This window comes from Streptomyces sp. WMMC500 (genome assembly GCF_027497195.1).
Classification (GTDB): Bacteria; Actinomycetota; Actinomycetes; order Streptomycetales; family Streptomycetaceae; genus Streptomyces.
The window spans coordinates 2,395,344-2,852,051 of the sequence record NZ_CP114905.1; the positions used below are offsets into that span (position 1 = coordinate 2,395,344).

The following is a 456,708-nucleotide window of genomic DNA, read 5'->3' on the forward strand; positions in this document are numbered from 1 at the left end:
CCGGTCCGACCGCCCCGTCGCCGCAGCGGCAGGTCCGGCCGGCGCCCGCGGCTGACGCGGCGTGGCCGGTGGCGGGGGGTGCGCGGGGCCGGCCCGTGGTGGTGCGGGGGTTCGAGCCGCCGGCTTCGCCGTACGGGCCGGGGCACCGCGGGGTCGATCTGCGCGCCGGGGCGGGGCAGCCGGTGCGGGCCGCGGCGGCGGGCCGGGTGGCGTTCGCCGGCCGGGTGGCGGGGCGCGGGGTGCTGGCCGTCGAGCATCCGGGCACGGGCCGCCCGCCGCTGCGCACGACGTACGAGCCGGTGGTGCCCGCGGTGCGCGAGGGGGCGCGGGTCGCGGCCGGGCAGGTGGTGGGGTATCTGCAGGGCGGCGCGTACCACTGTGCGACGGCCTGTCTGCACTGGGGGCTGCGCCGCGGTCCGTCCTACCTCGACCCGCTGTCGCTGCTGCCGCCCCGGCTGCTCACGGCGGGCCATGCCCGGCTGCTGCCGGTGTTCGGCGTCCCGCCGACGGCGGGCGACGGCGGGGCGGCGGGTGGCGGTGGGTGACGGCGGGGCGGCGGCTGACGGCCCGGGGCCCGGGTGGTGCCGTCAGCGTGCGGCGCCGTGCAGGGCCACGGCGACGGCCGTGTCGGCGACGGTCTCCGGGGTGTCGGTGCCGAGTTCGGTGCGGCGGACGGCGGCGTCGACGACACCCTGCAGCAGGGTGGCGGCGAGGCGGGGTTCGTCGTGGCCGAGGTCCGCCAGGGCCTCGACGACCATCGCGATCAGCCCGCCGTGCGCGGCGCGGATCTTCTCCCGGGCGCCGGCGTCCAGTTCGCCGGCGGAGATGGCGACGACGGCCCGGTGACGGCGGTCGCCGACCAGCGCGAGCTGCGTGCGTACGTACGCCTCGACCTTCGCCTCGGGGGTGTCGGCGCGCTCCATGGCCGCCTCCACCTCCGCCGCCCAGCGGGGGAAGTCGACGGCGCACAGTTCCTCGACGACGGCGGCCCGGCTGCGGAAGTACTCGTACACCGACGAGCGTGCCAGCCCGGTGCGCTCGGCGAGCGCGGCGAAGTTCAGCGCTTCGGTGCCGCCCTCGCCGAGGAGTTCGCGTGCGGCGTCGAGCAGCGCGCCCTGCTGCATGGTCCGGTGCTCGGCCACGGAGGCCGCTCGAATCTTCGGCACGGTCCAACTTTAGACCGCGGCGGCCCGTCAGCCGGTGGAGTCGGCCAGCTTCGCGCGCAACTGCAGGACGGACTTGGTGTGGATCTGGCTGACCCTGCTCTCGGTGACGCCGAGCACCTGGCCGATCTCGGCGAGCGTGAGGCCCTCGTAGTAGTAGAGGGTGACGACGGTCTTCTCCCGGTCGGGCAGGGTGTTCACGGCGCGGGCGAGCAGCCGGCGCAGCTCGCGGTCCTCGGCGACCTCGACGGGGTTGTCGGCGGCGGTGTCCTCGAGGGTGTCCATGAGGCTGAGGCGGTCGCCGTTGTCGGAGCTGACGTGCAGCAGTTCTTCGAGGGCGACGACGTTGGCCAGGGAGAGCTGGCTGAAGACCCCGTGCAGCTCTTCCAACTGGATGCCCATCTCGGCGGCCACCTCGGCTTCCGAGGGGGTGCGGCGGAGGGCGGCTTCGAGGGTGGCGTAGGCGCGTTCGACGGCCCGGGCCTTCTGCCGTACGGAGCGGGGGATCCAGTCCAGCGCGCGGAGTTCGTCGATCATCGCGCCGCGGATGCGGGTGATGGCGTAGGTCTCGAACTTGATGGCGCGCTCGGGGTCGAACTTCTCGATGGCGTCGATGAGCCCGAAGACTCCGGAGGAGACGAAGTCGGCCTGTTCGACGTTGGACGGCAGGCCGACGCTGACGCGGCCGGCGACGTACTTCACCAGGGGTGAGTAGTGCAGGATGAGCTGCTCGCGCAGCCGGCCGTCACGCGTCTCCTTGTACGACCGCCACAGCTCGTCCACCGAGGAGGGTGCTGTGCGTGAGGCGGCACGGTCGGACCCGGAGATGTGCTGGGGCATGCGTCGTCGCCTTGAACCGTTCTGGTGGGGGACTGGGTTCGGGTGGGGCTGAGGGTGAGCGGAGGGAGTGTGGGGGGTGCGGGGGATGGGGGGCGGGAGCGGAGCGGGGAGACCGCCGCGGTGGGTGAGGGAACGTTCCGCGAGCGTAGCGTGACCGTACGGTCGCATTCTGCGACTGACGGCTCTTCATGAGTACGCAGATGCGTTCCGCGCGCCGCGGCTGCGGGTTATCCGGAGGTCACAGCGGGGGGACGGCCGCCGGGGCACCGGGTGGGGGTCGCTTTGCATCTCCCCCACCCTTTCACCCGAACGTCCCAGGTCAAGGAACGGCTCGTCACCTTTTGGGGTGCTCACCGGAGCGCGGGGCCAGGCGCCAGCCGGTGCCGTCGCGGGCGACGAACCCGAGGGACTGCAGCTCATGAAGCCTGCCCAAGGCTTCGTCGCGCTCCGTGCCCGCCTCCCGGGCGATCTCTTCCGGCCGGGCCGTACCCCGCCCGGGTACGGCTTCGAGCACGCGTGCGGTGGCGGGCGGGAGCAGATCGCGTGGTACGACGGGGCCGCGGCGGGCCGGGGCGAGGTCGGCGCCGATGCGGCCGACCAGCTCGACGACCTCGGCGGCCTCGGTGACGAGTTCCGCCTCGCCGCGCAGCAGCTCGTGCACCCCGGCGGAGAGCCCGGAGGTGACCGGGCCCGGCACCCCCATCGTCGGGCGGCCCAGGCGCTGCGCCCAGCGGGCGGTGACGAGGGAGCCGCTGCGGCGCTCGGCTTCGACGACGACGGTGCCGCGGGTGAGCGCGGCCATGACGCGGTTGCGCAGGAGGAACCGCGACCGGGTGGGGTGGTCGCCGGGAGCGAGCTCGGCGACGATGAGGCCCTGCTCGGCGACGCGGCCGAGGAGCTCGGTGTGGCCGGGCGGGTAGACCCGGTCGACACCGCAGGCCAGCACGCCGATGGTGGCCCCGGTGGCGGCGAGCGCGCCGCGGTGCGCGGCGGCGTCGATGCCGTAGGCGGCGCCGGAGACGACGGCCCATCCGGCGTGGGCGAGACCATCGGCGAGGGTTCCCGCGACGTGCGCGCCGTATTCGGTGCAGGCGCGGGCGCCGACGACGGCGACGGACTTCAGGGCGCACAGCCGCAGGTCGGGGTGGCCGCGGACCCAGAGGCCCAGGGGGCGGGCGGAGGCGAGGTCGTCGAGCTGCCGGGGCCACTCGGGGTCGCCGGGGCAGACGAACCGCGCCCCGACGGCCCCGGCGGCGGCGAGGTCCTGCCGGGCGTCGGGTCCGCCGAGCCGGCGCCGGTAGCGGGCCAGCCGGGGTTCGGCCTCCGGTGCGGGCGGCGGGGCGTCGCCGGTCACCCAGCGCAGGAGGGTCACGGCCCCGTGCGTTCGCAGCCACCGCCCGGCGACCTCGTCTCCGGGCTCGACCAGCCGCGTCAGCGCCACCCGCGCCAGCCGCTCCGCGTCGTGGTCTCCGGGGACGGCGGCAGGCGCCTGCGCCGCGGCCGCCGGATCCGTCTGCGGCACTCCCACCCGCTCACGCTGCGGCATACTCGGCATTGCGCCGCGCGGCTTCCACGCGGGCTTCCGGGTCGTGGTCATCCCACGGGCTCCCTCGTCGCCGGGGTACGGGCGCCCCGGGGGATCCCGGTGCGGAGCTCCAGGGCCGCCGCCACGTCCTCCGGCCCCGGGCGCTCGTGTCCCGCGAGGTCGGCGACGGTCCAGGCGACGCGGAGGACGCGGTCGAGGCCGCGGGCGGTGAGCAGGCCGCGTTCCAGGTCGCGTTCTGCCGGGGCGAGGACGCCGGGTGCGGGGTGCCAGCGGCGGCGCAGCTCGTGGCCGGGGACTTCTCCGTTGGTGCGCCAGGCGGTGCCGGCGTAGCGTGCCGCGGCGCGCTCGCGTGCGGCGCGCACCCGGGCGGCGGCGTCGGCGGTGGGCTCGGCGCGTTCCCCGGCGGCGGACAGCTCGGCGCGGCTGACGGCGTCCACGGCGACCCGGAGGTCGACGCGGTCGAGGAGCGGGCCGGTGAGCCGGCCCTGGTAGCGCCGGATGGCCATGGGGGAGCATTCGCAGCCGCCTTCCTGGCGGGCGAAGCGGCCGCAGGGGCAGGGGTTGGCGGCGAGGACCATGAGGAAGCGGGCGGGGAACTGGACGACGCCCGCCGACCTGGCGACCACGACGTGCCCGGACTCCAGCGGCTGCCTGAGGGCGTCGAGGATCCGGCCGCTGAATTCGGGCGCTTCGTCCAGAAAGAGCACTCCTCGGTGGGCCAGGGAGACGGCTCCGGGCTTGGGCAGGGCGTTGCCGCCGCCGATGAGGGCGGGCAGGGTCGCGGAGTGGTGCGGGGCGGCGTAGGGGGCTTCGCCGACGAGGCACTGGCCCGCGGGCAGGGTGCCGGCCACCGAGTGGATGGCGGTCACTTCGAGCGCCTCGGTCTCGGTCAGGGGCGGCAGCAGCCCGGGGAGCCGTTCGGCGAGCATCGTCTTGCCGGCTCCCGGCGGGCCTTTCAGGTAGAGATGGTGGCCGCCGGCGGCGGCGACTTCGAGGGCGAAGCGGGCGCGGTGCTGGCCGGCGACGTCGGCGAGGTCGGGCCGGTACGCGCCGGGGCCGAGGGCCGACGGGGTGCACCAGCCGGCTCCGGGCACGGCGAGGCGGGCCGACGGGACGGCCGGTGCCGTGTCGGGGTCGGCGGGTTCGTCGGGGGGCGGCTCGTCGTTGAGGATGGCGATGAGCTGGCGCAGGCTGCGCACGCCGAGGACGGAGACGTCGGGCACGAGGGTGGCCTCGCCCGCGGCGGCTTCCGGCACGACCACCTGGCGGCAGCCGGCGTCGGCCGCGGCGAGCACGGCGGGCAGCACGCCGGGAACGGGCCGGACGCGGCCGTCGAGGCTCAGCTCGCCGACCATGACGAGCCCGGCGAGTGCGTCCGGCGCGATGCGGCCGGCGGCGCCGAGTGTGGCGCAGGCGATGCCGAGGTCGAATCCGCTGCCGGACTTGGGTACGGCGGCGGGGCTGAGGCCGACGGTGAGCTTTTTCTGCGGCCAGTCGACGCCGGAGTTGACGACGGCGGCGCGCACGCGGTCGCGGCTTTCCGTCAGGCTCTTGTCGGGGAGCCCGACCAGCGTGAACGTGGCGACGCCGGGCTCCAGGTCGGCCTGGATCTCGACGACGACGCCTTCCACGCCGACGAGGGCGACCGAGCAGGTGCGGGCGAAGGCCATCAGGCGGCCCCCCGGACGTGCTCGACGACGGGGGCGCCGCGCTCCGGCAGCACCACGCCGACGACGTCGATCCGCACGCCGCCGGGCGGGGCGCCGCCGTGCCGCAGGGCCCAGGCCTCGGCGAGCCGCCGCAGCCGGTCGGCCTTGGCCGGCGGGACGCCGGCCATCGGGTGCTCCCAGCCGCCTTCCCGTCTGGTCTTGACCTCGCAGACGACGAGGGCCTCCCCGTCGAGCGCGACGATGTCGATCTCGCCGTCGCTGCATCTCCAGTTCCGCGCCAGGACGGTCATTCCCGCCTCGGCGAGCCGCCGCTCCGCGACCCGTTCCCCGTACTGTCCGAGCGCCTGCCGTTGCTTCGGCATCCGGCACCACCTCCCGCGTCCGACTCTGCCGGGTCGCGGGAACAGTTGTGGATCATGGTGCGGAACCGGTGGATAACCGACGGGTTGTGGACAACTCCTTCGCCCGTGAGGGTGACGGCCGGGAGCGGACTCAGCCGAGGTCGTCGGAGGGCATCTCCAGGTCGGACTTGCTCAGCTCCTCGATGTTCACATCCTTGAACGTGAGCACCCGTACCTGCTTGACGAAGCGGGCCGGCCGGTACATGTCCCAGACCCAGGCGTCCGCCATGGACACCTCGAAGAACACCTCGCCCTGGACCGAGTGGACCTGCATCTCGTAGTCGTTGGTGAGGTAGAAACGCCGCTCGGTCTCGATCACGTATTTGAACAAGCCGACGACGTCGCGGTACTCCCGGTAGAGCTTCAGCTCCATCTCGGTCTCGTACTTCTCGAGGTCCTCGGCGCTCATGGCACGTTCCCCTTCCGCCTGTGCGTGACCCCATTGTGCGTCGCCCGGGCGCGACGGGCCCGGGCATAGCCGGAAACCGGCCCGTAGGCAGCGCCGCCCAGGATCAGCGCAGCCCCCGCGACGACCGCGACCAGCAGCGTCCGCAGCGGTCCTGCCTCGGAGATCCCGCCGGGAAGCTCCGCGAAGCCGTCCGGGCGGTCCAGCATGCCCGCGCTGCCGAACGGCCACGCCGTCGCGTCGACCCGGCCCTTGACGGCGTCGCGGGGTATGGCGCCGCCGCCCGATTCGGCCAGGTGGTTGCGGGAGTCGACGGAGTCGCCGCGGTGGTCGCCGAGCAGGAAGATCATCCCCTCCGGCACGGTGGTCGCCGGAAAGCCCTCCTGCGCCGCCCGCTCACTGTCCGTGACGTACGGCTCCGCCACCGGCTTGCCGCCGATCGTCAGCCGCCCCTGCTCGTCGCAGCAGCGGACCGTGTCCCCGCCGACCGCGACGACCCGCTTGATCATCGGCAGGTCGCCCCACGCCGCGTCCTCGAAGACCACGACGTCGCCGCGGCGCACCTCGTCGCCCGAGATCCGCTCGGCGAGCACCCGGTCGCCCGAGGCGACGGTGGGCGCCATGGAGGGCGTCGGGACGGTGTACGGCACGTACGCCACGGCGCCCCAGGCGAAGCCGCCGAGGAACAGCACGCACCCGACCGCCACGGCCAGGCCCGACAGCACGTTCCCCTTGCGACCTGCTCGGCTGCTCATGGGCGCACACTACCCAGCGGCCCGCCGGGCAGTCAGCCCGCCCGCTCAACCACCGCGGCCGGCGACGCCCGCTCCCGCCGCGATCCGCACTCCGGCGCGTGAATGCACAGGTCAGGCAGTTCGCGTACGCCACGGAAGCCACCGCGCCCCGGCGAGCACGTCACCCGGACGGCCCCACGCCCCCCGGCACCCCCGCACCCGGCACCGGCGGACCCCACCGCCCGAGCCCACCGGCCGGCCCTCGCGGCCAGCGCCCCGCCCGCCGCGGTCGTGCAGGTCACCTCAGTCGTTCAGGTCCGCCCCGCGGATCAGCCGGCGCCGCCGCCAGAGCACCAGCGGCACCGCCCCCATCAGCCCCAGCGCCGCCGGCGCCGCCCCCGCGGCGGCGTTCAGCCCCGGCTGGTCGAAGGTGCCCGGCACCGGGAGCGTGCCCCAGCGGTCGATCGGCCAGGCCCGCGCGATGGCCCGCCCGACGACCAGGTCCTCGTCGACGAAGCCCTTGTCCGGCGACTTCTCGTGGTAGCGCGAGTCGAGCGAGTCCTGCCGGTGGTCGCCCATCACCCACAGCTTGCCCTCGGGCACCTTCACCGGCCCGAAGTCGTTGTCCTCGCAGGGCGTGTCACCGGGGAAGATGTACGAAGTCTCGTCCAGCGCCTTGCCGTTGACCTTCACCGGGCCGACGCCCTTGCACTCCACGGTGTCGCCGCCGACCGCGATGACGCGCTTGATGAGGTCCTGCTCCTCCGCCGAGGGCATGAGGCCGATGAAGCTCAGCCCCTTCTGGATGCCTTCGAGTACGGGCCCGGAGTCCGACGGCGGCGCCTCGTTCAGCCAGCCGCCCGGGTCGTGGAAGACGACGACCTCGCCGCGCTCCGGCTCGGCGCCGAACCACGGCGTGAGCTTGTCCACCAGCACGCGGTCGCCGACCTGCAGGGTGTTCTGCATGGAGTTGGAGGGGATGGAGAACGCCTGGACCAGGAAGGTCTTGATGATCAGCGCCAGCACCAGCGCGACCAGGATGAGGATCGGCAGCTCCTTCCAGAAGGAACGCTGCTTCTTCCCGCCCGCCCTGCTCTTCCCACCGGCGCCCGCCCCGCCGGACCCGTCCGCGTCCCCGCTGCCGCCGCTGTCCCCGCCGCCGTCGCTCATCGCTCCCGCTTCCGTCGCCGCAGGACCGCCGGGAGCACCGGACGCGGCATCCTGCGGGACGCCGCCCTTGGCGAGCGTGGGTCGGCGGTCGTCGTCCGGGGGGGTGTCCGCCGGGCCGGCCGCCTGCTCCGGAGGGCTGCCAGGAGGGCCGTCAGCCGGCTGCTGCCCCTGACCGGGCCGGTCCTCGGGACCCTCGTGACCGGACCGGGCACTGACTGCCACGTCCCCCACATCCACTCCTCACCTTGCCGCCGCCCGCCCCTGGTCAGGTGCAGGCCCACCACTCCCATAACGAGCGAGAGTTCCGCAGGAGTCGGGAGGGGCTCCATTCGGCCCACTTCTTTCGAGGACACCTTATTCGCCCGCGCGTCCGACTCCGGCACCGAGGCATACGTGTCCGGTGCGTCGAATTTGTCCCAGTGACCGAGCGGCCAGGCGATGGCCATCGCCCGGCCGACGACGTCGTCCTCCGCGATCGTGCCGTGGTACGGACCGTCCAGGTGGTAGCGCGAGTCGGCGGAGTTCGAGCGGTGGTCGCCCATGACGAAGATCCGGCCCTCCGGCACCTTCACGTCGAAGGTCCGCTGCGACGGCTTGTCGCCGGGGTGCAGGTACGGCTCCACCAGCGCGCTGCCGTTGACCGTGACCCGCCCGGAGTCGTCGCAGCAGGCCACCCGGTCGCCGCCGACCGCCACGACCCGCTTGATGAGGTCCTGCTCGTGCTCCGAGGGCAGCAGTCCGATGAACGTCAGCACGTCCTTGGCCTGCGCGATGCCCACCGGGTCGTCGAGCCGGTCCTCCTCCCGGTTGCTGAGCCAGCCGCCGGGGTCCTTGAAGACGACGATGTCGCCGCGCTCCGGCTTCGCGCCGAACCAGGGCGTGAGTTTGTCCACGACGACCCGGTCGCCGATGCGGATGGTCTGCTCCATGGATCCGGAGGGGATGACGAACGCCTGCAGCAGGAAGGTCTTGACGCCCAGCGCGATCAGCATGGCCGCGCCGATGATGAGCGGAATCTCCTTTATCCGCGAGCGGGTTCTGCGCCGCCGCGCCCGCTTGGCCGCCTTGCGGCGCTCCGCGCGCCCCCCGGTGCGCGGCGCCGGCTCGCCGCCCGGCCCGCGTGCGTCTGCGGGGCCCCGGCCGCCGCCCGGCTCGTACGGATCGTCGCCCGGGCCGCGGTGCGGGTACAGGCCGTCGCCGCCCCCGCCTCCCGGTCCGTACGGGTCCTCGCCGCCCCCGCCACCCGGCCGGTACGGGCGATCGCCGCCCCCGCCTCCCGGTCCGTACGGGCCGTCACCGCGCCCGCCGCCCGGCCGGTACTGGCCGCCTCCCGGCCGGTACTGGCCGCCGCCCGGTCCGTACGGGTCCCGGCCGCCGTACCCGCCGCCGGGGCCCTGCCCCCCGCCGCCCCCGTGTCCGTAGGGATCCCCGCCCCCGTAGCCGCCACCGGTGCCCTGCCCGCCGCCGCCCTCGTACGGGCCACGGCGACCCCGCCCACCGCCCGCGCCGCGCCGGTCCTCCCGGCCGCCGCCGCCCGCGTGACGCGCGTGGCTACCCCCCATACGCCGGCCGCCCCAGCGAGCCGATGCGGTCCGGCGGCCACCCCCGCCAGTCCGCCCTGCCGATCACCTTGTCCACCGCGATCGTGCCGCCGCCCGGCGACCCCAGGTGGTCGCGGGAGTCGCGGGAGTCGCTGCGGTGGTCGCCCATCACCCACAGCCGGCCCGGCGGCACGGCGACGTCGAACTCGACCAGCGACGGGGCATCGCCCGGATACAGGTACTCCCGCTCGTCGAGCGGCTCTCCGTTCACCGTCACTCTCCCCCGTTCGTCGCAGCAGACCACCCGGTCACCGCCGACACCGATGACGCGCTTGACGTAGTCGGTGCCGTCGGGCTCCGCAAGTCCGGTGGCCGCGCCGGCCTTGCGCAGCAGGCCCGGCACCGGTCCCCCGCCGTGGTCGGCGGCGGCGAAGGTTCCGGAGCCGTCGAAGACGACAACGTCCCCGCGCTTCGGTTCGTCCCCGAACGCGTAAGCGAGCTTGTTGACCAATACCCGGTCGCCGGGCTGGAGAACCGGCTCCATGGAACTGCTCGGCACCAGGAACGGCTGGACGACGAAGGCGCTGACGAGGAGCCCGACGACGGCGCAGCAGACCGCGACCGCAAGGGCCCAGCGCAGCAGACGAACAAAAGAGGAGCGCGATGCCTCCTCCCGCCCGGACTCCGGGGAGGAGGAGTCGTCGCGCTCCTCGGGCCGCAGCTCAGTGTCCATCGCAGCGAAGCCTAATATGGCGGTTCGCCCGCGTGGACCGGCCGCGTCAGCTCTCGCGCTTCTCCTTGATCTTCGCGGCCTTGCCGCGGAGGTCGCGCAGGTAGTACAGCTTGGCGCGGCGGACCTGGCCGCGGGTCACGAGCTCGATCTTCTCGACGACCGGGGTGTGCACGGGGAAGGTGCGCTCGACGCCGACGCCGAAGCTGACCTTGCGGACCGTGAAGGACTCGCGGACCCCGGAACCCTGCCGGCGGATGACGACACCCTTGAACTGCTGGACACGGGAGCGGTTGCCCTCGATGACGCGCACGTGCACGTTGACCGTGTCGCCGGGGCGGAAGGGCGGGACGTCATCGCGCAGAGAGGCTGCGTCGACGCTTTCGAGAAGGTTCATGACCGTCTGCTTTCTTCGCCGATGCCACAGGTCATCGACAAGAGTCCGAAGTGGGACAGAGGGTGCTCCAGCGTCGTACGGGCGTCGTGTCCCCCTGTGGCAGGGGCGCCGCGTCGGACGGCAGGCAGCAGCCGCCTATTCTTCCACGTCGGTGCCCGTACGCCAAAATCGTCCGTCGGGCCCCTCGGTCCAGCCGAGTTCGGCGAGCAGCGCCCTGTCGTGCTTGTCGTACGCGCCGGGCCCGGCCCGTTCGATCAGGTCGGGGCGGACCTCGGCGGTGCGGCGCAGGGCCTGGTCGCGGCGCCAGCGGGCGATGCGGCCGTGGTCGCCGCTGAGCAGGATGTCGGGTACGGCCCGGCCGCGCCAGTCGGGGGGCTTGGTGTAGACGGGGCCTTCGAGGAGGTCGGCCATGGCGCCGGGGGCGAAGGAGTCGTCCCGGTGGGAGGCGGCGTTGCCGAGGACGCCGGGCAGCAGGCGGACGACGGCTTCGGCGATGACGAGGACCGGGGCCTCGCCGCCGGCGAGGACGTAGTCGCCGATGGACACCTCGTGCAGGCGGTAACGGCCGGCGTACTCCTCGACGAGGCGGCGGTCGATGCCCTCGTACCGGGCGGGGGCGAAGACCAGCCAGGGCTCGGCGGCCAGCTCCACGGCCAGCTCCTGGGTGAAGGGCCGGCCGCTGGGGGTGGGGACGACGAGCACGGGGTCCCCGGGCCCGGAGCCGGCGACGGCGTCCAGGGCCGCGCCCCACGGCTCGGGCTTCATGACCATGCCGGGGCCGCCGCCGTACGGGGTGTCGTCCACGGTGTTGTGCCGGTCGAACGCCCACTGCCGCAGGTCGTGGACGCGGACGTCGAGCACGCCGCGCTCGATGGCCTTGCCGAGGAGCGAGAGCCGCAGCGGCTCCAGGTACGCGGGGAAGATCGAGACGACGTCGATCCTCACGCGGGGCCCTCTCCCCCGCGCCCGCCGTCCCGGGAACCGCCGGCCGCCACGTCCAGCAGCCCCGGCGGCGGCTCGACGACGAGGCGCTGCGCGTCGAGGTCGATCTCGGGCACGATCTCGCTGACGAACGGGATCAGCGCCTCGCCGCCGTCCGGGCGGGCGACGACCAGCAGGTCCTGGTACGGCAGGTGCGCCACCTCCGCGACGCGGCCCACGGGCGTGCCGTCGCGCAGGACCACGTCGAGGTCGGCGAGCTGGTGGTCGTAGAACTCCTCGGGGTCCTCCGGGGTCGCCTCGGGGTCCACGTCGGCGACGAGGAGGGTGTTGCGCAGGGCCTCGGCGGCGGTGCGGTCGGTGACGCCCTCGAAGCGCAGCAGCAGCCGGCCGCTGTGCACCCGCCCGGTGGCGATGGTCAGCGGGCCGGCGGCGGCCGGTTCCGTGGTCAGGACGGCACCTGGGGCGAGCCGGCGCTCGGGCTCGTCGGTACGCACCTCGACGGTGACCTCGCCCTTGATCCCGTGGGCGCGGCCGATCCGCGCGACTACGAGTTGCACGGCTGCCTTCCTCTTCGTACGTCGTCCGCCGTCACCCGGTGCCCGCCGGGCCGCCGCGGGCGTACGGGCCGGCCCGCCGTCCGCGTACGGCGACGGGCCGGGGCGCCTGCCGGCCTCCCCGGCCCGTGCCGGTGACGAATGCTCCGTCCGTCCGCGCGACGGCGGTTCAGCGGACCTGGTCCACGTCGACGAGGTCGACGCGGATGCCCCGGCCGCCGAGCGCGCCGACGACGGTGCGCAGGGAGCGGGCCGTGCGGCCGTTGCGGCCGATGACCTTGCCGAGGTCCTCGGGGTGCACCCGGACCTCCAGCACGCGCCCGCGGCGCAGGTTGCGCGAACTGACCTCGACCTCGCCGGGGTTGTCGACGATGCCCTTCACCAGGTGCTCAAGGGCTTCTTCGAGCATCGTCAGGCCTCGGCGGACTCGGCGTCGGCCTTCTTCTCGGCCTTGTCAGCCTTGTCAGCCTTCTCAGCCTTGTCGGCCTTGTCGCTCTTCTCGGCCTTCTCGGCCTTCTCGGCCTTCTCGGCCTTCTTCGCCTTGGGGGTCACCGCGTCGCCCTTGGGCTCGTCGGCGGCGTCCTTGGCGGCGGCCTCGAAGAGGGCCCGCTTGTCGGCCTTCGGCTCGGGGACCTTCATCGGCTCGGGCGCCGGCAGCCCCTTGAACTTCTGCCAGTCGCCGGTGACCTTGAGGATGGCGAGCACGGGCTCGGTCGGCTGCGCGCCGACACCCAGCCAGTACTGCGCCCGCTCGGAGTCGACCTCGATGCGCGAGGGGTTCTGGACCGGGTGGTACAGCCCGATCTCCTCGATGGCCCGGCCGTCCCTGCGGGTGCGCGAGTCGGCGACGACGATGCGGTAGTGCGGCGACCGGATCTTGCCCAGGCGCTTCAGCTTGATCTTGACTGCCACGGGAGTGGTGTCTCCTGGAGTTGACGTGATTGGGCCCACCGAGGTGCTGCGTGGGGTTGCAGTGCCCTGGCGCCCGATGGACGCGCCAGCCGGAGGAGAGAGGGGTCCTGTGCGGCTGTCGAGTTCAGCTCACCATTGTGCCACACGGTCCCGACGCCCCCGGCGCCCCCGTCCGGGCGGGCGCACGCCTCGTACCGCCCGCCGGTGGCCCGCGAGGGCGCGCCGGTCGGGCGGCTGCGCGACGTACCCGTAGGGGGCGGCCCACGCCGCTTCAGGCGCCGCCTCCGCGATCCGGGCGGCGGTCCGGCGGTCGGCCGGATCGCGAACGGGATCGGGGAGGTCGGAGGGTCGGGAGTCCGGCGGCGGTGGTCAGGCCGCGGCGGCGGGCTCCGGAATGCGGAACGGCTTGCCGCAGCCGCCGCAGACGATCGGGGCCTGGGCCAGGACCGACGGCACGACGCGGACGTTCCGCCCGCAGTCGCACACGGCCTTCACCCGCACGCCGCCCCCCGACGACCCGTGCCGGGCCGCGGGACCGCGGAAGCTGCGAGGGCTGTCGGCGGCGGTGGCCGCGTCATGAGCCCGCAGCGCCTTGCGCAGGCGCTCGCCGGCCGAGCGATAGCGCTTCTTGGCGGCCGGGGTGAGGGTGACCAGGGAGAACCCGCTGCTGGGGTGCGGCTCGTCGGGGTGGTCGAGGCCCAGCTCCTCGGCGATGGAGAGGAAACGTCTGTTGTGGTAGCGGCCGGCCCGGGAGGTGTCCCTGACTCCACGGGCGGCGGCAATGCCGTGTACGGCTTCGTGCAGGAGTCGCTCGAAGGACAGCTCCGCCCCGCAGGCGGAGGAGGACTCCCCGATCAGTGATTCGGGCGCGGCGAGGTCCGGCAACTCCGGGTGGTGCCGCTGAATCTCGGCCCACGCGGCTGCCAGCTCCGCGGCAAGTACAAGTGGTGTCGTGCTCACGTCGGGACTAACGAGCGGGGTGCCTTGGGTGTTCCGATTCCCGGCATCCCAAATAATTTGCATCTACCCGTCAGTTCGCGATGATGCGGTTGGGACGGGGCGCCTGTGCTGATCTGTGGAGGTCTGCCGCTTAAATGATCAGGTCACAACAAAGCCGTACGTAACCGCTTGTGCACCGTCATGCACCGTTCGTGCCGTGCCTCACGGCCCCTCCGGCGATCAGTACGCCCGGGCGACGACGGCGAGCGTACCGGGCTCGTCGTCCGCGCCCGGCACCGACCCGTCCGCCGCGACCAGACAGCGCACCGACACGGCCTGTTCCGCCAGCTTCGCCTCGCCCACGGGGCCGAGGTCCGCCCACGGAATACGGGCCCAGCCGCCGGCCACCGCCGCCTCGGCCGCCTCCGCGACCGTACGTACGTCCGCCGTCCGCTCCTCACGCATTCGACGTGACTCGCCCAGCAACCGTTCCTGATCGTCTTCGAGAATCTTCGGCAGCGCGGCGGCCCGCTCGTCGAGCAGCGCGTCGAGCGCCACCGGCTCCTTGGTGCCGGGCACGCGCCGGACGAGCGTGGCGGTGCCGGCGGCCAGGTCGCGCGGGCCGATCTCGATCCGTACGGGCACGCCCTTGAGCTCCCAGTCCACGGCCCGCCGCCCGAAGGGGACGTCGACGCGGTCGTCGACCCGGACCCGTAGCCCGGCGGCGGCCAGCCGGTCGCCCGCCTCGCGCACCGCGGCGAGCACGGCCTCGTCGCCCTTCACGGCGACCACCACGGCCTGTACGGACGCGAGCCGGGGCGGGACGCGCAGTCCGTCGTCGTCGCCGTGCACCATGATCATGCCGCCGACCATGCGGGTCGTGGAGCCCCAGGAGGTCTGCCACACGTGCTCGCGGGTGCCGTCCGCGGTCAGGTACCGGGTGCCGAACGCCTTCGCGAAGTTCTGGCCCAGCTCGTGACTGGTGCCCATCTGCAGCGCTTTGCCATCGCGCATCATCGCTTCGAGCGTGAGGGTGTTGAGGGCGCCGGCGAACCGCTCGGCGGCGGTCTTGCGGCCCGGGAGCACGTCGACCGCCAGCACGTTCACCATGAAGTCGGCGTACACCTCGCGCTGGATGCGGGCCGCGTAGTCCCGCGCGTCCTCGTACGTGGCGTGGGCGGTGTGCCCCTCCTGCCACAGGAACTCCGTCGTCCGCAGGAACATCCGCGGCCGCAGCTCCCAGCGCACCACGTTGGCCCACTGGTTGATCAGCAGCGGCAGGTCGCGGTAGCTCTGCACCCACTTGGCGAAGTAGTCGTTGACGATGGTCTCCGAGGTGGGCCGGACCACGACCGGCTCCTCCAGCTCCTTGCCGCCGCCGTGGGTCACGACGGCCAGCTCGGGCGCGAAGCCCTCGACGTGGTCGGCCTCCCGGGCCAGGTAGGACTGCGGGATGAAGAGCGGGAAGTACGCGTTCTCGGCTCCGGCCGCCTTGATCCGGTCGTCCATCTCCCGCTGCGTGCGCTCCCACAGCCCGTACCCGTACGGTCGGATGACCATCGTGCCGCGCACCGGGCCGTTGTCGGCCAGCTCGGCCTTGGTGATGACGTCCTGGTACCAGCGCGGGAAGTCGTCCGCCTGGGGAGTGAGCACGGGTGCCTTTGCCATGGCGGAGATCGTAGGGGCCGGGTGCGGGCGGCCGGTACTCGTTTACGAGGACGCCGGCGGCCCGCCGGCCGCCGCCGTCACAGCAGCTTCTTGAACTCCTCCGGCAGCTCGAAGTCCTGCGGGGACTGCTCCGCGCCGCCGCCGAACGGGCTGCCGGCGGCGGCCCGGCGCTCGGCCGCGGCCTGCTCGTCGGCCTTCCGCTTCATCGGATTGCCGCTGCGCTGGCGCCCCTTGGCCTTCTTCTGCTGCTTGCCCTTGCGCTTGCCGCCGCCCGCGCCCGGCATCCCGGGCACGCCCGGCATCCCCGGCATGCCGCCGCCCTGGGCCATCTTCGACATCATCTTGCGCGCCTCGAAGAACCGCTCCACCAGGTTCTTCACCGCGCTGACCTCGACGCCCGAGCCGCGCGCGATACGCGCCCGGCGGGACCCGTTGATGATCATCGGGTCGTGGCGCTCCCCCGGCGTCATCGACTTGATGATCGCCGCGGTACGGTCCACGTCCCGCTCGTCGAGGTTGTTGATCTGCTCCTTCATCTGGCCCATGCCGGGCATCATGCCGAGCAGCTTGGAGATGGAGCCCATCTTGCGGACCTGCTCCATCTGCGCCAGGAAGTCGTCGAGCGTGAACTCCTTCGGGCCCTTCGCCAGCTTGGCGGCCATCTTCTCGGCCTCTTGCTGGCTGAAGGTCTGCTCCGCCTTCTCGATCAGCGACAACATGTCGCCCATGCCGAGGATGCGGGACGCCATGCGGTCCGGGTGGAACGCGTCGAAGTCGTCCAGCTTCTCGCCGTTGGAGGCGAACATGATCTGCTTGCCGGTGACCTGCGCGATCGACAGCGCGGCACCGCCGCGGGCGTCGCCGTCGAGCTTGGAGAGCACGACGCCGTCGAAGCCGACGCCGTCGCGGAACGCCTCCGCGGTGCTGACGGCGTCCTGACCGATCATCGCGTCGACCACGAAGAGGATCTCGTCCGGGCCGACCGCGTCCCGGATGTCGGCGGCCTGCTGCATCATCTCGGCGTCGACGCCGAGGCGGCCCGCGGTGTCGACGATCACCACGTCGTGCTGCTTGTCGCGGGCGTGCGCGATCGAGTCCTTCGCGACCCGGACCGGGTCGCCGACGCCGTTGCCCGGCTCGGGGGCGAAGACGGCGACGGACGCGCGCTCGCCGACGACCTGCAACTGGTTGACGGCGTTGGGGCGCTGGAGGTCGGCGGCGACGAGCATGGGCGTGTGCCCCTGCCCCGCCAGCCACTTGCCGAGCTTGCCCGCGAGGGTCGTCTTGCCCGCGCCCTGGAGGCCCGCGAGCATGATCACGGTCGGCGGGGTCTTGGCGAACCGGAGCCGGCGGGTCTCGCCGCCGAGGATGCCGACCAGCTCCTCGTTGACGATCTTGATGACCTGCTGGGCGGGGTTGAGCGCCTGGGAGACCTCCGCGCCGAGCGCGCGCTCCTTGACCTGCTTGATGAAGCCCCGTACGACGGGCAGCGCGACATCCGCCTCCAGCAGGGCGACGCGGATCTCCCGCGCGGTGGCGTCGATGTCCGCCTCGGACAGCCGGCCTTTCCCGCGGAGGGTCTTGAAGGTCGCTGCTAGGCGGTCGGAGAGCGTATCGAACACGGCGTTCGCGATTCCTTGGCTTGGGTGGTGAGGCGGTGTCGGCTCTCCAGGGTATCCGCCCGGCGGCGCGTGCGGACCGGCGGTTCGCGGCGGACCGGATCAGACCAGCGCGGACTGGAGCCGGGCGGCCAGTTCGCCGGCCTCGCGGTCGGCCAGCGGGTGGCCGGCGGGGTCGGTGACGTAGAAGGCGTCGACGGCGTTGGCGCCGAGGGTGCTGACGTACGCGCCGCGCACCCGCACCCCGGCCGCCTCCAGCGCGCGGCCGATGCGGTGCAGCAGGCCGGGGGCGTCCTGGGCGCGTACCTCGATGACGGTGGCCACCTGGGAGCTGCCGGCCGCGACGGTCACGCGGGGCGGCGGCGCGGGGGTGCCGCGGCGGCGGGGGCGGTACGCCTTCTCCCGCTCGGCGAGACGGGCGGGGACGTCGAGGGTGCCGTCGAGGACGCGCAGGAGGTCGGCGCGGAGGCGATCGGCGGCGGGGAGGGAGCCGAACTCGGCGGCCACGCGCCAGGTGAGGAGGAGGACGTGCGGGTCGGCGGGGTCCTGAGCGGCGGGCCGTCGTGCCGGGTCCTTCTCCCGCGGCGGCCCCGGCTCGTCGGCCACGCCCGCGGGCAGCCGCAGAGGGCGCAGCTCCGCGGTGCGTACGGTCAGCCGGTGCAGCGCCAGCACGCCGGCGAGCGCGGCCATCGCGTCCGGCCGCTCGGGGACGGCCACCAGCAGCTCCACGCCGAGTGGCAGGGCGCCGCCCCGGTCCGTACCGGCCGCGCCTTCCGCCTCCGCCGCCGGATGCGGCTCCTCGCTTCTGGCGCGCATCGTCAGCGCCGGTGCGCCCGTACGCCACGCCTCGACCGCCAGCCGCTCCTCCGCCGCCCCCGGCGCCCGCCCGGCCCGCTCCTCCGCCGTCGCGGCCGGTTCTCCGCTCTGGGCGGCGGCGACCCGCCTCGCCAGGTCGGCGACCAGCGAGGCCCGCCAGGTGCTCCAGGCCGCGGGGCCGGTGGCCAGCGCGTCGGCCTCGGTGAGGGCGTGCAGCAGCTCCAGCGTGCCGCGTCCGCCGACGGCGTCGGCCACGAGGCGTACGGTCGCGGGGTCGTCCAGGTCGCGGCGGGTGGCGGTCTCGACGAGCAGCAGGTGGTGGCGGACGAGAGCGGCGATGACGTCGACGTCGGCGGGCGGGAAGCCGATGCGGCGGGCCATGTCGCGGGCGATGGTCTCGCCGGTGACGCTGTGCCCGCCCGCGCCGTCCGGCCAGCCCTTGCCGATGTCGTGCAGGAGGGCGGCGACCAGCAGCAGGTCCGGCCGGCCGACGCGGCGGGTGAGCGCGGCGGCCCGTACCGCGGTCTCGACCAGGTGGCGGTCGACGGTCCAGCGGTGCACGGCGTTGCGCTGGGGGCGGCAGCGCACCCGCTCCCAGTCCGGCAGCAGCCGGGTGATGAACCCCTCCGCCTCCAGGCTCTCCCACACCGGCACCGTGGCCTCGCCGGCGCCGAGCAGCGTCACCAGTTGCTCGCGCGCCTCGTCGGGCCACGGTACGGGCAGCGGCGGCGCCTGCGCGGCCAGCAGCCGGACGGCGTGCAGCGACAGCGGCAGCCCCGCCTGCGCGGCGGCGGCAGCGGCGCGCAGCGGCAGCACGGGGTCGCGGGCGGGGCGGGCGGTACGGGCGAGGACGACCTCGCCGTCCTGCTCGACGACGCCGTCGGCCAGCGGGGTGCGCTCGGCGGGGCCGCGCTGGCCGGCGCCGCGCTGGCCGGCGCCGATGAGGTTGCGCAGGCGGGCGGCGCCGCGCCGGCCGCCGCGGGCGCGCAGGACGCGGTCGACCTCGCGCCAGGTGACGTCGGTGGCGTACGCCAGGGTGCGGGCGGCCTCGTAGACCTCGCGCAGCAGGGTGTCGGCGTCGAGCAGGCCGAGGGCGGCGGCGACCTGGTCCTGCTCCTGGAGGGCGAGGCGGTCGGTGGCGCGGCCGGTGGTCAGGTGCAGCACGTCGCGGGTGTCGAGGAGCCGGCCGCGGGCGCGGTCCAGGCCCTCGCGGGGAGCGTCGGCGAGCCAGGAGGCGGCGACGGCGCGCAGCGCGGTGGCGTCGCGGAGGCCGCCTCGGGCCTCCTTGAGGTCCGGCTCCAGCAGGAACTGCAGCTCCCCGTGGCGCTCGGCGCGCTCCCGGCCCAGCTCGCGCAGCTCGGGGAGCCGGCGGACCGCGCGGTTGCGCCAGTCGGCGAAGACGGCGGTGCGCAGGGCGGAGGTGAGGGCGGCGTCGCCGGCGACGTGCCGGGCGTCGAGCAGACCGAGGCTGACCTTCAGGTCGTCGGCGGCGGTGCCGAGCGCCTCGGCGTGGGTGCGTACGGAGTGGTCGAGGGCCAGGCCCATGTCCCAGACGGGATACCAGAGCCGGTCGGCGAGCGCGGCGAGGGCGGCGGGCCGGAGGGAGCCGTCGTGGAGGAGAAGCAGGTCGAGATCGCTGCGGGGGGACAACTCCCCGCGCCCGTAGCCCCCGACGGCGACGAGGGCCACGCCGCGGGGTCCGCGGGGGCCGCGGGCGTCACCGGAGCCGCCGGGTCCGCCGGACCGGTGCACGGCGGTGGCGCCGTGCAGCAGGCCCGCGAGCCAGCGGTCGGTGGCCCGTGCCAGTGCGGTCCTGCGGGCCGCGCCGGTCTCGGTGCCCAGCAGGCGCACGCGGGCCGCGGCGTACGCTTCCTCGGCCTCCGCCGCGCCGGCGGCGGCGGGCTGCGGTACGGAGTGCGCCGCGTCCCCCGCCGGCCGCCCGCCGTCCGCGCCCGCCGCCGGTACGAACCCGGCCGCGTCCGCGCCGCCGGGGCCGCGCGGCGGACCCTGCCGCACGCCCGTCGCCGTCCCGGCCGCGCGCTCCTCCGGCTCCCCGCCCCCGTGTGCGGGCTCGCGCCCGTGTCCGGTCTCCGTCACCCACGTACTCCCGCCAGTTGGTCCGCCCCCGGCCGGCCCGCGTCGTCGCGGGGCCGGCCGCGGGCGGTGGTCGCCGACCGCGAGGTCAGAGCGCGTCGGGGCCGCGCTCGCCCGTCCGGACCCGTACCGCCGTGTCGACCGGTACGCTCCACACCTTGCCGTCGCCGATCTTGCCGGTGCGCGCCGCCTTCACGACGACCTCCACCAACTGCTCGGCGTCGTCGTCCTCCACCAGCACCTCGATGCGCACCTTCGGTACGAGGTCCACGGTGTACTCCGCGCCCCGGTACACCTCGGTGTGGCCGCGCTGCCTGCCGTAGCCGCTGGCCTCCGTGACCGTCAGCCCCTGGACGCCGAAGGCCTGCAGGGCCTCCTTCACCTCGTCCAGCCGGTGCGGCTTGATCACTGCCGTGATGAGCTTCACGCGTCCACCCTCTTGTCCGCGGCCGCGGCCGCCGTCGCCCTGTCCGTGCCCGGCGCCTGAGCGCCCACCGACGCGGAGCCCGCCCCGGGCGCCGCGGCCACCGCCGCCGAGCCCACGCCGCTGAAGTCGTACGCGCTCTCCGCGTGCTGCGACCGGTCCACGCCGGCGAGTTCCTCGTCCTCGCCGACCCGGAAGCCCACCAGCAGGTCGATGCCCTTGGCAAGCAGCCAGGTGACGACGAACGTGTACACGAGCACCACGCCCGCACCCGCGGCCTGCCGGCCGAGCTGCTCCAGCCCGCCGCCGTAGAAGAGGCCGACGTCGTCGATGGCGAAGAAGCCGATGGCGAGCGTGCCGACGATCCCGCCGACCAGGTGGACGCCGACGACGTCGAGCGAGTCGTCGTAGCCCAGCTTGTACTTCAGGCCCACGGCCCAGGCGCAGACGACACCGGCGATGACCCCGATGGCCAGGGCGCCCACGGCGTTGACGGACGCGCCGGAGGGGGTGATCGCCACCAGTCCTGCGATGGCGCCGGACGCGGCGCCGAGCATGGTGACGGAGCCGTGCCGCACCTTCTCGTAGATCAGCCAGCCGACGACCGCGGCGCCCGTGGCGACCTGGGTGTTGAGGAGCATCGTCGCGGCGACGCCGTCCGCGGCCAGCTCGGAGCCGGCGTTGAAGCCGAACCAGCCGAACCACAGCAGCGCCGCGCCCAGCAGCACGAAGGGCAGGTTGTGCGGCCGCATCGGGTCCTTCTTGAAGCCGATGCGCTTCCCCACGACGAGCACGGCGGCCAGCGCGGCGACGCCGGCGTTGATGTGCACGGCGGTGCCGCCCGCGAAGTCGATGGCCTTGATGTCGCCGTTGAGGCCGATGAAGCCCTCGGGACCCCAGACCCAGTGCGCGACGGGGAAGTAGACGATCGTGACCCACAGGGCGACGAACAGCGCCCAGGCGGCGAACTTCACCCGGTCCGCGAGGGCGCCGCTGATGAGGGCGGGGGTGATGATGGCGAACATCAACTGGAAGGCGGCGAACGCCAGCACCGGGATGCCCTCGTCGCCTCCCGTCAGGGTCTCGGGGGTGATCCCGGCCATCCCGACGTGGTCGAGGTCGCCGAGGACGCCTCCGCCGATGTCGTCGCCGAAGGTGAGGCTGTAGCCGTAGAGCACCCACAGAATGCTGACGATCCCGAGCGAGATGAAGCTCATCATCAGCATGTTCAGGGTGCTTTTGACCCGCACCATGCCCCCGTAGAAGAAGGCAAGACCGGGCGTCATCAACATGACCAGCGCCGCGCTGATCAGTACGAATGCGGTATCGGCGCCATTCAACGTCGCGTCTCCTCCTCGTGCGGCCCGTGCGGGCTGAAGTGGTTCGGGCCGGAATGCGCACGAGGCTGACGCAGCGGGGTTTCGGCCACCGCCCCCCGGTGTTTCGGGCGCGTGACGAAGGCCACGGAGGTGTTACGGCGCGGTGAACTTCCCGCGGGCGCGCGAGGGTGCGATTACTCTCGGCCGCACCACGGGGCGGCCCGTCCGGGGGGCGGGCCGTGGTGGCCGGGTGCCGGGGAGGCCGCGGGCGGAGTCAGCCGGCGGCTTCCACGGTCTCGGGCAGCTCGCGGGCGAGGCGGTCGGCCAGGTCGGCTACCTCGCCCACGGCGCCGTACTCGCGCACGGCGGTGTCGACGGTCTTCCGCAGCCGGGTGCTGACCCGCTCGGAGCGCACCTGGCGGGCGACGGTCAGCGCCTCGCCGGCGCACTGGGCGCACCGCTCGGGCTCCTCCTCCAGCAGGTGGACGGCGGCCAGGCCGACGAGGTTCAGCGCGTACGAGCGGCGGCGCTCGGCGTCGGCGGCGAACAGCTCGACGGCGCGGGCCATCACGGGCCGGGCGAGGGCGGCGTAGGTGGGGCTGCGGCCCGCGACGTAGGCGAGGTCGCGGTAGGAGTGCGCGTTCTCGCTGTGGAGTTCGGCCTCGGAGAAGAAGCGGATCCAGTCGGGCTCGGGGCGGCCGGGTTCGATCTCGGTGAAGCAGTCCTCGGCCATGCGCACGGCGCGGTGGCAGCGGTCCGGGCGGCCGAGGTTGGCGTACGCGCGCGCCTCCATCGCATACAGCATCGACTGCGTACGGGCCGTGGCGCTGTCGCGGCTGCCGTACTGCGCGAGGTGGATCAGCTCCAGGGCGTCGTCGGCGCGGCCGAGGTGGATCATCTGGCGGGCCATGCTGGACAGGACGTACGCGCCGAGCGGGCGGTCGCCGGCCTCCTTCGCGGCGTGCAGCGCGAGGACGAAGTACTTCTGGGCGGTGGGCTGGAGGCCCACGTCGTAGCTCATCCAGCCGCCGAGCTGGGAGAGTTCGGCGGTGATACGGAACAGCCGCGCGGCGACCGCGGGCGGATGCGGCTCCTGCAGCAGGTCGGTGATCTCGTGCAACTGCCCGACGACGGCCTTGCGGCGCAGCCCGCCGCCGCACTGGGCGTCCCACTGGCGGAACTTGGCCGTGGCGGTCTCCAGCAGCTCCAGCTCGGGGCCGGAGAGGGCGAAGGGCGGGGCGCCGACGGGCGGCGCGGGCGCGGGGGGCTGCGCCAGCCAGCGCTGCATGGGCTCGACGAGGACGGGTCCGGCGGCGACGTTCAGCGAGGCGCCGAGGAAGCCGCGGCGGGCGAGCATGAGGTCGCTGCGCGAGAACTCGCTGATGTGCTCGACGGTTTCGGCGGCGTTCCACGGCAGGTCGATGCCGGAGACGGCGGGGCGGGGGCGGGCGGCGTGCAGCCCGAGCTGGTCGACGCCGACGACGCAGCCGAAGCGCTCGGAGAGCAGGTCGGAGAGGATCTGCGGGATCGGCTCGCGCGGCTGCTCGCCGTCGAGCCAGCGGCGGACGCGGGAGGTGTCGGTGCTGATGTGGTGCGCGCCGAGCCGGCGGGCGCGGCGGTTGACCTGCCGGGCCAGCTCGCCCTTCGACCAGCCGCTGCGCAGGAACCAGGAAGTCAGCTCCCGGTTGGGACCCTTGCCCGCGCCGGTGGCGCCGGTCCGGCTGCCGCCCGTGCCGTCCAACTCCTACGCCCCCATCCCGCCTCGGCCGTCGTGATGCCCCGGATTATCCCCGGAACCGAGGCCCCCGAAGCCCGGTGGGAATTCCTGCAGTTGGCATATCCACGTGTCGCATGCCGCCGCCGTCGACACCGAAAGTAATCCTACGATCACCGTTTCGCGACCGGGATCCCGGAATCGCCACCATTCGCCACCCCTACGAGTGAACACCGTGCGACGGACACGCGGTTGACTTGACGAGGGACGACACCGCAGCGGGGGTGAGGGCGCTCGGCAGGGCGCGCGCCGCGAGCCACGCTACCCCCTGGCGCGCCAGCACACCCCGGACACACCTCCCAGACAACACAGTGTTACCAGCAGACTGCTGTGAGTGAGGCGAGCGGAGTAACCAACCGCGGCGGCGAGCAGTTGGAGGGGGCATGGGTTTCACGATCGGCGGCATCCGCGGCCGACGCGACATCGGATCCGTCCGGCGCGCCCGTACGTCCGCCGGCAACGCGCTGACGGCGGTGGCGGAGTACACCGGGCTGTGGGGCTGGGACGTGCTGCCCGGCGCGCCCCTCGTGCGCGCCCCCGGCGGCGGGCGCGTCTGCGCGTGCGCGCGGGGAGCCGCCTGCCCCGCCCCCGGCGAGCATCCGCTGCCGGACGCCCGCCCGGTCCCCGCCGGTACGCCGCTGGACGAGGTGACGGACGCCTGGGCGGGGACGCCGGGGGCCGCGGTGCTGCTGCCGGTGGGCCGGTCGTTCGACGCGCTGGAGGTCAGCGCCGTCGCCGGGCGCCGGGCGCTGCCCCGGCTGGAGCGCCTGGGGCTGCCGCTCGGCCCCGTCTGCGCCGCCCCGGACGGGCGGGCGCACTTCTTCGTCGCGCCCGGCGCCGCCGCGGAGCTGCCCCGGCTGCTGTACCGCATGGGATGGGACGGCGCCCGGCTCGACCTGCGCTGCCTCGGCCGCGGCGCCCATCTGCTCGCCCCGCCCTGCGATCTGCGCGGCCTCGGCCCGGTGCGCTGGCTGCGCCCGCCGACGCTGGACACGGCGGGCGGCCCGCCGCCGGCCCGGCTGCTGCTGGGCACGCTGGCGTACGCGCAGAGCGCCTGGCTGCGCTCGGGCTGACCCGCCGCCCGCGCACCGCGCGGGCCCGGCGCCGTACCGCACCAGGCCCTTACGGACCTCGGCCCGGCCGGGGGCTCCGTCGCGGGTCGGACCGGTCAGCCCGGTCGGACCCGTCGGCTCAGTCGCCGATCAGCGCGTCCACGAACGCCTCGGGCTCGAACGGCGCCAGGTCGTCCGCGCCCTCGCCCAGGCCCACGAGCTTGACCGGCACGCCCAGCTCCCGCTGCACCGCGATCACGATGCCGCCCTTGGCCGTCCCGTCCAGCTTCGTCAGCACCAGCCCGGTGATGTCCACGACCTCCGCGAAGACCCGCGCCTGCACCAGCCCGTTCTGCCCGGTCGTGGCGTCCAGCACGAGCAGCACCTCGCCGACCGGCCCATGCTTCTCCACCACCCGCTTGACCTTGCCCAGCTCGTCCATGAGCCCGGTCTTGGTGTGCAGCCGCCCGGCCGTGTCGATGAGCGCCACGTCGGCGCCCTCGTCGATGGCCTCCTTCACCGCGTCGTACGCGACGGACGCGGGGTCTCCGGCCTCGGGCCCGCGCACGGTACGGGCGCCGACCCGCTCTCCCCAGGTCTGAAGCTGGTCCGCGGCGGCGGCCCGGAAGGTGTCCGCCGCGCCCAGCACCACGGACTTGCCGTCCGCGACCAGCACCCGGGCGAGCTTGCCGGTGGTCGTGGTCTTGCCGGTGCCGTTCACGCCGACGACCAGCACGATGCCCGGCACCTCCCCGCCCTCGGGGCCGACGGACTCGGCGGTGTCCAGCGTCCGGTCCGCCTCCGTGCCGACGAGCGCGAGCAGCTCCTCGCGCAGCAGCGCGCGCAGCTCCTCGGGCGTGCGCGTACCGAGGACCTTGACGCGCTCGCGCAGCCGCTCCACCAGCTCCTGCGTCGGCTGCACGCCGACGTCGGCGGTCAGCAGGGTGTCCTCGATCTCCTCCCAGGTGTCCTCGTCGAGGTGTTCGCGGGAGAGGAGGCCGAGGAGGCCCTTGCCGAGCGAGTTCTGCGAGCGGGCCAGCCGGGCGCGCAGCCGTACGAGCCGGCCCGCGGACGGCGCGGGGACCTCCAGCTCCAGAGCCGGCGGCTCGGCGACGGCGGTGCCGGTGGCGGCGCCGGCCGCGGGCTCGCCCGGCAGGTCCACCTCCTCGATGGTCCTGCGCTGCTCGTCGCCCGGCTCCCCCGCCTCCTCGCCGACCTGCGGCTCCGCGGGGGTCCTGATCTCGGGTGACGGCGGCGCCGGGGGTACCTGCTTCCGGCGGCGGGAGCCGACGACCAGGCCGCCCGCGGCGAGGACTGCGACGACGGCGATGGCGATGACGATGAGGATGATGTCCATAACGCCACCTAGTATCGCCCGCCCGCGCGGTCCTCGCGGTACCCCTCCCGCTTCCGGCCCGTACGGCGGGGGCAGCGGTCGCTCAGTTCAGCCGCTGGCTGATCACCTTCGAGACGCCGTCGCCCTGCATGGAGACGCCGTAGAGGACGTCGGCGACCTCCATCGTGCGCTTCTGGTGCGTGATCACGATGAGCTGCGAGGTGCGCTGCAGCTCCTGCATCAGCCGCACCAGGCGCTGCAGGTTGGTGTCGTCGAGCGCGGCCTCGACCTCGTCCATCACGTAGAACGGGCTCGGCCGGGCCATGAAGATCGCCACCAGCATCGCCACCGCCGTCAGCGACCGCTCGCCGCCGGACAGCAGCGACAGCCGCTTGACCTTCTTGCCGGGCGGGCGCGCCTCCACCTCCACGCCGGTGTTCAGCATGTCGTCCGGGTCGGTGAGGATCAGCCGGCCCTCGCCGCCGGGGAAGAGGCGGGAGAAGACGCCCTCGAACTCGCGGGCGGTGTCGTGGAAGGCGTCGGTGAAGACCTGCTCGACGCGCTCGTCGACCTCCTTGACCACCTGGAGCAGGTCCGCGCGGGTGCGCTTGAGGTCGTCGAGCTGCTCGGTGAGGAACTTGTGCCGCTCCTCCAGCGCCGCGAACTCCTCCAGCGCCAGCGGGTTGACCTTGCCGAGCTTGGTGTATGCGCGCTCGGCCGCCTTGAGCCGCTTCTCCTGTTCCGCGCGGACGTACGGCCGCGGCCGGTTGCGCGGGTGGTCGGGGTCCTCGGGCAGTTCCTCGCCCTCCGCGGGCAGCGACGGCGGCACGAGCTGGTCGGGACCGTACTCCGCCACCAGGTCGGCCGGCTCGACGCCCAGCTCCTCCAGCGCCCGGCCCTCGAGCTGCTCGATGCGCAGCCGCTTCTCTGCGCCCAGCACCTCGCCGCGGTGGACGGAGTCCGTCAGCTTGTCCAGCTCGTCGGCCAGCTCGCGGGAGAGCCGGCGCTGCCGGGCCAGCTCCTGCTCGCGCTCGGCGCGGGCCCGCTCGGCGGCGGCGCGCTCCTCCTCGGCGCGGGCAAGGGAGACCTCGACGTGTGCGAGGAGCTGCCGGGCGCCGGCGGCGACGGCGGTGGCGACGGCCGCCTCGTGCCGCAGCCGGGCGCGGCGGCGCTCGGCGCGGGCGCGGGCCTCGCGCTCGGCGCGGGCGGCGCGGTCGAGTCCGTCCGCGCGGCCGGCGAGGCCCTTCACGCGCTCCTCGTGGGTACGGACCTGGAGCCTGGCCTCCATCTCGGTCTGCCGGGCGTTGGCGCCGTCGGCGGCGAGCCGGTCGCGTACGGAGGTGTCCGAGCCGGATCCGTCGTCGTCCGCGGTGTCGGCCTCCTCCTCAGCCGTCTCCAACTGCGCCGCCAGCTCCTCCGCCTCCGCGCCCGCCCGGGCCAGGGCCTCCTCGGCGCGGGCCGCCGCGGCGGCGCTGCGCTCGGCCTCGCCGGCGGCGGCGCGGGCCTGCCCGGCGAGCCGGCCCAGCTCGCCGGCGACGCGGGACCTCTCGCGGTCCGCGGCGCTGCGCCGGCCGCCCAGCTCCTCGACGAGCGCGGCGCACTCGGCGCGGCGGGCGACGGCCGCCTCCTGCCGTTCGCCCAGCCGCGCGCAGCGGGCGTCCAGCTCGGTCAGCTCGGCCGCCGCCTCGTCGACGGACGCCTGCACCTCCAGCAGGCTGGGGGCACCGGCGGAGCCGCCGTGGGCGAAGTGGCCGCCGAAGACGTCGCCTTCCGCGGTGACGGCGGTCAGCTCGGGCCGCGCGGAGACCAGGTCTTCGGCGTCCTCCAGCGTGCCGACGCAGACGGTACGGGTCAGCAGCCGGCGCACGGCGGGCAGCAGTTGGTCGGGGCCGGTGACCAGGGCGGCCAGGTGGCGGGCGCCGGGCGGGAGCGGACCGTCGGGCTGCGGCTCGTACGGGGCGTCGCCCAGGAGCAGAGCGGCGCGGCCCGCGTCGTGCTTGCGCAGCAGCCGCAGCGCGTCGGCCGCGGCGGCGGGGCCGGTGACGGCGAGGGCATCGGCGGCGGCGCCGAGCGCGGCGGCGACGGCGACCTCGTACCCGGGGGCGACGGTGAGGAGTTCGGCGGCCGGGCCGAGCACGCCGGTGAGCTTGTCGCGGGCCTGGAGCAGGGTGCCGGTGCCGTCCTTGCGGCGCAGGCCCAGGGCGAGCGCGTCGCGGCGGGCGGTGGTGGCGGCGCGCGCCCGCTCGGCCTCGGCGGCGTCGTCGCGGGCGGCGGTCAGCTCGGCCTCGGCGGCCTTGAGGGCGCTCTTCGCCGCCTCCTGCTCGGCGGCCAGTGCCCCGTCGTCGCCGGCCAGCCCGTCGACCTCGGCCTTCAGCGTGTCGTACGCCTCCTGCGCGGCGGCGGCGCGCTCCTCGGCCTCGTCGCGCGCGGTGGCGAGCCGGTCGATCTCGGCCTGCGCGGAGGCGGCGCGGCCGCGGGCGGCGGTGACCTTGCCGCTGAGCCGGGCGAGCCGTTCGCGGCGGTCGGCGAGGGCGCGGGCGGCGTCCTTCAGCCGGCGCTCCTCGGCGGCGAGTTCGCGCTCCAGTTCGGCACGGTGGGCGACGGTGTCCTCCAGTGCCCGTTCCGCGGCCTCCAGGGCGGCTTCCAGCTCGGCCTCCTGCCGGCGGATGCGCTCGGCCTCGCGCTCCAGGTCTTCCGGGTCGCGCCCGCGGCGCTCCTCCTCGGGTCCGGCGGTGGCGTGCTTGGCGCGGGCGTCGGCGAGGCTGACGGTGCCGCGGACCCGCTCGGCGAGCTGGCCGAGTTCGTGCCAGGCGCCCTGCGCCTCGGTGAGCCGCGGGGTGAGGGCGCGTACCTGCTCCTCCAGGGCGGATTCACGGGTGCGGGCGGCGGTCAGCTCGGCCTCGGTGGCTTCCTTGCGTTCCTTCAGCGCGGCTTCGTCGGCGATCTCGGCGGAGAGGGCCGCGCGCTGGCTGACGAGGTCGTCGGCGAGCAGCCGCAGCCGGGCGTCGCGCAGGTCGGCCTGGATGACGGCGGCCCGGCGGGCGACGGCGGCCTGCCGGCCCAGGGGCTTGAGCTGGCGGCGCAGCTCGTCGCTGAGATCCTGGACGCGGGCCAGGTTGGCCTGCATCGCGTCCAGTTTCCGCAGCGCCTTCTCCTTGCGCTTGCGGTGCTTGAGGACGCCGGCGGCCTCTTCGATGAAGGCGCGGCGGCCGGAGGGGTCGGCGTGCAGGACGGAATCGAGCTGGCCCTGGCCGACGATGACGTGCATCTCGCGGCCGATGCCGGAGTCGGACAGCAGTTCCTGGATGTCGAGGAGGCGGCAGGTGTCCCCGTTGAGCTGGTATTCGCTGCCGCCGCTGCGGAACATCGTCCGGGTGATGGTCACTTCGGAGTAGTCGATGGGCAGCGCGCCGTCGGAGTTGTCGATCGTCAGCGAGACCTCGGCGCGGCCGAGCGGCGGCCGGCCGGTGGTCCCGGCGAAGATGACGTCCTCCATCTTGCCGCCCCGCAGGGACTTCGCCCCCTGCTCTCCCATCACCCAGGACAGCGCGTCCACCACGTTGGACTTTCCCGAACCGTTCGGGCCGACGACGCAGGTGATCCCCGGCCCGAAGCGGAGGGTGGTGGCGGAGGCGAAGGATTTGAACCCCCGGAGCGTGAGGCCCTTCAAGTGCACTGGCGAGCTCTCCTCCGGCGACGAAACATGTGCCGGAGACTCTATCGCGCGACCCGGTTTCACTGGGTAACCGCCGGGGCACATCAATTACGGAGCATCACCCCCCGGGGTGCCGGCTCCGGGGCGGGTTCCCTGCCGGGGGATCCGTAAGAGCGGTGGAGAAACGACGAAGGGACGCGGTTAAGCGTCCCTTGACAGTTATCTCAAGCGGTTGAAGTGCAGACCTGACGGTTGTCGCATGATTGTCAGGTAAGCGCAGGCTCCGCCTGGGATACGTCGAGCAGTGACTCGCTGTTGTGAGCAGCGGCGGCGGCGAGCATGTCGTTCTCGGCCTGGACGCGGACGAGCTCCGACTCCAGGTCCTGGACACGCTGCTGCAGCCGTCGCATCTCGGCGAGGAGTCGCGGGTCAGTGCCGCCGACGTAACCGAGAAGCGCCTTTGCCATGATGAGAGGTCCTCCACACTGAGTGACCGACCGAGCGGTGTGGGTCGTGAGGGATTCGCACCCGCGTGTCTGCCCATGGCACAAACAGCTAGGGTGCGCGGGGCTTCAAGCGTCTCACCAAATAGTTTGACGGTCAACACGATCACACCCCGTACCGGGCGCGGCGCGTGCCCTGGCAAGCCGCGGGGGGTGGCGGGACCCGTCTGGTGTGAGAGCTTGGCACGCGTGGAAGCCGTTGGCAACCCGCTGGTCATCCCTGTTGGACCAGCCCATATGGCGGAGCGTGCTCAACGGATGGCAAATGAGTGATATCCGCCGCGGGGGTCGTCCCAGATCTCCGTCACACCCGACACGCGGCCCGGCGTGTCGGCGGAGCGCAGCCACTCCAGCAACTCCTGACACCGCGGTCGCGGCCCCTCGGCGACGACCTGGACCCGGCCGTCCGCGAGGTTGGCGGCGAAGCCGCTGAGGCCGCCGATCTCCAGCGCCCGGGCGCGGGTGTACCAGCGGAAGCCGACTCCCTGGACCGTGCCGCGCACCCATGCCGTCATGCGGACGTCTGCACTCATGTGACGCACGCTATCCGGACGATCGGCCGGTGGGCACGTGCGGTGCGGGGGTCATGGCGTACAGTCTGGCGGCAGCAATCACTCGTGTGTGCGAGTGACGTGTGTGCAGTCGTCGTTGTCGTCGGACGTGAGGGGTCGCCGGATGGGCCGCCACAGACGCTCGGAGCCGCAGCCCCCGACAGGGCGCCGCCGGGACACACCCGGCGCGTACGACTCGTACGACGGATACAGCCCGTACGACGGATACGACGCGCACGACGGGTACGGCCCGTACGGCGGCCACCGGACGCACGGCACCGGCCGGTCGCGTGGGCAGCACCGCAGGCAGAGCCCGGCCAGGGCGGGGATGCTCGGTACGTCGGCGGCGCTGGCCGTCGGCGCGGTGGCGATGGCCTCCGGGGTCCTCGGCAGCGGCTTCGACCTCGACCGCGGTGGCGGCGGCCCCGCCGGCCACGTGGAGGCGGGCGACCCGCCGTCCCCCGGCACGCACGGCTCGTCGGAGCTGCCGACGCAGGAGGCGTCGCCGTCCGCGAGCGGCGGCTCGGACCGGCCGGAGAGCCGGACACCGGAGGCGAAGAAGGCCGGCGGGAAGGACGACGAGGACCGCAGGGAGTCGAAGAGCGCGTCTCCGTCCACCTCGGCCCCCGAGCGCGAGAAGCGGGAGTCCGCGGACCCCTCGTCGACATCCCCGAGCCCGTCCCGTACGGCGTCCAAGACGCCGTCCCCGACGAAGACGAAGTCCGCCGAGCCCACCCGCTCCGCGAAGCCGACCGCCACCACCGACGCGACCACCGCCGCGGAGGCGGAGGTGCTGCGGCTGGTCAACCAGGAGCGCGCGCAGGCGGGCTGCCGCCCGCTGACGAACGACCCGGAACTGGCGAAGCTGGCCGGCGACTACAGCCAGGACATGGCCGCACGCGGCTTCTTCGACCACACCGACCCCGACGGCAACGACCCGTGGGAGCGGGCGCAGGAGTACGGCATAGCGGACCTCGGCGGCGAGAACATAGCCCGCGGCCAGGCCAACGCCCAGTCGGTGATGGACGCCTGGATGAACAGCGAAGGCCACCGCGCGAACATACTGAACTGCGACTTCCGCACCCTCGGCGTCGGCGCCCACTTCGCCGACGGCGGCCCCTGGTGGACCCAGAACTTCGGCTTCTGAGCCACCGCGGCGCCCTCCGCCCGGGTCAGGTGCGCGGCGGGCGCTGGCAGCGCGGGCAGAAGTAGCTGGAGCGGTTCATCCACGGGCGGCGGCGGATCGGGGTGCCGCAGCGGCGGCAGGGTTCGTCCTCGCGGCCGTACGCGTCCAGGGAGCGGGCGAAGTAGCCGGACTCGCCGTTGACGTTCACGTAGAGGCTGTCGAAGCTGGTGCCGCCGACGTCGAGCGCGGCGTTCAGCACCGCGCGGACGTGCCCGAGGAGTTCCGCGGTACGGGGGCGGGTGAAGCCGGCAGTGGGGCGCTCGTAGTGGATGCGGGCGCGCCACAGGGCCTCGTCCGCGTAGATGTTGCCGACGCCGCTGATCAGCGACTGGTTCAGCAGCGCCCGCTTGATCGTGGTCCGGCTGCCGCGCAGCGCCGCGTGGAAGGCCGCGTCGTCGAACGCCGGGTCCAGCGGATCGCGGGCGATGTGCGCGATGACGTCGGGCAGTCCTCCGGGTGCGTTCGGGTGCAGCGAGAGACCGCCGAAGGTGCGCTGGTCGACGAAGCGCAGCTCCGTGCCCGTCTCGTCCGCGAAACGGGCCCGGATCCGCAGGTGCTTCTCGTCCGGCGCCGCCTCCGGCCGGACCAGCAACTGCCCGCTCATGCCCAGGTGCGCGAGCACCGACTCCGGGCCGTCGGCCAGCGGCAGCCACAGGTACTTGCCGCGCCGCCGCGGCTCCCCCAGCGGGTGCCCGGTCAGCCGCGCGGCGAAGTCGGCGGCGCCCGCCGGATGCCGGCGTACGGACCGGGGGTGGAGCACCTCGACGGACGCCACCGTCCGGCCCGCCACCCACTTCGCCAGGCCGCGGCGCACCACCTCGACCTCCGGCAGCTCCGGCATCGCCGCGCTACCGGTCGGCGGCCCGCGCCGCCCCCGCGGGGCCGGCGGCGGCGTCACCGTCCGCCGAGTCCCGCGCGTCCGCCGGCGCGGGTGCGGACGCAGGCGCCGGTGCGGACGCGGGCGTACCGGCGGGCGCCGGCGCCTCGGCGGACGCGGGCGTACCGGCCGGGGCGGACCCCGGCGCCGCGATCGCGGAGCCGTTGCTCCCCGCCGCGCCCTTGGCCGCCTCGCCCTCCGTCCCGGTCGCGCTGATCGCGCGCCAGGCGGTGTCCGCCGCCTGCTGCTCCGCTTCCTTCTTGCTGCGGCCGGTGCCGGTGCCGTACGTGACACCACCGACGCGGGCGGCAGCCGTGAAGGTCTTCTCGTGGTCCGGACCGGTCTCGCTGACCAGGTACTCCGGCACGCCCAGCCCTCTGGCGGCCGTCAGCTCCTGCAGCGAGGTCTTCCAGTCGAGACCCGCCCCGAGGTTCGAGGACTTCTCGATCAGCGGGTCGAAGAGCCGGTGCACCAGCTCCGACGCCGCCTGGAGTCCCTTGTCCAGGTAGACCGCGCCGATCACGGCCTCCAGCGTGTCCGCGAGGATCGACGCCTTGTCCCGGCCGCCCGTGCCCTCCTCGCCCCGGCCGAGCCGGATGAACGCGCCGAGGTCGAGCCCGCGGCTGACCTCGGCGAGCGCACGCGAGTTGACCACCGCGGCCCGCAGCTTGGCCAACTGGCCTTCCGGCAGGTCGGGGTGGCCCCGGAACAGCGTGTCGGTGACCACCAGGCCGAGCACCGAGTCCCCGAGGAACTCCAGCCGCTCGTTGGTGGGCAGACCGCCGTTCTCGTACGCGAACGAGCGGTGGGTGAGGGCGCGTACCAGAAGGGCGGGCTCGAGTTCGTACCCGAGCCGCCCTTCCAGGATCTTGGGGGACGAGGCTGTGTCGGCCGGCGCCTTCCGCGGCGTAGTGGCATCTGACATGAGCCTTCTCCCCGTCGCTCAGACCTCGAGGACCTGGCGGCGGTTGTACGTGCCGCAGTTCGGGCATGCGATGTGCTGCTGCTTCGGCTCGTGGCAGCGCTCGCATGCCACCAGGTGCGGGACCGCAGCCTTCCACTGCGACCGGCGGTGGCGCGTGTTGCTGCGCGACATCTTCCGCTTCGGAACGGCCACGGCTACTTCTCCTGCTTCTCGCCGGCGCCGTCGTCAGCGCCGCTCGGGTCGTCCTTCTCGCCGTCCGAGACGGTCTCGGCGAGTCCCTGCAACGCCGCCCACCGGGGGTCGACGGCGTCATGGTGGTGGTCCGGGTCGTCCGCGAGCCGTGCCCCGCAGTCGGGGCACAGGCCCGGGCAGTCCTCCCGGCACACCGGCTGCAGCGGCAGTGCGAGCACCACCGCGTCGCGCAGCTCCGGTTCGAGGTCGAACATGTCGTCCTCGAGGTACAGCGTCTCCTCCTCCGCGTCCGCCTCCTCGGCGTCCGCGCCGGAGCCGCCGCCGCGGGCCACGCGGCCCCTGGCGTCCGTCTCCGGGTAGGAGTACATCTCCTGGAAGTCCACTCGAAGCTCCTGCCCGAGCGGCTCCAGACACCTTACGCACTCGCCCGTCGCCCGTGCCCGGGCGGTGCCCGTGACGAGCACGCCCTCCATCACGGACTCGAGCCGCATCTCCAGCTCGACGGGATCGCCCTCCGGCACGGCCACCACCTCGTTGCCGAGGTCCTTGGGCGCCGGTACGGTGCGGGTCAGCCGCTTGAGCGTACCGGGGCGACGGCCCAGGTCCCGTGTGTCGAACACGAGAGGGGCGCGAGGGTCCGGTTGGGCTTTCAGGGCTTTCCTGCTTTCGTGCACCCTGCGCATGACGGGCAGGGACGGGCGCGGAGCGATACGGCGAGGGTCCAGAATACTTGACACTCCGCCCAAGACCCAATCCGGGCGTCGGTCCGCGGCGGGCCCCCGCGGGTGCCTCCCGGCGGCTCAGCGGCCGCGGTCGTCGTACTGCCGGAGCTGCTCCAGGTCGATCATGCTGGTGTCGAAGAGGCTGGTCTCGTCGAGCGCGGCGGGCGCCGGGGCGTAGCCGCCCTGCTGCGGCAGGTGGACCTCGCCCTGGCCGTACGGCATCTGCTGCGCGGCGTCCGGGTACGCACCGGCCCCGGCCTGCCCCTGCTGCCCGGCCTGCTGCGGCCAGCCGTAGCCGGGGTCGGGCTGCTCGTAGCCCTGCTGGTAGCCCTGGCCGTAGTCCTGCGGGTAGTCCGCCGGCTGCTCCGGCTGCGGGTAGCCGGGCTGGGCGTAGCCCTGCGCGGCGGCGGTGTCGTAGTACGCGGCGGCCGGCTGCGGGACGGCGTGCGGGGGCTGCTGCGCGGGCGGCGGCGGGACCGCGGGCTCCGGGGCGCCGCCGGGGTGGTGCGCCGGGCCCGGCCCGTCGGCGAGCTCGGCCAGTTCCGCGAGGTAGTTCTCGTCCGTCGTGCCCGCGGGCCCCGTGCCGGGCTGCCCGAAGGTCTCGCCGAGCTGGTCCGTGGGCCGCGCGCCCTGGAGCTTCTGCCGGCCGCGGCCGACCGCCTCCAGGGTCTTGGTCAGCACCGACTGGAACGCCTGGAACTGCGCTTCGACGTACGTGTCCGCCCGCCTGCGCTGCTCGTGCGGGTCGGCGCTGCGCTCCGGCGCCTCGCCGGCCGGGTCCTGGCCGGCGTCGTAGCCGTGCGGGTCGTCGTATCCGGGCGCGCGGCCCAGCAGCTTGTCCCGGCCGCGGTCGACCGAGCCGATGGTCTTGGTGAGGACGACCTCGAAGTTGGCGAGCTTGCTGTCGACGTAGTCGTCGGCCTCGGCGCTGATCTGCTCGGCCTCCTGGCGGGCCTCGCCGAGGATCCGGTCGGCCTCGGCCCTGGCGTGCCGGGCGACCTCGGTGTCGGAGATCAGCGCGCTGCGCCGGTTCTGCGCCTCGTCGAGGATCTGCTCGGCCTCGCGGCGTGCCTCCTCGACGAGTTGCTCACGCCCGCCGAGCAACTGCTGCGCCTGGGCCAGCGACCCGGGCAGGGCCTCGCGCACCTCGTTCAGCATGCCGAGCAGCTCGGCGCGGTTGACCACGCACGACGCCGACATGGGCATGGACCGCGCGCCCTGCAGGGCCTCCGCGATCTCGTCGAGCTTTCTCTGCACGTCCATGGGGAAAGACTCTACGGCGCCCGGCTAGGAGTTGGTGAGGCGTTGGTCAAGTGCCCGGTTGACAACCGGGGGTACGAGGTGGGATACGTCACCGCCCCAGGTGGCGACCTCCTTGACCAGGCTGGAGGAGAGGAAGCTGTAGGTCGGGTTGGTGGGGACGAAGAGCGTCTCGACCCCCGACAGGCCGTTGTTCATCTGGGCCATCTGCAGCTCGTAGTCGAAGTCGCTGACGGCGCGCAGGCCCTTGACGATGGCGGGGATGTCGCGCTCCTTGCAGTAGTCCACGAGGAGGCCGTGGAAGCTCTCGACCTCCACGTTGCCGTACTCCGCCGTGCACTGGCGGATGAGGTCCATCCGCTCCTCGACGGTGAACATGCCCTTCTTCGCCTTGTTGATCATCACGGCGACGTGCACGACGTCGTAGAGCTTCGAGGCCCGGGCGATGATGTCGAGATGCCCGTTGGTGATGGGGTCGAAGGACCCCGGACAGACGGCGCGGCGCAACGGAGGTTCCTCGCTCTCGTTTCCGGTCGTGCGGGTGAGGGGTGTCATGAGGGTTTCGGTACGGGATCCGGGTTCGGGGACGGAGAGGGGGACGGGGCGGGCGGTCCTGGGACCGGTGAGGCGGCGCGACCGTACCAGAGCGTGCCTTCGCCGTAGCGCCTGGCCCGCAGTGGCTCGAACCCGTCGGGCCAGGGGAATTCACCGCCTCGGGTGCTGCGCTCCACGGTGGCGAGCGCGCCCGGAGACAGCCAGTCGCGGGCACGGAGTGTGACGAGTATCTCGCCCACCGCCGCGTCGTCCACCTCGTACGGCGGGTCGAGGAAGACCACGTCGTACGGGTACGGGGGCGGCGGCCCGGCGGCGACCTGCTCGGCCCGGGCGGTGCGCACCTCGGCACCGGGCAGGCCGAGGGCGCGGACGTTCTGCCGGATGACCCGGGCGGCGCGGGCGTCCGCCTCGACGAGCAGCGCGTGCCCGGCGCCGCGGGACAGCGCCTCCAGGCCGACGGCGCCGGAGCCGCCGTACAGGTCGAGGACGCGCAGGCCGTCGAGCGTGCCGAGCAGGGTCTGCCAGGTGGAGAAGAGACCCTCGCGGGCGCGGTCGGAGGTGGGCCGGGTGCCGGTGCCGGGCGGCACGGCCAGGCGCCGCCCGCCGGCGGTGCCGGCGATCACGCGGGTCATGGCTGCTGGGTGTCCTTGTCCTCACGGGCGCGGTCCATCCCACGATATGCCTCCGGGGTGACGGCCGCGGTGCCGCCCGGTGGCGGGGGCGTGCGTGCCCGTTCGCCGGGGATCCACCGGCCGGCCGGGCGGCCTCCCCTCGCCCGCCCCACGCGCCTCCCTGCCTGCCCTACGCGCCCTCCCTGCCTGCCCTACGCGCTCTGCCCGCCCTGCCCGAGCGCGAGCATCGCCTCGGCCACTTCGCCGGCCGCCTCGTCGGGGATCGCGGTGGCGGCCTCCGCCAGGACGAGCAGACGCGCGCCGGGGATCTCGCGCGCGATCGCCTCGCCGTTGCCCACGGGGAAGAACGGGTCGCGGCGGCCGTGGACGACGAGCGTGGGCACCCCGATCCCGGGCAGGCGCTCGCGCCAGCGCGGGGTGCAGTCGAGCCGGGAGAACACCATGCCCATCTGGTTGGCCGTCTGGACCGGGGGCGCCGTGCCGGGCGTGCGGTCCCAGACGCGCGCGGCGGTCGCGCGCGCGGCGGCGGGGTCGTCGCCGAGGATCTCCGCGCCGGCGGCGGCGAACTCCGCCACCGCCTCGCGGTCGGCCCAGTCGGGCATCGGGTGCCCGAACAGCCGGCCCATCGTCGCCTCGTCGTGGTCGGGGAGGTCGTCGTCGGGCGGGCCGGGCGCGACCGGGCGGGTGCCGGCCAGGGTGAGCGCGGAGAACGCGCCGGGGTGGTCGAGCGCGGCCACCTGGGCGACCATCCCGCCGACGCCGATCCCCGCGAGGTGGGCGGGACCGCCGGAGAGCGCGCCCGCCAGGGCGGCCGCGTCGGCGGCGAGGTCGCGCAGGGTGTAGGCGGGCGCTTCCGGGTCTCCGGTCGTCGACTCGCCGCTGTCGCGCAGGTCGTAGCGGACCACGCGGCGTCCGCCGGCGGCGAGGCGCTCGCAGAGCGCGTCCGGCCAGGAGAGCATCGTCGTGCCGCCCGCGAGCAGGATCAGCGGTGCGTCGTCGGCGCCGAAGGACTCGATGCCTAGGGCGACTTCGTTGACGTTCACGGTGGTCATCGGACCACCGTACGCGGGGACCCGGGGGCGGCCGGACGCGGACCGCCGGCCGGGTCAGCCCTTGTCGAGGAACTGCTCCCGCTCGTCGTCCAGCAGGCTCGCCAGCGCGCCGCGCAGCTCCGGGTACGCGGCCAGCTCCGGGTCCTCGGCCACGAGCGCCGCGGCGGCGTCCCGGGCCTCGGCGATGACGTCCTCGTCGTCGATGACCGCGAGCATCCGCAGGCTGGAGCGGGCCCCGGACTGGGCCTGCCCCAGCACGTCGCCCTCGCGGCGCTGCTCCAGGTCGACGCGGGAGAGCCGGAAGCCGTCCTGGGTGGCGGCGACCGCGTCCAGCCGGGTCCTGGCCGGTGTGCCCTCCGGCATCTCGGTGACGAGCAGGCAGAGCCCCGCGGCGGCGCCGCGGCCGACCCGGCCGCGCAACTGGTGCAACTGGGAGACGCCGAAGCGGTCGGCGTCCATGATGACCATGACGGTGGCGTTGGGGACGTTGACGCCGACCTCGATGACGGTCGTCGCGACCAGCACGTCCACCTCGCCCGCGGCGAACCGGCGCATCACGTCGTCCTTGGCGTCCGGCTGCATCCGGCCGTGCAGCACCTCGACCTTCAGCCCGGCCAGCGGCGCCCCCGGGGCGGCGGAGAGCTGCGCGGCGATGTCCAGCACCGCCAGCGGGGGCCGCTTCTCCGCCTCGTCCTCCGGCGACGGAGCCTCCCCGGCCCCCCTGTCCCCCTTGGCGCCCTTCGAGCCCTTCGCGCCCTTCGCGCCCTTGCCGCCCTGGGGCTCCGTCTCCTCCGCGGAGTCGCCGATGCGCGGGCAGACGACGTACGCCTGGTGGCCGCCCTCGACCTCCTCGCGCACCCGCTCCCAGGCGCGGGAGAGGAAGTGCGGCTTGTCGGCCGCCGGCACGACGTGGCTGGCGATGGGCGAGCGTCCGGCCGGGAGCTGGTCGAGCACGGAGGTCTCCAGGTCGCCGAAGACCGTCATGGCGACCGTGCGCGGGATGGGCGTGGCGGTCATGACGAGCAGGTGCGGCGTGCGCTTGTCGTCCCCGCGGTTGCCCTTCGCGCGCAGCGCGTCCCGCTGCTCGACGCCGAAGCGGTGCTGCTCGTCGACGACGACCAGGCCGAGGTCGTGGAACTGCACCTTGTCCTCGATCAGCGCGTGGGTCCCGACGACGATCCCCGCCTCGCCGGTGGCCAGGTCGAGCAGCGCCCTGCGGCGCGCCGCCGCGCCCGCGGAGCCGGTGAGCAGCTCGACCTTCGTGCCGTGCTCGGCGCCGCCGAGCAGGCCGGCCTCGGCCAGCTCGCCCATCATCTCGGTGATCGACCGGTGGTGCTGCTGCGCCAGCACCTCGGTCGGGGCGAGCATCGCCGCCTGCCCGCCCGCGTCCACGACGGCGAGCATCGCGCGCAGCGCCACGAGCGTCTTGCCCGAGCCCACCTCGCCCTGGAGCAGCCGGTGCATGGGGTGGTCGGTGGCCAGGTCGGCGAAGATGTCGGCGGAGACCCGCCGCTGCCCCTCGGTGAGCGTGAACGGCAGCCGGGCGTCGAAGTCCGCGAGCAGTCCCTCGGCGGCCGCCACGCGCGGCACCGCGGGCAACTGCCCGTCCGCGTGCCGCCGCCGGGCCAGGGCGACCTGGAGGACGAACGCCTCGTCCCACTTCAGCCGGTCCCGCGCCGCCCACAGGTCGGCCTTGGTCTTCGGCCGGTGCACCTTCAGCAGCGCCTCGCGCAGCGGCACGAGCCCGCGCTCGGTCCGCAGCGCTTCGGGCAGCGGGTCGGCGACGCCCGCCCAGCCGGTGGCCTCCAGCCCGTCCAGCACCGTGTCGACGGCCTGCTGGAGCTGCCAGGACGCGAGCTGCCGGCACGCCGGGTAGAGCGGCAGGAGCTTGCCCGCCCACTCGTCGGCCTCGGCGTCGGCACCCCCGCTGTCCTGGCCCGCCAGCGGCTTGAAGTCGGGGTGGGCGAGCTGGCGCTTGCGGTTGAAGACGGTGACCTTGCCGGCGAACAGGGCGCGCCTGCCGGGCAGCAGCTCCTTCTGCGGGTGGTACGCGCCGCGCCCGAAGAACACGAGGGTCAGCCGGCCGCTGCCGTCGGTGATGACCACTTCGAGCCGGCGACCCCGGCCCGTACCCAGCATGGCGGCCTTCTCCACCTGCGCGACGACCGTGACGTGCTCGTCGACCTCCAGGTCCGCCAGCCGCGTCAGCTCGCCGCGCTCGGCGTACCGCCGGGGGTAGTGGTGCAGCAGGTCTCCGGCCGTGTGCAGATCCAGGTGCTCCGCCATGGCCTTGGCGGTCCGGTCGCCGACGGACGTCTTCAGGGGCTCTTCCAGCACGGACACGCGTCCATTGCACACCATCGGGCCGACAGGGCGCGGCAACCCCTGGTAACCCGGGCCCGCCCGGTCCTACGATGGTCCGCCCCGGAGTCCCTTTCGCGATCACCGACGCCGATCGGGATCGCCCGACCCGCGCCGCCACGCCCACCCCCCGCCGGCGCTCACGTGATGACACCTGAGAACGCTGCGCCCACCGCGTCCCACACCTTCCAGGTCGACCTGCGCGGCCTGGTGGACCTGCTCTCCCACCACCTGTACTCCAGTCCGCGGGTCTACCTGCGCGAGCTGCTGCAGAACGCCGTCGACGCGGTCACCGCCCGCCGCGCGGCCGACCCCGGCGCGCCGGACCGGATCCGGCTGTACGCGCTGCCGCCCGCCGGCGGCCCGGACGGGGAGCGCGGCGGCCCGGCCGCGGGGCTGCGCGTCGAGGACAGCGGCGTGGGGCTCACCGAGGCGGAGGTGCACGAGCTGCTCGCCACCATCGGCCGCAGCTCCAAGCGCGCCGGCGGCCTGGAGTCCGCGCGGGCCGGGTTCCTGGGCCAGTTCGGCATCGGTCTGCTGGCCTGCTTCCTGGTCGCCGAGCGGATCCGGGTGGTCAGCAGGTCGGCCCGCGATCCGCAGGCGCCGCCGGTGGAGTGGACGGCCGCCGACGACGGTTCGTACACCGTACGGACCCTCCCCCCGGCCGCCCGCGCCGAGCCCGGCACCACCGTGCACCTGACGCAGCGGCCCGGCTGCGCCGAGTGGTTCGAGCCCGCGCGCGTCACGGACCTCGCCCGCGACTTCGGCGCGCTCCTGCCGTACGACGTACGCGTGGGCGAGACGCCGGTCACCGAGCTGCCCGCCGTCTGGGACCGCCCGTACCCGAGCCCGGCCGCCCGCCGGGTGGCGCTCGCCGGGCACTGCCGGGACGTCTTCGGCTTCACCCCGCTCGACGCCGTCGCGCTGGACGTGCCGCTCGCGGGCGTGCGCGGGGTCGCGTACGTGCTGCCGTCCGCCGTCAGCCCCGCCCAACGCGCCGGGCACCGCGTGCATCTGAAGGGCATGCTGCTCACCACGCGCGCCGAAGGGCTGCTGCCCGACTGGGCGTTCTTCGTCCGCTGCGTGGTCGACACCGACAGCCTGCGGCCGACCGCCTCGCGGGAGGCGCTGTACGAGGACGAGACGCTCCTCGCCGTGCGCGAGGCGCTCGGCGGCGCCGTGCGGGACTGGCTGACGTCGCTGGCCGCCGGCGACCCGGACCGGCTGACGCAGTTCCTGTCCGTGCACCACCTGGGCGTGAAGTCGCTGGCCCGGCACGACGAGGAGATGCTGCGCACGATGCTGCCGTGGCTGCCGTTCGAGACCACCGACGGGCAGGTGTCACTCGCGGAGTTCGCGCAGCGCCACCCGGTGGTGCACTTCACGCGCAGCGTGGAGGAGTTCCGGCAGGTCGCGCCGATCGCCTCCGCGCAGGGCATCGGCGTCGTCAACGGCGGCTACACCTACGACGCGGAGCTGGTCGAGCTGCTGCCCCGGGTACGCCCCGGGACCGCCGTCGCCGAGCTGGACCCGGACACCGTCACCGCGCACCTGGACGCCGTCGACCCGGCCGAGGAGCTGGCCCTGTCCGGCTTCCTCGGCGTCGCCCGCGCCCGCCTCGACCCGCTCGCCTGCGACGTCGTGCTCCGCGCCTTCCACCCGCTGACGGTGCCCGCGCTCCACCTCGACGACCGCGCCGCCCGGCACGAACGGGCCCGCGCGGACGAGGAGGAGCACGCCGACGAGCTGTGGGCGGACATCCTCGGCAGCCTGCGCGGCGGCGCCCCGCGCGCCCGGCTCGTTCTCAACCACCGCAGCCCGCTGGTGCGCCGGATCAGCGGCCTGGGCGCCCCCGAGCTGGTCGGCAGCGCGGTCGAGGCGCTGTACGGGCAGGCGCTGCTCATGGCGCAGCGCCCGCTGCGGCCGGCCGACTCGGCGCTGCTGAACCGGGCGTTCGCCGGGCTGCTGGAGTGGGCCACGCACCCGCCGGGGGCGGCGGATCCCGCCGACCGCGCCGCCGGCGAGGAGGACGGCAGATGAGCGCCGGCGCCCCCTCCCCCGCGCCCGCCGGGCCCCCCGCCGACATCGACGCCTTCCGCCGGGCGATGCACGACAACGCGCAGCAGCCCGAGGGGCCCGGGCGCAACGCCGGTGCCGAGCGGCTGCTCGCCGAGGCGGAGCGGACCGGCCGGCCCGCGTTCGTCGTCGAGGGCCTGATCCACCTGCTGCAGACGTACAACTTCAGCTCCGAGCAGGACAAGATGTTCGTCCCCTTCGCGCGGCTGCTGCGCATGTGGGACGAGCGGCCCGGGGACTTCGACGAGGAGGACACCCACCACCTCTTCTGGATGTTCAAGTGGGTCTCCGCCGGGATGACCGACCAGCCGCACATCCCGCTGGCGGCGATGGAGAAGTGGCTCGCCGAGATGGAGCGCCGCTACCGCCTCGCGGGCCACAGCGAACGCGCCGTGCGGCAGGCGGAGTACCACATCGCCGAGCACGTCGGCGACGACGCGCGCGCCGCCCGCGCGTACGCGGCCTGGCGCGCCGCCGAGCGCGACGCCAAGAGCGACTGCCACGCCTGCGAGCTGCGCGGCCAGGGCGGTTGGGAGGCGGGGCACGGCGACGACGCGGCGGCGCTCGACCTGTGGCGGCCGGTGCTCGACGGCGTGCACGCCTGCGCCCACGAGCCGCACGCCACGCTCGCGGAGTCGCTGCTGCCGCTGCTGCGGCTGGGCCGCTTCGACGAGGCGCGGGCCAACCATCTGCGCGGGCACCGGATGGTGCGCCGGATGGAGAGCATGCGGTTCGCGTTCGCGCGGCACGTGGAGTTCTGCGCGCTGACGGGCAACGAGGCGCGGGGGCTCGAACTGCTGGCGGAGCGGCCGGCGTATCTGACGGACCGGGGGGAGCCGTCGAGCCTGATGGCGTACCTGGCGGTGACGGCGCTGCTGACACGGCGGCTGGCGGCGCTGGGCCTGGGCGCGGAGCGGGTGGTGAGCCCGCCGAGTGCGGGGAGCGCCGGCCGGGAGTGGACGGTCGTGGAGCTGCGGGCGTACGCGGAGCGGGAGGCGCTGGCGCTGGCGGCCCGCTTCGACGCGCGCAACGGCACGGCGGCGGTGTCGGGCGGCGTGCGCGAGCGGATGACGCGCAAGCCGCTGGCGGAGCGGCTGCCGCTGGGCCTGCGCGCGCGCCGGCCGGGGCGGCGGGGCGGTGCGCCGGCGGCCGGTGATGCGGCGGCGCCCGGTGACGCCCCGGCACCGGGCGTGCGGACCGGGGTGGCGGAGCTGCTCGACACGGCCCGGGAGCGGACGGCCGCCCGCCGCCCCGACGCGGTACGGGCCTGGGCGGACGCGGCGCGAGCGGCGGCGGAGGCGGGCACGGAGCTGCACGTACGCGACCGCGCCGAGATCGCCGCCCACCGCGCGATGGCCCCGGAGACGACGGCCGGCGAGGCCGCGGCCCTGCTCGCCACGGCGGCCGGGCTGTTCGAGACCGCGGACGACCCGGGCCGGGCGGCGGTGTCGCGCGCCCGCGCGGCGTTCGCCCTCGCGCTCGACGGCCGTGCGGACGACGCCCTGGCCGCGGTCGAGGACCCCTGCGCCCGGGCGCTGGCGCTGCACGCCGAGGGCCGCGCCACGGCCGCCGACGCGGCGGCGGCGCTGATCTGCCGGGCCCGTGTCCACACCCTGCGCGGCGACGGCCCGGCACCCGCCGGGCCGCACAGACCGGACCCCGCCGGGACCGGTACCGGCGAGCCCGCGGACACGGCCCGCGAGCCCGGGGGCCCGGGCTCTCCCCGCACCGCCGCCGAAGCAGTGGCCGCCGTGCTGGCCTTCGCCGCGCCGTACGCGGACGACCCGCGCGTCGCCGGCCGGATCGCCGAGGCACACGAACTCCGGGCCGAACTCGCCGCCCGCCACGGCGAGACGGAGCGCGCCGCCGCGCTGTACGAGCAGGCCGTCGCCGGGTACGCCGCCGCCGGTGTCCCCTGGAACGCGGTGCGGGCCCAGTCCGCGCTCGCCGGTGCCGCCTCGCGGCTCGGCGACCGCGAGACCGCGGAGCGCGCCGCGCGCGGCGCGCTGGAGCACGGCGCCGCGCACGGCCGCCCCGCCGGACAGGCCGGCCTGCACCTGCAGCTCGCCGACATCCTCTGCAACACCGGCCGCGACGCCGAGGGCGCCGAGCACCTGCTCGAAGCCGCCCTCTGGGCCGACGAGGCCGGCGACTCCGCCGACGTGGGCGCCTGGGCCCGCCACCACCTCGGCGGCGCCCTGCTCCGCCTGGGCCGGGCGGCGGAGGCGGCGGCGGTGCTGGAGGACGCTCTCGCCGACCTGAGCGCGGAGGTGCACGGCGAAGGGTCCGTGGTCCAGACCCGCTGGTGGCTGGGCGACGCCATGGGGCGGCTCAGGGAGCACAAGCACGCGGCGGAGCAGTACGTGCTGGCCGCGGAGATCGCCGCGGGCTGGGCCGGCGACGGGGCCCGCGACCACGCGATGCTGGCGACGCTGGCCGCGCAGTCGCTGAGCGCGGCGGAGGCCGACGCCCAGGCCGACCGCGCGTACGCGCGCGCGGGCGCGCTCTGGCGGGAGCTGGGCGACGTCCCGTCGCTGATCCGCACGCTCAGGGCCCGCGCCTGGCTGGCCCTCCGGCCGGGCGGGGCGGGGGCGGCGGCGGGCCGGGCGCTGATGACCGAGGCGGAACGGGAGCTGACGGCGGCCCTGCGCGCCACGCCGGAGGAGCCGACGGGGGCCGCACCGACCGCCACGGCCGCCACCCAAGGGACCGACGGGCCGCCGGAGGCGGCTCCCACACCCGCGGACACCCCGGACACCCGAGCGGCGACCGCGGCCGGCCCGGTCCCGGACGACGCCGACCCCGCCGGCGGCCCTCCGGTACGCGGCGGGCGTCGCGACGTGCTGCTCGCCGAACTCGCCACCACGCACCGGCAGACCGGCGACCTGATCACCGCCGCCTCCGGCCACACCCCGCACGACCCCGACGAGAGTGCCGCCGCCACCGCCCGTGCCGCGTACGAGGAGGGCCTGGGCCACGTCCTGCGCGCCGTGACCGGCTTCGCCGAGCTGGGCCCCGAGTGCCTCGACGAGTACACCGGGGCCCAACTGCTCGCCGCCTGGCTGGAGGCCGACCTCGGCCGCCCCGAGGCGGCGGCGCGGCGCGCCCGCGCGGTGCTCGCCGCGTACGGGGAGGGGGACGCCGGGACGGAGTCCGCGCAGTCCCGCCGCGACGAGGCGCGGGCGCTGCTGGACTACGCGGAGCGCTGAGGCCGCGGCACGCGCCCGCTACTCCACCCCGATCAGCAGCGGCGCCGACTGGCTCCCGCCGTCGTACACCACCGTGTCCACCGCCAGATGCCCGCCCCGTACGTGCGCCTCCAGCCGGGCGCCGAAGCCCTCCGGCAGGTCCGGGCCCAGCACCAGCGTGACCAACTCGCCGCCGCCCGCGAGCATCCGGTCCAGCACGGCCTCCGCGGTCTCCGCCAGGTCGGCGCCGACCACCGCCACGTCGCCCTCCACCACCCCGAGCACGTCGCCCGGGCGGCAGATCCCCGCCGTCGTCCACGCCTCCTGCTCCGCGACCGCGAGCTCCGCGTGCCGCGTGGCGCCGGCCGCCGCCGTCATGGAGACGACGTCCTCGTCGAAGCGCCGCCGCGGGTCGTGCACCGCCAGCGCCGCGAGGCCCTGGACCGCCGCGCGCGTGGGGATGAGGGCCGCGCGCACGCCGGACGCGCGCGCCTCCTCCACCGCCACGGCCGCCGTGTGCCGCAACTCCGCGTCGTTCGGCAGCAGGACGACCTCCCCCGCGCCCGTCCGCCGCATCGCCTCGGCCAGCTCCCCGCTCGCGGGCGGCTCCCCCTCCCGTACGGTCACCACCCCCGCACCCGCCTGCGCGCACAGCGCGGCCAGCCCGTCGCCCGGCACGACGGCGACGACCGCCCGGCCCTCGGGCCCGCCGTCTCCGGACTTCACGCTCGGGGGCGCGCCGGGGGCGGGGCCGGCCGGGAGATGGGTGATCCGGATGCGGTACGGGCGGCCGGCCTCGACGCCCGCCTCGACGGCGGCACCGGCGTCGTCGACGTGCACGTGCACCCGCCACAGCCCGTCGCCGCCGACGACGACGAGGGAGTCGCCGAGCGCGTCGAGCCGGGGCCGGAGCCGGGTGACGGCGGCGTCGCCGGCCTCCAGCAGGTAGATCACCTCGTACGCCGGCCCGCCCCCGCCCGGCTCCGCACACGCGCTCCCGTCGTGGCGGGCGGCGGTCCTGCGGGTCCCCGGGCCGCGGCCCGCCGGTCCTTCCGGTCCCAGCTCCGTGGGGCGGGCCGCGCCGCTCAGGGCGTCGGCGAGGGTGCCCAGCACCGCCACCAGACCGAGCCCGCCGGCGTCCACGACGCCCGCCCGGCGCAGCACCTCCAACTGCCCGGTCGTCGCGGCCAGCGCCTCCCGGGCGCCGTCGTACGCGCCGCGCGCCACCCGCGCCGCGTCGCCCGCGGGCCCGCCCGTCTCCTCCTCGGTCACCGCAGCCACCGCGGCCGCCGCGGCGGCGTCGGCGACGGTCAGCATCGTGCCCTCGACCGGGTGCTCCACCGCCGCCCGCGCCGCGTCCGCGCCCCGCCGCAGCGCGACGGCCAGCAGCTCACCGGCACCGCCGCCCGCACCCGCGCGCGCACCCGCCTGCGGCACCGCGCCGGTCAGCCCCCGCAGCAGCTCCGCCAGGATCGTCCCCGAGTTGCCGCGCGCCCCGATCAGCGCGCCGTGCGCCATGGCCCGGAGCACGTCCGCCACCGCCGGCTCCACCCCGCCGCCGGCGCCCGCGTCCTCCGCCGCGAACGCCCCGTACACCGCGTCCACCGCCTGGGCCGCCGACTCCACCGTCAGGTAGAGGTTCGTCCCGGTGTCGCCGTCGGCGACCGGGAAGACGTTGACGGCGTCGATCTCCTCCCGGCCGCGGCCCAGCGCCTCCAGGGCCAGGGCGCACCAGGCCCGCACGGAAGCGGCGTCGAGCACCTGCACAACCCCCTCGGGACGGACGACGGCAAGGCCGGGTACGGTGTAGCCGCAGCGTAGCCGCTGGACCGGCGATTTCCTCCGCCGCAAAGCGCCGTAGTATGCTGCACAGGTTGCCCGGTCCCGTACCGGGCCTTCCTTCCCCGGCACGGCCGCTCTGCTCCTCCCAGGAGACGGGCGCGCTGCCGGGATCCGACCGTACGTGCATCAGAAGCTTGGAGTGACCCGTGGCTGCCAACTGCGACGTCTGTGGCAAGGGGCCGGGCTTCGGCAACAACATCTCCCACTCGCACCGCCGCACCCGCCGCCGCTGGAACCCCAACATCCAGCGGGTGCGCGCCGTGGTCGGGGGGACGCCGAAGCGCCTCAACGCCTGCACCTCGTGCATCAAGGCGGGCAAGGTCTCGCGCTGACGTAGCGCAGCCGCCCACGCACGGCGAGCCGGTCCACCGCGGGTGGGCCGGCTCTCTCGCGTTCCCGGCGGCGGGCGGCCCCTCGGCCCGTAGGGGGCATCAGGCCGCGCCGCAGCGGCAGTTCAGCCCGTACGGGACGCGCGCCTCAGGTCGTACGGGACCCGGCGTCGCCGTTCGTGCGCCAGCGCCACCCGTGGTCCACGGGACCGGTCCCCTCCCCCAGCGGGAACCCCCCGGCTATCGCCCCCGTGACGTACTCCTTCGCCGCCGCCACCGCCTCCGGCACCGGCCGCCCCCGCGCCAGATACGCGGCGACGGCGCTCGCCAGCGTGCAGCCCGTGCCGTGGGTGTGCCGCACGGCGATCCGGGGCGTGCGCAGCCAGTGCTCCTCGGTGCCGTCCGTCAGGAGGTCCACGGCGTCCTCGCCCGCCGGCAGATGGCCGCCCTTGACCAGCGCCCACCGCGGCCCGTACACCAGCAGCGCCGCCGCCGCGCGCCGCATGTCCGCCTCGTCCGCCACCCGGATCCCCGTCAGCCACGCCACCTCGGGCAGGTTCGGGGTGACGACGGTCGCCGCCGGCAGCAGCCGGGCGCGCACCACGTCCAGCGCCTCGGCCGCCAGCAGCCGGTCGCCGTGGGTGGAGACGCCGACGGGGTCGACCACGACCGGCACGGGCGTCGAGGCCAGCAGCTCCGCGACCGCCGCGACCGTGCCGGCGCCGGCGAGCATGCCGGTCTTCACGGCCTGGACCCCGATGTCGTCCACGACGCTGCGGTACTGACCGCGCACGGCCTCCGCCGGCAGCTCCCAACTGCCCTGCACCCCGAGGGAGTTCTGCGCGGTCACGGCGGTGACGACGCTCATGCCGTGCACGCCGAGCGCGAGCATGGTCTTCAGGTCGGCCTGGATGCCCGCGCCGCCGCCGGAGTCGGAGCCGGCGACGGTCAGCACGCGCGGCGGCGCGCTCCCGCCCTCGGTGAAGCCCGCCGGCTCACTCACCGAAGTGGTCCCAGCCGGCCGCTCCGCGCCACGGCTCGCCGTCGACCGTCACCTGCGCCGCCGCGGACGGCGCCTGCACCTCGCCCACGACCCGCCACCGTGCCGGCAGCTTCACCTGCGGCGGGAACGTCGCCACGATCGCGTGGTCCTCGCCGCCCGTCAGCACCCACTGCAGCGGGTCCACGCCCACCGCCTTGCCGATGTCCGCCATCTGCCCGGGCACGTCGAGGGCCGCGGTGCGGATGTCGATACGGACCTTCCCCGCGGCGGCGACGTGCCCGAGGTCGGCCAGCAGCCCGTCACTGACGTCCGTCATCGACGTGGCGCCCAGCCCCGCCGCCGCCGGGCCCGCCTGGTACGGCGGTTCGGGGCGGCGGTGGGCCTCGACGAAGGCGCGGGGCGAACGGAAGCCGCGGGCCAGCACGGCGTGGCCGGCCGCGGACCAGCCGAGCCAGCCCGTCACCGCCACCACGTCGCCGGGGCGGGCGCCGGCACGGGTGACCGGCTCGTGGCCCTGCATGTCGCCGAGGGCGGTGATCGCGAGGGTGATGGCGTCGCCCCGTACGACGTCGCCGCCGACGACGGCGGCGCCGGCGACCTGGCACTCGTCGCGCAGCCCGTCCATCAGCTCCGCGGGCCAGGTGACGAGCAGGTCCGCGGGGACGACGAGGCCGAGGAGCAGGGCGGTCGGCACGGCGCCCATGGCGGCGATGTCGGCGAGGTTCTGGGCGGCGGACTTGCGGCCCACGTCGTACGCCGTCGACCAGTCGCGGCGGAAGTGCCGGCCCTCGATCAGCACGTCCGTGCTGGCCACGACCCGGCGGTCGGGGGCGGTGATGACGGCCGCGTCGTCGCCGGGCCCGACCCGGACCGCGGGCGTCGTGGTCAGCCGGGAGGTCAGCTCCCGGATGAGCCCGAACTCGCCCAGCTCCCCCACGGTGCCCCGCCCCTGCCCGTGGCCCTTCATCGGATCGCTCCTTCCGTCAACCCGGCGCCGGTGGTCTCGCTCGTCATGGCCGGTCCCGACCCTCCCGCGGCGGCCGGACTACGCGATACGGTTGCGTCTCTCCCCCCATGATCCTCGAAGCCGCCCCTGGAGGTTCCGTGGTACAGGCTTACATCCTGATCCAGACGGAGGTCGGCAAGGCGTCCGCCGTCGCCGAAGTCATCGCCAAGATCCCCGGAGTGATCCAGGCCGAGGACGTCACCGGGCCGTACGACGTGATCGTGCGTGCTCAGGCGGACACCGTCGACGAACTCGGCCGTCTCGTGGTCGCCAGGGTCCAGCAGGTGTCGGGTATCACCCGGACCCTGACCTGCCCCGTCGTCCATCTCTGAGCCCCCCGTATGCTCGGCCGGTGATTTCGCTGAGCCCACCGCCCCGGCCTGACCGCACCACCGGGCGCCCCGGCGCCGCGCGCCGCAGCGCCCGGAGCGACCGCCCCACCCTGCACTTCCGCCCCACCCGGCCATACCGCTCCGCTCTCCGCCTGCCCGCCGCACTCCTGCTGCTCGCCGCCCCGCTCGCCTGTTCCGGGGGCGGCGGCGCGCCGCAGGTGGCCGTGCCGACCCCGCAGGGGAAGGCCGTGGACCACTGCCGCGAGCTCGCCGACCGGCTGCCCGGCACCGTCGACGGCCAGGAGCGCCGCGAGACCGAACCGGTCTCGGCGCTGACCGCCGGGTGGGGCGACCCGGCCGTCGAGCTGCGCTGCGGCGTGCCCAGGCCGGAGGTGCTCACGCCCGGGAGTGAACACTACAACCCCACCACCGACGCGGTGAGCGTGAACGGCGTCGACTGGATGTACGAGGACCTGGACGACGGCGCCCGCTTCACCACCACGCAGCGCACGGCGTTCGTGGAGGTCACCGTGCCGGATGCGTACGCGCCCGAGGTGAACGCGCTGACGGACCTGGCGGAGGCGGTCGCCGCGGCCGTCCCCGGCACGCTCTGACGCCTTCGCGGGCTGCGGGCTCGCGTTGCCCGAGGCGGCTAGCGCAGCCCCGTCGAGCGGCGCAGCGCCGCCTGGATGAGCCGGTCCACCAGCTCGGGGTAGCCCACGCCGCTCTCCTGCCACATCCGCGGGTACATGGAGATGGGCGTGAAGCCGGGCATCGTGTTGATCTCGTTGATCACGAACCCGCCACCGTCGGTGCGGAAGAAGTCCGCCCGCACCAGCCCCTCGCAGGAGCACGCCTCGAACGCCGCGACGGCCAGCCGCTGCACCTCCGCGGTCTCCTCCGCGGTCAGCGGCGCCGGCACGATCCCGTCGGCGGAGTCGATGTACTTGGCCTCGAAGTCGTAGAAGTCGTGGCTGGTCGTCGGCGGGATCTCGGCGGGCACGCTGGCCCGCGGCCCGTCCTCGAACTCCAGCACGCCGCACTCGATCTCGCGCCCGCTGACCGCCGCCTCCACGATGATCTTCGGGTCGTGGCGGCGCGCCTCGGCGATCGCGTCCTCCAGCCCGGCGAGCCCCGCGACCTTCGTGATGCCGATGGACGAACCCGCACGCGCGGGCTTCACGAACACCGGCCAGCCGTGGTCGGCGGCGAAGTCCACGATCTTCTTGCGGGCCGCCGCGCCCTCCTGCCCGGGGGCGCCCTCGGCCCACTCGCGCGGCCGGATCACAGCGTACGGGCCGACCGGCAGCCCGTACGAGACGAAGACCCGCTTCATGTACTCCTTGTCCATGCCGACCGCGGAGGCCAGCACCCCGGAGCCCACGTACGGCACGCCGGCCAGGTCGAGCATGCCCTGCAGCGTGCCGTCCTCGCCGTAGGGGCCGTGCAGCATCGGGAAGACGACGTCGACCTCGCCGAGCGCCTTGGGCACCTGCCCGGGCTCGGTGTAGACGACCTCGCGGCTGCCGGGGTCGGCGGAGAGCACCACGGCGCCGTCCTCGGCCTCCGCGTCGACCAGTTCCTCGACGCTGGGTACCCGGCGGTCGGCGATGGCCATCCGCTCGGGGTCGTCCGCGGTGAGCGCCCAGCGGCCGTCGGCGGTGATGCCGATGGGCAGCACCTCGTACTTGTTCCGGTCGATGGCGCGCATCACGGCGCCCGCGGTGACCACGGAGATGCCGTGCTCGGAGCTGCGCCCGCCGAAAACGACGGCGACGCGCGGCTTGCGGCCCTGGCTTTCGTAGGAGTGCTCGCTGCTCATCGCTCGCACATTACCCGCTGCGTCGGGGAACGTCAGTGTCCCTCCGCCTTGGCGCTGCGGGACATCAGCTCCTTCAGCGCCACGAGCGGCGGCTTCCCGTCGTGCACGATGCTCACCACGGTCTCGGTGATCGGCATGTCGACGGCGTGTCTGCGGGCCAGATCGAGCACCGACTCGCAGGACTTGACGCCCTCGGCGGTCTGCCGGGTGGCGGCGATGGTCTCGGCGAGGGTCATGCCGCGGCCGAGGTTGGTGCCGAAGGTGTGGTTGCGGGACAGCGGCGAGGAGCAGGTGGCGACGAGGTCGCCCATGCCGGCCAGGCCCGCGAAGGTGCGCGGGTCGGCGCCGAGCACGCTGCCGAGGCGCGCGGTCTCGGCGAGGCCGCGGGTGATGAGCGACGCCTTGGCGTTGTCGCCGAGGCCCATGCCGTCGGCGATGCCGACGGCCAGCCCGATGACGTTCTTGACGGCGCCGCCGAGTTCGCAGCCGACGACGTCGGTGTTGGTGTACGGGCGGAAGTACGGGGTGTGGCAGGCGGTCTGCAGCCGGCGGGCCACCTCCTCGTCGGCGCAGGCGACCACGGCGGCGGCGGGCTGCCGGGCGGCGATCTCGCGGGCGAGGTTGGGGCCGGTGAGCACGGCGACCCGGCCGCGTACGCCGCCGGTGCCGCCGGCGCCGCCCGCGCCGGCGCCCTCCTTGGCGGGTTCCCCGGCAACGACGTCCTCGATGACCTCGCTCATGCGCTTGGCGGTGCCCAGTTCGACGCCCTTCATGAGGCTGACGAGCACGGTGCCCGGGGCGAGCAGCGGCGCCCAGCGCTCCAGGTTGCCGCGGAGGGTCTGCGCCGGCACGGCGAGCACGGTGAACTCGGCGTCCCGGGCGGCCGCCGCGGGGTCGGCGGTGGCGGTGACCGTGTCGGGGAGCGTGACGCCCGGGAGGTAGTCGGGGTTCTCGCGGGTGGCGTTGAGGGTGTCGACGAGCGCGGCTCTGCGGCCCCACATCGTCACCCGGCAGCCGGCGTCGGCCAGCACCATCGAGAAGGCCGTGCCCCACGAGCCGGTGCCGAAGACGGCGCAGCGCGTCACGAGTTCTCCTTACGTTTCGCGGAGCGGCGGCGCTGTTCGGCGCGTACTGTCTTCGGGTCGAAGCGCTCGGCGGGCGCCTGCTCGCCGCGCAGCTCCTCCAGCAGGCGGGTGACGGCGTCCATGATGACCTCGGTGACCTCCGCGAGCACCTGCGGGGTGGGCTCCTTGCCGTAGAACTCCGACAGGTCCACCGGCGGCCCGGCGAGCAGGTGGAAGGTCCTGCGCGGGAAGGGGTGGAGCTTGCCGTAGGGCGGCAGCACCTCGTGGGCGCCCCAGTGGGCGACGGGGATGACGGGCGCCCTGGTGACCAGCGCGACCCGGGCGGCGCCGGTCTTGCCCTTCATCGGCCACAGCCCCGGGTCGCGGGTGAGCGTCCCCTCGGGGTAGAACGCGACGCACTCGCCGTCCTCGACGGCTTTGACGGCGGCCCGGAATGCTTTGGAGGCGTCGGTCGACTCGCGGTAGACGGGAATCTGCCCGGTGCCGCGCATCACCGTGCCGACGACGCCCTTGTCGAACAGTCCGTCCTTCGCCAGGAACCGCGGCACGCGGCCGGTGTTGTACTGGAAGTGGGCATAGAAGAACGGGTCGAGATACGAGTTGTGGTTGACGGCGGTGAGGAATCCGCCGTCGGCCGGTATGTGCTCCGCGCCACGCCAGTCCCGCTTGACGAGCAGCCGCAGCGGCGGCTTGCAGATGGCCGCGACCAGCCGGTACCAGAAGCCGATCCTCCGCCGTGACACGGTCCTTTTCACCTTCCCGGATTTCCCTGGTGCGCGTTTCGGGGCCGAAACAGTCTCGCCCCGGGTCTCACGTCTGTCGAGAACACCGTACGCCCATGTGACCGGCCCGCCCCGCCGCGCGGAGCGCGGGCAGGCGACAATGGGGCGTAACGACGATGATGAAACGCACGGCACCTGCGCAGACGGAACTCCCCGGCCGACCGGACCGGCGGCTCTGGCATGTCGTCGTACCGCTGAAGCCGCTGGCGCGGGCGAAGTCGCGGCTGGGCCCGGCGGCGGGCGAGCCGGGCCGGGGCCGGCTGGCGCTGGCGTTCGCGCTCGACACGGTGGGCGCGGCGCTCGACTGCCCGGCGGTGGGCTCCGTCACGGTCGTCACGGACGACGCCGAGGCGGCGGGGCAACTGGCGGCGGCGGGGGCGCGGGTCGTACCGGACGCCCCGCGGGCGGGCCTGAACGCCGCGCTGGCGCACGGGGAGCAGCGGGTGCGGGCGGCGGAGCCCGGCGCCGCCGTCGCGGCGCTGAACGCGGACCTGCCGGCGCTGCGCCCCGCGGAGCTGGCCCGGGTGCTCGCGGCGGCGGGCGGCGGGCGGGCGTTCCTGGCCGACGCGCCGGGCGTGGGCACGACGCTGCTGGCGGCGGCCCCGGGGGTGGCGCTGGCGCCCGCCTTCGGCGTCGCGTCGCGGGCGCGGCACCTGGCGTCGGGGGCGCGGGAGATCGGGCTGCGCGGGGTGGACTCCGTGCGCCAGGACGTCGATACGGGCGCGGACCTGCGGGTGGCGCTGGCGCTGGGGGTGGGGCGGCACACGGCGGCGGCGCTGGCCCGGCTGGCGGCGTACGGCGGGGAAGTCCGCGACCGGGACGGCGAAGGGGCCGCCAGGTGCCCGCAGCACGCCCCGGGGGCACGGACGGCGTGCGACGGCGTGTGCGGCTGAGCGCCGGCCGGTAGCCTGCGGCACATGCAGGCCACAGCGTTCACGTACGACCCGCAGACCGGCAGCGGCAGCGTGCTCCTCGACGACGGCACGCCGCTGCCCTTCGACGGCGCCGCCTTCGCGGCGGGGGGCCTGCGGCTGCTCAGGCCGGGGCAGCGGGTGCGGATCGAGACCGAGGGCACCGGCGAGGCGCGCAGGATCGTCCTGGTGACGCTGCTGACCCTCTGACGCCGCGGCCCGGGGCGCCGGCGCCGGCCCCGTCCCGTGCGGCCTCGCGCCGCCGGGCCCGGACATGCCGCGGGCCGGTCTCCCCGAGGGGAGCCGGCCCCGCTTGCGGACCCTGCGCCGGGTCCGTCATCGCTTCCTGGCAGTGGTCTTCTTGGCCGTGGTCCGCCGGCCGGCGGCCTTGCGGGCCGGCGCCTTCTTGGCGGTCGCCTTCCTCGCCGGGGCCTTCTTGGCGGACTTCTTGGCCGCCGTCTTCTTGGCGGAGGCCTTCTTCGCCGAGGACTTCTTGGCCGTGGTCTTCTTCGCCGGCGCCTTCTTGGCCGTGGTCTTCTTCGCGGGCGCCTTCTTGGCCGTGGTCTTCTTCGCCGTGGCCTTCTTGGCGGCGCTCTTCTTGGTGGCCTTCTTGGCGGCGGCCTTGGCGGTGGTCTTGGTCCCGCCGGACAGGCTGCCCTTCGGGGCCTTCTTCACGGCCGTGTCGTGCTTCGGCAGCCGCTTGGATCCGGAGACGAGGTCCTTGAAGCCCTGGCCCGCGCGGAACCGCGGCACGGAGGTCTTCTTGACCCGCACGCGCTCGCCCGTCTGCGGGTTGCGGGCGTAGCGCGCCGGGCGCTCCACCTTCTCGAAAGAGCCGAAGCCCGTGACCGATACGCGCTCGCCGGAGACGACCGCACGAATGATCGCGTCGAGGACGGCGTCCACGGCGTCGGCGGCCTGCTGGCGGCCACCCATCTTGTCGGTAATAGCTTCAACGAGCTGTGCCTTGTTCACGTCTTCCCCTTCGGAGGCATTGATTGCCGAACGAAATGTTCAAGCCTTTTCGCACGTTAGGCAGATATATACCGCAAATCAAAGGCAAAACGTCTCTCATCACCCTTGTGTCGCAACGGACTCCCTACGAGCGCGCGTCCAGCTCCCGCCGCAGACGCTCCAGCCGCCTTGCGGCTCCGGCGAGATCGTGCTTCGCGGCACCCGTGATGGCGAGCAGGCGCCTTGTGAGCTCTGCCCGTTCGGCGTCCGTCGCGGCCACCTCGCGTACCTGGCGGTGGGCCTCCTTCAGCCCGGCGGCGACGGTCTCGTAGAGCGTGAGTTGACCGTCGGGATCCATGCGCCGATTGTGCCATCTGCGGTGAGTTGTCGCCCGCCGGCCCGTCAACGCACGGACGCACGAAACCCCGCGCCCGCCACCTGTCGGCGGCGGGCGCGGGGCCTCGGCTGGGGCGGAAACCGCCGGTCAGACCGGTAGAGTCTGCGGCTTGAACGCCGGCCTCGCCGCCTCGAAAGCGGCGATGTCGGCTTCGTGCCGAAGGGTGATGCTGATGTCGTCGAGACCGTTCAGCAGCCGCCAGCGGGCGTTCTCGTCCAGCTCGAACGACGCGGCGAACGCGGGCGCGCCGGGCGTACCGCCGGCGCGTACTTCCAGGCCCTCCAGGTCGACGGTCACCTCGGTCCGCGGGTCCGCCTCGGCCAGTTCCCAGAGCCGCTCGACGTCCGCCTGCGGCAGCACGACGGTCAGCAGGCCGTTCTTGAGCGAGTTGCCACGGAAGATATCGGCGAAGCGGGACGAGACGACGGCCTTGAAGCCGTAGTTCTGCAGCGCCCACACGGCGTGTTCACGGGACGAGCCGGTGCCGAAGTCCGGGCCGGCCAGCAGGACGCTCGCGCCCCGGTACGCCGCGCTGTTCAGCACGAACTCCGGGTCCTTGCGCCACGCCTCGAACAGGCCGTCCTCGAAGCCGTCCCTGGTGACCTTCTTCAGCCAGTGGGCCGGGATGATCTGGTCGGTGTCGACGTTGCCGCGGCGCAGCGGCACGGCGCGCCCGGTGTGGGTGGTGAAGGCTTCCATGGATCAGACCTCCGCGGTGATCAGGTCGGCCGGGGAGGACAGCCGGCCGGTCACGGCGGTGGCCGCGGCGACCTGCGGGGAGACCAGGTGCGTACGGCCGCCCTTGCCCTGCCTGCCCTCGAAGTTGCGGTTGGAGGTGGACGCCGAGCGCTCGCCGGGGGCGAGCTGGTCGGGGTTCATGCCCAGGCACATCGAGCAGCCGGCGTGCCGCCATTCGGCGCCGGCGGCCGTGAACACCTTGTCGAGCCCCTCCTCGACGGCCTGCAGCGCGACCCGTACGGAGCCGGGGACGACCAGCATCCGTACGCCGTCGGCGACGTGCCGCCCGCTCACCACCTCGGCGGCGGAGCGCAGGTCCTCGATCCGGCCGTTGGTGCAGGAGCCGACGAACACGGTGTCGACCGCGATCTCGCGCAGCGGCTGCCCCGCGGTCAGGCCCATGTACTCCAGCGCCTTCTCCGCCGCCAGCCGCTCGCTCGCGTCACTGAACGACGCCGGGTCGGGCACCTGCGCCGACAGCGGCGCGCCCTGGCCGGGGTTGGTGCCCCAGGTGACGAACGGGGCCAGCTCGGCGGCCTCGATGACGACCTCGCGGTCGAAGACCGCGTCGTCGTCGGTGCGCAGCGTGCGCCAGTACTCCACGGCCGCGTCCCAGCCGGAGCCCTCCGGGGCGTGCGCGCGGCCCTTCAGGTACGCGAACGTCGTCTCGTCCGGCGCGACCATCCCGGCCCGCGCGCCGGCCTCGATGGACATGTTGCAGATCGTCATCCGCGCCTCCATCGAGAGCTTCTCGACGGCCTCGCCGCGGTACTCGATCACGTAGCCCTGACCGCCGCCGGTGCCGATGCGGGCGATGATCGCGAGGATCAGGTCCTTGGCGGTGACGCCCTCGGGCAGCTCGCCGTTGACGGTCACGGCCATGGTCCTGAACGGGGCCATCGGCAGCGTCTGCGTGGCCAGCACGTGCTCGACCTGGCTGGTGCCGATGCCGAACGCCAGCGCGCCGAACGCGCCGTGCGTGGAGGTGTGGCTGTCGCCGCAGACGACGGTGGTGCCCGGCTGGGTCAGCCCGAGCTGCGGGCCGACGACGTGCACGACGCCCTGCTCGACGTCGCCGAGCGGGTGCAGCCGGACGCCGAAGTCGGCGCAGTTCTTGCGCAGGGTCTCCAGTTGCGTACGCGAGACCGGGTCGGCGATCGGCTTGTCGATGTCGAGGGTGGGGGTGTTGTGGTCCTCGGTGGCGATGGTGAGGTCGGTCCTGCGCACCGGCCGGCCCGCCTTCCGCAGGCCGTCGAAGGCCTGCGGGCTGGTCACCTCGTGCAGCAGGTGGAGATCGATGAAGAGGAGGTCGGGCTCGCCCTCCGCGCGCCGGACGACATGGTCGTCCCAGACCTTCTCCGCGAGTGTCCTTCCCATCGCATTCCCATCGTCGTTGATTGCGAACTGCGTGTACGCATGTCCGTGCCGGTGCACGCCGGCACCGTCCGCTCCCCTCGCGCCGGACGGGGGCCGGTCCGTCCAGGGTGACGCGTGCACGGGAAAATTGAACTTGCGTTTCACAGTGTGAGACGCGAGTATCGTTGCATGGACAACTCTAGCGGCGTCGGCGTACTCGACAAGGCGGCTGTGGTGCTGAGCGCGCTGGAGTCCGGTCCGGCCACCCTCGCCGGGCTGGTCTCCGCGACCGGTCTCGCCCGCCCCACGGCCCACCGCCTGGCGGTGGCGCTGGAACACCACCGCATGGTGGCGCGGGACATGCAGGGCAGGTTCATCCTCGGCCCCCGGCTGGGCGAGCTGGCCGCGGCGGCCGGCGAGGACCGGCTGCTGGCCGCGGCGGGCCCGGTGCTCACGCACCTGCGGGACGTGACGGGCGAGAGCGCCCAGCTCTATCGCCGCCAGGGCGACATGCGCATCTGCGTCGCGGCGGCGGAACGGCTCTCGGGCCTGCGGGACACCGTTCCGGTGGGCTCCACGCTGCCGATGAAGGCCGGCTCGGCGGCCCAGGTGCTGCTCGCCTGGGAGGAGCCCGAGCGGCTGCACCGCGGCCTCCAGGGCGCCCGGTTCACGGCCACGGCGCTGTCGGGCGTACGGCGCCGGGCGTGGGCCCAGTCCGTCGGGGAGCGGGAGCCGGGCGTCGCGTCCGTCTCCGCGCCCGTACGCGGCCCGTCGAACCGCGTGGTGGCCGCCGTCTCGGTCTCCGGCCCGATCGAGCGGCTGACCCGGCACCCGGGGCGGATGCACGCCCAGGCGGTCGTGGACGCCGCCGCACGGCTGACGGACGCGCTGCGCAGGACCGGCTGAGGCGGGCCGCAGCGGCACTGGGCACAGCGGCACAGGGCACAGCGACACGAGAGAGGGCCTCCCGCGGCGCGGGAGGCCCTCGACGTCTGCTCCTGTACCCCCGACCGGATTCGAACCGGCGCTACCGCCTTGAGAGGGCGGCGTGCTAGGCCGCTACACAACGGGGGCCTTTGGACGATCCTCTCCTCGCGATGGAGAGGACCTGTACCCCCGACCGGATTCGAACCGGCGCTACTGCCTTGAGAGGGCAGCGTGCTAGGCCGCTACACAACGGGGGCGCGCACATCTGCAACTGCGTTGCGCTGGGGTACCAGGACTCGAACCTAGACTAACGGAACCAGAATCCGTCGTGCTGCCAATTACACCATACCCCACCAAAACACAACCCCCGTCGCGGGGGCTCTGTTCAGGTGGCCGCCGTTCCCGGCGACGGACAGAACATTACCCGATCGCGGACCGCACTCCAAAACGGGTTAGCGGAGCCTGGCCATGAGGGCGTGCTCGACGAGCGTGATCAGCGTGGACTTGGACTCGGAGCGCTGGCGGGCGTCGGTCGTCAGGATCGGCGTCTCCGGCCCGATCTGCAGCGCCTCACGCACCTCGTCCGGCGAGTACGGCTGATGCCCGTCGAACCCGTTCAACGCGATCACGAACGGCAACCCCGAGTTCTCGAAGTAATCCACCGCAGGGAAACAATCCGCCAACCGCCGCGTATCCACCAGCACCACCGCACCGATGGCCCCACGCACCAGATCGTCCCACATGAACCAGAAACGATCCTGACCAGGCGTCCCAAACAGATACAGGATCAAATCCTGATCCAACGTGATACGACCGAAGTCCATCGCCACCGTCGTCGTGGTCTTCCCCGACACCTGCGACAGATCATCGATCCCCGCAGACGCCGACGTCATCACCGCCTCGGTACGCAACGGATTGATCTCCGACACCGAACCGACGAACGTGGTCTTCCCCACCCCGAAACCACCCGCCACCACGATCTTCGCCGACGTGGTCGCACGAGCCGGAGAAGAACCGGCCACACCACTAGAGCTTGCGAAGTCCACTGAGCACCCTTTCGAGCAAAGTCACATCTGGCTGGCCCCCCGCGGCGTCGCCGCCGCCCGGCTGGTGGATCGTGACCAGGCCGGCTTCCGCGAGGTCGGCCACGAGGATGCGCGCGACGCCCAGCGGGAGGGTCAGCAACGCGGAGACCTCCGCGACCGATTTGAGTTCATAGCACAGTCGGCAGATGCGCTGGTGCTCGGGGAGCTGGGAAGTGAGCCGGGAAGGGTCGGCCGTGGTCTGCACCAGCGCCTCGATGGCGAGCTGGTAGCGCGGCCGGGTCCGGCCGCCGGTCACGGCGTACGGGCGCACCAGCCGCGACTGCGGGCCCCGGCCCGCACGGGCGCCGCGGGCCGCGGCCCCCGGCTGGGGCTGGGCGTGCGGATGGTGCGCGGGCTGGCCGCGGTGCTGCGGCGGGCCGTCGCCGTACGGCGACGGGGACGGCGGCTGCGGCGGCCCGGGGGCCTGGGGCACACCGGGGGCGGCGTACGGCACGCCCGGTGCCCCCGGCCGCGGGGGCATCCCGTGCTGCGGCGGCATGCCCGGCCGGTCGGACTGCCGGCCGTAGCCGTATCGCCAGTCCTCACCGCCGTGAGGTCCCTCTTGGTGCGCTGCCACTGCGTTCCCCTTCCCCGACGGCCTGCCGGAGCATCACTGCACTCGACGCACCTTAGCCCGGCGAGCGTGCAACGTGCATCGATTGTCGGCTAGTTCAGCAGGCTGCCTTGCAGCTCCGCGCGCAGATCGGGGGTGAGCACGGAGCCCGCCCGGTCGACCAGCAGGGCCATCTCGTAGCCCACCAGGCCGATGTCGCACTCCGGGTGCGCCAGCACGGCGAGGGCCGAGCCGTCGGAGATCGACATGATGAAGAGGAAGCCGCGCTCCATCTCCACCACGGTCTGGTTGACGTAGCCGCCCTCGAAGATCCGCGAGGCACCGGCCGTCAGCGACGTCAGTCCGGACGCCACCGCCGCCAGTTGGTCGGCGCGGTCGCGCGGGAAGCCGTCGGACATCGCGAGGAGGAGTCCGTCGGCGGAGACCACCACCGTGTGCGACACCCCCGGGGTGTTGTCCACGAAGTTGGTGATCAACCAGTTCAGGTTCTGCGCCGCCTGGCTCATCGGGCTCACCTAACGCTCCTGATCGTATGTGCCGGGGCCCACGCCCGGTCCGTCGTTCTGCTGCGGCCCCCGCTCGCGGCCCTGCTGGACGCCGCGGCGCAGATTGCTCAGCCTGCCGCGTACGTCCTCCGGCGCCCGGGAGACCTGTGGGCCTCCCAGCGGAGCCTGCTCCGCGGTGCCCTCGACCAGGTTCTGGCGGGGCACCCGCCGGGGAAGGCCCGCGGGGGTGACCCCGCCCGCCTTCGGTTCGCGCACCTGCTCGGCGCGCTCCCAGCGTTCGTCGTTCGCCGACCTCCACTCGTCGTCGGCCGGCGCCGGCTCCGGTTCGCCGAAGCCGAAGCCTCCGCGGCCGGTGCCGAGCTGCGCCGTGGATTCCACTTCCGGCTGCGCCGGGCTGTCGTACGCGCCCTGCCCCGTCCAGTGGTTCGGCGCGGTGCCGGGCTCGACGTGGCCGTACGTATCGTACGCGGGCTCCGCCGAGATACCCCCGGGCGTGAAGGGATCAGTATCCGCGGCCTCCGCTTGGGGCTCGTGGAAGGTCGGTGTGCGGTCCTGCGCCGCCGCTTCGAGCGCGGCCCTGCGCTCCTCGCGCAGCAGCGAGCGCTGGATGGGGTCGAAGACCCCCTCCTGCCCGCCGAGCGCGGGCATCGCCGGGCGGGGCGGCTCGACCTGCGGGTACGTGGAGTCGTCGAAGCCCAGCTCCGCCGCGCTGCGCGGACGGCCGCCGGCGAAGCCGTTGCCGGCGGGCTGGAAGGACGGGCGGTCGGCGACGATGCGGGAGACGGTGAACTCGTCCTGCTGCTCGGGCGCCTCGGTGGCGCCGCCGAAGGCGATGGCCTCGGGCAGCATCACCAGCGAGGTGGTGCCCGACTGCTCGCCGGAGGGGCGCAACTGCACCCGGATGCCGTGCCGGTCGGCGAGCCGGCCGACCACGAACAGGCCCATGCGCTGCGAGATCGCCACGTCCACGGTGGGCGGGTTGGCGAGCCGGTGGTTGATGTCCGCGAAGTCCTCGGCCGTCAGGCCGATGCCCTTGTCGTGGATCTCGACCATCACCCGGCGGTCCGGCAGCCTGGTGGCGGTGACCCGGACCTTGGTGTGCGGCGAGGAGAACGTGGTGGCGTTCTCCAGCAGCTCGGCGAGGAGGTGCACGAGGTCGGTGACGGCGCTGCCGTGGATCTCGCTGTCCGGCACGCCCTCCAGCTCGATGCGCTCGTACGACTCGACCTCCGAGGTCGCCGCGCGTAGCACGTCGACGAGCGGGACGGCCTCCTCCATGTGCCGGCCGGTGTCCTCGCCCGCGAGGACCAGCAGGTTCTCGCCGTTGCGGCGCATGCGGGTCGCGAGGTGGTCCATGTGGAACAGGTTCTCCAACTGCTCCGGGTCCGCCTCGTGGTCCTCCAGGCCGGAGATCAGTTCGAGCTGGCGCTCGATGAGGCCCTGGTTGCGCCGGGAGAGGTTGGTGAAGATCGCGTTGAGGTTGCCCCGCAGCAGCGCCTGCTCGGCGGCCAGCCGGACCGCCTCGCGGTGCACCTGGTCGAAGGCGCGGGCGACCTCGCCGATCTCGTCCCTGCTGTGCAGCGGGATCGGCTGTACGCGGGTGTCCACCCGGCCGGGGTCGGTACGGGAGAGCTGGTCGACCAGCATCGGCAGCCGCTGCTCGGCGATGCCGAACGCGGAGTTGCGCAGGAGCCGCATGCTGCGGCCCATGGAGCGGGCCATCATCGCGGCGATGACGAAGCCGATGAGCAGCGCCCCGACGGCGATGGCGGCGCCGACGACGGTGTCACGCTTGGCGGACTCGACGATGTCGTGGGCCTCGGCCACCGCGCGGTCGGCGAACTCGATCTCGACGGTGCGGTACGCGGCGATGGGCACGCTCGTGGCCGCGTACCAGGTCTGCGGGGTGATGCCCTGGGCGGCGAGGTCCTCGGGCGTGGTGCCCTCGCCGATGCCGGCGACGCCGGCGAGCATCGCCTCGGGCTCCGGCGGCGCGGTGAACTCGCCGCCGCCGCTCTCGGCCTCCCGCTGCGCCTCGGCGAGCCGCTGCTTGGCCTCCTCCTCCTGGTCGGCCAGCGCGTCCTGGAGCATGCGGTTGTCGGCGGCGGTGCTGCCGGTCCTGAACTCGTCGAGGGCGATGGGCTCCAGGTAGACGAAGGAGGCGAGCGCCGTCTTCTCCTCGGCCAGCACCTCGGCCTTCTCCGGCGGGCTGACGAGCAGCTCGGTGCCGATGGAGCGGACCAGCGAGGCGGCGGACTTGGAGAGCGAGATGGCGTACATCGCGCGCCCGTAGCTGGTGATGTTGCTGGTGCCCAGGCCGAGCTCGTTGGCGAAGGTCATCAGCGGGCGGTACATCTGCGCGTACCCGAGGTGGGTGTCGGTGCCGGGCGCCTGGGGCGTGAACGCCGCCTGGCGCATCTGCTCCAGGTTCTTCTCCTGGTCGCGGAAGGCGTTCAGCCGGCGCTGCAGTCCCGGCTTGTCCGGCATGTCCTCGACCTGCCGGTCGAACTCGGCCGCGGCGGCGTCGGTGGCCTTGCGCGCCTCGGTCACCCGGCTCGCCTCGCGGTCGCCGTGGAGCAGCGGCTGCACGGAGACGTCGCGCTCCGCCATGAGACGCTCGGCGTAGTCAGCCGCGGACTTGGCCACCTTGGCGGTGTTCTCCGCTTCCTGGGCCTCCTGCCAGGTGTCGACGGAGCTGTTCACCTGGAAGCCCGCGAAGACGATGGCCACGAGCACCGGGATGAGCAGGATCGCGTTCAGCCGCGTGGCCACCCGCCAGTTGCGGGGGGAGAACCGGCTGCCGCTCGGCGGCGGCGGAGCCGGCTGAGCCCCCGCCGGGGGCGGCACCGCCGCGCGCGACGGCGGGCTGAAGTTGCCCCGCGCCTCCTGCGCCGGGCCCTTGCTGCTGCGCCTCACCGGACCAACAACCTCTCGGCCTACTCTCGGGTCAGTTCCTCGAATTCCAGCACGCCGCGCGGCACATTCCAAACGCCTGGCGAGGACTTCGTACGATCACGCAGGCACCGTCAAACAGGACGTAAGCGGCGTCGGCCGACAAAGTGCAACCACGGCATCAGCGGAACGGAGTCGGCCGCCTGCGTCCTGTGCAACACACACCTGCAATCTGCTTCCAAACGTTATCAACGCCTCAGGGGCAGGTGGCACCGTACGGTGCAACCTGCCCCTGGCGAAGTCCCCGGCCCGCGGCGTCCGTCCGGGCGGCCGGCCGCGCTCAGCGCAGCCTGGCCATGAGGGCGTGCTCGACCAGCGTGATCAGCGTGGACTTGGACTCGGAGCGCTGGCGGGCGTCGGTCGTCAGGATCGGCGTCTCCGGCCCGATCTGCAGCGCCTCACGCACCTCGTCCGGCGAGTACGGCTGATGCCCGTCGAACCCGTTCAACGCGATCACGAACGGCAACCCCGAGTTCTCGAAGTAATCCACCGCAGGGAAACAATCCGCCAACCGCCGCGTATCCACCAGCACCACCGCACCGATGGCCCCACGCACCAGATCGTCCCACATGAACCAGAAACGATCCTGACCAGGCGTCCCAAACAGATACAGGATCAAATCCTGATCCAACGTGATACGACCGAAGTCCATCGCCACCGTCGTCGTGGTCTTCCCCGACACCTGCGACAGATCATCGATCCCCGCAGACGCCGACGTCATCACCGCCTCGGTACGCAACGGATTGATCTCCGACACCGAACCGACGAACGTGGTCTTCCCCACCCCGAAACCACCCGCCACCACGATCTTCGCCGACGTGGTCGCACGAGCCGGAGAAGAACCGGCCACACCACTAGAGCTTGCGAAGTCCACTGAGCACCCTTTCGAGCAAAGTCACATCGGGGGTTCCGTCGGCATCCGTGCCGCCGCCGGGCTGGTGAATGGCCACGAGACCGGCCTCGGCCAGGTCGGCGACCAGAATGCGCGCGACGCCCAGCGGCAGGGTCAGCAGCGCGGAGACCTCGGCAACGGATTTCACCTCGCGGCACAGGTGGCAGATCCGCTGGTGCTCCGGAAGCAGCCCCTGCAGCCGCATCGGGTCGGCCGACGTGCTCACCAGGGCCTCGATGGCGAGCTGGTAACGGGGCCGGGTCCGGCCGCCGGTCATGGCATAGGGCCGGACCAGCGGCTGATCGCCTTCACCTTCGTAGGGCTGATGCTGGGCACCACCGTACGAGTCGGGTGAGGCGGGTGGCGGGGTCATGGATCCTCCGGGCGGGAACATGGCCGATGGGGAAGGTCTGGGTAAGCGGGCGGCCGGCGGCCGGCCGTGGTTCAGTGCAGCAGGCTGCCCTGCAGTTCCGCGCGCAGATCGGGGGTGAGCACCGCGCCCGCCCGGTCGACCAGCAGCGCCATCTCGTAACCGACCAGGCCGATGTCGCACTCCGGGTGCGCCAGCACGGCGAGCGAGGACCCGTCGGAAATGGACATGATGAAGAGGAAGCCGCGCTCCATCTCCACCACCGTCTGGTTCACGCTGCCGCCTTCGAAAATGCGCGAGGCACCGGCCGTCAGGGACGTCAGACCGGACGCCACCGCCGCGAGCTGATCGGCACGGTCCCGCGGGAAGCCGTCGGACATCGCCAGAAGCAGTCCGTCGGCGGAGACCACCACCGTGTGCGACACCCCCGGGGTGTTGTCCACGAAGTTGGTGATCAACCAGTTCAGATTCTGCGCCGCCTGGCTCAATGGACTCAACTAACGCTCCTGCTGATAGGTGGGACCAAAGCCGTTGCCGCCGAGGGTCTCACCGGTGCCACCTGCCTGGCGGCCCCGCTGAATTCCCCGGCGCAGGCTCGTCAGCCTGCCGCGCACGTCGTCGGGCGCGCGCGAGACCTGGGTTCCGCTGGCGTTCGCGGACTGCTGCGCGGTGCCCGCGACGAGGTTGGCGCGCGGCACCCGCCGCGGCAGCCCCGACGTGGTGACGCCGCCCGCCTGCGGGGTGCGCAACTGCTCCGCGCGGCGCCAGCGGTCGTCGTTGGGCGAGGGCCGCCAGGCCGGCGCGGGGGTGGCCGTGGCCGGCTGCGACGCGGGGGCGGCCGCGGCCGGCCCGGCCGCGGCGTCCTGGTCCTGCTGCTGCGCGGCCGGCGGCGCGTCGGCCGGGGGCTGCGCGGCGGTGGGGGCGGTGGGGGCTACAGGGGTCTGCCCGCGGCCGCGGTCCCCGCGGAACCAGTTCGACTCCATGGACTCGAAGATCGGCGTGGACTCGTCGCCGCGGGCGGGGAGGGGGCCGCCGTCGAGCAGGCTGTCGGCGAGGGGCGACTCTGCCGGCTGCCGCGGCACCGCCGTCGGGTACTCGCCGGTGTCGTGCGGGCCCGGGCGCTGCCCGGGCATCGCGTACTCGCCGGTGTCCCCCGGACCGGGGCGCTGCCCCGGCATCGCGTACTCGCCCGTGTCGCCGGGACCGGGCCGCGCCACCGGGTGCTCGCCGGTGTCGTACGCGCCGGGAACCGCCGGCGGCACCGGGTGGGCGCCGGTGTCGTGGGGGCCGGGGCGGGCCACGGGGTGCTCGCCGGTGTCCTGCGGGCCGGGCCGCGGGCGGCGCTGCGGAGGCGGCATCGGGTGCTCGCCGGTGTCCTGCGGCGCGCCGTACGAGGCCGCCTGGCCGGGTACGGGCGACTGCGGGGAGCGCGGCGGCGGCACGGAGCCGAACGCCGGGATCCCGCCGCCCCCGCCCGGCGGCGGGCCGTCGACGTCGGGGCGGGAGAACTGCGTGGTGTCGGCGTCGGCGTGCTCCCGCGGCCCGTCGTGCCGGTCGCGGCCGGAGTCGCGCAGTCCGGCGCCGGTGTGCTGGGCGTCGGCCGGCTCGCGGACGCCGGAGTCGGCGCCCGGCCGGGCGGGCAGCCCGGGGCGGGCGGGCGGGGCGCCGAGGCCGGCACCCGACGAGGAGTTCGCACCGGGCGCGGCACCGAAGGCCGAACCGCCCGGGAAGGCGGAGCCGGTACCGGACCCGGAGCCCGGCGAACGGCCGAAGGCGGAACCGGCACCGGCGGGCTCGCGCCCGGGCAGCCCGGGCCGCTGGCCGGGGCCGCCGGGCCCGCCCGAGCCGCCGGCGTCGCGGCTGGGCAGCGCGGGCCGGCCGGAGCCGGCGCCCGCCCCCACCTGGCCGCGCTGCTGCGCGGCGCCGAGCCTGCTCATGGCGCCCCCGCGGCCCGGCGCACCGCCGCGCGCCGGGGCGCCCTTGCCGGGGCCGCCGGCGCCCGCGCCGGGCGCGCCGGCCGCGGCGCCCGCCGGCTGCTTGCCGCCCGCGGCGCCGCCGTTCTGCGTGACGTCGACGGGGAGCATGACCAGCGCGGTGGTGCCGCCGGAGTCGGAGGGGCGCAACTGGATGCGGATGCCGTGGCGCAGCGACAGCCGGCCGACCACGAACAGGCCCATGCGGCGGGAGACGGAGACGTCGACCGTGGGCGGATTGGCCAGCCGCTCGTTGATCGCCCCGAGGTCCTCCGGCGACAGCCCGATGCCGGTGTCGTGGATCTCGACCAGCACCCGCCCGTCGGGCAGGGCGTGGCCGGTGACCTTGACCTTGGTCTGCGGCGAGGAGAACGACGTGGCGTTCTCCAGCAGCTCGGCGAGCAGGTGCACGAGGTCGTTGACGACGCGGCCGGCGACCTGGGTGGCCGGCACGGCGGACAGCTCGATGCGCTCGTACTGCTCCACCTCGGAGGCGGCGGCGCGCAGCACGTCGACCAGCGGGACCGGGCGGGTCCACCGGCGGCCCGGCTCCTCGCCCGCGAGGACGAGCAGGTTCTCGCCGTTGCGGCGCATGCGGGTCGCGAGGTGGTCGAGCTTGAAGAGGTTCTCGAGCTGGTCCGGGTCGGCCTCGCGGGACTCCAGTTCGGATATGAGAGAGAGCTGACGCTGGATGAGGCCCTGGCTCCGGCGCGAGAGGTTGGTGAACATCGCGTTCACGTTGCCCCGCAGCAGCGCCTGCTCGGCGGCCAGCCGGACCGCCTCGCGGTGCACGTCGTCGAACGCGGACGCGACCTTGCCGATCTCGTCCCGGCTGTTGATGCCGACGGTCTCGACGGAGGTGTCGACGTCCTGCGGGTCGGCGTCGGAGAGCTGCTTGACCAGCTCGGGCAGCCGCTTCTGGGCGACGGTCTGCGCGGTGTCCTGCAGCCGGCGCAGCGAGCGGACCATGGAGCGGGCGACGACGAAGGCGCCGGCGAGCGAGATGAGCAGGACGAGGAGGATCAGGACGCCGTTGAGGATCGCTTCCTGCTGGGCCTCGGACCGCAGATCGCGCGCAGTCTGCTCCATCTCCTGGAGCAGGTGCTGCTCGATCTTCTTCATCTCTTCGATCTTGACGCTGTCCAGCTCGTACCAGTGCCGGTAGCTCATGTCGGCGTTCTTGATGCTGTCCGGGTTGTTCACCAGGTTCTTGGCGAACGTGTCGGCCTGCTGCACGGAGGCGTTGCCGCCGTCCAGCGAGCGCATCAGGTCCGTCAGGCCGATCCGCCCGGAGTACAGGTGGGCGAAGAGCTTGAGCGAGGAGCTTTCGGCCTCCTGGGCGGAGGCGGCCTCCAGCCGGTCGGCCTCGGCGAAGTCGTTGCGCGGCTCCTCGGCGAGGGCGGCGCTGATGATCGCCTGCTGGACGGAGGCGTACTCCTTGGCGGAGGAGAAGGTGGCCAGCGCCCGGGTCTTGGCGATCATTTCCGGGTTGCTGGTGGCCAGGGCCATGTCCTGGGAGAGCGAGACCAGGGAGTCGACGAGTTCGCCGTACGCCTTGACCGTCTGGGCGGCGCCGCCGGTGTCGTCCGAATAGGCCGTCTTGCGAATGCTGTTGATCTTGTTGAGCTTCTCGATGACGCTCGTGAGCGAGTTGTTGACCCCGGCGAGGTCCTCGTCGTCGGTGGTGTCGATCTCGTCCGCGGACCGGGTGAAGGCGATCAGGGCCTTGTCGGTCTCGTCGCGGGCGTCGGTGATGTCCGGGTGCTTCGGGTTGCCGTCGACGATGAGGCCGGCCGACTTGTCGCGCTCCTGCTGGAGCATGTCGGCGAGTTCGGTGGCCTCCTCGGTCATGTCCGTCAGCAGCTTCATGTTCTCGAGCTGCTGGAGGTTCTGCCAGGAGTCCTCGATGCGGAAAGCTCCCAGCGTGGTCGCGGCGACCACGGGGAGCGCGAGGAGCGAGACAAGTCTGGTGCTGATGCGCCAGTTGCGCAGCAGGATCCGGGAGCCCGGTCCCTTCGAGCCCTTCGGCTGCTGCATGTTGGCGAAGTCGCCGGCCTCGGGCGCGGGTATTCGGGCGCCGCCGCGGTCGGCGTTCCGGTCCGGCGAGGAGCTCGCGCTCTGGCCGTACCGAAGGGAGGCTGCGCGGTCGGTCTTCCCACGCACCTCGGGCTCGCCCGGAACGCTGCCGTCAGTCTTCAATCGTCCCTGCACTAGCGTCGCAACCTCTAGGACCGGCTCCGGCGCATGCACCGGAGCGTTGTCTGGTCGTGCGGGAGCTTAGGCCCCCGCCCGCCGTGAACCAACCGGCGCATGCTCCCCGCACAGCCCCTCGCGTGGCGCCCCGTTGCGCCCTTGCGTCGACTGCACTCCAGCGACGGTCCGTGGAATTCCAGCACAGTGCCGGGATCTCCAACAAGGGCCGGGGGTAACAGCTCGACGGCGACTACACACTGTGGCGATTAGCTTACATGCAGTTGAAGCGATGGGTGGGGATAACGGACATTTTCCTACGAGGTGCATGGCGCGGGCCCGTGTCCCGGGTCGAGCCCATCGGTCGGGAAATGCCGCCCCTATGCGGAGTTGGCATGTTTTCGCCCGTCGTCGGGGCCGACGATATTTGGCATTCGTCACCGCGGGGGTGAGGAAAGTCACAATGCCGTACGGGATGGGTCCCGGCGGCGCGGGGAATAGCGGCGCCTACCCTTCACTTGACACAACGGCTCGTTCCGTCAAGCACGGTCTCGTCGGCCCGGCAGCGGGCCCCGGCACGTAAAGGCACGCGTCACCCTCATGATCCTCCGCACCATAGCCAACCCGCGGCGCACCACCCTCGCCCACCTCGACGACGCCGCGGACCTGCTGCTTCCCGAGCCGCCCGAGGCTGCATGGGCCCGGACCGATGCCCGGACCGACGCCGCCGCCCCGGCCGCGCAGCCGCCGGAGCGCACCGCGAACCCGCGCCGCACCGTGCTGGAGGAGGTGCCCTCCGGCGCCTGACCGGGCGCGGCGCGACGCCGGGCGGCGGGGCGATAACCTGTGCCCCGTGCGTATCGCCAGGTTCTCCGTCGACGGCAGCGTCGCGTTCGGTGTGGTCGAGGGCTCCGAGGGCTTCGACGGCGCCGGCGCTCCCCGCGGCGAGGTCACCCTCGACGTGATCAAGGGTCACCCCTTCGCCGAGTTCGAGCGCTCGGGCCGGAAGCTCCCGCTGGACAAGGTGCGGCTACTGCCCCCCGTGCTCCCCAACAAGGTCGTGGGCATCGGCCGCAACTACGCCGAGCACGCCGCCGAGCTGGGACACGAGGTGCCGGACGTCCCCGTCGCCTTCTTCAAGCCGTCCACCTCGGTGATCGGCCCCGGCGATCCCATCGCGTACCCGTCGTTCTCCGACGAGGTGCACTACGAGGCAGAGCTGGCCGTCGTCATCGGCCGGCTCTGCCGCGAGGTGCCGCTGGAGAGGGCCCAGGACGTGATCCTCGGCTACACCTGTGCGAACGACGTGACCGCGCGCGACATCCAGAAGCGCGAGAACCAGTGGTCCCGGGCCAAGGGCTTCGACACCTCCTGCCCGCTCGGCCCGTGGGTGGAGACGGAGCTGGACCCGGCCCGGATCGCCGACGGCATCGCCCTGCAGTGCACCGTCAACGGCGAGCAGCGCCAGCTCGGCAGCACCAGCGACATGGTGCGCTCGATCCCCGAGCTGATCGTGCACATCACCGAGGCGATGACGCTGCTGCCCGGCGACGTCATCCTCACCGGGACCCCCGCGGGCGTCGGCCCGCTCCACGACGGCGACGAGGTCGCCGTCACCATCGAAGGCATCGGCACTCTCGCCAACAAGGTGATCAAGCGTGGCTAGCCCAGCCCCCCCGGCCCCCCTGCGGGTCCGCTTCTGTCCCTCCCCCACCGGAAACCCCCACGTGGGTCTGGTGCGCACCGCCCTGTTCAACTGGGCGTACGCCCGCCACACCGGCGGCTCGCTGGTCTTCCGGATCGAGGACACCGACGCGGCCCGCGACTCCGAGGAGTCGTACGAGCAACTGCTCGACTCGTTCCACTGGCTCGGCATCGACTGGGACGAGGGCCCCGAGGCAGGCGGCCCGCACGCGCCGTACCGGCAGTCGCAGCGCATGGACATCTACGCCGACGTGGCCCGCCGGCTCCAGGGCGCCGGGCACGCCTACCGCTGCTACTGCACCGCGGCGGAGCTGGAAGAGCGCCGCGAGGCGGCGCGCGCGGCAGGGCGGCCCTCCGGGTACGACGGGCACTGCCGCGAGCTGACCGCCGAGCAGGTGGCGGCGTACGAGGGCGAGGGCCGGACCTCGATCGTCCGCTTCCGCATGCCGGACGAGACGATCGCCTTCACCGACCTCGTGCGCGGCGAGCTGACGTTCGCACCCGAGAACGTCACGGACTACGGCATCGTGCGCGCCAACGGCGCCCCGCTCTACACCCTCGTCAACCCCGTCGACGACGCGCTGATGGAGATCACGCACGTGCTGCGCGGCGAGGACCTGCTCTCGTCCACGCCGCGGCAGATCGCGCTCTACCGCGCGCTGATCGACCTCGGTGTCGCCAAGCGGGTGCCGGACTTCGGCCACCTGCCGTACGTCATGGGCGAGGGCAACAAGAAGCTCTCCAAGCGCGACCCGCAGTCCTCGCTCAACCTCTACCGCGAGCGCGGCTTCCTGCCCGAGGGGCTGATCAACTACCTCTCGCTGCTGGGCTGGTCGCTCTCCGCCGACCGCGACGTCTTCACCCGGGAGGAGCTGGTCGCGGCCTTCGACATCGCCGACGTGGTGCCCAACCCGGCCCGCTTCGACCTGAAGAAGGCCGAGGCCATCAACGCGGACCACATCCGCATGCTGGACGTGAAGGACTTCACGGAGCGCTGCGCGCCCTGGCTGCGGCCGCCGCACGCGCCGTGGCCGGCCGAATCCTTCGACGCGGACGCCTTCGCGGCGGTGGCGCCGCTGGCGCAGACGCGGCTGACCGTGCTGTCCGACATCACGGCCAACGTCGACTTCCTCTTCCTTGAGGAGCCGGTGTTCGACGAGAAGTCGTGGGACAAAGCCATGAAGCCGGGGCAGCCGGGCGCGGCCGACCTGCTGCGTACGGCGCGCGCCGGGCTGGCGGCGGCTCCGTGGTCGGCGGAGGCGCTGAAGGAGGCGGTCCTCGCCGCGGGCGAGGAGCACGGCCTGAAGCTGGGCAAGGCGCAGGCGCCCGTGCGGGTCGCGGTGACGGGGCGGACGGTGGGACTGCCGCTGTTCGAGTCCCTGGAGGTGCTGGGCCGCGACCGCACCCTGGCGCGGGTGGACGCCGCGCTCGACCGCCTGGCGGCGGCCGGGCAGGGCTGAGCGGCGGGTCGCGGTCCGCCCGGCGGCCCGCCCGGTTCGTACGACACACGAAGGCCCCGCCGCGGCGGGGCCTTCGGGGTGCGGTGCGGCTCGCGCGTCAGCGCTGCCAACTGTGCGGGGCGCGGAAGCCGTGCTGGCGCTCCAGCCGGCGCCAGCGCGCGGCGGAGCCGCCGTGCCCGCCGTGGCGGGCGTGCGCCGGCTGCTCGGCGGCGGCGCGGGCGAGCAGCACCGCGGTGAGCGCGGCGAGCTCCTCCTCGCTGGCCTCGCCCTTCTCGACGCGGACGAGGTTCTCGGTGTGCTGCGTGGTCACGTGTGTGCTCCCGGGCTGTTCTGCGCGGTCGGCGGCGGGCTGCGGGGCGTTCGGCGGCGGCGGGGTCACTGCGGCGGGTTGCCGTGCTTGCGCGCCGGCAGGTCCGCGTGCTTCGTCCGCAGCATGGCCAGGGACCGGATGAGGATGTGGCGCGTATCCACGGGGTCGATGACGTCGTCCACGAGGCCGCGTTCGGCCGCGTAGTACGGGTGCATCAGCTCGGCCTTGTACTGCTTGACCATCTCGGCGCGCTTGGCCTCGGGGTCCTCCGCGGCCGTGATGTCGCGCCGGAAGATCACGTTCGCGGCGCCTTCCGCGCCCATGACCGCGATCTCGTTGGTCGGCCAGGCGTACGTCAGGTCGGCGCCGATGGACTGGCTGTCCATGACGATGTACGCGCCGCCGTACGCCTTCCTGAGCACCACCGAGATCCGCGGCACGGTGGCGTTGCAATAGGCGTAGAGCAGCTTCGCTCCGTGCCTGATGATCCCGCCGTGCTCCTGGTCGACGCCCGGGAGGAAGCCCGGAACGTCGAGCAGGGTGACGATCGGAATATTGAAAGCATCGCACATCTGGACAAAGCGGGCACCTTTCTCGCTCGCCTCGATGTCCAGTACGCCCGCCAGCGACTGCGGCTGGTTGGCGACGATGCCGACCACCTGGCCGTCGAGCCGGGTGAGCGCGCAGATCAGGTTGGCCGCCCAGCGCTCGTGCACCTCGAGGTACTCGCCGTCGTCGACGATCTCCTCGATCACCTTGCGCATGTCGTACGGCCTGTTGCCGTCGGCGGGCACCAGGTCCAGCAGCGCGTCGCCGCCGCGGTCGGCCGGGTCCTCGGCGGTGACGGCCGGCGGGTTCTCCCGGTTGTTCTGCGGCAGCATCGACAGCAGGTAGCGCACCTCCTCCAGGCACGTCACCTCGTCGTCGTACGCGAAGTGGCACACCCCCGACGTCTCCGCGTGCACGTCCGCGCCGCCCAGGCCGTTCTGGCTGATCTCCTCGCCCGTCACCGCCTTGACCACGTCCGGGCCCGTGATGAACATCTGCGAGGTCTCGCGGACCATGAAGACGAAGTCGGTGAGCGCGGGGCTGTAGGCCGCGCCGCCCGCGCAGGGGCCGAGCATCACCGAGATCTGCGGGATGACGCCCGAGGCGCGGGTGTTGCGCTGGAAGATGCCGCCGTAGCCGGCGAGCGCCGAGACGCCCTCCTGGATCCGGGCGCCCGCGCCGTCGTTGAGGCTGACCAGCGGCGCACCCGCCGAGATGGCCTTGTCCATGATCTTGTGGATCTTGTTCGCGTGCGCCTCGCCGAGCGCGCCGCCGAAGATCCGGAAGTCGTGGGCGTAGACGAAGACCGTCCGCCCGTGCACCGTCCCCCATCCGGTGATCACGCCGTCCGTGTACGGCTTCTTGGCCTCCAGGCCGAAACCGGTGGCGCGGTGCCGGCGCAGCGGCTCCACCTCGTTGAACGACCCCTCGTCCAGCAGCAGGTCGATCCGCTCCCGGGCGGTGAGCTTCCCCTTGGCCTTCTGCGCGGCGGTCGCCCGCTCGCTGGGCCCCGCGTGGGCCTGCTCGCGAATGCGGCGCAGCTCGGCCGCCCGCCCCCGGGCCTCGTTCTCGACGGCGCCTGCCGCCGTCGCGTCGGAGGGGGCGTAGTCCACAGTGGTCATGGAATGACGGTACGGGTACGAGGGCATCGAACCTTATGTCATTTCCCTACAACGTCGGCGGGGAAATCATGAGCACCCGGCACTATGTGCAGGTGACCGGGCCAGACATCGACCAACGACACGTCGATCCGAGCTGTAGGGCCTCGACAACGCGGCGGGAGAGATCGTTGGGTTGCGAGAAGGTTCGGTAGCAGACTTTCTTGTTAGCCTGGCCGCATGACGACCACGCCCTCATCCCGCGCGCCCGCCCGCACCGTACCGGACGTGACGGGCACCCTCGTCCACACCGCGCACGTGCTCAACACCCACCTGGCCGCCGCCCTGAGCGAGGTCGGGCTGCTCCAGCGCGAGCAGTGCGTACTCGTGCACGCCCTGGAGGGCGAGCGCACCCAGGGCCAGCTCGCGGAGCTGGCACGCATGGACAAGACCACGATGGTCGTGACCGTGGACGGCCTGGAGAAGGCCGGGTACGCCGAGCGGCGGCCGTCGAGCACGGACCGCCGGGCCCGGATCATCCATGTCACCGAGGCCGGCGCGGAGATCGCGGCGCGCGGCCAGGAGGTCGTCGACCGGGTGCACCGGGAGGTGCTCGACACCCTGCCGGCCGCGCAGCGGGACCTTCTCGTGGCCGCCCTGGAGGGCCTGGCGGAGGGCCCGCTCGCCGAGCCCGTCGCGCACGACCAGCCCGTGCGCCGGGCCCGGCAGGCCCGGCGGTAGCCCGAGGAAGGTCCGTACGAGAAAACTGAACAATAGATAGTCCCGTACGAAACTATCTGCTACGGTCTTTCTTGTTGCCCACGCCTCAGGAGAGACCTCATGAACACAGTCGGCCAACGGCCCGACCGATCCCGCTGGTTCGCACTCGCGATCCTGTGCACCGGCGCGCTGATGATCATCCTCGACGGGAGCATCGTCACCGTCGCCCTGCCCGCCATCCAGCGGGACCTGGGGTTCTCGCCCGCCGATCTGACCTGGACCGTCAACGCCTACATGATCGCCTTCGGCGGGCTGCTCCTCCTCGCCGGCCGCCTCGGCGACCTGCTCGGCCGCAAGCGGGTCTTCGTCGCCGGCATCGCGCTCTTCACCGCGGCCTCCCTGCTGTGCGGGCTGGCCGCGGAGCCCTGGGCGCTCATCGCCGCCCGCTTCGTGCAGGGCGTCGGCGGGGCGCTGGCCTCGGCCGTCGGACTGGGCATGATCGTCACGCTCTTCACCGACGCGAAGGAGCGGGCGAAGGCCATCGGCGCCTTCGCGTTCACCGGCGCGACCGGCGCCTCGCTGGGCCAGGTGCTCGGCGGCGTGCTCACCGACGCGCTGAGCTGGCACTGGATCTTCTTCATCAACCTGCCCATCGGCGTGGCCACCGCGGTGCTCGCGCTGCGCGTGCTGCCCGGCGGCCCGGCCGACGGGCGGACCCGCCCGGCCGGCGGCGCCGACGTCGCCGGGGCGCTGCTGGTCACCTCCGGGCTGATGCTCGGCGTCTACACCATCGTCGAGACCGAGAGCCACGGCTGGGCCTCCGGCCGCACCCTCGGCTCCGCCGCGCTCGCCGCCGCCCTGCTCGCCGGCTTCCTGCTCCGCCAGGCCCGGGCCGCCGCGCCGCTGCTGCCGCTGCGCGTCTTCCGCTCGCGCACGGTCTCCGGCGCCAACGCCGTCCAACTGCTCGTGATCTCGGGCATGTTCGCCTTCCAGATCGTCGTGGCGCTGTACCTGCAGCAGGTGCTGGGCTACGGGGCCGCCGAGACGGGCCTCGCGATGCTGCCCGCGGCGGTCACCATCGGCGTCACCTCGCTGCTCCTCTCCGCCCGGCTGGTCGCCCGGTTCGGCGAGCGGTCGGTGCTGCTGGCCGGGCTCCTGCTCCTCGCGCTCGCCCTGGCGCTGCTGCTCCGCATCCCGCGGGATCCGGCCGAGGTGAGCTACGTGACCCACCTGCTGCCCACGATGCTGCTGATCAGCGGCGGCGGGCTGGTGCTGCCGGCGATGACCGCGCTGGGCATGTCCGGGGCGCACGAGGACGACGCCGGGGTGGTCTCCGGGCTGTTCAACACCGTGCAGCAGATCGGCGGCGCGCTGGGCGTCGCGGTGCTGACCACGCTGGCGGCGGCGCGCACGGAGTCGCTGACCGCGGGCGGGGACGGCCGGGACGCGGCGCTGACGGGCGGCTTCCGGCTGGCGTTCGGCGTCGGGGCGGCGCTGATCGCCGCGGCGGCGGTGCTGGCGCTGGCGGTGCTCCGGCCGCGTACGCCCGGCGGAACGACCGGGCCGGGCGACGCCGCGGCCCCGGGCGGCGCCGTGCCGGGCGGCGCCGTGCCGGGCGGCGCCGTGCCGGGCGGGGTTGCCCAGGCCGGCGGGGCGGAGAGCACCGGGGCGGCCCCCGGCGCCGCCGTGCCCGCCGTTACTCCTGCGGCACCACCCCGGCCCTGAGCAGCCCGTACGCGTAGGCGTCGTCCAGCGCCTGCCAGGACGCCGCGATGACGTTGTCCGCGACGCCGACGGTGTCCCACTCGCCGCTCCCGTCGCTGGTGGTGATCAGCACCCGCGTCGTCGACTCCGTGCCGTGGGTCCCCTCCAGGATCCGCACCTTGTAGTCGATCAGCTCGAAGTCGGCGAGCTGGGGGTAGAGCCGCTCCAGCGCCACCCGCAGGGCCCGGTCCAGCGCATGGACCGGGCCTTTGCCCTCCGCCGTGACGACGGTCCGCTCGCCCTTCGCCCACAGCTTGACCGTGGCCTCGTTGGCGTGGGTGCCGTCCGGCCGGTCCTCGACGATGGCCCGCCAGGACTCGGTGCGGAAGTAGCGCCGCGCCCGGCCGGACTCGCGCAACTGCAGCTCCTCGCGGAGCAGCAGCTCGAAGGAGGCGTCGGCGGCCTCGTACGTCAGCCCGCGGAGCTCGTTCTCCTTGACCCGCTCCACCACCCGGCTCAGCAGCTCGCGGTCGTCGCCGAGGTCGAGGCCGAGGTCCTTGCCCTTCAGCTCGATGGACGCCCGGCCGGCCATGTCGGAGACCAGCATGCGCAGCCGGTTGCCGACCAGTTCGGGGTCGATGTGCTGGTACAGGTCGGGGTCGACCTTGATGGCGGAGGCGTGCAGGCCGGCCTTGTGGGCGAAGGCCGAGACGCCCACGTACGGCTGGTGGGTGGCGGGCGCGATGTTGACGACCTCGGCGACGGCGTGCGAGATCCGGGTCATCTCCGCCAGCTTCCCCGCGGGGAGCACGCGCATGTCGTACTTGAGCTCCAGCGCGGCCACGACGGGGAAGAGGTTGGCGTTGCCCACGCGCTCGCCGTAGCCGTTGGCGGTGCACTGCACGTGCGTGGCGCCGCCGTCGACGGCGGCCAGGGTGTTGGCCACGGCGCAGCCGGAGTCGTCCTGGGCGTGCATGCCCAGTCTCGCCCCGGTGGCGGCCAGCACCTCGGCGACGGTCTCGCGCACCTGACCGGGGAGCATGCCGCCGTTGGTGTCGCAGAGCACGACGACGTCGGCGCCGGCCTCGTGCGCGGCGGCGACGACCTGCTTGGCGTACGCGGCGTTGGCGCGGTGGCCGTCGAAGAAGTGCTCGCAGTCGACGAAGACCCGGCGCCCGTGCTCGCGCAGGAAGGCCACCGTGTCGCGGACCATCGCGAGGTTCTCCGCGAGCGTGGTGCGCAGCGCCAGCTCCACGTGCCGGTCGTGGGCTTTGGCGACCAGCGTGACGACGGGGGCCTTGGACTCCAGCAGCGCGAGCACCTGCGGGTCGTCCTCGACCCGTACGCCCGCCTTGCGGGTGGCGCCGAAGGCGACGAGCTGCGCGTGCCGGAACTCGACCTCGTCGCGGGCGCGGCGGAAGAACTCCGTGTCCCGGGGCACCGCGCCGGGCCAGCCGCCCTCGATGAAGCCCACGCCGAAGTCGTCGAGGTGCCGGGCGATGGCCAGCTTGTCCGCGACGGTCAGGCTGATGCCCTCGCGCTGCGCGCCGTCGCGCAGCGTGGTGTCGAAGACGTGGAAACCGTCCGCGAGGGTGCCGGGGGTATCGGAGGTGTCGGGGGCTGCCGGCTCTGTGCTCATCGAAGTGCTCCTGTCGGATGGTGTGCTCTCGGGCCCCGGAAACGGAAAAGACCCCTCGCGGGTCGCGAGAGGTCTGGCGCGCGGGTCTGGGACGCGGTGGGCCGGCACCGCGTGCGGATCGCGGTACGGGTCAGCGCGGACCGGCGCGCCTGTCGCCAATAATCATGACGGCAAACAAGGTCACGTCGGGCAGTCTGGCACACGCCTCTCCCGATCAGGAGTCCCGTCTCACCATACGGGCAGCGTGCCCACATTTCGTTCGCGGAGGTCAGGGCGCAATGCGGTCTTGTGTGGATGACATGCGCGTGCCAATTTGGTCCAGGCCAGTCGGTACGGCACCTCCCACACAACCCCCACATGGTTCACACAAAGGAGAACCCACCGCATGAGACCCCAGATGTCCGCGCGTCTGGGCGGCACCCTCGCCGCCCTTCTCCTCCTCGGCACCGCCGCGCTCGGCTCCACGGCCGCCGCGGCGCCCCCGCCGGCCGACCGCCCCGACCAGGGGGTGAAGGCCAACGCGGCGACGGTCGCGCTCAACGCCGACGTCGCGCGCGCCCTCGGCGCCGACAGCGCCGGCACGTACCTGGACGCCGACACCGGCGACCTGGTCGTGACGGTCACCGACAAGGCCGCCGCCGCCGAGGCCCGCGCCGCCGGTGCCCGCGCCGAGCTGGTCGAGCACAGCGCCGCCGAACTGCGCTCCGCGATGGGCGCTTTCGAGGACCGCGCGAAGATCACCGGCACCTCCTGGGGTGTCGATCCGGCCACCAACCAGATAGCCGTGCAGGCCGACTCCACGGTGTCCGCCGCCGAGTACGCGAAGCTGCAGCGCGTCGCGAAGAGCCTCGACGGCGCGGCCCGGGTGGAGCGCATAGCCGGCACGTTCCGCAAGGAGGTCCTGGGCGGCGACGCGATCTACGGCGGCGGCTACCGCTGCTCCGCGGCGTTCAACGTGACCAAGAACAACGCCCGCTACTTCGTCACCGCCGGCCACTGCACCAACGCCGGCGCCTCCTGGTCGGCCACCTCCGGCGGCGCGGCCATCGGCACCCGGGAGGGCACCAGCTTCCCGACCAACGACTACGGCATCGTCCGCTACACCAACGGCTCCTCCCCCGCGGGCACCGTCAACCTCTACAACGGCAGCACCCGGGACATCACCGGCGCCGCGAACGCCGTCGTCGGCCAGGCCATCCAGAAGAGCGGCTCCACCACCCAGGTCACCAGCGGCTCCGTGACCGCGGTGAACGTGACGGTCAACTACAGCGACGGCCCCGTCTACAACATGGTCCGCACCACCGCCTGCTCCGCGGGCGGCGACAGCGGCGGCGCCCACTTCTCGGGCAACACCGCGTACGGCATCCACTCCGGCAGCGCGGGCTGCACCGGCACCAACGGCTCCGCCATCCACCAGCCGGTCACCGAGGCGCTCAGCGCGTACGGCGTGAGCGTCTACTGACGCACCGGCCGGCCACACCGCACACGGCACCACGAGGGGCCGCCGCCGCACCCGGCGGCGGCCCCTCCCGCGGTACGGAGCCGCCCGGCCCGTACCCCGGGAGAGGCCGGGCCGTTTCTCAGCCCAGCTCGTGCATCCACCCGTGCGGGTCCGGGGCCTGCCCGGTCTGCACGTCGACCAGCGCCTTGCGCAGTTGCGCCGTGACCGGCCCCATCGACCCGTCGGCGACCGTCCACTCCGCCGTGCTCGACTTCGCGTGCCCCACGGGCGTGATGACCGCGGCCGTGCCGCAGGCGAAGGTCTCCGAGATCGTCCCGTCCGCGCAGCCGGCCTGCCACTCCTCCTTGGAGATCCGCACCTCGCGGGTCCGGTAGCCCAGGTCGGCGGCGATGGTCAGCAGCGAGTCGCGGGTGATGCCGGGCAGCAGCGTGCCGGTCAGCTCGGGCGTGACCACCTCCCGCGTCCCGCCCTGCCCCCCGCCCCGGACGAAGTACAGGTTCATCCCGCCCATCTCCTCGATCCACCGGCGCTCCACCGCGTCCAGCCACACCACCTGGTCGCAGCCCTGCTGCACGGCCTGGAGGGTGGCGGCCATGGCGCCCGCGTAGTTGCCCGCGCACTTGGCCTCGCCCGTGCCGCCGGGCGCGGCGCGCACGTACTCCTCGGTGAGCCACACCGACACCGGCTTGATGCCACCGTGGAAGTACGCGCCGGCGGGCGAGGCCAGCACCATGAACAGGTACTCGCGCGCGGGCGAGTTCACGCCGAGGCCGACCTCGGTGGCGAACATGAACGGGCGCAGGTACAGCGACTCCTCGCCGGTGCCCGGCACCCACGCCTTGTCCTGGCGCACGAGCGCGTCGATGGCCGCCACGAAGGTCTGGACGGGCAGTTCCGGCATCGCCAGCCGGCGGGCGGACAACTGGAAGCGGCGCGCGTTGGCGTCCGGCCGGAAGGTGCGGACGCTGCCGTCGGGCTGCCGGTAGGCCTTCAGTCCCTCGAAGACGGACTGCCCGTAGTGCAGCGCCATCGTCGCCGGGTCGAGGGTCAGCGGCGCGTACGGCTGGAGCTGCGCGTCGTGCCAGCCGCGGCCTTCGGTCCACTTGATGGTGACCATGTGGTCGGTGAAGTGCTTGCCGAAGCCGGGGTTGGTCAGGATCGCCTCGCGCTCCGCGTCGGACAGCGGGTGGGCGGACGGCTTGAGCTCGATCGTGGTCATGAGATTCGTGTCCTTCACCGTTCGGTGTGTGGCGGACCGCGTCCCGTCCCGAGGTCCTCGCACCCGAAGGTACTAGGACGTCCGAGCATTACCCCGTGCCGCGGCCCCGCTGTCGATTATGACGGGGGCGTGGGCAGCGGCAAGCGTGGCGGTGGTGCGCGGCCCGAAGGGTCATCGTCGCACTGACGCCGCCCGGAGGGCAGCGTCAGCCGGCCGTGCGGAGAAACCTGACCGGCCGGGCCGGCCGCGGCGAGCGTGTGGTCCCGGCGGTCAGCCGGATACTCGGGCGGCGAGCGCGTCGCCGATCTCGTCCGTGGTCCGCGCGCCGGCGCCCCGCGCGGCCAGGTCGGCCTCGACGGCCTCCTCGACGCGGGTGGCCTGCACGGCGTAGCCGAGGTGGCGCAGCAGCATGGCGACCGACAGGACCGTGGCCGTCGGGTCGGCCTTGCCGGTGCCGGCGATGTCCGGCGCGGAGCCGTGGACCGGCTCGAACATCGACGGGAAGGCGCCTGTCGGGTTGATGTTCCCGGAGGCGGCGAGGCCGATGCCGCCGCTGATGGCGGCGGCGAGGTCGGTGAGGATGTCGCCGAAGAGGTTGTCGGTGACGATCACGTCGAACCGCTCCGGCTGCGTGGTGAGGAAGATGGTCGCGGCGTCGACGTGCAGATAGTCCGTGGTGACGTCGGGGTAGTCGGCGCCGACGCGGTCAAAGGTGTTCTTCCACAGGTGGCCGGCGTAGACGAGCACGTTGTTCTTGTGCACGAGCGTCAGCTTCCTGCGCGGGCGGGCCTGGGCGCGCTCGTACGCGTCCCGGACCACGCGCTCCACGCCGTACGCGGTGTTGACGCTGACCTCGGTGGCGACCTCGGCCGGGGTGCCGGTGCGCAGGCTGCCGCCGTTGCCGGTGTACGGGCCCTCGGTGCCCTCGCGGACGACGACGAAGTCGATGGCGGGGCGGCCGGCGAGCGGGGTCCCGGTGCCGGGGAAGAGCTTCGACGGGCGCAGGTTCACGTAGTGGTCGAAGGCGAAGCGCAGCTTCAGCAGCAGCCCGCGCTCCAGCACGCCGGAGGGCACCGAGGGGTCGCCGATGGCGCCGAGCAGGATCGCGTCGAAGTCGGCGAGGGCCGCGAGCTCCGCGTCCGGCAGGGTCTCGCCGGTGGCGTGCCAGCGGCGGGCGCCCAGGTCGTGGCTCTCGGTCTCCAGCTTCACGTCCTGCGGCAGGACGGCGGAGAGCACCTTCAGGCCCTGGGCCACGACCTCGGGGCCGATGCCGTCGCCGGGAATGGACGCGAGTCGAATGCTGCGAGACATGCGGGGAGCCTACGCGCTACGTCTTGCGGGATGACACCGCCGTCCGGGATATGGACATACCGAAGCCGTTCACCACACCGACGGCCGGGGTTCTCCGGTGTGTCGGCCCGGAGGGGGAAGGCTCGGACATATGGACACCCCCGGCTTCGGCATCCCCGAACAGCTCGCCCGCAGCATGAGCATGGCCGAACAGCACGAGTACCTGCGCCGCCGGCACTCCCGGCGCCGCGTCGTCACCGGCGCGGGCGGGCTGGCCGGCGGTCTGCTGCTCGCCGGGTGCGGTGGCGGCGGCGACGGCGGCGGGGGGGCCGGGCGTACGGACCACTCCTCCGCGGACATGGTCAGCCCCGCGCCCACCGGGGCGCCGGCGGCGTTCGGCCGGCATCTGGCCTTCGGCGCCGACCCGCGCACCCAGATGCGGGTCGGCTGGCAGCTCCCGCTGCCGGTGCGCCGGCCGTACGTGCGCTTCGGCACGGACCGCGGCGACCTCGGCGAGCCCGTCGAGGCCGAGATCCGGCCGCTGAAGACCCCGGCGATGAACGGCCTGCCCGCGGTCGAACAGCACTACGTGCACGCCGCGCTCGACGGCCTGGAGCCCGGCACGGCGTACGTCTACGGCCTCGGTCACGACGAGTTCGACCCCGCCGCCTCGCCGGGAGCGGCCGAGCACCTCGCCGGATTCCGCACCGCGCCCGCGCGACCGGAGCGCTTCGTCTTCACCGCCTTCGGCGACCAGGGCCTCGGCCGCGCCGCCCGCGCCGTCACCCGGCGCATGGCCGCCCTGCCCGGCGGCCCCCCGGCCTTCCACCTGCACGCCGGCGACATCTGCTACGCCGAGGACTCCGGGCACGGCCTGGAGACCGGCCGCTACGACGCCCGGGTGTGGGACCGCTTCCTGCGGCAGATCGACCCGGTGTCCTCGCGGGTCCCGTGGATGCCGGCGATGGGCAACCACGACATGGAGGCGTGGTACTCCCCCGACGGCTACGGCGGCCAGCGGGCCCGCTGGACGCTGCCTGACAACGGCGCAGATCCGCGCGGGGCGCCCAGTTCGTACTCCTTCGTCTACGGCAACGTCGCCGTCGTGGCGCTGGACGCCAACGACGTGTCGTACGAGATCCCGGCCAACCTCGGCTTCACCGACGGCGCCCAGGTGCGCTGGCTGGACCGGCGGCTCGGGGAGCTGCGGAAGGAGCCGGGCGTCGACTTCGTCGTGGTCTTCTTCCACCACTGCGCGTACTCCACCAGCACCCACGCCTCGGACGGCGGGGTGCGGGAGCACTTCACGCCGCTGTTCGACAAGCACCGGGTGGACCTCGTGGTCAACGGCCACAACCACGTCTACGAGCGCACCGACGCCCTGCGCGCGGGGGCCCTGACCCGCCCGCTGCCCGTGGGCGGCTCGGTGGACACCGAGCGCCACGGCGCGGTCTACGTGACCGCGGGCGGCGGCGGACGCAAGCTGTACGACTTCACCGCGCCGGACACCCACGAGGGCCGGCGCCGGGACCGGGACGTGGTGGAGACGTTCGCCTGGACGCGGTCGGGCGAGAAGGCCCTGGAGGGCGTCGAGTGGTCCCGGGTGCGCTATACGGGTTACTCGTTCCTCGCCGTCGAGTCCCGGCCGGGCGCCTCGCCCGCGCTGCGGGTCGCCGCGTACGCCGACGACGGCACGCGGATCGACCACTTCGAGTTGGTACGGGGCCGCTGAGCGGCCGCCGTGCGCGGGTCGGCGGGACGGGCGGGCCCGGTGCGGACGCGCGGGCTCAGTGGCCGGTCGAGCCGCCGTTGTCGCGGCGGTCGAACGCCCGCTGCAGCGCGGCGGCGGCGTTCTTCCGGGCGACCGCGGAGTCGCGGGCCTGCTCGGTGCGGGCGGAGTGGCGGGCGCGGCGGACCGTGGTGGTGGCAGCCATGGGACAACTCCTGGAGGGCGCTGGAGAGACGTGGGGACGCCGCTGGGGCGGGAGCGGCGCCGCAGGGGTGACCTGCCTGAGAGGCGCCCTGCCTCGACCACCGTCGCTGTTGCGCGAGCGTTCGGCTCCTACAAAAGTAGGACGTCAAAGCGTCCTTGTCTCGCCATTTACTCGGGCTTCCTACTATCTGAGACGGCACCCCCGCCGACCTGCGGTGATCCTCACGGGTCCAGCGCGTCGAGCAGCGCCGCCAGGTGGGCCGGCGAGGTGATGCGGCGCACCCCCGCGGGCGCGTTCCGGGCCGCCCGGCCGCCAGCGCCCGCCCGGTCGCCCGTGCCCGCGCGGTCGAGCCAGATCCCCGTCAGCCCCGCCGCGTCCGCGCCCGCGGCGTCGGTGTCCGGCCGGTCGCCGATGTACGCGACGCGCTCCGGCGGCAGCCCGAGGGCGGCGCAGGCAGCGTGGAAGGCGCCCGCGGCGGGCTTGGCGACGCCCAGCTCCTCGGAGCACACCATCGCCTCGAAGCGGTCGTGCACGCCGATGGCGCGGAGCTTCTCCTCCTGGTGCGGGGCGCTGTTGTTGGACAGCAGGCCGTGCCGGCGGCGCGGGGTGAGGCCGTCGAGCGCCGGTACGACGTCGGGGAAGACCCGCCAGTGCCGCCGGTACGCGGCCTGGTAGCCGGCCATCCAGACGTCCGCCTCGGCGTCGGTCAGCGGCCGGCCCGCCAGCACCCGGGCCCGCTCGCGGCGCTGGGCCAGGAAGGTGAACTCGCCGGCGAGGTAGCGGTCCACGTACTCCTCGGAGACCGCGTGCCAGTGCGCCGCGGCGGCCTCGGGCGAGGCGTACCGGCCCAGCAGGCCGCGGGCGGTCAGGTACTCCGTCGCGGCGCGCCGCTCGGCGCCCGAGTGGTCGAAGATCGTGTCGTCGATGTCCCAGACCACGGCGAGTATCCGCATGTCACGACCGTAACGCGAGGAGGTCGCCACCGGCCGCCGGAACGGGAGCGCAGGGGCGGGGGCGGAACCTGCGTACGCGCACGGGGCCGCCCCCGGCCGACGGGGGAGGCGGCCGAGGGCGGCGTTCGGGGGGACCGCGCGGGGCGGTCCCGGGGGCGTCAGCCCATGTGGGGGTAGCGGTAGTCCGTCGGCGCGTCCATCGTCTCCTTGATGGCCCGCGGCGAGGACCAGCGCAGCAGGTTGAACTTCGAACCCGCCTTGTCGTTGGTGCCGGAGGCGCGGGCACCGCCGAAGGGCTGCTGGCCGACGATCGAGCCGGTGGGCCGGTCGTTGACGTAGAAGTTGCCGGCCGCGAAGCGCAGCCTGCGGGTCGCCTCGGCGATGACCGCCCGGTCCTGCGCGAGGACCGCGCCGGTCAGAGCGTAGGCGGCGACGGACTCCATCTGGTCCAGCATCGTGTCGTAGGCGGCGTCCTCGTACACGTGCAGGGCGACGATCGGGCCGAAGTACTCCTCGGTGAAGACCTCGTTCTCCGGGTCCGAGCAGACGATGACGGTGGGGCGGACGAAGTAGCCGACGGAGTCGTCGTACGTGCCGCCCGCGACGATCTCGCACGCGGGGTCGGCCTTGGCGCGCTCGATGGCGGCCTTGTTCTTGGCGAACGCCCGGTCGTCGATCACGGCGCCGACGAAGTTCGCCAGGTCCGTGACGTCGCCCATGGCCAGGCCCTCGGTCTCGGTGACGAGCGCGTCCTTCAGGCCGCCGTCCCAGAGCGAGCGCGGGACGTACGCGCGGGAGGCGGCCGAGCACTTCTGGCCCTGGTACTCGAAGGCGCCGCGGGTGATCGCGGTCTTCAGCTTCGCCGGGTCCGCGGTCGGGTGGGCGACGATGAAGTCCTTGCCGCCGGTCTCGCCGACGATCCGCGGGTACGCCTTGTAGCCGGGCAGGTTCCTGCCGACCTCGGCCCACAGGTGCTGGAACGTGCGGGTGGAGCCGGTGAAGTGGATGCCGGCCAGGTCCGGGTGCGGCAGCGCCACCTCCGACAGCTCCTTGCCGTCGCCGGTGACGAGGTTGATGACGCCGGGCGGCATCCCGGCCTCCTCCAGCAGCCGCATGAGCAGCACCGCGGCGTGCGTCTGCGTCGGCGACGGCTTCCAGACCACGACGTTGCCCATGAGGGCGGGCGCGGTCGGCAGGTTGCCGGCGATCGCCGTGAAGTTGAAGGGCGTGATCGCGTAGACGAAGCCCTCCAGCGGGCGGTGGTCGAGCCGGTTCCACACGCCGGGCGGCTGGATCGGCGGCTGCTCGTCCATGATCTGGCGGGCGAAGTGGACGTTGAAGCGCCAGAAGTCGATCAGCTCGCAGGGCGCGTCGATCTCCGCCTGCTGCGCGGTCTTCGACTGGCCGAGCATGGTGGACGCGGCGATCGTCTCGCGCCACGGGCCGGCGAGCAGGTCGGCGGCCTTGAGCAGGATCGCGGCGCGGTCGTCGAAGGACAGCGCGCGCCAGCCGGGCGCGGCGGCCAGGGCGGCGTCGATCGCGTCCTGCGCGTCCGCGCGGGTCGCCGTGCCGTACGTGCCGAGCACGGCCTTGTGCTTGTGCGGCTGCACGACGTCGACGCGCTCGCCGCCGCCCATGCGCCGTACGCCGCCGATGGTCATCGGCAGCTCCATGGGGCTCTCGGCCAGCTCCTTGAGCCTGGCCTCCAGCCGCGCACGCTCCGGCGTGCCGGGGGCGTAGGTGTGCACCGGCTCGTTGTACGGGGCGGGGACCTGGGTCACAGCGTCCATGGTTGCCGTTCTCCTTCGAGGTGCGGAGTCTTCGGGGGGCTCGCGGGGTCGTCAGCGCCGGCCGGCCAGGGCGCGCAGGAAGAAGGCGGTGTTCGCCGGGCGCTCGGCGAGCCTGCGCATGAAGTAGCCGTACCAGTCTGTGCCGTAGGGGGTGTAGACGCGCATCCGGTGGCCCTCGGCCACCAGCCGCTCCTGTTCCGCGGGGCGGATGCCGTAGAGCATCTGGAACTCGTACTCGTCGGACTTGCGGCCGTGGCGGCGCGCCAGCTCCCGGGTGATGGCGATCATCCGGGGGTCGTGCGTGCCGATCATGGGGTACCCGCGCCCGGTCATGAGGACCTTCAGGCAGCGGACGTAGGCCCGGTCCACCTCCGTCCGGTCCTGGAAGGCGATCAGGGCGGGCTCCTTGTACGCGCCCTTCACCAGCCGGACCCGGGAGCCCTCGCCGGCGAGGTCGCGGCAGTCCTCCTCGGTGCGGAAGAGGTACGCCTGGAGCACGGCGCCGGTCTGCGGGAAGCGCTCGCGCAGCGTGCGCAGGACGGCGAGGGTGGAGTCGACGGTGGTGTGGTCCTCCATGTCGAGGGTGACCGTGGTGCCGGCCGCGGCGGCGGCTTCGACCACCGGAGTGACGTGGGCGAGCGCGAGGTCGTGGCCGCCGGGCAGCGCCTGGCCGAAGGCGGAGAGCTTCACGGACATCTCGGCGCGGGTGCCCAGCCCCTCGCCGGTCAGGGCCTCGGCGAGCCTGAGGTACGCGTCCCGGGCGCGCAGCGCCTCGCGGGGGTCGGTGACGTCCTCGCCGAGGTGGTCGAGGGTGACCTCCAGGCCGCGCGCGGCCAGGTCGCGGACGGCGGCGACGGCGTCGGCCAGCTCCTCGCCGGCCACGAAGCGCGCGACCACCTGGCGGCTGACCGGTGCGGCCGACACGACACGACGGATTCCGTCGCTGCGCGCGGCGGCGAGAAGCACGGGACCCAGCACGGGGCACCTCCACGGTCGGGGCGCAGGTAACACCTCCGTGAAATCTAAGGATCCCTCCGATCCTGGGCCATCGACACCTGTCACGCATCCGAGCGCCCGCCCTCATACAGATGTATGAGAGGCTGCGGTCATGCGCGGCGACTACCAGCAGTTGGTGGACGAGGTCTCGGCGGCGCTCGGCGCGCCCGCCACCCTGGAGGACCGGGACTTCGGCCTGATCGCCTTCGGCGTCCACGACACCGGCGACGGCTCGTCGGGCGGCGTCTCGTCGCTCATGGACCCGGTGCGCACGAAGTCCATCCTGCACCGGCGCTCCACGGCGGCGGTGCGGGCGTGGTTCGAGGCGTACGGGATCACCCGCGCGACCGGGCCGCTGCGGATCCCGCCCGACCCCTCCGCGGGGGTGCTCACCGGGCGGATCTGCCTGCCGGCGCGGCACGACGGCGTGGTGCAGGGCTACCTCTGGCTGCTCGACGACGGGCACCTGGCGGACGTCGAGCTGGGCGGGCCCGGCCGGGCGCCGGACCCGCGGATCGCACAGGCCATGCGGACGGCGGAGCGGATCGGGGCGCTGCTGGCGGCGGAGACCCGGGCGGGCGCCGCGGCGGGGGAGCTGCTGCACGACGTGCTGGCGGGGCCGGCGGCCGGCCGGGACGCGGCGCTGGCGGAGCTGCGGGACGCGCTGCCGGGCGACGCGGCGGGACCGGTGGCGGCGGTGGCGGTGCTGCCCTGGCGGCCGGCGGACCCGGCGGCGCCGGGTCCGGGGCTGCCGCGGACGGCGGCGACGACGGTGGTGCGGGTGCGCGGTGCGACGGGCGGTGCGGCCGGTGCGGGCGGCGAGGCGGCTCCGGTACGGGTGCTGGCGGCGCTGGTGCTGCTGCCGTCCGCGGGTGCGCTGGAGCCGACGGCGACGGCGGCCGAGCGGCTGCTGCACGCCGCGGCCGGCGCGCCCGGCGCGGTCGCCGGAATCGGCGACGGGCGGACGGGCCTGGCCGGGCTGCCCGGCACCTGGCGCGAGGCGCTCGCCGCCGCGCGGGCGGCGTGGGCCGCACCCGGGCTGGGCCCGGTGGCGCGGTGGCCGGACATCGGCCCGTACCGGCTGCTCACCGAGCTGCCCGGCGGCGTCGACCCGGCGGTCGCCCGGCTGCTGGAGCCTTCACACGCCGAACTGGCCCGCACCGCCGAGGTCTATCTCGACCACGCCGGCCAGGCCTCCCGCACGGCCGCCGCGCTGGGCATCCACCGCCAGACGCTGTACTACCGGCTGTCCCGGGTGGAGGAGCTGACCGGCCTCGACCTCACCGCGGGCGAGGACCGCCTGCTCCTCCACATGTCCCTCAAGTCCGCCCGCCTCTGACCGCACCCCGGACGCGGGCACGGACCACCCGCACCGCACGCGAGCCCCGCACCCCGGCAAGCGAGCCCGCACCCCGGCAAGCGGGACGCACACCCCCGCCGGGCCCGCTGCCGGGCGGCCAGGCAGGGCTGCGGTCGCCGGCCTCGCACACGGACACACGCCACCGCCGCCGTACGCGATCCCGGCTTCCCGCGCCCCCGGTACGCGGCACACGCGCGGTCGCCGGCTCAGCCCAGGTGGGCCGCCGGGGTGGCGGTCGCCGAGCGGGTGCGGTCGGGGCGGGGGGTGTTCATCAGGGCCGCGACCACCACCGCCGCCGCGAGCAGGACGACCGACGCGACCGTGTACGCCGTGGCGAAGCCCTCGACCAGGCCCGCCTTGACGACCTCCGGCACCGGCCCGCCCGCGGCCCGCCGCTCCTCCAGCGCGCCCGCGTCCGGCACGCGCTCGGCGAGGTAGTCGGCGGTGGCGCTGGTGGCCACGGTGTTGAGCAGCGCCGTGCCGATCGAGCCGCCGATCTGCTGCGCGGTGTTGACCGTCGCCGAGGCGACCCCGGCCTCGTCCTCGCGGACGCCGTGGGTGGCGTAGTTGATCGCCGGGGCCATCACCATGCCCATCCCGACGCCCACGACCAGCTCCGCCGGCAGCACCCCGGCCGCGTACGAGGTGTCCACGTCCACCGTCGCCAGCCAGGCGTTGCCGGCCGCGGCGAACAGCAGCCCGGGGACGATGAGCGCCCGCGGCGCCACCCTGGGCAGCAGCCGGGCCGCGAGCCCGCCGGCACCGGCGAGCACCCCGGCCGTCAGCGGCAGGAACGCCACCCCGGTCTTCAGCGCCGAGTAGCCCAGGACGACCTGCATGTAGTACGTGAGGAAGAGGAAGAGGCCGAACATCCCGACCGCGACCAGCGCGATGCCCAGGAACGCGCTCCCGCGGGCCCGGCTCAGCACCACCCGCAGCGGCAGCAGCGGCGCCGCGGCGCCGCGCTCGTGCAGCACGAAGCCGGTGAGCAGCGCAACCCCGAGGAAGAGCAGGCCGAGCACGAGCGCCGAGTCCCAGCCCTCGGACTCCGCCTCGCTGCACCCGTAGACGACGGCGACCAGGCCGGTCACGGCGAGCAGCACACCGGGCACGTCGGTCTTCTGCCGCGCCCGCGGACGGGTGTCGGCGGGCAGCGCCCACCAGCCGGCCGCGGCCACCGCCGCGATGGGCACGTTCACGTACAGGCACCAGCGCCAGTCCAGGTACTCGGTCAGCGCTCCCCCGGTGACCAGGCCGATCGCGCCGCCGCCGGCGGCGATGGCGCCGAAGATGCCGAAGGCGCGGGCGCGTTCGCGCTGCTCGGTGAAGCTCGTGGTGAGCAGCGACAGCGCCGCGGGCGCGAGCAGCGCGGCGAACGCCCCCTGCGCGGCCCGCGCGCCCAGCAGCGCGCCGAAGCCCGGTGCCGCGCCGCCCACCGCGGAGGCGGCGGCGAAGCCCACGAGCCCGGTCAGGAAGGCCCGGCGGCGGCCGGTGTAGTCGGCGATCCGGCCGCCGAGGAGGAGCAGGCCGCCGAAGGCCAGGGTGTACGCGGTGATCACCCACTGCCGGTCCCCGTCGGAGATGTCCAGATCCGCCTGCGCGGACGGCAGCGCGATGTTCACGATCGTGACGTCCAGGACGATCATGAGCTGCGCGAGCCCGATGAAGGCGAGCGCGAGCCAGCGCCGCGGGTCAGCCGTCGTGGTTTTTGTAGTGTTCATGTCACTGTCTTTCTCGTGCGTGCTTCCGGTTCGGGTGCCGGGGGCTTGCGGGGGCTACGGGCGCCGGCGGTCCGTCCCGCCGACGATGCGGTCCGTGGCCCGGATGAAGTGGGCGGCGGTGAGGACGGGCCCGGGCAGCGCGGCGCCGCGGGCGCGGGCGGCCTCGGGGCGCAGCCCGTCGAGATACAGCTCCAGATGGCGGTGGGCCAGGGCCTCGCCCTCGGGCAGACCGCCGCCCGGCAGTTGCAGCGTCAGCCGCATGACCATGAACGGAACGTCGCCGAAGACGACGTCGTCGCGGAGCTGGCCGGCCCGCTGCGCCCGTACGATCAGCTCCTGCACCGGGCGGAGCGTCAGCGCGCGCAGCTCGGCCAGTTCCTCGTCGATCCGGATCCGGCCGGAGAGCGCGGGCAGTACCGCCCCGATGCGCAGGTCGAGCGCGGCGTGGGCGAACCGGCGCAGCGCCTCGAACGGCTCGTCCTCCGCCGCCAGCGCCTGTCCGGCCACCGAGCGCAGGCTGGCGAGCGTGGCGACGGCGACACCGCGGATCAGCGCCTCGCGGCTGGCGAAGTTGCGGTAGAGCGTGGCGATGCCGACGCCGGCCCGCCGGGCGACCTCCTCCAGCGGGGCGTCGGGGCCCTCGCCCACGAAGACCTCGCCGGCCGCCCGCAGGATCAGCTCGCGGTTGCGCCGGGCGTCCGCGCGCATCGGGGTCCGCATGACGTCTCCTCAACCGAAGGGGAATTCTCCACTTACCCGCACCGTAGGAGGCGGCCGGAGAGATTTCACGGGTCTGCGGGAAAGTGAGAGGGGGCCGGGCGAATATCCTCCGCATCGCGCCCCCACCCGGCCCCGCGGCCCGGCACCGGCCCGGGCACGACGACGGGCCCGGGCCGGCGGCATCGCTGCCGCCCGCCCGGGCCCGGTGCCCGAGGTCTCCCCCGGTCCGTTACTCGGTGAGGTTCACCGCGCGCGCCGAGGCCGCGCCGATCTCACCGGCGATCTCCTGCACGACGGCCGTCGGGATCGTGTCGTCCACGGTCAGCGCGACCAGCGCCTCGCCGCCCGCCTTGGCCCGCGACACCTGCATGCCGGCGATGTTGATACCCGCCTCGCCCAGGATCCGGCCCATGGTGCCGACGACTCCGGGGCGGTCGCCGTAGCTGAAGAACGCCATGTGGTCGGCGAGCGCCAGGTCCACGTCGTGCTCGCCGACCGCGACGACCTTCTGCAGGTGCTTCGGCCCGGAGAGCGTGCCGGAGACCGACACCTCCTCGCCGCTGGCGAGCGTGCCGCGCACCGTCACCAGGTTGCGGTGGGCGTTCGACTCCGAGCTGGTGGTCAGGCGCACCTCGACGCCGCGCTCCTGCGCGAACAGCGGCGCGTTCACGTAGCTCACGGTCTCGGCGACGACGTCCTCGAAGACGCCCTTGAGCGCGGACAGCTCCAGCACCTTCACGTCGTGCTGCGTGATCTCGCCGCAGACCTCCACGTCGAGCCGGACCGCGACCTCGCCGGCCAGCGCCGTGAAGATCCGGCCCAGCTTCTCCGCCAGCGGCAGCCCGGGGCGCACGTCCTCGGCGATGACGCCGCCCTGGACGTTGACCGCGTCCGGCACCAGCTCCCCGGCCAGGGCGAGCCGCACCGAGCGGGCCACCGAGATGCCCGCCTTCTCCTGCGCCTCGCCGGTGGAGGCGCCGAGGTGCGGGGTGGCGACGACGCTGTCGAACTGGAACAGCGGCGAGTCCGTGCACGGCTCGGTGGCGTAGACGTCGAGGCCCGCGCCCGCGACCCGGCCCTCCTTCAGCGCGGCCGTCAGCGCCTCCTCGTCGACGATGCCGCCGCGGGCGGCGTTGACGATCCGGACGGACGGCTTGACCTTCTGCAGCGCCTCGTCGCCGATCAGACCCAGGGTCTCGGGGGTCTTCGGCAGGTGGACGGTGATGAAGTCGGAGGTCTCCAGCAGCTCGTCGAGCGAGACGAGCTTGACGCCCATCTGCGCGGCCCGCGCGGCCTGCACGTACGGGTCGTACGCCACGACGCGCATGCCGAAGGCCGCCATGCGCTGCGCGACGAGCACGCCGATGCGGCCGAGCCCGACGACGCCGAGCACCTTCTCGTTCAGCTCGACGCCGGTGTACTTCGAACGCTTCCACTCGCCGGCCTTCAGCGCGGCGTTCGCCTGCGGGATGTTGCGCGCGCTGGCGATGATCAGGCCGCAGGCCAGCTCCGCGGCGGTGACGATGTTGGAGGTGGGCGCGTTGACGACCATCACGCCGGCCTTCGTGGCGGCGGGTACGTCGACGTTGTCCAGGCCGACGCCCGCGCGGGCGACGACCTTCAGCCGGCGCGCGGCGGCGACGGCCTCCGCGTCGACCTTGGTGGCGCTGCGGATCAGGATCGCGTCCACGTCGGCGATGGCCGCGAGCAGCTCGGCGCGGTCGGCGCCGTTGCAGTGGCGGATGTCGAAGTCGGGACCGAGGGCGTCGACGGTGGCCGGCGAGAGCTCCTCGGCGATCAGTACGGCCGGCTTCCCGGGGGTGGCGCCGGATGCTGGGGCAGTGCTCACGTGGTCCTCACTGGATTCCTGTGCGGGACGGCCGTCCCGACGGCCGCAGGTGGAGGGTGCAGGCGCCGGTCCGCCGGACAGACGCGTGCTGCCGCGTTTGAAGGACACACGACGCTGTGAGCCTGACGCGCGATGTACGAAGAGTGTAGTGGCGCCGGGCGGTGGCCGGGCGCGGATGCGCCCCGCCACCGCCCGAAAGAGCGACCGCCGCGCTCAGTCCTTGTCGTCCACCCAGCTCATGAGCTTCCGCAGCTCCTTGCCGGTGGTCTCGATCAGGTGGTCACTGTCCTTCTTCTTGTACTCGTTGTAGCGCGGCAGGCCGTTGTGGTACTCCGCCATCCAGTCCTTGGCGAACGAGCCGTCCTGGATCTCGCCGAGGATCTTCTTCATCTCGGCCTTGGTGCCGTCGTTGATGATCCGCGGGCCGGAGACGTAGTCGCCCCACTCGGCGGTCTCGGAGACCGACCAGCGCATCTTCTCCAGGCCGCCCTCGTACATGAGGTCCACGATGAGCTTCAGCTCGTGCAGGCACTCGAAGTACGCGATCTCGGGCTGGTAGCCCGCCTCGACCAGAGTCTCGAAGCCGGCCTTGACCAGCGCCGAGGTGCCGCCGCAGAGCACGGCCTGCTCGCCGAAGAGGTCGGTCTCGGTCTCCTCGGTGAAGGTGGTCTTGATGACGCCGGCGCGGGTGCCGCCGATCGCCTTCGCGTACGACAGGGCCAGCGCGAAGCCGCCTCCGGTGGCGTCCTGCTCGACGGCCGCGATGCACGGCACGCCGCGACCCTCCTCGAACTGGCGGCGGACCAGGTGGCCCGGGCCCTTCGGGGCGACCATGCAGACGTCGACGTTGGCGGGCGGCTTGACGAAGCCGTAGCGGATGTTGAGGCCGTGGCCGAAGAACAGCGCGTCGCCGTCCTTGAGGTTGTCCTTCACGGACTCCTCGTAGACCTGGCCCTGGACCGGGTCCGGCACCAGCATCATGATCACGTCGGCCTCGGCGGCGGCCTCGGCGGGAGTGACGACGCGCAGGCCCTGCTCCTCGGCCTTCGCCCGGGACTTGGAGCCCTCGTGCAGGCCGACGCGGACGTCCACGCCGGAGTCGCGCAGCGACAGCGCGTGGGCGTGGCCCTGGCTGCCGTAGCCGAGGACCGCGACCTTGCGGCCCTGGATGATGGACAGGTCGGCGTCGTCGTCGTAGAACAGCTCGGCCACTGAAGTCTCTCCTCGGTCTTGCGGATGGGCCCACCGTACGTCTGGTGCGGCGGGGGGTTGTCGGGGGTTGTTAACGACGGTTGGCAGGAACGGTTCCGGCGGGGCGCCGCCGGCCACGACGCCCGGCCGGCCGGCGGCGCCCCGCGGCCCGCGCCGGAGGCGCTACGCCGTTCTGTCGAGGGCGCGCAGCGAGCGGTCCGTGATGGAGCGGGCGCCGCGGCCGATGGCGATCGTGCCGGACTGGACCAGCTCCTTGATGCCGTACGGCTCCAGCATCTTCAGCATCGCCTCCAGCTTCTCGCCGCTGCCGGTGGCCTCGATCGTGACCGCCTCCGGGGAGACGTCCACGGTCTTGGCGCGGAAGAGCTGGACGATCTCGACGACCTGGGAGCGGGTCTCGTTGTCGGCGCGCACCTTCACCAGGACGAGTTCGCGCTGCACCGCCGCGCCCGGCTCCAGTTCGACGATCTTCAGCACGTTGACGAGCTTGTTGAGCTGCTTGGTGACCTGTTCCAGGGGCTGGTCCTCGACGTTCACCACGATCGTCATCCGGGAGATGTCCGGGTGCTCGGTGGTGCCGACGGCGAGGGAGTCGATGTTGAATCCGCGGCGGAAGAACATCGCGGAGATCCTGGCCAGGATGCCCGGCTTGTTCTCCACCAGGACCGAGAGCGTGTGCTTGGACATGTCTTCGTCTCTCTCTTCGCTGCCCGGCCTCAGTCGTCTTCGCCGTCGCCGAAGTCCGGGCGGACGTCGCGCGCGGCCATGATCTCGTCGTTGGAGGTGCCGGCCGCGACCATCGGCCAGACCATCGCGTCCTGGTGGACGATGAAGTCCACGACGACGGGCCGGTCGTTGATGGCGTTGGCCTTCTCGATGACGGCGTCGAGCTGCTCCGGGTCCTCGCAGCGCAGGCCGACGCAGCCCATGGCCTCGGCGAGCTTGACGAAGTCCGGGCAGCGGGTGCCGGCGGCCTGGCGGGCCCGCTCCTCGGCGCCGCCCGCGCTCTCGGCGCCGCCGTCGCCGTTGCCGTTTCCATTGCCGTTGCCGTTGCCGTGGGAGCCGGAGTGCAGCGCGGTGTTGGAGTAGCGGCGGTTGTAGAAGAGGGTCTGCCACTGGCGGACCATGCCCAGCGCGCCGTTGTTGATGATCGCGACCTTGATCGGGATGCCGTTCAGCGCGCAGGTGACCAGTTCCTGGTTGGTCATCTGGAAGCAGCCGTCGCCGTCGATGGCCCAGACCGTCGCCTCCGGCGCGCCGGCCTTCGCGCCCATGGCGGCCGGGACGGCGTAGCCCATGGTCCCGGCGCCGCCGGAGTTCAGCCAGGTGCGGGGCTTGTCGTAGTCGATGTAGTGGGCCGCCCACATCTGGTGCTGCCCGACGCCCGCGGTGTAGACCGTGCCCTCGGGGGCCAGCTCGCCGATGCGCTGGATCACCTGCTGCGGCGACAGCGTGCCGTCGGCGGGCAGGTCGTAGCCGAGCGGGTACGTCTCGCGCCAGCGGTTGAGCTGCTGCCACCACTCCGCGTAGCGGGCGGTGCCGGCGGCGGGGCTCCCGCCCTGCCCGTCGCCCTGCTCGTGCTCGCTCTGCACCGCCACGATCAGGTCGGCGATGACCTCGCGCGCGTCGCCGACGATGGGCACGTCCGCCTCGCGGTTCTTGCCGATCTCCGCGGGGTCGATGTCGGCGTGCACGATCTTGGCGTACGGCGCGAACGTGTCCAGCCTGCCGGTCACCCGGTCGTCGAACCGGGCGCCGAGGGCCACGATCAGGTCGGACTTCTGCAGCGAGGTGACGGCGGCCACCGTGCCGTGCATGCCCGGCATGCCCAGGTGCTGCGGATGGGTGTCGGGGAAGGCGCCGAGGCCCATCAGGGTGGTGACGACCGGTGCGCCGGTCAGCTCCGCGAGCACCTTCAGCTCGGCGGTGGCGCGGGCCTTGAGCACGCCGCCGCCGACGTAGAGCACCGGGCGCCGGGCGGCGCCGACGAGCCGGGCGGCCTCGCGGATCTGCTTCGCGTGCGGCTTGGTCACCGGGCGGTAGCCGGGCAGCTCGTGCCGGGGCGGCCAGGAGAAGACCGTGGGCGACTGCAGCGTGTCCTTGGCGATGTCGACCAGCACGGGGCCCGGGCGGCCGGTGGCGGCGATGTGGAACGCCTCGGAGATCACCCGCGGGATGTCCGCGGGGTCCGTGACCAGGAAGTTGTGCTTCGTGATCGGCATGGTGATGCCGCAGATGTCCGCCTCCTGGAAGGCGTCCGTGCCGATCGACTTGACCACCACCTGGCCGGTGATCGCCACCAGCGGCACGGAGTCCATGTGCGCGTCGGCGATGGGCGTGACGAGGTTGGTCGCGCCCGGTCCCGAGGTGGCCATGCAGACGCCCACCTTGCCGGTGGCCTGCGCGTACCCGGTGGCGGCGTGCCCCGCGCCCTGCTCGTGGCGGACGAGGACGTGCCGGACCTTGGTGGAGTCCATCAGCGGGTCGTACGCGGGGAGGATGGTCCCGCCGGGAATGCCGAACACCGTGTCCGCGCCCACGGCCTCCAGGGCGAGGATGAGGGACTGCGCGCCCGTCACGGTCTTGTCTGCCGGTGTGTGCCCCGGGACGCGGGACTGTCCCCCGTTGCGGGCCCGCGGTGGTTGCGGGTGGGGCTCACTTCGCGGGGGAGCCTGCTCGGTCATCGGTTTCTCTTCTCGTCTTCGATGGTGCGAGGGTCGGGGGGAGCAGCGGGTTCGAGCAACAAAAAACCCCTCGTGCCAGATGGCAAGCGAGGGGAGCGCGTCGGCGCGGTCCGGGAGTCGGGATCCGCTTCAGCCGACGCGCTGTCCAAGTACGAGAATTCGGGTGCGCATGGACCTGACCTTGCCCCCGGCGCGCCGGGGGTGTCAAGTTCGTGGGACCCAGGTCTCACTATGTGAGCGCAATGGCCGAAGGGTCCTCCTCCGGAAGCGCGAACGCTCCCAGGGCCAGTGCGTCCCGTACCCGCTCCTCCTCAAGTGGTTCGCAGTAGGCCATGCCCTGCGCGTGCCGGCAGCCCAGCGCGCGCAGCACCTCGGCCTGCTCGGGCAGGTCGACCCCCTCGGCCGTCGAGTCCAGGCCCAGCTCGCCGGCGATGCCGATCATCCCGGCGGCGATGGCGCGCAGCCGGGGCGACTCGGCCAGGCCGTCGACCAGGCCCCGGTCCAGCTTGAGCACGTCCACCGGCAGCCGGCGCAGCGCGGCGATGGCGGCGTGCCCGCTGCCGAAGCCGTCGAGCGCGATGCGCACGCCGAGGCGGCGCAGCGCGACCAGGCGCCGCTCCAGCTCGTCCATGCCCGCCCGGGCGTCGCTGTCGGCGACCTCGACGGTCAGCGCCCCGGGCGGCAGCCCGTGGCGCATCAGCAGGGCCTCCACCAGCGGCGGGGACATGCTCCGATCGGTGAGCCGGGCGGCGGACAGCCGTACGGTCACGGGGATGCCCATGCCCGCCTCGTACCGCGCGGCGGCCTGCTCGACCGTCGCCTCCAGCAGCCAGCGCGCCAGCTCCGCCGCGCGGGCCCGGTCCTGCCCGCCGCCGCGCCCGCCGGTGTCCGGCGGGCCCTGCATGAACTCGGCGGGCGTGTGCACGATGCCCTGCGCCGAGCGCCAGCGCGGCTGCGCCGACAGCGCCGCCAGACGCCCGCTCGACAGCTCCACCACCGGCTGGTGCACGAGCGTGAACTGCCCGTCGTCCAGGGCGGAGCGCAGCCGGTTCGCCATCTCTATGCGGCGCACCACTTCGGCCTGCATCTGCGGCGCGTACAGCTCGACGCGCGCCTTGCCGGCCTGCTTGGCGCGGTACATCGCCAGGTCGGCGTTGCGCATCAGGTCCGCGGGCGTGCTGCCGGGCTCGGCGAAGGCCACGCCGATGCTGGCCGCGACCCGCACCTCGACGCCGCCCGCCGTGTACGGCTCGGAGAGCCGCACCCGCAGCCGGTCGGCGACCTCGCGGGTGCGCCGCTCGCGCACGGTGCCGTCCGACCGGTTCTCGCCCGCCGCGCCGCCGACGAGCAGCACGGCGAACTCGTCGCCGCCGAGCCGGGCAGCCGAGTCCCCGGAGCGGATCGACTCCTGCAGCCGGCGGCCGGCCTGGATGAGCAGCTCGTCGCCGGCGGCGTGGCCGACGGTGTCGTTGACCGCCTTGAAGCCGTCGAGGTCGATGAAGAGCACGGCGGCGTTCGCGTCCCCGGCCCGCCTGCCGCCGAGCGCGTGCCCGACGCGCTCGGTGAACAGCGCGCGGTTCGGCAGGTCGGTGAGCGCGTCGTGAGAGGCGCTGTGCTGCAACTGCGCCTGGAGGCGGACACGCTCGGTGACGTCCCGGGAGTTGAAGATCAGGCCGTTGTGGTGCCGGTTGACCGTCGACTCGACGTTCAGCCAGCCGTCCTCGCCGTACGCGCCCTCGTCACCGGCGCCGGGGCCCCCGCGGCGGCCTCTGCCGGCCCGGAAGCGGCACTCGATGCGGATCGACCGGGCGCCGCCGGGCGGCGCCGACAGGAACCTCCGCACCTCGTGCAGCACCCGGCCCAGGTCGTCGGGGTGGATGAGCCCGGCCAGCTCGCAGCCGACCAGTTCCTCCGGGTCGGTGCCGTAGACCCCGAGGGCCGCGGGGCTGACGTAGCGCAGCACGCCGGACGGCGCCGCGATCATGATGACGTCGCTGGAACCCTGCACGAGCGAACGGAAGTGGTTCTCCTTCTGGGCGAGCTCCTGGGTGAGGCTGATGTTGTCGAGCAGCATGATCGCCTGGCGTACGACGAGCGCCAGCACCACCGTGCACGCGGTCATGAGCACCACGCGGTCCACGCTGCGGCCGTCCAGCAGGTTGTACAGGATCCCCAGCGTGCACACGCCGGCCGCGAGGTACGGTGCGAGCGCGCCGATGTGCCCGGCGATGGGCCGGGCGCGCTCCTCCCGGCCGCGCTTCCCGGCGCCGTCCACTTCCCCGGGCTCCCCGGCCGGCCCGGCCGGACCTGCCGCCCCGGCTGCGCCGGCGAGATCGATCTCTTCGACTTCTTCGGCTTCCTCGCCTCTGCCGACCCACGGGGCGTACGCGAGCAGGACCGAGCCGGCGAACCAGCCGGCGTCCAGCAACTGTCCCGAGCGGTACTGCTCCTGGAGCAGCGGCGAGGTGAACAGCGCGTCGCACAGCACCGTGAGCACGAGCGCGCCGATCGCCGTGTTGATCGCGGAGCGGCCCGCGGCGGTGCGCCGGAAGTGCAGCGCCAGCACCATGCTCACCAGCACGATGTCCAGCAGCGGGTACGCGAGCGAGAGCGCGACGCGCGGCACCGACTCGTCGTCCCCCGCGGCGTGCGCCAGGGCGAGGGTCCAGGAGATGGTGAGCAGGGAGCCGCCGATGAGCCAGGTGTCCAGGCCCAGGCAGATCCAGCCCGCCCTGCTCACCGGCCGCCGGGCGAGCACCAGCAGGCCGATGACCGCGGGTGGCGCGAAGAGCAGGAAGAAGAAGTCCGCGACGGACGCCTCCGGCAGCGGCCGCTGGAGCACGACCTCGTACCAGCCCCAGATGCCGTTGCCGATGCCCGCCATGGCGGACGAGACGCCGAACATGAGCCAGGCCGGGCGAAAGCGGTCCTGGCGGATACGCGCGTAGTAGAGACACGAGAAGGCGGCCGCGAACGCCGCCGCGCTCAGCCCGAAGTCCCCCATGATCAGGGCGACCCGGGGAGAGCCCCAGCCCAGAGCGGCACCGGTGGCGTACCCCGCGCAGAGCAGCGCGAGGACCAACTGGGGTACGACCCCCGCGGGCATCGGCGGCCTGGGCACCACCGCTCCGATCGACGCGGTCACCGCACCCCCCGGCTGCCGGGAGCCGGCCGCGTCCGCGGCCCCGCCGCGACGCCGGCCCTCAGGGCCGCGAGGCGCGCGGGACTACCGCGCTGCCCGCGTACCGGAAAAGATTTCCACTTGCCGTGCATGTGCCCATCGCCCCCCTCGATATCGGTTGCGCGGCCGGCAGCGCACCGGCCACGTTGACGTCGGGAGCAATCCCCGCTGCGGACGATACACCAGGTTCGTCACGCAGGGACATACTTCCTCTACGGAGCGTAACTAAAACCGAGAGTTGCGTCTCAACTACGTAGAGTGTTCGTACGGTTGTCCGTCAGGCAACGGCGACCACGTGCTCCACCGGTTCACCGGCGGCGAACCGCCGCAACTGGGCGCGCAGCAGCCTCTCCGCGCGCGGCCGGAACGCGGACGTGGGCCCGCCGGTGTGCGGGCTGACGAGCACTCCGGGGGCGTGCCACAGCGGGTGGCCCGGCGGCAGCGGCTCGGGGTCCGTCACGTCGAGCGCGGCCCGCAGCCGGCCCGGCTCCACCTCGTCCAGCAGGGCCTTCGTGTCCACGACGGCGCCGCGGGCGACGTTCACGAGCAGCGCGCCGTCCTTCATCCGGGCCAGGAACCCGGCGTCGACCAGGCCCCGGGTGGCGTCGGTCAGCGGGGTCGTCACGATCACCACGTCGGCGGCGGGCAGCAACTCCCGTACGTCGGCGAGGGAGTGGACCGGACCGCGCGGTGTGGTGCGGGGGGAGCGCGCGATGCGTACGACCCGCTCGCACTCGAAGCCCGCAAGCCGGTCCTCCACCGCGCTTCCGATGGCGCCGTAGCCGAGGATCAGCACGGTCTTGTCGGCGAGCGACGGGTGGAAGCCGGTGCGCCACTCCTCCGCGTCCTGGCGGCGTACGAAGTCGGGGATGCCGCGCAGCGACGCGAGGGTGAGCGTGAGCGCGAGTTCGGCGGTCGACGCCTCGTGCACCCCGCGGGCGTTGCACAGCCTGGCCCCCGGCGGCAGCGCGGAGAGCGCGGGCAGATAGGCGTCGACGCCGGCGGTCAGCGTCTGCAGCACCTTCAGCGCGCGCATCCGCGGCACCGGGTCGTGGGTGATCTGCCGCATGTACGGCGCCACGAGGAACACGCACTGCGCCGGGTCGGCGGGGAACTCGGGCTCGGCGTCCCAGTGCACGTAGTCCAGCTCCGGCGGCAGCCCGGCGATCTCGTCCGGCGGAATCGGCAGCCACACCTGTCCATCCGTCATGACCACGAGGCTAGGTGATCCCCGCGCGAACGCGGGCGCGAGGGGTGAGGCGTCCCGGGCCGGGGGACCGGTGTCGGCGGCAGGGGTTAGTGTGCCTCGGGTGGAGCGCAGGACGATCGGGGCGGCGGCCCTGGAGGTGGGCGCGGTCGGCCTCGGCTGCATGCCGATGAGCTGGGCGTACAGCCCGTCGCGGCAGCAGGGCGAGGAGTCCGTACGGGCCGTGTGCGCGGCGCTCGACGCCGGCGTGAGCCTGCTCGACACCGCCGACATGTACGGGCCGTTCACCAACGAGCTGCTGGTCGGCCGGGTGCTCAAGGAGCGGCGCGCGGACGCGTTCGTCTCCACCAAGGTCGGCCTCCTCGCCGGCGAGCAGCACGTCGTCGCCAACGGCCGCCCGGCGTACGTCAGACGCGCCTGCGACGCCTCGCTGCGCCGGCTGCAGACGGACGTCATCGACCTGTACCAACTGCACCGCGAGGACCCCGAGGTGCCCGTCGAGGAGACCTGGGGCGCCATGGCGGAGCTGGTGGCGGCGGGCAAGGTGCGGTCCCTGGGGTTCTGCGCGGTGGGCGCGCGGGCGGACCGCCGGGCCGGCGGCGGGATGTACGACGCGACGATCCGCCGGCTGGGCCGGGTGCAGCAGGTGTTCCCGGTCAGCAGCGTGCAGGCGGAGCTGTCGGTGTGGTCGCCGGAGGCGCTGACGGGCCTGCTGCCGTGGTGCCAGGCCCGGCGGGTCGGGTTCCTCGCGGCGATGCCGCTGGGGCACGGGTTCCTCACGGGCACGCTCACGCCGGGGCAGGGCTTCGAGCCGGACGACATACGGGCCCGGCACCCGCGGTTCACCGCCGAGATGATGGCGGCGAACCAGCCGGTGGTCGCCGGGCTGCGGCGGGTCGCCGAGCGACACGGCGCCACGCCGGCGCAGGCGGCGCTGGCCTGGGTGCTGGCGCAGGGGGCGCACGTGGTGCCGGTGCCGGGGGCGAAGCGGGCCCGGTGGGCGGTGGAGAACGCCGCGGCGGCGGGGCTGAGGCTGGCGCCGGCCGACCTGGCGGAGATCGCGTCGCTGCCCCCGGCGCAGGGGTCGTGGGAGTAGGCGTCCCCGCCGGCGCCGGCGGGGACGGAGATCGCGCGGCGCACCGGCCCGTACGGGCGGGAACGCTCCACCGGCGCGCGGTGTACGTACGGTTGTGATGTGCTGGGTACTTCCGGCCGCCGCCAGCCTGAGGAGAACCGTCCCGTGAGAGCCCGCGCCGTCGTCGTCCTCCGGCTGGCAGCCGCCGCCGCACTCGTGCTCGCCGCCGGCTGCTCGTCGGGGGACGACGACGACTCCGGAGTACCCGCCGAGTCCTCCTCCGCCGCGTCCGCCGGCAGCGGCGGCTCCGCCGGCCGGGGCTCGCCGCCGCCGGACCGGGGCTCCGCCAAGGTCGCCGGCACCGTCGCCGAGGACCTGCGGACGCCGTGGGGCCTGGCCGAACTACCCGGCGGCGACCTGCTGGTCTCCTCCCGCGACAACGGCACCGTCTACCACGTCGCCGCCGAGGGCGGGAAGGTCACCGAGGCCGGCCAGGTGCCCGGCGTGCAGGGCGAACCGGGCAACGAGGGCGGGCTGCTGGGGCTCGCGCTCGGCGCCGACGAGATGGTCTACGCGTACTTCACCTCCGACAGCGACAACCGCGTCGTGCGGATGACGTACGACGCGGACGGCCCCGAGGGCAACCGGCTGGGCGCACCGGACACCGTCTTCCGCGGCATCCCCAAGGGCGGCCGGCACAACGGCGGGCGGATCGCGTTCGGCCCCGACAAGATGCTCTACGTCGGCACCGGCGAGGCCGGCGACCCGGCGCTGGCGCAGGACAGGGAGTCGCTGGGCGGCAAGATCCTGCGGATGACGCCCGACGGCGAGCCGGCCCGCGGCAACCCGGACGCGGGGTCGGTCGTCTATTCGTACGGCCACCGCAACGTGCAGGGGCTGGCCTGGGACGACGACAAGCGGCTGTGGGCGGCGGAGTTCGGCGACCAGCAGTGGGACGAGCTGAACCTCATCGAGCCGGGCGGGAACTACGGCTGGCCGGAGGCGGAGGGCAGGGAGAACCTGGAGGGCATGGTCGACCCCGTCGTGCAGTGGGCCACCCCTGACGCCTCGCCGAGCGGCATCGCGTACGCGGAGGGGTCGATCTGGATGGCGTCGCTGCGCGGCGAGCGGCTGTGGCGGATCCCGCTGGACGGCACGGAGGCGGCGGCGGACCCGCAGGCGTTCTTCGACGGCGAGTACGGGCGGCTGCGCACCGTACAGCGGGCATCGGACGGCGATCTGCTGCTGATGACGAACGAGACGGACCTGCGGGGCTCACCGGAGCAGGGCGACGACCGCATCCTGCGGCTGGAGGTGAGCTAGGGGTGAGCTAGGGGGCGTACGCCCCGCCCGCGCACCGCGCACAGCGCGCCGGGGTCCGGCGCTCAGCCGCCCTCGAACAACCGCAGCCGGTGCGCCACGGCCGCCGCCTCGCCCCGCGCCCCCACCCCCAGCTTCGCCAGGATGTTGGACACGTGCACGCTCGCCGTCTTCGGCGAGATGAACAGTTCCTCGGCGATCTGCCGGTTGCTCCGCCCCGCCGCGACCAGCCGCAGCACGTCCGCCTCGCGCGCCGTCAGCCCCAGCGCCTCCGCCGGGTCCGCCGGCTCCGCCGCCACCGCGTCCGGGGTGAGCGCGATCCGGGCGCGGGCCGCCAGCGCCTCGGCGTCGCGGACCAGCCGCGCCGCGCCGAGGCCCCTGGCCGTCTCGTACGCCCGCCGCAGCGCCTCCGCCGCGCCGTCGCGCGCCGCGCCGGGACCCGGGGCGCCCGCGAGCAGCGACTCCGCGCGGCGGTAGCGCGTCAGCGCCTGCTGGTACGGCCACTCCAGCTCCGCCCAGGCCGCCTCGGCCTCCGCCCAGCGCGCGGTGCCGTCCCGGCCCTCCGCAACGTACAGCTCCGCCTCCGTCATCAGCGCCTGCGCCTCCCACGGCGGCGCGAACCGCGGCAGGTTGCGCATCGCCGCACGGATCCGGGCCAGCGCCGCCGCCCGGCCCGCCTCGGCCGCGGGCAGCCCGCGCAGCCGGGCCTCGGCGGCGGCCGTCGTGTACAGCAGCGGCCAGGCGTAGCGCTGCATCCCCAGCCGCAGCCCGTCGCCGACGGCCTCCCCGAACGCGGCGCGCACGTCGGCGACCCGTCCCTCCGCGGCGGCCAGCTCGATCGTCATCTCGGCGATCGGCAGCTCGTACTGGGGCTGCCGGTCGGTGCCGAACTCCGCGCGGGCCGCCGCCAGTTCGCGACGCACCGCGGGGTGGTCCCCGCGCAGCAGCGCCAGCAGCGCCCGGTCGAGCAGCGCGCTGCCGCGCAACTGCGTGCTGCGCGCGGTGCGCAACTGCGCGGCCGCGGCCTCCTCCGCCTCGGCCCAGCGGCCCAGCGACAGCAGCGCGTTGGCCCGGTTGCCGTGGCTGAGGGAGAGGTAGAGGGCGAGCCCCGAGTCGCGCAGCACCTCGACCGCCTCCCCGGCCGCGGCGGCCGACTCCGCGGACCTGCCGACGCCTTCGAGGGCCGAGGGCAGGTTCCCGTACGCCCGGGCGGCGGCCACCACCAGGCCGCCGGCCAGCGCCCGGTCCCGGACCGCGTGGAACTCCGCGATGCCGCCCGCCACGTCGCCGGAGTCGACCATCATCCAGGCCCGCGGGATGCGCACGGTCAGCTCGGTCTCCTCCGCCCCGACCAGCCGCGCCAACTGCACGGCGCGCTCCGCGGCCTCGATGGCACCCGCGCCCGGGGTGTGCACCGCCTGCCAGTTGGCGACCTCGGCGAGCACCTGCGCGTGCACCGGCGACGGCGGCAGCCCGCGGACCAGCTCCTGCGCCCGGTCCAGCTCCTCGCGCCCGTCGCCGCGGCCGAGGCTCTGCAGGCAGCGGGCGCGCTCGACGCGGAACCACGCGGCGCGCAGCGGCGCGCGGGTGCCGAGCAGCCGCAGCGCCCGGTCGCTCAGCGTGAGCGCCCTGCCGAACGAGGAGGCGAGCCGGGCCGCGAAGACCGTCTCGGCGAGCAGGTCGGCGAACTCGGGGCGGTCGGCCGGCGGGTAGGCGCCGCCGGAGTGCGGCACGGTGCGCGCCTCGGGCGGCGCGTCGTCCCACAGCGCGACGGCCCGCTCCAGCAGCGCGAGCTGGTCGGCGAAGGCGTGCCGGGCGCGGGCGTCCGCGGCGGCGGCGAGGACGGCGGGCAGCGCGCGGGCGGGGTCGCCGGCCTGGTACCAGTAGCCGGCCAGCCGGGCGGGGCGCTCGTCCGCCCGTACGAGGCCGGGGTCGGCCTCCAGCGCCTCGGCGTAGCGGCGGCTGAGGCGGGCGCGCTCGCCGGGCAGCAGGTCGTCGGAGACGGCCTCGCGCATGAGGGCGTGCCGGAAGCGGTAGGCGTCCACCCGCTCGTCGGCGGGCAGCAGCACGCCGGCGCCGATGGCGGTGCGCAGCGCGTCGAACAGCTCGTCGTCGCCGAGCCCGGAGACGGCGGCGAGCAGCGAGGTGTCGACGCGGTCGCCGCCGACCGCGGCCAGCGCGACGACCCGGCGCGCGGGGTCCGGCAGCGCCTCGGCCCGTACGAGCAGCAGGTCGCGCAGCGACGCGCCGAGTCCGGCGGCCTGCCTCCCGCCGGCCGCCCCCGGCCCGCCTGTGCCGATGCCCTCGGCGAGTTCCTCGACGAAGAAGGCGTTGCCGTCCGAGCGCCCGTAGACCTCCGCCACCAGCTCCTCCGCCGGCTCGCCGCCGCGCAGCCCGGCGAGCTGGCTGCGTACCTCGTCGCGGCTGAAGCGGGCCAGCTCGAAGCGGCGTACGCAGCGCAGCCGGTCCAGCTCGGCGAGGCCGGGGCGCAGCGGGTGGCGGCGGTGCAGGTCATCGGAGCGGTAGGTGGCGACGACGAGCAGGCGGGCGGCCTGGACGGAGCGCAGCAGGTAGCCGAGGAGCTCGCGGGTGGAGTGGTCGGCCCAGTGCAGGTCCTCGACGACCAGCACGAGCACCCGCTCGCCGGCCAGCTTCTCCAGCATCCGGGCGGCCAGCTCGTACAGCCGCGCCCGCCCGGCCTCCCCCTGCGCGGCGGCCGGCAGGTCGGGGATCGGCCCCAGCTCGGGCAGCAGCCGGGCCAGCTCGCCGTGCTGCCCGGCGACGGCCTCGTCCAGCCGGTCGCCGAGGCGGCGGCGCAGGGCGCGCAGCGCGGTGGAGAAGGGCGCGAAGGGCAGGCCGTCGGCGCCCGACTCGATGCAGTTGCCGACGGCGGTGACCGCGCCGGCGGCCTCGGCGCGGGCCAGGAACTCCTCCACCAGCCGGGACTTCCCGACGCCCGCCTCGCCGCCGACGAGCACGGCGCACGGCGCGCCGGCGGCGGCCCGGTCGTACGCCTCCGTCAGCGCGCCCAGCTCCGCGGCGCGGCCGACGAAGACGCGGGCGCCGACGCGTATGCCGGCGTCCGCGACCGCCGGCTCCGGGGGCTCAGGGGACTCCACGCGACCGAGCATCGCACGTCACGCGCCCGGCCGGGCCCGCACCCGGCGAGACCGTAAGGCGGGGCCTTAGGCCGCGGGACCCCGCCGGCGCGCCGGCTAAGGCGCCTCGCGCGCGGAGATGAGGAAGTCGCCCGATGTGCCCCACCCCCCTGGGAGACGAGCATGGAGGCACAGGGAGAACACGGCACCGCAGCCGACTCACAGGGGAGCGACGATGTACGAGTACGAGATCCACCGGGACCGGTCCGCCGAGCTGCGCCGCAGCGCGGAGGAGTACCGGCTGGCGCGCAGCGCCGCCCCGCGCCGGGCACGCCGGCGCCGGGCGGCCGGCGCCGACGGCACGGGCGGGCCGGGCGGCGCCGCCGCCCGCCGCGGGAGCTGGGTGAAGGCGGCCTGAGGATGGCCGCCCCGCCGGCACCTGTCGCCGGGGCCGAGGCGCATGACATCCTCGGCGGCGTGAGAGCCGTCCGCCTCAGCCCCGTACTCGCCGGGCGCACGGAAGAACTGAAGACGCTCGACGCCGCGCTCGCCCGCGCCTCCGCGGGCGAGCCGCAGGCGTTCGTGGTGGCGGGCGAGGCCGGGGTCGGCAAGACGCGGCTGGTGGAGGAGTTCCTCACCGCCGCGCGCGCCGCGGGCGCGGTGACCGCGGCCGGCGGCTGCGTCGAACTCGGCGCGGACGGGCTGCCGTTCGCCCCGTTCACCACCGCGCTGCGGGGCCTGCAGCGGGAGCTGGGCGACGACGCGATCGCCGCGGCCGTCGCGGGCCGCGAGGACGAGCTGTCCCGGCTGCTGCCCGACTCCTCGTACGCGCCCCTGACCGGCGCCCCGCTGCACGAGCGCGACGGGCGGACCCGCCTGTTCGAGCTGACCGCGCTGAGCCTGGAGCGGCTGGCCGCCGACCGCACCGTCGTCCTGGCCCTGGAGGACCTGCACTGGTCCGACCGCTCCACCCGCGAGCTGCTCTCCTACCTCTTCCGCACCCTCCAGGCCACCCGGCTCGTGGTGCTGGCGACGTACCGCTCCGACGACATCCACCGCCGCCACCCCCTGCGCCCGTTCCTGGCCGAGCTGGACCGGCTGCGCTCCGTACGCCGCATCGAGCTGGCCCCGCTCAGCCGCGACGAGGTCGCCGCCCAGCTCGCCGGCATCCACGGCAAGGTGCCCACGCCCACCCACGCCGACGACATCTTCCGGCGCAGCGAGGGCAACCCGTTCTTCGTCGAGGAGCTGTCGGCCAACCCCGACTGCAGCATCAGCGAGTCGCTGCGCGACCTGCTGCTCGTCCGCGTCGAGCGGCTGCCCGAGCCCGCCCAGCGGGTGGTGCGGGTCGCCGCCGAGGCGGGCAGCCACGCCGAGCACGCGCTGCTGGCCGCGGTCACCGGCGAGGGCGAGGACGCGCTGCTGGAGGCGCTGCGCGCGGCCGTCGCCGACAACGTGCTCGTACCCGACGAGGACGGCGACTCGTACCGCTTCCGGCACGCCCTGCTGCGCGAGGCCGTCCGCGACGACCTGCTGCCCGGCGAGCGCTCCCGGCTCAACCGCCGCTACGCCGAGGTGCTGGAGGCCGACCCCACGCTCGTCCGGGCCGAGCAGCGGCTCACCCGCATCGCCCGGCACTGGCACCACGGCCGGGACAGCGCGCGAGCGCTGCCGGCGGTGCTGGCGGCGGCGGTCGAGGCGCGCTGCCGGCACGCGTTCGCCGAGCAGTACGAGCTGCTCAAGCGGGCGATGGAGGTGTGGGACGACGTGCCGGCGGAGGTGTGCGCCCGGCTGCGGCCCGCGGACCGGATCGAGGACTACGAGACGGGCGACGTGGCGGGCGCGGGGGACGCCCCGCTCACCGAGCTGGACCTGCTCGCCGAGGCCGCCGTCGCCGCCCGGCTGGCGGACGAGCGGGAGCGGGCGCTGGCGCTCACCCGGCGCGCGCTGGAGGCCATCGACGAGGACGCCGAGCCGATGCGCGCGGCGTGGTTCTGGGTGCAGCGGCACTGGCTGGTGGAGGACCTGGCGCGCGGCGACGGCCGCGCCGAACTCGACCAGGCGCTCCGCCTCGTCCGCGACCGGCCGCCGTCGCGGGTGCCGGCGCTGGTGCTGACGGCCGCGGCGAGCTGGGAGATGCTGCACCGGCCCGGCCTGCCCGAGGGGCTGGCCGCCGCGGAGCTGGCGGTACGGACCGCGGCCGCGGCCGGCGAGGAGAACCTGGAGCTGAACGCCCAGGTGATCCTGGGCATCCACCTGGGGGACTCCGGCCGGGAGGAGGTGGGCCTGGACATCCTGCGCGAGGCCCGCGACCAGGCCCGGCGCAGCGGCGACTACACGGCGGCGGCCCGCGCGGAGCTGAACCTGTCCGCCGCCCTGGAGAACCTGGGCCGCTCCCGGGAGGCGGCGGAGGTCGCCGCGGACGCGGCCCGGTCGGCGGCGAGCCGCGGGCGGCGCGACAAGGTCGCGTTCTCGCTCGGCAACCAGATGGACTCCCTGGTGGCGATGGGCCGATGGGACGAGGCCGAGCGCATCGCCGACCGGGCGGAACGGGACGCCGTCGCCGCCGTGACGTACGGCAACCTGGTGCAGGTCCGTGCCCGGCTCGCGCTGTTCCGCGGGGACGTGGCGCGCGCCGAGTCGCTGCTCGCCACGGCTCGGGAGCGGCTGGGGCCGCAGCAGACGCAGCCGCAGATGGCGATCCCGCTGAGCACGCTGACGGCGGCGGTCGCGGCGGCACGCGGCGACCTGCTCGGCGCCCGCGAGGAGGCCGCCCGCACCATCGACGCCGGGCTGACACCGGGCGTCCACCGGTATGTGTGGCTGCTGCACGTCGCGGCGGAGACCGAGGGGGACGGACGGCGGGTGCCGGCGTTCGCCCGGGGCGGCGAAGCGGCGCTGGCGCGGATCCGTACGGCGGCGGCCGGGCTGTCCCGCTCGACGCCGGTGTGGGCGGCGCACGCGCTGTTCCTCGACGCCCAGGTGGCCCGCGCCGAGGGCGACCCCGACCCGCTGCCGTGGGCCGCGGCGGCGGCCGCGTTCGAGCCGCTGGACCGGCCGTACGAGCTGGCCCGGGTCCGGCACCGGTGGGCGGAGGCGCTGCTCGCCTCCGGCGGTGACCGGGAGCTCGCCGCGAGCCTGCTCGCCGACGCCCACACGACGGCCGCCACCCTCGGCGCGAATCCCCTGCGCACGGCGGTCACGGCCCTCGCCTCCCGCGCCCGCGTCCCCCTGGACGGCCCGCACCCGGCCCCGGCGGATCCGGTGCGGGCGCTGGGGCTCACCTCGCGGGAGCAGGAGGTGCTGAAGCTGGTGACGGCGGGGCGCAGCAACCGCCAGATCGCCGAGGAACTGTTCATCTCACCGAAGACGGCGAGCGTGCACGTCTCCAACCTGATGGCCAAGCTGGGCGTCTCGGGCCGCGGCGAGGCGGCGGCCACGGCACACCGCCTGCGCCTCTTCGAGGACGCCTAGGCCGGCCGCAGCGCCTCAGCGCGTATACGGACGCGTCAGCACCCCTAAGGCCCCCGCGGCGGCGAATCCGCGGGGGCCTTAGGCGCGTACGGGCCGGTAGCGGCCGCGGGTAAGGCGGTGGGGGCGCAGAGATGCGGAAGTCTCCCGATGTGGCGGACCCCCCTGGGCGAGGAAGCTGGAGTCACATCAGCAGGAGACCAGCCGAAACGCCAGGGAGAACGAGATGTTCGCGTACCAGATGCACGAGTCCCGCTCCGCCGACCTGCGGCGCGAGGCCGCGCAGCACCGCCTCGTCCGCGAGGCCGCCGCCGCCCGCCGGGAGCAGCGCCGCGAAGCCCGCCGGGCGCGCGCGCTCGCCCGCTGGGTGAAGGCCGCCTGAGGTGGCGGACGTGCGACCCAGTCACCGACCAGAACGCCGGCCCACGGGGCCGGCACCGGAGAGCGCCCTCCCGCGCAGCGCGGGCAGGGCGCTCTCGCCGTCTGCGCTCCTTCCGCGCGCCGCCGGCCGGTCCCGCGCCCCTCGCCGGGTCCGCGCCGCCGCCGGGCTGCCCTCGTGTCGTAGCGCTGTGCGATGCTCTCGACTGTGACGATCTCGTGCGTGAGCCCCGTGCTCGTCGGCCGGGCCGAGGAGCTGCGCTCGCTGGGCGCCGCCCTGGACCGGGCGGGCGCCGGCGTGCCGCAGGCCGTGCTGGTGGGCGGCGAGGCCGGGGTGGGCAAGACCCGGCTGCTGGAGGAGTTCGCCGGCCGCGCCGAGCGGGCCGGCGCCGTGGTGGCCGTGGGCGGCTGCCTGGAACTGGGCGCCGAGGGGCTGCCGTTCGCGCCGTTCGCCACTGCGCTGCGCGCGCTGCACCGCGCGCTCGGCGACGAGCTGGGGCACGCCGCCCGCGGCGGCGAGGCCGAGCTGGCCCGGCTGCTGCCCGAGCTGGCGGGGGCCGGCGGCGCGGAGGAGTCCGCGGACCGGCACGACGCCGGCGCCAAGGCACGGCTCTTCGAGCACGCCGCCCGGCTGCTGGAGAAGCTGGCCGCCGAGCGGACGGTGGTGGTGGCGCTGGAGGACCTGCACTGGTCGGACCGCTCCACCCGTGAACTGCTCGGCTATCTCATCCGGTCCCTCCAGGGCGCCCGCGTCGTGCTGCTGGGCACGTACCGCTCCGACGACATCCACCGCCGCCACCCGCTGCGCCCCTTCCTCGCCGAGCTGGAGCGGCTGCGCACGGTGGAGCGCGTGGACCTGGCGCGCTTCTCGCGGCAGGAGGTCATCGGCCAGATCACCGCCATCCAGGGCACCGGACCGCTCCCCCACCAGGTCGACACGATCTTCCAGCGTTCGGACGGCAACCCGTTCTTCGTCGAGGAGCTGACCGCCCTGCTGGACTGCGGCGGCTCGCCGGCCGCGCTGTCGGAGTCGCTGCGCGACCTGCTGCTCGTACGGGTGGAGACCCTGCCGGAGGCGACGCAGCGGGTGCTGCGGACCGCCGCGGAGGCCGGCTCGACCGTGGAGTTCGGGCTGCTGCTCGCCGTGTCGGGGCAGGGCGAGGAGGAGCTGATCGAAGCCCTGCGGCCCGCGGTCGACGCCGGCATCCTGCTGCCCGCGGCGGACGGCCCGGGCGCGGACAGCTACCGCTTCCGGCACGCGCTGCTCCGCGAGGCCACCGGGGACGACCTGCTCCCCGGTGAGCGCTCCCGGCTGCACCGGCGCTACGCCGAGGCGCTGGCGGCCGACCCCGCGCTGGTGCGCCCGGAGGAGTGCGCCGCCCGGCTGGCCAGCCACTGGTACCACGCCCGCGACGCCGCCAAGGCGCTGCCCGCGGCGCTGCAGGCGGCCGAGGAGGCCGGCGCGCGGCACGCGTTCGCCGAGCAGCTCGCGCTGCTGGAGCGGGCCATCGAGCTGTGGGACGAGGTGCCGGAGGAACTGTGGCGCGAGCTGCCCGTCGCGCGCTACGCCGAGTCGTATCCGCTCTGCCGCTGCTCCGCCCAGCCGCACCTGCACTTCCTCGACCTGCTCGCCGAGGCCGTGGTCGCCGCCCGGCTGGACGACGCCCACGTGCAGGCGCGCACGCTGACCCGCCGGGCGCTGGAGCTGCTGGACGAGGCGCGGGAGCCGGAGCGCGCGGCGTGGTTCTGGCTGGAGCGGCAGTGGCAGGTCGTGGGCAGCGGCGGCGGCGACGGCTGGGCGGAGCTGGGCAGGGCGCAGGAGCTGGTGGCGGACCGCCCGCCGTCGCCGGTGAAGGCGGACGTGCTGGCGACGGCCGCGCTGTGGAAGATGCTGCACAGCCCGGACCCGGCGAGCATTCCGCTGGCCGAGAGCGCGGTGGAGCAGGCCCGGCTGGTCGGCGCGGAGGAGGTCGAACTGCACGCGCGGATCACGCTCGCCACGCTGCGCACGCACGCCGCCGACGTCGAGCGGGGCCTGGCCGAGCTGCACGAGCTGCGCGAGGCCGCCAACCGGCTCGGCGCGCCGACGGTGATCGGCCGGGCGCACAACAACCTGGCGTCCGTGCTGGAGATGACCGGCCGCTCGCGCGAGGCCATCGAGGCGGCGCGGGCCGGGCTCGTCGCGGTCCGCGAGCACGGCCTGCGGGATTCCGTCGCCTTCATCGGCTGCAACATGGTCGACGCGATGATCTCCGTCGGCGACTGGGAACCCGCCGAGCGGGAGCTGGCCGGGCTGCGGTCGTACGGCGCCCAGGCCCGTACCCGCGCGTTCGCCGCCCTCGCCGCCGCGTGGCTGGCGCTGTACCGGGGCGACGTGGACCGGGCCGGGGAGCTGCTCGCCGACGCGCGCAAGGAGGCGGGCGCGAGCCAGGCGGAGCCGCAGGGCGCGTTTCGCATGGTGCAGATCGAGGCGCGGATCCTGATGGAGCGGGGGCGGTACGCGCAGGCGCGCGCGGCGCTCGCCGAAGGGCTGGCGCAACTGCCGGAGCTGGGGCACGAGTCGTATCTGTGGCAGCTCCTGGTGTCCGCCGCGGCGGCGGAGGGGGACGCGCGCGGGCTGCCGGGGACGGCGGAGGGCCGGGAGGAACTGCTGGACCTGCTGGAGGGCGCGGCGGGGCAGTTGGACACGCCGACGCCGGTGTGGGCGGCGTGGCGGCGGTACTTCACCGCGGAACTGGCCCGGGCGCGGGGCCGGTCGGAGGTGGCGCTCTGGGAGTCGGCGGCCTCGGCGCTGGAGCCGCTGGAGCGGCCGTACGAGCTGGGCTGGGTGCGCTACCGGTGGGCCGAGGCGCTGCTCGCCGGCGGCGCGGCGGCGGCCGTACGGGAGCCGGCGGCGCGGCTCCTCATGCAGGCGCACGCGACGGCGGCGGCGCTGGGCGCGGCGCCGCTGCGGGACGGCGTGGAGCAGTTGGCGGCGCGGGCCAGGGTCCCGCTCACCGGGCCCGGAGACCCCGCGGCGGCGGCGGAGCCGGCGGATCCGGCCGAGGCGCTGGGGCTGACGGCGCGGGAGACGGACGTGCTGCGGCTGGTCACCGCGGGCCGGAGCAACCGGCAGATCGCAGAGGAGTTGTTCATCTCGCCGAAGACGGCGAGCGTGCACGTATCGAACCTGATGGCCAAGCTGGGCGTGTCCAACCGCGGCGAAGCCGCAGCGGTGGCACACCGGCTACGCCTCTTCGAAAGCGCGTAGGCCCGCGGAGCGACCGGCAGATCGCCGAGGAGTACGGGGGTCCGGGGGTGTCCCCCGGAAAGACGCAGCATCTCGCCGAAGACGGCGAGCGTGCACGTCTCCAACCTGATGGCCAATCTCGGGGTGTCCAACCGCGGCGAAGCCGCAGCCGTGGCACACCGGCTACGGCTCTTCGAAAGCGCCTGACCCCGGGCCGTACGCGCCGGGGTCGCCGCTACGGCGCCGTGGCCGACCAGTCGAGCGTGTCCCGGTGCCGCCGGGACAGGTACGTCCAGGCGGCGTAGAACGGCAGGCCGCCGAGCGCGACCAGGCCGAAGACGCCCTCCCCGGACACCTCGAAGGCCGCGCCCTCGCCGACGAAGAGCTGAGCGACGCTCTGGTAGGCGACGTGGAAGCCGATGCCGGCCCAGATGTCGCCGGTCGCGACGCGGAAGGCGCCGAGGAGCGCCCCGAAGGTGAGGAAGACCAGCGCCCGGAAGGGTGAGTCGACGACCCCGACGAGCAGGCCGAAGAGCGTGAACAGCACGGCCTGGATCACGACCGTCCAGCCGGCGGCCAGCGCGGTCAGCAGATTGCGCTGGATGTAGCCCCGGAACACCAGTTCCTCGGGCAGCGCCTCGTAGAGGAAGACCAGCACCACCAGCATCGCCCACACCCCGGCCGCCTCGGCGACGGGCTCCGTGCGCGTGACCTCCACCCAGCCGGTGGCCAGGCACAGCGCGAAGCCGGCGGCGGCGGGCAGGAGCCAGCAGGCGGCGCCGAGGAGGAAGTGCCGCGCGCCGGTACGGGAGAGGGGCAGCCCGAGTCCGCGCCAGGGGCGGCGGTCGAGCAGCCGCCGGGCGAGGACGACCGCGGGGACGACGAGGACGGCGGTGAGGACGGCGCGGGCGACGTGGGTGGGCCGGTCGTAGTCGTGGCCGAGGGGGGTGCCGTAGAAGACGAACAGCCAGAGCAGCACGGCGGCGGCGAAGACGGTGAGCACGCGCAGCCGCATCCCGGGTAACCCGGGCGACTCCTCCCCCGCGGGCGTCGGTCTGTCTCCGGGGTCGGCGGGCTGAGCGGCCATGGCCACGGGTCCTCTCTGCGGAAGCCCGCGCCCGTACGACGCGGGACGCCATCCTGCAGCGGCCCGGGGCGCGGGTCACCGTACGAGTGCGGCACTCCCACCGGCGACCGCGTGACCCGAACCCGGCAAACCCCGGCACCGCGCCGGGCCATGACACCGGCGTACCGCGCGGGGAGCCGGGCCGGCGCTACTCGTCGTCGAACAGCCGCAGCCGGTGCGCCATCGCCGCCGCCTCGCCCCGGTTCGACATACCCGGCTTCGCCATCAGGTTCGACACGTGCACGCTCGCCGTCTTCGGCGCGATGCTGCGTCTTTCCGGTGGACACCCCCGGACCCCCGTGCTCCTCGGCGATCTGCCGGTCGCTCCGCGGGCTTACGCGCTTTCGAAGAGGCGTAGCCGGTGTGCCACCGCTGCGGCTTCGCCGCGGTTGGACACGCCCAGCTTGGCCATCAGGTTCGATACGTGCACGCTCGCCGTCTTCGGCGAGATGAACAACTCCTCTGCTATCTCGCGGTTGCTCCGCCCGGCCGCCACCCGCCGCAGCACGTCCGTCTCCCGGGCCGTCAGGCCCAGCGACTCCACCGGGTCCGCCGGCGGGCGGGACGCCGGGCCGAGGGGGACGCGGGCGCGGCCGGCGAGTTGTTCCACCGCCTCGCGGAGCGGGGTCGCGCCGAGGCGGACCGCCGTCGCGTGCGCCTCGGCCAGCAGCGGCGTCGCGGCCTCGCGGGCCGCCGCACCGGCAGCGCCGCCGCCCGGGGCGGCGGCGAGCAGCGCCTCCGCCCGGCGGTGCGCGAGGTCCGCCAGCGTGTGCGGGTGGCCCAGCGGTTCGTACGCCGCGGCAGCCGCCGCCCACACGGCCGGGTCGACGACCCCGCGGGCGCGGGCCAGTTCCGCGGTGAAGAGGCGGGACTGCGGGGTCCACAGCGGGCCTTCGGCCGGCAGGTTCGACGCCGCGTCCGCCAGCCGCGCCACGATCTCCGCGCGCCGCGCCTCCGGCGCGCCCGGCGCCCCGGCGACGTCCGCCGCCAGCCGGGCGCCGGCGACGAGCAACTGCCAGACGTACGTCTCCTGGCCGGACAGCGGCAGCAGCACGAGGTGCCGCTCCAGCACGTCGAGCGCCTCCGGCACCCGGTCGAGGGTCCGCAGGGCGCTCATCTCGACGGCGGCGAACGGCAGTTCGTACTGCGGCTCGCCGTCGTTGCGCCCCCGGTACCGGCGGGCGGCGGCGATCAGCTCCGGCACGAGCCCGAACTCCCCGCGCAGCAGCGCGAGCTGCGCCCGCCGCAGCGCCACGGACGCGCTGGAGCGGGAGCCGACCGCGAACCGCATCCACTCCTGGCGCACCTGCTCGGCGCGGTCCCACTCGCCCAGCGAGGTCAGCGACTCCACGACGTTGAGCGCGGCGAAGGCCGCGGAGTCGTACAGCCCGCGGCCGTACATGTCCTTCATGCCGGCGAGGCCCGCCTCGACCGCCTCCGCGGACCGGCCGGCCTTCTCCAGCGCGTCGCACAGGTTGATGCACGCGCGGCCCATCTGGCGGAACGCGCCCCGCTGCCCGGCCAGATCCCGGATCTCGTACAGCTCGGCGATCCAGGCGTCCGGGTCGCCCTTGGCCGAGCGCAGCGTGCACAGCGTGATCCGCGCGCCCAGCTCGACGTCCCCGGCGCCCGCCTGCCGGGCCAGCTCGACGGCCCGCTCGGCGAGGGCCATGCTGTCCAGGTCGGAGGCGTGCAGCAGCTCCCACATCGCGACCTGCGCCAGGATGTCGGCGTGGGTGGCGGAGGCCGGCAGGTCGTGCACCAGGTCGTGCGCCCGGGTGAGCTCCGCGCGGCCGTCGCCGCGGCCGGCCAGCGCGATGAGCTTGGAGCGCTCCAGCCAGAACCAGGCGGCGCGCAGCGGATCCGCCGACTCGTCGACGACCTTGAGCGCCTTCTTCACGAACTTCAGCGCCGACTCCCACTGGCCGTCGAGCCGGGCCGCGAACGCGGCGTGCGCCAGCAGGTCGACCAGGTGCAGCTCGATCTCCTCCGGCCGGTCGCCGCAGCCGCAGGGCGGATACGACTCCAGCGGGCCCTGCGGCGGCAGCCCGCGGCGCTCCTCCGGCGACACCTCGTCCCACAGCTCCAGCGCCCGCTCCAGCAGCTTGAGCTGCTCGGCGTAGGCGTGCCGGGCGCGGGTTTCGAGGACGGCGTGGAGCACGGCGGGCAGGGCCTTGGCGGCGTCGCGCGCGAAGTACCAGTAGCTCGCCAGCCGGGTCGCCCGCTCCTCCGCGGCGACCAGCGTGGGGTCGGCCTCCAGGGCCTCCGCGTACCGCCGGCTCAGGCGGGTGCGCTCGCCGGGCAGCAGGTCGTCGAGCACGGCCTCGCGCAGCAGCGCGTGCCGGAAGCGGTAGCCGTCGACGCTGCCCTCCTCGTCGGGCACCAGCACGTTCGCCCCGACGGCGGCGCGCAGGCCCTCGATCAGCTCGTCCTCGGTCAGGCCGGAGACGACGGCGAGCAGGGCGTGCGGGACGCGCGCGTTCCGCGCGGCGAGGCGCACCACCCGCTGGGCGCCCTCGGGCAGCGCCTCGACCCGGACCAGCAGCAGGTCGCGCAGAGAGTCGCTGAGGCGGCCCGCGTCGTCGCTGAGGGCCAGCTCCTCGACGAAGAAGGGGATGCCCTCGCTGCGCGCGTACACCTCGGCGGTCAGCTCGCGCTCGGGCTCGGCCACGCCGCGGATGCCGGCGAGCTGGCTGCGCACCTCCTCCAGGCTGAGCCGGGCCAGCTCCAGCCGCTGCACGGAGCGCAGCCGGTCCAGCTCGGCGAGGAAGGGGCGCAGCGGATGGCGGCGGTGCACGTCGTCCGAGCGGTACGTCATGAGGACCACGAGGCGGGCGCCCTGGACCGACCGGACGAGATAGCCGAGCAGCTCGCGGGTGGAGCGGTCCGCCCAGTGCAGGTCCTCCAGGGCCAGCACCACGGTGCGGCCGGCGGCCAGGCGCTCCAGCAGGCCGACCGTCAGCTCGAAGAGGCGGGCCCTGCTGTCCTGGCCGTGCGGCTCCTCGGTGACCGGGCCCAGGTCGGGCAGCAGCCGGGCGAGCACCGGCTCCTGGCCGGCGGCCAGCTCCGTGAGCTCGGCGCCCAGCTTGCGGTGCAGCATGCGCAGCGCGGTGGCGAACGGCGCGAACGGCAGGCCGTCGGCGCCCAACTCCAGACAGCCGCCGACCGCGGTGACCGCGCCGGCGTCCTGCGCGGCCTCCAGGAACTCGTCCAGCAGCCGGCTCTTGCCGACGCCTGCCTCGCCGCCCACGAGCAGCACCTGCGGCTCGCCGAGGGCGGCGCGGGCGAGCGCGGCGTCGAGGGTCTTCAACTCGTCACGACGGCCTGCGAACACCGGGCTGATGGATCGGCTCTGCACGTTGTCGAGCATCGCACGCTGCACTGACAGCGTGGAATCGGTTTTCTCACCCGCCGGGCACGGTGGGCAGGTCGGTGAAGACGTCGAAGCGCATGACGGCCGCGATCACCAGCCCCAGCGCCCCCAGCACGAGACCGGCGACGGCCACGGCCCGTACCCACACCACGGGCCGCAGGGCGCTGTCGCCGAACGCCGGGCGGATCAGCACCGAGGCGGACACGATCAGGGCGACGACCGCGGTGAGTCCGTTGAACAGGGCGATGGTGTGCCAGGGGGTGCCGTACGCGGCGGAGATCTGCTCGGCGGCGGTGCCGTCCGCGGATTCGAGCTGTCCGATCAGCTCGCGGCGGGCGGAGACCAGGTCGGCCAGCCAGGTGCCGGTCAGCGAGGCGAGGCCCAGGGCGGCGCCGACGATGGCCGCGGCGCCGGCGGCCACCCCGGAGGGGGCCCGGGCGGCGGGGGGCAGGTCGCCGGGCTCCTCGTCGTCCGGGTCGGGTCCTTCCTCGTGCCCGCCGGGGACGGCGGCCCCGTCGGCCCTCTCGGTCCCGGCAGTCCCGGCAGCCTCGTCGGTCTCGGTGGCGCCGTCGTGCGCGGTGTCGGTCGCGGCGGCGTCCGCCGCCTCGTCGGTCTTCGACAGTGAGGTCATGCCGGGCACCGTAGGCGGCCCGTCTGAGAGGAGTATTAACGAACGGCGGGCGCCTGCGGCAGCCCGATGTGCTCGGCCGCCGCCGGCTCCCCGGGCCCTTCGACGCCGATCCGCGGCAGCCGCCGCTCCAGCCAGCCCGGGAGCCACCAGTTGGCCCGGCCCAGCAGGTGCATCAGCGCCGGCACCAGCAGCGTCCGCAGCACGAAGGCGTCCAGCGCCACCGCCGCGGCCAGCCCCACCCCGAACATCGCGATGATCCGGTCCCCGCCCAGCGCGAACGCCGAGAAGACCGCGATCATGATGAGCGCCGCACAGTTGATCACCCGGCCGGTCTCCGCGAGCCCGACGCGCACCGCCCGCCGGTTGTCCCGGGTCGCCCGCCACTCCTCGTACATCCGGCTGACCAGGAAGACCTGGTAGTCCATCGAGAGCCCGAAGAGCACGGAAATCATGATCACCGGCAGGAACGGCTCGATCGGCCCCGTGGCGCCCAGCCCCAGCAGCCCGCTCCCCCAGCCCCACTGGAAGACCGCCACCACCACCCCGAACGACGACGTCACCGCCAGCACGTTCATCAGCGCGGCCTTCAGCGGCACGCCCACGCTGCGGAAGGCCACCAGCAGCAGCAGGCAGCCCAGCGCGATCACGACCCCGCCGAAGAGCGGCAGCTTGCCGACGATCACCTCGGCGAAGTCGTCCTGGCCGGCCGTGATCCCGCCCACGTGCACCTGCATCGACGTGCCGTCGACGGCCTCGGGCAGCACGTCGGTACGCAGCCGGTCCACCAGGTCGGACGTCGCCTCGTCCTGCGGCGCGGTCTGCGGGGTGACGGTGATCATCCCGGTGCCGCCGCCCTGCCCGTGCACGGCGGCGGTGGCGTCGGCGACGCCCGGCGTGCCGCGCAGCGTCTCGGGCAGCGCGTCGAAGGCCACCCGGTCGTCGGCGCCGTCGAGCTGGGCGACGAGCGTGAGCGGGCCGTTGCTGCCGGGGCCGAAGCCGCCGGCCATCATGTCGTACGCCTGCCTGGTGGTGGCGCTCGCGGGATGGTTGCCCTGGTCGGAGCTGCCGAGGTGGAGCGCGGCGACGGGCAGCGCGAGGACGCCCATGAGCACCAGTGCGAGCGCGCCCAGCAGCCGGGGGCGGCGCTGGACGAGGGCCGCCCAGCGGGCGGCGAACCCGCGCGGCACCTCGGGCCGCGGCCCGTTCTCGACGAGCGCGCGCCGCTCGCGGCGGCTGAGCGCCTTCATGCCGATGACGCCGAGCAGCGCGGGCAGCAGCGTGAGGGAGGCGGCGACGGTGAGCACGACGGTCAGCGAGGCGGCGACGGCGACGCCGCCGAGGAAGTCCAGCCGCAGCACGAGCATGCCGAGCAGCGCGATGCACACGGTGACGCCGGCGAAGACCACGGCCCGCCCGGCCGTCGCCACGGCGCGTTGCGCGGCCTCGCCTACGGGCAGCCCCTCGCGCAGACCGCGGCGGTGTCTGGTGACGATGAACAGGGCGTAGTCGATGCCGACGCCGAGGCCGATGAGCATGCCGAGCATGGGCGCGAAGCCGGCGACGGACATGGCGTGGCCGAGGAGGCTCACGCACCAGTACGCCGTGCCGACGCCGACGAGCGCCGTCGCGATCGGCAGCGCCATCGCGGCGAGCGAGCCGAACGCGACGAAGAGGACGACGGCCGCGACGGCCACGCCGACGGCCTCGCCGTAGTGCACGGACGGCGCCTGCAGCAGCCCGGCCCCGGCGCCGCCCACGGCGACCTCCAGACCGCCGCCCGCCGCGGTCTCGGCGGTCTCGGCGGTCTCGGCGGCGGCGACGACCTTGCGGACGTCGCCGGCCGCCAGGTCGTCCACGGGTGCGTCGTACGTGACGGTGGCGTACGCCGTGCGCCCGTCGGCGCTGACCGCCCCGCCGTCGCCGGCGCCCGTGCCGGTGGCCGGGCCGGTGGCGGCTCCGGCGCCGCCGGGACCGGCGGCGTACGAGCCCTGCGGCCCGGCCACCTCCGCGACCCCCGGCAGCCCGGCGATCTCCGTCAGCGCCGCGTCCACCCGCTCCGCGGTGCGCGCGTCGCGCACCCCGTCGTCGTCGTGCCAGACGACGGTGTCCGCCGCGCCGTCGAGGCCGGGGAACGCCTCGGCCATGAGCACCTGCGCCCGCCCGGACTCGGTGCCGGGGACGTCGTAGTCGTTCGAGTACGCCGGCCCCAGCAGGGACGCCGCGACGGCGGCACCGGCGAAGGCGGCGAGCCAGAGCAGCACGACGACCAGACGGCGGCGTAGACACCACCGGGCGAGACCGGACACGGGCGGCTCCCTGCGACATTCACGATCTTTCAGGGAGGTCGGCCCTCAAAGACTCCAGCACCTGCGCTGCCACTGTGGCAGGCGCGGGAGATCGTTTGTCCGGTCAGTGGCCTTCTTCACACGATTATTCCGCTACGCCCAGCTTTTCCATGATCAGCTCACGCGCCCGGCCCGCGTCCGCCTGGCCGCGGGTGGCCTTCATGACCGCACCGACCAGCGCCCCGGCGGCCTGCACCTTGCCGCCGCGGATCTTGTCCGCGATGGCCGGGTTGGCGGCGATGGCCTCGTCGACCGCGGCGCCGAGTGCGCCCTCGTCCTTGACGATGGCCAGACCGCGCTTGTCGACCACCTCGTCGGGAGCACCCTCGCCGTCGAGGACGCCGGTGATGACCTGGCGGGCCAGCTTGTCGTTCAGCTTGCCCTCGGCGACCAGCGCCGCCACCCGCGCGACCTGCTCGGGCGTGATCGCCAGCGCGCCCAGCTCGACGCCGTCCTCGTTGGCCCGCCGCGCCAGCTCGCCCATCCACCACTTGCGCGCCGCCGCGGCGTCCGCGCCCGCGTCGATGGTCGCGACGATGGGGCCGATGGCGCCGGCGTTGAGGATGGACTGCATGTCGTGCTGGGAGACGCCCCACTCCTCGCGCAGCCGGTTGCGGCGCAGCCGCGGCAGCTCCGGCAGCCCGGCGCGCAGCTTCTCCACCCACTCGCGGGCGGGCGCGACGGGGACGAGGTCGGGCTCGGGGAAGTAGCGGTAGTCCTCCGCCTCCTCCTTGGTACGGCCCGAGGTGGTGGAGCCGGTGTCCTCGTGGAAGTGGCGGGTCTCCTGGACGACCTTGCCGCCGCCACCGAGGACTTCGGCGTGCCGGACGACCTCGGAGCGCACCGCGCGCTCGACGCTCCGCAGCGAGTTGACGTTCTTCGTCTCGCTGCGGGTGCCGAAGACGGTGGCGCCGGCGGGCATCAGCGACAGGTTCACGTCGCAGCGCATCTGGCCCTGCTCCATGCGGGCCTCGGAGACGCCGAGGGCCTTGATCAGCTCCCGCAGCTCGGCCACGTACGCCTTCGCCACGTCGGGCGCCTTGGTGCCGGCGCCGGTGATCGGCTTCGTGACGATCTCGATCAGCGGGATGCCGGCCCGGTTGTAGTCCAGCAGCGAGTGCGAGGCGCCGTGGATCCGGCCGGTGGCGCCGCCGACGTGGGTGGACTTGCCGGTGTCCTCCTCCATGTGGGCGCGCTCGATCTCGACCCGGAAGACCTCGCCGTCGACCTCGACGTCGAGATAGCCGTCGTACGCGATGGGCTCGTCGTACTGCGAGGTCTGGAAGTTCTTCGGCATGTCCGGGTAGAAGTAGTTCTTCCGGGCGAAGCGGCACCAGTCGGCGATCTCGCAGTTGAGCGCCAGGCCGATCTTGACCGCGGACTCCACGCCCGTCTCGTTCACCACCGGCAGCGCGCCGGGCAGGCCGAGACAGACGGGGCAGGTCTGGGTGTTGGGCCCGGCGCCCAGCGTGGTGGCGCAGCCGCAGAACATCTTGGTCGCGGTGCCGAGTTCGACGTGGACCTCCAGGCCCAGCACCGGCTCGTACGTCGCGAGGGCGTCCTCGTACGTGACAGTCACAGCTCTCTTCCAGCCTCTCGACCCCGGCGCGGCCCGCTCAGCCGGCGAGGATGTCGTCGTCGTTCTTCCGGCGCAGCTCACGCAGCAGCAGGGCGACGCCGGTGGCCATGGCGGCGGCGGACACCGCGGCGTCGAGCTGGCGCAGCCGGTCCTCGTCGAAGCGGGCCTGCTTCATCTGCTTGGCGATGCCGACCGCGCCGAAGAGCGACGACGCGAGGGAGATGTAGAGACCGGCCTTGGACTTCTTGAAGTCCTTGGCCTTGGCGAACTTGCTCATAGGGCGGGTGCCTCCTCCAGCAGGGGGTGGCCCCACCGGTCGGTGAACGCGGCCTCCACCGCGGCACCGACCTTGTAGAGCCGGTCGTCGGCCATGGCGGGGGCGATGATCTGCAGCCCCACCGGGAGCCCGTCCTCCGGCGCGAGGCCGCAGGGCAGCGACATGGCGGCGTTGCCGGCCAGGTTGGACGGGATGGTGCACAGGTCGGCGAGGTACATCGCCATCGGGTCGTCGACCCGCTCGCCGATCGGGAACGCGGTCGTCGGGGTGGTCGGCGAGACGAGCACGTCGACCTGCTCGTAGGCGCGCGCGAAGTCGCGGGTGATGAGGGTGCGGACCTTCTGCGCCGAGCCGTAGTAGGCGTCGTAGTAGCCGGAGCTGAGCGCGTACGTGCCGAGCATGATGCGGCGCTTGACCTCGGGTCCGAAGCCCGCCGCGCGGGTCAGCGAGGTGACCTCCTCGGCGGAGTGGGTGCCGTCGTCACCGGTGCGCAGGCCGTAGCGCAGGCCGTCGTAGCGGGCGAGGTTCGAGGAGACCTCGGCGGGCGCGATCAGGTAGTACGCGGCGAGCGCCTTGTCGAACGTCGGGCAGGACACCTCCACCACCTCGGCGCCCAGCTCGCGCAGCAGCTCGACGGCCTCGTCGAAGCGCTGTATGACGCCCGGCTGGTAGCCCTCGCCGCGGAACTCCTTGACCACGCCGACGCGCATCCCGGCCACCGAGCCGTTCCGCGCGGCCTCGACGACGGGCGGGACGGGGGCGTCGATGGAGGTGGAGTCCATCGGGTCGTGGCCGGCGAGCACCTCGTGCAGCAGCGCCGCGTCCAGCACGGTGCGGGCGCACGGGCCGCCCTGGTCCAGGCTGGAGGAGAACGCGATCATCCCGTACCGGGAGACGCCGCCGTAGGTCGGCTTGACGCCGACGGTGCCGGTCACGGACGCGGGCTGGCGGATGGAGCCGCCGGTGTCGGTGCCGATGGCCAGGGCCGCCATGTGGGCGGTGATGGCGGCCGACGAGCCGCCGCCGGAGCCGCCGGGGATCCGGGTGAGGTCCCAGGGGTTGCCGGTGTGGCCGTAGGCGCTGTTCTCGGTGGAGGAGCCCATGGCGAACTCGTCCATGTTGGTCTTGCCGAGGATGACGACGTCGGCTTCCTTCAGCCGCCGGGTCACCGTCGCGTCGTACGGCGGGATCCAGCCCTGGAGCATCTTGGACCCGGCGGTGGTGGGCACGCCCTCGGTGGTGAAGATGTCCTTGAGCGCCAGCGGCACGCCGGCCAGCGGGCCCAGCTTCTCGCCGCGGTCGCGCTTGGCGTCCACGGCCCGCGCGCGGGCGAGCGCGCCCTCGCGGTCGACGTGCAGGAAGGCGTGCACCTTCTCGTCCACGGCGTCGATGCGGGCGAGATGGGCCTCGGCCACCTCGACGGCGGTGACGTCGCCGGCGGCGATCTGCGCGGCGGTCTCGGCCGCCGTCTGCCTGATGATTCCCGAGCCGTCCGCCACGGTCACTCCTCCCCCAGGATCTGCGGCACCTTGAAACGCTGCTGCTCCTGGGCGGGCGCGCCGGAGAGCGCCTGCTGCGCGGTCAGGCTCGGCCGGACGGTGTCCGGGCGCATGACGTTCGTCAGGGGCAGCGGGTGGGAGGTCGGCGGTACGTCCTCGCCGGCCACGTCCGCGACGCGGGCGACCGCGCCGATGATGGCGTCGAGCTGGCCGGCGAAGTGGTCCAGCTCCTCACCGCTCAGCTCCAGGCGCGCCAGCTTCGCGAGGTGGGCGACCTCCTCGCGCGTGATGCCAGGCATGCGGGTCATCCTCACAGGGTGGTGTGACGGTTTCGGGGCAATCCTATGGGGCGCGGGGCCGTGTGCCCGACCGGGTTTCCCGGCGGGGCGGTTACGGCCGCCCGCACGGCCGTCCGCACTGCCGTCCCGCACGTCGCCCCGGCCCGTACGGGAGGCTGCGCGCGCTCCGGCGCGCCACCGCGCCCCGGCCGCGGGTCACTTCGCCGGTTTCACCGGCTCCTCCGCCTCGTCCGGCTGCTGCGCGGCCCCGGCCGCGGCCGCGGCCGGCTCGTCGGCCGGCTCGCGCGCGGCGTCCGGAGCGGGCGGCAGCGCCTTCACGCCGCCGGGTCCCGGCCCGCGGGCGCGCAGCCACGCCGTGGTCTCCTGCGGCGGCATGGCGGCGGCGACGAGCCAGCCCTGCACGGCGTCGCAGCCGAGGTCCCGCAGGTGCTCCCAGGTCTCGTCGTCCTCGACGCCCTCGGCGACGACGCGCAGCCCGAGGGAGTGCGCGAGGTCGACGGTGCAGCGGACGATCTCCAGGTCCTCCGGGTCGACGGCGAGCCGGGCCACGAACGAGCGGTCGATCTTCAGCTCGCTGACCGGCAGCCGGCGCAGGTGGACGAGCGAGGAGTAGCCGGTGCCGAAGTCGTCGAGCGACATCTTCACGCCGTGCCCGGTGAGCCCGGCGAGGGTGTCGGCGGCGCGCTGCGGGTCCTCCAGCAGCACGTGTTCCGTTATCTCCAGTTGCAGCGCGCCGGGCGGCACGCCGTGCCGGGCGAGGCGCGCGGCGACGGCGCCGGCGAACCCCGGCGTGTGCACGTCGCGCGGCGAGACGTTGACGGCGACGGGGACCTGGAGGCCGGCGGCGCGCCAGTCGGCCACCTGGGCGAGCGCGGTCTCCAGGACGTACTCCGTGAGCACCGGCATCAGGCCCGAGGTCTCGGCGATGGCGATGAACTCCTCCGGGCTGACGTGCCCGCGCTCCGGGTGCGCCCAGCGGACCAGGGCCTCCAGGCCGACGACGCGGCCGTCGAAGCCGACCTTCGGCTGGTAGTGCAGGGCCACCTCGTGGGCCTGCAGCGCCCGGCGCAGGTCGCCCAGCAGGCCGAGCCGGTCGGGGGTGTTGCCGTCGCGGCGGGCCTCGTAGACCTCCACGCCGCTGCGGTCCCGCTTGGCCTGGTACATCGCCACGTCGGCGCGCTGGAGCAGGCCCTCGGTCTCGGCGGCGTGCTCGGGGTAGACGGCGACGCCGGCGCTGGCCTCCAGCACCAGGCTCATCCCGTCGAGGTCGAGCGGGGAGCCGAGGGCGGCGACGAGCGTACGGGCCACCCGCTGGGCGCTGGTGGCGGAGTCCGTCAGCGGGATGAGCACGGCGAACTCGTCGCCGCCGAGGCGGGCGGCCTCCGCGCCGCGGGGCAGCGCGAGCCGTAGCCGGCCGGCGAGTTGGAGCAGCAGCCGGTCGCCGGCGCGGTGGCCGAGGGTGTCGTTGACGGCGCGGAAGCGGTCGAGGTCGATGAGGATGAGGGCGGCGCGGCGGCCGGTGCTCTCGGCCTCGCCGAGGGCGTGCCGGGTCCGCTCCAGCAGCCACTGGCGGTTGGGCAGCCCGGTCAGCGGGTCGCGCAACTGCTCCTCGACGCGGGCGCGAGCCATCCACAGGCTGGAGTCGAGCGCGATGAGCGGCACGGCGAACAGCGGCAGCAGCACGGGCGTGTTCACGGCGACGACGATGATGAGCGGCGCGATGCCGAGCAGCGCCGCGCCGCCCAGGCCCTGGCGGGTCAGCGCGGCGCGGGCGAGCAGGCCCGGGCCTTCGCGGTGGCCGGGGGCCGCGTACCAGGTGAGCACACGGGTGACCAGGGTGTACGACAGCGCGGCGGCGATCAGCTCGGGCAGCGCGTACAGGTCCCAGGAGCCGGGCTGCCAGGGCCGCTCGACCGTCGGGTGCTCGCCGCAGGTCCACAGCACGACGGCGGCCGCCGAGATGCCGAGGATCTCGACGGCCCCGTGCAGCGGCGCCGGGCGGCGGTGCGGCCGGCGCACGGCGGCGACAGCGAGGATGACCAGCAGGCTGATGACGGCGGCCGGGATCCAGCCGTAGAGCAGGAGCACGGCCAGGGTGAGCGCGGCGGCCGAGCCGTTGCCGCCGGACCAGCGGTCGCGGCCGGGTGCGACCAGATGGGCGATGAGGGCGGCCGTCAGGACGATCAGGCCCCAGCCCGCGGTGCCGCGGGGAAAGAGCGCGTAGCCCTCCCGCAGCCCGTGCAGCACGCCGACGACGAACACCAGGCCGCCGACGGCCTGCACCAGCCACGGCAGGGCGGGCAGCACCAACCGGCGCAGCACCGGCGCCGGTTCCGTGCTCTCCGTCGGTCGCATCCCGTCCCTCTCACCGCCTGGGGCGCGCGTCGGCGCGCCCATCCACACTAGGCCGCGAAAGGCGGTCTGGGGCGGCGATCGGCTGCGGTCGCCCGATTACCCCCGACTCGCCGGGTTTCGGTCAGCACTCGAACAGGCCGGGCCGCGACGGCTACTCGGGCGGTGTCACCGCGGCCTCGCGGGCGACGTCGGGACCCTGCTCAAGGAGGACGGCGAAGCCCGCGTCGTCGAGGACCGGGACCTTCAACTGCACGGCCTTGTCGTACTTGGACCCGGGGTTGTCGCCGGAGACGACGAAGTCGGTCTTCTTCGAGACCGAACCCGTCACCTTCGCCCCGCGGGTCTGCAGTGCCTCCTTCGCGCCGTCTCGGGTGTGCGACTGAAGTGTTCCCGTGACGACGACGGTCAGACCCTCCAGCGGGCGTGAACCTTCGGACTCGTCCGCCTCCTCCTCCATCCGCACGCCCGCCGCGCGCCACCGCTCGACGATCTCGCGGTGCCAGTCCTCGGCGAACCACTGCGTCAGCGACGCGGCGATGGTCGGTCCGACGCCCTCGGCCGCGGCCAGCTCCTCCTCGCTCGCCGCCATGATGCGCTCGATCGAGCGGAACTCGCGGGCCAGCGCCTCCGCGGCGACCGGTCCGACGTGCCGGATGGACAGCCCGGCGATGACCCGGGCCAGCGGCCGGTCCCTGGCCGCCCGGATGTGATCGAGCATCAGCTCGGTGTTCTTCTTCGGGTTGCCTTCCTTGTTGGCGAAGAAGGTGACGACCTTCTCCTCGCCCGTCTCCGGGTCGCGCTTGGGCAGACCGGTGTCCTGGTCCAGGACGTACGACTTGATGGGCAGCAGGTCCTCGACCTTCAGGTCGAACAGGCCGCCCTCGTCCTTCAGCGGCGGCTCCGCCGGCTCCAGCGGCTGGGTGAGCGCGGTCGCGGCGACGTACCCGAAGTTCTCGATGTCCAGGCAGCGGCGGCCGGCGAGATAGAACAGCCGCTCGCGAAGCTGGGCCGGGCAGGACCGGGCGTTGGGGCAGCGCAGGTCGACGTCGCCCTCCTTCATGGGCTTGAGCGGCGTGCCGCACTCGGGGCACTCCGCGGGCATCACGAACTCCCGCTCGCTGCCGTCCCTGAGGTCGGTCAGCGGGCCCATGATCTCGGGGATCACGTCGCCCGCCTTGCGCAGCGCGACCGTGTCGCCGATGAGGACGCCCTTGGCCCTGACCACGTCCTGGTTGTGCAGCGTGGCGAACTCGACCTCGGAGCCGGCCACCGTCACCGGCTCGACCACCGCGTACGGCGTGACGCGCCCGGTGCGCCCGACGCCGACGCGGATGTCGACCAGCTTGGTGTTGACCTCCTCCGGCGGGAACTTCCACGCGATGGCCCAGCGCGGCGCGCGGGACGTGGAGCCGAGGCGGCCCTGCAGGGCGATCTCGTCGAGCTTGACGACGACGCCGTCGAACTCGTACGCCACGTCGTGGCGGCGGTCCGCGTAGCTCGCGACGAAGGCCCGCACGCCGTCGATGCCGTCGACCACCCGGGTGTACGGCGAGGTGGGCAGGCCCCACTCCTTGAGCAGCTCGTACGCCCCGGAGAGCCGGTCGAAGCGGACGCCGTCGAGCCGGCCGATGCCGTGGACCACCATGTGCAGCGGGCGGGAGGCGCTGATCTGGGGGTTCTTCTGGCGCAGCGAGCCGGCGGCGGAGTTGCGCGGGTTGGCGAAGGGGGGCTTGCCCTCGGCCACCAGGTCCGCGTTGAGCCGCTGGAACTCCGAGAGCGTGAAGTACACCTCGCCGCGGATCTCGACGAGATCCGGGACGTTCTCCCCCGCCAGGCGGTGGGGGATCTCGCCGATGGTGCGGATGTTCGGCGTGATGTCCTCGCCGGCGCGGCCGTCGCCGCGGGTGGCGCCGCGGACCAGCCGGCCGTGCTCGTACGTCAGGTTGACCGCGAGGCCGTCGACCTTCAGCTCGCACAGCAGGTGGTACGGCTGGGGGTCGAGTTCCCTGGCCATCCGGTCGGCCCAGGTGTCCAGCTCCTCGTCCGTGAACGCGTTGTCCAGGGAGAGCATCCGCTCCAGGTGCTGCACGGAGGTGAACTCCGTCTCGTACGCCCCGGCGACCTTCTGGGTCGGCGAGTCGGGCGTGCGCAGCTCGGGGTGCTCCTCCTCCAGCGCCTCCAACTGCCGCATCAGCTTGTCGAAGTCGGCGTCGCTGATGACGGGCGTCGTCACGTAGTACCTGAAGCGGTGCTCCTCGATCTGCTCGGCCAGCAGCCGATGCCGCTCACGCGCCTCGCTGTCCGTACCCACACCGGCCTCCCGTTGTCACTCCGGGTCCCGGGCGAGGGACCCCGCGGCACGGACGCAGTGGGCGAGGGCCCGGCGGGCGTACTCGGGGCCGGCGCCCGCGAGGCCGCACGCCGGAGTGATCACCACACTGCCGGCGAGCGCCTGCGGCGACAGCCCCAGCCTGCGCCACAACGTCCTGACACCCCCGACGCTACCTGCAGGGTCTGACATCGGACCCGCACCGGCGGGCGTGCCCGCGGACGCGTTCGGCGTCGCCGGCACGACGCCCGCGAAGAGCCCGAGCCCGGCCTCCACGGCCTCGCCCACAGACTCGTCCTGGCGTTCGGTCAGCAGCGCCGCGTCGTACGACACGGCCGCGGCGCCCGCGCGGCGCAGCAGCGCGAAGGGCACGTCCGGGGCGCAGGAGTGCACGACGACCGGGGTGCCGGCGGGTCCGGTGGCGCCGGCGGTGTCGATCACGTCGCGCAGCGTGCCCTCGACCACGGCGCGGTCCACGGCCCGGTAGGTGCGGTAGCCGCTGGCGGTGGCGACCCGGCCGGTGAGCACGGCGGTGACCGACGGCTCGTCGAGCTGCAGCACCACCTCGGCGCCGGGCACCCGGCGGCGTACCTCGGCCAGGTGCACGCGCAGCCCCTCGGCGAGCGAGGCGGCCAGGTCGCGGCAGGCGCCGGGGTCCCGCAGCGCCGCCTCGCCGCCCTTCAGCTCCAGCGCGGCGGCCAGCGTCCACGGCCCGGTGGCCTGGACCTTCAGCGGGCCGGCGTAGCCCTGGGTGAACTCCTCCAGCGCGTCCAGATCCTCGCCCAGCCAGGCGCGCGCCCTGCGGGTGTCCATCCCCGGCCGGTCGGCGATCCGCCAGCCGCTGGGCTGCAGGTGCGCGTAGACGTCGACGAGCATCCCGGCGCTGCGGCCGACCATGTCGGCGCCGGGCCCGCGCGCGGGCAGCTCGGGCAGGAACGGGAAGTCGCCGACCTCGCCGGTCACGGTGCGCGCGGTCTCCCGCGCGTCGCCGCCGGGCATGGACCCCACACCGGTGGCGGCACCGGCACCCCAGGGGCGCGTCGCAGTCTCAGTCACGAGGTGAGGGTATGCCGAAGGACCCGCGGCCCTACGGCCCGGGGCGTACGGAGACGTCGGTGAGCTGGGCGTCGCGCGGCAGGTCCAGGGCCGTCAGCAGGGTCGTCGCCACCGACTCGGGGTCGATCCAGCGCCCCGGCTCGTACTCCCTGCCCTCCTGGCGGTGCACCTTGGCCTGCATCGGCGTGGCGGTGCGGCCCGGGTAGACCGTGGTCACCCGCACGCCGCCGCCGGCCTCCTCCGCGCGCAGCGCGTCGGCCAGCGCCTTCAGGCCGTGCTTGCTCGCGCCGTACGCACCCCAGCCGCGCCCCGCGCTCAGCCCGGCGCCGGAGTTGACGAAGACGACGTGCCCGCGCGCCGCCCGCAGCCGCGGCAGCAGCAGCCGGGTCAGCTCCGCGGGCCCGACGAGGTTGACCGCCATCGTCTCGGCCCAGACCTTCGGGTCGGTCTCCGCGACCGGGCCCAGCTCCACCACGCCCGCGGAGTGCACCAGCGCGTCGAGCCGGGCCGGCAGCTCCTGTTCGGCCAGCGCGGCGGCCAGGCTCTCCGGCTCGCCGAGGTCGGCCACCACGGCGCGCGCCCCGGGGAACCGCCCGCCCAGCTCCGCGGCGCGGGCCTCGCTGCGGACGAGGAACCAGAGCCCGGCGGACCCGCGCGCGGCCAGCCGCCGCGCCAGCGCGTCGCCGATGCCGGAACCGGCACCCGTGATCAGGTAGGTGGTGGTGGAGTCGCTCATGGGGCCATCCTGTCAGGGCACCGGAAAGGTCTCCAGATACGTCATGGCGGCCTCCGGGTCGTCCGCGAAGAACATCAGGTCCGTCAGCGGCAGCGGCAGGAACCCCTCCGCCTCCATCCGCCGGAACTGCTCCCGCAGCCCGTCGTAGTACCCCGCGCTGTTGAGCAGCACCACCGGCTTGGCGTGCAGCCCGTGCTTCTTCAGCTCCAGGATCTCCGTGGCCTCGTCCAGCGTGCCGGTGCCGCCGACCAGGATCACCACGGCGTCGGAGCGGCCGAGCAGCTCCGCCTTGCGCTCCGCCAGGTCCCGGGCGATCACCATCTCGTCGGCCCCGGCGCGCGCCTTGTCCGCCAGGAACGTCACCGAGACCCCGACGAGCCGCCCGCCGTGCTCCTGCACCCCGTCGGCGACCACTTTCATCAGCCCCACGTCGGATCCGCCCCACACCAGGGTGTGCCCCCGCTTGCCCAGCAGCTCGGCGAAGCGGCGGGCGGGACCCGTGTAGCGCTCGTCCAGGTCGGCGGCGGAGAGGAAGACGCAGATGTTCATGCGGGAAACCGTACGCGCGGGCCACGACACTCGGACCGATGAGTTTCGGACTCGCGGCCGGTCCTACCCCTGGGCAGCGGCCCCCGACGCACGAGGAGTACGCATGACGCAGCACACCGCCACCTCCGCAGACGGCACCCCCGTCGCGTACGAGACGCTGGGCGAAGGCCCGCCCGTCGTGCTGGTCCAGGGCGCCCTGTGCGCCCGCGCGGTCGACGCGCCGCTGGCGGAGCTGCTCGCCGGCCGCGCCACCGCCGTGCTCTACGACCGCCGCGGCCGGGGCGGCAGCGGCGACGCCACCGCCGGCGTCATCCCTCCGACGGGCGTCGCGGAGCGCGAGCTGGAGGACCTGGCCGCGGTGATCGGCGCGGTCGGCGGCAGCGCGGCGGTGTACGGCATGTCCTCCGGCGCGGCGCTGGCGCTGCGCGCGGCGGCGGCCGGGCTGCCGATCACCCGCCTGGCGGTCTACGAGCCGCCGTTCCGGCCCGACGACAGCGACGACGCCGAGCACTCCGCGGGAGTCGCCAGGCTGCACGAGCTGCTCGCCGCCGGCGACCGGGACGGCGCGGTGGCGCACTTCGTCGGCGGGGTGGGCGCGCCGCCGGAGACGCTCCGGGAGATGCGGGCCATGCCCATGTGGGCGGACTTCACGGCGCTGGCGCCCACCCTCGCGTACGACTACGACGTGCTCGGCGACGGCCGGGTGCCGACCGGGCGGCTGGCGGGCGTGGCCGTGCCGGTCCTCGCGCTGGCCGGCGGGGCGAGCTGGGAGTGGATCCAGGACGCCGCGCGCAGGGTGGCGGACACGGTGCGCGACGGCCGCTTCTCGCTGCTGGAGGGACAGACGCACGAGGTGGCGCCGGAGGCGGTGGCGCCGGCGCTGCGGGAGTTCTTCGCCGCGTAGCCGACCGTACGCAGCCGCGCGCGGGCGCCTCCCCGGCTCCCTGGCGTCCCTACGCCACCGGCGCGCCCGCGCGGCGCGTGGTCGCGATCGTCGCGGAGCCGACCACGCGGGTGCCGTCGTACAGCACCACCGCCTGCCCCGGCGCGACCCCCCGCACCGGCGCCGCGAAGCTCACCCGCAGCTCGTCGCCGGCGACCTCGGCGGTCACCGCCGTCTCACCGCCGTGCGCGCGCAGTTGCGCGGTGTACGCGCCCGGTCCTGCCGGCGGCGTGCCGCACCAGCGCGGCCTGACCGCGGTCAGCGCCTCGACGTCCAGGGACGCGGCGGGGCCGACCGTGACGGTGTTGTCCACGGGCGAGATGTCGAGCACGTAGCGCGGCCGGCCGTCGGGGGCCGGGTGGCCCAGGGCCAGCCCCTTGCGCTGGCCCACGGTGAAGCCGTACGCGCCGGAGTGGCCGCCGACGCGGGTGCCGGACTCGTCGACGACGTCGCCCTCGGCGGTGCCGAGGCGGCGGGCGAGGAAGCCCTGGGTGTCGCCGTCCGCGATGAAGCAGATGTCGTGGCTGTCGGGCTTCTCGGCCACGAACAGGCCGCGCTCCGCGGCCTCCGCGCGGATCTCGGCCTTCGTGGTCTCGGTCTCGCCGAGCGGGAACATCGCGTGCGCGAGCTGCCGCTCGTCCAGCACGCCGAGGACGTACGACTGGTCCTTGGCGGCGTCCGCGGCGCGGTGCAGCTCGCGGGTGCCGTCGTCGCGGGTGACGACCTTGGCGTAGTGGCCGGTGCAGACCGCGTCGAAGCCGAGGGCCAGCGCCTTGTCCAGCAGCGCCGCGAACTTGATCTTCTCGTTGCAGCGCAGGCAGGGGTTGGGGGTACGGCCCGCGGCGTACTCGCTGACGAAGTCCTCCACGACGTCCTCGCGGAACCGCTCGGCGAGGTCCCAGACGTAGAACGGGATGCCGATGACGTCGGCCGCGCGGCGGGCGTCGTGCGAGTCCTCGACGGTGCAGCACCCGCGGGCGCCGGTGCGGAAGGACTGCGGGTTGGCGGAGAGCGCGAGGTGCACCCCGGTGACGTCGTGCCCGGCGGCCGCGGCGCGGGCGGCGGCGACGGCGGAGTCCACGCCGCCGGACATGGCGGCGAGGACCTTCAGACGGGCGGGGCGGGCCGGGTGTGTCGCTCGTGGTGTCATAGCCACTCCAGGGTAACGAGGCGCGGCGCGGAACCGTCCGGCGGCCGGAGGCGTTGGCCGATCGAGACCGGACGACAAGGAATGACCGCATGCCGACGACCGACGGCGACGCCCCGGAGCACGGGGCGGGCGAGCCGCGCGCGGACGCGGGGCGGCCCGCGCCCGGCGCCGCCGGGGGCGACGCGGGGGACGGGCTGCCGCGCCGCTCCAGCCGCCGCGCCGTGCTCGCCGCCCTCGGCGTGGGCGCGGTCGGGGCCGGCCTGGGCTGGGCCGGGTACGAGCATCTCAAGCGCCTGTGGTGGCAGGTGCCCGGCATCGACAAGCCGCGCAGACCGGGTGAACTCGACTACGCCGCCGCGAACTGGGCCGGCGCCTCGGAGGCGAACTGGCGCCGGGCCGACCGCCCCGCCGACTACGGCATCGACCGCGTCGTCATCCACGTCACCGAGGGCAGCTACGCGGTGGCGCTCCAGGTCTTCCGCGACCCCGGCCACGGCGCCGCCACCCACTACGTCGTCCGGGCCGGGGACGGGCACGTCGCGCAGACCGTGCGCGAGCTGGACGTCGCGTTCCACGCGGGCAACCGGGAGTGGAACGAGCGCAGCATCGGCATCGAGCACGAGGGCTTCGTGGACCGCCCGGAGACGCTGACCGACGTCATGTACCGCTCGTCGGCGAAGCTGACCGCGGACATCTGCCGGCGCTACGACATCCCCGTGGACCGCGAGCACATCGTCGGCCACAACGAGGTCCCGGAGGCCACGCACACCGACCCGGGGCCGCACTGGGACTGGCGGCGGTACATGCGCCTGGTACGCGAGGAACACGAGGCACACACAGCCGCGGGCCGCAGGGCGAGCGCGCGGCCGGCACGCGACTCCTGACCGGGGGCGCGCGGCGACCCGCCGCGGTCCCACCGCGACCCCGCGCGGCCCTCCGGAGGGCCGGCGCGCGCCGGCCCGCTCAGGTCAGACCCGCCGCCCGCGCCCGCTCCACCGCGGGCCCGATCGCGGCCGCCAGCGCCGCCACGTCCGCCTCCGTCGACGTGTGCCCCAGCGAGAACCGCAGCGTCCCCCGCGCCAGGTCGGGGTCCGCCCCCGCGGCGAGCAGCACGTGGCTGGGCTGGGCGACGCCCGCGGTGCAGGCGGAGCCGGTCGAGCACGCGATGCCCTGGGCGTCGAGGAGCAGCAGCAGGGAGTCGCCCTCGCAGCCGGGGAAGGAGAAGTGCGCGTTGGCGGGCAGCCGCCCGGCCGGGTCCGGGTCGCCGTTGAGCACCGCGGCGGGCACCGCGGCCCGTACCGCGGCCACCAGGCGGTCGCGCAGCGCGCCCACCCCGGCGGCGAACTCCGCGCGCCGCTCCGCGGCCAGCTCCGCCGCCACCGCGAACGCGGCGATCGCCGGCACGTCCAGCGTGCCGGAGCGCACCTCGCGCTCCTGCCCGCCGCCGTGCAGCAGCGGCTCGGGCGCGTACTGCCGGCCGAGCAGCAGGGCCCCGATGCCGTACGGGCCGCCGATCTTGTGTCCGGTGAGCGTGAGCGCGGCCAGCCCCGAGGCGTCGAAGCCGACCTCCACCTGGCCCGCCGCCTGCACGGCGTCGGCGTGCATCGGCACGCCGTACTCCCGCGCGACGGCGGCCAGTTCGGCGACGGGCAGGACCGTGCCGATCTCGTTGTTGGCCCACATCGCCGTCACCAGCGCCACGTCGTCCGCGCCCCCGGCGGGGCCGCGCTCCAGCGCGGCGCGCAGCGCGTCGGGGTGCACCCGGCCGTGGGCGTCGACCGGCAGCCAGTCGACGGTGGCGCCCTCGTGCTTCTGCAGCCAGTGCACGGCGTCGAGCACCGCGTGGTGCTCGACGGGGCTGGCGAGCACCCGGGTACGGGCCGGGTCCTCGGCCCGCCGCGACCAGTACAGGCCCTTGACGGCGAGGTTGTCCGCCTCGGTGCCGCCGGAGGTGAAGACCACCTCGCTGGGCCGGGCGCCGAAGGCGGCGGCCAGCCGCTCCCGGGACTCCTCCACCGCCCGCCGGGCCCTCCGGCCCGCGGCGTGCAGCGACGAGGCGTTGCCGGTGGCGGCGAGGCGGTCGGTCATGGCCCGCACCGCCTCGGGGAGCATCGGCGTGGTGGCGGCGTGGTCGAGGTAGACGGCCTGGTCCATGATGGTCCCGATTCTACGGCGCCCGCCCGCCCGCCGGGCGCCGCCTTCCGGCCGTACGGACCCGCCCCGGGCCCGCACGGCGGCGGCGCGGCGCCGGCGGCCGGACTACTTCGTGTCGTCGGGTGCCTGGTCGGGCGCGTTCTCCGGGTGCCAGCAGGCGGTGCGCCGGCCGGGCTTCAGCTCCAGCAGCGGCGGCTCCTTGGTCTTGCAGACCTGGGTGGCCTTCCAGCAGCGGGTGTGGAAGCGGCAGCCGGACGGCGGCGCGATCGGCGAGGGCACGTCGCCCTTGAGCAGGATCCGCTCGCGCTGCTGCCGGCGCTTGGTGTCCGGCACCGGCACCGCGGACATCAGCGCCTTGGTGTACGGGTGCAGCGGCTCCTGGTACAGGCTGGTGCGGTCGGCGAGTTCGACGATCTTGCCCAGGTACATGACCGCGATCCGGTCCGAGACGTGCCGGACGACGGACAGGTCGTGGGCGATGATCACGTACGTGAGCCCGAACTCCTGCTGGAGGTCGTCCAGGAGGTTGACCACCTGTGCCTGGATGGACACGTCCAGTGCGGAGACGGGCTCGTCGGCCACGATCAGCTTCGGCTGCAGGGCCAGCGCGCGGGCGATGCCGATGCGCTGCCGCTGGCCGCCGGAGAACTCGTGCGGGTAGCGGTTGTAGTGCTCGGGGTTCAGGCCGACCCGCTCCAGGATCCCCTGGACCTCCTTCTTCACCCCGCCCTCGGGCCGCACGTTCTGCAGCTTGAAGGGGGCGCCGACGATGGTGCCGACGGTGTGCCGCGGGTTCAGCGAGGAGTACGGGTCCTGGAAGATCATCTGCACGTCGCGGCGGAGCGGGCGCATCTGGCCCGTGCTCAGGTGCGTGATGTCCCGGCCCTGGAACTCGACCCTGCCGCCGGTGGGCTCCAGCAGCCGGGTGATCAGCCGGCCCATGGTGGACTTGCCGCAGCCGGACTCGCCGACCACGCCCAGGGTCTCGCCGGGCAGCACCTCGAAGTCGATGCCGTCCACGGCCTGCACCGCGCCGACCTTGCGCTGCATCAGGCCCTTGCGGATGGGGAAGTGCTTGGTCAGCCCGGAGACCCTGAGCAGCGGCTCGGTGCCCGCGGTGGGCTTCTTGCGCATCCGCGCGCCCGGAACGGTCGCGGTCGCCGCCGCCCCGCCGGCGTCGGCCGGCCGGTCCGCCGGGGCCTTCCCCGGGGCGTCCGCCGCGGCGTCCGCCGGGGCGTCGGCAGCCTTCCCGTCCCCCGCCTCTGTCGCCTTCTCGGCCTTCGTCTCGGGCACAGCCTCGTCCTTCACAGCTTCGGCGCAATCTCTTCGGTGTAGATGCGCTCCCGGTCTTCCTGCCGCATGTGGCAGGCGGCGAAGTGGCCGGTTCCCACCTCGCGCAGCTCGGGCCGTACGGTGCGGCTGGCGTCGTCCGCGGGCACGTCCGCGTAGGGGCAGCGGGGGTGGAACGCACAGCCGCTCGGCACGTTGATGAGGCTCGGCGGGCTGCCCTTGACCGGAATGAGCCGGTCCGTGGCCTCGCGGTCGATGCGCGGCATGGAGCCGAGCAGGCCCCAGGTGTACGGGTGCTGCGGCCGGTCGAAGATCTGCTCGGCCGAGCCCTTCTCCACGCACCGCCCGCCGTACATCACCAGGATGTCGTCGGCCAGCTCGGCGACCACGCCGAGGTCGTGGGTGATGATGATGACCGCGGAGCCGAACTCCTTCTGCAGGTCCCGGATCAGGTCGAGGATCTGCGCCTGCACGGTGACGTCGAGCGCGGTGGTCGGCTCGTCGGCGATGAGCAGTTCGGGGTTGTTCACCAGCGCCATCGCGATCATCGCGCGCTGGCGCATGCCGCCGGAGAACTGGTGCGGGTAGTCGTCGACGCGCTTGTCGGGCTGCGGGATGCCGACCCGGTCGAGCATCTCGATGGCCCGCTTGCGCGCGGTCTTCTTGTCGACGTCGTGGTGGACCCGGTACGCCTCCACGATCTGGTACCCGATCTTGTAGTACGGGTGCAGCGCGGAGAGCGGGTCCTGGAAGATCATCGACATCTCGCGGCCGCGCAGCCGGCGCACCGCGTCGGGCTCCGCGGACAGCAGTTCCTGGCCGTTGAGCCAGATCTCGCCGGAGAGCTGTGCCCGCCGCCGCTTGCCGTACTGCCCGGCGGTGTGCAGGCCCATCACCGCCAGCGAGGTGACGGACTTGCCGGAGCCGGACTCGCCCACGATGCCGAGGGTCCTGCCCTTCTCCAACTGGAAGGACAGCCCGTCGACGGACTTCACCACGCCGTCGTCGGTCGGGAAGTGGACCTTCAGGTCCCGGATGTCCAGGAACGACGACGCCTCCGTGCCGGCGGGCACCGGCTCGCCGACGGCGCCCGTCTTCGTCAGACCGGTCACGAGACCCTCACCCTCGGGTCGATGGCGGCGTACACGAAGTCGACCACCAGATTGCACATCACGATGAAGAAGGCGGCGAACAACGTCACGCCGAGGATCGGCGGCAGGTCGTTCTCGTTGATGGACTGCACCGCCCAGGAACCGACCCCGTTGAAGGAGAACACCGTCTCGGTGATCACCGCCCCGCCGAGCAGCAGCGCGAAGTCCATGCCGAAGATGGTCACGATGGGGGTCAGCGCGGAGCGCAGCCCGTGCCGGGTGATCACCACCGGCTCCTTCAGGCCCTTCGCGCGGGCGGTGCGGATGTAGTCCTCGCCCATGGTCTCCAGCATTCCGGCGCGCGTGAGTCTCGCATAGAGCGCGGAATAGAGGAACGCCAGCGAGAACCAGGGCAGCATCAACCCCTGGAACCAGCGCACCGGATTCTCGGTGAGCGGCGTGTACTCGTTGGGGAAGATCTCCCAGTTGTAGACGAAGAGCGCCAGCGCGACGGTGCCGGTGAAGAACATCGGCAGCGAGACGCCGGCCAGGGCGATGCCCATCGCCGCGCGGTCGAAGAACGACCCCGGGCGCAGCGCCGAGATCACGCCCGTCGTCACCCCGGAGATCAGCCACAGCACGGCGGCGCCGATGGCCAGCGAGGCGGTGACCGGCAGCCGGTCCAGCATCTCCGGCCAGACCTCCACGTGCTTGCGGAAGGAGTAGCCGAGGCAGGGCGCGTTGCACTGCGACGGGTCGGGGCCGAAGTTGAACTCCCGGCCGGCGAAGATGCCGCGGATGAAGTCCCAGTACTGGACGTAGACGGGATCGTCGAGGCCGAGGTTCTGCTTGACCGCTTCGATGGTCTTGGGGTCCGGGCTCTTGCCGATGTACTGCGCGGCGAGCTGGTCGGCGGAGCTGCCGGCTAGCCGCGGCAGGATGAAGAAGATGGCGTAGGTGATGGCGCTCACGACGAAGAGCAGCACCACCGCGGCCAGCAGCCGCCGGATGAGATACGCGAACACGAGGGCGTGCCTTCCACGGTCCGGGCGGCGCGGGCGGTGCCGGTGAAGGGCACCGCCCGCGCAGCCGGTGGGGGTGCTACTTCAGGCCGAGGTTCAGGTAGTCGTACTGACCACTGAACGCCTGCGAGACCACCAGGTTGGTGAGCTTGTCCGAGCGGTAGTGCAGGACCTTGAAGTAGGACAGGGGCACGATGGCCGCCGTCTCCAGCATCTTCTTGTCCACCTCGGCGTACGCCTTGGCACGGGCCGCCTGGTCCGGGTTGGCGATCGACTCGTCGAGCAGCTTGTTGATCTCCGGGTCGTCCAGGTACGAGATGTTCGTGTTACCGGACTCGCCGAGGGCGCCGCCGTTGGCGATCTGCTGCAGGAAGCCGTAGCCGCTGGGCCAGTCGGAACCCCACTGCATCATGTACAGACCGGCCTTGTTGTCCTGGGTCCACTTCCGGGAACCAGCGAAGTCGGTGAAGTACTTGCCGCCGGGGAACTTCTGGATCTCGGCGTTGATGCCGACCTTCTTCAGCGCCGCCTGGATCGCGGTGGCGTTGTCGATCTCGTCCTGCCGCTCGGTGCGCGCGGTCAGCACGGTGTCGAACCCGTCGGGCTGGCCGCACTCCTTCAGCGCGGCCTTGGCCTTCTCCACGTCGCCCTTGTTGCCCTCGGTGGCGTACGGGTCGTCGTACGCCTCGTGGCTCGGGACGTCCGGGGGCAGCGCGGTGGTGGCGATGTCGCCCTTGGGCTCGCCGCCGAGCGCGCGCATGGAGGAGTCCTTGTCGATGGCGTACTCCACGGCCTTGCGGCAGTTGACGTCATCGAAGGGCGCGAGCTGGGTGTTCATCGCCAGGTAGGTCAGGCGGCCACCGGTCGGGTTGTCGATCATGTTGGACTCGTCCCGCAGAAGCTGGGACTGCGTCTGACCGGTGACGCCGAGGGCGTCGAACATGACGTGGGTCTCGCCGGCCTCGATGTTCTTGTCGATGGTCTCGGCGTTGACCTTGAACCGGACCTCGATCTTGTCCGGGAGCTGCTTGCGGATCTTGTCCGTCTTCGGGTCCCACTGGTCGTTGCGGACCAGGGTGGCGGACTTGTCCTGCTCGAAGCTCTCGAACTTGTACGAGCCGGAGGAGACGATGTTCTTCTGGTAGTCCGAGCCGTTGTCCTTGTCCCGCGGCACCGGCGCGGTCTGGGTCATCGCGACCAGGTAGTCGAACTCCTGGAACGGCTGGGCGAGGTTGAAGACGATCGTGTGGTCGTCCGGGGTCTGGATGGAGGAGATGCCCTCTTCGCTCTTGTCCTTGTACGGACCCTTGTAGTCGTCCGGGTTCTCCAGGTACTGGGCGAAGTAGTTCGGGCCGAGGGAGAGCACGTCGCGGGCGTAGTTGCTCCGCTCGACGGCGTACTTGACGTCACCGGCCGTGATCTCGGTGCCGTCCTCGTACTTGACGCCCTTCTTGATCTTGTACGTCCAGGTCTTGCCGCCGTCGGTCGACTCACCGGGACCCTCGGCGAGGTCCGGCACCGGCTCCGCGGCCTGCGCGCCCGGGCCGGGGGCGTACGTCATGAGGGAGCGGGCGTACAGCCGGCTGAAGTTCCACACGTAGCCGTAGTACGTGTTGCCCGGGTCCATCGAGTCCGGCACGTCGGCGGACTCGTAGACGAGGGTTCCGCCCTTCTTCTCGGACGGGTTGAGCACCTTATCGATCGCCGCGTTCGCGGCGGCGCCGCCGCCCTCGCCCTCCCCGTCGTCATCGTTGCCGCCGCCGCCGCAGGCGGAGACGGTCAGCGCGACCGAGACGGCAACCGCGAGCATGGCGGCTGATTTCGACCTGAGTTTCATGGTGAGGCGTTGCCCCCTGGTTCGGAGTGATGGGACGAGAGCGGGCACGGCGGGTGCCGCACCCAGGCTGCTTCTTGGGGTCATCGGTGTCATCGGCGGCCCTTGGGATCGAGTGCGTCCCTGAGCCCGTCGCCCAAGAGGTTGAAGGCCAGCACGGACAGGAAGATCGCCACGCCCGGTACGACCATGAACATCGGATCGACCTGGTAGTAGTCGATCGCGCTGCTCAGCATGCCGCCCCAGGAGGCCTGCGGCGGCTGGATGCCCACGCCGAGGAAGCTGAGCGCCGCCTCGAAGAGGATGTTGGTCGGGATCAGCAGGGTGGAGTAGACGAGGATCGGCCCCACCAGGTTCGGCAGCAGCTCCCGGAAGAGGATGAAGGGGCCGCGTGCGCCCAGGCTCCTGGCCGCTTCGACGAACTCGCGTTCGCGCAGGCTGAGTGTCTGTCCGCGGACGATGCGGCCGATGTACGGCCAACTGAAGAAGCCGATGACGAAGATCAGCACGCCGATGTGGAGCTGCAGGCCCTTGAGCCCGAAGGCGCCGCCCTGCAGCGCGGCGGAGATGGAGATGGCGAAGAGCAGCACCGGGAAGGCCAGGAACGTGTCCATGGTCCGGCTGATGATCGTGTCCGCCCACTTGCCGTAGTAGCCGGCGATGACGCCGAGGACGGTGCCGATCACGACGGCGACCATGGTGGCGCCGAAGGCGACGAGCAGCGAGACCCAGGAGCCTTCGAGGATCCGGGTGGCGATGTCGCGGCCGAGCCGCGGCTCCACGCCCAGCGGGTGGTCCCAACTGATGCCGCCGAAGGAGCCGTACGGCGTGGCCAGGGAGGGGTCGACGAGGTCCTGGTTGAGCTTGTTGGGGTCGAGCCCGAAGATCGACTGGATCGGCCGGGAGAGCGCGGCGATCAGGATGAGGAACACCACGACGACGCCGCCGGCCATGGCGACGCGGTCGCGCTTGAGCCGCATCCAGGCGATGCGCCCGAGCGAACGGCCCTCGATCCGGCTCTTGTCCACGCCCTCGACGAGAGCTTCCGGCGTCGCCTCGGCAGCGCCGGTGGTCTCGATAGGTGCCGTCATGTTGTGGGGACCCCTCTCGAGCGGCGGCGTCCCGCCGTCGTCTGCCGCGGTAGCGGCTCATTCGCTTCGCTGGTGCAAGTCATGCAGTGGTGCCGTGATCCCTGGTGCCGTACGCGCCTGATGCCCGTAGCGTTTGGTCGTGAAGGTCTGCCGTCGCACAGGGGAACGACAGCTTCCTGCGGGGGGAGTCTTCAATGCGCCTGCGATCACTCGCCAGACCCCAAGGGGAATGGATGCGCAAACGTGATGTGATGCAGTGGATAACCGTTATCCGGACATCCGACCGCCGCTGAGCGGATCTTCGTCGGTCCGATATCAGGACACGTACGGATATAACGGGGCCGGGTCTCAGAACTGCGGAGCGGGCCCCGGCTGCCAGCCGGACTGCTGGGCGCCCCCCGCGGAGTGCGGCGGCGGATAGCCGTAACCGGCGGGCGGTGCGGCCGGGCCGCCGCCGTAGGCGCCGCGGTCGAAGAAGGGCCGGGAGTTGGCCCGCATCCACATCGCCACCGGGTCGTGGTCGTCGGCCAGCGCGACCGTGGAGACCGCCAGGCCCGGGGGCACCGCGGCCACGGACTCCTGCATCATCGCCTGCGCCGCGGCGACGGACTGCGGGCCCGTGTCGTACAGGTCGATGCCGATGGCCAGGTACGGCTCGCCGAGCGCCGGCTGCACCCAGGCGCGGCAGAGCGTGCGCACGGCGGGCGTGCGGTGGGCGGTCTGGCCCAGCAGCGCGTAGAACTGCGCGACGTCCACGACCGGCTCGGAGATCCGCAGCGGCCCCGCGGGCAGCCGCTCCAGGCCGGTGGCCACCCGGCGCAGGTCGAGCCAGGGGACGCCGACGCCGCCGCCGGCGGCGTGCGGGTCGAGCCACAGGCCCCAGCGGTCGGGGTAGAGCGCGGCGGCGATCTCGGCGCCGGCGACGGGCTCGTGGGCGCCGGCCCAGCCGCTGGCGGCCAGCTCGCCCTCGGAGCTGAAGCAGGGCGCGTAGGCGTGGCCCTCCACCTGCATGCTGCCGTACTGCGCGTCGGGCGAGTCGGGGCGGCCCTGCCAGAGCAGCATCCACACCTGCCCGGCGGCCAGCGCGGCGAGCAGCGTCTCGTACGCCTCGTACCCGCCGGGAGCCACCTGGCGGACCAACCGGTCCACGCCCGCTCCCGGCGCACTCCCGCGCGCGCCCCCGTTCACCCTGGGCCCCAACCCTTCGTCTCGGCCGCCGCCGCTCCCGGGCACGCGTGTACGCCCGGAAAGGTCATCAAACCAGCTTAGAGCCTCACCGCGTCAGGCGACCCTGATGTAGAACGGCTCGACCTTGGCCCGCATCCAGGTGATCACCGGGTCCACCGCGGCGTCGAGGAAGACCAGTTGCACCTTCCACCGCACGGGCTGTGCGCCCAGCGCCCGGCCCAGCGCCTCCACCGCCGCCTGGCGGCTCTCGTCGTACGTGTCCAGCAGCTCGACGCCGATGTAGAGCTGCTCGGGACCGCCCTCCACGCTCGCCAGCCCCCGGCGCGCGCTGCGCACCACCCCGATCCGCTCGAACTCCTCCCGGGCGACGGCCAGGAAGTCCACCGGGTCGTCCTGCCAGTCCGGCGTGAACAGCCGCACCCGGCCGCCGCGCGCCTCCCCCGGCAGCCGCGACGACGCGCGGTCCCGGCACAGCTCCGCCACCGCCGCCGGCGGCAGCGGCACGCCGACCGTGCCGCCGGGGTTGACCGCGATGCCGACCTGGGGCGGCAGTCCGCGGGCGAACTCGCGGGCCGGCGCGACGGTGAACGAGAGGTGGGAGCCGGCCACCCGCAGGAACTCCTCCTGCGAGGAGAACACGGGCACGTACGGCGCGCCGCCGATCTCCGTCGTCGGGAGGCCGAGCGAGCCGCTGTCGGGACCGCCGCCCTCGGGCAGCGGCACCCACAGGCTGCTGCGGCCCAGCACCTCCAGCAGCCGCGGCGCGGCCTGCGGGTTGCCGAGGGAGGCGGCGAGCACCTCCTCCAGCTCGTTGCCGGGGAAACCGCCCGTGGCGGGGGGCTGCGGGGAGCGGTAGTCGAAGCTCATCGGGACCAGCCAACTCTCGGGGGATGAACGTCGGCACCCTAACGGCTGCGAGCGCTCGCGGGCGAAGGTCCCGCCTGCACACGGTGGAGCCCTCTCACCCACCGAACCGCGCGACAGGGAGCCCGTTTTCCATGCGTAAGAACCGAATGGCCGGCCTCGCCGCCACCGTCGTCACCGCCGTCGCCGGCGGCGCCCTCCTGCTCGGGGCCGCCGGGCCCGTCGCCGTCGCCGCGGGCGCCGCCGGGGCCGGGCACCAGGACGGCCGGCGGGCCGCCGCTGCCCCGGCTGCCCTTACCCCGGGCGGCACCGCCCCGGGCGGCACCGCCCCGGCCGCCGCCGACGTGGACCCCGCGACGCTGCATCTGCTGGCCCGGCTCGGGCAGCTCACCGCCTGCACGGCGCGGACGGTCGAGCTGGTCCAGCAGGCCGTCGCCGACGGCGGCCGGCTGGACCCGCGCACGCTGCCCGCCTTCCGCTCGCACCTGGACGCCGTGGCCGCGGCGGCGACGGCCAAGGGCACGGTCAAGTCGATGAAGGCACAGGAGACGACCGCGCTGGCGCAGGCCGTCGCCGCGCTGCGCGAGGAGCTGGACGGGCTCGTACGGGCCGGGCGTGCGGGCGACGGGGCGGCGGTCGACGAGCGGGCCTCGGTGACCGTGGGGGCGCTGGTGCGGGTCCTCGCGGCGACGGCCGGCAGCGGGCTGGTGCCGGCGGGGCAGGTTCCGCAGGTGCCGGCGGCGAACGCGAAGGTGCCGCCGAGCCTGCCGGGGGAGGCGGGCGCGTAGCGGGCGCGGGCTCGGGTTCGGCTCGCCGCGGCAGGGTCCCGGCGCGCGGCCGGCGCGGGCTCAGCCGAAGCTGATCGAGCGCGGCGCCCCCGGCTCCCTGTCGTCCAGCACCAGCACCGAGTCGCACTCCTGGGCCGCCGGTCCCGCGGCGCGCGCCCAGTCCAGCAGCCTGCGGTGCGCCCACCGGTGCCGGGCGAAGGCGTACCGGGACACCGCGCGCCCCCGCCGCTCCTGCCGCTCCCGGGCCACGTCGGCGGGCACGTCCAGCACCACGACGTGCACCCCGCGCCCGTACCGCCGCGCCTGCCTGGTCAGCCACCAGCGCACCCACGGCAGCGTGCCGCAGTCGTGCACGACGAGGCTGCCGCCGGCGCGGACCGCCAGGCGCAGTCGCGCGTAGTGGTCGATGCGTACCAGAGGCCTGTACACCGCGTACGGCAGCCGCGCGCCCAGCTTGCGCGCCCAGCGCTCCCGCACGTACTGCGAGTCGATCAGCAGCACCGCCGCCGGCGGCCGCGTACGCCGCATGAGCGTGCTCTTGCCGCTGCCCGGCAGCCCGGAGACCACGACGATGTCCCCCGCGGGATAGCGAAGCCGCTCCCGCGAGGCCGCCTGCTCCACCGTCACGCCGCCTCCCACGCCCCGCACCGCCGCCGCCTGCCCTCCACAAGCGTCGCAACAGCGGCGGGGCTGGACAAGGACGCAACGGGCCGTGGCGGAAGACGGTCTCCCGGTTTTCTCCGCCCTGTCCGCGAGCGCGGGCCGCGTGCAATGATGGGGCCCGCCAACTGCATACCGGCCGTTCGAATCCGCGCGGGAGAGTCCCGGTGCCTCGCCGCACCGGGCGCCGAAGGAGCAAGTCCTCCCTTGAATCTCTCAGGCCCCGTCACCGCGCGGGCTAGGCAGATCTGAAAAGAGGGCCGCGCTTGGGAGCACAGCCGTGCGCCGGCGCCGGTCCCACCCAAGGTGCAAGCCACGCTCCCGCGGGATCGTGGCGAACCTCTCAGGTTCCGATGACAGATGGGGAGGACACGACCACCCCCTGTCCGGGAGCCTGACGATGACCCCTGAGAGCCCTGCACCGCGCCGTACCGCGCTCGACGCCACGCACCGCGCCCTCGGCGCCACCATGACCGACTTCGCCGGCTGGGACATGCCGCTGCGCTACGGCAGCGAGCGCGAGGAGCACGTCGCGGTGCGCACCCGCGCCGGCCTCTTCGACCTCTCCCACATGGGCGAGATCGCCGTCACCGGGCCGGGGTCCGCCGCCCTGCTGGACTACGCGCTGGTGGGCCGGCTGTCGGCCGTGCGCCCCGGCCGCGCCCGGTACACGATGATCTGCCGCGAGGACGGCGGCATCCTCGACGACCTGATCGTCTACCGGCTCGCCGAGGACGAGTTCATGATCGTCGCCAACGCCGCCAACGCCCGGGTCGTCCTGGCCGCCCTCGCCGAGCGGGCCGCCGGCTTCCCGGGCGCTCAGGTGCGCGACGACGGCGAGTCCTACGCCCTGATCGCCGTGCAGGGCCCGAAGTCGCCGGCCGTCCTGGGCCGGGTCACCGACGCGGACCTGGCGGGCCTGAAGTACTACGCGGGCCTGCCCGGCACCGTCGCCGGCGCCGGCGCGCTCATCGCCCGCACCGGCTACACCGGCGAGGACGGCTTCGAGCTGTTCGTCCGCCCCGCGGACGCGGTCGCCGTGTGGGAGGCGCTGACCGCCGCCGGGCGGGACGACGGCCTGGTGCCCTGCGGGCTCTCCTGCCGCGACACCCTGCGCCTGGAGGCCGGGATGCCGCTGTACGGGCACGAGCTGACCACCGCGCTCACGCCCTTCGACGCCGGTCTCGGCCGCGTCGTCAAGCTCGACAAGCCCGGGGACTTCGTGGGCCGCAAGGCGCTCGAGCAGGCCGCCGAGCGCGCCGCGGCCGAGCCGCCGCGGGTGCTGGTCGGCCTCGTCGCCGAGGGCCGGCGGGTGCCGCGCGCGGGGTACGCGGTGGTGGCCGGCGGCCGGCGGATCGGCGAGGTCACCTCCGGCGCCCCCTCCCCCACCCTGGGCAAGCCGATCGCCATGGCGTACGTGGACGCCGCGCACGCCGAGCCGGGGCCCTCGGCGGCCACCGGCGTGGGCGTCGACATCCGCGGCAGCCACGAGCCGTACGAGGTCGTCGCCCTGCCGTTCTACACCCGCCCCTGACCGCTCCCGCGGCGGCTCCCGACCGCGTGCGCCGCCGCGCCCCTTCCTCCTCCTCACGCCACTCCCGTCCCGATCCTGGAGAATCGCCTCATGACCAACCCTGAGCACCTGCGCTACAGCAAGGAACACGAGTGGGTCGCGACCGGCGACGACGGCGTCGCCACCGTCGGCATCACCGCCCACGCCGCGAACGCGCTCGGAGACGTCGTCTTCGTCCAGTTGCCGGACGTCGGCGACGCGGTCACCGCGGGCGAGTCCTGCGGCGAGCTGGAGTCGACGAAGTCGGTCTCCGACCTCTACGCGCCGGTGACCGGGGAGGTCACCGAGACCAACCAGGACGTCGTGGACGACCCGGCGCTGGTGAACTCCGGCCCGTTCGAAGACGGCTGGCTGTTCAGGGTGCGCGTCGCCGGCGAGTCCGCCGACCTGATGTCCGCCGCCGAGTACACCGCGTTCACCGCGGGCTGAGCTCCGCCGCCGCAGCCCCGCCCGCCCGCGTCCGTCTCTTTCCCCGGAAGGTTCCATGTCCCTTCTGAACGGTTCCCTCCACGAGGTCGACCCCGAGGTCGCCGCCGCCGTGGACGCCGAACTCACGCGCCAGCAGTCCACCCTCGAAATGATCGCCTCGGAGAACTTCGCCCCGGTCGCCGTGCTGGAGGCGCAGGGCTCGGTCCTCACCAACAAGTACGCCGAGGGCTACCCCGGCCGCCGCTACTACGGCGGCTGCGAGCACGTCGACGTCACCGAGGAGCTGGCCCGCGAGCGCGTCAAGGCGCTCTTCGGCGCCGAGGCGGCGAACGTCCAGCCGCACTCGGGCGCGTCGGCGAACGCGGCGGCGATGGTCGCGGTGCTCCAGCCCGGCGACACCATCCTGGGTCTGGACCTGGCCCACGGCGGGCACCTGACCCACGGCATGAAGATCAACTTCTCCGGCAGGCTGTACGACGTCGCCGCCTACCACGTCGACGCCGGGACCGGCCTGGTCGACATGGCCGAGGTCGAGCGGCTGGCCAAGGAGCGGCGGCCGAAGCTGATCATCGCCGGCTGGTCGGCGTACCCGCGGCAGCTCGACTTCGCCGGCTTCCGCCGGATCGCCGACGAGGTCGACGCGCTGCTGATGGTCGACATGGCGCACTTCGCCGGGCTGGTGGCCACGGGCCTGCACCCCAACCCCGTGCCGTACGCGGACATCGTCACCACGACGACGCACAAGACGCTCGGCGGCCCGCGCGGCGGGGTCATCCTCTCCCGCCAGGCCCTGGCCAAGAAGATCAACTCCGCGGTCTTCCCCGGCCAGCAGGGCGGGCCGCTGGAGCACGTGATCGCGGCCAAGGCGGTGTCGTTCAGGATCGCCGCGTCGGAGGAGTTCCGGGAGCGGCAGCGGCGCACGCTGGACGGCGCCCGGATCCTGGCGGAGCGGCTGCTGCGGGACGACGCGCGCGCGGCCGGCGTCTCGGTGCTCTCCGGCGGCACGGACGTCCACCTGGTCCTGGTCGACCTGCGCGACTCCGAGCTGGACGGCCAGCAGGCCGAGGACCGGCTCCACGAGATCGGCATCACCGTCAACCGCAACGCGGTCCCGAACGACCCCCGCCCGCCCATGGTCACCTCCGGCCTGCGCATCGGCTCGCCGGCGCTGGCCACCCGCGGCTTCGGCGCCGCGGACTTCGAGGAGGTGGCCGACGTCATCGCCGAGGCCCTGAAGCCGGGCTTCGACCACGAGAAGACCGCCGCCCTCGCCGCCCGGGTCACCGCCCTGGCGCAGAAGCACCCGCTGTACCCCGGCCTGTAGCCCGTACGGCCCGGCGGCCCGGCGCCCGGACGGGGCGGGCCGCCGGGCCCCGGGAAACGTACGCGCAGGCACCCCGCGCGTACGCGCCCCACGAAAGGACAAGGGAGTCCCGCGTGGCCATCTCCGTCTTCGACCTCTTCTCGATCGGCATCGGCCCGTCGAGCTCGCACACGGTCGGCCCGATGCGGGCGGCCCGGCTGTTCGCGCGCCGGCTCAAGAACGAGGGCCTGCTGGCCCACACCGCCGCCGTACGGGCCGAGCTCTTCGGCTCCCTCGGCGCCACCGGCCACGGCCACGGCACCCCGAAGGCCGTACTCCTCGGCCTGGAGGGCCACTCGCCGCGCACCGTCGACGTCGAGTGGGCCGAGGAGGAGGCGGAGCGTATCCGCACCACGGGGCGGCTCCACCTGCTGGGCGCCGAGATAGGGCACGACCACGAGATCGCCTTCGACACCTCCGCGGATCTCGTCCTGCACCGCCGCCGCTCGCTGCCGTACCACGCGAACGGCATGACGCTGGCCGCGTACGACGCGGACGGCGGGACGCTGCTGGAGAAGACCTACTACTCCGTGGGCGGCGGCTTCGTCGTCGACGAGACGGCGGTCGGCGAGGACCGGATCAAGCTCGACGACACCGTGCTGAAGCACCCGTTCCGTACGGCGGACGAGATGCTGCGCCGCACCCGCGAGACGGGCCTGTCGCTGTCGTCGCTGATGCTGGAGAACGAGCGCGCCTGGCGCACGGAGGCCGAGATCCGCGCCGGACTGGTGGAGATCTGGCGGGTCATGCGCGAGTGCGTCGCCCGCGGCACCGCCCGCGAGGGCCTCCTCCCCGGCGGCCTGAAGGTCCGCCGCCGCGCCGCCGGCGAGGCCCGCAAGCTCCGCGCGGCGGGCGACCCGGCGGCGCACGCGATGGAGTGGGTCACGCTGTACGCGATGGCGGTCAACGAGGAGAACGCCGCCGGCGGCCGCGTCGTCACCGCACCCACCAACGGCGCGGCGGGCATCATCCCCGCGGTCCTGCACTACGCGGCGGACTTCGTCCCCGGCAGGGACGGCCGCGCCGGGGAGGAGGACACGGTGGTCCGCTTCCTCCTCGCGGCGGGCGCGATCGGCATGCTCTTCAAGGAGAACGCCTCCATCTCCGGTGCGGAGGTCGGCTGCCAGGGCGAGGTCGGCTCCGCCTGCTCCATGGCCGCCGGCGGCCTGGCCGAGATCCTCGGCGGCACGCCGGAACAGGTGGAGAACGCCGCGGAGATCGGCATCGAACACAACCTGGGCCTGACCTGCGACCCGATCGGGGGTCTGGTGCAGATCCCGTGCATCGAACGCAACGGCATGGCGGCGGTCAAGGCGATCACGGCGGCCCGCATGGCGCTGCGCGGCGACGGGCAGCACTTCGTCTCGCTGGACAAGGCGATCAAGACGATGAAGGAGACGGGCGCGGACATGAAGGTCAAGTACAAGGAAACCGCCCGCGGCGGCCTCGCGGTCAACGTCGTGGAGTGCTGAGGAAACCGGGCCTGACCAGCCGTTTCGCGTCTTTCACAGAAGTCCCCCGAAGACCGGGGCCTGACCTGCGCGGATGGTGGACGCCAAGCGACACAGCACAGGCCGTTCAATCCCAGCGTGCGCCTGCGTGATCCCTTCACGTCTGGCCGCAGGAAACACTTCTGGCATCACCCGCACATGATGACCATCCACTACGCGCTGGCACAAAGCTGACGCTGGCTATAGGCTGTCTCATGCAGGTTTTCCGCATGAGACAACATCTAACGTGACCAGGAAGCACGTGAGTGAGGAGGACGACCATGCTCCTCCGCTTCAGGATGGCCAATCACAGGTCGATCCGCGACGAGCACGAGCTGTCGATGATCGGTACGGAGTTCAACGAGGGCACAGCTCGTCACACCTCCCTGACCAGCAGGGGCCGCACCATCACGGCGCTGCCGGTGCTGGGCGTCTTCGGAGCGAACGCCTCTGGCAAGTCGAACTTGATCAGCGCCTTCCGCGCCATGCGCCAGGCGGCACTCAACTCATTCGCAGACTGGGCAAAACAGCCCGGCGCGGTCCCCAGGCAGCCGTTCAGACTGCAGCCCGCGTCCCAGGACGAGACGACCCTGTTCGAGGTGGACCTACTCCTGGGCCGCGATCAGATCCGCTACACCTACGGCTTCGAGTTGTCCGACGAGCGCGTCGAAGCCGAGTGGTTGCATGCCTATCCGCAAGGCAAGCGCAACATCTGGTTCGACCGGGAGGCCCACAGAGCGGAAGAAGGCGGAGAGGAGTTCGTCTTCAGAGGAACAGGGTTCAAGGGCCGCCGGGACGATCTCGTAGCCCTGACCCGTCCCAACGCGCTCTTCCTCTCTGTCGGGGCTACCCTGAACGACCCCCAGTTGTCAGCTGTGCACCGCTGGTTCGTGGACAACCTCTGGCTTATCACCCCGGATGCCGACATCTCCGCACGGTCCACCTACACCCAGAACCTACTGACACAGGCCCGGAATCCGAAGCACTACCACGACCGGATCGTCCGCATGCTCTCCGTCGCAGATCTCGGCCTCACCGGCATCGAGATCGACAAAGACCATGACGGAGTCAGGTTCCTTCACCGCGCCCAGGATGGCGGCGAGATCGCCATGGACTTCCTCACGGAGGAATCACTGGGCACTCATGCTTGGTTCGCCTTCCTCGGACCTTTGCTCCGCGTGTTGGACACAGGGGCCACCTTGCTGGTCGACGAGCTGGACTCCAGCCTCCACCCCACGCTGGCTGCAGAGGTCGTTCGTCTCTTCCAGAGTCCCGAGTCCAATCCGCGCGGCGCGCAGCTCATCTTCACCACCCACGACGCTACGCTCCTGGGCAGCGCCGTCCTGGATCGCCCCCTTGACCGGGACCAGGTTTGGCTGACGACCAAGAAGCGTTCGGGCGAGACAGAGCTGTATGCCCTGACTGATGCCAAGCCACGCAAGGACGAGAACCTGGAGCGTGGCTACCTGCGGGGCCGTTACGGTGGGATCCCCCGGGTCACCGCAGGGGAGATCATGCGTGAGATGTCCCGGCAGGAGAAAGCAACAGCGTGAGCGCGCGGGGTGGACAACGGCGCAAGGGGGCGGCAAAGCGGCGCGGAACCATGGAGAGCAAGCGCCCGCTCGGGCCGCGGTCAGAAGGCAGAGACCGCCGGGAACGCGTGGTCTTCGTCGCCTGCGAGGGCGAGAGCACTGAGCCCGATTACCTGGACTACCTGAACAAAGAGTTCGGCGAGGGCGACACCACCAGAGTCCCCTTCCGGATCCACCCAATCGCAGAGTCGAACGGCATGCTGCCGACCGAGACGGTGGCCGCGATCCAGGGTCGCAGAGAGGACCCGGACGAGGGCTGGGTGCTGTTCGACAGGGACGGCACGGATCGCGACAACGACATCCAGCAGGCGATGAAGGAAGCGGCCGCGGCCGGCATCGAGGTCGCTTTCTCGCACCCTTCGTTCGACCTATGGCTGCTCCTTCATTTCCAAGCCTTCTCAGGGACACAAAGCGGCAGCAGCAAGGTAGTCGTCGAGAAGCTGCGGAGCGCTAAGGGCGCGGAAGCATTTCGGAACTACGACAAGCGCAACGACAAGAGCGTGAAGGGCGATCGACGCGCAGCGCTAGAGGGCAAGGAGAAGACCGCTGCTGCGAATGCCAAGGCTCTCGTCAACAGCTGCGAGTACGGGACCTGTCAGTTCAAGCACGCACGTTCACGGCCGAGGGACCGCGCACACGCCGCCCAGTCCACCGCCCAGTGGACCGCACGCTCAGGGCACGCACCGGGCTGTCCCGTTCTCAAGCGGGACCCGTCCACCGACGTCTGGCGGCTTCTTGCCTGCCTGGGCATCGTGCCGCACGCCAACTGAACCTTGACGCAAGCGGCACCGCCCCCGAAGGCGCGTGAAACACACCACTTGGGGGTGTTTTTCCCTGGTTGTTGACGATCCGATCCGAAGCACCATCAACCCTTGAACCGCACCGGAGCACTACTGAGCTTCTGAAGATACGGTGCAGTACAGCGTGCAGTCCCTGACATGATATGTCGCGGAGTCATCTGCGCAGCCTCTCATGAGTACCCGGCGTGGTCTCAACCGATCCGGCACCGCACGTCGTCGATCAATTCTGTCCGTACGCGCCTCAGAGCCGGTCGAATGCCCACGATGTCCTCTACAGCCAGAAGAGCAACGGAGGGCACACATGGAAGGCGATGGCTGTCGGCGACGGGTGAAATGTGGACCGGTAGCGACGCTTGAAAGTTGACCCCCTCCAGGGGCCTGGCTCGTTGAGCCAGGCCGGGAGGATGGGTGATCAGCGTGGAGGACTGGGCGGAGATCCGCCGACTGCACCGGGCCGAGCAGATGCCGGTGCGAGCGATCGCGAGGAAGCTGGGCATCTCGAGGAACACCGTCCGCAGAGCGATCGCGGACGATGCCCCGCCGAAGTACCAGCGGGCGCCGAAGGGCTCGATCGTCGACGCGGTTGAGCCGCAGATCCGCCAGCTGCTGGAGCAGTGGCCGGAGATGCCCGCGACGGTGATCGCGGAACGGATCGGGTGGGAACGCGGGCTGACAGTGCTCCAAGAGCGGGTGCGGGAACTGCGGCCGGCGTATCGTCCGGCCGATCCGGCCTCGCGGACGGTCTATGAGCCGGGCGAGCTGGCCCAGTGCGACTTGTGGTTCGCGCCGGCGGATGTCCCGCTGGGCTTCGGGCAGGTCGGGCGGCCGCCGGTGCTGGTGATGGTGGCCGGCTACTCGCGGTGGATGACCGCCAGGATGCTGCCGTCGCGCTCGGCGGCCGACCTGATCGCCGGGCACTGGCGGCTGCTGACCGAGCTCGGCGCGGTGCCGCGGGTGCTGGTCTGGGACAACGAGGGAGCGGTCGGCTCCTGGCGATCCGGTGGGCCGCGGCTGACGGATGAGTTTGCCGCGTTCGCCGGGCTGCTGGGGGTGAAATTCCTGCTCTGCAGGCCGCGGGACCCGGAGGCGAAAGGGCTGGTGGAGCGGGCCAACGGCTATCTGGAGACCTCCTTCCTGCCTGGCCGGGTCTTCGCCTCGCCGGCGGACTTCAACATCCAGCTCGCTGACTGGCTGGCCAAGGCCAACAGGCGTGTTCACCGAACCTTGCAGGCTCGGCCCTCTGACCGGGTCGAAGCGGACCGGTCACGGATGCTGTCGCTGCCGCCGATCGCCCCACCGGGCTGGTGGAAGGCATCGCTGCGGCTGCCGCGGGATCACTACGTCCGCCTCGATACCAACGACTACTCGGTGCACCCGGTGGCCGTCGGCCGCCGCATCGAGGTCACCGCCGATCTGGAGCAGGTCTTGGTGGCCTGCGACGGGGTCGAGGTCGCCCGCTATGCCCGCAGCTGGGCCAGACACCAGACCATCACCGACCCCGACCATGCCGCGGCCGCCGCCGCGGCCCGCGCCACCGCACGAGTGAGCAAGCAGACTCCGGCGGAGCTTACCGAGGTCGAGCAGCGGCCGCTGGAGTCTTACGACCGCATCTTCGGCGTCATCGACGGCGGACTTGCCACCGGCGAAGGAGCGGCCTGATGAGCACCGCGAAGACCACCAAGACCACGAAGAGCAGCCGTGACGTCTCCTCCGAGATCGCCTACCTGACCCGGGCATTGAAGGCGCCCGCCCTGCGCGATGTCGTCAGCCGACTCGCCGAACGTGTCCGGACCGAGGACTGGAGCCACGAGGAGCATCTCGCCGCCTGCCTGCAGCGGGAGGTCGCCGCCCGCGACTCCCACGGCGCTGAGGGCCGCATCCGCACCGCCCGCTTCCCCTCCCGCAAGAGCCGTTCCGAGGGCCTGAAAGCCGTTGGACACGCATCGAGTGGCACGGCGTGCCACCCCCCGCGACCCCGCGTGCACTGAGCCCAAAACGACGGTGCCATGCTGGAAATGCAGTTCACACAACTCCGCCGCCCCTGCTCGCCGTAGGAAGCAATCGCAGGAGCGGCGGATAGTCCTCGACCAGCTCTCACCGGGAGGTACGTGTGCCCAGTATGCACCCCACCGCTTCAGCGGACGAACGCCCGCCCCGCACGCCCAAGGTAATCGCGGCGGCGCTGGCCACCGGCTACGTGGCCGGCTACACCGCTGCCTTCGAGAGCGGCACCACCGCGACCGCGACCGCGGCCACGCAGGCCGCGGTCGGGGCGCTCGCCTGGCTCGTCTGGACCAAGCGCTACTGACACGTTCACCAACTCTGTGACCCCGCCGACCGGTTCGGCGGCGGGGTCACGGCTGAGCGAGGCGTCGGCCGGTGGTTTCAGCACCGAGGCCAGCGCTTTACGCCGCCTATGTAACTCTCCAGCGTTCCGCGTTCCAACGGGCTTCCACGACCTCACGGCATGAGTCAGCAGTCACAATCTCTGCACCGCGCTTCCGCGCGTCGTGCGGTGATGCGTTCGAGCGCCCGGGATACGCCACGGAGCGAACCGTAGGAGGCGTGCACAGCGGCGAGCGGGAATCGACAATCCTCCCACCAGACGATCTACACCACAGACAGCCGCCCCCGACCAGCGTGAGTACACGATAGAACGATCACGTTACTACGCTGACCAGCAACTTCAAGTTGGCGTGGTCTCAGTGATGACGACCTGGAGCAAATCGTCAAAGACGCGTACAGGCCCAGCAGCGGTAGGACTCGTTACGGACGCCGCTGAGCACACCTGCGTGGTCAACGTCGTGGAGTGCTGAAGAGCGCCGCCCCACGCTGCGGTTGTCCGTGATGGCAGGCGACTTGGAGCCGAGTCTCGTGCACGACCATTGCCCTTCGGGTCGCCGCAAGCGCATCATGCGCGTGAAATCGATTTCTTGGGCCGGATGGCCGGACCGTCGGCTCGTCGTGGCGGGCGAGGGACCAGGCAATCCACGAGGCAAAGGACTCGCACGTGCATATCAGGCACCTCACATGGTCCACGTCACTGCGGACAGGCGTGCTCGCGGTGGCCCTGGCCGCCTCGCTCACCGCTCCGGCCGCCTCACAGCCGGCGCCCGGCGGCACCCCCGCGGGCCCGCCTTCGCCCGCCGAGCGGGTCGCCAAGCTGACCGGCCCCGACGCGATCAACGACACCATCGGCCGCTGGGAGGTCAAGGCCACCGACCTGGGCATCATGTGGGACAACGGCCGCGGCCAGGTGCTCACCGCCTTCGGCGACACCCACGGGCTGGGCTGGACGGGCCCCGGCGGCGGCGTGGGCGACCCGGCCACCCTCGACTGGCGCTGCAACACGCTGGCCCGCAGCAGCGACCGCGACCTCGGCGACGGGATGACGTACACCAGCATGGCCGAGGACCGGCCCGGCCACGCCGGCGAGCTCCTCGACTGCCGGAAGTCCGGCAACGACGACAACGGCGAGGTCACCGTCATCCCGACCGCGGCGATCTCCGTGGGCGGGCGGCAGTACATCCACTACATGTCCGTGAACCACTGGGGTGAGCCCGGGCACTGGGAGACCAATTACGCCGGCATCGCCTACTCCGACGACAACGGCGAGACCTGGACGAAGGACCGCCGCGCCCGCTGGCAGAACACCCCAGCGTGGGACAACAAGTTCCAGATGGCCGCCATGGTGCGCGAGGACGGACACGTCTACCTCTACGGCACGCCGAACGGCCGCTACGGGGACGTGCACCTCGCCCGCGTGCCCGAGCACCGGGTGCTGGAGCCGAAGGCGTACCGGTACTGGAACGGGCGTCACTGGGGCCGGGACCAGGCGGCCGCGGCGCCGGTGGCCGCCGACCCCGCCGGTGAACTGTCCGTTCAGTACAGCCGCTACCTCGGCAAGTGGGTGATGATGTACCTCAACGAGACCCGCAGGGCCATCGTCATGCGCACCGCGCCGGAGCAGACCGGACCGTGGGCGCCGGAGCAGATCGTGGCCCACGCCGATCAGTACCCCGGGCTCTACGGCTCGTACATCCACCCGCGGTCCGCCGACTCCGGGAGTCCCTATCTGTACTTCACGATGTCGCAGTGGGATCCGTACAACGTGTACCTGATGCGGACCAGACTTTCCTCCGGCGACAAGCGCTGACACGAAGCCCCGGACCGACCGGCTCCGCTACGCCGCCGGGAGTAGCGGCGGTGTCGCCCGCCGGCGGACGCGCCGCGCACCCGGTGCGCTCGATGCTGTCGGCATGTCCGTTCGCACCCGAACCACCGTGCTCTGTCTGGCCGTTCTGTCCGTCCTCTCCCTCGTGGTCGCGCCCGTGCCGGCGGCCCCCGCCGCCGGCGCGGCGGGCGCGGACCCCACCCGTGTCCGGGTGGACGCCGGCCGGCTGCGCGGCGAGGTCGCCGGCGACGTCGTCCGGTTCGAGGGAGTGCCGTACGCCGAGCCCGGTCGGCACGCTGCGCTGGCGCGCCCCTCGTCCGCCGCAGCCGTGGCCGGGCGTGCGCGACGCGACCGCCCCCGGTCAGGCGTGTGCCCAGTCCTACGGGGGTCCCGGGGCGCCGGTCAGCGGCGGCGAGGACTGCCTGTACGCCAACGTCACCCGGCCGCTGCGGCCGAGCAGGAGCGGGCCGCTGCCCGTGATCGTCTGGATCCACGGCGGCGGCATGACGACCGGCGCGGGCTCCGACTACGACGCGACCCGCATGGTCACCGCGGGTGACGTGATCGTGGTCAGCGTCAACTACCGCCTCGGCGCACTGGGGTTCCTCTCCCAGCCGGCGCTGGACACCGAGGGCGCCGTCTCCGGCAACTACGGCCTGATGGACCAGACCCGGGCGCTGACGTGGGTGCGGCGCAACGCCGCGGCGTTCGGCGGCGATCCCGCGCGCGTCACGCTGGCCGGACAGTCGGCCGGTGCCCGCAGCGTCTGCGCCCACCTGGCCTCCCCGGCCTCCCGTGGCCTGTTCCAGCGCGCTGTCGTGCAGAGCGGCGCGTGCGCCAACCCGGTCATGACCAAGGCGGCCGCCGACGCGAAGGGCGCACGGGCGACCCGTGAGGTGGGTTGTGCCGACGCCGCGGACGCCGCGGCCTGCCTGCGCCGGGCCCCGGTTGCCGACCTGCTCGGCACCCTGGAGGGCGTCGGTGCACCGGTCACCGGAACACTCGCCGACGACGCCTGGGGGCCGGTCGCCGGCACGCCCTCCCTGCCGCGGCAGCCGGGCACGGCCCTGCGGCGCGGCTCGGCCGCCGGGATCCCGCTGCTGATCGGGAGCACCCGCGACGAGATGCGCTCCTTCGTGCCGTACGAGTACGACCTGTCCGGCAACCGGCTCACCGCCGAACGGTACGCCGGCGTCGTGGCCGAGACCTTCGGCGCCGACGGCGCGGCCGTGCTGGAGCGCTACCCTGCCGACGGCCATCCCAGCCCCGTCCTGACGCTGGCGAGCGTGCTCACCGACTGGGGCGGCCGGATCGGCGCCTGCCCGACGCTGGCCACCGCCGCGGTTGCGGCCCGGTACGCCCCGGTCTACGCGTACGAGCTGACCGAGGACAGCGGCGAGGTGATCGACGGGTTCCCCTTCGGCGCCCACCACGGCTCCGACGTGCCCTACCTGTTCGACGTGCCCTGGGCGGAGCCCGGTCCGGAGAGGCTGAGCGCCGCGATGGTCGGCTACTGGACCGCCTTCGCCCGCCACGGCGACCCGAACCGCCCCGGCCTGCCCGAGTGGCGCCCGGCGGGTGCCGGCGGGGAGCCCTCCGTGCTCGGGCTGTCCGGCACCGACATCGCCCCCACGCCCTTCGCGGCCGACCACGGGTGCGGCTTCTGGGCCCGCCGCTGACCCCGCGGACGCACGCCGCGGCCGGCGAGGAGTACGTCGAGGCGCCGCGCCGGCCGCCCCCGCACGTGGCGGCGGGGGCGGCCGGTCACGGCGACCGGGCGCCGGCTCGCGCCGGCCGGCCTCACCTGCCGTAGCGGCTCTTGAGGTGGCGCCAGAAGTCCCGCAGCATCCACGTGTCGAACTCGGTGATCTGCGAGGCGCTTCCGGCCTTCATGAGGAAGCCGCCGACGCCGGTGGGGGTCCAGTCGTAGAAGTCGTCGAGGCCCCAGGTGTGCCCCATCTCGTGCAGGAGGATGTGGATGTTCTCCTGGTCACGCCCGACGGCGTCCATGAAGTAGCCGCGGCCCATCCGCTGCCCCCAGTCGCCGCCCGCGCCGCCGCCGAAGCCCTCGGTCAGCCACAGCGACTGGTCGTAGTGGCGCGCTTCGCCGCCCGGGCACCGGGAGTAGTCGCCGTCCTGGTGGAAGAAGCGGCCGCAGTCCGGCGCGCACTGCGGGGCGCCGGCGCCGTCCAGCACGCCGGCGTAGATGTCGACGGAGTCGTCCTGCCACTGCAGCGTCGAGCGGTCGGCCACCGCCCAGCCGACGACCTTCACGTCCACGTCCTGGTACGGAAAGTCGTCGAAGCCGGCGACCGAGTCGATCCACTTGTTGTACTGCTTCTCCAGGGACTCGTGCACGTCGTCCCGCTGCGCGGCGGTGACGGGGACGCTCGACTCCCAGCGGACGCAGTAGTGGATACTGCCGTCGCCGTTGGCCATCAGTTGGTCCCAGCCGTAGTTGCGGAAGCCGTAGAGGTTCCCGTACGTGTCCTCCATGTGGCTCCAGACCTCGGCCAGCGGCTGCACGAGGTGGGCCGGCGGATTCCACTGCTCCGGGGCCGGGGCCGGGGCCGGGGCCGCGGACTCGCGTGCCGTGGCGGGAGCCGCGATGAGGAGGGTGGCGCCCACGGCGGCGGCGGTCGCGGCGACCAGGACCCTGCGCAGGCTGCGTCCCGCGGCGGAGACGCGTCGAGTGATCACGATGGACACCTTTCCGGGAGGAAGTGGGGGCGGTGCTGTGAGTGGGTCGCCGCCGCCGCCGAAAAGGTTCGCGGGGATCCGGGAGATGCCGCCGGGGCCGGGCCTGGCGTTTGCGGCGCCGTCGTCGCCCGCGGGGGCCTCGCGGTCAACTGCTCACCCTGCGCCTGCAATCCAAAGGCAGCGACTCCAAAGACGTTGTTTTCTTCGGCCAGTTGACGCCCCGTTCTCCCACAGGCGAGCGGTTCCCTCTTCGGATCGGCGAATTCCCGCCCGTGCCGGGATCGACTGTCCCTGCGAACGCCGGCTGCCGCATACCCAAGAACCAACGGAACTTATCGGACATTCCGTCATGCCGCTACGTACCATTTGATCGATTCGCCCCGATCGGGCTCCTGAGTCCGGTGACACGAATCACGTTTGGCCGCGGCGCACCGGCGGCGGATTTCACAGAATCCTTATTCCGCACGCGAGTTGCGCGCCTCTTCGATTCCGGCAGCGGCACTCAACAGGTCCCTGAGCCGGTCTCGTATTGACCAGACGAGTTCCGCGGCTTGTCCGGACCGAAAAGACATGCTTAAGTCTCCGCCAGCCGGGTGGACGCCGAATCCTGCCGCCACCCGGAACCGTTCCCTAATCACACACGGCAGGAGCGGGGGACCCATAGGTAAGTCGCCGGTCCGGATTCCGGAACGGCTTGGGGTGAAGTCGCACCGTCGTGCGGCCGGGCAGCTCCTGCCCGAACCCGACAGCTCACCTCGCAGGCGCAGGAGGAGAAACACCCATGCCTGCAAAAGGTAAGCACCGCCGTCCCAAGCTGCGACTGATCAGCCGTGGTGTCACATTCGCCGGTGTCAGCGGCGTCGCGATCGCCGTCCCGCTGATCGGCGCGTCCGCGGCCTCCGCCGCCGGACCGGCCCCGCAGTCCGCCCACCAGACCGGCGTACGCGCCGAGGCCACCGCCGCGGGGGCCGCCAAGGCCGAGGCGACCACGTATGCCGTGGTCGCGGGAGACTCCCTGGCGAAGATCGCCGACAAGCAAGGCGTGCCCGGCGGCTGGGAGAAGCTGTACGAAGACAACCGCGAGGCCGTCGGCGACAACCCGGACTTCATCCTCCCGGGCCTGGAACTCGCGCTCGGCGGCAAGGCCGACACGGGCGAGTCGAAGGAATCCGACTCGGGCACGAAGGCCGCCACCGCGTCCGTCACGAGCTACCCGGACAACCTCGACGGCTGGATCAGGGAGTCGCTCGACGTCATGGCCGAGCACGGCATCCCCGGGACCTACGAGGGTATTCACCGCAACATCATGCGTGAGTCCGGGGGCGACCCTCAGGCCATCAACAACTGGGACATCAACGCCGTGAACGGCACGCCCTCCAAGGGCCTGCTCCAGGTCATCGCTCCCACCTTCGAGGCCTACCACGTGCCGGGCACCTCGACCGACAGCTACGACCCGGTGGCCAACATCACCGCCGCGTGCAACTACGCCGCCGACCGGTACGGGTCGATCGACAACGTGTTCGGGCCGTACTGAGAAAACCGGAGAGCGCCGGTGAACTCACCGGCGCTCTCCGTCTCGGGCACGCCAGTCGGCCAGTTCGTCGAGGGTGATGACGTACTCGTGCTCGTACACCCTCCTGAGGAACGGCAGCGGGTTGTGCTCGCCGTCGTCGATGAACTCGCCGCTCCAGGTCGTGAACCAGCTCCAGTCCGCCTCGTACGCCTCCAGCAGGTCCGGGTCGGGGATGGAGCCCGTCTCGGTCAGGGCGACGAGCTTCTTGTCGCCGACGAGGTCCACCAGCCTGTCGTACGTGCCGGCGGCGGGGCCGTGGTCGCCGATCGGCGGGTAGGTGTCGGCGCTGACGACGTCGACGACGTCGTCGCCGGGGTACCAGGCCGGGTCGACGGAGTTCCACACCCAGACGAGGTTGTGCAGCCCGTGGTGGCCGGTCATGCGCTCGTACATCAGCCGCCACAGCTCCTTGGCCGGCCCGGGGCCCTTGGCTCCCCACCAGAACCAGCCGCCCTCGGCTTCGTGCAGCGGGCGCCAGAGCACCGGGACGCCCGCGTCCTGCAGCCGCTTCAGCTCTGCCGCGATGGCGTCGATGTCGCGCAGCAGCAGCGCGTACTCCGCGGACTGCGGGTCGGCGAGCGCCGCGGCCACGTCGAAGGTCGTCGCGTCGGTGTAGAAGCCGCGCCACCACTCCTTGCCCGGCTGGTCGATGAGGCCCGCGGGGGCGTTCCAGTGCCAGACGAACGTGGTGATGCCGCCCCGCTCGTGCCAGGCGAGGGCGTTCTCGACCTCGGTGGACGTGGTGCCGCGCTCGACGCGGCTGGGCGAGTAGTCCATCATGTCGTGCCCGGCCACGGCCGGGGCGCGGCCGACGTTCTCCTCCACCCAGCGGACGGATGCCGCGTCCTGCTGGCCGCTGAGGATGTGCCGGCCGTAGCCCGCGGTGAGGTCACTCAGCAGCGCCCGGGCCTCGGGGGTGGCCCGCGGGTCGACGGGGACGCCGGAGACCTGGTGCGGCGGGCGGGGCTCGCTCGGGCTGAGGCTGAGGGCGTCGATCTCGTACCAGCCCCAGTTGTTCACGATCGTGATCGTGTCGGCGCCCTCCCCCAGCATCACCCTGCCTGCGGCCACGGTGCCGAAGGTGTCGGTGGCGGCGAGGGTGACGTCGCCCGCGCCCTCGCCGTTGAGCTCCAGCGACGCGACCTTCTGGCCGTACGGGGCGCGGTAGCGGATCGCGAGGTCGTGGAGCCCGGCCGGGCCGTCGGGGACGGTGACGGTGACGGAGTCCTCGGCGGCGTCGAAGCCGGCGACGTAGCCGGTGCCGGAGTAGCCGGGGGCGGCGGACTCGACGACCGTGCCGTTCAGCAAGCCGTCCTCGGCTTCGTAGACGACGGGCTGGGCGCGCCCGCCGGTCGTGTCGGCCGCGGCCTCGGCCCCCGTACCGGCCGAGAGCAGGGCCGCGAGAAGCGCGGTCAGGACGAGGAGCGCCAGTGCGGGCGTGCGGCGGAGTGGGGGGTGGGTCACCGTGGATCACCTGCCGGGGGTGGGGGCATGCGGGCGTGGGCACGTGGCGAGGAAAATGGGAGCGCTCCCATACTGCTCCTCGTGTAATGGCCACGTCAATAGCTCCCGGGGGGTCACACCCCCGGCGCCGGGCTTGACGGTGAGAAGCGGCAATCCTACGCTCCGCTCAGCATTACGAACAGAGTTCGATATTTCGAACCTCGGAGATGTCATGGTCATGACTACACCCAACCGGCTGCTGCGCGGCGCCGTCCTCCTCGCCGTCCTCGCCCTGCTCCTCAGCGGCGGCACCACGCTCGTGCCACCGCAGGCGGCGGGCATGCCCGCCGTCGAGACCGGCGCGTCGCCCACGCCGGGCGCCGGCACGTTCGCCAACCCCGTCAAGCGCAACGGCCCCGACCCCTGGTTGCAGTACCACGACGGGTACTACTACCTGGCCACGACGACGTGGAACTCGACGATCACCATGCGCCGTTCCCCGACCCTGGCCGGGCTGTCGAGCGCACCGGAGAGGACGGTGTTCGACCTCGCCGGGCGGCCGGGCGGCTGCTGCAACATGTGGGCACCGGAGTTCCACCTCATCGACGGCCCCAACGGGCCGCGCTGGTACCTGTACTACGTCGCCGGCCAGGACGTGCCCGACTACAACCCGACCCAGCGCCTGCACGTGCTGGAGAGCGACGGCACCGACCCGATGGGGCCCTACCACTTCCAGGCCGACCTGGGGAACACCTGGGAACTCGACCCGAGCATCCTGCGCCACAACGGCCGCATCTACCTGCTGGGCAGCGCGATCGACGGCGAGCAGAGCCTGACCATCACCCCGCTGAGCAACCCCTGGACCCCCAGCGGCCCCCGGCGCACCATCAGCCGGCCGACGCACTCCTGGGAGCGGCAGACCGGCGCCGTCAACGAAGGCGCCGAGGCGCTCCACCACAACGGCCGGACGATGATCGTCTACTCGGCCAGCGCCTGCTGGGGGCCCGACTACAAGCTGGGCCTGCTCACCCTCACCGGCAGCGACCCGCTCAACGGCGCGCACTGGACCAAGTCGCCCGCCCCCGTCTTCCAGCGCAACGACGCCAACGGCGTCTACGCCCCCGGCCACAACGGGTTCTTCACGTCGCCCGACGGCAGCGAGGACTGGATCGTCTACCACGCCAACGACTCGGCCTCCGGCGGCTGCGACATGAACCGCTCCACCCGCGCCCAGAAGTTCACCTGGAACGCCGACGGCACCCCGGACTTCGGCACGCCGGTCAGGACCGGAGTCGAGCTCCCCGCGCCCTCCGGCGAGTGACCGGCAGCGGACCGATTCCCACCCCGACGCCAAGGAGACGACCGTGACCCGAACCCCCCACCGCGACCCCGCCGCCGCGTCGAGCACGCCCACGGCGCCCCCGGGCACACCCGCCGCCCCGCCGCCCGGTGCGTCGCGGCGCCGGCTGCTCCGCGCCGCCCTGGCGACCGGCGCCCTGGCGACCACCTCCGTCGTCGGCGCGTCCGGGCTGCGCCCCGCGCCGGCCGGTGCGGCGCCGGCTGCGTACCCCTTCCCCGGCGCCGTGACCGGGGACATCGGGGTGCACGACCCGTCCTTCGTCAAACGGCCGTCCGGCGGCTACCTCGTCGCCCACACCGGCGACGACATCGCCCTGAAGACGTCCGCCGACCGCACGGACTTCCGCAACGCCGGCAGCGTCTTCCCCGGCGGCGCGCCGTGGACCACCTCGTACACCGGAGGCAGCCGCAACCTGTGGGCTCCGCACCTGAGCCACCACAACGGGCGGTACCACCTCTACTACTCGGCCTCCACCTTCGGCTCCAACCGCTCGGCGATCTTCCTGGCCACCAGCGCCAGCGGCGACTCGGGCAGTTGGACGAACCAGGGCCTGGTCATCGAGTCCGGCGGCGCCGACGACCACAACGCCATCGACCCGCACCTCGCCGTGGACGCCGCGGGCCGCTGGTGGCTGGCCTTCGGCTCGTTCTGGTCCGGCATCAAGCTCGTCCGGATCGACCCGGCGACCGGCAAGCGCCTGGACAACGGCATGGTCGCGATCGCCGGCCGCGGCGGCGGCGCCATCGAGGCGCCCACGATCTACCGGCGGGGCGGCTACTACTACCTCTTCGTCTCGTTCGACCTGTGCTGCCGCGGCGCGGCCAGCACGTACCGCGTCATGGTCGGCCGGTCCACGGACATCGCCGGCCCCTACCGCGACCGCAACGGCACCGCGATGACCTCCGGCGGCGGCACCGAGATCATGGCCGGCCACGACTCCATCCACGGCCCCGGCCACCAGGACGTCTTCGCCGACACCGACCACGACATCCTCGTCTACCACTACTACGCCGACGACGGCACGGCCCTGCTGGGCATCAACTGGCTCGGCTGGGACGCCGACGGCTGGCCCTACGCCCACTGAGCCCGGCGCCCGCCCGGCCGGCCGCGGGGCGCCGGGGCCGGCCGGGACGCGGGTCAGGAGGAGGCCCGGCCGGTGTCCCGGAAGCTGCCCCAGCCGTGCCAGCGCTCGACGTCGATCCGGGCGCTGAACCGGGCGCTCCCGCGTTCCGGATAGGGGTTGCCGGTGTAGTGGCGGGCGAGGCGGTCGATGTCCGCGAGACCTTCGTCGGGGACCAGTTCGGCCACCCGGCCGACGAGGGTGACGTGCGAGTACCAGTCCCCCTCGGCGAGGACGGTGAGGGTCACGCGCGGGTCGGCACGCAGGTGTTCCAGGCGCCGGCGGCTCCCGTCCATGTTCACGAGGACGCGGCCGTCCTCCCAGAGGTACCAGGTGGCCGTCGACACGGGCGCGCCGTCCGCGCGCAGCGTGGCCATCACGCAGGGGTTGGGGCGGCGCAGCATCTCGACGGCGTCGGCGGGCAGCGGGGGCCTGGACACGCGGGGTCTCCTTCGGCAGTTCCGGTCCTCGGGTGCCGGCGTGGGGCGGCGCGCGGCGTCCGCGCGTCGAGCCGGTACCGGCATGCTACGGACCGGGTGCCCGCCGCCGGGCCGCCGACACGGCGGCCCGGCCACCGGAGCCGCGCCCGTGCCCGTGCCGTGCCGATTCGACGGCAACCATTCGACGGCCCTGCGGTCACTGTCTTCGTACGCGCGCGGAAACGAACCCCTTCTGTGCACGCCCCCCACCACACGAGGCGAGGAGAGTGGCGCGATGAGCCGCAGCAAGCACGCCCCCACCGGACACCCCCGACGCCCGCGCAGAGCCGTGCGTACCCTGATCGCCGCCCCGCTGCTGGCGGCGCTCGGGTTCCTCGGCCACCTGGCGGTGCCCGCGCAGGCCGCGATCGCGCAGGCGTGGCAGTCCTGCGACCAGTGGGGCAACTGGCAGTCGCCCGACGGCTACATCCTCTACAACAACATCTGGGGCTCGGGCGCCGGCAGCCAGTGCATCTCCGCGGAGTCGGCCCACAACTGGACGGTCGACGCCGACCACCCGAACACCGGCGGCATCAAGTCGTACCCCAACGCCAAGTGGATCGTGAACGATCCGGTCAGCCAGATCGACCGGCTGAGCAGCTCGTACGACGTCACCGTGCCGGGCGGCGGCGCGTACAACACGACGTACGACGTGTGGGACGTGAACTACGACTACGAGGTCATGCTCTGGATGAACTGGACAGGACCCGTGGGACCGCTCGGCCAGTTCCGGACCACGGTGGCGCTCGGCGGCCACACCTGGGACGTCTACAGCGGGAACAACGGCAACAACGAGGTCTTCTCCTTCCTCCGGCACGGCGACTCGACCGCCGGCGAGGTGGACCTCCTGGCCGTGCTCCGCTGGCTGAGCGACGAGGGCTGGTGGGGCGACGTGACCGTCGGCGACGTCCAGTTCGGCTACGAGATCACCTCGGCGGCCGGCGGGCTGGAGTTCACCACGAACGACTTCGGGGTCACCTCCGGCTGACCGCGTACCGCCCGCGGCCCGGCAGCCCGCGGCCCCCGACCGGCTCTCCGGTACGGCCGCGGGCTTCCGGGTCTACGCCGCCGCGGCCCGGTCGGCCTCCACCCGCTCGCAGACGCGCGCGCAGGTGGTGGTGATGAGCCGGGAGACGTGCATCTGTGAGATGCCCATGCGCTCCGCGATCCTGCTCTGCGTCATGTCGCAGAAGAACCGCAGGTAGAGGATCTCGCGTTCGCGTTCCGGCAGCCGGCGCAGATGCGGTCGTACGGCCTCGCGGTCCACGGCCCGGTCGAAGCCGGGCTCGGCGCTGCCGAAGGTGTCGATGAGCGAGTAGCCGTCGCCGGTGTCGGTGAGGGTGGCGTCGAGGGAGAGGGTGGCGTAGCTCTCCAGGGCCTGCAGCCCCGTACGCACCTCGTCCTCGGTCAGGCCGGCCGCCTCGGCGATGTCCGCGGTCGGCGGGAACCGGTCGTCGGCCGTGGTGGCCAGCGACATGCTCGCGCTGCGGACGCGGTTGCGCAGTTCCTGGACCCGGCGGGGGACGTGCACACCCCACATGTGGTCACGGAAGTGCCGCTTCAGCTCGCCGACGATCGTCGGCACGGCGAAGCTCTCGAAGGCGTTGCCGCGCGCCGGGTCGTAGCGGCCGACGGCCTTCACCAGGCCGAGGTGCGCGACCTGTTCGAGGTCCTCCAGCGCCTCGCCGCGGTTCCTGAACTGGCGGGAGAGCCGCGCCGCCATCGGCATCCAGGCGCGTACGACCTCTTGCCGCAGCGCCTTCTTCTCGGGGCCCTCCGGCATCTCCGCGAGCCGGCGGAACTGCGCGGAGGTATCGGGTGCGTCGTCGTGCGGGTGCTTCCTGTTCCTTGCCCGGACATGCGCCACGGGGTCCTCCCTCGGGCGAGTTGCGAGCCTTCAGTTCTCGCGGAAGGACGGCGGCGGCGCCTCACCGGGTCGGCGGTGACCGGCCGGAAAACGACAACGCTCCGGACCGCACGCGACCGGGGCGCCGCGGCTGAGTAGCCGTCTGCTCCCGCGCGTGCCTCTGATCCGAAGCACGTGTGTCCGCCTGCCCACCGCCGGGCGATGCAAACGAGGCCGGGCGGACGACTCCTCCAGATTACGCCGAGGCCGCACATCGCACGACCGGACGCGACGCGGCCCCGCCCCGGCCGGGCTCGGGCGCCCTCGCGGGTACGGCCGAGGGCACGCGAGCGCGGCCGGGGGCGCACCCTGAGGCGCGGCCCGGCGGGGCGGCCGGTCAGCGCGGTCCTTCGACGTCGTCCACGAGGTTGCCGAGGGGACCGAGGTCGAGACCGAGGTCGGCACGCGAGATCCCGTGCCGCTCGCACAGCTCGTCCATCGCCTCGTCCAGGCGCAGCAGGGTCAGGCCGAGGCGCTCCTCCTGCGCCTCGGTGAGGCCGCCGGCCTCGAAGCGGCGCACGGCCTGCCGCTCCATGAGCTGGCGCAGCAGCTCCACGACCGTCAGCACCAGCGCCGCGAGGTCGCGCTGGGCGGTCTCCGGGTCGAGGTCCAGCCGCCGGCCGCTCACGGCGCCCCCTCGTCGTACGGGCGCGGCGGCAGGTCGTCGTCCGGCCACGGGGACCCCGCCGTCGCCGCGACGGAGGCGAGGAGCGCGTGCAGCCGGATGCGGACCAGGTCGACGTCGGCGACCCGCAGCACGAGGTCGCCGGAGATGACGACACCGGTGCCGAGGAGCCGGTCCAGCAGGTCCACCAGGCTGGTCTGCCGCTGTGCCACGGGCCCCGGCGCCGGGCGCGTGGCGGGGCCCGTCACGGCGCCGCCTCCGGGGCGGCGAAGGAGTAGGGCGCCCAGGGGCCGTTGACCTCGACGCGTACGCCCGGCACGTCCGACTCGCGTGCGCGGGCGACGAACTCCCGCTCGCGCTCACCGGCGACGAGGTACGAGACGTTGAGCACGTTCCTGCCGCCGCCGCGGGCCAGTTCACCGTTCTGCGGGCGCAGCAGCCGGTCCTCCTGGGCGACCCGGGAGAGCTGCGCGTGCAGCAGCCGGCAGGCGTGTGCCGCCCGTTCCCAGTCCTGCTCCTCACGTTCCCGGCGGCGCATCCGGCGGCGCAGGTAGTCGCGGCCGGACGGGCGGGGTGGGCGCTCGCCGGACGGGCGGGGTGCCCGCTCCCGTCCCGCGGCGGACTCGGCCTCGGGCGCCGGTTCCTCCAGGTACACCTTCACGCCCCACTCGGCGAGCCCCGCCAGCCGGTGCAGCCCGGCGACGAGCCGGTCGTGGTCCTCGGTGAGCAGGCGCCGCACCCCGTCCTCACCGCGGTAGACGACGGCCATCCGCAGCGGCAGCACCGCGCCCCGGGAGGAGACGGCGTCGACGACCTCCTGGTGGGCACGCGCGGTCCGCTCCAGCCAGCGGAGATCCTCCAGGTGCGCGCGCAGCGGTTCCTCGTCGAAGTCCACGGCCGGCACCGGGCTCCACACGCCCGCCAGCTCGCCGTGCTCCAGCAGGCGCACCGGTTCCCCGACGACGCCGAGCAGCTCCGGCGGCAGCGGGGTGCCGCGGCGCGTGACGGCGTACAGATAGGCGAGCCGCGTCATGTGGCTGTCTCCTCCCGGGTGGCGGTGGCCGCTTCGAGGGCGGCGATCCGGGACTCCAGGCGCTCGTTGCGGGCCTGCAGCTCCTCCGCGCGCCGGCCGTCCTCCCGGCGGCGGGCGCGGGAGGACAGCGCGGGGTCCTCCTCCCACCAGTCGATGCCCATCTCCCTGGCCTTGTCGACCGACGCCACGACGAGCCGGAGCTTGACCGTGAGCAGTTCGATGTCGAGCAGGTTGATCTGGATGTCCCCGGCGATGACGATGCCCTTGTCGAGCACGCGCTCCAGGATGTCGGCGAGGTTGGAGCCGCTTGCGCCGTAGGGCTCGGGGACGCGCGACGCCGTGGTCATCGGGCGGCCCGCTCGTCTTCGTACTCGTACTCCTCCTCGGCCTCGTCCTCGTACGCGCCGTCTCCGGCCTCGGCCCGGTCCTCCGCGTCCTCCTCGTACTCGTCCTCCTCCGGCGGCTCCTCGTCCGCGTACGCCGCCTCGTCCTCGGCCGCCTCTGCCTCGGCCACCTCCTCGTGGCTGCGGACCAGCTCGCCGTCGCGGATCTCGCCGCGCCAGCCGCCGCTGGCCTCGCCCTGCATCGAGAGGTGCCGCGCGAAGTGCTTGAGGTCGAGCCGCACCCGGCGGCCCTGGGCGCGCCAGATGTTGCCGGTCTTCTCGAACAGGCCGCGGGGGTAGTACTCGACGATCAGCAGGACGCGGGTGAGCGCGGGCGCCAGCTCGTGGAACGTGACGACGCCCTTCGTGGTGCCCTTCGCGCCCTCCGAACTCCAGACGATGCGCTCGTCGGGGATCTGCTCGGTGGTGGTGCTCTTCCAGCTCCGGCTGGAGATGAAGATCTTCGCCTGCCAGTCCGAGCCGGTGTCGCCGGTCGCGGACGCGCTCTTCACGCCTTTGGCGAAGCGGCTGAACTCGTCGTACTGCGTCCACTGGTCGTACGCCTCGCGCACCGGGACGCCCACGTCGACCTGCTCGACGATGGTGGTCGGCCGGCTGCCGCCCTTCGCGGACCGCTTGCCGCCGCCGGTCAGCGCGCCGAGCTTGCCGAGCACGCCGTCCTTGACCTTGCCGGCGCCGGCCTTCAGCGCGGCCTTGCCCAGCGAGCCGCCGCTCGGGAGCAGTTGGCCGAGGCCGGGACCGCGGCCCTCGGCGGCGTCGTTCAGCCGCGAGGTGGTCTCGCCGAGCCTGCGGCCCGCGTTCATCGCGGCGTGCTGCAACTGCGCGGTGGCGTACGACTGGAGCGCGGAGACCAGGCGTTCGGTCTGCGGGCTGCCGGTCACCGTCTTCAGCAGCGAAGGCGTCTTCGACTCAGCCACGGCGGCCGCCTCCCCTCGTGCCGGCGGACTTCGCGGTGCCCGCCTTCTTGGCGGAGGACGCGGTGCGCCGGGCGCCCGAGGCCGCCTTCTTCGCCGGCTTCGCCGCCGCCGCGGCCTTCCTGCGCGGCGCCTGTTTCCCGGACGCCTTCTTCTTCGGCGCGGGCGTGTCGTGCGCTTCCGGCACCTCGTCCTCGTCGCGTTCCGCCCGCTCGTCGGTCTCGTCGTGCTCGTCGGCGTCCGCGGGCTCGTCCCGCCCGCCGGTCAGCCGGTCCTGCAGACCGCGGGTGCGGTCTTCGAGGCGGTCGGCGAGGCCGCTGACCCGGCGCTCGACGAGCGCTCCGGTCGCCGCCTTGCCGACCCCGCCGAGGTCCCGGCGCAACTGGTCACCGACCTGCTTCAACTGCGGGCTGGCGTTCAGCCGCTCGGTGAGCAGCGAGCCCACCGCCTGCGGGCTGAGCGGCAGCTTCCTGCCCGCCGCCGCGCCCGCGAGCGTCAGTGCGAGCTTGGCCTTTCTGGTACGTCCCAACACGTAGCCGGCGCATACTCCCAGCGCCAGCGGAAGCCGGTTCGTCATTTCTCTGTCCGTTCTGTGTCGTCGAGGAACCGGACGGGCGACTGCTCGAGCCCGCCGAGCAACTCGTCCTCCCTCCGGTCGAACTCCTCCTGGTCGATGTCGCCGGCGTCCAGCCGCGCCGCCAGCGCGGCCAGCTCCCGCTGCACCGCCTGGGGGTCGTAGTACTGGCGCTCGGCCTCCGCGATCACCTGGCGCAGCACCCACAGCGGGCCGCGGACCGGGGCCGCGGGCAGCTTCAGCAGTTCACCCAGCAGACCCACGGATCACCGCCGGCCGGACGTCGTGCCCTGTCCGGCGTGCTGCGCGGCCGGGCCGGGCTCGGCGGCGGCGAAGCTGTAGGGCGGCAGCGGCCCGTAGACGCGCACGTCGACGTGCGCCTCGGCCGCGTTCAGCCGGGCCAGCGCCCCGGTGAAGTCGTCGACGCGGTCGTCGGGCACCAGGAACGAGATGTTCGCCAGCCACGCCTCGCTGCCCGGACCCGGGCTCACCGCGTCGGCGTACGGCTCAAGCTCCTGCTCGATGCGCCGGGCGTCGACGGCCTCCCGCCGGCGTACCGCGTCGGCCATCAGCTCGCCGAGCCGGACTCGCTCCTGGTATCCGGCGTCGCCGCCGCGTGCGCGCTGTGCCTCGTTGAGGGCCTGAAGCTCCGGCTCCTCGGTCAGCACCAGGCGCAGCACCTCTTCTTCGCGGTGAGCCGCCTTGACGTTGAACTCCCTGCGGCCTTCCAGGGCGTCGAGCCGCTCGCGGAAGTGCCCGGCGCGCTCCGCCAGCACCCGCCGCACCGACGCCTCGTCGTGTGCCAGGCAGCCGAAGCGCAGCGGCAGCACGCTCCCCGTGGCGCCCGCGGCGACCAGCACCTCCTGATGGGCCATCAGGTCGCGGCGGCGCGGCTTGAGGTCGTCGGGCGCCTCACTGACCAGCGCGGCCAGGTCGCCCTGCGGCACCGAGCGCACGGTTCCGGCCGGTTCGCCGACGCCGCGGGTTCCCTCGGGCACCGGTGCCTGGTGCGAGCGCACGAATCCGTACACGTAGATGCTCATCCGTCCGTCTCCTTCCGGCGGGCGGAGCTGCGCCGGGCCGGCTGCTTGGTGCGCTCGGCGGCCGGTTCCTCGGAGCGTTCGCCGCCGCGCTCGCGGCCCTGCGAGAACGCGTCCGACAGGGTCTCGGCGGCTCCCGCCAGCGCACCCTTCGTCTTGGCGCCGGCACCGCTCTCCACCGTGCTGTCGAGGATCTCCGGCAGCCCCTTGCTCTTGTTCGGCCCGGCCTCCAGGTCCAGCCGGTTCGCCGCCTCGGCGAACCGCAGATAGGTGTCGACGCTGGCGACGACCACGCGGACGTCGATCTTCAGCAACTCGATCCCGACCAGCGAGACACGCACGAACGCGTCGATCACCAGCCCGCGGTCGAGCACCAGTTCCAGGACGTCGTACAGCGAACTCGAACCGCCGCCGCCCGTCTGCTGTTGCGGTACCACGGTCATGTCGGATGTCCTTCCCTTGCCTCTCGCGGCGTTCGTGCCGGCGGGTCCGTCATCGGGGATCCGGCCGGCCGCGCTCGTAGCGGCGGATGCGCCGGTAGCCCGTGAGCCGGCCGCCCGGGTCGGCGGTGACCTCGTAGGTGGCGAGCAGGCTCGTCGTGTCCGGGACACGCGGGACCTCCACCACTTCGAGGTGCAGCGTCCAGCCGTCGTCACCGTTTCCGGTCATCGAGGTGACTCCCTCGGCGGTCAGCCCGGTGGCCTCGCCGAACTCCTCGCGCACGGCGACCGACAGCCCCGCCGGCCGCGACGCGCCGCGGTCTCCCCTGGACCCGGCCTCGTCCTTGCCGTCCCTGTTCTGACTCATGACCCCGTGTGACCGTCAGCGCGCCGGTCAAACCTCGGCCGGCACGGATCGGGGAACCCGCGGTTTCCCCGCGACCCGAACGGGGAACCGGTCTTTATGGTGCAAATCGGATACACGATGATGACGGAGCAGGCCGGGCCCAGGGAACTCGTCGCGCACGTGGTCGGCGCCGAGGAGGCGGGCTTCGACTTCTCGGTCACCTCCGACCACTACTTCCCCTGGCTACGCTCCCAGGGGCACAGCCCGTACGCCTGGAGCGTCCTCGGCGCCGCCGCGCAGGCGACGTCGCGCATCCCCCTCATGACGTACGTGACGTGCCCGATCATGCGCTACCACCCCGCGGTCGTGGCGCAGAAGGCCGCGACGCTGGACCTGCTCGCGCAGGGCCGCTTCCGGCTCGGGCTGGGGGCCGGCGAGAACCTGAACGAGCACGTCGTCGGGCGCGGCTGGCCGGGGGCCGACGTCCGGCACGAGATGCTCGAGGAGGCCATCGGCATCATCCGCGCCCTCTTCGCCGGCGGCCACGTCACCCGGCACGGCACGCACTTCTCGGTCGACTCCGCGCGGCTGTGGGACCTGCCGGACCGGCCGCCGCCGATCGGCGTCGCGGTCTCGGGCGCGCAGTCCTGCGCGCTGGCCGGGCGCCTCGCCGACCTCGTCATCGCCACGGAGCCCAAGGCGGGGCTGCTGGAGGCGTTCGACCGGCACGGCGGCGCGGGCAAGCCGCGCGTGGGGCAGTTGCCGGTCAGCTACGACCCGGACCGCGCGGCGGCGGTCGAGCGCGCGCACGACGAGTTCCGCTGGTTCGGCAGCGGCTGGAAGGTGAACGCGGAACTCCCCCACCCGGACTCCTTCGCCGCCGCCACCCGCTTCGTCACCCCCGACGACGTCGCCGCGTCCCTCCCCTGCGGCGCCGACCCGGCGGTCTTCGTCGAGGCCGTCCGCCCCTTCGTGGACGCCGGTTTCACGGAGGTCGCACTCGTCCAGATCGGCGGCGAGACGCAGCCGGCGTTCCTGCGCTGGGCCTCGAAGACGCTCCTGCCCGCGCTCCGCGCGGAGTTCGGCTGAACACCCGCGGGCACGGCCCGGCGGCGTGGGGCGGGTCGCCGCGCGCCGCCCGAGCGTCGCGAATCGTCAACCTCCTGGCGCGGAACGACAAGGAGGGACGCTCCCGTCGACCGCATTCTGAACATCAGCCGCGCCGCCACGGGCTTTCGGACCACCCGAATTCCCGGGATCCACGAGGTGGGCGGCACTGAGCATGCTCAGTGCCGGGCGCGCAGAAACCGGCACCGGGAGAAGGAGTCGACGTGCGGATACGCCAGATCATCACGGCCGCTGCTCTGGGCAGCGCGCTCGTGCTCGGCGCGGGGGTCGCACCCACCCATGGAACACCGGCCCAGGGCCTCGGCACCGCGGAAAGCCGCGGCGCAGCGCCCACCGCTTCCGTCGTACAAAACCGCATCATGTCCTGGAACTCGAACGGACAGGAAAATGGGACACCCGCGCTTGTCGCGGCACAGATCAAGCGTTTCAAGCCGCAGATCGTGCTGCTCCAGGAATCCTGCAAGGGGGAGGTCGACACCGCCGTCAGGACGCTGCGGCAGCAGGGCCTTGTCTACAAGGCCTACCACGCCGACTGGCCCGACCTGTTCACTCTGGGCTGCGACAACGGGCCGCTTCAGGTGACGCATTCGGTTCTCGTGGCCGAGGGAACCACCATGCACGGCACCCCCGGCACCGCTCTGTACGAGGACAGGGACTGGCCGGAGCGCCGAAAGTTCACCATCTTCCAGGTGCGGCTGGCGGGCATGGACGTCTATGTGGCCAACACCCACCTCAGCGACGGCGGCGATGCCGACCTGCGCCAGGACCAACTGAACCAGCTCATGGAGGCGACCCGGGGCATGCCGAACATGGTGCTCGCAGGTGACCTGAACGCGCAGCCCTCCTACCCGGAGATGGAACCCCTGTGGGCGTACAAGTTCGCCGACGCCGATCCGTCCTGCACGCGCGGCAAGAACCCCCAGAACAGCCCGTGCCAGTACACACAGGTGGGCTCGAAGAAGAAGTTCGACTACGTCATGACCAAGGGAGCCGTTCACACCAAGCGGTGCACGCTGGGCCATGTGAACGACGACCACCGCGTCGTGGTCAGCGACCTGACGGCCGGCGCACCCTCCGGCCGGGTCTGCGACCTGGTCTGACCACCACCCGTGCGTCCGGCGTCCCCTCGGACCGCCGGACGCACGGCGCGGTCCCCGATCCGCCGGTCCCCCGTCATTCCGCGACATGGGCCGGCTGACGGTCCTCGCACACCTCGGGCGGCAGGTTTCTGTAGTCCCGTGGCGGTACCCCGTAGGTGGCCCGGAACAGGCGGCTGAAGTTCACGGGGTTGGTGAACCCCCAGCGGGCCGCGATGGCCTGGACCGGGCGGGCGTGCAGGCGGGGGTTGGCCAGATCGAGACGGCAGCGTTCCAGGCGGCGGTGGCGGATCCAGGCCGCCGGGGAGGTGCCGTCCTCGGCGAGCAGCCGCTGGAGGCAGCGTCCGGAGATGTGGTGTGCCGCCGCGACCGACCGGGGGGTGAGGTCCGGGTCCGTGAGGTGGCGTTCGACGAACGCGATGACCCGGGCCCGCAGAGCGGTTCTGCGGGCCTCCGGGCTCAGCGCTTCCTCCGCCTCCAGGAAGCGGGACACCACCGCCGCCAGGAGGTCCAGGGTCACCGACGCGAGTGCGGGCACCTCGGCCGGGACGAACTCCCCGGCGCGGGCGTCGAGGTCGGCCAGCCAGCGGGTGAACAACCCGCCCATGCCGCGGCGTCCGTCGATCCGGGTTCCGAGTACCTGCCGCATGGTCCTTTCCGGCAGCGGCATCATGCCGCGGGGAAACTGCACGGTCACGTGCGACCAGCCGACCGGAACGGCGTGGACCTCACCCCGGTAGGGATGGCTGCTGTCCATCACCACCAGGTCGCCGGCGCGCAGTGCCGTGTCCCGTCCCGCCAGGGAAAGCACTCCCTCCTGCCGGAGAAAGTAGTTGACCTGGTACGCCTCGGGGTCGCCCTGCCGGATCGACTTCGGGGTCCGCACGATCTCCAGGTGTGGAAAGGACATCGTGGAGAGCTGAAGTTCCCCCACGTCCAGGGTCCGCATCCGGGCGCGGAAATCGTCCTGACGGTCACTGCGTAATCGGCTGGGCATGTGCGATCGGCTGGTGATGTCAGCGAACAGGTCGAATCGCTCCGACGCCGTTACGGCCTCCGTACTGAATTCCGTCACCAGCATGCCGACCCCATCCCCCGAGCGGTTCACAGCAGCGCGCACATGCGTCAGCCGGCCCGCCGGCTTTCGTGGGCTGTGCAGTGAAGACGCCGGGCGCAGACGCATGGCTGGCAGACGCCGATAATGTTCACCGCGCCGCCGGGTTGACAAGACGGATCGGCGTTCGAGTGTGTTCGGAACGTGGCTCACAGCAGCCGGCCGCGGCGCACGGCACACCGGCCGCACGGTTCCACGCGCGCGTTGCGTGCGGGGTGGCCCGGCGGGCGCGCGGGCCGGGCGGCGGGTGACCGACGGGTAGACGACCGCACCCGCGCTGTTCAGGGCTTCCTGGCGATCAGGCCCAGGCACGAGGCCTCGGCGTCGGTGTAGAGCGGCGCCGACGGGGCGTCGGAGGTGTCCGCGGGCCAGCGGTTGACGGGCAGGATGCCCGGCGGCAGCAGCTCCAGGCCGAGGGCGTCGACCAGTTCGGCGAGCTCCCGCTGGTCGCGGGCCTGCGCGGGCAGCCCCTGGCTGTGGTAGAGCCGGGCGGCGGCGTCGACCTCGTCGGGGGCGAACTCCGCCGTGATGTGGCTGAGGATGAGGTGACTGCCGGAGGGCAGCGGGTCCAGCAGGGCGGAGACGATGCGCCGCGGGTCGTCCTCGTGGGTGATGAAGTGCATGATCGCCACGAGGTTGAGGGCCACCGGCCTGGCCAGGTCGAGGGCCGGGTCCGGGCCGGCCATGCAGGGGTGGCCGAGGACGGTCTCGGGGCGGCGCAGGTCGCCCTGGATGTAGTCGATGCGGCCCTCCGCGGTGGAGTTCATCAGCGCGCGGGCGTGGGCGAGCACCACGGGGTCGTGGTCGGTGTAGAGGATGCGCGCCTCCGGCCGTACGGCCTGGGCGATCTCGTGGACGTTCGGTGAGGTCGGGATGCCGGTGCCGATGTCCAGGAACTGGTCGACCCCGGCCGTGGCCAGGCGCTCGACCGCCAGGTGCATGAAGTGCCGGTTGGCGCGGGCGAACTTGCCGACGCTCGGCCAGACCGCGACGACCCGCTCGGCGGTCTCGCGGTCCGGCATGTAATGGTCCTTGCCGCCCAGGTAGTAGTCGTACATGCGGGCCGTCTGCGGCTTCGTGAAGTCGATCTCGGGCGGGGTCCAGGACGTCCCGGCCGCGGTGCTCAGCCAGGCCGCCTCGCCGTTCTCGGTGGTCACATGCGCTCCGGTTACGCCGTCAGATGATCCGAACTCTGTCACACGAGGTGCGGCTTGTCTCGGACTTCCCTTCCCCCGAGGGCAGTTGGGCACACCGCGGGCGGCGGCGGTGCCCGGCGCTCGACGTCCAGTTGACAAGATGTCCTGACAAACCTCTTGCCCCGGCTCCCGGACTGGCATAGAACGGTCGGTCGTGAGCCTCATCGAGCGGGGCTCACCACGTACGTCAAGGGGAGGCCATCGGTGACGAACTCGGCGCAGGGGGACAGAACACGGGGCGAGGGGACGCGGCCCGGACGGGCGCAGGACGCGGGCGGGCCGGGGCCGAGCCGGCGGGTCGTGTCGGCGGCGCTGGTGTCCGGCGTCGTGGGCACGGCGCTGGGCGCCACCGCGCCCTCCGCGTGGGCGGACGAGTGGAGCGTGCCGCGCCCGCGCCGGGCGCCGCGCGGTCGCCACGGCCGCGCCCGCTCCGCCCATAACGATGTGCTCTTCGTCGGCGCGCACCCGGACGACGAGGCCGGCAACCTCTCGACCTTCGGGCAGTGGCGCGAGCGGTACGGGCTGAGCACCGGCGTGCTCACCGTCACCCGCGGCGAGGGCGGCGGCAACGCGGTCGGCCCGGAGGAGGGTCCGCCGCTCGGGCTGATCCGGGAGGACGAGGAGCGCAAGGCGGTCGGCCTCGCCGGCATCGACAACGTCTACTACCTCGACAAGCCGGACTTCTGGTACACGCTCTCCGGCCCGCTGACGGCCGCGATCTGGGACGCGGACGACACGCTGGCGCGCATCGTCCGGCTGATCCGCGCCACCACGCCCGACACGGTCGTGACCATGGACCCGCGCCCCTTCAACCAGCACGGCGGCCACCAGTTGTCCGCGCGGCTGGCGATCGAGGCGTTCTTCCTCGCCGGCGACCCGCGCGCGTTCCGCTCGCAGATCACCCGCGAGGGCTACCGCCCGCACCGGCCGCGGCTGCTGCTCGCGCAGAACTACGGCTTCGGCGACCTCCTCGGCCCGGACGCGCCCAAGCAACGGCGTACGGACCGCGCAAGCGGCCTGCCGGTCTTCGGCGTCTTCTCCGGCGTGCGCAGCGAGGAGCACGGCACGAGTTGGGCGCAGGTGGAGCGGGACGCCGCCCGCACGTACGTCACGCAGGGCTGGGCGGCGAGGCCGCCGCAGGTGCCGACCGACCCGGAGGAGCTGGGCTCCGACTGGTACACGGTGCTGGCGGCGAACGGCAGGGCCGTGAAGTCGAAGGTGCGCCCGCAGGGCGAGCTGCGCCCGCTGTACGCGGAGTTCCGCGACTGGACCGAGCGCGTCGGCCTGCCCTGGCTGGCCAACGACGCGCAGCCGGCCTACCCCGGGGCGCCCGCCACGACGATCCCCGAGGTCGCCACCGCCCCCGTGCTCGACGGCGTGGAGCGCGCCGGCGAGTACCCGGGTCCGGAGCTGCCGCTGGTGCACTGGGAGGGCGAGGAGGCCGGCGACCAGGACGTCTCGGCCACCGCGAAGCTGTCGCGGCACGGGGACGACCTGTACGTGTTCGTCAAGGTCGTCGACGACCGCAGGGGCACGGCGCTGGAGGAGAGCGACGCCAAGCGCCACTGGCGTACGGACGCCGTGGAGATCACCCTCGACCCGCGCGGCGACGCCGACGACACCTCGACCACGTTCAAGACGGGCATCTTCCCGTACACCGCGAACGGCGGCGGCGCGGCGGCCGAGCGTGACGGCGACAACCGGCAGGGCCCGGCGGCCACCACGGCGCCCGGGATGCGGGTGGTCTCGGCGGTCTCGGACCCGTACCGCGGCTACACGATCGAGGCGAAGATCGCGCTGGCCGACCTGCCGGCCGCCGCGGACCCGGCGAAGTTCGCGCTCAACGTGCTCGTGTACGACTCGGACACCGAGGACAAGACGGGCCAGACCCGGCTGGCGTGGTCCCCGTTCGGCAGCGCCCAGGCCGACCCGTACGTCTGGGGCAACGCGACGCTGGAGGGCTACACCCCGCCGCCGGAGCGGCCCACGGAGCCGGCGGAGCCGGAGATCCCGAAGGACGCGGCGCGCAGCGAGGACTCCCCGGCGTCGGTGGCGCAGTCGCGGCGCACGGGCGTCCCGCTGGCGGTCGGGCCGCGTCCCCGCCGCTGACGCGCCTCCGCCGCTGACGCGCGCCCGCCGGGCGTACGGTCCGCGCCCCCGCCCGCCCGGCGGGGCGCGGGCCGTACGCCCGGGCACCCCCGGGTCACGGGGCACCGCGCCGGTATCGTGAGCCGCATGGTCACGGACACCAAGGACGCTCAGCGCGGCGAGGAGATCCTCGCCGTCTTCGACTCCGCATTCGGCGAACTGCTCGCCGCCGATCCCGCCGCCTTCCGGCTGAAGTTCCGCAAGATGGCCGCCTCCGCGTTCGCCTTCTACCGCGGGACCGCCTGCCTCTACTACCACGACCTGGAGACCGGCGAGCGCGACGATCCGTTCCTGACCGAGCAGACCGGCCGGGTCTGGATCCACGGCGACCTGCACGCCGAGAACTTCGGCACGTACATGGACGCCAACGGCCGGCTCGTCTTCAACGTCAACGACTTCGACGAGGCGTTCGTCGGCCCGTTCACCTGGGACGTCAGGCGGCTGGCCGGCTCGCTGGCGCTCATCGGTTACACCAAGGCGCTCAGCGACGGGCAGATCTCCGGCCTCGTCCGCGCGTACGCCGACGCCTACCGGGAGCGCATCCGCGCGCTGGCCGCCGGCGCCAAGGACGACGAGGTGCCGCCCTTCACCCTCGACACCGCCACCGGACCGCTCCTCGGCGCGCTGCGCACCGCCCGCGCCCACACCCGCTTCGGGCTGCTGGAGTCGATGACGGAGGTACGGGACTTCGAGCGCCGCTTCACCTCCGGCGGCGGCGCCATCGAGCTGGACGCGGCCACCCGCGCCCGGGTGCTCGACGCCTTCGAGGGCTACCTGGAGACGCTGCCCTCCGGCAGCCGGGAGCGGCGGCCGGACGCGTACCGGGTGAAGGACGTCGTCGGCCGCCGGGGCATCGGCATCGGCAGCGCGGGGCTGCCGTCGTACAACATCCTTCTCGAAGGGCACAGCGACGCCCTGGAGAACGACATCGTCATCTACATGAAGCGCGGCCAGACCCCGGCCGTCGCCCGGCACATCACCGACCCGGCGATCCGCGGCTACTTCCGCCACGAGGGGCACCGCACGGTCATCTCGCAGCGCGCGCTGCAGGCCGCGTCCGACCCGTGGCTGGGCTGGACCGAGCTGGACGGGGCGGGGCAGTTGGTCGCGGAGGTCTCCCCGTACGCGGTGGACCTGGACTGGTCCGACATCGACGACCCGGAGCAGGCCGGGGCCGTCGTGGGCGACCTGGGGCGGGCGACCGCCACCATGCACGCGGCGGCGGACGTGGACGAGAGCGGGCACTCGCTGGTGCCGTTCTCGACCGAGCGGGCGATCGACGCGGCGATCTCGGCGGACGCCGACGGGTTCACGGAGATGCTGGTGGACTTCGCGCACGACTACGGCGTACGGGCGCGCCGCGACCACCAGATCTTCGTCGACCTCTTCCGCAACGGGCGGATCGCCGGCCTCTGAGCGACGGCACCCGGCGGGGAACAGGGCGCGCACGCGGACGGCGTGCGCGCCCTGACGTGTACGCGTCCCCTTGACATCATTATTGGTCTGGACCAACCTGTCCCTCGCGCACCCCCGCCAGGCCCCAACACCCCAAGCCACGGAGGCAGTTGTGGACCGTATCCTGCGCCTGTTCAGACACCGCTCCCGCCCGTCCGCTCCGCTCGCCCCGGTCGCCGCCCTGCTCGCCGCGCTCGCCCTGCTCGCCGGCGCGCTCTCCGGCACCGCCGCGGGCGCCGCCGCACCCGGGGCAGCCGCCGCCGAGCCCAACCTCGTCCGCAACGGCGGCATCGAGACCGGCCTCGACGGCTGGAGCTGCTCCGCCGGCAGCGGCTCGGCGGTCTCCAGCCCGGTGCACGGCGGCACCTCCGCCCTGCGGGTCCAGCCGTCGGCCAACGACCAGGGCCAGTGCACCCAGACCGTGCCCGTACGCCCCGGCTCGCAGTACGCGCTGAGCGGCTGGGTGCAGGGCTCGTACGCCTACCTCGGCGCCCGCGGCACCGGCACCACCGACGTCTCGGACTGGACCTCCTCCGCGAGCACCTGGACCGAGCTGAGCACGTCCTTCACCACGGGACCGAGCACCACCTCGGTGACGATCTACGTGCACGGCTGGTACGGCCAGCCCGCCTTCCACGCCGACGACCTCACGCTCACCGGCCCCGGCGGCGACCCGGGCACGATCCCCGCCGTCCCCTCCGGCCTGTCGGTCGACTCCACCACCGCCACCTCCGTCTCGCTGTCCTGGAGCGCGGTGAGCGGCGCGACGGGCTACACCGTCTACCGCGACGGCACCCGCGCCACCTCGGTGACCGGCACCTCGGCCACCGTCACCGGGCTGACCGCCGCGACCGCGTACCGCTTCGAGGTGGCCGCGACCAACGCCGCCGGCGAGTCCGCGAAGTCGGCCACGGTCAGCGCCACCACCCGGGACAACACCGGCAACCCCGGCGCCTCCCTGCCCGCCCACGCCCTCGTCGGCTACCTGCACACCAGCTTCGCCAACGGCTCCGGCTACACGCGCATGGCGGACGTCCCGGCGAGCTGGGACGTCATCAACCTCGCCTTCGGCGAGCCGACCTCGGTGACCTCCGGTGACATCCGCTTCCAGCTCTGCCCGCAGACCGAGTGCCCGAACGTGGAGTCGGCGGCCGAGTTCAAGGCGGCGATCGCGGCCAAGCGGGCGGCGGGCAAGAAGGTGCTGCTGTCCATCGGCGGCCAGAACGGCCAGGTCCAGCTCACCAGCACGGCCGCGCGCGACGCGTTCGTCCGGTCGGTGAGCGCCATCATCGACGAGTACGGGCTCGACGGCGTCGACATCGACTTCGAGGGCCACTCTCTGTCCCTGAACACGAACGACACCGACTTCAGGAACCCGACCACCCCGGTGATCGTCAACCTGATCTCGGCGCTGAAGTCGCTCAAGGCGAAGTACGGCGAGGACTTCGTCCTCACGATGGCGCCGGAGACGTTCTTCGTGCAGATGGGCTACCAGTTCTACGGCACCGGCCAGTGGGGCGGCCAGGACCCGCGCTGCGGCGCGTACCTGCCGGTGATCCACGCGCTGCGCGACTCGCTGACGCTGCTGCACGTCCAGGACTACAACTCCGGCCCGATCATGGGGCTGGACAACCAGTACCACACCATGGGCGGCGCGGACTTCCACATCGCGATGACGGACATGCTGCTCACCGGCTTCCCCGTCGCGGGCAACTCCGAGCGGTTCTTCCCGGCGCTGCGCCCCGACCAGGTGGCCATCGGGATGCCGGCCAGCCCCAACGCCGGCAACGGGCACGTGTCGACCGGCGAGGTGAACAAGACGCTGGACTGCCTGACGAAGGGCAGCAACTGCGGCTCGTACCAGACCCACGGCACCTGGCCCGCCATGCGCGGGCTGATGACCTGGTCGATCAACTGGGACCGGTTCAACAACTGGGAGTTCTCCCGGAACTTCGACGCCTACTGGCCGTAGGACCGCGGGCCCGCCCGACGCGTGCCGGTCGCAGGCACGCGGGGCACGCGCGCCGCGCCCGCCCCGCGTGCCTGCGGGGCGGGCGCGGTCGGGCCGCCCGGCGCTGGGCCCGGGCCACCCGCCGGTCCCGTGTGGGGCCGGGACCGGGCTCGGCCGGCGTCCGGTTCCGGACGCGGCCGGGGACCGGGTCCGGCTCAGCCGAAGTTGCGGTCCACGCGGGCTGCTTCGTTCGCGTTCGGGTAGGCGTTGCGGCAGGAGGTCCCGGGGCCGCCGCCGGACATCAGTTCGCTGCACGGGCCGCTGTAGTTGTCCGGCAGGCCGAGGATGTGGCCGGTCTCGTGGGAGACGACGCGCAGCGAGTAGTACTGCTGGGTCTGGCGGAGGTCCAGGAAGACGTAGCCGTGGCCGCGGCCGTCCGTGACCGCGTGGCTGCCGCGCGGGTCGTTGCCCTGGCGGTAGCTGAAGTCACCGGAGCCCGAGGTCTCCGCGAGCGTGATGTTGGTGGTGGCGTCGTTCCATATCTGGGTGCTCTGGGCTATGTCACCCTGGTAGTTGGGGGCGCTCGCGTCGTTGTACGTGATGGTGACGGCCTGGAAACCGGGTTCTGCCGCCTGCTTCTCGCGCGCCTTCTCCCGGATCATCTCGAAGAAGGCCCGGTTCTCCGCCTGCTGCTCGCGGTCGTGCCCGGTGTACGCCGCGGTGGTGGTCCGCGTCGTCTGCCGGTCGTGGTGGTCGGCCGCGGGTGCCGGGGAGGCGGCCAGGCCGGTCAGCGCCAGGCCGAGGCCCAAGGCGGTGGAGACCAGTCTTCCGGAGAGCTTCATGGGGGTCTTCTCCTCACGAACGATTGGTCGGTCGGTCGGTGAGGAGTCTGCGGGCCGAGAGGTGGCCGGGGGCAGATCTCATCCGGTGATAGCGGCGGGCGATCCCACCCTGCCGACGCCCCCGGCCGGGGCGGAACGACGCATAGGTGTAGTGCCCCTGACAAATAATTGCGGTTATGCTCCCTGCGTGGAGCTGGAGTTGCGGCATCTGCGCGCGCTGTGCGCGATCTCCGACACCGGAAGTGTGCACGGGGCGGCCAGGTGGCTCGGGGTCTCCCAGCCTGCCCTGACGGCACAGTTGAACCGGATCGAACGGGCCGTGGGCGGCCGGCTGTTCGTCCGCGACCGTTCCGGCTGCCGCCCGACCCCGCTCGGCCGCTCCCTGACCACCAGGGCCCGGCCGCTCCTCGCCGAGATGTCCACCCTGGTCAGCGAGGCGCGCGAGGAGGCCCGCGCGCTGGAGAGCGGGCCGCGGCTGCGGCTGGGCAGCACCGCGAACCGGGCGGTGGCCGGCTGGCTGTGCCGGCTGCGCGGCCGGTTCCCGGACACGGACGTGTCCATCCGCGTCGATCCGTCGCCGAACTCGCTGCTGCGGATGGTCGCCGAGGGGCAGCTCGACGTCGCGTTCGTGCACGAGGTCACCGGCTGCCCGCTGCGCGTACCCGACGGCGTCGGCCAGCGCACGCTGCTCTGGCGCGAGCCGCAGTTCGTCGCCCTGCCCGCGGCGCACCCCGCCGCCGAGCGCGAGGAGGTCGCGCTCGCCGACCTGTCCGGGCACCCGTGGGTCGTCGACCCGCACGTGGACGGCGAGTGGTACGGCATCCGCCGGATGTTCGCCAGCGCGGGGCTGGAGCTGCGGGTCATCCAGGGCGACTACCTGACGGGCGCCGACCTGGTACGCGCCGGGGTCGCCGTCACCCCGTGCCAGCCCACCTCGACCCCTCGCCCCGGCATGGCGATCAGGCCGCTGCGCGGCGACCCGCTGACCGTACGGCTGCTGCTGGCCGCCCGGGCGGCGTCGACCACGGACGGCGAGTTCCACGCCGTCTACACCGCGCTGGAGGACGCCTACCGCGAGGCGGCCAGATCCACCGAGACCTACCTGCGCTGGCTGCACCGCAACGACAACCCGTTGCTGCTCACCTGACGCCCGCCCGCGCGCGCACCCGGGCGCCGCCGCCCGCGCCTGGCAGCGGACACCGGGACCGGTTTACTATCCCTTTACCCTGATGTCGGAGACACTCGAGAAGAGACACCCCGACACCCACCCGCGATCACGAAGGAGCAGCGGTCCCGCAATGGGCGAACCTCCCAGTACCAGCCGTGCCACAGCCCGCCGGAGAACGAGTGACGGGGCGGGGGTGGCACGGTGACCGAGATCCTTCTGCTGCTCGCCGCCCTCGCGCTCACCTTCGCCTGCGCGATCTTCGTGGCGGCTGAGTTCTCCCTGACCACCGTCGAGCGGGGCGACCTGGAGCGGGCCGCCGCCGCGGGTGAGCGGGGCGCCGAGGGCGCCCTCAAGGCCGTCCGCCGGCTCACCTTCCAGCTCTCCGGCGCACAGCTCGGCATCACCGTGACCTCGCTGGTCATCGGCATGCTGGCCGAGCCCTCGCTCGCCACGCTGCTGCGCGGCCCGCTGCGGGCCCTGGGCCTGGGCGGCACGGCCTCGCCGGTGGCGACCCTGCTGGGCGTGGCGCTGTCCACGGTGGTCCTGATGGTGATCGGCGAGCTGGTGCCGAAGAACTGGGCGATCGCCCGGCCGCTGGCCGTGGCGAAGGCCGTCGCCGGGCCGCAGCGCGGCTTCACCGCCGCCTTCGGCCCGTTCATCCGCCATCTGAACAGCACCGCGAACCGCGCCGTGCGCCGCGCCGGCCTGGAGCCGGCCGAGGAGCTGGCCTCGGCGCGCACGCCCGACGAGCTGGTCTCGCTGGCCCGGCACTCCGCCGCGGGCGGCGCGCTGGAGGCGGACTCCGCCGAGCTGTTCGTCCGTACCCTGCACCTGCACGAGCTGACCGCGGAGAACGTCATGACGCCGCGCGTCGACGTCAAGGCGCTGGAGTCGGGCGCCACGGCCGCCGACGCGGCGAACCTCGCCCACGCCACCGGCCTGTCCCGCTTCCCCGTCTACGCCCGCAGCCTGGACGAGGTCGTCGGCACGGTGCACATCCGCGACGTGCTCGCGCTGCAGCCGCGCACGCGGGCCGCGACGCCGGTCACCGAGCTGGCCACCGAGCCGCTGCTGGTGCCCGAGACGCTGCCCGCCGACCGGCTGCTGGAGCACCTGCGCGAGCGGCGCACGATGGCCGTGGTCATCGACGAGTACGGCGGCACCGCCGGCGTCGCCACGATGGAGGACATCGTGGAGGAGGTCGTCGGCGAGGTGCGCGACGAGCACGACCCGGTGGAGCTGCCCGACCTGCAGCCGGCCGGGGTCGACGGGGACGGCCGGCCCGCCTGGGACGCGGACGGCAGCGTCCGCCTGGACCAGCTCGCGGAGCTGGGCCTGGAGGCCCCGGAGGGCCCGTACGAGACGGTCGCCGGGCTGATCGCCACGCTGCTGGCGCGCATCCCCGCCAAGGGCGATGCGGTGCACCTCGCCGGCTGGCGCCTCGACGTCCTGGCCGTGGAGCACCACCGCGCCGACCGGGTCCGCATCGCTGCCCCCGCCGGCGGCCGCGCCGGCGCCGCGCCGCCGCGCCGGGCCGCCGCGCCCGACCGGCGCCGGCCCGCCCAGGAGGTGCGCCGGTGACCGCGCTGCAACTGTGGATCGGCGCCCTGACGCTGGTCACGAACGCCTTCTTCGTCGGCGCGGAGTTCGCGATGATCTCCGTACGGCGCAGCCAGATCGAGCCGCAGGCCCGCCGCGGGCACAAGCGTGCCCGCATCACGCTCTACGGCCTGGAGCACCTCTCCGCGATGATGGCCACGGCCCAGCTCGGCATCACCGTCTCCTCGCTGGTGCTGGGCGCGGTCGCGGAACCGGCCATCGCGCACCTGCTGGAGCCCGGCTTCGAGGCGGCGCACGTGCCGTCCGCCGCCGTCCACCCGATCGCGTTCGTGATCGCGCTGACGGTGGCGACGTACCTGCACATGCTCGTCGGCGAGATGATCCCGAAGAACATCGCGCTGGCCGCGCCCGTGCCCACCGTGCTGCTGCTGGGCCCGGCGCTGGTCGCGGTGACCCGCGCGCTGCGCCCGGTGGTCTTCGGCATCAACGCCTTCGCGAACGTGCTGCTGAAGCTGCTGCGGGTGGAGCCGAAGGACGAGGTGGCCGCGGTCTTCACCGACGACCAGCTCGCCCGGATGGTCACCGACGCCAGCCAGGCCGGGCTGCTGGAGCCGGCCGACGGCGAGCGGCTGCGGGACGCGCTGGAGCTGGGCACCCGGCCGGTCGGCGAGATCCTGGTGCCCGCGGGCACCATGACCACCGTCGAGGACACCGTCACCCCGGCGAGGCTGGAGCGGCTGGCCGCCGAGGCGGGCTTCTCCCGCTTCCCGGTCACCGACCGGGGCGGGGCGCTGCTGGGCTACCTGCACATCAAGGACACCCTCGGGGTGACGGAGCGGGACGCGCCGTTCCCGCGCACCGCGCTGCACCCGATGACGCGGGTGGCCATCGACACCCCGCTGGACGACACGCTCACCGCGCTGCGCGGGGCCGGCAGCCACCTGGCCGCGGTCACCGGCGACCAGGGGCGGGTGCTGGGCTTCGTCACGATGGAGGACGTCCTGTCGGAGCTGGTGGGCCCCGCGCCGAGCGCGGCCTGAGCCCCGCCCGCCGGCCCCCGCCCGCCGGTCCCCGCCGGGGGTGCGGGCCGGCGGGCGGCGGCGCCGCGGGGGAAAACCCCTCGTGCGCGGGGACGGGCCGCGGTACGGTCGCGCTCTCGGCGACGGCGGGAGGCGGCACATGCACGGTCGGCCCTCCGGCGTGCCCGCAGGCCCCCCCGTGACCGCGGACGTCCCCGTGCCCGCAGGCGCCCCGGTGCCCGCGGGCGACGGCCTCGCGGCGGGGCCGGAGCTGTTCTGCGACGAGTCCGGCTACGAGGGCGAGAACCTCGTCGGCGGCATCACCGACGTCTTCGCCCACGCCGGCGTGACGGTCCCGGCCGCGGACGCGGCCGACTGCATCCGCGAGCTGCGGGACCGCATCCGCTCCCCCGCGACCGTCTACAAGGCGAACCACCTGCAGCGCGAGAAGCACCGCGGCACGATGGTGTGGTTCCTCGGCCCCGACGGGCCGCTGCCGGGCCGGGCCCGCGTACATCTGACCGAGAAGGCGTTCTTCGCCGTCGCCCGGATCGTGGACCTGCTGGTCTCCGGGACCGACCCGGCGGACGCGCCGGCGATGCTGCGCGGCGCGCACGCCCGCGGCCCGGCGGGCGCGCTGTACCGCGAGGGTCCGCGCCGGTACGGCCGCGAGCGCTGGCGGGCGTTCCTCGCCTCCTTCAACGAGCTGCTGTGGATCAACACCCGCCGCGGCGCGGAGACCTCCGCCGACGGCTTCTTCCGGCTGGCCGACGAGCTGCACCGCGCGGGCGCGCCGGGCGAGGCGGGGCGCCTGCTGGGGCTCGTACGGGGGGCGCGCCCGCGTGCCGACGCGCTGCGCGCGGCGCTCCTGGCGGACCCGCGGACCGTCCCGGCGCTGGACTCGCTGCTGCCGGCGCTGGCCGCGGCGGTCACGTACTGGGGGCGGGAGGGCGCGGCGGTGACCGTCGTGCACGACCGGCAGACGGCGCTGACCGAGGAGCGGGTGGCGCGGCTGTACGAGGTGTGCCGGCCGCCCCGCGCGCACCTGCGCGCGCTGCGCTTCGTCGACGCGGAGACCGACCCGCGGGTGCAGCTCGCCGACTTCCTCGCGGGGATCGCGCGCAAGCGCGCCTCCGACGCGCTGGCCGGGCTCGCCGATCCCGAACTCGACGAGCTGCTGCGCCCGTACGTCGCCCCGGACTCCGCGTGGGGCGACGAGCGGAGCTGGGCGCTGCTCGACCCCGGGCCCGCGCGGCGGGCGGGGCTCACCTCGGCGTGACGGCCAGTCGTACGGCCAGGCCCGCGAAGACCGTGCCGCTGAAGATGTTGAGCCCGCGCGCCAGCCTGCGGCTGCGGCGCAGCGCCCGCGACAGCCGGCCGGAGAGCAGGCCGAGCGTGCCGTCGACGCAGAAGCCGACGACGACGCCGGTGACGCCGAGGACGAGCAACTGCAGCGGCAGGTGGCCGCGGCCGGGGTCCACGAACTGCGGCAGGAACGCGATGTTGAACATGATGACCTTGGGGTTCAGCAGGTTGGTGATCATCCCCTGCCAGAACGCGCGGCGCGGCCCCGGCCCGGTGCGCCGGCCGTCTGCGCCGTCCACGGCCGCGTCCTCGTCGCCGGGCACGGAGCGGTCCCGGAAGGCGCGGACCGCCAGGTAGAGGAGGTAGGCGGCGCCGAGCCAGCGGAGCACGTGGTAGAGGACCGGCAGCGCGCCGAAGAGCGCGGAGAGCCCGAGGGCGGCGGCGCACGCGTGCACGAGCATGCCGCAGGCCACGCCCGCCGCGGCCATGACGCCCATGCCGGAGCCGCCGCGCCCGCCCATGGCCACGATGAACATCATGTCGGGGCCCGGCGTGATGGACAGCACGAAGATCGCCGCGACGAAGGCGGCGAGGAGGGACATGTCGACCATGGCCGCGATACTGGCACCGCGCGGGGCCGCCGGGCGACCGGGTTTCGGATGCCGGGACGAGGTCCCTCCGCCGGGCCGTCGCCCGCCCTCGTACGCGCGGCTCCGGGACGCCCCTATGGCACCGGCATATGCCGTCCCGGCGGTGTACGACCGCGGAACGCTCGCTGAACGCCCGCCTCCGCGGGGCAACTTCGTCCCCCGTGCCCCAGCCGTCTAATGTTGTCTGCCACGACCACCCCGGACCCCGGTGGGCCGTCGCCGGAGCACGAGCGAGCGCCCATCCGGGAGCAAGTCCCGCTGCGCGCCCACGCTCGACCGGGAACCACTCCCGAGTTCAGCCCCCGTACCCGAATGCGGGCAGCGGGTCGCGCGTGACCTCCGGCGGCATGTCCGGCCGCATATCCGGTCGGCGAAGGAGCCGTGAAACGAGGTGACGACCCCATGCCCGAGGAGTCGCGAGAGGAAGGTCTGGCCGCCGCGTTCGTGGATCTGGCCGACACCCTCGTCAGCGATTTCGACGTCGAGCAGCACGCGCGCAGGCTTGCGCTGCACTGCGCCGAGCTGGTCGACGTGAGCGCCGCGGGAGTCGTCCTCGCCGCCGACGACGGTGCCGCACTCACGGCCCTGGCCTCCGACGAGCGCACCCACGCGCTGGAGTCGGCCGGCGTGGAGTGGGGCGAGGGCCCCGCCGTGGACTGCTGCCGCACCGCGAGACCGATGGCCGCCACCCCGCTGGCGCACGCGCGGGCCCGCGCCGACTGGCCCCGCTTCACCGGCCGGGCGCTGGAGCTGGGCTTCGCCCTCGTCGCCTCCGCCCCGATGCAGGTGCGGGGCACGACGGTCGGCGCGCTCACCCTCTTCCGCGACCGGCCGGGCACCCTGCACGACGCACAACTGCGGCTGGGCCAGGCGCTCGCCCGCGTCGCCGCGATCGGCATACTGCAGCAGCGCGCGCTCGCCGGGCAGACGGCGGTCGCGGCGCAGTTGCAGAACGCCCTCAACTCCCGCATCGTCATCGAGCAGGCCAAGGGCGCGCTCGCCCAGCGCCGGAGCATCGCCGTCGACGAAGCGTTCCGCCTGCTGCGCGGGCACGCCCGCAACACCCGCCGGCCGCTGGCGGACGTGGCCCGCGAGGTGGTCGAGGACGGGTTCGACCCGGCGGTGCAGGACGGCTGAACCCGGCCGGGGCGCCGGTCAGGACAGGGCGAACGTCGGCGGCACGCTGGGCAGTTCCATCGCCGCGTCCAGGAAGCGGTCCTCGCGCGGCGGCAGGAACTGCAGCGTGCTCGCGTGGGCCGGGCCGTCCGCCGTCATCGCCCACATGCACAGCATCGCCGCCGGCCGCCCCGCGGCGTCGGGCGACGCCTCCAGCGTGGCGTACCGCACGGGCGCCCCCGGCGGCGCCGTCACCAGCACGAAGTGTGCCTCGGGCGGCGCCACCGCGGGCGGCAGCGTGACAAGGACGGAGTCGTGCCCGACGAGCCGGCCCGCGGGCCACTCGTCCGACTGCTCCCCGGGAGGCAGCCCCGCCGCGGCCTGCCGCCACAGCGCCCGCAGCTCGGCGTCGAGGGAGCCGTCGAGCGCGGCGGCGAGCAGGCGCTCCGGCGCGGTCAGGGCGAGGTCGCGGAGCACGGCGTGGGCGAAGGCGTAGTGCTGGCGTCGGGCATCCGTAGCATTCATACATCAGTTCTATACGAGCCCACTGACAACGCCCCTCCGCCCGGCGGCCGTTCGCCCGCCGCGCGGCCTTCCGGCAACCGTCCGGCTCAGGGCAGGGTGAGCCCGTACGCCTGGAGCACCGGAACCACCGGCTGGTAGAACGTCGTCCCGCCGCTGCTGCACGAGGAGCCGGACACGAGCAGGCCGAGCGCCGTCCCGCCGGAGAACGCGGACGCGCCCCCGCCGTCGCCCGGCTCGACGCAGACGTTGGAGGAGAACACGCCGTAGACCGTGCCCTCGGGGTAGCCGATGGTGTCGTTGATCGACAGGACCGTGCCGCAGTGCAGGCCGGTGGTCGGGCCCGCGCGGCACACCTGCTGCCCGACCGAGGGCTCGGCGGCGCCGGTGATCTCGATCGACCCGCCGGGCACGCCGGACGCCAGCTCGCTGGGGTAGGTGAAGTCGGGGTTGGTGTAGCGGATCAGGGCGTAGTCGTCGCCCGGGAAGCTCACGCCGCCGGTCCGGCCGATCTCCACCGTCCTGGCGGCGTCCGCGTACCAGACGGGTCCCGCGTCCTTGATGCAGTGGCCCTGCATGAGGCCGTAACGCTCGGCCCCGCGGCCCGCGTTGAAGCCGACCGGGCAGGACCGCCCGCTGCTGCCGTAGAGCACGTCACCGCCCCTGACGGCCTGTTCCTGCGCCCCGGCCGCGGGCGGGGCCAGGGCGGTGAGCACGGCGAGGAGCACGGCGGCCAGGACGGCCGTCACCGGGGCGAGCTGCGGGGAAGCGGGGTGCGGTGTGAGCGGAGCGCGACGTAAGTTCACGGATCCTCCCGTCGTGGGGTCGGCAGCCGCATTGTCGCGCAGGGCCGACTGCCCCGTACAGCAGAGCCGTTCGGCCCTATTCGAGTCCGTATCGTCCGGGGGATGCTGGTTCCGCCTCGGCGACCCGTGGCTGTGGGGGGTGAGAGCCGGTGCGACGCCGCTTCCGCGTCGCACCGGCTCGCCTTCGTTCCGCCCCCTTGCGCGCGGCGTCCGCGCGCCGCCGCGCGACCGCCGCCCTACCGCTCGGAGGGCCCCGCGCTCCCCTCCCGCCAGCGCGGCTCCACCCGCGCCCAGTCGCGCCCCCACTCCTCCGCCCGCCTGCGGTCCAGTCGCACGCGCACCACGGTCCTGCACCCGAACGCCAGGCACCCCACCGCTCCCGCCGCCGCGCCGGCCGCGACGGCGCTCTGCAGGCCGGTGTCCCCCGGGGGCGGCGGCGGGTCCACGGCGTGCCGGCCCGCCGCGTCCGTCCAGATCTCCGTCCTGGCGCCCTTGTGCAGCCCGAAGGACACCCGCGTACGGCCGGTGCGCGCCAGCCCGTCCGCGTCCCGCCAGCGCACCTCGGCGAGCACCTCGCCGCCGGACCACGCGTCGCCCCGGAGCACCGTCAGCGGCGGCGTGTCCTGCAGCAGCACGGCCGTCGTACGCTGCCGCTCCGCGCTGCGGCTGCTCAACTCCGCGTGCACGGCCGACCCGGCGGCCCAGGCGGCGGCGGTACCGCCGAGGGCGAACACCGCCACGGCGCCGAACGCCGCCCAGCCCTCCAGCACGTCCGTACGCCGCCTGAAGGGGTTGCGCCGGCTCCACACTCTGCGCACCGGGCGGTATCCCTCGCGCCCCGGCCCCGCTCCCGCGGCCATCGGCACCCCCATCCGCTTCCCCTACGCACGAGTAAAGGCTCTCCCACCGACTGTCGCACCTCCGGCCCCGTTCCGGCGAGAACCGAGCGGACGCGGGCGCGCGGGTCGTAGCATCCGGGTGCCCGTAAGGTGCCGGTCATGGGTCCGTTCGGCCCTACCCCCGCGTAGCGGTGCCGAGGACGATCGAGCCAGCCCCGCAGGAGCTGAAAGGTGCCCGACGTGACAGAGGAAAGGCAATTCTCGGCGGCCCGCCCCATCAGGGTCTTCCTCGTCGACGACCACGAGGTGGTCCGGCGCGGCCTGCGCGACCTGCTGGAGGCCGAACCCGGCATCGAAGTGGCGGGCGAGGCGGGCACCTTCGCCCAGGCGCTCGCCCGCGGGCCCGCGCTGCGGCCCGACGTCGCCGTGCTGGACGTACGGCTGCCGGACGGCGACGGGATCGGGGTCTGCCGCGAGCTGCGCTCGCGGATGCCCGAACTGGCGTGCCTGATGCTGACGTCGTTCGACGACGACGACGCGCTGCTGGACGCGATCATGGCGGGCGCCTCGGGCTACGTGCTCAAGCAGATCAAGGGCGGCGACCTGGTCTCCGCGGTACGCACCGTGGCCTCCGGGCAGTCCATGCTCGACCCGGCGACCACCGCCCGGCTGATGACGAACCTGCGGCGCGACGACGGCCCTTCGGAGCCGGGGAACGAGGCGCTCGCCGGGCTGTCGCCGCGCGAACTCGACGTGCTGGAGCTGATCGGCGAGGGGCTGACGAACCGGCAGATCGGCCAGCGGCTGTTCCTGTCCGAGAAGACGGTGAAGAACCACATATCCCGGCTGCTCGCCAAGCTGGGCGTGGAGCGCCGCATACAGGCGGCGGTGCTCGCCAGCAAGGCGCACCGGCCGCCGGGCGCGTGACGCCCGCCGTACGCCCCCTCCGCGGGCCGTACGCCGCGCCGGTCAGGCCCGCCCGGGGTCCCGGGCGCCCCCGTCCGTGCCGTCCGCTCCGTCCTCCCGCGCGTCCGCCTGCGCCGCCGGGGCGCCCCGGTCCTGCGCCGCCCGCCGGTCCAGCGGCACCCGCCACACCAGGCGCGTACCGCCGCCCGCCGGAGGGTCGAGCGTCAGCTCGCCGCCGAGCTCCCGGGCCCGCTCCGCGATGTTCGCCAGCCCGCTGCGCCGCCCGCCGGGCGGCAGGCCGCGCCCGTCGTCCGTCACCGTGAGCGCGACGAGGCCCTGTCCCGCGATCACCGTGATGTCGACCGACGACGCGCCCGCGTGCCGGGCGGCGTTGGAGAGCGCCTCGCCGAGCACCGCCACGAGGTGGTCGGCCACCGGCGCCGGCACGTCGGTGTCCAGCAGCCCCTCGGTCCGCAGCGCGGGCGTGAACCCGAGCGTGGCGACCGAGTCCTTGACCTGGCTGAGCACGCGCAGCCGCAGGCCCTGCGCGGTCGCCCCGCGCTCGTGCCGGCGCAGGCCGAAAATCGTGGTGCGGATGATCTTGATGGTCTCGTCCAGGTCGTCGACGGCCCGCAGCAGCCGCTCCGTGCCCTCCTCGTGCGTCACGAAGCGCAGCGCGCTCTGCAGCGTCATGCCGGTGGCGAACAGCCGCTGGATGGCCAGGTCGTGCAGGTCCCGGGCGATGCGGTCGCGGTCCTCGAAGAGCGCGAGCTGCTCGGCGTCCCGGCGCCGCTGAGCCAGCTCCATGGCCACCGCCGCCTGCCCGGCGAAGCCCACGAGGGCGTCGGTCTCCTCCGGGCCGAAGCGCTCGCCGCCCGGCTCGCGGCCGACCAGGAGCACACCCCGCAGCCCGTCGCTGGTGCCCAGCGGCACGGCGACCGCGGGGCCGATGCCGCTGACCGGCAGCACGCTGGCGCGTACCCGCTCGTCGCCGGCCATGTCGTCGCTGATCGCCAGCTCCACCCGGGTGAAGGCGGCGCCGGACAGCGTGCCCTTCATGGGCAGCGTGCGCCCTTCGAGCCCGTCGGCGGCGGTGCCCTGGGCGAGCACGATGCGCAGTTCGTCGGCGCCCTCGGCGGGCAGCGAGACGGTGCCGAGGTCGGCCCTGAGGATGCTGCGGGCCCGGTCCAGCATCAGGCCCAGCACCTCCTGCTCCTGGGCGCCGGAGAGCAGCGTGTTGGTCACCTCGGCGCTGGCCTCGATCCAGCGCTGCCGGCGGCGGGCCTCCTCGTAGAGCCGGGCGTTCTCGATCGCCACGCCCGCGGCCACGGCGAGCGTCGACAGGACCGCCTCGTCCTCGCCGTCGAACTCCTTGGCGCCGCGCTTCTCCGTCAGGTAGAGGTTGCCGAAGACCTCGTCGCGGACCCGGATGGGCACACCGAGGAAGGAGTGCATCGGAGGGTGATTGGCCGGAAAGCCGTAGGAGGACGGGTGGTCCTGGAGCTGATGGATGCGCAGCGCCTCCGGGTGCCGGATCAGCTCGCCGAGCACGCCGTGCCCCTGGGGCAGCGGTCCGATCTGCTCGTACTCCTCGACCGAGATCCCCACGGGGATGAACTGCGCCAGCCGCTCGCCGGGTTCGATCACGCCGAGCGCCCCGTACTCGGCGTCGACGAGCACCACCGCGGCCTCCACGATCCGCCGCAGGACCTGGCGCAGATCCAGCTCCCGGCCGACCGTGAGCACCGCCTCCAGCAGGCTGTGCACGCGGTCGCGCGTGCCGCGCACCTCGTCGATGCGCAGTTGCAGCTCGTCCAGGAGCTGATCGAGTTGGAGCCGGGGCAACTGCCCGCCTCCGTGTCCGCTTGTCGCCATCGCATCCCCCCACAGGACCCCGGGTGGTCAGACAGCACCTCCCTGCACCACGGTAGCCAGGTCGTCACGCTCCGGGAGCCGTTCCCGGTCACCCGAATGCACGATCCGGCGAGAGCCTGCGGAAAGCCTCACGCAGTGTGGAGGCCGTGAGCGGGGAACGAGCCCGCGACGAGGAGACGCGGCGCGCGAGGGGCGCACGTCTGCCCCCGGCCGTACCGTGGGCACATGGCAGAGAACGAGACCCTGGCCCTGCACTCAGCCGCGCTCGACCAGTTCGCCGGGTACGTCCACCAGGTCGGGCCCGACCAGTGGGGGGCGCCCACGCCGTGTACGGACTGGAGCGTGCGCGATCTCGTCAACCACATGACCGTTGAGCAGTTGTGGGTGCCGCCGCTGCTCGCCGGGGACACGGTCGCGGGGGTGGGCGACGAGTACGACGGCGACCAGCTCGGCGACGATCCCGTGGCCGTCTGGGACGAGGCCGCCGCCGAAGCCCGGGCCGCCTTCGCGGAGCCGGTCGCCCTGGCCCGTACCGTGCACCTGAGCTACGGGGACAGCAAGGCCGAGTCGTACTGCGTGGAGATGGCCGTCGACGCCATCGTGCACTCCTGGGACCTGGCCCGGGGCATCGGCGCGGACGACGTACTGCCGCCGGAGCTGGCGGAGTTCGCGCTGGAGCAGGTGGAGCCGCAGGCGTCGATGCTGGCGGCCAGCGGGCTCTTCGCCGACCCGGTGCCGGTGCCGCCCGGCGCGGACGCGCAGACGCGGCTGCTGGGTCTGACCGGGCGCCGCGACTGAGCCGCGCGGGCCCGTTGCGGGGCCGGGGCGTGGTGCAGGCGATCGCGCCGGTCAGGCCCGTTTCAGTCGTCGGTACGGCCGAGACGTTCGAGGACCGCTTGCCGGCCGTCCCGCAGCCAGGAGGTGTCCGGCAGGATTTCCAGGCCCTCGTCGTAGCAGGCCAGCGCCTCTTCCGGACGTTCGAGCGCCGCTAGCGCGGCCCCCTTCCGGCCCCATGCCGTGGCCCGCCAGACGTCGTCGTCCTCCGCCGCCGCGACGGCGCTTTCGTAGCAGGCCAGCTCGTCCTCGTCGTGCCCGTGCAGCCTGGCGTGGATCAGGCCCTTGTGCACCAGCAGCTCCGCCGTGGCCCCGTACAGGCACAGCGCCTTCTCGCAGTACTCCCGGGCCTCCTCGTAGCGCTCAAGGCGGTAGGCGGCGAGCGTGAGATTGCACGAGGTGCTCGGGTCGTCCGGCTCCAGCTCGGCCGCCCGCAGCAGGACGTCGAAGGCCTCCGCGGGACGCGACAGCAGCAGGAGCGTGTTGCCCTTGTTGGCGAGCGCCACGGCAGAGCGTGGCGCCACGGCCAGGGCCCGGTCGAGGTCCACCAGCGCCTCGGCGTGCCGGTACTGCCGGCCGCGCAGCAGAGCCCGGATGACCAGCATGTTCGGGTCACGCGGCCGCAGCTCGACGGCCCGGGAGGCAGCCTCCTCCGCTTCCTCGAAACGTTCCAGGTCTGCCAGCGCGTCGGCCTTGACCCCCCACACGTTGCCGATGTCGGGCCGTATCTCCAGGGCACGGTCGTAGCACTCCAGAGCATCCTCGTGGCGCCTCTGGGCGAGGAACTGGTTCCCGCGGTTCAGCCACGCGCTCGGCTCCCGCGGGTTCAGCCCGACGGCGTGATCGTAGGCGGCCACCGCTTCTCCGGCTCGGCCCAGCCTGCCCAGCGCCATGCCGCGCACCTGCCACAGCTTGCCGAGGACGACATCGCCGTCCCCCTCCCGGCCGGCCGTCCGCAGGCCGTCCTCCACCTCCCCCAGGGCTTCCTCGCAACGGCCGAGATGGATGAGCCCCACCGCCCTGGACACGTACTCCTCGGCGGTCAGGCGCGGGGTCTCGGGAGGCGCCGGCGCGGGGCGGCCGAGCGCTTTCCGGTACACCCCGTCCAGCAGCTCACGCACCGCCGCGAAGTCCGGCGGACGGTTCTCCCGGTCCGCTTCGGTGCACGCACGGATCAGCCGGTGGAGCGGGGTGCGCCGGGTGCGCCAGCCGGCGGTACGGCCGGCGTACGCCCCGGCGGGCACACCGGCGGGCGGCAGCACACCGGTGACCATCTGGAAGAGCACCACGCCGAACGCGTAGACGTCGGCGCGGGTGTCCAGCACGGCGCCGGGGGCGTACTGCTCGGGCGCCATGTAGCGCGGCGTTCCGGCCACCGTCGTGTACAACGCCTGTGCAGCGGCGGGCAGTTCGCCGAGGCCGGGGAGGTCGGCGTCCGCGGAGTCGAAGGCGCGGGCCAGTCCGAAGTCGGTCACGCGCAGCGTGCCGTCGCCCGTCAGCAGGCAGTTCGCCGGTTTGACGTCCCGGTGCACCAGGCCCAGTTGGTCGTGGCCGTGGCGCAGCCCGTCGCACAGGTGCCGGGCGAACCGCAGGGCGCGGGCGGGCGGCAGCGCGCCGGCCGCCAGCAGACCGGCCAGGTCGCCGCCCTCGGCGTACTCGGTGACCACGCAGGGCAGCCCTTCGATCCACTCCACGTGCTCGGCGGGCGCGACGTGCCGGTGCGGGCGCAGCCGTACCCAGGTCAGCGCCTCGCGCTCGAAGCGGGCCCGGTCCTCGTCGCTCCACAGCAGCCGGGTGTCGTAGGTCTTGAGCACCTTGCGCGCGCCGTTGTCGCTGGAGCGAACCACGTAGACAACGCCGAATCCGCCGCGGCGTACCTCCAGCACGGTCCAGTGGCCGATGTGCCGCTGGCTGGCCAGGCGCTGGCCGACCCGGAAGTTCTCCCGCTCCTGTCGTCCGCGGTCCATGCCGTCCAGGCCGGCCACGGCCGCGGCACACGACGGGTCGACGGCCAGGGCACGGGCGTAGGCGCGGCGCGCCATCGCGGCGCGGCCGAGCCCGCGGAGCGCGTCGGCGAGTTCGACGTGCGCCGCGGCCCGGTCGGGGCGCAGGTTCACGGCCGCGCCGAGCAGGCGGGCGGCCTCCTCGTACCGGCCCGCGGCCAGCGCGGCCCGGCCCGGCGCCGCGGAGCGCTCGTAGTCACGTTCGGCGTCAACCGTGTCCATGGCCCTCAGCTTGCCGCACCGGCCTCGGTCGACGACACACGGCAGGCGACGATCGGTTGGTCCGCGGGAAACGCGCTCTAGGACTCCGCGCGCTGCGGGGCCGTGAGTATCGTTCCCTGCGCCACCGCGCACAGTTCGCCGCCGGCCCCGCCGTCCTCGGCAGCCCCGGCGGACGCGGCGCCCGGCGCGACCACGTAGACGTCGCAGCGGCAGACCGCCTGGCGCCGGCCCCCGTGCACCACGTACGCCTCGGCCCGCAGCGTGCCGTCCCTGGCCGGCCGCAGGTACTGGACCGAGAAGCCGCCGGTGATGATCGCCGGGCCCAGGACCGTGCCCGCGGCGAACGTCAGCGCGTTGTCGGCGGCGTAGGCGAGCAGGCCGCCGTGCGCGTAGCCGTACTGCTGCCGCAGGTCGTCGCGGATGTCCACCTCCAGCGTCGCGGCGCCGTCCGCGAACGCGGTGATCCGGGCGCCGAGCAGCCGGCTGAACGGCTGCTCGTCGAGCACCTGCTGCGCGAAGTCGATCCCGAGGTCCGTCATGTGACCCCACGGTAACGGCTGTTGAGCTGGGCTCCTACCCGCGCTCCGGCACCCGCAGCTCGACCCAGGTGCACTTGCCGCGGGGCAGCAGGTCCACGCCCCAGCGGTCGGCGACCTGGTCGATCAGGAACAGCCCGCGCCCGCTGGTGTCCATGTCGCGCACCGGCATCAGACACGGCAGCGCGCGCGACGGGTCGCGCACCTCGATGCGGATCCGGCCGCTCCGCCGCGACATCCGCAGCCCGAACGTGCGCGCCCCGGTGTGCCGTACGGCGTTGCCGACCAGCTCGGAGACCAGCAGCACGGCGTGCTCGGCGAACCGCGGCGACATCCCCCAGTGCCCGACGACGACCGACTCGGCGAGCCGACGGGCGGTCCCGGCGGACTCCGGCCGCGAGGGCAGCCGCACCTCGCCGACGGCCGGGTTGCCCCACAGCTCGACGGGGCCGGAGGGCGCGCCCCCCTCCGCGCCGGCCGGGGCGGCGGTGGGGAAGCTGCGGTAGGCGGGCGAGGGCAGCGGCCGCAGCAGGGGCCCGTGCGGCCGCCGTACGGCGAGGGGCGCCGGGGGGGCCGGCTGTTCCCGGTGGAGTTGCTGGGTGTCCTCAAGGCCCGCCATGGCCTCATGATGGCGCGGACGGACGCCTTTGGGAGCATTTCCGCGCCAACAAGTCCTTCGGAAGCCTACGTTCCGTGAACGCCCTCCGGCATATGCCAGGGTCGTACGGCCCCTACCCCACCCCGCTGAACTGCGCGAACTCCCCGGCAGCCGCCGGCCGCACGGCCCCGGAACGCCGCCATCGCCGAAGTCCTGCTTCGGACGTCCACTACCCCCGGCCGGGGGTAGTGGTCACGCAGCGTCGCCGGCGGCCCGGGGCGGCGGAACCGCCGGCGGCACCCGCGGGGCGGGCTCAGCGGAACTCCGCCTTCCCCGGCCCCTTCTCCACGAAGCTGCGCATCCCGGTCTCCCGGTCCTCGGTGGCGAACAGCCCCGCGAACCAGCTCCGCTCCAGCGCGAGCCCCGTCTCCAGGTCGGTCTCCAGACCGTGGTCCACCGACTCCTTCGCCGCCCGCAGCGCCATCGCGGGCCCCTTGGCCAGCTTCGCGGCCCAGGCGTGCGCCTGCGCGTACACCTCCGCGTCCGCCACCACCCGGTCGACGAGCCCGAGCCTCAGGGCCTCGTCCGCCTTGACCATCCGGCCGGTGAAGATCAGGTCCTTGGCCCGCGCGGGCCCCACCAGCCGGGCGAGCCGCTGCGTGCCGCCCGCGCCGGGGATCAGCCCGAGCAGGATCTCCGGCTGCCCCAGCTTCGCGCTCTCGCCGGCGATCCGGATGTCGGCGCAGAGCGCCAGCTCGCAGCCGCCGCCCAGGGCGTACCCGTTGACCGCGGCGACGACCGGCTTGGGCACCCGCGCCAGCGCCGTGAACGACTCCTGCAGACCGCGGCTCCGCGCGACCATGGCCGCGTGGTCCATCGCCTGCATCTCCTTGATGTCGGCGCCGGCGGCGAAGACCTTCTCGCCGCCCCACACCACCAGGGCGCGTACGTCGTCACGGCCGGCCGCCTCGGCGGCGAGTTCGCGGATACGGTCCTGGACGGCGATGTCCAGGGCGTTCATGGGCGGGCGGTCCAGGCGCAGCGTACCGACGCCCTCGGCGACCTCCAGGTATGCAGTCATGCCACCACACGTTAGCGGTCACTAACGCCGCGGGGCCCGGTGCGCTTGCTCACACGCACCGGGCCCCGCCGTCCGCGTCTACTGCGCCGCGGTCCACTCCTCCCAGGACATGTTCCAGCCGTTGAGGCCGTTGTCCGGGGCGATGACCTCGTCCTTGGCGTTCTTGACCTCGACCACGTCCCCGATCAGGGAGTTGCGGAAGAACCAGGAACCGGGCGTCGACCTGTCGCCGCCGCCGCGCGCGTCGTACAGGCCGATGCAGCCGTGGCTGGCGTTGGCCGAGCCGAAGGTGGCCTGGCCCGCCCAGTAGTTGCCGTGGATGAAGGTGCCGGAGGTGGACAGGCGCTGCGCGTGCGGTACGTCCTTGATGTCGTACTCGCCGCCGAAGCCGACGGTCTCGCCGTCCATCCTGGTGACCTCGAACTGCTCGCTGATCACCATCTTGCCGTTCCACGTCGGCGTGGACGGCGCGCCCGTGGTCACCGGGATGGTCTTGATGACCTTGCCGTTGCGCTCGACCTTCATCTTCTTGCTGTCGGCGTCGACCGTGCTCACCTGGCTGCGGCCGATCTCGAAGCTGACGTCCTTGTGCTGCTGGCCGTAGACGCCGTCCGCGCCCTCGACGCCGTCGAGGCGCAGGCTGAGCGTCACCTCGGTGCCCGGCGCCCAGTACTCCTCGGGGCGGAAGTCCAGGCGCTGGTTGCCGAACCAGTGGCCGTCGATCTCGACGCCGGGGTCGGCGGTGACCTCGATGGCCTCCTCGACCTCCGCGGTGTTCGCGATCGGCTGGTTGAAGTTGATCGACACCGGCATGCCGACGCCGACCGTGCTGCCGTCCTCGGGCGTGAAGTACCCGATGAAGGAGTTCTCCGGCACGACGGTGGTGAACGAGGCGTCCTTGACGGCCTCCAGGCCGTCGGAGTCCTGCGCGACGGCGTGCACCGTGTACTTGGTCTGGGTACGCAGATGGCCGGCCGGCTGCCACACGGCGCCGCTCTTCGAGATCTCGCCCTCGACCTCGGTGCCCTTCTCGTCCGCCACCTTCACGGAGACGAGCTTGCCCTTGTCCGCGGTCACCTTCAGCGCGCCCTGCGTGCCGACCGCCTCGGCGCCGTCCTTCGGCGTGATCTCGACGACGGCCTGCGAGACCTTCTGCTCACCGCCGCCCTGGGGACCCGCACCCCCCTTGCCGCCCTTGCCGCCGTCGTCGTCGTCCCCGCCGTCGGATCCCCCGCACGCCGTCACCAGGACGAGCACGGCGCCGGTCAGCAGCGCCGCCAGGCTGTGCCGGGTACGCACCCTTCGTATCCGCTCCACCTTCAACGCCGCATTCTCCCCTCGGCCACACCGAGCCTGACTTCCCCCGCGCGTGGTCCACAACGCGCCTTTGCGTTCAAGGTATCCCCAGCCACGGAGATGTGACGCCACGCGATTGTCACCGTTCGGTCCCAACTGATGTTCGCCCCGCGGCGCGCTCGCGGGGCGTTAAACCGGTGGCGTCCCGGAGGGCGCCGGGTGACACTGCAACCCGATGACCTCCTCTTCTGCTCCTTCTCCCGCTTCGTCCTCTCCCTCCTCCCCTGCCTCCTCCCCTGCCTCCGCCTCCGCGTCGCCGGCCCTCCCGGAGCCGCCCCGCCGGCCGTTGCGCAGCCGCGAGTTCGGCCTCTTCTTCGTCGCCCGCGCCATCGCCCGGCTCGGCGACATGATGGCGCCCGTCGCCCTCGCCGCCGGGCTGATCATGCACGGGTACGGCGCCGGTGCGGTCGGCCTGGCGATGGCGTCGATGACCGCGTGCTTCGCCGGGTTCGTCATCTTCGGCGGCGTCTTCGCGGACCGGTTCAACGCCCGCGCCGTGATGATCGGCGCCGACGTCGCCCGGATCGGCACGCAGCTCGCGATGGCCGGCCTGTTCCTCTCCGGCGGCGTCGTGCTCTGGCAGGTCTGCGCGCTGTCCGCGCTGAACGGCATCGCCGCAGCGATGTTCCAGCCCGGCGTCGCCGGCGTGATCCCGCGGATCGCGGACGACGTGCAGGGCGCCAACGCCTCCATCCGCACGGCCGAGTCGGCGATGACGCTCGCCGGCCCCGCGGCGGCGGGCGCCCTGGTGGGCCTCACCTCGCCGGGCGGCGTGTACGCCGCGCACGCCGGGACGTACGCCGTGAGCGCCCTCTGCCTGGCGCTGCTGCGGCTGCCGCCGCGCCCGGCGGACGACGCGCCGCCCGCGCGGCTGGCGAGGGGCGGGCGGGGGCGGGCGTTCCGGGCCGACCTGGCGGAGGGCTGGCGCGAGTTCTCCTCCCGCACCTGGATGTGGGCGGTCATCGCGGTGTGGATGGTCTTCATGATCGGCTCCTGGGGCCCGACGGTGCCGCTGCTGGCGGCGGAGGTGGTCAAGGAGTACGGGGCCGGGGCGTACGGCCTCGTGAACTCCGTGATGGGCGCCGGGATGGTCGTCGGCGGGCTGGTCGCGATGCGGCTGCGCCCCGCGCACCCGCTGCGCGCGGGGTCGGTCGCCATGCTCGGCTTCGGCGCGCAGCCGGCGGCGGTGGGGCTGGCGCTGCCGGTGCCGGCGATCGCCGGGGCGATGGCGGTCTCCGGGGCGGCGCTGGCGTTCTGGGGCGTGATGTGGGCGACGAGCGTCCAGACGCAGGTGCCGCCCGCGGCGCTGAGCCGGGTCAACGCGTACGAGATCGCCGGCTCGGTCGCCATGCTGCCGGTCGGCAACGCGCTCGCCGGGCCGGCGTCGGGGGCGTTCGGCGCGCACGAGGTGCTGGTGTTCAACGGCGTGCTGGCGCTGCTGGCGGCGGGCGCGCTGCTGTCCGTACCGGCGATACGCAACCTGCGCAGAGCCGACGGCGTGCGAAGAGATCCCCGTATGACCGACAGGTCGGGAGAAGGGAAAACAGGGTGAGCGCTTACCCTGCCCTTACGTAGGCTCGGAGGCGATGCCTGCCGCCGCGACACACACAGAAGAGCCCGAGCCCGCCGACTCCCCGACCGCCGCCGCTACCGGCCCCGACCTCGAAGAACCGCCCGCGGGCGGCGCGGAGGACCGCTCCGCGGTGCGCTCGCTGCTGCGCCTGTGGCCGTACGTGCGCCCGGTGCGGGTACGGCTGTTCTCGGCGGCCGGCGTGGCGATCGTCGCGTCCTGCATCGGACTGGTGATCCCGCTGGTGCTCAAGTGGCTCGTGGACGGCCCGGTGGCCGACCGCGACCCGGCCGGCGTGTGGCTCGGCGGGCTGGTCATCCTCGTGCTCGGCATCGCGGAGGCGGCGCTGTTCGGCTTCCGCCGCTGGCTGGTGGCCCGCCCGCTGGCCGGGGTGGAGGCGGCGATGCGGGCGAGCCTGTACCGGCACCTGCAGCGGCTGCCGGTCTCCTTCCACGACCGCTGGGCCTCCGGCCAACTGCTCTCCCGCGGCACGACTGACCTCCAGCTCATCCGGATGTTCCTGGCCTTCCCGCTGACGTTCCTGGTCGTCAACGGCACCACCATCGCGGTCGGCTGCGCGGTCCTGCTCGCGCAGGAGTGGACGCTCGGGCTGGTGCTGCTGGCGCCCGTGATCCCGCTGGTGGCGCTCTGCTCGTCCTTCGAGCGGCGCTTCTTCGGCGCCGCGCGCCGGGCGCAGGACCAGGTCGGCGACCTGACGACGGTGGTCGAGGAGGCGGTGCTCGGCATCCGCATCGTCAAGGGCTTCGGCCGGCACCGCAGCCAGGCGCAGGCATTCCGCCGGCTGACCCGTGAGCTGCGCGCCACCGAGTTGCACAAGGCGCGGCTGCTGGCGGGGATCTGGGCGCTGATCATGACGCTGCCGGAGCTGGCGATCGGCGCGGCGCTGGTGCTCGGCACGGTGCAGGTCGCGGACGGCGACCTGTCGGCGGGGACGCTGGTGGCGTTCCTGTCCACGGCGATGGCGCTGCGCTGGCCGGTGGAGTCGATCGGGTTCCTGCTGGCGATGTGCAACGAGGCGGCGACCGCGGCGGACCGCTACTTCGAGGTGATGGACGAGCCGGAGGCCGACGCGGCGGACCGCAAGGCCGCCGCGGGCGCCTCGGGCACCGCACACTCCGGGGCCTCGGCGGACCCCGGCGCCCCCGCGCCCCCCGCCGTCCCCGCGCAGCGCACCGCGTCCCCGCCCGGGCCAGGACCGGAGCCCCCGCCCTCCGCCGCCGACGGCATCCGCTTCACCGGTGTCGTCTTCCGCCACCCCGACGCCGGGCCGGACACCGCGCCCGTACTCGACGGCATCGACCTGCACGTGCGCTCCGGCGAGACCCTCGCCCTCGTCGGCGCGACCGGCAGCGGCAAGACGACGCTCACCGCGCTCGTCCCGCGCCTGTACGAGCCGACCGCCGGCCGCGTCAGCCTCGACGGCCGCGACATCACCGCCCTCCCCCGCGACGAGCTGCGCGCGCTGGTCGCCGTGGCGTTCGAGGAACCGACGCTCTTCTCCGCCACCGCCGGCGCGAACGTCCTCATGGGCTCGTACGAGGCCGAGGAGCACGACCTGCTGCGGGCGCTGGACATCGCGCAGGCGGACTTCGTCCACCGACTGCCGCACGGCCACCGCACGGAGGTCGGCGAGCAGGGACTCAGCCTCTCCGGCGGCCAGCGGCAGCGGCTCGCGCTGGCGCGGGCGATCGTGGGCCGGCCGCGCTTCCTCGTGCTCGACGACCCGCTCTCGGCGCTCGACGTGCACACCGAGGCGCTGGTGGAGGCCGCGCTGCGCCGGGTGCTGGCGACGACCACGGCGCTGGTGGTGGCGCACCGGCCGTCCACGGTGCTGCTCGCCGACCGGGTCGCGCTGCTGTCCGGCGGCCGGGTCGCGGCGGTGGGCACCCACGACGAACTGCTGCACGGCAGCGCGGAGTACCGCGCGCTGATGGCCGGCGTGACGGAGGAGCGGACACCGGACGCGGACGCGGCCGGGGCCGCGCACGGCGAGGAGGGGGAGCGGCGATGACGGCGACGGTCACCGAGAGACCCGGCGGCGAGGAGCCGGACGACGACCGCCCGCGCCCGCGGAGCGACCCGTTCGACCAGGACCTGCTGCCCGCGCCGGACGGCGCGTCCCGCACGCTGCTGGGCTCCCTGCTCGCCCCGCACCGGCGCCGGGTCGCCGCCGCGGCCGTGCTGATCCTGCTGCAGCAGGCCGCGGTGCAGGCAGGCCCGCTGCTCGTCGCGTACGCCATCGACCACGCCGTGCCCGCGCTGCGGCGCGACGACCACGGCCCGCTGATCGCCGTCGGCGTCGCGTACGCGGTCTGCGCGCTGGCCTCCGGGCTGCTCCAGCACACCTTCGTGCGCGCCGCCGCGCGCATCAACCAGGACGTGCTGCTCGACCTGCGCGGGCGGATCTTCCGCCACGCGCAGGCCCTCGACGTCGACTTCCACGACCGCTACACCTCCGGCCGGCTCATCTCCCGCTCCACCAGCGACGTGGAGTCGCTGCGCGAGCTGCTGAGCGAGGGGCTGCAGGAGCTGATCGTCGTCGTGCTCCAGGTGGTGTACATCGCCGCGCTGCTGCTCTGGCTGGACCTGGGGCTCGGCGGGGCGGCGCTGCTGTCGTTCGTGCCGCTGTACGCGCTGATCCGCAGCTTCCAGCGGCGGTCGATCAAGATCTACACCAAGCGGTCGACGGCCATCGCACAGGTGATCGTGAAGTTCGTCGAGACGATGAACGGCATCCGGCCCGTCCAGGCGTTCCGCCGGGAACGGGCGAACGACGAGGACTTCGACCGGCTCAACGGGCACCACGAGCGGGTCAACGGCGACTCCATCCTCGAGATGGCCCGGTACGTCGTCTCCTCCCGGCTGACGGCGAACTTCGCGGTCGCCGCGATCGTGCTGTGGGGCGCGTACCGGGTGGCGGAGGACGAGCTGGCGCTGGGGGTGCTGGCCGCGGCGGTGCTGTACCTGCGGCGGCTGTACGACCCGATCGACCGGCTCGGGATGTTCCTCAACTCCTACCAGTCGGCGGCGGCGTCGCTGCAGAAGATCGCCGGGCTGCTGGCGCAGCGGCCGGGCGTGGCGGAGCCGGCGGAGCCGCGCCCGCTGCCGGCGCGCCCGGAGGGGCTGCCGGGCCGGGAGGTCCGCTTCGAGGAGGTCGGCTTCTCCTACCGTACGGGCGGCGAGGTGCTGCCCCGCTTCGACCTGACGGTGCCCGCCGGGCAGACGGTCGCGGTCGTCGGCTCGACGGGGGCGGGGAAGTCGACGCTGGCCAAGCTGCTGGCGCGGTTCTACGACCCGAGCGCGGGCCGGGTCCTGCTGGACGGGGTGGACCTGCGGGAGATCGGGAACGCGGAGCTGCGGCGCGCCGTCGTGATGGTCACGCAGGAGGCGTTCCTGTTCTCGGGCACGGTCGCGGAGAACATCGCGATCGGCCGCCCGGAGGCGACCCGCGAGGAGATCGAGGCGGCGGCGAGGGCGCTGGGCGCGCACGAGTTCATCACGGCCCTGCCGGACGGCTACGACACCGACGTACGCAAGCGCGGCGGCCGCATCTCGGCGGGCCAGCGCCAGTTGGTCGCGTTCGCCCGCGCGCTGCTGGCCGACCCGGCGGTGGTGATCCTCGACGAGGCCACGTCGTCGCTGGACATCCCCGGTGAACAGGCGGTCCAGCGGGCGATGCGGACGGTGCTGCACGGCCGCACGGCGGTGGTCATCGCCCACCGCCTTTCGACGGTGGAGATCGCGGACCGCGTCCTGGTGATGGCCCAGGGCCGCATCGTGGAGGACGGCCCCCCGGCCACCCTGATCGCCGACCGCGGCCGCTTCGCGGCGCTGCACCAGGCGTGGCAGGACAGCACCCTGTGACCTCCGGCCGGGCCGCCGGGCCGCGGCCGGCCGCCGCTACAGCGCGCGCAGCCAGGCGCCGAGCGCGGCGAAGTCCGCGTCGGTGAGTCCCCGGCCGGGGTCGACGCGGTGCAGCAGGGCCCGCTCCGGATGGTGGGCGCCGACCCAGTCGCGGTCGGCGTCGGTGATCTCGTCGTCCACCCAGGCGAACGGACGGCCGGCCGCCCAGTCGACCAGGAGCGGGGTCTTCCAGTGCGGCCCGCCGCGTCCGGGCCCGCCGGCGTGCTCCGGGATGTCCACCACCGGCAGCTCCGGCAGGCCGAGGAGCGGGGCGACGCTCTCGTTGGCGTCGGCCTGCCAGGTCGTGGCCCACACCAGCTCGCACGGGAGCGCCGCCAGCCGGGGCCCGTCCGCCGGCTCGACCCGGGCCAGCAGCGGGTTCCCCGTGTCCGGCGCCGGCGGCGGGACGCGACCGGGGCGGCCGTGCCAGGTGGGTCCGAACGGGATGAGGGGGCCGTCGACGTCAAGAAAAAGCAGCGGACGTACGAAACCGATCACACCCGAACGCTAGGACCTGTCGTCAATCTCCCGCCACCGGCGGCCCCCAACGGGCCGGGTCGGGGTGCGGTTCGGGGGTGGGAGCGCGAAGGTGACCGGTGAAGGTGCACAGCGTGTCTACTCTGGCACGCTCCGTGACTGAAATGCTATTCTTCGTTCCGGCTTTCACGCCATGAAAGTTGACGATTCCCTCTCCGGTAACCGCAGCTCAGCGCACGCGTCACTGGACTGGACCATAAAGGGTGGCGGTCCCCCCTTCTCAGGCAGGCGTTCCTATGCGTCACTCTTGTCGTGTTCGCATCAGAACACCGGTCTGTCCGTACAGCAGCACCAGCACCGCCTCTCCCCACCCCCACAGAGCACACGAGTGCCAGGAGGCCGCGATGCACGTGAACAGATCACTGACCCACCGCCTCTTCTCGCGCCGCGCCGGCCGCACCCGCGCCGGCGCCGCCGTCGTCCTCGGCGCATCCCTCGCCCTGGTCGCGGGGCTCACCGCACCGTCGGCCGCGTCCTCGCCTGCGGACGACGCCGACAGGAAGAAGAAGAACCCCGTGCCGCTCGGCCACGCATACATGGGCATGGGCGTGGACGCGGACCAGTCGTCCCCTGACGTCAGCCCGAGGGACCACACCAGCGGCGTGCAGGGCATCGACGTCTCGCACTGGCAGGGCAGCATCAACTGGACGTCGGTGCGCAACGCCGGCATCCAGTTCGCCTGGATGAAGGCGACCGAGGGGACGACCTACAAGGACCCGCGGTTCAACACCAACTACCCGGCGGCGTACCGCGCCGGCGTCATCCGCGGCGCCTACCACTTCGCCCGGCCGAACTCCTCCAGCGGCGCCGCCCAGGCCAACTTCTTCGCCTCCAACGGCGGCGCCTGGTCCCGCGACAACCTGACCCTGCCCGGCGTGCTGGACATCGAGAACAACCCCTCCGGCTCCGCCTGCTACGGGCTCTCGCAGTCCGCGATGCGCAACTGGATCCTCGACTTCTACAACACCTACAAGTCGCGGACCAGCCGTGACGTGGTCATCTACACCAGCCCGAGCTGGTGGAACAGTTGCACCGGCGGCTGGAACGGCATGTCCTCGCGCAGCCCGCTGTGGGTCGCGCACTGGACCTCCGCGCACAACCCGTCGCTCCCGGGCGGCTTCCCCTTCTACACGGTGTGGCAGTACACGAGCACCGGGCGGGTCTCCGGCATCTCCGGCAACGTCGACCGCAACAAGTTCAACGGTTCGCGCGCCCGGCTGCTGGCGCTGGCGAACAACACCCCGTAGCCCGGGGAGCGCAGGCGACGAAGGGGCCGGCCGGGCCGACGGCCGGCCCCTTCCGCGTGGGCCCCGGACAGCGAGGGGTCACAAAAGATGAAAGTTGCTCTACTCTTCCGCCATGTCGTGGACGCGTAAGGTCCGAACGGCGCTCCTCCCGCTCGTCGCGCTGGGCGCGCTGCTGCTCACCACCGCCCCCGCCGCCGCCCACGAGGAGCGCCCCGTCGCGTTCCCCGACGGCTCTGGCAGCGTGCCGGAGTACCGGGACGAGGAGCCCGACCTGCTGGTCTGCAAGCCCGGCCGGGCCGGCTTCGAGGCGCGGATCGCCGACTTCCCCGCCGCCCTGCGCGCGCGCAACCTCCGGCTCTACGAGCGCTGCCGCGACCGCGGCTACGAGCATCTGCAGCAGGCCGTCGACGCCGTCGACGAGTCCGGTATGACCATCGCCGTGCTGCCCGGCGTCTACCTGGAGGAACCGAGCCGGCCCGGGCCCGGCGGGGCCTGCGCGCGGCTGAAGGCGCCGCGGTCCGACTTCGGGTACCAGATCCTGTCGTACGCGCAGCAGAAGCGCTGCCCGCACAACCAGAACCTGGTGGCGATCATGGGCAAGCGCAACCTGCAGATCGAGGGCACCGGCGCCGACCGCGGCGACGTCGTCATCGACGGCCAGTACCGCAAGCTCAACGTCATCCGCGCGGACGCCGCCGACGGCGTCTACTTCCGCAACTTCACCGCCCAGCGCTCCACGTTCAACTCGCTGTACGTGCTGGCCGCCGACGGCTTCGTCATCGACGACGTGCTCACCCGCTGGAACGACGAGTACGGCTTTCTGACCTTCGCCTCCGACCACGGCCTGTACCGCGACTGCGAGTCGTACGGCAACGGCGACTCCGGCATCTACCCGGGCAGCGCCTCCGACATCAACGAAGGCCGCGGCTACGACGTGCCCCGCTACGCCATCGAGATCACCGGCTGCCGCAGCCACCACAACATGGTCGGCTACTCCGGCACCGCCGGCGACTCCGTCTGGGTCCACGACAACGAGTTCGACCACAACATGGGCGGCGCCTCCATGGACAGCGCCTTCCCCGGCCACCCCGGGCTGCCGCAGAACCACGCGAAGTTCGAGCGGAACCTGATCCACGACAACAACCAGAACTACTACCCGTACGTCGCCGACGGCACCTGCGCCAAGCCGCCCGCGGAACGCGGCTACGAGCAGGGCGTGGTCTGCCCGCAGATATCCATGCCGCCCGGCACCGGCATCATCACCGCGGGCGGCAACTGGAACATCTACCGGGACAACTGGATCTACGGGCACCAGCGCGCGGCGTTCTACCTCAACGCGGTCCCCGCGTTCATCCGCGGCGAGGGCGCGCTCGGCAAGCAACTCGACACCTCGCACCACAACCGCTACGCCGGCAACCACCTCGGCGTCGACCGGGCGGGCAACGAGCGGCCCAACAAGACGGACGTGTGGTGGGACGGGCAGGGCGAGGGCAACTGCTGGCAGGGGGACGCGGGGGCGAGCAACCCGCGCACGCTGCCGGAGTGCGGCGCGCGGCCGGGCGACGTCTCCGGCGGCTCGGACCGGATCATCGGCGAGCCGGTGAAGCTGGCGCAGTTGCTGGTCTGCGCGGAGTACGACGTGCAGGCGCGGAAGCTGCCCGCGGGGTGCGACTGGTACGGGGCGCGGGGCATCGAGCGGATCGAGGTGCAGATCGCGCTGGCCGTGGCGGTGGTGCTGGGGCTGGTCGGCGGGGTGCTGTGGTGGCGGCTGCTGCGGCGCGACGCGGTGGCCGCGGGCGCGGCGGTGGCGGGGGCGGCGGGGCTGGTGCTCGACGTGGTCGGGTCGGCCTCCTCGTACGCGCACACGTGGGTGCCGGTGATCGCGCTGGTGCTGACGGGCGCGTGGTGGACGGCGACCGGGCTGCGGCTGCGGGTCCGCCTCGGCGGCGGGCGGCCGGGGTTCACGGGCGTCACGGTGGCGATGGGCGTGCTGACGCTGCTGGACGCCTTCGACAAGGCGGTGCTGCTGATCCCGTGGATCCCGCTGAGTCCGGCGTGGCTGCGGACGCTGCTGGGGCTGGTGTGGGTGGTCTGGGCGGTGATCGCGGTGGCCAGGCGCGCGCCCGCGGCCGACCCCGTGTCCGACCCGGCGGCGGATCCCGAGGGCGACCCGCCGCCGGACCCGGAGGCCGGAGCGCGGCCGGGCCGCCCCGCGGCCGGCCCGGCCCCGGAGGCCGGCCTCGCATGAGCCGGCGCACTCCCGCCCCCGCGGTCTCGCCCGCCGCCCGTACCGGCGTCGCCGCCGCGGCGCTTCTGCTGGTCCTCGCCGGCGGCTGCTCCCGGGGCGACACCCACCACGAGCCCGGCACCGGCCACGAGGTCGCCACCGGATCCGTACCCCCCGCCACCGACGTCCCCGACCGCGGCGCCGACGGCTCGGACGCGGGCGCCGGCACCACCGTCGAGATCGCCGTACGGGACGGGCGGGTCAGCCCCGCGCCGGGACGCGTCGAGGTGGGACCCGGCGAGCGCGTCACGCTCCGCGTCACCAGCGACACCGACGACGAACTCCACGTCCACGGCTACGACGAGACCGCGGTACTGCGCGCCGGCGAGCCCGCCGAACTGGCGTTCACCGCGGACCGCACCGGGATCTTCGACGTCGAGACGCACGGCTCCGGTCTCGTCCTCACCCAGCTCATGGTGCGCTGATGCCGCTCGCCCACGGCGTCGGCGGCACCCAGGACCTGCCGATACCCGCCTTCTACGCCTACGCCGGCGGCTTCGCCGCGCTACTCGTCTCCTTCCTCGCGCTCGGCCTCCTCTGGCCCCGGCCCCGCTACGCCGGCGCCACCGCCGGACGCCCCCTGCCCCGCGCCGTCCAGCGCCTCGCCGCCGCGCCCGCCCTGCGCCGCACCGCCGCGGGCGCCGGACTCGCCGCCGCCGCGTTCGTCGTCGGCCACCTGCTCCTCGGCCCCGACGACCCCGACCGCAACCCCGCGCCCGGCGCGGTCTACGTCCTCCTCTGGGTCGGCCTGGTCCCCGCCTCCCTCCTCCTCGGCCCCGTGTGGCGCCTGCTCAACCCCCTCCGCACGCTCCACGCCCTGGCCTGCCGCGCCCTGCGCCGCGACCCCGCGGCCGGCCGCCCGTTGCCCGGGTGGGTCGGCCAGCGGCCCGCCGCCGCCGGGCTGCTGGCGTTCACCTGGCTGGAGCTGGCCGCGCCAGAACCGGCCGCCACCGCCTCCCTGTCGGCCTTCCTCGCCGCGTACGCCGCCGTCCAGCTCACCGGCGCCGCGGTCCACGGCGACCGCTGGTTCGCGCGGTGCGACCCCTTCGAGGCGTACAGCGCGCTGCTCGCCCGGCTTGCGCCCGTCGGCCGCCGCCCCGCCGACGGCGTGCTCGTCGTGCGCTCCCCCCTCGCCGGCCTCGACGCCACCCCCGCCGTGCCGGGGCTGGTCGCCGTGCTGTGCGTCCTCGTCGGCTCCACCGCCTACGACGGCTTCTCCGCCGCCCCCTCCTGGATCGACACCCTGCAGACCTCCTCCCTCGGCCGCACCCCCACCGCCACGCTCGGACTGGTCACCGCCGTCGCCCTCGTCGCCGTCCTGTACGCGCTCTGCGCGGCGGCCGTACGCCTGGTCTCCGGCCGCCTCGCCCACCCGCTGGCCGCCTTCGCCCACTCCCTCCTGCCGATCGCGCTCGGCTACCTCGTCGCCCACTACTTCACCCTCTTCGTCACCGAAGCCCCCCGTACCGTCTCCCAGGCGTGGGGCACTGACGACCCGCCCCCGGCCGAGCCCCCGCTCTCCCCCGGTGGCCTCGCCGCGCTCCAGGTCGCCGCCGTCGTCACCGGCCACGTCCTCGGTGTCGTCGCCGCCCACGACCGCGCCGTCCGCCTCTTCCCGCCCGCCCGCGCGGTCGCCGGCCAACTGCCGCTGCTCGCCCTGATGGTGTGCTACACGGTCGGCGGCCTGACCCTCCTGCTGGCCGCGTAGCACCGGAGGTCCGGCACCATGGACGACGTGAGCGCTCCCTCCCTCCGCCGCACCCCCGTCCAGCAGCGCAGCGCCGAGCGGCTGGCCCGGATCCTCGACGCCTGCGCCGAACTCCTCGACGAGACCGGCTACGAGGACCTGACGACCAGCGCGGTCGCCGACCGGGCGGGCGTCCCCATCGGCTCGGTGTACCGCTTCTTCCCCAACAAACGCGCCCTCGCCGACGCGCTGGCCGCGCGCAACCTCGACGACTTCACCGGCCGCGTCACCCGCCGGCTGGCCGCCGAGCCGGCGCGGGCCGGCTGGCGGCGCATCCTGGACTCGATGCTGGCGGAGTACGTCGCGATGATGCGCACGGTCCCGGGCTTCGCGCAGGTCGACTTCGAGGCCAACGACCCGGTGGCGGCCCGGCTGTGCGACATCCTGGCAGAGCGGCTGTCCCTGCCGGTGACGGCCTCGCTCCAGCGCTCCTGCCTGGTGGCGGTCGAGGCGGCCGACGCGCTGCTCCAACTCGCCTTCCGCACCGACCCGGACGGGGACGCGGCGCTGCTGGCGGAGACGCGCACGCTGCTGCACGCCTATCTGTCCCGCTCGCTGGACTGAGCGGGCGGGGGCCCGGCGGCGCGGACCGGGGGAAGGCGCGGGTCGCGGTCAGCCGCCCAGGGCCGCCTTCACCTCCGCCCGGCGCCGCGGCCGGTCGTGGCTCTCCACGTACCACTCGTACTCCTCGCCCACCAGGCTCCGCGCCAGCGCCAGGTCCGGCTCCGCCCCCTCCTCCCGCAGGTGGTACGGCGGCGGGTAGAAGCAGTCGCCCGTGAACAGGACGCCCTCCGACGGCACTCCGGCCACCGTCGAGTCCGCCGCGTGGCCGCCGCCGACGTGCCGCAGCTCCACCGTCACGCCGCCGAGCCGGATCACGTGCCGGTCGGTGAACGTCTCGTCGGGCGGCACGACGCGGAAGGCGTCCCAGCCGTCCTCCGCCATGGCGCGCGAGCGTGCGGCGTAGCTCGGGACCAGCCGGGGGTCACGGGCCATCTCGGCCCGTACGTACGCCTCCGACCACGGCTTCTCCGCCTCCGCGCGCAGCGCGTCCGCCGTCAGCTCGTGCGCGGTGACGGGCACGCCCCACTCGCCGGCGCCCCAGACGTGGTCCCAGTGGTGGTGGGTGTACACGACGCCCCGCGCCCGCGGCAGGCCCGCGCCGCCGAGGGCGCCCGCGATCCGGCGGGCCAGCGCCGGGCTGTGGCCGGCGTCGACGAGCAGGCAGCCGTCGTCGCCGGCGATCACGCCGACGGCCGCCTGCACCCGGTCCGGATCGGGGTGGTGCGGCCACAGCCACACCCGCTCCGTGATCCGGATCAGCCCCGGCACCGCCTCCGCCATGTCGCCGCCTCCCTCTCCCCCGGCCGCCCGGTCACCGGGCCCTCGCCCCTCGGCCGCTCGGCCGACGAGCCCGGACCCGGACTATATGCCGGGTCCGGCCCGGTCGCCCCGGCGCTACGGAGACTCGGCCGCGGCCAGCAGCGCCCCCGTCACCGCCGCGTACGCCGCGGCCACCGGCAGGCGCGGCACGGCCCCGGCGGCAGGATCCGCCTCCGCAGCCGGATCCGGATCCGGATCCCCCGGGGAGTCCGCCGCCGGCACCAGCGCGTCCAGGTCCCCCACCACCCGGACGCCCGACTTCCTGATCCCCGCGACCATCTCCGCGCCGACCTCCGCCGCCGCCCGCCGCGCCCACGCCGGGGTGGTGATCCGCCCCGCGTCGCCCGCAGGCACGTGCGCCCCGCGCAGCCGGCGCACCAGTTCCTCGCGCACCAGCTTACGTTCCGGCGCCGGGCGTTCTGCCCTGGCCAGCTCCTTGTTCACCAGCCGCAGCACCTCCACCTCGCCGGCGGTCAGCGACCGGTTGGCGAACCCGTCCCGCTCCGGCTCCAGCACCCCGTCCGGCAGCCCCAGCAGCCCCTCGAAGGCGCGCAGGTGCGCCAGCGGATCGGCCTGGTCGACGACGACCACCGTGAGGTTGCCCGCACCGGCGGCCTCCGCCCAGCGCGCCACCAGCTCGTCGTGCCGGTGCCGCCGCCAGAACGACGGCGTCGGCTTCCGGTAGGGCGGCCTGCGCAGCATGCCGTCGAGCCACGTGTCGTACGCGTGGTGGTGACCGGACTTGATGTACTCCTGCCACTGCGACGGCAGGATCTTCACCAGCGGTCGCAGCGTGACGACGACGTGCACCCGGTCCCCGCCGAGCCCGTCGACCACCGCACGCGCCGCGCCGGCGTCCGCGTTGGCGAAGCGCTCGCTGCTGACGACGACCCGGCGCCGCCGCCCCGCGCCGGCGACCTCCGCGCACAGCTTCTCCCAGTGCGCCATGCTCGGCGCCTCCAGGCTGTTCACGGGCGTGCCGCCGGCGATGGCGGCGGCCGCGTGCGCGGGCTGCCGGGAGGCGCCGGCGTACCGCACGCCGTGCGCGGCCAGCGCGCGCCGGCCGTGGTGGAACGCCCCCTGCAGCGTCGTGGTGCCGGTCTTGTGCGGCCCGATGTGCACCAGCCGGGTACCCGGCGGGAGCGCGCCCTGCCGCGGCGGCATCAGCCCCGCCCGCCCCGGCCCCTGAGGACCCCGCCGAGCCGGGCCATCGGCCGCTTGTCCACGGCGGCGACGCGCCGCTCCAGCGCGGCGAGTTGCTTCTCCAGCCGCTCGACCTGCGCGGTCAGCTCCTCGTTGCGCTCCTTCAGCTCTGTGTCCCGGCGCACCGCGGCGTCCAGCCGCTTGCGGGCGATCTCGGCGCGCTCGTGCAGCCAGGCGAAGCGGTAGCCGTACGCGCCGTCGTCGGAGCCGTCCCACATCCGGATCGAGGGCGGCAGGTCGAGGCCGGCCATGCGCTCTTCGAAGGCGGCGCCGCGGTCGCCGTGGGTGTAGGTGTTCTTGAGGTCGTTGCGGTCGAGGAAGCGCGCGAAGCGGTCCCAGCGCTCCTGGTGGCCGGCGTGCAGCCCGCCGAAGTCGGCCTTCTGGTACAGCTCCGCCGGATCGACGTCGGCCGGCATGCCGGCCAGCATCTCGTGCGGGATGCCGAAGTAGCGGCAGAGTTCGAGGGTGCGCGAGTCGTGGCAGAGCACCAGGGCGGGGGTGCCGGCGAGCAGCGCGGCGATGTTGCCGTGGATGCGGGTGCCGAAGGCGAAGTCGTACTCGCGCAGCTCGGCCATCCAGCCGTACGGGTCGGTGGGCACCCGGGTCTTGTCGTCGCGCAGCAGGCCGTGCGCGGCGGCGGTCGGCAGCTCGGGGGTCAGCCCCTTCTCGGCGGAGGTGTCGCCCCAGAGCAGTAGTTCGGCGTCGGTGAGGTTCTGCGCGTAGTACGCGAGGTCGTCGAAGCGCTCGTACGCGCGCTGCGCGATGGCCGCGATGGGGCCGACGCGGGCGGCGTCCGGCGAGACGTTGAGCGCGATACGGGAGGCGTCGGTGATGCCGGCGTCGGTCTTGCGGATCTCCGGGAAGGTGTCGCCGTAGAGGAACATCGACGGGCAGCCGATGATGTCGACGTCCTTGAAGCCGAGCCCGTTGAGGTAGCCGGCGGTCAGTTCGCCGCGTACGCCCACCGACGCGGACCGCTTGAGCACCGCCTTCATGAACCGCTTGACCGACGGGTCGATCGCCTGCAGCCGCTCGGTGTCGTAGTCCGCGCCGACCTGGGCGCCGACGCCGATGACGACGACGGGGATGGTCAGTTGCTCGATCAGCTTGGTGAGCCGGTTCAGCGACGCCTCGAACGACGGGCGGAAGGCGTTGGCGAGCGGGACGACGAAGACGTCGTACTGCTCGTTTATCTGGGCCGCGCGCTCGGCGGAGTAGTCCGTCTTGATGCCGTTGGAGGTGATGTCGGTGCCGGGAGCCAGGAGCAGCTTGTGGGCGGCGTCACTGAACAGCAGGTTCCCGGAGTTGGTGCCGATGAGGTCCTGCTGCACGACCTCGGTCCGCGTCGCGACGTGGAAAGGGCTCTTGCCGGAGCGGATGAGGATGTTCTTCATGGTGGGGGCGTTTCCTGTCGTCTGGGTGCTTCAGAGTGCGGGACGGCCGACGGCGCGGAACGTCCAGCCCGCGGCGCGCCAGGGCGCCGGGTCGAGCGTGTTCCGGCCGTCGATGAGGTGCGCGGTGGCGGCGGCCCGGGCGAGCCGGTGCGGGTCGAGGGTGTGGAACTCGCTCCATTCGGTGAGGTGCAGCACGACGTCGGCGCCGCGGACCGCGTCCTCGGCGGAGTCCGCGTAGCGCAGCGTGGGGAACTCCCGGCGGGCGTTGTCGGCGCCCTTGGGGTCGTAGACGGTGACCTGGCCGCCCTGGAGGTGGATCTGCCCGGCGACGTTCAGGGCCGGGGAGTCGCGTACGTCGTCGGAGTCGGGCTTGAACGTCGCGCCCAGGACGGCGATCCGGCGGCCCAGGAACGAGCCGTCGCAGGCGTCGCGGGCGAGTTCGACCATGTGCGCGCGGCGGCGCATGTTGATCGAGTCGACCTCGCGGAGGAACGTCAGCGCCTGGTCGACGCCGAGTTCGCCGGCGCGGGCCATGAACGCGCGGATGTCCTTGGGCAGGCAGCCGCCGCCGAAGCCGATACCCGCGCGCAGGAACTTCCGGCCGATCCGCTCGTCGTAGCCTATGGCTTCCGCCAGCTTGACGACGTCACCGCCCGCCGCCTCGCAGATCTCGGCCATGGCGTTGATGAACGAGATCTTCGTGGCGAGGAAGGCGTTGGCCGAGGTCTTCACCAGCTCGGCGGTCGGGTAGTCCGCGACCACGAACGGCGTGCCGGCGCCGACCGGGCCCGCGTACACCTCCCGCAGCAGTTCCTCGGCGCGCTCGCCGGCCACGCCGACGACGATGCGGTCCGGGCGCAGGGTGTCCTCGACGGCGAAGCCCTCGCGCAGGAACTCCGGGTTCCAGGCCAGCTCCGCCTGCTCCCCGACGGGTGCCAGCTCGGCCAGCCGGCGCGCCAGCCGGGCCGCGGAGCCCACCGGCACCGTCGACTTGCCGACCACCAGGCAGGGGCGGTCGAGGCGCGGCGCGAGGGTGTCGATCGCAGCGTCGACGAAGCTCATGTCGCAGCCGTACTCGCCGTGCTTCTGCGGCGTGTTCACGCAGACGAAGTGCACGTCGCCGAACGCGGCCAGCTCGTCCCAGTCCGTGGTGAAGCGCAGCCGCCCCGACGCGCCCTCGACCCCGGCGACGTGCTTGCGCAGCAGGTCCTCCAGGCCCGGCTCGTACATCGGCACCCTGCCCGCCGACAGCAGCTCGACCTTCTCCTTCACCACGTCCAGGCCGAGCACCTCGAAGCCCAGCTCCGCCATGGCGGCGGCGTGCGTGGCACCGAGGTAGCCGGTGCCGATCACAGTGATTCTCAACGACATCCGTGCAGGTCCTTCTGGTTATCGGCGGATACGGCGAAGGCCGCGCCGGACGGCGCTCCGCAGCGGGTTGGTGGCGGTGGCCGGTCCGGGCCCGGAGGAGTCGGGCCCGGCGGCGTCCTGCGCCGCCGCGGTGGCCTTGCCGTCGGGCCCGGCCGCCTCGGCGGCGGCCCCGGAGTCGAGCGACGACTGCGCGAGGAGCGCGCCGATGATGGCCTGCGCCGCCGCGGCGGCCGGGATCGTCGCCTCGGTGGGCGGCGCGGCCGGCGCGCTCGGCCGCTTCGCCAGCGACGCCAGGTCGCCGACGACGTTGACGCCGAGCGCGGCGATGGCGGCGGTCATCTCCTCGGCCAGCTCCGTGGCCTCGGCCACCGCCCACTCGGGGGTGGTGACGCGCGGCTCGTCGCCCGCGGGCTGGTACTTGTCGCGCATGCGGCGCAGCGCCCCGGCGCGTACGACCTTGCCGTGCCGCTCCACGGACCAGCCGCGGCGGTGCGACTCCTCGTTGAGCAGCCGGACGAGTTCGGCCTCGCCGTGGGTCATCGACCGGTTGTCCTTCTCGTCGTAGACGAGGAACCCGGCGGGCAGCCCGGCGAACTCCTCGAAGACCCGGAGCTGCATCTGCTGGTCGGACTCGTCCTGCACCAGGACGGTCAGGTTCTCGGGGCCCGCGGCCGCCGCCCAGCGGGCGATCAGCTCGTCGTGCCGGTGCCGGCGCCAGAAGCTGGGCGTCGGCTCGATACACGGCTCGCGGTGGAACATCGCCTCCAGCCAGTCCTCGTACGACGCGCGCAGCCCGTTGCGCACGTACTGCTGCCACTGCGACGGCAGGATCTTCAGCAGCGGCCGCAGCGTGACGACGACGTGCACCCGCCCGCCGCCGCCGAGTTCGGCGACGACCTCGCGGGCGGCGGCGTCGCCGGCGTTGGAGAAGTACTCGGTGCTGATGACCGTGCGCCGCTCGCCGGCCTGCTCGCACTGCTGCACCAGCCGCCGCCAGCGCTCCATGCCGGGCCGGTCGCGCTGGAGGAACACGTCGAGGTGTTCGCGTACGGGCGTGCCCGCGGGCCCCGGGAACTCCACCCCGATCTTGGCGAGCGCCGCCGCGACCGGCTGCCGCTTGGTGCCCGCGTAGACCACGTCGTACGCGGGCAGCCGGTCGCGGGCGCTGTGGAACGCGCCCTGCAGCGCGGTGGTGCCGGTCTTGTGCGGGCCGATGTGGAGGATGCGGCCCCCGCGCGGCACCGTGGGCACCAGCGTCGGCGGCGTCGGCCGGGTGGGCTGCGGCTGCATCGGATGTCCTTCTCTCATCGGACGCTCCTGGGCAACTGGTCGTCCAGCCAGCCCGTGAGCGTCTGCATGTACGTCTCGGTGATGTGCTCGCCGGCCCGGTAGACGATCACGTTGCCGATGACGGCCGGGCAGGTCCCGTCCGGGCACAGCTCGGGCGCGAGGTCGATGACGGGGACCCCGGTCCCCTTCGCCGCCTGCGCGGTGATCGGCTCGTACCCCAGCCCTTCGCGCAGCGGGAAGGCGCAGTCGGTGAGCCGGTCGGTGGCTCCCGACACGCACGAGGGTATGTCCTGCGGCGGGTACGGGATGTCGGCGAACGCCGTGACGTCCGCCCCGTTGTCCGCCAGCTCGCGCAGGGTGGCGGACATCCCCTCGCGCAGCGCGGCGGTGTTCTCGTCGCCGTCGAGCTTGTCGCCGCCGCGCATGGCCGCCTGGTCGTCGCGGTTGCCGACGAGCACGAGTGCGGCCTCCTCGTCGGCGATGCGCTCGACGGCGGAGGCGCGCCACTTGTCGCACTCGGTGTAGTCGCGCTCGTACTGCCGGTTGTAGATGGTGACCTTGGCGGGCGTGCAGGCGGACTTGGTGAGGATCAGCAGCCGCCAGCCGCGCTCCTCGGCGACGGTGATCAGCGCCGGGGCGTACTGCGCGGCGTGCGAGTCGCCGAAGAGGGCCACGGTGGTGTCCGACTTCTCGTCGCCGTAGACGCAGCCCTCGGCCTCGGTGTCGCGCTGCCCGGCGTGGCAGCCGTTGCCGTACACGGCGCCCTCGTCGGCGTCGGCGTCCTCGGGCAGCGGGCTGAGCACGGAGGCGGACTCCTGGACCTTCGTGGAGTCCCGCAGCGCGGCGGCGCCGACGGCCTGCGAGGGGTCGGCGAGCTTCATCGTCGGCACGGTGGCCCAGGTCAGCCAGCCCAGCAGCGCGCCGGCGGCGGTGCAGGCGAGGCCCAGGACGAGGCCGCGGCCCACCGGCGCCAGCGCCCGCGAGACCCGCACCGGGTTCTCCACCAGCGTGTGGGTGAGCGCGGCGGGCACCCAGCTCGCCGCGACGACGACCGCGAGTTGGGCGGTGGTGATGTCGGGCCACTTGACGGTGGCGAAGGCGACGGCCGGCCAGTGCCACAGGTACCAGGAGTACGAGATGCGCCCCACGTACCGCATCGGCGCGGTGCCCAGCAGCTTCGCGCCCGCCGTGTCCTGCGCCGCGGCGCCCGCGGCGATGACCGCCGCCGCACCGAGCACGGGCAGCGCGGCGGCGGAGCCGGGGAAGGGGGTCTCGTCGGAGAAGGCGAGGGCGGCCACCGCGATGGCCGCGAGCCCCGCGGCGGCCAGCAGGCCCGCGAGCCGGCCCGGCAGCCGCCGCCAGGCGTCCGCGGGCACCAGCGCGAGCAGCCCGCCGACGGCGAGTTCCCAGCCGCGGGTGAAGGTGGAGAAGTACGCGGCGCCGGCCTCCTCCTGCGTGAGGTGGACCGAGTACGCGAACGAGGCCACGGCGATGGCGCCGAGGGCGACGGCCAGCCGCGGGCGCACCGCCTTGCCGCCGCGGCGCGTGCACCACCAGCCGATGGCGATGATCAGCAGCGGCCAGACCAGGTAGAACTGCTCCTCCACCGCCAGCGACCAGAAGTGCTGCACGGGGCTGGCGTCGGCGCCGAGCGCGGAGTAGTCGACGGCGAGCGACGCCTGCTGCCAGTTGACGACGTACAGCGCGGCGGCGGCCAGGTCCTTCGCGACCGTCTTGCGTTCCACCGGCGACATCAGCAGCCACGCCAGCAGCGCGACCGCCGCGAGCACGACGGCGGTCGACGGCAGCAGCCGGCGGGCGCGGCGGGCGTAGAACCCGGTGAGGGAGATCCGTCCGCTGCGCTCCAGCTCGCGCACCAGCAGCCCGGTGATCAGGAAGCCGGAGATGACGAAGAAGACGTCCACGCCGACGTAGCCGCCGGAGACGAGCGGCACCCCGGCGTGGTACAGCAGCACCACGCCCACGGCGACGGCCCGCAGGCCCTCGACGTCGGGGCGGAACCCCCGGGCGGGGCCGGCGGCGCGCGGCGCGTCCGGCCGGGGACGGCGCTCGGTCGGATCCTGCGCGTCGAGCGCCGGGGCCTGCTGGCCGTGCATCAACCCTCCGGGTGACGGTACTGGTGGTGTCGGGTACGCGGGGACGTCACGTGCGCGCCGCGCGCCGGGACCTGGCGGAGCGCAGCATCGCGGCGAGGCCCCGGCCGGCGGGCGGGGCGGCGCCGGCCGGTTCGGGCTCCGCGGGGCGTACGGGGACGGTCCAGGCGAGGCTGCCGGCGCGCACGGTGATCTTCGGCGTGAAGGCGTCGCGCCGCTTGCGCGCCTCACGCGGCAGCCGCAGCCGGGCCCGGTACGTCCGGGTGACGCCGGCGGCCCGGCCCGGCCGGGCGACGGCGGAGGCGACGACGCCGGCGGGGCCCTCGACATCGAGCCGTACCGCGTCGGCGGGCAGCCCGGAGACGGTGGCGCGTACGTCGACGGCGAGTTCGTCGCCACGCGCCCCGGCCCGGGCGGCGGCCTCGAACCGCTTGGCCGCGCGGTGCTTGATCTCGCCCAGCTCCAGGGTGAGATGGCCGGTGGAGCGGGTCGCGTAGAGCGTCACGACCTGGCCGGAGCCGGCGTGCGTGGGCGCGGCGTGCATCGCCGGCTGCTTGGCCAGGTTCAGGTCGTTCTCGTCGCCGAACCGGGTGACGTTGGCGTCGCCGCAGGCCAGGGAGAGGTCCCAGAGCGCCTCGGCCAGCGGCTCGCCGCCGCCGGCGGTCGCCGGGTCGATGTCGAGCCGGAAGTCCTGGTAGCCGTCGCGGTCCCGCTTCTCCTGAAGGAGCAGCGGCAGCCGGTGCTGGACGATGCCGCCGCGCTGCTTGAGCAGCATCTCCGGCGGGGCGCTCCAGCCGTCGGGCGCGGGCGCCTTCACCCTGCCGGTGAGGTGCACGACGCCGGTGGCGGCGTCGAGTCCGGCCGTGCCGACCCGGAACGGGACGGGCAGTTCGTCCGTGACGTCGTAGAACCCGTCCGGGATGTTCCTGGCCGGGTCGCGGAAGAACGGGTAGCGGGCGTACACCCGGCCGTTCTCCACCAGGTGCTCCGCGTCCAGGTCGCCCAGCTTGCGGTGGTACTTCGACGCGGCGATCAGGTCGTCGAGGTCGCCGCGGCGCACCAGCTCCATGAGCAGCCGCTCGATGACCGAAAGACGGGCCGCCGCGCCCTCGGTGTACCACTGGGCGAACATCTCGCGCATGTCCTGGAAGGCCGTCTGCCGGTCGCCGGCGTTCTTCTCCCGGCGCAACTGCCGGATGGTGTGCGGCAGGTCGATGGAGTAGTGCCGGGCCAGCAGGTGGTCGCGGCGCGGGCCGTCGGGGACGTGCTCGCCGACCAGCTCGAACATCGCCCGCATGAAGCGGATCCGGGGGGCGGTGCCCTTGGTGACGGAGGTGTTGTTGCCGCCGTCGTCGCGCTTGACCCAGTACACGCACTCGTAGTCGCCGATCACGCTGATGCCGTCGGCGTGCAGGTAGGCGGCGCTGGTGAAGGGCTGGTCCTGGCCGACCTTCAGCTCGGGGCGAAAGCGCAGCTTGTGCTGCTCGACCAGCTCGCGCCGGAAGAGCTTCATCGGGTTCAGCGTCCAGTAGACGCGGGAGCTGAACACGTCGGTACGGGCCAGGTTCTGGTGGTACATGGAGGTCGGCGCGTTACGGCCGTTGACGCCGATCATCTTGCCGACGACGACGTCGGTACCGTTGGCGTCGGCGGTCTCGACCATCCGCGCCAGCGTCTCGCGGCCGAGGTAGTCGTCGGCGTCGAGGAAGAACACGTAGCGGCCGGTGGCCCGCTCCAGACCCACGTTGCGGGGGCCGGCCGGACCGCCGGAGTTCTCCTGGTGGATGACGGTCAGGGCCGGGTTCTCCGCGGCGAGCCGGTCGAGTTCGGCGCCCGTGCCGTCGGTGGAGCCGTCGTTGATCACCAGGATCTGCAGCCGGTCGGTGCCGATGGTCTGCTCCAGCACCGAGGTGACGCTGCGGGTGATGTAGGGCATCGAGTTGTACGCGCCGGTGATCACCGTGACGTCGGGTATGGGTCCGGCCGGGGCCTTCGCCGCGGGGGAAGTCATCGTGCGGGTCTCCTTCAGACGGCGCGCTCTAGATTGCGGCGCTCGGACTTCGCCGCCAGCGCGCGCACGGCCTCGCCGAAGCGGACGACGGACGCGGGCTCGTCGGGTCCGAGCAGGTACTCCTTCAGTTCCTCGCGCGCTGCACGCAGCGGGTCGGCCGCGGGGGCGGGGACGGCGGCGAGCAGCTCGCCGATCCTGGCGGCGTCCGGGGCGAGGACGACCGCCGCCCGTACCGCGGTGTTCTGCCGCTTGAACTCCTGCTCGCCCAGGCCCGCCGAGTCGGTCACCGCGTACGGCTTGCCGCTGGCGATGAAGTCCGACACGACGCTGGAGATGTCGGAGACCATGCCGTGCGAGACGTTGAAGCAGTCGTACAGACGCGGCCGGTCGCCGGTGACGACGCGGTGCTCCCACCAGCCGAAGGAGCGCCAGTAGGCGTCGTTCCACTCCTCCTTCAGCCGGGCCGCCTCCGCCTCGCGGGCGGGGTCGACCACGGCGTCGCGGGAGGTCTGCGCCTCGTCGCCGGCCTCGCCGGTGAGCCGGCCGAGCCGCTCCAACTGCCCCTCGATGCGCACCAGCTCGGCCCGCGCCGCCTCCCGCTCGCCCTGCCCGGCCGCGGCGGCGCGCACCCAGCGGGGGTCGGCGGCGCGGCTCGTACGGGCCTGCTCGATCATCGCGACGATGCGCTCGTGGGCGGCCTTGGCGTGCGGGCTGACCATGCCGGTGAACGGGTGCGGCTTGTACAGCACGCGCACCGGGGGGTCTGCGGCCAGCAGCCGGCGGACGATGTTCTCGCCGGCCACCATGAGCGAGGTGTTGCCGGGGTCGTCGGTCCAGCCCTCCCACGTCGGCGCGTAGAGGATGGTGGGGATGCGGTCGGCGGCGGGCGCCTCGGCGGGGCGGATCGGCGCCAGTTGCGGGCGGCCGACCTCCACGATGGCGTCGTCGCGGACGCCGACGTCGGCCAGCGCGTAGCGGTCGCGGCCGGCGCGGCCCGCGGTCCACACCTCGTCGTAGACCTTGGCGTACGGGTTGATGCTGGCGACCTTGTCGCTGTCGCCGTGCCCGATGAAGACGTGCTTCATCGTGGGCACCCGCAGCAGGTGGATGTTCTTGCCGACGTTCGCGGGGTAGAGCGCGACCCGTACCGACGCCAGGTCCATGTTCATCAGGTGCACCGCGGACGGCACGCACGCCACCGGGACGGTGGTGGAGGCCAGGCCCGGCAGCGTGTGCTGCTCGCGCACGATGAGCAGCGGCCGCTCGTCCAGCGCCGTCAGGTCCTGCAGCGTCTCCAGCCACATGTTGATCTGGTACGTGGACTCCTTGGTGCCGGAGAAGTAGAGCACCAGGGTGGGCCGGTAGGCACGCAGCCACTCGTCGAACCACTCCAGCACCGCGTCCCGCTTCGGCGGCAGCCCGCCCGGCCGCAGGTGGTAGGCGACGGCGGCGATGTACAGCAGCGTCAGGCCCAGCGTCACGGCCATGCCGGCGTAGCCGTACGCGCCGCGGCCGGTCTCGGCGGCGACGAGCACGCCGGTGACGGCGAACAGGTCGAGGTGCTGGACCTTCTCCGCGGCGCGGTGGGTGAGCAGCCGGGGGGCGGCATCCGAGATGCCCAGCGGCGTCAGGTCGATGTTGCGGGTGACGACGGGCAGCTTGCGGCGGTTGCGCAGCAGGGTGAGCAGGCCGCTGTGCGGCGCCTGGAGGGTGGCGATGAGCGCGAAGCAGGCGATGGCCTCGTAGCCGAGGGTGTCGCCCGCGACGCCCATCCGGGCCAGCAGCAGCACGAGCAGCAGTTGCCGCAGCATGAAGCGCAGCGTCAGGCCCGCGCGGGCGCGGGAGAGCCGGGTGAGCAGGTAGGCGTTGCGGCGGTGCAGGAAGTGGTCGGAGACGTAGCTGACGGCCGCCACCGCGGCGAACGTGCCGAGGCTCGGGATCAGCGCGGCCACGAGCAGCAGCGGGTACGAGGCCAGCATCACCGCGGCGGCGCAGAACTCCGCCGGGCTGCCGACGCGGACCAGGCGAAGGAGTGCCCCCGTCACCGCACACCCGCCTCGGCGCCGCCCTCGCTGCGGTCGAGCACGGCGGCCAGTGCGCGGTCGACGCGGGAGCCGCGGGTCGGATCCTGCTGTCGTACGTCGATGACGTGGCCGGTCATCTCGGAGAGCAGCACGTCGAGGGAGGTGCGGGCGACGGCCTCGGAGGCCAGCAGGGAGCCGGCCGGCTCCTCGCCGAACGCCCTGCTGCGCATCGGGGTGGCGGTGCGCTCGGGGTTGATGCAGTTGACGCGGACGCCGTCGCCGGCCCACTCGTCGGCGAGCGCCTGGGTGAGGTTGACGACGGCGGCCTTGGTGGAGGAGTAGAGGCTGTACTCGGCGCGGCCGCGGGTGTAGCTGCTGGAGGTGTAGAGCAGCAGTTGGCCGCGGGTCTCGGCGAGGTACTTGTGGGCGATCCTGGCTATCTGCACCGGGGCGAGGTAGTTGACCCGCAGGGCCTCTTCGAGGGCGGCGTCGTCGGTGTCGGCGAGCCGGCCGATGCGCAGCACGCCGGCGGTGTTGACGACGTAGTCGATGCGGCCGGTCTCGTCGTAGGCGCGGCGCAGCGCCTCCTCGATGTCGGCGGGGTTCTCCACGTGGGTGCCGGTGGTGGAGCGGCCGAGGGCGTAGACGTGGGCGCCGTAGCCGCGGGCCAGCTCGGAGATGTCGCCGCCGATGCCGTACGAGCCGCCGAAGACGACGAGGGTGCGGCCGTCGAGGAGGCGGCGGTGGGCCTCGTCGTCGCTGTGCTCGGGCGCGGAGGTGGAGGCGAGCTGGAAGAGCTTGTCGGCGATGAAGACGTCGACCGGGTGGGTGACCTTCATGTTGTACTCGTCGCCCGCGACCACGTGGATCGGCACGTCCGGCAGGTACTTCAGCACCACCGAGCAGTCGTCGGTGGCCTGGAAGTTCGGGTCGCCCGCGGCCACCTCGTACGCCCGCCGGATGGTGGAGAGCTTGAACGCCTGCGGCGTCTGCCCGCGGCGCAGCCGGGAGCGGTCCGGGACGTCGGTGATGAACTCGCCGTCCTCGCCGTGCCGCCGGGTGACGATGATCGTGTCGGCGGAGGGGATGGCGACGTCCACGGCCTGGTAGCGCTCCAGGGCGGTGACGCAGTCGTTGATGACCCGGGACGACAGCAGGGGGCGTACGGCGTCGTGGAAGAGGACGTTCGCGTCCTCGCCCGCGGCGAGGCCGGCGCCGATCTCGGCGATGGCGCGCTCGGTGGTCTCGTTGCGGGTGCCGCCGCCCTCCAGCACCCGGCGCACCTTGGTCAGCCCCGCCTTGGCGACGATCCGCTCCACGTCCTCGACGTAGCCGGGGGCCATGAGGACCAGGATCTCGTCGACGCTCTCGGCCTGCTCGAAGACCGCGAGCGTGTGCTCGATCACCGTCTTCCCGGCGATCTTCAGCAGTTGCTTGGGGATGGAGAGCCCCACACGTTGCCCCGTGCCGCCTGCCAGTACCACGGCGGTGGTTCGGGTGGCCTGGCCGGATGTGCTCGCTGTCGGCTCCGTGGGGGCGCCTGTCGACACTGGTGCTCCTGGGTGGTCATCGTGAGCGTCAGCCGAATTCCGGGTGAATTCGGCTCGACTGGAAGACATCCGAATGAACCGCAAAGTTGTATCCGGTTACGAGCTGAGCACGAGATCGTCACCTCCTCGTGATCAGGACGCCGGGCGGACCGCTTCCCCGCCGCCCCGGGCGAGCCACCCGAGCAGGGCCCGCGCCGGGTTCGTGCTCTCCACCCGTACCGCCTGCACAGCCAGCTCCGACCTGCTGTTTCCCGCGATCCGCAGGGCGAGGTGCCAGATGCCCGGCTGGGGCACGCGGATACGGGCGGTGAACGCCCGGCTGCCACCCGTGCCGGTGCCGGACGCGCGGCCGTTCACCTGTCCGCCGGCGGGCGGCGGGACGGCGACCGTGACCGTACGGCCGTCGCTCTCGCGGGTCGCCGTCAGCTCCAGGGCCACCGCGGGCAGCCGGGCGCGGCGCCGGCCGCGGACGGATAACACCCGGGAGTCCCGGCGGTCCTGCGCCACGGTGACGGTCGCAGGCCGGACGAAGGAGCGCGCGCCGACCTGGCGGGTGACGTCGAACACCGCGTCGGGCAGGCCGAGGCGGGGGTCGCGGAAGTACGGGTAGTGGGCGTAGACCCGGCCGCCCTCGACGGTGAAGTCGGCCGGCGCCAGCCAGCGCACCGGCCTGGCGCCGCCCTCGCGGTCGAGCGCGTCGCGGCGCCTCGCGATGTACCGGACGACCGCCACCGCCTCCTCGTACAGCCCGCGCCGCACCAGCTCGCCCTGGAGCCGCACGATCGCGGGGAGCTTCGCCACCGCCGTCTCGCTGTACCAGCGGGCGACGGGCTCGTGCAGCGCGGCGAACATCCGGCGGGAGCGCTCGGGGTCGGGCTCGCGGCGCACACCGCGCAGCGCGCGCTGGAGGTTGACCCCGAAGAGGCGGGTCAGGAGGTGGTCGCGGCGCGGGCCCGCGGGGGTGTGCTCGCAGACGAGCGCGAACATCGCGGCGAGCGGGCCGGCGGTGCCGCCCGCGGGGCGGGGGGCCTTGCGCACGGTGGTGGTGAGGTTGCCGCCGTCGTCGCGGAGCACGTAGTACACGCAGTCGTAGGAGGCGAGCACGGAGATCTTCGCGGCGTGCAGGTACGCCCGCGTCACGAAGATCTGGTCCTCGCCGGTGCGCAGGTCCGTGGGGAAGCGCAGGCCGTGGCGCTCGATCAGCTCGCGGCGGAACAGCTTCATGGGGTTGAGCACCCAGAAGACCCGGGAGGCGTAGAGGTCGGCGTCGGGCTGGTCGCGCCTGAACATCGACGTCGGCGGCTTCCGCCCGCCGACGCCGACGAGCTTGCCGACGACGACGTCCGAGCCGTTCTCGTCGGCCATCGCGGTCATCCGCGCCAGCGCCTCGGGACCGAGGTAGTCGTCGGCGTCGAGGAAGAACACGTACCGGCCGCGGGCCAGTTCGATGCCGGCGTTGCGGGGCGCCGCCGGGCCGCCGGAGCTCTCCTGGTGCACGACGCGGACGCGCCCCGGGTGCAGCCGGGCGAAGCGGTCCAGCTCGGCGCCGGTGCCGTCGGTCGAGCCGTCGTCGACGGCGACGACCTCGACGGCGTCCGGCGGCAGGCTCTGCGCGAGCACCGATTCGACGCACCTGGTCAGGTACGGCATGGCGTTGTACGCGGCGATGACCACGCTGACGTGTGGCTGCTCCACTGGCCCCCCAGCCCTTTCTCGATGTTGCAGAAGGAGACCGGCCCGGGGGGCGAATGGTTGTCCTGTGTTTCCGTGTTCGTAACGGGTTGTTCAGATCTTCACGGGCTGTGACCCCGGCTCGAACGGAGGCTCCGCGGGCACGTCCGCGGGCTCGGCAGGCGCGGCAGGCTCCTCGGGGGCCTGGGGCGCCGGCACGTGGTCGTCCACGAGGGTCGCCTCGTCGAACGGCGCCCGCCCAGCGAGGACGTGCTCGACGCGGTCCTTGTCGATCTCCTTGGTCCAGGTGCCGATGAGGACCGTGGCCACCGCGTTGCCCGCGAAGTTGGTCAGCGCCCGGGCCTCGCTCATGAACCGGTCGATGCCGACGATCAGGCCGACGCCGTCGACGAGTTCCGGCCGGTGCGACTGGAGCCCGCCGGCCAGGGTGGCGAGCCCGGCGCCGGTGACGCCGGCGGCGCCCTTGGAAGCGACGATCATGAAGACGAGCAGCGAGATCTGCTGGCCGATGGTGAGCGGGTCGCCCATCGCCTCGGCGATGAACAGCGAGGCCATGGTGAGGTAGATGGCGGTGCCGTCGAGGTTGAAGGAGTACCCGGTCGGGACGGTGATGCCGACGACGGGCTTGGACACGCCGAGGTGCTCCATCTTCGCGATCAGCCGCGGCAGCGCCGACTCCGAGGAGGAGGTGGAGACGATCAGCAGGAACTCACGGGCCAGGTACTTCAGCAGCCGGAAGATGTTGACGCCGGTGAAGAACTTCAGCACCAGCCCGAGCACCACGAAGACGAACAGCGCGCAGGTGACGTAGAAGCCGATCATGATCACGGCCAGCGACTTCAGCGCGTCCACGCCGGTCTCGCCGACCACGGCGGCGATGGCGCCGAACGCGCCCACCGGGGCCACCCACATGATCATCGACAGCACCCGGAAGACCAGCCGCTGGATGTGCCCGATGGCCGTCAGCACCGGCTCCCCGACGCGGCCCATGGCCTGGAGCGCGAAGCCGACGAGGAGCGCGACGAACAGCGTCTGCAGCACCTCGCCCTCGGTGAAGGCGGAGACCAGGGTGTGCGGGATGATCCCGAGCAGGAACTCGGTGGTCGACTCCGCCTCCCCCACGGCGGCCTGGTCGGCGCCGGCGCTGCGGGTCTCGTCGGTGAGGTGCAGGCCGTCGCCGGGCTGCACGATGTTGCCGACGACCAGCCCGATGGCGAGCGCGGCGGTGGACATCACCAGGAAGTAGCCGAGCGCCAGCCCGCCGACCGCGCCGACCTTGGCGGCCTTGCGGACCGAGCCGATGCCCAGCACGATCGTGCAGAAGATGATCGGCGAGATCATCATCTTGATCAGGTTGACGAAGCCCTCGCCGACCGGCTTCAGCTCCACGGCCGCGTCGGGCGCGGCGAAGCCGACCGCGACGCCGGCCAGCACGGCGACGATGACGGCGAGGTAGAGATAGTGGGTGCGGTCGCGCTTCACGCGGCCCGCCACGGGGGTGGTTGCAGCCACGTCGCTGCCTCCTCACGGCTCGGTGTCCCTGCGGTCCCGGTGAATATGTCGGCCGGCGCGGACGGCGTCACCGTTGCGTTCATTTCGTTCACGTGACCGCTGCGGCGACACTGGGTCCATGCGCCTCCCCCGTCCCCGCAGCCTGGCCGGCCAGCTCTTCGCGATGCAGGTCGTGCTGGTCACGCTCATGGTCGCGGGCGCGGCGGCCTTCATGTACGTCACGGCGCACGACCGCGCGGAGGAGGCGGCGGCCCGGCAGGCGGAGAGCACGGCCCGGTCGGTGGCGGCGGCGCCGGGCGTGGCCGGGGCGATCACCGGCGGCGGCAACCCGTCCGACCTCCTGCAGCCGTACACCGAGCGCGCCCGGCGGGGCACCTCGGTCACGTTCATCACGATCATGGCCCCGGACGGCACCCGCTTCACCCACCCCAACCCGGACGTGATCGGCGAGGCGTTCCTCGGCCACACCGACCGCGCGCTGCGCGGCGAGACGTTCAGCGAGACCTACACCGGCACGCTCGGCCCGTCGCTGCGCGTGGTCACGCCGGTACGGGCGGACGACGGGCGGATCGTCGGGCTGGTGAGCGCGGGGATCACCATCAAGACGATCAGCGACGAGGTGCGGCGGCAACTGATGCCCGTGCTGTACGTCGCGGCGGGCGCGCTGGCGCTGGCGGGGCTCGCGACGTACCTCATCAACGCGCGGCTGCGACGGCACACCCACGGTATGAACGCGGGCGAGCTGAGCCGGCTGCACGACTACCACCAGGCGACGCTGCACGCGGTCCGCGAGGGGCTGCTGATGCTCGACGGCGCGGGGCGGGTCGCGCTGGTCAACGACGGTGCCAGGGAGCTGCTGGGCACGGGCGCGGACGGCGAGGTGGTGGGCCGGCGGGTCGCGGACCTCGGGCTGCCGTCGCCGCTGACGGAGGCGCTGCTGTCGCCGGGGCCGCGGGTCGACGAGGTGCATCTGACGCGGGACCGCACGGTGGTCGTCAACACCTCGCCGGTCACGGGCGGCGAGCACCGCGGCACGGTCGTCACGCTGCGGGACGTCACGGAGCTGCAGACGCTGACGGGCGAGCTGGACTCGGTGCGGGGGTTCGCGGAGGCGCTGCGCTCGCAGGCGCACGAGTCGGCGAACCGGCTGCACGCGGTGGTCTCGCTGATCGAGCTGGGGCGGACGGCGCAGGCCGTGGAGTTCGCCACGGCCGAGCTGGAACTGGCGCAGACGCTGACCGACCGGGTGACGGGCGCGGTGACGGAACCGGTGCTGGCGGCGCTGCTGCTGGGGAAGGCCGCCCAGGCGAACGAGCAGGGGGTGGAGCTGGTGCTGAGCCCGGACAGCCGCATCGACGACGGCGTGCTGCCGCCGACGCTGCCGGTCCGGGACCTGGTGACGGTGCTGGGCAACCTGATCGACAACGCGGTGGACGCGGCGGCCGAGGGTGCGAGGACCCGGACGGCGTCCGGGATACGGGACGGGGTGCAGCCGCAGGTACGGATCACCGCGCGGGCGGCGGACGGGGAGCTGCTGCTGCGGGTCGCGGACGACGGCCCGGGGGTGGACCCGCGGCGGGCGGAGGAGGTCTTCGAGCGCGGCTGGACCACCAAGCGCGCGGGCCCCGGCGGCCGGGGCCTCGGCCTGGCCCTGGTCCGCCAGGCGGCCCGCCGCCACGGCGGCGAGGCGACGCTGACCCGGGCCCCGGGCGGCGGCGCGGAGTTCACCGTCCGCCTGCCGCTGGGCCGGCCGGGATCACAGGACGGCCGGATGCCGCCGGCCGGAGAGCCGTCGGCCCGCCTGCCGCGGGCCCCGGGGGCGGGGGCTGCATCGGCCGGCCCGGCCGGCCTGCCGGCCATGGAGGACTCGCCGCCGGCAGCTCGGGAAGACCCGGGCGCGAAGCGCCGGGCGCAGGCAGACCCGGCGGCCGGGTGCCCGGACCCGGCGGATCGGGTGGGCGCGGCGGACCCGGCGGCTGCGGTCCGTAGCGCCGCGGTGCGCGACCCCGCGGACGACGGGCCGACCGCCGGACCGCGCCGAGACCCACACGGCGCGGAAGCCGCAACACCCCCTGGCGAGCCGGGCACGGCAGGCCGGGCTGCCGCGACCGGGGTCGCCACGGGATCCCCGGCGCCCACGGACGAGTCCGCCGGGCGACACCCCGCCCGCGAGGCCGCGGCGGAACCGCGGAACCCCGCGGACGACGGGCCGGCCCGGGTCCCGGCGACGCGCAACCCCGCCGACACCCCGCGCCCTCACCACCGCTCGGATCCGGCCACCGCCGCCCCGGGTTCGACTCCCCGCACACCCACCAGCAAGCCGAACACCGCCGCCGCACCCGCCGACCACACCCCCCACCGGCCGGGGCCCCGCCGAGGGTCCGTATGACCGCCGCCCGGCGCTCCGCGCCGATCCGCGTGCTCGTCGTCGAGGACGACCCCGTCGCCGCCGACGCGCACCGGCTCTACGTCGAGCGCGTGCCCGGCTTCGTCGTCGCCGGGGCCGCGCGGTCGCGGGCCGAGGCGGCCCGTCTCCTCGACCAGGTGCCCGTCGACCTGATCCTGCTCGACCTCTACCTCCCCGACGGCCACGGCCTCGCCCTGCTCCGCTCGCTGCGCGCCGCCGGGCACGCCGCCGACGTCATCGCCGTCACCTCCGCCCGCGATCTGGCCGTGGTCCGCGAGGGGGTGTCCCTGGGCGTCGTGCAGTACGTGCTGAAGCCGTTCGCCTTCGCGACCCTGCGCGACCGCCTCGTCCGCTACGCCGAGTTCCACGCCGCGGTCGGCGAGGCCGGCGGCCAGGACGAGGTGGACCGCGCGCTCGCGGCGCTCCGCGCGCCGGCGCAGGCCGCGCTGCCCAAGGGGCTGTCGGGCCCGACCCTCGCCGCCGTGACCGACGCCCTGCGCCGGTCGGGCGGCGACGGCCTCACGGCCACCGCCGCCGGCGAGGCCACCGGCACGTCGCGCATCACCGCCCGCCGCTACCTGGAGCACCTGGCGGAGACCGGCCACGCCGTCCGCGCCCCGCAGTACGGCCAGGTGGGCCGCCCCGAACTCCGTTACCGCTGGTCAGGCGCTCGCTCCTGACGTTCCCGGCACCCCGCCGAGGCCCTTCGGGCCGCCATGTTGCGAAATCCGCGCGAAAGTTATCGGCCTCCCGCGGCTGAAAACCGTCGGCATAACAACGTTGTCACCGATGGAGGGCGGTCTCGGCCAGAGCCTTGACCGGACATCCGGACAGCCGTACTTTCACCGCAATCTCGCCAGAGCCGCAGGGAGGTCCCGCCGTGCACCGTCCCGTTTCCCCCATGCTCGCCGCCGCGCTGACCGCCGTCCTCGCCGCCACCGCCCTCTCCGCCTGCGGAGACTCGGGCAGCGACCCGGACACCGTCAGAATCCAGTTCAAGAAGTCCACCGACTCCAAGAACAAGATCTTCGACCGTGAGATCGAAGCGGTGAAGAAGGAGTTCGAGAAGAAGTTCCCCGGCAAGAAGGTCGAACTCATCCCCGTTCAAGTGCCGGACGAGCAGTACTACACCAAGGTCCAGCAGATGCTGCGGTCCCCCAAGACCGCACCCGACCTCGTCTACGAGGACACCTTCCTGATCAACTCCGACATCGCCGCGGGCCTGCTCACGCCCCTCGACGACTACCTCAAGGACTGGAAGGACTGGGGCCAGTACGTCGAGACGGCGAAGACCGCCGCGCAGGGCCAGGACGGCAAGACGTACGGCGTCCCGGACGGCACCGACACCCGCGGGCTCTGGTACAACAAAGAACTCTTCAAGGAGGCCGGGCTCCCCGTCGACTGGCAGCCGAAGACCTGGGACGACGTCCTGGAAGCCGCCCGCACCATCAAGCGCGAGCTGCCCGACGTCATCCCCCTGAACGTCTACACCGGCAAGCCCGTCGGCGAGGCCGCCACCATGCAGGGCTTCGAGATGCTGCTGTACGGCACGGGCGCCGACCCGCTGTACGACCCGAAGGCCGAGAAGTGGGTCGCCGGCAGCCAGGGCTTCACCGACGCCCTCGACTTCGTGCACACCGTCTACAACGACGGCCTCGGCCCCGACCCGCAGGACGCCCTCGACCCGAACGTCGGCACCAAGGTCGGCACCGAGTGGCTGCCCGAGGGCAAGCTCGCCATCGACCTCGACGGCTCCTGGATGTCGAACAACTGGCTGGAGACCGGCCCCAAGCCGTGGCCGGAGTGGACGGAGGTCCTCGGCCAGGCCGCCATGCCCACCCAGAACGGCCAGGCGCCCGGCCGGGTCAGCATGTCCGGCGGCTGGGCCTGGTCCATCCCCGCCAAGGCCAACAACCCCGACCTGGCCTTCGAGTTCATGAAGGTCGCCCAGTCGCGGAAGAACAACACCCGGCTGACCATCGCCAACGGCCAGATCGCCGTCCGCGAGGACGTCGCCGCCGACCCCGACTACCAGGCGTACGTCCCGGGCGTCGAGTTCTTCACCGGCCTGGTCGAGGACACCCACTACCGCCCGGCGCTCCCGGTCTACCCGCAGGTCTCCACGGCCATCCAGGAGGCGATGGAGCAGGTGACCACCGGCGACGCCTCCGCCGAGGAGGCCGCGAAGGGCTACGACGAACAGCTCGATTCGATCACCGACGGCGAGGTGGTCGAGAAGTAGCCGGCGCGCGCAGCCCCGAGAGGCCATCGTGACCAAGCACACCCCCGCCCCCGCCGGGCCCCGGGACGCGGCCGCCGGTACGGCGGCGCGCGTCCCCGGGCAGGCGGGCGGCGGTCGCCGCCGCACGGGACCGCCGACGCACCCGCAGCCGCCGCGCTCGGTGCTGCGCGCGCTCCTGCGCGCGCTGCCCGTGGGTCCTTCCGTCGTCCTGATGCTGCTCTTCCTGGCGGGCCCCATCGCGTACTGCGTGTGGATCGCCTTCACCGACCTGCAGTTGTCCGGCCAGGCCGAGTCCTCGTTCGTCGGCCTGGAGAACTTCCGTACCGCCTTCGACGACGAGGGCTTCATCAACGCCGTCTGGCTGACGCTGGTGTTCACGATCCTGTCGTCGATCGTCGGGCAGAACACGCTCGGGCTCGCGCTGGCGTCGCTGATGCAGCGGGCCTCGAAGACGGTGCGCACCGTCACCGGCGCGATCGTCATCACCGCCTGGGTGGTGCCCGAGGTCGTCGCCGGCTTCCTGCTCTACGCCTTCTTCCGCCGCGAGGGCACGCTCAACTCCGTCCTCGACTGGCTCCATCTGCCCAGCCAGAACTGGCTGTACACGCTCCCGATCCTGGCGGTGTCGTTCGCCAACATCTGGCGCGGCACGGCGTTCTCCATGCTCGTCTACTCCGCCGCGCTCTCCGAGATCCCGAAGGAGATCACGGAGGCGGCGGAGGTGGACGGCGCGGGCGGCTGGCGGAAGCTGTGGCACGTCACGCTGCCGATGATCCGGCGCTCGATCGCCACCAACCTGATGCTCAACACCCTGCAGACGCTGTCGGTCTTCGGGCTGATCTGGGCCATGACCCGCGGCGGCCCCGGTGACCGCAGCCAGACGCTGCCGCTGTTCATGTACGAGCAGGCGTTCAAGAACAACCTGCTGGGCTACGGCACGGCGGTGGCCCTGCTCCTGCTGCTGGTGGGCGCCCTGTTCTCGCTGGTGTACATGCGGATGCTGCGTACGGAGGTATGAGCCGATGCCCACGTCCACGCTCACCCGCGACACCCCGCCGCCCGGTCCTCCGGCGCCCCGCAGGCGCGGGCCGGCCGGCACGTTCGGCGCGCGCAGGAACACCCGGCGGCTGGCCGCCGACCTGTGCCTGCTGCTCGCGGCGCTCGCGTTCGTCCTGCCGCTGGCCTGGCTGCTCTTCGCGTCCGTCGACTCCGACTCGGGCCTGACCGCCCGGCCGCCGACGGACGTCACCTGGGACAACTTCGACGCGGTGATGACGACGGACATCACCTTCCGCCCGCTGCTCAACAGCCTGATCCTGTGCGGCTCGGCGACGGCGATCACGGTCGTCGCGGCGGCGCTCGCGGCGTATCCGCTGTCGCGCTACCACTCGCGGCTGAACCGGCCGTTCATGCTGACGATCCTCTTCACCACCAGCCTGCCGATCACCGCCATCATGGTGCCGGTCTACGGGCTGTTCGTGCAGATCAACCTCATCGACACGATGTCCGGCACGGCGTTCTTCCTGGCCAGCTCGCAACTGCCGTTCGCGATCTGGCTGATGAAGAACTTCATGGACGGAGTGCCGAAGGTGCTGGAGGAGGCGGCCTGGACGGACGGCGCGTCGTCGATGCAGGCGCTGGTGCGGGTCATCCTGCCGCTGATGGGCCCGGGGGTCGTGGTGGTGACGGTCTTCTCGTTCATCATGATGTGGGGGAACTTCTTCGTCCCCTTCATGCTGCTGCTCAGCCCGGACCAGATGCCGGCCTCCGTCTCGATCTTCGAGCTCTTCGGCAACATGGGGTCGGTGGTCTACGGGGAGCTGGCCGCGTTCTCGATCATCTACTCGGCGCCCGCGGTGCTGCTGTACGTGCTGATCGCCCGCCGCCTGGGCGGCGGCTTCGCGCTCGGCGGCGCGGTGAAGGGCTGACAGGACCGGCGGTGCGGCGCCGGCGGTGGCGGGTGCGGTGAAGGGCCGACCGGGGCCTGGCCGACCCCCCACCGCCGCCCGCGGCGACCGCGTGACGCGCCTGACGGGGACTGCCCCGCCAGGCGCGTCAGGCGCGGCCGCGGGGACGGGCCTGCGAGGCGGTCGTCAGCCGCCGATGTTGACGTCGACGCAGGCGTAGAAGGCGTTCGCCGTGTCGGCGACGTTCCACACGGCGAGCACCTTCTGCTTGCCGGTGATGCCGCCGAAGTTGACCGTGTGGCTGAACTCGGCCGGAGGCTGGGCACCGCCGTCGTCGAACTCCGCCACCTTCTGGCCACCGACGAAGTACTGCCAGGTGCTCGTGCTGTGCCGCGCGGTGATCTTCCAGTTGAACGTCGTGGTGCTGCCGACGTTCGTCACGGCCCAGCCCTTGCTGTCGTCGTCGAGCTCGGCGAAGCCCTGGTTGCCGCCGCTGCAACTGGTCAGGCCCTTGGGCCCCTCGACGCTCTGCGGCTCGTACTTGATGGCGCCGCACTCCACGGTGCCCGTGGCACACTGGTCCTGACGGCTCGGCGGGTTGGTGATCCAGCCGTGCGCGCTCGCCTGCTGGGTGGGGATGGCGAGGAGGAGCAGCGGGGCCGCGCCCGCGCCGACGACTGCGGCCTTGAGAGCTTTGCGGCTCTTGCCGGCACGCTTCGTACTGCGGTGCATACAACACTCCTTGCGTGGGGGGTAATTGGTCTAGACTTTAGTCATTGGCCGTTCACCGTCAACCCCTTCAGTGCGCACGCGTCTCTCTGTACCTTCGGCGGAACGCACGGTTGATAACGGGGCGCCCCACTACCTACGGTGACCGTGTGACGACAAAGGCGCCCGGCTCCGGCGCCGGCCCGCCGGAGCACCCACCACCTTTCGACCCCGCGGCGGCCCGTCGATTACGCCGCGCGCTGGGCCTCGGACACGACCACGTCGCGTACGGCATGCGCGCCGCGTACGGCCTGGCCGTACCCGCCGCCGCGGTGGCCGACTGGGAGAAGGGCCACGCCCGCCCCACCCGCCACGAACTCGACGCCCTGGCCGGCGCCCTGTGGTGCAGACCGGCCGACCTGATGGGGTCCTCCACCTCCCTCCACGCCCACCGCCGCGCCCACGGCCTGCCCCTGGACGACGTGGCCCGCCACATCGGGATGGACCCCGCGACCTACCTCAGCGCCGAGCGGACCGGCCGCTGGCCCGGCACCGAATCCCAGGCCACCCGGCTCGCCTACCTCCTGCGCCTCCCCCTCCCGGACCTCCTGGACCTCACCGGTCGCAGCGAACCCCTGGCCCGCCACCTCCGCGACGCGGCCACCACCCGCTGGCAGCCCCAGGTCCGCCCCGTGGCCCGCCTCACCCGCTTACCCCGCCGCCCGCTGGAACGCGCGCTGAGCACCCTGCACGAGGAGTACCAGACCCGGATCGCCGCGGCCCGCAACTGGGACGAGGTTCCCGCCTGGGAGTCCGCCCCGGAGTCCGCTTCGGAGTCCGCCTCGGGGCTGACCACGTACCTGCAGCAGGTACTCCCCCGCTTCTGGGAACTCCTGCGCAACTGACCCCCACCGGCCACCGGCCCGCCGCGGCCCCGCGGGCCGCGGAACTCCGTCCACGAGGAGGGCGCGAGCGATCCACCACCGGCTCACGAGGACCGCAGGTTATGGTCCGGGGCGAACGCATGGCCGGATTCTCCTCGTTCCGCAGGCGCGCCCGTCCCCGGGATGCCGCCTTGGGCGCGCCCGACACCCTCTTGAACAGAGATAGGGATTACACCCATGACGACGTCCGGACCCTCCCCCGTCTCAGGCTTTGGACCGCGGCGCAGGTCGCTCGTGCTCGGCGGCGCGTCGGCCGTGGCGCTGGCCGCCTGGGGGCGGCCCGGCGCGGCCGCCGCCGACCGGTCCGCCGGCCCGGCAGCGGAGCCGGCCGAAGAATTCGACTTCGACACGGGCAACTTCATCCGGGACCTGGTCCCCAGGGCGGCCGGCACGCCGGACGCGGGGGTCTTCGGGCCCATGGACGCCTCCATCCTGATCTGGACCACCCACGCGCTGCAGACCTCGTGGTTCGACGCGCTGGCGCCCTACCACCCGACCGCGGTCGGCGTGCACTCGCGCATCCCCCGCCGCCCCGCGAGCGAGTCCACCACCAACAGGAACAAGAACATCGCGGGCCTGCACGGCTGGTACCAGGTGCGCAAGGGCCTGGACCCGGAGCAGTTGGAGGGCATGCGCCAGTTGATGATCTCGCTCGGCCTGGATCCCGACGACGAGTCGGAGGACCCGACCAGTCCGGTCGGCATCGGCAACATCGCCGGCAAGGCCATCATCAGGGACCGCCTGCGCGACGGCATGAACCACCTCGGTGACGTGGGCCGCAAGTACCACGGCCGGCCCTACGAGGACTACACCGGCTACCGGTCCGTGAACAGGCCCGACGAACTGACCCACCCCTCGCGCTGGCAGCCCGCGGTGCACCCGCACCGCCGGCGCGTCGGCGGCGGTCCCGGCGACAAGGCCGTCTGGGTCACCCAGCGGTTCGTCACCCCGCAGTTCCGGCTGGTCAAGGCCCACACCTTCCGGGACCCGGCCAGGTTCAGGCTCGCCCCGCCGGACCACACCGACCACACCGACCGCCGTCGCTACAAGCGGTCGGTGGACGAGATCCTGGAGGCGTCGGCCGCTCTGACCGACGAGCAGAAGGCGAAGGCGGAGTTCTTCGACAACAAGTTCCTGGGCGTCGGCCAGTCCACGTACGCCGCGGCGATGGCCCATGACCTGGACCTGGACGGCTGGGTCCACCTGTTCTTCACGGCGTCCGTGGCGCAGTTCGACGACCTGATCGCCGCCTGGCACCAGAAGGCCAGGTACGACGCCGTCCGGCCGTTCAGCGCGGTCCGGCACGTCTACGGCCGCCGCAAGGTGGAGGGCTGGGGCGGGCCCGGCAAGGGAACGGTCCGCCTGCGCGCGGACGAGTGGGCCAGCTACCTGCCCGTGGGCGACCACCCGGACTACCCCTCCGGCTCCACCACGCTGTGCGCCGCCGAGGCGCAGGCGGCGCGGCGCTTCCTCGACTCCGACGTCCTGGACTGGACGTGGCCGGTGCCCGCCGGCTCGGGGCTGACGGAGCCGGGGCTCGTCCCCGCCGAGGACATCGAGCTGCGCTACCCCACCTGGACGGAGTTCGTCGAGGAGTGCGCCATGAGCCGGGTGTGGGGAGGCGTGCACTTCACGAAGACGACCGAGAGGTCCATCGGGTTCGGCACGCCGTTCGGCGACATGGCCTACGAGTTCGTCCAGCGGCACATCAAGGGCGACGTCAAGGACTGAGCGCGACGGCGAGCGGACCCCCGGCGGACCGGGCGCGCACCGCGGGCTGCACAATGCTGACCGCGGGCCCGGGCCGGGGGTCCGGCTCCGCCTTCCGCATCCGCGTCCTCCGGGGGTTGTGACGGACACCGAACTGACCGACGCCGTCGGCGAGCCCGTCAGGACCGCGCGGCTCGACCTCCTCCCCCTGCACGTCGCGCACGCCGACGAGATGGCCGGCGTGCTCGCCGACCCGGCGCTCTACGCGTTCACCGGCGGCTCGCCGCCCGCCCTCGGGGAACTGCGGGCGCGCTACGCGCGGTTGGCGGCGGGGGCGCCGGGGGGCGGGACCGTGTGGGGCAACTGGGTGCTGCGGATACGGGCGGACGGCACGCTCTGCGGGTACGTGCAGGTGACGATCCGGGACCGCGTCGCCGAGGTCGCCTGGGTGGTGGGGACCCCCTGGCAGGGGCAGGGCTTCGCCGGTGAGGCCGCCCGCGGTCTCGTCGCGAGGCTGCGCGGGCTGCCGCTGCACGCCGTCGTCGCGCACGTCCACCCCGACCACCGCGCCTCCGCCGCGGTCGCGGCGTCCGCGGGGCTGGCGCGTACGGACCTCGTCCACGACGGCGAGGCCGTCTGGCGGCTCGATCTCACGGCGCCCACGGCCGGCTGACCGGGGTCACCCGGTCCGGCTGCCGATCCCGTCCAGCTCGGCCATGTCCCCCTCGGAGAGGGCGAGCCCCGCGCCCGCGACGTTCTCGCGCAGGTGCGCCACCGACGAGGTGCCGGGAATCAGCAGGATGTTCGGCGACCGCAGCAGCAGCCACGCCAGCGCGACCGCCAGCGGCGTCGCGGACAGCCGCGTGGCCACCGCGGACAGCGCCGTGGACTGCAGCGGAGTGAAGCCGCCGAGCGGGAAGAAGGGCACGTAGGCGATGCCCGCGCCGGCGAGTTCGTCGATCAGCTCGTCGTCCTGCCGGTGGGCGAGGTTGTACATGTTCTGCACGCACACGACCGGTGCGATCGACCGCGCCTCGGCGACCTGCTCGGCCGTCGCGTTGCTCACGCCGAGGTGGCGGATCAGGCCCATCTGCCTCAGTCCGGCCAGGGTCTCGAAGGGCTCGGCGAGCGAGCCGGGCACGGGTCCCCGGGCGTCGCCGAGGCGGAGGTTGACCACGTCGAGCGTGTCGAGGCCGAGGTCGTCCAGGTTCTCCCGGACGGCGCCGCGCAGGTCCTCGGGGCGCCGGGCCGGGGGCCAGCCGCCCTGCGGGTCGCGCACCGCGCCGACCTTGGTCACGACGTGCAGCGAGGCGGGGTAGGGGGCGAGCGCCTCGCGGATCAGCCGGTTGGTCACGCGCGGTCCGTACGTGCCGGCCGTGTCGATGTGCGTGATCCCCAGGGCCACCGCCTCGCGCAGGACGGCGAGCGCGCCCTCGCGGTCGGCGGGCGGCCCCATGACCCCGGGGCCGGCGAGCTGCATGGCGCCGTAGCCGACGCGGGTGACGGTCAGATCGCCCAGGGTCCAGGTGCCGCCGGGCGGTTGCGGGGAGGAGATGTCCATGGATCGCCTTTCCTGTCGGGCCGGTGCGGGCTGTCCCGCCCGTGCCGTCGATGCTCGCGCGCCGCCGAGCGGCGCGGCCAATACCGACACGGTGACCTGTCATACCCAGCGGGTATCACCGGCGTACGCTGGCACCGTGGACACGCTGGAGACACGGGAGCTGCGCTACTTCCTCGCCGTCGCCGAGGAACTGCACTTCGGCCGCGCCGCCGCCCGCCTGGGCATCGCCCAGCCACCGCTGTCCCGGGCGATCCAGCAGCTCGAACGGCGCCTCGGCGTCCGCCTGCTGGAGCGCGACCGCCGCGGAGTCGCCCTGACCGCCGCCGGCGAGATGCTGCTGCACGAGGGCCGCGCCGCCCTCGACGCGACCACCGCCGCCGTCCGCCGCACCCGCCGCGCGGGCGGCACGGGCGGGACGGGCGGGACGGGGGAGTCCCGCAACCGCCTGGTGCTGGCGGTGAAGGCCGCCGCGTCCCACGAGCTGCTGCGGAAGCTCCTCGACGCCTACGCCGCGGAACCGGACGCCGCCGAGGTCGAGGTGCTGCCCAGCGGCACCTGCGAACAGGGCGAGATGCTGCGCGACGGCCGCGCCGACGTGGCGCTCATGCACACGCCGTTCCACACCCTGGCCGGCTTCGACAGCGAGGAGCTGACGAGCGAGGGCCAGATCGTCATCCTGCCCGCCGCACACCCCCTCGCCGCGCGTACGGCCCTGACGCTCACCGACATCGCCGACGTCCCGGGCCTGCCGCTCGCCCGCTGGTCCCGCGACGCACCCGGGCCGGGGCCCGAGATCCACGACCAGACGCAACTGGCCCAGTTGATCGCCCTCGGCCGCACCGCGGCCGTCTTCCCGGACTCCGCCCGCGCCTGGCTCTGGGCCGAGCACACCGCCGTGCCCCTGACCGACGCGCCGCAGGTCGTCACCCACATCGCGTGGCCGGCGCACAGCCGCTCGGTCGCCCTGGCGCGGCTGGTCCGTACGGCCACCGGGCTGTGACGCCCGGCGCACCGGCCGTCGTGGCGCGATGCCCGCGGCGACGGCCGCGCGGGCACCGCTCCACCCGCGGTCAGTAGTCCCAGACGATCGGCGCGAACCGGAAGGCGTCGCCGGCGACCGCCACGTGACAGACGGACGGGAACGGCAGGTGGGTCGCCAGCAGTTGCTCGCCGCTCGCCGCCATCTCCGTCAGGAGACGGACCCGGACACGGGCCGACTCCTCGGGGTCGTGTTCGAAGCCGTTGTACCAGCCGGGCTGGTCGAACCCGCACTGGAACACGGCGTCGCCGGCGAACGTCAGCCGGTCGCCGCCGGACTCCAGGCGGATGATGCTGTGTCCCGGGGTGTGGCCGCCCGTGCGCACGATCGTCACCCCCGGCGCCACCTCCTGCTCCTTCTCGAACGGCGTCAACTGGCCGCGGTACACGTCCAGGAACTTCGAGGCGGTCGCGCGGAGCACCGCCGGCACCGCCGCCGGCATGGCCGTGCGGGAGAAGTCCGGCGCTTCCCAGAACTCGGCCTCGGCGGATGCCAGGTGGACCCGCAGGTCCGTACGCAGCCGGCCCCGCAGCCCTTCGACGAGCAGCCCGCCGATGTGGTCCATGTGCAGGTGGGTGAGGACCACGTCGGTCACGGACGCGGGGTCGATCCCGGCCGCGTCCAGGCGCCTGGCCAACTGCCCGACCCGCGGGAAGTCCGGGAACTCCGACCCCAGTCCGGAGTCGACGAGGATGGTCCGGCCACCGCTGCGTACGACCGCCACGTTGATCGGGTAGACGAGCATCTCCGGCAGGAAGTTCTCACCGAGCCAGGCGGACAGGTCGGCCCTTGCGGCGTTGGTGGCCAGCGTCTCGGCGTCGATCTGCATGGTCCCGTCGCTGATCACCGTCACGTCGATGTCGCCGACCTTCAACGCGTAGCGGGACGGCACCGCTTCGTCCAGTCCGTGCACGTCGGGGTGTGCGAGCTTCATGGCGTCTCCTCGTGAAGAGCTCGACCGAAGACACGACGGCGCCGTGGGTGGTGCCGTCCGGTCATTGCCTAGACCGGACAGCCACCCCGCTCTGTGACAGTTGTGCTACTCCTCGCGTTGGCGAGGGCCGTAGCGCTCGGCGTGGTCCGCCCGCAGGGCGGCGTCGAACTCCTCGATGCGGGCGCGGAGCGTCGCGACGAGTTCGGGGTGGTGCCGGGAGAGGTCGTAGCACTCCCCCGGATCGCGGGCGAGGTGGAAGAGCTGCGGCAGCTCCTCGGTGGCGGAGAAGGCGCGGCCGGTGAAGTACGGTCCGGGCACGCGGCCCACGTGCAGCTTCCAGTCGCCGCGGCGCACGGCGTTGCAGTTGCCGACGGACGGCGTGGGCCGGTCGTCGTAGTAGAAGATGTCGCCGCGGTCCACCGGGCGGCCGGTGGTCAGGGCACGCAGGATGCTGCGGCCGTCGATGGGGCGGTCCGGGTCGGGCTCGACGCCCGCGGCCTCCAGCAGGGTCGGGAGGACGTCCACGAGGGAGGTGGGCCGGCGGTAGGTGACCCCGGCCGGCACCGCGGCGGGCCACTCGACCACGAACGGCACGCGCTGGCCGCCCTCGTACGTCTCCGCCTTGCGGCCGTACAGGTCCCCGGCGCTGCCGACGTACCACGGTCCGTTGTCGCTGGTGAAGATCACGCAGGTGTCGTCGCGGACGCCGAGGGCGTCGAGTTCGTCCAGCAGCACGCCCACGTAGTGGTCGATCTCCTCCACCGAGTCGCCGTGCGGGCCCGCCGCCGAGCGGCCCGCGAACTCCGAGGCGAGGGGCTCGTGCGGCTGGGTCATGGCGAGGTAGACGAAGAACGGCCGGTCGGCGTGGGCGCGGACGAAGGCGATCGTCTCCTCCGCGTAGCGCCGCGTCAGGCTCGCCTGGTCCGGAGGCTGGGCGACGATCTCGCGGTCGTCGTAGAGCGGCAACGGCGTCATGTCGTTGGAGTACGGCAGGCCGAAGTAGCGGTCGAAGCCGTGCTCCAGGGGGTGCAGCCGGGGGTCGACGGCGGGGTTGCCGAGGTGCCACTTGCCGATGTGGGCGGTCGCGTAGCCCGCGCCCCTGAGGTACGTGGCGAGCGTGGTCTCCCGCGTCGACAGTCCGCCCGTGTGGTCGGGGAAGAGCACGGTCGCGAGGTTCACGCGCGGCGCGTAGCAGCCGGTCAGCAGCGCGGCGCGGGACGGGGTGCAGGTGGGGGCGCCCGCGTAGAAGTCGGTGAACCGCATGCCGCGGCGCGCCATGCCGTCGATGGCGGGCGTCCGCACCAGCGGCGAGCCGTAGCAGCCGGGGTCGCCGTAGCCGAGGTCGTCGCAGTAGACGATCACGACGTTCGGCGGGGCGGGCTGCGCACCGCGGGCCGGGGCGGCGGCGGTGACGCCGGCGACGGCGGCCAGGCCCGCGGCGCCGGAGCCCTTCAGGACCGTGCGCCGGGTGGCGGATGCGGCGGCGGCTGCGGCGGGCGTGACTTCGGGGGGCGGGACGCTCATACGGTCGTCGTCTCCTTCCGCGCCGCGGCCTCGGCGACAGCCTTCCGCGCCGCCGCCTCGGCGGCGACGTCATCGCGCAGTTCCTCCAGCGGCCCGCGGAGCCTCGCCACGACCTCGGGGTGGAGCGCGGCCAGGTTGTACGCCTCGCGGACGTCGGCCCTGACGTCGAAGAGCTGCGGCATGTACGCGGTCCGGCCGGCACCGAACGCGACGTGCAGCTTCCAGCGGTCGCTGCGCACGGCGTTCAGCCACTCGTCGGAGAAGAGGTAGACCGGTCCCCGGCCGGGCGAGGAACGGCCGGACAGCAGCGCGGACATGTCCTCGCCGTCGAGGCCTTCCGGCGGGTCCACCCCGGCGAGCGCGCACAGCGACGGCGTCAGGTCCAGCAAGGAGCGCGGCGTCCGGTCGCGGGTGCGGCGAGTGACGGACGGCCAGGAGGCGACGAACGGGACGCGGACGCCGCCGTCGAAGACCTCGGGTTTCCGGCCGCGCCGCTCCTGCGTGCGCCCCTCGTAGCGCGGGCCGTTGTCGCTGGTGACGATGACCAGCGTGCGGCGGGTCAGCCGCCTGCGGTCGAGGTGCCGCAGGAGGACGTCGAGGTAGTGGTCGAGTTGCTCGACCAGGTCGCCGTAGGCGCCGGCGGCCGATGCGCGGTGGAAGCGGGGCTCGACCCGGTAGGGGGCGTGCGGCCCGAGGTGGGAGAGGACGGCGAGGAACGGGCCGTCGCGGTGGTCGTCGACGAAGTCGAGGGCGGCGTCGGTGAGGTGGCGCACCGACAGCGCCGGGTCGGCGTCGTCCACGACGGCGGTGCGCCCGTCGTACCAGGCCAGCGGGGTGACGTCGGTGCCGTACAGGGTGCCCGCGAACCGGTCGAAGCCGTGGTCGAGCGGGTGCCGCCCCGGCCCTGCGCCGAGCCGCCACTGACCGAACAGCCCGGTGGCGTAGCCCGCGCTCCCGAGCAGCTTCGCGACGGTGACCGCCTCCGGGGGCAGGCCGGCGTCGGTGCCGGGTCCGGTGGAGGCGGGCAGGCCGTACCGTGCGCCGTAGCGCCCGGTGAGCAGGCCGGCGCGCGAGGGCGTGTCGGTCGCGGCGGCGGCGTACATCGCGTCGCAGACGACACCGCCGGCCGCCAGCCGGTCGGTTGCCGGGGTACGGACGAGGCGCGCGCCGTAGGGACCGAGATCGCCGACGCCCAGGTCGTCCGCCAGAACCACGACGACGTTCGGTGGCACCATGACCCCGCCTCTCTGCCGTGACAGGAACATGGCGACCATAGACGACTGTCACCGGGCCGCCAACACCTTCGGCAGAGAGAGTGCACACTTTCTCCACTGAGAGGCGAAAGTGTGCCGGCGGCCTCAGGCCCCGCGCACCCGCTCATAGCGGGCCAGCAGTGCCCGCCCGTCCGGGGCGAACGGCCACTCCGGGTCGGCCAGCCGCGCCCTGAGCTCGTCCCAGTCGAGCCACCGGCCCTCGGCGACCTCTTCCGCCTGAGGCACGATCAGGCCGTGCCGCGCCGGCTCGTAGACCGCCTCGTAGAGATGGGCCAGGTAATTGGTGTGCGTGTCCGTGAACCAGTGCCGGTCGACCAGCCGCACCGGACAGTCCTTCACACCGAGCTCCTCGGCCAACTCCCGCTCGGCGGCGGTGTCCGGCTCCTCGCCCGCCGCGATCACCCCACCGGCCCACGCGTCGTGCAGACCGGGATACACGTCCTTGGTGTCGGTGCGGCGATGCACGTAGACCTGCCCGGAGGCGTCCCTGACGAGGATCTTCACGGCGGCGTGCGGCAGGTTCCGCGCACGCATCCGGCTTCTGGGCGCACTGCCGACGACCCGGCCGGGCACCACGTCCTGGGCGTACAGGGCGACGATCTCTTCCATGTCTCTCCTTGCTACGGGATCTCCACCAGTACCGTGCCCAGGTGGCGGCCCGCCAGCAGGCCGAGCAGCGCGCCCGGAGCCCGGTCGAGCCCGGTCAGCCGGACGTGCGGGAAACGCGGCCTGCCCTCGCGCAGCCCGGCGCTGAACTACGCCTCCCAGCGGGCCGCCGGCGCGCGATGGTCGGTCAGCGTCAATCCCTGCACACTGATGCCCGGGGACACCGGTTCGAGGGTGTCCCGGGTGGCCGGCGCGCGGGTGCGGTGGTGACCGTCCGACCCGGCCTCCAGGGCAGGCAGAAACAGGCGGCTGCAGGGCAGTGGTCGGCGAATCCCCAGCACCCGGCAATGACCCGGACTGGTCGGAAGCGCAGGCGAAGATCGGCCAGATCCCGGCAGCAGCCTTCCAGACGACGGCGGCGGATCACGACACGCTCAGCGCACGATCGACTGGATTTCCTGCACCTCGAGTTCCTGCGTGGCCTCGACGATTCCGGTGGGCAGTTGCTCGTCCGTGGTGCCGTCCGACGCGCTCCAGGTCACCCGCCAGGTAACGGAGGCGGTGAAGTCGTACGGACCGGTGCTCTCGGAGGATCGGAGGTAGGTCACGCCACACGGCGGCATCCTGTCGGCGTCGCCCTTCCGGTAAGGAGTACCGACGGCCCCGTCCTCGTTCATAGCGCACTCGCCGCCGTCGGGATGCAGTTCGGCGTCGTCGGTGCCGGGCTCGATGGTCAACGAGACGGGCGTCGCGGTGGTTTCGGCCCACATACCCAAGGCGGGGACGGTCGCCCTCGCAGTCACCGGCTGGAATCGGGCTCCGTCCAGCCACACCCACGTGGGGAGGTTGACGGTCTGCTCACCTTCGGGCCGCAACTCCGCCTCGGTGTCGGGCACGACCATCCGCTCGTAGGCGAGTTCGGCGAGCATCGCGGGGTCGATGGCCTGGTCCGCCACCCACGCGGGCGCGGGCTCGCCGTTGTCCACCCAGAACGGCACCTCGGAGCATTCGCCGCGAGCGAGCACGTCCTCTTCCGCCGGGTTCTCGACGCCGGCCCAGAACTTCCCCTCGCCGTCGTTCTTGACGTTCCAGTCCTGGAAGCCCGGATGGTTCGGCCAGCTATAGCCGTCCTCGTAGTGGTCGAGTAACTGCTGTAACGCACTGCCCGCGTGGCCGGTCATCCCCGGCGCGGCCATCTGCTCCTCGATGGACTTCTTGGTGGCCCGCTTGAAGTCCTTGGCACCGAGATAGGGGGCATACCAGCACGGAGGCGGATTCCATCCGGCAGTGGCGGGTGCGAGGTTCCCCGGTCCCTGGCCTTCGTCCTCTACTGCACCGGAGAACTGGATACCGCCGCCGGTGCGGGCCCAGATCTCCTGGTCGTCGGCCCCGGCGTCGGTTTCGCGGTCGATCGGAGCATCCGCCTGCGCCGAACCCGCTCCCGCCACCAGTCCGAACGCGCACAGCAGCGAGACCATCGCTGCTCCTGCCCGATTCACTCCTCGCACTGAGTGGCCTCCCCCTCGACGTCGATCGTGGTGGCTTGCCACACGTCGTCCCGCCCCGGGAACTTCGCCATGCTGACCTGGTAGAACAGGTAACTGGCGCTGCTCTCTTCGGTACGCAGCACTTCGTCTGTCTTGATCTTCTTGCCGAAGATCTTCGACTGGTCGACGCAGAAGGAGATCCCGACCGTAGTGCCGTAGCTTCGCACCTCGGCCTGGTAGTAACGCTCGGTGCCCGTCGCGGTCAGTCCGCCATCCACGTACGCCTGGATCTGGTCCTGTGCGTACGTCAGGGCCTGGTCGCGTGAGTAGAACTGCGCCGCGGGGTCCTTCGGCTCCTGCTCCGCGACGCCCCGATAGATGCTCCGGATGTAGTTCGCGGCATCACGCTGTGCCACCGCATGGTCCGGCTTCGACGGCTCGTCCCAGTCGAAGACCAGCTTCATGTCCTCCGGCAACGACACGTCCGGCGCCCCCTCCGGCGCGTCGCCCTCCGGCATCGGCGACTCCGGTGTCTCGGAGCTGGGGTCCTTCGCTCCCTCGATCTTCTCCGACCTGCCGTCGTCGCCGGAGTCGGAGTCCCCGCAGGCAGTGAGCGTCAGCGCGGCGGCCGTCGCGAGGGCAGCGGCCGTCAGGGCGGTGCGTGTACGCATGGCAAGAAGCTCCCGGTCGGTCGGCGGGAACAACTGGCGCCGGTGTGCGGCCTCTTGTCCCCCGGTGGCGAACTCTGCACGGTACGTTACCGAACCGATCGCCGGGATTAAGGACGACTTCGCGCCCGCCGGGTCACGTTGCGGACACACGGGCGCGGGGCGGTGCCGGTGGACCCGGACGGGCCGCCCGGGCCTCCGCGGGTGTCACCGGTGGGTCAGAAGACGACCTCCGCCTCGTCCATCCGGTTCGCCGGGACGCGCTTCAGCTCGCGGGTCGCGTCCGCCAGCGGGGCCATCACGATGTCCGTCCCCCGCAGCGCCGTCATCTGCCCGAAGTCGCCGCGGTGCACCGCCTCCACCGCGTGCCACCCGAAGCGCGTCGCCAGGACGCGGTCGTACGCCGTGGGCGTGCCGCCGCGCTGGACGTGGCCGAGGATGACCGGCTTGGCCTCCTTGCCCAGGCGGCGCTCCAGCTCGCCGGCCAGGCGGTTGCCGATGCCGGTGAAGCGCTCGTGGCCGTACTGGTCGATCTCGCCCTTCTTGTACTCCATCGTGCCCTCCGCCGGGTGCGCGCCCTCGGCGACGCAGATGACGGCGAACTTCTTGTGCCGGTCGAAGCGCTCCTCGACCATCTTGCACAGGTTGCCGATGTCGAACGGCCGCTCCGGCAGGCAGATGCCGTGCGCGCCGCCGGCCATGCCGGACTCCAGCGCGATCCAGCCCGCGTGCCGCCCCATGACCTCGACGACCATGACGCGCTGGTGGGACTCGGCGGTGGTCTTCAGCCGGTCCATCGCCTCGGTGGCCACGCCGACGGCCGTGTCGAAGCCGAAGGTGCGGTCGGTGGCGGAGATGTCGTTGTCGATCGTCTTCGGTACGCCGACGACCGGCATCCCCGCGTCGGCGAGCATCGCCGACGCGGTGAGGGTGCCCTCGCCGCCGATCGGGATGAGCGCGTCGAGGCCCAGCTCGCGGCTGAGCTCCTCGGTGTTCTCGCACGCTTCGCGGAGCCGGTCGCGCTCCAGCCGGGACGAGCCGAGGACGGTGCCGCCGCGGGCGAGGATGCCGCTGACGGCGTTGAGGTCCAGCTTGTGGTACCGCCCCTCGAGCAGGCCCTTGAAGCCGTCCTCGAACCCGATCACCTCGTCGCCGTGACCGGCCACGGCCCGGTGGACCACCGACCTGATCACCGCGTTCAGGCCGGGGCAGTCTCCGCCCGCCGTGAGTACTCCGATGCGCATGTCTCTCCTGCTCGGTCCCGTCGCATGCATGCTCGATGCCGATTCTCCCATGCCCCGCGAGTCACCCGATCGAACGGCCGGTTAACCCTCCGTCACACGCGGCGGTCACCCCGCCGCCACCGGCCGCCTGCCGCGCGCCCGCGCCGGGCCCGACGGTATGGTCGAACGGACCGCGACAGACGGAACCGCAACGGACGGGTCCGCGACGGACGGGACGGATGGAGTGCTGGGAGTGACCCGCAGCGTCTACGTCGCCGGCATCGGCCGCGGAGACGGCCGCCAGGTCGTCGAGCTGGGCATGACGGAACTGCTCTCCCGCCAGGTCGACAGGGTGGGGATCTTCCGCCCGCTGGCCCACGCCGACGCGGAAACCCGCGACCCCGTCTTCGACCTGCTGCGCGCCCGCTACCGGCTGAGCCAGCCGCGCGCCGGGGTGCTCGGCATGACGTACGGGAAGGCCGGCGCGCTGCAGGCCGAGGAGGGCACGGACGCGCTGGTGGCCCGGCTCGTCGAGCGGTTCCACGAGGTCGCCGCGGACTACGAGGCGGTGCTGATACTCGGCACCGACTTCGCCGACACCAACATCCCCGCCGAGCTGGCGCTCAACGCCCGCCTCGCCAACGAGTGCGGCGCGGCCGTGCTGCCCGTCGTGGGCGGCGCCGAGCAGTCCGCGGATTCGGTGGTCGCCGAGGTGCGCAACGCGCACGACGCGTACGCCTCCCTCGGCTGCGACATCCTCGCGATGGTCGCCAACCGCGTCGGCCCCGACGCCGCCCCCTTGGCCCGCGCCGCCACCGCGGACGCCGGCGCCCACCTGCCCGTGCCGGTGTACGTCATCCCCGAGGACGCCGGCCTCGCCGCGCCCACCGTCGCGCAGATACGGGACGCGCTCGGCGCCGGGCTGCTGGCCGGGGACGCGGGCGGGCTGGCCCGCGACGTACGCGACTTCGTCTTCGGCGGCGCGATGCTGCCCGCGTTCCTGCCGGCCCTCAGCGAGGGCTGCATGGTCATCACGCCCGGCGACCGCGCGGACCTCGTCGTCGGCGCGCTGGCCGCGCACTCGGCGGGCTCCCCCGCCATCGCCGGCCTGCTGCTGACGCTGGACGAGCGGCCGGGCCCCGACATCATGGCGCTGGCCGAGCGGCTGGCGCCGGGGACGCCGCTGCTCACGGTGGCCGAGGGCTCGTTCCCCACCGCCGCCGCGCTGGTCGGGCTGCGCGGCGAGCTGAACGCCGCGACGCCGCGCAAGGCGGACATCGCCCTCGGCCTCTTCGAGTCGCACGTGGACTCCGCGCAGCTCACCGGGCGGCTGGCGGTGGCGGCCAGCGGGCGCGTGACGCCGATGATGTTCGAGCACATGCTGATCGAGCGGGCGCAGGGCGACCGCAGGCACGTGGTGCTGCCGGAGGGCACGGAGGAGCGGGTGCTGCTGGCGGCGGAGGTGCTGGTACGGCGCGGGGTGTGCGATCTCACACTCCTCGGCGAGGAGCAGACGATCCGCAAGCGCGCGGCGGAGCTGGGGCTGAGCCTGCCGCTGCTGGGCGCCGACGCGCCCGCGGCGCAGCCGGGCGGCCCCGCCACGGCGCGGATCACCGACCCCCGCGTCTCGCCCCTGCGCGAGAGCTTCGCCGAGCTGTACGCGCAGTACCGCGCGCACCGCGGCGTCAGCGTGGAGCTGGCGTACGACGTCCTCGGCGACGTCAACTACTTCGGCACCCTGATGGTGCAGCAGGGCCTGGCCGACGCGATGGTCTCGGGCGCCGCGCACTCCACGGCCGCCACCGTCCGCCCGGCGTTCGAGGTCATCAAGACCGCACCGGGAGCCGCGATCGTCTCGTCCGTCTTCTTCATGTGCCTGGCGGACCGGGTCCTGGTGTACGGCGACTGCGCGGTCAACCCCGATCCGAACGCCGAGCAGCTCGCGGACATCGCCATCCAGTCGGCGGCGACGGCCGCGCAGTTCGGCGTCGAGCCGCGGGTGGCTATGCTGTCGTACTCCACCGGCACCTCGGGCTCCGGCTCGGGCGTCGACAAGGTGCGGCGCGCGACCGAGCTGGTGCGGACCCGCCGGCCGGACCTCCGCGTGGAGGGCCCGATCCAGTACGACGCGGCGGTGGACGCCACCGTCGCCGCCGCCAAGATGCCGGACTCGCGGGTCGCCGGGCAGGCCACGGTGCTGGTCTTCCCCGATCTCAACACCGGCAACAACACGTACAAGGCGGTCCAGCGCACCGCCGGCGCGATCGCCGTGGGGCCCGTGCTGCAGGGGCTCAACAAGCCGGTGAACGACCTGTCCCGGGGCGCGCTCGTCCAGGACATCATCAACACCGTGGCCATCACCGCCGTCCAGGCGCAGGGCGCCGGCGCACCCGCACCGGGGGACCGCTCATGACCGCCCCGACCCGGGTCCTGGTGCTCAACTCCGGCTCCTCGTCGCTGAAGTACCAGCTCATCGACATGGCCGGCCCGACCCCCGGTGCCAGCCGCCCGGCCCGCGGCATCGTCGAGCGGATCGGCGAACCGGAGTCCCGCGGCGGCGTGCCGGACCACGCGGCGGCGCTGCGCGCCGTCGGCGAGGAACTGGCCGCCGCGGGGCACGGGCTGGACTCGCCCGACCTGCTGGCCATCGGCCACCGCGCCGTCCACGGCGGCACCCGCTTCACCGCACCGGTGCTCGTCGACGACGGCGTGCTGGCCGAGATGGAGAAGCTCGTCCCGCTCGCCCCGCTGCACAACCCGGCGAACATCGCCGGCATCCGCGTCGCCCGCGAGCTGCGCCCCGACCTGCCGCAGGTCGCCGTCTTCGACACCGCCTTCCACGCCACCCTCCCCGAACACGCCTGGCGCTACGCCCTCGACACGGCCACCGCGGACGCCCACGCCGTCCGCCGCTACGGCTTCCACGGCACCTCCCACGCCTACGTCTCCCGCGCCACCGCGGAGTTGCTCGGCCGGGACCCGGCGGACCCCGGGGACTTCAACGTCATCGTGCTGCACCTCGGCAACGGCGCCAGCGTTTCCGCGGTCGCCGGCGGCCGGTGCGTGGAGACGTCGATGGGGATGACCCCGCTGGAGGGCCTGGTGATGGGCACCCGCAGCGGGGACCTCGACCCGGCGGTGATCTTCCATCTCGCCCGCGAGGCGGGCATGGACACGGACGCGATCGACACGCTGCTGAACAAGCGGAGCGGGCTCGCGGGCCTCTGCGGCGACAACGACATGCGGGAGATCGGCCGCCGGATCGCCGAGGGCGACGCGCGGGCGCAGCTCGCCTTCGACGTGTACGTCCACCGCATCCGCAAGTACGTCGGTGCGTACACCGCCGTGCTGGGCCGGGTGGACGCCGTCGCGTTCACGGCCGGCGTCGGGGAGAACTCCGCCGCAGTGCGGGAGGCGTCGATGCGGGGCCTCGAAGCGCTGGGCGTCGAGCTGGACTCCGTACGCAACGCGGTACGCGCGTCCGCGCCCCGCGTGGTCTCCGCGTCCGGCTCCCGGGTGACGGTGGCCGTGGTGCCCACCGACGAGGAGCTGGAGATCGCCACCCAGAGCCGCGACCTGGTCCGCGGGAGCGGCTCGGCGCCACCCCCACCGGATTAATTCCGGTCGCGAACAAACCGATAGGATGCCGCCATGCGCCGAGCGAAAATCGTCTGCACCCTGGGTCCCGCCGTCGACTCCTTCGAGCAGCTCAAAGCGCTGATCGAGGCCGGCATGTCGGTGGCCCGCTTCAACATGAGCCACGGCACCCACGCCGAGCACCAGGAGCGCTACGAGCGGCTGCGCAAGGCCGCCGAGGAGACCGGGCGGCCCATCGGCGTGCTGGCCGACCTCCAGGGTCCGAAGATCCGGCTGGAGACGTTCGCCGAGGGCCCGGTGGAGCTGGCACGCGGCGACGAGTTCACCATCACCACCGAGGACGTGCGCGGCGACCGGTCCATCTGCGGCACCACGTACAAGGGCCTGCCCGGGGACGTCTCCGCGGGCGAGCGCATCCTCGTCAACGACGGCGCGGTGGCGCTGGAGGTGCTGGAGGTGCGCGGCCCCGAGGTGCGCACGATGGTCATCGAGGGCGGCGTCGTCTCCGACCACAAGGGCATCAACCTGCCCGGCGTGGCGGTGAACGTCCCGGCGCTCTCCGAGAAGGACGTGGAGGACCTGCGCTTCTCCCTGGGCATGGGCTGCGACATGGTCGCGCTGTCCTTCGTCCGCGACGCCGCCGACATCGCCGACGTCCACCGGGTCATGGACGAGGTCGGACGCCGGGTGCCGGTGATCGCCAAGGTCGAGAAGCCGCAGGCGATCGAGCACATGGAGGAGATCGTCCTCGCCTTCGACGGCGTGATGGTGGCCCGCGGCGACCTGGCGGTGGAGTACCCGCTGGAGAAGGTGCCGATGGTGCAGAAGCGGCTCGTCGAGATGTGCCGCCGCAACGCCAAGCCGGTGATCGTCGCGACCCAGATGATGGAGTCGATGATCAGCTCCTCGCGCCCGACGCGCGCCGAGGCGTCCGACGTCGCGAACGCGATCCTGGACGGTACGGACGCGGTGATGCTGTCCGCCGAGTCGTCGGTCGGCAAGTATCCGATCGAGACGGTCAAGACGATGTCGCGGATCGTCGTGGCGGCGGAGGACGAGTTGCTGTCGCGCGGGCTGCAGCCGCTGGTGCCGGGCAAGAAGCCGCGTACGCAGGGCGGGTCGGTGGCCCGTGCCGCGTGCGAGATCGCCGACTTCCTGGACGCCCGGGCGCTGGCGGCGTTCACCCAGTCCGGGGACACCGCCCGGCGGCTGTCGCGCTACCGCGCGTGCCAGCCGATCCTGGCCTTCACCACCTCGGAGAGCACGCGCAACCAGCTCACGCTGAGCTGGGGCGTGGAGCCGGTGCTCGTGCCGCACGTGGACAACACCGACGCGATGGTGGACCTGGTGGACGCCGAGGTGCTGAAGCTGGGCCGCTTCCACGCGGGCGACACCATGGTGATGACCGCCGGGTCGCCGCCCGGGGTGCCGGGCACCACGAACATGGTCCGCGTGCACCACCTGGGCGGCGAGCACTGAGGGGCGCGGCCGGCCGCTACTCGATGGTGTTCGTGAGGCCCGGCACGGTGAGCGTGCCGCCGAACTGACCCGCCTGGATGACCTGGACGTCGGTGAAGAACGCGAACGGCAGGTCCAGCGGCGGCGGGCTGTCGGGGCTGAACGTCAGCGGGATCAGGCCGAAGAGGTTGCCCTTCAGCTCCTCGGTGTACATGGTCACGGTGCCGTTGCGGATCGTGGACGTGGTGCCCTTGTCGGCCCGTACGTGCGAGGTGTTCCGGCCGGGTCCGACGACGGTCTGGTGCAGGTCGCGGATGTCGACGCCGTCGTCCGCGGTGTACTTCAGCACCTTCTTGACCGCGCCGCTGTAGGTCTTCACCTCGACGATCCCGTGGTACTTCAGCCCCTTGAGGGTGAGCTTGGTGCTCTCCAGCCGCCAGGGGTCGTCGGGCAGCAGCGGCAGCCCGGGTTCGAGCGCCGCGTCCGCGAGGGCCTCGGGGTCGGCGGTGGGGCAGGGGAACGGCTCCTTGCCGCCGGCGTCCGCCGCGGCGTCGTCCCCGGCGCCGGGGTCCGTCGTCTCGTCCGCGGGGTCCCCGGCCGTGTCCCGTACCTTGTCGTCCAGCTCTTCCACGGTGGCGCCGGCCTCGCCGGCGGCGTCGCGGATGGCCTTCTCCGTCTCACCGCGCTCGTCGCCCGACGCGGCGCCGGAGCCCGGGCCGCCGCCGGAACCGGAGCCGGCCGAGCCCTCCGACGGGTCGGGTTCCGGCTCGGGTTCGGATTGCGGCTCCTCCGGCTCCTCCGGCTCGTCCGGGTCCACCAGGTCGCCGATCTTGTCGCCGAGGCCCAGCGGGTCGTACCAGGGGTGGGACTCCGACGGCGACGGGCTCGGCTCCTCGGGGGTCCCGGAGTCCGCCGCGCCGCCGGAGCCCGAGCCGCCGCCGGAGCCGTCCGCCCCGCCGCCGCCCGACCCGCCGCCCGGCTCCCCGGCCGCCGACCCGCCCGCCGACGCCGACGGACTCGGCGACGGCTCGTCATCCGGCGCCGCCGACTCCCCGGCGTCCGGCGCGTCTTCGCCGCCCGCGGCGTCCGACGCGTCCCCGGCGTCCGCCGTCTCCTCGTCCTTCGGCTCGTCCGACTGCTCCGCGCACGGCCCGGGCCGCCAGCGGTCCGCCGGGTCGTCCTCGGCGATCGCCGGCCGCGGCGTCAGCCCCAGGCCCAGGAAGACCGCGGTGGGCATGGCCGCCAGGGCTATCGCCTTGCCCGCCGGCACCCGGCCGAGCAGCGGCCTGCGCGGCGCCGCGTGCCGCGGTCCCCTGCGCGGCGCCCTCGTGTGGTCATCCGGCAGCACGGTGCCTCCCGCCGTCGACGTCCTCCAGGACGTGTGCGCCCAGCGGCTCGACGCCGGCTCTCCTCCGCTCGGGCCCGTCGTCCTCGGCCTTGCCGTCCTTGTCAGCCTCGTCAGCCTCTTCGGCCTCTTCGGCCTTGTCGGCCTCGTCGACCGCCGTTCCGCCCGGCGCCCACGAGACGGCCAGCGCCCCGCCGGTCATCGACAGCAGGAAACCCACCAGCAGGCCGCCGAAGTTGGACACCGGGATCGACACCAGCGCCAGCACGATGGAGGCGACGCCCGCGAACACCCGGACGACGGAGTGGAACCACATGGTCAGCCCGAGCGTCACCAGCAGCACGCCGATGATCAGGCCGCCGGCCCCCGCCTGCGTGGCCATCTGCAGGCTGAGGTTGCCGAGCTTGATGTTGTAGTACGGCAGCGCGCCGATCGGCACGCCGCCCGCGATGGTCAGCAGACCCGCCCAGAACGGACGGGAGCCGCGCCAGGCGCGGAATCGCAGCCGCCAGGTGTTCAGACGGTGCAGCAGGTCCGGCAACTCGGCGCTCATGAAAACAGCTCCCCGGTACAGCGGTGCGGTTCAGTCAGAGGGGGGTCCGGCGGGGAGCGGTACGCGCCTCCCCGCCGGCCGAGTGCGTGGTCAGAAGCACTCTTTGACGCCCTTGTGCAGCTTCATGCTGAGCCCGCTCAGCTTGAAGGTGCCGGCGCTGGTGGCCCAGGCGGTCTGCTTCACGTCGGTGAGGACGGCCCGGTCGGCCTCCTGCGCGAACCCGTTGGGGTTCGCCTTGTCGCCCTTGCCGATGCCGGGGCCCTTGGTGCTGGACCCGGCCGCCACACCGATGTTGATGTTCTCGAACGTCGCGTCGGCGTCGAGCTGGGCGATGTCGATGTAGAGGTTCTTGGCCTCCACCGGCTTGTCGTCGCCGGCCGTCAGCACCAGGCTGACCGAGCCGATGAGCGGGACGTCGGGCGTGACGACCGACTGGCACATGCCGTTGATCTTGGCGTCCTTGAACGCGGAGATCGCGACCGGCCGCGTGGCCTCGTTGCCCTCCAGGTCGTGACCGCTGTCGACACCCCCGTACTGGACGAAGCCGGTGCCCTCCAGCCGGTCGGCCGTGACCTTGAACTCCTGGCCCGACACGCTGAACGACGCCGCCAGGGCGCCCTGGCTCAGCGCCACGCCGATGGCGGCGGTCGCCGCCAGGCTCGGCACCATGACCACGGCGAACCGCTTCCACCTGGTCCCACCACGTGCCTGGGACTCCATGCCTTTCCTCCTTCTCGGACGTACGTCCGAGCCCGTGTGCCGGTCCTCGGGAGCGAGGGGGATCCGCACGCGCACGCGGGGGCGGCTGCTGCGGGTCCCGGATACGGGCGGCGGACGCGCTACGTCGAAGGGGGCGTACCCCCGAGCGACTCGTTGTCCGGACAGGCTCCGATCCGCGGGAACGTTCCGCGGAAACGGGGAACCCCCCTGTCCGGTTGGCGATCGTGGTGCATCGGAAGGGGGGCACACAAGGGGTTCGTTACCAACGGGTAGCGCAAGGGTGAAGGAAGATCCGGCCACACTGGCCGGATCATGCACCCTGGGTTGCCGCCCGCCGCGGACGTACCCGACGAGAAAGCACGACAAAAACAGTCATCTGACAGCACACGAGTTACTGCGAGTAACAGCCCTGCCCACAGTCAATTTTTGGCAAAGCGGCAGGGGCTGTCACCGAACGTCGACCTCTGGTCAGAACAGCACGCGCGCCAGCGCCTGCCGCCCCGCCACCACCCGCGGATCGTCGCCGCCGACCACCTCGAACAGCTCCAGCAGCCGCACCCGCGCCGCCTGCCGGTCCTCGCCCGCGGTCCGCGCCACCGTGTCGACCAGCCGGCCGAAGGCGTCCTCGACGTGGCCGCCCACCAGGTCCAGGTCGGCGACCCGGATCTGCGCCTCGACGTCCGCGGGGTTGTCCGCCGCCTCCTTGCGCACGGCCGCGGGGTCGAGCCCCTCCACGCGCCGCAGCAACTCCGCCTGCGCGAGGCCCAGCTTGGCCTCCAGGTTGCCCGGGTCGTCGGAGAGCACGTTCTGGTACGCCTGGATCGCGCCGCCCAGGTCCCCCCGGTCCAGCGCGTCGCCGGCCGCGGCCAGCACGCCGTCGTACGGACCGGCCGGCTCCTCCGGCGCCTCCTGCGTACCCGCGCCGTCCTCGCCGGCAGCGGCGTCCTCGGCGGACACCGGCCGTCCGACGATGCCGAACTGCTGCTCGGCGACCTTGATCAGCTCGTCCAGCACCTGACGGATCTGCGGCTCGGGGGCGGCACCCTGGAACAGCGGGATGGCCTGGCCGCCGACGACCGCGAAGACCGCCGGGATGGACTGGACGCCGAACTGCTGGAACAGCATCTGGTTCGCGTCCACGTCGATCTTGGCCAGGACGAACCGTCCGGCGTACTCCCGCGTCAGCCGCTCCAGCAGCGGGCTGAGCTGCTTGCACGGCTGGCACCACTCGGCCCAGAAGTCGACGACGACCGGGACCTCGGTGGAACGCTGCAGAACCTCCTGCTGGAAGCCGGCCTCGTCGACATCGATGACCAGCGCATCGGCGCCGGGCGCCGGCACCCCGTCGCGGGCGGCCTGGGCGCGGGCCGCCTCCGCCTTCTCCTTGGCCTCCGCGGCCGCCTTCACCGCGGCCAGGTCGACCGCTCCGCTCATAGACATGTTGCGTGGCTGCATACGCCCTATCCTCCCCCCTTCGCGCGGTGCATTGAACGGACGGGCCGCGGTTGGCTACGCGAACCCGCCCGGAAGGGTTCGTTCCGGGCGGGTTCCCAGGTGCAGCAGAAGACACCGGTCGCTCGGGGGTGACTTACGCTACGGGTCGTAGCGTAACCCACGTACCGCGCCGGGGAGAAGGGATAAGGTCCAGCTCATGAGCGACGAGACGCCCGCCGCACGGCGCGCGGGCCGCCCGCGCAGCGCGACCGCGGACCGGGCCATCCTCGACGCGGCCCGGGCCGCCATCGCCGAGGCGGGCTGGGCCGGGGTGACCCTCGGCGGCGTCGCGGCGCGCGCGGGAGTGGCGAAGACCACGCTCTACCGGCGCTGGCCGGGCAAGAACGAACTCGTCCTGGACGCGCTCGCCGACCTCTTCGACTCGCTGCGGCTGCCGGACCACGGCAGCCTGGCGCGGGACGTGGAGGGCGTGGTGCTGCAGTTCGCCGGGCTGCTCCGGGAGCCGCGCACGCGCGGCGCGCTGATGGCCGTACTGGCGGAGGCGACGCACGACGCGGCGCTGCGCGAGCGGATCCGCGTCTCGATCGTGGCCCGGCAGAAGCACCTGGTGCTGCAGGGCCGCGAACGGGCGCGGGCGCGCGGGGAGTTGCCGGCGGAGCAGGACGCGGCGGCGGCGGACCGCAACGCGGACATGATCTTCGACGTGATCGCGGGCTCGGTGCTGCACCGGCTGCTGGTCAGCGCGGAGCCGGTGACGGAGGCGTGGGCGACGAGGTTCGCCACGCTGCTGACCCGGGGCCTGGCCGCCCTGACCGACCCGGCACCGGATCCGGGTGCGCGTCCGGGGCCCGATCCGCCGGGGCAATAGGCCCTTCGGGCCTACCCCGGCGGCGCCCGGGACGGGATGCTGTCCTCCCGTCCGTGGGGAGGCGTCATGAAGGCGATCGTCCAGGACCGCTACGGCCCGGCCGACGTGCTGCGGGCCGCGGAGGTCGAACGGCCGGAGCCGGGTGCGGGCGAGATCCTCGTCCGGGTACGGGCCGCCGGCCTCGACCCCAGCGTGTGGCACCTGATGACGGGCCTGCCGTACATGATGCGCCTGATGGGCTTCGGCCTGCGCGCGCCCAGGGACCGGGTGCGCGGCTGGGACGCCGCCGGCACGGTCGAGTCGGTCGGCGCGGGGGTGACCCGCTTCACCCCCGGCGACGAGGTGTTCGGCATCGGCAGCGGCGGCACCTTCGCGGAGTACTGCCGCGGCGCCGCCGACATGTTCGCGGCCAAGCCACCGGGCGTGGACTTCGACGCCGCCGCGGCCGTGCCCACCTCCGCGATCACCGCGCTGCGCGCCCTGCGCGACGCGGGCGGGCTGCGCGCGGGCGGTCACGTCCTGGTGCTCGGCGCCGGCGGCGGCGTCGGCACGTTCGCCGTCCAACTGGCCAAGGCACGCGGGGCCGAGGTCACCGGCGTGTGCGGAACGGACAAGACCGGACTGGTCCGCTCGCTCGGCGCCGACCACGTGATCGACTACACCGAACGGGACGTGACCGCCGGCGCCGTCCGCTACGACCTCGTGCTCGACACCGCCGGCAACCGCCCGCTGGCCGCGCTGCGCCGCGTCCTGGCCCCGCGCGGCACGATCGTGCTCGTCGGCGGCGAGGGCGGCGGCAGGTGGACCGGCGACCTGCGCCGCTCGCTCGGCGGCTCCGTACGCTCCCTGTTCTCCGCCCGGAAAGTGAAGGCGCCCTACGTGCGCCCCCGCCCGCATGACGTCGAGGAGGTGCGCGGCCTGCTGGAGTCCGGCGCGCTCACCCCGGTCGTCGGCCGCAGGTACGCCCTCGCCGACGCGGCCGAGGCGGTCCGGGACTGGGAGAAGGGCCACACGCGCGGCAAGTCCGTCCTCGTCGTGTGACCCCGCTCCCCCGCGCGCGTACGGGTCAGAAGGCCGCCGGCTCGGTGTAGACGCCCCACTCGTCGCGCAGGACGTTGCAGATCTCGCCGAGGGTGGCCTCGGCCCGTACCGCCGCGAGCATCGGCTCGATCATGTTGCCGCCGTCCCGGGCCGCCGCGAGCATGCCGTCCAGCGCGGCGCGCACCCCCGCGTCGTCGCGGGCGGCCTTGCGGTCGGCCAGGGCGCGCACCTGCTCGCGCTCCACCTCGTGGCTGACCCGGAGGATCTCCAGGTCGCCGGTGACGGACCCGGTGTGGCAGTTGACGCCGACGATCTTCTTGTCGCCCTTCTCCAGGGACCGCTGGTAGCGGAAGGCCGACTCGGCGATCTCGCCGGTGAACCAGCCGTCCTCGATGCCGCGCAGGATCCCGGACGTGATCGGCCCGATGGGGTGCCGCCCGTCGGGGTGGGCGCGCCGGCCGCGCTCGCGGATCTGGTCGAAGACCTTCTCCGCGTCGGCCTCGATCCGGTCGGTGAGCTGCTCGACGTACCAGGAACCGCCGAGCGGGTCGGCGACGTTCGCGACGCCGGTCTCCTCCATCAGCACCTGCTGGGTGCGCAGCGCGATCTCCGCGGCCCGCTCGCTGGGCAGCGCCAGGGTCTCGTCGAGGGCGTTGGTGTGCAGCGAGTTGGTGCCGCCGAGCACGGCCGCCAGCGCCTCGACGGCCGTGCGCACCACGTTGTTGTACGGCTGCTGGGCGGTCAGCGACACGCCCGCGGTCTGGGTGTGGAAGCGCAGCCACTGCGCCTTCTCGCTGCGCGCCCCGTACACGTCGCGCAGCCAGCGGGCCCAGATGCGGCGTGCGGCGCGGAACTTGGCGATCTCCTCGAAGAAGTCGACGTGGGCGTCGAAGAAGAAGGACAGGCCGGGGGCGAAGGCGTCGACGTCGAGCCCGCGGGACAGGCCCAGCTCGACGTAGCCGAAGCCGTCGGCGAGGGTGTAGGCCAGCTCCTGGGCGGCCGTCGAGCCGGCCTCGCGGATGTGGTAGCCGGAGACGGACAGCGGCTTGTAGGCCGGGATGCGCGCGGCGCAGTACTCCATCAGGTCGCCGATGAGGCGCAGGTGGGGCTCGGGCTGGAAGAGCCACTCCTTCTGCGCGATGTACTCCTTGAAGATGTCCGTCTGCAGCGTCCCGTTGAGCACGGCGGGGTCGACGCCCTGGCGTTCTGCTGCGACCAGGTACATGCAGAACACGGGGACGGCCGGGCCGCTGATCGTCATCGAGGTGGTGATGCCGCCCAGCGGGATGCCGCGGAAGAGCACCTCCATGTCGGCGGCGGAGTCGATGGCCACGCCGCAGTGCCCGACCTCGCCCAGCGCGTGCGGGTCGTCGGAGTCGCGGCCCATGAGGGTGGGCATGTCGAACGCGACGGACAGGCCGCCGCCGCCGTGGCCGAGGATGAGCTTGTAGCGCTCGTTCGTCTGCTCGGCGTTGCCGAAGCCGGCGAACTGGCGGATCGTCCACGTCCGGCCGCGGTAGCCGGTGGCGTAGAGGCCGCGGGTGTACGGGAACTCGCCGGGCCAGCCGATGCGCTCGAAGCCCTCGTAGACGTCCCCGGGGCGGGGGCCGTAGACGGGGTCGACGTCGTCGCCGGAGAGCGTGCTGAAGTCCGCCTCGCGCTTGCGGGCCGTGTCGTAACGCGCCTGCCAGCGGCGCCGGCCCTCCTCCATGGCCGCAGCATCCATGCCGTACCGCCTCTCTCTGCGCGCGGATCGCGCGGCGCATTTAATAGGACGTCCTACTAAGTGTTGCATGCCCCCGGTGGAGGCGCGCTATACGGGACCGGGGAGTGGGGGTGGTCACGGCATGTCGCGGACGGGGTTTAGGCTCGGTGTCATGAAGAAGAGCGTGCTCACCCGCTACCGCACGATGGCGTACGTGACCGGCGTGCTCCTCGTCCTGCTGACCCTCGGCATGATCGGCAAGTACGCCCTGGACCTCTCGGGCGCGGACGGCTTCACCAAGGTCGTGAGCATCGCCCACGGCTGGCTGTACATCCTCTACCTGGTGTGCGCCTTCGACCTCGGCTCCAAGGCGAAGTTCCCGGTCGGCAAGCAGGTCTGGGTGCTGCTCGCGGGGACGGTGCCGACGGCGGCGTTCTTCGTCGAGCGGAAGCTCACCCGGGAGGTCGCCCCGCTGGTCGTCCGCGACGGCGAGCCCGCGCCCGCGGGGGCGTAGCCGCGCGGCCCGCGGGGGCTACTGCTCGAAGTCGCCCGCGGCTATCCGCAGCGGGCGCAGCATGGCGAAGATCTCCGCGCACTGCTCCTCGTCGTACGCGCTGAGCCCGAAGTCCATCGCCATCAGGTCGCGCGTCGCCTGCTCGACGACCTCGCGGCCCCGGTCCGTGATCGACGCGAGCGTGCCGCGGCCGTCGGCGGGGTTGGGCCGCTTGGCCACGTACCCGGACCTGACCAGCCGGTCGACGGTGTTGGTCACCGACGTCGGGTGCACCATCAGCCGCTCGCCGATCTTCGACATCGCCAGCTCGCCGGCCTTGGAGAAGGTGAGCAGCACCAGCGCCTCGTAGCGCGCGAAGGTCAGCCCGTACGGCTTGACGACGGCGTCGACCTGCGCCAGCAGGATCTGGTGCGCGCGCATCACGGAGGTGATGGCCCCCATGGCGGGCACGGCTCCCCAGCGCTGGCGCCACAGTTCGTCGGCGCGGGCGATGGGGTCGAACGACAGGCTCAGCGGCTTCGGCACGTCGCCGACCCTACCCCCCGGTCATGTCGCGGTCAGCCCGGTCCCGCTCTTCGGCCGGGTCCTGCGCACTTCCAGACAGACCAGCAGCGAGCAGACCGTGCCCGTCACGCCGACCGCGGCGACGGCCACGTGCACCGGCACGAACTCCGCGACCGCGCCCGCGCCGGCCATGCCGACGCCCTGCAGCGTCATCAGCCCGGCGGTCTGCAGCGTCATCGCCCGGCCGCGCATCTCCCCCGGCACGGCGGCGACGAACCATTGGTCGAGGCCGAGCGAGTACGAGATGCCGAAGCCGGTGAGCACGAGCAGCGGCAGCGCCCAGCCGAAGGAGGGGTGCGTCACGAAGGCCATGGCGGGGACCGTGCACAGCACCGCCACCGGGAAGACGATCCGTTCCCGGCCGCGCGGGCCGAGCAGCGAGCCGGCGAGGATCTCGCTGGTGACCGCGCCGATCGGCATGCCGGTCATGAGCAGGCCGAGCCCGAGGGCGCCGATGCCGAGGTCGTCGGCGTACGCGGCGGCCAGCGCCTCGGGCGCGACGACGAAGGTCGGCGGGATCCAGGTGAGCAGCAGCAGCGCGCGGATGCGGCGGTCGCGCAGGAAGGTGCCGGCGGCGGCGAGCGAGGCGCCGACGGTGCCCGCCCGGCCCGTACCGCCGGGCGCACCCGCGGCGCCGACTGCGGTACGGGCCGGGCGGGCGCGGGTGCCGAAGCGCAGCACCAGCGCCGAGCCGAGCATCCCCACCGCGGTCAGCGTGAGCGTCGCGCGCGGCGAGAACGCCGCGAGCAGCCCGCCGAGGGCGAACCCGACGAGCTGCGCCGCCTGCGCGGTGAGCCGGATGACGGAGCGGCCGAGGACGAACCGGTCGCCGGTGCCGAGGATGTCGGCCAGCGTGGCGATCCGGGTGCCGGTGAAGACCGGCGAGATGACGCCGGCGACGCAGCGCAGCGCCAGCAGCGCGGCGACGGGCATGCCCGGCAGCACCATCGCGGCGAAGCAGACGGCGGCGAGCAGGTCGCACGTCACCAGCACCCGGCGGGCCGGGAGGCGGTCGGCGACCGAGGAGAGCAGGGTGCCGCCGACGAGGTAGGGCAGTAGGCCGACGCCGAGGGTGAGCGCGCTGAGCAGCGGGGAGCCGGTCCGGTCGTAGACGAGGACGGTCAGCGCGATGGCGGCGACGACCTCGCCGGTGATCGACATGACGTGGGCGGCGAAGACGAAGCGGAACTCGCGGACGCGGAAGACGTCGGCGTAGCGGGCGCGCGACTCGGCGGCGGCCCCGGCGGGGGCGGGACCGGCCGGGGCGGGCTCGGCGGCCGGGGTGGCTGCCGGGGTGGCGCCCGGGCCGGACGGCAGGGCCGCGGGCACGGACGCGGCCGTGCCGTCCGGGGCTGTGGTGTCGCTCATCACCGGAGCGTGGCCCGCCGCCCGCGCCGGGCCGTAGTCTTTCGGCACCAGCCGAATCAGCCAGCGAGAGAGGCCGCCGTGCCGGTGTACATGCGCTTCGGCCCCGAGGACCTGCTGCGCTGCCGCTTCGCGGTCTCCCCGGTCTTCGAGACCCACGAGGCGATACGGACGCTGCGCCGCACCGAGCGGCACCCCTACCACCGCCCGTGGCTGCGCCGGCTCGGCGAGGCCGCCGCCGGGCTCGACCTCGACCTGCTGTGGCTCTTCATGCCGAACGGCCCCGGCTACACCCCCGACTTCCTCGGCGGCCCGCCGCACGCCGCGTACACCTCGGTCGCCGACGGCCTCGCCCACCTGCGCGGCACCGACCCGGCGCTGGCGCACGCCGAGATGACCCTGTCGCTGGACTCCATCCCCGGCGCCGCGGAGTCCCCGCTCGGGCGCAGGCTGCTCGCCGACCCCGCGGCGGCGATCGCGCTGCTGGCCGACGTCACGGAACAGGCGTGGCACGCGCTGGTCGAGCCGTTCTGGCCGCGGCTGCACGACCTGCTCCAGGCGGACATCGACTTCCGCGCCCGGCAGCTCGCCTCCGCGGGCCTGGAGGAGCTGTTCGCGCTGCTGCACGCCCGGCTGTCGTACGCGGACGGCCTGCTGACCGTACGGACGAAGGGCCGCTTCCGCCACGAGCGCGACCTCGCCGGCGACGGCCTGCTGCTGATGCCCAGCGCCTTCGTCTGGCCGGACGTGGTGACCGGCTTCCAGCCGCCCTGGCAGCCCACCGTCATCTACCCCGCCCGCGGGGTGGGCACCCTGTGGGCGGACGCCGGACGCCCCGAGGCTGCGCGGGCGCTGGCGCGGCTGCTCGGCGCCGGCCGCGCCGCCGTACTCGCCGCGCTCGACGAGCCGGCCTCCACCTCCGCGCTCGCCCGCCGCCTTGACCTGGCCCCGTCGTCGGTCTCCGCCCACCTGACCGTGCTGAAGGCGGCGGGGCTGCTGACCTCCCGCCGCGAGCGCCACCGCGTCCTCTACGAGCGCACACCGCTCGGCGGCGCGCTGGCCGCGGGCGGCTGACGCCCATCCGGGGCCGCCCGCGGCCCGCGGCGCCGGCCGCGCGGGCGCGGCGTTCCGCGGGGAAAGATCCGCTATGTCACGATCGACGGGTTCTGTTCGCTCACCTCCCGCGGGAGAAGTGCATGTCGGCGCGGATCCGTACGCTCATCGCCACCCTGGTCCTCGGGGTCCTGCTCGGCTGCACGTCCCCGGACGGGGACGGGGCGGGGACCGAACCGCGGGGCGGCGAGCGGGCGCGGCCGGCCTCGGCGGCGAAGTCGCCGTTCTGGGTGGACCCCGGCTCCCCGGCCGCCCGCCAGGTGCAGGCGTACAAGCAGCAGGGGCGGGCGGAGGACGCCGCGCTGCTGGAGCGGATCGCGAGCCGGCCGGTCGCCGCATGGCCCCCCGGCCACGACCCCGGCGCCGACGTGCGCGCGGCGGTGCGCGGGGCGGCGGCAGGCGGGCGCACGGCCGTGCTCGTGGCGTACAACATCCCGCACCGCGACTGCGGCCAGCACTCCGCGGGCGGGGCCGCCGACGCCGCCGCGTACGAGCGGTGGATCGGCTCCTTCGCCGACGGCATCGGCGACGGGAAGGCGGTGGTGATCCTGGAGCCGGACGCCGTCCCGCACGTCGTGGACGGCTGCACCCCGCCGGAAATGCACGAGGAGCGCTTCCGGCTGATCTCCGGGGCCATCGCCGAGCTCAAGCGGCACCCGGGCGTCCGGGTCTACCTCGACGCCGGGAACTCCGCCTGGATCACCGACCCCGGCAAGCTGGCCCACGCGCTGCGGCGGGCCGGCGTCGGCGCGGCCGACGGCTTCGCGCTCAACGTCTCCAACTTCCGGCGCACCGACGAGCAGCTCGCCTACGGCCGCCGGCTCTCGGAGCTGCTCGACGGCGCCCACTTCGTCGTCGACACCAGCCGCAACGGCAACGGCCCGCTACCCGGTGCCCCGAACGAGGTGTGGTGCAACCCGCCGGGGCGGGCGCTCGGCGAGCCGCCGACGACGCGGACCGGCGACGAGCGGGCCGACGCCTTCCTGTGGGTCAAGCGCCCCGGGGAGTCGGACGGGCCGTGCCGCGGGGGCCCCGAGGCCGGCACGTGGTGGCCCGACTACGCCCTGGGCCTGGCCCGCCGCGCGGGCTGAGCGCCCCGTCCCGTACGGGCTGTACGCGCCGTACCGGCCGCACTGCCCGAACAACCCGCGGGGGCCCTCCTGTCGGACGAGCCCGCCCACGGACCGGTACGCCGGCGGGGCCGAGGGGCAGCGGCCCCGCCGGCGGGCTCATCAGGGCACGTGCACCCACTTCGCCTCGGACGGCACCCCCTTGCCGTCGGCGACGAAGAGCATGTACCAGCCGGGCGGCACCAGGTTCGGGTCCTCGGGCACGGTCACCGTCACCTTCCCGTCGCCCCTCTCCACGTCCAACTGGATCGAGCGCTGCTCGACGTCCGTGACGTGGGTGACGGAACCCGGCCGCATCAGCCGCGCCTTCACCACCCGCTCGGCCCCCGCGACCTCGTACGTCGCCTCCTGCCCGCGCCCCGGCCGCTTCGGACCCGCGCCGATCTCCAGCCGCGTCGCGTCGTCCGCCTTGTGCAGGTACGGCGGCGTGAAGATCTCGATGCGCTTCTCGAAGGTGCCGGGGCGGGTGTTGGCCCTGTCGCCGAAGAGGGGGTCGGAGCCGAAGACGGCCACCCGGCCGTCGGGCAGCAGCACGGCCTCGGAGTGGTAGTTGCGGCCCACCTCGGGATCGGCGGCGCGGGTGAAGGAGTTGGTGCGCGGATCGTAGAACTGGGCCTTGTGGATGTCGCTGTCGCCGCGCCCGCGGTAGTCGCGGGAGCCGCCGCTGGTGAAGACCGTGTCGTCCGGCATGATCACGCTGTTGAGGTACCGGGTGCCCGTCGGCAGCGAGGGGCCGTCCTCGTACGCCGGCTCCTCCTGGGTCAGGTCGATGATCGAGGTACGCGGCGTCGCCTTCGGCGACTCCCCCACGCCGCCGCCGCCGAGCACCATGACCTTCTGGTCCTGCGCGGGCGGCAGCAGCAGCGAGGCGGCGGTCTCCAGTTGGTCGGGGTCGGTCAGGCCGGGCACGGTGGTGAAGGAGTTGTCCTTCAGGTCCCAGATCCCGGGCTTGCGGCCCCGGTCCGCCGGGCCGTAGCCGGCGTTGGCGCCGGAGTAGAAGAGCTTGCCGCCCTCGGTGAGGAAGAGCGCCGGGTACGTGGGGAAGTAGCGGTTCGGCGCCGTGGACCACTTCCTGGTCCGCGGATCGTAGATCTCGTTGTCGCCGTAAAGGATCTCGCCCGACTCGTCGAGGCCGGAGACCGACAGGACCTTGCCGTCCGGCAGCGTCACGAGCGTGGGGTACCAGCGGGCCTTGTCCATCGCGTCGACGCGGACGTAGCGCTCCGCCACCGGGTCGAACTCGAAGGTGTCCTTGATCCCCTGGAAGTCCTGCTTGTCCAGGGTGAGCTTCTGCGCCAGGCCGTAGACGTTGTCCGCGTCCTCGCCCGTGAGGCCCTCGACGGCGTACTGCGCCTGCCGGTCCTGGACGTAGCCGTCGCCCTCCGCCTCGGCCTCGACGAAGACGTTGGCCTCGGCGGCGGTGACGACGGCCTTGGCGCGCTTGCCGCGCTTGACCGTCTTCTTCTCGGCGGCCGGGACGGTGACCGCGGCGGTGGTGCGGTAGACGAGGCCGGAGGGGGCGATGAACCCGGTCCCCTTCTTGAGCCTGAGCGGCTTGTCCGGGTTCTCGTTCTTCACCAGCATCCGGCCGCCGGCGCGCTCGACGTCGCCGTCGAGGAGTTCGTAGCGCGCGGTGCCGCCGGCGACCAGCAGCCGCCCGTCGGCCAGTTGGGTGTGGCCGGCGCAGAAGAGGTCGGCGGGGGTGGATATCTCCTCGTAGCTGTTCTCCACCGGGTCCCACAGGACGGTGCGGAAGGTGCCGGCGTCGAACTGCTCCTGCTCGTTGCCGGAGCCGGCGATGAGCAGCACCTTGCCGGTGTGCAGCAGCGTGGCGTGGATGGCGTTCAGCTCGTACGAGTCCGGGGTGTCCTGCACCTGCCACGAGCCGTACTTCGCCGTGTACTCGGGCCGGGATATCCGGTACTGGTGGTACTGCTCCTCGGCGAAGCCGATGGCCGCGGGGGCGTTGAGCCCCGCCAGCAGCAGGACCACGCCGGTGCCTGTCACCGTCTTCTTCAACCGTTTGCCGGGCCGGTACGCCATGGATCAGCTCCCGCTCGTCGTCGCAGTGGTGGTCGCCGTGGTCGCCGTGGCGGCGGTCGCCGGCGCCGCCCCCGGTGCCGACCACCGCCGTGCGTCCTCGCGCCGGTTCACCCGGCGTACCCGCCACGCGGACCCGGCCCAGATCACCACCGGTGTGAGCGACAGGCACACCCCGAGCACCGTCCAGGTGCGCATCGCGACGTGGGTGTGGCCCAGGACGACCGACGCCAGGAACGAGGCCCCGAGGACCCCCGCCCAGAACAGATGGATGCGGAACGTCGCCGGCCGGTCGGGGCTCGCGTCGCCGCCCTTGGGCGTCACCACGAACCGGCACGGCCGGCGCATCACCGCCGCCTTGAAGCTCGTGAAGTAGATCGGCGCCGACATCGCCGACATCAGCATCCCGGCGAGCCCGCCGGAGCCCTCGGGCTCGTGCGGCGAGACGTTGTGCCGCCGGTTCCACAGGTACAGGCCGACCTGCAGGGCCGCCGCGTCGCTGTAGAGCATCAGCCAGACCGAGGCCGGCACCTCGGTGCCGGAGGAGCCGAGCCAGAGGAAGAGGATGCAGCTCAGCGAGCCGAGGAACCAGTTGACCGCGGTCATCGGGTAGTACACGAGCATGAGCGAGTAGTTGAGGAGCCGGCGGAGGGGAAAGCGCCCCCTGCCGCGTCCGTACTGGCCGATGATCGTCTCGTACGTGCCGCGCGACCACCGCATCTGCTGGGTGAAGAAGTCGGTCCAGGAGGTGGGCCCCTCACCGACCGCCAGCACGTCCGGGGTGTAGACGGACGACCAGTGCCGGCCGGTGGCCGGGTTGCGGGTGCGGTGCAGCTCGAAGCCGGTGGCCATGTCCTCGGTGATCGAGTCATAGAGGCCGCCGATCTGCCGGAGCGCGGCGATGCGTACGGCGTTGTTGGTGCCGACGAACATCGCCGAGCCGTAGGCGTTGCCGGCGCGCTGGATCAGCGCGTGGAAGAGGTACTGCTGGCTCTCCGCGAGCTTGGTGACGGCGGTGTCGTAGTTGCCGTACACCTGCGGGCCGACGACGAAGGCGACGTCGGGGTCGCGGAAGTAGCCGAGCATCCGCTCCAGGTAGCTGGGCAGCGGCACGTGGTCGGTGTCGACCGAGGCGAAGAAGTCGTAGCGGTCGCCGTACGCCGCCAGCCAGGCGTTGTAGTTGCCGTGCTTGGTCCTGGCCCGGTGCGGGCCCTCCTCGGTGTTCCACTGCGGCACGCCCTTGCGGCTGAAGTGCCGTACGCCCAGCTCCGCGCAGAGCGCCCGGGCCTCGGGGTCGTCGCCCTCGTCCAGCAGCCAGACGTCCAGCGGCCCGTCGTGCCGCAGCGCGACCGCGCCGGTGAGCGTGGCGCGGACCATCGCGATGGGTTCCTTGCCGGGCACGTACGTGGTGAGGAAGGCGACCCGGGTGCCGGGCTCGGCGGTGACCGGGACGGGGTCCCGGGCGACCATCGTGGCGTGCGCGATCGAGAAGACGTTCACCAGCCGGAACGTCTCGATGAGGCCGATCGATATGAGCATCACCGCGTCCGCGGTGAGCAGCCAGGGCGGGGCGCCGGTGCGCTCGGTCCAGTGCGAGGGCCAGACCAGGTAGAGCAGCAGGGCACAGGACAGCAGCGGCGCGAGCGCCATGAGCAGGATCGCCCGGACGCGGTGGGGCTCACGGGAGAGCAGGCGCGTGTAGCGCACCCGGTAGGGCCGGGACGGACCGGGATCCGTCAGCGGGCCCGCGAGACGGCTGAACTTCTCGTAGTCATAGCCTTCCGGCCGCACGATCCCTCCGCAGATACGACAACGCCGACGTATCCACCAAAAGCGGAAAAGAGGTGCGTGTCGAACCGGAGAGGGCCGTGCGGGTCAGGCGCCGACGACGCCCTCGCGGCGGGCCCGGGCGGCCATGATCCCGGCCTCCACCTCGCGGCGCAGCATGCGCTCGGCGACGAAGCCGCCGCCGGGCAGCACGGCGAGGACGAAGTACAGGGCGGCGCGCTTGGCGGGCCAGCGGGTGCGGTTCCAGGCGTCGGCGAGGAAGAGCACGTACCCGATGAACAGCAGCCCGTGGATCATGCCCATCACCGGGACCGCGTCGAACTCCGTCGTCCGCTTGAGCACGGAGCACAGGAGCAGCAGGAGGAAGGAGACCGCCTCGGGGGCGGAGATGAGCCGGAGCCGGCGCAGTGCGGATGCGGTCTGGATGTCCACGGGAAGCCTTCGGATCGTCCGGGAACCGGGGTATCTCCCCGGGCAAACTGGACCCCATTGTGCCAGCCGCCCATACCCGGCCTTCCGGGAGGGGCGGCCGAGCCGCTAGCGTCGCCCCGTGGCTCAGTTTCGACTGCAAGGCAGCAAGGTGCTGGCCGTGGACATGGCCGGCGACGCGGTGAAGGCGAAGAACGGCTCGATGGTCGCCTACGACGGCCAGATGGCGTTCAAGAAGCTCACGGGGGGCGGCGAGGGTATACGGGGGATGGTGACGCGCCGGCTGACCGGCGAGCAGATGGAGCTGATGGAGGTGAAGGGGCAGGGCACCTGCTACTTCGCCGACCGGGCCAGCGTGATCAACCTGGTCGGCCTGCAGGCCGACAAGCTGTACGTGGAGTCCAGCAACCTGCTGGCGACCGACGGCGGGCTGAAGACGGGGACGAGCTTCACGGGGATGCGGGGCGCGAGCACCGGCACCGGGCTGTTCACCACCACGGTGGAGGGCACGGGGCAGGTGGCGCTCATGTCGGACGGGCCCGCGGTGGTGCTGCGGGTGACGCCGGGCACGCCGCTGGTCGTCGACCCCGGCGCGTACGTCGCGCACACCGGCCGGGTGCAGCAGCACTTCCAGTCCGGCGCGACGTTCCGCACCCTCATAGGCGAGGGCGGCGGCGAGGGGTTCCAGATCCGCTTCGAGGGCGACGGGGTGGTCTACGTCCAGCCCAGCGAGCGCAACACGGTGGGGGGTGCCGTGTGAGCGACGCACGCGAGGCTGCCCGACCGCGGCGGGACGACCGGCCGCACATCCGCCGAGTGGGCGGAGAAGCGAACGATTCGGGGGGTGCATAGATGCCGTTCCGCATGCTCAATTCGAAGATCGCCGAGGCGCAGGTGCTGCCCGGCCAGACGATGTACAGCCAGCGGGGGGCGATGCTCGCCTACACCGGGCAGGTCAGCTTCACGCCCAACATCCAGGGCGGCCAGGGCGGCGTGACCTCCATGATCGGCCGCCGGGTGGCGAACGAGGCGACGCCGCTGATGACCGTCGAGGGCTCGGGCACGGTGATGTTCGGGCACGGCGGCCACGAGGTGCACGTGATCGAGATGGCCGGCGACACCCTGTACGTGGAGGCCGACCGGCTGCTGGCCTTCGACGGCTCGCTGCAGCAGGGCACGATGTTCATGGGCTCGCAGGGCGGCGTCATGGGCATGGTCCGCGGCCAGGTCACCGGGCAGGGCCTGTTCACCACCACCCTCGCCGGGCACGGCGCGGCGGCGGTGATGGCCCACGGGGGCGTGCTGGAGCTGCCGATCACCCCGCAGCGGCCGGTGCACGTCGACCCGCAGGCGTACGTCGCGCACCGCGGCCAGGTGCAGAACAAGCTCTCCACCGCGCTCGGCTGGCGCGACATGGTGGGGCGCGGCTCCGGCGAGGCGTTCCAACTGGAGCTGTCGGGCAACGGCACGGTCTATGTGCAGGCATCGGAGGAGAAGCTTTGAACGCCGGACCCGTCGTCCACGACATGAACACGCTGCCGCGCAACGACAACGTCCACCCGTACGCCTTCAGCGTCGCGCTCAACGGGCAGTGGTTCCTGCAGAAGGGGAAGATGATCGCCTACTACGGGCAGATCTCCTTCGAGGGGGTCGGCCACGGCGCGTTCGAAGGGCTCGTCGCCGGCAGCTTCCACTCGCCGCTGCACGCCGCGGACTGGGTGGTGGCGCGGGGCAACGGCGTGATGCTGCTCGCGGACCGGGCGTTCGACGTCAACTCCTACGACCTGGACGACGGCAACCTCACGATCCGCTCGGGGAACCTGCTGGCGTTCGAGCCGGGGCTGGAGCTGAAGCAGTCGATCGTGCCCGGCTTCCTGACGCTGATCGGAACCGGCAAGTTCGTCGCCGTCTCCAACGGCGCCGTCGTCTTCGTGGAGCCGCCGATCCGGGTGGACCCGCAGGCGCTGGTGGGCTGGGCCGACTGCCCCTCACCGTGCCACCACTACGACCACGGCTACATGCGGGGCCTCCTCGGCGGCATCCGCGCGATGACCGGCATCGGCGGCGCGTCCGGCGAGGAGCACCAGTTCCAGTTCACCGGCGCCGGGCAGGTGCTGCTGCAGTCGACCGAGACGATGCTCGCCGGGCAGGCCACGGGCGCCGTGCCCCACCAGCAGGGCGTGCCCGGCGGGGTCGGCCACGGCGCCGCCGGCGGTCCGGCGGTCTTCGGCAGATAGCGGACGCGCGGCGTACGGGCCGGGCCCCGGTCCGTACGCCCGCGGGCTCCGTCCGCGCGTCAGCCGCCGGTGAGCCCTTCGAGCAGCTCGTCGGCGGCGGCGTACGGGTCCAGCTCCCCCGCGGTGATCCGCTCCGCGAGTGCGGAGAGCCGCCGGTCGCCGTGCAGGTCGGCCATGCGCTCGCGCAGCGCGGTCACCGCGATCGTCTCGACCTCGCGGGCCGCCCGGCGCAGCCGGCGCCCGGCGAGCACGCCGTGCTCCTCCATCCAGGCCCGGTGCTTCTCCAGCGCCTCCACGACCTCGTCGGTGCCCTCGTCGCGGGCGGCGACGGTCCTGACGATGGGCGGGCGCCAGGCGCCGGGGGCGCGGGCCTCGCCGAGGCCGAGCATGTGGTTCAGCTCGCGGGCGGTGGCGTCCGCGCCGTCGCGGTCGGCCTTGTTGACCACGTACACGTCGCCGATCTCCAGGATCCCGGCCTTGGCCGCCTGGATGCCGTCGCCCATGCCGGGTGCCAGCAGGACCATGCAGGTGTCGGCCTGCCCCGCGATGTCCACCTCCGACTGCCCGACGCCGACGGTCTCCACCAGCACCACGTCGCAGCCGGCGGCGTCGAGCACGCGGATCGCCTGCGGCGCGGACCAGGCCAGCCCGCCGAGGTGGCCGCGGGTGGCCATGGAGCGGATGTAGACGCCGGGGTCGGAGGCGTGCTCGCCCATCCGTACCCGGTCGCCGAGCAGCGCGCCGCCGGAGAACGGCGAGGAGGGGTCGACGGCCAGCACGCCGACCCGCTTGCCGCGCTTGCGGTACGCGCTGACCAGGGCGGAGGTGGCCGTGGACTTGCCGACGCCGGGCGAGCCGGTCAGCCCGACGACGTAGGCCCCGCCGGCGAGCGGGGCGAGGGCCGCCATCACCTCGCGCAGGTGCGGCGACGCGCCCTCGACGAGGGTGATGAGCCGGGCCACGGCGCGCGGGCTGCCCTCGCGGGCGGCCGCCACGAGCGCGGCTACGTCTGGGGCTGGCATCTGTGTGATCGCTCCTTGCGTCCGTGCGGGGCTGTCTCCCCAGCCCCGCCCCCTGCCCTGACCGGGGCACCGCCCCGGCCCTCGTGCACCCCCGCCGGAGCCCCCGGCGCGGCGGCGGACGACCCGTCCGGCGCGTACCGGAGCCGGCCGGCACCCGCACCGGCCCGGCACCGGCACCGGCAGCCGCCCCGTACGGCCTCAGTCCCGGGGCACGCGCAGCACGAGCGCGTCGCCCTGGCCGCCGCCCCCGCACAGGCCCGCCGCGCCGACGCCGCCGCCGCGGCGTTTCAGTTCGAGGGCGAGGTGCAGGACGAGCCGGGCGCCCGACATCCCGATCGGGTGACCCAGCGCGATGGCGCCGCCGTTGACGTTCACCTTTTCGGGGGTGAGGCCGAGGTCCTTCATGGACTGCACGGCGACCGCCGCGAAGGCCTCGTTGATCTCGACGAGGTCGAGGTCGCCGATGTCCAGGCCCTCCTTCTTCAGCGCGTGCAGGATGGCGTTCGAGGGCTGCGACTGCAGGGAGTTGTCCGGGCCCGCCACGTTCCCGTGGGCGCCGATCTCGGCCAGCCAGGTCAGCCCCAGCGCCTCGGCCTTGGCCCGGCTCATGACGACCACGGCGGCGGCCCCGTCGGAGATCTGCGAGGAGGTGCCGGCGGTGATCGTGCCGTCGGGCGCGAACGCGGGGCGCAGCCTGGCCAGCCCTTCGACGGTGGTGCCCGGCCGGATGCCCTCGTCGGTGTCGACGACCATTCCCACGCCCGTGCCCCGGGGGACCTCGACCGGGGTGATCTCCTCGGCGAAGACGCCGCGGGCCTGCGCGGCGGCGGCCCGCTGGTGGGAGGCGGCGGCGAAGGCGTCCTGCGGCTCGCGGGCGATGCCGAGGCGGGTGTTGTGCTTCTCGGTGGACTCGCCCATGGCGATGCCCTCGAAGGAGTCGGTGAGCCCGTCGTGGGCCATGGAGTCGAGCATCTCCAGCGCGCCGTACTTCACGCCCTCGCGGGACTTCGGGAGCACGTGCGGGGCGTTGGTCATGGACTCCTGGCCGCCGGCGACGACGACGTCGAACTCGCCGGCGCGGATGAGCTGGTCCGCCAGCGCGATGGCGTCGAGTCCGGACAGGCACACCTTGTTCACGGTGAGCGCGGGCACGCTCATCGGGATGCCCGCCCTGACCGCGGCCTGCCGCGCCGGGATCTGCCCCGCCCCGGCCTGGAGCACCTGCCCCATGATCACGTACTCCACCTGGTCGGCCGCGACGCCCGCACGCGTCAGTGCCGCCTCGATGGCGAAGCCCCCGAGATCCGCGCCGGAGAACGGCCGGAGAGAGCCGAGGAGGCGCCCCATGGGGGTACGGGCGCCCGCGACGATCACAGATGTGGTGCCTGAAGTGCCACTACCAGTCATGCGCATCCCCTTCGGGGAGAAGTGAATGAGGGTTAACTTCAGCGTACTGAGCGGTCCGCGCCCGGGTCACGGATCGTTCGGTGTGACCGTGCGCACGTTGCGTAACCTCCCGGGCGGCGGTGGACTGTGCGCATGCTGACGCGCATCGACCACATCGGAATCGCCTGTCATGACCTCGACGCAACGGTCGAGTTCTACCGCGCCACCTACGGCTTCGAGGTGTTCCACACCGAGGTCAACGAGGAGCAGGGTGTCCGCGAGGCCATGCTGAAGATCAACGAGACGTCCGACGGCGGCGCCTCGTATCTGCAGTTGCTCGAACCCGTCCGCGAGGACTCCCCCGTCGGCAAGTGGCTGGCGAAGAACGGCGAGGGCGTCCACCACATCGCCTTCGGCACCCCGGACGTCGACGGCGACGCCGCCGCCGTCCGTGACAAGGGCGTACGCGTCCTCTACGACGAGCCGCGGCGCGGTTCGATGGGCTCGCGGATCACCTTCCTGCACCCCAAGGACTGCCACGGCGTGCTGACGGAATTGGTCACTTCCGCATCCGCCGCGGGCGCACACTGACCTTTGGTTCCCATTGGCCGGTAGAGTGCAGGGGGCCGCCCGCGTCCTGGGCGGCCCGATCATCTGACACCATCGATACCAGCAGACGAACCCAGCAGACGAACGCAGCACACGTCATCGCCATTGCCAGTACGCAGAAACGACCCGGGGACGGATGGGACCGCGCAGTGCGGGGCTACGACCGCTACGAGCCTGACGCCGTCATGGACGGGCTCTCGCAGTTCGAGGCCGAGATCGAGCGGCTGAAGAAGGAGCGGGAGAAGGCCGTCCAGCACGCCGAGGACCTCGGCTACCAGGTCGAGGTGCTGCGCGCCAAGCTGCACGAGGCGCGCCGCGGACTCGGTGTCCGCAACTCCTTCGACAGCGCCTCGCACCAGGCCGAGCAGTTGCTGCGCAACGCCCAGGCCCAGGCCGACCAGTTGCGCGCCGACGTCGAGCGGGAGCTGCGGGAGGCCCGTGCCCAGGCGCAGCGGCTGCTGCAGGAGCACGCCGAGCGCCAGGCCCGGATGGAGGCCGACCTGCACGCCGAGGCGATCGCCCGGCGGCAGCGGCTGGACGAGGAGCTGGCGGAGCGCCGCACCACCGTCGAGACCCACGTCAACGAGAACGTCTCCTGGGCCGAGCAGTTGCGCTCCCGGACCGAGGCGCAGGCCCGCCGGCTCATGGACGAGACCAGGACCGAGGCGGACCGGCTCGTCGCCGCCGCCCGGGCCGAGGCGCAGCGCCAGGCGGAGCAGACCCGCCAGCGGGTGGGCAGCGAGGCGGAGGCCGCCCGGGCCGAGGCCGACGACCTGCTGCGGCGGGCCCGCGCGGACGCCGAGCGGCTGCTGAACGCCGCGTCCAGCCAGGCGCAGGAGGCCACCTCCCACGCCGAGCAGTTGCGCAGCTCCACGGCCGGGGAGGCGGAGGAGGCCCGCCGGGAGGCGACCGACGCGCAGCGCCGGGCCGAGGAGAAGCTGGCGGAGGCCGAGGCCGCGCTGCGCTCCGCGCGCACCGAGGCGGACCGGCTGGTGGCGCAGGCCGAGGAGGCGGCGACCAAGAAGATCGCCGAGACCGAGGCGGGCGCCGACCAGCGGATGCGCACCACGCGCAACGAGATCGCGCGGCTGGTCGGCGAGGCCACCAAGGAGGCCGAGACGATCAAGGCGGAGGCCGAGCAGGTGCGGGCCGACGCCCGTACGCAGGCCGAGGCCCTGATCGCGGAGGCCGAGGAGACGGCCCGTACGCGCTCCGCCGAGGACAGCGCGAACGCCATCGCCAAGGCCGCCAAGACCGCGGAGGACGTGCTCAACAAGGCGTCCAGGCAGGCCGAGGACACCACCAGGACCGCCGGCGAGGAGGCCGACCGGATCCGGCGGGAGGCCGAGGCGGAGGCCGCGCGGCTGCGGGACGAGGCCGCGGCGGCGGCCGAGCAGCTCAAGGGCGCGGCCAAGGACGACACCGAGGAGTTCCGGGCCAAGACGGTCGAGCTGCAGGGCGAGGCCCGGCGGCTGCGGGACGAGGCCGAGCAGTTGCGGGCGGAAGCCACCGCCGAGGGCGAGCGGATCCGCGGCGAGGCCCGCAGAGACGCGGTCGCGCAGATCGAGGAGGCGGCGAAGTCCGCCGAGGAGCTGCTCGCGAAGGCCGGCAAGGACGCGGAGGAGCTGCGCGAGACCGCCACGGCCGAGGGCGAGCGGGTGCGCGGCGAGGCCGCCGAGCGGGCCGCGACGCTGCGCGAGCGGGCCGAGGAGGCGCTCGCCAAGGCCCGCACCGAGGCCGACGAGCTGCGCGCCGAGGGCGAGGCGCAGGCGGCGAAGGTCACCGAGGCCGCCGCGGAGGCCGCGCGCAAGACGCGCACGGAGGCCGAGGAGGCCGCCGCCGCCCGCCGGGCCGAGGCGCAGACGGAGCTGGACCGGCTCCAGCAGGAGGCGACCAGCCGGGTCACCGCCGCCGACGAGGCGCTGGCCGACGCGCGCGGCGAGGCGGAGCGGATCCGCCGGGAGGCCGCCGAGGAGACCGAGCGGCAGCGCGCGGAGGCCGCGGAGCGGCTGCGTACGCTCCAGCAGCAGGCGCAGGCCGAGGCGACCCGGATGCGCGAGGAGGCCGCCGCGGAGACGGCCGCCGGCCGCGCCGAGGCAGAGGCCGCCGCCCAGCGGCTGCACGAGGACGCCACCGGCGAGTCCGAGCGGCTGCGCCGCGAGGCCCAGGAGGCGGCCGACCGGATCCGCTCCGAGGCGTCCGCCGCCGCCGAGCGGCTGGCGGCCGAGGCGCAGGAGGCGCTGGGCGCCGCGCAGGAGGAGGCCGCGCGCCGTCGCCGCGAGGCGGAGGAGATGCTGACGGCCGCCCGCGGCGAGGCGGAGCGCGAGCGCACGCAAGCCACCCGGCAGGCCGAGGAGCTGCTCGCCTCGGCGCGCAAGCGGGTCGAGGAGGCGCAGGCCGAGGCCGCCCGGGTCACCGAGGAGTCGGAGCGCCGGGCGCGCGAGCTGGTCGCCGCGGCCGAGCTGACCGCCCAGCAGGTACGGGACTCGGTCAGCGGCCTGCGGGCGGAGGCGGACGAGGAGATCGCGGGGCTGCGCTCGGCCGCGGAGCACGCCGCGGCCACGCTGCGCCGGGAGACCAAGGAAGAGACGGACGCCGCGAAGGAGTTGGCGGAGTCGGCCGTCAACGACGCGCTAGCAGAGGCGGAACGGCTGCGTACCGAGGCCGAGCGGGTCCGGGACGAGTCCAGGAGCGATGCCGCGAAGCGTCGCGCGGAGGCCGCGGAGCAGGCCGACAAGCTGGTCGAGAAGGCGCACGACGAGGCGACCCGGGCCACCGCGGCGGCCGAGGAGCAGGCCGACGTGATGGTCGCCGCCGCCCGCAAGGAATCCGATCGGCTGGTGCGCGGCGCCACGTCGGAGGCGAGCGGTCTGGTGGAGAAGGCCCGCGCGGACGCCGACCGCATGCTGGAGGAGGCCCGCCGGGACTCCGCCGCGATCCGCGAGCGGGCCGAGGAGTTGCGTACGCGCACCGAGGCCGAGACCGACGCGCTGCACGACCGCGCCAGGCGCGAGGCCGCCGAGGCCACCAAGGCCGCCGGCGAGCGCGTCGACAAGCTGGTCGCCGCGGCCCACGAGCAGCTCAACTCGGCCGAGACGCGCGCCGGGCAGATGCTCACCGACGCCAAGGGCGAGGCCAGCAAGGTCCGTATCGCCGCGGTGAAGAAGGCGGAGGGGCTGCTCAAGGAGGCCGAGCAGAAGCAGGCCGAGGCGTTCGACGCGGCCGAGCGGACGAAGGCGGAGGCGCGCGCCGAGGCCAAGCGGATGGTCGACGAGGGCCGCCGCGAGCTGGAGTTGATCACCCGCAGACGCGAGGACATCAACGCGGAGATCTCCCGCGTGCAGGACGTCCTCGAAGCCCTGGAGTCCTTCGAGAACCCCGGTACCCTTGCGGCGAACGGCAAGGACGCCAAGGATGGCAAGAACAGCCAGGTCAACAAGGGGAAGGACGGCGGCGGGAAGGCCCCCGCCGCCGCCGCGGCCCGGTCGGGGAGCAAGCAGTCCGGTGCCAGACCACTCGATTGAGCGGACATTCTCCAGATCAAACCTGGATTGACACTGTGACACGCCGTCAGCACCCCTAGGATTCCCCTTATCACCTCACCCGGTCTCTTTCGACAGGAACCCCATGAGCGACACTGCCAACCCCTTCGGTTTCGAGTTCGCAAGGCGCGGATACGACCGCGAGCAGGTGGACGAACGGATCACCAAGCTCGTAGCCGACCGCGACAGTGCCCTCTCGCGCATCACCTCCCTTGAGAAGCGGATCGAGGAGCTTCACCTCGAGACGCAGAACGCACAGGCGCAGATCGCCGACTCCGAGCCGTCGTACGCCGGCCTCGGTGCCCGGGTGGAGAAGATCCTGCGGCTCGCCGAGGAAGAGGCCAAGGACCTGCGCGAGGAGGCCCGCCGCGCCGCCGACCAGCACCGCGAGCTGGCCGAGTCGGCCGCGCAGCAGGTGCGCAACGACGCCGAGTCGTTCGCCGCCGAGCGCAAGGCCAAGGCCGAGGACGAGGGTGCCCGGATCGTCGAGAAGGCGAAGGGCGAGGCCAACAGTCTGCGCGCGGACGCAAAGAAGGACGCGCAGTCCAAGCGCGAGGAGGCCGACTCCCTCTTCGAGGAGACCCGCGCCAAGGCCGCCCAGGCCGCCGCGGACTTCGAGACCAACCTCGCCAAGCGCCGCGAGCAGTCCGAGCGCGACCTTGCCTCCCGCCAGGCCAAGGCCGAGAAGCGGCTCGCCGAGATCGAGCACCGCGCCGAGCAGCTTCGCCTGGAGGCCGAGAAGCTGCGTACCGACGCCGAGCGCCGCGCCCGGCAGACGGTCGAGACCGCGCAGCGCCAGTCCGAGGACATCGTGGCGGACGCGAACGCCAAGGCCGAGCGGATCCGCAGCGAGTCCGAGCGCGAGCTGGCGGCGCTCACCAACCGCCGCGACAGCATCAACGCCCAGCTCACCAACGTCCGCGAGATGCTGGCGACGCTGACCGGCGCGCAGGTCGCCGCCCAGGCGGGCGGGGCCGACGAGGTCGAGGACAAGCCGGGCGTGCCCGCCCAGCAGTCCCGCTGAGACCGGTGCGGCCGGGCGGATCACGCCGCCCGGCCGCACGGTACGTCTCCGGCGCCCTCCGCCCCACGCGGAGGGCGCCAATCCGGTTGTGTCGATTGCTCTCAGGAGATGCGTTCGATGACGTGCCCGCCTAGGGTTAGCCCATGATCGAACTGGAGGGGCTGACCAAGCGGTACGGCGACAAGCTCGCCGTGGACCATCTGACCTTCCAGGTCCGGCCCGGCATGATCACCGGATTCCTGGGGCCGAACGGCGCCGGCAAGTCGACGACGATGCGCATGATGCTCGACCTGGACAACCCCACGGCCGGTTCGGTGCGCATCGACGGCAAGCACTACCGCGACCTGCAGGAGCCGCTGAAGTACATCGGCGCCCTGCTGGACGCGAAGAACATGCACGGGGGCCGCAGCGCGTACAACAACCTGCTGTGCCTGGCCCAGAGCAACCGCATCCCGGACTCCCGGGTGAGCGAGGTCCTGGAGACGGTCGGTCTGACGGCGGTGGCCAGGAAGAAGTCCAAGGGCTTCTCGCTCGGCATGGGCCAGCGCCTCGGCATCGCCTACGCCCTGCTGGGCGACCCCGAGATCCTGATGTTCGACGAGCCGGTCAACGGGCTCGACCCCGAGGGCATCCACTGGATCCGCAACCTGATGAAGAGCCTCGCCGCCCAGGGCCGCACGGTCTTCGTCTCCAGCCATCTGATGAGCGAGATGGCGCTCACCGCCGACCACCTCATCGTCATCGGCCAGGGCAGGCTGCTCGCCGACACCTCGATGGCCGGCTTCATCCGGGAGAACTCGCGGTCGTACGTGCGCGTGCGCACCCCGCAGCCCGAGCAGTTCAAGGACGCCGTGAGCGCCGCGGGCATGTCCGTCACCCTGCGCGGCGACGGCGCGTTCGAGGTCGAGGGCGCCGACATGGCCGAGCCGGTCGGCGAGCTGGCCGCGCAGCACCGGGTGACGCTGCACGAGCTGAGCCCGCAACAGGCCTCCCTGGAGGAGGCGTTCATGCAGATGACCGCCCAGGCGGTCGAGTACCACGCGCACGATCTGACCGACCCGAACGCCGCCGCCGTGGCGGCCGGGGCCGCGCCCCCGGCGCCGCCCGGGCCGAACGCGCCGCCCGCGCCGGGTCCGCAGTGGGGCAAGGGAGACTGACGGCCATGGCAGCACCCTCGGCAGTGCTCAAGTCGGAGTGGACCAAGGTCCGCACGGTCAGCTCCACGATGTGGACGCTGGCCGCCGCGCTGGTCCTCACCGCCGCGGTGGGCGCCCTCCTGTCCGGCGTCATGAACGCCACGTTCGACGACCTCTCGCGCGCCGAGCAGCTCACCTTCGACCCGACCCTGGTGAGCTTCTTCGGCATGATGCTCGGCCAGCTCGCGATGGTCGTCTTCGGCGTCCTCGTGATCAGCACGGAGTACAGCTCCGGCATGATCAAGACCTCGCTGGCCGCGGTGCCGCAGCGCGCCACGTTCTACGTCTCGAAGGTCGTCGTCGCCACGCTGCTCGCGCTCGTCGTGGGGCTGCTCACCAGCTTCGTCACCTTCTTCCTCGGGCAGGCCCTGCTCGGCGACCACAAGGCGGAGATCGGCGACGAGAACGTGCTGCGCGCGGTCATCGGCGCCGGGCTCTACATGGCCGTGATCGCGATGTTCTCCATGGGCGTCGCCGCCATGCTGCGCAGCACGGTGCTCTCGCTCGGCCTGCTGATGGCGTTCTTCTTCCTGATCTCCTCGATCCTCGCGGGCGTTCCCGCCACCAGGGACGTCGCGCAGTACCTGCCGGACCAGGCGGGCTCGCGCGTGATGCAGGTGGTGCCGGGCGCGCTGAACAGCGACGAGACGCCGTACGGTCCGTGGGGTGGCTTCGGCATCATGTGCGCGTGGACGGCGGTGGCGCTGATCGGCGGGTACGTCGTGCTGAAGAAGCGCGACGCCTGACCGCGAGTCCCGGGCCCCTCGCCCGCCCGGTCCGGGTGCCCCCCGGGGCCGCCCGGCGGCCTGCCCGCCGGGAACCGGAGGCGCCCCGATAGCCTCTTAGCCTGAAGGGGGGCGGGAAGCCGCGTGTGCCCCCGTGTCCGACGCAGGGGGCCACATGATCGAAGCATTGGGTCTGACGAAGACCTACGGCGGGAAGACCGCCGTGTACAACCTTTCCTTCACCGTCCAGCCGGGCGTCATCACCGGCTTCGTCGGCCCCAACGGGGCGGGCAAGTCGACGACGATGCGCATGATCCTGGGACTCGACGAGCCGAGCAGCGGCAGCGTCACCGTGGGCGGCTATCCGTACCGCAACCTGCCCAACGCCCCCCGCCAGGTCGGCGCCCTCCTGGACGCCAAGGCGGTGCACGGCGGGCGCAGCGCCCGTAACCACCTGCGCTGCGTCGCCCAGCTCTCCGGCATCCCGCAGCGCCGCGTCGACGAGGTGCTCGACGTCGTGGGCCTGCGCGAGGTCGCGGGCCGCCGCTCCAAGGGCTTCTCGCTCGGCATGGGCCAGCGCCTCGGCATCGCCGGCGCGCTGCTCGGCGACCCGCAGGTCCTGCTCTTCGACGAGCCGGTCAACGGCCTCGACCCCGAGGGCATCCTGTGGATCCGCAACCTGATGAAGAGGCTGGCGAGCGAGGGCCGCACCATCTTCGTCTCCAGCCACCTGATGAGCGAGATGGCGCTCACCGCCGACCACCTCATCGTCATCGGCCGCGGGCAGCTCATGGCCGACATGAGCGTGCGGGACTTCATCAACACGCACTCGGCGAGCTTCGCCCGCGTCCGCGTCCCCGACGGGGAGCAGGCGGCGCGGGAGAAGCTCGCCGCCGCCCTCACCGAGAAGGGCGCGCACGTGCAGGCGGAGGACGACGGAGCGCTGCGCGTGGGCGGGATGCCGCTGCCGCGGATCAGCGACCTGGCGCACGACGCGGGGATCCGGCTGTGGGAGCTGTCGCCGCACGAGGCGTCGCTGGAGGAGGCGTACATGCGGATGACGCAGGGCGCGGTGGACTTCCGCTCCACCGTCGACCACCGCGCCGGCCTGCAGCAGCCGGCGGGCCCGGTGCCCCCGCAGGGGTACGCGCCCCCCGGGGCCGGCTACGCGCCGCCCATGGGCGCTCCGGGCGGGCCCCCGGCCGGCCCGGGCATGCCGCCGCCCGCGGCGCAGCCCGGCTACGCCCCGCCCCCGCCGCAGGGGTACGCCCCGCCCCCGCCGACCGCGCCACAGCCCCCGGCCGGCGCCCCCGCTCCCGCCCCGCGCGAAGGTGAGACCCGCCGATGAGCTACCCGCCGCAGCCCTCCGCCCCCGCCCCCGGCGCGCCCCCGGTCCCGGGCGCCGCTCCCGGCCCCGTCCCCGGTGCCGCTCCCGCCCCCGGCGCCCCGCTCGCGGGCGGCGGCTACTCCTCGCCGATCCCGATCGTCAGGACGCACCTGGGCCACGCCTTCGCCTCGGAGTGGACCAAGATCCGCTCGGTGCGCTCCACCATGTGGACGCTGGGCATCATGCTCCTCCTCGTCGTCGGCGTGGGCTTCCTCATCGCGCTGGCGATGGGCACCGACGAATGGGTCGGCGCGCCGCTGCTCTCCGGCGGGCTCTTCGGCCTGATGCTGGGCCAGATCTGCATCGTGACGCTCGGCGTGCTGGTGATCACCTCCGAGTACGGCACGGGCATGATCCGTACCACGCTCACCGCCTCGCCCCAGCGCTGGCGGGTGCTGGCGGCCAAGGCCGTGGTGTTCTTCGTGCTCGCCTTCGTGCTGACCACCGCGGCGTGCGCGATCACCGCGCTGATCCACTCGACGGTCCTGAGCGGCCAGACCGTGCCCCCGTACGAGGCACAGGACCCGATGTTCAAGGACTCGATCTCCGACAGCGGCGAGCTGATCGCGACCGGTGGTCAGTGGTTCGACGCCACCGTGGGCGCCGCGCTGTACGTGTCGCTGCTGGGCCTGCTCGCGCTCGCCGTGGGCGCGATCCTGCGGCACTCCGCGGGCGCCATCACCACGATGGTCGCCTTCATCCTGCTGCCGCTGATCATCGCGCTGTTCATGCAGGCGGAGAGCCTGCGGGACGTCCAGCGCAAGCTGATCGAGTACTCCCCGCTCAGCGGGCTCGCCTCGCTCTTCGGCATCCCGTTCTTCGACGACGGGGACATGAGCGGCTGGGGGCTGCTCGGCCTGCTGGCCGCGGTCACCGGCGGGATGCTCCTGCTGGCGTTCGCGCTGCTGTCGAAGCGGGACGTGTAGTCGCGCGGGCCTTTCGGGGGCGTACGGCGGCGCGGACGCCGTACGCCCCCGGCACGTTCAGACGCCCAACTCCTGGGCCAGCACCGCGGCCTGCACCCGGCTGCGCAGCTCCAGCTTGGCCAGCAGCCGGCTGACGTGCGTCTTCACCGTGGCCTCCGCCATGTCGAGCCGGGCCGCGACCTCCGCGTTGGACATGCCCTGTCCCAGGCAGGCCAGCACCTCCCGCTCGCGCCGCGTGAGCACGTCGAGGACCGCCGGGTCGGGCCCGTCGGGCGACGGGGCCCGCCGGCCGCCCGCGAACTCGGCGATCAGCCGCCGGGTCACCGCCGGGGCGATCAGCCCCTCGCCGCGCGCGACGGTGCGTACCGCCTCCACCAGGGCGGTCGCCTCGGTGTTCTTCAGCAGGAAGCCGGCGGCGCCGGCGCGCAGCGCGCCGAAGACGTAGGCGTCGAGGTCGAACGTCGTCAGCACCAGGACGTCCGCCAGTCGTTCCGCGGTGATGAGCCGGGTCGCCGCCACCCCGTCGAGCTTGGGCATCTGGACGTCCATCAGCACCACGTCCGGGCGCAGTTCGCGGGCCAGCCGCACGGCCTCCTCGCCGTCGGCGGCCTCGCCGACGACGGCGAGGCCGGCCGCCGAGCGCAGGATGAGGACGAGCCCGGCGCGTACGGCCTGCTGGTCCTCGGCGACGAGGATCCGGACGGGCGGGGCGGCGGCGTCAGCCATGGCTTCTCCGTTGCGGTGCGGTGGTGTTCTCGCCGGTGGGCAGCCCGGCCCGGACGGCCCAGCGCTTGCCGCCCCCGTCCCCGTGCTCCGCGCCGCCGTTCTGCGGTCCGTCATTCCGCGCGCCGCCGTTCTGCGCGCCGCCGTCCTCGGGGCCCGCGGAGAACGAGCCGCCCAGCAGGGCCACGCGCTCCTCCATCCCGATCAGCCCCGCGCCCGAGCCCGGCGCCCGCGGGACGGGCCCTTCGCCCGGCCGCCCGTCCCGCTGCCGCCCGTCGCCGAGCGGGCTGGTCACCGTCACCGTCAGCGGCTCGGGCCCGGCGAGCCGGACCCGTACCTCGCCCGGTGCGGCGTGCTTGAGCGCGTTCGTCAGCGACTCCTGCACGATGCGGTACGCGGCCAGCTCCACCGGCGCGGGCAGCGCCGCGCCCGGCTCGCGCGCGTCGTCCAGCACGATGCCCAGGCCGCTGGCGGCGCCGTTGGTACGGGCCTGCTCCACCAGCGCGGCCAGCCCGTCCAGCGTCGGGGCCGCCGCCGGTTCGGCCGCCGTCCCGTCGGCGTCGTCGGCGGTGTCGCGCAGCAGGCCGATGAGCCGGCGCATCTCCGCGAGCCCCTGCACGCTGTTCTCGCGGATGACGGACAGCGCCTCCCGTGACGCCTTCCGGTCGTCGATCGTCTGGGCGGCGGTGGCGTGGATGGCGATGGCGGAGAGGTGGTTGGCCACCATGTCGTGCAGTTCGCGCGCCATCCGGGCGCGCTCGGCGCCGACGGCCTCGCGCCGGTCGAGCTCCGCGAGCAGCGCCGTCTGCTCCGCCCGCAGCCGGGCGGCGTCGGCGGCCTGGCGGTGGGTGCGGACGGCGACGCCGGTGGTGGCGGGGGCGAGGGTGAGGAGGCCCACGGCGACGCCGAGGAGGATCACGACCCGGTCCTGGAAGACGGCCAGCACGACGAGGGTCGAGGCCACGGTCAGCCCCGCGGCGGCCCGCGGGATCCAGCGGGCGGCGGTCGCGGTGCCGTAGACCACCGCCGCGTACACCAGGTCCGTGAACATCAGGATCGTGGCCAGCGTGCCCCAGGTGAACTGGTCGGCGACGACGGCGAGCGTGGCGATGCCCAGCGCGGTCATCGGCCGGCTCCGGCGCAGCAGCTCCGCGCCGCACATGACCGCGAGCGGGATCAGCGTCAGCCGCGAGTCGTCGAACGGCCGCCCGCCCTGGGTGTGCAGGCCGAGCGCCCACAGCGCCACCCCGCCGAGCAGGCCGACGACCGCGAGGAGCACGTCGTCGCGGTGCGGCCGGAGCGGGGGACGCGGGCTGGTCACTCCTCCATCAAACACGGCCGCGACACCGGGGGCCTCCGTATCCCGGGCCGCATTCCCGGGCGCGCGCTACATCGAAGGATGCAGCCCGGGATCGTCGCGTACGACGACGTGCCCGCGTGCCGCGGGCGGGAGCCTGGAGGGGAGGCCGGGGAAGGGAGAGCACACCGTGATCGTCACGCTCATCATCGTCTGCGAGGTCGCCTTCTGGGTGCTGCTCGCCGCAGGGCTCTCGCTGCGCTATCTGGCGAGGAAGCCGCGGCTGGGCGCCGCGGTGCTGCTGTGCGAGCCCGCGCTGGAGGTGGTGCTGCTGATCGTCACGGCGATCGACCTCAAGAACGGCGCGGAGCCGGACTGGAAGCACGGCCTGGCCGCCGTCTACATCGGCTTCTCGATCGCGCTCGGCCCGGCGACGATCCGCTGGGTCGACGCCCGCTTCGCGCACCGCTTCGCCGGCGGGCCGCCGCCGGTGAAGCCGCCGAAGTACGGGAGGGCGCGGGCCCTGCACGAGTGGAAGACCGCGGCGCGCTGGATCCTGGCGAGCGGCATCGCGATCGCCCTGCTGCAGGGAGCCGTGTGGTACGTCGGCGACGACGGCGACATCGAGTCGCTGCGGGCCTGGCAGACGCGGATGCTGTTCGTCATCGGCATCAACGTGGTCATCGCCGGCAGCTACACGCTCTTCCCCAAGCAGCGGCCGGCCGGCGCGGAGCCGGCCGGGGACGGCGACCGCTCAGCGTTCGCCGCCCGGTACCCACAGCACGTCGCCGACCGCCTTGTTGGCCGTGCGCGCAAGGATGAATAGCAGGTCCGACAGCCTGTTGAGGTACGTGGCCGTCAGCGGGTTCATGGTCTCGCCGTGCACCTCCAGCGCGGCCCACGTCGACCGCTCGGCGCGCCGCACCACCGTGCACGCCTGGTGCAGCAGCGCCGCGCCGGTCGTGCCGCCCGGAAGGATGAAGCTGCGCAGCTTCTCCAACTCGGCGAGGAAGCGGTCGCAGTCGGCCTCCAGCCGGTCGACGTACTCCTGCTCGACGCGCAGCGGCGGGAACTCCGGGTCCGGCCGCACGGGCGTGGAGAGGTCGGCGCCGACGTCGAAGAGGTCGTTCTGCACCCGGGTGAGGACGCGGCTGACGTCCTCGGACAGGCCGCCGAGGGCGAGGGCGGTCCCGATGACGGCGTTCGCCTCGTTGGCGTCGGCGTAGGCGGAGATCCGCAGGTCGGTCTTGGGCACCCGGCTCATGTCGCCGAGGGCGGTGGTGCCCTTGTCGCCGGTGCGGGTGTAGATCCGCGTCAGGTTGACCATACGGACAGCGTATGCCCGCACCGCCCCGGCGTCGCGGGACACGCGTGTGCCCGGCGTCACCGTCCCGCGGCGGACGCGGCGGTGTCCCGCGCGACGCGCCGGGCCTTCCGGGCGAGATGACGGACCTGTTGGGCCAAAAGGTGCTCAACTACGCGCGCCGGCCCGGCCAGTGGGCCCCGGGGGTGTGATGTCCGTCATCTGAGACGTGACGCGCATCTCTTAGCCCTCCGCGGGCGGGCCGGGAGCGCTAGTGTCCGCTTCGGAGCACGTGAACGAGCCGCATAGCGAGGGAACCACCGTGGAATCCGCCGGAAAGCTCGCCGTCGTCGGAGCCGGACTCATGGGGTCCGGTATCGCCCAGGTCGCCGCCGGAGCCGGCTGGGACGTCGTGCTGCGCGACCTCACCGACGAGGCGCTGACGCGCGGGACGGACGGCATCAAGGGCTCGTACGAGAAGTTCGTGGCCAAGGGCAGGCTGGACGCGGCCACCGCCGAGCAGGCGATCGCCCGGATCACCACCACCACCGACCTCGATGCCGCCGCCGACGCGGACATCGTCGTCGAGGCGGTCTTCGAACGGCTCGACGTCAAGCAGGACATCTTCCGCACGCTCGACGGCCTGGTCCGCGACGACGCCGTGCTCGCCTCCAACACCTCCGCGATCCCGCTCACCAAGATCGCGGCGGTCACCGCCCGCCCCGAGCGCGTCGTCGGCACGCACTTCTTCTCGCCGGTGCCCATGATGGGCCTCTGCGAGCTGGTACGGGGCCTGAAGACGAGCGACGACACCCTTGCCCGGGCCCGGGCCTTCGCCGAATCCACCGGCAAGACCTGCATCGTCGCCAACCGCGACGTGGCCGGCTTCGTGACGACGCGGCTGATCACCGCGCTCGTCGTCGAGGCCGTCAAGCTGTACGAGTCGGGTGTCGCCACCGCCGAGGACATCGACGTCGCCTGCCGGCTCGGCTTCGGCCACGCCATGGGGCCGCTGGCCACCGCCGACCTGACCGGCGTCGACATCCTGCTGCACGCCGCCGAGAACATCTACACCGAGACCCAGGACGAGAAGTTCGCGCCGCCGGAGCTGATGCGCCGCATGGTCGACGCGGGCGACATCGGCCGCAAGAGCGGCCGCGGCTTCTACGAGCACTGACCCCGGGCCGCCGTTCGCCCCGGCCGCCGGTCGGCCGCGGGCGGGTGCGGCGTCCCCCGAAGGGGTGAAATCGGTACGGACAAGCCGTACAGAGGGCAACCCGGCACCGTCCGGAACAGTCAGTTCACCAGAGGAACCGGTACGGACTCGGGACCACGGACAACGAGAACCCGCAGACGGGGAGCGCACATGTTTGAGGCGGAGGGCCGCGAGAGCGCCCCGCCCTACCACCCGGCCCGCCATCACGCGGGCCCCGCGCGCCGGACTGCCCGCCGCCGGGTGCCGGACGGCGCGGGCCCGGACGCGCCCGCGTACATCAAAGGGGACCACGCCGAGTTGACCGTCGGGGGCCGCCTCGACGTGCGCAGCGCGGCCGACGCCCGGGTCGCCCTGCACCGGGCGGTCGACGAGGGCCGCGGCGACCTGATCCTCGACCTCACCGGGCTGGACTCCTGGGACGCCACCGGGCTCGGTGTCATCATGGGAGCACACCGCAGGGCGGGACGGGCCGATCGCCGGCTCGTGCTGCGCGGGGTGCCGCCGCAGATGCAGCGGCTGCTGGTGGCCACCAGGCTCCACCGCATCCTCACGATTCAGTGAACGACACGATTCAGTGAACAAACGGGTTCGTCGGGACGTCCCCCCTCGGAGATCACCCGGCGGAGGTCATAGGGTTTCCGGGCCGGGGAGCGGCACGGCGTAGGACAGCGGGCAGGGGGCTTCGCGATGGACCCGAACACGGGCCATGGACACGACGACACACCCGAGGGCATATCTCCGCCCCCGGGTGCGTACCCCGGCGAGCCTGCCGGCACGCACCCCGACCCCGGGGACCCGGGGGCCGCGTACCCGGAGCACGACAGGCCCGGGGGCGGGTACGGCGACGGGGGTGCGGGGGCGTCGCCCGGCGACGAGCCGGTGCGCCCGTACGCGGCCCAGGAGGGCGCCGGCGCGTTCCCGGGGGACGAGGACCCGTACGGGACCGGCGCGTTCCCCGGTGAGGAGCCCGTACGCCCGTACGCCGACGAGGCCCTGCGCCCGTACGGCGACGGCGACGCCGGCCCCGAGGAGACCGCCGAGTCGGCCCCCGGCGCCTTCCCCGGGCCGCTCCCGGGCGCCGGTGCCGGCGCGGGCACCGGCGGCAAGGGCGGCGGGCGCGGCCTGGCCCCCGCCGGCGGTGCGCGGCCCGGCCCGGCGCGCACGGCCCGCGTCATCGCCGGCGAGTACCGGCTCACCGTCAACCCCGTCGACGGCACCCACGCCGAGCTGTGCCCGCCCGCGGAACGCCCCGGCCCGCCGCGCCGGATGACCGCCGAGGAGCGCGCCGAGCACCGGAGGCCGCCCTCGCCGCCGCCCGGGCCCGCGGCCCCGCAACTGCCGCTGCTGGAGCGCGACGAGATCCGCGAGCGGCTGGTGCGCCTGCTCTCCCGCGGCCGTTCCGTCCGCCTGACCGGCCCCTCCGGCTCCGGCCGCACCGCCCTGCTGGAGGCCGTCGCCGCCGACTGCGCCGAGCTGGCCCCGGACGGCGTCATCCGGCTGAACGGCCGGTCCCGCACCCCCACCGACCTGCGGTACGACCTGTGCGCCGCCGTCTACGAGCTGACCGGCCGGCGCCCGGACCCCGGGCAACTGGCCGAGCTGCTGCCGCAGATCGGCGCGGTCGTGGTGCTCGACGACGCCGAGTTCGGCGGCGGCGCGCTCGAAGAGCTGCTGGACGAGACCCCCGAGTGCGCGTACCTGATCGCCGTCACCCCCGACGTGGCCGGGCCGACGCCCGCTTCGTACCTCGAAGAGGTCTCCCTGCCCGGCCTCGGCCGCGCCGCCTGCATGCAACTCCTGGAGCGGGCCGCGCGGCTGCCGCTCGGCGACGAGGAACGCACCTGGGCGGCGGACCTGTGGTTCGAGTCGGAGGGGCTGCCGCTGCGGTTCGTCCAGGCCGGCGCGCTGCTGCGGCTCGCCGAGCCCGGCTCGGGGGCGCCGCTGCCGACGCTGGCCGAGAGCGCCGCGCCGGCCGCGCTGCTGGCGTCCCAACTCAGCGAGGCGGCCCGTACCGCGCTGCGCTTCGCCGTGGCGCTCGGCGGCGTCTTCCCGCACCACGCGCAGTTGCCCGCGCTCGCCGGCGAGGCGCTGGCCGACACCGCGCTCGCCGAACTCGCCGGCTGCGGGCTGGTCTCCGGCGGCCTCGGCCGCTACCGGCTGGCCGCCGGCGTCTCCGCCCAGTTGCGGGCAGCCGGCTACGACCTGCCGGCCGACGGCGGCCAGGACCCGGCGCTCACCGCCGCGCAGCACTACGCCTGGTGGTCGGCGCACCGTTCGGTGACCCCGGAGACCGTCGCGGACGACGCGGACGCCATCCTCGCCGCGCTCGGCGGCCTCGTCACCGACCCGGAGGGCGCCACCGCCAGCACCGCGGTGCTGCTCGCGCGCGCCGCCGCGCCCGCGTTCGCCGCGGCGCTGCGGTGGAGCGCGTGGGAGCGCGCGCTGCGGTACGGGCAGGAGGCGGCCCGGAAGTCGGGCGAGGTCGCGGCCGAGGCGTACTTCCACCACGAGCTGGGCGTGCTGGCGCTGTGCACGGGCAACACGGCCCGGGCGCGCGCCGAGTTGGAGGCCGCGCTCGCGCTGCGCGGGGCGATCACCGACCGCGGCGGCGAGATCGCCAGCCGGCGCGCGCTCGCGCTGGTCACCCACGGCCGCGGCAGCGAGGCGGTGACGACGGCCCTGCCGGCCGTGCCGGCCGGCGGCGCTCCGGGCGTACCGGAGGCGGCCGCGGTCTTCGACGAGCCGGGCGAGGGCCCGGAGCGGCCCACCGTGCTCATCACCCCGCCGTCGCGCGGCGCGGAGACGACCGTGACGCCCACGGTCCGCGGGCCCGGCGCCGAGGCGGCGTCGGCGTCCAAGCGCAACCTGATCGCCGCGGGCGCCGGGGCGCTGCTCGTCGCGGTGCTCGGCACGGTGGTCACGCTGGGCATGGCCGGCGGCGACGACCCGCCCGACCGGGTCGAGGTCGAGCGGTCGGCCGCGGCGGACGACGACGCGCTGCCCACCGAGGAGCCGTCGTCCAACAGCCCGTCGTCGGAGTCGGCCTCGCCCTCGGCGGAGTCCTCGTCTCCGGAGCCCTCGTCGCCGTTGACGGACGCCGCAGAGGAGACGAGCAGCGCACCGCCGCAGAGCCCGTCGAGCAGTTCCCCGGGCACGCCCTCGGACAGCGGCTCGTCGTCGGACGGGGGGTCGTCGGACGGCGACCCGTCGAACGGCGGCGGCACGGACAACGGCGGCGGCAACAACGGCGGAACCACGGACAACGGGGGCACGACCGACAACGGCGGCACCACCGACAACGGCGGCACCACCGACGACGGCGGCACGACGGACGACGGCGGCACGACGACCGACGACGGCGGCACCACCGACAACGGCGGCACCACGGACGACGGCGGCACCACCGACAACGGCGGCACCACCGACGACGGCGGCACGACGGACGGCGGCACGACACCGCAGGGCGGCACGACGACGGGCACCGAGTCGGCAGCCTCCGGCGAGGCCGACGGCTCCCCGTCCGTCGAGGCGCCCTGAGCGGCAGACGGCACCGGCTCGCGACACGCAGCGGTACGTCAGCCGGGGCGCGGGCGCAGGGCGTGACCGGGGCCGCAGCCGCCGCGTTCCGGCCTCCGCGGTGGGCCCGGCGCAACTGACGCGGGCCGTCAGAGCGTCCATGGAGACGGCGGGCTCACCACGGCCGACACCACGTGAGGGGCGCCGACCGGACGGCGTGGAGCGAAGGAGGCGTGCCTGACGTGTCGTGGAGACGGGTGATCACGTATGCGGGAGCGGCGGTGGCGGCCGCGCTTCTTGCGGTGCGGGTGAAAGGAGTGCTGAGCAACCCCTTCGCGCCGGCGGAGCCCTTCGGGCAGGCAGAGAAGGAACTGGACAAGCGGGATCGGGCGCTGCGCGAAGAGCACCCCGACACCGCGGCGCTTCGGCACCGGGCCCACTACCTGAGCGAGATCGGGGACCTGGCCGGCGCCGTGGAAATCTCCGAGCAGTTGCTCGCCGAGCGGGTGCGGGCGCTGGGCGAAGACCACCCCCAGGTCCTCACCACTCGGCACAACCTGGCCAACCTGCGCGGCAGGGCGGGGGACGCGGCCGGTGCCGCCGAGGCGTTCGAACGGCTGGCGCTTGACATGGAGCGAGTGCACGGACCCGACTACATCTACACCGTCGAGTCCCGGCGCGCCGCCGTCCGCTGGCGGGAGGAAGCGGAAGGCGGCAGCCAGGGCACCGAGTGACGACAGCGGCGCCTCCACGTGGCCGGCGCGCCCCGGTACCTGCGTCCCCGTACCGCGGACGCAGGGCGTGCGGGCGCTGGAAGACGCCAAGATCGCATCGATTCCGGTGCCGGCAAGGCGGAAGGGGGCGCGGTAGAAGATCCCGCACGGCAGCCGAGCGGTAACGGGGCCGCCCGTACGAAAGGCGCTGCGCGCCGCACCGGCGTCAGAACAGCTTCAGCTTGCCGTCGTCCGTCCCCCGCAGCGCGTCGTAGTCCAGCACCGCGCAGTCGATCCCCCGGTCCCCCGCCAGCACCCGCGCCTGCGGCTTGATCTCCTGCGCCGCGAACACCCCCCGCACCGGCGCCAGCAGCGGGTCCCGGTTCAACAGCTCCAGATAACGGGTAAGCTGCTCCACCCCGTCGATCTCGCCGCGCCGTTTGATCTCCACCGCGACGGTCGTCCCCTTCTCGTCCCGGCCCAGGATGTCCACGGGGCCGATCGCCGTGGGGTACTCGCGCCGGATGAGGGTCCAGCCCTCGCCCAGCGCCTCCATGCGGTCGGCGAGGAGTTCCTGCAGGTGGGCCTCCACCCCGTCCTTGACCAGGCCGGGATCGACGCCCAGTTCGTGCGACGTGTCGTGCAGCAGCTCCTCGATCGTAATGATCAGTTTTTCGCCTGCCTTGTTCTCGACCGTCCACACGGCGACACCGTCCTGCTCACCTTCTTTCAGGGTGCATGGCGGTGACATCCAGTTGAGGGGCTTGTACGCACGGTCGTCCGCATGGACGGAGACGCTGCCGTCGGCTTTGACCAGGATCAGCCGGGGCGCGGAGGCGAGGTGGGCGGTGAGCCGCCCGGCGTAGTCGACGGAGCAGCGGGCGATGACGAGGCGCATGGCGCACCACGCTACTCGACTCCCGGCGCACCCTTCGATCTGACCCCTGATGCACCTTTCGGCAATGGCCAGTTGTGTACGCGTTCTTGTGGTGGAGCCGCACCCTCCGCCCTACGGTGGAAGCAGGCGGTCGTCACATGGGCACCGAGAGTGGTGATCGCCCTTCCCTGTCCGTTCAGGCCCCGCCCGAACCCCGCGGGGCTGCGAGAGGAGAATCCATGTCGCTGGACGTCCCACCTGCCCTGCTCGATCAAGCCGAGCGGGGCGACGTCGACGAAAGGGAGTTCGTCGACTGCGTCCGGACCTCGCTTCCCTACGCCTGGGACATGATCAGTTCCCTGGTGGCTCAACTGAAGGTCGACGGCGGCGCTTTCGCCGACAACCGGGTCCCGCCCCCGGACGAGCACGCGCGCGGCCAGCTCCTGCGCGCGCTTGCCAGCAACGCGATACGGGGGGCTCTGGAACGCCACTTCGGCGTCCGGCTGGCGTTCCAGAACTGTCATCGCGTGGCGGTCTTCCCCCTGGAAGGCACGGCAGAGGAGCCGCTGGCCCGCTTCACCTCGGTGCGGGCGCAGTTGCTCAACCAGTCACCGGAGCTGCGTGACTGCTGACGGGCCCCAGGTCCCCCACGCTGCCGCTCCCCACGCCGTCCGCTCGCGCCGCCCCATCCGGTCAGCGAGCGAGGAGCGGCAGCACCTCCGAACCGATACGCCACAGGTTCCGCTCGGTCGCACACAACTCCCCCGAGCCCTCGACGAGCAGCGCGAAGCGCGTGATGCCGGTACGTTCCGCGGTCGCCGCCAGCCGGTCGGCGCACAGCCGCGGCGGGCCCACCGGGTGCAGCGCGCACAGCAGTTCCGTGTACGCCTCCGGATCGCGCATCGGACGCCGTCTGCCGTCCACCGTCTCCATCGCCCCCACGCCGCTGCGGAACGCCCCCGGCAGGGCCGTGCGCAGCAGCTTCGCCGCGTCCTCCGAGGTGTCGTCGACCTGGGCCACGCCGGCCGACACGTGCGCCGCCGCGTCGATCGCCTCCGGGCTCATCCCGGCCTCCCGCGCGGCGCGCCGCCACAGCCGTACCATGTCCGCCTTCTCCTCGTCGCCGGAGTGCATCCCGAGCAGCATCGGCAGCCCGCGCCCGGCGGCGATCCGGACGGTGGCGGGCGAGGTGCAGGCGACCAGCACCGGCACGTCGGCGCCGCCGTGCAGCGCCTCGGCCGGCCGGGGCACGACGGCGACCTCGCGGAACGCGTAGCGCTCGCCGCCGGCGCCGACCCGCGGTTCGCGCAGCCAGCGCAGCAGCAGGTCCAGCGACTCGGGGAAGTCCGTCTCGTACGCCGCGAGGCCGGTGCCGAAGACCTCCAGGTCCACCCACGGCCCACCGCGCCCCACGCCGAGGACGAAGCGCCCCTGCGCGGCGTGGTGGAGGAGCGCGGCCTGCTCGCCGAGGGCGACGGGGTGCTGCGTGGGCAGCACGCTGACGGCGGTGCCGACGTTGATGCGGCGGGTGCGGCCGAGGAGCAGCGCGGCGAGGGTGACGGCCGAGGGGCAGGTGCCGTACGGGATGAAGTGGTGCTCGGCGAGCCAGACGGAGTCGAGTCCGGCCTCCTCCGCCGCGACCCCCGTCCGCACGGCGCGGTGCAGGGCGTCGCCCTGCCCCTGGCCGGGGAACTGGGCGCCGAGCACGAACGAGCCGATGTGCATCATGCCCCCTGTGTACCGATGGTGCTGTCGCGCGAGGGGTGCCAACGGCCCGTCACCTGGGGCGACAGGGCTCTACCCCGGAGTCGTCTTCATTGTTGGCGACGGGCGGGTGAATCGTCATTCTTTGTGCCCGGGGCTGGACTTCGCGCCCCGTACCCTGGTAGGGACCCCGTCACGACGATCTTCCCGAGGTGCCGCCGTGTCCCCCCGCCGGAACAAGCCGCGCTCCCGCGGCGCCGCCCGCCCCGCCGCGGACGACGACCTCACCGGCCGCTTGGGCGTGCCCGACGCCGTGGAGTACGGGGGCGAGGAGTTCCTCGTCCGCCGGGTCGCGGGGTCCGCGGCCGACAAGAGCTACCGCTGCCCGGGCTGCGACCAGGAGATCCGCCCCGGCACGCCGCACGTGGTGGCGTGGCCGGAGCACCGCGGGGCGGACCTGCGCCGGCACTGGCACACGGCCTGCTGGAACGCGCGGGACCGGCGCGGCACCCGGCCGCAGCGCTCGCGGAACGCCCCGCGGCACTGACGCCCGGCCGCGCAACCCCGCTGTGGTCCAGACCTATTGACGATTGGTGCAGACCTATCTACGCTCCCCCATCACTGCGGTGAGCATGCCACCCTGACCCATCAGCTCACCGGGCGACGCAGGTCCCACCCCCAGTATCCGGACCTAGCTCGAGGAGCACGCCCTTGAGATCCCCCCACCTCACACGCACCAGGAAGAGCATCATCGGCGTCCTGCTGACGCTGGCGCTCGCGATCCCCCTGACGGTGCTGACCACGCTGGCACCGTCGAAGAGCGCCGGCGCCGCCACCACCACCGCCGGCCCCGAGGCCGCCGGGGTGAAGCTCGGCTACTTCACCGAGTGGGGCGTCTACGACCGCAACTTCCACGTGAAGAACCTGGACACCTCAGGCTCCGCGGGGAAGATCACCCACATCAACTACGGCTTCGGGAACGTCACCGGAGGCCGGTGCACCCTCGGCGACTCGTACGCCGCGATCGAGAAGGCGTACACCGCCGACCAGAGCGTCGACGGCGTCGCCGACACCTGGGACCAGCCGCTGCGCGGCAACTTCAACCAACTGCTCAAGCTCAAGAAGAAGCACCCGCACATCAAGATCCTCTGGTCGTTCGGCGGCTGGACCTGGTCCGGCGGCTTCGGCCAGGCCATGCAGAACCCCGCCGCCTTCGCCCAGTCCTGCTACGACCTGGTCAACGACCCCCGCTGGCAGGGCCTGTTCGACGGCATCGACCTCGACTGGGAGTACCCCAACGCCTGCGGCGCCACCTGCGACACCAGCGGCCCCGCCGTCATGAAGAACATGATGCAGGCGTTCCGTGCCAAGTTCGGCAACCAGTTGGTGACGGCGGCCGTGACCGCCGACGCCTCGGACGGCGGGAAGATCGACGCCGCCGACTACGCCGGCGCAGCGCAGTACGTCGACTGGTACAACGTCATGACGTACGACTTCTTCGGCGCCTGGGCCCCGCAGGGCCCCACCGCCCCGCACTCCCCGCTCCAGGCGTACGACGGCATCCCGCAGGAGGGCTTCAACTCCGACGCGGCCATCCAGAAGTACAAGGCCGCCGGCGTCCCGGCCAACAAGCTGCTGCTCGGCGTCGGCTTCTACGGCCGCGGCTGGACCGGGGTGAGCCAGGCGGCGCCCGGCGGCACGGCCACCGGACCGGCGCCCGGCAGGTGGGAGGACGGGATCGAGGACTACAAGGTGATCAAGGACAGGTGCCCGGTCACCGGGACCATCGCGGGCACGGCGTACGCCCACTGCGGCAACCAGTGGTGGAGCTACGACACCCCGTCCACCATCACCGGGAAGATGACCTACGCCAAGAACCAGAAACTCGGCGGCGCCTTCTTCTGGGAGTTCAGCGGTGACACGCCGAACGGCGAGCTGACGTCCGCGGTCAGCAGCGGCCTCGGGTAGTCCGGCCGCACGTACGGAAGCCCGGGTCGGTGGCGTCGCCCCCACCGACCCGGGCTTCTTCACTTGGTCCAGACCTATTGACCGCATTGGTATGTACCAATAGCCTCCCTGGCGAATGAGTGTCATGGCATGCACGCATCTGGCTCGTGTACGACGGGCGGCCGTACGCGCGGACGGCCGCCCGCACCACCGGAACGGCACTCGACGAGGGAGACACACTTGAGATCCCCCACCGGCAGACGCCTGCTGAGACGCGTCACGGCCATCGCGGCCGCCGTGGCCATCCCGCTCGCCGCCATGGTCGGACTCGCCGGCCCCGCCCAGGCGGCCGGCGCGACCGCCACGTACCAGAAGGCCTCGGACTGGGGCACCGGCTTCGAGGGCAGGTGGACGGTGAAGAACACCGGCACCGCCCCGATCTCCTCCTGGTCCATTTCCTGGGACTTCCCCGCGGGCACCAGCGTCACCTCCTCCTGGGACGCGACCGTCACCAACAGCGGCACCCGCTGGACCGCGACGAACAAGTCGTACAACGGCAACCTCGCCCCCGGCGCCAGCCTCACCTTCGGCTTCAACGGCTCCGGCAGCGGCGGCGGCACCGTCACCAACTGCACCCTGAACGGCGACTCCTGCGACGGCGGCGGCGTCCCCGGCGACAACCCGCCCTCGGCTCCCGGCACGCCCAGCGCCGGGACCGTCACGGACACCTCCGTCGCGCTGAGCTGGACCGCCGCCACCGACGACAAGGGAATCAAGAACTACGACGTGTACCGCGGCACCACCAAGGTCGCCACGGTCACCGGCACCGGCTACACCGACACCGGCCTGACCGCCGGCACGCCGTACACCTACAGCGTCCGCGCCCGCGACACCGCCGACCAGGTCGGCCCGTCCAGCGCCTCGCGGACCGTCACCACCACGGGCGGCGGCGGCCCCGGCGACAAGATCAAGCTGGGGTACTTCACCGAGTGGGGCGTCTACGACCGCAACTACCACGCGAAGAACCTCGACACCTCCGGCTCGGCCCAGAAGCTGACCCACATCAACTACGCCTTCGGCAACGTCTCCGGCGGCCGGTGCACCATGGGTGACTCCTACGCCGCGATCGACAAGGCGTACACCGCCGCCCAGAGCGTCGACGGTGTGGCCGACACCTGGGACCAGCCGCTGCGCGGCAACTTCAACCAACTGCTCAAGCTGAAGAAGAAGCACCCGCACATCAAGATCCTCTGGTCGTTCGGCGGCTGGACCTGGTCCGGCGGCTTCGGCCAGGCCATGCAGAACCCGGCCGCCTTCGCCCAGTCGTGCTACGACCTCGTGTACGACCCGCGCTGGCAGGGCCTGTTCGACGGCATCGACCTCGACTGGGAGTACCCCAACGCCTGCGGCGCCACCTGCGACACCAGCGGCCCCGCCGTCATGAAGAACATGATGCAGGCGTTCCGCGCGAAGTTCGGCGACAAGCTCGTCACCGCCGCCATCACGGCGGACGGCTCCTCCGGCGGGAAGATCGACAAGGCCGACTACGCGGGAGCGGCACAGTACGCCGACTGGTACAACGTCATGACGTACGACTTCTTCGGCGCCTGGGACGTCCAGGGGCCCACCGCCCCGCACTCGCCGCTGACCGCGTACGACGGCATCCCGATCGCCGCGTTCCACTCGGACGCCGCGATCCAGAAGCTCAAGGGCATCGGCATCCCGTCCAGCAAGCTGCTGCTCGGCGTCGGCTTCTACGGCCGCGGCTGGACCGGGGTGAGCCAGGCGGCGCCCGGCGGCACGGCCACCGGACCGGCGCCCGGCAGGTGGGAGGACGGGATCGAGGACTACAAGGTGATCAAGGACAGGTGCCCGGTCACCGGGACCATCGCGGGCACGGCGTACGCCCACTGCGGCAACCAGTGGTGGAGCTACGACACCCCGTCCACCATCACCGGGAAGATGACCTACGCCAAGAACCAGAAACTCGGCGGCGCGTTCATCTGGGAGATGAGCGGTGACACCGCCAACGGCGAGCTGATGACCGCGGTCCACAACGGTCTCGGCTGACCCTCACAGACGGGCCTGAGCCCGGGGTATCCGGCGTGCGCTCGCCTCCCCGCCCCGGGTTCAGGCCCTTTCCCGTCTCCCACGGACTCCCACGGACGAGTGGCCGTGCGCGCTACGCCACGTTGACGCGCTGTCCCGGAGGCGCCGCCTCCAGCCACGCGAGAAAGCCGGTGAGCGCGTCCTCGCTCATCGCCAGCTCGATCCGGTCCTCGTCGTGCCGGCAGGCCAGCACGACGGCGTCGGAGAGCAGGGCGAGTTCCTCCTCGCCCGCGGGGGCCCGGCGCTCCAGCACCTCGATGCCGTCCCGCCGCAGCACGCGGCGCGGCCTCGGCGCGTACGAGAAGACGCGGAACCACTCGATGACGTCACCGCTGTAGCGGGCGACGCCGTACGCCCAGCCCTTCCCGGGCCGGTCGGCGCGGGCGGACCAGCGCAGACTGCAGTCGAAGGTGCCGCCGGCCCGCTGGATCAGCCGGCGGCGCAGTCCGAAGAGGAAGAGGCCGAGCAGCAGCAGGGCGACCACCGCCCCGGCCAGCAGCAAAGCGAGGAACATCTCCACAGACCTCCTCGCCGCTCCTCTCGCGTGGCCTCAGCGACCCGCCACGGCCAGGAGCCGCACTTCCGCGCGTCGCTCCGCTCCCGCGTCCGCGTCCGCCTTGGCCCGCTCCAGGGCGCGCTCGGCGCGTTCCACGTCGATCTCGTCGGAGAGCTCGGCGATCTCGGCGAGCAGCGAGAGCTTGTTGTCCGCGAAGGAGATGAAGCCGCCGTGCACGGCCGCCACGACCGTGCCGTCGCCGCTGCCGCCCGCCGTGCGGATCGTCACCGGGCCGGACTCCAGCACGGTGAGCAGCGGCTGGTGTCCGGGCATGATGCCGATGTCACCGGACGGGGTGCGCGCGATGACGCGGGTGGCCTCGCCGGACCAGACGTTCCGGTCCGCGGCGACCAACTCGACGTGCAGCTCGGCCACGATGGCTCCTCAACTGGGGTTTAGCAGAGAATAACTGGTTTGCGGGCCGGGGGCGGGGCGAACCCCGCCCCCGATTGGCTCGGAGCCAACGAAAACCGCGGGCGATTCCGTCAGGAGACGCCCAGCTCCTTCGCCTTGGCCTTGAGGTCCTCCAGGCCACCACACATGAAGAACGCCTGCTCGGGGAAGTGGTCGTACTCGCCGTCGGCGATCGCGTTGAACGCGGTGATCGACTCGTCCAGTGGCACGTCCGATCCGTCGAGACCGGTGAACTGCTTCGCCGCGTGGGTGTTCTGCGACAGGAAGCGCTCGATCCGGCGGGCGCGGGAGACGGTGAGCTTGTCCTCCTCGGAGAGCTCGTCCATGCCCAGAATGGCGATGATGTCCTGCAGGTCCTTGTACTTCTGCAGGATCGCCTTCACGCGGGTGGCGCACTCGTAGTGATCCTGCGTGATGTAGCGCGGGTCAAGCACCCGGGAGGTGGAGGCCAGCGGGTCCACCGCGGGGTAGATGCCCTTTTCCGAGATCGGACGGGAGAGCTCCGTCGTCGCGTCCAGGTGGGCGAAGGTGGTCGCCGGGGCCGGGTCCGTGTAGTCGTCCGCGGGCACGTAGATCGCCTGCATCGAGGTGATCGAGTGACCACGGGTGGAGGTGATGCGCTCCTGCAGCAGACCCATCTCGTCGGCCAGGTTCGGCTGGTAGCCCACCGCGGAGGGCATGCGGCCCAGCAGGGTGGAGACCTCGGAGCCGGCCTGCGTGAAGCGGAAGATGTTGTCGATGAAGAACAGCACGTCCTGCTTCTGCACGTCGCGGAAGTACTCCGCCATCGTGAGGCCGGCCAGGGCGACGCGCAGCCGGGTGCCCGGCGGCTCGTCCATCTGCCCGAAGACCAGCGCGGTCTGCGGCAGCACGCCGGACTCGGCCATCTCCGCGATGAGGTCGTTGCCCTCACGGGTGCGCTCGCCGACGCCGGCGAACACCGAGACGCCCTCGTGCAGCTTGGCCACACGCATGATCATCTCTTGGATGAGCACCGTCTTGCCCACGCCCGCGCCGCCGAACAGGCCGATCTTGCCGCCCTTGACGTACGGGGTGAGCAGGTCGACGACCTTCAGACCGGTCTCGAACATCTCGGTCTTGGCCTCGAGCTGGTCGAAGTCCGGGGCCTTGCGGTGGATCGGCCAGCGCTCCGCGATCTCCGACTCGTCGACCTCGTCGTTGAGGATCTCGCCCAGGGTGTTGAACACGCGGCCCTTGGTGACGTCGCCGACGGGGACGGTCAGGCCCTCGCCGGTGTCGGTCACCGGGGCCTGGCGGACCAGGCCGTCGGTGGGCTGCATGGAGATGGCGCGGACCAGGCCCTCACCGAGGTGCTGCGCGACCTCCAGGGTCAGCACCTTGGTGACACCCGCGTTGGCGGGGTCGGCGACCTCGACGGTCAGCGCGTTGTAGATGTCGGGCATCGCGTCGACGGGGAACTCCACGTCGACGACCGGGCCGATGACCCGCGCGACGCGGCCGGTAGCCGTGCCGGTCGCGGGGGCAGTCGTAGCAGTGGTCATGGTTATCGGTCACTCCCCGCAGAGGCGTCGGCCAGGGCGTTCGCACCACCGACGATCTCGCTGATTTCCTGGGTGATTTCGGCCTGACGGGCCTGGTTGGCAAGCCGCGTGAGCGACTTGATGAGCTCCTCGGCGTTGTCCGTCGCCGACTTCATCGCACGGCGCGTGGCGGCGTGCTTCGAGGCGGCCGACTGCAGCAGCGCGTTGTAGATCCGGCTCTCGACGTACCGCGGGAGCAGCGCGTCGAGCACGCCGTCCGCGGACGGCTCGAAGTCGTACAGCGCCTGGTAGCCGTGCTCCTTCTTCCGCGCCTCCTCGAAGACCTCCATCGACTCCTCGGCGGTCTTCTCGAAGACGATCGGCAGCAGTCGCCTGTCCACCGCGGTCTGCGTCATCATCGAGTGGAACTCGGTGTAGACGATGTGGATCTCGTCCACGCCGCCCTCCGAGGTCTCCTTGTTCAGCGCCTCGATGAGCGGCGCGGCCACCTTCTTCGCGTCGGCGTACGTCGGGTTGTCCGTGAACCCGGTCCACGACTCGGCCACCCGCCGCTCGCGGAAGCGGTAGTAGGACACGCCCTTGCGGCCGACGATGAAGTTGTCGACGTGCCTGCCCTGGCCGGTGAGCCGGTTGGTCAGCGACTCGGCCTGCTTGATGGCGTTGGAGTTGTAGCCGCCGGCCAGACCGCGGTCGCTGGTGATCAGCAGCACCGCGGCCCGTACCGGGTGGTCCACCTCGTTGGTCAGCGGGTGCCTGGTCTCGGAGCCCGCGGCCACCGCCGTGACGGCGCTGGTCAGCTCCGTCGCGTACGGCGTGGAGGCCGCCACCTGGCGCTGCGCCTTGACGACGCGCGAGGCGGCGATCATCTCCATCGCCCTGGTGATCTTCTTGGTCGCAGAGACGCTACGGATCCGCCTCTTGTAGACCCGCATCTGGGCGCCCATGCTCAGCCCTCGCCCAGCAGCTTGCCGTCCGAGGTCTCGAACTGCCGCTTGAAGGACTCGACCGCCGCGCGCAGCGCCTCGATGGTCTCGTCGCCCATCTTGCCGCCCTCGCGGATGCCGGTGAGCAGGTCCTTGTTCTCCCGGTGCAGGTGGTCGAGCAGCTCGCGCTCGAACCGCTTGACGTCCGCGACGGGCACGTCGTCCAGGATGCCGTTGGTGCCGGACCACACGGACACGACCTGGTCCTCGGTGGGGAAGGGCGCGTACTGCGGCTGCTTCATCAGCTCCATCATCCGCTGGCCCCGCTCCAGGGCCGCCTTGGAGGCGGCGTCCAGGTCGGAGCCGAAGGCGGCGAACGCCTCCAGCTCGCGGAACTGCGCCAGGTCCAGCTTCAGCCGGCCGGAGACCTGCCGGATCGCCCGGTGCTGGGCGGCGCCGCCGACGCGGGAGACGGAGATGCCGACGTTCAGCGCCGGGCGCTGGCCCGAGTTGAACAGGTCGGACTCCAGGAAGCACTGGCCGTCCGTGATGGAGATCACGTTGGTCGGGATGTACGCCGACACGTCGTTCGCCTTGGTCTCGATGACCGGCAGGCCGGTCATCGACCCGGCGCCCATGTCGTCGGAGAGCTTGGCGCAGCGCTCCAGCAGCCGGGAGTGCAGGTAGAAGACGTCGCCGGGGTACGCCTCGCGGCCCGGCGGGCGGCGCAGCAGCAGCGACACGGCGCGGTACGCCTCGGCCTGCTTGGACAGGTCGTCGAAGATGATCAGGACGTGCTTGCCCTGGTACATCCAGTGCTGGCCGATGGCCGAGCCGGTGTAGGGGGCCAGGTACTTGAAGCCCGCCGGGTCGGACGCCGGGGCGGCCACGATCGTGGTGTACTCCAGGGCACCGGCCTCCTCCAGCGCGCCGCGCACGCCGGCGATGGTGGAGCCCTTCTGGCCGATCGCCACGTAGATGCAGCGGACCTGCTTGGCCGGGTCGCCGGAGCGCCAGTTGTCGCGCTGGTTGATGATCGTGTCGATGCCGAGGGCGGTCTTGCCCGTCTGCCGGTCACCGATGATCAACTGGCGCTGGCCGCGGCCGATGGGGGTCATCGCGTCGACGGCCTTGTAGCCGGTCTCCATCGGCTCGTGCACCGACTTGCGCTGCATGACCGAGGGAGCCTGCAGCTCCAGCGCACGGCGGCCCTCGGTCGCGATCTCGCCGAGGCCGTCCACCGCGTTGCCCAGGGGGTCGACGACCCGGCCCAGGTAACCGTCGCCGACCGGCACGGACAGGACCTCGCCGGTGCGGGTGACCGGCTGTCCCTCCTCGATGCCCCTGAACTCGCCGAGGACGACCGCACCGATCTCCCGCTCCTCAAGGTTGAGGGCGAGGCCGAGGGTGCCGTCCTCGAACTTCAGCAGCTCGTTCGCCATCGCCGAGGGCAGCCCCTCGATCTTGGCGATACCGTCCATGGCCTGCGATACCGTGCCGACCTCTTCGCGCGAGGCCGCGTCCGGCTGGTACGACTGGACATAGCTCTCCAGCGCGTCCCGGATCTCCTCCGGCCGGATCGTGAGCTCCGCCATCTGGGTTCCCTGCTCTCCTTGTTGGGCCCGTAAGTTCTTGCGTCCACGGCCCAACTCGGGCCGCTGGTGATGCTCTGGAGTTGGTGTGTGACGGCCGGTGACCGTCAGCCCGCAATACCGCGCTTCACCTCGTCGAGGCGGTCGGCGACGGAGCCGTTGATGACCTCGTCGCCCACCCGCACCGAGATCCCGCCGAGGACCGCGGGGTCCACGTCCAGGTTCAGGTGCATGTCCCGGCCGTACAGCCGGGACAGCGCGGCGCCCAGGCGCTCCTTCTGCCCGTCGCTGAGCGGCACGGCGGTGGACACGACCGCGACCATCCGGTTCCGGCGCTCCGCGGCGAGCTTGGACAGGGCCTCCAGGCCCCCCTCCAGGCTACGACCCCGCGGCCGCTCCACGAGCCGGACGACCAGCCGCTCGGTGACCGGGTTCGCCCGGCCGCCCAGCAGCGAGTGCAGCAGCGCGGCCTTGGCGGCCCGGGTGCCCATCCGGTCGGTGAGCGCCCCGCGCAGCTCCTTGTCGGCGGCGACGATCCGGCCGAACCGGAAGAGCTCGTCCTCCACGTCGTCGAGCTGCCCCGCACGCTGCGCGGCGGTGAGGTCCGCGGTGTCGGCGAGCTCTTCGAGTACGTCGACCAGGTCACGCGCCCGCGACCAGCGGGCCCGTACCATCCCGGCGACCAGGTCGGCGGCCTCGCCGCCGATCTGCCCGCCGAGGACCCGGCCGACCAGCCCGGCCTTGGCCTCGCCGGGCTGCGCCGGGTCGGTCAGCGCCCGCCGCAGCGTCACCTCGCGATCCAGCAGCGCGGTCACGGCGGCCAGCTCCTCGGCGAGCTTCGCCGCGTCGACCGACGTGTTGTCGGTCAGCGCGTCGAGCTGCTCCCGGGCGGCGGCCTGCGCCTCGCGGCTCGCTCCGTTCATGCCCCGGCCTCGGCCTTCGTCCCGGACTGGTCGGCGGCCTTGGCCTCCAGCTCGTCCAGGAACCGGTCGACGACGCGGCTCTGCCGGGCGTGGTCCTCAAGGGACTCGCCCACCAGCCGGCCGGCCAGCTCGGTGGCGAGCTTGCCGACGTCCTGGCGCAGGGCCAGCGAAGCGGCCTTCTTGTCGGCCTCGACCTGGGCGTGACCGGCGGCGATGATCTCCTCACGCTGCCGCTGGCCCTCGGCCCGCATCTCGGCGATGAGGGCGGAACCCTGCTCGCGAGCCTCCTCGCGCAGCCGGTTGGCCTCGTGCCGGGCCTCGGCGAGCTGGGCCTTGTACTGGTCCAGCGTCTGCTCCGCCTCGATCTGGGCGGCCTCGGCCTTCTCCATGCCGCCTTCGATGGCCGCGCGCCGCTCCTCGAGCACCTCGTTGATGCGCGGCAGGAGCTTCTTGGCCAGCAGCGCGAAGACGATCAGGAAGGCGATCAGGCCGATGACGAGTTCCGGGATCGGTGGGACGAGAGGGTTCTGCTCCTCCTCCGCCGCGATCTGCAGGAGATTCACATCGGTGCCTTTCGTCGGAAGAGGCTGATCAGTACACGAACGGCATGACGATGCCGATGAGGGCGAGCGCCTCACAGAAGGCGAAGCCCAGGATCATGTTCTGCCGGATCAGGCCGACGGCCTCCGGCTGGCGGGCCATGGCCTGAACGCCGTTGCCGAAGATGTAGCCGATGCCGACACCGGGGCCGATCGCGGCGAGGCCGTAACCGATCGAGTCGACACTGCCTTCGATTGCGGCCAGGGTCTCCATCGCAGCCATGTGCTTTCTTCCTTCTCTTCTGCCGAACCGGTGGGGGTTGGCCACCGGACGATGAGGGGTGTGCGGGTGGTACGGGGGTCTCAGTGCGCCTCTTCGAGGGCACCGGAGATGTAGCTGGCGGACAGGATGACGAACACGTACGCCTGCACGGCCTGGATGAACAGCTCGAAGGCGATCATCACCAGGACCAGGGCGAAGGCCACCGGCGCAAAGGCGAAGCCCAGCCCGTTCATGAAGAACCAGGTGGCGATGGTGAACATCACCAGCAGCAGGTGGCCGGCGAACATGTTGGCGAAGAGCCGGACCGCGTGCGTGAACGGCCGCACGAGCACGTTCGAGAAGAACTCGATGAGCATGACCAGCGGCAGCACCGCGCCGAGCGACTTGTCGTAGCCGGTGAGGTTCTTCAGCCCGCCGACGAAGCCGTGCCGCTTGAAGGTCAGGCTCATCCAGGTCAGCCAGACCAGGATCGCGAGGGCCGCCGGGAAGGCGATGATCGAGGTGACCGGGAACTGCGCGAGCGGGATGACCGACCACAGGTTCATCAGCCAGACGAAGAAGAAGAGGGAGACCATCAGCGGCACCCACTTCTCGCCTTCCTTCTTGCCCATGGTCTCGTAGACGATGCCGCGGCGGACGAAGTCGTAGCCGGACTCGGCGACCATCTGCAGCTTGCCCGGCACGACCTTGGGGCTGGCGAACGCCTTCCAGAAGAAGAGGCAGAGCACCGCGGTCGTGATCAGCGCCAGCAGGATCGGCTTGTTGAACTCGAAGCCGCCGACCTCGAACATCGGCTTGAAGACGAACGAGTGCAGGCCGGGCGACTGGAATCCGCAACCACCATCAACGAAGATCTTGCAACTCGCGTCGAAAGCGAGCGTCGTATCAGCAGCACTCACCGGCGAGCTCCTTCGGCGTGACGCATGGCTACGGCAACCTCAATGTGTCGGCGTTGTGCACCGCCGGAGAGCGGTACGTGGCAGGACGGGATACGGCCGGCGGGGTGCGGTGCGGCCCTGCGGCCCACTGCGCACGCGCGCACCGGCGTGGCAGGGGGACGATAGCAGTAGCGGATCACTGCTCGGGCGGCGCCCCTCATCGCCCGGCCTCGGTAGTGGTACCGGAGCGCTGTTCACCTGCTCCGGCCGCTCGCTCCGGCTCCACGTACGGCAGCTTCAGCCGGAAGTGGGTACGGCCCATGGCGGCGGTGAACACCAGCGCCGCGGCGAGCACCGTGAGGCCGAACGCCCTGGTGTGGAAGAGCGTCGTGTCCTTGAACAGCCCCATCACGACCGCGAGCAGCAGGATCTGGGTGGTGTAGGTGAGCAGCGCGATCCCCATGAACAACTCGGGGTGCTTGCGGGAGAAGTGCTGCAGTGCGAAGAGACCGAGTCCGAAGAAGGCAAGGACCACCACGGTGGCTGCGGCGGCTCCCACACCGCCCTTCACACCGGCCGCGAGTGAGCTGATGACCACTGCGACGACGCCGGCGAGGGCGGTCGGGATCGCGGCGCCACGGAGGATCCGGGCGTCGTTGACCTGCATATGAGGAGTCTCCGGCGGGAGTCGGGAGCAACTGGTCGACGGTGACGAGCATGTCCCCGGGGCGGGTGCACCGCGTCGAGGGGCATCGCGCCAGAGAACCGTCGCACTACGGTCCTTCGGCTCTGCACCGGGTTCTCGTGAACGGTATCACAAGCATCTTGACCCGAGCTTTACTCGGGAAGTGTGCCGCCCGTCACACGAAGAGGCTACATCGGCCGTGTCACTCCGCTCACCTGGAGATATGCCTGCTAAGAGGTCAATGTCCGGCCCGGCGCCAACGCGAGCGCTCCCCCACGGCCGTCGACCCGCTGATGCCCGCCGGCACCAGTTCGTTCTCCTGTGAACCCGGTGCACCCTTCGCCTTGTTCGCGCTTTTCGCCCCGTTCGTCCCGTTTGCCGCGGCGCTTTCCGCCGGCACCGGGCCGCCCTGCGGGCCGGTGGCGTCGCCGTCGCCGTCGCGCCCGCCGCCGTCGTCGTCCGGGCGCCGGTAGCGCGGCGGTACGAGCCTGTTGGCCCACGACGGCGTCTTCGGAGCGAACCGGGGCAGCAGCAACAGCACGAGCCCCGCGGCGCTCAGCCCCACCGCCACCAGCACCACCCAGACGTTGTCCGCCTGCACCGAGAAGGCCACCATCCCGAACGCGACCAGCGCCGACCAGAAGTACATGAGCAGCACGGCCCGCATGTGCGAGTGGCCCATCTCCAGCAGCCGGTGGTGCAGATGCCCCCGGTCGGCCGCGAACGGCGACTGCCCGCGCCACGTGCGCCGTACCACGGCCAGCACCAGGTCCAGCATCGGGATCGCCAGGATCGTCAGCGGCAGCACCAGCGGGATGAACACCGGCACCGTCGAGCGCACCGCCTGCTTCTCGCTGCCCGCGAAGACCTTCAGCGCGTCCGGATCCACCTGCCCCGTGATGGAGATCGCCCCGGCGGCCAGCACCAGGCCCAGCAGCATCGAGCCGGAGTCGCCCATGAAGATCCGCGCCGGATGCACGTTGTGCGGCAGGAAGCCGACGCACATGCCCAGCAGCACGGCGGAGAAGAGCGCGGCGGGGGCGGCGGCCTCGATGCCGTAGCCGAACCAGATGCGGTACGCGTAGATGAAGAACGCCGCGGAGGCGATGCCCACCATGCCGGCGGCGAGCCCGTCGAGGCCGTCCACGAAGTTGACGGCGTTGATCGAGATGACCACGAGCGCGACGGTCAGCAGCGTGCCCTGCATCGGCGTCAGCACCACCGTGCCCACGCCCGGGACCGGGATCCACAGGATCGTCAGGCCCTGCAGCACCATGACGCCCGCGGCGATCATCTGCGCGCCGAGCTTGAGCAGGGCGTCGACGCCCCATTTGTCGTCCAGCACGCCGATCAGCCAGATCAGCGCGGCCCCCGACAGCAGCGCCTTCGGCTCGTTGAGCTCGAAGACCCGCTCGAAGGCCTGCAACTGCGACGCGACGAGCAGCGCGGCGCACATCCCCCCGAACATGGCGATGCCGCCGAGCCTCGGCGTCGGCTCGCTGTGCACGTCACGGTCCCGGATTTCCGGCATCGCGCCGGCCGCGATCGCGAACTTCCGCACCGGGCCGGTCAGCAGATACGTGACAGCGGCTGCGATGCACAGCGTCAGCAGGTATTCACGCACAAGCTGCCCCAGAGGTTTCGCTGTTCCGTTCAGCCACACACATTAGCCCGCTCCCGGGCCTCCGTTCTCCGGGTACGGACGCAAGGCCCGTCCGGACCCGTACAGAAATAGACCCCTCAGGGGCCCGACCGGTTGCATCCGGCCACCCTCGGCCCTCGTCAGGCCGCCGCCGGCACGCCTGTGAGAGCCGTCACCACGGGGTCGAGCGCCTGCCCGATCTCCTCGCCGATCCGCCGGAAGTACGGCACGGGCGCCCCGTACGGGTCGTACACCTCGTCCGCCGCCGGGCTGGGCGCCAGCAGCCAGCCGCGCAGCGCCGCCGCGGCCTGCACCAGCGCGTGCGCGCGCGCCACCGGGCCCTCGCGGGCGGGCGGCAGCGTGGCGGAATCTATGGCCCGAACCAGCCGGGCGAACTCCTTCAGCGTGAACGTGCGCAGCCCCGCGGAGTGGCCCATGGAGATCACCTGCGCCCGGTGGTCCCGGGTCGCCGTCAGCACCAGATCCGCCCGGATCACGTGCTCGTCGCGCAGCTCCCGCGCCGCGAACCCGTCCGGGTCCGCCCCCGACTCCCGCAGCACCGTCGCCGCGTGCGCCTCCATGGGCGCGCCCTCGTGCCCCCACGTGCCCGCGCTCTCGACCGCGATGCCCGCCGCGGGCCGCGCGCCGAGGCGCACGTCGAGGGCATGCCGCGTCAGCCGCTCGGTGATCGGCGAGCGGCAGACGTTGCCGGTGCTGACGTGGAGGATCCGGAATCCCTGTATGTCCCCCGTGCGCCCTTCGGGCGCGGTCAACTGGCGACCTCGAGCCCGCCTGCGACCTCGCGCAGTTGCTCCGCGGTCACCGCGCCCTCGCGCAGCAGCACCGGCGTCCGGCCGGTGATGTCCACGATCGAGGACGGCACCGCGGCCGGCGTCGGGCCGCCGTCGAGATAGACCGAGACCGCGTCGCCCAGCATCTCCTGGGCGGCGTTGCACTCCTGCGGGGCCGGGTGGCCGGTGAGGTTGGCGCTGGAGACGGCCATCGGGCCGACCTCCTTGAGCAGTTCGAGCGCCACCGGGTGCAGCGGCATGCGCACCGCCACCGTGCCGCGGGTCTCGCCCAGGTCCCAGGTCAGCGACGGCTGGTGCTGGGCGACGACGGTCAACGCGCCCGGCCAGAAGGCGTCGATCAGCTCCCACGCCTCCTCGCTGAGGTCCTTGACCAGCCCGTGCAGCGTGTTCGGCGAGCCGATGAGCACGGGGGTGGGCATGTTGCGCCCGCGGCCCTTGGCGTCCAGCAGCGCCGCCACCGCCTCGACGGCGAAGGCGTCGGCGCCGATGCCGTAGACGGTGTCGGTGGGCAGGACGACCAGCTCGCCGCGGCGGACTGCGGACGCGGCCTCGCGCAGCCCGGTCTTGCGATCGGCCGCATCGCTGCAGTCGTAGCGCCGTGCCATGTCAATCTCCTTCTCAGGTACGGACCCTGCGGGCGGTCGCGAATCGAGGCCGGTTGTTCAGGTCGGGGTGGTCGGCGGCGTCCGCCCAGCCGCGTTCCTCGGTGAAGAGCCACGGCACCTGGCCGCCCTGGGTGTCGGCGTGCTCCACGACCAGCACGCCGCCCGGGCGCAGCAGCCGCCGGGCCGTGACCTCCAGACCGCGGATGAGGTCGAGGCCGTCCTCGCCGGAGAAGAGCGCGGCCTGCGGGTCGTGGTCGCGGGCTTCCGGGGCGACATGCTCCCACTCGGTCAGCGGGATGTACGGCGGGTTGCTGATGACCAGGTCGACCTGGCCGTTCAGCTCGGGCAGCGCGGTGCGCGCGTCTCCATGGTGCAGTACGACGCGGGCACCGCCGTCGTTGTGCGCGGCGTTCTTGCGCGCCCAGTTCAGGGCCGTCTCCTCCAGCTCCACGGCGTGCACGGCGGCCCGGGGCACCTCCTGCGCCATGGCCAGCGCGATGGCGCCGGAGCCGGTGCACAGGTCGACGATCAGCGGCTCGACGACGTCCATCGCGCGCACGGCCGCTATGGCCCAGTCGACCACGGACTCGGTCTCCGGCCGCGGCACGAAGACGCCGGGACCGACCTGGAGTTCGAGATAGCGGAAGTAGGCGACGCCGGTGATGTGCTGCAGCGGCTCGCGGGCCTCGCGGCGGGCGACGGCCTCCCAGTAGCGGGCGTCGAAGTCGGCGTCGGCGACGCGGTGCAGCTCGCCGCGGGGCACGCCGTGCACGGACGCCGCCAGCTCCTCCGCGTCGAACCGCGGGGAGGGCACGCCGGCGTCGGCGAGCCGCCGCGTGGCCTGTGCCACTTCGACGAGCAGCAGGTTCACGTTCCCTCCGGTCCCTCTGCCGTATCCCGTGCGGTGCTCAGCCGGCGTCCGCGAGCTTCGCCGCGGCGTCCGCGTCCACGCACGCCTGGATCACCGCGTCCAGCTCCCCGTCGAGCACCTGGTCCAGGTTGTACGCCTTGAAGCCGACCCGGTGGTCGGAGATCCGGTTCTCCGGGAAGTTGTACGTGCGGATGCGCTCCGACCGGTCCACGGTACGCACCTGGCTGCGGCGCGCGTCCGCCGCCTCCTTCTCCGCCTCCTCCTGCGCCTCGGCGAGCAGCCTCGCCCGCAGGATACGCATCGCCTGCTCCCTGTTCTGAAGCTGGCTCTTCTCGTTCTGGCAGGACACCACGATGCCGGTGGGCAGGTGCGTGATGCGTACCGCGGAGTCCGTCGTGTTGACGGACTGGCCGCCGGGGCCCGACGAGCGGTAGACGTCGATGCGGAGGTCGCCCGGTCCGATCTCGACCTCGTCGACGTCCTCGGCCTCGGGCAGCACCAGCACGCCGGCGGCGGAGGTGTGGATCCGGCCCTGCGACTCGGTGGCCGGCACCCGCTGCACGCGGTGCACGCCGCCCTCGTACTTCAGCCGCGCCCACACGCCCTGGCCGGGCTCGACCGCCCCCTGGCCGCCCTTGAGCTTCACGGAGACCGAGACGTCCTTGTAGCCGCCGAGGTCGGACTCGTTGGCGTCCAGCAGCTCTGTCTTCCAGCCCTGCCGCTCGGCGTAGCGCAGGTACATCCGCAGCAGGTCGCCGGCGAACAGCGCGGACTCCTCGCCGCCCTCGCCGGCCTTGACCTCCAGGATGACGTTCTTGTCGTCGCTGGGATCGCGGGGTACGAGCAGCAGCCGCAGCCGCTCCGTCAGCTCCTCGCGCTCCCGCTCCAGGCTCTTGGCCTCGGCGGCGAACTCCGGGTCCTCCGCGGCCAGCTCGCGGGCGGCGACGGCGTCCTCGCCGGCGCGCTCCCAGGCGCGGTACGCGGCGATGATCGGGGTCAGCTCGGCGTAGCGCTTGTTGAGCCGGGTGGCGCGGCGCTGGTCGGCGTGCACGCCGGGGTCCGCGAGCTGCTGCTCAAGGGTGGCGTGCTCGCCGATGAGATCCTTGACGACCTCGAACATCGTGGGGCGCTCCGTAGGGGGAAGTAGCAGGACCAGGCGCGGGCGGGCGGGAGGAAAACGGCCGGCCGGACGTGACGAAAAACGTGCGCCGGCCCGGTCCGCCCCTCTTCGGGGCGGCCGGCCCGGCGCACGCGGACGAGCTACTTCTTCGCCGCGGCCTGCTTGCCGAAGCGGGCCTCGAAGCGGGCCACGCGGCCACCGGTGTCGAGGATCTTCTGCTTGCCCGTGTAGAACGGGTGGCACGCGGAGCAGATGTCCGCGCGGATGGTGCCGGAGGTGACGGTGCTCCGGGTGGTGAAGGAGTTACCGCAGGTGCAGCTCACCTGGGTCTCCACGTACTCCGGGTGGATGTCGCGCTTCAAGGGATTCTCCTAGGTTCGGGAGGGCTCCGGGTCGATCGGCGGATGCGTCACGTGAACCGGGGCCGACGTACCAGTCTACGAGGACCGGTCGTGCAGGCAAAAACGGGTCCCCGGCCCGCTTTATTCCGCGGGCGGCGCGGCGGCCTGCATGCCGTTGCCGGGCGGCGCGATCTCCGCCAGGTTCCCGCCGCGGGGCGGCGGGGCGGTGACCACGCGGTCACGGTCCGTCTGCTCGCCCAGGCCGTCCTTCAGCGCGGACCGTGGTATCGGCCGGTCCGCCTTCAGGGCCTTCCAGACCTGCGCGGACTCCTTCTCCAGCGGCACCACGCGGTTGCCGTCCTGCTCGTCGTACGTCACCGGGAGGGTCACCATCTGCATGTCGTCCGGGCCTATGTCGCCCAGGCTCTCCGCCAGCCGGCGCAGCTCGTTCACCGAGCCCAGGCCGTCGTCGGTGGTGATCGACTTGGTCGCCGTGTCGGCGAGCCCGATGAGCTTGCCCGGGCTGGTCAGCAGGTCGACCTGGCTCGCCTGCTGCACCAGCGCCCTGACGAAGACCTGCTGCAGCTCTATCCGGCCCAGGTCGCTGCCGTCGCCGACGCCCTTGCGGGTACGGACCAGGCCGAGCGCCTGCTCGCCGTCCAGGGTGTGCCTGCCGGCCTTGAGGTCGAGGTGGCTGTCGGGGTCGTCGATGTCCTGGCGCGTGGTGATCTCCACCCCGCCGAGCTGGTCGATGAGCCGCTTGAAGCCGCTGAAGTCGACCTCGACGAAGTGGTCCATGCGCACCCCGGTCATCTTCTCCACCGTCTTGACGGTGCAGGCCGGGCCGCCGACGGAGTACGACTCGTTGAACATCGCGCGCTCCGCGGCGGGCGCGGTGCCGCCGTCGTCGCGCTGGCACGTGGGGCGGTCGACGAGGGTGTCGCGGGGGATGCTGACGATGCTGGCGCGCTTCCGGTCCTCGTAGACGTGGACGATCATCGCGGTGTCGGAGCGGGCGCCGCCGCCGCCACCGCCACCGCCGTACTTGGCGTTCTCGCCGGCCCGGGAGTCCGAGCCGAGGACGAGGATGTCCGTGGAGCCGCCGGGCAGGTCCTCGGGGCGGTCGCCGCCGAGCTTGGCGTCCAGGTCGACGCTCGTCAGGTTGCCGTTGAGACGGAAGTACAGGTACGTGAGGCCGGCCCCGCCGAGGATGACGGCCCCGACGAGCACCCAGACCGCCGCGAGCACCGCCTTGCGTCGTGGGCTGCGCGGTCGGCGGCCGGGATCCCCGGCTGCGTACGGTTCCGACATCGGCTCCTCACCTCAGCCGCTCAGGTCCCTGATTCGCCGCGGGTGGATCCAAACTTTTCCCCACATTCCCCGACAGGGATCACCTAAAAGGGTTACACACGTCTTGGTGAACGCGCAAAAGCCTCCCCTCGTTCCAAGGGGAGGCTTTTGCCTACGAAAACTGCCCGACCTGCACCGGTTCGCGTGGTATCGGCGCCGGGTTGCGATCTAGTCGCCGTTGGGCGTGGGCGTGGTCTTCTGGATCTGCAGCAGGAACTCGGCGTTGCTCTTGGTCTGCTTCATCTTGTCCAGCAGCAGCTCCATCGCCTGCTGCTGGTCCAGCGCGTGCAGCACCCGGCGGAGCTTCCAGACGATGGCCAGCTCGTCGCTGCCCATCAGGATCTCCTCCTTGCGGGTGCCGGAGGCGTCCACGTCGACCGCCGGGAAGATGCGCTTGTCCGAGAGCTTCCGGTCGAGCCGCAGCTCCATGTTGCCGGTGCCCTTGAACTCCTCGAAGATCACCTCGTCCATCCGCGAGCCGGTCTCGACCAGCGCGGTGGCCAGGATGGTCAGCGAGCCGCCGTCCTCGATGTTGCGTGCGGCACCGAAGAACTTCTTCGGCGGGTACAGCGCCGTGGAGTCCACACCGCCGGACAGGATGCGGCCGGAGGCCGGCGCCGCCAGGTTGTACGCGCGGCCGAGCCGGGTGATCGAGTCGAGCAGCACGACGACGTCGTGGCCCAGCTCGACGAGCCGCTTGGCGCGCTCGATGGACAGCTCGGCGACCGTGGTGTGGTCCTCCGCCGGGCGGTCGAAGGTCGAGGAGATGACCTCGCCCTTCACCGACCGCTGCATGTCGGTGACCTCCTCGGGCCGCTCGTCGACGAGGACGACCATGAGGTGGCACTCGGGGTTGTTGGTCGTGATCGCGTTGGCGATCGACTGCAGGATCATCGTCTTGCCGGTCTTAGGCGGCGCCACGATCAGCCCGCGCTGCCCCTTGCCGATGGGCGAGACCAGATCGATGATCCGCGGCGTCAGCGCGCCCGGGTCGCTCTCCAGGCGCAGCCTGTCCTGCGGGTAGAGCGGGGTGAGCTTGCCGAACTCCGCCCGGCCGCGGCTCTGTTCGGGCGACTGGCCGTTGACCGAGTCGAGCCGGACGAGCGCGTTGAACTTCTCCCGGCGCTCGCCTTCGCGCGGCTGGCGCACCGCGCCCGTGACGTGGTCGCCCTTGCGCAGCCCGTTCTTGCGCACCTGGGCCAGCGAGACGTAGACGTCGTTGGGGCCCGGCAGGTAGCCGGAGGTGCGGACGAAGGCGTAGTTGTCGAGGATGTCGAGGATGCCCGCCACCGGGATCAGGACGTCGTCCTCGGCGATCTGCGGCTCGCTGAAGTCCTCGCGCCCGCGGCGCCCGCGGCGGTCGCGGTAGCGGCCCCTGCGGCCGCGCCGGCCGCCCTCGAAGTCGTCGTCCTGCTGCTGTTGCTGCCGGCCGCCGCCCTGGTTCTGCTGGCCGCCGCCCCCGCCCTGGCCGCCGCCGTCGTCGCCCTTGTTGCGGCGGTTCTGCCGGTCGCGGCGCCCGCCGCCCTGCCGGTCGCCGCCGCCCTGGCGGTCGCCCTTCTGCCGGCCGCCGTCGCCGGACTGCCGGGCGTCGCCGCCCTTGTCGGCCTTCTCGGACTTGTCGGCCCGCTCGGCCTTCTCACCCTTGTCGGCCTTGTCGCCGCCCGCGTTCTGCTCGGCGCCGGAGTCCTGCACCTTGACGGGCTGGCCGGGGATGTCGATCCGCGAGTCGCCGTCGTCGTTGCGGCCGTCGCCGCCCTCGGCCTGCTCGGCCTCGCCGGTACGGGCCCGGGAGGTGGCCCGGCGCTTCGGCCGCGCCGCGCCGCCGTCCGCCTGCTGCCCGTCCTTGCCGGCCTTGTCGGTGGCCGTGTCGGCCTTGGCCTCGGCGGACTTGCCGCCGTCGGCGCCCTGCCTCTCCTTGATCACCTCGATGAGCTGGCTCTTGCGCATCCGAGCGGTGCCCCGGATCCCGAGGCCGGATGCGATCTGCTGCAGCTCCGCCAGGACCATGCCCTCCAGGCCGGCGCCGCGACGGCGCCTGGTCGAACCGGCGGTGGTTGCGGGAGCTCCCCCAGTCTCCTGCTGGGAGGCACCCCCAGAAGCTGGGCTGGCGGCGTTCTCTGCGTTGACGCCCATCAGATCGGTGGTGTCGCTCACGAAGGGTCCTTCCCTGGAGCGGTGCGTCGGCCTGTCTGGCTCGGCGACCGGTCGTGCTCTCCGGCTGCGGCCCGTGCGCTTGCGTCCGCGGGTCCGCGTCGGTGCGGTGGTCCGCCGTACGGCGGTGAAGACTGTGCAGGGTCGGCATGCTGCTGGCGCGGGGCACTCGGGTGGGTGTCACGCACGGCAGCGGTGCCGATTCGGGAGCGTCACTGCACCGGCAGGCTGCTCAGGCAATGTGGAAGGCTCCCGGAAGAAAGGCTGCCCCGGCGGGGAAATCCCCTTGTGGGACCTGCCCCCGGGCCCTGCGGCCCGGAGAGACCCCAGCACACAGCACGGCCGTGTTGAGCCTACGACTGAAGTGCGCTGGTGCTGCCTTGAGGTTAACACTATCGGATCCTGCAGACATTCCCCCTCTCCCGGCACTCGCGGCCGGTTCGGTCCGGTGAACCCTGTGGTGCGGGTCGTCGTGCGGGCGGTGTGCGCGGGCCGGTGACCTGCGCGTGCTCGCGTACGTCGCGTGACACGGCCGCCTCGTGGCCGTCAGGCCAGCGGCTTCACGCTCGCCCCCTCCCGGTCGAGGTCCAGCCGGTTCGCCGCCCAGCCGTCGCCCGCCGAACGGGCGACCTTCTCGGCGGCGCCGTCCTCCGCGAACGCCAGCACCGTCGGCCCCGCGCCGGAGATCACCGCGGGCACGCCGTCGGCGCGCAGCCGCGCCACCAACTCCGTGCTCTCGGGCATCGCGGGCGCGCGGTAGTCCTGGTGCAGCCGGTCCTCGGTGGCCGTGAGCAGCAGCTCGGGGCGCCGGGTCAGCGCCTCGACGAAGAGCGCCGCGCGGGCGGCGGTCAGCGCCGCGTCCGCGTGCGGCACCGTACGGGGCAGCAGGCCGCGGGCCTCCGCGGTGGACAGCGGGTTGCCGGGCACGAAGACCACCGGGACGACGCCCTCGGCCGGCTCCAGCCGGATGGCCCGTACCGCCGCGACGGGGGCCGCCCCGGGCGCCGTGCCCGCGCCGCCCGTGCCGTCGTCCGTCCAGGCCAGGGTGAAGCCGCCGAGCAGGCACGCCGCGACGTTGTCGGGGTGGCCCTCCAGCTCCGTCGCCAGCTCCAGCAGCGCCGTCCTGTCGTGCGCGGTGTCGAGGGCACCCGACCGCTCCGCGCCGCCTATCGTCACCGCCCGCGCGGCGATGATGCCCGCGCAGATCGCCGCGGCGGACGAACCGAGCCCGCGGCCGTGCGGAATCCGGTTGGCGCAGACCACTTCGAGACCCCGCGGCTGCCCGCCCAGCGCCTCGAACGCGCTGCGCATGGCCCGTACCAGCAGGTGGGACTCGTCCCGCGGCAGGTTGTCCGCGCCCTCGCCGGCGATGTCGACGTGCAGCCCGGACTCGGCGACCCGGACGACCACGTCGTCGTACAGCCCGAGGGCGAGTCCGAACGTGTCGAAGCCGGGGCCGAGGTTGGCGCTGGTCGCCGGCACGCGGACGCGTACGGGCGCGGCGCGGAAGGCTGGACCGGCCATCGCTTGCGTGACTCTCCTTGTGGTTCTCACCCGGTCTCCCGGGCGGTGGGGGAAATCAGCTCGGTTACGACTGTGCCCGGCCGGCGCCCCCGCGGCACGTCGTGCGCGCGCGGACGAGCGTGGCAGGCGACGTACGGGAGGGGGTGCCCGGGACACTCGACCGGCGGGCTCAACGTCAGCTTATCGAAGGTGGGTTCCCCTGCGACATAGGGCGCACAGGAGGCGCTCGATGCGCGGCCCGCGCACGTCCCCGGCGGGCGGCGGGACGGGCGGTGCGGCGCCGGCCCCGGGCCCGGTCCGTACGGCCGTCTGCCCAGGCCGTACGGGCTGCCGCCCGGTCCGTACGCCGGTGCGCCCGGGCCGTACGCGGGTGTGCCGGTGCTGCACACGGGTGTGCCCGGGCGGCCGGGCGCGGGCCGCGGGCGCGCCCGGTCAGGCCAGCCCCAGCCGCTCCGCCGCCGCGTCCGCGTCGACCGGCACGGCGACGGGCTGCGGGGCGCCGGCGACCGCCCAGTCGGGGTCCTTCAGACCGTTGCCGGTGACCGTGCAGACGATCCGCTGGCCGGGGTCGACCAGCCCCAGCTCAGCGGCCTGCAGCAGCCCCGCGACGCTCGCCGCGGAGGCGGGCTCGACGAACACGCCCTCCTGCGCGGCCAGCAGCTTGTACGCGCGCAGGATCTGCCGGTCCGTGACCGCCTCGATGTGCCCGCCGGACTCGTCGCGCGCCCGCTCGGCCAGCTCCCACGAGGCGGGGTTGCCGATGCGGATCGCGGTGGCCAGCGTGGTGGGGTCCTTCACCGGCTCGCCGCGCACGATCGGCGCCGCGCCCGCGGCCTGGTAGCCCCACATGCGGGGGGTGCGGGTGGCGAGGCCGTCCACGCGGTACTCGCGGTAGCCCTTCCAGTACGACGTGATGTTCCCGGCGTTGCCGACCGGCAGGACGTGGATGTCCGGGGCGTCGCCGAGCGCGTCCACGACCTCGAAGGCGGCGGTCTTCTGGCCCTCGATACGCGCCGGGTTCACGGAGTTCACCAGTGCCACCGGGTACTTCTCGCTGAGCCCGCGGGCGAGGGTGAGGCAGTCGTCGAAGTTGCCGTCGACCTGCAGGATCCGCGCCCCGTGCACCAGCGCCTGGCCCATCTTGCCCAGCGCGATCTTGCCCTGCGGCACCAGCACGGCGCAGGTCAGCCCGGCCCGTACCGCATAGGCGGCGGCGGAGGCCGAGGTGTTGCCGGTGGAGGCGCAGATGACGGCCTGGGCACCGGACTCCTGCGCCTTCGAGATCGCCATCGTCATGCCGCGGTCCTTGAACGACCCGGTGGGGTTGGCGCCCTCCACCTTCAGGTGCACGTCGCACCCCGTGCGCTCGGAGAGCACCTGGGCCTGCACCAGCGGGGTCCCGCCCTCCCGGAGCGTCACCACCGGGGTCGCCGCGCCGACCGGCAGGCGGTCGCGGTACTCCTCGATGACGCCGCGCCACTGGCGGGTGCCGGACATTCGGGGCTCGTCGATCACTGCGTCCACTTCCTTACGTCACTCGCCTTCGACCCGCATGGTGCTCGCCACGCCGCGGACGGTCTCCAGTTGCCGCAGCGCCTCGACCGTGGCCGCCAGCGCGGCGTCCGTCGCCCGGTGCGTGACCACCACGAGCGACGCCTCGCCGTCCTTGCCCTGCTGCCTGACCGTGTCGATGGACACGTCGTGCTCGGCGAAGACCGCGGCCACGTGGGCGAGCACGCCCGCCCGGTCGGCCACGTCCAGGCTGATGTGGTACCGCGTCACGACACCGTCAGGCGGCGCCACCGGCAGTTGCGCGTACGCGCTCTCCCCCGGCCCGCTGCCGCCGCTGAGCCGGTGCCGGCAGACCGCGACCAGGTCGCCGAGCACGGCGCTCGCGGTCGGCGCGCCGCCGGCGCCCGGGCCGTAGAACATGAGCTGCCCGGCCGCGCTGGCCTCGACGAAGACGGCGTTGTACGCCTCGCGCACGGAGGCCAGCGGGTGCGTCAGCGGGATCATCGCCGGGTGCACCCGCGCGGTGACGGCGGTGCCGTCGGGCGTGCGCTCGCAGATGGCGAGCAGCTTGACCGTACAGCCCATGCGGGCCGCGGACGCCATGTCGGCGGCGGTGATCTCGGTGATGCCCTGACGGTGCACGTCGTCGAGGCGGACCCGGGTGTGGAAGGCGATGCCGGCGAGGATCGCGGCCTTGGCCGCCGCGTCGTAGCCCTCGACGTCGGCGGTGGGGTCGGCCTCGGCGTAGCCGAGCGCGGTGGCCTCCTCCAGCGCCTCGGCGTAGCCGGCGCCGGAGGTCTCCATGCGGTCGAGGATGAAGTTGGTGGTGCCGTTGAGGATGCCGAGCACGCGGTTGACCTTGTCGCCTGCCAGCGACTCGCGCAGCGGGCGGACGAGCGGGATGGCGCCGGCGACGGCGGCCTCGTAGTAGAGGTCGACGCCGTGCCGGGCGGCGGTGGCGTGGAGGCTGTGGCCGTCCTCCGCGAGGAGGGCCTTGTTGCCGGTGACGACGCTCGCGCCGTGCTCGAAGGCGGTGGTGATGAGCGTACGGGCCGGCTCCAGGCCGCCGATCAGTTCGACGACGACATCGAGGTCGCCGCGTTTGACCAGCGCCGTGGCGTCCGTGGTGACCAGCTCGTCCGGGATCCCCGGCCGCGCCACCCCCGCGCGCCGCACCGCGACGCCCGCCAGCTCGACCGGGGCGCCGATGCGGGCGGCGAGGTCGGCGGCGTTCGCCGTCATGATGCGCGCGACCTCGGAGCCGACGGACCCGCAGCCCAGGAGCGCCACCTTCAGCGGACGCCTCTCGCTCATACGACCTCGTTCCTCACGTGCACAGATGGGTCGGTTCCAGTCTCACGCAGCGGGGGGCGATTGCGACGCCCTGTCCGGATGCCGAGACGTACCGTTTACGGCTTGAGATGTGCCCGGCCCGCCGCTCAGCCCACGTCGAGCCGCAGCAGATCCTCCTCCGTCTCGCGCCGCACGATCTCCCGCGCCGCGCCGTCGGCCACGGCCACGACGGGCGGGCGCAGCACGTGGTTGTAGTTGCTCGCCATGGCGCGGCAGTACGCCCCGGTGGCCGGCACCGCGAGCAGGTCGCCGACCGCGAGGTCCGCCGGCAGGTAGGCGTCGCGCACGACGATGTCGCCGGACTCGCAGTGCTTGCCGACGACGCGGGAGAGCACCGGCTCGGCGGTGGACGCGCGGGAGGCCAGCGCCACCGAGTACTCGGCGTCGTAGAGCGCGGTGCGGATGTTGTCCGACATGCCGCCGTCCACGCTCACGTACGTGCGCAGCCCCTCCAGCTCCTTGACCGTGCCGACCTCGTACAGCGTGAAGGCGGTGGGGCCGACGATGGCGCGGCCCGGCTCGACGGACAGCCGCGGCATGGCCAGCCCGGCCGCGGTGCACTCGCGGGAGACGATGTCGCGCAGCGCCTTGGCGATCTCGTGCGGCTCGCGCGGGTCGTCCTCGGGGGTGTACGCGATGCCGAGGCCGCCGCCGAGGTCGATCTCGGGCAGCTCCACCCCGTGCTCGTCGCGGATCTCGGTGAGCAGGCCGACGACGCGGCGGGCGGAGACCTCGAAGCCGGCCATGTCGAAGATCTGCGAGCCGATGTGGCTGTGGATGCCGACCAGCTCCAGGGAGTCGAGCTTCAGCACCCGCCGTACCGCCTCGGCCGCCTGGCCGTCGGCGAGCGCGAGGCCGAACTTCTGGTCCTCGTGGGCGGTGGCGATGAACTCGTGGGTGTGGGCCTCGACGCCGACCGTCACCCGGATCTGCACCCGCTGGCGCCTGCCGAGCCGCTCGGCGATGTGCGCGACGCGGACGATCTCCTGGTACGAGTCGAGCACGATCCGCCCGACGCCGGCCTCGACGGCGCGGTGGATCTCGTCCGGGCTCTTGTTGTTGCCGTGCATCGCGATCCGCTCGGCCGGCATCCCGGCCGCCAGCGCGGTGGCCAGCTCGCCGCCGGAGCAGACGTCGAGGTTCAGCCCCTCCTCGCGCAGCCAGCGCACGACAGCGCGGGAGAGGAACGCCTTGCCGGCGTAGAAGACGTCGGCGCCCTCGAAGGCGTCGGTCCAGGCGCGGCAGCGGGCCCGGAAGTCCTCCTCGTCGAGGAAGTAGGCGGGGGTGCCGAACTCCTCGGCGAGGCGGGTCACGGGCAGCCCGCCGACGGTGACGACGCCGTCGCCGTCGCGGTCGACGGTACGGGCCCACACGCGCGGGTCGAGGTCGTTGAGGTCGGCGGGGGGTGCGGCGTAGTGCCCTTCGGGCAGCACGTCGCCGTGCCGGGGGCCGGCGGGGTGGGCGGATCGGCTCACGGCGGGGTACTCCTTCGGTGGTGCGGGGTGGCGGCAGGCATGGGTTACAGGTACCGGGGGGCCCGAATCCCGAGCAGCCCGAGACCGTTACGGAGGGCGACGCCGGCGGCGGCGGCCTGGCGCAGCCGGTCCCGGTGCCCTGCGGTGGGCAGCTCGTCGCCGCCGGGCAGGGCGGGGTGGGCCGCCTCGGCGCCGAGGAAGGCGCCGGCCAGGACGTCGAGGTGCCGGGCGAGCCGGTCGGGCGCGCGGCGGCGGGCGGCGGTCTCCACGACGGCGGGGAGCTCGCCGATGGCGGCGCGGAGGGCGCCGTCGGTGCGAGTGTGCCGTATGGGCTCGCCGGAGGGGGCGCCGGGGCCCTCGGCGTCGAGGCCGAGGGCGGTGGCGGCGCGGGCGAGGGCGGCGGTACGGGAGTGGGCGTACTGGACACGGAAGAGGGGGTTGGCCTCGCGCCGCAGGAGGAGCTCGGGTCCGAACCGCGGCCGTTGGTGGGCGGGGGTGCGCAGGAAGGCCCAGCGAAGGGCGTCGGCGGGGAAACGAGCGGGCCCGGGCCCGGAGACGTCGCCCGGCAGAGCCCGCACGGCAACGGCTTCCCCTTCTCCCCCCGCCTCCTCCCCCACGGCAGCACCGGCGGCGAGGAGCAGCCGCCGAAGGGTGTCGGCGAGCACGCGGGCACGGGGGTGATCGTCGGCGACGAGGACGTACGAGGCCCCGCGGAGGAAGTCCCCGCTCCCGAAGAGCGCGCCGGCGGCGAGCGCGTCCTCGATCGGATCGGGGCCGGCGCTCAGGGTGATGTTGAGGAACCCGGGCCCGGTGACGGTCACGGCGGCGATCCCGGGCTGCGCGGCGAGCCGGTCGCGCAGCAGGGCGGCGACGTCGAGGGGATCGCGCCCGGCGGCGTGGGCGAGCTGCAGCGCGGCGTTGGTCGCGTAGTCCCCACATCCCCCGGGCCGCGGCCTCTCCACGACGACACGCGCCGGCACGGGTGCGCCGAACTCACGCACCGCGGCGGATCGCACCGTACGCAACACGGTGCCGGTGAGCTCTGCGGGGTCCACGGGACCAGCGTACGAGAGGCATGGCGGGGGGAGGCGAACCCTTTTACCGGACTCGTCCCCGGGTCAGCACACCGGAGACCCGGCGGGCTCCGCGTCGTCGGCTGCATCCCCGGCGACCGACTCCCCCACCCGCTGCGAGCCCCGCCGCGCAGCCAGCCGCCGCACGACCCGGACCAGATCGACCGGCTCGAAGGGCTTCGCCACGAACGCGTCCACCCCGGCCGCCCGCCCCGCCTCGGCCTCAAGCTCACTGCACCCGCTGACCACCGCTATCGGCAGCTCCCGCGTCCGCGGATCGGCCCGCAACCGGGCCGCGGTCCGCAGGCCGTCGAGCCGGGGCATGACGATGTCGAGCGTCACCACATCGGGACGCACCCGATGGACGGCTTCCAGACACTCGGCACCATCGGCCGCGGTCACGACCTCGAAACCTTCAAGTTCGAGATTGACCCTGATCAACTGCCGGATCACCTTGTTGTCATCGACGACAAGGACCCGACCGGACAAGCCAGGCACAGGGAAAAGCCTAGGCGCGCCCGCCCCCCTACGTCCGGCTTTTGGACACTTCCGCCCCTGACCTGCACACACACCCCGCCCCCCACCCCCAAAACCCGGTGGCCGACCACCCCCGGGAAGCTGGTAGGGTTCTACCCGTCACCGCACCACCACGCGGAGACACGCCCCCGTAGCTCAGGGGATAGAGCAACGGCCTCCGGAGCCGTGTGCGCAGGTTCGAATCCTGCCGGGGGCACCCAGGATGAGGTGCCCAAGACCCCGTGACCAGCGCAAGCGCTGAGTACGGGGTCTTCGTACGTATGCAGCCGAAGGCCGCCGCATGCGGCTCCATGTGGCTCGGCAAAGGCTCACCGTCGATGACGCACCCGAGCGAGACCTGCACGTAGCGCAGGTAGCCACGCACGTCGCGCATGAGTCGCTCGCGATTGTCAGCACCTCCGTGTCATGGCCCTGGTGGTCAGGATCGCCCGACTGGCCGGTCAGGGGAAGTAGCACTCAAGGTTGCCGCGGCGGCGGACGTCGAGGGTGGCGCAGTGGAATGAGCCCCCGAAGGGCGCGTAGTGCAGGAGGTCACAGGGGATGGGTTCGAAGCCCCATCCCTCAAGGGCGCGCATCATGCGGGTGTGGTGCCGTTCCGCGATCACGCGTTCGCCGTCCACTACGAGTACGTTCATGTTCAGCCATTTGCCGCACATGGAGGTGATCTTGAGCAGGCGCTCGGGGAGCGGGTCGGGTTCGGGGGCGACCAGTACCTCCCATTCCCTCAGGATCTCGGGCAGCCTGTCGACGTCGATGTACTCGGGGTTGACCAGGACCTTGCCCGGGGCGAGCGGAAGGAACGTCGTGTCGATGTGCATGGGTGTGCGGCACCGGCTCTCGATCTCGTGTATGCGGTAGTCGCGGCCGAGGTGGCGGCGCAGCCATTCGATGCCCGTGCGGTTGGTGACGTTGCTCCGCTGGACGAACAGGTCGCGGCCCGCGCGTACGAAGTCCGCGGCATCGAACGCAGGTTCGAACTCGGTGGTGAGGTAGCGGAGTGGTTCCCCGGCTGCGGGGACGCGGTAGTCCTCGTCGAACAGAGCGGAGGTGAGCTGTGGTTTCGGCGCCGCTGTCCAGCGTGCGCCACGCCGGAAGTAGTCCGTGACGAGCGAGCGGTAGGAGAAGGTCTCGTAGTATCGGCACGGCCAGGCCATCGGGGCCTCGATGATCTCGTCGCCGATCACCAGCAGGCTGTCGCGCGGGCAGCTGTTGGCGAATCCGCGTGACGCCCAGTCGGGGGTGGCATAGCGTCGGCGGTGGTCGACCGGGTCGGGGCGTCGGACGGTCACCCCGAGGGATTGCAGAAGGGCGATGAACCGATCGAGCTCATGCTGCGCCGGCTCGATCATGGCGTGAGGGTAACGGAAACCAGCGGCCAGGCCCTGCAGCCGCCCGGCCCACGCCGGGACGTTGCAGGTAACAATCGGATGCCTTGAGGGGAACGTCGCACCCTCCAGACGTCCGACGACGACCTCCTCCAACGGGTCCCACTCGTTGTGCGAACAGACTGGAGGCCCAAGGGACTGCACACTGTCGTCAGCAGTAGCATTCGACGGCAATGACATCGGGGCGGCTCCCATCATCCCAGCCGGCGCCTCCGTTCCGCGGCCTGGCACGCCGGGGGGCGCGGGTAGTCCCCGTACAACCACCATGAGGGATCGTGCCTCGCTCCGCGAGACCGGCGGACCGCACCTGGGGAGTGACCAATGCAGACGGGCCCGGTCGAGTAGAGCCCCTCGTGGAGACGTCGCCACGGCCGCGCCACCTGCAGCGCAGACCTCCCCCGCCACAACCGCTGACCCGCCGGCGCGGGCCGTCCACGAGAGTCCGCGCCAAGGTCCGTGAGCTTCCACGACCCGGGAGGGGATGGGAGGTAGGATAGGTAGCATGAGTGAGCCTACCTCGAAGTACTCGATCACCATGCCCCGCGACATCGCGGAAGCCGCCAAGGCCCGTAGCGGCCCCTCCGGCCTGTCCGCGTACGTCGCGGCCGCCGTCGCCAGGCAGGTCGAACGAGACAACCTCAACGAGCTCATCGCCGTCGCCGAGGCCGAGCACGGCTCCATCACCGACGAGGAGATCCAGGCCCTGCGCGACCAACTGCACCAGGCCGGGCAGACGCAGGGCGGAGCAGACGCCGCGTGACCCGCTCCCCCGCCGTACCCGGCGGCACTCTGGTCCTCGACAGCGAGGGCCTGGCCAAGGCCGTCCAGCGCGACCGCACCGTCACCGCCTGGCTCGCCCTCGCCCGCGCCGACGATCTGCGCGTGATCACATCCGCGGCGACCCTCGTCGAGGTGGTCCACCCGCGCATCAACCGCCCGGCCCTGGAGTGGACGCTCTCCCGACTCACCATTGAACCGGTCACTGAGCCGATCGCCCGCCACGCCGCCGTTCTCCTCGCTGACGCCGGCCTACACGGCCACAAGCACGCCATCGACTCCATGCTCAGCGCCACCGCCCTCGCTGCCCCGGGGCCCGTCACCGTGCTCACCTCCGACCCCGAAGACCTCACCGCGCTCTGCGGAGCAGGCGTCACCGTCATCAAGATCTGACGTCTTGGCGCCTTGGCGAGGGTGATCGTGGAGACGTGACATGCCCGGATTCAAGCCGAGGTGCCAGAGCTCGCCGCGAAACTGGCGACGTGATGCCTGCGCGTATGGACGACGCCCGGCCTCCGACACCGACAGTGTCGACATACCGGTCTTGTTTCGCGACAAACCTGCTGGCCGACCATGGAAGCAGTGGCGCACTGCAACCGAGGTCCGCTCGACGACCATCGCGCACACCTACATCAAGCCCCGCACCCCGCGGCTGAACGGCAAGGCGGAGCGCTCGCACCGGATCGATGCGGAGGAGTTCTACCGGCTCCTGAACGGGGTCATCATCGACGACGCCGAGGTCTTCAACGACAAGCTGCGCGAGTGGGAGGACTACGACAATTACCATCGCCCCCACGGCGGCCTCCGCGGCCAGACCCGTACGAAAGACTCAAGCAGAAGACCACCAGTCAGGCGTGACCCAGGCGTAAGCGATCACCGGCGGTCGCACACTGATGCTCTTCAGGGATACCCGCGGATCGGAGTATCACGGGACCATGAACCTGTCCGAAGCTGAAGCCCGCCAAAGACTGCGCAACGCACGCGTCCTACGCCTGGCGACGGTTGACGCGGAAGGTACGCCGCACCAGGTGCCGGCCACCTTCGCGACTCGGGGCGACGACACGCTAGTGACGGCCGTTGACCTCAAGCCCAAGCGCCACACGAACCTTCGACGGCTCCGGAACATCAGGGAAAACCGCAGGGTATGTGCGCTGGTAGACGAGTACTCCGACGACTGGACACAGCTCTGGTGGGTACGTGCCGACGGCTTCGCCCGGATCCTGGATGGCGTCGACCGTGAGGCTCCGCTTGAGAGTCTCGCAGCGAAGTATCCCCAGTATGAACGCGATCGACCAGACGGCCCGGTTATCGAGATCACGGTGACTCGCGTGACCGGTTGGGCCAGCAAGCGACCTTGACGGGATGGACCCGGACGGCTGTACGCCTGCTTGGGTGTCCAGGTAGGGCGGGAGGCGCACACTCGGCGGCCGCGGGGGCAGGCCAGGCGCCGACCCGGGCGCCTCCGGTGAGCCGGCCGCGGCCTGCAGGGACGTGCCGGGGGCGGGGACGTTGAGGTTGCCGCGTCCCCGGCCGAGGCTGAGGATCGGTCCGCCGATCGCCCGGATGAGGTCGACGTGGTCGGGCTTCAGGTCGCCGAAGGTCGGAGGCCGCGGGCCGCGGGCCGCCGGACACCGGCCGTCGCCGCGGGCGGGGGCGGGTCACGCGGGCCTGTCGGGTGCCGTGGTCCTGCCGTGGACGACGAGGGCCCGGAGCAGGCAGGCGAGGGCGGCGCCGGCGGCGAGGGTGCGGACGGTGTTCCAGGCCACCCACCGGTCCTCGAAGGCGGCGCGGACGGCGGCGGGGTCGTGCAGGGTCTCGGGGTCGCCTGCCGCTGCCAGTTCGTCGTTGAGCGGGACGTTGATGCCCATGGTGACGGCGAAGGCGCCGGCGTAGAGCGCCAGGGCGGTGACGATCCACATCAGGACCGCGCGCCGGTCGCGGGCCAGGTGCAGCGTCGCGGCCAGGGCGGTCAGTGCGAGGGCGCCGAAGAAGCTGGGCGCGAACCAGGCGTTGCGCACGGTTGCGTTGATCCACTGCATGGTGTCGATGAAGGTGCGGTCGTCGACGCGGGCCAGGCCGATCATGACCGAGCAGGCGTAGGCGTAGAAGAAGCCCGCGATGAGAGCCATGGCCGTGGTCGCCAGGGTCAGTGTCCACCCGCGGGCGGCGCGTGCAGCTCGGGAGGGGGGATAGCGGGTCGGCGAGGCGGTCGGAACGGGGGTGAGCGTCTGGGTCACGGCGACCTCCGGATAGAATCGAACCGCTGGGTACGGATTTAATCGTACGCGGCGGTTCGGATAATGCAACACCGAGAGGTGGTACCCGATGACGGCAGACAGGCCGGGCCGCCGTGGCAGGCCGCGCGCAGGCGAGCAGGCGGCCCGGCGGCAGGCCGTACTGGAGGCCGCGCTCGCCGAACTGCTGGAACACGGCGTCGGAGGCATGACGATGCAGGCGGTCGCCGCCCGCGCCGGATCGTCGAAGGAGAGCCTCTACGCCTGGTTCGGCAACCGCCAGGGCGTGCTCGCCGCACTCATCGAACAGCAGGCCCACGACGTCAACGCCGCCGTCGCCGCGGCGGTCGACCGCCCCGCGGAACCACCGCGCACCACCCTCCTGGCCATCGCGCGCAACCTGCTGACACTCCTCGTCGGCGACGTCTCCGTGGCGCTGAACCGAGCGGCCATGACCTCGCCGGAGCTGGCCGCGCTCCTGCTGCGCCACGGCCGGCACGCCACCGGCCCGCTGGTCGCCGACTACCTGCGCCGGCTCGCCGACGGCGGGCTCCTCCACCTCGACGATGCGGAGGAGGCGTTCCAGCTCTTCTACGGCCTCGTGGTGCGCGATTGGCAGATCCGCGTGCTGCTCGGCGAGGACCCGCCCGGCCGGGACGCCGTTCGCGCCGCCGCGCAGACCGCCGTCGACCGCTTCCTCGCCCTGACCACAGGCCAACGGTGACCGAAGGTCCACGCGGCAACCGCCCGCCCCTCCGCATCCACGGTGGATCTGCCTGAGTCATGGGCTGGATCTGCTCAAGCGGGTAGTTAACCTGGAGTCGCTACGATCGCGTGCCGGCCCTCAGGGCCGAGCAGCGGGGCGGGAGTTCAGGGTGCCGAAGAAAGCCGTCGCGAAGCGGACCGCCACGCGGCGGGCCGCGGCAGCGGGCGGAAGCCCCGACGGCCCGAACGCCGTCGGGCAGCGGGTGCACAGGCTGCGTACGGAGCGTGGCCTCACCCAGCGCGACGTCGCCGAGCCGGCCTACAGCGCGGCGTACATCTCCACGGTCGAGTCCGGCAAGGCACAGCCCTCCGAGAAGGCGCTGCGGCACATCGCCCAGCGGCTCGGCACCTCCTACGAGGAGCTGGTCAGCGGCCGCCCCGCCCATCTCGCCTCCCAGCTCCGCATGCGCCTCACCGAGGCGCAGCGCACGCTGGCCACCGGGGATCCCGCCGACGCCGCCGTCGGGTACACGCAGCTCGTCCGCGAGGCGGAGGAGCTGGGGCTCGCCGACGAGCTCGCGGCCGCTCTGGTCGGCCGGGGGCAGTGCGCGCTGGAGAACGGCCAACTCGACCAGGCGCGGGCGGACTTCGAGCGCGCGGAGGCGAGCCTCGTCCGGGCGGGTACGGCCCTGCCCCGGCGTGTCCCGGCCATCCGCGGTCGCGCCCTGACCCACCTCATGGCCGGCGAACTGCGCTACGCCTGCTACCTGCTGGAGAGCACGCTCGACGAACTCAACACGTCCGGACTGCACGACCCGCAGGCGCTGGTGCTGCTCTACACCGCCGTCATCTCCCCCTACATGGACATGGGCGCCCACACCCGGGCCGTCCAGGCCGCCGAACTCGCCCTGGCGCTCGCCCCCGAGGTCTCCGACCCCGCTCTGATCGCGCGGCTCCACCGCGGTGTGGCGCGGACGCTCATCGCCGAGGGCCGCACGGCCGAGGCGGACGCCGCCCTGGCCAGGGCGGCCGAGTCCTACGAACAGCTCCACATCCGCACCGAACTCGCCCACTGCCACTGGATGCGCGGCTACGTCCAGGCCCAGGCGGGAGCACTGGAGGCCGCGGAGGCCGCGCTGCGCACCGCGTACGACATGCTGTCCGCCCGGCGCGCCGCGCTCTACGCCCACCAGGTGGCCGTCGAGCTGGCCGCGGTGCTCCACCGGCAGGGCAGGGACGACGAGGCCGAGGCGCTGCTCCGAGACGTGCTCGCCGGGCTGCGCTCAGCGCGCGGGGCGGTCCACGAAGCCGGCGCGCACCGGGTTCTCGGCCTGATCGCCGAACGACGCGGCGACACCTCGGGAGCCGAAGCGCACTACACCGGCGCGATGGGCCTGCTGGAGCAGGCCGGGGCGACCGGGGACCTCGCGGACCTGTGCCTGCTGTTCGGGGACCTGCTGCGCAGAACGGGCAAGGCCGAGGCCGCCCTCGACACCTACCGGGCCGGACTGAGCCACCAGGCGAAACCCGGAACCACGACGCTCGGACCGGCCCCGGCCCCGCCCTTCTGAGCCCGCCCCGACTCCCCCGCGGCGGGTTGTCAGGCTCGCGTCACGCCGCTAGCTTAACTCTCCAAGCCAGTTGACTTAACTCGCGACTTACAGCGGCCCGGAAGCCCCGTGCGCCGAGGTCGCGGCAGAGCACAGCCCGTCAACGGCCGTGACCCACCCCGGATTCGGCCGTCACCCCCACAATCGACGGACATGGAGGGCGCTCATGCGCCGCAAGGGTTCCATCTTGCTGACCGCGGCCGTGCTGTGCGTAGCGGGAGTCGCCGCCGCACCCGTACCCGCCGGAGCGGAGCCTGACGACTCCCCGGAGGCGACCGAGCAGCGGGAGGTGTTCTCGCCGGACGGCACGATCACCCGCGTCGACATACCCGAGCAGGCCGAGGCCGCTCCCACCCGCGCCGACGTCCGGGCGGCCGCGGCCGCCGAGGTCGTCCCCATCCAGGACACCGGGTCCCCCGACGCGCGCTTCGACCTGACGATCGTGGGCGACGGCTACACCGCCGCCGAAATGGGTCTCCTGCGTCAGCAGGCCCAGGCGAAGTGGGACGAGATCGCCGCCACGGCGCCGTGGGACAAGCACCGCAACCACGTCAACGTATGGCTCGTCAACGTCGTCTCCAACCAGTCCGGCGTGGACAACGACCCCACCCAGGGCGTCAACCGCGACACCGCCCTGGACATGGGCTTCTTCTGCGGCGGCATCGAGCGGCTGCTGTGCCTCAGCGAGGCGAAGGCCCAGGCGTACGCGGCCGAGGCCCCGGAAGCCGACGCCATCGTCGCCCTCGGCAACACCACCAAGTACGGCGGCGCCGGCTACCCCAGCCTCGCCACCGTCGCCGGCGGCAACGCGCAGGCCGGACGCATCGCGATCCACGAACTCGGCCACTCCGTCGGCGGCCTGGCCGACGAGTACTACACGCCGGGCACCACCTACCCCGGCGGCGAACCCGGGGAACCCAACGTCACCGCCGATCCGGCCGGGTCCAAGTGGGCGTCGTACCTCGGGCAGAGCACCCCCGACGGCGGCGTCATCGGGGCGTACGAAGGCGGCAGCCAGTACGAGCACGGCATCTACCGGCCCTCGCAGGACTCCCTCATGCGCAGCCTCGACAAACCCTTCAACCTCGTCGGCCTGTCCGTGATGGACGAGGCCATCGGCTCCGAGATCGAGGCGGCGGCACCCGGCAACCGGTAGGCGGGCCGCCGCGCACCGGAACACGAGGAAGGGGTGGTCTCACCGAGACCACCCCTGACGTGTACGGGGCGCCGGGCTGCCCGCACGCTAGACGAGGGACAGTTCGAACCCCAGGGACACCTGGCCGTCGGGAGCGCGGTTCCACCCGCACGCCGTCACATCGGTGATCTCGGGGTCGAGGGTCACCGTTCTGTCGATGTCCTCGGTGTCCTCGATGAACACGGCCCAGTTGCCCTCGTAGTTGTTGGTGTGTCCCGTCACCGAGACGAACCACTGGGTCGGGCCGGTGGAGCTGCCCTCCAGCCGGATCGTGTCACCGGGCTCGACGAACGTCTGGTCGCCGCATGCCAGGGCGGACGGCGACAGCGTCGCCGTGTCCGGGCCGATGTCCGTCACCGCGTCGGGACTGGTCGAGGTGAGCGACATGCGGTAGTTGGCGCTGCTGAAGAACCCGACCTTCTTGATCTGGTCGATGCCGAGGCAGGCGCGGTAGTGGAAGTCCTCGCCCCCGGTCGCGGTGACGGTCTCGTCGACCGGCACCGGCTGCCCGCTGAGCGAACCGGCGTCCACCCGGAGGAGCTCGGTCTCCGCTCCGCCCGGGGCGGCGGACCGGTGCACGGTCCACTCGCCGGTGCCGTAGGTGAGGAATCCGGTCAGCTCCACGCCGTTGTCAGACCGCACCTGGTCGGTGCACCGGACGTCGCCGACGCCCAGGGTCTGGCCCGACCCGCCGGCGGCGCCGGCCGACGTGGTGGCCGCGCTGATCGCGATCAGCGCCCCCACCGCGACGGCGACGGTCGCGATCCGTCTTCGTAACCTCATCAGTGCTCCGTTCGGAAGTCGGACCCGCCGTGCGGCAGGGACGCACGGCGGGGTGGTGGTTTCCCGTGCAGCCGAATACGGGCCCCGCGGAGGGACCGTTCACACCGATCAACCGCGGGCCCGGAGACCGTCTGGCCCGGTGGCGGAGGGCGCGGTGCCGGCGAGCGGAAGGCGGGGTGTCAGCGAGCGGCCGTCGGACTCTCCGGTGTGGCCGCCCCGGCCGTCTCCTCCAGCGGTGGCGGCGGTCGCGGAGGGCCCCCAAGGCGCCTCACCGCCCGCCGGGGCCGTCGCGTGGGACCCGGGGCGAGACCACTACCAGAAATGATCCCGATGTCCACGGAGAGTGCACAGTAGAGTGCGTGGCTGAACCGCGCGCGGAGGTGAAGATGGGCACGAAGCGGTATCGGCAGATGTGCGCTGTCGCGGCGGCGCTCGACATCGTCGGGGAGCGGTGGACGCTCCTCATCATTCGTGACCTCCTCACCGGACCGAAGCGCTACAACCAGCTCCTCGGGGAGACTCTGGTCGGTATCGGACCGAATCTCCTCGCCTCGCGACTGCAGATGCTGACCGACGAGGGCCTGATCGAACGGGAGCCGGTCCCCGGCGACGGCCGGGGAGTCGAGTACCGGCTGACCGAGAGCGGTGAGGCGCTCAGGCCGGTCATCCTGGGTCTGGCCTCATGGGGCCTGTCGCACATCACCACGTACGAGCCCGCGGATCGGGTGCGGGCCGAGTGGGGTGTGGTGGCGGTGGAGGCGATGGTGGCGGCCGGGCCGGCGCCGGAAGTCGACGAGGCGTACGAGTTCCACATCGGGAACGAGGTCTTCTCCGTGTCGTGCGAGAACGGGACCGCCGGCGTCGTCGAAGGATCCGCCCCGCGGGAGCCGGCGCTGATCGTCGACTCCGATCCGGAGACGTTCATACGCACAGGGACCGGACAGGTCAGCCCCCTCGACGCGGTGCTGTCGGGGAAGATGTCGATCAGCGGCGACTCGATGGCGCTGGCGCGCTGTCTGAGGCTCCTGGGCCTCAGCCTCCAGTCGGGCGGGGACGAGCCGCCGGCCGGCGAGGGTCTCGTCGGGGCGGTGTCCTAGCCTCAGGCTCTCGCGGGCCGGAGTTCGAGACCGGCGGCGGGCAACGGCCAGGCGTTCGTTATGGGTGCGCAGCGTTCTTTCAGAATGGCCCTGCAGCGTCACGCCCGAACAACGAGCATCCCGGCATCAGGTCACCGGCGGCTTTACTGTGCGGATTTCGCGCATTCCTCGGCGAAACTGTGCAGGGTTACCCGCCAGCCTTCCCCGTAATCACAGTCCGGGGGGAGCAGTGACGGGTCGACATTCTCCCAGCCGGTGTGTTCGACCGACACGCGTGTCGACCGGTCGGCGACCTTCTCAAAAGTCAGCTCGACATAGGTCGCGGCTCCCGGAATGACATCCCAGCGAAGCATGAACCCGTCCGGCGGGTTCCAGCTCGTGATCACACCCCAGTCGTGTTCGCCGTCCGCCCGGACCTCGTACATACGGCCGCCGACATGCCTCTCCACGACGACTTCCTTGATCTGGCCCTGCCCCAGCGAGTAGGACTGCAGCGGCCACCAGTCCGCCACCCGGCCGACGAAGGTCGAGAATGCCGACTCCTGACTGCAGTTCACCACGACACTCGCCCGCACGACGCGCTGGTCGGCTTCGAGACTCGGGTGCCTAGCGTTTCCTGAGCTCATCCACCTAGCCCTCGATGTTGTTCGGCAACGGCGAGCGTCCTGGGCGTCTGGGCGTATGTCCGCTTCGCCTTCGGGCTTGACCACGCCGTCCGACGGGCCGGCTCATCGGGTTCGTACCCTCGACTCCCCTGCTCAGCAGGGCAGTCGCCGACGCCGCTCGGCTCACTCGACGGCCCGCGACGCCGCCAGGATAGCGCCCGTGCGCTAGCCGGGCAGCCCTCCCTCGGGATCTGCCGACTCGTCGCCGCGGTCGCCTTCGCCGTGCGTGTCGGTCTCGGATTCCTCCGCGATTTCCTTGGCAAGCGCGAGGCTGTTGGACCAGAGGTTGGTGAAGTACCGGTGCAGTATGGCGAGCCCGTCGGCCCGCGTGCGGTAGAGCCGGTTTCTTCCGGCGCGGCGTTCCTCGACAAGTCCCGCCTCCTTGAGCACGCGAAGGTGTTGCGAGACGGCCTGGCGGGTGACCGTGAAGTGTTCCGCGATCTCACCGGCGGACATCTCCCTGGTAGCCACCAGTTCGAGCATGGTGCGGCGGTTTTCGTCGGAGAACGCCCGCAGGACCGCGGAGGTCGACACGTCATCGGCCGACGCTTCTTCCGGCTGGTTCGAAAGCCTCATCATGGTCAGGCGCCGCCATCTTCTGCTGTCGGATGACCAGTACGGCAACAATCGCCCCGACGACACTGAGCACACCGATACCGACCAACGCGGGACCAATCCCCTCGGCCATACTAGCAGCCGTGCCGTAGTCCCCGAATGCGGCGAACCAGGCGGTCACCATCGCGACGCCGAATACCGCGCCGACGTACGCGAACGTCTCACTGGATCCGGAAGCCATCCCGGCCTGCTTGGGAGTTACCGACCGCATCACCGCGGACGAGACCGAGGGAAACGCGATCGCGGTGCCGGCGCCGGCGAAGAGGAGCGGAAGCCACAGACTGCCGTATCCCACCGGGGAGTCGGACATCTCCCAGCCGATCCACAGAAATGCCACGCCCGGCAGCAGAAGGCCGACGGTGACCAGGTAGCGCTCACCGATCCTGTCCGCCAGTTGGCCGACGAACGGGGAGATCACCAGGGTCAGCGCCGTCCACGGCAGCAGGCGTACACCGACCTCGACGGGACTGTTCCCCAGGCCGAGCTGGATGTACTGGGTGAGGAGGAACGCGGGGCCGAACATCCCCGCGTTGAGGATGAAGTTGGAGACACATCCCGCGGACACGTTCAGGTTCCGGAACAGGCTGATGCTGATCATGGGCTCCGACACCCGGCGCTCCCACAGGACGAAGCACACGAGCAGGAGCGGCCCCACGACGAGCCCGCCGAGGATCGTGACCTCCGTCCACTCCCGCTCCGGACCGCGGATCAGCGCCTGCACGATGAGCAGGACCGCGGAGGTGGCCATGAGGAGACCGACGGGGTCGATCTTCCGCGAGCCGCCGAAGGACTCGGGCACGTGCATGCGGGCAAGGGCGATGACGCCGAGCCCGATGGGCACGTTCAGCCAGAAGATCCAGTGCCAACTGAAGCCCTGGATGATCGCGCCGCCGACGACCGGTCCGGACGCGACCGCGATGCCGATGACGCCGCCCCAGATGCCGATGGCCTTTCCCCGCTCCTCGGGCGGGGTCACCGAGGTGATGAGCGCGAGGGTCAGCGGGAGCACGACCCCGCCGCCGACGCCCTGCACGACGCGTGCGCCGATGAGGAACCCCAGCGACGGGCTGACGGCACACAGGATGGAGCCGACGGTGAACACCGTCAGGCCGATCGAGAACACCCGCAGCCGGCCGAAGCGGTCGGCCAGGGTCGTACCCGTGAGGATCAGCGAGGCGAAGGCCAACGTGTACGCGTTGACCGCCCAGCTCAGATTGCCCGCGTCACCGCCGAGATCCTCGTGCAGCGTCGGCAGCGCGGTCGCCACGACCAGGTTGTCCAGACTCACCATGAAGTTGGTGAGTGCGGCCAGCGCGATCGTCCAGGCCACCTGCCGTTGGGGGAACGTGTCTCGTGCCGGCTGCATCAACTCTGCTCCTGACGTGCACCTCAGCGGAACAGTCACGGACAGTCCCTAACGGATTTTTATGTTAGTGAGGACTTTCATGTCAGTCAAGGCAGAGCCATGGCACCGGCGGCGGCCGGCCGGCGGTCACCTTTGCGTGCTGCTGCGCAGGAGGCTGGAGAGGTAACGGTCGAGCCCGGGACCGAGAGCAGCGCCGGCACCATGCCCGCCGTCGCTCCCACGACGATGGACGACCAGGCAGACTGGGGGGAGTCGTCGAGGAAGCACCCGGGAAGGGGGTCGGGCCGATGCCGGGGCAGAACGGCTTCGGGGGCACGGCCGCGGCCGACGACAAGCCGGCGGACGGGGGGCCGGCGCGGCGGGCGCTCTCCGAGAGCGTGTACGAGCGCATCAAGGCCATGGTCATGGACCACGAGATCGCTCCGGGCGGCCGCGTGAGCATCGACGGACTGGCCCGGGAGCTGGCCGTGTCGCCGACCCCGGTACGGGAGGCGCTGGCCCGGCTGGAGTCGGACGGGCTCGTCGTCAAGCGGTCGCTGTCCGGGTACCGCGCCACCGAACTCCTCACCATGGACGCGATGGAGGAGCTGTTCGAGATGCGGGCCCTGCTGGAGCCGCCGGCCGCGGCGTTCGCGGCGTCCCACGCCGACGAGGCGCAGCTCGACCGCATCGAGCGGATCGTGGAGGAGATGCAGGCCCGCCCGGAGCCTTCCGGCCCGTACGCCGCCTATCGCGACTTCGCGGCCCTCGACCAGCGCTTCCACGAGGCGATCGCCGAGGCGGCGGACCGCCCGCTGCTCGCCGACGCCGTGGAGCGCCTCCACGCGCACCTGCACATCTTCCGGCTCGGCAGCATCCCGGGGGCGGGCGAGCCCACGCTCGCCGAGCACGAGCGGATCCTGCGGGCCGTGCTGCGCCGCAGTCCCGAGCGCGCCGCCGAGGCGATGGCGGAGCATCTGCGGCGCAGCCTGGCGCGGCAGCGGGGCCGCCGGGACGCGTGAGCGTGCCCCCTGAGCTGCGGGGCGACCCGGATACAATCGGGGCCACCCGCACGTCAGAACGGAAAGGGGCCCATGCTGCCGGAGGAGCGCGCCGCGGACGACGCCGTCGTCTCGCCTCCGCCGCCGGCCCCGGGCATGGCCCCGACCCCGGCCCCGAAGCGCTCGGCTCTCGTGGACGGCGTCTACGAGGCGGTCAAGGCGATGGTCATGGACCACCGGATCGCGCCCGGCGGGCGGGTCGGCATCCAGGCGCTGGCCCGGGAGCTGGCCGTGTCGCCGACCCCGGTGCGGGAGGCGCTGGCCCGGCTGGAGTCGGACGGGCTCGTCGTCAAGCGGTCGCTGTCCGGCTACCGCGCCACCGAACTCCTCGGCCACCGGGGCGTCGAGGAGCTCTTCGAGATGCGGATGCTGCTGGAGCCGTACGCCGCCGCCCGGGCGGCGGAGCACGCCTCGGAGACGCAGCTCGACCTGCTGGAGGAGCTCGTCGAGGAGATGCGCGGGCGGCCCGACCTGGGTGACAGCTATGCCGTGTACGGCGGCTTCGCGACCCTGGACCAGCGGTTCCACGAGGTCATCGCCGAGGCGTCCGGCCGCCGGCTCCTCGCGGATGCGGTGGAGCGCCTGCACGTCCATCTGCACCTGTTCCGGCTGAGCCCGGTGGCCGGTGCCAGCCCGGACACGCTCGCGGAGCACCGGCGCGTCCTGCGGGCCGTGCTGCGGCGCAGCCCGGAGCGCGCCGCCGAGGCGATGGCGGAGCATCTGCGGCGCAGCCTGGCGCGGCAGCGGGCGCGCTACGACGCCCGGGCGTGAGCGCGTACGCCCGGACCCGGCAGCCCACGGCGGGCGCGCCCGGGTGGGTCAGCCGGGCAGCCCGTAGACGCGCGCGGCCGTGCCCGACCAGAAGGCGCTCTGCTCGGCCGGGCTCAGCTCCCCGGTGAGCGCCCCGGCGGACGCGACGACGTCGGCGTAGCCGGCGGCGAGGGTGCACACGGGCCAGTCGGAGCCGAACATCAGCCGGTCGGGGCCGAAGGCCGCCAGCGCGGTGTCGGCGTAGGGGCGCAGGTCGTCGGTCTGCCAGGAGGCCCAGTCGGCCTCGGTCACCAGGCCGGAGAGCTTGCCGGTCACGTTCGGGTACGACGCGAGCCCGCGCAGGTCGTCCGCCCAGGGCCGCAGCCCGCGGGCGGCGACCGGCGGCTTGCCCAGGTGGTCGAGGACGAAGCCCAGCTCCGGCACCGCGGCGGCGGCCCGCGCGGCGGCGGGCAACTGGTGCGGCAGGACGACCAGGTCGTATACCAGGCCGGCGGCGGCCACGGCGCGCAGGCCGCGCAGCACGTCGGGCCGGGTGAGCCAGTCCGGGTCGGCCTCGCCCTGGACCTGGTGGCGGATCCCGGCGAGGTACCGGCCGCCGGGCAGCTCGCGCAGCCCGGCCAGTCGCTCCGCGACGTCGGGCGCGGTGAGGTCCGTCCAGCCGACGACGGCCCCGACGAGGTCGTCCCGGGCCGCCAGCGCCAGCAGCTCCGGGGTCTCGCCGGGATCGGCGACGGTCTGGACGACGACGGAGGTGCCGACGCCCGCCGCCCGCGCGAGCGGCGCCAGCTCCGCGGCGGTGAAGTCCCGGCGCAGCGGCGCGAGTTCCGGACCGGTGATCCACTCCTGGTCGCGGACGGACAGGTCCCAGACGTGGTGGTGGGCGTCGATGCGCCGCGGCGTGGTGTGCATGGGGGCGGGTCAGCTCCTTGGCGGTCGGTCCGGTTCGACGACGAGGATGTGCAGCGTGCGCGGCCCGTGCACGCCTTCGACCCGTTCCAGCTCGATGTCGCTGGTGGCGGAAGGACCGGAGACGAACGTCAGGGGGCGGCGCGGATCGAGGCGGCGCAGCGCCTCCGGCACGTCCGCGGCGATCTGCGCGGAGCGCAGCACGCACAGGTGGAAGTCCGGGAGCAGGGTCAGGACGCGCCTGCCCTGGCCCGGCCCGGTGTCCAGGACCAGGGTGCCGGTCTCGGCGACGGCCAGGGCGCAGGTGGTCAGGACGCCGTCCGCGGCGTCGAGTTCGGCGGCGCCGAGCGGCGGGTCGTCGTCGAGCCGTCGCCACGGCGGGCGCGGGGGCAGCCAGGCGCCGGGGAAGCCGCGGGGCACGACGAGGCGGGCCGGCGAGCGCGGCGTGAGGGCGGCGGCCACGGCCGTACGCGCCCCGGCCTCGGTGGTCCGGGTGACCGCGGCGCGGTACTCGGCGGCGCGCTCCGCGAAGAGCGCGACGGCGTCCGGCAGTCGCCGTTCCGTACGGTACCGGCGGGAGCCCGGGCCGGCCGCCGGCGGCTCGTCCGCGGGTACGTCGCCGAGCGCGGCCCCGATCCGGGACAGGATCTCCTCGCGGGCGCTCATCGGCTCCCCCGCCCGCGGGTACGGCGCCACCAGGTGCGGAAGGACTCGTACGGCGGCGCGGCGGTGTCGCGGGCGTCGGACCAGCGCGCCAGCGGACCCGGCAGCCGGCGCAGCACCCCGCGGCGGGCGAGGAGCCGGGCGCCGAGCGCCCCGGCCCGCTGCGCGGCGGCCAGCCGGCGCGGGGACGCGAGCGTCGCCGCGGCGGCCTTCATGGCCAGGGCCTCCGCGGTGGGCCGCGAGCCGCGCCGCGCGTCGACGGCGCGGGCGCGCAGGTGGACCAGCACCTCCGGGATGTCGATCTTCACCGGGCAGGCGTCGTAGCAGGCGCCGCAGAGCGTGGAGGCGAAGGGCAGCGACGCGGCGTGCTCGATGCCGGCGAGCTGCGGGGTGAGCACGGCGCCGATGGGGCCCGGATAGGGGGAGCCGTAGGCGTGGCCGCCGGTGCGCTCGTAGACCGGGCAGACGTTCAGGCACGCGGAGCAGCGGATGCAGGCGAGTGCCTGGCGGCCGACGGTGTCGCGCAGGGTGTCGGTGCGCCCGTTGTCGAGGAGGACGAGGTGGAAGTCGCGGGGGCCGTCGCCCGCGGTGGTGCCGGTCCACGTCGAGGTGTACGGGTTCATCCGCTCGCCGGTCGACGAGCGGGGCAGGAGCTGGAGGAAGACCTCCAGGTCGGCGAAGGACGGCAGCACCTTCTCGATGCCCATGACGGTGATGAGCGTGTCGGGGAGGGTCAGGCACATCCGGCCGTTGCCCTCCGACTCCGCGACGACCACCGTGCCGGTGTCGGCGCAGGCGAAGTTGGCGCCGGAGACCGCGACCCGGGCGCGCAGGAACTTCTCCCGCAGGTGGAGGCGGGCGGCTTCGGCCAGCGCGGCGGGGTCGTCGGTCAGGCCGTCGGGGGCGGGCCGGCCCCACTCCCCCATGGCGGTGGCGAACAGGTCGCGGATCTCTCAGCGGTTGAGATGGATCGCCGGTACGAGGATGTGGGAGGGGCGGTCGTCGGCGAGCTGCACGATGAGCTCGGCGAGGTCGGTCTCGTACGCGGTGACGCCGGCGGCGGCCAGCGCTTCGTTCAGCCCGATCTCCTGCGTGACCATGGACTTGACCTTGACGACCTCCCGCTCGCCGGTCGCCCGCACCAGGTCGGCGACGATGCGGTTGGCCGCCGCGGCGTCGGCCGCCCAGTGCACGGTGCCGCCGGCCCGGGTCACGGACTCCTCCAGCGTGGTCAGGTGGGTGCCGAGGTGGCGCAGCGCCGACCGCTTCACCGCGGCGCCGGCGGTGCGCAGTTCCTCCCAGTCGGCCGGCTCGCCCACGGCGGCCAGGCGCTTCGCGCGGATGGTGCCGGTGGCCCGGCGCAGGTTCGCGGCCAGCCGGGGGTCGGCGACGGCGGCCCGCGCGGCGTCCGGGAAGGCGGGGGTGCCCAGCCAGACGAGGCCGTCCCGCGCGGGGGCGGCCGAACTCTCCCGTCCGGTCCCGGTCATCGCCCGGCTCCTTCGGTCGCGGCGAGTATCTCGGCGAGGTGCCGGGTGCCGATCCCCGTGTCCAGCCGGGACAGCCCGCCGCCGATGTGCATCAGGCAGGAGTTGTCGGCGGCGCAGAGCACGTCGCCGCCGGTGGCACGGACGTGACGTACCTTGTCGGCCAGCATCGCGCCGGAGACCGCGGAGTTCTTCAGCGCGAACGTACCGCCGAAGCCGCAGCAGCTCTCCGCCTCGGGCAGCTCGACGAGGTCGATCCCGCGCACGGCGCGCAGCAGTCGCAGCGGCCGGTCGCCGACGCGCAGCATGCGCAGGGAGTGGCAGGTGGGGTGGTATGTGACCCGGTGGGGGAAGTACGCGCCGACGTCGGTGACGCCGAGGACGTCGACGAGCAGCTCGGAGAGTTCGTGGACGCGCGGGGCCAGCCGCTCGGCGGCGGCGGCGAGTGCGGCGTCGCCGTACTCGGCGGCGAGCGCGCGGTGGTGCTCGCGGACCATGCCGGCGCAGGACGCGGAGGGGGTCACCACGGCTTCGTAGCCGGCGAAGGCGTCGGCGAAGCGGCGGGCCAGGGGCAGCGCCTCGGGCCGGTAGCCGGTGTTGAGGTGCATCTGGCCGCAGCAGTTCTGCGCCCGCGGGAAGTCGACGCGGTGGCCGAGCCGTTCGAGCAGCGCGACCACGGACCGGCCGGTCTGCGGACTCAGGGCGTCGGTGAGGCAGGTGACGAAGAGGGCGATGCGCACGGCTACTCCCGGGTCGGTACGGGTACGGCCGGCGGGAGCAGCCCGGCGGCGCGGAGGTCGTCCCACACCCGCGGGGGTACGGGCCGCCGGAGGCAGTCCGCCGCGTCCCGGACCTCGGCCGCCGACCGGGCGCCGACGAGCACGGAGGCGACGGCGGGGTGGCCCAGGGGGAGGTGCAGGGCGGCGGCGCGCAGCGGTACGCCGTGCGCCTCGGTGACGCCGGCGCTCGCGCGGGCGCGGTCGACGAGGTGCCGCGGGGCGGCCCCGTAGTCGTAGGTGGCTTCGGCCGCCGCCGGGTCGGCCAGCAGACCGGAGTTGAACACCCCGCCGGCGACCACGGCGGTGCCGCGCGCCGCGGCGGCCGGCAGCAGGTCGGCCAGCGCGGGCTGTTCGAGGAGGGTGTAGCGGCCGGCGCACAGCACCACGTCCACGTCGGTGTCCGTCACGAAGCGGGTGAGCATCGCGGACTGGTTCATCCCCGCCCCGATCGCACCCACCACGCCCTCGTCGCGCAGCCGTTCCAGCGCGGGGTACGCCTCGCGGAACGCCTGTTCCGCGTGGTCGTCCGGATCGTGGATCAGGGCGATGTCGACGCGGTCCAGGCCCAGCCGGTCCAGGCTGGCCGCCAGGGAGCGGCGGACGCCGTCGGCGCTGAGGTCCCACACCCGGCGGTGGGTGGCGGGCACGGCGAAGCCGTGGGCGAGGTCGGTGCCGCGGGCGGGCCCTGCGAGCGGTTCCAGCAGCCGCCCGACCTTCGTGGACACCGTGTACTCGTCCCGGGGCCTGCCGCGCAGGGCGGCGCCCAGGCGCCGTTCCGACAGGCCGAGGCCGTAGTGCGGGGCGGTGTCGAAGTAACGGATGCCGGCGTCCCAGGCGGCCTCGACGGTGGCGGCGGCCTCGTCCTCGGTGACCGCGGTGTAGAGCCCGGCGAGGGAGGCCGCGCCCAGGCCGAGGCGGGTGACGGCGACCGGGCGCCCGCCGCCCACGGGCACCCGGCGCGCCGGGGTCCCGCCGGCCCCCGCGCCGTTCTCGTCCCTCACCGCCGCGCCGCCGCCCGCAGCCGCAGCCCCTGCATGCCGCCGTCGACCGGCAGCGCGGTGCCGGTGACGGAGGCGGCGGCGGGGCTCGCGAGGTACGCCACGGCGGCGGCCACCTCGTCGGCCGACACCAGCCGGCCCGTCGGCTGCCGGGCGTTCAGCGCCGCCCGCTCGGCCTCGGGGTCGTCCGCCCGGTCGAGCAGCCTGCCGACCCACGGGGTGTCCACCGTGCCGGGGTTGACGCAGTTCACGCGGATGCCTTCCCGTACGTGGTCGGCGGCCATGGCCAGCGTCAGCGACAGCACCGCGCCCTTGCTCGCGCTGTACAGGGCGCGCTGCGGCAGCCCCGCGGTGGCCGCGATGGAGCACACGTTCACGATCGCGGCGTCCCCGGCCCGGGCGGCGGCGGCGCGCCGCAGGTGCGGCAGGGCGGCGCGGGTCGTACGCACCATGCCGAGGACGTTCACGTCGAGCACCCGGTGCCACTCGGCGTCGTCGTTGTCGGCCACGGTGCCGGCGGCTCCGATGCCGGCGTTGTTGACCAGGATGTCGAGCCCGCCGAGGCCGTCGGCCGCCGCGGCGACGGCCGCGCGTACGGAGTCGTCGTCCGCGACGTCCGCGGCGTGGGCGCGCAGCGGCTCCGGCAGCGGCGGCGTACGGAGGTCGAGGACGGCCACGTCGGCGCCGCGCGCGGCCAGCAGCCGCGCCGTGGCCAGCCCGATACCGGAGGCGCCGCCGGTCACCAGCGCCCTGCGTCCGGCCAGTTCGTTCATGGGTGGTTCTCCTTGCGGTCGCGGGCCGGGCCCGCGGATGTCGTACGGAACGGGAGGGGCCGGCGGCGCCGGCCGCCGCGCCTACTCCATGAGGAAGACCTGCTCCATCGGCGCCCACCACTGGCCCGGCGCGGCCTCTTCGACCGGCTCCTGGCACGGGTCGGTGCGCGCCCACCACGCGCGGGTGTGCGCGTCGGCGGCCATCCGGGCGAGGTCGGCGTCGAGGTCCTCGCCGTGGTACTCGAAGTAGCCGAAGAGCCGGTCGCCGAGGAGGTGGAGGGAGTAGTTGGCGATGTGGCAGCGGCGGAGGGTGTCGAGCACCGGCTGAGGGACGTTCTGGTGCAGCTCGCGGTACTCGGCGAGCTTCTCCGGACGGACGCGGATGACCTGCGCGACGCGTTTCATGCCGGGGGGTGTCCCTCCTGCCGGGTCTGCCCGGCCGTCGCCGGCGCGGGCCGGTCGTGGATCAGCCGGATGATGCGGCCGCTCATCCGGTCGTAGTCGTGGTCGTTGGCCAGCTCGCCACGGACGCGGTGGCCGGCCATGACGACGACGCGGTCGGCGAGCGTCACCATCTCGCCGAGGTCGCTGCTGATCAGCAGGATGGCCATGCCGTCCCGGGCCAGTTCCCACAGCAGTTCGTGGAAGGCGTGCTTGGTGCGGACGTCGACGCCCACGGTGGGCTCGTCGACGACGAGGAGCCGGGTGTCGGCGGCCAGCCACTTCGCGAGGCTGACCTTCTGCTGGTTGCCGCCGGACAGCTCGCCGGCGTTCTGGCCGAGTCCGGCGACGCGGATGCCGAGGCGGTCGACGAGGTCCTGGGCGACGGCCTGTTCGCGCCGCGCGGGGACCCGGTCGAGGCGCCCGGCCAGCTTCCGCCACACCGTCACCGCGATGTTCCGGGTGAGGGGCTGGTCGAGGAAGACCCCCTCCTCCTTCCGGTTCTCCGTGAGGTAGCCGATCCCGTACCGGTGCAGCGCCTGGCGGGGCGAGGCGATCCGCGCCTGCTCGCCGTGCACCCGCACCTCGCCGGCGAGGATGCGGTCGAGTCCGAGGACCGCCTTGACCAGCTCGCTGCGGCCGGCGCCCACCAGCCCGTAGAGGCCGACGATCTCCCCGCGGCCGACGGTGAAGGAGACGTCCTCGTGGCCGGCGGCCGTGGCCACGCCGGTCAGGGCGAGGGCCGGGGGGCCGGCCGGGCGGGCGGTGCGCGGGGCGAAGGCGGTCGCCGCGTGGGCCCGGCCGACCATGAGGCCGACGATCTCGTCGTGGGTACGCTCCGCCAGCGGCGCGGACTCCAGCACGGCGTGCCCGTCGCGCAGCACGGTGACGGTGTCGCAGACGGCGAAGACCTCCTCCAGCTTGTGGCTGACGAAGACCACGCAGGTGCCCCGGGCGGTGAGCCTGCGGATCACCTCGAACAGCCGCTCCGCCTCGCCCGGCGACAGGGACGCGGTCGGCTCGTCGAGGAGCAGGACGCGGCTGTCGGTGTAGAGGGCCTTGGCGATCTCCACCAACTGCTGCTGCGCCACGGACAGCTCGCGTACGGGCCGGTGCGGGTCGAGGTCCAGGCCGAGTTCGCGGAGGCAGTCGCGGGCCGGCCCGGTCATCGCCGCCCGGTCGACGAGACCGCGGCGGGACGGCGGGCGCTGCAGGGTGATGTTCTCGGCGACGGAGAAGTCCGGGATGACGTTGCGTTCCTGGTGCACGACGCCGATGCCGAGGCGGGCGGCCTCCAGCGGCGAGCGCAGGTGCACGTCGCGGCCCTGCCAGCGCAGCCGGCCGCCGTCGGGCGGGTGGACGCCGGTCAGCACCTTGATGAGCGTCGACTTGCCGGCCCCGTTCTCGCCGAGCAGGGCGTGGACCGTACCGGCTTCGAGGCGCAGCCCGACGCGGTCGAGGGCGCGTACGCCCGGGAAGACCTTGACGACGTCCTCGCAGACGAGAAGCGGCTCGCTCATCGGGCACCTCCGCCGGCGGGCACGCGGTCGTCCGCGGGCGGCGGGCCGCCGTCCCCGGCCCCGGGCGGTCGGCCACGGGCTCCGCCGGTCTTCTCCAGGTGCGCCTGGTGCAGCCGGCCGCCGACGACGGTGCCCAGCACCACCAGCCCGATGAGGAAGTTGACCCAACTGGGGTCGAGCGAGAACTCCGCCCGCGCGGCGTCGATGAGCCGCATCACGAAGGCCGCCAGCACGGTGCCGAGCACCGCCACGGAGCCGCCGGTCAGGGCGACCCCGCCGATGATCGGGGCGGCGAAGCTGGGCAGCAGCCAGTCGCCGCCGACGCTGCGGTTGACGCCGGGCAGCGACGCGGTGGCGGTCAGCGCGGCCACGCCGACGAGCAGCCCGGACAGGGTGTGGGCGACGACGATCTGGCGGTCGGTGGAGATGCCCGACAGCCGGGCGGCCAGCGGGTTGCCGCCGGCGGCGAGGAGGCGGCGGCCGGCGGTCGCGCGGTGCAGGAAGGCGGCGAGCAGCGCGGCCACGGCCAGCGCGGTGAGGAAGACCAGCGGGAGGTTGAGCGGCGCGCTGCGGCCGAGGTCGCGCAGCGTCGTTGAGTAGCCGTCGACGGTACGGGTCCCGGTCAGCCGGTACTGCGCGCCCAGCAGGATGGTCATGGTGCCGAGCGTGACGATGAAGCCGTTGATCCGGGTGCCCACGATGAACAGCCCGGTGAGCAGGCCGATCAGGGTGGCCGTCAGCAGCCCGGCGGGCACCGCCAGCGCGGCGGGCACGCCGGCGTCGGCCATCAGCACGCCCATGAGGCAGGCGGTGAAGCCGCCGAGGGCGCCGACGGCGAGGTTGAGCTGGCCGACGCACAGGGCGACCATCTGGGCCAGGCCGATGAGGACGGGCGTGGCGAGGTACTGCAGGAAGGTGCGGACGGAGGGGCCCTCGAAGAAGGAACCGGACGAGGCGACGCCCAGGGCGAGGTAGCCGGCGACGACGACGCACAGCAGGGTCATGGCGGTGGAGCGGGAGAAGCGGCGGAGCGCCGGGAGCGCGGCCGCGCTCCCGGCGCGGAACGTGGTCATGTGGAGCGCACCACCTTGCGGTAGGACAGGACGTTGCGTACCCGGTCCGCCGAGAGGGCGAGCAGCAGGACGCAGCCGAGGTAGATGTTGAGGCTCTCCAGTCCCACGCCGAGCAGGTCGAGTCCCTTGCGGATCACGCCCACGAGGGTCGTGCCGAGCAGGGCACCGACGACGGAGACGACGCCGCCGGTCAGCAGGGTGCCGCCGAGGACCGCGCCGAGGAAGGACGGCAGCATGAAGTCGTCGCCGATGGAGGCGCGGAAGGTGCCGGTGCCGACCGCGGCCATGAACCCGGCGAGGGCGGCCAGCAGACCGGACAGGGCGTGTGCCGTGACGATCCGCCGCCGGGTGGGGATGCCGGACAGCTCCGCCGCGGCCGGGTTGGCGCCGGTGAGGAGGAGTTCGCGGCCGGTGCGGGTGGCGGAGTACAGGAAGCCGAGCACGACGAGCGCGAGGACCGTGAACTGGGCGAGCTGGGGAATGGCCGGCGAGCCGCAGACGGGGCCCACGCAGATGTCGGCGAGCGAGTAGGAGCGCAGTTCGCCGACGCCCGCGGGGGTGGTGGTGAAGGCGGCGTTCTCGGTGAGGGCGGAGTAGGCCAGGGAGACCAGTCCCAGCAGGGCGAAGTCCATGGCGAGGGTGACGACGAACGAGCTGACCCCGGTACGGGCGATGATCCAGCCGGTGAGGGCGCCGATCGCGGCGCCGGCGGCCAGGCAGAGCAGCAGGCCCAGCGGCAGCGGCAGGCCGAGCCGGTCGTAGCCGAAGCCCGCGAACAGCGCGCCGAACGCGGCCATGCGCCCGACGGCGAGGTTCATGTGGCCCACGGACAGCGCGACGAGCTGCGCCAGCGCGACGACCGTGAGGGTGGAGACGTCGCGCAGCAGCGGGAACATCACGAGCCTGGCGTCGAAGAACGCCGGGCGGAGCGAGCCGAACACCGCGGCCAGGGCGATGATCAGGACCAGCAGGCCGAGCCGCTGGTCGACCCAGAAGGGCAGGGGGCGCGAGGCGCGCGCCGCCGCCCGCGGTTCCTCCGTGGCCGGTTCCGGCGGTGCGGTGGCGGGCTTCATGCCACTCTCCGGTCGTCCAGGGCGTCGGGGTCCCAGTCGATGCCGATCCCCGGCTCGTCCGGGGCGACGGCCCGGCCCTCGCGGAGCGTCAGCTCGGTACGGGTCACGGCGCGCAACTGCGGTATGTACTCGACGTACAGGCCGTTGCTGACCGCCGCGACCAGGCTGACGTGCAGTTCCATCAGGAAGTGGGGGCAGACCACGACGTTGTGCGCCTCCGCGAGGTGCGCGACCTTCAGCCAGGGGGTGATGCCGCCGACCCGGGCGACGTCGACCTGGACGACGGAGGCGGCCCCGGCCTCCAGGTACGCGCGGAACTGCATCGGCGAGTAGAGCGACTCCCCCACGGCCAGGGGGATCCCGGTCGCCCGGGCGAGCCGGGCGTGGCCGCGCACGTCGTCGGCCGGCAGCGGCTCTTCGAGCCAGTACGGGGAGTGGGGTTCGAGTGCGGCCGCGAGCCGGGCGGCGGCGGACGCCGACTGCGACTGGTTGGCGTCGACCATGACGTGCATCGCGGGGCCGACGGCCTCCCGTACCGCACGGAGCCGCTCGGCGTCCTCGGCGGGGTTCGGCTTGCCGACCTTGATCTTCACCCCGGACCAGCCGGCCCGCCGGGCGCTCAGCGCGGACGCGACGAGGTCGTCGGTGCTCAGGTGGAGCCAGCCGCCCTCGGTGTCGTAGACGGGCACCTCCCTCCGGTGTCCGCCGGCCAGCCGCCACAGCGGTTCGCCCGCGCGCCGGCAGCGCAGGTCCCACAGGGCGGTGTCGACCGCGGCGAGGGCCAGCGAGGTGAGGGCCCCGGTGGTGGTCGCCCGGGTCAGCGCGAACAGCCGCTGCCACACGGCCTCGACGTTGCGGGCGTCCTGGCCGGGCAGGGCGGGCAGGAGGTGGTCGCGCAGCAGGGCGAGCACCGAGGTGCCGCCGGTGCCGATGGTGTAGGCGTAGCCGGTGCCGGCGAGCCCGTCGGCCGTGGTGATGTCGACCAGGATGGTCTCCTGCTTGACGAATGCCTGCACCGCGTCGGTGCGGTCCTTCTCCACGGCGATGTCGGCCAGCCTGGCCGTGGCGGTCGTGATGATGCTCATGTGGTGGCGGGGCTTTCTGTGTCCGGGGGCGGGGCGGTCGCGGTCAGCGGCAGGACAGCAGTTCGTCGGCGAACTGCTTCTTGAGCGCCTCGGTCCTGGCCTGCCGGTCCTCGTCGTAGTCCGTGAGGTTGTCCTTCGTGACCACGAAGGACCCGGAGTCGACGATCTGTCCCGGCGTGCTCATCACGCACTGCTCGCTCTGCAGCAGGGCCAGCGCCCAGGCGCCGATCTCCGCCTGGCCGGCGGGGTTCTGCACGACGGTGGCGCTGACGGCGCCGCTCTCGATCGAGTCGAGGATCTTCCGGTCGTCGTCGATGGCCACCACCTTGGCCGGCGAGCCGGAGCTGCCGACCGCCTCGGCGGCGGCGACGGCGGGGTTGTACGCGGTGGTGACGATGCCGTCGATCTCCTGCCCCTTGGCGGCGAGCAGGTCCGACACCGCCTTCTGCGCGGTCTGCAGGTCCTTGTCGATGTCGGTGACGGTCTGCAGCAGCCTGACCTCGCCGCCGGTCTCCTCGACCGCCTTCTCGACGCCCCGGCGGCGCAGTTGGGTGTTCGCGTCGACATTGTTGCCGGTGAGGTGGACGAGGGTGCCCTTGCCGCCCATCGCGTCGATGGTGGCCTGCGCGGCCTTGTACGCGGCGAGTTCGACGTCGGTGGAGAGGCAGAAGTCGGCCTCGTTGGTGTCGCCCGCCGGGCAGGAGCCGAGGGACGCCACGGCGAGGCCCTGCGACTTCAGGTCGGCGAACGTGGTGTTGACGTCGGTCGGCGACACCCCGAACACCCCGAACGCGTTGTAGCCGCGGGCCGCGAGGGTGGAGAGCAGGTTGTTCTGCTTCTGCTGGTCCCACTCGGCGGTCTCGTCGACGAGCACGTCGCCGAGGCCGTACGTCCTCTCCGCGGCGGCGCCCGTCTTCTTCCACGGCTGGAAGTAGGGGTGCGCACCCCCCGGCACGAGCGCGACCTTGGTCCCCGACCCGTCCGCCAGCTCCGCGGTCCCGCTCCCCGGCCGCGCGGCGGCCACCCGGTCCTCGCCGGGGTCGTCGGAGTTCTTGATGGTGCACGAGGCAGCGCCGGCCACGAGGACGGCGGCGACCGCCGTCCCCGCGAGCCGTCTGAGAGCGGTCCCCTTCCGCAGCATCCGGGGCCTCCAAATCAGATACGATTTTTGCTGCCGCGATCGTGCGCCACCCGGCCACCCGTCGTCAACATCTCTGACAGAGTTCCTGGAAGAAGCCGCTCTTAGGACCCTCACCCGAGGGGCTGACCGACCAGCCGAAGGCCAAAATCCTATAGGAAACTTGCCTGGAAGCAGGCCGCGGAGACGAAGCTCAGTGGTCCGGTGCGGCGCCGAGGTGCGCGTTGACGCGGCCGAGCAGGTCGAAGAGCTGCGCGCGTTCGGCGCGGGTCAGCGGGGCCATGATGCGCTCGTTGACGCCGTCGAGTACGCCGTCGAGTTCGTCGAGGCGGCGACCGCCGGCGTCGGTGAGGGTGATGACGTTGCGGCGCTTGTCGGCGGGGTCCGGGGAGCGGCGGACCCAGCCGCCGTCCGCGAGCACGTTGAGGACCGCGACGAGGTCGCTCTTGTAGATACGGGTACGACCGGACAGCGCCGCCTGGCTCGCGGGGCCGAACTCGGCGAGGGCGGCGAGCACCACGAAGTGGTCCTTGTGCGCGCCCACCGCCCGTAGCGCGTCGCCCGCGACGCGGTGCGTCTGGGCGGCCGTCATCCCGACGAGCCGCGAGAGCTGGCGCTTGAGCCGCTCCGGGGTCTCGTCGCCGGGGTCGATCTCCATGACCGCAGCCTACCGGTTTGCGTTAGCACGACTAACGGTATACGTTCGTTCGGGAGAGAAACGTTAGTGATACTAACTTCTTGGGGAGAACCATGCCCGGCACCGAAACCCTGATCCGCGACCTCGCCGACCTCACCGCCCGCGCCGAACTCGCCGACCTGGTCGCCCGCCACAGCCTGTGGATAGACGAAGGCCGCTTCGACGAGACCGACCGGCTCTTCACCCCGGACGTCGTCGTCAGATCCCTGCGCGGTGAGGCCCGCGGCATCGAGGCGCTCGTCGCCCTCGCCCGCCGCGGCCACGACGACCTCGCCCGTACCCTGCACCACAAGTCCAACCTCGTCATCGAGATCGACGGCGAGACGGCCACGGTCCGGGCCCACGACATCGCCGTCTTCGTCAACGACGACAAGACGCAGGCCATCGCCGCCGCGATCCACCGCTACGGCGCCCGGCGCACCGAGGCCGGCTGGCGCTTCGACAGCCTCGACATCACCCCGGTCGCCCTGACCGGGCCCCTGGCCCGCGCGCTCTAGGAGACCGGGGCGCGGATACTGGCCCCGGAACGCAGGTACGGACGAGGGAGCGCAACCAGTGACCGCCGACAACCGCACAGCACCGCCCGTCCTCGGCAGCGAACGCGACATGCTGCGCGCCTGTCTCGACTACCACCGCGCCACCCTCGCCATGAAGTGCGCGGGGCTGACGGACGAGGAGTTGCGGCGGCAGTCGATGCCGCCGTCGACGCTGTCGCTGCTCGGCCTCGTACGGCACCTGGCGGAGGTGGAACGCGCCTGGTTCCGCCGCGTGTTCGAGGACGGCGACGCGCCCATGGTCTGGTCCGACGAGATCGACTTCCAGGCGGCGTACGACGCGAGCGCCTCGACGCGGGCGGAGGCGTTCGCGGCCTGGGAAGCCGAGGTGGAGACCTCGCGCCGCATCGAGCGGGCGGCCGGGTCCCTCGACCTGACCGGCCACCAGCCGCGGTGGGGCAGGGAGGTGTCGCTGCGGATGGTGATGCTGCACGTGCTCCTGGAGTACGGCCGCCACAACGGCCACGCGGACCTCCTCCGCGAGGGCGTCGACGGCACGGTGGGCGCCTGAGAGGGCGCCGGTCCCGTGAAGGGGGCGGTTGTCAGACCCGTGCCTCAGGATGGGGGCATGAGGGAGATCGAGGTGGAGTCGGCGGGCGGTCGCCGGCTGCACGTGTACGACACCGGGGCCGGGCGCGGCGGCGGGAGCGCGGGCGGTGACGACTCGCGGCTCGCCGTCTTCTGGCACCACGGAACGCCGAACGTCGGGGCGCCGCCCGGGCCGCTGCTGCCGGTCGCCGAGCGGCTGGGGCTCCGGTGGGTGTCGTACGACCGGCCGGGGTACGGGGGGTCGGCCCCGTGGCCCGGGCGCGACATGGCGTCGGCGGCGGCGCTCGCCGTGCGGGTCGCCGACGAGCTGGGCATCGAGCGCTTCGCCGCCGTGGGGCACTCCAGCGGCGGCCCGCACGCCCTCGCCTGCGGGGCGCTGGCGCCGGAGCGGGTGGCGGCGGTGGTGAGCATCGCGGGGCCGGCGCCGTACGGGGCGGCGGGGCTCGACTGGTTCACCGGGATGACGGCGTCCGTCGCCGGGTCGCTGCGGGCGGCGGTCGCGGGGCGCGCGGCGAAGGAGAAGCACGAGGCGGAGGCGGCGTACGACCCGGAGATGTTCACCCCGGCCGACCACGCGGCGCTGGCCGGCCCGTGGTCCTGGTTCGACGACGTCGTGGGCCCCGCCGTCGCGGGCGGACCGGGCGGGCTGATCGACGACGACCTCGCCAACGTCGGCCCGTGGGGCTTCGACCCGGCCGCCGTCGCCGTACCGACGCTGCTCCTGCACGGCGGCCGGGACCGGATCATCCCGTACGCCCACGCGGAGTGGCTGGCGCGCCGCTGCCCGGCGGCGGAGCTGTGGGCGCAGCCGGACGACGGCCACATATCCGTACTCGAATCCGCCGCGGTGGCGGCGCTGGAGTGGCTCTCCGCGCACCGCCAGGGCTGACCTGGAGAGGGACGCCGGTCAGCGTCGCGTGCGCGCGCCGCCCTCGTCGTCGATCTCCATGTGGTCGAAGACGGTGGCGTACATCTCCTCGGCGTCGTCGGCACCGGCGTTCGGGCGCCCTTCGACGATCACTTCGACGGACCACATCTCGTCCGCGCTCCGCCCGCCGTAGAAGAGGTTCAGGCGGTGCTGGGGCAGAGCGTCACGGCCGCTGTCCGAGGCAGGAAGCGTCTCGGCCTCGAGACGGGCGGCCCGGCGGCCCTGGAACTCGGCCGGCGCAACGGTCCCGTCGACGTCCCGGTACGTGCCGGAGTCCCGTTCGAGGCCGGCCAGTGTCGAGTCGGCCACCTCGCGTTCGGTGCGTACGTCGGCGTCCCAGTGCGCGACCTCGATGCGGGAGCGACCGTCGGGAGACGCGTAGCCGAGCCAGTCCCCCCAGGCGGCGCGGTCGAGTTCGCGCTCGTAGCCCGCGGGGACGGGGATGCGCAGCCGCACGGCCTCCTCCTCCGCCATCCGCCACCCCTCGGGCAGGCCGTCGCCGGAGGGGCGTGCCAGCGCGAGCAGCAGGGCTGCCGCCAGCGCCAGCACCGCGGTCGTCGCCGTGCCGGCCAGGGCGCGGCGGCGCCACCTGCGCGCGCCACCGGCGCCCGCGCCCGCCCCGGCGGGGGACGCCGGCGCGGACGGGGCCGCGGCCGGGACCGCGAGCGGGTCCGGAGCCGGGGACGGGGACGGAGACGGAGACGGAGACGGAGACGGGGACGGGGACGGGGACGGGGACGGGGCGACGATCGCGCGCAGGGCGTCGCGGATCTCTGCGTGCGCCGGACGGTCGGCCGGCTCCTTGGCGAGCAGCCGCAGGATGACGTCGCGCAGGGCCCCGGTGGCGTGTTCCGGCGGCGGCGGCTCGGCGGAGATCACGGCCTGCAGCGTGGCGGCGGCGTTGGTGCGGCGGAAGGGCGAGACTCCCTCCACGGCGACGTAGAGCAGCACGCCCAGCGACCACAGGTCGGACTCCGGGCCGGGCTGCTCGCCCCGGGCGCGCTCCGGGGCGAGGTACTCGGGCGTGCCGATGAACGCGCCGGTGTCGGTCAGCCGCGGATCGCCCTCGACATGCGCGATGCCGAAGTCGGTGAGCACGAGCCGGTCATGGCGGCCCCTCAGGACGTTGGAGGGCTTGACGTCCCTGTGCAGCACGCCCGCCTCGTGGGCGGCGGTCAGGGCCTCCAGCACGGCCAGGCCGACGCGGGCGGTGTCGCGCTCGGCCAGCAGCCCGCTCTCCAGCGCCTCGGCCAGCGACTGGCCGCGTACCAGCTCCATCACCAGCCACGGCCGCCTCTCCTCGACGACCACGTCGTAGACGGTGACGACCGAGGGGTGGTCGATCCGGGCCGCGGCCCTGGCCTCGCGCCGCATGCGCTCGTACATCCGGACGCGCACGGCGTCGGGCACGGTGTCGGGAAGGCGGGGCTCCTTCACCGCGACGTCGCGGTCCACGACCTGGTCGTGCGCGAGCCACACGGTGCCCATGCCGCCGTGCCCGAGGGGCTCGGTCAGCCGGTACCGCCCACCGAGCAACCGGCCCGCGCCGGCCCCGGGGGTCTCCGGGGTCTCCGTGGTCTCGTTCGGCGCTGCCCCGCGGCTGTCCATGGCCCCCATACATACCGTCTGCGGGCCCGGGCGACATTCGAACGCGGAGATCCCGCGGTCCGCGGCAGCCGCGGGGGCCCGCACCTCCGCGTGCGTCGCGCGCCGGCAACCGTGCTGCCCCGACGGGCTCGGCCTGCGTCGGTGGGGCAGTACCCAGGGCTGTTCTACGCGTCGGTCGCCTTCTCCACGGGCATCCACAGCTCGTACCGGCCATGGGTCTGCTCCTCGTCGGCGTACTCGGCCAGGATCATCTCGGGACCGGGAACACTCTGGTAAGGATTCGCGGGGAACCATTCCCGGAACGCCTTCGGCCACAGTTCCTGCAGCGCGGCGGGGAAAGCTCCGGTCGACTCCAGTACGAGCCACGTGGCCGCCGGCACGTGGAGCACGTCGAAGTCCTCCGGGGCCGCCTCGGTCGTCGCGGCGGCGACGTAGTAGTCGAGCTCCGTCCCCTCCTCCCGCGACTGTGGGATCGCATCGTGCACGCTGAGCGGACCGCCCGGCTCCTGGTCGGAAAGGTCCGCGATCCGTGTCCACTGGTTGTCGGGCACCCACCCTCGCCCCCGAATGGTATGTACCTCCTGGAGGCGCTTTCACGCAGACTCGGCTACCCCGCCAGCCCAACGGAGGCCGGCCTCGCACGGCCGAGGGAGCACAGGGCCGTGCCGGCGTTCTCCTGGGAGGCCGATCCGGTCCATCACCTCGCCCGTCTGACCCGGGCCGACCTCGACCCCGACCAGCGGTACCTGCTGGACACCGGCACCTACAGTCTGACCGCCCTGAGCGTCCCCCTGCCGCAACCCCGCCTCCTCGAGACCAGCCGAACGCTCGCAGGTAGCGCGGAACAGGCGGAGGCCGCGGCGATGGACCGCATGGCCCGCGGATTCGCCGACTACGCAGAAGCCCACGGCGGTGCCTCGGCCCGCACCGCCCTCACCGCGTTCCTCGCGCACGACGTGGTTGCCTGGCTGCACGCGCCGGCCGACGACGCCGCCCGGCGCTGCATTCAGTCCGCCGCCGCGCAACTGACGGTCCTGCTCGGCGAGATGTGCGCCGACAGCGGCACCCACGCCCTCGCCCAGCACTACCACCAAACGGCCGCCTCACTGGCCGAGACAGCGACCTCCACCTCTACGTCATCGCCCTGCGAGCCCTGACCACCCACGCCGGCGAACTCGGCCACCACCGTGCCGCCTTCCCGCTCGACCGGTACGCTGCCGAACTCACCCGGGGGGACGCACCGCATCTCACCCGCGCGTACGCTCAAGCCCAGTACGCCGTTTCCGCCGCCCACACCGGTGATCGCCCCACGGCGCTCGCCGCGCTCACCGCGGCCGAGCACGCACACGCACAGGCCGACCAGGTCCCGGGCCCGTTCAGCTCCTACCCGATCGCCGCTTTGACCCACCAACGCCCTCAGGTGCACATGGCGCTGGGCGACTGGACGACGGCCACCGCCGCCCTCCAGGCTTCGTTGCGCCGGCTCGCGGCCTCGGAGCGTCGCGCCCGCGCCCTGGGCCATGCCGACCTCGCCGCCCTCTACCTGCGGCGCGGTCACCTGGAGAAATCGCTCCGGCACTGGCACGCCTTCCTCGGCGACTTTCCGGCGCTGTGCTCCGATCGTGCAAACTGCCGTCTGGACGACATGCGCAAGCTCCTTGCCTCCTACCCGTCCCACCCCGGAGCGGCCGCCCTGCTGCGCCGCACCAGGGGCTTGGCCGGACCGGCCTTCGCAGCTCCACCGGGCGGCGGGTTCAGACGAGGCGGCGGTCGATGACCCCACCAGCCCCGGTCATGGAGGCCAGGCGCGCGTACATCAAGGTCGCCGATGTTCCGGCCGGGATCGCGTTCACCGGCGCCGAAAGCGATGCGGGACGTGACCTTGATGAGGGCCGCTCTCCGGACGCTTGATCGCTGCTTGCGGATGCGGTTAGCGTGAGGGAGTGCCGGACTCCGCGCAACTCCTCGCCTTCACGGCCGCCGCGCTGCTGCTTGCGGTCATTCCCGGCCCGGGCATGCTGTACGTCGCGGCGCGCAGTCTCAGCGGTGGTCGCAGCGTCGGTGTTCGATCTTCCGTCGGCACCGCGGTCGGCGGTACCGCCCATGTATTGGCGGCCGCGGTCGGCCTGTCGGCCATCCTCGCCACTTCGGCCACGGCTTTCGCGGTGGTGAAGTATGTCGGCGCCGCGTACCTGTTGTGGCTGGGTCTGACGACCATCCGCAGCGCGGGCACGTCCGCCACGGCTTTCGACGAGGCCCCCGGTGGCCCCGACAAGGGTGCTCTGCGTCAGGGCGCGGTCACCGAGTTGCTCAACCCGAAGACCGCGTTGTTCTTCCTGACGTTCCTGCCGCAGTTCTGCCAGCCGGAGAACGGACCGGTTGCCCTCCAGGCCGCCGTCCTCGGCCTCATCAGCATTTCTCTCAACACCGCCATCGACATCGTCGTCGCCTTCGTCGTCGGGCCGCTCGGCCAACGGCTCATGCGGAATTTCAAGCTGTGGCGGCGGCAGCGCCAGGCGACCGGGGGCCTGCTCGTCGGACTGGGCGTCTACACCGCAGTGCGCAACTGAGGCGCGAACGAGACAGCGAGCTGCGGGCTCATGCCCGGTGCGATGACGGCCAGAGCGTCGGGCGAGCAGGCATTGCCGACCACGCCCGTGATCCACACGGTTGGTTCCCGGGAACCAACCGGGATGGTGCGCCGGCCAGATGTGCGTGGACCGGAGCTGGAGATCCACTGTGACCGGACGATCAACCAAGCTACATGCCGCGTCTCGCTGACGAGCGACACCATCAATGCCGTCTCACAAGCAGCTCACGAGACGATTTCCGGCTCACCGAGCTGGAAGAACGCGACGAACCGCAGGTCACACGACACCAAGGAGAAGAAGATGGATGGCCGCATGGATCAGGCGACCATCTGCGGGGTGCCCCCGGCAGGATTCGAACCTGCGCACACGGCTCCGGAGGACTCTTGCCTTTCCCGCGTTCTCGCAGGTCGAAAGCCTGCCTGACGCCTTGTCAGGGATGCGGTCCCGTGCATATCCCGTGACCAGGAAAACTGCTGTTTTAACCGATATATCCATTTGGATTCTTCTCTGCTGGCGCGCCGGGATCATCCGCCTTGCCCTCGCGCGTCAGCCGATCCGGTCGGCGGTGAGCTAGGGGTAGGAGGCCAGGACGTTCGTTACGCCTTCGCATAGTCTCCGGGCTGGTGGTTGATCTCCTGCTCCGCTGTGGGGTCGGTGGTAGTTGTCATGGATGTTCCAGATGCCGAGAGCCTCACGGCGCTGGTCTTCGGGCAGCCGGGTTCGGGCGTAGAGGAATCTTCGGCGATGATCCGGTTATAGCGCTCCACTTTGCCGTTGTGGCGAGGCGTGTAGGGGTTATGCGCTGGTGACGTGTGCCGAACAGGGCCCGGGAGAACACGCTGGAGCGGTAGCAGGCGCCGTTGTCTGTGACGATGCGTTCGATCCGGGTGATGCCATGGGCTTCGAACCAGGCTCTGGCTCGATGCAGGAACGCAATGGCGGTGGCGGCCTTCTCGTCGGGCAAGGCTTCGGTGTAGGCGAGCCGGCTGAATCCGTCGACGGCGGAGTGAAGGTAGACGTAGCCGCCGCGTTCCCTCTTATTCTTGCGACGCTCGACGGCCTTAGCCTGGCGGCTGCCGCGTCCGTGGGCCCGCCAGCCACCGCCGTCCGGTATCCGGCCGACCTTCTTGACGTCGATGTGGACAATATGGCCAGGCCAGCGGGCGGTGATCTTCCGTGGCTCCCGGTTCGTGTCCCCGGTGGGGTCGATGAACCTGCGGCGGTGCAGCCCCAGCGCGAGCAGATGACGCGACACCGTGCGGCGACTGATCGAGATGCCCTCGGTCTGAAGCTCGAAGGCGATCCGCGTCGCCGACCACTTCGCGGACCGGCGCAGCACATCGATCCTGGCGACCACATCGGCGTTGGTGGCGGTCGGCTGGCGTCGTGGTGCTGAGGAACGGTCCAGCAGACCGAGTTCGCCGTGCTGGCGGTAGCGGTTCACCCACTTCGATGCGCAGGCGCGGGAAATGCCCATCTCGGCAGCGACGTGAGTGATCGGGCGGCTCTCGCATCGTTCGATGAGGCGACGGCGCGGGGATGGTCGGCGATGGAGACATAGCGGCCGCCGGGGGCGAGGGCGGCGGACGCGTCGGTGCCGGCGGTGTCGAGGATGACCGGGTAGCGGCCGCGGGGCAGGTCGTCCGGGCGGTGCCAGACCTCTTCCGCGCCGAGCTCGAGGGTGGCCGGTTCGTGTTCGGACCGGGAGACCAGGGCGTCGACGTGGGCGCCGGCGAGGTGGGCGAGTTGGACGGTCAGACCGCCGACCGCCCCGGCGGCGCCGATGACCAGGATGCGCTCGCCGGCCGCCGTTCTTGCGCTGCGCAGCGCCTGCAGGGCGGTCGTCCCTGTCAGAGGCAGGGACGCAGAATCGGCCAGCGCGATGCTGCTCGGCGCGGGGGCGAGCAGGTGGCCGGGCAGGGTGACCAGGTCGGACCAGGTGCCGCGGCCGGTGGCGATCTGCGCGGACATCGCAATCACCGGGGCGCCCCCCTCTTGGGCGGTGTCGTTGGCGGCGACGACGCGGCCGGCCAGGTCCCGGCCGAGGGTGGCCGGCAGCCGCGGTCCGACCTGCCAGGCGCGGGTCTTCCAGTCCACCGGGTTGAGGCTGCTGGCCGCCGCGCGGATGATGACCTCGCCCGGGGCGAGGGCGGGTTCCGCTATTTCGCGGACGATCAGGGCGTCGGGGCCGCCGTGGCGGTCGATCTGGACCGCACGCATGATCAAAGGGGTCCTTCCAAAGTTGAGGATGTGGTGATCAAGCAGCGGTGGGAACCGCCGGGTTGTCCGGGTGCTCGCCGGTCCGTGTGCGGGGCAGGACCAGGTAGGTCAGGGCCAGGCCGAGCAGGCTCAGCGCCGCCCCGGCCAGGCCGGTGAAGCGCAGCGCCCCGGCGGCCACGATGAGCCCGCCCAGGGCGGAGCCGGCGGCGACGCCGAGATTGAACGCGCCGACGTTGACGGCGGTGGCCAGGTTCGGGGCGGCCCCGGCGTGGCGCATGATCAGCCCCTGCAGCGGGGCGATCGTGGCGGTGGCGAGGAGCCCCAGGACCAGGACGGCAAGCACCGCGGTGGGCTGCCATGCGACGGCGAGCGGGATCGCGGCGAGCACGCCGGTCAGCCCGCCAAACACCCCGCGCACGGTCTGGGACATGGCCTTGTCGGTGAGCCTGCCGGCGATCAGGTTGCCCAGGAAGCTGCCGGCGCCGTAGGCGAGCAGCAGGGCGGACACGGCGGTCGGGGAGAAGTCCGCGACGCGGGTGAGCAGCGGTGTGATGTAGGTGTAGACGACGGCGACGCCGGAGAAGCCGACCGCGGTGGTGGCGACCGCCAGCAGCACCGGCTTTTGCAGCATCACCCCGATCTCGTCCCGCGGGCGGGCGGCCGGCGCCTGCTGCCTGGGCAGCACCGGCGCCAGCAGCGCGATGGCGACCAGGGTGAGCGCGGTGAGCACCCAGAACGGGGCGCGCCACCCGGCAGCATGCCCCAGCAGCGACCCCAGCGGCACCCCGAGCAACGTGGCCACGGTGAAGCCGGACGCCACGGCGGCGATCGCGGAGCCGGTCTTGTCCTCGTCCACCAGACCGGTGGCCATCACCAACGCCAGCGCCAGGAATGCGGCGTGGCTGAGCGAGGAGACCACCCGCCCGGCCAGCAGCACCGTGAACGTCGGCGCCAGGGCGCTCACCGCGCTGCCCGCGGCGAACAGCAGCATCAGCCCGATCGCCAGACCTTTACGGGGCAGGCGTGCGGTCAGCATGGTCACCACCGGTCCGCCGATCACCACGCCGAGCGCGTACGCGGTCACCGCCTGCCCGGCGGTGCCCTGCGACACCTCCAGATCCGCACCGACCTCGGGCAGCAGGCCCGCGACCAGGTATTCCGACGTACCGACAACGAAGACGCTCGCGCACAAGGCGGCGAGCCTGGCAAAGGTCTTGTCCATACCCCGGACGCTAAAGTCTCACATGGATGTTAGAGTCAAGTAGCACTGCCCAGCCTCAAGGCACCCGCGAGGAGGATCACGTGCGGATCGGTGAGCTGTCCCGCAGGACCGGCGTCCACGAACGGCTGCTGCGCTACTACGAAGAGCAGCACCTGCTCTCCCCCGAGCGACGGCCCAGCGGCTACCGCGAATACCGCGAGGACGACGTCACGACCGTGCGCCGCATCCGCAGCCTCCTCGCCGCCGGCCTCTCCACCGCCACCATCGCGACGATCCTGCCCTGCCTGCGCGAGGAGGAGGAGCGCCTGGTGCCCACCTGCGCCAACCTCCTCGCCGACCTGCTCTCCGAACGCAAACGGATCTCCCAGGCCATCACCGATCTGCAGACCTCCCGTTCCGCGCTCGACGACGTCATCGCCGCTGCACCCACAGACGTCGCCGAACGCGCCGACATCGCCGCAACGACTCACGCCACACCCACGACGAGGGCGTGACGCCTGCGTACAGAGCTCCCGCCTATGGGCAGGAGCATTGGTGGCTAACCGCCGTCAACAACATGCTGGCCAGCAACAACTGGGTGAACTCCCGCGCGACGAAGCAGCCGGGGCCGGTGGTGAGGGCGGGCTCGAAGCGTTCTCGGCATACGGCGATGCGGTCGGCGCGGTGGATGGTGACGGGGCTCCTACGTCCTGGCTCGCTGTGGTGCCTTGCGAGATCGGGTGCGCATATGCTCGATGCATGAGTTTCACTGTTCCTCACTGATCTGTTCCACGAATGCGGCACCGGCAGGGTTCACCCCCTCGTGGATGAGCGGTATTCGGGTCCGCAGGCCCACGAGCGAGAACGAGTTCTTCTCGACGATGCGGTAATCCATGGCCGTGCTCCCTTCGATCGTGAGGGTGAACGTGAGCTTCGGCTGCGACCGGAGAACGACGCCGGGCCGCCGTGCGCCCGCGGGACCGACCCCGTGCACGGTTCGAAACGCACGCGAGAACGCATCGGCGGATCCGTAGCCGAACCGGACGGCCAGGTCCTGCAACGGCTCGGCCCCGGACACGACGGACGCTGCCGCAATGGTCATGCGACGCCGCCGCACGTACTCGGACAGCGGCATTCCCGCCAACGCCGAGAACATCCGCCGGAAGTGATGCTCCGACATCAACGCGATGCGACTCGCGCGAGCCACATCGACGTCGCCTTCCAACTGCTGTTCCACGAGGGCCATCGCTTCGTTCAGCCGCTCCATGCTCACCTTCCTTTCGCATTCGACGCTACGAAAAGCACGCCCGGGCATGTCCGACGATCCGTGCGCGGATATGTCGTGCGCATCAGGAGACTGGCGCGCGACACGGCCTCTCGAGCGTCACCTGTAAGGACGTGATCCGCCGCTGCTCCGACGGCCGGCGTGCCGCGCCCCGTGCGGTGTCCGAGCCATGAGTGGCTGCCCCGCCGCTCCGCTGCCGCGCAGGTCGGATGCCGTGATCGAGCCCATGGCAGCGCCGGAGCGCGCCGCAAATTCTGGACTTGCAGGTCCAATTTCCGCGTCGCACAGTGGGACTCCGCCCTGGCCGCCCAGGGCCCGACCGGTCGAGACGCGGCATGCGGTTCGGCCGGGCGTGTGCGTAGCTGTGAACGAAGCGAGGGAGTGGACCATGTCGACACGCCTTGAGGGCAAGACCGCCCTGGTGACCGGAGCAACCAGCAACATCGGGCGGGCCGTCGCGGACGCGTTCGCGGCTGAGGGGGCGCATGTCGCCGTCTCGGGCCGCAGCGCCGGGCGCGGTGAGGAGGTCGTCGGCGCCATCCGCGCGCGCGGTGGCCGGGCCGACTTCGTGCGGGCGGCCCTGGACGGCTCCGCGGCCGCCTCGCAGGCACTGGCCCGGGAGGCGACGGGGGTCCTCGGGGGCCGCATCGACATCCTGGTCAACAGTGCGGGGATCTATCCCGGAGACAGCACGGTGGCCACCGACGAGAAGACCTTCGACGAGGTCTACGCGATCAACGTGAAGGCCCCGTTCTTCCTCACCGCGGCCGTCGCACCCGTCATGGCACAGGCCGGCGGCGGAGTGATCATCAACCTGGGCTCCTGGATCGCCCGCCTGGGTGTTCCGGCCGGCGCCCTCTACAGCTCCACCAAGGGAGCCGTCGAAACCCTGACCCGGGCCTGGGCCGCGGAGTTCGGGCCGCAGGGCGTACGCGTCAACGCGATCTCCCCGGGCGTCGTGCAGACACCCGTCCCGGGTGAGACCGATGCCGTGGAGGCCATGATGAAGGGCACCCCGGCGGGGCGGATGGGAACCCCCGAGGAGATCGCGAACGCCGCCGTGTACCTCGCGGGTGACGAGTCGGCTTTCGTGCACGGCGTCGTGCTCGACGTCGACGGGGGCCGCACCACCGTCGCCGTCATGGGCGGCTGAAACACGGCACCGCGCGGCGGCGTCCCGCCACGGCGGCCCGACCGGCAGGTGCGTGAACCGGCCGGGAGGGGTCACGGTGCCGCGCTTTCCAGGCGGCGCAGGTCCGTGATCCCCTGGTCGAGAGCCACGCGCAGGTGGGTGGACTGACCCGTCGACAGCAGGATCGACACACCCCCTTGAATCGCGGCCAGCAGCGCGGCGGCCCTGGCGTCGACATCGAGATCGGCGGGAAGCCGGCCGGCCGCCTGCAGCGACCGGATGCCCGCCGCCAGGCTCTCCTGCCAGCGGCGCATCAACTCGACCACGATCGCCCGCGCCCCGGGGGTCGAGCGCCCGACCTGGAGAAACAGCGACCCGAGCGGACACTCGTCCCCCTGGGTCTCGTAGCGGTTGATCACGACGTCCCGCCACCGCTCCCAGGCCTCCCAGGAGTCCAGACGGCCCAGATACGGCTGCTGGTCCTCCAGAACCTGATCCGCCTCGAACCGGGCCACCGTGAGCAGCAGTTCGTCCTTCCCGGCCGGGAAGTAGTGGAAGAGCTGACTCTTGCTGGTGCGCGTCCGCACCATGACGTCCTCCAGCGTCGCCGAGGAGACACCCTTCTCCCGCAGCACCGCCGCCGCCCCCTCGACGATCCGGCTCCGCGTCGCCAGCCCCTTCGCCGTCAGTTCCCCGCGCATGAGCTGCCTCCCCGGACTGGACTGCCGAGTCCATCTTTACCAGACCGGCGTCCGCGGGGTCAGGCGGCGGAGGTTTCCGCGGTGGCGAGCAGCACCGCGCGTCCGAGGGTGTGGCCGGCCATGGTGAAGCCGAGGACGGCCGGGGTGGCGTCGGCCGGGACGCCTAGGGAGGCGACGTCCAGGGCGTGCACCACGACGAAGTAGCGGTGCGGGCCGTCCCCGGCCGGCGGGGCGGCGCCGGTGTAGCGGGCCGCGCGGGCGTCGTTGGGCAACTGGTAGGCGCCGTCCGGCAGGTGTGAGCCGGTGTCGTCCCCGGCGCCCTCGGGGAGTTCGGTGCAGGTGGCGGGGATGTCGGCGACCGCCCAGTGCCAGAACCCGGACCCGGTGGGGGCGTCGGGGTCGTAGACGGTGACGGCGTAGCTCTCGGTGCCGTCCGGGGCGCCGTTCCAGGACAACTGCGGGGACAGGTCCTCACCGCCGGGCAGGGCGGAGGCGTGCTGCCCGGGCGGCCAGGCGGCGCCGTCGGCGACGGTGGCGCTGGTGACGGTGAAGGACGCCGCCTCGGGGAGACGGGCGAAGGGGTCGTTGACGTTCACGGTGATGCTCCTCATCAGGGCTGTGTGCCGGGGCGGCGGCGCGGACGGCCGCCGATGAATCGACAGTAACATAGAAAATCGATTTTCCTAGAGATCGTCTATGCTGGCGTCCATGACTGACACGCCTCACCGCCCCGCCGCCCCCGGGAAGCGGATGCTCTCCGAGCAGGTCTACGCGCACCTGCAGGACGCGATCATGCGCGGGGGCTACGCCCCCGGTGACGCCCTCAAACCGCAGGATCTCGCCCGGGAGCACGGCGTGAGCCTGGCCGTCACGCGCGAGGCGCTCGTGCGGCTGGTCGGCGAGGGTCTCGCCGACCGGCTGCCCAACCGCGGGTTCGCGGTCCCGTCCTTCTCCGACCACCGCTGGCAGGAGATCGCGGAAGCCCGCCGGACCATCGAACCGGTCGTCCTGCGCATGTCCGTCGAGCGCGGCGACGTCGACTGGGAGGCCCGCGTACGGGCCGCCCACCACCGGCTGGTCCGCACTCCGCCGTACGTGCCGGAGGAGGGCGAGTACTACACCGCCGCGTGGGCCGAGGCGCACAGGGTCTTCCACCGCACGTTGCTGGAGGGGTGCGGCAACCGCGCACTGCTGGAGACCTTCGACCGGCTGTGGACCGCGAGCGAGCTGGCCCGCCGCTGGGCGGCGCACCGCACCCCCGGCCGGGACGGCGTCGAGGAACACCGCAGGCTGGAGGAGGCGGCGCTGGCCCGCGACGCCGACACCGCGAGTGCGGTCCTGTTTCAGCACCTCTCGCTGACCGCGGCCGCCCTGACCGACGATTCCGGCCCGGCCGCCTAGGCCGCGCGGCGGCGGACCGAGGCGACGGCGCAACCGCGGCGCTACCGCCGTCCTGTACCTCTGGCGTACGCGAGAGCAATCTCCGTGGTCGGCGGGGAGGTCTGCGGCAGGGGGCGGCGGCACCGCCCGGTGTGCGCTCCGGACCGGCAGGCGGCAATCCCCGTATGCGAGAACGCGGTAATGGGCGCGCGTCGGCCCACGAGACCCCACAACCGTCTGGAGACGACATGTCGCAACGACCATCCCGTCGTGGCTTCCTGGGAATGGCCGCGGTCGCCGCGGCCGCCGCACCCGTGATCTGCTCCGGTCACGCCTTCGCCGCGGACCCGCGCGAGCTGCCGATCGTGAACCGCCCCGACCACCCCGGCGCCCTCCACCCCTCCGGGAGCCTGCGGCACGCGCAGACGGAGCCGCTCAACGCCACCGTCGACTGCGCGCTGTCCGGACGGAGGGACCGATGACCACCTTCGTGACCCGGTCCCAGTGGGGCGCGCGGGCTCCGCAGAACACCAACGGCAACATCACCCCGCAGAACGGCGGGGTGACCATCCACCACGTCGACGCCGTCCACGTCGCCCGCGCGAACCACGCGGACTGCGCCGCCCAGGTGCGCGGGATCCAGAACCACCACATGGACGGCAACGGCTGGGCGGACATCGCGTACAGCCACCTCGTGTGCGTGCACGACTACGTGTTCCAGGGCCGCGGCGAGAACCGCCGCACGGCCGCCAACGGCACCAACCCGGGCAACCAGAACTGGTACGCCGTCTGCGGCCTCGTCGGCGGCACCGCCGGCGACTACGACACCATCACCACCGGCCTGATCAACGCCTTCCGCTACGCCGTCAACCGGCTGCGCACGCAGGGCGGCGCGGCCCGGGCCATCTGCGGTCACCGCGACCACCTGAGCACCGCCTGCCCGGGGAACCTGTACGGGAACGGCGTGCTCAACGGCGCGACCAACCCCGGCGGCGGCCCGCTGCCCCACCCCGGCGTCAACTTCCGCCAGCCGCCGACCTTCAGCCACGCGAGCGTGGCCACGTGGCAGAACCAGATGAACGCCGCCCACGGCTACAGCCTCACCGCGGACGGCGCCTACGGCCCGAACTCGGACGCCGCGTGCCGGAACTTCCAGTCCCGGAAGGGCCTCACCGTCGACGGCATCGTCGGCCCCGCCACGTGGGGCGCCACCTTCCCCGGCTGACGGACCTGCCCCGGCCGACGGACCGCCGCCCCCGGCTCCGCGTCCGGTGCCGGCGCGCGGAGCCCGGGCCCGAGGGGGACACCCCCGTCGGGCCCGGACTCCCCCGGGGCCACGCGGTGTTGCCGCCGGTGCCGATGCGCCGGCCCGCACCGGGGACGGCGCGGCGGGCTTGCCCGCGTGGTCCGGTCCGGCCGGGCGCCGTTGCGGCTCCGGCCCCGCGCTACGGCTTCCGGGCGACTCCGCCGTACGCGGCCACGTCCGCCGCCGTGTTCCCGGGGTTCTCCGGCCGCCATCTCGGGCAGGAGACGACACCCGGCTCCCACAGGTCCAGGCCCTCGAAGTAGCCCTCGATCTGCTCCGGGGCGCGCGCCGTGTACGGGACCGCCGCCCTCGGGTTGTGGCGGCGCAGGGCTTCGACGTATGCCGCGTCGGTGGTCGTGCCGTCGTTGAGCCCCAGGTAGCTGCCCGAGGGCAGTGCGGCCGTCAGGCGGCGTACGACCGACCGTGCCTCGGCGTAGTCCTCGACGAGCCCGAGTATCCCCATGAGCATCAGCCCGACCGGCCGGGTGAAGTCCAGCGTGCGCGCCGCCTCTTCGAGGATCCGGTCGGTGTCGCGGGCGTCGGCGTCGATGTACTGGCACCGGCCCTCGGGCGTGGAGGTGAGCAGCGCCCGCGCGTGGGCGAGCACCAGCGGGTCGTTGTCGACGTAGACGATCCGCGCCTCCGGCGCGCCCCGCTGGGCGATCTCGTGCGTGTTGTCGGCAGTGGGCAGCCCGCTGCCGACGTCCAGGAACTGACGGATGCCCGCGTCGCGCACCAGGTGCTCGACCACGCGGCCGAGGAACTGCCGGGAGCACCGCGTGACGTCGGCCATTCCGGGGAAGACCGCGACGATCGCTTCCGCCGCCGCCCGGTCCGCCTCGTAGTTGTCCTTGCCGCCCAGCAGGTGGTTCCAGATACGCGCCGAGTGCGGGCGGCTCGTGTCGATCGCGCCCGGTGAGTGGTCTGCCACGGGGGCCGCCCTGGGAGTCGTGGAGGTGGGTGGGACGTCGGCGCTCAACGTACTGCGGGGCCGCCCGCGTCGGAAAGGTGCAGGTCGAGCGTGAGGTGCGCGGAGAGGGCGGTGAGGAAGTCGCGGGCGTCGAACATTGCGCCGGCCGAGGCCACGCCCGTCGTTCTGGTCCGTCCGGTGAGGATGCGGTGCGCCGCCTCCACCGCGAGCGGGGCGGTGACGGCGTAGATGTCCCGGCCGGCGGCCGTGGCGCGCCGTTCGGTGCCGTCGGCGCGTACGAGGACGTCGACGAGGAACGTCTGCGCGGACCGGCCGCGTGCGTCTGCGGCCGTCGGCGGCGGGGTGTCCGGGGACGACAGGTCCCTCGCCGCGCCGGCCGCCATGTACGTGCGCACCTCCGGGACGGCGAGGTGGCTCGGGACGGTGACGACGTCGGCCATGCTGAAGTCGCCGAGGACGGGCCGGGGGCCGGCCGGGGCCGGGAAGGGCCAGTCCAGGACGGGGAGTTCGTCGTCGTGGTACTCCAGCCGGCCGTTCGTGTAGCGGACGCGCCGGCCGCCCCGCCGGGCGCCGGAGACCCTGCCCGCGGCACGCGTCCCGGCCGTGGGGTGCCAGTCGCTCAGGCCGTACGCGAGGTGCGCCTCGTCGGCCGTCGTCCAGTCGCCCATCGCCGCGGTGGTCAGCAGGTCGCCGAGGCCGCCGAAGAAGGCCATCGCGGGGACGACCACCGCTCCGGCGGCCGCGGCGGGGTCCGCGAAGCGGGCGAAGGTGTCGGCGATGGCCTCGATCTCGGCGGCCACGTCCACGTACGGGATCCCGGCGCGCAGCGCCGCCTCGATCACCGGGGCGGCCGTCGTGGCGAAGGGACCCGCGCAGTTGATCACCGCCGCCGCGCCGGCCAGGGCGGCGTCGAGCGCCGCCGCGTCGGCGACGGTCGCCGGGCGGGCGTCGAGGCCGGTGGCCGAGGCCAGCGCCGCCAGCCTGCCGGCGTCACGGCCCGACAGGACGGGGACGTAGCCGCGGTCCCGCAGTTCGTCCACGACGAACCTCCCGGTGTGCCCGTACGCCCCGAACACCGCCACCGCCCGGCCCGATCCCATGGCTTCTCCCCGCTCTCGAATGATCCGCCGCGCACATCCTCGCGAGGGCGGGCCCCCCGCCGCGAGTGTCCGTAACGACATCGCCCGTACAATTCCGGACATGGACACCGTCGCGCTGGCCGTCACCGACGGGATGCTGCACTTCGAGCTCTCCGTGGCGTACGAGGCGCTCGACTCCGCCCCGGACGACGTGGCCGGCCCCTGGTACGACGTCACGGTCTGCGGGTCGCGGGCCGTGCGGGTCGGGCGGTTCCTGCTGGAGCCCGACCACGGGCTCGACCGGCTCCGGGACGCCGGCACGGTCATCGTCCCCGGCTGGGCGGACGTCGACGCGGAGCCGCCCGCCGACCTGATCGACGCCGTACGGGCGGCGCACGCGGCCGGCGCCCGGATCGCCTCCCTCTGTACGGGCGCCTTCGTGCTGGCCGCCGCCGGGCTGCTGGACGGCAGGCGCGCGACGACGCACTGGGCGCACACCGGGGTCCTGGCCGCCCGCTACCCGGAGGTGGACGTCGACCCGGACGTGCTCTACGTCGACAACGGCAGTGTGCTCACCTCCGCCGGGAAGGCCGCCGCGCTGGACCTGTGCCTGCACCTCGTACGCCGCGACCGCGGCTCGGCGGTCGCCAACGCCGTCGCCCGCCGCCTGGTCGTGCCGCCGCACCGGGACGGCGGGCAGGCCCAGTTCGTCGCCGCGCCCGTGCCCGCCGTGGCCGACCGGCCCCTCGCCGCGCTCCTCGGCTGGGTCATGGAGCGCCTCGACCAGCCGCTGACCGTGGCGGACCTGGCCCGGCAGGCGCGGATGAGCTCGCGCAACCTCGCGCGCCACTTCAGGGCCGCGACGGGCGCCACCCCGTGGCAGTGGCTGCTGGCCCAGCGGATCCGCCGCGCCCAGGAGTTGCTGGAGACCACGGACAGCAGCGTCGAGGCCATCGCGGAGGCCACCGGCATGGGCACCGCCACGACGCTGCGCCGGCACTTCCACCGCACCGTCGGCGTGCCTCCGGCCGCGTACCGCCGCACCTTCCGCGCCGTCCACCGGGAGGGGCGCCCTTGACCCTTACGTGGCGTGATGCCGCACAGTCGGGGGTGTGGCGGAACATCTGACCGTGGGGCGCGTCGCCGAACTGGCCGGGGTGAGCGTGCGCACGCTGCACCACTACGACGACATCGGCCTCGTGCGGCCGTCCGCGCGGACCGCGGCCGGCTACCGGGCGTACGCGGCGGGCGACGTGGAGCGGCTGCGGGAGGTGCTCGCGTACCGGCGGCTGGGGTTCGGGCTGCGCGAGATCGCGGAGCTGGTCGACGACCCGGCCGGCGACGCGGTCGCGCACCTGCGCCGGCTGCGCGGGCTGCTGCTGGCGCAGCGCGAGCGCGCCGCCGCCATGGTGGCGGCCATCGACGGGGAACTGGCGGCCCGGGCGAAGGGGATCAGGACGATGCCGGAGGAGCAACTGAAGGTGTTCGGAGCCCAGTTGTACGAGGTCATCGGCTCCGCCTATCCGGCGACGCGGCGCACGGAACCGCGGATCGCCGCGCGGATCTGGGAGGCGCTCGGGGACGCCCGTACGGTGCTGAACGTCGGCGCCGGCACCGGGTCGTACGAGCCGGCCGGCCGGGACGTCACGGCGGTGGAGCCGTCGGCGGTCATGCGGGCGCAGCGGCCCGCGGGCGCGGCGCGGTGCGTGGCCGCAGGCGCGGAGCGGCTGCCGTTCCCGGACGGGGCCTTCGACGCGGCCATGGCGGTGAGCACCGTGCACCACTGGCCGGACCCGGTGGCCGGCCTGCGCGAGATGCGGCGGGTGGCGCGGCGGGTGGTGGTGCTGACGTACGACGCCTGCGACCCCGGCCGGCGCGAGCGGTTCTGGCTCACCCGCGACTACCTGCCGGAGTTCGCCGGCCTCCTCGCCGACTGGCCGTCGCTGGCGGACCTCACCCGCGCGATCGACGCCCGCGCCGAGCCGGTGCTGATCCCGTGGGACTGCGCGGACGGCTTCTTCGAGGCGTACTGGCGCCGGCCCGAGGCCTACCTGGAGGACCACGTGCGCCGCGCGGTGTCGGTGTGGACCCGGGTGGGCCCGCAGGCCGAGCGGCGGGCGGTGGCCGGCCTGCGCGAGGACCTCGACTCGGGCCGCTGGGCGGACCGCAACCGCGACCTCCTCGCCCTCGACGCCGCCGAACTGGGCCTGCGCCTGCTCACCGCCTGAACCCCGCGCCTACTCCCCCTCCAGCATCTTCAGCACCCAGTCCGGCATCACGTCGGCCTCGCTGATCGGCGGCCCGAACTCGAACCCGTGCCGCCCCTCGTGGCCCCTCGGCAGGGCGCAGCACTCGGAGGAGACCGCCCCTTCGAGGAAGGTCGCGGGACACGAGGGCAGCGCCGCGATCTCCCGCCCCGGCCCGTACTCGTCGCCCTCGGGCCAGCGGGCCCAGAGCGTACGGGCCGGCAGGTCGTCGGTGGCGCGGGCGCCCACCGCCAGGGTGCAGTGCGGGCCCGCGTGCCCCTTCTCCAACTCGCACCACAGCGCCGGCTCCACCCGGAGCCCTCCGTCGGAGACCGCGTGCAGCTCGGCGATCTCCGACTCCAGGAACACCACCCTGCGGGGGCACGAGACCCGGTATATGGACATGCCGCCAGCGTGGTACAGCCGGCCGCCGGCGGTGCGGATTTCACCGAGGTTCCCCCGAACGTGCACGCCGCCCGGCGGCAATCCGTTTGCGCCGGCGGGCCCGGCCGGTTAGGAAAAGGCATGCTACGAGGCACGAAGGTCGGGCTCAGGGCCCGGCACGCGGACGACATCCCGGTCCTCCAGGCCGACCTCTACGACGACGCCGTCGCCGGCTCGCGGGCCCAGGCCGGGCCGTGGCGGCCGGTCGCGGCCGACTCGAAGGACAACCCGCTGCTGGTGGACGACAAGAACGAAGGGGTCGTCCCCTTCTCCGTGGTGGAACTGGACGGCGGCGCCCTGGTCGGCACGGCGTCGCTGTGGGGCATCGACAACCACCACAGGTCCGCGCACGTCGGGCTGGGGATCATGCCGTTCGCGCGCGGCAGGGGCTACGGCACGGACATCGTCGCGGTGCTGTGCCACTACGGCTTCGTCGTACGGGGCCTGCACCGGCTGCAGATCGAGACGCTGGCGGACAACGCCGCCATGCTGCGCGCCGCCGAGCGCAACGGCTTCGTCCGCGAGGGCGTGCTGCGCTCCGCCTCCTGGGTGCTGGGCGAGTTCCTGGACGAGGTGCTGCTCGGGCTGCTCGCCGCGGACTGGCGGCCGGACGCGGCGGCGCGGGCGGACTCGGCGGCACAGGCATAGACGGGGCGCGGGCCGCCGGGCAGGCGGGTGGCCGCCGCTGACCGATCGGCCATCGTCGGTACCCCGCGCGAGCCGCGGGGAGCCGGCACGCGGTTCCTTTGGCATGCTGCACTCATGTCGACGCCGCCCCTGCGCCCGGGTGTCTCCGCCGGTCGTACCGCCGGTGCGTCCCTTTCGCCGGCCGGCGGCCTGCGGCTGCGCGCGCGCCGGGTGAGCCGGGACGTCCGCGGGACGGGGCGGGTGCTGAGCGGGGTGTCGCTCGACGCCGCCCCCGGGACCCTCACCGTGATCGCCGGGAGCAGCGGGGCGGGCAAGACGGTGCTGCTGCAGACGCTGGCGGGGCTGAGCGCGCCGAGCGAGGGCGAGGTGTGGCACGACGGGGCGCCGCCGGGGCCGCCGGGGCCGGAGTTCGGGTACGTGCCGCAGGAGGACGTCATCCACCGCGAGCTGCCGCTGCACCGCACGCTGGTGTACGCGGCCGGGCTGCGGATGCCGCCGGGGACGCCGGCCGGTGCCGTCGCCGCGACCGTCGACCGGGTGCTGGCCACCCTGGGGCTGACGTCGCGGCGCGACACCCGGGTACGTGCCCTCAGCGGGGGCGAGCGCAAGCGGGCGGGCATCGCGGTGGAGCTGCTGACCCGGCCGGGGGTGCTGTTCCTCGACGAGCCGACGACCGGGCTCGACCCGGCCACCGGCGCGGAGCTGATGCACACCCTGCGGCGGCTGGCGGACGACGGCACGACCGTCGTGCTGACCACGCACGTGCTCGCCGATCTGCCGCGCGGCGACCAGGTGGTCTTCCTGTCGGCCGACGGCGAGGTCGCCTACGCCGGGGAACCGGACGGGCTGTGCCCGGCTTTCGGCGTGGGCACCGCGGAGGAGGTGTACGCGGCGGTGGCCGCCGGCGCGCGGGCGGCGGGCGCGGGCGCCGGGGACATCCCGGAGCAGGCGGACGCCGGGCCGCCGGCGGGACCGGCCGGGCCGGTGCCGGCGACCGGGCGCGCCACAGCGGAAGCGCCCGCCGGGCCGGCGGCGCCGGCCCGAGCCGCCGCGCCCCCCGCACCCGCGGCGCCCGCCCCACCCGCCGCACGCGCGGCCCGCGTCGGCGCCCTGCGGCAGTGGGCCCTGCTCACCCGCCGCGGCACCGCCCTCCTCCTCAACGACCGGCTCTCCGTCGCCGTCCTCGTCGGCTCCCCCCTCATGATCGTGGCGATGTTCGCCGTGCTCTTCCGCGCCGGCGCCTTCGACCCCGCGTCCCCGGACCCCGGCTCCACCGCGATGATCATGTTCTGGATCGCCTTCGGCACCTTCTTCTTCGGGCTGACGTACGGCCTGCTGCAGATCTGCGCCGAACTGCCGGTCCTGCGCCGCGAATGGCTCGCCGGCCTGCGGATCGGCCCGTACGTCGCCGCCAAGCTGACCACCATGCTCCCGGTGCTGGCCCTGGCCGACGCGCTGCTGCTGGCCGTGCTCCGCGCGCTGGACCGGCTGCCGCCCGCCGGCTGGGACACGTACGCCTCGCTGTTCGTCTCCGGCGTGCTGGCCTCCGCCGCCGCCCTCGCGCTCGGGCTGCTCGCGTCGGCCGCCGTGTCACAGCCGGGGCAGGCGACGCTGATGCTGCCGCTGCTCTGCTTTCCGCAGGTGCTGTTCTCGGGGGCGTTCGTGCCGGTGCCGCGGATGACGGCGGCCGGCGAGGCGATCAGCCTGGCGATGACGAACAGGTGGGCGTTCGAGGCGCTGGGCAGCGGGGTGGGGCTGGAGTCGCTGTGGCGTACGGACGCGTCGCCGCTGGGGCGACCGCTGCTGGCCTCGTACGGCGAATCGTTCGCGCACCCGGCGGGCCGGGGGTGGCTGATCCTGGCGGGCTTCGCGGTGCTGTTCCTTGCGCTGACGTGGTGGGTGCTGGTGCGCAAGTGCCGGGACGGGGCCGAGCGCGGCCGGCAGGGGCGGTAGCACGGGGCCGCGGGCGCGGCGCAGGCGCAGGCGGGCGCAAGGCCGAGGGGAAGAAGGAAGGGAGATGAGGGCGCGGGCCGGGGTCCGGGGCCCGCGGGGTCAGCAGCCCAGCCGCGGCGCGAGGCCGGCCACGTCGGGGATGCGGTCCCGATAGGTCTGCGTCACGAACGACAGAAACGTTTCGACATCCCCGGGCTGCGACGCCACACCCAGCGAGACGCGCACCGCGCCCGCCGACGGCAGGTGCAGCAGCTCCAGATAGTCCTCCAGCGAGCCGAGCCGCCTGCGGGCCGCCCGGCGCAGCCGGCGCGGCGACAGGTCGAAGGCCGCCTCGCCGGCGCCCGGGTTGCAGAAGCAGCCGGTGCGCAGGGAGATGCCGTACGCGGCGCTGTCGCGGATGATGACGCGCTCGTCGACGACCCGGCCGTCGGCGCCGAGGACGTTCAGCGCGACCGTGCCGCCGCGCTGAACGTCCTCGGTGTCGGCCCGGTCCGGCCCGTACACCCGCACCAGCGGCGAGCCGTCGCCGTGCCGCAGTGTCCGCAGCCCGGCGAGCAGCCGCCCCGTCAGCGCGTCGACGTGGTCGTGGACGCGGTCGATGCCGACGCGCTCGATCCAGGCGAGCCCGGCGGTGACGTCCGGTATGGCGAGGAAGTTGACGGTCCCGTCCTCGAACGCCGCCTCGTCGTCGGCGAGGACGTGCCACTGCGCCTGCGCGCTGACCGCGTAGATGGTGCCGCCGGCGAACCACGGGCGCCGCAGCCTGGCGAGCGCGGGGCGGCGGGCGATGAGGGCGCCGACGCCGGTGGGGTGGCCGAAGAGCTTGTACCAGCTCACGACGGTGAAGTCCGGGCGGTGGCGGCCGAGGTCCAGGGAGTTGGTGGGGACGTACGCCGCCGCGTCGAGCACGACGTCGTAGCCGTGGGCCTGGGCGACCGCGATCCAGTCCAGGGAGTGCTGTACGCCGGTGAAGTTGCTCTGCGCCGGGTAGGCCAGCAGCCCGCGGGGGCGGTGGGGCCCGTACGGGACGCCGGGCCGCCGGGCGCGTACGGACAGCGCGGCGCGCATCCGGTCCTCGTCGATCCCCAGGTCCGGCGAGCGCAGCGGGACGTACTCGACGGTGGCGCCGCGCGCCCGCGCGTACTCCCGCAGGCCGTTGACGGAGTTGTGGTTGTCGAGCGAGAGGACGAGCCGGCTGCCGCGCCCGAGCGGATACGCCTCGCCGACCAGGCGCAGCGCGCCCGTGGCGTTGGGCGTGAAGATCACGGCGTACTCGGCGGGGTCGGCGTGGAAGTACCGCAGCACCGCCTCGCGGGCCTCGGCGAGCCGGTCCCCGGAGGCCCGGGACGCGGGGCTCTCGGAGTGCGGGTTGCCGAACAGCCCGCCGGTGATGCGCCGGGCGCTGCCCGCGACGAGGGAGCGCGGCGGGAGCCCCGCGCCGGTGTGGTCGAGATAGGTGTGCCCGCCCTCGTCCAGATAACCGAACTCGCGTTCCCGCAGCTCCGCGAAGAAGTCGGGGGCGCCCGCCGCCCGCTCGCGCACGTGCCCGGTGGTGCCTGCCCTGCCCATGGGACCCCTCCGCATGAATTCTGCTAAAGGTAGCCATACCAGGATGACACCGACGACGCCCGGCGACGCCCAGCGAACGCGGCCGGGGTGGGAGATGTCGCGGCGTACCCCCCTCTCGCGGGGGACGGCCCGGCGTACGCCGGCGAAACCCGGTGGCGCGGGCGCGGGGTGCCTCACTAGCGTCGCCGCCGTGAGGCATGAAGATCCGCTGGCCTACGTGGTGGGCCTGGAGGGCGTCGCCCTGCTGCGCTCGTTCGCCGGAGAGCACGACCGCGCGTTCGTCGCCGCGCGGCTCGGCGAGATCCGCAGGCTGCTCGACGACGAGTCGCTCGCGGGCGCGGGCGTGGACGTCGTCCGGGTGCCCACGGTCGAGGGCTACCGGATCTGGTCGGAGACGTACGACGGGCCCAACTCGGCGTTCGACCTCGACGAGCCCGTCGTCGGCGCGCTCCTCGACCCGCTGCCCGCGGGCGTCGCGCTGGACGCCGCCTGCGGCACGGGGCGGATGGCGGCCCTGCTGGCCGGGCGCGGCCACCGCACCCTCGGCGTCGACAGCTCCCCGGAGATGCTGGCGAGGGCCCGGGAGCGGGTCCCGGGCGGCGACTTCCGCCTCGGCGAGCTGGCCGCGCTGCCCGTGGCCGACGCGGCGGTGGACGTGGTGGTCTGCTCGCTCGCCCTCACACACGTGCCCGATCTGCGCCCGGTGATGGCGGAGTTCGCCCGGGTGCTGCGCCCGGGCGGGCACCTCGTGACGTCGGACCTCCACCCGGAGCGGGTGGCGCTCGGGTCGGTGCCCGCGGTACGCCTGCCGGACGGGAGCCCGGGCCGGGTGGAGACGCACCGGCACGCGGTCGGGGCCTACGTACGCGCCGCGCGCGCGGCCGGGCTGGAGGTGCTCGGCTGCGAGGAGCCGGGCGTGCCGGCCGCCGGGGAAGCGGCGGCGCCGGCGACCGGCCCGGGGCCGTGGGAGGCGTGGCCGTGGTCGCTGCGGGAGCTGGTCCCGGAGGCCACGGCGGCGTCCGACGCGGGCGTCCCTGCGGAGATCGTCTGGCATTTCCGCCGCCCGGCGCCGAGCCGTCACGCGCCCGCGGGATCGTGACGCCGCCGGGCAGGTGCGTGACCCGCCTGCCCCGGACGCGCCCGCGCGGAACGCCAGTTCACCCCGGCCGACCGCCGGGGCGGCGACCCTCCCGCGCGGCCCGTCGCCCCGCCGCTGGGGCCGGACCCGCGCCAAGGCGGGCCGCGGGTCGCGGAGTTGAGGGCCCGGCGTGCCGGAGAACGCGGCCCGGCCCTCCGGGGTGACGTGCACGGCGGACGGCAGGGGGCGGCGGGTGCGGAACCCGGGTGACGTACCTCGCTCGAGAACTGCCGCCCCCGTCGCCGCCCGCATAGGGTGGCGAACATGGATCCAGCAGACTTCTACACCGGAATCGTCGCGGAGCTGTACGGACCGCTGAAGTCCGTCACCCAGGACCCCGAGCCGTACGCCGCCTTCGTCGAGCAGGCGGGCACGCCCGCGCTGGAGCTGGGCTGCGGCGACGGCGAGCCGCTGCTGGAACTGCGGCGCCGCGGGATGGACGTGGACGGCGTCGACTCCTCCGCGGACATGCTGGACCGGCTGCGCCGCCGCGCCGCGGCGGAGAGCCTGCCCGTCACCCTGTTCCACCAGCGGATGGAGGCCCTGGACGTACCCCGCAGGTACGCGGCCGTCTACCTCGCCGGGCCGACGTTCAACCTGCTGCCCGACGACGCCACCGCGCTGTCCGCGCTGCGCGCCATCCGCGCCCACCTCGCCTTCGGCGGCACCGTCCTGATCCCGCTGCACCTGCCCGCCCCCACCGCCGAGAAGGACGTCGGCCGCGCCCGTACCGCCACCGCGCCCGACGGTGCGGAACTGCGGGTCAGCGTCGTCGCCGAGGACCGCGACGAGCACACCCGCACGCAGACGACGCTGCTGCGCTACGAGCGCTACCACCCCTCGGGCAGCAGCGTCACCGAACGCCCGTGGGTGCTGCACTGGTACACGCGCGACGGCTTCCGGACCCTGGCGGCCGTCGCGGGACTCGACATCGCCGAGGTCACAGGACCCGACGGCCGGCCCGCGGCGGCGGACGCCGACCACCTCCACGTACGGCTGCGCCCCGCGGACTGACGCGGGCCGCCCCGCGCGCCGGCCGGCCCGGCGCACCCCGCGTCCGGCCGCGCTCCGCGCGCCCGGCCCGGACTAATTCGCCCGGGTGTTGACGCCTTCTCGCGGACCGCCCGACGCTGAGCCGTATGCCTCCCACGACGTTCCGCCGCCCCACGCGCCGCAGCGTCCTGCGCGGCGCCTCCGCCGTCGGCCTCACGGCCGTCGCCGCGCCCGCACTCGCCCGCGGCGCCGCCGCCGGCGGCCCGCCGCCGCCCAACGTCGTCGTCGTGTCGATCGACGACCTCGGCTGGCGCGACTTCGGCGCGTACGGGAACACCTTCAACGAGACCCCGCACATCGACCGGCTGGCGCGCGAGGGACTCCGCTTCACCCGCGCGTACTCCGCCGCGCCCCTCTGCTCGCCGACCCGCGCCGCGCTGATGACGGGGCTCTACCCGGCCCGCACCGGCATCACCGACTTCCTCCGCGAGGCGCCCGCGGCGAGCAACAAGTTCCTCTCCCCGGACGTCCCCACCGTCCCCGACTTCCTCGGCCCGTACGGCTACACCACCGCCCTGATCGGCAAGTGGCACCTCACCGAGACCTACAGCGGCGAGTACACCGAGCGGCCCGGCAACCCCTACGCGCACGGGCTGGACGAGGCCATCGCCTCCGAGCGGCTGTACATCGCGGACGGCGACTACTTCCACCCCTACCGCTTCATGCCCGACCTGCCGGCCCGCCGGCCCGGCGAGTACCTCACCGACCGGCTCGCGGACGAGGCCGTCGACTTCGTCGCCCGCCACCGCGACGAGCCGTTCTTCCTGCACGTCTCCAACTACGCCGTGCACACGACCCTGGCCGCGAAGCCCGACCTGCTGGCGAAGTACGAGGCCAAGCCGGGCGCCGGGGAACTGCCGAACCGGCCGGCGCTGGCCGCGATGCTGGAGAGCATCGACGACCAGGTCGGCCGGATCGTGGCCGCGCTGGCGGAACACGGGCTCGCCGAGCGCACGCTGCTCCTCGTCACGTCCGACAACGGCAGCCCGTTCCGGGACGCGACCGCGCCGCTGCGCGGCGGCAAGAGCGAGCTGTACGAGGGCGGCATCCGGGTCCCGCTGATCGCTTACTGGCCGGGCCGGGTGCCCCCGGGGCGTACGGACGCCACGCCCGTCTCGACGATCGACGTGCTCCCGACGGCACTGGAGCTGGCCGCCGGTGACGGCGCTCCGGCCGCGCGCTTCGACGGGACGAGCCTCGCCCCGCTGCTCACCGGCCGCGGCCGGCTCCGCCGCGACACCCTCTTCTGGGTCTACCCGCACTTCAACCAGGACCGCCACCCCCACGCCGCCGTCCGCCACGGCGACTTCAAGCTGGTACGCCGCCTGCGCGGCGGCGCCGCCGAGCTCTACCACCTCGGCCGCGACCCCGGCGAGACCGACGACGTCGCCGGCCGCCACCCCGCGACGCTGCGCCGGCTGACCGCGCTGCTCGACGCCCACCTCGCGGACGTCGCCCTGCTCCCGCCGCCGGACCCCGGGGCGTACCCGGTCACCGAACTGGACGAGCGGTTCGACACCGACCTCGGGCGCTTCACCGTCCTGCCCGTACCGCCCGGGTCGCACCGGGGCACCGCCACCGCGGGCGACGGCAGGCTGACCGTGACCACGCAGGCGCCGACGCACCTGCTCCTCCTCTCCGACACCGCGCCGCGCACGGACGCCTTCGCGCTGGTGCTGGACACCGGCACGTTCGCGGGGACGGGCGGCCAGGACACCGTCTTCGTCGGCCTCGCCAAGGACGCGGACAACTACCTGCTGTTCCGCCACCACAACGGGCTGCGCCGGGCCGGCTGGGACCTGCGCATCGACGGGAAGCTGATCACCGTGGGCATGGAGCCGCTCGACAACCTCGACGGCACCGTGGACCTCTCCCGCCCCGGCTCCCGCTACGCCCTGGTGGCCCGCGGCACGGTGGCCACGGCGTACGTGGACCAGGGTGCCGGGTGGGAGTTCCTGTTCACGGCGGACGCGGGCGGGGTGCTGGACCTGACGGACCCGGAGGTACGGGCGGCGTACCGCTACACGGCGAGCGTGCGCCTGGACCGGGGCACGATCACGCTGAACGGCCTCCGGGCCGGCAGCCGCCGCCGGGGCGCAGGACCGGCCTCCTGACCAGGCAGGAAGCGCCACGACGCACAGTCACCCAAACGGGCGTATCGTGTCATAAGGGGATGCATCCGACTCTTCCTTGGAGAGGAGGCAGCAACCATGTCGTATCAGCAACGCACCACCGACATGACCTCGCACCCCGACGTGGGCGAGATGCGCGAGCGATTCGATCGCACGGCGGCCGGAAGTGGTGTGGTTGCCCTCGAAGGACTGATCCTGCTCGCCGGCTTGTTTGCCGCGATTTCGCCCTGGGTCGTGCACTTCACGGGGAACACCAACCTGGCAATCAACAACCTCATCGTCGGCATCACCATCGGCCTCATCGGCCTCGCGCTGGCGCTCGCCCCGGAGCGGACCGGCGGCCTGGCGTGGCTGGCCGTGCCCCTCGGCGTCTGGCTTGTGATCTCCCCCTGGGTGGTCACCACCGCGAACACCGCATCCAACGGCGCCATCTGGAGCAACTGCTTTGTCGGTGGTGCCACGGCCTTGCTGGGTCTGATGGCCGCGGGCATGACCGTGGCCTTCCGCCAGAAGGCACGAAAGTAAGGCCGGACCGGATCCGGCCTGCCTGCACGGCCTGAGGCCGGGCGGCCCCGGGGCGACCCGGGTGCGGCCCGGCCCTCGGGCCGTCCGCGTGCGGCCGGCAGGGGTGGGGACAGCCCCCGGTCCGAGACGCCGACCAGCCCCATCGCCGCGCGCCCCCGGCTGCCGCAGGCTCGTCGCGTACGGGAACGGGCGAGACGAGAGCGCGGGTGGGCCGGGTGCAGCGCGTACGGCGGGTGCTGGTGGCGGCGAGCACAGTGGTGGCAGTGGTGGCGGTGGTGGCCGGTTCGGCCGCCGCCGTACCGGGCCGGGGCGGCGGGGCCCCCGGGCCCGCCGGGCTGCAGGAAAAACTGGACGGGCTGGTGGCCGAGGGCGCGGTGGGCGCGCTCGTGGAGGTGCGCGACGGGCGGCAGGTGTGGCGGGGCACCAGCGGCGTCGCCGAGCGGGACACGGCCCGGGCGGTCCCGGCGCGCGGGCGCTTCCGGATCGGCAGCATCACGAAGACGTTCGTCGCCACGGTCGTCCTGCAACTCGTGGGTGAGGGCCGGCTGCGGCTGGACGACCCCGTCGAGGCGTGGCTGCCGCGCGCGGTCCCGGACGGCCGGCGCATCACCGTACGGCACCTGCTGGGCCACACCAGCGGGCTCTACGACTACAAGCGCACCCTGACCGTGCCGCCGGACCCGGCGTTCCTGGACTACCGCCACCGGACGTGGACCCCGGAGGAGCAGATCGCGCGCGCCGCCGCCCACCCGCCCACCTCGACGCGGCCGGGCACCGTCTACGCGTACTCCAACACCGGTTACCTCCTGCTCGGCCGGATCATCGAGCAGGCCACCGGCCGCCCGTACGCGCAGGAGATCGGGCGCCGGATCCTCCGGCCGCTGCGCCTGCACGCCACCTCGCTGCCCGGCACGTACCCCCGCATCCACGGGGCGCATCCGCGCGGCTACGTCCCGATCGAGCAGGAGGGCGGCGGCACGCGGCTCGTGGACTTCACGGAGATGAACCCGTCGCTGTTCGGCGCGAGCGGCGAGATGATCTCCACGGCGCGCGACCTCGACCGGTTCCTCGCCGCGCTGCTCGGCGGGCGGCTGCTGCCGGACCGGCTGCTGGCCGAGATGCGCGCGCCGGCGGTCCCGGAGCGGGCGTACGGACTGGGGCTGGCCTGGAAGGAGACCGCCTGCGGGAGCACGGTGTACGGCAACGACGGCGACGCGATGACGTACCAGAGCTGGTCGTTCACCACCCCCGACCTGCGCCGTCACGTCACCGTCGCGCTCACGCCCGACCACCGCGCCGACCTCGACGACTCCGTGGACGCCCTCCTGGACGCGGCCTTCTGCGGCTGACCCACGGCGTGGCCGGCCGGCGGGGGCCGCCCCGCGCTCAGGCGTGCGGCGCCAGGAGTGCGCGCAGGCCGCTGCGCAGTTCGGTCTCGACGTCCTTGAACACCGCCCGCTGCACGATGAACCCCTGGACGAGGGCCATCAGGGCGCGCACCACGTGGCCGGTCGGGACGTCCGCGCGCAGGTGGCCCGCGTCCTGGTACCTGCGGACGACGTCCCCCCACATGACACGCATCCGGTCGTAGCCGGCGTTCAGCGTCGCGGCGAGGGACTCGTCGCGCAGGGTCTCGGCCCACACCTGGAGGATCAGCCCGGCGAACACGCTCGGCCGGTCGGTCCCCGCGCGGCGCGCCTGCTCTTCGAGCGCGTTGGTCAGCACCCCGTCGATCAGCTCGTCGAGCGGGCGCAGCGGGGTCTCCCTGCTGGCCGACTCGAAGGCGTGCCGCATCCTGTCGAACGCCTCCTCCGCCACGGCCGTGATCAGCTCGTTCTTGCTGCGGAAATAGCGGTAGACGGCGCCGGAGGACAGCCCGGTCTCCTTGAAGACGTCCTGCATCGACGTGGCGTGGAACCCGTTGCGCGTGAAGCAGCGCCGCGCGCCGTCGAGGATCTGCCGGCGCCGGGCGTCCAGATGGGCCTGGGATACGCGAGCCATGCACCCACGTTAAAACGAACGTTCCTTCTTGACAAGCGGAGCCGACCGGGCGCAGAGTGAGAATCGTAAAACGAACGATCCTTCTCTTAGGAGGCTCCGATGTCCTCCAGCCGCAAGGTGCTCACGGTCGTCGTCCTGGTCCCGGCCCTGATCGCCCTCGCCCTCTGCGCCTTCATCTGGCCGAGCGCCCGGCTCGAACCGCGCGACCTGCCGCTCGGCGTCGCCGGCCCCCCGCAGGCCACGGCGCCGGTCGAGGCGCGACTGGCCGAGCGCGGGGACGCCTTCGACGTGCACACCTATCCCGACGTGGGCGCCGCCCGCACCGCCGTCGAGGAGCGGGAGGTCTACGGCGCCGTCGTGGCCACCCCCGGCGGTCCTGAGCTGCTGGTGGCCTCCGCCGCCGGGCCCGCCGTGGCGCAGTTGCTCACCGAGGCCGCCGGGGAGCAGGCGGCGGGGCGGCCCGTGCCCACCGAGGACGTGGTGCCGCTGCCGTCGGCGGATCCGCGCGGCTCCGTCCTCAACTCCAGCGTCCTGCCGCTGGCGCTGGCCGGCATCGTGGTCGGCGGGGCGGTGACCCTGCTGGGCCTGCGGGGCGGTCGCGCGGTGTGCGCCGTCGTCGGCGCGTCGGCGGCCGTCGGCCTCGTCGGCGCCACGGTCGCGGACACCTGGCTCGGCGCCCTGACCGGCGGCTGGTGGGTGCAGGCCGGCGCGCTCGGCCTGACGGCCCTCGCGGGCGCCGCGGCGGTCGCGGGCCTCGCCGCGGTGCTCGGCCGCGCCGGGATGGGGCTGGGCAGCCTGCTGGTGATGCTCCTCGGCAACCCGTTCTCCGGTGTCTCCTCGGCCCCCGAGATGCTGCCGGAGCCGGCGGGGGTGCTCGGCCAGTGGCTGCCGCCGGGCGCGGGCGGCTCCCTGATCCGCTCGGTCGCCTACTTCGACGGCAACGGCGGCGGGGAGCCGCTCGCTGTCCTCGCCGGCTGGACGCTCGCCGGCCTGGCGCTGCTGCTGCTCGGCCCGCTGCTCGGCCGCCGCCACCGCCGGGACCACCCGGACAGCCTGGAGCCGGCGGCCGGGCGGCGGATCGGCGAGCGCGCCTCGGCCTAGCCCCGCCTTCCGGAGCCCGTGCGACCCGTCCAACAGGCGGGTCGTACGGGCTCGTTGACGTGTACGCGATGTGATCATACGCTCCACGCGTCGGTCCCGGTCGCGCCCGCGACGTGTGTCCATCCCGGGTGCGTCCCGCCGCCGTCCCCCACAACTCCGTACCGTCACTCCGGAGGAGCCTGTGAAGAGACGCCCCGCGGCCGGCTGGGCCGCCGCCGCACTCGCCACCACCCTCGCGGCCACCGGCGCGCTCGCCGGACCCGCCACCGCGGCGGCCGAGTCCACCGCGACCGCCCCCCGGGCCCGTATCGCCACCGCCACGGAACCCGTCACGCACGAGCAGAACGACCGCGTCCCCGAGGGCGCGGAGTGGACGCAGCACTACTTCCCCTCCGCCGACGACTCGGGTACCGAACTGCACGCCGACGTGCTGCTGCCCGAAGGTCTGGAGAAGGGCGAGGAGGTGCCCGTCATCCTGTCCGTCGGGCCGTACTTCGCCCACGCCGGCGCGACCGGCGACGAGGGCTGGTCGCACACCGGGCCCTCCACCCGCTTCCAGGACTTCGTCGAGGGCGCCGACCTCTTCGCCAACGGCTACGCCTTCGTCATGGTCGACCTGCGCGGCTTCGGCGGCTCGACGGGCTGTCTGGACTGGGCGGGCCCCGGCGAACAGGCCGACGTCGAGGCGGCGATCGACTGGGCCGCGAGCCGGCCGTGGTCGACGGGCGCGGTCGGCATGTACGGCAAGTCGTACGACGGCGTGACCGGTCTTATCGGCAACAACCTGGACCAGCGGGCCCTCAAGGCCGTCGTGTCGCAGGAGCCGGTCTGGGACATGTACCAGTACATCTACTCCAACGGCGTGCCCCGCCCCAACGTGACCGGCACCGCGAACGCGTACAACTCCATCGCCACCATCCCCCCGATGGCCGACGACGACCCCCGCTACCGGGCCAACGCCCGCTGGGAGGAGAGCCATCCGGAGTGCCTGACGGAGAACTCCGCCGGCTACCGGATCTCCGACCAGCGCAGCGAGCACTGGAAGGCCCGCGACCTGGCGCGGCAGGCCAGGGGCAGCGACACCCCCCTCTTCGTCACGCAGGGCTTCATCGAGCCCAACACGAAGCCCGAGGAGATGGAGGAGTACCTGCGCAACCACCGCGGCCCCGAGCGCGGTTGGCTGGGTCAGTGGGACCACGTCCGCGGCGGCGACCGCGTGCCCGACGGCCGGCTGGCCATGGGGCGCGAGGGCTGGGACGACGAGACCCTCGCGTTCTTCGACCGCTATCTGAAGGGCGAGCGGCCGGGCGTCCGTTACCCGGAGTACGCCATGGAGGACAACAGCGGCGACTGGCGCGCCCAGCGCACCTGGCCGGTCGTCGAGCGGCGCGCGGCCATCCCGCTGGGCGGCGGCTCGTACGTGGACGACGGCGGCGCCTCCGCCCTGGCCGACCTCACCGCCTCCGGCCGCGCGGCGCCCCACCGGCCCGCGCAGCCGTCGGGCGAGTGGGACATGGAGAACGCGCCGGCGGTGGAACCCGCCGCCCCGGACGGGCTGGCCGCGGAGGCCGCGAAGCGGCAGCGGGCGGGCGAGGTCACGTCGAGCTTCTTCGCGTGGTCGAAGCCGCTGAAGCGGGACGTGCGCGTCACCGGCACCCCGCAGGTCTCGCTGTCCGCGAAGGGCGCGGGCGACGGCGCCGGGAACGTGATGCTCAAGCTGTACGACGTCGCCCCCGACGGCACCGCCGTGATGTTCGACGAGCAGGTCTCGCTGCTGGAGCGCGGCCGGTTCACCGTCGACCTGAAGGCGACCGACTGGCGGCTGGCGGCCGGGCACGTGCTGGCCGTGGAGATCGGCACCATCCAGACCGGCTCGTGGCTGGACACCCCGTCCGGCGAGACGATCGAGGTGAGGCACGCCACCTTGCACCTGGCCCTGGACGGCCCCGCCGACGACGTGCCGACGGGCGGCGAGCGCTCGCCGTACCTGGACACGTACCTGAGCCGGAACACGGTGGACCTCCCCGCGGGCCCGCCGACCTTCACCGTCCCCGACGTCAACCGCCGCTGACGGGAGGGCCGGTCGGCCCTCCCCCACGGCACGTCCGCCGCCCGGCAGCCCCCGAGGGCTCCGGGCGGCGGACGCGTCCGTGCACGTACGAGCCTGTGCGACGAGCACCGGCAACAGGGCCGCGACCGCCGGGCCGGGGGCGGGGCGGGAGGGCGGTTTCTGACGGTCTATCGTGTACGCCATGTCCGTGCCCGAGCTGATCCGCATCGTCTCGCGTGACTCGCCCATGGCCCTCGCCCAGGTCGAGCGCGTCCGCGCCGAACTGGCCGCGCGGCACCCCGGCATCCGCACCGCGGTCGTGCCGGTGAAGACCACCGGCGACAGGTGGCTGGGCAACCTGTCCGAGGTCGACGGCAAGGGCGCGTTCACCAAGGAGGTCGACGCGGCGCTGGTCGCCGGGGCGGCGGACCTCGCGGTGCACTGCGTCAAGGACGTGCCCGCGGACCGGCCGCTGCCGGCCGGGACGACGTTCGCCGCGTTCCTGCGCCGCGACGACATCCGCGACGCGCTGGTCCACCCCGGCGGGCTCGGGCTCGACGACCTGCCCGCGGGCACCCGGATCGGCACGTCCTCCGTACGCCGCGTCGCGCAGCTCTCGGCCGCGTACCCGCACCTGGAGTGCGTGCCGTTCCGCGGCAACGCCAACCGCCGGCTCGCGAAGCTCTACGCCGGGGAGGTCGACGCGCTGCTGCTGGCCGTGGCCGGACTCGAGCGCATCGACCGCGCCGACGTCATCACCGAGGTGCTCCCGGTCGAGACCATGTGCCCGCCGCTGGGCGCCGGGATCCTGGCGCTGCAGTGCCGCGAGGACGACACGGCGACCATCGACGTCGTCAGCGACCTGAACCACCCGGAGACGTACCGCGAGGCCATGGCCGAGCGGATGTTCCTGCACGTGCTGCAGGGCCACTGCAACAGCCCCATCGCCGGCTTCGCCACCGCCGGACCGGACGACCTGTGGCTGAGCGGCCGGGTGTTCAGCCCGGACGGCAAGACCGTGCTCGACGCCCGCGAGCCCGCGGGCCGGCTCACCCCGCCGGACCTGGGCACGTCGGTCGCGCTGGCGCTGCTGCGGCAGGGCGCGCGGGAGCTGATCGACGGCATCCCGCACTGACGGCGGCGACGGGCGCGGGCCTGCCGGGCGGGTGGCGGGACGCCGGGGTCTACACGGCGGCCGGGGCACTCCGCATCGTCACGGCCGCGGCGCGGGCCGATCTGCGGGAGTGACCCGGCAACGTGGCCTCCGGCGCGTGCCGGGAGGCGCGCGTGGGGCGGAAGTCGGCCACGATACAGGGCTGTTTTCGCCACAAGCGGGCCCCGCGGGCCGGGCGGGCGGCGCCGTCGCGCCCGTTCAGGGCCGGGTCGGTCGCCGTGGAAACGGGCCGAACCGGGCACGATCCGCCGCGTCCCACGCGCGTGCCCCGGCCGTGGACGGAGGTAGCTTGCGCATGACCAGTCGGGTTTGACTGCGCGACCGTTTCCGTATCAGTGAGGTGAGTTCGCGTGCTTACCGTGGGGATCGTGACGCCTGACCGCCGGCACCTGTCGCACGTGCTCGGTCTCGCACTCGACAAGTTCCACATCGACATCGTGCTCAGCGGCGCCGCCGTGGCGGACGCCGTCTCGCGCCCGGAGGCCGGGCGGGTGGACGTCTGGCTGGCGCGGCCGGCGGCGGCCACCGCGGAGTCGGTACGGGAGTTCCGGCGGCTGGTGCCGCCGCGGGGGGCCGCCGAGTACGGGGCCGGAGACGGCGGCGCCGGTGGGGCCGCCGGTGGGGCCGGGGCCGGCGGCGTGGGCCGGCCGCGGCCGCTGGCCGTCGTCTGCGGGGGCGAGGAGAGCCAGGTGTCCCAGGCGCTGGCGTTAGGCGCGTCGGCGGTGATGCTGCCGGACGACTCGGTGTTCGACACGGCGGCCGGCCTGTACGCGGCGGCCTCCCGGGACCTGTTCGTCTCACCGCGGCTGCTGCGCCGGGTGTCGCGGCGGCTGAGCGACGTGCTCAGCGGGCCGCTGACGGCCGGCGCGGCCGTGCTGACCGAGCGGGAGGAGCGGGTGCTGAGCCTGATGTCGGCGGGCATGTCCAACGGGGCCATCGCCCGTTCCCTGTGCATCAGTCCGGCGACGGTGTCCACGCACGTGGGGCACATCCTGCGCAAGCTGGGTGCCGGGAACCGGACGCAGGCGGTGATCGCCGCCCTGCAGCAGTCGCTGATCGCCCACCCGGCGCACCGCGCCTGAGGGTTGCGGCGCGGTACGCCGGGTGCGGATGCGGTCGCCCGCGGCGGTCGCGTACGGCCGTCAGGTGCGGCGGCTCGGCGGCAGGTCGTGGAAGTCGGACGCGAAGAGCGTGCGCGGCTCCTCCTCCTCGTCGAAGCCGCCGGAGGACACCACGAGGAACTGCACCTGCCGGGAGCCCGGCGGATGCGGGCAGTGGTGCGTGACGAAGGTGAGCAGCGCCAGGTAGGGGATGGTCAACTGCAGCACCTCGATGCGCTTCTCGTCCAGCGCGAGCTGGGTCAGCTCCGAGACGGTGTCGGGGAGCAGCTTCTCCACCCGCCGGCCGGGGTGCCAGAGCATGTGCCGGATCGTGCGCCGCTCCAGCATCGGGTACTCGCACCACTGCGTGGTGCTTCCGTCCGCCAGCCGCTCGCGCCCCAGGACGTGGATGTCGGAGCGGCCGGGGTTGGGGGCGAAGAACGTGGTGACGGGGATCGCCGTGTTGATCGGGTCGATGCGGGTGAGGAACCTCGGGGTCTTGCGGAACTGCTTGGCCGCGGTGAGCCCCAGCCAGGAGGCGAGAACCCCGTAGAGCCCGTAGCGGGCGGCGGTCTGCGGGAGTGCGGTCGCGGTGGTGGTCATGTGCGGTCTCCTCGGGCGCCGTCGGGCGCCGGCTCGGTCTGCTCGGTCTGCTCGGTCGCAGCCCGCGGCGGTACGGCACGGTCGGCGGGCGCCCCGGCGCGCTTCGCCGCGCGCGTACGCACCCACTGGACGGCCCGTACGACGTGCGCCGCGTGCGCCTCGTCCAGCACCAGCGACTCGTGCCCGGCCGCCTCGACGACGTCGTGCCGCGACACCGTCGACAGCAGCGCCAGCTCGCGCTGGAACTCGGCGTGCAGCGGGTCGCTGCGCACCGTCTCGCCGGCGGTGACCACCGCGACCGGCGTGTCGGTCGCGGGCAGCGGCAGCCGCGCGTCGGGGCACCAGGTCCGCTGCGACTCGGCCAGCTCCTCGCGGGCCGTGCGCCACAGCCGCGGCCGGAGCACGATGCGGGCCGTGGCCTCGCCCAGCGGCGCCGGCAGCCCGCTCATCTGCCGCGGGCGGCCGGTGTGGCGCAGCAGCCCGAACGTCGCCTGCAGCCCGGTCGTCGTCATGCGCTGCCGGATCCATGGCAGCGCCTCGCGCTGCCGCGGGGAGCGGACGAACTGCTCCGGGTGCGTGGCGTCGACGAACACCAGGCCGCCGGTGAGTTCGGGGTGGCGGCGGGCGAAGGTGCGGATCAGCAGGCCGCCGATCGAGTGGCCGACGAGGACGTACGGGGGCGTCAGCCCGAGGGCGCGGAGCGTCCCGGCGAGGACGTCGGCGGCCTCGTCCGGGCCCTGCGGGCGGTCGGCGGCGTCGCTCCAGCCGATGCCGGGCCGGTCGTACGCGGCGCTGGGCGTCCGCGCACCCAGGCCGCGCTGCACCCAGCCCCACTGGGTGGCGGGGGCGGCGAGGCCGTTCTCGAAGACGACGGAGGGGCCGGCGGCCGAGGAGGGGCCGGCGGCGGAGTTGCGGGGCAGGACGTGGACGGTCCGGCCGGCGACGGTGAGGAGTTCGCCGGGCGGGTCGCGGCGCAGCCGGGCGTCGCGTACCCGGTCGGCCCGCCGTACGGCGGCGCCGGCCAGCAGCGCGAGTCCGGCGCCGGCGGTGACGGCGGCGGCGCCGCGGGGGGTGGCGGCGGCGCGGAGCAGCCGGCCGGCGGTGGCGGCGGACGGCATCCGCAAGGCGGCCCGGGAGGCTGTCGTGGAGGCAGCCGGAGAGCCGGCCGGGGTGGCGGCGCGGGCGCGCGGGCCGAGGGAGCGGGAGACGTGCGCGAGCGCCGGATAGGTGGAGCAGTAGGACCACACGAAGCGGTTGAGCCCCATGAAGCGCGCGTTGCCGAGGTGGAACGCTGTGCCCGCGGCCAGGATCCCGCGCGCCACCGGCCGCGGCGCGACCAGCACCAGCGGGAACGCCATCTCGCCGAGGATCGTCGCCCACGCCACCGACTTCGCCAGCCACGGCCGGTCGCGTACGGCCCGGTAGAAGAGCGGGTCGCCGAAGGTGCTCGTGCGGAAGATCTCCGGGATCGCCGTGCCGTCGCGCCAGACCGGGGAGATCAGCTTGGCCGCGCCCGAGGTGAAGTAGGCCATGCAGACCTGCGCGGCGAGGAAGCGCACCAGCATCTCGCGAGCCCGCGGGTCGTGCCCGAACGCCTTCTCGGCGGCGGACACCGCGTAGTTGACGAACGTCAGGTGGTCGGAGCCGTCGAGGCCGAAGCCGCCCATGCGGGTGTGCAGGCCGTGCGCGGTGCCGCACATGGTCGCGGCGAGCACGCCGCGCTGCGCCCGGGTGGCGCCGGGCAGCAGCAGGCCGAGGCCGGTCAGGGCGCGGGTCTGCACCAGGCCGACGACGCCGGGGTAGCCGAAGACCTTCTCCAGCCGCTCCTCGCCGGCGCGGCGCCACCACATCGGGGCGCGCAGCCGCATGACGGGCCAGGCGAACAGGCCGTCGTCGGCGAGGGTGTCGGCGGTGGCGAGCTGCTCGACGGCGCCGACCGTGGCGCCGACCGAGGTCATCAGCTCCAGCTTGCGGAACACGGTGTCGAGGGCGTCCTGGCCGCCCCACAGCCGGTCGGCGAGCGGCCGGAGCGCGGCGGCGGGCGGAGCGGGGGGCGGAGCGCTGGGGGATGTCACGGGCGGGGTCTCCCTTCGGGCGGTACGGCAGTGCGCTCCCGGGCGGCGGCGGAGTGCCGTCCGCCCGGGAGCGCCGTGGCCGGCCGGACGCCGGTGGTACCGAGGTGCGGGCGGTGCCGGGACGTCAGGCCGTGCGGCGGCGGAGGTGCGGGCCGGCCGTCAGACCATGCCCGGGTGGCCGCCGGTCAACTGGTCGACCGAACGTCCCCGGAGCGCGGCGCCGTCGGGGGCGTCGGGCGAGGTGCCGTCGTGGTAGCCGAAGGCGGTGACGAAGCTCGTCACCGGGCCGAGCGCGCACCCGACCGCGCCGGCGACCGTCAGCGCGATCAGCGGGGTGAAGAGCACCGGGACGACGCGGTCGGTCGGGGCGACGAAGTGCTCGTCGTGCTCCGCCGCGTTCTTCTGCGCCCAGACGGCGATGCGCGAGTCCGCGGCCGTGGGGGGCTGAAGGGTCATGGTCATGACCTCTCCTTTCGTCGGGAGACTCCGAAGCTAGGTCCGCCGGCGGGGCGCGGCATCCGGCCGATGCACCGTCTTGGCGGCCGGTACGGAGGAGTTCTGAGGATTGACGCGGCGCGCGGGTTCGGTTACGGGCGGGGGCGTCGCGCTCCGGTCCGGGTTTGTCAATCCCCCGTGGCCCGCCCGTGCGCGGCGGGCCCTCCGGCGAACTGCGGATGTGCGGGCCCGGGCGGCGGTCCTACGTTGCGGGGCACCAGGACGCCGAGCGGAAGGGGCGGGGCATGAGCGAGCCGACGCACGACGGGAGCACTGGCGAGGCCGGGAACAGCGGCAGAGCCGGGAGCGGCGGCGGGAAGGCAGCCGGGGAGGACGCGGCCGTACGGGCCGCGACCGGCACCCTGCTCTACGGCTTCGCGCTCTCCCGGATCACCGCCGCCTTCGTCCGCCTCGGCATCCCCGACGCGCTCGCCGGCGGCCCGCTGCCCGCCGACCGCCTCGCGCACGCCACCGGCACCCACGAGCCGTCCCTGCGCCGCCTGCTGCGCGCCGCGACCGCGCTGGGCCTGCTGACCGTACGGCCCGGCGGGTACTGCGAACTGACGCTGCTCGGCGAGCTGTTCCGCGACGACCCGCGGCTGCGCCGGCTCGCCGAGCTGTACGGCGACCCGGCGGTGTGGGAGGCGTACGGCGCGCTGGAGGACGCCGTACGCGACGGCGGCTCCGCCTTCGCGCACGCCCACGGCGCCGGTCTCTTCGCGGCCCTGGAGACGGACGGGCCGCTGGCAGCGCGGTTCACCGAGGCGATGGGCACGGTGACCGCCGCGCAGACCGCACCGGTGGTGTCGGGCTTCGACTTCGGCGGCGTCGGGCACCTCGTGGACGTCGGCGGCGGCGACGGCACGCTGCTCGCCGCGCTGCTGCGCGCGTACCCGCACCTGCGCGCCACCCTGCTGGAGCGGCCGGCCGCCCTCGCCGCCGCGCCGCGGGTGCTGCGGGCGGCGGGGGTGGCGGACCGGTGCACGCTGGTGGAGGGCGACTTCTTCGCCGCGGTCCCGGTGGGCGGGGGCGGCCCGGCCGACGCCTGTCTGCTGAAGAACGTCCTCCACAACTTCGGCGACGACGACTGCGTGCGCGTGCTGCGCGCCTGCCGGGCGGCGCTGCGGCCGGGCGGGCGGGTGCTCGTGCCCGCGCTGGTCCTGCCGGAGGCGGCGGACGCGGCCCGTACGCGGGCGGACGCGGAGGTGGCGATGGCGCTGAGCGACGTGGAGATGATGGTGCTGACGGCCGGCAGGGAGCGCACCCTCGCCGAGTACCGCGCGCTGTTCGCCCGCGCGGGTCTCGTGCTGCCGCCGCAGCCGCCCCCGGTTTTGCCCGGGCTGCCGCACCACCACATGCTGGAGGGGACGCGCGGGACGGACGACGAGACACAGGAGGCGCGCGATGCTGCTGCTGTACGACGGTGACTGCGGCTTCTGCACCGGGTGGGCCGACTTCGGGCGCCGGCGGTTCGCGCCCGAGGTGCGGATCGTGCCGTGGCAGTCGGTGGACCCGGCGGCGTACGGGGTGCCGGAGGAGCGGCTGCTGCGCGAGGTGGTGCTGGTCGAGGAGGCGGAGCAGGCGTCCGAAGGCCCCGGCGCGGGCTCCCGGCCGGGCGGCGCGATGGCCATCGCCGGCACCCTGCGCAGCGGCAACCGCGCCGGGCGGCTCCTGGGCCGCGCCCTCGCCGCGCGGCCCGTTCGCCGCCCCGCCGCCGCCTGCTACCGCCTGGTCTCCCGCAACCGCTACCGCCTGCGCTTCCCCTTCCTCCCCGCCCGCTCGGGCGCGAGCTGCGGCGTCGACCGCCCCTAGGGCACAGATCGCAGCCGACCAGGTTATTCAACCGAACGGTTGACCATATGCGACGACCGGGCTAGCGTTTATTCAACCGATCAGTTGAGGACGTGGAGATGACCTCGGTCCCCGAGCCCGAGCCCGACGAGCGGCTGTCCCTGGTGTTCTCCGCGCTGGCGGACCCGACCCGGCGCGACATCGTGGCCCGCCTCACCGCGGGCGACGCCACCGTGGGCGAGCTGGCCGAGCCGTACGACGTCAGCGTGCAGGCCGTCTCCAAGCACATCCGCGTGCTGGAGGACGCCGGCCTGGTCAGCCGCAGCCGGGACGCCCAGCGGCGGCCCTGCCACCTGGAGGCGGAGGTCTTCGACCTCATGACGAAGTGGATAGAGCGCTACCGGCGCGCGGCGGAGGACCGTTACCGCCGCCTGGACGCCGTCCTGGAGCGGATGGACGCCCGGGACGGGCCGCCGGTGACGAACCCCCGGAAAGAAGAGGCATCATGAGCACGACGCACACCCGCCACCGCAACGAGACCGGGATCACCGTCGACCCGGTCCTCCCCACCATCGTGGTCACCCGGGAGTTCGAGGCCCCGCCGGAGCGCGTGTTCCGCGCGCACACCGACCCCGACCTCGTCGCCCAGTGGCTCGGCCCGCGCGGGCTGACGATGACCATCGACCGGTACGACGCCCGCACCGCCGGCTCGTACCGCTACGTCCACGCCGACGAGGAGGGCAACGAGTACGCCTTCCACGGCGTGTTCCACGAGGTGCGCCCCGCCGAGCGCATCGTCCAGACCTTCACCTACGAGGGCATGCCCGACAGCGTCAGCCTGGAGACCGCCGTCTTCGAGGACCTCGGCGGGCGCACCCGGCTGACCGCCACCTCGCTGCTCGACTCCCTCGAGTCCCGCGACGGCATGATCTCCAGCGGCGCCGAGATCGGCATCCGCGAGGGGTACGAGCAGTTGGACGACCTGCTCGACGGCACCCGCGCGGCGGCCGAACACCGCCGGATCGCCGACGGGTTCACCGCGCGCGTCCGCGGCGTCCCCGCGGACGCGTGGGACAACCCGGCGCCGTGCGAGGGCTGGGTCGCCCGCGACGTCGTACGGCACCTCGTCGAGTGGGTCCCCGGCTTCCTGAAGGCGGGCGCCGGCATCGAACTGCCGAAGGGGCCCGCGGTGGACGACGACCCGGTGGCGGCCTGGCAGGTCCACAGCGACGCCGTGCAGGCCGTCCTGGACGACCCGGCCACGGCGGGCAGGACGCTGTCGCACCCGGAGACCGGCGACCTCCCGCTGGCCCAGGCGATCGACCGCTTCTACACCGCCGACGTCTTCATGCACACCTGGGATCTGGCCCGGGCCACCGGCCAGGACGAGCGGCTGGATCCGGCCAAGTGCGCCGCGCTGCTGGCGGGGATGCTGCCGATGGACGAGGTCCTGCGGGCCAGCGGCCACTACGGACCGCGCGTCGAGGTCCCGGAGAGCGCCGACGTGCAGACCCGCCTGCTGGCCTTCATCGGCCGCACGCCCTGAACCCGGCGGGCCCCGGCCGGCCCCGTTCCTGTCCCTGCCGCGCCGCCCGCGGCAGGGACAGGTCCGTGCAGTGCAGCGTATGCGCTGGTGAGCCGCGCGTCCGGGTCATGCCGCGGATTTGGCCGACACTTGACGGTCGCTTAACCCGCCGCCGCTAGGGGAAGTCAGGGGTCCCGGTCCGGAACCCGGGGCCGCCGTGATCGGATGGCGGCATGTCCCCCGAACCCCGTGCGCGGCTCGTCGCCTTCGGCGACGAGCTCGTCGCCATCCACCGCCGGCTCCGCGCCGAGCTGGCCCGGCTCCGTAGGGAAACCGACGACTACCTGGCCGGCGGCCCCCGGCCGCGCGACCTCAAGACCCACTGCCTGGCCTTCTGCGTCGCCCTGACCTCGCACCACACCGGCGAGGACCGCGGCGCGTTCCCCGCCCTCGCCGCGCGCCACCCCGGCCTGCGGCCGCTGATCGAGAAGATGGAGGAGGACCACGCCATGGTCAGCGGCCTGCTGCAGAGCCTGGAGCGGGTCCTCGACGAGGTGCCCGACGACCCGCACGAGCGGGACGCGGCGCGCGTGCGCGGCGAGTTGGAGGGGCTCGGCGCGATCGTGGAGTCGCACTTCCGCTTCGAGGAGCGGACGATCGTCGAGGCCCTGGACGCGCTGCCGGCCGAGGCGGGCAGCACCGAAGACCTGCTGGGGCTGCCGGGCACGGCGCGGGGCGGCGGGTAACGGGCGGGCGCCGGGCCGGAATCCGGTGGGTCAGGCGGCGCGGAAGGCGGCGGCGGCGTCCATCGACTCGATGCCGTAGGTGACGGAGCCGACCGGAGTGCCGCCCGCGACGTCGTGGATACGGGCCGCGGCGTCGGCGCCGAAGCCGCCGAAGACCTCGATCAGACCCACGTCCGCCTCCCGCGCCACCCGCTCCGCCGCCGCGAGGTCCGGCACCGCCACCGCGCGGAAGCCGAAGCCGCCCTCGCGCTCGACGACCAGCCGGTCCCGGCGCGGGTCCGCGCCCGGCAGCAGGATCAGGAACAGCTCCGACTGGTCCTGCCCCGCCAGGAACGTCAGATGGAACCGGGAGATCGCCGCCAGCGACTCGCTGCCGTAGCCGATCGCCCCGACCGGCACCCGGTCCCCGACCTCGGCGATCACCTTCGCCGCCCCCACGGGACCGAACCCGCCGCAGAGCTCGACCAGCCCGGCGCCCTCCGTCACCAGAGCGGCGATCGCGGGAGCCGCCTCCGCCTCGTCCGGCACGGCGAGCAGCGTCACGCGCCGCCCGCCGGCCTCGAAGACGGTCCTGGTCCCCTCGGGGGCGGCGTCGGGCTGCGGGAAGACCACGATCGACTCGGGCATGGTGTCGCTCCTCGGTGTCTGGGGGCGCGGGGTGCGCTCCGCGGGTACGGCAACGACGCTACGGAGCCGCGCTGACGGTCCGCTGACCGTCCGCTTACGATCGCCGGATGCGCTTCGGTGTGCTCGGGCCGCTCGCCGTCTGGACCGACACGGGGCAGGACGTCGCCGTGCCGGGCGCCAAGGTGCGCGCGCTGCTGGCGGACCTGCTGGTGCACCACGGACGGGCGGTGTCCGCGCAGACGCTGATCGAGGACCTGTGGGAGGGCACGCCGCCCGCGGGGGCCACGGGGGCGCTGCAGTCGAAGGTCGCCCAGTTGCGCCGCGCGCTGGAGCGGGCCGAGCCGGGCGGCCGGGCCCTGGTGGAGCGGGCCCCGCACGGCTACCGGCTGCGGGCGGAGCCGGACCGCGTGGACGCGGCCCGGTTCGCGGAGCTGGCGGCGGCGGGGCGGCACGGGGAGGCGCTGGCGCTGTGGCGGGGGCCGGCGTACGCGGGCTTCGCGGAGGCGCCGTTCGCGCGGGCGGCGGCGGAGCGGCTGGAGGAGCGGCGGGTCACGGCGTTCGAGGGGCTGGCGGAGGAGGCCGTGGCACGCGGCGCACACGGCGCGCTGGCCGACGAGCTGGCGGCGATGCTGGCGGCGCATCCGCTGCGCGAACGGCTGCACGCGGTACGGATCCGCGGGCTGTACCTCGACGGCCGGCAGGCGGAGGCGCTGGCCGCGTACCGGGAGATCAGGGACCGGCTGGCCCGGGAGCTGGGGGTGGACCCGGGTCCTGAGCTGACGGCGGTGCACGCGGCGGTGCTGCGGCAGGACCCGGCGCTGGCAGAGGGCGGGTCCCCGGGACCGGCGGAGCCCGCCGGACTCGCGCCGTCCGGCGGGCCCGTGCCGTACGCCGGGCTCGCCGCCCTCGTCGGCCGGGACGAGGCCGTCGCCGAGGTCCGGGCGCTGCTCCGGGCGCACCGGCTCGTCACGCTCACCGGCCCCGCCGGGGTCGGCAAGACGCGGCTGGCGCTGGAGGTGGCGGCGGCGGAGGGCGGCGCGCGGGTGGTGGAGTTGGCGGGTGTCGACGCCGCCGGGGCCCGGCGGGACCCGGCCGTCCTGGCCGAGCGGATCGCCGGGGCGCTCGGCGTACGCGGCGACCTGGGCCGCGCGCTCGGCACCCGTCGCCTGCTGCTCGTCCTCGACACCGTCGAGCACCTGGCCGTGCCGGCGGCCCGGCTGGTCGTGGCGCTGCTGGGCGCGGCCCCCGGGCTGCGGGTCCTGGCCACCGGGCGCGAGCCGCTGGCCGTGCCCGGCGAACGGCAGTGGCCCGTCGCGCCGCTGGCGGCGCGGGCGGCGGTGCGGCTCTTCCGCGAGCGGGTCGCCGACGCCGTGCCCGGCTTCACCGGGGACGACGCCGAGATCGCGGCCGTCTGCCGGCGCCTGGACGGCCTGCCGCTGGCGATCGAGCTGGCGGCGGCGCGGGTGCGCACGCTCGGCCTGCGCGAGGTCGCGGCCCGGCTCGACGACCGCTTCCGGCTGCTCGGCGCGGGCGCGCGCACGCTGCGCGCGGCGTTCGACTGGAGCTGGGAGCTGCTGGACGACGGCGAACGGGCGGTGCTGCGGCGGCTGTCGGTGTGCGCGGGCGGGTTCGACCTGGCGACGGCCGAGGCGGTCGCCGCGGGTCCGGGGGTCGCGCGCGGGGACGTGGCGGGGACGGTGGCGGCGCTGGCGGACCGCTCGCTGATCACCGTGGACGGGCCGGCGGCGGGCCGGTTCGGGCTGCTGGAGAGCGTGGCGGCGTACGCCCGGGAGCGGCTGGCGGACGCGGAGGAGGCGACGGCGTACGCGGCCCGCCACGCCCGGTACTTCACGCGCCTGGCGGAGCAGGCGGACGGCCGGCTCCGCGGTCCGGAGCAACGGGAGTGGCTGCGCCGCCTGGACGCGGAGACGCCGAACCTGCGGGCGGCGCTGGCGGGCTGCCTGGCACGGCACGAGGGCGGGGCGGCGCTGCGGCTGTGCGGGGCACTGGGCTGGTACTGGTTCCTCCGGGGCCGGTACCGGGAGGCCCACCGCGCCTTCGGCGCCGCGCTGGCGGCGACGGACCCGCCGGACGCGCCGGCCGGCGGGACCGGGGCGGGCGGTGCGACCCGTCCCGGGGCTCCGGACCTCCGGGACCGTCCGGCAGGCCCGGGCCGGGACGGCGCCGGCCCCGGCGCCCCCGCGGGCCCGGACGCGTCGCACGGCGGGGGGCACGAGCCCGGCCGGGACCGGCCGGAGGCAGACGGTCCCGCGTCCGCGGTCGCCGACGGTGGCTCCGGCCGTACCGGGGCGCTCGTGTGGCGGGCCGCGCTGGAGGCGTGGGAGCGCATGCCCGGGGGCGAGCCGCTCGGCGCCGCGCCGCCGTCGAGCACCTCCCGGCAGCGCTGGCTGCTCGGCTTCGCGCGCGCCGACGGCGGGGATCTGCCCGCCGCGGTGCGGGAAGTCGACCGCGCCCTCGCCGACTTCCGGCGGGCCGGCGACCGGTGGGGCGTCGCCGCGGCGCTCGGGGTGCTCGGCTGGGAGTCGTTGCGGCTGGGCGACACCGGTGCCGCCCGGCGCGAGGGCGAGGAGGCACGGGAGCTGTTCCGGGAGGCCGGGGACCTGTGGGGGCAGGCGCACGCGCTGCGGTTGCTCGGCGTGCTCGCCGAGGTCGGCGGCGACTACGAGCGCGCCGGCCGCCTGCACCGGGAGGGCCTTGCCGCCGCCGAGGAACTTCAGTTGTGGCCCGTCGTGGTGGAGGAGTTCTCCCAGCTCGGCCGGCTCGCCGCGCTCGCCGGGGCGTACGCCCGCGCCGACGCCCACTACGGCCGTGCCCTGCACGTCGCCCGCGAGCGGGGCTTCCACCACGGCGTCGTCCACGCCCGCGTCGGCCTCGGGACCTCCGCCCGCAGACAGGGCCGGCTCGACGCCGCCGAGGAACACCTGCACGCCGCCGAGCAGGCCCACCGCGCCGACGGATACCGCTCCGGACTCGCCTACGTCCTCGCCGAACTCGGCTTCGTCGCCGAGCAGCGCGGTGACGCCGACAAGGCCCGGGCCCACCACACGGAGAGCCTGGCGCTGGCCCGCGCCGCGTCCGACCCGCGGGCCGTGGCGCTGGCGACCGAAGGGCTGGCCGGGGCCGCGTCGCTGGCGGGCGACGGGGCCGGCGCCGCCCGCCTCCTCGCCGAGGCCGCCCGGATCCGCCCCCTGCCGCCGGCGGAACGCACCGACGTCGACCGCATCGCGGCCCGTATCGCGGAGGCCCCCGGCCCGTAGGACGCCCGCGTCCCCGGGACATGGCGGCGACCGCCGGGACGCCCGCGTGCTACGTCAGCCGCACCGTGCTCCTCACACCGGCCCCGGCGCCCGGAGCGTCGCCCACACCAGGTACCCCGCCCCCGAAGGCTCCGTCCCCCACGCCTCGCTCAGGGCCGCCACCAGACCCAGCCCCCGCCCGCACTCGTCCTCCGGCCCGGCGAACGTCCGGATCGGGACGGCGAACGAGCCGCCCTGGTCCCGCACCTCCACCCGCACCCCCGGCGCCCGCAGCGCCAGCCGGCAGACGATCCTGCCGCCGTCGGCGTACAGCACGGCGTTGGTCACCAGCTCGGAGACCACCACCTGCGCGGCGCCGCACACGTCGTCGCATAACCGCCAGCGGCCGAGCACCCGCCTGGCGTGCGCGCGCGCCTCGGCCGCCGCCTCGGCCCGCGCCACCAGCTCGAAGCTCTCGCCGTGCGCCGCGTGGTCGAAGTCCGCCGTGGCGCCGAGCGCGCGGTGGGATGAGGAGGCCATGGCCGGGTGCCTTCCGTACGTCCGTCGAGGGGGCCACGGCCTCCGACCGCCCGGAGCTTCGTGCGCGGCGGGCGTCGGCCGTGTGAACGGCGTCACACGGCAACTATGCGTGGGCGCGGCACAGATCGCAAGCGCCGTTTTGCAGACTGCACGCGCGGGAATGCATAACGCTGCGAGCGATCCCACCGGCGTGACAGACTGCGCAGCGGCAAATCCGGCGAGAACGCCCCGAGTTGGCCGGGGAGGTGCGGTCCCATGGCGCGAGCGGGCTCCGAGGCGGGCACGGCGGGCGCATCCGGCCAGTCGGCCCCCACGGCCGGCCAGCTCGTGCTGGGCCGCCGCCTGCAGCACCTGCGCGAGACCGCCGGGTTCACCCCCGAGCAGGCCGCCAGGGCGCTACGCGTCAACGCGACCAGTGTCCGGCGCATGGAGAAGGCCGAAGTCGGCCTGAAGTACGCGTCCGTGGAGAAGCTGCTGCGCACCTACGGGCTGCCGCAGGAGGACATCGAGTCCTTCCTCGACCTCGTCGAGGAGGCCAACAAGCCCGGCTGGTGGCACCGGTTCCGCGACGTCCTGCCGGAGAACTTCGGCCTGTACGTGAGCCTGGAGTCGGCGGCCACCCTCATCCGCGCGTACGAGCCGCACTGCGTGCCCGGCCTGCTCCAGACCGAGGACTACGCCCGCGCCCTGCTGTCCGCGGGACACCTTCCGCTGGCCGCCGGGGAGCGCGAACGCCGTGTCGCCCTGCGCATGCGGCGCCAGGGGCTGCTCATACGCGAGCCGAAGCCGCTGCGGCTGTGGGCCATCGTCGACGAGGCGGCCCTGCGCCGCACCGTGGGCGGGCCGCAGACGATGCGCGCGCAGCTCGACCGGCTGGTGGAGACCGCCCGGATGCCGAACGTCACCCTCCAGGTGCTCCCGTTCGACACCGGCCCGCACCCGGCCATGTACGGCCCGCTGCACCTGCTGCGCTTCCCCGCCCCGGAGCTGGGCGACTTCGGCTACAGCGAGAGCCTGACAGGACCCGCCTACGTGGAGGACACCGCGCTGGTCTCCCAGTGCCTGGAAGCCCTCAACCGGATATCCACGCAGGCACCGCCGGCACATCAGACCGAGAACATCATCGCCAACATCCGGAAGGAAGTATGAGGATGACGCACACGCCCGGCACCGACGACGCCGACCGCACCGGCACACCGGCGGGAGGGCAGGTGTACAACGGCATGCCCGCGCGCGACCTCGGCACCGACGGCTGGGACAAGCCGTGGAGCGGCCCCAACGGCGACGCATGCGTCGAGGCGAAGCGGCTCGCGGACGGCCGCGTGGCGCTGCGCCAGAGCACCGCGGCCGGCGGCCCCGCGCTGATCTACACCGCCGCGGAGATGCGCGCGTTCATCGAGGGGATCAAGAACGGGGACGCGGACTTCCTGCTCTCCTGAGCGGGCCCCGGCCGCCGACCCACGCGCGTCCCGTACGCCGCCCCCCACCGCCGAGCGCCGGCGCGACCGAAACGGACCGACCACGTGACCGACGAGACCGCACACCCCGCCCACGTCGACCAGACCCGGGCGCACCCCGCCCGCATCTACGACTACATCCTGGGCGGGCACGACAACTACGAGGTGGACCACAACGCGGCGCGGCAAGTGCTCTCCGTCTGGCCCCAGGCCCGTACCGCCGCCCGCGTCAACCGCGCGTTCATGCGCCGCGCGACGCACTGGCTGGCCGCCGAGGCCGGCATCGACCAGTTCCTCGACATCGGCACCGGCATACCCACGGAACCGAACCTCCACCAGGTCGCCCAGGACGTGAACCCGGCCGCGCGGGTCGTCTACACCGACAACGACCCGCTGGTGCTGCGGTACGCCGAGGCGCTGATGACCAGCACCCCGCAGGGCCGCACCGCCTATCTGCACGCGGACGTCACCGCGCCGCACACGATCCTGGAAGCCGCCGAGTTACGGAGCACGCTGGATCTCGACCGGCCGGTCGCGCTCTCCTGCAACGCGCTGTTCCACTTCATCCCGGACCGCGACGCGCCCCACGACATCATGGAGACGCTGCTCAAGCCGCTGGCACCGGGCAGTTTCCTGGCGCTGTCGCACGGCACGACCGACTTCGACCCGGAACAGATCGGCCACGTCCAGGACATCTACCACCGGCAGGGCATCCCGCTGACCGCGCGCCCGAAGGGCTCGATAGAGCCGTTCTTCGCGGGTCTCGATCTGGTCGCCCCCGGGCTGGTCGCGCCGCACCGCTGGAAGCCGGACGGGGATCCGCCGGCCGACGCCGAGGCGGCGGCGCTGGACGCGGAGGTGTCCCAGTACGCGGCGGTGGCGCGGAAGGTGTAGGGGGGTGCGGCGGGCTCAGCCTGCCTGCCGCACCTCGTCGTACGGGCCGAGGAAGGCGAACGCGCCGTCGCGCACCTCATAGAGGAAGAGGGATCCCGACAGCTCCGGTTGGTGTGTCCGGTCCTGCGCGAAACGCAGGTCCTTGACCACGCCGCGGTACGCGTCGCGGAACAGCTCCTGCGCGAGGGCCCCGCGCTCGACGGTGTCGTCCACCGCGGTCCGCTTGAGCCGGGCGACCGCCGCCGCGACCAGGCCCACCGCGTCGTACGCCTCGGGCGCCCAGCGCGACGGCGCGGTGCCGTACGCGTCCCGGTAGGCGGCGGCGAAGTCCCCCGCCGCGGCGGGGTCGGTGAACGGGGTGGCGCACAGCCAGCCTTCGGCCGCGGCGGCACCGGCCGCCGACAGGAACGCGGGCCCCAGCGTCTGCCACGTGCCGCCCCGCGGGCCGGTGAAGTCCGCGGCTTTCAGGGCGCGGGCGCACCGGGCGGCGTTCGCCGGGGACCCGCCGGCGTAGAGGACCGCCTGGGGGTCCTGGGAGAGCGCGGAGCCGACGGCGGCGGCGATGCCGTCCTCGGTGCCGTGGACGGTGACGCTGCCGCCGCCCGGCGGGTTGTCGTTCACGGCCTGGGCGAACTCCCAGGCCGCGTCGCTCTCGTCGCGGACGACGGCGGTCCGGGTGACGGAGCCGACGTTGCTCAGGTAGACGAGGAAGGCCGCGGGCAGCAGTTCCTCGGCCGCCCGGGTGACGGCGAGCGTCTCCGCGTCGGCCTCCGGGACACCGGTGCCGTCGAGGTTGACGAGCACGGCGCCGAGCCGGGCGGCGCGGTACACGCCCGCGGCTGCCCGGGCGGCGGCGTCGGTGGTCGGGCCGATGACGGCCCGTACGGCGGCGTCGTCCGCGAACCGCCGGGCGACGCGGGCGGCGCCCTCCCGGTCGCCGCCGTCGTCGGCGACCTCCAGCGCGAGGCGGAAGCCGGCGTCGTCGCGGGCGTTGTGCCGGTCGACGGCCAGCCGTGCGGCGCGCTCGTGGGCCCGGCCGGTGTCCTTCCCGGGGCCGCTGAGGTCGGCGTGCAGCCCGAGGGTGTGCACGGGAGGGGTGCCCGCGCCCGACGTGCCGCCGCGGCTGAGCCCGTACGCGAGCAGCCCGGCCCCCGCGATCCCCGCGGCCGCGGTCCCGGCGGCGAGGAACCGCCGCCGGGTGGGGCGGGCCGGAGGCCGGCCGGCCGGACCGGGCGCCGGCTCCTCGGAGGAGGTGGCGGGGGCGTCCCCGATGGGGGCGGGGATGTCGAGCGCCCGGGCGGAGCGCTCCGCGACGATCCGCACCACCGCGGGCGGCAGCCAGCTCGCGGCATCCACCACGGTGGCGTCCGGCGGGGTGTCCGCCCTCGCCGCCTCCGGCCCCGGCTCCGGCTCATCCACCGGCCGCGCGGCCGACAGCACCGCCGACAGACCCGCCGCCAACTCCGCCGCCGCCGGCCGCTCCTCCGGCGTCTTCCGCAGGCACCGCTCCACCCACCCCCGCAGCGCGCCCTCCGGCACCCCGGACAGGTCCGGGGGCTCGTGGACCGTGCGGAAGAGCACCGCCGCCGGGTTGCCCGTGCCGAAGGGACGGCGGGCCGACGCCGCGTACGCCAGCACGCAGCCGAGCGCGAACACGTCCGCGGGCGGGCCCACGTCGCCCGTGCCCGTGCGGGCCTGCTCCGGGGCGAGGTAGCCCGGGGAGCCGATCACCACGTCGCTCTCGGTCAGCGCCGTGGCTCCCGCCACCCGGGCGATGCCGAAGTCGATGAGCCGGGGGCCGTCGAGGGTGAGCAGGACGTTGCCGGGCTTGACGTCCCGGTGGACGAGCCCCGCGCGATGGACGTCGGCGAGCGTCCCGGCCAGGTACGCGCCGAGCCGCAGGACCGCACGCTCCGGCCACGGCCCGTACCCGTCCACCGTCTCCGTCAGCGTGGGACCCGGCACGAACTCCGTGGCCAGCCAGGGCTCCCGGGCCTCCGCGTCGGCGGCGACGACCGGCACCAGCCAGCGCCCCCGCAGCCGGCCCGCCGCCGTCACCTCGCGCCGGAAGCGGGCGCGGAAGCCCGGGTCGGCGGCGTGCTCGGCGCGGATCACCTTCAGGGCGACCAGCGCACCGCCGGGCGTCCTGGCGAGGTAGACCACGCCCATGCCGCCGGCGCCGAGCCGCGCCAGCAGCCGGTGGCCGCCGAGGGTCCCGGGGTCGTCGGGGGTCAGCGCGCGCACGGCACGGGCCCCTCACTCACCCACGTCGGCGGGGCCGGCGTAGCCGAAGCGGCCGTCCGCGACGCGGTAGTGGAACATCTCGACGCCCTGCAGATAGCCGTCCTGGAACACGTACTCCCTGACCATCCCGCGGTACGTGCCCTTCGCCAGCAGCTCGAACAGCCTCCCCCTCGCCGGCCGGCGACCGCCCCGCACCGCCTCGGTGAGGCGGTCGAGCACCATCCGCGTCACGTCGTACGCCTCGGCCGCCCAGCGCCCGGGGGGCTGCCCGTAGCGCTCGCGGAACGCCTCGGCGAACGCCGCGACCGGCTTCGCCCCCGGGTCGATGTACGGCGCGTACATCTGCCAGCCGTCCGCCGCCGCGCCGGCCCGCGCCGTGAACTCCGGCCCGGCGGCCGGGTAGCCGAGGACCCGTACGCCCGTGAAGCCCCGCGCGGCGAGCGTGCGCGCGAAGTCCGCGCCGCGCCGCGGGGAACCCGCGTAGTAGACGGCGTCCGGCTCCCGGTCGAGCACGTCCGTGAGCACCTCGACGGGCGAGGCCGCGCTGCGCGGCACCACCCGCGGGTGCACCTCGATGTCCACCAGCCCGAGCGTCTTGTACGCCAGGTGGCCTTCCTCCCACGCGAACTCGCCCGCCGCCCGGTCGATCACCATGGCCGCCCGGCGCACGCCCTCGGCCTGGAGCATCAGCGCGGCGGGCAGGCTGGTGGTGCCGTAGGTCGGCACGGTCTGCAGGAGGGAGCGGCGGGAGGCGGTGCCGTACGCGCCCTGGGCGGAGGAGACCGTGAGCTGCGGGATGCGCCGCGCGTCGTACGCGCCGAGGGCCGCGCCGGTGGTCTTGTCGCCGGTGGAGCCGACGACGGCCAGCACGTCGCGGTCGGCCGCGAGCCGCCGGGCGGCGCGCTCGGCGGCGGCGGGGTCGCCGCGGTCGTCGGCCACGGCGACGTCCAGTTCGAAGGGGCGGCGCGGGCGGGCGTTGAACTGCTCGACGGCCAGCCGCACGCCGCGCTCCTGCGCCCGCCCCGCCGCCCGCTGCGGCCCGCTCAGGTCGGCCTGGACGCCGAGGGCCCACCGGCGTGCGGCGGAGCCGGACCCGCCGTCGTCGCGCAGGCCGGCCCACAGCGCCGCGCCCCCGCCGGCCGCGAGCAGCGCCGCGCCGCCGGCGCCCAGGACGAGGAACCGGCGGCGGCCGGTGGCCCCGGAGTCCGCTTCGGACGCTCCTGCGGACTCGGTGGTCTCGGCGGACTCGGCGGACTCGGCGGACTCGGCGGACTCGGCGACGGTGGCGTCGATGTCCGGCAGCGCCAGCATCGCGGCGGAGCGGTCGGCGATCAGCCGTACGACCTCGTCGGGCAGCCACTCCGCGGTGCCCTCCGGCGCGTCCTCGACCAGGGCCTCGTCGAGTTCGGCGGGGGTCGGGCGGGCGGCGGGGTCCTTGGCGAGGCAGCGGGCCACCACCTCCCGCACGCCGTCGGGGACGCCGGTCAGGTCGGGCTCGTCGTGCACCGTGCGGTACAGCAGCGCGTCCACGGCGCCGGAGCCGAACGGCGGCCGCCCGGTGCTCGCGTACGCCAGGACGCAGCCGAGCGCGAACACGTCGGCCGCGGGGCCGGCTTCGCTGCCCAGGGCCTGCTCGGGCGCGAGGAACCCCGGGGTGCCGACGACGGCGTCCGGCGAGGTGAGCGCGGTCTCCTCCGGGGAGCGGGCGATGCCGAAGTCGATGAGCCGCGGGCCGTCCACGGCGAGCAGCACGTTGCCGGGCTTGACGTCCCGGTGGACGAGCCCGGCCGCGTGCACGGCGGCGAGCGCCCGGGCGAGGATCTTGCCGAGGATCCGCGTGCCGCGCTCCGGCAGCGGGCCGCAGCGGGCGACGGCTTCGGCGAGGGCGGGGCCCGGCACGAACGCCGTGGCCAGCCACGGGGCTTCGGCCTCCGGGTCGGCGCCGGTGACGGGCACGGCCCACGGGCTGCGCACCCGCCGGGCGGCGGCGACCTCGCGGCGGAACCGGGCCCGGAAGTCGGGCTCCGCGGCGTACTCCGGGCGGATCACCTTGACCGCCGCCAGGTCGCCGGTGTCCGCGCGGCCGAGGTAGACCACGCCCATGCCGCCGGCGCCGAGCCGGGCCAGGAGGCGGTGGCCGCCGATCCGTACCGGATCCGCGGGCGTGAGCTGCTCCGTCACCGGCCGTTCCCCTCCGCGCCGCCGTCCTGCCCGCCGTCCGCGCCCATGCCCTCCGTGTCCTCTCCCCCGGCCCCGTCGCGTCCGAGCGCCGTCTCCACCCGCTGGAGCATCCGGATCCCCGCCTCCCGCCCGATGTCCTGGGCCTCCGCCATGTCGTACCCCCGCCCCGCCCGGACCGAGACCGAGACGGTGACCTGGCCGAGCCGCATCTGCATCCAGGCGTACGGGGTCGCCGCCGCGCCCGCGCCGCGGTAGTCGCCGCTCTCCCGCAGCACGTCGTCGGCGTAGAGGTTCGCGGAGTCGCCGTAGTAGGAGGCGGAGGAGATCAGGTCCTTGAGCCGTTCACCGGCGCCGAGTTGCTGCTCGGGGCAGCGGAGCATCTCCTCCAGCATCCCGGCGTTCTCCCAGTCGGCCTCTTCCGCGGTGCGGTGCACGGTGACCACGGCCAGCAGCCGGGCGGTGTCCTTCCCGGCCGCGGGCGGGACCTCGAAGTGCCGGGAGAGCGTGGCGAGTACGCCGTCGGGCAGCGGCTCCTGCCGCCAGACGCAGTCGTCGCCGAGGACCGGCCGCCGGCCGGGGTCGCTCTCGTACGGCGTGGCCCGGACCGCCTCGGGGCCGAACTGCGCGGGGTCGGCGATGACCTCGCCGGCCAGCGCCCGCGCGGCGGCGCGGTCCCGCGGCGCCTTCGCCGGGTCGGCGTCGAGCGCGGAGGTCGGCGCCGGGCTCGCACCGCCCTTCGTACCGGAGGACTGCGAGGGACCGCCGGAGGGCTCCCCGTCGCCGCCCGTGCAGCTCGCGAGGGCCAACACGGCTGCGAGCAGCACGGATCCGGCGTGCCCAGCGGGCCGTCGTCGCACGAGTCTCCCCCACCCCTGATCTGACGCAGCTCTCCCGTCCCCCGGTAGCGGATCGTACGGCGCCGGTCCACACGGTGTCAGCACGGGACTGTACGGATCACGTAACACCGCGTGCACGGGCCGGGGTCGGGCCGGGTAGGGACAGGGGGACGGGCGGAAGGCGGGGTGCGGGCCCGCCTTCCGCCCGCCGGCTTCAGCCGGTGGCGAGCCGGCGGGTCACCTGGACGCGGGACTGGCAGCCGAGTTTGCGCATCACCTTGCGCAGATGGTTCACGACCGTCCACTCGGCGATGCCGAGCCGGCGGGCGATGACGCGGTTCGTCAGCCCCTCGGACACCAGGAGCGCGACCTCCAGCTCCCGCTTGGTGAGGATGTCGGCCACGTCGGCGGGCACGTCCGTCCCGGCCGCGGGACCCGCGTCCTCAGAGGGCATCAGTCGCATCGCCGCCTCCCAGGTCAGTTCGGCGCCGGAGCGCCACGCCCACATGTAGTCGTCGGCGCTCAGCTCCTGGCTGGCGGTGGCGAGGATGGCCGTGGTCAGCTCGGCCAGCGGCCGGGGGCGGGCGAGGCCCTGGCGCCGGCGCAGCCGGTTGGCCAGGCCCAGCGTCGCGGTGAGCAGCCGCCAGTCGGTGATCCGGCGCCACTTGTAGAGCGCGATCGCCAGCATCTCCAGGCACTCGGGCCGCTCCGGCGCGTCCGCCAGCCCGCCGAGCTGCTCGGCGGCGTCCGCGAACAGGGTGCGCGTCTCGGCCGAATCCTGCTCCAGCAGCCGGACGGAGGCGAGGACGTAGCGGGCGGTCACCGTGCCGCCGAGGTCCTCGTGGCCCAGCTCCGCCGCCAGGGCGGTACGCGCCAGCTCGTCGGCGCGGGCGAGGTTGCCCGCCTCGCGCAGCACGGCGGCGAGCCGCCGGGTGAGGTGCCGGCCGGCGCTCGCCGCGGCGTCGCCGTTGGTCCCGGCGCGGGTGGGCGTGGTGATGACGGCGAGCCCTTCCTCGAACCGGCGGCGGGCGCCGTCCAGGTCGCCGCCGGCGTACGCCTCGTCGCCGAGCAGCCCGAGGCAGCGCACCACGCCGGCGTCGTCGTGCACGGCGCGGTAGGCGTCGCGGGCCTGGGCGAGGTAACCGCGGGCCGCGCCGGAGCCGAGCCGCATCGCCAGCCCGCCGGCGGCCTCCAGCGTGCGGGCGTGCAGCCGCGCGTCCTCGACGCCGGCCCGCAGCGCTTCCTGGGTCAGCCGCAGGCACTGGCGGGTCTGGCCCGTACCGGTGGACTGCTCGCGCAGCGCGCCGGCGAGCACCGCCATGGACCGGCCGTCGCCCGCCTCCCGCCAGTAGCCGAACGCCGCGAGCAGGTCGGCCCGGCACTCCGGGCCGGCCCCGGGGCGCGGTCCCGCGACCGCCGTGCCGGCCTCGGCCGGGGGTGCGGGGCGGGGCATGGCGAGCGCGCGGAAGTACTCGCCGTGGGCCTTGCGCAGCGTCGCGTGGCAGGGCAGCAGGGCGAGCGAGCGGGCCGCGGCGTGCCGTACGGGGGCGGGGATGCTCAGGCTCAGCTCGCCGTCGGGCCGCTCGTCGGGGATGACGACGCTCGCGTCGATGAGCCGCTCCATGGTCCGGTACCCGGCGGCGTCGAAGCCGGTGAGCACGCCGGCCGCGGCGCGGGTGGTGAACGGGCCCTCGAAGACGGCGAGTTGGTTCAGCAGCAGCCGTTCCTCCGCGGGCAGCCGGGCGAAGACCCAGGCGACCATGTCGGAGATGCCGGCGTGCCGCGAGTACGGGTGCCGGCCGGCGCGGCGCAGGTCGTCGGTGCCGCGCTCGAAGCGCTCCAGGATGAGGTCGGGTTCGGCCAGCCTGACCTGCTCGGCGGCCAGCTCGACGGCGAACGGCAGCCCGCCGACGAGCCGGCAGAGGGCCAGCACGTAGCGGAGGTTCTCCGCCGTCAGCTTGAACTCGGGCCGTACCGCCCGCGCGCACTGTACGAACAGCTCCACGGCCGGAATCCGTGAGACCGCCGGGAGGTCGGCCTCGACGCCGTGCCCGGTCGGGAGCGGCCGGAGCCGTACGACCCGTTCGCCGTACAGCCCGAGGCGGGCGGTGCCGACCGCGACGATCCGCACCTCCGGGAAGCTCCGCCGGAACTCGGCGAGCAGTGGCGCCAGTTCATCGGCGACGTCCTCGTAGTGGTCGAACAGTACGGTGACCGGCCCCGGGCCGAGCCGCTCCAGGGACGCGCGGACCGAACCGGGGTCCTCCTGGAACTGCTCCGTGAGCCGGCGCAGCATCAGCGCGCCCATGGCGGGATCCGGGATCCGGGCGAAGTCGAACACCTCGACGGTGCCGCCCGGGCCCGACCCGAAGCGGCGGAAGTACTCCATGACGAGCCGGCTCTTGCCCACCCCGGCCGGCCCCGTGACGGTCACCAGACCGGCGTCGGGCGCGGACAGCACGGTGGCCAGCCGATCGAGGTCGCGGGTGCGACCGATCAGCGACGTGGGCGTGGCACCGATGTATCCCGCGGGACTGGTCGTCCCGCCTGCTAACAGGTCCTCCGGACCCCACAGGTTCTCGCGCTCCGCGGCGGCGACTACGGCGTCGGCGTTCATGGCGTCGCTTCGCGGGAGGTGCCGGTGGCGGCGCCCGACGGCGTACCCGTCGAGACGACCGCCCGCTTGCCGTCAGGGCTCACTGCATTCCCTCCGCCGAAACCTGTACCGCTCCCCCGTGTCACGGTCGGCTCGCCCCCTACCCGGTGACGTGCGACGTGGCGGGTAGGGGCGTGGGCCGGAACGCACTCATGCGAACTTCCCTTCGTCGTCTACGGGTCGGTGGGAGCTCAGCCGACGGCGGCGGCAAGCGGGGTGCCCGCCGCCTTCGCCCGGGGGGTCTCGCCGACCCAACTGCCCACGGACATCTCGGCGGTGATGCCGGGGCCGAAGCCGGCGATCATGCCGCTGGCGCCGGGCAGGACGGAGCCCTCCTCGAAGAGGCGGCGCAGCGCCTCCAGCACGACGGCGCTGGCGATGTTCCCGTAGTCGGTCAGGGTCGACCAACTGTGCCGGAACATGTGGCGGTCGGTGTTGAGGTACTTGCTCAGGTCGTCCAGGATCCGCGGCCCGCCGGCGTGGATGATGTAGAAGTCCAGGTTCTCGACGTCCCAGCCGTGCCTCGTGGCCAGTTGGCGCAGCACCGGCGCGAGCGGCTCCATGGTGCCGGGGACCCGGCGGTCGAGCTGGAAGTGGAAGCCGGTGGAGCGGACGGCGTAGGAGATCCACTCCTCGGTGTCCGGGATGAGGTACGAGGCGTTGCGCTCCAGCGTCACGCCGGTGCCCCCGCGGCCGCGGACGACGGCGGCGGCGACGGCGTCGCCGAAAAGGCCGTCGGAGAGGAGCGAGCCGATGCCGTCGTCCTCCGGCTGGTAGCACAGGGAGCACAGCTCACAGGAGACGATGAGGACGTTGCTGTCCGGGTACGCGCGGCAGAAGTCGTGGGCGCGGTTGATGGCGGCGCCGCCCGCGGCGCAGCCGAGCTGCGCGATGGGGATCTGCCGGGTGTCGGAGCGGAACCCCATCTTGTTGATCAGCCACGCGGTCAGCGAGGGCATGAGGAACCCGGTGCAGGACACGTAGATGATCACGTCGATGTCCCGGGCGGTCACGTCCGCGTTCGCGAGTGCCTCCTCGATGACCGGCGGGGTCATGTTCTTCGACTCGACCTCGTATATCCGGTTGCGCTCCCGGAGACCGGGGTGGTCGAGCGTCTTCTCGATGGGCTGGACGATGTGCCTTTTCCGTACTCCGGTCTTCTGGATGAGCCGGAGCGCGAGCGGAAGCTGTGGCTTTCCCGCGTGCACCTTCTTGGCGAATTCCAGGGTCTCTTCCATGGTGATGACGTATTCCGGTACGCTCACCGCTGGCTTGCAGAGAGTCGACATGCCTGGCATCCACCTTCTGTAGGTAGAGATTTCCCCGGAGTTTCCCGTCGCGCCCACTCGGGGTTGCAGCGAATTCGACCGCGCAACCGCCCCGGTCGGCACGGTGCGCAAGCGGTATCTTTGCCGGGTTCGCTTGGGTTCGGCTTGGTGTCGACTTGGCAACCTGTGAGCAAAGTCCTTCGATCATGCGGAGGCGCAGGTCACCTCCGTAAAGACGCCCCGTCGCGCGCTGCCGGAAGGCCGTGGCACGGCCCGGGCCCGCGGGGCGGCACGCCGGCCCGGTGCCGCACCTCACATTCCGGCGGGATGTCTTGTCGTACAGGTGGGGACGGCGCACGCGTCCCCCGGCGAGCGGGCGTCCGGGAACCACGGCCCGCTCTCCGGCGATGATCCCACCCGACCGGTCTGGAGAAGGCATGACGACCTCGGCACCCTCGTTCAGCGAGCCCGCGTCCGCGGAGCGCCTGGAGATCACGGCCGCCGCGCTGACGGGCAACGGCTTCGAGGCCGAGATCCTCGACGGCGCCCCGGCCGCGCGCTCCCGCGTCCGGGAACTGATCCCCGGGGGCGCGACGGTGTTCACCGGGACCAGCGAGACGCTGCGCCTGTCCGGCATCGGCGAGGACGTCGACGAGAGCGGGCGGTACGACTCGGTCAGGAAACGCAGCCTGACCATGGACCGCGCCGCGCAGCGCGACGAGATCCGGCGGCTCCTCGCCGGCCCCGACGTCATCGTCGGCAGCGTCCACGCGGTGACCGAAACCGGCTCCCTCGTGATCGCCTCGGCCAGTGGCAGCCAGCTCACCGGCTACGCCGGCGGCGCCTTCCCCGGGCGGGGCACCGTCCTGCGGCTCCGTGAAGCCATCGGGTTCTGAGACCGTGAGGACCGGGGACGGCGGCGCGACGACCACCGGGGCGGGACCGGGCTGCGGAGGGCCGCCGGCCGGCCCGGACGTGCTCCTGGACGAGCGGCGCCAGGTGATCAGTCTGGCCTACCGGCTGCTGGGTTCGCTGTCCGACGCCGAGACGCCGGCCGAGCGGGTGGCCTTCGTGCTGCACGACGTGTTCCGCTACTCCTTCGCCGAGGTGGCCGAGGTCGTCGGCCGGTCCCCTGCGGCCTGCCGGCAGTTGGCGTCCTCCGCCCGCCGCCGGGTCCCTCAGTCCGGGGACACCGCGACCCCGCAGGCCCGGAGGGCCGGCATCGTCCGGGAGTTCAAACGGGTGTGGGAGGCCGGGGACATCGACGCCCTGATCGGGCTGCTGGATCCGCACGCCACCGTGACCGCCGACGGCGGCGGGCTGGCCGCCGCCGCGGCCCACCCCGTCACCGGCGGCGGCCGGATCGCCAGGGCCTGCGCCGACCTGGCCGCGCGTGCCCCGCTGCACCTCCTGGAACGTACGGTCAACGGCCGGCCCGGCCTGGTCAGCCGGCGGAACGGCGCCACCGTCGCGGTCCTGGCCCTCGCCGTCGAAGGCGACCGGATCACCCGCATCTGGGCCGTGCTGAATCCGGAGAAGCTCCGCCGGTGGACCACCCGCTGACCCGGCGGCGGCGTGCCCCGCACCCCGGCGTGGCGGGGGCGCCCGTGGCACGTCCGCGAAGTCCCGCGATCCCGTGCACCGTCCGTTGCCCGCCGTGCGGACTCATGCCGGATATCCGGCCACCTGCTCGGGGCACGGGGCGCAACCGTCGCCCTACGGAGTAGGCTCGTTGCCGGCTGTTGTCACTGTCAGCCGCGACGAGCAGAGGTGGGGAGGCGGCGACGCGGAACGGCACCGGGCCGGTGGCGGTTCCCGGCTCGCCGTACCGGTGGGATCCGCCGGTCACCCACATGGCAGGCCCTGGGGAGAGGACTTGACCAGATGAGCGATCACGACTTGCTGGCCGAACGGTTCGAGAAGGATCGCCCCCGTCTGCGCGCGCTCGCGTACCGGATGCTCGGCTCCGGCGCCGAGGCCGAGGACGCCGTCCAGGAGGCGTGGATCCGGCTGAGCCGCTCGCGCACCGACGAGGTGGAGAACCTCAGCGGCTGGCTGACGACGATCGTCGCCCGGGTGTCGCTGAACATGCTGCAGTCCCGCAAGTCGCGCCCCGAAGACCTGGTGGACACGACCGAGACCGCGGAGCCGCACGGCGAGGGCGCGCCGGCGGACCCGGAGGAGGAGGCGGTCCTCGCCGACTCCGTCGGCGTCGCGCTGCTGGTGGTCCTCGACACCCTCACGCCGGCCGAGAGGCTGGCGTTCGTGCTGCACGACATGTTCGCCGTGCCCTTCGACCAGATCGCGACCATCGTCGACCGCTCCCCCGCCGCGGCCCGCCAGTTGGCCAGCCGCGCCCGCCGCCGCGTGCAGCAGCGCGCACCGCTCGCCAGAAGCAGGGCCATCGGCGTCTACAGCGAGAACGGGCTCGTCCTCAAGAAGGGCAGGTCCGACCTGGCCAACGCGTTCCTCGCCGCGTCCCGCCAGGGCAACTTCGAGGCGCTGCTGGCGATGCTCGACCCGGACATCGTGCTGCGCTCCGACGCGACCGCCGCGCACCTGGGCATGGACGCGGAACTGCGCGGCGCCGACGCCGTCACCCGCCTCTTCGCCGGCCACGCCTGGGCGCCGCTGCCCGCGGTCGTGGACGGGGCGGCGGGGCTGGTGTGGGTGAAGGACGAGGTGCCCTTCCTCTCGTTCCGCTTCACCGTCGGCGACGGCCTTATCACCGAGATCGCGGTCCAGGCGGAGTTGTCGGACGTCGACATCGTGCTCGCCCTCTAGCAGAGCGGTACCGTCCGTACGGGCCGGGCCCGGCCCGTACGGACGGCGAAAGACAACCGGCCGGGCTTCTCCCGCGCGACGGCGATATCGAGCCGCGATTCCGGTTCTCACCCACCGCCGAATACGGCGGCTTTCCCGCGCTTCGGCCCGTTACCCCTATCGGCGCCGCCGGTTCGCCGAGCGCCCTCTGGTGAAATTTCACGCGCCGAACCGCCAAGTGGGCGCCAAGTCGTTGGTGTGTGGTGGCCAAGTGGCGTGCCTGATGCTGGGCGGGCATGGACTCGGGTGGCACGTCGTGCGCATCTGACGGGAGTGACGACGCTGGTTGGGGTGGTGATCCGTGAGCCGGAATCCGACGCGCACACCGGGTCTCCCCCGCACCGCCACCCTCAAGACCCGCCGCGTGGAACCCACCCCCATCCTCCGCGACCAGCTCCAAGAACAGTCCTGATCCCGTGGCCCGGTGCCGGATCCGGCACCGGCCAGACACCCGGCGGCACGCCGCGCGGAACAGCCGCCGGCAGCCCCCGCCGACCGCCATGTGAAATCTGGGAGGTCTGACCGGTGTTCAGCCGTGTTGCGATCATCAACCGTGGAGAGGCCGCCATGCGGCTCGTCCGGGCCGTCGGCGAACTCAACGAGACCGGCGCACCCCGGATCGAGACCGTGGCCTTCTACACCGACGCCGACGCCACGGCGACGTTCGTACGCGCGGCAGACATCGCCTACGACCTGGGCCGGGCCGCGGACCGCCCCTACCTGGACCTCGCCGTGCTGGAGCGCGCCCTCGTCGAGACCGGCGCGGACGCCGCCTGGGTGGGCTGGGGCTTCGTCGCCGAGGATCCGGCCTTCGCCGAGTTGTGCGGGAAGCTCGGCGTGACGTTCATCGGCCCCGACCCGGAGGCGATGCACAAGCTGGGCGACAAGATCAGCGCCAAGCTCCTCGCCGAGGAGGTCGGCGTCCCCGTCGCGCCGTGGAGCCGCGGGCCGGTCGCGGACCTGGACACGGCGCTGCGCGAGGCCGAGCGGATCGGCTACCCCCTGATGCTCAAGGCGACCGCGGGCGGCGGCGGCCGGGGCGTACGGGCCGTGCACCGGCCCGAGGAGCTGTCCGAGGCGTTCCAGCGCACCAGCCAGGAGGCCGAACGTGCCTTCGGCAACGGCGCGTTGTTCCTGGAGCGGCTGCTCGTCCACGCCCGGCACGTCGAGGTGCAGGTGATCGCCGACGGCCAGGGCGGCGTGTGGGCGCTGGGCGTGCGGGACTGCTCCGTCCAGCGCCGGAACCAGAAGATCGTCGAGGAGTCCTCCTCGCCGGTGCTGGCGGCCGAACAGGTGGAGCGGCTGAAGGAGTCCGCGGAGCGGCTCGCGCTCGCGGTGGGCTACCGTGGCGCGGCCACCGTGGAGTTCCTCTACCAGCCGAAGGACGGGCTGTTCGCCTTCCTGGAGGTCAACACCCGGCTGCAGGTGGAGCATCCGGTCACCGAGGCCACCACCGGCATGGACCTCGTCAAGGCGCAGCTCCACGTGGCCGCGGGCGGCCGGCTGACCGGCACCCGGCCGGACGAGCTGGGGCACGCCGTCGAGGCCCGGCTCAACGCCGAGGACCCCGACCGCGACTTCGCGCCCGCCCCGGGCCGTATCGCCCTGCTCGACCTGCCCGCGGGACCCGGGATCCGGGTCGACACCGGCGTCAGCCAGGGCGACTCCATCCCCGCAGACTTCGACTCGATGATCGCCAAGGTCATCGCGTACGGGCGCGACCGCGCGGAGGCGCTGTCCCGGCTGCGGCACGCGATGCGCCGGACCACGGTGCTGATCGAGGGCGGCACCACCAACAAGAGCTTCATCCTCGACCTCCTCGACGAGCCCGAGGTGATCGACGCGCGCGCCGACACCGGCTGGATCGACCGGGTGCGCGCCGCGGGCGGGCTGGCGTCGCCGCGGCACGCGGGCGTCGCGCTGGCCGCCGCGGCGATCGAGGCGTACGAGGACGGGAAGCGGGCAGAGTTGCAGCGGCTGCTGGGCACCGCGCGCGGCGGTCGCCCGCAGGTGCACCACGAGGGCAGCCGCCCGGTCGACCTCACCCTGCGCGGTGCCGGCTACCGGCTCACCGTCGCCGAGACCGGCCCCGGCCGCTACCGGGTGGGCTTCCGCTCCGGCACCGACGACGGCACTGTGCGGGCCGTCGACGCCGTGCTGGAGCGGTTGAACGAACACACCGGGCAGATCCGGCTCGACGGCCACCGCTTCCGGCTGGTCATCGGCGCGCACGGCCCGGTCCACCTGGTCGAGGTCGACGGGGTGACGCACCGGATCAGCCGCGACGAGGGCGGCGTGGTCCGCTCGCCCGCCCCCGCGCTGGTGGTCGCGACGCCGCTCGGCGCCGGCGACGAGGTCGAGGAAGGCGCCCCGGTCCTGGTCCTGGAGAGCATGAAGATGGAGACGGTGCTGCGTGCGCCGTTCCGTGCGGTGCTCAAGGAGTCGCTCGTCTCGGTCGGCAGCCAGGTCGAGACCGGCGCGCCGCTGCTGCGCCTGGAGCCGCTGGACGACGCCGACGCCACGCCCGTCGCCGCCGGCGCCGATCTGGACCTGCCCGCCCCGCCGGCCGAGCCGACCGCGGCGCAGCGCGCCGAGCGGGGCCTTGCGGACCTGCGCGGCAGGCTCCTCGGCTTCGACGCCGACCCCGGCGGCGCCGACGACGCCCTCACCGGCTACCTCGCCCTGCGCGCCGGGCTGCCGGAGCGTCCGCTGACGGCGGAGGCCGGGCTGCTGGAGGTCTTCGCCGACCTCTCCGAGCTGAGCCGCAACAAGCCGGAGCACGAGGAGACCGCGGCCGAGACCTGGGTGCGCAGCCCGCGCGAGTTCTTCCACACCTACCTGCAGAGCCTCGACGCCGAGCGCGCCGGGCTCTCGGAGAGGTTCCAGGGCCGGCTGACCCGGGTGCTGGGCCACTACGGCGTCGACGGTCTGGACCGTACGCCCGCGCTGGAGGAGGCGGTCTTCCGGATCTTCCTGGCCCGGCAGGCCGCCACCGCCGACGTCTCCGTGATCACCGCGCTGCTGCAGCAGTGGCTCAACGAGACGCCGCCGCCCGAGGAGCAGCGCCAGGCCGTGAGCCAGGCCCTCGAACACCTCATCCGGGCCACCCAGTTGCGCTTCCCGCTGATCGGCGGCCTCGCGCGGAGCCTGATGTTCCGTTGGTACGCGCAGCCGACGCTGCGCCGTTCCCGGGCCCGGGTCTACGAGCAGGTACGCCACCACCTGCGCTACCTCGACGCGCACCCGGACGCGGCCGACCGCGACGAGCGGATCGCCGACATGGTCGCCAGCCCCGAGTCGCTCATCCAACTGCTGAGCGAGCGCGTCGACCGCCCGGGCGCCGAGCCGGACCCCCTGCTGGAGGTCCTCATCCGCCGCGCCTACCGCGACCACCGGCTGACCGGCGTGCACTGCGAGACCGTCGCGGGACGGCCGTTCGTCTCCGGCCGCTACGAACTCGACGGCGCCTCCCACCGGCTGCTGGTGACCGTCGCCGACGTCGACGACCTGTCCGGGGCGGCGAAGGCGCTGGCCGAGGTGGCCGCCGCGGAGCCGGACACGACCGCCGTCGTCGCCGAGTTCTACCTCACCTGGACCGGCCTGCCGCCGGAGACCGACGAGATGGCGGCGGGGCTGCGCGCGACGCTGGCCGCCTCCCTCCCCGCCGGCCTGCACCGGATCACCACGACGGTTGCCGGGCGCGACGGCGCGGAGCCGCAGCACTTCACGTTCCTGCCCTCCCCGGACGGCCCGGCCGAGGACATGCTGATGCGCGGCATGCACCCGCTCATCGGCCAGCGCCTGCTGCTGCGGCGGCTGCGGAACTTCGACCTCACCCGGCTGCCGTCCGTGAACGACGACGTCTACCTGCTGCGGTGCGTCGCGCCGAGCAACCCGGCGGACGAGCGGCTGGTCGCGATGGCACAGGTCCGTGACCTGACGCCGCTGCGGGACGACGAGGGCCGCATCCTCGCGCTGCCCGAGGTCGAGGCGGCGCTCGGCGCCTGCCTGGACGCGATCCGCAAGGAGCAGATCTGGCGGCCGGCGACCAGGGGCCAGGACACCAACCGCATCTTCATCAACGTCCGCCCGCCCAGCGACCTCACGCTGGAGGAGCTGCACGTGGTCGCCCGGCGCCTGCTGCCGACCACCCGGGGCCTGGGCGTGGAGGAGGTGCTGTTCCTCGGCTGCCGGCGCGGCCGGCGCGGCGGGCTGGTCCCGACGGCGGTGCACGTGACGTACGACGTGGCCGCGGGCGTCCGCCTCAGCGTCACCGACCCGCCCACCGACCTGATCCAGCCGCTCGACGACTACCGCCAGAAGGTGCTGCGGGTGCGGCGCCGCGGCACGGTCTACCCGTACGAGCTGTTCGACATGATCGCCGGCGCCGGCGGCACCTTCACCGAGCACGACCTCGACGAAGCCGGCGCACTGGTCCCCGTCGAGCGGCCGAAGGGCCGGAACAAGGCCGGCATCGTGGCCGGCGTGGCCACCACGCCGACCGAGCGGTACCCGGAGGGCGTCACCCGCGTCGTGCTCCTCGGCGACCCGGTGAAGGCGCTGGGCGCGCTCTCCGAGGCGGAGTGCGCGCGGGTCGTCGCGGCGCTGGACCTGGCGGAGCGGCTGCGGCTGCCCGTCGAGTGGTACGCGCTGTCCGCGGGCGCCCGGATCGCGATGGACTCGGGCACCGAGAACATGGACTGGATCGCCCGGGCGCTGCGCCGCATCGTGCACTTCACCCAGGACGGCGGCGAGATCAACGTCGTCGTCGCCGGCGTCAACGTCGGCGCGCAGCCGTACTGGAACGCCGAGGCCACCATGCTGATGCACACCCGGGGCGTGCTCGTGATGACCCCGGACTCGGCGATGGTGCTGACCGGCAAGCGGTCGCTGGACTTCTCCGGCGGCGTCTCCGCCGAGGACAACTTCGGCATCGGCGGCTACGACCGGGTGATGGGCCCGAACGGGCAGGCGCAGTACTGGGCGCCGGACCTGCAGGCCGCGCGGGACGTGCTGCTGTCGTACTACGACCACAGCTACGTGCTGCCCGGCGAGACGGGCCCCCGCAGGGCGGCGACCACCGACCCGGTCGACCGGGACGTCAGCGACTTCCCGCACGTCGCCGAGGGCAGCGACTTCACCACGGTCGGGGAGATCTTCTCCGCCGCCACCAACCCGGACCGCAAGAAGCCGTTCGACATCCGCACGGTGATGCGCGCGCTCGCCGACCAGGACCACGCGGTGCTGGAGCGCTGGGCCGACATGGCCGAGGCCGAGACCGCGGTGGTGCAGGACGTGCACCTGGGCGGGCGGCCGGTGTGCCTGGTGGGCATCGAGTCGCGGTCGGTGCAGCGGCGCGGCTTCCCGCCCACCGACGGCCCGGACGCGTACACGGCGGGCACGCTCTTCCCGCGTTCGTCGAAGAAGGTCGCGCGGGCGGTGAACGCGGCGAGCGGGAACCGGCCCCTGGTGGTGCTGGCGAACCTCTCCGGGTTCGACGGCTCGCCGGAGTCGATGCGTGAGCTGCAACTGGAGTACGGGGCGGAGATCGGCCGGGCGATCGTCAACTTCCGCGGACCGATCGTGTTCTGCGTGATCTCCCGCTACCACGGCGGCGCGTTCGTGGTGTTCTCCAAGGCGCTGAACCCGGGCATGACGGTGCTGGCGGTGGACGGTTCGTACGCCTCGGTCCTCGGCGGTGCGCCGGCCGCCGCGGTCGTCTTCGCCGCCGACGTCGACTCCAGGACGGCCGCCGACGCGCGGGTGGCGGACCTGGAGGCGCGCATCTCCGCGGCCTCCGGCCGGGAGCGGGCGCAGCTCGCCGACCAACTGGAGAGCGTGTGGGCGGCGGTGCGCGCGGAGAAGCTGGGCGAGGTCGCCGCGGAGTTCGACGGCGTGCACTCGATCCAGCGGGCGCAGCGGGTGGGTTCCGTGGACGCGATCATCCGGCCGGAGGAGCTGCGGCCGCAGATCATCGCGGCCGTGGAGCGCGGGCTCGACGGAACACGTACCGCATGACGGGCGCCGGAGAGCCCTTGTGCCCGCGGTGCCGGGGCCGGCCGGCAGCCGGCCCGCGCACCTCATCGATGAAGACGTCCCGCGAGCGCACGTCGCCTGTCCGCGTACGCGGTCAGGAGCCGGGCGCCGGCAGCGGGTTCGCACGCATCGGGTACGCCGTCAGCCGGCGTGTCCGGGTTGTTCACCACACTAGGTAGGAGACGTCATGGTTACTCGGGAATCGCACTTGGTTGAGCTCGTCGACGCGGGCGGCACCGCCCTCGGCTCCCTCAGGGTCGCCGAGGCGCACACGGCGCCCGGCCGGCTGCACCGGGCGTACTCGGTGATGCTGCTGGACGAGCAGGGCCGCGTGCTGGTGCAGCAGCGGGCGAAGGTGAAGACCCGCTTCGCGCTGCGCTGGGCCAACGCCTGCTGCGGCCACCCGGCGCCGGGGCAGCCGCTGCTGGAAGCCGCTGCCGAGCGGCTGGTCGAGGAGATCGGGCTGCGCGGGGTGCCGCTGGAGGAGGCCGGCGTGTATCTCTACCGGGCCGAGGACCCGGAGACCGGCCGGATCGAGCACGAGTACGACCACGTCGTGGTCGGCCGGGTACCGGTGGACGTGCCGCTGGACCCGGACCCGGCCGAGGTGGCCGACGTGCGCTGGGTGGCGCCGCAGGAGCTGCGTGCGGACCTGGCCGCCCGCCCGGACGACTACGCGCCGTGGCTGGCAGGCGTGCTCGTGGTGGCGAGCAACGCCGCCGCCCACGTGCCGGCGGCCGCCGGCCTCGCCACCCGGTAGGGCTCCGGGAGCCCGGACGATCACCGACCGTGTTGCGATCAAGAACGTGTGAGGACCGAGGACAAGCCGGATCACGCAAGGAGAGGAGAAGACCGTGACCAACCTGATGTTACTTCCCGACGGAATGCGCCGCTGGTCCAAGGCGAACGGCGTCTCTCTCGGCGACGGTTACCGGGCGATGGCGGACAAGCTCGTCGAGTTCACGGAGTGGACGAGGGAAGACGGCATCACGAACCTGTACGTCACGACCTCCTCGGCCGCTGACTTCAGCCGCCCCGAGCCGGCGGTGACGACGTTCCTGGTCGCCTTCAACGACGTGGCGCAGCGCACCCACGACACCTGCAACTTCGACTTCTCCGGGTCGCTCGACCTGGTGCCCCAGAAGTACCTCACCGAGCTGGAGGAGCTGCGGGACAAGTCGGACAAGGAGTCGGGCTTCACCCTGCACTACATCATCGGCATGTCCCTCTCCGCCGAGGTGATACGGCTCTTCAACGAGCTCAACGGCAAGATCCCGGAGCTGACGGAGAAGATTCTGGCCGGGCACACGTACGTCCCGCAGCAGGTCGACTACCTCATCCGCACGGGCGGTTCGATCCGTATGTCGTCCTTCTTCCCGATGCTGTCCCCGTACGCCGAACTGCACTTCTCCCCCGTGCTGTTCCCCGACATGAGGCGAGCCGACTACGACGCCGCGCTCAAGGACCTGCGGCATCGGGAACGCCGCTACGGGAACTACCCGGCGTGAGCTCCGGCGAACGACTCGGGCGTGGTCCGGCTCCGGACCCCGCCTGAGACGTGCGCCGACCATGGCCCGGCCGCCCCCGCCGGGCCCGCCCGGCGGGGCCGCGACCGGACGGCCCGAGCCCGGCGGCCGGTTCCGCAGGGGCGAGGCAAATCCGCGAACGTGTGCGCCCGCACACCGCCTTGCCGGCGCACGCGGCATACCCGTGCGCGCCGGCGCCGCGGGACGGCCGTCCCGGCCGGATCAGTGGAAGAGGCGGTACGAACCAAGGGCCGTCAGCGGTTCGAGCGACAGCGGCTCCGTGAGCCACTCGCCCTTCAGGCCCTTCATCGTCTCCTGGAACGTGGGCAGGGTCTGGAGCGGGTTGTTCTCGTCGTCCTCCAGGTCCACCACGATGATCAGGGTCCGCCGGTCGGGGAGCATGCACCAGGCGTAGCGCAAGCCCTCGAGGCCGGCTTCCTCGACCGCCGCGAACAACTCCTTCGCGGCCTTCTCCGCTGTCTCGACCTTGTCTTCCTTGAGCGTGGAACGGAACATGCGGATGCTCATGGGAGTCTCCTCGGCAAGCGCGCACGCCGCCGGAGGTTCGGCGGCGTGGTCCAGGGTCGTTCTCGGGATCGGTCGTGGCGGACGCGGGACGAGTCGTACGCGGCGGGCAGGCCCGCGCCCCTCCCAGCATCCGGCACCCCACTTGGCCACCGCACACCGATGACTTGGCGGCCACTTGGTGACGGCGCCCGGGGGCGCACTCCGCCGGGCGCCTCGCCGGGCGGCGGCAGCGGGGCACGCCCGCGCCTGCCGGCCCGCGGCAGCGCGCAGCGGCCCGCTGGGGCCACGAGGGGGGCCCGGGTCCCGGGCGTGCTCCCGTCCTCGTACGCGGCGCTGGAGAAGCCCTGGACGCCGCGGCACGCCGCGGTATGCCGCGCCCTGCACCAGAAGCGCCGGGTCGCCGCAGGGCGCGCTCAGCGGCGTCAGGGCGCCGGCGCCGGCGGCGCGCGCGGACGCCGGGGCGGCGTGCGACGCGGACGAGCCTCCGCCGGCTCCGCCGCTGCCGCCCCCCGGGCCGGGCCCGGCGGCATCCCCTCGCTCCGGCCGCGATCTTCTAACGCCGCGGGCGGCGGTCGCGCCTCCGCAACGCCCACGAGGGGATCTGCCAGGGGTGATGACCCGGCGACCGGAACGACCCTTCCGATTCCGCTTTCGCTCTCATTGCAAAGGCGCAACCCGCCTCCGGACCGGTGAGGGAAGATCTAATTCAACACCCAAGGAATTTGTAATACAGTAGGAGAACTCTTGGTGACACGGACATGTCGGCATGGCCCGACGGCTTCGGGTGACGTTTCGGCGAACTGCGGATTATTTCGTCGGGATAACCGCCTGAACCAGGTTTCGAGAATGCGGGGTTCCGCATCAGGGCAGGGCCGTGACCAGCCTCGGAGCGATATCTGATCGTTCGCACCGCGCCAGAATGAAATTTCATTAGCCGACTTTGCCGGACTTGCCGCCCGCCGGCACCCCTCCGGCCGTTCTCGCGCGGCCCGCGCCCGGCGGCCACCGTCACGCTCCGCTACGGGGCCGCTCCACGCCGGCGATGCTGACACGAGGTCTACGACAGCGGGCCCGGCCGACCGGAAACGGAACCGGAAGCTCCACACCCTTTCACTCTCCGCAACCCTGCCCACCTGGGCATCCATCGTCACCACGACCGCCTGGTACCCCGTTTGTCGATCTTGCAAAAACGTCCCGGCGACACTCCTCCTAGCAACTTCCTGCCATGCCCCGGAGGACGGCGCGGATGGCAGGACCTTGCCCCTCCCTCGGGGATGAGGTAATCGATCACTCCTTCGACGTGCGGGAACAGGGGGATACGGGATCAAGAGGGCATCACCGCAGCCAGAACGGTGTTGACATCCCCTCTTAGCGATGTTGAGATCGAATAGCCGGGGAGAAATGCGTCGAAGCCCCCACATCGATCGTCGCTCTCGGTGTCCGGCAGCCGGAGATCCATTGCGTTGTGTATCGGCCGCTTAAAGCCGAGGTCGACATAGCCGGGCCTTGACTGGATTAGCGTTCACGGCTAGTCTGACCCCCGGCCAGTCTCGGGGGACTGGACAACAAACACGGGGGCAGCAGAAATGCTAATGATCGACGCAGGTCCGGATCCCGGCCACTGGCCACGCGGCCAGATCGAGGAACCCTGGCCGCAGAATCCGGCAAACGTCGAATATCAGGTAACTTTAGTCGAGATTGCTGCTTTTCGGCAGCAAATCCTTGCGGCGCCTACGCTCTCCGACACGGCGCATGTCGTCTCCACGGCCCGTCTCGTGATCAAGCAGCCCACACCCAAGGCGCTGTCCCACGGGCGGGTCGCCGTCATGCCGCGGCGCGGGAGCTCTCTCGCAGGCGCCACGCAGCACCACTCGCGTACACCGCACGGAACGTGCGGTGTACGGATCCTGCTTGGCTGTACGGCCGGCAGCCGGCCAGGCCGACACCCGGTCCTGGCCAGGCGCCCCGGAAAAGGCGGTGAGATGTTGGGAGTTCAGAGATGACGAACGACAGAACCAACGTCGACACGATGGTTATCGGCGCTGGATCGGGTGGAAGCTGCCAGCCCCACACCGAGGGCGGGCAGCGCATGGGAACCGGCACCGGAGATGCGCGGCGCATCGCGGAGCTGGAGCGCGAGGTTCAGGAACTACGCCGCGCCAACGAGATATTGAAGGTGTATTTCGCCAAAGAACTCGATCTCGAACTTGAATCCACTTCGTCCCCCCTCGTCGTCGGAACGCCCAGCGGGCCGGCTCGGCCGGAGGCGCCGCCGACCGCGCCCCCGGCGCCGTCGCGCCCGATCCGCTGGAGCGCCCCGCAGTCGTCCATGACCCCCGCCCCGCCCCGGCCCATGGCGGAGTTCCGGGCCCTCGGTCCGATCGAGGCCGTCGTCGACGGCCGACTGCTGGACCTGGGTGCCCCCAAGCAGCGCGCCCTGCTCGCCCTGCTGGTCAGCAAGGTAGGCCAGCCGGTGGCGGTCGACGTCATCGTCGAGGAGCTGTGGGCCGGCAATCCGCCCCCCTCGGCGATCACGTCCCTGCAGGCATACGTGGCCAACCTGCGCCGCGTGCTCGAACCGAACCGTGCCCCGCGTACCTCCGCGACCGTGCTCCGCACCTACGGTCGCGGCTACCTGCTGGACAACCAGGTGGTCGAGGTCGACGTGCACCGGTTCAGCGAGCGCGCCGGTGCCGGTTGGGAGGCCCTCGACCGCGGCAAGCCGCAGGAGGCACTGCGTGAATTAGAAGCCGGTCTCATGCTGTGGCGGGGTCAGGCGTACGCGGAGGTGGCCGACACCACCTACGTGCGGCCCGAGGTCGCCCGGCTGGAGGAGCTGCGGCTCTCGGTCATCGAGGGGCGCTGCGCCGCGCTGCTGGCGGTGGGCGCCCACGAGATGGCGGTGGCCGAGCTGGAGGCGTTCACGCAGGCGCACCCGCTGCGTGAGTACGGCTGCGAGTTGCTGAGCCTGGCGCTGTACCGGGCCGGCCGGCAGGCCGACGCCCTCGCGGTGCTGCGCACCAACCAGCGCAGGCTGGCGGAGGAGCTGGGGATCGACCCCCGGCCCGCGCTGCAGCACCTGGAGAACGAGATCCTCAACCATGCGCCCGCGCTCGACTGGCGGCCGCGCACGGGCGGTGGTGCGTGAGATCGCCGTATCGCGATCTCTTACTGCTCGGACATTCGCACAGTGTCCGAGATGCCGTCGCGGCCCGGGGAGACCATCCCCCGGGCCGCGTCCGGTTTCCGTGACCGTCTCGGGCACCGCCGCTCACTCGCGGGCCCGCACCAGGCCCGACTGGTAGGCGAGGACGACGAGTTGGGCGCGGTCCCGCGCGCCCAGCTTGGTCTTCGCGCGCTGCACGTGGGTGCGTACGGTCAGCGGGCTGACGACCAGCTCCGCGGCGATCTCGGCGTTCGACCTCCCCTGCGCGACCAGCGCCGTCACCTCGCGTTCCCGGGCGGTGAGCACCGCCAGGTCCCCGGGCGCGGCGCCGGGCTCGGGGGTGGCGAGGAACCGTGCGATGAGCGCGCGGGTGGCGGCCGGCGACAGCAGCGCGTCGCCCGCCGCGACGGTGCGGATGCCGTCGACGAGTGCGTCGGCGGAGGCGTCCTTGCCGAGGAACCCGCCCGCGCCGGCGCGCAGCGCGCGGGCCACGTGCTCGTCGGTCTGGAACGTGGTGAGGACGAGCACGCGCACGTCGGCCAGGTCCGGGTCGGCGCAGATCGCCTCGGTCGCGGCGAGCCCGTCGGTGCCGGGCATGCGGATGTCCATGACGACGACGTCGGGGCGGTGCGCGCGGGTGAGTGCGACGGCCTCGGTGCCCTCGGCCGCCTCGGCGACGACCTCCAGGTCGGGGTACGAGTCGATGAGCATCCGGAACGTCGCCCGCAGCAGGGCCTGGTCGTCGGCGAGCAGCACGCGGACGGTCATCGGGGCTCCCCGGCGGGCTCGGCGGCCGGTCCGGGCGGCTGCCCGGGCGTCGGCGCGGCCGGGGGCTCCGGCCGTACGGGCAGGGGGAGTTCGGCGGTCACGGCGAAGCCGCCGCCCGGCCGCGGGCCGGCGCGCAGGCCGCCGCCCGCGGCGCGGGCACGCTCGCGCATGCCGAGGAGCCCGAAGCCGCCGCCGGGCGGCGGTGGCGGCCGGCCGGCGCCGCCCTCGTCGGTGACGGTGACGGTCAGCCTGTCGTGCCCGTACGCGAGCCGCACCCGCGCCGCGTCCGCGCCGGCGTGCTTCGCGACGTTGGTCAGCGCCTCCTGCACGATCCGGTACGCGGTGAGGTCGAGCCCCGGCGGCAGCTCCCGCTCCGCGCCCTCGGCCGCGACGGTGACGGCCAGCCCCGCGGAGGCGAACGCGGCGACCAGTTCCGGCAGCCGGCCCAGGCCCGGCGCCGGCTCCAGGGGCTCGCCCGAACCGGCGGGTCCGGTGGTGTTCTCCGGGCCGCCCGGGTCGCCGGGCTCGCGCAGCAGGCCGACGGTGGCCTGGAGTTCGCGCAGCGCCGCCGCCGTCGTGCCGGTCAGCCCGCCGAGGATCTCCTCGGCCTGCGCCGGCCGGGTGCGCGCCAGCCGCGCGGCGGTGCCGGCCTGGGCGTGCGCGAGCGCCATGTGGTGGGCGACGACGTCGTGCAGCTCGCGGGCGATGCGTACGCGCTCCTCGGCGACCCGGCGGCGGGCCTCCTCTTCGCGGGTGCGCTCGGCGTGCTCGGCGCGCAACCGCACCGAGTCGAGGTACGCGCGCCGGTTCCGCACGGCGGTGCCGGCGAACACCGGCAGCAGGAGCCAGAAGACGGGCGCGACCACGTCGTCGCGCCAGGTCTGGCCCTCGACGTCGGCGAGGAGCGCGGCGGAGACCAGCAGCGCGAGGACGAGCGCGTAGTGGGCGTAGACGGTCCGCTGCGGCGCGCGTGCGGCCAGTTCGTAGAGCGCGACGAGCGCCGGCAGCGCCAGGGCCGGCGTGAGCGCGTAGCCCAGGCCCGCGGACCCGGCAGCGCACACCGCGGCGGCCACGAGCACGGGCACGGGGTGGCTGCGGCGCCACAGCAGGGGCACCCAGGCCGCGGCCACGAAGGGCTGCCCGGCGGCCCAGCCGTGGCCGGTCCCGGCGTACTGCCGGCTGGTGATCGCGAGGACCAGCAGCAGCAGGGCCGCCTCGACGAGGCGGGGGTGGCGGTCGGTGAACCGCGACCAGCTTGGCAGCACGGTGTTCTCCGCTCGGGTGGTCTGGCCCCGTGGTCCGTTCCATGGTCGGACACGCGGCGGGGTGCGGGCGAGCGCAGCCGTGGGGTGGGCCGCCCGCCGGCGGGCGGCCGACCCTACGATGCGGCGCGTCAGACGCGCGTCAGGTCCTGGTCGGGCTCGTCGTCCGGCACCTTCCGCAGGTCCGGAGCGCCGCGGCCCAGCGCCTCGCCCTCCACGTCCACGCGCGGCAGCAGCCGGTCCAGCGGGCGCGGCAGCCACCAGGCGCGCTTGCCGAGCAGGGCGAGCACGGCGGGGACGAAGGCCATGCGGACGACGACGGCGTCGAAGAACACCGCAACGGCCAGGCCGAAGCCGATCATCTTGATGACCTGCTCGCCGCCGGTCATGAACCCGGCGAACACCGCCATCATGATCACCGCGGCGACCGCCACCACCCGCGCGCTGTGCCGGAAGCCCGAGACCACGGCCTCGCGCGCGTCCTCCCCGTGCACGTACGCCTCCCGCATCCGGGAGACCAGGAAGACCTGGTAGTCCATGGCCAGGCCGAAGACGATGCCCACGAGGAAGATCGGCATCATGCTCATCACCGGCCCGGTCTGCTCCACGCCGAACAGCCCCGCCAGGTGCCCCTGCTGGAAGACGGTGACGACGGCCCCGAGGGCGGCGAGCACCGACAGCAAGAACCCGAGGGCCGCCTTCAGCGGCACGAGCACGGAGCGGAAGACCAGCACGAGCAGCAGGAAGGCCAGGCCGATGATGGTCGCCAAATACGGGATCAGAGCGTCCTGGAGCTTCTGCCCGACGTCGATGTTGAGCGCCGTGGTGCCGGTGACCTCGTACGTCGCGCCGGTGGCGGCCTCGGTCGCCGGGCGTTGGCCGCGGATGTCGTGGACGAGGTCCTTGGTGCGTTCGCTGGTGGGCGCGGTGGCGGGGGTGGCGGAGAGCACGGCGGTCTCGCCGGGCTCGTCGAAGCGCGGCGGGGAGACGGAGACGACGCCGTCGGTGCCGCCGATCGTCTCGGCGACGCCCGCCACGGCGGCTTCGGGGTCGTCGGCGCCGCGGGCGTCGACGACGACGGTCAGCGGGCCGTTGAAGCCGGGACCGAAGCCCTCGGCGAGGGCGTCGTAGGCGCGGCGCTCGGTGGTGGAGGTGGGCTTGGCCTCGTCGCCCGGCATGCCCAGGCGCAGGTCGGTGGCGGGTACGGCGAGGATGCCGAGCCCGGCGACGGTGGCGAGGAGGACGGGCACGGGGCGGCTCAGGACGAAGCGGGCCCAGCGGACGCCGAGGGTGGCGGGGGCCGGCGGGCTCGTGCCGTCGGGGGAGCCGGTGACGTCCGCGGCGCTCCCACGCGCCGGGAGAGGCGTACGGCTCCCGGGGCTCGTACGCCCCGCGCGCCACCGCCGCCCGACGCGCCACCCCGCGCCGGACCCGCCGCCGTCCGCGCCGTCCCTGCTGAGACGTCGGGCGCCGCGCGCACCCCGGGCGCCGCGGGACAGCACCGCGTCCGGCCACCACCCCAGCAGCGCCGGCACCAGCGTCAGCGCGACCAGCACCCCCACCAGCACGGCCCCCGCCGCGCCCAGCCCCATCTTGGTCAGCATCGGCACCCCGATCACCGCCAGGCCGGCCAGCGCGATGACCACCGTCAGCCCCGCGAAGACGACCGCGGACCCCGCCGTGCCCGCCGCCCGCCCCGCCGCCTCGCGCGGCTCGTGTCCCGCGGCCCGCTCCTCGCGGTAGCGGGAGACGACGAAGAGCGAGTAGTCGATGCCGACCGCGATCCCGAGCATCATCGCCAGCTCGCCGACCGTCGAGGACAGCCCCAGCGCACTGCCCAGGGCGAGGATCGCGAACATGCTCACGCCGATCCCGACGAGCGCGGTGATCAGCGGCAGCCCGGCGGCGGCCAGCGAGCCGAAGGTGATCAGCAGCACCACCGCGGCCACGGCGATGCCGATGACCTCGCCGATGCCCGCGGAGACCGACGACTCCAGCGCGCTGCCGCCGGCCTCGACGGTCAGGCCCGCGTCCCGCGCCTCGTCGATGGCGTCGTCGAGCGCCGTTCTGGCCGCCCCGCTGACCTCGTCCTCCGTGACCTCGTAGGTGACGGTGGCGTACGCGGTCGTCCCGTTGTCGCTCACGCCCGGCCCGTCGAACGGGTCCACCGCCCCGGCGACCTGCGGCGCCTCGGCGATGTCCGCGACGAAGGCGTCGACGGCCGCGCGGTTCTGCGCCCCGGTGATCTTCTCGCCTGCGGGGGCGACGAAGACGACGCGGGCGTCCGCGCCGTCGGCGGCGGCGCCCGGGAAGCGCTCGTCGATGAGGTCGAACGCGTGCTGGGCCTCGATCCCGGGCATCGAGGTGGAGTCTTCGGGCGGGTCGCTAGCGCTCAACCCGCCCATGCCGACGACGGCGAGGACCGCCGCCCACAGCAGCACGACGGGCAGCCGCCGGCGGAAAGCGAGCCGGCCTAGCCGGTACAGGAAGGTCGCCATGCGAAGGGGTCTCCTCTGGATCTCGAAGTACCCCTCCAGCGTTTCCGCCGGGACCCCGCGCCGTCGTCGTCGCCCGTACGGCACTTCCGTGTACTGAAAAACAAGTAGTGCCGCCGCTCCCCGTCCACCGCCGGGATGACCCCGGCGGACGCGGGCGGGGTGACGGGCCGCGGCCCGTCACCCCGGGGTACGGACGGGCGTCAGCCCATCCGTTCGCCGTAGACGTGTTCCACGGCCATGGTCATCAGCACCCGCCGGTCCGCGACCATCACCGCGCGGTACTCGTCCCAGTCGGGGTGCTCCCCCGCCGCGGCCCGGTAGTAGTCCACCAGCGCCTCGACCTCCCGGCCGTGCGGGTCGGTGCCCGGGCCGATGAGGGTCGCGGTGCCCTCCGCGGTGGCCCAGGAGCGGCCGTCGCGGGCGGTGACCTCCAGTGCGGCGCGGGCGTCGCGGCGCAGGTTCGCGGTCTTCGCCCGGCCTTCGGTCATCGACACGTGCAGGACGCCGGAGTCCGGGTCGTAGAAGGGCATGACGGGCGAGAGCTGCGGACGCCCGTCCTTCTTGATCGTGGCCAGCACGCCGAGCCGGCTCTCCGCCAGCAGCGCGCGGGGGTCGTACGGGGTCGTGGTCATGTCCTTTGCCAAGTCCTGGTCTCTCGGTGGTATTCCGGCGGCGGTGTCACTCCGGCTTCGCCGCCGGGCGGCGGAACTCCTCGATCATCACCGCGTATCCCTCCCCGCCGTGCCCGGCCGCCGCCGCCCGGTCGGCGAGGGCCTTGACGAGGGCCGGGAACTCCGCGTTCACGCCGAGGGATTCGCTCTCCTGAACGAGGTGTGCCATCGCTGCCCGGTGGACGTCCAGGGTGGCGTCGTCCGCCGGGAAGGTGCCGGTGTCGACCTGCTTCGCGTATCCGGGGAGCCAGTCGACGACCGTCGGGATGCCCTTCGCCGCGACGGCGGTGTACTCCGCCGCGGACACGCCCGCCGTGCCGAGCAGCGCGGCGCCCTGCAGCCAGCCGTTGAGGATGCTCCACATCAGGCCCACCACCGCCATCTCGTACAGCGCCGTCAGCCCCGGGTCCGCGCCGAGGTACGGGGTGTCGCCGGCCAGGGCGCGCAGCGCGGGCGCGTGGCGGTCGAACTCCGCGCGGGGACCGCTGAGGACGATGGTCGCCTCCGCGGTGCCGATGCCGGGCGGGGTGGCCATGATGGCCCCGTCGAGGTAGGTCAGGCCGCGCTCGGCGGCCCACGCGGCGGTGTCGCCGGCCTGCGCGGAGGTGCCGGTGGTGAGGTTGACCAGGGTCCGGCCGCGGAGGTCGGCGGCCTCGACCGGGTCGAGGAGGGTGCGCAGCGCGTCGTAGTCGGTGACGCAGGCGACCACCAGCGGGGCGGCGGCGAGGGCCTCGGCGGGGGTGGCGGCGCGCGCGGCGCCCTCGGCGACGAGGTCGTCGGCCTTGGCGGCCGTGCGGTTCCAGACGGTGGTCGGGTGGCCGGCGCGCAGCAGGGCGGCGGCCAGCGCGTGGCCCATCAGGCCGAGGCCGAGTACGGCGACGGGGGCGGGGGCGTTTTCGGGGTGCTTGTCGGTCGTCATGGCAGAATGGTCAACCTTCACACCGGTCTGAAGGTCAAGGAGAAGCGCGCATGCGGATCGGGGAGCTGAGCCGGCGTACCGGCGTCAACGCACATCAGTTGCGCTACTACGAGGCCCAGGGCCTGCTGAAGCCCGAGCGCTCCGCCAACGGCTACCGGGAGTACGCGGACGAGGACGTGCTCACCGTCACGCAGATCAGGCGCCTGCTCGACGCCGGCCTGTCGACCCCGGACATCGCCTGGCTCCTGCCCTGCGCCACCGGCACGGGACCCGACTTCTACCCCTGCCCCGAGCTGCTGGACAAGTTCCGCGACCGGCTGGACGGGCTCGACGCGCACATCACCACGCTCACCCGCTCCCGCCAGGCGCTGACCGAGTACCTGGACGCCGCGGAGCGGCGGGTCGCACAGTACGTCTGACGCCGCGTCCGCGGCGCACGCCGCATACGCCCACGGGCGGGTGAGTTCCGCCCCGTTGATCGTCTCTCTGCCGTCCCGCGCTCCTTCACCTGCACGTCGTACCCCGGCCACCGCGCCCGGCGAACATCCTTCCGGATCTGCACAATGCCCGGGAGGCTCAGGTGACTTCACCACCACATTCCCCGCGCCGGCGCTCGTTCCTGCAGGCCGCGGGCGTCGGAGTCGGCGCGCTGCTGGCCGGGGCCGGGCTCGCCGGGCGGGCCGAGGCCGCGGGCGGCGCGCCCCGGCTGCGCGAGGACCCGTACCGCCTGGGCGTCGCCAGCGGCGATCCGGCCGCGGACGGCGCCGTGCTGTGGACCCGGCTGGCGCCGGACCCGCTCGCCGCCGACGGCCACGGCGGCATGCCGCGCGCCGGCTACGACGTCGGCTGGCAGGTCGCCGAGGACGAGCGCTTCCGCCGCGTCGTACGCTCCGGCTCCGCGGTCGCGCTGCCGGAGCTGGGGCACTCCGTGCACCCGCAGGTCCGCGGGCTGCGCCCGGGCCGGCAGTACTTCTACCGGTTCCGCACGCGGGGCCACACCAGCCCCGTGGGCCGTTTCCGCACCGCGGCCGACGCCCGCTCCGCACGCGGCTCCTTCACCTTCGCCACCGCCTCCTGCCAGGCGTGGTACCACGGTTACTTCTCGGCGTACCGGGACATGCTCGCCCAGGACCCCGACGTGGTGTTCTTCCTCGGCGACTACATCTACGAGTACGGCATCACCCGGGCCAACATGTGGCGCAACGCCCCGCCGCCCGGCGCGCGCCACGAGATCGAGACCAACACGCTCGCCGACTACCGGCTGCGCTACGCGCTGTTCAAGTCGGACCCCGACCTCCAGGCCGTGCACGCGGCGGCGCCGTGGATCCTCACCCCGGACGACCACGAGGTGCAGAACGACTACGCGGACGAGGCGTCGTACTACGGGCTGAGCGAGGAGGACTTCCTGCTCCGCCGGGCGGTGGCCTACCGCGCGTACTACGAGAACTGCCCGCTGCCCGCGCTCGCCCTCGCGCACGGCCCCGACGCCCGGCTGTACCGCCGGCTGCGCTACGGCGGCCTGGCGACCCTGCACGTCCTCGACGCCCGCCAGTACCGCGACCCCAAGCCGGCCGACGCCGCCGAGCAGCACGCGCCCGGGCGCACCATGCTCGGCCGGGAGCAGGAGCGCTGGCTGTACCACGGGCTGCGCACCTCCGACGCCCGCTGGAACCTGCTGCTCCAGCAGGTCGGCCTGGTCCGGGTGACGGAGAACCGCACGGACCAGTGGGACGGCTACCCGGCGGCGCGGCAGCGGCTGCTCGACGTCCTCGGCGAGCCCGGCGTGCCGCCGTCCGTCGTCTTCACCGGCGACTGCCACCGCTCCATCGCCGGCGACCTCCTCGCGGACTTCGCCGATTCGGGATCGCGCGTCGTGGGCAGCGAGTTCCTCGGCACGTCCATCGCCTCCGACGGCGACGGCGCCCCGACGGACAACTACACGAAGGACTGGATGCAGCACCCCTGGATGCGGTTCTACGACGGCCGCCGCGGCTACGTCCTCGGGCACGCGGACGCGGACGCGGTCACCGCCGAGTACCGGGCGGTGCCTTACGTACGGGCCGACAACCGGGCTGCCGGGTTCGCGCTCGACCGCTTCCGCGTCGAGCACGGCCGCCCCGGCATGCAGAAGGTGAGCTGACGATGACCACACCCGAGACACCCACCGCGGACACCTCGGACACCGCGGATGCCGCCGGGCACCCCGGCTCCGCGCCCGGCTCCGTCTCCGGGCTCGCCGCCGCCGGCGGGCTCGGCGCGGTCGAGCTGACGTGGCGGCCGTACCGGACGCACGGCACCCGGCTCGTCGACCACTACGAGGTGTACGAACTCTCCGCCGCCGGCGACACCCTCCTGGCCCGTACCCTCTTCCCGCACCACACCCACCGCGTCGGCCCCGAGCCGGTGACCCGCCGCTACACGGTCGTCGCCGTCCTCGACTCCGGGGCCGGGACCCGGCCCGCGCGCGCCGTCGCGGCGACGAACGAGCGGTCGCTCGCCGCCGGCCGCCCGGTGGCCCAGGTCGGCGACTTCGACCACCGGGGGCTGGAGTTCGCGCTGTCGCCGAACCTCAGCGCGCAGTACCCGACGGCGTTCCCTCAGGACGTCGACTTCCGCCTCGGCGCCTCCGACCCGGCCCGCGACTGGTGCTACCTGCACCCGGGCCCCGCCGACTCGTGGGCGGGCCGCAGGGAGCACACCTTCACGCTCCGCTTCGACCTGGCCGCGGCCCCCGAGGGCGACCTCGGCTTCGCGCTGTGGCTGATCGACTCGCACGCCACCGCCGCCGGCACCGCGGAACTGGCCCTCAACGGCCGCGCGGTCACCACACTGCAGTTCCGCGGCGGCGCCACCCGCGGCTCGCTGGAGGGCGACGCGGCCCGCCCGGGCAGCGCGCTGAAGCCGTCGTCCTACGAACTCCCGCTGGCGGCAGACCTCTTCACGGCCGGCGAGAACGTCCTGACACTGCGCAAGACGAGCGGTTCGTGGATCGCGTACGACGCGCTGGGGGTGTTCGCCGCCGACGGGTAGGCAGGGGGCGTAGCAACCGTTTACGGTGCGGAGGTTCGCCCCTGCCAGCGACGAAGGACGGTGTATGGCTGCCGAGCTGCGAAGCGCCCAGTGGTACGGGGGTACGGACCGGAACGCGTACATACACCGCGCATGGATGCGCCGCGGCCTGCCGCACGACGCGTTCTCCGGCCGCCCCCACATCGCCATCGCCAACACCGCCTCCGACCTGACGCCCTGCAACTCCCACCTCGGCGAGGTCGCCCGCTCCGTGCGCGACGGCGTGCACGAGGCCGGCGGCATCCCGCTGGAGCTGCCGGTGGTCTCGCTCGGGGAGACCCTGGTGCGGCCGACGGCGATGCTGTGGCGCAACATGGCGGCGATGGCGGCGGAGGAGATGTTCCGCGCCAACCCGGTCGACGGGCTGGTGCTCCTCGGCGGGTGCGACAAGACGATCCCCGCGCTGCTCATGGCCGCCGCGTCGGTGGACCTGCCCGCGCTCGTCGTTCCCGGCGGGCCGATGCTGACCGGCACGTTCCGCGGCCGGCCGCTGGGCTGCGGCACGGACGTGTGGCGGCTGAGCGAGGAGGTGCGCGCGGGCGAGATGTCCGAGCGGGAGTTCACCCGCTCCGAGTCGTCGATGATCCGCAGCCGCGGCCACTGCAACACCATGGGCACGGCCTCCACGATGGCCGTCCTGGCCGAGGCGCTGGGCATGGTCCTGCCGGGCCTGGCCGGCACGCCGGCGCCGGACAGCCGACTGCTGGAGGCGGCGCACGAGTCGGGGCGGCTCTCGGTCGAGCTGGTACGGGAGGGACGTACCCCGTCGCGGATCGTCACCGAAGCGTCGTTCCGCAACGCGATCGTCGCACTCGCCGCCACCGGCGGCTCCACCAACGCCGTCGTGCACCTCCTCGCCATCGCCGGGCGCCTCGGCGCGAAGCTGACCCTCGACGACTTCGACCGCGTCGGCGCCGACGTGCCGCTACTGGTCGACCTGCTGCCGGCCGGGCGGTTCCTGATGGACGACCTGTACCGCGCGGGCGGGCTCGCGGCCGTGCTGCACGAGGTACGCGACCTCCTCGACCCCGCGGCGCTCACCGTCACCGGCCGCCCGCTGGTGGACCACCTCGACGGCGCGCGCATCTGGGACCCCGAGGTCATCCGCACCCGCGACGCGCCGCTGCGGCCCGCCGCGGGCATCGCCGTGCTCCGCGGCAACCTCGCCCCCGACGGCGCCGTGGTCAAACCCGCCGCCGCCTCGCCGGAGCTGCTGCGGCACCGCGGGCGGGCCGTCGTCTTCGACAGCATCGAGGACTTCCACGCCCGCATCGACGCCCCGGACCTCGACGTCGACGCCGACTCGGTGCTCGTCCTGCGCGGCTGCGGCCCGCGCGGCTACCCCGGCATGCCGGAGGTCTCGAACATGCCGCTGCCGCGCAAGCTGCTGGAGCGGGGCGTACGCGACATGGTGCGGGTCTGCGACGGGCGGATGAGCGGCACGGCGTACGGGACGGTGGTGCTGCACGTCGCGCCGGAGGCGGCGGCGGGCGGGCCGCTGGCGCTGGTGCGCGACGGGGACTGGATCAGCCTCGACGTGCCGGGGCGCAGCCTCACGCTGGACGTGCCGGACGCGGAGCTGGCGGCCCGTACGCCGGGCGAGGCGACGGTGGCGGGCTACGCGGCGCCGCGGCGGGGGTGGGAGCGGCTGTACGTGGACCACGTGCTGGGCGCGGACACCGGGGCGGACCTGGACTTCCTGGTGGGCGCGTCGGGCGCGGAGGTCAGCCGTGAGTCGCACTGAGGGCCGCTCTTGAGGGCGTTCGTGCTGCACGGCCCCGGCCGCGCGGCGGTCGTGGACGTCGAGCCGCCGGAGGCGGGGCCGGGCGAGGCGGTGGTGGACGTCGCGCGCGTGGGCGTCTGCGGCACGGATGTGGAGCTGTTCTCGGGCGAGTTGCAGTACCTGCGGGACGGCCGCTCGCGGTTTCCGGTCCGTCCCGGCCACGAGTGGTCGGGCCGGGTCGCGGCGGTCGGCGCGGGCGTGGACCCGGGCTGGGTGGGGCGCCGGGTGACGGGCGACACGATGCTGGGCTGCCGCGCCTGCCGCCGCTGCCGCGGCGGGCGGCAGCACCTGTGCGAGGACCGCCAGGAGGTGGGCATCCTGGGCCGCGCGGGCGCGCTGGCGGCCCGGCTGGCGGTCCCGGCGTGGTCGTTGCACGCCCTGCCCGACGCGGTCGACGACGCCCTGGGCGCCCTGGTCGAACCGGGTGGCAACGCGCTGCGCGCGGCGCGCGCGGCGGGGATCGGGCCGGGTGACCGGGTGCTCGTCGCGGGCCCGGGCACGATCGGCCTGCTGGTCGCGATGTTCGCCCGCCGGGCGGGCGCGGAGGTCCACGTCCTGGGCCGCGACCCGGCGACGCTGGAGTTCGCGGCGTCCCTGGGCTTCGACCGCTGCTGGACGGCGGAGTCGCTGCCGCCGCTGCCGTACGACGCGGTGGTCGACGCCTCCAACGCGCGGTCGCTCCCGGCGCGGGCGGTGGAGTGGGTGGAGCCGGGCGGCCGGGTGGTCTTCATCGGCCTCGCGGGCACCCCGAGCCTGCTGGACACCCGCACCCTGGCACTGAAGGACGCCACGGCCGTGGGCATCCTGAGCGCGTCCCCGGGGCTGTCGGCGACGATCGGCGCGTACGCGGAGGGGGAGGTGGACCCGCGCCCGCTGATCGCGGCGACGGTCGGCCTGGACGGGGTGGCGGCGGCCCTGTCGGGCGGGCGCCCCGCGGGCGCGGGCGCGGGCCCGAAGGTGCACGTGGCCCCCGGAGCGGCGACGGAGACGGACTGAACGGCCGGCGCGATCACGCCGGCGGCGAGGCCGGGGCGAGGCGCGGGAGCGCAGGCGCCGGGTTGGCGCGGGCTGACGCGCACCAGGTCGCGGCAGGCGAGGGCCGGTCGCTCGCCGGGCCGGCGCAGGCGAATGCCGCCGCACGCGACGGCCGGCCGCGCGCCGAAGCCGCCGCGGGACGAACGCGCCGCGGGACGAGGACCGAAGGACCGTCGCCCCGCCCCGGGCGCTCCCCAAACCCCCTGACCGGCCGTCAGGCCCCCAGCACCTCCGCCACCTTCGCCAGGTCCTCCCCCGACGCCAGCCCCCCGTGGTACAGCCGCAGTTCGTCCGCACCCAGCGTCGCCGCGTGGGCCGCGTCCTCCGCCAGCGTCGCCGGGCTGCCGCCCAGGCCCGAGACCACCGTGAGGTTCGCCGCCAGGGTCGTGTGCGGGCGGCGGTGCGGGGTGCACGGCTCCAGGGCCGCGGTGCGGGCCGCGGGGCCGCCGGTGCAGGGCAGTACCAGGCCGTCCGCGAACGTCAGGACCTCCGCGGGGTCCACGCCCGCGTTCGCGCCGCAGGCGTACGGCTCTGGGGTGGCGTGCAGCAGGACGCGGAAGGCGGAGTCCGGGGCCTCGGCCCGTACCGCCGCGACCGCCTCGCGCTGCAGCCGGGTGGCCGCCGCGCGCCGCCAGCCCAGCACCGCCGCCGCCCGCTCCGCCCCGAGCAGCCCCGTGATCCGGGCCCAGGTCCCCGCCGCCTCCACGGGCTCCGCCGCGGCCGGCGGCGCGGCGGCGGTCCCGTCCCAGTACGGCCGCAGCGCCGCGACGACCGCCGAGCGCAGGTCGTCCGGCTCCGCGCCGTAGGCCGCGTAGCCGTCGCGGCAGCGGTCGCAGAAGCACAGCGACATCAGCAACTGCCCCGCGGCGTCCAGCGCCACCCCGGCGGTCTTGTCGTGCGCGTGCAGGTGCGCCAGCCCGTACCACCCGCACGACTCCAGCTCGCACCCGCGCGTCCCCGGCCGGGTCGCGGCCTCCGCGGCGAGCCGGACGAGGTAGTCGCGCACCTCCGGCCGCCCGATGCAGGGCGCCCACGGGTAGCGGTCACCGTGCGCGTTGACCACCGACGTCTGCGGATGCTCGGCGCCCAGGCGGGAGTTGTGCGCGAGGACCACCCAACTGTGCACCTCGAGACCCGCCCCGGCCAGCGCCTGCGCCGCCGTCTCGAACGGGTCGGCGGTGGCAACCCAGTCCTGGGCGTACGGGCGCAGCTCCCGGCCGGCCCACCGGCGCGCGTCCGGCGGGTAGAGCACGGCGGAGTGGCGGGCGGTGACGATGCGGTGGCGCGGGTGGCGGGGGGTCACGGCGCGGGTGGAGTGGTACGCGGCGGCGAGCGTCACCTGGCGTACGCCCAACTCCGCGACCCGGCGCGCCGCGGCGGGATCGCCGACGACGTCCCACGGATACAGAAAGACCGAAGCACGAGGTGTCATCATCAGGGTGTACACATTTCTGCCCGGCGTCCATATTGGTGAACTGGCACGCTATGGCCGCCCCGACACACCGTCAAGACCGCCCCCTACCGCCGAAGCCGGCGCCGGTCCCCGGCGCCCCGCCACGGCCCGAACGCCCCGACCCACCGAGGAGCCACGATGTCAGCCCCCCGCCACTCGCGCACCGTCCTGCTCACCGGCGCCGCCGGCGGCATCGGCACCCTGATGCGCGACCTGCTCCCCGCCCACGGCCACGAGCTACGCCTGCTCGACCGCGTCGCCCTCCCCCCGGGACCCGAGCGCGCCGTCACCGCCGACCTCGCCGACCGCGCGGCCCTGCGCGAGGCGGTCCGCGGCACCGACGCCGTGCTGCACCTCGCCGGGATCTCGCTGGAGTCGACGTTCGAGAAGGTGCTGCGGGCCAACATCGAGGGCACCTACCACCTCTACGAGGCCGTACGCGAGGAGGGCGTCCGCCGCGTCGTCTTCGCCTCCAGCAACCACGCCGTCGGCTTCCACCCCCGCCCCCGCCACCCCCGCCGCGTCCCCGCCGCCGAGCTGGTCGGCACCGACGCCGCGCACCGCCCGGACACCTTCTACGGCCTGTCCAAGTGCTTCGGCGAGGACCTGGCGCAGTTCTACTGGGACAAGCACGGCATCGAGACCGTCTCCGTCCGCATCGGCTCCTGCTTCCCCGAGCCGACCAGCGTGCGCATGCTCTCCCTCTGGCTCAGCCCCGCCGACGGCGCCCGCCTCTTCCACGCCGCGCTGACCGCCCCGGACGTCGGCCACACCGTCGTCTACGGCAGCTCGGCCAACACCCGCTCGTGGTGGGACCTCGGCTCGGCCCGCGCGCTGGGCTACGCCCCGCAGGACGACTCCGAGGCGTACGCGGACAAGCTCCTCGCCGAGCTGGGCCCCGACGACCCGGACGCGCCGGACCAGGCGAACCTGGGCGGCCCGTTCTGCACCGACCCGCCCATCTGGCCCCACTGAGGCCGCCGTTCGCGCGCCGGGGCGCCCCCCGCACCGCGGTCCGAAACGGCGCGCACCCCCTTGACGGCCGTCGCACCCCCCTCTACGTTTCCGGCACCAATTCAGATTCATATCTTTCGTTCAGATAGATGAATCGAGGTTCCGGTGCGGCTCGACGGCCTCCTGTTCTTCCCCCTCACCCCCTTCGACGCCGCCGGCGCGGTGCACGAGGACGCGCTCGCCCGCCACGTCGCCGACGGTGTCGCGCGGGGCGCGGGCGCGGTGTTCGCCGCCTGCGGCACCGGCGAGTTCCACGCGCTCGACGGCGCCGAGCACCGGCGCGTGGTCCGTACCGCCGTGGCGGCCGCGGCCGGCCGGGTGCCGGTCTTCGCCGGCGCCGGCGGACCGCTGCCGCACGCCGTCGCGTGCGCCCGCGCCGCCGCCGAGGCCGGCGCCGACGCGGTGCTGCTCATGCCGCCGTACCTGGTGGCCGCGCCGGAGGCCGGGCTCGTCGCGTACGTGCGCGAGGTCGCCGCCGCGACCGCCCTGCCGCTCGTCGTCTACCAGCGCGACAACGCCCGCTTCACCCCCGCGGGCGCCGCGGAGCTGGCCCGGATCCCCACGGTCACCGGCTTCAAGGACGGGCTCGGCGACATCGAGCTGATGCAGCGCATCATCCCCGCCGTCCGCGCCGCGACCGACGGCCGGGAGGGCCCCGCCAAGGACTTCACCTTCTTCAACGGCCTGCCCACCGCCGAGGTCTCGGCCGCGGCGTACGCGGCCGTGGGCGCCCGGCTGTACTCCTCCGCCGTCTTCTGCTTCGTCCCCGAGGTGGCCCTCGCCTTCCACCGCGCGCGGGCCGAGGGCGACGACGAGCGCGTGCACCGGCTGCTGAGCGGCTTCTACGTCCCCCTCGTCCAGTTGCGCAACGAGGTACCCGGCTACGCGGTGTCGCTGATCAAGGCCGGCGCCCGGCTGCGCGGCCCGGACCTGGGCGGCGTCCGGCCACCGCTGGTCGACCCGCACCCCAAGCATCTCGCCGAGCTGGAGCTGATCGTCTCCGCCGGCCTGGAGATCGCCGGGACCCGATGATGCGGATACGCGAGATCACCGTCACCCCCGTCGCCTTCCGCGACCCGCCGCTGCTCAACGCCGCGGGCGTGCACGAGCCGTGGGCCCTGCGCAGCGTCGTCGAGGTCGTCACCGACGACGGCCTCAGCGGCCTCGGCGAGAGCTACGGCGACGCCTCCCACCTCGACCGGCTGCGCGCCGCCGCCCGCGCCCTGACCGGCGCCGACCCCGGCCAGGGCGCCGGCAGCAACGCGCGGCTGCCGGTCGGGGAGTACGGCTTCCGCTCGCTGAAGCTCAAGGGCGGGGTCTTCCCGCCGGACCAGGAGATCGAGGCCGTACGGGCCCTCGCCGCGATGACGCACCTGGCCGCCGCCACTCCCAACCTGGACCACTCCTGCGACACGCACACCCCCTGGCAGCAGGGGCCGGAGGGCCGGGACGTGATCCGCCCCGGGGCCCTCACCTTCACCGACGGCGCCGTACCCCTGCCGCCGGGGCCCGGCCTGGGCGTCGAGCTGGACCGCGACGCGCTGGCCGTGCTGCACGAGCAGTACGAGAGGTGCGGCGTCCGCCGCCGCGACGACACCGCGTACATGCGCCGCTTCCGGCCCGGCTTCGCCCCCGCGCGGGCCCGTTGGTGAGCGCACGGCACGCAGCACGAGCACCACCCCCCACGTCCCCCAACTCCGACATGTGCAGGAGCCGCTATGGCCATCGCTGACTGGATCATGGTCGGTGCCTACTTCTGCGTGATGGTAGGCATCGGCTGGTGGTCGAAGAACCGCATCCACACGGTGAAGGACTTCTTCACCACCGGCGGCCGCATACCGTGGTGGCTGTCCGGCATCTCGCACCACATGTCCGGCTACAGCGCGGTGATGTTCGTCGCGTTCGCCGCCGTCGCCTACGACCACGGGCTGACGGTGTACGTCTGGTGGGCGCTGACCATCGGCCTGGGCATCGGCGTCGGCGCGTTCCTGTTCGCGCCCCGCTGGGCGCGGCTGCGCGCGAAGCACGACGTGGCCTCGCCGCTGGAGTACCTCGCGAAGCGCTACAACCTGCCGACCCAGCAGGTGCTGGCGTACAGCGGCGCGCTGCTGAAGGTCGTCGACATCGCGGCCAAGTGGGTGGCGATCTCGGTGCTGCTCCAGGGCTTCGCTGACGTGCCGCTGGAGTGGGGCATCCTCTTCACCGGCGTGGCCACGATGGCGTACATGGCGGTCGGCGGGCTGTGGGCGGACGTGCTCACGGACTTCAGCCAGTTCCTCATCCAACTGCTCGCGGGCATCGTGATGTTCGTGGCCGTCCTGGCGGAGCTCGGCGGCCTCGACACGCTGTGGACGATGTGGGACGACCTGCCCGACAGCCACCACGACCCCGTCACCGGGCCGGTGACGACGACGCTGGTGCTGGCGTTCCTGCTGGTCAAGACCTTCGAGTACAACGGCGGCATGTGGAACCTGGCGCAGCGCTACATGGCCGCGCCGTCCGGCTCCGCGGCGAAGCGCTCGGCGCTGCTGTCCAGCGGGCTGTGGCTGGTGTGGCCGTTCGTCCTGTTCCTGCCGATGTTCGCGGCCCCGCTGATCGTGCCGGGCCTGGAGAACAGCGAGGAGTCGTACATCGAGCTGTCGAAGGAGCTGATGCCGGCCGGTCTGACGGGGCTGGTGCTGGCCGGGTTCTTCTGCCACACGATGGCGATGGTGGCGTCGGACTCCAACGTGATCTCGGCGGTCATCACCCGGGACATGGCGCCCGTGCTGGTGCCGCGGGTGCGGCAGTTGACCGACGGGGCGCAGTTGACGTTCGCCCGGGTGACGACCGTGGCGTTCGTGTCGGTGAGCATGATCCTGGCGATCGCGACCGGCGGTGAGGGCTTCGTGCTCGACGTGGTCGTGGACCTCGTCGCGGCGACGATGGGGCCGATCTCGATCCCGCTGATGCTGGGCATGCTGCCGTGGTTCCGGCGCTGCGGGCCGACGGCGGCGATCGTGTCGTGGGCCGGCGGCCTGGGGCTGTGGACGGTGCTGCACTGGGTGCTGGACGGCACCACGCAGGCGGCGCTCGTGGGGCTGCCGCTGCTGACGTCGCTGGTGCTGTACGTGGGCATCGGGCTGCTGCGGCCCGAGGGCGGGGCGGAGCAGGACGCGCTGATCGACTCGCTGGGCTCGGACCCGGACGACGGCGCCGCGAAGGCCGCGGTGGCCGGCGCGGAGCCCGGCGCGGACCACGGCGCGGCGGCGGCGAAGGACACGCAGCCGCCGGAGGCGCCGGCGGACATCGGCTCGCGCTGAGCGGTACCCCGGGCCGGCAACCCCCGTGTGCGCGGCGGGGGTTGCCGACCGGGGGGGCAAGCGCTTTCATGCAGGCGAGTACGTACGCATCCGTACGAGCCGAGGGAGCCGAATGCGCCCGGTCCGCCCGCTGTTGCACTCCCGCCGCACCCTGCTCGCCGCGAGCGCCGGGACGCTCCTCGTCCCGGGGCCCGCCGCCTACGCCATGAGCACCGCGCACGCCGCGACGCCCGGCGCCGTCGCGCCCCACCTGCCGTCCGCCGCCGCGCCCGCCGACGAGGAAGCCCTGCTCGCGCGCGCCGCCCGCATGCTCGCCGGCGACGGCTACGACCCCGCGGACCCCGACTTCGCCGCCGCGCTCGCCGACCTCGACGCCGAGGCCCGCCGCTGGTGGGACACCCTCGACCGGTCGGCCGGCCGCACCGCGCTCTGGCCCGACCTCGCCCCCGTCGCCGACGCCGGCAACTTCGGCCAGTGCTACCCCCGGCTGCGCACCCTCGCCACCGCGTGGACCGCGCCCGGCACCTCCTTCACCGGCCGCGCCGACGTCGCCGCCGCCCTCCTCGACGCGCTGCGCTTCCTGCACGCCGAGGCGTACCACCCCGGCCGTACCGAGACCGGCAACTGGTGGTTCTGGGAGATCGGCGCCCCGCGCGCCCTGCTCGACTGCTGCGTCCTGCTGCGCGCCGCGCTGCCCGCCGCCGACCTCGCCGCGTACCTCGCCACCGTCGACCGCTTCGTCCCCGACCCCGACCGCCGCACCAACTCCCCCGCGCTCTCCGAGACGGGGGCAAACCGCGCCGACAAGTGCGTCATCGTCGCGCTGCGCGGGCTGCTGGGCCGCAGCCCCGAGAAGACCGCGCTCGCCCGCGACGGCCTGTCCGACGTGCGCGACGGCGGGCGCAACAGCCTCTTCCAGTACGTGACCTCCGGCGACGGCTTCTACCGCGACGGCTCCTTCGTCCAGCACGGCTCCGTCGCCTACACGGGCACGTACGGCGCGGTGCTCCTCGCCGCCGCCGGCCAGTTGACGGCGCTGCTCGCCGGCTCGGCGTGGGCGGTCACCGACCCCGCGAGGACGGTGCTCTTCGACGCCGTCGAGCGGTCCTTCGCGCCGGTCATCACCGACGGGCTGATGATGGACGCGGTACGCGGCCGGGCGATCTCCCGCGAGCGGGCGCCCGACCACGTCGACGGCGCGCTCGCCGTCTCGTACATCCTGCAGTTGGCGGAGGCCGCGCCCGCCGCGCAGGCCGCGCGCTGGCACGCGGCGGCGAAAGGCTGGATCGCACGGCAGACGGCGTACCCGTACCTCTCGCTCGTCGGCCTCCCGCACGTCCAGCGCGCGAAGGCCGTGCTCGCCGACCCCGCGGTGCCCGCCGCGCCGCCACTCACCGGTCACCACTGCTTCGCCGCCATGGAGCGCGTGGTGCACCGGCGGCCCGGCTGGACGTACGCGCTGTCGCTGTCGTCGAGGCGCGTCGCGGCGTACGAGGCGGGCAACGGCGAGAACGCCCGCGGCTGGTACACCGGCGACGGCATGGGCTACCTCTACCTCCCCGGCGACCACGGGCAGTTCGGCGACGCCTTCTGGCCCACGGTGAACGCCTACCGGCTGCCCGGCACGACGGTCGACACGCGCCCGCGCGCCGACCTGGGGTCGGTCTGGACGGAGTTCCGCCCGGCGAACGAGGTCTCGGGCGGCGCGGTGCTGCACGGACGGTACGGGGCGGCGGCCTTCGAGCTGCGGGCGGACGGGAGTTCGCTGCGGGCGCGGAAGTCGTGGTTCTTCCTCGACGACGCGGTGGTCGCGCTGGGCGCGGACATCACGGCCGACGACGGCCGGGTGATCGAGACGACGGTCGAGAACCGCGGCCTGGGCGGCGACGGGGAACCGGCGTTCGTCGTGAACGGGCGGCGGCAGCCGGCCGGGACTGACGGGGAACGGGACTTCGGGCGGGCGCGGTGGGCGCACCTGGAGGGGGTCGGCGGGTACGTCTTCCTGGACGCGGGCCCGGGGGCCGGCGGCGGGACGGTCCTGCGGACGCTGCGGGAGGAACGTACGGGCGCGTGGCGGGACATCAACACGGGCGCCGACACGGGCGGTTCCACCACCCCGTACACCCGCCGCTACCTGACGCTCTGGCTGGACCACGGCACGTCGCCCGCGGGCGCGCGCTACGCGTACGCGCTGCTGCCCACGGCGAGCCGGGCGGCGACCGCGGCGTGGGCGGCGCGCGGCCGGGTGCGCGTGGCGGCCAACGACGCGGCGGCGCAGGCGGTGGAAGTGCACCGGCTGGGCCTGACGGCGGCGCACTTCTGGACGGCGGCCACGGCGGCGGGCATCCGCAGCGACGGCCCGGCCACGGTCCTGCTGCGCCGCCACGGCGACGCCGTCTCCCTGGCGGTCTCCGACCCGGGCCACGCGGCGACGGAGGTCCGCCTCGAACTCCCGCTGCGGATCCGCGCGGTGACGAGCGCGGACCCGACGGTGACGGTGACCCCGGGCCGCCGCGGCCGGGTGACGGTCCGGGTGGCGGGCTCCCGCGGCGCCACCCACCGCGCGGAGCTGCGCTGACCCGCGGGGCGGCCGACGGGCCACGCACCCGGCACCCGCGGCGTCGGGTATGCCGCGCCGCAGGGGACCGTTCCCTCTGCGCGGATGCGCGCTGAACTGTCGCCCTGGGGCGGTCACTTGCTGTCGCCGCGGCGTCGGGCGGGGCGGCGCCGCCCCGCCCGGGCGCTACGGCACGTCCAGGACCAGCTTTCCGCGGGTGCGGCCCGACTCGCTGCGCCGGAACGCCTCCGCCGCCTCCGCCAGCGGCAGCGCCGCGTCCACGTGCACCGTCAGCCTCCCCGCCGCCACGAGCCCCGCCAGGTGCGCCAGGCCCTCGGCGTCCGGGCGGACCCAGACCACCTGCCCGCCCAGCTTCTTCACGTCGCCGTCCGCGATCGACGCCGACCGCGTCGCGTCCTTCAGCACCTCGCGCGAGACGTGCACCGCCCCGCCGCCCGCGAAGTCCACCGCCGCGTCCACCCCGGCCGGCGCCAGCTCCCGCACCCGGTCGGCGAGGCCCTCGCCGTACGTCACGGGCTCGGCGCCCAGCGAGCGCAGGAAGTCGTGGTTGCGCTCGCTCGCGGTGGCGATCACGCGCGCCCCGCGGACGGCCGCGAGCTGCACGCCGAGCGAGCCGACCCCGCCCGAGCCGCCGTGGACGAGCACCGTCTCGCCGTCTCCGAGGCCCACGCGGTCCAGCGAGCGCAGCGCAGTGAGGCCGGCCAGCGGGAGCGCCGCGGCCTGCTGCCAGCTCAGCTCGGCGGGCTTGTGGGTCAGGGTCCGTACGGGTGCGGCGACGTACTCCGCGTACGTCCCCTGCCCGACCTCGTCCCGCCGCACGTACCCCAGCACCTCGTCGCCCACGGCGAACTCCGGGGTGTCCGCGCCCAGCTCCTCGACCACCCCGGCCGCGTCCCAGCCCGGGATGAGCGGGAAACGGACGTACATCATGGGGTCGAGCCAGCCCTTCGCGACCTTCCAGTCCACGGGGTTGACCCCGGCCGCCTTCACCCGGACCAGCACCTGGTCGGGGCCGACCTTGGGCTTGGGCACCTCGTCCAGTCGCAGGTTCTCGGGTCCGCCGTACTCGTTCGTGACGATTGCCTTCATGATCTCCTCCGAAGGTCCGGTCCGAGGGGATTATTCCTCCGCGCGGGCCCGTAGAGTCGGAGACATGGCTGGAGAGGACGGGACCGTACGGGTCGACAGTTGGATCTGGTCCGTACGGCTCACCAAGACCCGCTCCGCGGCGGCGAGCGCCTGCAAGGCGGGGCACGTCCGCGTCAACGGCGACCGCGTGAAGCCGGCCCAGGCGCTGCGGGTCGGCGACGAGGTGCGGGTGCGGCTGGCCGGGCGGGAGCGGGTCGTCGTCGTCAAGCGGCTGCTGCGCAAGCGGGTGGGCGCGCCGGTGGCCGTCGAGTGCTACGCCGACCACAGCCCGCCTCCGCCGCCGCGCGAGATGGCCGCCCCGGTCGCCCGCCGCGACCGCGGTACGGGCCGGCCGACGAAGCGGGATCGGCGCGAGCTGGAGCGCCTGCGCGCCAGGGCGGAGAGCCGGGGCGGGGACGCGGGCTGAGCCCGGCCGGGACGCGGGGGCCGACCCCCCGCGCGGCCGGACGCGCGCCGGCGGCCCCACGGCCACCGGCGCCGTACCCGTCAGAACTGCAGGAAGGCCTGCACCGGCAGGTGGTCGCTCGGGAACTGGCCGCCGCGCTCGTACGTGTTGATCTTGGCGTACCGCGTGCGCACCCCGGGCGTGACGAGGATCCAGTCGATCCGGTCGCCGTCCGGCACCAGCGGCCGGTACCCGTGGAACGTGGCGTACGCGTCGCTGCGCCGCTCGGCCGCGTCCCAGGTGTCCTCCAGGCCGCCGCCCGCGAGCATCGCGTCGTAGACGGGGTTGGCGTGCGCGGGGACGTTGAAGTCGCCGGTGACGACCCGCGGCAGCGCGGCGTCGAACTCCGCGAAGCGGCTGGTGATGAGGTCCGCGGAGCGTTCGCGGGCCTGCTGGTTGACGTGGTCGAGGTGGGTGTTGACGTGGTAGAACTCGCCGCCCGTGGCCAGGTCGCGGAAGCGCACCCAGGTGACCATGCGCAGGACGGCGTTGCCCCAGGTGTTGGAGCCGATGAGGTACGGCTCGTCGGAGAGCCAGTAGTGGTCGAACGCGACCGGGGCCAGCCGGCGGATGTCGTAGAACACCGCCATGAACTCGTCCTTGCTGCCGCCCTGCCGGCCGGTGCCGATCCAGGCGTGGTGGCGGCCGAGGTCGGCCGCGATGTCGAGCAGTTGCGGGTACAGCCCCTCCTGGGTGCCGACCAGGTGCGGCTCCTCGGCGCGCAGCAGCGCCCGGGTGACGGGGCGGCGCTCGGGCCAGGAGTTCGGCGGGGTGGCGGAGGCGTAGCGGAGGTTGAAGCTCATGACGTGCAGTTCGTCCTCGCCGCCGCCCCGGCGCGCGGGGCCGTCGGCCCGCGCCTCGGACAGCCCGACGACACTCGGGGCGAGGGCGGCGGCAGCCGCGGTGCCGAGGGCGCGGCGGCGGCTGAGGGGGAACTCGGGCATGGGTCACCTCTCCGTTCGGGGGGTGCGACGTGGGGAGAGTCTCAGGCGGTGAGGTGAGGGGGAAGTGACGCGCGCACGTCAGTGACACGAACTGGAGATCACCCGGGTACGGGCCGGCCACCGCACACCGGCGGGAACAGCCGCCGCGCCCGGGAGGTTCACCCCCCATGACCGACGTGCTGCGTTACACCGCCTTCGCCACCGACCCCGCCGGCGGCAACCGGGCCGGCGTCGTCCTCGACGCCGCCGGCCTCTCCGACGAGCGGATGGCCGCCATCGCGGCCGAGGTGGGCTACTCCGAGACCGCCTTCCTCACCCCGGGCCCGGCGGACGAGGCGGGCCCCGGGCGGTCGTTCACGGCCCGGTACTTCAGCCCCGCCGCCGAGGTCCCCTTCTGCGGGCACGCGACCGTCGCGACCGCCGTCGCGCTCGCCGAGCGGCTGGGCGCCGGCGACTTCGCGCTGCACACCCGGCCCGGCCGGGTCCCGGTGGCGGTCACCGAGGCCGACGGCGTGCTGAAGGCGACGCTCAGCAGCGTGGAGCCGCACGTCCGGGAGGCCGCGGACGCCGACGTCGCCGAGGCGCTGGCCGCGCTGCGCTGGTCCGCCGCCGAGCTGGACCCCGCCCTGCCCCCGCGCATCGCCTTCGCCGGCGCGCACCACCTCGTCCTCGCCGCCGCCACCCGCGCGCGCCTCGCCGACCTCGACTACGACTTCGGCCGGCTGCGCGCCCTGATGGAGAGGCTGGACCTCACCACCGTCCAGCTCGTCTGGCGCGAGTCCCCGGCCGTCTTCCACGTCCGCGACCCGTTCCCGGTCGGCGGCGTCGTGGAGGACGCGGCCACCGGCGCGGCGGCGGCGGCCTTCGGCGCGTACGCCCGCGAACTCGGCCTCGCCGGCGAGCCGGCCCGGCTCGCCCTCCACCAGGGGCACGACATGGGCAGCCCCTCGCTCCTGGAGGTCGAGCTGCGCGCGGGCGACCCCCGGGTCCACGTCACGGGCGCGGCGGTCCGCCTCTGAGCCTCCGCGCGGCCCGGATGTGATCCACGCCACATTCGGGATTTCCTCCGCTCCGATGTCGAAATCCGTCCCGCCCGCTCGACGCACGGGTGAGAGGCGCCCGCAGGGGGCGCCGGACGGTTGTCATCCGACAAGGAGCACACCCCATGGCCACCGACATCGCGACACGGGCAGGGCGGCGGGAGTGGATCGGGCTCGCGGTGCTCGCGCTGCCCGTCCTGCTGATCTCCATCGACGTCTTCGTCCTGCTGCTCGCTCTGCCCCACCTCAGCGCCGACCTCGGCGCGAACAGCTCCGAGCAGCTCTGGATCATGGACATCTACGGGTTCATGCTCTCCGGCTTCCTCGTCACGATGGGCACTCTCGGCGACCGCATCGGCCGCCGCCGCCTGCTGCTCACCGGCGCGGCGGCGTTCAGCGTCGCGTCGGTGGTCGCCGCGTACTCCACAGGACCGGAGATGCTGATCGCCTCCCGCGCGCTGCTCGGCATCGCCGGGGCGACGCTGGCGCCGTCGACGCTGGCGCTCATCACCACCATGTTCAAGGACCCCCGGCAGCGGTCGGCGGCCATCGGCGTCTGGTTCATGTGCTTCATGGGCGGTGCGGCGATCGGCCCGCTGGTCGGCGGGGCGATGCTGGAGCACTTCTGGTGGGGCTCGGCGTTCCTGCTCGGGGTGCCCGCGATGGTGCTGCTGCTCGTCCTGGGCCCGATCGTGCTGCCCGAGTACCGCGACACCAAGGCGGGCCGACTGGATCTGGCGAGCGTGGCGCTGTCGCTGGCGGCGGTGCTGCCGCTGGTCTACGCGCTGAAGGAACTGGCGAAGGACGGCTGGGCGCCGGTGCCGCTGGCCGCGCTCGCGGCGGGCGGGGCGTTCGGCACGGTCTTCGTACAGCGGCAGCAGCGGCTGGAGCACCCGCTGATGGACCTGAAGCTGTTCCGCAACCGGGCCTTCTGCACCGCGCTCGGCGGGATGTTCGCCGGCACGTTCCTGATGGGCGCGCTGATGCTGTTCATCACGCAGTACCTGCAGATGGTGCAGGGGCTCACGCCGCTGAAGGCGGGCCTGTGGATGCTGCCCGCGGTGGTGGCCTCCGGGATCAGCTTCGGCCTCGCCCCCCTCGCGGCGCGCTTCGTCCGCCCGGCGCGGCTGATCGGCGGCGGGCTCAGCGTCTCGGTCGTCGGCCTGCTGCTGCTCGTCGCGGCCGACGTGTCCGGCGGACTGCCGTACGTCGTCACGGGGTTCGCGCTCATCAACCTGGGGGCGGGGCCGCTGGTGACGCTCGGCACCGACCTGGTCGTCAGCTCCGCGCCGCCGGAGAAGGCGGGCTCGGCGGCGGCGATGAACGAGACCAGCGGCGAGTTCGGCTACGCGCTGGGCATCGCGACCCTGGGCAGCATCGGCACGATCGTCTACCGCGGGCAGATCGAGGACACGATCCCGGCCGGCACCCCGGGCCCGGCGGCGGACGCCGCCCGCGAGGGCATCACCGGCGCGGCCACCGCGGCGGCGGACCTGCCGGCCCGGACGGCGGAGGCGCTGCTGGCGCCGGCGCGGGAGGCGTACGTGAGCGGGATGCACGTGGCGGCGGTGATCGCGGCGGTGCTGCTCGCGGGGGTGGCGGTCCTGGCCGTACGCCTCCTGAACCACGTCCCGCCGACGGGCACGGCGCCGCCGGAGCCGGCGGCTGCGGACGCCGCCGAGGCCACGGAGGCAGACACGGCTGACACGGCCGACACGGCCGCCAAGTTCGCCGAGGGCGCCGAGGGCGCCGAGGCGGACGGCGACGAGTCGCCCGCTTCGGAGCCGGTACGCGCCTGACCCCGGCCCCGCGCACGCAACCACGCGAACCACGCGAACCACCCCCGGGGGTGGGCGGTCTTCCCGCCCACCCCGGACCGCTGTCCGCGCCGGGCCCGCCGCCCGGCCGTCGGCCCCGGTCGGGCCGCTCACACGTCAGCGGCCCGACCGGCGGGCCGCCTCGCGCAGCGCCATCCGCGCCGCGACCGTACCCCCGTTCAGCGTCTCCCAGAACGGGTGGATGGATATCTCGATGGACAGCTCGCGGAACCTCTTCCGCAGCACCGTCTCCTGCCGGTCCAGCTCGGGCGTCCACCCGCTGTTCGCCCGGTGCTCAACGCCCGCGCCGTCCGTGTACGGGCGCAGCGGGAACTCCTCCAACCGCTGCGCGACGGCGAACCACTCCCGCTTCGCCCGCAGCAACTCCTCCGGAAACTCGTAGTCACTCACCCTCGCTATCATACGTGTGTTCGATTTTAAGAAGCGAGCGCCGACGCGCGACACGGCTACGTAGGATCGCCGCATGGCTCTGCGACCCGTCCAGGTGAACGTCAAGGCGCTCGACCACGCGGCGGTCGGCCGGTTCTGGGCGGAAGCGCTCGGCTGGCGCGCCCACGCACCCGGCGCGACCACCTACGCCGCCCCCGACGGCGACCTCGTCTGGCCGCACCCGGTCGCCGTCGCCATCGACGTCGTCCCCGTCCCGGAACCCAAGACGGCGACGAAGAACCGCGTGCACCTCGACCTCGCCACCACCTCCGCGGCACACCGGACGGAACTGGTCGCCCGCCTCCGGTCGCTCGGCGCGGCCCCCGCCGACGTGGGCCAGGGCGAGGTGCCGTGGACGGTCCTCGCCGACCCGGAGGGGAACGAGTTCTGCGTGCTGGAGCCGAGGGACGTCTACCGGGACACCGGGCCGATCGCCGCGGTGGTGGTCGACTGCGCGGACCCGCGTGCCATGGCCCGGTTCTGGGGCGAGGCAACGGACTGGACGCTCCGGGAGGTGACCGGCGAACGGGCGGTGCTGCGCTCGGCCGCGGACACCGGCCCGTACCTGGAGTTCCTCCGCGTCCCCGGCCGGAAGACCGTCCCGGACCGCGTCCACCTCGACCTGCTGCCCTACCCCGGCGACGACAAGGAGGCGGAGGTCGCCCGGCTCCGCACCCTGGGCGCCGGCGACCTCGACGTCGGCCAGGGCGACGTCCCGTGGACCTGCCTGACCGACCCGGAGGACCACGAGTTCTGCGTCCTCGCCCTCCCGTAA

The 456,708-nt window shown here is 73.6% G+C and carries 395 protein-coding genes, 4 tRNA genes, 4 pseudogenes and 2 riboswitches (1 of these 405 cut by a window edge); of the genes and pseudogenes, 165 read left to right on the top strand and 238 right to left on the bottom strand.

Translation table 11 applies throughout. The features are described from left to right. Positions 1-545, top strand: partial view of a peptidoglycan DD-metalloendopeptidase family protein gene (locus O7599_RS09680; RefSeq protein ID WP_281621730.1) — the 3' portion only. Its footprint begins 232 nt before the window's first position; the window shows 545 of its 777 coding nt (coding positions 233-777); its start codon lies beyond the left edge, outside the window; it ends in the stop codon at positions 543-545. Between the two features lie 42 nt (positions 546-587). Here O7599_RS09680 and O7599_RS09685 read toward each other — a convergent pair whose 3' ends face one another. The 22 genes and pseudogenes from O7599_RS09685 to O7599_RS09790 all read right to left on the bottom strand — a co-directional run bounded on the left by O7599_RS09685 (position 588) and on the right by O7599_RS09790 (position 23,626). Beyond that, complete coding sequence (locus O7599_RS09685) at positions 588-1,142, bottom strand: TetR/AcrR family transcriptional regulator (RefSeq protein WP_281623324.1); 555 nt, start codon at positions 1,140-1,142, stop codon at positions 588-590. A gap of 51 nt (positions 1,143-1,193) precedes the next feature. After that, a complete protein-coding gene (gene whiG / locus O7599_RS09690; protein ID WP_281621731.1) occupies positions 1,194-2,003 on the bottom strand; it encodes an RNA polymerase sigma factor WhiG in 810 nt (269 codons plus the stop codon). A gap of 334 nt (positions 2,004-2,337) precedes the next feature. Next, a complete protein-coding gene (dprA, locus tag O7599_RS09695; protein ID WP_281621732.1) occupies positions 2,338-3,600 on the bottom strand; it encodes a DNA-processing protein DprA in 1,263 nt (420 codons plus the stop codon). After that, the gene (locus tag O7599_RS09700; RefSeq protein ID WP_281621733.1) at positions 3,597-5,219 is read right to left on the bottom strand and encodes a YifB family Mg chelatase-like AAA ATPase; all 1,623 of its coding nucleotides are present in this window, start codon (positions 5,217-5,219) and stop codon (positions 3,597-3,599) included. Before O7599_RS09700 ends, dprA begins: the two co-directional genes overlap by 4 nt. Next, positions 5,219-5,581: a YraN family protein gene (locus tag O7599_RS09705; protein ID WP_281621734.1), complete on the bottom strand. Its 363-nt coding sequence runs from the start codon at positions 5,579-5,581 to the stop codon at positions 5,219-5,221. Before O7599_RS09705 ends, O7599_RS09700 begins: the two co-directional genes overlap by 1 nt. Positions 5,582-5,711: 130 nt before the next feature. Continuing rightward, positions 5,712-6,029, bottom strand: coding sequence for a DUF2469 domain-containing protein (locus O7599_RS09710; protein WP_101421213.1), 318 nt, complete (start codon positions 6,027-6,029; stop codon positions 5,712-5,714). Then, on the bottom strand, positions 6,026-6,781 hold the full coding sequence (gene lepB, locus O7599_RS09715) for a signal peptidase I (RefSeq protein ID WP_281621735.1): 756 nt from the start codon (positions 6,779-6,781) through the stop codon (positions 6,026-6,028). The genes O7599_RS09710 and lepB (O7599_RS09715) overlap by 4 nt, the downstream gene beginning before the upstream one ends. A 282-nt stretch (positions 6,782-7,063) precedes the next feature. Then, positions 7,064-8,161, bottom strand: a complete 1,098-nt coding sequence (lepB, locus tag O7599_RS09720) for a signal peptidase I (RefSeq protein ID WP_281621736.1) — start codon at positions 8,159-8,161, stop codon at positions 7,064-7,066. Beyond that, a pseudogene (gene lepB / locus O7599_RS09725) lies at positions 8,082-9,120 on the bottom strand (signal peptidase I). The gene lepB (O7599_RS09720) and the pseudogene lepB (O7599_RS09725) overlap by 80 nt, the downstream one beginning before the upstream one ends. 361 nt (positions 9,121-9,481) lie before the next feature. Next, positions 9,482-10,204, bottom strand: coding sequence for a signal peptidase I (lepB, locus tag O7599_RS09730; protein WP_281621737.1), 723 nt, complete (start codon positions 10,202-10,204; stop codon positions 9,482-9,484). Positions 10,205-10,250: 46 nt separating this feature from the next. Continuing rightward, positions 10,251-10,598, bottom strand: a complete 348-nt coding sequence (rplS, locus tag O7599_RS09735; protein ID WP_281621738.1) for a 50S ribosomal protein L19 — start codon at positions 10,596-10,598, stop codon at positions 10,251-10,253. A gap of 135 nt (positions 10,599-10,733) precedes the next feature. Beyond that, the gene (gene trmD, locus O7599_RS09740) at positions 10,734-11,543 is read right to left on the bottom strand and encodes a tRNA (guanosine(37)-N1)-methyltransferase TrmD (RefSeq protein ID WP_281621739.1); all 810 of its coding nucleotides are present in this window, start codon (positions 11,541-11,543) and stop codon (positions 10,734-10,736) included. Then, positions 11,540-12,097 carry a ribosome maturation factor RimM gene (rimM, locus tag O7599_RS09745; RefSeq protein WP_281621740.1) on the bottom strand — a complete coding sequence of 186 codons (558 nt, stop codon included), beginning with the start codon at positions 12,095-12,097 and terminating at the stop codon, positions 11,540-11,542. The genes trmD and rimM overlap by 4 nt, the downstream gene beginning before the upstream one ends. 166 nt (positions 12,098-12,263) lie before the next feature. Further along, positions 12,264-12,503 (bottom strand): RNA-binding protein, encoded by a 240-nt coding sequence (locus tag O7599_RS09750; protein ID WP_281621741.1) that lies wholly within the window; start codon positions 12,501-12,503, stop codon positions 12,264-12,266. A gap of 2 nt (positions 12,504-12,505) precedes the next feature. After that, the gene (rpsP, locus tag O7599_RS09755; protein WP_281621742.1) at positions 12,506-13,006 is read right to left on the bottom strand and encodes a 30S ribosomal protein S16; all 501 of its coding nucleotides are present in this window, start codon (positions 13,004-13,006) and stop codon (positions 12,506-12,508) included. A gap of 369 nt (positions 13,007-13,375) precedes the next feature. Continuing rightward, the gene (locus O7599_RS09760) at positions 13,376-13,966 is read right to left on the bottom strand and encodes a hypothetical protein (RefSeq protein WP_281621743.1); all 591 of its coding nucleotides are present in this window, start codon (positions 13,964-13,966) and stop codon (positions 13,376-13,378) included. Between the two features lie 219 nt (positions 13,967-14,185). Next, positions 14,186-15,613 carry a proline--tRNA ligase gene (proS, locus tag O7599_RS09765; RefSeq protein ID WP_281621744.1) on the bottom strand — a complete coding sequence of 476 codons (1,428 nt, stop codon included), beginning with the start codon at positions 15,611-15,613 and terminating at the stop codon, positions 14,186-14,188. A gap of 77 nt (positions 15,614-15,690) precedes the next feature. Next, positions 15,691-17,235, bottom strand: coding sequence for a signal recognition particle protein (gene ffh, locus O7599_RS09770; protein ID WP_281621745.1), 1,545 nt, complete (start codon positions 17,233-17,235; stop codon positions 15,691-15,693). Between the two features lie 99 nt (positions 17,236-17,334). Further along, a complete protein-coding gene (locus O7599_RS09775) occupies positions 17,335-20,145 on the bottom strand; it encodes a [protein-PII] uridylyltransferase (RefSeq protein ID WP_348652598.1) in 2,811 nt (936 codons plus the stop codon). Between the two features lie 85 nt (positions 20,146-20,230). After that, positions 20,231-20,569 carry a P-II family nitrogen regulator gene (locus O7599_RS09780; RefSeq protein WP_027771544.1) on the bottom strand — a complete coding sequence of 113 codons (339 nt, stop codon included), beginning with the start codon at positions 20,567-20,569 and terminating at the stop codon, positions 20,231-20,233. Next, positions 20,566-21,906 (bottom strand): ammonium transporter, encoded by a 1,341-nt coding sequence (locus tag O7599_RS09785; RefSeq protein ID WP_281621746.1) that lies wholly within the window; start codon positions 21,904-21,906, stop codon positions 20,566-20,568. Before O7599_RS09785 ends, O7599_RS09780 begins: the two co-directional genes overlap by 4 nt. A 253-nt stretch (positions 21,907-22,159) precedes the next feature. Beyond that, a complete protein-coding gene (locus O7599_RS09790; RefSeq protein WP_281621747.1) occupies positions 22,160-23,626 on the bottom strand; it encodes a hypothetical protein in 1,467 nt (488 codons plus the stop codon). 416 nt (positions 23,627-24,042) lie between these two features. On the opposite strand from O7599_RS09790, the gene O7599_RS09795 reads away from it, so the two are divergent. Further along, positions 24,043-24,732, top strand: a complete 690-nt coding sequence (locus O7599_RS09795; protein WP_281621748.1) for a bifunctional DNA primase/polymerase — start codon at positions 24,043-24,045, stop codon at positions 24,730-24,732. A 118-nt stretch (positions 24,733-24,850) separates the two neighbouring features. On the opposite strand, the gene ftsY is transcribed toward O7599_RS09795, so the two are convergent. The 4 genes from ftsY to O7599_RS09815 form a co-directional block, all read right to left on the bottom strand. Further along, on the bottom strand, positions 24,851-26,068 hold the full coding sequence (gene ftsY, locus O7599_RS09800; protein ID WP_281621749.1) for a signal recognition particle-docking protein FtsY: 1,218 nt from the start codon (positions 26,066-26,068) through the stop codon (positions 24,851-24,853). Positions 26,069-26,150: 82 nt separating this feature from the next. Further along, a complete protein-coding gene (gene smc / locus O7599_RS09805) occupies positions 26,151-29,723 on the bottom strand; it encodes a chromosome segregation protein SMC (protein ID WP_281621750.1) in 3,573 nt (1,190 codons plus the stop codon). Between the two features lie 245 nt (positions 29,724-29,968). After that, positions 29,969-30,169, bottom strand: coding sequence for a hypothetical protein (locus tag O7599_RS09810; RefSeq protein WP_018839639.1), 201 nt, complete (start codon positions 30,167-30,169; stop codon positions 29,969-29,971). A gap of 287 nt (positions 30,170-30,456) precedes the next feature. Then, entirely contained in the window at positions 30,457-30,738 is a 282-nt protein-coding gene (locus O7599_RS09815) for an acylphosphatase (RefSeq protein ID WP_281621751.1), read from the bottom strand. Positions 30,739-30,880: 142 nt separating this feature from the next. On the opposite strand from O7599_RS09815, the gene O7599_RS09820 reads away from it, so the two are divergent. Further along, the gene (locus tag O7599_RS09820; protein WP_281621752.1) at positions 30,881-31,903 is read left to right on the top strand and encodes a CAP domain-containing protein; all 1,023 of its coding nucleotides are present in this window, start codon (positions 30,881-30,883) and stop codon (positions 31,901-31,903) included. A gap of 25 nt (positions 31,904-31,928) precedes the next feature. Here the strand turns inward: O7599_RS09820 and mutM are convergent, their stop codons facing one another. From mutM to recG, 9 genes are all read right to left on the bottom strand, one after another. Beyond that, on the bottom strand, positions 31,929-32,783 hold the full coding sequence (mutM, locus tag O7599_RS09825; RefSeq protein ID WP_281621753.1) for a bifunctional DNA-formamidopyrimidine glycosylase/DNA-(apurinic or apyrimidinic site) lyase: 855 nt from the start codon (positions 32,781-32,783) through the stop codon (positions 31,929-31,931). 7 nt (positions 32,784-32,790) lie between these two features. After that, entirely contained in the window at positions 32,791-33,744 is a 954-nt protein-coding gene (gene rnc / locus O7599_RS09830; RefSeq protein WP_281621754.1) for a ribonuclease III, read from the bottom strand. Between the two features lie 18 nt (positions 33,745-33,762). After that, on the bottom strand, positions 33,763-33,936 hold the full coding sequence (gene rpmF, locus O7599_RS09835; RefSeq protein WP_018844671.1) for a 50S ribosomal protein L32: 174 nt from the start codon (positions 33,934-33,936) through the stop codon (positions 33,763-33,765). Positions 33,937-33,938: 2 nt separating this feature from the next. Next, on the bottom strand, positions 33,939-34,619 hold the full coding sequence (locus tag O7599_RS09840) for a YceD family protein (protein ID WP_281621755.1): 681 nt from the start codon (positions 34,617-34,619) through the stop codon (positions 33,939-33,941). 117 nt (positions 34,620-34,736) lie between these two features. Continuing rightward, complete coding sequence (locus O7599_RS09845) at positions 34,737-35,921, bottom strand: ATP synthase F0 subunit B (RefSeq protein ID WP_281621756.1); 1,185 nt, start codon at positions 35,919-35,921, stop codon at positions 34,737-34,739. Between the two features lie 24 nt (positions 35,922-35,945). Further along, positions 35,946-36,425, bottom strand: a complete 480-nt coding sequence (gene coaD, locus O7599_RS09850) for a pantetheine-phosphate adenylyltransferase (RefSeq protein ID WP_281623326.1) — start codon at positions 36,423-36,425, stop codon at positions 35,946-35,948. 44 nt (positions 36,426-36,469) lie between these two features. Further along, a complete protein-coding gene (gene rsmD, locus O7599_RS09855) occupies positions 36,470-37,105 on the bottom strand; it encodes a 16S rRNA (guanine(966)-N(2))-methyltransferase RsmD (protein ID WP_281621757.1) in 636 nt (211 codons plus the stop codon). Positions 37,106-37,296: 191 nt separating this feature from the next. Continuing rightward, positions 37,297-38,157, bottom strand: coding sequence for an alpha/beta hydrolase (locus O7599_RS09860; protein ID WP_281621758.1), 861 nt, complete (start codon positions 38,155-38,157; stop codon positions 37,297-37,299). A 54-nt stretch (positions 38,158-38,211) separates the two neighbouring features. Further along, positions 38,212-40,500 carry an ATP-dependent DNA helicase RecG gene (gene recG / locus O7599_RS09865; RefSeq protein WP_281621759.1) on the bottom strand — a complete coding sequence of 763 codons (2,289 nt, stop codon included), beginning with the start codon at positions 40,498-40,500 and terminating at the stop codon, positions 38,212-38,214. A 165-nt stretch (positions 40,501-40,665) separates the two neighbouring features. Here recG and O7599_RS09870 point away from each other — a divergent pair, with 165 nt between their 5' ends. Together O7599_RS09870 and O7599_RS09875 are read left to right on the top strand one after the other, a co-directional pair. Then, complete coding sequence (locus O7599_RS09870) at positions 40,666-42,558, top strand: HSP90 family protein (protein WP_281621760.1); 1,893 nt, start codon at positions 40,666-40,668, stop codon at positions 42,556-42,558. Beyond that, positions 42,555-45,803 carry a tetratricopeptide repeat protein gene (locus O7599_RS09875; RefSeq protein WP_281621761.1) on the top strand — a complete coding sequence of 1,083 codons (3,249 nt, stop codon included), beginning with the start codon at positions 42,555-42,557 and terminating at the stop codon, positions 45,801-45,803. Before O7599_RS09870 ends, O7599_RS09875 begins: the two co-directional genes overlap by 4 nt. 18 nt (positions 45,804-45,821) lie before the next feature. Here the strand turns inward: O7599_RS09875 and O7599_RS09880 are convergent, their stop codons facing one another. Continuing rightward, positions 45,822-47,549 carry a DAK2 domain-containing protein gene (locus O7599_RS09880; protein ID WP_281621762.1) on the bottom strand — a complete coding sequence of 576 codons (1,728 nt, stop codon included), beginning with the start codon at positions 47,547-47,549 and terminating at the stop codon, positions 45,822-45,824. Positions 47,550-47,770: 221 nt separating this feature from the next. On the opposite strand from O7599_RS09880, the gene rpmB reads away from it, so the two are divergent. Next, the gene (gene rpmB, locus O7599_RS09885) at positions 47,771-47,956 is read left to right on the top strand and encodes a 50S ribosomal protein L28 (RefSeq protein WP_018839653.1); all 186 of its coding nucleotides are present in this window, start codon (positions 47,771-47,773) and stop codon (positions 47,954-47,956) included. A 145-nt stretch (positions 47,957-48,101) separates the two neighbouring features. Here the strand turns inward: rpmB and thiD are convergent, their stop codons facing one another. Beyond that, a complete protein-coding gene (thiD, locus tag O7599_RS09890) occupies positions 48,102-48,956 on the bottom strand; it encodes a bifunctional hydroxymethylpyrimidine kinase/phosphomethylpyrimidine kinase (RefSeq protein WP_281621763.1) in 855 nt (284 codons plus the stop codon). After that, complete coding sequence (locus O7599_RS09895) at positions 48,949-49,923, bottom strand: thiamine-phosphate kinase (RefSeq protein WP_281621764.1); 975 nt, start codon at positions 49,921-49,923, stop codon at positions 48,949-48,951. Before O7599_RS09895 ends, thiD begins: the two co-directional genes overlap by 8 nt. A gap of 137 nt (positions 49,924-50,060) precedes the next feature. Here O7599_RS09895 and O7599_RS09900 point away from each other — a divergent pair, with 137 nt between their 5' ends. Together O7599_RS09900 and O7599_RS09905 are read left to right on the top strand one after the other, a co-directional pair. Continuing rightward, a complete protein-coding gene (locus O7599_RS09900) occupies positions 50,061-50,294 on the top strand; it encodes an Lrp/AsnC ligand binding domain-containing protein (protein WP_018839656.1) in 234 nt (77 codons plus the stop codon). Between the two features lie 23 nt (positions 50,295-50,317). Further along, positions 50,318-50,908 (top strand): DUF3515 domain-containing protein, encoded by a 591-nt coding sequence (locus tag O7599_RS09905; RefSeq protein WP_281623327.1) that lies wholly within the window; start codon positions 50,318-50,320, stop codon positions 50,906-50,908. Positions 50,909-50,946: 38 nt separating this feature from the next. Here the strand turns inward: O7599_RS09905 and O7599_RS09910 are convergent, their stop codons facing one another. The 3 genes from O7599_RS09910 to O7599_RS09920 are packed head-to-tail and all read right to left on the bottom strand — an operon-like array spanning position 50,947 to position 53,944. After that, positions 50,947-52,116 carry a D-alanine--D-alanine ligase family protein gene (locus O7599_RS09910; RefSeq protein WP_281621765.1) on the bottom strand — a complete coding sequence of 390 codons (1,170 nt, stop codon included), beginning with the start codon at positions 52,114-52,116 and terminating at the stop codon, positions 50,947-50,949. Between the two features lie 32 nt (positions 52,117-52,148). Continuing rightward, entirely contained in the window at positions 52,149-53,201 is a 1,053-nt protein-coding gene (locus O7599_RS09915) for an NAD(P)H-dependent glycerol-3-phosphate dehydrogenase (RefSeq protein ID WP_281621766.1), read from the bottom strand. Further along, entirely contained in the window at positions 53,198-53,944 is a 747-nt protein-coding gene (locus O7599_RS09920) for a lysophospholipid acyltransferase family protein (protein WP_281621767.1), read from the bottom strand. The genes O7599_RS09915 and O7599_RS09920 overlap by 4 nt, the downstream gene beginning before the upstream one ends. A gap of 155 nt (positions 53,945-54,099) precedes the next feature. On the opposite strand from O7599_RS09920, the gene cofC reads away from it, so the two are divergent. Both cofC and O7599_RS09930 read left to right on the top strand, forming a co-directional pair. Next, positions 54,100-54,876: a 2-phospho-L-lactate guanylyltransferase gene (gene cofC, locus O7599_RS09925; protein ID WP_281621768.1), complete on the top strand. Its 777-nt coding sequence runs from the start codon at positions 54,100-54,102 to the stop codon at positions 54,874-54,876. Positions 54,877-54,900: 24 nt separating this feature from the next. Next, positions 54,901-55,104: a hypothetical protein gene (locus O7599_RS09930; RefSeq protein ID WP_281621769.1), complete on the top strand. Its 204-nt coding sequence runs from the start codon at positions 54,901-54,903 to the stop codon at positions 55,102-55,104. Between the two features lie 126 nt (positions 55,105-55,230). On the opposite strand, the gene O7599_RS09935 is transcribed toward O7599_RS09930, so the two are convergent. The 4 genes from O7599_RS09935 to leuC all read right to left on the bottom strand — a co-directional run bounded on the left by O7599_RS09935 (position 55,231) and on the right by leuC (position 58,360). After that, positions 55,231-55,869 carry an HU family DNA-binding protein gene (locus O7599_RS09935; protein ID WP_281621770.1) on the bottom strand — a complete coding sequence of 213 codons (639 nt, stop codon included), beginning with the start codon at positions 55,867-55,869 and terminating at the stop codon, positions 55,231-55,233. A gap of 124 nt (positions 55,870-55,993) precedes the next feature. Further along, entirely contained in the window at positions 55,994-56,206 is a 213-nt protein-coding gene (locus O7599_RS09940; RefSeq protein ID WP_281621771.1) for a hypothetical protein, read from the bottom strand. A gap of 126 nt (positions 56,207-56,332) precedes the next feature. After that, on the bottom strand, positions 56,333-56,944 hold the full coding sequence (gene leuD / locus O7599_RS09945) for a 3-isopropylmalate dehydratase small subunit (RefSeq protein ID WP_281621772.1): 612 nt from the start codon (positions 56,942-56,944) through the stop codon (positions 56,333-56,335). A gap of 3 nt (positions 56,945-56,947) precedes the next feature. After that, the gene (gene leuC / locus O7599_RS09950) at positions 56,948-58,360 is read right to left on the bottom strand and encodes a 3-isopropylmalate dehydratase large subunit (protein WP_281621773.1); all 1,413 of its coding nucleotides are present in this window, start codon (positions 58,358-58,360) and stop codon (positions 56,948-56,950) included. Between the two features lie 168 nt (positions 58,361-58,528). Between leuC and O7599_RS09955 the strand changes: the two genes are divergently transcribed. Further along, positions 58,529-59,245: an IclR family transcriptional regulator gene (locus O7599_RS09955; RefSeq protein WP_281621774.1), complete on the top strand. Its 717-nt coding sequence runs from the start codon at positions 58,529-58,531 to the stop codon at positions 59,243-59,245. 95 nt (positions 59,246-59,340) lie between these two features. On the opposite strand, the gene O7599_RS09960 is transcribed toward O7599_RS09955, so the two are convergent. The 11 genes from O7599_RS09960 to O7599_RS10010 form a co-directional block, all read right to left on the bottom strand. Beyond that, a tRNA-Glu gene (locus O7599_RS09960) sits at positions 59,341-59,413 on the bottom strand. Between the two features lie 37 nt (positions 59,414-59,450). Further along, positions 59,451-59,523 (bottom strand) — tRNA-Glu (locus O7599_RS09965). A gap of 24 nt (positions 59,524-59,547) precedes the next feature. Next, positions 59,548-59,619 (bottom strand) — tRNA-Gln (locus O7599_RS09970). A 99-nt stretch (positions 59,620-59,718) separates the two neighbouring features. Then, positions 59,719-60,312 carry an ATP/GTP-binding protein gene (locus O7599_RS09975; RefSeq protein ID WP_078572953.1) on the bottom strand — a complete coding sequence of 198 codons (594 nt, stop codon included), beginning with the start codon at positions 60,310-60,312 and terminating at the stop codon, positions 59,719-59,721. Further along, positions 60,293-60,850, bottom strand: a complete 558-nt coding sequence (locus tag O7599_RS09980) for a DUF742 domain-containing protein (protein ID WP_281623328.1) — start codon at positions 60,848-60,850, stop codon at positions 60,293-60,295. Before O7599_RS09980 ends, O7599_RS09975 begins: the two co-directional genes overlap by 20 nt. 167 nt (positions 60,851-61,017) lie before the next feature. Further along, positions 61,018-61,431, bottom strand: coding sequence for a roadblock/LC7 domain-containing protein (locus O7599_RS09985; RefSeq protein ID WP_281623329.1), 414 nt, complete (start codon positions 61,429-61,431; stop codon positions 61,018-61,020). Positions 61,432-61,440: 9 nt separating this feature from the next. Next, positions 61,441-64,203 carry a sensor histidine kinase gene (locus O7599_RS09990; protein ID WP_281623330.1) on the bottom strand — a complete coding sequence of 921 codons (2,763 nt, stop codon included), beginning with the start codon at positions 64,201-64,203 and terminating at the stop codon, positions 61,441-61,443. A gap of 460 nt (positions 64,204-64,663) precedes the next feature. Beyond that, positions 64,664-65,257: an ATP/GTP-binding protein gene (locus tag O7599_RS09995; protein WP_078572953.1), complete on the bottom strand. Its 594-nt coding sequence runs from the start codon at positions 65,255-65,257 to the stop codon at positions 64,664-64,666. Continuing rightward, positions 65,238-65,648 carry a DUF742 domain-containing protein gene (locus O7599_RS10000; protein ID WP_026276533.1) on the bottom strand — a complete coding sequence of 137 codons (411 nt, stop codon included), beginning with the start codon at positions 65,646-65,648 and terminating at the stop codon, positions 65,238-65,240. The genes O7599_RS09995 and O7599_RS10000 overlap by 20 nt, the downstream gene beginning before the upstream one ends. 71 nt (positions 65,649-65,719) lie before the next feature. After that, positions 65,720-66,142 carry a roadblock/LC7 domain-containing protein gene (locus O7599_RS10005; protein ID WP_078563996.1) on the bottom strand — a complete coding sequence of 141 codons (423 nt, stop codon included), beginning with the start codon at positions 66,140-66,142 and terminating at the stop codon, positions 65,720-65,722. Then, a complete protein-coding gene (locus tag O7599_RS10010) occupies positions 66,143-69,781 on the bottom strand; it encodes a nitrate- and nitrite sensing domain-containing protein (RefSeq protein ID WP_281621775.1) in 3,639 nt (1,212 codons plus the stop codon). A 627-nt stretch (positions 69,782-70,408) separates the two neighbouring features. Between O7599_RS10010 and O7599_RS10015 the strand changes: the two genes are divergently transcribed. From O7599_RS10015 to gltX, 3 genes are read left to right on the top strand one after another with little or no spacing between them, the layout of a single operon-like run. Continuing rightward, the gene (locus O7599_RS10015) at positions 70,409-70,615 is read left to right on the top strand and encodes a hypothetical protein (RefSeq protein ID WP_281621776.1); all 207 of its coding nucleotides are present in this window, start codon (positions 70,409-70,411) and stop codon (positions 70,613-70,615) included. Between the two features lie 46 nt (positions 70,616-70,661). Further along, positions 70,662-71,474 carry a fumarylacetoacetate hydrolase family protein gene (locus O7599_RS10020; RefSeq protein WP_281621777.1) on the top strand — a complete coding sequence of 271 codons (813 nt, stop codon included), beginning with the start codon at positions 70,662-70,664 and terminating at the stop codon, positions 71,472-71,474. 19 nt (positions 71,475-71,493) lie between these two features. Then, on the top strand, positions 71,494-72,972 hold the full coding sequence (gene gltX, locus O7599_RS10025; RefSeq protein ID WP_281623331.1) for a glutamate--tRNA ligase: 1,479 nt from the start codon (positions 71,494-71,496) through the stop codon (positions 72,970-72,972). Positions 72,973-73,069: 97 nt separating this feature from the next. Here the strand turns inward: gltX and O7599_RS10030 are convergent, their stop codons facing one another. Together O7599_RS10030 and O7599_RS10035 are read right to left on the bottom strand one after the other, a co-directional pair. Then, complete coding sequence (locus tag O7599_RS10030) at positions 73,070-73,282, bottom strand: acyl-CoA carboxylase epsilon subunit (protein WP_281621778.1); 213 nt, start codon at positions 73,280-73,282, stop codon at positions 73,070-73,072. Positions 73,283-73,347: 65 nt separating this feature from the next. Beyond that, complete coding sequence (locus tag O7599_RS10035; RefSeq protein ID WP_281621779.1) at positions 73,348-74,952, bottom strand: acyl-CoA carboxylase subunit beta; 1,605 nt, start codon at positions 74,950-74,952, stop codon at positions 73,348-73,350. A gap of 216 nt (positions 74,953-75,168) precedes the next feature. Here O7599_RS10035 and O7599_RS10040 point away from each other — a divergent pair, with 216 nt between their 5' ends. Further along, positions 75,169-75,669 (top strand): MarR family transcriptional regulator, encoded by a 501-nt coding sequence (locus tag O7599_RS10040; protein WP_281621780.1) that lies wholly within the window; start codon positions 75,169-75,171, stop codon positions 75,667-75,669. Between the two features lie 99 nt (positions 75,670-75,768). Next, complete coding sequence (locus O7599_RS10045; protein ID WP_281621781.1) at positions 75,769-77,373, top strand: MFS transporter; 1,605 nt, start codon at positions 75,769-75,771, stop codon at positions 77,371-77,373. Here O7599_RS10045 and cimA read toward each other — a convergent pair. Further along, entirely contained in the window at positions 77,345-78,991 is a 1,647-nt protein-coding gene (cimA, locus tag O7599_RS10050; RefSeq protein ID WP_281621782.1) for a citramalate synthase, read from the bottom strand. The genes O7599_RS10045 and cimA overlap by 29 nt on opposite strands. Positions 78,992-79,376: 385 nt before the next feature. Here cimA and O7599_RS10055 point away from each other — a divergent pair, with 385 nt between their 5' ends. After that, a complete protein-coding gene (locus O7599_RS10055) occupies positions 79,377-80,453 on the top strand; it encodes a S1 family peptidase (protein ID WP_281621783.1) in 1,077 nt (358 codons plus the stop codon). A 118-nt stretch (positions 80,454-80,571) separates the two neighbouring features. Here O7599_RS10055 and O7599_RS10060 read toward each other — a convergent pair whose 3' ends face one another. Then, positions 80,572-81,672, bottom strand: a complete 1,101-nt coding sequence (locus O7599_RS10060) for a branched-chain amino acid aminotransferase (protein ID WP_281621784.1) — start codon at positions 81,670-81,672, stop codon at positions 80,572-80,574. 270 nt (positions 81,673-81,942) lie between these two features. After that, a complete protein-coding gene (locus O7599_RS10065; protein ID WP_281621785.1) occupies positions 81,943-82,983 on the bottom strand; it encodes a 3-isopropylmalate dehydrogenase in 1,041 nt (346 codons plus the stop codon). Positions 82,984-83,113: 130 nt separating this feature from the next. On the opposite strand from O7599_RS10065, the gene O7599_RS10070 reads away from it, so the two are divergent. Further along, the gene (locus O7599_RS10070; protein ID WP_281621786.1) at positions 83,114-84,694 is read left to right on the top strand and encodes a metallophosphoesterase family protein; all 1,581 of its coding nucleotides are present in this window, start codon (positions 83,114-83,116) and stop codon (positions 84,692-84,694) included. Between the two features lie 55 nt (positions 84,695-84,749). Here O7599_RS10070 and O7599_RS10075 read toward each other — a convergent pair whose 3' ends face one another. The 4 genes from O7599_RS10075 to O7599_RS10090 form a co-directional block, all read right to left on the bottom strand. Further along, a complete protein-coding gene (locus O7599_RS10075; protein ID WP_281621787.1) occupies positions 84,750-84,896 on the bottom strand; it encodes a hypothetical protein in 147 nt (48 codons plus the stop codon). A 221-nt stretch (positions 84,897-85,117) separates the two neighbouring features. Then, a complete protein-coding gene (locus O7599_RS10080) occupies positions 85,118-85,849 on the bottom strand; it encodes an HAD family hydrolase (RefSeq protein WP_281621788.1) in 732 nt (243 codons plus the stop codon). A 158-nt stretch (positions 85,850-86,007) separates the two neighbouring features. Further along, positions 86,008-87,639, bottom strand: a complete 1,632-nt coding sequence (gene pruA / locus O7599_RS10085) for an L-glutamate gamma-semialdehyde dehydrogenase (protein WP_281621789.1) — start codon at positions 87,637-87,639, stop codon at positions 86,008-86,010. A gap of 51 nt (positions 87,640-87,690) precedes the next feature. Beyond that, positions 87,691-88,617, bottom strand: a complete 927-nt coding sequence (locus tag O7599_RS10090; protein ID WP_281621790.1) for a proline dehydrogenase family protein — start codon at positions 88,615-88,617, stop codon at positions 87,691-87,693. A 130-nt stretch (positions 88,618-88,747) separates the two neighbouring features. Here O7599_RS10090 and O7599_RS10095 point away from each other — a divergent pair, with 130 nt between their 5' ends. Further along, positions 88,748-89,974: a helix-turn-helix domain-containing protein gene (locus O7599_RS10095; protein WP_281621791.1), complete on the top strand. Its 1,227-nt coding sequence runs from the start codon at positions 88,748-88,750 to the stop codon at positions 89,972-89,974. Between the two features lie 227 nt (positions 89,975-90,201). Here O7599_RS10095 and O7599_RS10100 read toward each other — a convergent pair whose 3' ends face one another. The 8 genes from O7599_RS10100 to O7599_RS10135 all read right to left on the bottom strand — a co-directional run bounded on the left by O7599_RS10100 (position 90,202) and on the right by O7599_RS10135 (position 102,557). Beyond that, positions 90,202-91,716 (bottom strand): MFS transporter, encoded by a 1,515-nt coding sequence (locus O7599_RS10100; RefSeq protein WP_281621792.1) that lies wholly within the window; start codon positions 91,714-91,716, stop codon positions 90,202-90,204. Between the two features lie 54 nt (positions 91,717-91,770). Further along, complete coding sequence (locus tag O7599_RS10105) at positions 91,771-92,436, bottom strand: TetR/AcrR family transcriptional regulator (protein ID WP_281621793.1); 666 nt, start codon at positions 92,434-92,436, stop codon at positions 91,771-91,773. A gap of 229 nt (positions 92,437-92,665) precedes the next feature. Continuing rightward, the gene (gene serA, locus O7599_RS10110) at positions 92,666-94,285 is read right to left on the bottom strand and encodes a phosphoglycerate dehydrogenase (RefSeq protein WP_281621794.1); all 1,620 of its coding nucleotides are present in this window, start codon (positions 94,283-94,285) and stop codon (positions 92,666-92,668) included. Positions 94,286-94,498: 213 nt separating this feature from the next. Further along, positions 94,499-95,497, bottom strand: coding sequence for a ketol-acid reductoisomerase (gene ilvC / locus O7599_RS10115; RefSeq protein ID WP_281621795.1), 999 nt, complete (start codon positions 95,495-95,497; stop codon positions 94,499-94,501). Between the two features lie 162 nt (positions 95,498-95,659). Then, positions 95,660-96,184, bottom strand: coding sequence for an acetolactate synthase small subunit (ilvN, locus tag O7599_RS10120; RefSeq protein WP_018838935.1), 525 nt, complete (start codon positions 96,182-96,184; stop codon positions 95,660-95,662). Between the two features lie 29 nt (positions 96,185-96,213). Further along, positions 96,214-98,181, bottom strand: a complete 1,968-nt coding sequence (locus tag O7599_RS10125) for an acetolactate synthase large subunit (protein WP_281621796.1) — start codon at positions 98,179-98,181, stop codon at positions 96,214-96,216. A gap of 229 nt (positions 98,182-98,410) precedes the next feature. Beyond that, the gene (locus tag O7599_RS10130; protein ID WP_281623332.1) at positions 98,411-101,287 is read right to left on the bottom strand and encodes an EAL domain-containing protein; all 2,877 of its coding nucleotides are present in this window, start codon (positions 101,285-101,287) and stop codon (positions 98,411-98,413) included. Positions 101,288-101,639: 352 nt separating this feature from the next. Then, entirely contained in the window at positions 101,640-102,557 is a 918-nt protein-coding gene (locus O7599_RS10135; protein ID WP_281623333.1) for a 2-hydroxyacid dehydrogenase, read from the bottom strand. Between the two features lie 115 nt (positions 102,558-102,672). On the opposite strand from O7599_RS10135, the gene O7599_RS10140 reads away from it, so the two are divergent. Both O7599_RS10140 and O7599_RS10145 read left to right on the top strand, forming a co-directional pair. Continuing rightward, positions 102,673-103,665: an aldo/keto reductase gene (locus tag O7599_RS10140; RefSeq protein ID WP_281621797.1), complete on the top strand. Its 993-nt coding sequence runs from the start codon at positions 102,673-102,675 to the stop codon at positions 103,663-103,665. Between the two features lie 144 nt (positions 103,666-103,809). Continuing rightward, positions 103,810-104,967, top strand: a complete 1,158-nt coding sequence (locus O7599_RS10145; RefSeq protein ID WP_281621798.1) for a PQQ-dependent sugar dehydrogenase — start codon at positions 103,810-103,812, stop codon at positions 104,965-104,967. 62 nt (positions 104,968-105,029) lie between these two features. On the opposite strand, the gene O7599_RS10150 is transcribed toward O7599_RS10145, so the two are convergent. Then, positions 105,030-108,095, bottom strand: a complete 3,066-nt coding sequence (locus O7599_RS10150; RefSeq protein WP_281621799.1) for a helix-turn-helix transcriptional regulator — start codon at positions 108,093-108,095, stop codon at positions 105,030-105,032. A 202-nt stretch (positions 108,096-108,297) separates the two neighbouring features. Between O7599_RS10150 and O7599_RS10155 the strand changes: the two genes are divergently transcribed. From O7599_RS10155 to O7599_RS10170, 4 genes are all read left to right on the top strand, one after another. Continuing rightward, positions 108,298-108,480: a hypothetical protein gene (locus O7599_RS10155; RefSeq protein WP_281621800.1), complete on the top strand. Its 183-nt coding sequence runs from the start codon at positions 108,298-108,300 to the stop codon at positions 108,478-108,480. A 2-nt stretch (positions 108,481-108,482) separates the two neighbouring features. Further along, complete coding sequence (locus O7599_RS10160; RefSeq protein WP_348652599.1) at positions 108,483-111,536, top strand: AAA family ATPase; 3,054 nt, start codon at positions 108,483-108,485, stop codon at positions 111,534-111,536. A gap of 223 nt (positions 111,537-111,759) precedes the next feature. Then, entirely contained in the window at positions 111,760-111,915 is a 156-nt protein-coding gene (locus O7599_RS10165; protein ID WP_281621802.1) for a hypothetical protein, read from the top strand. Positions 111,916-112,143: 228 nt separating this feature from the next. Beyond that, positions 112,144-115,161: a helix-turn-helix transcriptional regulator gene (locus O7599_RS10170; RefSeq protein WP_281623334.1), complete on the top strand. Its 3,018-nt coding sequence runs from the start codon at positions 112,144-112,146 to the stop codon at positions 115,159-115,161. Between the two features lie 214 nt (positions 115,162-115,375). Here O7599_RS10170 and O7599_RS10175 read toward each other — a convergent pair whose 3' ends face one another. From O7599_RS10175 to O7599_RS10235, 13 genes are all read right to left on the bottom strand, one after another. Then, a complete protein-coding gene (locus O7599_RS10175) occupies positions 115,376-116,227 on the bottom strand; it encodes a CPBP family intramembrane glutamic endopeptidase (protein WP_281621803.1) in 852 nt (283 codons plus the stop codon). 373 nt (positions 116,228-116,600) lie between these two features. Continuing rightward, on the bottom strand, positions 116,601-119,636 hold the full coding sequence (locus O7599_RS10180) for a helix-turn-helix transcriptional regulator (protein ID WP_281621804.1): 3,036 nt from the start codon (positions 119,634-119,636) through the stop codon (positions 116,601-116,603). 34 nt (positions 119,637-119,670) lie between these two features. Beyond that, complete coding sequence (locus O7599_RS10185; protein WP_281621805.1) at positions 119,671-120,270, bottom strand: hypothetical protein; 600 nt, start codon at positions 120,268-120,270, stop codon at positions 119,671-119,673. A 35-nt stretch (positions 120,271-120,305) separates the two neighbouring features. Then, a complete protein-coding gene (locus O7599_RS10190; protein WP_281621806.1) occupies positions 120,306-122,576 on the bottom strand; it encodes an MMPL family transporter in 2,271 nt (756 codons plus the stop codon). A gap of 124 nt (positions 122,577-122,700) precedes the next feature. Then, a complete protein-coding gene (gatB, locus tag O7599_RS10195; protein ID WP_281621807.1) occupies positions 122,701-124,194 on the bottom strand; it encodes an Asp-tRNA(Asn)/Glu-tRNA(Gln) amidotransferase subunit GatB in 1,494 nt (497 codons plus the stop codon). A gap of 37 nt (positions 124,195-124,231) precedes the next feature. Then, positions 124,232-124,471: a hypothetical protein gene (locus O7599_RS10200; protein WP_281621808.1), complete on the bottom strand. Its 240-nt coding sequence runs from the start codon at positions 124,469-124,471 to the stop codon at positions 124,232-124,234. Then, a complete protein-coding gene (gene gatA / locus O7599_RS10205) occupies positions 124,468-125,970 on the bottom strand; it encodes an Asp-tRNA(Asn)/Glu-tRNA(Gln) amidotransferase subunit GatA (protein ID WP_281621809.1) in 1,503 nt (500 codons plus the stop codon). Before gatA ends, O7599_RS10200 begins: the two co-directional genes overlap by 4 nt. A 2-nt stretch (positions 125,971-125,972) precedes the next feature. Further along, positions 125,973-126,269: an Asp-tRNA(Asn)/Glu-tRNA(Gln) amidotransferase subunit GatC gene (gene gatC, locus O7599_RS10210; RefSeq protein WP_281621810.1), complete on the bottom strand. Its 297-nt coding sequence runs from the start codon at positions 126,267-126,269 to the stop codon at positions 125,973-125,975. Positions 126,270-126,464: 195 nt separating this feature from the next. Further along, positions 126,465-128,624, bottom strand: coding sequence for a bifunctional diguanylate cyclase/phosphodiesterase (locus O7599_RS10215; RefSeq protein WP_281621811.1), 2,160 nt, complete (start codon positions 128,622-128,624; stop codon positions 126,465-126,467). 151 nt (positions 128,625-128,775) lie between these two features. Beyond that, on the bottom strand, positions 128,776-130,935 hold the full coding sequence (ligA, locus tag O7599_RS10220) for an NAD-dependent DNA ligase LigA (RefSeq protein ID WP_281621812.1): 2,160 nt from the start codon (positions 130,933-130,935) through the stop codon (positions 128,776-128,778). A gap of 15 nt (positions 130,936-130,950) precedes the next feature. Beyond that, entirely contained in the window at positions 130,951-132,009 is a 1,059-nt protein-coding gene (locus tag O7599_RS10225) for a methionine synthase (protein ID WP_281621813.1), read from the bottom strand. A 31-nt stretch (positions 132,010-132,040) separates the two neighbouring features. Continuing rightward, positions 132,041-132,745: an SDR family oxidoreductase gene (locus tag O7599_RS10230; RefSeq protein ID WP_281621814.1), complete on the bottom strand. Its 705-nt coding sequence runs from the start codon at positions 132,743-132,745 to the stop codon at positions 132,041-132,043. A 12-nt stretch (positions 132,746-132,757) separates the two neighbouring features. Continuing rightward, positions 132,758-133,294, bottom strand: a complete 537-nt coding sequence (locus O7599_RS10235) for a TIGR00730 family Rossman fold protein (protein ID WP_281621815.1) — start codon at positions 133,292-133,294, stop codon at positions 132,758-132,760. 103 nt (positions 133,295-133,397) lie between these two features. Between O7599_RS10235 and O7599_RS10240 the strand changes: the two genes are divergently transcribed. Further along, positions 133,398-134,198 carry an alpha/beta hydrolase gene (locus O7599_RS10240; RefSeq protein ID WP_281621816.1) on the top strand — a complete coding sequence of 267 codons (801 nt, stop codon included), beginning with the start codon at positions 133,398-133,400 and terminating at the stop codon, positions 134,196-134,198. 49 nt (positions 134,199-134,247) lie between these two features. Here the strand turns inward: O7599_RS10240 and mnmA are convergent, their stop codons facing one another. Beyond that, positions 134,248-135,387: a tRNA 2-thiouridine(34) synthase MnmA gene (gene mnmA / locus O7599_RS10245; RefSeq protein ID WP_281621817.1), complete on the bottom strand. Its 1,140-nt coding sequence runs from the start codon at positions 135,385-135,387 to the stop codon at positions 134,248-134,250. 89 nt (positions 135,388-135,476) lie between these two features. On the opposite strand from mnmA, the gene O7599_RS10250 reads away from it, so the two are divergent. After that, complete coding sequence (locus tag O7599_RS10250; RefSeq protein WP_281621818.1) at positions 135,477-136,271, top strand: N-acetylmuramoyl-L-alanine amidase; 795 nt, start codon at positions 135,477-135,479, stop codon at positions 136,269-136,271. Positions 136,272-136,350: 79 nt separating this feature from the next. Here the strand turns inward: O7599_RS10250 and O7599_RS10255 are convergent, their stop codons facing one another. From O7599_RS10255 to O7599_RS10290, 8 genes are all read right to left on the bottom strand, one after another. Next, on the bottom strand, positions 136,351-137,541 hold the full coding sequence (locus O7599_RS10255; RefSeq protein WP_281621819.1) for a cysteine desulfurase family protein: 1,191 nt from the start codon (positions 137,539-137,541) through the stop codon (positions 136,351-136,353). 105 nt (positions 137,542-137,646) lie between these two features. Beyond that, positions 137,647-138,849 carry a dipeptide ABC transporter ATP-binding protein gene (locus O7599_RS10260; RefSeq protein WP_281621820.1) on the bottom strand — a complete coding sequence of 401 codons (1,203 nt, stop codon included), beginning with the start codon at positions 138,847-138,849 and terminating at the stop codon, positions 137,647-137,649. Then, complete coding sequence (locus tag O7599_RS10265; RefSeq protein WP_281621821.1) at positions 138,846-139,943, bottom strand: ABC transporter ATP-binding protein; 1,098 nt, start codon at positions 139,941-139,943, stop codon at positions 138,846-138,848. The genes O7599_RS10260 and O7599_RS10265 overlap by 4 nt, the downstream gene beginning before the upstream one ends. Then, positions 139,940-140,947 carry an ABC transporter permease gene (locus O7599_RS10270; RefSeq protein WP_281621822.1) on the bottom strand — a complete coding sequence of 336 codons (1,008 nt, stop codon included), beginning with the start codon at positions 140,945-140,947 and terminating at the stop codon, positions 139,940-139,942. The genes O7599_RS10265 and O7599_RS10270 overlap by 4 nt, the downstream gene beginning before the upstream one ends. Before the next feature lie 76 nt (positions 140,948-141,023). Then, positions 141,024-142,754: an ABC transporter substrate-binding protein gene (locus O7599_RS10275; RefSeq protein WP_281623335.1), complete on the bottom strand. Its 1,731-nt coding sequence runs from the start codon at positions 142,752-142,754 to the stop codon at positions 141,024-141,026. Between the two features lie 116 nt (positions 142,755-142,870). After that, entirely contained in the window at positions 142,871-143,869 is a 999-nt protein-coding gene (locus O7599_RS10280; protein WP_281621823.1) for an ABC transporter permease, read from the bottom strand. 348 nt (positions 143,870-144,217) lie between these two features. Then, the gene (locus O7599_RS10285) at positions 144,218-145,018 is read right to left on the bottom strand and encodes an enhanced serine sensitivity protein SseB C-terminal domain-containing protein (protein WP_281621824.1); all 801 of its coding nucleotides are present in this window, start codon (positions 145,016-145,018) and stop codon (positions 144,218-144,220) included. A 132-nt stretch (positions 145,019-145,150) separates the two neighbouring features. Beyond that, a complete protein-coding gene (locus O7599_RS10290) occupies positions 145,151-145,924 on the bottom strand; it encodes an enhanced serine sensitivity protein SseB (RefSeq protein WP_281621825.1) in 774 nt (257 codons plus the stop codon). Between the two features lie 131 nt (positions 145,925-146,055). Here O7599_RS10290 and O7599_RS10295 point away from each other — a divergent pair, with 131 nt between their 5' ends. Beyond that, the gene (locus O7599_RS10295) at positions 146,056-146,709 is read left to right on the top strand and encodes a hypothetical protein (RefSeq protein ID WP_281621826.1); all 654 of its coding nucleotides are present in this window, start codon (positions 146,056-146,058) and stop codon (positions 146,707-146,709) included. 60 nt (positions 146,710-146,769) lie between these two features. On the opposite strand, the gene O7599_RS10300 is transcribed toward O7599_RS10295, so the two are convergent. After that, positions 146,770-147,336 (bottom strand): AAA family ATPase, encoded by a 567-nt coding sequence (locus tag O7599_RS10300; RefSeq protein WP_281621827.1) that lies wholly within the window; start codon positions 147,334-147,336, stop codon positions 146,770-146,772. A gap of 177 nt (positions 147,337-147,513) precedes the next feature. Then, positions 147,514-147,611, top strand: a riboswitch (glycine riboswitch). A 158-nt stretch (positions 147,612-147,769) separates the two neighbouring features. Here O7599_RS10300 and gcvT point away from each other — a divergent pair. From gcvT to O7599_RS10355, 11 genes are all read left to right on the top strand, one after another. After that, complete coding sequence (gcvT, locus tag O7599_RS10305) at positions 147,770-148,903, top strand: glycine cleavage system aminomethyltransferase GcvT (RefSeq protein ID WP_281621828.1); 1,134 nt, start codon at positions 147,770-147,772, stop codon at positions 148,901-148,903. Positions 148,904-148,993: 90 nt separating this feature from the next. Further along, the gene (gene gcvH, locus O7599_RS10310; protein WP_281621829.1) at positions 148,994-149,371 is read left to right on the top strand and encodes a glycine cleavage system protein GcvH; all 378 of its coding nucleotides are present in this window, start codon (positions 148,994-148,996) and stop codon (positions 149,369-149,371) included. A gap of 55 nt (positions 149,372-149,426) precedes the next feature. Beyond that, a complete protein-coding gene (glyA, locus tag O7599_RS10315) occupies positions 149,427-150,695 on the top strand; it encodes a serine hydroxymethyltransferase (protein WP_281621830.1) in 1,269 nt (422 codons plus the stop codon). Positions 150,696-150,808: 113 nt separating this feature from the next. Further along, on the top strand, positions 150,809-152,206 hold the full coding sequence (locus tag O7599_RS10320; RefSeq protein WP_281621831.1) for an L-serine ammonia-lyase: 1,398 nt from the start codon (positions 150,809-150,811) through the stop codon (positions 152,204-152,206). A 299-nt stretch (positions 152,207-152,505) separates the two neighbouring features. Beyond that, complete coding sequence (locus O7599_RS10325) at positions 152,506-153,777, top strand: ATP-binding protein (protein ID WP_281621832.1); 1,272 nt, start codon at positions 152,506-152,508, stop codon at positions 153,775-153,777. A 107-nt stretch (positions 153,778-153,884) separates the two neighbouring features. Beyond that, positions 153,885-154,586, top strand: coding sequence for an RloB family protein (locus O7599_RS10330; protein WP_281621833.1), 702 nt, complete (start codon positions 153,885-153,887; stop codon positions 154,584-154,586). 438 nt (positions 154,587-155,024) lie between these two features. After that, on the top strand, positions 155,025-156,275 hold the full coding sequence (gene istA, locus O7599_RS10335) for an IS21 family transposase (RefSeq protein ID WP_281621834.1): 1,251 nt from the start codon (positions 155,025-155,027) through the stop codon (positions 156,273-156,275). Further along, positions 156,275-156,604: a hypothetical protein gene (locus O7599_RS10340; protein ID WP_281621835.1), complete on the top strand. Its 330-nt coding sequence runs from the start codon at positions 156,275-156,277 to the stop codon at positions 156,602-156,604. The genes istA and O7599_RS10340 overlap by 1 nt, the downstream gene beginning before the upstream one ends. Positions 156,605-156,726: 122 nt before the next feature. After that, positions 156,727-156,924 (top strand): hypothetical protein, encoded by a 198-nt coding sequence (locus O7599_RS10345; RefSeq protein ID WP_281621836.1) that lies wholly within the window; start codon positions 156,727-156,729, stop codon positions 156,922-156,924. 702 nt (positions 156,925-157,626) lie between these two features. Beyond that, positions 157,627-158,772, top strand: a complete 1,146-nt coding sequence (locus O7599_RS10350) for a DUF4185 domain-containing protein (protein ID WP_281621837.1) — start codon at positions 157,627-157,629, stop codon at positions 158,770-158,772. A 356-nt stretch (positions 158,773-159,128) separates the two neighbouring features. Next, a complete protein-coding gene (locus O7599_RS10355; protein WP_281621838.1) occupies positions 159,129-160,469 on the top strand; it encodes a carboxylesterase family protein in 1,341 nt (446 codons plus the stop codon). A gap of 121 nt (positions 160,470-160,590) precedes the next feature. Here the strand turns inward: O7599_RS10355 and O7599_RS10360 are convergent, their stop codons facing one another. Next, positions 160,591-161,490 carry a hypothetical protein gene (locus O7599_RS10360; RefSeq protein WP_281621839.1) on the bottom strand — a complete coding sequence of 300 codons (900 nt, stop codon included), beginning with the start codon at positions 161,488-161,490 and terminating at the stop codon, positions 160,591-160,593. Between the two features lie 588 nt (positions 161,491-162,078). Next, positions 162,079-162,268: riboswitch (cyclic di-AMP (ydaO/yuaA leader) on the top strand. Positions 162,269-162,271: 3 nt separating this feature from the next. Here O7599_RS10360 and O7599_RS10365 point away from each other — a divergent pair. Continuing rightward, positions 162,272-163,024, top strand: coding sequence for a LysM peptidoglycan-binding domain-containing protein (locus O7599_RS10365; protein ID WP_281621840.1), 753 nt, complete (start codon positions 162,272-162,274; stop codon positions 163,022-163,024). A 24-nt stretch (positions 163,025-163,048) separates the two neighbouring features. On the opposite strand, the gene O7599_RS10370 is transcribed toward O7599_RS10365, so the two are convergent. After that, on the bottom strand, positions 163,049-164,527 hold the full coding sequence (locus O7599_RS10370) for a glycosyl hydrolase (RefSeq protein ID WP_281621841.1): 1,479 nt from the start codon (positions 164,525-164,527) through the stop codon (positions 163,049-163,051). A 217-nt stretch (positions 164,528-164,744) separates the two neighbouring features. Here O7599_RS10370 and O7599_RS10375 point away from each other — a divergent pair, with 217 nt between their 5' ends. After that, the gene (locus O7599_RS10375) at positions 164,745-165,827 is read left to right on the top strand and encodes a glycoside hydrolase family 43 protein (protein ID WP_348652600.1); all 1,083 of its coding nucleotides are present in this window, start codon (positions 164,745-164,747) and stop codon (positions 165,825-165,827) included. A gap of 43 nt (positions 165,828-165,870) precedes the next feature. Continuing rightward, positions 165,871-166,950, top strand: coding sequence for an arabinan endo-1,5-alpha-L-arabinosidase (locus O7599_RS10380; protein ID WP_281621842.1), 1,080 nt, complete (start codon positions 165,871-165,873; stop codon positions 166,948-166,950). Between the two features lie 53 nt (positions 166,951-167,003). Here the strand turns inward: O7599_RS10380 and O7599_RS10385 are convergent, their stop codons facing one another. Further along, on the bottom strand, positions 167,004-167,426 hold the full coding sequence (locus tag O7599_RS10385) for a PPOX class F420-dependent oxidoreductase (protein ID WP_281621843.1): 423 nt from the start codon (positions 167,424-167,426) through the stop codon (positions 167,004-167,006). 274 nt (positions 167,427-167,700) lie between these two features. Between O7599_RS10385 and O7599_RS10390 the strand changes: the two genes are divergently transcribed. Next, positions 167,701-168,453 carry a hypothetical protein gene (locus tag O7599_RS10390; protein WP_281621844.1) on the top strand — a complete coding sequence of 251 codons (753 nt, stop codon included), beginning with the start codon at positions 167,701-167,703 and terminating at the stop codon, positions 168,451-168,453. A gap of 72 nt (positions 168,454-168,525) precedes the next feature. Here the strand turns inward: O7599_RS10390 and O7599_RS10395 are convergent, their stop codons facing one another. The 11 genes from O7599_RS10395 to gvpO all read right to left on the bottom strand — a co-directional run bounded on the left by O7599_RS10395 (position 168,526) and on the right by gvpO (position 174,768). After that, positions 168,526-169,332 carry a SigB/SigF/SigG family RNA polymerase sigma factor gene (locus O7599_RS10395; protein ID WP_281621845.1) on the bottom strand — a complete coding sequence of 269 codons (807 nt, stop codon included), beginning with the start codon at positions 169,330-169,332 and terminating at the stop codon, positions 168,526-168,528. A gap of 376 nt (positions 169,333-169,708) precedes the next feature. Further along, complete coding sequence (locus O7599_RS10400; RefSeq protein WP_281621846.1) at positions 169,709-169,999, bottom strand: gas vesicle protein K; 291 nt, start codon at positions 169,997-169,999, stop codon at positions 169,709-169,711. After that, positions 169,996-170,244 (bottom strand): gas vesicle protein, encoded by a 249-nt coding sequence (locus O7599_RS10405; protein ID WP_281621847.1) that lies wholly within the window; start codon positions 170,242-170,244, stop codon positions 169,996-169,998. Before O7599_RS10405 ends, O7599_RS10400 begins: the two co-directional genes overlap by 4 nt. Continuing rightward, on the bottom strand, positions 170,241-171,029 hold the full coding sequence (locus O7599_RS10410) for a GvpL/GvpF family gas vesicle protein (protein WP_281621848.1): 789 nt from the start codon (positions 171,027-171,029) through the stop codon (positions 170,241-170,243). The genes O7599_RS10405 and O7599_RS10410 overlap by 4 nt, the downstream gene beginning before the upstream one ends. Beyond that, positions 171,026-171,376, bottom strand: coding sequence for a gas vesicle protein (locus O7599_RS10415; protein ID WP_281621849.1), 351 nt, complete (start codon positions 171,374-171,376; stop codon positions 171,026-171,028). The genes O7599_RS10410 and O7599_RS10415 overlap by 4 nt, the downstream gene beginning before the upstream one ends. Beyond that, a complete protein-coding gene (locus O7599_RS10420) occupies positions 171,373-172,350 on the bottom strand; it encodes an SRPBCC family protein (protein WP_281621850.1) in 978 nt (325 codons plus the stop codon). The genes O7599_RS10415 and O7599_RS10420 overlap by 4 nt, the downstream gene beginning before the upstream one ends. Continuing rightward, positions 172,343-172,879 (bottom strand): DNA primase, encoded by a 537-nt coding sequence (locus O7599_RS10425; protein ID WP_281621851.1) that lies wholly within the window; start codon positions 172,877-172,879, stop codon positions 172,343-172,345. The genes O7599_RS10420 and O7599_RS10425 overlap by 8 nt, the downstream gene beginning before the upstream one ends. A 41-nt stretch (positions 172,880-172,920) precedes the next feature. Next, positions 172,921-173,184, bottom strand: coding sequence for a gas vesicle protein GvpG (locus O7599_RS10430; protein ID WP_281621852.1), 264 nt, complete (start codon positions 173,182-173,184; stop codon positions 172,921-172,923). Positions 173,185-173,187: 3 nt separating this feature from the next. Beyond that, complete coding sequence (locus O7599_RS10435; RefSeq protein ID WP_281621853.1) at positions 173,188-173,964, bottom strand: GvpL/GvpF family gas vesicle protein; 777 nt, start codon at positions 173,962-173,964, stop codon at positions 173,188-173,190. After that, complete coding sequence (locus tag O7599_RS10440; RefSeq protein WP_281621854.1) at positions 173,961-174,404, bottom strand: gas vesicle structural protein GvpA; 444 nt, start codon at positions 174,402-174,404, stop codon at positions 173,961-173,963. The genes O7599_RS10435 and O7599_RS10440 overlap by 4 nt, the downstream gene beginning before the upstream one ends. 49 nt (positions 174,405-174,453) lie before the next feature. Further along, complete coding sequence (gvpO, locus tag O7599_RS10445) at positions 174,454-174,768, bottom strand: gas vesicle protein GvpO (protein ID WP_281621855.1); 315 nt, start codon at positions 174,766-174,768, stop codon at positions 174,454-174,456. A 96-nt stretch (positions 174,769-174,864) separates the two neighbouring features. Here gvpO and O7599_RS10450 point away from each other — a divergent pair, with 96 nt between their 5' ends. Continuing rightward, positions 174,865-175,836 carry an LLM class F420-dependent oxidoreductase gene (locus O7599_RS10450; RefSeq protein ID WP_281621856.1) on the top strand — a complete coding sequence of 324 codons (972 nt, stop codon included), beginning with the start codon at positions 174,865-174,867 and terminating at the stop codon, positions 175,834-175,836. A 242-nt stretch (positions 175,837-176,078) separates the two neighbouring features. Next, on the top strand, positions 176,079-176,975 hold the full coding sequence (locus O7599_RS10455; RefSeq protein WP_281621857.1) for an endonuclease/exonuclease/phosphatase family protein: 897 nt from the start codon (positions 176,079-176,081) through the stop codon (positions 176,973-176,975). A gap of 73 nt (positions 176,976-177,048) precedes the next feature. Here O7599_RS10455 and O7599_RS10460 read toward each other — a convergent pair whose 3' ends face one another. Both O7599_RS10460 and O7599_RS10465 read right to left on the bottom strand, forming a co-directional pair. After that, complete coding sequence (locus O7599_RS10460) at positions 177,049-178,053, bottom strand: helix-turn-helix domain-containing protein (protein ID WP_281621858.1); 1,005 nt, start codon at positions 178,051-178,053, stop codon at positions 177,049-177,051. A gap of 314 nt (positions 178,054-178,367) precedes the next feature. Next, complete coding sequence (locus O7599_RS10465) at positions 178,368-179,243, bottom strand: SAM-dependent methyltransferase (RefSeq protein WP_281621859.1); 876 nt, start codon at positions 179,241-179,243, stop codon at positions 178,368-178,370. A 243-nt stretch (positions 179,244-179,486) separates the two neighbouring features. On the opposite strand from O7599_RS10465, the gene O7599_RS10470 reads away from it, so the two are divergent. From O7599_RS10470 to O7599_RS10480, 3 genes are all read left to right on the top strand, one after another. Then, on the top strand, positions 179,487-181,391 hold the full coding sequence (locus O7599_RS10470; RefSeq protein WP_281621860.1) for a sugar-binding protein: 1,905 nt from the start codon (positions 179,487-179,489) through the stop codon (positions 181,389-181,391). Positions 181,392-181,517: 126 nt separating this feature from the next. After that, entirely contained in the window at positions 181,518-182,846 is a 1,329-nt protein-coding gene (locus O7599_RS10475; RefSeq protein WP_281621861.1) for a DUF2252 domain-containing protein, read from the top strand. A 151-nt stretch (positions 182,847-182,997) separates the two neighbouring features. After that, complete coding sequence (locus O7599_RS10480; RefSeq protein ID WP_281621862.1) at positions 182,998-184,857, top strand: glycoside hydrolase family 18 protein; 1,860 nt, start codon at positions 182,998-183,000, stop codon at positions 184,855-184,857. A gap of 194 nt (positions 184,858-185,051) precedes the next feature. On the opposite strand, the gene O7599_RS10485 is transcribed toward O7599_RS10480, so the two are convergent. Then, positions 185,052-185,678, bottom strand: a complete 627-nt coding sequence (locus O7599_RS10485) for a snapalysin family zinc-dependent metalloprotease (protein ID WP_281621863.1) — start codon at positions 185,676-185,678, stop codon at positions 185,052-185,054. A 199-nt stretch (positions 185,679-185,877) separates the two neighbouring features. Between O7599_RS10485 and O7599_RS10490 the strand changes: the two genes are divergently transcribed. From O7599_RS10490 to O7599_RS10505, 4 genes are all read left to right on the top strand, one after another. After that, positions 185,878-186,825, top strand: coding sequence for a LysR family transcriptional regulator (locus O7599_RS10490; protein ID WP_281623336.1), 948 nt, complete (start codon positions 185,878-185,880; stop codon positions 186,823-186,825). 222 nt (positions 186,826-187,047) lie between these two features. Beyond that, positions 187,048-188,427: a hemolysin family protein gene (locus O7599_RS10495; RefSeq protein WP_281621864.1), complete on the top strand. Its 1,380-nt coding sequence runs from the start codon at positions 187,048-187,050 to the stop codon at positions 188,425-188,427. Further along, complete coding sequence (locus O7599_RS10500) at positions 188,424-189,446, top strand: hemolysin family protein (protein ID WP_281621865.1); 1,023 nt, start codon at positions 188,424-188,426, stop codon at positions 189,444-189,446. The genes O7599_RS10495 and O7599_RS10500 overlap by 4 nt, the downstream gene beginning before the upstream one ends. 139 nt (positions 189,447-189,585) lie before the next feature. After that, positions 189,586-190,704, top strand: coding sequence for a DUF3800 domain-containing protein (locus O7599_RS10505; RefSeq protein ID WP_281621866.1), 1,119 nt, complete (start codon positions 189,586-189,588; stop codon positions 190,702-190,704). Here the strand turns inward: O7599_RS10505 and O7599_RS10510 are convergent. After that, complete coding sequence (locus O7599_RS10510) at positions 190,691-191,341, bottom strand: LysE family translocator (protein ID WP_281621867.1); 651 nt, start codon at positions 191,339-191,341, stop codon at positions 190,691-190,693. The two genes, O7599_RS10505 and O7599_RS10510, sit on opposite strands and share 14 nt — an antisense overlap. Before the next feature lie 420 nt (positions 191,342-191,761). On the opposite strand from O7599_RS10510, the gene O7599_RS10515 reads away from it, so the two are divergent. Further along, positions 191,762-192,517 (top strand): GAF and ANTAR domain-containing protein, encoded by a 756-nt coding sequence (locus O7599_RS10515; protein WP_281621868.1) that lies wholly within the window; start codon positions 191,762-191,764, stop codon positions 192,515-192,517. A gap of 18 nt (positions 192,518-192,535) precedes the next feature. Here O7599_RS10515 and O7599_RS10520 read toward each other — a convergent pair whose 3' ends face one another. The 3 genes from O7599_RS10520 to O7599_RS10530 form a co-directional block, all read right to left on the bottom strand. Further along, positions 192,536-193,021 carry a hypothetical protein gene (locus tag O7599_RS10520; RefSeq protein WP_281621869.1) on the bottom strand — a complete coding sequence of 162 codons (486 nt, stop codon included), beginning with the start codon at positions 193,019-193,021 and terminating at the stop codon, positions 192,536-192,538. Positions 193,022-193,107: 86 nt separating this feature from the next. Beyond that, the gene (locus O7599_RS10525) at positions 193,108-193,824 is read right to left on the bottom strand and encodes a S1 family peptidase (RefSeq protein ID WP_281621870.1); all 717 of its coding nucleotides are present in this window, start codon (positions 193,822-193,824) and stop codon (positions 193,108-193,110) included. Between the two features lie 236 nt (positions 193,825-194,060). Beyond that, the gene (locus O7599_RS10530) at positions 194,061-194,642 is read right to left on the bottom strand and encodes a hypothetical protein (RefSeq protein WP_281621871.1); all 582 of its coding nucleotides are present in this window, start codon (positions 194,640-194,642) and stop codon (positions 194,061-194,063) included. A gap of 252 nt (positions 194,643-194,894) precedes the next feature. Between O7599_RS10530 and O7599_RS10535 the strand changes: the two genes are divergently transcribed. Continuing rightward, on the top strand, positions 194,895-195,590 hold the full coding sequence (locus tag O7599_RS10535) for a response regulator transcription factor (RefSeq protein ID WP_281621872.1): 696 nt from the start codon (positions 194,895-194,897) through the stop codon (positions 195,588-195,590). Between the two features lie 42 nt (positions 195,591-195,632). Here O7599_RS10535 and O7599_RS10540 read toward each other — a convergent pair whose 3' ends face one another. Beyond that, positions 195,633-197,444, bottom strand: coding sequence for a GAF domain-containing protein (locus O7599_RS10540; RefSeq protein ID WP_281621873.1), 1,812 nt, complete (start codon positions 197,442-197,444; stop codon positions 195,633-195,635). 225 nt (positions 197,445-197,669) lie between these two features. Here O7599_RS10540 and O7599_RS10545 point away from each other — a divergent pair, with 225 nt between their 5' ends. Further along, positions 197,670-198,242 carry a TIGR03086 family metal-binding protein gene (locus O7599_RS10545; protein WP_281621874.1) on the top strand — a complete coding sequence of 191 codons (573 nt, stop codon included), beginning with the start codon at positions 197,670-197,672 and terminating at the stop codon, positions 198,240-198,242. Between the two features lie 62 nt (positions 198,243-198,304). Here the strand turns inward: O7599_RS10545 and O7599_RS10550 are convergent, their stop codons facing one another. The 5 genes from O7599_RS10550 to O7599_RS10570 form a co-directional block, all read right to left on the bottom strand. Further along, positions 198,305-200,503 carry a tetratricopeptide repeat protein gene (locus tag O7599_RS10550; protein ID WP_281621875.1) on the bottom strand — a complete coding sequence of 733 codons (2,199 nt, stop codon included), beginning with the start codon at positions 200,501-200,503 and terminating at the stop codon, positions 198,305-198,307. A gap of 77 nt (positions 200,504-200,580) precedes the next feature. After that, positions 200,581-201,042: a PaaI family thioesterase gene (locus tag O7599_RS10555; RefSeq protein WP_281621876.1), complete on the bottom strand. Its 462-nt coding sequence runs from the start codon at positions 201,040-201,042 to the stop codon at positions 200,581-200,583. 34 nt (positions 201,043-201,076) lie between these two features. Further along, a complete protein-coding gene (locus O7599_RS10560; protein ID WP_281621877.1) occupies positions 201,077-201,658 on the bottom strand; it encodes an ATP-binding protein in 582 nt (193 codons plus the stop codon). A gap of 292 nt (positions 201,659-201,950) precedes the next feature. Beyond that, positions 201,951-202,718, bottom strand: a complete 768-nt coding sequence (locus O7599_RS10565) for an enoyl-CoA hydratase-related protein (RefSeq protein WP_281621878.1) — start codon at positions 202,716-202,718, stop codon at positions 201,951-201,953. Positions 202,719-202,796: 78 nt separating this feature from the next. Continuing rightward, a complete protein-coding gene (locus O7599_RS10570) occupies positions 202,797-204,041 on the bottom strand; it encodes an Ig-like domain-containing protein (protein WP_281621879.1) in 1,245 nt (414 codons plus the stop codon). A 319-nt stretch (positions 204,042-204,360) separates the two neighbouring features. On the opposite strand from O7599_RS10570, the gene O7599_RS10575 reads away from it, so the two are divergent. From O7599_RS10575 to O7599_RS10585, 3 genes are read left to right on the top strand one after another with little or no spacing between them, the layout of a single operon-like run. After that, positions 204,361-205,626 carry an MFS transporter gene (locus O7599_RS10575; protein WP_348652601.1) on the top strand — a complete coding sequence of 422 codons (1,266 nt, stop codon included), beginning with the start codon at positions 204,361-204,363 and terminating at the stop codon, positions 205,624-205,626. A gap of 34 nt (positions 205,627-205,660) precedes the next feature. After that, on the top strand, positions 205,661-207,676 hold the full coding sequence (locus tag O7599_RS10580; protein ID WP_281621881.1) for an ABC transporter ATP-binding protein: 2,016 nt from the start codon (positions 205,661-205,663) through the stop codon (positions 207,674-207,676). Beyond that, positions 207,673-209,529 (top strand): ABC transporter ATP-binding protein, encoded by a 1,857-nt coding sequence (locus O7599_RS10585; RefSeq protein WP_281621882.1) that lies wholly within the window; start codon positions 207,673-207,675, stop codon positions 209,527-209,529. The genes O7599_RS10580 and O7599_RS10585 overlap by 4 nt, the downstream gene beginning before the upstream one ends. Positions 209,530-209,565: 36 nt before the next feature. Here O7599_RS10585 and O7599_RS10590 read toward each other — a convergent pair whose 3' ends face one another. Further along, the gene (locus O7599_RS10590) at positions 209,566-210,066 is read right to left on the bottom strand and encodes an HAD domain-containing protein (protein WP_281621883.1); all 501 of its coding nucleotides are present in this window, start codon (positions 210,064-210,066) and stop codon (positions 209,566-209,568) included. A gap of 383 nt (positions 210,067-210,449) precedes the next feature. On the opposite strand from O7599_RS10590, the gene O7599_RS10595 reads away from it, so the two are divergent. The 5 genes from O7599_RS10595 (at position 210,450) to O7599_RS10615 (ending at position 215,950) form a co-directional block, all read left to right on the top strand. Further along, entirely contained in the window at positions 210,450-211,352 is a 903-nt protein-coding gene (locus O7599_RS10595; protein WP_281621884.1) for a lysozyme, read from the top strand. Between the two features lie 112 nt (positions 211,353-211,464). Then, complete coding sequence (locus O7599_RS10600) at positions 211,465-213,600, top strand: right-handed parallel beta-helix repeat-containing protein (RefSeq protein ID WP_281621885.1); 2,136 nt, start codon at positions 211,465-211,467, stop codon at positions 213,598-213,600. Further along, entirely contained in the window at positions 213,597-214,064 is a 468-nt protein-coding gene (locus O7599_RS10605; protein ID WP_281621886.1) for a hypothetical protein, read from the top strand. Before O7599_RS10600 ends, O7599_RS10605 begins: the two co-directional genes overlap by 4 nt. Next, the gene (locus tag O7599_RS10610; RefSeq protein WP_281621887.1) at positions 214,064-215,347 is read left to right on the top strand and encodes a hypothetical protein; all 1,284 of its coding nucleotides are present in this window, start codon (positions 214,064-214,066) and stop codon (positions 215,345-215,347) included. Before O7599_RS10605 ends, O7599_RS10610 begins: the two co-directional genes overlap by 1 nt. Positions 215,348-215,365: 18 nt before the next feature. Next, complete coding sequence (locus O7599_RS10615) at positions 215,366-215,950, top strand: TetR/AcrR family transcriptional regulator (protein WP_281621888.1); 585 nt, start codon at positions 215,366-215,368, stop codon at positions 215,948-215,950. A gap of 48 nt (positions 215,951-215,998) precedes the next feature. On the opposite strand, the gene O7599_RS10620 is transcribed toward O7599_RS10615, so the two are convergent. From O7599_RS10620 to O7599_RS10670, 11 genes are all read right to left on the bottom strand, one after another. Further along, a complete protein-coding gene (locus tag O7599_RS10620) occupies positions 215,999-216,730 on the bottom strand; it encodes an MBL fold metallo-hydrolase (RefSeq protein WP_281621889.1) in 732 nt (243 codons plus the stop codon). Positions 216,731-216,844: 114 nt separating this feature from the next. Then, complete coding sequence (locus tag O7599_RS10625) at positions 216,845-217,933, bottom strand: hypothetical protein (RefSeq protein ID WP_281621890.1); 1,089 nt, start codon at positions 217,931-217,933, stop codon at positions 216,845-216,847. Beyond that, the gene (locus O7599_RS10630; RefSeq protein ID WP_281621891.1) at positions 217,933-219,366 is read right to left on the bottom strand and encodes a polysaccharide pyruvyl transferase family protein; all 1,434 of its coding nucleotides are present in this window, start codon (positions 219,364-219,366) and stop codon (positions 217,933-217,935) included. The genes O7599_RS10625 and O7599_RS10630 overlap by 1 nt, the downstream gene beginning before the upstream one ends. A gap of 30 nt (positions 219,367-219,396) precedes the next feature. Beyond that, positions 219,397-220,737 carry a UDP-glucose/GDP-mannose dehydrogenase family protein gene (locus O7599_RS10635; protein ID WP_281621892.1) on the bottom strand — a complete coding sequence of 447 codons (1,341 nt, stop codon included), beginning with the start codon at positions 220,735-220,737 and terminating at the stop codon, positions 219,397-219,399. An 18-nt stretch (positions 220,738-220,755) separates the two neighbouring features. Then, a complete protein-coding gene (locus O7599_RS10640; protein WP_281621893.1) occupies positions 220,756-222,045 on the bottom strand; it encodes a hypothetical protein in 1,290 nt (429 codons plus the stop codon). Continuing rightward, positions 222,042-224,144: an acyltransferase family protein gene (locus O7599_RS10645; RefSeq protein WP_281621894.1), complete on the bottom strand. Its 2,103-nt coding sequence runs from the start codon at positions 224,142-224,144 to the stop codon at positions 222,042-222,044. Before O7599_RS10645 ends, O7599_RS10640 begins: the two co-directional genes overlap by 4 nt. A 46-nt stretch (positions 224,145-224,190) precedes the next feature. After that, a complete protein-coding gene (locus O7599_RS10650; RefSeq protein WP_281621895.1) occupies positions 224,191-226,152 on the bottom strand; it encodes a glycosyltransferase family 2 protein in 1,962 nt (653 codons plus the stop codon). A gap of 14 nt (positions 226,153-226,166) precedes the next feature. Then, a complete protein-coding gene (locus O7599_RS10655; RefSeq protein ID WP_281621896.1) occupies positions 226,167-228,197 on the bottom strand; it encodes a hypothetical protein in 2,031 nt (676 codons plus the stop codon). Beyond that, positions 228,194-229,726, bottom strand: coding sequence for a bifunctional cytidylyltransferase/SDR family oxidoreductase (locus tag O7599_RS10660; RefSeq protein WP_281621897.1), 1,533 nt, complete (start codon positions 229,724-229,726; stop codon positions 228,194-228,196). The genes O7599_RS10655 and O7599_RS10660 overlap by 4 nt, the downstream gene beginning before the upstream one ends. A gap of 132 nt (positions 229,727-229,858) precedes the next feature. After that, a complete protein-coding gene (locus O7599_RS10665) occupies positions 229,859-231,421 on the bottom strand; it encodes a glycosyltransferase family A protein (protein ID WP_281621898.1) in 1,563 nt (520 codons plus the stop codon). A 90-nt stretch (positions 231,422-231,511) separates the two neighbouring features. Beyond that, on the bottom strand, positions 231,512-232,912 hold the full coding sequence (locus O7599_RS10670; protein WP_281623337.1) for a cation:dicarboxylase symporter family transporter: 1,401 nt from the start codon (positions 232,910-232,912) through the stop codon (positions 231,512-231,514). Between the two features lie 136 nt (positions 232,913-233,048). Between O7599_RS10670 and O7599_RS10675 the strand changes: the two genes are divergently transcribed. The 5 genes from O7599_RS10675 to O7599_RS10695 all read left to right on the top strand — a co-directional run bounded on the left by O7599_RS10675 (position 233,049) and on the right by O7599_RS10695 (position 239,507). Then, positions 233,049-235,319 carry an ATP-binding protein gene (locus O7599_RS10675; RefSeq protein WP_348652602.1) on the top strand — a complete coding sequence of 757 codons (2,271 nt, stop codon included), beginning with the start codon at positions 233,049-233,051 and terminating at the stop codon, positions 235,317-235,319. Beyond that, positions 235,316-236,017 (top strand): response regulator, encoded by a 702-nt coding sequence (locus O7599_RS10680; protein WP_281621899.1) that lies wholly within the window; start codon positions 235,316-235,318, stop codon positions 236,015-236,017. The genes O7599_RS10675 and O7599_RS10680 overlap by 4 nt, the downstream gene beginning before the upstream one ends. Before the next feature lie 221 nt (positions 236,018-236,238). Continuing rightward, positions 236,239-237,579 carry an ABC transporter substrate-binding protein gene (locus O7599_RS10685; RefSeq protein WP_281623338.1) on the top strand — a complete coding sequence of 447 codons (1,341 nt, stop codon included), beginning with the start codon at positions 236,239-236,241 and terminating at the stop codon, positions 237,577-237,579. 211 nt (positions 237,580-237,790) lie between these two features. Then, positions 237,791-238,597: a sugar ABC transporter permease gene (locus tag O7599_RS10690; RefSeq protein ID WP_281623339.1), complete on the top strand. Its 807-nt coding sequence runs from the start codon at positions 237,791-237,793 to the stop codon at positions 238,595-238,597. Positions 238,598-238,601: 4 nt separating this feature from the next. Then, the gene (locus tag O7599_RS10695; RefSeq protein ID WP_281621900.1) at positions 238,602-239,507 is read left to right on the top strand and encodes a carbohydrate ABC transporter permease; all 906 of its coding nucleotides are present in this window, start codon (positions 238,602-238,604) and stop codon (positions 239,505-239,507) included. A gap of 165 nt (positions 239,508-239,672) precedes the next feature. On the opposite strand, the gene O7599_RS10700 is transcribed toward O7599_RS10695, so the two are convergent. Beyond that, positions 239,673-240,218 carry a lytic polysaccharide monooxygenase auxiliary activity family 9 protein gene (locus O7599_RS10700; protein ID WP_281621901.1) on the bottom strand — a complete coding sequence of 182 codons (546 nt, stop codon included), beginning with the start codon at positions 240,216-240,218 and terminating at the stop codon, positions 239,673-239,675. A 146-nt stretch (positions 240,219-240,364) separates the two neighbouring features. Here O7599_RS10700 and O7599_RS10705 point away from each other — a divergent pair, with 146 nt between their 5' ends. The 3 genes from O7599_RS10705 to O7599_RS10715 all read left to right on the top strand — a co-directional run bounded on the left by O7599_RS10705 (position 240,365) and on the right by O7599_RS10715 (position 243,521). Further along, complete coding sequence (locus tag O7599_RS10705; RefSeq protein WP_281621902.1) at positions 240,365-241,099, top strand: helix-turn-helix domain-containing protein; 735 nt, start codon at positions 240,365-240,367, stop codon at positions 241,097-241,099. 216 nt (positions 241,100-241,315) lie between these two features. Beyond that, the gene (locus O7599_RS10710; protein WP_281621903.1) at positions 241,316-242,869 is read left to right on the top strand and encodes a DUF6851 domain-containing protein; all 1,554 of its coding nucleotides are present in this window, start codon (positions 241,316-241,318) and stop codon (positions 242,867-242,869) included. A 118-nt stretch (positions 242,870-242,987) separates the two neighbouring features. Next, a complete protein-coding gene (locus tag O7599_RS10715; protein ID WP_281621904.1) occupies positions 242,988-243,521 on the top strand; it encodes a GNAT family N-acetyltransferase in 534 nt (177 codons plus the stop codon). A 6-nt stretch (positions 243,522-243,527) separates the two neighbouring features. Here the strand turns inward: O7599_RS10715 and O7599_RS10720 are convergent, their stop codons facing one another. Beyond that, positions 243,528-244,409, bottom strand: a complete 882-nt coding sequence (locus tag O7599_RS10720; RefSeq protein ID WP_281621905.1) for an oxidoreductase — start codon at positions 244,407-244,409, stop codon at positions 243,528-243,530. Between the two features lie 145 nt (positions 244,410-244,554). Between O7599_RS10720 and O7599_RS10725 the strand changes: the two genes are divergently transcribed. Continuing rightward, positions 244,555-245,409: a LysR family transcriptional regulator gene (locus O7599_RS10725; RefSeq protein WP_281623340.1), complete on the top strand. Its 855-nt coding sequence runs from the start codon at positions 244,555-244,557 to the stop codon at positions 245,407-245,409. Between the two features lie 70 nt (positions 245,410-245,479). On the opposite strand, the gene O7599_RS10730 is transcribed toward O7599_RS10725, so the two are convergent. The 7 genes from O7599_RS10730 to O7599_RS10760 all read right to left on the bottom strand — a co-directional run bounded on the left by O7599_RS10730 (position 245,480) and on the right by O7599_RS10760 (position 253,185). Beyond that, a complete protein-coding gene (locus tag O7599_RS10730) occupies positions 245,480-246,382 on the bottom strand; it encodes an MBL fold metallo-hydrolase (protein ID WP_281621906.1) in 903 nt (300 codons plus the stop codon). 105 nt (positions 246,383-246,487) lie between these two features. Next, positions 246,488-247,906: a sulfatase gene (locus tag O7599_RS10735; protein WP_281621907.1), complete on the bottom strand. Its 1,419-nt coding sequence runs from the start codon at positions 247,904-247,906 to the stop codon at positions 246,488-246,490. After that, positions 247,903-249,141, bottom strand: coding sequence for a sulfatase-like hydrolase/transferase (locus tag O7599_RS10740; protein WP_281621908.1), 1,239 nt, complete (start codon positions 249,139-249,141; stop codon positions 247,903-247,905). The genes O7599_RS10735 and O7599_RS10740 overlap by 4 nt, the downstream gene beginning before the upstream one ends. A gap of 123 nt (positions 249,142-249,264) precedes the next feature. Continuing rightward, positions 249,265-249,789 carry an NUDIX domain-containing protein gene (locus O7599_RS10745; protein WP_281621909.1) on the bottom strand — a complete coding sequence of 175 codons (525 nt, stop codon included), beginning with the start codon at positions 249,787-249,789 and terminating at the stop codon, positions 249,265-249,267. 431 nt (positions 249,790-250,220) lie between these two features. Then, positions 250,221-251,264 carry a hypothetical protein gene (locus O7599_RS10750; RefSeq protein WP_281621910.1) on the bottom strand — a complete coding sequence of 348 codons (1,044 nt, stop codon included), beginning with the start codon at positions 251,262-251,264 and terminating at the stop codon, positions 250,221-250,223. Between the two features lie 17 nt (positions 251,265-251,281). After that, complete coding sequence (locus O7599_RS10755; protein WP_281621911.1) at positions 251,282-251,944, bottom strand: hypothetical protein; 663 nt, start codon at positions 251,942-251,944, stop codon at positions 251,282-251,284. Positions 251,945-252,159: 215 nt separating this feature from the next. After that, positions 252,160-253,185, bottom strand: a complete 1,026-nt coding sequence (locus O7599_RS10760; RefSeq protein WP_281621912.1) for a 6-phosphofructokinase — start codon at positions 253,183-253,185, stop codon at positions 252,160-252,162. Between the two features lie 232 nt (positions 253,186-253,417). On the opposite strand from O7599_RS10760, the gene pta reads away from it, so the two are divergent. The 3 genes from pta to pyk are packed head-to-tail and all read left to right on the top strand — an operon-like array spanning position 253,418 to position 258,240. After that, positions 253,418-255,577: a phosphate acetyltransferase gene (gene pta, locus O7599_RS10765; protein WP_281621913.1), complete on the top strand. Its 2,160-nt coding sequence runs from the start codon at positions 253,418-253,420 to the stop codon at positions 255,575-255,577. Then, positions 255,574-256,782: an acetate kinase gene (locus tag O7599_RS10770; protein WP_281621914.1), complete on the top strand. Its 1,209-nt coding sequence runs from the start codon at positions 255,574-255,576 to the stop codon at positions 256,780-256,782. The genes pta and O7599_RS10770 overlap by 4 nt, the downstream gene beginning before the upstream one ends. Before the next feature lie 33 nt (positions 256,783-256,815). Then, positions 256,816-258,240 (top strand): pyruvate kinase, encoded by a 1,425-nt coding sequence (gene pyk / locus O7599_RS10775; protein ID WP_281621915.1) that lies wholly within the window; start codon positions 256,816-256,818, stop codon positions 258,238-258,240. A gap of 16 nt (positions 258,241-258,256) precedes the next feature. Here pyk and O7599_RS10780 read toward each other — a convergent pair whose 3' ends face one another. The 4 genes from O7599_RS10780 to O7599_RS10795 all read right to left on the bottom strand — a co-directional run bounded on the left by O7599_RS10780 (position 258,257) and on the right by O7599_RS10795 (position 262,292). Then, positions 258,257-259,567, bottom strand: coding sequence for a hypothetical protein (locus O7599_RS10780; RefSeq protein ID WP_281621916.1), 1,311 nt, complete (start codon positions 259,565-259,567; stop codon positions 258,257-258,259). Further along, the gene (locus O7599_RS10785; RefSeq protein WP_281621917.1) at positions 259,554-260,117 is read right to left on the bottom strand and encodes a DUF6114 domain-containing protein; all 564 of its coding nucleotides are present in this window, start codon (positions 260,115-260,117) and stop codon (positions 259,554-259,556) included. Before O7599_RS10785 ends, O7599_RS10780 begins: the two co-directional genes overlap by 14 nt. A 90-nt stretch (positions 260,118-260,207) precedes the next feature. Continuing rightward, on the bottom strand, positions 260,208-260,837 hold the full coding sequence (locus O7599_RS10790; RefSeq protein WP_281621918.1) for a DUF6230 family protein: 630 nt from the start codon (positions 260,835-260,837) through the stop codon (positions 260,208-260,210). A gap of 468 nt (positions 260,838-261,305) precedes the next feature. Continuing rightward, positions 261,306-262,292, bottom strand: a complete 987-nt coding sequence (locus tag O7599_RS10795; protein WP_281621919.1) for a tetratricopeptide repeat protein — start codon at positions 262,290-262,292, stop codon at positions 261,306-261,308. A 196-nt stretch (positions 262,293-262,488) separates the two neighbouring features. On the opposite strand from O7599_RS10795, the gene O7599_RS10800 reads away from it, so the two are divergent. Then, entirely contained in the window at positions 262,489-263,160 is a 672-nt protein-coding gene (locus O7599_RS10800; protein ID WP_281621920.1) for a TetR/AcrR family transcriptional regulator, read from the top strand. Positions 263,161-263,226: 66 nt separating this feature from the next. Then, a complete protein-coding gene (locus tag O7599_RS10805; protein WP_281621921.1) occupies positions 263,227-264,201 on the top strand; it encodes an NAD(P)-dependent alcohol dehydrogenase in 975 nt (324 codons plus the stop codon). A gap of 25 nt (positions 264,202-264,226) precedes the next feature. On the opposite strand, the gene O7599_RS10810 is transcribed toward O7599_RS10805, so the two are convergent. Beyond that, positions 264,227-265,927: a methylmalonyl-CoA mutase family protein gene (locus O7599_RS10810; protein WP_281621922.1), complete on the bottom strand. Its 1,701-nt coding sequence runs from the start codon at positions 265,925-265,927 to the stop codon at positions 264,227-264,229. A gap of 151 nt (positions 265,928-266,078) precedes the next feature. Between O7599_RS10810 and O7599_RS10815 the strand changes: the two genes are divergently transcribed. Next, positions 266,079-266,420 carry a DUF3817 domain-containing protein gene (locus O7599_RS10815; RefSeq protein ID WP_281621923.1) on the top strand — a complete coding sequence of 114 codons (342 nt, stop codon included), beginning with the start codon at positions 266,079-266,081 and terminating at the stop codon, positions 266,418-266,420. Between the two features lie 18 nt (positions 266,421-266,438). On the opposite strand, the gene O7599_RS10820 is transcribed toward O7599_RS10815, so the two are convergent. Both O7599_RS10820 and O7599_RS10825 read right to left on the bottom strand, forming a co-directional pair. After that, positions 266,439-266,945, bottom strand: coding sequence for a MarR family transcriptional regulator (locus O7599_RS10820; RefSeq protein WP_281621924.1), 507 nt, complete (start codon positions 266,943-266,945; stop codon positions 266,439-266,441). Between the two features lie 21 nt (positions 266,946-266,966). Continuing rightward, entirely contained in the window at positions 266,967-268,352 is a 1,386-nt protein-coding gene (locus tag O7599_RS10825) for an MFS transporter (protein ID WP_281621925.1), read from the bottom strand. A gap of 78 nt (positions 268,353-268,430) precedes the next feature. On the opposite strand from O7599_RS10825, the gene O7599_RS10830 reads away from it, so the two are divergent. Next, on the top strand, positions 268,431-269,423 hold the full coding sequence (locus O7599_RS10830; RefSeq protein ID WP_281621926.1) for a DUF5937 family protein: 993 nt from the start codon (positions 268,431-268,433) through the stop codon (positions 269,421-269,423). A 122-nt stretch (positions 269,424-269,545) separates the two neighbouring features. Next, entirely contained in the window at positions 269,546-270,553 is a 1,008-nt protein-coding gene (locus tag O7599_RS10835) for a glycoside hydrolase family 6 protein (RefSeq protein ID WP_281621927.1), read from the top strand. A gap of 141 nt (positions 270,554-270,694) precedes the next feature. Here the strand turns inward: O7599_RS10835 and O7599_RS10840 are convergent, their stop codons facing one another. The 3 genes from O7599_RS10840 to O7599_RS10850 all read right to left on the bottom strand — a co-directional run bounded on the left by O7599_RS10840 (position 270,695) and on the right by O7599_RS10850 (position 274,852). Then, the gene (locus O7599_RS10840) at positions 270,695-272,635 is read right to left on the bottom strand and encodes a kelch motif-containing protein (RefSeq protein WP_281621928.1); all 1,941 of its coding nucleotides are present in this window, start codon (positions 272,633-272,635) and stop codon (positions 270,695-270,697) included. 3 nt (positions 272,636-272,638) lie between these two features. Beyond that, entirely contained in the window at positions 272,639-274,423 is a 1,785-nt protein-coding gene (locus O7599_RS10845) for a cellulose synthase catalytic subunit (protein WP_281621929.1), read from the bottom strand. A gap of 84 nt (positions 274,424-274,507) precedes the next feature. Beyond that, positions 274,508-274,852 carry a DUF3817 domain-containing protein gene (locus O7599_RS10850; RefSeq protein WP_281621930.1) on the bottom strand — a complete coding sequence of 115 codons (345 nt, stop codon included), beginning with the start codon at positions 274,850-274,852 and terminating at the stop codon, positions 274,508-274,510. A 118-nt stretch (positions 274,853-274,970) separates the two neighbouring features. Here O7599_RS10850 and O7599_RS10855 point away from each other — a divergent pair, with 118 nt between their 5' ends. From O7599_RS10855 to O7599_RS10865, 3 genes are all read left to right on the top strand, one after another. Next, positions 274,971-275,609 carry an AIM24 family protein gene (locus tag O7599_RS10855; protein WP_281621931.1) on the top strand — a complete coding sequence of 213 codons (639 nt, stop codon included), beginning with the start codon at positions 274,971-274,973 and terminating at the stop codon, positions 275,607-275,609. A 92-nt stretch (positions 275,610-275,701) separates the two neighbouring features. Continuing rightward, positions 275,702-276,352, top strand: coding sequence for an AIM24 family protein (locus tag O7599_RS10860; RefSeq protein ID WP_281621932.1), 651 nt, complete (start codon positions 275,702-275,704; stop codon positions 276,350-276,352). A 23-nt stretch (positions 276,353-276,375) separates the two neighbouring features. Further along, positions 276,376-277,086, top strand: coding sequence for an AIM24 family protein (locus O7599_RS10865; protein ID WP_281623341.1), 711 nt, complete (start codon positions 276,376-276,378; stop codon positions 277,084-277,086). 59 nt (positions 277,087-277,145) lie between these two features. On the opposite strand, the gene meaB is transcribed toward O7599_RS10865, so the two are convergent. Further along, entirely contained in the window at positions 277,146-278,108 is a 963-nt protein-coding gene (gene meaB / locus O7599_RS10870; protein ID WP_281621933.1) for a methylmalonyl Co-A mutase-associated GTPase MeaB, read from the bottom strand. Between the two features lie 198 nt (positions 278,109-278,306). Continuing rightward, positions 278,307-279,515, bottom strand: coding sequence for an acetyl-CoA C-acetyltransferase (locus O7599_RS10875; RefSeq protein WP_281621934.1), 1,209 nt, complete (start codon positions 279,513-279,515; stop codon positions 278,307-278,309). 132 nt (positions 279,516-279,647) lie between these two features. Between O7599_RS10875 and mce the strand changes: the two genes are divergently transcribed. From mce to O7599_RS10910, 7 genes are all read left to right on the top strand, one after another. Continuing rightward, positions 279,648-280,085: a methylmalonyl-CoA epimerase gene (gene mce / locus O7599_RS10880; protein ID WP_281621935.1), complete on the top strand. Its 438-nt coding sequence runs from the start codon at positions 279,648-279,650 to the stop codon at positions 280,083-280,085. 167 nt (positions 280,086-280,252) lie between these two features. Beyond that, positions 280,253-283,627, top strand: a complete 3,375-nt coding sequence (gene scy / locus O7599_RS10885; protein ID WP_281621936.1) for a polarized growth protein Scy — start codon at positions 280,253-280,255, stop codon at positions 283,625-283,627. Positions 283,628-283,730: 103 nt separating this feature from the next. Next, on the top strand, positions 283,731-284,669 hold the full coding sequence (locus tag O7599_RS10890) for a cellulose-binding protein (RefSeq protein WP_281621937.1): 939 nt from the start codon (positions 283,731-283,733) through the stop codon (positions 284,667-284,669). A gap of 143 nt (positions 284,670-284,812) precedes the next feature. Then, entirely contained in the window at positions 284,813-285,826 is a 1,014-nt protein-coding gene (locus O7599_RS10895; RefSeq protein ID WP_281621938.1) for an ABC transporter ATP-binding protein, read from the top strand. Between the two features lie 5 nt (positions 285,827-285,831). Continuing rightward, complete coding sequence (locus O7599_RS10900; RefSeq protein WP_281621939.1) at positions 285,832-286,611, top strand: ABC transporter permease subunit; 780 nt, start codon at positions 285,832-285,834, stop codon at positions 286,609-286,611. Between the two features lie 154 nt (positions 286,612-286,765). Beyond that, a complete protein-coding gene (locus tag O7599_RS10905; RefSeq protein ID WP_281621940.1) occupies positions 286,766-287,938 on the top strand; it encodes an ABC transporter ATP-binding protein in 1,173 nt (390 codons plus the stop codon). Beyond that, positions 287,935-288,903, top strand: coding sequence for an ABC transporter permease (locus O7599_RS10910; protein WP_281621941.1), 969 nt, complete (start codon positions 287,935-287,937; stop codon positions 288,901-288,903). The genes O7599_RS10905 and O7599_RS10910 overlap by 4 nt, the downstream gene beginning before the upstream one ends. A gap of 57 nt (positions 288,904-288,960) precedes the next feature. Here O7599_RS10910 and O7599_RS10915 read toward each other — a convergent pair whose 3' ends face one another. Together O7599_RS10915 and O7599_RS10920 are read right to left on the bottom strand one after the other, a co-directional pair. Beyond that, complete coding sequence (locus O7599_RS10915; protein WP_281621942.1) at positions 288,961-289,629, bottom strand: response regulator transcription factor; 669 nt, start codon at positions 289,627-289,629, stop codon at positions 288,961-288,963. Beyond that, on the bottom strand, positions 289,622-290,947 hold the full coding sequence (locus tag O7599_RS10920) for a histidine kinase (protein ID WP_281621943.1): 1,326 nt from the start codon (positions 290,945-290,947) through the stop codon (positions 289,622-289,624). Before O7599_RS10920 ends, O7599_RS10915 begins: the two co-directional genes overlap by 8 nt. Positions 290,948-291,113: 166 nt before the next feature. On the opposite strand from O7599_RS10920, the gene O7599_RS10925 reads away from it, so the two are divergent. Beyond that, positions 291,114-291,749 carry a hypothetical protein gene (locus O7599_RS10925; protein ID WP_281621944.1) on the top strand — a complete coding sequence of 212 codons (636 nt, stop codon included), beginning with the start codon at positions 291,114-291,116 and terminating at the stop codon, positions 291,747-291,749. On the opposite strand, the gene O7599_RS10930 is transcribed toward O7599_RS10925, so the two are convergent. After that, entirely contained in the window at positions 291,678-292,250 is a 573-nt protein-coding gene (locus O7599_RS10930) for a cob(I)yrinic acid a,c-diamide adenosyltransferase (protein ID WP_281621945.1), read from the bottom strand. The two genes, O7599_RS10925 and O7599_RS10930, sit on opposite strands and share 72 nt — an antisense overlap. A 298-nt stretch (positions 292,251-292,548) precedes the next feature. On the opposite strand from O7599_RS10930, the gene O7599_RS10935 reads away from it, so the two are divergent. The 4 genes from O7599_RS10935 (at position 292,549) to O7599_RS10950 (ending at position 297,692) form a co-directional block, all read left to right on the top strand. Next, complete coding sequence (locus O7599_RS10935) at positions 292,549-293,403, top strand: 3-hydroxyacyl-CoA dehydrogenase family protein (protein ID WP_281621946.1); 855 nt, start codon at positions 292,549-292,551, stop codon at positions 293,401-293,403. Positions 293,404-293,682: 279 nt separating this feature from the next. Beyond that, entirely contained in the window at positions 293,683-294,003 is a 321-nt protein-coding gene (locus O7599_RS10940; RefSeq protein ID WP_281623342.1) for an STAS domain-containing protein, read from the top strand. A 126-nt stretch (positions 294,004-294,129) separates the two neighbouring features. Continuing rightward, positions 294,130-296,979, top strand: coding sequence for an ATP-binding protein (locus O7599_RS10945; RefSeq protein WP_281621947.1), 2,850 nt, complete (start codon positions 294,130-294,132; stop codon positions 296,977-296,979). A gap of 221 nt (positions 296,980-297,200) precedes the next feature. Beyond that, a complete protein-coding gene (locus O7599_RS10950) occupies positions 297,201-297,692 on the top strand; it encodes a tetratricopeptide repeat protein (RefSeq protein ID WP_281621948.1) in 492 nt (163 codons plus the stop codon). 205 nt (positions 297,693-297,897) lie between these two features. On the opposite strand, the gene nucS is transcribed toward O7599_RS10950, so the two are convergent. Beyond that, positions 297,898-298,569, bottom strand: a complete 672-nt coding sequence (gene nucS / locus O7599_RS10955; protein ID WP_281621949.1) for an endonuclease NucS — start codon at positions 298,567-298,569, stop codon at positions 297,898-297,900. Positions 298,570-298,787: 218 nt separating this feature from the next. Between nucS and O7599_RS10960 the strand changes: the two genes are divergently transcribed. Then, entirely contained in the window at positions 298,788-299,180 is a 393-nt protein-coding gene (locus tag O7599_RS10960) for an SCO5389 family protein (RefSeq protein WP_281621950.1), read from the top strand. 61 nt (positions 299,181-299,241) lie between these two features. Here O7599_RS10960 and O7599_RS10965 read toward each other — a convergent pair whose 3' ends face one another. Next, positions 299,242-300,273, bottom strand: a complete 1,032-nt coding sequence (locus O7599_RS10965; protein WP_281623343.1) for an LLM class flavin-dependent oxidoreductase — start codon at positions 300,271-300,273, stop codon at positions 299,242-299,244. Between the two features lie 199 nt (positions 300,274-300,472). On the opposite strand from O7599_RS10965, the gene O7599_RS10970 reads away from it, so the two are divergent. From O7599_RS10970 to O7599_RS10980, 3 genes are all read left to right on the top strand, one after another. After that, positions 300,473-300,799, top strand: coding sequence for an ATP/GTP-binding protein (locus O7599_RS10970; protein ID WP_281621951.1), 327 nt, complete (start codon positions 300,473-300,475; stop codon positions 300,797-300,799). 164 nt (positions 300,800-300,963) lie between these two features. Continuing rightward, complete coding sequence (locus O7599_RS10975) at positions 300,964-302,220, top strand: glycoside hydrolase family 18 protein (protein WP_281621952.1); 1,257 nt, start codon at positions 300,964-300,966, stop codon at positions 302,218-302,220. A gap of 297 nt (positions 302,221-302,517) precedes the next feature. After that, a complete protein-coding gene (locus tag O7599_RS10980; RefSeq protein ID WP_281623344.1) occupies positions 302,518-304,269 on the top strand; it encodes a glycoside hydrolase family 18 chitinase in 1,752 nt (583 codons plus the stop codon). 112 nt (positions 304,270-304,381) lie between these two features. Here the strand turns inward: O7599_RS10980 and O7599_RS10985 are convergent, their stop codons facing one another. From O7599_RS10985 to O7599_RS11100, 24 genes are all read right to left on the bottom strand, one after another. Further along, positions 304,382-304,822: a DUF2550 domain-containing protein gene (locus tag O7599_RS10985; protein WP_018842171.1), complete on the bottom strand. Its 441-nt coding sequence runs from the start codon at positions 304,820-304,822 to the stop codon at positions 304,382-304,384. Positions 304,823-304,858: 36 nt separating this feature from the next. Continuing rightward, a complete protein-coding gene (locus O7599_RS10990; protein WP_281623345.1) occupies positions 304,859-305,242 on the bottom strand; it encodes a F0F1 ATP synthase subunit epsilon in 384 nt (127 codons plus the stop codon). Between the two features lie 107 nt (positions 305,243-305,349). After that, positions 305,350-306,801 (bottom strand): F0F1 ATP synthase subunit beta, encoded by a 1,452-nt coding sequence (gene atpD / locus O7599_RS10995; RefSeq protein WP_281621953.1) that lies wholly within the window; start codon positions 306,799-306,801, stop codon positions 305,350-305,352. A gap of 2 nt (positions 306,802-306,803) precedes the next feature. Further along, entirely contained in the window at positions 306,804-307,745 is a 942-nt protein-coding gene (locus O7599_RS11000; RefSeq protein ID WP_281621954.1) for a F0F1 ATP synthase subunit gamma, read from the bottom strand. Between the two features lie 2 nt (positions 307,746-307,747). After that, entirely contained in the window at positions 307,748-309,319 is a 1,572-nt protein-coding gene (atpA, locus tag O7599_RS11005) for a F0F1 ATP synthase subunit alpha (protein WP_281621955.1), read from the bottom strand. 104 nt (positions 309,320-309,423) lie between these two features. Next, the gene (locus tag O7599_RS11010; protein WP_281621956.1) at positions 309,424-310,239 is read right to left on the bottom strand and encodes a F0F1 ATP synthase subunit delta; all 816 of its coding nucleotides are present in this window, start codon (positions 310,237-310,239) and stop codon (positions 309,424-309,426) included. Continuing rightward, complete coding sequence (locus O7599_RS11015) at positions 310,236-310,802, bottom strand: F0F1 ATP synthase subunit B (protein WP_281621957.1); 567 nt, start codon at positions 310,800-310,802, stop codon at positions 310,236-310,238. Before O7599_RS11015 ends, O7599_RS11010 begins: the two co-directional genes overlap by 4 nt. Positions 310,803-310,830: 28 nt before the next feature. Next, on the bottom strand, positions 310,831-311,061 hold the full coding sequence (gene atpE, locus O7599_RS11020; RefSeq protein WP_281621958.1) for an ATP synthase F0 subunit C: 231 nt from the start codon (positions 311,059-311,061) through the stop codon (positions 310,831-310,833). An 80-nt stretch (positions 311,062-311,141) separates the two neighbouring features. Next, entirely contained in the window at positions 311,142-311,852 is a 711-nt protein-coding gene (gene atpB, locus O7599_RS11025; RefSeq protein WP_281623346.1) for a F0F1 ATP synthase subunit A, read from the bottom strand. A 304-nt stretch (positions 311,853-312,156) separates the two neighbouring features. Beyond that, positions 312,157-312,606 (bottom strand): hypothetical protein, encoded by a 450-nt coding sequence (locus O7599_RS11030; RefSeq protein WP_281621959.1) that lies wholly within the window; start codon positions 312,604-312,606, stop codon positions 312,157-312,159. 256 nt (positions 312,607-312,862) lie between these two features. Beyond that, complete coding sequence (locus tag O7599_RS11035) at positions 312,863-314,248, bottom strand: MraY family glycosyltransferase (RefSeq protein WP_281621960.1); 1,386 nt, start codon at positions 314,246-314,248, stop codon at positions 312,863-312,865. Between the two features lie 158 nt (positions 314,249-314,406). Next, on the bottom strand, positions 314,407-315,039 hold the full coding sequence (locus O7599_RS11040; RefSeq protein ID WP_281621961.1) for a protein-tyrosine-phosphatase: 633 nt from the start codon (positions 315,037-315,039) through the stop codon (positions 314,407-314,409). Next, complete coding sequence (locus O7599_RS11045; protein ID WP_281621962.1) at positions 315,036-315,683, bottom strand: L-threonylcarbamoyladenylate synthase; 648 nt, start codon at positions 315,681-315,683, stop codon at positions 315,036-315,038. The genes O7599_RS11040 and O7599_RS11045 overlap by 4 nt, the downstream gene beginning before the upstream one ends. A gap of 13 nt (positions 315,684-315,696) precedes the next feature. Then, positions 315,697-316,554 (bottom strand): peptide chain release factor N(5)-glutamine methyltransferase, encoded by an 858-nt coding sequence (gene prmC / locus O7599_RS11050; RefSeq protein WP_281621963.1) that lies wholly within the window; start codon positions 316,552-316,554, stop codon positions 315,697-315,699. 37 nt (positions 316,555-316,591) lie between these two features. Continuing rightward, the gene (prfA, locus tag O7599_RS11055; RefSeq protein ID WP_281621964.1) at positions 316,592-317,674 is read right to left on the bottom strand and encodes a peptide chain release factor 1; all 1,083 of its coding nucleotides are present in this window, start codon (positions 317,672-317,674) and stop codon (positions 316,592-316,594) included. Between the two features lie 140 nt (positions 317,675-317,814). Continuing rightward, on the bottom strand, positions 317,815-318,036 hold the full coding sequence (rpmE, locus tag O7599_RS11060) for a 50S ribosomal protein L31 (RefSeq protein WP_018840095.1): 222 nt from the start codon (positions 318,034-318,036) through the stop codon (positions 317,815-317,817). Positions 318,037-318,156: 120 nt separating this feature from the next. Further along, positions 318,157-319,326 (bottom strand): LCP family protein, encoded by a 1,170-nt coding sequence (locus O7599_RS11065; RefSeq protein ID WP_281621965.1) that lies wholly within the window; start codon positions 319,324-319,326, stop codon positions 318,157-318,159. Positions 319,327-319,533: 207 nt separating this feature from the next. After that, positions 319,534-321,519, bottom strand: a complete 1,986-nt coding sequence (gene rho, locus O7599_RS11070; protein ID WP_281621966.1) for a transcription termination factor Rho — start codon at positions 321,517-321,519, stop codon at positions 319,534-319,536. Positions 321,520-322,062: 543 nt separating this feature from the next. Next, positions 322,063-323,040 carry a homoserine kinase gene (thrB, locus tag O7599_RS11075; RefSeq protein WP_281621967.1) on the bottom strand — a complete coding sequence of 326 codons (978 nt, stop codon included), beginning with the start codon at positions 323,038-323,040 and terminating at the stop codon, positions 322,063-322,065. A gap of 432 nt (positions 323,041-323,472) precedes the next feature. Continuing rightward, positions 323,473-324,537 carry a threonine synthase gene (gene thrC / locus O7599_RS11080; protein WP_281623347.1) on the bottom strand — a complete coding sequence of 355 codons (1,065 nt, stop codon included), beginning with the start codon at positions 324,535-324,537 and terminating at the stop codon, positions 323,473-323,475. A gap of 36 nt (positions 324,538-324,573) precedes the next feature. Then, the gene (locus O7599_RS11085) at positions 324,574-325,866 is read right to left on the bottom strand and encodes a homoserine dehydrogenase (protein ID WP_281621968.1); all 1,293 of its coding nucleotides are present in this window, start codon (positions 325,864-325,866) and stop codon (positions 324,574-324,576) included. 125 nt (positions 325,867-325,991) lie between these two features. After that, positions 325,992-327,380 (bottom strand): diaminopimelate decarboxylase, encoded by a 1,389-nt coding sequence (lysA, locus tag O7599_RS11090; protein ID WP_281621969.1) that lies wholly within the window; start codon positions 327,378-327,380, stop codon positions 325,992-325,994. 44 nt (positions 327,381-327,424) lie between these two features. Further along, positions 327,425-328,435: an arginine--tRNA ligase gene (locus tag O7599_RS11095; protein ID WP_281621970.1), complete on the bottom strand. Its 1,011-nt coding sequence runs from the start codon at positions 328,433-328,435 to the stop codon at positions 327,425-327,427. Between the two features lie 63 nt (positions 328,436-328,498). Continuing rightward, positions 328,499-328,951: a response regulator gene (locus O7599_RS11100; RefSeq protein ID WP_281621971.1), complete on the bottom strand. Its 453-nt coding sequence runs from the start codon at positions 328,949-328,951 to the stop codon at positions 328,499-328,501. Between the two features lie 163 nt (positions 328,952-329,114). Between O7599_RS11100 and O7599_RS11105 the strand changes: the two genes are divergently transcribed. Then, a tRNA-Arg gene (locus tag O7599_RS11105) sits at positions 329,115-329,186 on the top strand. Positions 329,187-329,430: 244 nt separating this feature from the next. On the opposite strand, the gene O7599_RS11110 is transcribed toward O7599_RS11105, so the two are convergent. Beyond that, positions 329,431-330,555 (bottom strand): amidinotransferase, encoded by a 1,125-nt coding sequence (locus O7599_RS11110; RefSeq protein WP_281621972.1) that lies wholly within the window; start codon positions 330,553-330,555, stop codon positions 329,431-329,433. 322 nt (positions 330,556-330,877) lie between these two features. On the opposite strand from O7599_RS11110, the gene O7599_RS11115 reads away from it, so the two are divergent. The 4 genes from O7599_RS11115 to O7599_RS11130 are packed head-to-tail and all read left to right on the top strand — an operon-like array spanning position 330,878 to position 332,510. Continuing rightward, positions 330,878-331,135 (top strand): CopG family transcriptional regulator, encoded by a 258-nt coding sequence (locus O7599_RS11115; protein ID WP_281621973.1) that lies wholly within the window; start codon positions 330,878-330,880, stop codon positions 331,133-331,135. After that, positions 331,132-331,545, top strand: a complete 414-nt coding sequence (locus O7599_RS11120) for a PIN domain-containing protein (protein ID WP_281621974.1) — start codon at positions 331,132-331,134, stop codon at positions 331,543-331,545. The genes O7599_RS11115 and O7599_RS11120 overlap by 4 nt, the downstream gene beginning before the upstream one ends. A 40-nt stretch (positions 331,546-331,585) precedes the next feature. Then, a complete protein-coding gene (locus O7599_RS11125) occupies positions 331,586-332,107 on the top strand; it encodes an integrase core domain-containing protein (RefSeq protein WP_281621975.1) in 522 nt (173 codons plus the stop codon). Further along, complete coding sequence (locus O7599_RS11130; RefSeq protein ID WP_281621976.1) at positions 332,088-332,510, top strand: TIGR03668 family PPOX class F420-dependent oxidoreductase; 423 nt, start codon at positions 332,088-332,090, stop codon at positions 332,508-332,510. Before O7599_RS11125 ends, O7599_RS11130 begins: the two co-directional genes overlap by 20 nt. A gap of 300 nt (positions 332,511-332,810) precedes the next feature. On the opposite strand, the gene O7599_RS11135 is transcribed toward O7599_RS11130, so the two are convergent. Further along, positions 332,811-333,281, bottom strand: coding sequence for an anthrone oxygenase family protein (locus O7599_RS11135; protein WP_281621977.1), 471 nt, complete (start codon positions 333,279-333,281; stop codon positions 332,811-332,813). A 196-nt stretch (positions 333,282-333,477) separates the two neighbouring features. Here O7599_RS11135 and O7599_RS11140 point away from each other — a divergent pair, with 196 nt between their 5' ends. The 3 genes from O7599_RS11140 to O7599_RS11150 all read left to right on the top strand — a co-directional run bounded on the left by O7599_RS11140 (position 333,478) and on the right by O7599_RS11150 (position 336,857). Further along, a complete protein-coding gene (locus O7599_RS11140) occupies positions 333,478-334,110 on the top strand; it encodes a TetR/AcrR family transcriptional regulator C-terminal domain-containing protein (protein ID WP_281621978.1) in 633 nt (210 codons plus the stop codon). 244 nt (positions 334,111-334,354) lie between these two features. Continuing rightward, positions 334,355-335,662: a helix-turn-helix transcriptional regulator gene (locus O7599_RS11145; RefSeq protein WP_281623348.1), complete on the top strand. Its 1,308-nt coding sequence runs from the start codon at positions 334,355-334,357 to the stop codon at positions 335,660-335,662. A 205-nt stretch (positions 335,663-335,867) separates the two neighbouring features. Next, a complete protein-coding gene (locus tag O7599_RS11150; protein ID WP_281621979.1) occupies positions 335,868-336,857 on the top strand; it encodes a M64 family metallopeptidase in 990 nt (329 codons plus the stop codon). An 87-nt stretch (positions 336,858-336,944) separates the two neighbouring features. Here O7599_RS11150 and O7599_RS11155 read toward each other — a convergent pair whose 3' ends face one another. Next, complete coding sequence (locus tag O7599_RS11155; RefSeq protein WP_281621980.1) at positions 336,945-337,679, bottom strand: hypothetical protein; 735 nt, start codon at positions 337,677-337,679, stop codon at positions 336,945-336,947. 359 nt (positions 337,680-338,038) lie between these two features. Between O7599_RS11155 and O7599_RS11160 the strand changes: the two genes are divergently transcribed. After that, positions 338,039-338,776, top strand: coding sequence for a winged helix-turn-helix transcriptional regulator (locus tag O7599_RS11160; RefSeq protein ID WP_281621981.1), 738 nt, complete (start codon positions 338,039-338,041; stop codon positions 338,774-338,776). A 143-nt stretch (positions 338,777-338,919) separates the two neighbouring features. On the opposite strand, the gene O7599_RS11165 is transcribed toward O7599_RS11160, so the two are convergent. The 3 genes from O7599_RS11165 to O7599_RS11175 form a co-directional block, all read right to left on the bottom strand. Then, entirely contained in the window at positions 338,920-339,402 is a 483-nt protein-coding gene (locus O7599_RS11165) for an SRPBCC domain-containing protein (RefSeq protein ID WP_281621982.1), read from the bottom strand. Between the two features lie 204 nt (positions 339,403-339,606). Beyond that, positions 339,607-340,020, bottom strand: a complete 414-nt coding sequence (locus O7599_RS11170; RefSeq protein WP_281621983.1) for a metalloregulator ArsR/SmtB family transcription factor — start codon at positions 340,018-340,020, stop codon at positions 339,607-339,609. After that, complete coding sequence (locus O7599_RS11175) at positions 339,977-341,422, bottom strand: MFS transporter (protein ID WP_281621984.1); 1,446 nt, start codon at positions 341,420-341,422, stop codon at positions 339,977-339,979. The genes O7599_RS11170 and O7599_RS11175 overlap by 44 nt, the downstream gene beginning before the upstream one ends. 287 nt (positions 341,423-341,709) lie before the next feature. Here O7599_RS11175 and O7599_RS11180 point away from each other — a divergent pair, with 287 nt between their 5' ends. Together O7599_RS11180 and O7599_RS11185 are read left to right on the top strand one after the other, a co-directional pair. After that, a complete protein-coding gene (locus O7599_RS11180; RefSeq protein ID WP_281621985.1) occupies positions 341,710-342,423 on the top strand; it encodes a GntR family transcriptional regulator in 714 nt (237 codons plus the stop codon). A gap of 72 nt (positions 342,424-342,495) precedes the next feature. Further along, positions 342,496-343,233, top strand: coding sequence for a GntR family transcriptional regulator (locus O7599_RS11185; RefSeq protein WP_281621986.1), 738 nt, complete (start codon positions 342,496-342,498; stop codon positions 343,231-343,233). A gap of 48 nt (positions 343,234-343,281) precedes the next feature. On the opposite strand, the gene O7599_RS11190 is transcribed toward O7599_RS11185, so the two are convergent. The 13 genes and pseudogenes from O7599_RS11190 to O7599_RS11250 form a co-directional block, all read right to left on the bottom strand. Next, positions 343,282-344,142, bottom strand: a complete 861-nt coding sequence (locus tag O7599_RS11190; RefSeq protein ID WP_281621987.1) for an amidohydrolase family protein — start codon at positions 344,140-344,142, stop codon at positions 343,282-343,284. Positions 344,143-344,151: 9 nt separating this feature from the next. After that, positions 344,152-344,805 (bottom strand): LUD domain-containing protein, encoded by a 654-nt coding sequence (locus tag O7599_RS11195; protein WP_281621988.1) that lies wholly within the window; start codon positions 344,803-344,805, stop codon positions 344,152-344,154. Continuing rightward, positions 344,802-346,289 (bottom strand): annotated as a pseudogene (locus O7599_RS11200) (lactate utilization protein B). Before O7599_RS11200 ends, O7599_RS11195 begins: the two are co-directional and overlap by 4 nt. After that, positions 346,286-347,026, bottom strand: a complete 741-nt coding sequence (locus tag O7599_RS11205; protein WP_281621989.1) for a (Fe-S)-binding protein — start codon at positions 347,024-347,026, stop codon at positions 346,286-346,288. The pseudogene O7599_RS11200 and the gene O7599_RS11205 overlap by 4 nt, the downstream one beginning before the upstream one ends. Before the next feature lie 2 nt (positions 347,027-347,028). Next, positions 347,029-348,018 (bottom strand): aldo/keto reductase, encoded by a 990-nt coding sequence (locus O7599_RS11210; protein WP_281623349.1) that lies wholly within the window; start codon positions 348,016-348,018, stop codon positions 347,029-347,031. A 44-nt stretch (positions 348,019-348,062) separates the two neighbouring features. Next, positions 348,063-348,836 carry an SDR family oxidoreductase gene (locus tag O7599_RS11215; protein ID WP_281621990.1) on the bottom strand — a complete coding sequence of 258 codons (774 nt, stop codon included), beginning with the start codon at positions 348,834-348,836 and terminating at the stop codon, positions 348,063-348,065. Positions 348,837-348,917: 81 nt separating this feature from the next. Beyond that, a complete protein-coding gene (locus tag O7599_RS11220) occupies positions 348,918-349,241 on the bottom strand; it encodes an L-rhamnose mutarotase (RefSeq protein WP_281621991.1) in 324 nt (107 codons plus the stop codon). Next, a complete protein-coding gene (locus O7599_RS11225) occupies positions 349,238-350,797 on the bottom strand; it encodes a sugar ABC transporter ATP-binding protein (RefSeq protein ID WP_281621992.1) in 1,560 nt (519 codons plus the stop codon). The genes O7599_RS11220 and O7599_RS11225 overlap by 4 nt, the downstream gene beginning before the upstream one ends. Continuing rightward, a complete protein-coding gene (locus O7599_RS11230) occupies positions 350,794-351,870 on the bottom strand; it encodes an ABC transporter permease (RefSeq protein ID WP_281621993.1) in 1,077 nt (358 codons plus the stop codon). The genes O7599_RS11225 and O7599_RS11230 overlap by 4 nt, the downstream gene beginning before the upstream one ends. Further along, on the bottom strand, positions 351,867-352,943 hold the full coding sequence (locus O7599_RS11235) for an ABC transporter permease (RefSeq protein WP_281621994.1): 1,077 nt from the start codon (positions 352,941-352,943) through the stop codon (positions 351,867-351,869). The genes O7599_RS11230 and O7599_RS11235 overlap by 4 nt, the downstream gene beginning before the upstream one ends. Next, positions 352,940-354,028: a mandelate racemase/muconate lactonizing enzyme family protein gene (locus tag O7599_RS11240; RefSeq protein WP_281621995.1), complete on the bottom strand. Its 1,089-nt coding sequence runs from the start codon at positions 354,026-354,028 to the stop codon at positions 352,940-352,942. The genes O7599_RS11235 and O7599_RS11240 overlap by 4 nt, the downstream gene beginning before the upstream one ends. 43 nt (positions 354,029-354,071) lie before the next feature. Then, the gene (locus tag O7599_RS11245; protein WP_281621996.1) at positions 354,072-355,169 is read right to left on the bottom strand and encodes a substrate-binding domain-containing protein; all 1,098 of its coding nucleotides are present in this window, start codon (positions 355,167-355,169) and stop codon (positions 354,072-354,074) included. Positions 355,170-355,359: 190 nt separating this feature from the next. Beyond that, entirely contained in the window at positions 355,360-355,824 is a 465-nt protein-coding gene (locus O7599_RS11250) for a MarR family winged helix-turn-helix transcriptional regulator (protein ID WP_281621997.1), read from the bottom strand. A gap of 92 nt (positions 355,825-355,916) precedes the next feature. Between O7599_RS11250 and O7599_RS11255 the strand changes: the two genes are divergently transcribed. Genes O7599_RS11255 through O7599_RS11265 form a run of 3 tightly spaced genes read left to right on the top strand, consistent with a single transcriptional unit; the run spans position 355,917 to position 357,855 of the window. Beyond that, a complete protein-coding gene (locus tag O7599_RS11255; protein WP_281621998.1) occupies positions 355,917-356,360 on the top strand; it encodes a nuclear transport factor 2 family protein in 444 nt (147 codons plus the stop codon). Positions 356,361-356,418: 58 nt separating this feature from the next. Then, positions 356,419-356,928, top strand: coding sequence for a DinB family protein (locus O7599_RS11260; RefSeq protein WP_281621999.1), 510 nt, complete (start codon positions 356,419-356,421; stop codon positions 356,926-356,928). A gap of 57 nt (positions 356,929-356,985) precedes the next feature. Beyond that, positions 356,986-357,855 carry an alpha/beta fold hydrolase gene (locus tag O7599_RS11265; protein ID WP_281622000.1) on the top strand — a complete coding sequence of 290 codons (870 nt, stop codon included), beginning with the start codon at positions 356,986-356,988 and terminating at the stop codon, positions 357,853-357,855. 18 nt (positions 357,856-357,873) lie between these two features. On the opposite strand, the gene O7599_RS11270 is transcribed toward O7599_RS11265, so the two are convergent. Beyond that, positions 357,874-359,502: a serine/threonine-protein kinase gene (locus tag O7599_RS11270; protein WP_281622001.1), complete on the bottom strand. Its 1,629-nt coding sequence runs from the start codon at positions 359,500-359,502 to the stop codon at positions 357,874-357,876. A 164-nt stretch (positions 359,503-359,666) separates the two neighbouring features. Next, positions 359,667-360,053 (bottom strand): GyrI-like domain-containing protein, encoded by a 387-nt coding sequence (locus O7599_RS11275; protein ID WP_281622002.1) that lies wholly within the window; start codon positions 360,051-360,053, stop codon positions 359,667-359,669. 111 nt (positions 360,054-360,164) lie between these two features. Here O7599_RS11275 and O7599_RS11280 point away from each other — a divergent pair, with 111 nt between their 5' ends. The 4 genes from O7599_RS11280 (at position 360,165) to O7599_RS11295 (ending at position 362,516) form a co-directional block, all read left to right on the top strand. Next, positions 360,165-360,659: a hypothetical protein gene (locus O7599_RS11280; RefSeq protein WP_281622003.1), complete on the top strand. Its 495-nt coding sequence runs from the start codon at positions 360,165-360,167 to the stop codon at positions 360,657-360,659. A gap of 269 nt (positions 360,660-360,928) precedes the next feature. Beyond that, on the top strand, positions 360,929-361,279 hold the full coding sequence (locus O7599_RS11285; RefSeq protein WP_281622004.1) for a hypothetical protein: 351 nt from the start codon (positions 360,929-360,931) through the stop codon (positions 361,277-361,279). A gap of 166 nt (positions 361,280-361,445) precedes the next feature. Beyond that, entirely contained in the window at positions 361,446-362,072 is a 627-nt protein-coding gene (locus O7599_RS11290) for a LysE family translocator (RefSeq protein ID WP_281622005.1), read from the top strand. 42 nt (positions 362,073-362,114) lie between these two features. Further along, positions 362,115-362,516 (top strand): hypothetical protein, encoded by a 402-nt coding sequence (locus O7599_RS11295; protein ID WP_281622006.1) that lies wholly within the window; start codon positions 362,115-362,117, stop codon positions 362,514-362,516. A 147-nt stretch (positions 362,517-362,663) separates the two neighbouring features. Here O7599_RS11295 and O7599_RS11300 read toward each other — a convergent pair. From O7599_RS11300 to O7599_RS11310, 3 genes and pseudogenes are all read right to left on the bottom strand, one after another. Further along, positions 362,664-363,615: pseudogene (locus tag O7599_RS11300) on the bottom strand (IS481 family transposase). After that, positions 363,534-364,313 carry an NADP-dependent oxidoreductase gene (locus tag O7599_RS11305; protein ID WP_281622007.1) on the bottom strand — a complete coding sequence of 260 codons (780 nt, stop codon included), beginning with the start codon at positions 364,311-364,313 and terminating at the stop codon, positions 363,534-363,536. Before O7599_RS11305 ends, O7599_RS11300 begins: the two are co-directional and overlap by 82 nt. 37 nt (positions 364,314-364,350) lie before the next feature. Beyond that, the gene (locus O7599_RS11310; RefSeq protein WP_281622008.1) at positions 364,351-365,535 is read right to left on the bottom strand and encodes an MFS transporter; all 1,185 of its coding nucleotides are present in this window, start codon (positions 365,533-365,535) and stop codon (positions 364,351-364,353) included. Positions 365,536-365,615: 80 nt separating this feature from the next. Here O7599_RS11310 and O7599_RS11315 point away from each other — a divergent pair, with 80 nt between their 5' ends. Next, on the top strand, positions 365,616-366,029 hold the full coding sequence (locus O7599_RS11315; RefSeq protein ID WP_281622009.1) for a MerR family transcriptional regulator: 414 nt from the start codon (positions 365,616-365,618) through the stop codon (positions 366,027-366,029). A 251-nt stretch (positions 366,030-366,280) separates the two neighbouring features. Here O7599_RS11315 and O7599_RS11320 read toward each other — a convergent pair whose 3' ends face one another. Next, positions 366,281-366,781, bottom strand: coding sequence for an AraC family transcriptional regulator (locus O7599_RS11320; protein WP_281622010.1), 501 nt, complete (start codon positions 366,779-366,781; stop codon positions 366,281-366,283). Between the two features lie 406 nt (positions 366,782-367,187). Between O7599_RS11320 and O7599_RS11325 the strand changes: the two genes are divergently transcribed. Beyond that, positions 367,188-367,952 (top strand): SDR family oxidoreductase, encoded by a 765-nt coding sequence (locus tag O7599_RS11325; protein ID WP_281622011.1) that lies wholly within the window; start codon positions 367,188-367,190, stop codon positions 367,950-367,952. Between the two features lie 71 nt (positions 367,953-368,023). Here the strand turns inward: O7599_RS11325 and O7599_RS11330 are convergent, their stop codons facing one another. After that, positions 368,024-368,632, bottom strand: a complete 609-nt coding sequence (locus tag O7599_RS11330; RefSeq protein WP_281622012.1) for a TetR/AcrR family transcriptional regulator — start codon at positions 368,630-368,632, stop codon at positions 368,024-368,026. Between the two features lie 59 nt (positions 368,633-368,691). Next, on the bottom strand, positions 368,692-369,228 hold the full coding sequence (locus O7599_RS11335) for a YbhB/YbcL family Raf kinase inhibitor-like protein (protein ID WP_281623350.1): 537 nt from the start codon (positions 369,226-369,228) through the stop codon (positions 368,692-368,694). 112 nt (positions 369,229-369,340) lie between these two features. Between O7599_RS11335 and O7599_RS11340 the strand changes: the two genes are divergently transcribed. From O7599_RS11340 to O7599_RS11350, 3 genes are all read left to right on the top strand, one after another. Further along, positions 369,341-370,033 (top strand): GntR family transcriptional regulator, encoded by a 693-nt coding sequence (locus O7599_RS11340; RefSeq protein WP_281622013.1) that lies wholly within the window; start codon positions 369,341-369,343, stop codon positions 370,031-370,033. A gap of 227 nt (positions 370,034-370,260) precedes the next feature. After that, positions 370,261-370,494 (top strand): twin-arginine translocation signal domain-containing protein, encoded by a 234-nt coding sequence (locus O7599_RS11345; RefSeq protein ID WP_281622014.1) that lies wholly within the window; start codon positions 370,261-370,263, stop codon positions 370,492-370,494. After that, on the top strand, positions 370,491-371,237 hold the full coding sequence (locus tag O7599_RS11350; RefSeq protein WP_281622015.1) for a peptidoglycan-binding domain-containing protein: 747 nt from the start codon (positions 370,491-370,493) through the stop codon (positions 371,235-371,237). Before O7599_RS11345 ends, O7599_RS11350 begins: the two co-directional genes overlap by 4 nt. 220 nt (positions 371,238-371,457) lie before the next feature. Here the strand turns inward: O7599_RS11350 and O7599_RS11355 are convergent, their stop codons facing one another. Together O7599_RS11355 and O7599_RS11360 are read right to left on the bottom strand one after the other, a co-directional pair. Beyond that, the gene (locus tag O7599_RS11355) at positions 371,458-372,249 is read right to left on the bottom strand and encodes an SAM-dependent methyltransferase (RefSeq protein WP_281622016.1); all 792 of its coding nucleotides are present in this window, start codon (positions 372,247-372,249) and stop codon (positions 371,458-371,460) included. A gap of 44 nt (positions 372,250-372,293) precedes the next feature. Next, positions 372,294-373,349: a saccharopine dehydrogenase NADP-binding domain-containing protein gene (locus tag O7599_RS11360; protein ID WP_281622017.1), complete on the bottom strand. Its 1,056-nt coding sequence runs from the start codon at positions 373,347-373,349 to the stop codon at positions 372,294-372,296. Positions 373,350-373,449: 100 nt separating this feature from the next. Here O7599_RS11360 and O7599_RS11365 point away from each other — a divergent pair, with 100 nt between their 5' ends. After that, positions 373,450-374,406: a helix-turn-helix domain-containing protein gene (locus O7599_RS11365; protein ID WP_281622018.1), complete on the top strand. Its 957-nt coding sequence runs from the start codon at positions 373,450-373,452 to the stop codon at positions 374,404-374,406. A 34-nt stretch (positions 374,407-374,440) separates the two neighbouring features. Further along, on the top strand, positions 374,441-375,556 hold the full coding sequence (locus O7599_RS11370) for a MerR family transcriptional regulator (RefSeq protein WP_281622019.1): 1,116 nt from the start codon (positions 374,441-374,443) through the stop codon (positions 375,554-375,556). Positions 375,557-375,565: 9 nt separating this feature from the next. On the opposite strand, the gene O7599_RS11375 is transcribed toward O7599_RS11370, so the two are convergent. Continuing rightward, positions 375,566-375,979 carry a hypothetical protein gene (locus O7599_RS11375; RefSeq protein WP_281622020.1) on the bottom strand — a complete coding sequence of 138 codons (414 nt, stop codon included), beginning with the start codon at positions 375,977-375,979 and terminating at the stop codon, positions 375,566-375,568. 120 nt (positions 375,980-376,099) lie between these two features. On the opposite strand from O7599_RS11375, the gene O7599_RS11380 reads away from it, so the two are divergent. Further along, complete coding sequence (locus tag O7599_RS11380) at positions 376,100-376,666, top strand: GNAT family protein (RefSeq protein ID WP_281622021.1); 567 nt, start codon at positions 376,100-376,102, stop codon at positions 376,664-376,666. A 114-nt stretch (positions 376,667-376,780) separates the two neighbouring features. Beyond that, the gene (locus O7599_RS11385; protein ID WP_281622022.1) at positions 376,781-378,619 is read left to right on the top strand and encodes an ATP-binding cassette domain-containing protein; all 1,839 of its coding nucleotides are present in this window, start codon (positions 376,781-376,783) and stop codon (positions 378,617-378,619) included. 99 nt (positions 378,620-378,718) lie between these two features. Here the strand turns inward: O7599_RS11385 and O7599_RS11390 are convergent, their stop codons facing one another. Next, positions 378,719-380,188 (bottom strand): aminotransferase class V-fold PLP-dependent enzyme, encoded by a 1,470-nt coding sequence (locus O7599_RS11390; RefSeq protein WP_281622023.1) that lies wholly within the window; start codon positions 380,186-380,188, stop codon positions 378,719-378,721. A 190-nt stretch (positions 380,189-380,378) separates the two neighbouring features. Here O7599_RS11390 and O7599_RS11395 point away from each other — a divergent pair, with 190 nt between their 5' ends. From O7599_RS11395 to O7599_RS11415, 5 genes are all read left to right on the top strand, one after another. Beyond that, positions 380,379-381,287 (top strand): class I SAM-dependent methyltransferase, encoded by a 909-nt coding sequence (locus tag O7599_RS11395; RefSeq protein ID WP_281622024.1) that lies wholly within the window; start codon positions 380,379-380,381, stop codon positions 381,285-381,287. Positions 381,288-381,590: 303 nt separating this feature from the next. Continuing rightward, positions 381,591-382,340: a class I SAM-dependent methyltransferase gene (locus O7599_RS11400; RefSeq protein ID WP_281622025.1), complete on the top strand. Its 750-nt coding sequence runs from the start codon at positions 381,591-381,593 to the stop codon at positions 382,338-382,340. Between the two features lie 125 nt (positions 382,341-382,465). Beyond that, positions 382,466-384,493 (top strand): sulfatase, encoded by a 2,028-nt coding sequence (locus O7599_RS11405; protein ID WP_281622026.1) that lies wholly within the window; start codon positions 382,466-382,468, stop codon positions 384,491-384,493. A 96-nt stretch (positions 384,494-384,589) separates the two neighbouring features. After that, entirely contained in the window at positions 384,590-385,036 is a 447-nt protein-coding gene (locus tag O7599_RS11410; RefSeq protein WP_281622027.1) for an SPW repeat protein, read from the top strand. Between the two features lie 215 nt (positions 385,037-385,251). Then, positions 385,252-386,385, top strand: a complete 1,134-nt coding sequence (locus O7599_RS11415; protein ID WP_281622028.1) for a serine hydrolase domain-containing protein — start codon at positions 385,252-385,254, stop codon at positions 386,383-386,385. Between the two features lie 37 nt (positions 386,386-386,422). Here O7599_RS11415 and O7599_RS11420 read toward each other — a convergent pair whose 3' ends face one another. Next, entirely contained in the window at positions 386,423-387,037 is a 615-nt protein-coding gene (locus O7599_RS11420) for a TetR/AcrR family transcriptional regulator (RefSeq protein WP_281622029.1), read from the bottom strand. A 99-nt stretch (positions 387,038-387,136) separates the two neighbouring features. Here O7599_RS11420 and O7599_RS11425 point away from each other — a divergent pair, with 99 nt between their 5' ends. The 4 genes from O7599_RS11425 (at position 387,137) to O7599_RS11440 (ending at position 392,444) form a co-directional block, all read left to right on the top strand. Then, complete coding sequence (locus O7599_RS11425; protein ID WP_281622030.1) at positions 387,137-388,138, top strand: ABC transporter permease; 1,002 nt, start codon at positions 387,137-387,139, stop codon at positions 388,136-388,138. 181 nt (positions 388,139-388,319) lie between these two features. Beyond that, entirely contained in the window at positions 388,320-390,209 is a 1,890-nt protein-coding gene (locus tag O7599_RS11430) for a CocE/NonD family hydrolase (protein WP_281622031.1), read from the top strand. Between the two features lie 181 nt (positions 390,210-390,390). Then, on the top strand, positions 390,391-391,323 hold the full coding sequence (hemC, locus tag O7599_RS11435) for a hydroxymethylbilane synthase (protein WP_281622032.1): 933 nt from the start codon (positions 390,391-390,393) through the stop codon (positions 391,321-391,323). Between the two features lie 407 nt (positions 391,324-391,730). Continuing rightward, the gene (locus O7599_RS11440) at positions 391,731-392,444 is read left to right on the top strand and encodes a response regulator transcription factor (protein ID WP_281622033.1); all 714 of its coding nucleotides are present in this window, start codon (positions 391,731-391,733) and stop codon (positions 392,442-392,444) included. 60 nt (positions 392,445-392,504) lie between these two features. Here O7599_RS11440 and O7599_RS11445 read toward each other — a convergent pair whose 3' ends face one another. The 3 genes from O7599_RS11445 to O7599_RS11455 form a co-directional block, all read right to left on the bottom strand. Next, a complete protein-coding gene (locus tag O7599_RS11445) occupies positions 392,505-393,065 on the bottom strand; it encodes a hypothetical protein (RefSeq protein ID WP_281622034.1) in 561 nt (186 codons plus the stop codon). Next, a complete protein-coding gene (locus tag O7599_RS11450; protein ID WP_281622035.1) occupies positions 393,062-395,140 on the bottom strand; it encodes an alpha/beta fold hydrolase in 2,079 nt (692 codons plus the stop codon). Before O7599_RS11450 ends, O7599_RS11445 begins: the two co-directional genes overlap by 4 nt. Positions 395,141-395,299: 159 nt before the next feature. Then, on the bottom strand, positions 395,300-395,602 hold the full coding sequence (locus O7599_RS11455; protein WP_281622036.1) for a hypothetical protein: 303 nt from the start codon (positions 395,600-395,602) through the stop codon (positions 395,300-395,302). 278 nt (positions 395,603-395,880) lie between these two features. Here O7599_RS11455 and O7599_RS11460 point away from each other — a divergent pair, with 278 nt between their 5' ends. The 5 genes from O7599_RS11460 (at position 395,881) to O7599_RS11480 (ending at position 399,697) form a co-directional block, all read left to right on the top strand. Beyond that, the gene (locus O7599_RS11460) at positions 395,881-397,062 is read left to right on the top strand and encodes a methyltransferase (RefSeq protein ID WP_281622037.1); all 1,182 of its coding nucleotides are present in this window, start codon (positions 395,881-395,883) and stop codon (positions 397,060-397,062) included. Further along, positions 397,040-397,447, top strand: coding sequence for a DCC1-like thiol-disulfide oxidoreductase family protein (locus tag O7599_RS11465; RefSeq protein WP_281622038.1), 408 nt, complete (start codon positions 397,040-397,042; stop codon positions 397,445-397,447). Before O7599_RS11460 ends, O7599_RS11465 begins: the two co-directional genes overlap by 23 nt. 98 nt (positions 397,448-397,545) lie before the next feature. Next, positions 397,546-397,935, top strand: a complete 390-nt coding sequence (locus O7599_RS11470) for a metalloregulator ArsR/SmtB family transcription factor (RefSeq protein ID WP_281622039.1) — start codon at positions 397,546-397,548, stop codon at positions 397,933-397,935. After that, complete coding sequence (locus O7599_RS11475; RefSeq protein ID WP_281622040.1) at positions 397,932-398,972, top strand: TIGR03086 family metal-binding protein; 1,041 nt, start codon at positions 397,932-397,934, stop codon at positions 398,970-398,972. Before O7599_RS11470 ends, O7599_RS11475 begins: the two co-directional genes overlap by 4 nt. 212 nt (positions 398,973-399,184) lie before the next feature. Then, positions 399,185-399,697 (top strand): hemerythrin domain-containing protein, encoded by a 513-nt coding sequence (locus tag O7599_RS11480; protein WP_281622041.1) that lies wholly within the window; start codon positions 399,185-399,187, stop codon positions 399,695-399,697. A gap of 30 nt (positions 399,698-399,727) precedes the next feature. On the opposite strand, the gene O7599_RS11485 is transcribed toward O7599_RS11480, so the two are convergent. Next, complete coding sequence (locus O7599_RS11485) at positions 399,728-400,324, bottom strand: DUF6506 family protein (RefSeq protein ID WP_281622042.1); 597 nt, start codon at positions 400,322-400,324, stop codon at positions 399,728-399,730. A gap of 107 nt (positions 400,325-400,431) precedes the next feature. On the opposite strand from O7599_RS11485, the gene O7599_RS11490 reads away from it, so the two are divergent. Next, a complete protein-coding gene (locus O7599_RS11490; RefSeq protein ID WP_281622043.1) occupies positions 400,432-403,602 on the top strand; it encodes a BTAD domain-containing putative transcriptional regulator in 3,171 nt (1,056 codons plus the stop codon). 72 nt (positions 403,603-403,674) lie between these two features. Here O7599_RS11490 and O7599_RS11495 read toward each other — a convergent pair whose 3' ends face one another. Next, a complete protein-coding gene (locus tag O7599_RS11495) occupies positions 403,675-404,121 on the bottom strand; it encodes an ATP-binding protein (protein WP_281622044.1) in 447 nt (148 codons plus the stop codon). A gap of 255 nt (positions 404,122-404,376) precedes the next feature. Between O7599_RS11495 and O7599_RS11500 the strand changes: the two genes are divergently transcribed. From O7599_RS11500 to O7599_RS11510, 3 genes are all read left to right on the top strand, one after another. Next, the gene (locus tag O7599_RS11500) at positions 404,377-405,270 is read left to right on the top strand and encodes a helix-turn-helix transcriptional regulator (RefSeq protein ID WP_281622045.1); all 894 of its coding nucleotides are present in this window, start codon (positions 404,377-404,379) and stop codon (positions 405,268-405,270) included. After that, a complete protein-coding gene (locus tag O7599_RS11505) occupies positions 405,267-405,560 on the top strand; it encodes a DUF397 domain-containing protein (RefSeq protein WP_281622046.1) in 294 nt (97 codons plus the stop codon). Before O7599_RS11500 ends, O7599_RS11505 begins: the two co-directional genes overlap by 4 nt. An 84-nt stretch (positions 405,561-405,644) precedes the next feature. Next, positions 405,645-406,472, top strand: a complete 828-nt coding sequence (locus O7599_RS11510) for an SAM-dependent methyltransferase (protein WP_281622047.1) — start codon at positions 405,645-405,647, stop codon at positions 406,470-406,472. Between the two features lie 15 nt (positions 406,473-406,487). Here the strand turns inward: O7599_RS11510 and O7599_RS11515 are convergent, their stop codons facing one another. From O7599_RS11515 to O7599_RS11535, 5 genes are all read right to left on the bottom strand, one after another. Further along, positions 406,488-408,716 (bottom strand): bifunctional serine/threonine-protein kinase/ABC transporter substrate-binding protein, encoded by a 2,229-nt coding sequence (locus tag O7599_RS11515; RefSeq protein WP_281622048.1) that lies wholly within the window; start codon positions 408,714-408,716, stop codon positions 406,488-406,490. A gap of 12 nt (positions 408,717-408,728) precedes the next feature. Further along, positions 408,729-410,897 (bottom strand): bifunctional serine/threonine-protein kinase/ABC transporter substrate-binding protein, encoded by a 2,169-nt coding sequence (locus O7599_RS11520; RefSeq protein ID WP_281622049.1) that lies wholly within the window; start codon positions 410,895-410,897, stop codon positions 408,729-408,731. Next, entirely contained in the window at positions 410,894-411,721 is an 828-nt protein-coding gene (locus O7599_RS11525) for a hypothetical protein (RefSeq protein WP_281622050.1), read from the bottom strand. The genes O7599_RS11520 and O7599_RS11525 overlap by 4 nt, the downstream gene beginning before the upstream one ends. A gap of 226 nt (positions 411,722-411,947) precedes the next feature. After that, positions 411,948-414,350, bottom strand: coding sequence for a LuxR C-terminal-related transcriptional regulator (locus O7599_RS11530; protein WP_281622051.1), 2,403 nt, complete (start codon positions 414,348-414,350; stop codon positions 411,948-411,950). A 230-nt stretch (positions 414,351-414,580) separates the two neighbouring features. Then, positions 414,581-415,678, bottom strand: coding sequence for a type III polyketide synthase (locus tag O7599_RS11535; protein WP_281622052.1), 1,098 nt, complete (start codon positions 415,676-415,678; stop codon positions 414,581-414,583). Between the two features lie 416 nt (positions 415,679-416,094). Here O7599_RS11535 and O7599_RS11540 point away from each other — a divergent pair, with 416 nt between their 5' ends. The 6 genes and pseudogenes from O7599_RS11540 (at position 416,095) to O7599_RS11565 (ending at position 426,024) form a co-directional block, all read left to right on the top strand. Continuing rightward, positions 416,095-416,553, top strand: a complete 459-nt coding sequence (locus O7599_RS11540) for an LUD domain-containing protein (RefSeq protein WP_281622053.1) — start codon at positions 416,095-416,097, stop codon at positions 416,551-416,553. A gap of 106 nt (positions 416,554-416,659) precedes the next feature. Further along, positions 416,660-417,220 (top strand): annotated as a pseudogene (locus tag O7599_RS11545) (sigma factor-like helix-turn-helix DNA-binding protein); the annotation flags it as partial. 321 nt (positions 417,221-417,541) lie between these two features. Beyond that, on the top strand, positions 417,542-418,441 hold the full coding sequence (locus O7599_RS11550) for a sigma-70 family RNA polymerase sigma factor (RefSeq protein WP_281622054.1): 900 nt from the start codon (positions 417,542-417,544) through the stop codon (positions 418,439-418,441). A gap of 564 nt (positions 418,442-419,005) precedes the next feature. Beyond that, on the top strand, positions 419,006-424,498 hold the full coding sequence (locus tag O7599_RS11555; protein WP_281622055.1) for a carboxyl transferase domain-containing protein: 5,493 nt from the start codon (positions 419,006-419,008) through the stop codon (positions 424,496-424,498). A gap of 205 nt (positions 424,499-424,703) precedes the next feature. Next, a complete protein-coding gene (gene idi / locus O7599_RS11560) occupies positions 424,704-425,276 on the top strand; it encodes an isopentenyl-diphosphate Delta-isomerase (RefSeq protein WP_281622056.1) in 573 nt (190 codons plus the stop codon). Positions 425,277-425,370: 94 nt separating this feature from the next. Next, on the top strand, positions 425,371-426,024 hold the full coding sequence (locus tag O7599_RS11565; protein ID WP_281622057.1) for an undecaprenyl diphosphate synthase family protein: 654 nt from the start codon (positions 425,371-425,373) through the stop codon (positions 426,022-426,024). A gap of 240 nt (positions 426,025-426,264) precedes the next feature. Here O7599_RS11565 and O7599_RS11570 read toward each other — a convergent pair whose 3' ends face one another. Beyond that, positions 426,265-426,570, bottom strand: a complete 306-nt coding sequence (locus tag O7599_RS11570; protein WP_281622058.1) for a hypothetical protein — start codon at positions 426,568-426,570, stop codon at positions 426,265-426,267. Positions 426,571-428,569: 1,999 nt separating this feature from the next. Here O7599_RS11570 and O7599_RS11575 point away from each other — a divergent pair. After that, positions 428,570-429,718: an AfsR/SARP family transcriptional regulator gene (locus tag O7599_RS11575; protein ID WP_281622059.1), complete on the top strand. Its 1,149-nt coding sequence runs from the start codon at positions 428,570-428,572 to the stop codon at positions 429,716-429,718. Positions 429,719-429,841: 123 nt separating this feature from the next. Here the strand turns inward: O7599_RS11575 and O7599_RS11580 are convergent, their stop codons facing one another. The 5 genes from O7599_RS11580 to O7599_RS11600 all read right to left on the bottom strand — a co-directional run bounded on the left by O7599_RS11580 (position 429,842) and on the right by O7599_RS11600 (position 435,854). Beyond that, entirely contained in the window at positions 429,842-430,504 is a 663-nt protein-coding gene (locus O7599_RS11580; protein WP_281622060.1) for a response regulator transcription factor, read from the bottom strand. Beyond that, on the bottom strand, positions 430,501-431,769 hold the full coding sequence (locus O7599_RS11585) for a histidine kinase (RefSeq protein WP_281622061.1): 1,269 nt from the start codon (positions 431,767-431,769) through the stop codon (positions 430,501-430,503). The genes O7599_RS11580 and O7599_RS11585 overlap by 4 nt, the downstream gene beginning before the upstream one ends. 128 nt (positions 431,770-431,897) lie before the next feature. Continuing rightward, a complete protein-coding gene (locus tag O7599_RS11590; RefSeq protein WP_281622062.1) occupies positions 431,898-434,264 on the bottom strand; it encodes an MMPL family transporter in 2,367 nt (788 codons plus the stop codon). 200 nt (positions 434,265-434,464) lie between these two features. Beyond that, a complete protein-coding gene (locus O7599_RS11595) occupies positions 434,465-434,896 on the bottom strand; it encodes a PPOX class F420-dependent oxidoreductase (RefSeq protein ID WP_281622063.1) in 432 nt (143 codons plus the stop codon). Between the two features lie 46 nt (positions 434,897-434,942). Next, positions 434,943-435,854, bottom strand: coding sequence for an NAD(P)-binding domain-containing protein (locus O7599_RS11600; RefSeq protein ID WP_281622064.1), 912 nt, complete (start codon positions 435,852-435,854; stop codon positions 434,943-434,945). Positions 435,855-435,904: 50 nt separating this feature from the next. Here O7599_RS11600 and O7599_RS11605 point away from each other — a divergent pair, with 50 nt between their 5' ends. The 5 genes from O7599_RS11605 (at position 435,905) to O7599_RS11625 (ending at position 441,702) form a co-directional block, all read left to right on the top strand. Then, positions 435,905-436,273, top strand: a complete 369-nt coding sequence (locus O7599_RS11605) for a MerR family transcriptional regulator (protein ID WP_281622065.1) — start codon at positions 435,905-435,907, stop codon at positions 436,271-436,273. Between the two features lie 161 nt (positions 436,274-436,434). Then, the gene (locus O7599_RS11610) at positions 436,435-437,994 is read left to right on the top strand and encodes an alkaline phosphatase D family protein (RefSeq protein WP_281622066.1); all 1,560 of its coding nucleotides are present in this window, start codon (positions 436,435-436,437) and stop codon (positions 437,992-437,994) included. A 2-nt stretch (positions 437,995-437,996) separates the two neighbouring features. Further along, positions 437,997-438,884, top strand: a complete 888-nt coding sequence (locus tag O7599_RS11615) for a polysaccharide lyase family protein (RefSeq protein ID WP_281622067.1) — start codon at positions 437,997-437,999, stop codon at positions 438,882-438,884. Positions 438,885-438,948: 64 nt separating this feature from the next. After that, positions 438,949-440,667 carry an IlvD/Edd family dehydratase gene (locus O7599_RS11620; protein WP_281622068.1) on the top strand — a complete coding sequence of 573 codons (1,719 nt, stop codon included), beginning with the start codon at positions 438,949-438,951 and terminating at the stop codon, positions 440,665-440,667. A 9-nt stretch (positions 440,668-440,676) separates the two neighbouring features. Further along, positions 440,677-441,702, top strand: a complete 1,026-nt coding sequence (locus O7599_RS11625) for an alcohol dehydrogenase catalytic domain-containing protein (protein ID WP_281622069.1) — start codon at positions 440,677-440,679, stop codon at positions 441,700-441,702. Between the two features lie 253 nt (positions 441,703-441,955). Here O7599_RS11625 and O7599_RS11630 read toward each other — a convergent pair whose 3' ends face one another. After that, positions 441,956-443,176 carry a hypothetical protein gene (locus tag O7599_RS11630; RefSeq protein ID WP_281622070.1) on the bottom strand — a complete coding sequence of 407 codons (1,221 nt, stop codon included), beginning with the start codon at positions 443,174-443,176 and terminating at the stop codon, positions 441,956-441,958. Positions 443,177-443,332: 156 nt separating this feature from the next. Here O7599_RS11630 and O7599_RS11635 point away from each other — a divergent pair, with 156 nt between their 5' ends. The 5 genes from O7599_RS11635 (at position 443,333) to O7599_RS11655 (ending at position 450,088) form a co-directional block, all read left to right on the top strand. Then, positions 443,333-444,169 (top strand): NAD(P)-dependent oxidoreductase, encoded by an 837-nt coding sequence (locus O7599_RS11635; RefSeq protein ID WP_281622071.1) that lies wholly within the window; start codon positions 443,333-443,335, stop codon positions 444,167-444,169. A 144-nt stretch (positions 444,170-444,313) separates the two neighbouring features. After that, positions 444,314-445,240, top strand: coding sequence for a 5-dehydro-4-deoxyglucarate dehydratase (locus tag O7599_RS11640; RefSeq protein WP_281622072.1), 927 nt, complete (start codon positions 444,314-444,316; stop codon positions 445,238-445,240). Beyond that, positions 445,240-445,860, top strand: coding sequence for an enolase C-terminal domain-like protein (locus O7599_RS11645; RefSeq protein ID WP_281623351.1), 621 nt, complete (start codon positions 445,240-445,242; stop codon positions 445,858-445,860). The genes O7599_RS11640 and O7599_RS11645 overlap by 1 nt, the downstream gene beginning before the upstream one ends. A 66-nt stretch (positions 445,861-445,926) precedes the next feature. Next, complete coding sequence (locus tag O7599_RS11650; RefSeq protein WP_281622073.1) at positions 445,927-447,510, top strand: sodium:solute symporter family protein; 1,584 nt, start codon at positions 445,927-445,929, stop codon at positions 447,508-447,510. 112 nt (positions 447,511-447,622) lie between these two features. Beyond that, positions 447,623-450,088 carry a polysaccharide lyase 8 family protein gene (locus O7599_RS11655; RefSeq protein WP_281622074.1) on the top strand — a complete coding sequence of 822 codons (2,466 nt, stop codon included), beginning with the start codon at positions 447,623-447,625 and terminating at the stop codon, positions 450,086-450,088. Between the two features lie 165 nt (positions 450,089-450,253). Here the strand turns inward: O7599_RS11655 and O7599_RS11660 are convergent, their stop codons facing one another. Continuing rightward, positions 450,254-451,177, bottom strand: coding sequence for an NADP-dependent oxidoreductase (locus tag O7599_RS11660; protein ID WP_281622075.1), 924 nt, complete (start codon positions 451,175-451,177; stop codon positions 450,254-450,256). A 64-nt stretch (positions 451,178-451,241) separates the two neighbouring features. Here O7599_RS11660 and O7599_RS11665 point away from each other — a divergent pair, with 64 nt between their 5' ends. Continuing rightward, positions 451,242-451,643, top strand: a complete 402-nt coding sequence (locus O7599_RS11665; protein ID WP_281622076.1) for an RNA-binding S4 domain-containing protein — start codon at positions 451,242-451,244, stop codon at positions 451,641-451,643. A gap of 80 nt (positions 451,644-451,723) precedes the next feature. Here O7599_RS11665 and O7599_RS11670 read toward each other — a convergent pair whose 3' ends face one another. Then, positions 451,724-452,626, bottom strand: coding sequence for an endonuclease/exonuclease/phosphatase family protein (locus tag O7599_RS11670; RefSeq protein WP_281622077.1), 903 nt, complete (start codon positions 452,624-452,626; stop codon positions 451,724-451,726). 167 nt (positions 452,627-452,793) lie between these two features. On the opposite strand from O7599_RS11670, the gene O7599_RS11675 reads away from it, so the two are divergent. Both O7599_RS11675 and O7599_RS11680 read left to right on the top strand, forming a co-directional pair. Further along, the gene (locus tag O7599_RS11675; RefSeq protein ID WP_281622078.1) at positions 452,794-453,645 is read left to right on the top strand and encodes a PhzF family phenazine biosynthesis isomerase; all 852 of its coding nucleotides are present in this window, start codon (positions 452,794-452,796) and stop codon (positions 453,643-453,645) included. 146 nt (positions 453,646-453,791) lie between these two features. Continuing rightward, positions 453,792-455,465, top strand: a complete 1,674-nt coding sequence (locus O7599_RS11680) for an MFS transporter (RefSeq protein WP_281622079.1) — start codon at positions 453,792-453,794, stop codon at positions 455,463-455,465. 135 nt (positions 455,466-455,600) lie between these two features. Here the strand turns inward: O7599_RS11680 and O7599_RS11685 are convergent, their stop codons facing one another. Continuing rightward, complete coding sequence (locus tag O7599_RS11685; RefSeq protein ID WP_281622080.1) at positions 455,601-455,894, bottom strand: hypothetical protein; 294 nt, start codon at positions 455,892-455,894, stop codon at positions 455,601-455,603. A 73-nt stretch (positions 455,895-455,967) separates the two neighbouring features. On the opposite strand from O7599_RS11685, the gene O7599_RS11690 reads away from it, so the two are divergent. Then, complete coding sequence (locus O7599_RS11690) at positions 455,968-456,708, top strand: VOC family protein (RefSeq protein ID WP_281622081.1); 741 nt, start codon at positions 455,968-455,970, stop codon at positions 456,706-456,708.

What these genes read in the sequence shown, in the direction of transcription:
- whiG (WP_281621731.1), bottom strand. Translation starts at nt 2,003, where the DNA reads ATGCCCCAGCACATCTCCGGGTCCGACCGTGCCGCCTCACGCACAGCA.
- dprA (WP_281621732.1), bottom strand. Translation starts at nt 3,600, where the DNA reads ATGACCACGACCCGGAAGCCCGCGTGGAAGCCGCGCGGCGCAATGCCG.
- O7599_RS09700 (WP_281621733.1), bottom strand. Translation starts at nt 5,219, where the DNA reads ATGGCCTTCGCCCGCACCTGCTCGGTCGCCCTCGTCGGCGTGGAAGGC.
- O7599_RS09705 (WP_281621734.1), bottom strand. Translation starts at nt 5,581, where the DNA reads ATGCCGAAGCAACGGCAGGCGCTCGGACAGTACGGGGAACGGGTCGCG.
- O7599_RS09710 (WP_101421213.1), bottom strand. Translation starts at nt 6,029, where the DNA reads ATGAGCGCCGAGGACCTCGAGAAGTACGAGACCGAGATGGAGCTGAAG.
- lepB (WP_281621735.1), bottom strand. Translation starts at nt 6,781, where the DNA reads ATGAGCAGCCGAGCAGGTCGCAAGGGGAACGTGCTGTCGGGCCTGGCC.
- lepB (WP_281621737.1), bottom strand. Translation starts at nt 10,204, where the DNA reads ATGGACACTGAGCTGCGGCCCGAGGAGCGCGACGACTCCTCCTCCCCG.
- rplS (WP_281621738.1), bottom strand. Translation starts at nt 10,598, where the DNA reads ATGAACCTTCTCGAAAGCGTCGACGCAGCCTCTCTGCGCGATGACGTC.
- O7599_RS09750 (WP_281621741.1), bottom strand. Translation starts at nt 12,503, where the DNA reads ATGCTCGAAGAAGCCCTTGAGCACCTGGTGAAGGGCATCGTCGACAAC.
- proS (WP_281621744.1), bottom strand. Translation starts at nt 15,613, where the DNA reads ATGGCAAAGGCACCCGTGCTCACTCCCCAGGCGGACGACTTCCCGCGC.
- O7599_RS09795 (WP_281621748.1), top strand. Translation starts at nt 24,043, where the DNA reads ATGGGTTTCACGATCGGCGGCATCCGCGGCCGACGCGACATCGGATCC.
- ftsY (WP_281621749.1), bottom strand. Translation starts at nt 26,068, where the DNA reads ATGGACATCATCCTCATCGTCATCGCCATCGCCGTCGTCGCAGTCCTC.
- O7599_RS09810 (WP_018839639.1), bottom strand. Translation starts at nt 30,169, where the DNA reads ATGGCAAAGGCGCTTCTCGGTTACGTCGGCGGCACTGACCCGCGACTC.
- O7599_RS09815 (WP_281621751.1), bottom strand. Translation starts at nt 30,738, where the DNA reads ATGAGTGCAGACGTCCGCATGACGGCATGGGTGCGCGGCACGGTCCAG.
- O7599_RS09820 (WP_281621752.1), top strand. Translation starts at nt 30,881, where the DNA reads ATGGGCCGCCACAGACGCTCGGAGCCGCAGCCCCCGACAGGGCGCCGC.
- mutM (WP_281621753.1), bottom strand. Translation starts at nt 32,783, where the DNA reads ATGCCGGAGCTGCCGGAGGTCGAGGTGGTGCGCCGCGGCCTGGCGAAG.
- rnc (WP_281621754.1), bottom strand. Translation starts at nt 33,744, where the DNA reads ATGTCAGATGCCACTACGCCGCGGAAGGCGCCGGCCGACACAGCCTCG.
- O7599_RS09840 (WP_281621755.1), bottom strand. Translation starts at nt 34,619, where the DNA reads ATGCGCAGGGTGCACGAAAGCAGGAAAGCCCTGAAAGCCCAACCGGAC.
- O7599_RS09845 (WP_281621756.1), bottom strand. Translation starts at nt 35,921, where the DNA reads ATGGACGTGCAGAGAAAGCTCGACGAGATCGCGGAGGCCCTGCAGGGC.
- rsmD (WP_281621757.1), bottom strand. Translation starts at nt 37,105, where the DNA reads ATGACCCGCGTGATCGCCGGCACCGCCGGCGGGCGGCGCCTGGCCGTG.
- O7599_RS09860 (WP_281621758.1), bottom strand. Translation starts at nt 38,157, where the DNA reads ATGACCACCGTGAACGTCAACGAAGTCGCCCTAGGCATCGAGTCCTTC.
- O7599_RS09870 (WP_281621760.1), top strand. Translation starts at nt 40,666, where the DNA reads ATGACACCTGAGAACGCTGCGCCCACCGCGTCCCACACCTTCCAGGTC.
- O7599_RS09875 (WP_281621761.1), top strand. Translation starts at nt 42,555, where the DNA reads ATGAGCGCCGGCGCCCCCTCCCCCGCGCCCGCCGGGCCCCCCGCCGAC.
- O7599_RS09895 (WP_281621764.1), bottom strand. Translation starts at nt 49,923, where the DNA reads ATGAAGGGCCACGGGCAGGGGCGGGGCACCGTGGGGGAGCTGGGCGAG.
- O7599_RS09910 (WP_281621765.1), bottom strand. Translation starts at nt 52,116, where the DNA reads ATGAGCAGCGAGCACTCCTACGAAAGCCAGGGCCGCAAGCCGCGCGTC.
- cofC (WP_281621768.1), top strand. Translation starts at nt 54,100, where the DNA reads ATGATGAAACGCACGGCACCTGCGCAGACGGAACTCCCCGGCCGACCG.
- O7599_RS09930 (WP_281621769.1), top strand. Translation starts at nt 54,901, where the DNA reads ATGCAGGCCACAGCGTTCACGTACGACCCGCAGACCGGCAGCGGCAGC.
- O7599_RS09940 (WP_281621771.1), bottom strand. Translation starts at nt 56,206, where the DNA reads ATGGATCCCGACGGTCAACTCACGCTCTACGAGACCGTCGCCGCCGGG.
- leuD (WP_281621772.1), bottom strand. Translation starts at nt 56,944, where the DNA reads ATGGAAGCCTTCACCACCCACACCGGGCGCGCCGTGCCGCTGCGCCGC.
- leuC (WP_281621773.1), bottom strand. Translation starts at nt 58,360, where the DNA reads ATGGGAAGGACACTCGCGGAGAAGGTCTGGGACGACCATGTCGTCCGG.
- O7599_RS09955 (WP_281621774.1), top strand. Translation starts at nt 58,529, where the DNA reads ATGGACAACTCTAGCGGCGTCGGCGTACTCGACAAGGCGGCTGTGGTG.
- O7599_RS09980 (WP_281623328.1), bottom strand. Translation starts at nt 60,850, where the DNA reads ATGCCGCCGCAGCACGGGATGCCCCCGCGGCCGGGGGCACCGGGCGTG.
- O7599_RS09985 (WP_281623329.1), bottom strand. Translation starts at nt 61,431, where the DNA reads ATGAGCCAGGCGGCGCAGAACCTGAACTGGTTGATCACCAACTTCGTG.
- O7599_RS10000 (WP_026276533.1), bottom strand. Translation starts at nt 65,648, where the DNA reads ATGACCCCGCCACCCGCCTCACCCGACTCGTACGGTGGTGCCCAGCAT.
- O7599_RS10015 (WP_281621776.1), top strand. Translation starts at nt 70,409, where the DNA reads ATGATCCTCCGCACCATAGCCAACCCGCGGCGCACCACCCTCGCCCAC.
- O7599_RS10035 (WP_281621779.1), bottom strand. Translation starts at nt 74,952, where the DNA reads ATGACCACTGTGGACTACGCCCCCTCCGACGCGACGGCGGCAGGCGCC.
- O7599_RS10040 (WP_281621780.1), top strand. Translation starts at nt 75,169, where the DNA reads ATGACGACCACGCCCTCATCCCGCGCGCCCGCCCGCACCGTACCGGAC.
- O7599_RS10045 (WP_281621781.1), top strand. Translation starts at nt 75,769, where the DNA reads ATGAACACAGTCGGCCAACGGCCCGACCGATCCCGCTGGTTCGCACTC.
- cimA (WP_281621782.1), bottom strand. Translation starts at nt 78,991, where the DNA reads ATGAGCACAGAGCCGGCAGCCCCCGACACCTCCGATACCCCCGGCACC.
- O7599_RS10055 (WP_281621783.1), top strand. Translation starts at nt 79,377, where the DNA reads ATGAGACCCCAGATGTCCGCGCGTCTGGGCGGCACCCTCGCCGCCCTT.
- O7599_RS10060 (WP_281621784.1), bottom strand. Translation starts at nt 81,672, where the DNA reads ATGACCACGATCGAGCTCAAGCCGTCCGCCCACCCGCTGTCCGACGCG.
- O7599_RS10065 (WP_281621785.1), bottom strand. Translation starts at nt 82,983, where the DNA reads ATGTCTCGCAGCATTCGACTCGCGTCCATTCCCGGCGACGGCATCGGC.
- O7599_RS10070 (WP_281621786.1), top strand. Translation starts at nt 83,114, where the DNA reads ATGGACACCCCCGGCTTCGGCATCCCCGAACAGCTCGCCCGCAGCATG.
- O7599_RS10075 (WP_281621787.1), bottom strand. Translation starts at nt 84,896, where the DNA reads ATGGCTGCCACCACCACGGTCCGCCGCGCCCGCCACTCCGCCCGCACC.
- O7599_RS10080 (WP_281621788.1), bottom strand. Translation starts at nt 85,849, where the DNA reads ATGCGGATACTCGCCGTGGTCTGGGACATCGACGACACGATCTTCGAC.
- pruA (WP_281621789.1), bottom strand. Translation starts at nt 87,639, where the DNA reads ATGGACGCTGTGACCCAGGTCCCCGCCCCGTACAACGAGCCGGTGCAC.
- O7599_RS10095 (WP_281621791.1), top strand. Translation starts at nt 88,748, where the DNA reads ATGCGCGGCGACTACCAGCAGTTGGTGGACGAGGTCTCGGCGGCGCTC.
- O7599_RS10100 (WP_281621792.1), bottom strand. Translation starts at nt 91,716, where the DNA reads ATGAACACTACAAAAACCACGACGGCTGACCCGCGGCGCTGGCTCGCG.
- O7599_RS10105 (WP_281621793.1), bottom strand. Translation starts at nt 92,436, where the DNA reads ATGCGGACCCCGATGCGCGCGGACGCCCGGCGCAACCGCGAGCTGATC.
- ilvN (WP_018838935.1), bottom strand. Translation starts at nt 96,184, where the DNA reads ATGTCCAAGCACACGCTCTCGGTCCTGGTGGAGAACAAGCCGGGCATC.
- O7599_RS10125 (WP_281621796.1), bottom strand. Translation starts at nt 98,181, where the DNA reads ATGACCGAGCAGGCTCCCCCGCGAAGTGAGCCCCACCCGCAACCACCG.
- O7599_RS10130 (WP_281623332.1), bottom strand. Translation starts at nt 101,287, where the DNA reads ATGCCCGCGGGGGTCGTACCCCAGTTGGTCCTCGCGCTGCTCTGCGCG.
- O7599_RS10150 (WP_281621799.1), bottom strand. Translation starts at nt 108,095, where the DNA reads ATGCTCGGTCGCGTGGAGTCCCCTGAGCCCCCGGAGCCGGCGGTCGCG.
- O7599_RS10155 (WP_281621800.1), top strand. Translation starts at nt 108,298, where the DNA reads ATGTACGAGTACGAGATCCACCGGGACCGGTCCGCCGAGCTGCGCCGC.
- O7599_RS10160 (WP_348652599.1), top strand. Translation starts at nt 108,483, where the DNA reads ATGGCCGCCCCGCCGGCACCTGTCGCCGGGGCCGAGGCGCATGACATC.
- O7599_RS10165 (WP_281621802.1), top strand. Translation starts at nt 111,760, where the DNA reads ATGTTCGCGTACCAGATGCACGAGTCCCGCTCCGCCGACCTGCGGCGC.
- O7599_RS10175 (WP_281621803.1), bottom strand. Translation starts at nt 116,227, where the DNA reads ATGGCCGCTCAGCCCGCCGACCCCGGAGACAGACCGACGCCCGCGGGG.
- O7599_RS10180 (WP_281621804.1), bottom strand. Translation starts at nt 119,636, where the DNA reads ATGCTCGACAACGTGCAGAGCCGATCCATCAGCCCGGTGTTCGCAGGC.
- O7599_RS10185 (WP_281621805.1), bottom strand. Translation starts at nt 120,270, where the DNA reads ATGACCTCACTGTCGAAGACCGACGAGGCGGCGGACGCCGCCGCGACC.
- O7599_RS10200 (WP_281621808.1), bottom strand. Translation starts at nt 124,471, where the DNA reads ATGAGCAAGTTCGCCAAGGCCAAGGACTTCAAGAAGTCCAAGGCCGGT.
- gatC (WP_281621810.1), bottom strand. Translation starts at nt 126,269, where the DNA reads ATGCCTGGCATCACGCGCGAGGAGGTCGCCCACCTCGCGAAGCTGGCG.
- O7599_RS10215 (WP_281621811.1), bottom strand. Translation starts at nt 128,624, where the DNA reads ATGCGACCGACGGAGAGCACGGAACCGGCGCCGGTGCTGCGCCGGTTG.
- O7599_RS10230 (WP_281621814.1), bottom strand. Translation starts at nt 132,745, where the DNA reads ATGAGCGACTCCACCACCACCTACCTGATCACGGGTGCCGGTTCCGGC.
- O7599_RS10235 (WP_281621815.1), bottom strand. Translation starts at nt 133,294, where the DNA reads ATGAACATCTGCGTCTTCCTCTCCGCCGCCGACCTGGACGAGCGCTAC.
- O7599_RS10240 (WP_281621816.1), top strand. Translation starts at nt 133,398, where the DNA reads ATGACGCAGCACACCGCCACCTCCGCAGACGGCACCCCCGTCGCGTAC.
- mnmA (WP_281621817.1), bottom strand. Translation starts at nt 135,387, where the DNA reads ATGACACCACGAGCGACACACCCGGCCCGCCCCGCCCGTCTGAAGGTC.
- O7599_RS10250 (WP_281621818.1), top strand. Translation starts at nt 135,477, where the DNA reads ATGCCGACGACCGACGGCGACGCCCCGGAGCACGGGGCGGGCGAGCCG.
- O7599_RS10255 (WP_281621819.1), bottom strand. Translation starts at nt 137,541, where the DNA reads ATGGACCAGGCCGTCTACCTCGACCACGCCGCCACCACGCCGATGCTC.
- O7599_RS10275 (WP_281623335.1), bottom strand. Translation starts at nt 142,754, where the DNA reads ATGCTCGCGGTTGCCGTCTCGGTCGCGCTGACCGTCTCCGCCTGCGGC.
- O7599_RS10280 (WP_281621823.1), bottom strand. Translation starts at nt 143,869, where the DNA reads ATGACGGCACCTATCGAGACCACCGGCGCTGCCGAGGCGACGCCGGAA.
- O7599_RS10290 (WP_281621825.1), bottom strand. Translation starts at nt 145,924, where the DNA reads ATGAGCTTCGACTACCGCTCCCCGCAGCCCCCCGCCACGGGCGGTTTC.
- O7599_RS10295 (WP_281621826.1), top strand. Translation starts at nt 146,056, where the DNA reads ATGCGTAAGAACCGAATGGCCGGCCTCGCCGCCACCGTCGTCACCGCC.
- gcvT (WP_281621828.1), top strand. Translation starts at nt 147,770, where the DNA reads ATGACCCCTGAGAGCCCTGCACCGCGCCGTACCGCGCTCGACGCCACG.
- gcvH (WP_281621829.1), top strand. Translation starts at nt 148,994, where the DNA reads ATGACCAACCCTGAGCACCTGCGCTACAGCAAGGAACACGAGTGGGTC.
- glyA (WP_281621830.1), top strand. Translation starts at nt 149,427, where the DNA reads ATGTCCCTTCTGAACGGTTCCCTCCACGAGGTCGACCCCGAGGTCGCC.
- O7599_RS10325 (WP_281621832.1), top strand. Translation starts at nt 152,506, where the DNA reads ATGCTCCTCCGCTTCAGGATGGCCAATCACAGGTCGATCCGCGACGAG.
- O7599_RS10340 (WP_281621835.1), top strand. Translation starts at nt 156,275, where the DNA reads ATGAGCACCGCGAAGACCACCAAGACCACGAAGAGCAGCCGTGACGTC.
- O7599_RS10365 (WP_281621840.1), top strand. Translation starts at nt 162,272, where the DNA reads ATGCCTGCAAAAGGTAAGCACCGCCGTCCCAAGCTGCGACTGATCAGC.
- O7599_RS10375 (WP_348652600.1), top strand. Translation starts at nt 164,745, where the DNA reads ATGACTACACCCAACCGGCTGCTGCGCGGCGCCGTCCTCCTCGCCGTC.
- O7599_RS10390 (WP_281621844.1), top strand. Translation starts at nt 167,701, where the DNA reads ATGAGCCGCAGCAAGCACGCCCCCACCGGACACCCCCGACGCCCGCGC.
- O7599_RS10410 (WP_281621848.1), bottom strand. Translation starts at nt 171,029, where the DNA reads ATGACGCGGCTCGCCTATCTGTACGCCGTCACGCGCCGCGGCACCCCG.
- O7599_RS10415 (WP_281621849.1), bottom strand. Translation starts at nt 171,376, where the DNA reads ATGACCACGGCGTCGCGCGTCCCCGAGCCCTACGGCGCAAGCGGCTCC.
- O7599_RS10435 (WP_281621853.1), bottom strand. Translation starts at nt 173,964, where the DNA reads ATGAGCATCTACGTGTACGGATTCGTGCGCTCGCACCAGGCACCGGTG.
- O7599_RS10440 (WP_281621854.1), bottom strand. Translation starts at nt 174,404, where the DNA reads ATGACCGTGGTACCGCAACAGCAGACGGGCGGCGGCGGTTCGAGTTCG.
- gvpO (WP_281621855.1), bottom strand. Translation starts at nt 174,768, where the DNA reads ATGAGTCAGAACAGGGACGGCAAGGACGAGGCCGGGTCCAGGGGAGAC.
- O7599_RS10450 (WP_281621856.1), top strand. Translation starts at nt 174,865, where the DNA reads ATGGTGCAAATCGGATACACGATGATGACGGAGCAGGCCGGGCCCAGG.
- O7599_RS10460 (WP_281621858.1), bottom strand. Translation starts at nt 178,053, where the DNA reads ATGCTGGTGACGGAATTCAGTACGGAGGCCGTAACGGCGTCGGAGCGA.
- O7599_RS10475 (WP_281621861.1), top strand. Translation starts at nt 181,518, where the DNA reads ATGGTCACGGACACCAAGGACGCTCAGCGCGGCGAGGAGATCCTCGCC.
- O7599_RS10485 (WP_281621863.1), bottom strand. Translation starts at nt 185,678, where the DNA reads ATGAAGCTCTCCGGAAGACTGGTCTCCACCGCCTTGGGCCTCGGCCTG.
- O7599_RS10505 (WP_281621866.1), top strand. Translation starts at nt 189,586, where the DNA reads ATGCACGGTCGGCCCTCCGGCGTGCCCGCAGGCCCCCCCGTGACCGCG.
- O7599_RS10510 (WP_281621867.1), bottom strand. Translation starts at nt 191,341, where the DNA reads ATGGTCGACATGTCCCTCCTCGCCGCCTTCGTCGCGGCGATCTTCGTG.
- O7599_RS10520 (WP_281621869.1), bottom strand. Translation starts at nt 193,021, where the DNA reads ATGAATGCTACGGATGCCCGACGCCAGCACTACGCCTTCGCCCACGCC.
- O7599_RS10540 (WP_281621873.1), bottom strand. Translation starts at nt 197,444, where the DNA reads ATGGCGACAAGCGGACACGGAGGCGGGCAGTTGCCCCGGCTCCAACTC.
- O7599_RS10545 (WP_281621874.1), top strand. Translation starts at nt 197,670, where the DNA reads ATGGCAGAGAACGAGACCCTGGCCCTGCACTCAGCCGCGCTCGACCAG.
- O7599_RS10550 (WP_281621875.1), bottom strand. Translation starts at nt 200,503, where the DNA reads ATGGACACGGTTGACGCCGAACGTGACTACGAGCGCTCCGCGGCGCCG.
- O7599_RS10555 (WP_281621876.1), bottom strand. Translation starts at nt 201,042, where the DNA reads ATGACGGACCTCGGGATCGACTTCGCGCAGCAGGTGCTCGACGAGCAG.
- O7599_RS10560 (WP_281621877.1), bottom strand. Translation starts at nt 201,658, where the DNA reads ATGGCGGGCCTTGAGGACACCCAGCAACTCCACCGGGAACAGCCGGCC.
- O7599_RS10565 (WP_281621878.1), bottom strand. Translation starts at nt 202,718, where the DNA reads ATGACTGCATACCTGGAGGTCGCCGAGGGCGTCGGTACGCTGCGCCTG.
- O7599_RS10580 (WP_281621881.1), top strand. Translation starts at nt 205,661, where the DNA reads ATGCCTGCCGCCGCGACACACACAGAAGAGCCCGAGCCCGCCGACTCC.
- O7599_RS10585 (WP_281621882.1), top strand. Translation starts at nt 207,673, where the DNA reads ATGACGGCGACGGTCACCGAGAGACCCGGCGGCGAGGAGCCGGACGAC.
- O7599_RS10595 (WP_281621884.1), top strand. Translation starts at nt 210,450, where the DNA reads ATGCACGTGAACAGATCACTGACCCACCGCCTCTTCTCGCGCCGCGCC.
- O7599_RS10600 (WP_281621885.1), top strand. Translation starts at nt 211,465, where the DNA reads ATGTCGTGGACGCGTAAGGTCCGAACGGCGCTCCTCCCGCTCGTCGCG.
- O7599_RS10605 (WP_281621886.1), top strand. Translation starts at nt 213,597, where the DNA reads ATGAGCCGGCGCACTCCCGCCCCCGCGGTCTCGCCCGCCGCCCGTACC.
- O7599_RS10610 (WP_281621887.1), top strand. Translation starts at nt 214,064, where the DNA reads ATGCCGCTCGCCCACGGCGTCGGCGGCACCCAGGACCTGCCGATACCC.
- O7599_RS10615 (WP_281621888.1), top strand. Translation starts at nt 215,366, where the DNA reads ATGGACGACGTGAGCGCTCCCTCCCTCCGCCGCACCCCCGTCCAGCAG.
- O7599_RS10620 (WP_281621889.1), bottom strand. Translation starts at nt 216,730, where the DNA reads ATGGCGGAGGCGGTGCCGGGGCTGATCCGGATCACGGAGCGGGTGTGG.
- O7599_RS10625 (WP_281621890.1), bottom strand. Translation starts at nt 217,933, where the DNA reads ATGCCGCCGCGGCAGGGCGCGCTCCCGCCGGGTACCCGGCTGGTGCAC.
- O7599_RS10630 (WP_281621891.1), bottom strand. Translation starts at nt 219,366, where the DNA reads ATGAAGAACATCCTCATCCGCTCCGGCAAGAGCCCTTTCCACGTCGCG.
- O7599_RS10635 (WP_281621892.1), bottom strand. Translation starts at nt 220,737, where the DNA reads ATGTCGTTGAGAATCACTGTGATCGGCACCGGCTACCTCGGTGCCACG.
- O7599_RS10640 (WP_281621893.1), bottom strand. Translation starts at nt 222,045, where the DNA reads ATGAGAGAAGGACATCCGATGCAGCCGCAGCCCACCCGGCCGACGCCG.
- O7599_RS10645 (WP_281621894.1), bottom strand. Translation starts at nt 224,144, where the DNA reads ATGCACGGCCAGCAGGCCCCGGCGCTCGACGCGCAGGATCCGACCGAG.
- O7599_RS10650 (WP_281621895.1), bottom strand. Translation starts at nt 226,152, where the DNA reads ATGACTTCCCCCGCGGCGAAGGCCCCGGCCGGACCCATACCCGACGTC.
- O7599_RS10675 (WP_348652602.1), top strand. Translation starts at nt 233,049, where the DNA reads ATGCGCCTCCCCCGTCCCCGCAGCCTGGCCGGCCAGCTCTTCGCGATG.
- O7599_RS10680 (WP_281621899.1), top strand. Translation starts at nt 235,316, where the DNA reads ATGACCGCCGCCCGGCGCTCCGCGCCGATCCGCGTGCTCGTCGTCGAG.
- O7599_RS10685 (WP_281623338.1), top strand. Translation starts at nt 236,239, where the DNA reads ATGCTCGCCGCCGCGCTGACCGCCGTCCTCGCCGCCACCGCCCTCTCC.
- O7599_RS10690 (WP_281623339.1), top strand. Translation starts at nt 237,791, where the DNA reads ATGCTGCTCTTCCTGGCGGGCCCCATCGCGTACTGCGTGTGGATCGCC.
- O7599_RS10695 (WP_281621900.1), top strand. Translation starts at nt 238,602, where the DNA reads ATGCCCACGTCCACGCTCACCCGCGACACCCCGCCGCCCGGTCCTCCG.
- O7599_RS10700 (WP_281621901.1), bottom strand. Translation starts at nt 240,218, where the DNA reads ATGCACCGCAGTACGAAGCGTGCCGGCAAGAGCCGCAAAGCTCTCAAG.
- O7599_RS10710 (WP_281621903.1), top strand. Translation starts at nt 241,316, where the DNA reads ATGACGACGTCCGGACCCTCCCCCGTCTCAGGCTTTGGACCGCGGCGC.
- O7599_RS10720 (WP_281621905.1), bottom strand. Translation starts at nt 244,409, where the DNA reads ATGGACATCTCCTCCCCGCAACCGCCCGGCGGCACCTGGACCCTGGGC.
- O7599_RS10730 (WP_281621906.1), bottom strand. Translation starts at nt 246,382, where the DNA reads ATGAAGCTCGCACACCCCGACGTGCACGGACTGGACGAAGCGGTGCCG.
- O7599_RS10735 (WP_281621907.1), bottom strand. Translation starts at nt 247,906, where the DNA reads ATGAGCGTCCCGCCCCCCGAAGTCACGCCCGCCGCAGCCGCCGCCGCA.
- O7599_RS10740 (WP_281621908.1), bottom strand. Translation starts at nt 249,141, where the DNA reads ATGGTGCCACCGAACGTCGTCGTGGTTCTGGCGGACGACCTGGGCGTC.
- O7599_RS10745 (WP_281621909.1), bottom strand. Translation starts at nt 249,789, where the DNA reads ATGGAAGAGATCGTCGCCCTGTACGCCCAGGACGTGGTGCCCGGCCGG.
- O7599_RS10750 (WP_281621910.1), bottom strand. Translation starts at nt 251,264, where the DNA reads ATGGTCTCGCTGCTGTGCGCGTTCGGACTGGTGGCGGGAGCGGGTTCG.
- O7599_RS10755 (WP_281621911.1), bottom strand. Translation starts at nt 251,944, where the DNA reads ATGCGTACACGCACCGCCCTGACGGCCGCTGCCCTCGCGACGGCCGCC.
- O7599_RS10760 (WP_281621912.1), bottom strand. Translation starts at nt 253,185, where the DNA reads ATGCGCATCGGAGTACTCACGGCGGGCGGAGACTGCCCCGGCCTGAAC.
- O7599_RS10770 (WP_281621914.1), top strand. Translation starts at nt 255,574, where the DNA reads ATGACCGCCCCGACCCGGGTCCTGGTGCTCAACTCCGGCTCCTCGTCG.
- pyk (WP_281621915.1), top strand. Translation starts at nt 256,816, where the DNA reads ATGCGCCGAGCGAAAATCGTCTGCACCCTGGGTCCCGCCGTCGACTCC.
- O7599_RS10785 (WP_281621917.1), bottom strand. Translation starts at nt 260,117, where the DNA reads ATGAGCGCCGAGTTGCCGGACCTGCTGCACCGTCTGAACACCTGGCGG.
- O7599_RS10790 (WP_281621918.1), bottom strand. Translation starts at nt 260,837, where the DNA reads ATGGAGTCCCAGGCACGTGGTGGGACCAGGTGGAAGCGGTTCGCCGTG.
- O7599_RS10795 (WP_281621919.1), bottom strand. Translation starts at nt 262,292, where the DNA reads ATGCAGCCACGCAACATGTCTATGAGCGGAGCGGTCGACCTGGCCGCG.
- O7599_RS10800 (WP_281621920.1), top strand. Translation starts at nt 262,489, where the DNA reads ATGAGCGACGAGACGCCCGCCGCACGGCGCGCGGGCCGCCCGCGCAGC.
- O7599_RS10805 (WP_281621921.1), top strand. Translation starts at nt 263,227, where the DNA reads ATGAAGGCGATCGTCCAGGACCGCTACGGCCCGGCCGACGTGCTGCGG.
- O7599_RS10810 (WP_281621922.1), bottom strand. Translation starts at nt 265,927, where the DNA reads ATGGATGCTGCGGCCATGGAGGAGGGCCGGCGCCGCTGGCAGGCGCGT.
- O7599_RS10815 (WP_281621923.1), top strand. Translation starts at nt 266,079, where the DNA reads ATGAAGAAGAGCGTGCTCACCCGCTACCGCACGATGGCGTACGTGACC.
- O7599_RS10825 (WP_281621925.1), bottom strand. Translation starts at nt 268,352, where the DNA reads ATGAGCGACACCACAGCCCCGGACGGCACGGCCGCGTCCGTGCCCGCG.
- O7599_RS10835 (WP_281621927.1), top strand. Translation starts at nt 269,546, where the DNA reads ATGTCGGCGCGGATCCGTACGCTCATCGCCACCCTGGTCCTCGGGGTC.
- O7599_RS10840 (WP_281621928.1), bottom strand. Translation starts at nt 272,635, where the DNA reads ATGGCGTACCGGCCCGGCAAACGGTTGAAGAAGACGGTGACAGGCACC.
- O7599_RS10860 (WP_281621932.1), top strand. Translation starts at nt 275,702, where the DNA reads ATGCCGTTCCGCATGCTCAATTCGAAGATCGCCGAGGCGCAGGTGCTG.
- O7599_RS10865 (WP_281623341.1), top strand. Translation starts at nt 276,376, where the DNA reads ATGAACACGCTGCCGCGCAACGACAACGTCCACCCGTACGCCTTCAGC.
- meaB (WP_281621933.1), bottom strand. Translation starts at nt 278,108, where the DNA reads ATGCCAGCCCCAGACGTAGCCGCGCTCGTGGCGGCCGCCCGCGAGGGC.
- O7599_RS10875 (WP_281621934.1), bottom strand. Translation starts at nt 279,515, where the DNA reads ATGACTGGTAGTGGCACTTCAGGCACCACATCTGTGATCGTCGCGGGC.
- mce (WP_281621935.1), top strand. Translation starts at nt 279,648, where the DNA reads ATGCTGACGCGCATCGACCACATCGGAATCGCCTGTCATGACCTCGAC.
- O7599_RS10890 (WP_281621937.1), top strand. Translation starts at nt 283,731, where the DNA reads ATGAGCGACACTGCCAACCCCTTCGGTTTCGAGTTCGCAAGGCGCGGA.
- O7599_RS10895 (WP_281621938.1), top strand. Translation starts at nt 284,813, where the DNA reads ATGATCGAACTGGAGGGGCTGACCAAGCGGTACGGCGACAAGCTCGCC.
- O7599_RS10900 (WP_281621939.1), top strand. Translation starts at nt 285,832, where the DNA reads ATGGCAGCACCCTCGGCAGTGCTCAAGTCGGAGTGGACCAAGGTCCGC.
- O7599_RS10905 (WP_281621940.1), top strand. Translation starts at nt 286,766, where the DNA reads ATGATCGAAGCATTGGGTCTGACGAAGACCTACGGCGGGAAGACCGCC.
- O7599_RS10910 (WP_281621941.1), top strand. Translation starts at nt 287,935, where the DNA reads ATGAGCTACCCGCCGCAGCCCTCCGCCCCCGCCCCCGGCGCGCCCCCG.
- O7599_RS10915 (WP_281621942.1), bottom strand. Translation starts at nt 289,629, where the DNA reads ATGGCTGACGCCGCCGCCCCGCCCGTCCGGATCCTCGTCGCCGAGGAC.
- O7599_RS10930 (WP_281621945.1), bottom strand. Translation starts at nt 292,250, where the DNA reads ATGGTCAACCTGACGCGGATCTACACCCGCACCGGCGACAAGGGCACC.
- O7599_RS10945 (WP_281621947.1), top strand. Translation starts at nt 294,130, where the DNA reads ATGGACCCGAACACGGGCCATGGACACGACGACACACCCGAGGGCATA.
- nucS (WP_281621949.1), bottom strand. Translation starts at nt 298,569, where the DNA reads ATGCGCCTCGTCATCGCCCGCTGCTCCGTCGACTACGCCGGGCGGCTC.
- O7599_RS10960 (WP_281621950.1), top strand. Translation starts at nt 298,788, where the DNA reads ATGTCGCTGGACGTCCCACCTGCCCTGCTCGATCAAGCCGAGCGGGGC.
- O7599_RS10965 (WP_281623343.1), bottom strand. Translation starts at nt 300,273, where the DNA reads ATGCACATCGGCTCGTTCGTGCTCGGCGCCCAGTTCCCCGGCCAGGGG.
- O7599_RS10980 (WP_281623344.1), top strand. Translation starts at nt 302,518, where the DNA reads ATGGTCGGACTCGCCGGCCCCGCCCAGGCGGCCGGCGCGACCGCCACG.
- O7599_RS10985 (WP_018842171.1), bottom strand. Translation starts at nt 304,822, where the DNA reads ATGTTCCTCGCTTTGCTGCTGGCCGGGGCGGTGGTCGCCCTGCTGCTG.
- atpD (WP_281621953.1), bottom strand. Translation starts at nt 306,801, where the DNA reads ATGACCACTGCTACGACTGCCCCCGCGACCGGCACGGCTACCGGCCGC.
- O7599_RS11000 (WP_281621954.1), bottom strand. Translation starts at nt 307,745, where the DNA reads ATGGGCGCCCAGATGCGGGTCTACAAGAGGCGGATCCGTAGCGTCTCT.
- atpA (WP_281621955.1), bottom strand. Translation starts at nt 309,319, where the DNA reads ATGGCGGAGCTCACGATCCGGCCGGAGGAGATCCGGGACGCGCTGGAG.
- O7599_RS11010 (WP_281621956.1), bottom strand. Translation starts at nt 310,239, where the DNA reads ATGAACGGAGCGAGCCGCGAGGCGCAGGCCGCCGCCCGGGAGCAGCTC.
- atpE (WP_281621958.1), bottom strand. Translation starts at nt 311,061, where the DNA reads ATGGCTGCGATGGAGACCCTGGCCGCAATCGAAGGCAGTGTCGACTCG.
- atpB (WP_281623346.1), bottom strand. Translation starts at nt 311,852, where the DNA reads ATGTTCGAGGTCGGCGGCTTCGAGTTCAACAAGCCGATCCTGCTGGCG.
- O7599_RS11030 (WP_281621959.1), bottom strand. Translation starts at nt 312,606, where the DNA reads ATGCAGGTCAACGACGCCCGGATCCTCCGTGGCGCCGCGATCCCGACC.
- O7599_RS11045 (WP_281621962.1), bottom strand. Translation starts at nt 315,683, where the DNA reads ATGGCACGGCGCTACGACTGCAGCGATGCGGCCGATCGCAAGACCGGG.
- prfA (WP_281621964.1), bottom strand. Translation starts at nt 317,674, where the DNA reads ATGTTCGAGGTCGTCAAGGATCTCATCGGCGAGCACGCCACCCTTGAG.
- O7599_RS11065 (WP_281621965.1), bottom strand. Translation starts at nt 319,326, where the DNA reads ATGTCGGAACCGTACGCAGCCGGGGATCCCGGCCGCCGACCGCGCAGC.
- thrB (WP_281621967.1), bottom strand. Translation starts at nt 323,040, where the DNA reads ATGGCCGGTCCAGCCTTCCGCGCCGCGCCCGTACGCGTCCGCGTGCCG.
- thrC (WP_281623347.1), bottom strand. Translation starts at nt 324,537, where the DNA reads ATGTCCGGCACCCGCCAGTGGCGCGGCGTCATCGAGGAGTACCGCGAC.
- O7599_RS11085 (WP_281621968.1), bottom strand. Translation starts at nt 325,866, where the DNA reads ATGAGCGAGAGGCGTCCGCTGAAGGTGGCGCTCCTGGGCTGCGGGTCC.
- O7599_RS11110 (WP_281621972.1), bottom strand. Translation starts at nt 330,555, where the DNA reads ATGTCATTGCCGTCGAATGCTACTGCTGACGACAGTGTGCAGTCCCTT.
- O7599_RS11115 (WP_281621973.1), top strand. Translation starts at nt 330,878, where the DNA reads ATGAGTGAGCCTACCTCGAAGTACTCGATCACCATGCCCCGCGACATC.
- O7599_RS11125 (WP_281621975.1), top strand. Translation starts at nt 331,586, where the DNA reads ATGCCCGGATTCAAGCCGAGGTGCCAGAGCTCGCCGCGAAACTGGCGA.
- O7599_RS11130 (WP_281621976.1), top strand. Translation starts at nt 332,088, where the DNA reads ATGAACCTGTCCGAAGCTGAAGCCCGCCAAAGACTGCGCAACGCACGC.
- O7599_RS11135 (WP_281621977.1), bottom strand. Translation starts at nt 333,281, where the DNA reads ATGGCTCTCATCGCGGGCTTCTTCTACGCCTACGCCTGCTCGGTCATG.
- O7599_RS11140 (WP_281621978.1), top strand. Translation starts at nt 333,478, where the DNA reads ATGACGGCAGACAGGCCGGGCCGCCGTGGCAGGCCGCGCGCAGGCGAG.
- O7599_RS11150 (WP_281621979.1), top strand. Translation starts at nt 335,868, where the DNA reads ATGCGCCGCAAGGGTTCCATCTTGCTGACCGCGGCCGTGCTGTGCGTA.
- O7599_RS11155 (WP_281621980.1), bottom strand. Translation starts at nt 337,679, where the DNA reads ATGAGGTTACGAAGACGGATCGCGACCGTCGCCGTCGCGGTGGGGGCG.
- O7599_RS11165 (WP_281621982.1), bottom strand. Translation starts at nt 339,402, where the DNA reads ATGAGCTCAGGAAACGCTAGGCACCCGAGTCTCGAAGCCGACCAGCGC.
- O7599_RS11170 (WP_281621983.1), bottom strand. Translation starts at nt 340,020, where the DNA reads ATGATGAGGCTTTCGAACCAGCCGGAAGAAGCGTCGGCCGATGACGTG.
- O7599_RS11175 (WP_281621984.1), bottom strand. Translation starts at nt 341,422, where the DNA reads ATGCAGCCGGCACGAGACACGTTCCCCCAACGGCAGGTGGCCTGGACG.
- O7599_RS11180 (WP_281621985.1), top strand. Translation starts at nt 341,710, where the DNA reads ATGCCGGGGCAGAACGGCTTCGGGGGCACGGCCGCGGCCGACGACAAG.
- O7599_RS11185 (WP_281621986.1), top strand. Translation starts at nt 342,496, where the DNA reads ATGCTGCCGGAGGAGCGCGCCGCGGACGACGCCGTCGTCTCGCCTCCG.
- O7599_RS11190 (WP_281621987.1), bottom strand. Translation starts at nt 344,142, where the DNA reads ATGCACACCACGCCGCGGCGCATCGACGCCCACCACCACGTCTGGGAC.
- O7599_RS11195 (WP_281621988.1), bottom strand. Translation starts at nt 344,805, where the DNA reads ATGAGCGCCCGCGAGGAGATCCTGTCCCGGATCGGGGCCGCGCTCGGC.
- O7599_RS11215 (WP_281621990.1), bottom strand. Translation starts at nt 348,836, where the DNA reads ATGAACGAACTGGCCGGACGCAGGGCGCTGGTGACCGGCGGCGCCTCC.
- O7599_RS11220 (WP_281621991.1), bottom strand. Translation starts at nt 349,241, where the DNA reads ATGAAACGCGTCGCGCAGGTCATCCGCGTCCGTCCGGAGAAGCTCGCC.
- O7599_RS11225 (WP_281621992.1), bottom strand. Translation starts at nt 350,797, where the DNA reads ATGAGCGAGCCGCTTCTCGTCTGCGAGGACGTCGTCAAGGTCTTCCCG.
- O7599_RS11230 (WP_281621993.1), bottom strand. Translation starts at nt 351,870, where the DNA reads ATGACCACGTTCCGCGCCGGGAGCGCGGCCGCGCTCCCGGCGCTCCGC.
- O7599_RS11235 (WP_281621994.1), bottom strand. Translation starts at nt 352,943, where the DNA reads ATGAAGCCCGCCACCGCACCGCCGGAACCGGCCACGGAGGAACCGCGG.
- O7599_RS11240 (WP_281621995.1), bottom strand. Translation starts at nt 354,028, where the DNA reads ATGAGCATCATCACGACCGCCACGGCCAGGCTGGCCGACATCGCCGTG.
- O7599_RS11245 (WP_281621996.1), bottom strand. Translation starts at nt 355,169, where the DNA reads ATGCTGCGGAAGGGGACCGCTCTCAGACGGCTCGCGGGGACGGCGGTC.
- O7599_RS11250 (WP_281621997.1), bottom strand. Translation starts at nt 355,824, where the DNA reads ATGGAGATCGACCCCGGCGACGAGACCCCGGAGCGGCTCAAGCGCCAG.
- O7599_RS11255 (WP_281621998.1), top strand. Translation starts at nt 355,917, where the DNA reads ATGCCCGGCACCGAAACCCTGATCCGCGACCTCGCCGACCTCACCGCC.
- O7599_RS11265 (WP_281622000.1), top strand. Translation starts at nt 356,986, where the DNA reads ATGAGGGAGATCGAGGTGGAGTCGGCGGGCGGTCGCCGGCTGCACGTG.
- O7599_RS11270 (WP_281622001.1), bottom strand. Translation starts at nt 359,502, where the DNA reads ATGGACAGCCGCGGGGCAGCGCCGAACGAGACCACGGAGACCCCGGAG.
- O7599_RS11285 (WP_281622004.1), top strand. Translation starts at nt 360,929, where the DNA reads ATGGCGCTGGGCGACTGGACGACGGCCACCGCCGCCCTCCAGGCTTCG.
- O7599_RS11295 (WP_281622006.1), top strand. Translation starts at nt 362,115, where the DNA reads ATGACGGCCAGAGCGTCGGGCGAGCAGGCATTGCCGACCACGCCCGTG.
- O7599_RS11305 (WP_281622007.1), bottom strand. Translation starts at nt 364,313, where the DNA reads ATGCGTGCGGTCCAGATCGACCGCCACGGCGGCCCCGACGCCCTGATC.
- O7599_RS11310 (WP_281622008.1), bottom strand. Translation starts at nt 365,535, where the DNA reads ATGGACAAGACCTTTGCCAGGCTCGCCGCCTTGTGCGCGAGCGTCTTC.
- O7599_RS11320 (WP_281622010.1), bottom strand. Translation starts at nt 366,781, where the DNA reads ATGGAGCGGCTGAACGAAGCGATGGCCCTCGTGGAACAGCAGTTGGAA.
- O7599_RS11325 (WP_281622011.1), top strand. Translation starts at nt 367,188, where the DNA reads ATGTCGACACGCCTTGAGGGCAAGACCGCCCTGGTGACCGGAGCAACC.
- O7599_RS11330 (WP_281622012.1), bottom strand. Translation starts at nt 368,632, where the DNA reads ATGCGCGGGGAACTGACGGCGAAGGGGCTGGCGACGCGGAGCCGGATC.
- O7599_RS11340 (WP_281622013.1), top strand. Translation starts at nt 369,341, where the DNA reads ATGACTGACACGCCTCACCGCCCCGCCGCCCCCGGGAAGCGGATGCTC.
- O7599_RS11345 (WP_281622014.1), top strand. Translation starts at nt 370,261, where the DNA reads ATGTCGCAACGACCATCCCGTCGTGGCTTCCTGGGAATGGCCGCGGTC.
- O7599_RS11350 (WP_281622015.1), top strand. Translation starts at nt 370,491, where the DNA reads ATGACCACCTTCGTGACCCGGTCCCAGTGGGGCGCGCGGGCTCCGCAG.
- O7599_RS11360 (WP_281622017.1), bottom strand. Translation starts at nt 373,349, where the DNA reads ATGGGATCGGGCCGGGCGGTGGCGGTGTTCGGGGCGTACGGGCACACC.
- O7599_RS11365 (WP_281622018.1), top strand. Translation starts at nt 373,450, where the DNA reads ATGGACACCGTCGCGCTGGCCGTCACCGACGGGATGCTGCACTTCGAG.
- O7599_RS11375 (WP_281622020.1), bottom strand. Translation starts at nt 375,979, where the DNA reads ATGTCCATATACCGGGTCTCGTGCCCCCGCAGGGTGGTGTTCCTGGAG.
- O7599_RS11380 (WP_281622021.1), top strand. Translation starts at nt 376,100, where the DNA reads ATGCTACGAGGCACGAAGGTCGGGCTCAGGGCCCGGCACGCGGACGAC.
- O7599_RS11385 (WP_281622022.1), top strand. Translation starts at nt 376,781, where the DNA reads ATGTCGACGCCGCCCCTGCGCCCGGGTGTCTCCGCCGGTCGTACCGCC.
- O7599_RS11390 (WP_281622023.1), bottom strand. Translation starts at nt 380,188, where the DNA reads ATGGGCAGGGCAGGCACCACCGGGCACGTGCGCGAGCGGGCGGCGGGC.
- O7599_RS11400 (WP_281622025.1), top strand. Translation starts at nt 381,591, where the DNA reads ATGGATCCAGCAGACTTCTACACCGGAATCGTCGCGGAGCTGTACGGA.
- O7599_RS11405 (WP_281622026.1), top strand. Translation starts at nt 382,466, where the DNA reads ATGCCTCCCACGACGTTCCGCCGCCCCACGCGCCGCAGCGTCCTGCGC.
- O7599_RS11410 (WP_281622027.1), top strand. Translation starts at nt 384,590, where the DNA reads ATGTCGTATCAGCAACGCACCACCGACATGACCTCGCACCCCGACGTG.
- O7599_RS11420 (WP_281622029.1), bottom strand. Translation starts at nt 387,037, where the DNA reads ATGGCTCGCGTATCCCAGGCCCATCTGGACGCCCGGCGCCGGCAGATC.
- O7599_RS11425 (WP_281622030.1), top strand. Translation starts at nt 387,137, where the DNA reads ATGTCCTCCAGCCGCAAGGTGCTCACGGTCGTCGTCCTGGTCCCGGCC.
- hemC (WP_281622032.1), top strand. Translation starts at nt 390,391, where the DNA reads ATGTCCGTGCCCGAGCTGATCCGCATCGTCTCGCGTGACTCGCCCATG.
- O7599_RS11445 (WP_281622034.1), bottom strand. Translation starts at nt 393,065, where the DNA reads ATGACCACCACCGCGACCGCACTCCCGCAGACCGCCGCCCGCTACGGG.
- O7599_RS11455 (WP_281622036.1), bottom strand. Translation starts at nt 395,602, where the DNA reads ATGACCATGACCCTTCAGCCCCCCACGGCCGCGGACTCGCGCATCGCC.
- O7599_RS11460 (WP_281622037.1), top strand. Translation starts at nt 395,881, where the DNA reads ATGAGCGAGCCGACGCACGACGGGAGCACTGGCGAGGCCGGGAACAGC.
- O7599_RS11465 (WP_281622038.1), top strand. Translation starts at nt 397,040, where the DNA reads ATGCTGCTGCTGTACGACGGTGACTGCGGCTTCTGCACCGGGTGGGCC.
- O7599_RS11470 (WP_281622039.1), top strand. Translation starts at nt 397,546, where the DNA reads ATGACCTCGGTCCCCGAGCCCGAGCCCGACGAGCGGCTGTCCCTGGTG.
- O7599_RS11475 (WP_281622040.1), top strand. Translation starts at nt 397,932, where the DNA reads ATGAGCACGACGCACACCCGCCACCGCAACGAGACCGGGATCACCGTC.
- O7599_RS11480 (WP_281622041.1), top strand. Translation starts at nt 399,185, where the DNA reads ATGTCCCCCGAACCCCGTGCGCGGCTCGTCGCCTTCGGCGACGAGCTC.
- O7599_RS11485 (WP_281622042.1), bottom strand. Translation starts at nt 400,324, where the DNA reads ATGCCCGAGTCGATCGTGGTCTTCCCGCAGCCCGACGCCGCCCCCGAG.
- O7599_RS11490 (WP_281622043.1), top strand. Translation starts at nt 400,432, where the DNA reads ATGCGCTTCGGTGTGCTCGGGCCGCTCGCCGTCTGGACCGACACGGGG.
- O7599_RS11495 (WP_281622044.1), bottom strand. Translation starts at nt 404,121, where the DNA reads ATGGCCTCCTCATCCCACCGCGCGCTCGGCGCCACGGCGGACTTCGAC.
- O7599_RS11500 (WP_281622045.1), top strand. Translation starts at nt 404,377, where the DNA reads ATGGCGCGAGCGGGCTCCGAGGCGGGCACGGCGGGCGCATCCGGCCAG.
- O7599_RS11505 (WP_281622046.1), top strand. Translation starts at nt 405,267, where the DNA reads ATGAGGATGACGCACACGCCCGGCACCGACGACGCCGACCGCACCGGC.
- O7599_RS11530 (WP_281622051.1), bottom strand. Translation starts at nt 414,350, where the DNA reads ATGAACGCCGACGCCGTAGTCGCCGCCGCGGAGCGCGAGAACCTGTGG.
- O7599_RS11535 (WP_281622052.1), bottom strand. Translation starts at nt 415,678, where the DNA reads ATGTCGACTCTCTGCAAGCCAGCGGTGAGCGTACCGGAATACGTCATC.
- O7599_RS11540 (WP_281622053.1), top strand. Translation starts at nt 416,095, where the DNA reads ATGACGACCTCGGCACCCTCGTTCAGCGAGCCCGCGTCCGCGGAGCGC.
- O7599_RS11550 (WP_281622054.1), top strand. Translation starts at nt 417,542, where the DNA reads ATGAGCGATCACGACTTGCTGGCCGAACGGTTCGAGAAGGATCGCCCC.
- idi (WP_281622056.1), top strand. Translation starts at nt 424,704, where the DNA reads ATGGTTACTCGGGAATCGCACTTGGTTGAGCTCGTCGACGCGGGCGGC.
- O7599_RS11570 (WP_281622058.1), bottom strand. Translation starts at nt 426,570, where the DNA reads ATGAGCATCCGCATGTTCCGTTCCACGCTCAAGGAAGACAAGGTCGAG.
- O7599_RS11575 (WP_281622059.1), top strand. Translation starts at nt 428,570, where the DNA reads ATGACGAACGACAGAACCAACGTCGACACGATGGTTATCGGCGCTGGA.
- O7599_RS11580 (WP_281622060.1), bottom strand. Translation starts at nt 430,504, where the DNA reads ATGACCGTCCGCGTGCTGCTCGCCGACGACCAGGCCCTGCTGCGGGCG.
- O7599_RS11590 (WP_281622062.1), bottom strand. Translation starts at nt 434,264, where the DNA reads ATGGCGACCTTCCTGTACCGGCTAGGCCGGCTCGCTTTCCGCCGGCGG.
- O7599_RS11595 (WP_281622063.1), bottom strand. Translation starts at nt 434,896, where the DNA reads ATGACCACGACCCCGTACGACCCCCGCGCGCTGCTGGCGGAGAGCCGG.
- O7599_RS11600 (WP_281622064.1), bottom strand. Translation starts at nt 435,854, where the DNA reads ATGACGACCGACAAGCACCCCGAAAACGCCCCCGCCCCCGTCGCCGTA.
- O7599_RS11605 (WP_281622065.1), top strand. Translation starts at nt 435,905, where the DNA reads ATGCGGATCGGGGAGCTGAGCCGGCGTACCGGCGTCAACGCACATCAG.
- O7599_RS11615 (WP_281622067.1), top strand. Translation starts at nt 437,997, where the DNA reads ATGACCACACCCGAGACACCCACCGCGGACACCTCGGACACCGCGGAT.
- O7599_RS11620 (WP_281622068.1), top strand. Translation starts at nt 438,949, where the DNA reads ATGGCTGCCGAGCTGCGAAGCGCCCAGTGGTACGGGGGTACGGACCGG.
- O7599_RS11630 (WP_281622070.1), bottom strand. Translation starts at nt 443,176, where the DNA reads ATGATGACACCTCGTGCTTCGGTCTTTCTGTATCCGTGGGACGTCGTC.
- O7599_RS11635 (WP_281622071.1), top strand. Translation starts at nt 443,333, where the DNA reads ATGTCAGCCCCCCGCCACTCGCGCACCGTCCTGCTCACCGGCGCCGCC.
- O7599_RS11645 (WP_281623351.1), top strand. Translation starts at nt 445,240, where the DNA reads ATGCGGATACGCGAGATCACCGTCACCCCCGTCGCCTTCCGCGACCCG.
- O7599_RS11650 (WP_281622073.1), top strand. Translation starts at nt 445,927, where the DNA reads ATGGCCATCGCTGACTGGATCATGGTCGGTGCCTACTTCTGCGTGATG.
- O7599_RS11655 (WP_281622074.1), top strand. Translation starts at nt 447,623, where the DNA reads ATGCGCCCGGTCCGCCCGCTGTTGCACTCCCGCCGCACCCTGCTCGCC.
- O7599_RS11660 (WP_281622075.1), bottom strand. Translation starts at nt 451,177, where the DNA reads ATGAAGGCAATCGTCACGAACGAGTACGGCGGACCCGAGAACCTGCGA.
- O7599_RS11665 (WP_281622076.1), top strand. Translation starts at nt 451,242, where the DNA reads ATGGCTGGAGAGGACGGGACCGTACGGGTCGACAGTTGGATCTGGTCC.
- O7599_RS11670 (WP_281622077.1), bottom strand. Translation starts at nt 452,626, where the DNA reads ATGCCCGAGTTCCCCCTCAGCCGCCGCCGCGCCCTCGGCACCGCGGCT.
- O7599_RS11675 (WP_281622078.1), top strand. Translation starts at nt 452,794, where the DNA reads ATGACCGACGTGCTGCGTTACACCGCCTTCGCCACCGACCCCGCCGGC.
- O7599_RS11680 (WP_281622079.1), top strand. Translation starts at nt 453,792, where the DNA reads ATGGCCACCGACATCGCGACACGGGCAGGGCGGCGGGAGTGGATCGGG.
- O7599_RS11690 (WP_281622081.1), top strand. Translation starts at nt 455,968, where the DNA reads ATGGCTCTGCGACCCGTCCAGGTGAACGTCAAGGCGCTCGACCACGCG.